This is a genomic window from Sulfurimonas sp. C5, assembly GCF_029872055.1.
GTDB lineage: Bacteria > Campylobacterota > Campylobacteria > Campylobacterales > Sulfurimonadaceae > Sulfurimonas.
Map to the genome: position 1 here is coordinate 461374 of NZ_JARXNQ010000001.1, position 398525 is coordinate 859898.

The following is a 398525-nucleotide window of genomic DNA, read 5'->3' on the forward strand; positions in this document are numbered from 1 at the left end:
CAATGAAAGTCGATTGTTCTTCTACCAAGTTACCGTATTTTATTTTTATGATCATAAAATAATTATATCTAAATAGATTGGTATTAAATATCTCTGATTGCCTTTACTTTGTAAGTAAAATAAAAGTATAATTTTTAAAATAAAAAAAAGAGGCGAACTATGTCATATTCACAAAAACTAGAAGAATTACTTACAAAAAGTGTAATACCGGATATTAACGAAAGACTTGATGAGATCTTTGAAGAGATTGCTGATAGTAAAAATGCAAGTGATGAACTCAAAGAAGAGGTAGAAGAACTTCGTGAATTCAAAGCAGACCTTGAAGATGTTTTAGATGAGATCCATATGGGTGAGATAGATGAAGAAGAGTGCAAAGAGTTAATTGAAGATATTCAAGAAGCTCAAACTTCATATGAAGATGACGAATAAAAGATCATAGCTTCTTTTAAACTCATTTATATATAATTTCACTTATAAAACTATTAGGACGACAGAATATGAGAATTATACTACTTGGAGCTCCTGGTGCAGGTAAAGGTACTCAAGCTCAATTTTTAACTAAGAAATACAATATCCCTCAAATCTCTACTGGAGATATGCTTCGTGCTGCGATCAAAGCAGGAACAGAGATGGGAAAACTTGCTAAAGAAGCTATGGACGCAGGTAAACTTGTAACAGATGAGATTATCATCGGTCTTGTAAAAGACAGAATTGCTGAAGATGATTGTAAAAACGGTTATCTTTTAGACGGTTTTCCTCGTACGCTTGCTCAAGCTGATGCAGTAACAAATGCAGGAATTCAAATCGATGCAGTGATCGAGATAGATGTAGCCGATGAAGAGATCGTAAAAAGAATGAGTGGTCGTCGTGCTCACCTTGCAAGCGGTAGAACATACCACGTTGTTTTCAATCCGCCGAAAGTGGAAGGAAAAGACGATATCACTGGTGAAGATCTTGTACAACGTGACGATGACAAAGAGGAAGTAGTTCTTGATCGTCTTAAAGTGTATCATGATCAAACTGAGCCGTTAATCGGTTACTATAAAGAGCAAGCTGCTAACAACTCTGCTATCAAATATATTACTGTAGATGGTACAGCTGATATTACTGATGTTGAAAAAGCCATTGTTTCAGGTTTAGCACAATAAATATCTTATGAAAAAAGATATTGCTCTTTATCTTGGTAGTGGTGGAGCACGCGGCTATGCACATATAGGTGTTATCCGTGAGCTAGAACGCCAGGGCTACAATATAAAGTTTATATCTGGTTCATCAATGGGTGCTCTCATTGGTGGGCTTTATGCTTCCGGAAAACTTGACATCTACGAAGAATGGGTTTTAAACCTTGACCCTATCGATATTCTTAAACTTGTTGATTTTAGTTTTAAAAAGGGTGGAGTTATTGAAGGTGAAAAAGTTTTTAATATCATAGCTGATATGATTGGAAATCCCAATATTGAAGAGTTATCTATCCCTTATGTTGCTGTTGCAACAGATATAAAATCAAAACAACCCTATTATTTTACAAAAGGCTCTCTAGTTGAAGCTATTCGTGCTTCAATAGCAATACCAACACTTTTTACACCTGTTATAAAAAATGAAATGGTGCTTGTTGATGGCGGGCTTTGTAATCCTCTAGGTATCATACAGCCTACTGATAGCAATCTTTATACTATTGCTGTAGATCTAAGTGGAGACAAAAATATAAACAAAGATTTTCAGCTGCAAAACAGTGATAAAAATAAATTTGTAAAAAAAATACATGATTTCTTTCAAGCAAAAAAAGTTGCAAGTCAAAAAATAAATTCTGTACAAATTATTCAAGATTCTATAGAAACAATGCAAAAAATAATCTCTGATGCACACTTAGAAAAAATAAAACCTGATTTAACAATCTTTATACCGGGAAATTTATGTCAGTTCTATGAGTTTCACAAAGCAGAAGAGGTGATCTACTACGGAACACAGTCTGCTAAATCCTCGCTTTTAAAGAGCTTTTCATAAATAACTTATATTGCAACTATTGTTTCAGAATTAGATAAATAGTATAATAAAAGTAGCCCGTTAGGGTTACTTTTTTCAGCGAGGTGTATTATGAAAACACTCTGCGATTTTAAACGTAGTGATATAGAAAGTCAGATTGACCATATCATTAAAATAGTTAGTAAACCAAAATTTATTTGTAAGAAATGTGCAAGGGTTGCAAAAGATAAAAAATATCTTTGCAAAGCAGAAGCGTTAATAGGGGAGAAGTAAAGTTATATTCTCGCTTTTAAAAAGCTTTCCATTTCAGAAACAATTTCATCGATAGTTCCTTCTCCGGAAATAACTTTCAGTAAATCTTTTTCTTTATAAAAATCACGAATCTCTTCAAGTGGACCCATATATACTTTCATACGGTTATTAAACACTTCTGTATTGTCATCTTCACCGCGAGCACGTCCAAGAACTCTGTCACGAGCAGTCTCTTCACTCACTTCAACTTCAATAACACTTGTAAGCCTTACATCTGGAGTATTTTGAAGATAGCTATCAAGTTCCATCATCTGCTCAATACTTCTAGGATATCCATCGATAATAACTATATCGTTCTCAGAAGCTTTGATCGCATTTACGATTGTCTCGATTACGATTTTTATAGGTACGATCTCACCTTTGGAGATATATTGGTTAATCTCTTGACCTCTAGGAGTATTACGTGCTACTTCAGCTCTTAACATGTCTCCTGTAGAGTAGTGTGATATTTGGTCGTTGTTTTTAGCAATAAGTTCAGCATCTGTTGTCTTACCAGAGCCGGGAGCTCCGATAATTAAAAACAGTTTTTTCATTACGCTTTTGCCTGTTCGCGGATTCTGATATGAAGATCTCTTAATTGATCGTTGTCAACTTGAGATGGAGCTTCTGTTAAAATACAAGAAGCTTTTTGTGTTTTAGGGAATGCAATAACGTCACGGATAGATGATTTTTTAGTAATAAGCATCATTAGTCTGTCAAAACCGATTGCAAAACCACCATGTGGAGGTGCACCGAATTTTAATGCATCAAGTAAGAAACCGAATTTCTCTCTAGCTTCTTCATCAGAGATACCAAGAAGTTTAAAGATTTCAGCTTGTACTTCCTCTTTATGGATACGGATAGAACCACCACCAAGTTCAACACCGTTAAGTACGATATCGTAAGCGATAGATTCAATCTCTTCAACATCATCTTTATCAGTGTCTTTTGGCATTGTAAATGGATGGTGAAGTGCTTTAACGCGTCCATCTTCAACTTCAAACATAGGGAAGTCTACTACCCATAGGAATTCATATTTATCAGGATCTACAAGATTCATTTTTTCATGCTCAGCGATGAAAATTCTTAGTCTTCCCATATAGTCCCAAACAACTTTTTTCTCACCGGCACCGAAGAATACAACATCGCCAACTTCCATACCTAATCTATCGATTAATAGTTGAATATCATCTTCGCTGAAGAATTTGATAAGTGGACCTTTAAGACCGTCCTCTTTCATTTGGAAGTATCCAAGACCCTGAGCACCGAATTTACGTACGAAATCTTCAAATGATTTCATCTCGCGTTTAGAGAATACTAAGTCGGCACCAGGAACTTTAAGTGCTTTAATACGGTTTACGTGTGGCTTTTTAGCAATGTTTGTAAAGATCTCATTGTCACATCTCTCGAAAATATCGATAACATCAACCATTTCAAGACCATATCTCATATCTGGTTTGTCTGAACCGTATTTTTCCATAGCTTCACTGTGTGGCATACGATTAAATGGAGCTTTTACTTCAATGTCACACGCTTTGAACATTGCAACGATTAAATCTTCAGCAACTTTAATAACATCTTCTTGATCACAGAAACTCATCTCAACGTCTATTTGAGTAAATTCAGGCTGACGATCTGCACGTAAATCTTCATCACGGAAACATTTAGCGATTTGGAAGTATCTGTCGAAACCTCCAACCATTAGAAGCTGTTTAAAAAGCTGTGGTGATTGTGGAAGTGCATAAAATTCACCGTGGTGTACACGAGACGGTACTAAATAATCTCTTGCACCCTCTGGAGTAGATTTTGTAAGAATCGGTGTTTCTACTTCTAAGAAACCGTTTTCATCTAAGATATTTCTTGCTGCAATTGCTGCTTTAGAACGAAGACGGAACGCTTCGTACATAGATTGATCTCTTAATTCTAAGTAACGATACTTAAGAGTTGTTTCTTCACCAACTTTTTTATCCCCGATCACAAATGGAAGTGGAGCAGACTTGTTTTCAATAACAAGTTCATCAACAACTATCTCTATAGCACCAGTTTTAAGACGTGGATTTGTTAAACCTTCACCACGAAGACGTACTTTACCTTTAGCTACTAAAACGTACTCGTCTCTAACACTATCAGCAACTTTATGAGCTTCTGCGCTATCCTCTGGATCACATGTAAGCTGGATAAGTCCAGTCTTGTCACGTAAATCTATAAATATAATACCACCGTGGTCACGATAACTGTTAGCCCAACCTACAACAGTAACCTCTTGACCGACATTTGTTTCGTTTAAATCTGTACAGTAATGAGTTCTCAACATAGAGTCCTATCTAAAAAATATTTTCGCGATTATATCGAAATAGTGTATAATATTCAAAATAAATTGAGAAAAAGAGACCGATTGCAAGCAAAAAAGATAAAAAAAGTAGGTGTAGTTCTACGCCCATCAACACCAGAACTCAAAGAAGACTTTTATAATTTAAAGTCAATTTTTGAAAAACATAACATGGATGTATATATAGAAAGTGTCAGTGGCGGCATGATCGATGTTATGGGAATGGAATTTGATCTTTTATGCAAACAGTGTGATGTTTTAGTCACACTTGGTGGAGACGGTACGCTTATTTCTGCAGTAAGACGCAGTTTTGATTATGATATCCCTGTTTTTGGCATTCATGCAGGAAACCTCGGCTTTTTAGCAGATGTTGGAATGAATGAACTTGATACGTTTGTAGCAAATTTAGAGGAGGGAAAATACCGCATTGATGAAAGAGCAGTAATTGAAGCTACCGTTAATAAAAATGGTGAAAATGTTACGATGTATGCTTTTAACGATGTTGTTCTCACACGCCCATCGATCTCCAACATGATTCATATAGAGACGCTTGTTGACGGTAATCCGTTTAATACGTACTATGGTGACGGTGTTATTGTTTCAACACCGACAGGTTCTACTGCTTACAATCTTTCAGCTGGCGGTCCTGTACTTTTTCCTTTAACACAAGTATTTACACTGACACCGATTTGTCCACACTCTCTTACACAAACACCTGTAGTGCTTCCAGGAGAGTTTCAAATTGAGATGAAGTCAACAGATAAAAGAGCGCTTATTATTATAGACGGGCAAGATATGCATGAGCTTGAACAAAATGAAAGTTTACATATTAAACTGGCGTCAAAAACAGCTAAACTCCTTCACAGAGAAGAGTTCAACTACTTCGATGTATTAAAACAAAAGCTGGGGTGGGGGCATTAAGATTTTTTCCCTGTTCCCGGAAGTATTCTCTGTTTCGTAAGTACTGCAGAAACAACTATAGAAAGAAGTAAAAGAACCAGTCCGTACTCTTCTCCAAATTTACCTGCTATTTCAGCACCGTTTTCAGGGTTTGCAAAACCGATCACAAAACCAATCACAAATAAAGATACAAACCATATCACAAGCGACCAGCCAAGTCCTATAAAAAAGAGTGCTACAGAATTTGTTTTTGTTGATGGAATGTTCTGTGGTGCACCGCAATGTGGACAAGTCTCTGCTGTTTCATGAATTTCTTTACCGCAACCTCTACAATAAACCATAACATCATCCTTATTATCTAGTTGTGAGTATTCTATCATATTCTCTTGAGTGAGTAAACCAAAAAAATATTTTTTTGTCATTTCATGAAAAATAAGAAATTTAATCCAATAATAAAACACGAAATAAAGAAGAGAATAAAAATCAAAGTTCTTAGCGAGCTTATATAGTATTGTAAAAAATAAAATTACACCAAAAGAATGTATAGCTCTTTTAAAAACTTTTTTTGGATCTTGAACAATTATTCTTTTATTTATATAAGAAAGTATATAACGCAGAGCAAGATAAAGGAATAATAGATGTATAAAATCAAAGAGTATGACAGCGTCAGTATATTTTTTTAGAAAGTATATTATGAGAGAGGCAAAAAAGGGAAATATCACTACAGTGTGCAGAATAACAATTAAGACAATACTGAAGGTACTTTTTTCTTTTTTCATAGAAACATTCTATTATTTTTTCTCTTTATTTAATTTAAATCTGTGTTGACAAAGCGTTATGTAAAAAGATATACTACGGTTTTCTTGAAACAAAATGTAAGGCTGAATAGCTTTATATAAAAAAATATATAATGAAAATGAGGAGTTTGAAATGAAAAAGATTCTATTAAGTCTGCTTTTTTCTCTTTCTACAGTAAGTGCAGGAGAGATCAATATTGCCGTTGCAGCAAATGTTAGTTATGCTATTGAAACATTAAAAGCAGAGTTTGCTAAAACACATCCTGATACAAAAGTACAAGTGACACTGGGGAGCAGTGGAAAATTAACTGCTCAAATTAAAAACGGTGCACCATATGGATTGTTTATGGCGGCAAACATGAAATATCCATCTTCTCTTTATAATGACAAGATAGCAATTACAGAGCCTATTGTATATGCACAAGGAGCTTTAGCTTATTTGAGTGTTAAACAGCATGATTTTTCTAAAGGTATAAACATTTTAGCTAGTGATGAAGTCAAAAAAATAGCTATAGCAAATCCTAAAACTGCTCCTTATGGTAAAGCAGCTATAGAAGCGATCCAAAATGCTAACATTTATGATACAGTAAAAGATAAATTTGTATTTGCTGAGTCAATTTCACAAACTGTAACGTATGCAATTACAGCAGCAGACATAGGACTTATAGCAAAATCTTCACTTTACAGTGATAAAATGCAAGAATATAAAGAGGGGATTAATTGGTCTGCAGTAGATCCTAAGCTATATACGCCTATTAAACAAGGTATAGTACTTCTTGAAAGTGGTGCAAACAATCCTGAATATAAAGCATTCTATGATTTTATTTTAAGTGATAAAGCAAAAGAGATTTTTAAATCTTACGGTTATATAGTGGAGTAATTATGCAATTATCTGATCATGAACTTTGGGAGTATATTCGTGAGGATATTCCTTATTTTGATCTTACTACCCATATTTTAGAGACTGAAAATAAAAAGGCCTCTTTAGCGATTAAAACACGTGAAGAACTTTTTGTAGCGTGTATTGAAGAAGCTGCTCGTATAGGTGAGCTTCTGGGATGCCAAGTTCTTCAAAAAGTTTCTTCTGGAAGAATTGTTAAAGCAGGAGATACACTTTTAGAGTTTCAAGCAGATTCTCAAGTACTTCATCAGGCGTGGAGAGTTGCACAAATACTTTTAGAATACTCTTGTGGTATGGCTACACAGGCACATAAAATGGCTCAAGCAGTGAAAAATGTTAATTCAAAATGTGAAGTATTTACAACACGCAAAAGTTTCCCGTTTGCCAAGAGATTTGTAATGTGTGCTTTAGTTACTGCAAATGTACTGCCGCACCGTTTAGGGCTTTCGGAGAGTGTATTGATTTTCCATAATCATAGAGCACTTTATACGACTGAAAAAGATTTTGAAACTGCTATGACGAAGATAAAAGAGCGTTGTGTAGAAAAAAAATTAGTGGTTGAATCTGAAACTCTTGAAGATGCCAAGAAAATGCTTTCTTTAGGTGCAGATGTAATTCAAATGGACAAGTCTGTTCCTGAAACTTTGCAACAGCTGGTTATGTATAAACAAAAACACTATCCTGAGGCAAAAATCCTTGCTGCCGGAGGTATAAATATACAAAATGCTAAAGAATATGCAAGTAGTGGTGTAGATGGTATTGTCACAAGCTCACTGTACACATTTAAGCTTGCAGATCTCACAAGCAGTTTTAAAACTATCTAAAAATATGACAATTTGTCATATCCTTTGAAAATTTTTTGAAAATGAGTTAGAATTTTTCAAAAAAAGAGGTATTACCGTGATTGAAAGATTTTATTTAAAAGACTACCTTAGTTTTCAAGAGGCAGAACTCAACCTTAAACACGGGTTGGTTGTTTTTTCCGGTCCAAGTGGAAGCGGAAAGTCTATATTAATTGAATCTATTCTCTCCTCTGTAGGTTTAAGCTCATGTGATGCAAATATATGTGAAAGCAGCGTTACATGGGATATTGACGAAGAAGAAACAGGTCTTGAAAATGATGAAATCAATGTTTTCAAGCATATAAAAAAAGAAAAATCACGTTATTTCATAAATAATCAAAGTATTTCAAAAAAATCTATCAATTCACTTACAGCAAAATACCTTAAACATTTAAGTCTTCGTGATTTTAGTGATTTTGAAAACGAAGGACTTTTGTCTATTTTAGACAATAAAATAGGGGAACAAGCTTTAAAGCTTAAAACAACTTACCAACAAACTTTTCAAGCATACAGCAAAGTAAAAAAAGAACTTGAAATACTTGAAGATGAAGAGAAAAAGATCGTAGAATTAAAAGAATTTGCAAAATTTGAAATCGATAGAATAAATACGGTTAATCCTAAAGAAGGTGAAGATGATGAACTTTTAGAGATCAAAAAAGAGCTTTCTAAAAAAGAAAAAGCCTTAGAGATGATAGGTGGAGCAAACGAGATATTTAACTTAGAACATCTTGTTTCTTCGGCTCTTGATACTTTGGATGTAGATAGTGCTTTTTTTGATGATGCGATGAATGAACTACGTTCAGTTTTGGAAAATGCCGAAGAGAAGTTTTCTGCACTAGATGAGATCGATGTTGAAGAGATACTCAACAGAATTGAGGAATTAGGCGAGCTCAAACGCCGCTACGGTTCGATTGAAGAAGCAATTGAATATAAAGAACAAAAACTTCAAGAACTTGAAAAATACGAAAATATAGAAGTGGAAAAAGGGGAGTTGCAAAAGCAGTATGAACAGCTTTCAAAAGAGGTTACGACACTTGCAGACAATTTAACGTCATTGCGTTCAAAAACTTTGAAAAACTTTGAAAAAGAGCTTAATAACTATCTAAAACAGCTCTATCTTAGAGATGCTTCGGTAAAACTCTCACAAACAAAGCTTTCATCACTTGGACAAGATATTTTGGAGATTAGGTTAAATGATACGGACCTTGCAAAAATTTCGACAGGTGAGTTCAATAGGCTTCGTTTAGCGGTATTAGCTCTTAAGTCTGAAAGTTTGCAAAATGTGGGCGGTGTATTGATGTTAGATGAGATAGATGCGAATCTAAGCGGTGAAGAGTCAATGAGTGTGGCAAAGGTACTCAAAAAACTTACAAATAACTTCCAAATTTTTGTTATTTCCCATCAACCACAACTTACTTCAATGGGGGATCAACACTTTTTAGTTTATAAAGATGGTAATATTTCAAAAACAAAAGAGCTAAGTTTTGATGAAAAAATTAACGAGATAGCAAGAATTATCAGTGGTGATACTATCTCGGATGAAGCGAAAAAATTTGCTCGGGAACTATTGGAGGCAAATAGATGATTATCGACACACATATACATCTTGATGATGAACGATATGATGAAGACTTAGAAGAGGTTTTAAATCGTGCAAGGGAAGGCGGTGTAAAGCGTTTTATTATCCCAGGTGCAGATCCTTCTACGCTTGAAAAAGCAATTTCTATAGCTATGAAATATGATGATGTATATTTTGCCGTGGGTGTACACCCTTATGATATGGAAAATTATAATGAAGATATTTTTCACACATATCTTACTCATGAAAAGTGTGTAGCTATAGGAGAATGTGGACTTGATTATTTTCGTTTGGAAGGAAGTGATGAAGAAAAAGCAGCAGAAAAAGCAAAACAAAAAGAAGTATTTACTGCACAAATAAAGCTGGCTCGTCAATATAAAAAGCCTTTAATTGTACATATCCGTGATGCATCAAACGATTCTAAAGCAATTCTTTTAGAAAATTCTGCTTCAGAGGTTGGAGGCGTACTTCACTGTTTTAATGCAGATGAACAGCTTATTTCTTTGGCAAATGAAGGATTTTATTTTGGAATAGGGGGAGTTCTTACTTTTAAAAATGCAAAGAAACTTGTAAATGTTTTACCTAAGATTCCCGAGGAGAAACTAGTTATTGAAACTGATGGTCCATATCTTACTCCAACACCTCATAGGGGAGAGAGAAATGAACCTTTTTATACTACATTTGTTGCCGAAAAAATGGCTGAACTTTTAAATACAGATGTGGAGTATATAGAAAATATTACTACCAAAAATGCCCAAAAACTCTTTAATATTTAATAGTATTAAGTAAATCTAGAGTCTCTTTATATATATTTTTAACAACTTTTGGATAAAATAAAAAAAATTAAATTCCAAAAAGTTGTTTATGATTAAATATTTTTTCTCTTTATTAATACCAATATTTTTATCTGCTAATTTAACATATGACACTGATTACAATAAAGAATTAGAGATACTTAACTCTTTCGATATTGATCCTGCTTTCCTTTATGATCCTATAATGAATAATATGAAGCAAAAAACTCTAGCTAAAGATAAACACTTCTTTAGAGCAATGGAAGATGCTTACCTCTTTATCCCTGCTATTAAAAGTGCTTTATCCAAATATAGCGTTCCTCAAGAGTTTTTATATCTTGCTATGGCAGAGTCAAATTTCAGAACAAAAGCTTATTCAAACAAAAGAGCAGCAGGACTTTGGCAATTCATGCCGGGTACTGCCAAATTATACAAGTTAAAGATTGATGAATATACGGATGAAAGACGCGATCCGATTAAATCAACTGAAGCTGCAGCAAAATACCTTTCTTCTTTGCATCAACGTTTTGGAAAATGGTATTTAGCGGCAATCGCTTATAACTGTGGCGGTGGAAGACTTTCTCGTGCTATTAAAGAAGCTGGTACAGATGATATTAACATTTTACTTGATGAAAAGAAAAAGTACATTCCCAAAGAGAGCAGATATTACATTAGAAAAATTGTCGCTCTTTCACTTATAGGAAGCGATGAGCACTATCTTCTAAAAAGTGAGTATGAATATCTTCTAAATAGAGCAAATGCTTATTCATTGGCGACGATCAAACTTTCAAGCGGTGAGTCACTCCAAAGAGTTTCAAAACTTTTAGGTATTAAGCTTGCTGAGTTAAAAAAGCTTAATAGACATCTAAAATATGACTTTGTACCTCCGTATTCACGTGGATATGAGATCTATATTCCATATATCAAGCTTTCTGAGTTTAAACAAAAATATCAGTCTGAACCTATAAAAAACATCTATAAAGTGCATGTTGTTTCACGTGGGGATAATTTATCGTATATAGGGAAAAAATACGGTGTTTCATATAGAGTAATTAAAGACTTTAACCATTTAAAAACATCAAGATTACAACTCAGACAAAAACTAATTATTCCTATTCCAAAGAGAAGTGCAAGTCAAAAAATCAATACAAAACATTACTATATTGTAAAAAAAGGGGACTCTTTAGAGTCTATCTCAAAAGCACATAAAATCAGTATTCAAAATATACGTTCTCAAAATAACCTGAGCAGTTCTTTAATAAGAATAGGGGATAGGTTAAAGTTATATGAATAAAAAAACTTCGTTATATCTTTTAGTATCTCTTACTATGGTGTTTGCAGGTTGTAGTACAAGAGGGTATGGTGCTTATAGATCTACCAACTTTTCACCGGCACAGACATATTCTTCAGATAGTAATAATTATCACTCAAGCCCAAGTAGAAAAACATATTCTCATCCTACAATGAGACCTTATGTTGTACGAGGTATTAAGTACTATCCGAGTGTTGTGAGCGTTGGAGACAACTTTAACGGAACTGCTAGCTGGTATGGTCCTAATTTTCACGGAAAACTTACATCAAACGGTGAAACATATAATATGTGGGATATGACAGCTGCTCATAAAACACTGCCTATGAATACAATTGTAAAAGTTACAAACAGACGAAACGGTAAAACAACAGTTGTCCGTGTAAATGACCGTGGACCGTTTGTCGATAATAGAATTATAGATTTGTCAAAAGCAGCTGCAAGTAAAATCAATATGATAGGAACGGGAACTGCTCCTGTTACTTTAGAAGTTTTAGGGTTTGCAGGCAAAGGTACGAAAAGAACGCCTGTCACAAAACAAGAACTGGATAAAGAGCTGAAAAACTCTCCAAAAATTATGGATATGGATAACTTTTCTTTGCAAATCGGATCTTTTTCAAAGATCGAAGGCGCTTTGAAAACACAAGAGAAGTTTGATAATACAGACGGATACCATACTATAATCAAAGATGTACAAACTCAAAAAGGGCGTATGTTCAAGGTTGTGCTTTCAGGTTTTAAAAGTGAACAAGAAGCACGTGACTATAAAGCACTTGGCAAATTTCAACATGCATTTATTTTAAGAGAGGACTAGATGTTAACAAAAACAAGAACAACAAAAGAAACGGATATTACAATTTCACTGGAGCTAAACGGTACTGGTAAAAGTAAAATTGATACGGGTGTGGGTTTTTTAGATCATATGCTTGAAAGTTTTTCAAAGCACTCTTTAATTGATCTTGAGATCAGTTGTAAAGGGGATACACACATTGATGATCACCACAGTGTTGAAGATGTGGGGATTGTGCTTGGTGCACTTCTTGCAGAAGCTATCTATCCTGTAAAAAACATGGAACGCTTTGGTAGTGCAAATATTGTGATGGATGAAGCTTGCGTATCTTGTGATATGGACCTTAGTAATCGTCCATTTTTAATTTTTGAACTTGATGTTGTAGGTAAAGTAGGGCATTTCGATACAGAACTTGTTGAAGAGTTTTTTAGAGCTTTTGTACTAAATTCAAGAATTAGTGCACATATTATCCAGCTTCGCGGGAAAAACAAACACCATATTATTGAAGCTGCTTTCAAATCTGTAGCTGTAGCCATTCGTCGTGCTACTGCAGCAAATGAAAGAGTTGGTATTCCAAGTACAAAAGACGTTTTATGATCAAACTTTTAGTTTTAGATGTTGACGGTTGTTTAACAGACGGAAAGATTATTTATTCTAGTGACGGAGTAGAGAGTAAAAATTTTAACGTTAAAGATGGTTTAGCAATTACCTCTTGGATTAGACTTGGCGGTCAAGTTGCGATTATTACCGGGCGTAACTCTAACATTGTAGAAAGAAGAGCAAATGAGCTTGGTATTCAACATCTTTTTCAAGGTGTAAAGGATAAAGGTACTGTTTTACAAGAACTAGTTGAGAGCTTGGGTATTAAGCCTTATGAAATTGCTGCTATAGGTGATGATTTTAATGACTATGAAATGCTCCATTTTGTAGGAAGAAGTTTTACTCCTAACGATGCTCCAAAAGATATTCAAGACCTTGTTGATGTTGTGCTTTCACGCAAAGGCGGAGATGGAGCAGTCCGTGAAATGATCGATATGATTATTGAGCAAAATGATCAAAAAGAACAATTTTTATCGTTATGGATTAAAGGATAAGTTATAAATATCAATCTCTTTTTTATCTTAGTTATCGGTGTTTTACTCTCTATATTCTTTTTCTATCAACCGGAAAAGACTTCTCAGCAAGAATTGAAAGATATACCGTTATTGCATATTAAAGAGTTTACACTATATGAGCTTGATCCACTTGGTTTGAGCACAGTAATGCTAGGTAATGAAGCTTTTAGATATACAGACAGATATACAGTTGATAATATTGATCACACAGATAATTCAAAAACACATATATCAAATTTAAAAGCTAATTTTGGTGTTTATAAAAACGATAAACTTGATTTAGACGGTAATGTTACCTTTGTAAGAGATGACGGTCTTACATATGAGACGCAAAAAGCATTTTATTATAAGAAAAAAGCTTTGTTTGTTACAGATACTGATTATGTTCTTTCTCAAGGGACAAATGTAGTACGTGGTACATATGTTGATCATAATAATTTAACTGGTAAAATACATTCTAAAAATGTTAATGCAAAATATATTATAAAAGAGGCACAATGATTAGATTAATTTTCTTGACACTTTTTTTACAAATCTTTTTAAATGCAGATGAGTTGAAAATCAAAGCTCAAAGCTTTTATGCAGATGAAAAAGAGGGTATTTCAATCTTTGAAGGAACAGTGAATGTTATTAAAGGTCATGATGAGCTGAATGCTTCAAAAGTGACTGTATATATTGATGAAAAGAAATCACCAACGAAATTTATTGCTGAGGGTGATGTTTCATTTAAAGTAAAAACGGAAGATAATGCAACTTACGAGGGTGTTGCCCAAAAAGCAGTATATCTGCCAAATAAAAAAGAGTACAATTTTTATAAAGACGTTCATTTAAAACAATTAAGTGAAAAAAAAGAGATCAAGGGTGATGAAGTTGTTTTAAAAACTTTAGAAAACAAGGCATATGCAAAAGGTGCTGAGGAAAAACCTGTTATCATGATCTTTGATATTAAAGAAGAGAAACAAGAAGAACAAAAATGATTGATATTGTAGATGCAAAATTTGTAACATCAGCACCGACTGTAAAAGAAGCACCCCCTTCAGAAGAACAAAATGAAGTGGTCTTTATGGCACGCAGTAATGTAGGAAAAAGTTCACTGTTAAACGCTTTAACTAACCATAAAGGATTGGCGAAAGTTTCTGCCACACCTGGTAAAACAAAGCTTATTAACTATTTCGATGTAACTTTTATGGATCGTGAAACTAGTGAAAAAAGTATAGCAAAGTTTGTCGACCTTCCTGGATTTGGATATGCAAAAGTTTCTAAATCTATGAAAAGCGATTGGGAAAAAAATCTTACAGACTATATCTCAAAACGTCGTAATATAAAGGTTTTTATCCATTTGATTGATGCGAGACATCCTCATTTGGATATAGATGCAGATGTAAGTAATTTTCTTTTTTCCAATGTAGATGAAGGTCAATATATAGTTCAAATCTTTACAAAAATAGATAAGCTCAATCAAAAAGAGCAAAATGCTCTTCGTCGTGAATTCCCAAATGCTCTTATGGTCTCAAGTGCCAAAAAAAGGGGAATTAATAAAATTGTAGATTTAGTCTATAAAATTTTAAATGAGAATGTAGATGAAAATTGATTTTAGAAAAGCAACTCTTGCTGATATAGCACAAATGAGAGAGCTTGTACGTCCTGAAGTTGAAAGTGGAGTTATTCTCGAACGCAGTGAAGATGAGATTGCAACAAATATACGCTCATATACTCTGGCTTTTCACGGTGATGAGTTAGTAGGCTTTTGTGCATTGCATATTCATACATCATATCTTGCTGAAGTACGCTCACTTATAGTTAAAGACGGTTATCGCGGACAAAAAATAGGTGAAGAGTTAATTAAAAAGCTTTTAGAAGAAGCAAAGTCCTTAGGACTGCAAAAAGTACTTAGCTTGACTTATAAACAATCTTTTTTTGAAAGATTGGGCTTTGTAGAAATTCCAAAAGAGACCCTCCCGGAACATAAAATCTGGGCTGATTGTATTAAATGCAAACATTTTCCTATATGCAACGAAGTATCACTCATCAAAAATCTTTAGCTACATTTTTTTATGTAGCGGGATATATTATCTACAGCTCAATAGCTACTATATATCCATTTTTACCGCCTATGTTTGCGGTTTTATTTGTACTTTTTCTGAAAGCTTTGGATGAACAAGATTTTAAAAATCTTCTTTTAGTTTCATTTTGTTTACTCATTTTTGAAGCAAATAACGGTTATATACTTTTTAGCTCTATTACCTACTTTTACATCCTTTATAAACTTGTAATGCCAAAGATTTATACAAACTTTTCATGTCCAAATTGTGTAAAAGTTTCCTATATACTTTTATCTTATGTAGGCTATTTCTTATTTATGTCATTATTGGGAAATATTTTCCTTTTTACTTTGCCTAATATTGATTACTATATAATTTACTATATAATAATTGAATTTTTTATAGTGAGTATCTTATGAAAGTGAAGTTTATTATTTTTGTATTTGCCTCAATCTGGCTTATGCTTTTAACAAGAGTGTTTTTTCTGGCTATTCAGTCAAATAATTACTATAGTGAACTTTCTCAAAACAACACAATTAAAATAGAACAAATACCGCCTGTAAGAGGTGAAATACTAGATCTACATAACAATCCGATTGCAATTAATAAACTAGGTTTTAAGATTGCTCTTGCTCCTCATCTGCTTTCTAAAAAGAAACAACATTTGTTTGAAGAAGAGATGAACATAATCGTAAAATTATTTCCTTCGCTCGATAAAGAAACAATTGAAAAAAATTATAGAAAAAAAGATTCATTTTATAATCATAATTTCATTGATGTAGTACCTTTTATTCCTTATGAAGATATGATGCCTGTGTATTCGATCTTAAACTTAAGAGAAAACATTAAAATAACTGCTGCACCAAAGAGATTTTATCCTTATAATAATATTGCCGCACATATGATTGGTTATGTGGCACGTGCAAATAAAAAAGATGTTGAAGACAATCCACTCGTTGATCTAATCGGTTACACAGGTAAAACAGGTTTAGAAAAATTTTACAATGAATATCTTCAAGGTACGCCGGGAGAAAGAAAGATAAAAGTGAATGCCAACAATCAAGAGATTGAACAGCTCAGCTATACACCGGCAGATGAGAGCAGAAAACTTACTCTTAATCTTGATATGGATTTACAGCAATATATCTCAAAACTCTTTATAGGCAAAGTAGGGACCTATGTTGTTATGGGCGTTGACGGTGCTGTTCTCTCAGCAGGAAGTTTTCCAAATTACGATCTAAACATATTTGTAAACGGTATGTCGTACGACATGTATAATGAACTCTCTTCAAGTTTGGATCATCCCTTTACAAACAAATTGGTTCACGGACTTTATCCCCCTGGGTCAACGATCAAAACTGCATTGGGATTACTTTATGTTACCACTGATTTAAATGAAAGATGGAGTGTTGATTGTAAATCAAAACTACCTTTGGGTGGACGTATCTTTAGATGTTGGAAACATCAAGGTCACGGCCGTACAGATATTGTAAAAGCAATTCGTGAAAGTTGTGACGACTTTTTTTATAAAGGGAGTCTGGTACTTGGGAATCAAAAAATGCAAGAAGGACTCAAGAGATATAATTTAGGGGAAAAAACAGGCATTGACCTTCCTAATGAATTTATAGGTATTGTTCCTTCACGCCAGTGGAAATACAACAAGTACAAAAGAATATGGAATGTTGGTGAAACACTCAATATGTCAATTGGGCAGGGTGATTTTTTAACAACTCCTATTCAAATTGCACAAATGACTGCTTTAATGGCAACTGGAAAATTACCGACTCCCCATTTTGCAAAGACTATAGGGGATCAGGAAGTGGAACCTGAATACAAAGAAGTTTTAACTCCAAAAGAGTTAGAAAAGCTTCCGATCATCAGACGTGCAATGTATCAGGTTTGTAACAATCCTCACGGTACGGCAATGCAGTATCTTCATTCAAAAGTAAGACTGGCAGGCAAAACGGGGACAGCTCAAGTTATCGGTATTAAACAAGATATTAAAAAGCGTAAATTAGAACATGAGCTTTCATACTATAACCGTTCTCATGCATGGTTTACAACTTACGGACCGTATAAAGACCCTCAATATGTTGTGATGGTAATGATTGAGCATGGGGGACATGGTGGCTTGGCAGCAGGTTCTATTGTTTCAGATATATACAACAAGCTCTTAGAGCTTGGGTATATAAAAAAGAGATAGTTAGATAATATAGTTTTGTATTAGAAGAGCTAAGATAGTCAGTAAAAAGATACCGCCTGCTTTATTATAAAGTTTATTTGCAATAATAAACAGTAAAACAAGTGAAGCAGACGCTAATATCATAATATCAAATGATATTTTTGTTAGGTCGATTGCAAGAGGATGTACAACTGCAGCCAAGCCTAAAACCATTGAAAAGTTGGCAACGTTTGAACCAATAATGTTTCCGATACTCATCTCTGCATTTCCTTTTTGAACAGCTACGATAGAAACTATTAATTCCGGCAATGATGTTCCGAAAGAGATAAGGAATAATCCGATAATCCACTCACTTACACCTAGTGTTCTTGCTATATTTGTTCCACTTTCAACAACAAAATGTGCACCGCCGATAGTCAATCCAAATCCTAGAACTAAAAGAGCAATTGTTTTTGACCATTGAAACTTCTCTTTTTCCAGATCTTCATCAATTTCACCTTCTAATTCTTCTTTTGAGCTTCTAAATAAGAAAATAAGGTAAGAGGCCATCATTAAAACAAATAAAAGACCGTCAAAACGTCCTACAGTTCCATCTTGTATCATTATAATGAAAATAATGACAGGGATAATTACCCATGCACTGTCAAGAGCAAAAAGATCACGTTTAGGTTTCATTGATTTCGCTATAAAAAATACAATACCTAAAACCATTGTAATATTTAGTGTTACACTTCCAACTACATTGGCAACCGCCATATCACTTTTTCCATAGTAAGACGCCATAACTGAAGCTGCCATTTCAGGCAATGATGTTCCAAAAGCAACCAATGTTGCACCAATTACAAAGTGTGAAATATCATAATGTAGTGCTATTCTTTCCGATTCTTTAATAATAAAGTCGGCACCGTATATTAAAGCTGCCATGGCAATTAAAAATATCATATAATCCATTATTGTCCTTCTGTTCTAACTATTAAGCTTTTAGGTAAAGAAAATTTGTTGATAAGTTTTTCTTCCATTGTTCTCATCTCACCGTTATCAATTTCATGATCGTAACCCATAACATGGAGTAAACCGTGAATAAAAAGTAAAGTGAATTCATCTTGGATGCTATGGCCAAATTCCTGGGCCTTTTCTTCGACAAAATTTTTGGAGATTACGATACTGCCAAGGGGAGAAAATGGCATCTCTTCATAGGGGAAACTGAGTACATCGGTTGGATAATCCTTCCCTCTGTACTCTTTATTTATTTCTTGGATCTCATCATTATCTGTAATAATAAGTTCGATCTCTTTTTTTGTTAAAGATTTTAAAATAGTTTCTAACTTTGTAAAATCTATCTCTAAATCTGTTTTATTTTCAATATCTATCATAAACGCAATTATAGCAAATTACGCTTTGATGTCTATGTTTTTTCCTATACCTGCAACAGCAGAAGATGATTGTTGTTGTGTTTGCTGAGAAGAGCTCTCTAAAACACTCAGGATGCTTCTCGCTGCAATATCATTGGCTTTTTTCATAACATTTACTTGTGTAGATGCCATTGTTGAACCAGAACCAATAGTTGAACTCATATGAGCTCCTTTTATGTTTATTATATATATTTGTAATTATACCATCGGCTTTGCTTAATTAAAATTAAATTTTTATGTTAAAATCTCATCATGGAAAAAGAATTAAAAAAAGCAGTATGTATCATGAGCGGCGGTATGGATTCAACTCTTGCCGCATATATGATGAAAAAAGAGGGTTTTGAAATTGTCGGTGTTCATTTTAATTATGATCAAAGAACACAGACTAAGGAGTTAGAGTGTTTTGAAGCAATATGCAAAAAGCTGGATGTAAAAGAAAAATATGTTCTGGATCTGGATTTTTTTGCAAAACTTGGAGCTTCTGCACTTACAGATAAAAATATAGAAGTACCTACATCTGGGATAGAAGAGGGGGTTCCTGTAACCTATGTCCCTTTTAGAAACGGTATATTTCTTTCTATGGCAGCTGCAATTGCAGAAAAAGAGGGTGCCAGTGTAATTGCTATTGGTGTTGTTGAAGAAGACAGCAGTGGTTACCCCGATTGTAGAGAAAACTACATTGAAGCTATGCAAAAGGCTATTAATCTCGGAACTAAAGATGAAACAAACATAGAGATAAGAATGCCGCTTGTACATCTTAAAAAATCTGAAATTGTTCAAGAAGCTGTTAAGTTAGATGTTGCCCTAGAGCTTACATGGAGCTGCTATAAAAGCGAAGATGCGGCATGTGGCGTTTGTGACAGCTGTAGATTACGTCTTAACGGGTTTGAGCAAGCCGGAGTAAAAGATCCCATAAAATATGCATAATACTAAACAATATGATTTAGAAATTATTGTCAATACACGATTAAAACACAGCTATATTACAATACCTCATGGAGAGAAAGTAGTTGTGAAGACTCCTTATAAATCGCAAAGGTTTATTAACTCTTTATTGGAATCAAAAAAAGAGTGGATTGAAGAAAAGCTAATACAGATCCAAAAGAAACAGGTTTTACCCTCTCAACCGATGCATACATTAGAGTATTTGCAAAACAAGGTTGTATTTTACTCTATGCTTATGCAGCTGCAATATACCCAGTTAAAGTTTAGAAAAATGAGAAGACGATGGGGAAGCTGTAGCTCCCAAGGTGTGATTACCTTGAATAAAGAGCTTTTAAAAGTTGATCCAAGGCTTGTGGACTATGTTGTTGTTCATGAATTGGCACATCTTAAACATATGAACCATTCAAAACAGTTCCATGCTTTAGTAGAAAATTATCTTCCAAATGCTGCACAACTACGAAAAGAGTTAAAAAACATTCAAATCGTACTTGCTTGAGGGTGACCACAACATCCAACCACTTGTATTCGCATCCTCAGCAGCTTGTATCTGCTTACGAATTTCCTCTTTTTCGTAAGGGACTTTTGAACGTGTGTAATCTTTAAAGTACTGCAACCAAGGTCTAACTCTTACAGGATCTATTCTGTCTTGTATATGTGCAATACTTCTATATATTACGATGTATGGATGTTTTGCCGGATATTTTTTGCCGAAAGATCCGCTTGCAAACCCTGAAGGGTATAACATTGGAGCTATATAGTCAGTATGTTTTGCCAATGATTCTATAGTTTGTCCTATGCCGTTGTCATCTTTACTCCAGCAAACATTTCCGTAAATATCGACAGAGATAAAAACACCGTATTTTCTTAACTTGTTTTGTGCCTCATCTAAAAATCTACCTATAGCATTTATACGGTTTTTCTGCGTATTTTCTTCTAAAAGACATAAACCCTGTTTAGCAGGAAAACGAACATAATCAAAATTGATTTCGTCAAATCCTACTTTTGCAGCTTCTTCAGCCATTCTTATAGCATATTTATGACTTCGATCATCGTAAGGATCGACCCATGCCATACCGTCATGGTTTCTCCATACGCTTTTATTGACATCATTCTTCTTGATCGCATATTCATAATTATTTGAAGCCTGTAACTCATCTTTAAACGTAACAATTCTTGCAATCGTATAGATATTTCTGTCTTTAAGTTTTTTCATAAACTTTTGTATATCTTTATTGGTTCTTTTTAAATGAGCCCCATAGTCGTTTGCTTGTTGAAAATCTGTCCAAAACACTGTAGAACCGTATTCGTTCTTCACATCTACTACAACAGCATTGATCTCTGTTTTGTCTATAATGTGTAACGCTCTTTTTAACCTTGGTGAGTGGTTAGAAGCACCCCAAAAAGTCAGATACAGAGCTTTTACTTGAATAGGGGTTAAATGAAATTCCGAAAGATTCTGATCTTTTGAGATCGTAAAAGGTCTGTATCCATACGCTTTTACATGCAGAATCGTTTCATTTGTATCAATTGAAAAAGTGCCGTTAATATCACTTTTTACTAAGTTTTTCGAATCACTTACAGTAGCGTTTGCCACAGGTTGTAAGCTTTTCTCATCAATTAAATGTCCATTCCAACCATAAAGCAGGGTACTCGTTAGAACAAAGAAAAAAATCTGCTTCATAAACATTATCTTTGATTTAAGAAGTAGCCGAGGCTGACATCACTCCACTCTTTAGAAAGGTGAAGATATTTTTGGATCGAATCATAAATAGTAGCAAAATCTTTATTTTGTGCACTTTGTTCACTAATTACTTCTACAAGAGCTTTTTTACCCGCCTCCATAACATCTTGAGGAAATTGAGAAAGAGTTACGTTAAGCTGTTTTAATTCTTGCAGTGCTTTAATGTTTTCTGCATGGAATTCATAGGTCATATTTGAGTTTAATTCACTTGCAGCTACTTCGATCATTGACTGATGCTCACGCGCAAGTTTTTCCCACGAATGCTTATTAAAAGTCAGTTCCAGTACAGAACCAGGCTCATGCCATCCAGAATAGTAATACGGCGCAACTTTGTAAAAGCCCATTTTTATGTCAAGTGCAGGTCCAACCCATTCAGTTGCATCGATTACTCCGCGCTCTAATGATGTATAGATCTCACCCGCAGGAAGTAAAACAGGATTAACGCCAAGTTTAGCAAACACTTCGCCGCCAAGACCTGGAATACGCATCTTAAGACCCTTCATATCTTCTAAAGAATTGATTGGATCTCTATACCATCCACCCATTTGAATATTTGTATTTCCACCTAAAAACGGGTAAAGATTGTATTTTGCATAGTATTGGCGCCATAAATCAAGCCCGCCGCCATAAAGCATCCAAGAATTTACCTCTTCGGCAGTAAAACCAAAAGGGATACCGCTAAAAAGAGAAAAAGCAGAGTTTTTTCCTTTCCAATAATATGGACCTGAATGAAAAGCATCTATTTGACCGCTCGAGCACGCATCAAAAACGGCTAGGGCAGGGACTAATGTATTTTTTGGATAAAGTTTAATCTCCAAACTCCCGCCGCTGATCTCAGCAACACGCTCTACAAACTTTTCTACGCCTGTGCCCATAATAGGAAAGTGTGCAGGCCAAGAAGTAGCTAGTTTAATAACTGTCTTTTTTGCTCTATTGATATGTACAGACTTGTCGGCTAAATCTTTTTTAGGGTGTTTTGAATAGTCTATTGCCTGACGATTACTCTCATTACATCCTCCTAAAGCGATAGCCGTTGAAGTTACTGCAGTTGTCGTTAAAAAATCTCTTCTGTTCATCTCTTTTTCCTATGCAAAATCAAATAGTGTAGCCTGAGCGCTTAAATGTATTGGTTGTTCCAAAATCGATTTGTCAACACCGATAATAAGTGCAAAGTGAAAACTATGTTGTTTTAAAATATTACGTATCTCATTTTTATTTTTATAGGTAACAATATTATATGTTTGGATAAAATCTGCATCCAAAGCCTCAAAATGTGCTTGTGGCAATACATATAAAATACTTGCCCAATACGCTTGTTTATGCAGGTATTCGATCTCACTCTTGACAAAACTTTCACTCTTTTCAAAAATAAGAACCTTGTCACTTGTACCAAACTCTTTAATCTCAAAATTTTTATTTGTAAAGACCGCTTCAAAATGATCAATCGGTGTAAACTTTCTGAGTCTGAAGTTAATTTTCAAACTTTTAAACAGATGGAGTAATTGTTCCAAGTAGGGGATAAAAAACGGTGATATCAACTGTCTTTCGTAAAAAACATTATCATATATGAAAGAGCTTTCAAAAAGTGTTTGCTCAATCACTTCTACTTTGTCTGCCACATTTGTAGGTAGAGATTTTACTTTTGTAAAAATATCTGCCGATGTGATCTTAGGACAAAAAAGTACTACACCACCGTCTTGAATATCTTCCATTGCCTTAAACATAGACTTTACATCGCCATCCAGAGCTAAAAAGCTTGTTTCAGTAACCACTTGCAGAGCAAGCTTTAGAACAATTTCATTTGTTTCATATACGGTGATATTTTTATCTATAAGTTTAAAGCGTAACAGTCTTTTGAGGGCCTCATCAAGATCTTTTACCTTGATCCAAGCGATTTCATTATCGCTAATTTGAGTTGGTTTATTGAAAATGATCCCGTAAGCACCGTTAAAAATAGCTTCATCTATAGAGTTTTCTTCATAAGCTATAAAAAGATCACCTCTTTTTACATGTTTTGCTTCAAAAACAATATTATTAAATTCGCTTACGTATGGGGAGTTAATTAACTCCCCATGTATAAGTGCTAGGATATTTTCTAGTCTCATCCAATAGGTGTGCCTGCTTTTTTAGGTTTTTCCGGTCTTACTAAACATAAACCGTCTTCATCCTTAGCAGCAAGAAGCATTCCTTCACTGAGATTTCCCATAAGTTTTGCAGGTTTTAGATTCGCTACCACACACACTTGTGTATTTACAAGATCTGCAGGAGCATAGAATTCTTTGATTCCAGCTATGATTTGACGATTTTTTCCTTCACCAAGATCAACTTGAAGTTTTAAAAGTTTAGAACTTTTTGGTACCTCTTCAGCTTCAACAACTGTACCTACTTTGAGTTTTGTTTCAAAAAATTGACCGATTTCGATCAGGTTATCTGTTTCCTCTTTTTCTTTAGGCTCTTCTTTTTTAGCCTCTTTCGGAGGGTTTGGTTCCGCTTTTGGAGCTTCAGGCATTAAAGGCTCTTCAATACGCGGGAAGAGAGGCGGCACTTTTTTGATATTAAATACTTTCAACAGTTTTTTATCAATAATAAGCTCATTATAGCTTTCGTTATTGATTGTAAACTCAAGTGCATCTGCGATTGTAGCAGTAGTTTTCGGCATAATAGGGTGAAGCATTACAGCTGCTTTTGCCAAGATGTTTGCTACAAGAGCAACAGTTGCAAGAGCTTGATCTTTTTGATCATTTTTCATTTTTACCCATGGTTCATGTTCTGCGATAGCACCGTTTCCGATTGAGAACAGTTTCCATAACTCTTCAAGGTATCTATGCGGTTGTAAATTTTCCATAAAAGTATCAAGTGAAGCTACAACTTCGTTTACTTGAGCCATCTCTTTAGAGTGATATTTTTCTACATCAACGCTATCAATCTCAAAATCACTGTATTTACCGCTCATACCGATAATACGGTTTAAAAGGTTACCAAGATCGTTACTAAGTTCCGAATTTATACGATCAATAAATGCTCTTTGAGAAAAGTCACCGTCTTGACCAAACGGTACTTCACGAAGCATGAAGTAACGTAAATTTTCAGCACCGTATGCATCTGCAACCTCTTTAGGAGATACAACATTCCCTTTAGATTTACTCATCTTCTCACCGTCACGTGTCCACCAACCGTGTGCACCGATGTGTTTTGGAAGAGGTAAGTCTAAACTCATTAAGAATGCCGGCCAGTAAATAGCATGGAAACGTAAGATGTCTTTTCCAACAAGTTGAATATCTGCAGGCCAGAAATCTTCCATTTTAGCATTATCATTACCGTATCCAAGAGCTGTAACGTAATTAAGAAGGGCATCTAACCATACATACATAACGTGTTTATCATCATTTAATTCCTCAGGCATTTGAACACCCCAAGTAAATGATGTACGAGTTACTGAAAGATCTCTCAAACCGCCTTTTACGAAACTTACAACTTCGTTTGCACGTGACTTAGGCATGATAAAGTCAGGATTTTCTTCGTAGTGTTTTAAAAGTGCATCTTCATATTTTGAAAGTTTAAAAAAGTAGCTTTCCTCTTTTACGATATTTGTACTTCTACCGCAGTCAGGACAGAATTCACCGTCAATTAACTGAGTTTCAGGGAAAAATGTTTCACAACTTACACAGTAGTGTCCTTCGTATTCCCCTTTATATACATCACCTTTCTCATACATTTTCATAAATGCATGCTGTACGCCTTTTTTATGATCAGCATCAGTTGTACGGATAAACTTATCGTAAGAGATCTCAAACTCGTCCCAAAGATTTTTAAACGAAGCACTGATTTCATCAGCAAACTGCTGCGTAGGTTTATTGTTTTTTTGTGCAGATTCTTCGATCTTTTGACCGTGTTCATCAGTACCAGTCAAGAAGAAAGTTTTTTCGTTTTTTAGTCTGTAGTATCTTGCTAACGAATCAGCTATAAATGTTGTGTAAGCATGCCCAATGTGAGCTTCTCCGTTTACATAATAGATCGGTGTTGTTATATATTTACTCAATTTTCTTTTCCTGCCTAAAATTATTATTGCTATTTTATCGAATTTGTCTTAAAACTCAAATCCACCAGTGTCACCTTTACTCATAGAATTGTAAACTGCATTTACATACTCTTTACGCAGCTCACACCCTATATATTGGGGACATTGACTACAACTCTCAACACTATGCTCTTGTTGACAGTTTTGCACTTTCTCGATCATCTCATCAAGATAGATCTCAAATCTATCTTTTTCTTGATTATCCATTTTGAGAATAAACCTCTTTTACACGAGCAATCTCATACTTTGAACCAAAGAAACACGGAGATGTATCGTGAAGGTGTCTATAACCTAACTCTAAAAGTCTCCCTTTACCGTCAATCGCTTCACCGCCTGCTTTTTCATATACAAAAGCAAAAGGGAATACTTCAAATAAACGGCGAAGTTTCCCCTCCGGTTTATCACTAGTTCCAGGGTAACTGAATAATCCGCCCCCTTTAAGTAAGATTTGATGAAGATCAGGAACCATACCACCTGAATAACGTAGACGATATCCCTCTTTAAAGAAAGAGTCTACCATCTCTTTATGATACGGTGCCCAGTTTTGTTGCGTACCGCCCGGTGCATTTAATTTACCTTTTTCAGTAAGTCTGATCTCTTTAACATACTCAAATTCACCAGCTTGAAGAAGATAGAGTTTTACTTTATTTTGTGCAAATACCATTTCAACTCTCGGACCGTATACTACATAACAAGATGCAACCATGTTTTCAGCACCGAAACCACCTTCGTAGATACCAAAAATACTTCCAACACTTAAGTTTACGTCCACTAAAGATGAACCATCGAGTGGATCGTAAGAGATAAAATATTTTCCATCTGTATGTAACTCTTCGGCGTGCTCTTTCTCTTCTGATGAAATTGTATGTACTGAAGCAACTTTTGAAAATTCCTCTTCAATGATCATGTCACACTGAATGTCTAACTGAAGTTGTGTCTCACCAGAAGAGTTCTCTTGTTGTGAGTAACCTATATCTTTAATATCTATAGCGTTTTTAATTCTTTTTGCACTTGCTTGTATTGCATCAAATATATTTTCCATCTCTATCCTTTTTAAACTTGTTTTGCGTTTTTAAATATCCAAGATATCACTTCATCCGGATCGTTAAGATTTAGCATGTCTACATCATGTGGCACTTTATAATCTACAATATTAATTGTCTCATCAATTGCCAAAGCATTCATAAACGGGAAGTAATCTTCATCTATAGTATTTCTAAAAATACTGATTCTAGGCAGTGGCAAGCCTTTTAAACCTTCAACGAGCAATACATCGAAATGGTTAAAAAGTCTGATCATCTCATCTAAAGAAGATTCTCTATGTGAAAAGTAAGTTGTTCTGTTAGGGGAGGTTACTATAACTTCAGCACCAGTATCGCTAAACTTGTAACTGTCTTTCCCTTCAACGTCAAATCTTGCTTTGTCTTTAGGATCATGCTTAATAATCGCCACTTCAAGTCCATGTTCATGGATCAATTTTCTTGCAACTTTGAGTATTAATGTAGTTTTTCCGCTGTTTGAAGGTCCCGTAAAACCTACTGCTATTCTCTTTTCCATACGCAACTTTTAAAATTTTTAGTAATTATACAGAAGATGAGTTTAAACAAGGTATAATTTTGGGATGAAAATAGCACTAACACTTTTAACACTTACAACTTTATTTACAGGATGTGTAGATAAAAACGGTTTTGATCGTTTTAATTTCTCCCCAGAGCAACAACAATGGGAAAATAATCAAGTCAATTCTAAAATTCAAGACAAAACAGAAATTCAGGGGATCGTGAGTGCCGTATACCTTAATAAAGTAATGCCGGATCTTTATAAAAATGCAGAGTATTTTTATGTAACTCTATACCTGAAAAACGAATCTGAACAGCTCTCTTTTACATTAAATGATCAACCTTCAATGCTGCAAGAAGAGTTGCCGCATGAGAACAGTTTTAAGAAATTCACAAAAGATGTAAAACAATGGAATAAGCATTATATTCTTGGATTTATGGAGCAAAAAGAACAAGACATCCTTAGCCTGGAAGCTAAGAATGATAATATCTCTTCTAATAAGATGGTTTTTAAAAAAGATGAATAAGACGCCGTTACAGGTGTCTTAATAGAGAGCTTAAGATTACAATTACCACTTGAAGAGCGATAATAATCACTAGCGGAGCTAAGTCGATACCATTGAAATTAGTTCTCATAAACTTTCTAACAAGTGCATAAGCAGGGTTTGTAATTCTGTAAAGAAACTGTACAATCGGGTTATACGGATCAGGATTCACAAAACTGATAAGTGCCGCAATAATCACTACCCAAATATAAACATTAATGAGCGCTATTAAAATACCGCCTAAACCTTGAATAATCTCTGCTATCATTTTATAATCTCCCCTAGGTAATTTTTAAGATATTTGTATATTTCAGTCAGTTCCGGACCTTCTTCACTATTTGTAAGTAAAATTCTCAGCCCTTTAGAGAAGTTTTCCTCTGTCATGCCTGTTTCTTTGATGATATACGCTTTAAAAGCATCATATTCTTCAAAGTAGGGTGCTTGCTGTACACAGCTTTTAATTATATCGCATTGCTCTTGATATGCTTCTGGAATGTTTCTTTCGCTAAAGATAGGAGCAATTTTTGTTTTTAATCCTCTGGTAGTTTCAACTTCATCTACATAAAGACGTGCAAGTTCTCCGATCTCTGAATCTGCAAAACCAACATAACGGGACAGCTCTTTTGCGTCCATCGATTTGAGCTGTTGTTTGTTGATCTCTTTTAGTTTTTCAAGATCAAAAGCTACAGGCAGTGGTGAGAGTTTTGCAAGGTCAAACTGCTCTATAGCGTCCTCTAAATCCATTGATATTAAATAATTTACGATCGCTTTAGGAAGGTAACCTTGTTCTAAAAGTGACGTTACGCTTGGGATGTCATTGCCAGTCATAGGCGGAATATGCGCGTATTGTACTTTTTTATCATACTGCAGGGAGTCTCGTACGTAAACCTGTTTTGGTGCAGACTCTATGTGATCTTGATCTTGGATCACTAAAGAGATGTCACTCAGCATATCTTCTACAGCTGAAGCAAAATCAGCCATTGGCGTTTTGTCCTGCTTTAGGATCATAAAACTGTCGATCGTATCTGCTTTAAATGTCAGTTCCCCTTGGATCGCATCTGTAACCGTAATATCTTTTTCAGGTCTGTGGATACGTACAGTAAAAGGGTTTGTGTTGTCTATTACAAGTTCAGCAGGAAGATTGGCACACGCATCATCGTAAAGATACGGCTTGTTTGCAGCCTGAGCCTCATCCATTTTGCCTTGAATCCAGTCAGGAGAACAGAAACAGCTAAACGCTTTTTTCTCATGCATAAGCTGTAGAGCCATAGCAGTGTGGAAACGGAAGTTTTGGCTTTCATGGATCGTTTGCGTGTATCTGATCCCAAAAAGGTCAAGAATGTCCAGGTACTCTTTATCTTTCCCTTCTATATTGTTTCTTGTACTTGTATCGTCAACTCTTACTATTAAGTCTTCTTTACGCTGCTGGGCAACTATAAAGTTTATGAGAGCGACTCTTAAGTCCCCAAGCTCCATATCGCGAGTAGGGCTGAAAGCAAATCTTAACATCTATATTCCTATATAAATTTTTCGCGATCTTAACAAATTTTACCTAATAGCCTAATAAAGGAAGATTTTTGGTACTTTTCTATTCAGCTTATGCCAAGACAATCTATATATAATATTCGTTAAATAAATAGTTATCTGCTTATTTAGGAGGCACCATGGAAAAGAAAGGATTTCATATAGCTCATGAGGCTTCCTTAGTTGTTTCTGATGAATATACTGGTTTGCATGGAAGCGATGAATACAATGCAGCTGTTACGCATGTTTATGATTTAATACGGGCATCATATACTTTATTTAGAAACAGTAGTTTCGCACCATCTTTATTCTTATCAATCACAGTATTTGAAGAGATCGCGAAAATAAAAGCTGGTCACATGCGTGCTTGGGGCACTGAACGAGAAAAAGTAAAACGAGGAAAAGACCCGCTTTTTAATCATGGAAAGAAGCATAAAATATCAGTGGACCCTATTTACTTAATAGGTGATCGTATAGCAAACAGTATTGGAGCTGAGAGGGCTAAAGAAATTTTTGACGGATATGAGTTAGGAAAGTATTCATCACTAAGAGAAGAGTCGCTATATTTTTCACGCACAAATAAGGGGTTACACATCCCTGCTCAAAAAATAGAACTAACTTTAGCTGCAGAACACCTACTGATAGCAATTGAAATATTTATTGATGAGTTCTGGGGTATGACTGCTGAAGCATCAGAAATTTGTGATATAACTGACGAATTATACTCAGAGGTAGAGGCTGAACTTAAGAGCAGCTAACAAGCAACTATAGCAAATTAAATTTATTCATTAGATTTAGAGTTAACTATCAACCTATAATAGGAATAGAATCCGCAGCTCCTTTTTTTGTTACACAAATACTCGAGGCTTTCACCGCCGTCTTTAGACATTTTTCTATTCTTATTCCACGTGAAAGCTCGGCTAAAAAGTAACCTATAAAAGTATCACCGGCTCCCGTAGTGTCTACCGCCTTTACTTTTAATGCATCTACTTTTATAACTGTTTTATCTTCAGAGTAGATCACACCTTTTTTGCCAAGTGTTAAAACAACGGCACTTTTTGGATACAGCTTACTCATGGCTTTGATTATTTTCTCAGGCTTTTTCTCACCGCTTAGAGCTTCGCCTTCTGTTTCATTTATTATAAATACATCTACAAGCTCAAGGGGATAATCTTTAACGGCGTCTGTCATCGGGGCAGGGTTAAAGACCACTTTGAGATCTTTATCTTTAGTATACTTTAGGATTTTATCGACGGCGTTTATCTCATTTTGTAAAAGTACAATGTCGCCTGCATTTGCAGTTTTAAGTGCTTTTTTGATGTCACTAGGTTTAAATGTTTCGTTAGCCCCACCGTGGATTATGATCGCATTTTCACCTTCAGAGTTTACCTGTATGACAGCATGCCCCGTAGGTGCTTTAACTGTTTTTATAAGATGTATATCTATCCCTTCTTTTTCCATTTTCTCTTTGAGCCATACACCGTCTAATCCTATGTTTCCAACATGGATCACATCTGCATTTGCACGTGCTAAGGCTATGGACTGATTTGCACCTTTACCGCCGCTAAAAACAGTGTAGTTTTTACTGCTGAGCGTTTCACCGGGACGAACAAAATGATCTACACTATATACATGGTCTATATTAATAGATCCGAAATTGATTATCTTCATAATAACACTATAACAAATTTCTACCTAGCATATTATAAGCTCCATTTTGCTAGAATATCTTTTTTTATAAAGTTTCAAATCAAAAAGGTTTTACAAGAATGAGTGAGCACAAAGATTTTTTACGTACAATAGTCGAAAAAGATTTAGAATCAGGCAAATATAAAGAGGTTATTACAAGGTTTCCACCGGAGCCAAATGGTTTCCCCCATATTGGTCATGCTAAGTCTATCGCTATCAACTTCGGTATTGCACGTGATTACAATGGTCGCTGTAACCTTAGAATGGACGATACAAACCCGACTACAGAAGACACAAAATACGTTGAAGCACTTAAAGATGCAGTAGAGTGGCTAGGTTTTAAATGGGATAACCATGTACGTTATACGTCTGATTATTTTGACAAACTTTACGAATACGCAATTGAGCTTGTAAAAATGGGCAAAGCTTACGTTGACTCATTAGATGAAGAGACTATGCGTGAATACCGCGGTACTGTTACACAGCCGGGACGCCGTAGTGAATATGCAGAGCGTTCTGTTGAAGAGAACCTCGATCTTTTAGAGAGAATGAAAAACGGTGAATTTAAAGATGGTGAGCACGTTCTAAGAGCTAAGATCGATATGTCTGCAGCAAATATGAAAATGCGTGATCCTCTTTTATACCGCATACGTCATGCTCATCACTATAGAGCAGGGGACAAGTGGGCAATTTATCCTATGTATGACTTTGGTCACTGTTTGTCTGATTATATTGAAGGTGTAACTCACTCAATCTGTACACTGGAATTTGAAAATAACCGTGATATTTACGACTGGGTATTAGATACGCTAAAACTAGAACCGCCACGCCCTTACCAACATGAATTTGCACGTCTTGGTATTAACTACACTGTTATGAGTAAAAGATTGCTTTTAGAATTAGTTAACAAAGAGTATGTAAACGGTTGGGACGATCCGCGTCTTCCTACAATTGCAGGATACAGAAGAAGAGGTTATACACCTGAATCTATTTTAAACTTCTGTGATTCAATAGGTATTGCAAAAGCAAACTCAACGGTTGATGTTGCACAGCTTGAATTTGCTATTAGAGATGATCTAAATACTAAAGTACCGCGTGTAATGGCAGTGCTTGATCCTCTAAAAGTGACAATTGAGAACTATGAAGGCAGCGAAGAGCTTGAAGCTTCATACTATCCTGAAGATGTACCTAAAGAGGGTTCAAGAAAGATACCTTTCTCTAAAACAATTTACATAGAGCGTGAAGACTTTTCAGAGAATCCTCCAAAAGGATACTTCCGTTTAACGCCTGAACAGCCTGTACGTCTAAAACACGCTTACATCATTACATGTAAAGAGGTTGTAAAAGATGCTGAGGGCAACATTACGGAGATCATTGCTGAGTACAATCCTAACTCTAAGAGTGGTCAAGATACAAGTGGTATCAAAGTAAAAAGTGCTATTCAGTGGGTAGATGCTGCGAGTGCTAAAACTGTAGAAGTAAGACTTTATGACAGACTATATAAAAATGAAGCACCTGAAAGTCTTGACGACCTTAATCCGGATTCACTAAAAGTTATTAGCAATGCTCTTATCGAGCCTGCTGTAATCACTGAAAGACCAGATGAGAGATTCCAGTTTGAAAGACAAGGGTACTTCTATGCCGATCCAATTAATTATACAGATGAAAAACCTGTATTTAACAAGATTGTAGGACTTAAAGACTCTTGGTCTAAAAAAGAAAAAGCAACTGCACAAAAAGAAGATAAAAAGCCTCAAGAGAAAAAAGTACAGATCGATGGTGAAGTTGAGCCTATGACTGAAACCGAACAAGCACTTTTTGACAAGTACACTAATGAGCTTAAACTAAACAGCATGGTTGCGGATATTTTAGCTCGTGACGAGCAATTGTCGTCTTTCTATGCAGAAGCTCTGTCTGTAAACAATTCTGCTGTTACTACGGCTAATATAGTGGCAAATGAAGTGGCTCGTGAATTAAAAGAGAAGCAGGTGAGCGATCTTAAGTTTACTGCTGTACAAATAGCTGAACTTGTAAAAATGGTTGATGATGAGACTATTTCAAATAAGATTGCCAAACAAGTACTTGAAGAGATGTCTACAAGCGGAGAAAACCCTGCACAGATAGTTGAAGCTAAAGGACTTATACAAATAAGCGATCCTGCGCAAATTCTACCTATTATCGAAGAAATAATAGCCAAAAATCCGGATAACGTAGAAAAGTTTAAAGCAGGAAACACAAAACTGCTAGGATTCTTTGTAGGGCAGGTTCTAAAAGCAACAGGCGGAAAAGCAAATCCACAGGTTGTAAACCAACTTGTAGCTGAACAATTAAAATAATTTACTATATAGTAAATTAAATAATAGGGCAACCTTATTTAGTTGCCCTTGTGCATATTGCCTATTATGACTTAATGCAAATCTAGATATAAAAAAATCTTGAAAAATATTTGGGACTTTCTCAAAACTTTTGTTTAATTAAATTGAAATCTGATTTTTTTAAAAGGAGAATGTTGGTGACCCCACGGAGACTCGAACTCCGGTAACATGGATGAAAACCATGGATCCTAACCGCTAGACGATGGGGCCAAAAGGCTCAACTTTGTTGTTGAGCCGAAATTATATAGATGAAACGCTTAAAAAACACTTAAAATGTGTTTTATTCATAAAAACTACGAAGTGCTCTAATAATTACAGCATTTTTAGAGATACTTTCAGATTTTGCGTTGTCATTTACTTCTTCATAAAGGTCTAATGGAAGAGAGATTGAGAATGTTTTTGTCTCAATTTTTTTCTTCTTAGCGATCATAGCTACAACATTTCCAAGCAAGTCTAAGATCTTTTTCGTATCAATTGGTTTTTGAATGAAACTGTTTACACCAACTTCGATAGATTCAGAGATTTTTTCCATATCGTTACTTGCAGAGATTACGATAATGATTTGATCTTTATTCATAGCTCTGATTTTACGAGAAAGCTCAATACCATCCATACCTGGCATAATAATGTCAACAAAAACGATATCCGGTTGTGTTTTTTCATAAAGTTTTAACGCACTTTCTCCGTCAAAACAAGATTCTACACCTGCAAAAAAGTTTTTAAATGTAGAACTTAAAAGTTCATTTGTAACTTTTTCATCTTCAACTACTAAAGCAGTTAACTTCTTAGTTTGTTCAGTTAGTTTAATTAAGTCCATATTGTTCATAACAATTCCTCACAAAAGATTTTTAACATTATAGCACAAAACCAAGAAATGTTATTAACAAAATACAACAATGTATTATTTTGTTATTTTAAATTGCTCCAACCACTCAACATCAGCTTCTTTAGAATCCTCTTTTTGATCTAGAAGGGAGTCTATAATTCCGATAAGTGTTTTTTCATCCATAAACTCTAAAAGTGCAGGGTTAATAGATGTATTTGAACCGCCTTCATAACTGTTTAGCAGGTTTTGTATATCTTGAATTAGTTTTTCTTTTCTTTCTGACATATATCACTCGTTTGGTATTTTATTTTTAGAACTATACAAGATCTCAAAAAATTTCGCAAATCTTTTTCAAAAGTTTCTTATTACACATACTCTACACAAAAGCTTTATATAATGTTTCTATAACAACAAAAGGCAATGTAATGAATAATCATACTTATACTTGTCCTATGCATCCAGAAGTTATACAAGACTACCCTGGAAGCTGTCCAAAATGTGGAATGGCTTTAGAGCCTGTTATTGTTGAAAATACAGATGATGACGAGAACAACGAATTAAACTATATGAAACAACGCTTTTGGATGAGCTTACTTTTTACATTGCCTGTTTTTATTGTATCTATGAGCAGTGACTTGGCTCCTGAATATATACCGCAGAACATTTCTATGGTAGATATTCAATGGTTTTTATTTCTCTTGGCTTCACCTGTCATACTTTGGGGTGGATGGCCTTTTTTACTGCGAGGTTATGAATCTATCAAAACATTAAACCTCAATATGTTTACCCTGATCGCAATCGGAGTAAGTACTGCTTATCTTTATAGTATTGTAGCTTTGTTGCTGCCTGAACTCTTTCCACCGCTTATGAGAACCAAAGATGGCTTGGTACATGTCTATTTTGAAGCGGCAGCCGTTATTACAACCTTGGTACTTTTAGGGCAGGTTTTAGAACTCAAAGCAAGAAGTAAAACAAACTCTGCCATAAAAACGTTGTTAAACCTTGCACCCAAACATGCCCATCGTATTATAGATGCAGCAGGAAATGAAGAAACAATACCGCTGGATCTTATTCAGGTAGGTGATATGTTAAGAATTAAACCGGGTGAGAAGATCCCTGTTGACGGTGTTGTATTGGAAGGAAAAAGCAACGTTGACGAATCTATGATCACAGGAGAACCGCTACTTATTGCTAAAAGTATGGATGATCCCTTGATCGGTGCAACATTCAATAAAAACTCTACATTAGTTATGAAAGCCGAGCGTATAGGAAGTGATACGATGCTTGCACAGATCATAAACATGGTAGCTCTTGCCCAACGTTCACGAGCACCTATTCAAAAACTTGCAGATATGGTATCTGCTTATTTTGTACCTACTGTCGTTGCAGTAGCTATTTTGGCTTTTTTCGGGTGGTATATGCTTGGACCAGAACCCCGTTTGGCTTATGCGATAGTATCCGCTGTTTCAGTTTTAATTATTGCCTGTCCTTGTGCGCTTGGTCTTGCCACTCCTATTTCAATTATGGTTGGAACAGGCAGAGCAGCTCTTTCTGGGATACTGATCAAAGATGCTAAAAATTTGGAGATCATGGAGAAAATAAATACTTTGGTTGTAGATAAAACAGGGACACTCACAGAAGGAAAACCAAAAGTAACCACTTTTATAGTTCAAAATGACAGTTTTGATGAAAAAGATGTTTTAAAATTTACAGCCAGCTTAGAGCTTTTGAGTGAACATCCTTTGGCAGAAGCGATTGTAGAACATGCAAAAGAGCAGAATGTATCACTCTCTGAAGTAAAAGATTTTAAAGCTATTACAGGACAGGGTATTCAAGGCACTATAGAAAATAAAAAAATAGTTATAGGCAGTGAGGATTTCTTAAATAGTCTCAAGATTACAACTCAAGCAATTACAAAGAGGGCAAATTCATTGCGTGAAGATGGAAAAACTGTCATATTTATAGCAATTGAGTCCCAATTTAGTGCAATTATAGGGATTGAAGATCCAATTAAATCAAGCTCTGTAGCAGCTATTAAACGCTTAAAAGAGGAGGGGATAAAGATTGTTATGCTTAGTGGGGACAACGAAACGACGGCCAATGCTGTAGCTAAAAAACTCGATATCAATACAGTTTATGCCAAAGTTATGCCTGATAGAAAGGCACAAGTGATTAACAAACTGCAAGAAGAGGGTGCTATAGTAGCCATGGCAGGTGATGGGATCAACGATGCACCTGCTCTTGCTCAGGCAGATATAGGCATTGCCATGGGTACTGGAACCGATGTGGCAATAGAGAGTGCAGGTATTACATTAATTAAAGGTGATCTGCTCGGTATTGTTAAAGTTTTAAAAATCAGCCGTGCCACAATGCAAAATATTAAACAGAATCTGTTTTTTGCGTTTGTTTATAACAGTATAGGAGTCCCAATTGCTGCAGGAGTACTGTATCCATTCTTTGGGATATTGCTTTCACCAATTATAGCGGCAACTGCGATGAGTTTTAGTTCTGTATCTGTAATTGTAAATGCTTTACGTTTAAAACAGATAAAAATATAAAGATAGCCTAGTGTTGGAGCAGGTTGTCCTTCATCCGTTTATATTCTTCATCGTCTATCTCTCCATTTGCATACCGTTTATCCAATATATCTCTTGCAGAAGGTTCTTGATTCTTATTTTGCGTATTATTGACAAAGTACACTAAGATGACTATTAAAAGTATAAGTACAATCCATCCAAATCCCATCATAAAACTCCATCCATTCATATCAAACCCATGCATTAGTGTCTCCTTGAGTTTGTTTATGAAGTATTATACTCTTAGTTTGTGTGGTATTTGTGTTGAAGAATATACTTTAAATATATATTGGTTAACATAATGTATATTCTCTTTAAAATTATTTATTGTTCTATCTGTCTTCTATTCAGGTGTATTATAAGCTCTGTCACCTGCATCACCAATTCCTGGAATAATGAATTTGTTGTCATTTAGATGTAAATCTATCTGTGCTATATACACTGGCACGTCAGGATGTCTCTCTTCTACAACGGACAAACCTTCCGGTGCACCAATTAAATTAAGTGAAAGAATACGTTTAGGACCTTTTGCTTTGATTACATCTAAAGCATCGCAAAGTGATCCACCCGTAGCAACCATAGGATCTAAAAGCACGACTGTTTTACCTTCACAATCTGGAACTCTGTCATAATACAGTACCGCTTTATGAGTCATTTCGTCCCGTTTCATGGCTAAAAAACCAGATATAGCATCAGGAAACAGTGTTATAAGGGAATCTAACATTGGCATACCGGCACGCATAATTGGTATAAACATGATTGATTTATCATTGATAAACTCAAAATCATGAGTCCCCTGCCATGTTTGAATGCTCTTGGTTTCCATTTCTATCTCTTTAAAAGCTTCAAGAAGCAGAATCTTTGATAATTCAGCAATACATGAACGAAACTGCACCGCATCAGTATTTTTGTCTCTCATACGATTTATCAGTGTTTTAGCAATGGGATGAGTTAGTTTTTGAACCATTTTGTATCCGTTTCCGGTTGCATATACAAAATAGTATAACAACCATCAAAAAATTTAATGACATAGACTACTCTACTAAAGGTTATATTCTCTTGAAACTAATGTTGCAGTATTCTTAAAGGGCTTCCGCCTTCTTCATATATTAATCCATCTAGAATAATATTCTTTTCACTCCATGTCGTTTTTATATAATCTTGAGCTTTTTGCTTATTCTGCTTTATAATTACATCTTGTATGTTGAGCAGTGCTTTATCATTTTTAATGGCTTCTAATATCTCATTGAACAGTTTTTTATTATCTCCATAAATAAACTTTACGTTTTTCTTATTTCTATTATAGGTAATCAAATAAAGAGTTTTTTCTTTCTCATCTTTATTCGTAAGTTCAAAGAAACTCATATTGGCCTTTGAAAACACTTCGTCATATTTATAGTTACTAAAACCAATTCCTACAGTTTTTGAAATAGAACCGTGAAACTTATAAGTGGTGTCAACACTTAATTCTTCAACAGTTAACATATTCCCTTTTGTAACTTCATAAACATACTGCCCTATTTTAATATTAGTTAATTTTAGAATAGTTTTATAACGAATATTTCCATTTATCTCTACAGTTAATTGTTTATCAGTAATTATATTCACACTCTTATCGCTAAAATAAATAGATGGTGATGTACACGCGGTCAAAAAAAGGAATGTTGGTATTAAAAGCATATTTTTTCTCATTGAATATCCTTTAAAAGCATAAGAATAAGCCGAGTTTTGTTGTGATAGCATTAATCTACTACATAATTTACATCATGTCTCTAGCGAAGCAATAGCAATTGTAAGACGCTAACCATCTGCTTCTTGCTGCCATGTTGGGTTTACAAGCTCTCTATGTTGCCATAAAGACTGGTGGTCTCTTACACCGCCTTTTCACCTTTACCACATATGTGGAAGTAATATTTCTGTTGCACTTTCCCTCGTATTACTACGGCCATTCGTTAAATGGAACATTGTCTTACAGCAGCTCGGACTTTCCTCTTGGGTCTTGCCAAGTAACTATCTTCTTATGCTTGTAGAAATGATACTAAAAATTAGATTTAAATGCGCTTATTTTAATATATGAACACTTGTTCTTGTTGTATATTTATTTTATGAACATTTGTTCATATTAAATAAGCTCAAATTAACAAATGTTCATATATACTTTTAAAGATATTAACAAATGTTCACATATTAAAAAAGGGGTCTTAAATGCCTGAAAACAGGGATATTGTAAAAAGAAGCGGTACAAAAGAAAAAATACTAAAAGTAGCGAGTACCCTCTTCTCAAATAACGGTTATAAAGCTACAAGTGTACGTAAAATTGCTTCAGAAGTTGGAATTAGAGAGAGTGCGCTCTATAATCATTTCAAAAACAAAGAAGCTATATTTTTAGAGATTGCACAAAGTATATTTAGCTCCCCTTTTTCACTTTCAAGTGATGAGATAAAAGAGCTTTCAACAAGAGGAAAACCTTTTTTACAAAAGTTTGCAATGCAGTATAAGATGCTCACATTTGATAAAAAAAGCGAAAGTATGTTTAAACTGCTTATGATTGAATTACTTCAAAATAGTGAGCTTAGAGAGCAGTTTATGACTCAGTTCCATCAAGAGAACATAAAAACGCTTTCTGAGGGCTTTTTTATTATGATGCAGAACAATTTAATACGTTCTAACGATCCTATGATGGTTGGATATGAGTTTCTCTCTACCCTATTTTATATAAGATTTCAGATCACCCTGCTTCGTTTTGACAAAAAGTCTGCCGATTCTTTATCGACTCAGTTTGAAAGACATGTAGATTTTTTCTGGGAAAGTATAAAAGTAGGAAATTAAATATTAGTTAATATTAGATAAAGACATAAAAAAAGCAGCTCATATTTCAGAGCTGCTTTAATTTAGTAGAAGCTAATTATTTAGCAATAGCTTCTAAAGCGTATTTCTCACCTAAGTCATAAGCTTTTTTGTTTGCTTCATGAACTTTTGCAGGTACCTTAGAAAGCATAACCTCAATAAGGTGATCTCTATCTAAAGGTTTGATGATTGTATTTGCAATTGCAAGAGCAACAACAGATTGAGTAATAACGTTACCAACCTCTTCTTTTGCAATTGTAATAATAGGAATCTCAATGATATTCCATTTTTTACGGTCTTCTTCAGTTGGGTGTACAAGATATGGATCTACAACGATAGTACCACCTGGAGTAACACCATCTTTGAATAATGCATAACTTGCTTGTGCAACTGAAAGCATGAAACCAACTTCACCATCATTTGCATATGGGTAGAAGATTTCATCATCATCTAGAGTAATATCAACAACTGTCGGTCCACCACGAACTTGAGAAGTATATGTTGCAGTTTTTAAACCGTAACCACCATCTTTAATTTTCGCAGCTGCAAAGATCTCTCCTGCAAGAAGAACACCTTGTCCACCAACACCTGTAAATCTCATTATTTGTCTAGCCATTGTGTGTTCTCCTTGTTATATTTTCTTAGCAAAGTCGTCTTGAGTGATTACTTTACGTTTACCTTGATGTACAGCAATGATGTCTGCATACATGTCACAGTATTCTCTAACTTCTGTGTCTTCTTTTAAGATACCAGTTGGGAAAACGTTAAGTTTTTCTTCTTCCGGTAAAGCATCGTATTTTTTCTTAGGCATAGTAATGCTATCAATCCATTGAAGGTTTTCCATAGCTGATTGCATTTTGTTTTTACGACCAAGGTTAATATGACAGTTAGACATAATGTCTAAGAAAGAGAAACCTCTGTGTTGTAAAGCTTTTACGAAAACTTTCTCAAGTTTTTTCGGGTCAAGCATAGTCTCACGTGCAACGAAAGAAGCACCAGATGCGATACCAAGATCACAAGCATTGAAAGTTGGATCGATGTTACCAGCTTTTTGAGAAACAGTCCACATACCTTGAGGAGTAGTTGGAGATGTTTGTGAGTTAGTTAAACCGTAAATGAAGTTATTGATAATAATTAATGTAATATCAATATTTCTTCTAGCACCGTGAATAGTGTGGTTACCACCGATAGCAAGTGCATCACCGTCACCAGCAACACAAACTACATATTTATCTGGGTGAACAAGCTTAATACCAGTAGCAAAAGCAACTGTTCTACCGTGAGTTGTATGTACTGTATTGAAGTCTACGTAAGACGAGAAACGTCCAGAACAACCAATACCAGAAACAACACATACATCATTTTGGTCAATACCAAGTTTATCGATAGCACGGATGAAAGCTTTTAAGATAACACCGTCACCACAACCCCAACACCAAAGTGTTGGCATTTTTTCAAGTCTTAAATATTTATCGTAATTGAATGCCATGTTAGAATACCTCTTTTACTTTATTTACAATTTCATATGGAGAGATAGCTCTACCATTTACTTTGTATAAACCTTCGATATCAAGTCTACCAGAAACTCTTTCTACCTCTTCAGTATATTGTCTGATGTTTAACTCAACACAGATAACATTTTTAATTTTGTCTGTAAAGTGCTTAATTCTATCAGCTGGAGATGGCCATACAGTAATTGGTCTGAATAAACCAGCTTTGATACCTTCAGCTCTTAAGTGACGAATAGCTTCTTTTGCAGCTAATGAAACAGAACCGTAAGCGATGATAAGAACTTCACCCTCTTCACCTGTTAAGTCATCAAGCATAAATTCTTCGTTAAGCTCTAACTCATCAGTGTGCATCATAACTTTATCTTCAAGTCTTTGAATAAGTTTTCTACAAGTTTCGATCTCTTCAGTTGGGAATCCCATTGAATCGTGGTGAAGACCTGTAAAGTGGTATCTATAACCTTGGAACATTGGGTTAAGAACCGCTGGTTGATCAGCTTCACACTCATATGGTTTGTAATCTTCTGGAGCACCGTCGAAAGTTTTACGAGGAACAATACCAGCTTTTACATCTTCTACTGTAGGGATCATTGCTTTACCGTGCATGTGACCGATAGTTTCATCTAGTAACACGAAAACAGGTTGCATGAATCTGTCAGCTAAGTTGAATGCACGTACTGTTTCAGTATAACACTCAGCTAAGTTACCAGCACATAAAGTGATTGAACGGTAATCACCGTGAGATGGGTTTTTCGCTTGACGAATATCACCTTGAGATACACGAGTTGGAAGACCAGTTGATGGACCACCACGCATAACGTTTACAACTACTAATGGAACTTCTGCCATTTGAGCAAGACCAAGGTTCTCAGCTTTTAGTGAAATACCAGGACCTGAAGTTGCAGTCATAGTACGAACACCAGCCATACCAGCACCCGCAGCCGCAGCAACACCAGCGATCTCATCTTCCATTTGAATAGCTGTACCACCAACAGCTGGTAGTAAATCAGAAATAGTATGCATTACTTCCGATGAAGGAGTAATTGGGTACCCTCCAAAAAATCTACATCCAGCATCAACTGCTGCGATTGCAGCTAAGTCATTACCAGTTGAAATTACTTCTCTTAATGCCATTATTTAACTCCTTGCTCTAGAGACATATAGTTATTTGCTACAATAGCTGCTTGACGCTCTTTAGCCTCATCAGTTAATTTAGCAAAGCTTTTGCCAGCTGCTTTTAAATCAGCTTTATCTGCTACATAAATAGCAAAGTCTGGACATGTAAGTTCACACTCATTACATCCGATACAAGCTTCAGGATGATCGATTGAGATCATTGCACCTAAAGTTGATGTTGAATCGTATTTCATACCTAATACACCTGATGGACATACAGATACACAGATATCACATGCTTTACAGTTGGCAGTATTTACCCACACTGGTGCATTATTAACATTTTCAGTCATACTAGCAGTTGCCATTTATTCTCCTATTAAATTACAAATAATATTTTGTAAGCTATTCTTTGGTAACACAAGATTAGCTAAGTTTTATTAACGTTTTGATTAAAATGTGCTCCTAACGCTATACAATGTGTAACAAAGTTACATATTGTAAAGCTCACACAAATCAAAGTGTTACTTTTTCAGTACTTCCGCTACAGCTTTTCCGATCTCTGCAGGTGAAACAACAACTTTAACACCAGCAGCCTCTAAAGCTTCCATTTTCTCTTTTGCAGTACCAGCAGAACCAGATACGATTGCACCAGCGTGACCCATACGTTTCCCTTTAGGAGCAGTTTGACCAGCGATAAATGCAACAACAGGCTTAGTGATATTCTCTTTAATGAAAGCAGCAGCTTGGATCTCTAAGTCCCCACCGATTTCACCAATCATAACGATTGCTTCAGTTTCAGGATCTGCTTCAAACATTGGTAATAATTGTTTATATGAAAGACCGATAATTGGGTCTCCACCAATACCAACAGCTGTAGTGATACCAAAACCTTCTTTACATACTTGGTTTGCACCTTCATAAGTTAATGTACCAGACTTAGAAATAAGACCAACATTACCTTTTTTGAAAATCATACCAGGCATAATTCCGATTTTACACTCTTCTGCAGTGATAATACCAGGACAGTTTGGCCCGATAGTTTTCATGTTATGTTTAGTAGCATATGCTTTTGCAGCTTGCATATCACGAACAGGAGCACCTTCTGTAATAATAACAGCAAGTTCAATCCCAGCATCAGCAGCTTCCATTACAGCATCTGCAACGAATGCAGGTGGAACAAAGATCATAGAAACAGTAGCACCAGTAGTTTTAACTGCATCTTTAACAGTATTGAAAACCGGTTTACCTAGGTGTTCTTGACCACCTTTGTTTGGAGTAACACCACCAACGATGTTTGTACCGTATGCGATACATTGCTCAGCATGAAAAGAACCCTCTTTCCCTGTGAAACCTTGAACGATAACTTTTGTATCTTTATTTACTAAAATACTCATATAAATTATTCTCCTTTCGCTGCAGCTACTGCTTTTGCAGCACCGTCTGCTAAATCTGTTGCAGCAATTACGTTTGCAATTCCAGCTTGTTTTAAAATTTCTGCTGCTTCTGGTGCATTTGTACCATCAAGACGAACAACAACAGGAACATGTACATCTGTAAGTTTTGTAGCTTCTAAGATACCGTTAGCGATACGATCACATCTTACGATACCACCGAAGATGTTTACGAAAATTGCTTTTACATTAGGGTTTTTAAGAATAATCTCAAAACCTTTAGCAACTGTTTCAGCATTTGCAGAACCACCAACGTCAAGGAAGTTTGCAGGTGTACCACCCATATAGTTAATTGTATCCATAGTACCCATTGCAAGACCTGCACCGTTTACCATACAACCAATTTCACCATCAAGTGATACATAAGAAAGACCATAGCGACTTGCTTCTCTTTCATCAGCATCTTCTTCAGAGATGTCTCTCATATCTTCGATATCTGGGTGACGTCCAAGAGCTGAATCATCAAATCCCATTTTACCGTCTAGTGCTAGGAAGTCCCCTGCTCCAGTTTTGATAAGTGGATTGATTTCGATTAACTCTGCATCATTCTCCATATATACTTTGTAAAGTTTTGAAGCAAATGAAATAAATTTCTTTTGCTCAGCAGGATCAGTAATACCAAGACCGAAAACTAGTTCACGACCGTGGAATCCTTGGAAACCTACAGCTGGATCAACAGCTACTTTGATAATTTTTTCAGGAGTCTCTTCAGCTACTTTTTCGATCTCCATACCACCTTCAGTAGAAGCCATGATTACAGGCATCTCTTTAGCACGGTCAAGTACTACACCAAGATATAACTCATCTTTAATGTCTGCACCCTCTTCGATGTAAACTTTTTGTACAAGTTTACCTTCTGGACCAGTTTGGTGAGTTACAAGTTGCATACCTAAAATTTCAGATGCAAGTTGTTTTACTTCATCATGAGACTTAGCAAGTTTAACACCACCGCCAAGACCACGTCCACCAGCGTGAATTTGTGCTTTAACAACCCAAATATTTCCACCAAGTTCTTGTGAATTTAAGAAAGCTTGTTCCGGCGTATTCGCCACAATACCTCTTGGTGTTGGTACACCATACTTAGCAAAAATTTGTTTTGCTTGATATTCATGTATATTCATTTATTCTCCTTATATTAAAGTGGACGTGATTACGCTTTTGGCGCAATCATCTCCTCTGGTTTTACATATTCATCAAACTGCTCTGCAGTTAAAAGACCAAGCTCGATAGCCGTTGCTTTTAATGTAGAGTTATTTTTGTGTGCAGTTTTTGCAATTTTTGCTGCATTTTCATAACCGATATACGGGTTAAGTGCAGTTACTAACATTAGTGAATCATGTAAGAAATGATCAATTTTAGCCTCATTTGGCATGATTCCTACTGCTGCATTGTCGTTGAATGAAACAATAGAGTCACTTAAAAGTCTTACAGATTGTAAAAAGTTGTAAGCGATTACCGGTTTAAATACATTTAACTCAAAGTTTCCTTGAGATGCAGCAAAGCCGATAGTTGCATCGTTACCCATTACTTGACAAGTAACCATAGTTACCGCTTCAGATTGTGTAGGATTAACTTTACCAGGCATAATTGATGAACCCGGCTCATTTTCAGGAATAGTAATCTCACCAAGACCACATCTAGGGCCAGATGCCAACCATCTAACATCGTTTGCGATCTTCATCATATCAGCAGCTAAAGCTTTTAATGCACCGTGAGCGAATACTAGTGCATCATGAGAAGTTAAAGCATGAAATTTATTTGGAGCTGTAATAAAATCATGACCAGTTAACTCTGAAAGCTTCTTAGCAACTCTCTCACCTAGTTCTGGATGAGCGTTTAATCCAGTACCAACAGCTGTACCGCCAAGAGCCAATTCGCGAACAGCTTCTAAAGAGTCTTTTGCCATCTTTTCAGATTTGCTAAGCATCTCTACCCATCCGCTGATCTCTTGACCAAGTGTTAATGGTGTAGCATCTTGTAAGTGTGTACGACCGATTTTTACAATATTAGAGAATGCTTCAGATTTTGCTTGAAGCGTTGCTTTTAATTTTGCAATCGCAGGTAAAAGTCTCTCTTCAACAGCAATTACAGAAGCCACGTGTAATGCAGTTGGATATGTATCGTTTGAAGATTGCGATTTATTTACATCATCATTAGGGTGAACTAATTTCTCTTTTCTAAAGTCCCCACCTAAGATCTCAGTAGCACGGTTTGCAAGTACTTCATTGTTATTCATATTTGATTGTGTACCTGAACCTGTTTGCCATACAACTAACGGATAGTTTCCGTCCAGTTTACCAGCAAGCATATCATCAGCAGCCTGAGCGATAGCATCAGCTTTTTTAGCATCAAGTTTTCCAAGATCTTTGTTTACTAAAGCAACTGCTTTTTTAAGATATGAGAATGCTCTTGTGATCTCATACGGCATAGTTTCTTCGCCGATTTTAAAGTTTTGGATTGAACGTTGAGTTTGTGCAGCCCAGTAAGCGTCTACCGGAACTTCAATTTCACCCATTGTATCTTTTTCTATACGTGTAGCCATTAATTATTTTCCTTCAAAAAAGTTATTTTTATTTAATGTATCAATTAGCGTTTGAACAGAGTCACAAGATTTTTTAAACATTGCTTTCTCTTTCTCGTCTAAAGTTACTTCAATAATTTTTTCAGCACCTTTTGCACCAAGCATTACAGGTACACCAGATACTACATCACTGTATCCGTATTCACCGTCTAAGTACACTGCACAAGGGTGAATCTGTTTTGTATCTTTTAAAATTGCTTCAACCATAATAGCAGTTGATTTAGCAGGAGCATAATATGCAGAACCAGTTTTTAAGTAACCTACGATCTCTGCACCACCGTGACGTGTACGGTCTACAATCTCTTCAATCTCATCTGCACTAAGTACGTCTGAAAGTGGAACACCTGCAACAGTTGAATATCTTGGAAGTGGTACCATATCATCACCGTGACCACCCATCACTGAAGCACGAATTTGTCCCCCGCCGTATCCAAGTTTTTCTTGAATGAATGCTGCCATTCTTGAACTATCTAAAATACCAGCCATTCCAATTACGCGGCTTCTGTCAAAACCGCTCTCTTTTAATGCAACATATGTCATTGCATCTAATGGGTTAGATACCATGATAACTACTGCATTTGGAGAATATTTTGCTATACCTTGTATAACATCTCTTGTGATATTTGCATTTGTCATAAGTAGATCATCTCTACTCATACCAGGAAGTCTTGGGCTCCCTGCAGTTACAACTACAACATCACAATCTACTAGATCAGACATCTCTTCTGCAACAGAAACAACTGTATGGCTTCTTACAGCTGATGCAGCTTGAGACATATCTAGAGCTTTACCTTTTGCTACGTCAATCTTATTATCACGTAAGATGATTTCATGACAAGATCCAAGCATTGCGAGAGAATAAGCTACCGTCGCTCCAACGTTACCAGCTCCTACTATCCCTACTCTTTTACCTTGATTCATTTTCGCTCCTTGATATTAAATACTATGGCACACACAAAATACACTTAAACAATATGTGCGAACACACAACACTTAAGTATACTAGGTGCCATATTAAGGTGAGGTTATTTTTTCACCTTTTTTATAAAATATCTCTAATATATTTCATAAAAAAAGTGAAAACCACATGCATAAAGCATGCAGTTTCAAGGAAAGCTATTATATAGCGTCGATAATAGCGTTTAGTGTAGCAGATGGACGCATTGCAGCTTCAGCTTTAGCATCATCTGGATGGTAGTAACCACCAACATCTTGAGCTTTACCTTCAACAGCCATAAGCTCAGACATAATTTTATCTTCATTTTCAATTAGTGCAGCAGCAACAGGAGCAAACTTAGCAGCTAATTCTGCATTGTCAGACTCAGCAAGTGCTTTTGCCCAGTATTGAGCTACATAGAAGTGAGAAGCTTTGTTATCTGGTTCACCAGCTTTTCTACCTGGAGCTTTATTGTTTCCAAGGTAACCATCATTTGCAGCATCTAAACCAGCTGTAACAGCAGCTAATTTATCTGAATTGTGTTTTTGAGCGATAAATCTTAAAGACTCAGCAAGTGCTAAGAACTCACCAAGTGAATCCCAACGTAAGTGTCCCTCTTTTAAGAATTGCTCAACGTGTTTAGGAGCAGAACCACCAGCACCTGTTTCATATAATCCACCACCAGCTAATAATGGTACGATTGATAACATTTTTGCAGATGTTCCAAGCTCTAAAATTGGATACATATCAGTTAAGTGGTCACGAAGTACGTTACCAGTTACAGCGATAGTATTTTCACCTCTACGGATACGCTCATTTGTGAAACGTGTAGCAGATGCAATATCCATAATTTGAATATCAAGACCTGTAGTGTCTAATTCAGCAAGGTATTTGTTTACTTTTTTGATCATCTGAGCATCGTGTGCACGGTTTTCATCTAACCAGAATACCGCTGGATAACCCTCAATACGAGTTCTCTCAACTGTTAAACGAACCCAGTCTTTGATCGGGATATCTTTAGCACGAGACATACGCCAGATATCACCAGCTTCACAGTCAAAACTCATAAGTTCAGTACCGTCTTCAGCAGTTACAGTAACTTTACCAGCTTCTTTAAGTTCAAAAGTTGTTGGGTGAGAACCGTACTCTTCAGCTTTTTGAGCCATAAGACCAATATTTTGCATAGTACCCATAGTTGTTACATCGTATTGACCGTTTTTAACACAGTCAGCTACCATTTCAGCGTGGAACATTGCATAAGTAGAATCTGGAATAACAGCTAAAGTTTCTAGAGCATCACCGTTACGATCCCATTGTTTACCACCTTCACGAACAACAACCGGCATTGAAGCATCAATAATGATGTCATTTGAAGCGTTGAAGTTTGTAGTACCTTTATCAGAGTCAACCATAGCAATTTTTGGAGCATCAGCTTCTACAACAGCTTGGAAAGCAGCTTTAATTTCAGCTTCTTTTGCATGACCTTTGATTTTTTTCTCTAAATCTGACATACCAAGGTTAGGGTTTACACCTAATTCTTTGAAAAGATCAGCATATTTAGTGAAAACTTCTTCGAAGAAAATTTCAAAACCGTGACCGAACATAATTGGGTCAGAGATTTTCATCATAGTAGCTTTTAAGTGAACTGACCAAATAAGACCTTCAGCTTTTGCTTCTTCGATAGTTTTTCTATAGAATGCACGAAGTGCTGCAACAGACATGAATGTACCGTCAAGGATTTCACCCTCTAATGCATCAACAGTTTTAAGTTCTTTACCATTTAAAGCGATAGTAACTTTTTGTGCTTTATCCATAGTAACAGATTGCTCGTTACCATAGAAGTCACCATTTCCACCCATATGTGCTACACGAGCTTTAGAGTTTTCAGCATACGCTTTTAATCTATGTGGATTGTTTTGAGCAAATTTCTTAACTGCTTTAGCTGCACGACGGTCAGAGTTACCTTCACGTAATACAGGGTTAACAGCTGAACCTAAACAAACACTATATTTAGCTTGAATTGCTTCTTCTTCAGCATTTGCTGGATTTTCAGGATAGTTAGGGATATCGTAACCTTGTCCTTGAAGTTCAGCAATACAATCTTTTAACTGACCTACAGAAGCAGAAACATTTGGAAGTTTAATAATGTTTGCATCTTCTTGAAGTACTACTTCACCAAGTTTAGATAATTCATCTTCTGCAAGACCCATTGCCGCAAGCACACGACCTGCAAGAGAAATATCACTAGTAACTACTTCTACACCTGCTTCTTTTGTAAAAGCATTAACGATCGGTAATAATGAGTAAGTAGCTAGAGCCGGAGCTTCGTCAATTTTTGACCAAATAATTTTTGACATATCATGTCCTTGTGTTTATTTTTAATCCACATTCATAAAGTGTCATGGATTTTACAAGTTTAATGATAGCACTAAGATAGGCAATATATGTCAAGCTTTACAAAACATTGCACTTATTTTTCAAAATGTTTCATTTTGTAGCATTATGTATATTTTGTATGTGTGTAGAATAGTTACATGTGAAATCGTGAGTACCCTTTTTTGACTTCATAAAGTAGAGATAATTAGTTTTAGCAGGAAAAATGGCTGCTTGTATTGCTTCTAAGCCAACATTGCAAATGGGAATTTTCGGAACACCTTTATATATATATGTATTATAGAAAGACTTATCCTCTCTAATTCTTTTTGCAGTTACCTTTGCATGGGAATATTTACCATAGTTTAAACTTCCGTCCATCTGCAGCCTCATTCCCTTTTTCAATCTATTATATATAACAGAACTGACTATCGGCATCTCTTCATTGTTTGCCGATTCTTTTTGAATAATAGAAGCAATGGTAAGATACCCAAACCATTTTGTTTCGTTATAAGTTCCAAAAATTTTATGCGATAACTCTTTCATTCTTTTGACTGATATCTTCAATAATAGGTTTATTAACTCTTTTTCCGTTATTCCCATTGGAATTTTATATGTATTTGGTACCAAGATTCCTTCTTGAATTGGAGATTGCTTTAAAAACTCCTCTTGCAATATATCAAAATCTAAATTCAGTTCGTTTGATAATTGTTCTAAAAATACATATGTAGTTTCTCCAGGAATAAGTGTTACATTTTGTAGTGCTGCTTTTGCAGTTGCTAGTCTGTATAAAAAATCTGCTTTTGTATTCTTATTGTTTCCCATATCTATCCAGCCACTTTGCGGTGAACCTATAAGGCGTAAAATAAATGAATCAAGTTTACAAACATCGAATTGATTTTGTTGCATTTGTGATATAATTTGATTAATCGACCCCTTGGGAATATAAAGAACTTTTGGCGTTTCAATAGGCTTGTTTAGGTAATAAATGAAAGATACAATAATAATTAACACAATATCTAAAATCCATTCTGCAATCATTAGCTTTTTTTCTTTCATTTTTTTAACTCTTATTTTTGGATTTTTCATTCTTCAAAACGGTTTATATCTTGAGAATTTTTCAATTGGAAATATTAATATAAAAAAGCTTTATCTAAAATGGGATCAAAAATTAGATCTATATATAGATGACCTTCAAATTGAGTCTGATACAAAAGTAGAAAATCAAACTTTTGCAAAAAAGGATATAAACGAATATACAAAAACTTTTTATTCTGTAAGACACCTTTTTAATTCTATTATTATTCCTCACTTCCAATATCATGGTTTTCACGGTGAACTGTACTATAATTCAGATGAAAAAGCTCAACTTTCAATAGATTCAAACAAACTGCATTTAAAAACTGACATTGGTTTTTACAAAGAGTTTGTAGATATTCATATAAAACAATTTAAATCAGATAATATAGTAGCAAACGGAAATATTTTTATTGACATAAGAACATTAGAGAACTTTTCTAAACTCAACTTTTCTGTCAATAATGATGCTAATGTTACACTTTACACTGCTGCAAATACAGAGCTTACCAAGTATAAAGTAATTTCGCACAACAATATTCAAGATATCAAATCTATTCTAAGACAAATACCGTTTCCTGAACCGGTAAAATACTGGGTACTTGATGCTATACAGGTAGATAACTTAGAACTTATCTCTTTAAATGGTGTCTTGCATTTTAATGATCTGCAAAACGGATATAAACATCTTCATATACTAGCATCTGCGAATAAACTGCATTACACTTACAATCCCAAACTAGATGCAATACGTTCAGATCATACGGAACTTGAATTTAAAGACGGTATTTTGTTTATACGTCCGAAAGAAGCTTTGTCTTATAACTTTGATCTGCAAAACAGCTGGCTGAAAATTGACTTTACAAAACCTGAAGAACTTTTAACACTATTTTTACAGTTTTCTCCTATTCTGAATGATGACATGTTACATCTGCTACAAGCCTATAAGATAAAACTACCGATGAAGCAAAATAGCGGTACGGTAGATACAAATCTTACTCTCGCAGTTAACTTACATACAATAGGTGTAGATGCAAAAGGAACTTTTTTTACACAAAAAGGCAATTTTAATTATTTAGGACAAGATATTGATGTCAAGAATTTAAAATTGCATCTCAATAATTACGATATCAATGTTACAAATATGTTTGCCAGTTATAAAAATACAATTGATGCAAACGTAGATATAAATTATAATGCAAAAGAGGCCAAAGGGGATGTAAAGTTCAAGGTCACGAAATGTAGTCTTAACAACAAACTTCATCTTGCTACAAAACCATTGAAAGCTGTTTATTATATTGATAAAAAACAAGACATTTTATCTATTGAAAATTCTTCATGGCTTTATAAAGACTTGCAAATCAATCTTGATAAAATTGATATACCGTTAGATATAAACACTTTGGTATTAGATGTTCCAACAACATATTTCACTCTTAAAAATATTTCCGATGGTTTTATAGCAGGAAAAGTCAATCTAAAAGATCTTATTGCTAATTTTGATATTGATATTTTAAATTTTAAATATTATGGTATTAAATCAACACGTTCTAATACACAATTGAAGTTAAATTATAAAAACAATATGTTTTTACTTACGGCAGATGATGATATTTATCTCGATGTAGTTAACAGTGAACTCAAAATTTCCAATTTAGTTTTAAAATATCAAGACAATTCCATATACCTGAAAAAACCTATGATCTCTTTTGGAAAGTTTACACAGGCACAAGTATATGCACAATACAACATTGACACACAACAAGCACATTTCAGCCTTGAAAATCTTCTAATTAAAAATCCTAAAAATGATAAAATACTCTATAGTAATGATAAAGTCTCTTTAAATGCCTCTATCATGGATGATCAGATTCAAATAAATTCTAAAGAGCTGGGTGCAACTTTTAATTTAGACAATACACAATGGTCGTTAAAACTAAATGACTTAAAAAATTTATATAAAGAATCCGACTTTCTAAAAAAATATCACTTAACAGACGGTAAAGTAAGAATCTATAAGCAGTTAAATGATGATACAACTAAATTTAAAGCCACTCTAAACTACCCGTACAAACTACTTTATAAAGATAATAAACCTGTAGAACTTTATCAGATTAGTGGAAAAATCACAAAAAAACAAAATCTATATATCAAAGTAAACGACAAGATAAATATTACAGTGAATGGTGATATTAAGATCAATGTTCATGACAACAATATATCTCTTCCTGAAACACTTAAATGGATTTCAACGCTTGATAATAACGATTCAAATGAATCTTCGGCAAATATCAATATTTCAGCATTAAATTCAGCTATATATCTTGGTAACGATAGATATGCTTTAGCTGATACTTTGACTGTTCAATATCATCATAATATTTTAACGGCACAGTTACAGCATATTAACGGCAAAGCGGGTTTTAAACTTGAACATAATAATTTCCATCTCTATGGTGAAGGTTTTGGTGATCAGTTTATGGGAAATTTATTTATCTTTTCAAAATTTAAGAGCGGAACTTTTGACTTCAATATAGAAGGAACATTGGATAAATACAGTGGCATACTACTTATAGAAAAAAGTACCCTTTTAGATTACGTACTTTTAAACAATGTACTTGCATTTGTGAATACAGTACCATCACTGATAACGTTTTCTATACCTGGATATAGTCAAAACGGTTTATATATGAATCATGCATACGTAAAGTTTGACTATGAAAAAGGTATATTCAATATCAATGAAATGTATATGGATTCTAAAGAACTAAAAATTGCTGCGGATGGTACAGCAGATCTTAAAAATGACAAAATAGACCTTTCACTCAATCTGAAAACGGATATAGCAAGCGATATGTCAAAAATCCCTGTAGTGGGTTACATTTTATTTGATGGTAAAGCGATTTCGACAAGTATGAAAGTTACAGGGAAATTAAGTGATCCGAAGATTGAATCGGCGATTGCTAAAGAGGTAATTGTAGCGCCTATAAATATTATAAAAAGAACGCTCAAACTACCTTTTAAAATATTCGAATAAAACTATTCGTTTCTAAGTACTGTCAGAATATCAACTTCACTAGCTTTTTTGGCGGGATAGTAAGAAGATAAAACAACAATTACAAATGCTCCTGAGACTATCATAAAGAAGTCACTGAGATTAAGATCCAACGGAAGAGTTGATGTAGGATACACATCTTTTGGCAGATCTATAATATCAAAGGTACCAAGAATCCATATACCGCTTAGACCTAGAACTACACCGGCAATAATACCACCAATTCCAATCACGATGCCAAGATATAAAAACACTTTTTTGATCTCTGCAGTTGTAGCACCGAGAGAAAGGAGTAAAGCAATCTCCCCTCTTCTATTCATTACCGTCATTAGCAAAGAAGATATGATGTTAATAGATGCTATAAGGATAATAAGCATTAAAACAATAAATAAAGACGTTTTTTCCATCTCTAAAGCTGCAAAAAAGTTTACATTGTCTTGCCACCAACCTTTTATGCTTACAGTTACAGGAAGTTCTTCGGCAATTTGTTTTATATCCTCTTTTGGATTCGCAGAATATATATGGATACCGTCATACATATCTGAAGGCATACGTAATAATGTTTGCAAAGAATTCAAAGATGTGTAGTGATATGCTTTATCATATGCAGAAAGTCCGGAATCAAAGCTGGACTTTACACGAAATCGTTTTAACTTAGGCGTTACACTAAATCCTCCCGGCTCTACACTTGTAAAAATATACATCAATTTATCATCAATTGTAAGCTTGTATTCCTCTTTTAAAGACTTCCCGACAATGACATCAAACTTGTTAAATGTATGGTTTTCGATAGCTTTTTGAAGTACACTGTTTACTTTAGCTTCATCTTCAAAATTGACACCAAAAATATACCCGCCTTCAAGCTTTGATCCACTTTTTGAGATCACTGCAGATTGTACATAAGGACTAAACTGGAGATTTGGAAATTTTGACTCTAGGTCAATCAAAAGAGATTCATTTACAGCACCATAAAATTTCGGTAACACTGTTAATGGGTAGTTCATAATAGTAAGTCTTTTTTTAAACTCATTATCAAAACCGTTCATAAGTGCCATGGCAATAAGTAAAACCATAACACCTAAGGTAATGCCTAAAAAAGCAAGAAGCGCCGAGATAAAGATAAAAGGCTGTTCTTTATCAAAGCGTAAAAATTTTTTTACTAAAAATGTAACTAAATTCTTTTTCAAGATGCAAATACACCTTTTTTAGGACCGCTCTTACCACAGCATTGTTTATATTTTTTCCCGCTGCCACATGGACAAGGCTCATTTCTTGCAGGTTTTTTACTGAGAGAATTATCCTCATCATCATTAGCAGAAAGGTTTAACTGCATCATTTCGTCTTGCGCTTTTTGTCTTTGTGCAAGTTCTTCTGCAACCATTGCAGCTTCCTCTTCAGCTGATTCCATTTTAAACTGGATTATTTGAAGTGTTTTAATTACACTTAATCTTAAACCTTGAGTAAGTTCTGTAAATAAATTATATGCCTCTTTTTTATACTCAACAAGAGGATCTTTTTGATTATATGCACGTAAACGGATACCTGTTTTCATACCATCCATAGCATATAAATGATCTCTCCATGCATTATCAAGTTCTCTTAAATACAGTTCACGTTCAATTTCATGTCTCGTTTCTTCATCTAGTACAGACATTTTCTCATCATAAGCTGCTTTAAGCCCTTCTAAAATATGGCTATATACTTTTTCATACTCTAAATCTTTTAAAGATGTCGTATCCATAAATGCATTCATCTCTTCTTGAAGAAGTTCAGCTAATTTTTCTAGATCGTAATCTTCTTCCGGTAAACCTTCATATATACCTGAATTTGCGAGCACGTTTTGTACATAATCATTTCTGATCTCATCCACTTTAGAAGCGATATCATACTCTTTGTCTAAAAGCTGATTTCTAAATCTATAGATGATTTTTCTCTGCTCATTTGCAACATCATCATACTCTAAAATGTGTTTACGCCCTTCATAGTGCATATTTTCAACTTTTTTCTGTGCTTTTTCTACAGCACGAGTCACCATTTTAGACTCTATATACTCACCGTCTTCAACGCCGAGTCTTTCCATAATAGACTTGATCTTATCACTTCCAAAAATACGTAACAGACTATCTTCTAAAGAAAGATAAAATTGAGAAGTTCCCGGATCACCTTGACGACCTGAACGTCCGCGAAGCTGATTATCAATACGACGGTTTTCATGTCTTTCTGTACCGATAATGTATAAACCGCCTAAAGCTCTTACTTCATCATTTACTTTAATGTCAACACCACGACCAGCCATATTTGTTGCAATTGTTACCGCACCTTTTTTACCGGCATCTTTAATAATCTCACCCTCTTGTTCATGGTTTTTTGCATTAAGTACAGTATGAGCTATTTTCTCTTGTTTTAAAAATTGGTGTAACAGTTCCGATTTTTCGATTGAAGCAGTACCGATAAGTACCGGTTGTCCTTTTTGTTGCAATTCTTTTATTTTTGTAATTACGGCAGTAAACTTTTCTGTTTCTGTTTTGTAAATAAGGTCATTAAGGTCAGCTCTTGCGACAGGAATGTTTGTAGGGATAGATACAACATCTAAAGAGTAAATTTGAGCAAGTTCTGTTGCTTCTGTTTCTGCAGTACCTGTCATACCTGCAAGTTTATTATACATTCTAAAATAGTTTTGGAAGGTAATATCTGCAAGTGTTTGTGTCTCTTCTTTGATCTCTACACTCTCTTTTGCTTCTAGAGCCTGATGCAGTCCCTCAGAGAAACGGCGTCCTTCACTTAAACGTCCTGTAAATTCATCAACGATTATAACTTCGTTGTTTCTTACAACATAGTCAACATCATTTTCAAAAACATAGTTTGCTTTAAGAGCTTGATCTAAAACGTGAGAAAGTGAAGAGTTTTCAACACTGTAAAGGTTTTCTACTTCAAAAAGTTCTTCTGCTTTTGTAATCCCTTCCTCAGTTAATAAAACGATTCTATCTTTTTCATCAACTGTAAAGTGTGTATCTTTTTCTAGTCCCATTGCTACAGAATTTGCACGGACATAATCCTGCATTTTATGGTTTGTTGGACCAGAGATAATTAAAGGTGTTCTAGCTTCATCGATAAGAATAGAGTCAACTTCGTCAATAACAACGAAATGGTGATGACGTTGAACCTGATGCTCTTTAGAGTAACTCATATTATCTCTTAGATAATCAAAACCAAACTCATTATTTGTTCCATATGTAATGTCGGCATCATATGCAGCTCTTTTTTCTGCAGAATCGTTCATATTTTCTAAAATAGTTCCGACGCTATAGCCTAAAAAGTTATAAAGTGGAGACATCTCACCAGAGTCACGTTTTGCAAGATAATCATTAACAGTAACTAAATGAACCCCTTTGCCTTCCATTGCATTAAGGATAATAGGTAATGTCGCTACAAGTGTTTTACCCTCACCTGTTTTCATTTCAGAGATTTTTCCGTCGTGTAAAACCATACCACCGACAAGCTGAACATCAAAGTGTCTCATTCCAAGAACTCTTTTAGATGCTTCTCTAGTAATAGCAAAAGAATCTTCTAAAACATCGTCAAGTGTTTTTTCCCCATTTAATACACTACTTTTTAGCTCATTGAATGCCGCTTTTAGTTCTTCATCATTTAAAGACTCATATTTTGATTCAAGTTCATTTATTTTCTTAACGCGTTTTAAATACTTTTTTAATTCTCTATCGTTCGCTGTTCCGATAATCTTACCAAATAATGCTTGTAGCATCTCCAACCTTATATAAATCACTATATAGTTTATTATATAGTGATTAGAAATTGCTATAATTCTATCACAGAAAAGTTTACAGAAAGTATAAAAGGAAAAAAATGAAATTCAAATTACTCTTGTTACTGCTAAGCTCTACAGCATTTGCCGAGATAACTGATCTAACAAGTTTTCAGGCAAAGTTCGAACAAAGCATTACAGATGAGAAAAACAAAAAAATAGTCTACAAAGGGACTATTCAAGCATCACAACCAAGATATGCTTTATGGAAATACTCACAGCCTATTGAAAAAACCGTATATGTTTTAAAAAATAAAGTAATTATGGTTGAACCTGATTTAGAACAGGCAATTATCAAAACTATCAACAGTAACTTTGACTTCTTTTCACTTCTTCAAAGTGCAAAAGAGATCAGAAAAGATGTTTACACTGCAATATTTAACAATATAAACTATACAATTTATACAAAAGGGTTGAAAATAGAATCAATAACTTATGTGGATGAATTTGAAAATAAAGTAGATATTTCGTTTAAAGATCAAGAAGTAAATAAAAAGATTGATTTGAATGTATTTAATCCATACATTCCGATGGGTTATGATATTATCAGAGATTAAGAGGTTTTTCTCTTAATCTCTAAGTCCACAAACTAAGCTAGTTTGTAGTCTTGGATAAGGTTGAAGTTTAGATATTTATAGATATCTGCTTCTTTACCGATAATTTTCTTCGTTAAGTCTAAGTACTCTTCTTTTGTTGGAAGTTTTCCAAGAAGTGAACATACAGCAGCAAGCTCTGCAGAACCAAGATAAACTTGAGCACCTTTACCTAAACGGTTATCAAAGTTACGAGTTGAAGTTGAGAATACAATTGCATTGTCAGCAACACGCGCTTGGTTACCCATACATAATGAACAACCTGGAACCTCAGTTCTAGCACCTGCAGCACCAAATAATGCGTAGTAACCCTCTTCAGTTAATTGTTTCTCATCCATTTTTGTCGGAGGACAAACCCATAGACGAGTTGGAACTGAACCTTCACCTTTAAGAACTTCACCAAGTGCACGGTAGTGACCGATGTTTGTCATACAAGAACCAACGAATACTTCGTCGATGTTGTGTGGACGGTTAGAGTCAGCTAAAATCTCAGAAAGTGTAGCAACATCATCCGGATCGTTTGGACAAGCTAAAATCGGCTCAGTAATTTTGTTAAGGTCGATTTCGATTACTGCTGCATATTCAGCATCAGAATCAGCTTCCATTAGTTCTGGGTTAGCTAACCACTCTTCCATTTTCGTAATACGACGAGCAAGAGTTCTGTGATCTTCATATCCAGCGTCAATCATTGATTGAAGAAGAACGATGTTAGATTTTAAGTACTCAATTACAGGCTCTTTGTCTAATTTAACTGTACAAGCAGCTGCAGAACGCTCAGCAGAAGCATCAGAAAGCTCAAACGCTTGCTCAGCTTTTAGAGTTGGTAAACCTTCGATCTCTAAGATACGACCAGCGAAGATGTTCTTTTTACCTTTTTTCTCAACAGTTAAAAGACCCTCTTTAATAGCTTGGTGAGGAATAGCGTTTACAAGGTCACGTAATGTAATACCAGGTTGTAATTCACCTGAGAATCTTACAAGTACAGACTCTGGCATAGTAAGAGGCATAGAACCAGTAACACCAGCGAATGCAACGATACCTGAACCACCAGGGAAAGAGATACCGATTGGGAAACGAGTATGGCTATCTGCACCAGTACCAACAGTGTCCGGAAGAACCATTCTGTTTAACCAAGAGTGGATAACACCGTCACCTGGACGTAAAGCAACACCTGAACGGTTAGCGATAAAGTCCGGTAGTGTGTGGTGCATTTGAACGTCTGATGGTTTTGGATATGCAGCAGTATGACAGAAAGACTGCATTACTAAATCAGCATTGAATCCAAGAGCAGCGAGTTCTTTGATCTCGTCACGAGTCATAGGACCAGTTGTATCTTGAGAACCAACAGTACTCATTTGTGGTTCACAGTACATACCTGGGCGAACACCTTCCATACCACAAGCTTTACCTACCATTTTTTGAGCAAGAGTAAACCCTTTACCGTTATCAGCCGGTTGCTCTGGAGCTAAGAACATATCTGCAGCATCCATACCAAGAACTGAACGAGCTTTAGTAGTTAAACCACGACCGATGATTAATGGAATACGACCACCAGCACGAACTTCGTCAGTAATAGTATTTGGACGAAGGCTGAAAGTTGCAACACATTGACCATTTTTATGAGCCTCACCTTTATATGGATAGATCTCAATTACATCACCAGTTTCCATATCGTTTACATCCATTTCTAATGGAAGTGCACCCGAATCTTCACAAGTAGCGAAGAAAATTGGAGCAATAATACCACCAATTACAACACCACCAGTTCTTTTATTTGGAACACCAGGAATATCTTCACCCATATGCCATTGAACAGAGTTAACACCAGATTTTCTTGAAGAACCAGTACCAACAACGTCACCAACATAAGCAACTAGGTTACCTTTTTCTTTTAACTCTTTAATAGTTTCAATTGGGTTATCCATCTTTGCAGTAAGCATAGAGTTTGCATGTAAAGGGATATCTGAACGTGTAAACGCTTCAGAAGCAGGTGAAAGGTCGTCTGTATTTGTTTCACCAGGAACTTTAAATACAGTTACAGTGATTTTTTCATCTAAAGCAGGTTTTGAAGTAAACCATTCTGCATTTGCCCAAGAAGTCATAACTTCAGTAGCAGCAGCATTACCAGCTTTGTGTAGTTCTTCTACATCGTTAAATGCATCATAAACAAGTAAAGTGTGAGAAAGTGCTTTAACAGCAGCTTTTACAACAGCTTCATTTTTTGAGCTTAGTGCATTTACGATTGGTTTTACATTGTAACCACCAAGCATTGTTCCTAGCATCTCAACAGCTTTTTCAGGAGCAATAGCAGCTACGTGATGTTCTTCCATTGCGATCTCATTTAAGAAAGCAGCTTTTACATAAGCAGCATCGTCAACACCTGGAGAAACACGATTAGCAAGAAGATCTAACATCTCTTCAACGTATTCACCAGTTTTGATAAATTCGATAACTTCTTCTGTTTGTTTAACAGTAAGTGGTAGTGGAGGAACGCCTAACGCTTCTCTTTCTGCTACGTGAGCAGCATATTCTTCTCTAAATCCCATTTTGATTTCCTGTTTTGGTTAAAATTTAAAAAATTATAACCTATTTAGAAAAAACAAAATACACAGTGTTACAAATGTACACAAAAAAATTAATTTTTTAAAAAAAATGTTTATTTTTGTAACATTTCTGATTCAACTTTGATCGATTTCTGTGTAAACAAGTGCTGTTCTTGATACCACTTTGTTGATTTTAGTTTCGGAAATGTTACAGCCATAATCTCTAAAGGTGTTTCATCCCATTTATTAGATTCTTCCGCAATACTCCAACCGAGCTCACTTAAAACGTACGAAAAAATCTGATTTAATATATGATAAGAAGACTGCAGTGCTTCTTTATCGTTGTTTTTTTCATGCGCCAATATACTTTTTACGATCTGTTTTCTAAGATCTCTATTGTATTGTACTTTTAAAGATGCTTCTATCTCTTGAGGTGTCACTTTTTTATACCCTTTTTTGATTTATTTGAATAATGTGTAGCACTTACGATATCACCGATAATCGCTCTGTGATACTCATACGGTCTTTTAATATTTTTAATTACATAACGTCCGCCGGAAGTAGTAAGCACTTCAAGTGCTCCGACATCTATGATAGATTGAAATTTTCTCGTAAGTGGCTTAATGTAGATTGTACGAATCTCATCTAGTTCAACAGGAAATATTTCAGGAGTTTTTTTCCCTTTTAAAATGATAAGACGCTTATTAGTAAGTAAACAATGGTAAGAAGCTTTTTCTTTGATCTCTTGCAAGTGTACATAGAAGGTTCGTATAATAAGAACTATACCTATTACACCGATCTCAAGCTCTTGACCGATAAAAAGCAGTATTGCACCTAAAAGGTATAAAGAGATTATGCCGTTATAGTATGTTTTAGAGATCTCGGCACGAACGGCAATTGTTTCATCTTCGTGTAAAGTTTTTTCGAACTCTTTCACTTTATATTATCTCTCTTATCCCTTTGGCATTTGGAGCAGAAAGAATCCCCTCTTGTTCAAGCTGTTCTATAACTCTGGCTGAACGGTTGTAACCTATTTGCAGTTTTCTTTGAAGATACGATATAGATGTTTTTCTATCGTTTAATACAACACTTTTTGCTTCTTCATATAATGGATCAAGTTCTTCAAATACTTCACTTCTCTCTGAAGACTCTGAACTATCTTCAACTAAAAAGCTTTTATCGTAGTTTGGTTCACGTTGAGATTTTATAAATTCAACAATTTCTTCAATCTCCTCTTCAGTACTCCATGGAGCATGCAGCCTTACAAGTCCTGTTGCGCCTGGAGGGGTAAAAAGCATATCACCACGTCCAAGTAACGATTCTGCACCCATTTGATCTAAGATGATTTTCGAATCAACTTTTTGCCCTACTCTGTATGATATACGTGAAGGAAGATTGGCTTTAATAAGACCTGTAACAACATCAACCGATGGTCTTTGTGTTGCAACAATTAAGTGAATACCTGATGCTCTCGCCATCTGTGCAAGTCTTGCAATTGAATGTTCAACATCTTTACCGCTTGTCATCATAAGGTCAGCTAACTCATCAATAATAACCACTATATAGGGAATAGGTTCAAAGCCCTCTTTTTTCGCTTTTTCATTATAGTTTTCAATATTTTTTGTACGAGTATCCGCCATTGCTGCATAACGGCGTTCCATCTCTGCAACCATATTGTTCAGTGCTGCAATAGCCTGTTTAGGTTTTGTAATAACAGGAGTAAGCAGATGCGGAATGTCATTATAGATAGAAAACTCCAGCATTTTAGGGTCAATCATAAGCAGACGCAGTTGATCCGGAGAGTTTTTGTAAAGTAATGACAGGATCATCGCATTGATACCGACAGACTTACCGCTACCAGTTGTTCCTGCGATCAGTAAGTGCGGCAGCTTTTTAAGATCTGTTACAAAAGGTTTCCCTACTATGTCTTTTCCAAGTGCAATTGTAAGCGGTGAAGATGAATTTTTAAAGAGTTTATCATCTAAAAGCTCGCGTAAGTAGATAGTATCTACCGTTTCGTTCGGTATCTCAATCCCTACAACATCTTTACCTGGAATCGGTGCTTGAATACGGATAGTTTCAGCAGAAAGAGCCATTGCCAAGTCATCTTGCAGGTTTAAAATCTTGCTTACTTTTACATTTGCAGCAGGTTTAAATTCAAACGTTGAAACAACAGGTCCTGCATATGTACGAACAACATCACCCTCTATTTTAAAGTGTGCCAGTTTATCGATAAGATATTTTATTTTTCCGTCTAATTCGCTTTCATCAACAGACTTAGAAGATGTAGAAGGTTTTTGTAAAAAATCAATAGAAGGCAACTTGAAGTTTTTCGGTTTTTCTGTTTTTCCAACTTCAATGTCGGCAAGAAGTTTTTTATTTTCTTCCAGTTCGTCTACTATTACGGCACCTTTACGCTCTTTAATCTCTTTTGCAACTTCCAAAATATTATGTTTTTTCTCTACATCTTGACGTAAAAAAGCCGGTTTATCGATCTCTTCTTCTATATTTTCATCTAATTCAAATGTTTGTTGAATTTTAGGTATAGCCGTCTCTTCTGTTGGTGCTTCAATCTCTTCTACTGTAACAGTTGTCTCTTCTTCAATGATGTTCTCTTCTATAAACTCTTGATATTCTTCAAATTGGGGTTCTTCCTCTTTTTGTTTAGGGTTTGATTCAGAACGGCGGAAAGAGGACAACATATGTGTAAAAAGTTCGGCAGCATCTTTTTCAAATACAATTACAACCGAAACTAAACTGATAATAAACCAAAAGACCCATAGTCCGAATAATCCTATATAAGGAGAAAGGAAATCAACAAAATCTGCACCGAATTTTCCACGATACTCATCGCTTACTAGTAATGCTTGAGCCAATAAAGTAGAAAACAGTACTAAAAAAGCAGCAACACTCAGTTCTGCTTTTCTAAAGTCAAAACTGACATCTTTGTAAAGTTTATATAAGGGGTAAAGAAGTACAAAGAGATAAATGTAAGATATATAACCAAAATACTGATGATTAAATGATGCAAAGCTTACACCAAAGCTCCCCATCAAACTTGTTGTTCCAAGGATTGTAGCAAAACCTAAATAAATTAAAACACCAAATACAACGATAAAAAAAGTATCCCTCAATACCTCACCTTTAAAACATATAGAAATTTAAAAGAAGTATAGCTAAAAATGTTCCAATTATAAATAGTTCACAAGACTTAATTGCGAAACTTTTCCTATAGTTGAAAGCATTGCTTGATAATTGGTAGTTAACTGTTGTAATGTTAAAGATGCTTCAGCAAGGTCCGTATCAATCACTGATGAACGCAATGTTTTTGTTGTAACGTCTAAAATTGTTACACGTTGTAAAGATTGATCAAGCGTATTTGACTGTGCCCCTACTCTTGAATGCATACTTAAAATGTGATCTTGTAAAGCATCCATTCTTGCAATTGCATTTTGCATCCCTATTACACGCTCACTACCGACTGATGCATTAGGATTATTTTTATATTCTTCAACTGAACGTATCATTGCATCGATTGATTTAAAAAAATCATTTTTCGGATCTGTTACCGTTAAAGAGTTATTTGCTTGGAAAGCACCTACAGAAGCTGCACCTGCTGTAAAACTTCCACTATTTGCATCATATAAAGAGATTGTAGCCTTTGTATTACCGTTTGTAAGGTCTTTAAAAGCCACTTTCCCATCATATGTTAAGTAAGTTTCACCACTGAATTTCGCAGATGCTATGGCATTATCGTAATCTGTAGCAGTTGCACCTGCCGGAAGATTCTTTGTAATTGCCATGTTTACAACATCCAATAATTGTTGATATGTCATATCATCACCGTTTACTGCTGTTCTTCCTGCTGTATCCATATTAAAAATATCATAACTTGTAGCAGTTGCATTATCTACAAATGTTGAACCTGCACTATTGATATTAATTGTAATATCATACGGTGTAACACCATCAATTGTTGTTCCTGTCAAACGTAGTTGTGTCCCGTCTAAAGTACCGGCAGTTCCTTGAGAAAGGTCAAACACTTCAGATAACTTTGTAGAAGCATCTGCAAATGCATTTGTTCCTTTAATAATTTGCGGTACATTTGAAGTAATATTTGATCCATTAACACTAAATGCAGCTCGATCGTAAATAAGACCTTCAATATTTGTCGGTGCACCACTTGCAGCAGTAAAACCTGACTTTGTAAACTCTTTTACAAAAAGATTAGGATTAGCTGCAACTGAAGTTCCTCCAATAATAGCATCAAAATTTGTTTCACCGCTATCTAAAAGATCGATATTTGCTACATTGGCTGCCCCGGCACCTGAATAATCAACTGCTCCAACCATATGAAAATCTATTTTCGAAGAACCATCAATCTTATCATAAACAACAATTTCACCTGCATCGTTTAATGAAACATTCACAACTTGTTTAGAACCTGTGTTACCGTATTGCTTACCGATTTCATCTAAAAGATCACTGACTTTATCATTATCTGAAAATGATATTTGAGTATTAAAGTTAGTACCGTCACTTTTTGTCCCGCGTACATAGAAATAATATGTATTTGCAGGCACACTGGTATTATCTGTATCTCCCATGAATTGTCTCATTGTACTTGAAGAAGACAAATAATCGTTATCGGCAACAGATGCTTGAAGTGCCGGATAGTCCTGTAGAAGATTATAGTTGGCTACATTGGTCGTAATTTCACGGTTTACAGTTGTATTTTCACCTAAAAAAAGATCTGCGCCTGAAATATTGAACTGCTGTTTATTATTTGATCCTACAAAAGCATCAAGTCTATCAGCATTACCTTGATAAATCCCATTGTCGTCAATAGGTTTTACATCAAGTGCCGATCCGGAAAATAAAAAATTACCATTAATAGAAGTATTTGCCAAACCTCTTAAGTTGCTTTCTAAACCTCTTAACTCATTTGCAATTGCATTTCTTGAAGTTTCATCGTTTGTATCATTGGTAGCTTGGATTAGAAGCGTTCTAAAACGGTTCATCAGATCACCAAATTCATTCATAATTGAATCTGTCTGATTTGAAACTTTATAACCGTTTTCCGTACTTTGCTTTACTTGTGAAAGGATAGTAATTTCATTGTCTAAACGCATAGTTTGTGAAAATGCAGTAACATCTTCATGTGCGTATTGAATTTTTAGTCCTGAAGCTATCTGTTTATTTACATCAAAAAGTTGTTTGTTCAAATTTGAATTGTTTTTTTGATAAATACTGTTGTAATACATAGCTGATGTAACACGCATAACAGACCTCCGACTATTTATTTTGTATATTGCTTATCTAGCAATTTAAGTTCCATATGTGACTATATCGGCAAAAATTATTTACTTTTAAGTAACATGTGATTATTATTTCGGAAATTTAGCCAGCGTGGTGGAATGGTAGACACGACGGATTCAAAATCCGTTATCTTCGGATGTGGGGGTTCAAGTCCCCCCGCTGGTACCACTCGTAAGACAGGTGCTTTCAGAGCCCTTTCCTCTTTTTTAAGAAAACCTCAAAAACACATTTTTACTACTTTTTTACTACAGAAAAAGTATTTTACATAAAAATATTTACCTTTTTTACTATTTGTAACACTTTTTTTATCATAATATTCATAACATCGTACCTTCTATAAAGTAAACAGATTTTTCATCAGTACACTTCCCATAGTATTTTAGATACTGAAGACACATAACTTATATAAAAGCTACAAAATAAATAACTGTTGATGTTGCAAATAATAAATTCATGTATACATGATTTACAAAAAATATTTTTAAACCTATTATATTGTCAAATATTTTCAAGGTTTATCAAGTTTGCAAGTTTTTCCAGATATTAATAAAGAGGAATTAGATACTTTTTACAAAAACATAGGTAAAAATGTAAGAGATGCCCGAAACAAAAAACAAGTAAGTCAATTAGAACTAGCAATAGCAATAGGACATAAAAGTACATCATTCTTATCTAATTGTGAAAACTATAAATTTAAAGAGCACTTTAATCTTGAACATCTTTATTTAATATCTAAAGTTTTAGAAGTTGATATTTGTGAACTAATATATGGTGATGCTCATAATGAGTAAACTATACGATCTAATCTCAAAACTTTCAAAGTCTTCACCAGAAGCAGTTAATACTTTAAAAAGTTCTAATTCAAGTTTAATGGATTACCTGTATATTACAACTGAAGTAGAAAAAAAATATTTAGAACTTTTAGAACAAAATTTCTCCAATAAGTCCATTATATTTTTATGTGGTAGTAGTGGGGATGGAAAGTCTGCAATAATCAACCGTCATTATAAAAAGTATAAATCAAATTATGAGTTTCATGTTGATGCTACTCATAGTTTTGAACCATCTCAAACTTCTATAGAAGCATTAAACGAAAGTTTTACTAAATATAAAAATTCGAACAAATCTTTAGTAGTAGGTATTAATATTGGGATTATGCTGAATTTTATTGCGGAAGGCTCTCAAGAGCATAGTGATATTATAGATTCTTTCAAATTATATGATAAAAAGCGCACCTCTTCAAATAATATTTTTTTTATAAATTTTGAAGATTATCCAAAATTTAAATTTGAGAACAAACAAATATCTTCGCCATTTATTGAATCTATATTAAACAAAATTACAGAGCAATCAGAAGAAAATCCTTTTTATAAAGCTTTTTTAGAGGATATAGAAAATGAAACTACATCTGTTGTCCATCAAAACTATAAACTTCTATCAGACAAAAGTATTCAAAAGTCTATAATTAATCTATTAATTCTAGTATATTTAAAATATGATCAATTTGTTACAGCAAGAACTTTACTAGATTTTATTTATACTCTTATAAAGGGTCCAAAAATATTGATAAACCAGCTATTTGAAGAGCGTTCTAATCCTATTATAAACAATATACACAAAGAAGACCCTATACTAAACAGGACATTTTTACTTGATAAATTTATTTTAGAAAGTTCTACAAATCAAACTAATAATGACCTAGATACTTTTATAGAAGATTTTAACAAAGCATGTAAAAAACCTATATTGAAAAATAATGAACCGTTTACATTATTAAGATGTTTTTACTTATTTAAAGATTGTGAACTTTCAAATAACTATCACCATATATTTAAAGATAGTTTTGAAAAATCCACAAAAAATATAATTAACTTTATTGAATTGATTTCTAGTCATCAGAACTATGATAAAACTGTTATCAAAGAGTTTTATGAAAAATTAAAAAATGCAATCTACATATATGTAAATAAAACAGCTCCAACACTTACCGAAAAGAAACTATTTACTATTTCTGCTATTGAGAACAGCATTATAGCAACACCTCTAAAGATACGTGAAAATACCGACAAAATTAAAGAGCATCAAATTAATACTTTCAACTCATTTCCACTATTTATTACGATAAATGGAATAGAGATTAAAACGATAGATATTACATTTAATATGTATCAACTTCTACTATCAATAAATGAAGGTTACAGACCAAATAAACATGATAGAAATACAATAATTATATTTGAAGAGTTAATTCAATCGATAAATGAAATAGCAATATTATCTGAAGAAATTAGTATTATCCATGATAAAACAAGAATTGATTTTAGCTACATAGAAGATGATGATATAGAGGTGCAAAAATATGAAAGATAAATTATTGCAAACTACTGTGGAAGATATAGGAAGTAGGAACTCTATTGCTAAATTTTATCCCTTTACTTCAAGTGATGAAAACTATAAAAAAAAGTTTTCATATGATGAAGTAATTGGAGAGTTTTTTTCTTATATTTCAAGTACACATCTTACAGCGTATGACTATGAAAAACTGAAAAACAATTGTATAAATAAATTTCAAGATGCATTAAATAGTTCAGATGCCACATCTCTTTTAGAAACTATATACTTAAAAGAAGAAAAAATCAATATAAACTCTTTACTGCTATATCAAACATATAAAGGAAGTGAAAAGTCAAAAGACATTTCTAAAATTTTTAATGAATTAGCAGATAGAAGTTTTCTTAATATAAATATGGATAGTAATGTTAACTTTTTAGAAAAAATAATTATAGATGAGTTAAAAAATCATGTAAAAGAGAATAATATACCTGAAAGTACTTCATCTTATCTTGAGTTTTTACAACCACTCTTCAATAAAGATTTACAGTTTATATCAAGCAATAAGCACTATTTCGTAAAAAACATAGAAGCTTTTTTCGAATTATATCTTTTTATATATTGTGCACAGCTTGCCTTAAATCTAAAGCCAAATGAAAATGCTCTTTCTAACACAGAAGCAAAAGAATTGTATTTTGTATTAAAATATGAAACTGTCAGTAAAGAAAGAAAGCATGTATTTGAACAAGGGTATGAATATCTTTATGAAAAAAGTAAATATATTTTCCCATACTTTTCATTATTAAGTGCACTGGCTCAATCATTAGCTACTGAAGATTTAAGACTATATGAACTGTATGAAAAATTTGAAGATACACAGGAGAATGTAGAAGCTTTCGACTATTTCCATAAAATATACAGAGAAGCAAAAGAATTAAACAATGATGAAAAAGTTTTTAAGTCAAAAGATCTTACTGAATCGTTAAATGCCCTGTTAGACTCTTCTTATGAACAGTTTAGACCAAGCTATCCTAATCGCTTTCGGGCACTTACAAAATATCTAAACGTATTTAAAAGGCATATAGCACAACCCTTTACAAAAAGTGCAGGAAGAAATGGAACTGTACTTTCTTTTGACCAAGACACAATAATATTATTAACTAACATCTCAATAGGAGAATCAAAACAGCTTAGATTTCAAGAGTTGCTAAAAGAGTTTAAAAAAAGAGGTGTCTTTTTTGATTCAAAATCACAAAATGAACTGTTGAATTTATATGAAAGAGTGGGAAATATTGAAAGAAAAAGTGATAGTGGGGATGCAGTATATGTCAAAACAACAATTTAATAATTTTCTTGCAAACAAAATTTACACATGGTCTACTTCAAATTTAAAATCTGGAAATAGATATGGATTTTATTCTGACAATAAAGAACAAATAAAATCTTTACAAGAAGCCCTAAGCTCTCTATCAAATAGCACTAAAAATTTTGAACTTGAAACAAATAAACTTGGAACAAATAGTGTAGCTTTACCATATATTGATATCAATGGTATAAAATTAGTTTTTGTAGATGATATATCTATGAATCCATTTTATATATCAAATATTAGAGATTCGTTATCTAAAAATCCTGATTGTGCATTATTAATTTTACATAAAAACAGACTAGATACACTTATTAGTGCTATAACAGACCTAAGCCTTCCAACTTATCCACTGAACTTAATAACTATAAAGTCTGAGTTACAAAAGTTGATTACAGAAAAGACTACACATAAAGCAATTTTTGAATACTTACTAAATTATCAATCTACTATGATTGAAGATGACCAACAATCAGTATTTGGATACGAAGTTTTATACAATTCTATTGTAAATAATAAAATTGATTTTCCATCTTTTGAGTTATTTGAAGATGAAGAATTATATAGTTTTGACAATGGCTTATTAAAAGCTGATACAGATAAGATCAAACAAAGAATAGATAAAAATGACAAACTTTACAGAGAAATAAAAAACACTATAACAAATTTTCCGAATGAACTAGAAGATAAGTTATCTGATCTATCTCCTAAATTTATAAAAGATAATATTGTAAAAAAAGATTGGCAAGAACTATCATATAATGATATTAGTGTAGAAATAGATGCGAATAAAGGTCAAAAAATACTTTTTGATGGGTTTCATTGTGATGATGTTCATGAAATTAGAGAGGACAGTCTTAGTGCAGCAGGACAAAGAAAAAAGAATATTATTGTCTTAACAGATACTAATAAAGTTACTTTAACTTTTAAATTTGATGAAGCTACTGGTATAAAGTCAAGTAACTTTACAATAAGTCATAATCAAAATTTTAAAAAACTATATGAGAATAAAATCTCTTGCTCTGGAGGAATAAAAAAAACAGCTACTCTAGAGTTTGATTATGATTTTAAACCTTTATATTTTACAGTTAACTTTAAAGGGAACAAAGCTTCTGAAAACCAAATATTTAAAGTTTTAGTCTTACAAAAAGGTATGTTCTATATAGATGCAATAAAAAACAATTTTATTGTTAGACCTAACCGACAAGAAGTATTACTACAACTTGGCAATAACCTCAAGTTAAAACTAAATGATAAAGAAATAGTAAAAACTATTAAGTTGACTAATGAGAATGAAGAGATAGATGTAAATGAATACGATGAAGTGGATCTAAAACACTATTATAACAATCATGATGAAGTAAAGCTTAGCATATCTAACGGTGATAATAAGCTAAATCTTAATGTTGAAGGTGAAACAGAAACAGAAACTATTCCTATACCATTCCTATTTAATAAGTCCAAGGCAGACCATCTTTTTGGTTCTAATAAGGATATGGAATTTAAACAAGCAAAAAATAAGGTTGTATATGAAAATAGAGAACGAGATTTAGTTGCAGAAAGACTGGTATATATTAAATATGAACAAAAATTTATTGATGAAGAAATATTTGCATCAACTACTGATGATTTTTCTATAGAAATATTAAAAGATATAAATAGCAATATTTATGAAGCTTTTAAGAATCTTTTAGACTACTTCAAAAAGAACAAAACCACACCTTCACTTTGTTCATGGAATGATACAGTCTATACTTTAACAAAAACATTTGTAAATCACTACTTAGAATATATGCAAACGGCTGAAGAGAATAAATCTTTAAATGATTTTCATAAGCTTTTATTTGAATTTGGATTTTTTAGAATAGATCATAAAAAAATGGCTTCACCATTTTCACCTTTGATATTGTCTTATATTGTCAACCTTATCGAAAATGCAAAAGATAGTAACAGTCATTATAAAGATATTTCAGAAGTTACACTTAGTAGATTAAATCCAAAAGGATTGTTTCCTTATCTGTTTATAGATAAAGAGAATTATGCATTTACTAAAGTTGTAAAAGAGAACTCATTATGGTTAGAGTTTGTACCGAATGAAAAAAATGAATTTTCTTATGTGAAAAAACTAACTTATGAAAAAATAGATGAATTTACAAGCTCATTTAAACAACTGTTTGAGTTTAGAAATGATGCTCCACTGATTATTAACAGTATAAATAACAATACTAACAAAGAACTTTTTGAAGGTATAGTTCAATTTTATAAAAAAAGTACACTATCTTATCCTATAAAAATCATTGTAAATTTATATGATGATGAATATTGTCAAACAGCATTTGACACCTTTGCCGATCTTGATAAATATGAAGATATAAAAAATGAATTTTCTCAATTTGGAAATGAGTCTGATACACTCATAGATACAATAAGAACACATTTAACTTATAGTAAACATTTAACTTCAGAAAAACAAAATTATTCGCATCTTTCTTTTTTTAAAAACAATGAAAAAATTGAGATAAAGGATAATAGAACTCAAGATCAGAATAAATCAGGGTTAGTTGCAAATGGTCTAATTTCTGGTGAGAGTTCACAAAAAGAAAATGGATATTACTATAGTGGTTTTGGGCTACATAATGTTCAAGAAAACAATAGTTCACATATAGAACTGGCTAAAATATACAACGCTATGCAAAGAGCTGTATATGAAGATGGTACGAACTACGAATCTAATAAAACTATTTCTCTTATGATAAGCGAAAAGTTCAAAGATTTACTTAAAAAATCTTATAAAAATGCACTTTGGACTGTGATTATTGATCCAAAAGTTACTCTAGAATTTTTTGACAATGAAGAAAACTTAATCCTTATACACTACTCTGATCAATATAGCTCATCTGCAAACTATGATGCTATAACTGTAACAGCTAGAAAAGAATTATATTCTAATGTAATCTTTAGCGATAATAAACTCATTGATAAAGAAAGCATAGTAAAACAGTTTAATGCGTTCAATGGTGAATGGCTTATTAAAATGATAACTGAACCAGAAAAAGACAAAAAAGAAAAGATAGGAATTATCACAGCATACAAATATATTACTTCAATAGTAGATACTGATGACATAACTTGGGTTCCACTTTCAGTAGCAGAGATGATTAGAGTGTCTGGAAATGTTGGATTATCTATGGACAGCAGTGATTTTACAAGATATAACCATAATAAAAACAGTGAAGATGCAGCTTTACATAAAGGTGTGATTTCAGATGATATTTTACTCGTAGGCTTCAAAAAAGACGATGTTATACTTTATCCAGTAGAAGTAAAAGCTAGTAGTGCAGATATGCAAAAAGCTTGTGAACAAGCCATTTCTTTAAAAAGGTTTTTTTATGATCATCTTTTTATTGGAGATAGTTTAAAAACGAGACTGTTAAAAGGTCTATTTATTAGACAAGTATTTATGCAGATTGAAAAGTATGAGCTTTATGATATCTTCAAAGATAACTATTTTGAAGATATGTATAAAAATAGAGAAAAGCTTTTAGATGGTACATACAATTTAATAGAATTAGAAAACTATAGTTCAGGTGCTGTTGTTGCATTTTTAGATAAAAATCAATACGACACACAAATGCATCTGAAAGATGAAATACTAGAGATAAGGTTACCTTACCAATTACAAAACCTAATGATCCAAGACACTTATGAGGAGATGAAACATAAAGTACAAAATGGCTCATACGGTACAAATAAAAAATACTTGTTAAGTAACTTATCATTAGATGCGACATTATCTGAAGTAGAAGTAGAAACTAAATATCAACATGATAGTTCAAGTACAGATGAATTTGAAGAAGACAGAAAACTTTCTAACACTGAAGACAGTGTCCAAGAGATAGAAAAATCTTCTACTTCAACACAACTTATAGAGATACTGTTTGGTAAAGACAGCTTAACAGAGCAAAATATTTTTTGGCATCCTACAAATACAACTGAAAATCAAAATACTTGTACTGGAATAATAGGTAGAAGTGGTACGGGAAAAACGCAATTTACAAAGTCGCTTATTACTCAGCTAGTTCAACAATCAAAAAACAACTTAGATGGTAAAAAGATCGATATCCTAATTTTTGATTATAAAAAGGACTATATCAAACCTGATTTTGTAAAAGCTACAAATGCTAAAGTACTCGATTTAGAAAAACTACCAATCAACCCTTTAGAGTTATTTGGTGATACCCCTAAGCTTCCTACACATACAGGTAGGACTCTTACAACAACACTATCAAAAGCATTTAACCTAGGAAATGTTCAAAGAAACACTTTGAAAAATATTATCCAAGATGCATATAGAGCAAAAGGTATAGACTCATCCGATAAATCAACATGGTCTTTACCTGCACCAACTCTCAATGATCTATGGGAACTGTATATAGAGAGTGAAGATGTAAAACAAGACTCCCTATATGCAGCTTTAGATGACTTGATAGATTTTGAGATATTTGAAAGTGATAGTTCAAAAACAAAATCTCTTTATGATGTTATAGATGGCGTAACAGTGGTTAATCTCTCTGGCTATGACTCTAATATACAAGACTTGGTAGTAGCAATTTTACTTGATCTATTTTATGTTCAAATGCATAAGAATGGTTCTTCAAAAGTAAATGGTGATTTTATACAGATAACCAAAATGATACTTGTGGATGAAGCAGACAACTTTATGTCAAAAGACTTTGACAACCTTAAAAAGATACTAAAAGAAGGAAGAGAATTTGGTGTAGGTACTATTCTTTCTACTCAGGAACTTACCCACTTTAGAACTTCTGAAGATGACTATGCTAGCTATATATTTACATGGATAGTTCATAAAGTTGCAAACTTAAAAATACAAGATATTCAATCTATTTTCAACATAAACAATAAAACAGATGCAGAAGACTTAATGAGTCAAATAAGAGAGCTACAAAAGCACTACAGTTTTTATGTAGATGGTAATAAGGAAATTACTAAGATACATGATTTGGCATTTTTTGAGTTATTAAAAGGAGAAAGAAAATGAAAATTGACCCATCTTATACAAACCTGAGAAGAATGTTTGCTTCCCAAGCAACATATTATGTGCCAAAATATCAAAGAGCATATGCATGGGAAAATGAGTCTATTCAAGATTTTTTGAATGATTTAAAAAGATCCTATACTGAGAGACTAGCTAGTAGAGATTCTAGTCACTTTTTTGGTGGAATTCTAAGTATTAAGCATACTGTTGTTGGTGCTGTAGACGAACATAAGTATGAAATTATTGATGGACAACAAAGAATTACAACGTTTACATTAACAATACGCTGTCTGATCAATATGTATAATGACTTATTGACGTATCCTAATATAGATGCGACTAAAGTATCAATGATCAATAATCGAATAGATAATTTACAAAAACGATTTATAGCTTTTAGACAAGAAATCAACTTAGAAGAACAAGTTGTAAATGTTTTTACAGTTTCTAAAAGAGATAAGGAATTTTATGCTGAACTAATGAAAGGAAATATAATCAATGAAAATCCTGAAAAATATTCTCACAAAAACCTTCTGAATAGTTATAAAAAAATCAATAAATTTTTTAAAGACACTGTATTAATAGATGATGATTTAACTGAAATTTTAAAAAGATTACAAACTTTTGAATTTGTCATTGATACAGACTTTACATTATTGCACATGGTTGCAGATAATGAAAAATCTGCATATAGGTTATTCCAAGTCATAAATGACAGAGGAATGAGTTTAACAGAAGGTGATCTCCTAAGAGCTAAAACCTTGGAAGTGTTAGAAGATTTTCCTTCAATTCAAAACTCTGTTGAATTGATATGGGATAAGTTATTATCCAATGCACCAAATATTACTTCTCAGTATTTAACTTGGATTTATACTTCATACACTGGAAAAGATTTAAAAAAAAGTGAAATCTTTGATAAATTTTTGGACCAATTTTTCCCAGAACATAAAGAAGAACTTGATCAGTTAAAAGCGGACAATATTCTGACAACAATGAAATATCTTGAAAAAGATTTTGAAAACTGTCAAAGACTATCGGATGGTGAATGGATTTATACAGTCAAACAACCTATTACTGCAAGGGACAGGAATAGATTTGAAGTATTGATGAATACTTTAGACCATCCTTTGTCAATGCCATTGTTTATTGCTGCTTCAAAGTTAGATGATAAACAGTTTTCAGCAATCGTAAAAATAGTTGAAAAAGTTTTCTTTAGATATATCCTCATTTGTAAACAACATTTAGGTTCACTCAAGTCAATTTATTTTAGACAGATAAAAGAAATTAGAACCAATGCAGCTACATACACATTAACTGATTTCAAAACTAAAGTAAATCAACTACTTGCAAGTAAGGCTAATGATGCACTATTCACTGCCAATTTGAAAGAGCTAGAATATGATTCAGATCAAAGTAATAAATATTTAAAATTTTTCCTTATGACATTAGAATATCATTTTCCATATTATCTTCAAGATCCAAGTCGATCAACCACAAAGTGCCTCAATAACACCAACCCTTATGACTTTGCAGGAACTTCAATAGAACATATTTATCCTAAAAATGCTTTAACAACTGATATTGATGCAGATATTGAACCTATAAAAAATACTATAGGTAATCTGGCATTAATGGATCCTCAACATAATTCGGAACAACGAAATAATAAGTTCTTAGATAAAAAATCAGAATATGTATCTTCATCAATAGAGGTTTTAAAATATGTTAGTACACATGCTAACTGGACAAAAGCTGAAGTTGAAGACTTAGAAGAAAAATATATTGATTTAGCATTAAAACACTTTAGAGCATAACCTCAAAATGTACCAATATCAACCTTTATCTAATGAAAAATATTTAGAATATTTAATAAGAGACTTATTATCAATAGAATTTATAAACTATTCTCCTTTTGATTTATATGGTAGTAGAGGTCAGGAGCAATACGGTAATGATATTATAGGATATAACACGTCTGGACGTATGATTTTGGCACAAGTTAAGAAAAAGAGTCTCTCTAGAAATAAAATAAAAGAAGCACTACTTAATGATTTAACAAAAGAGACCAAAAGTATTATCAATTATTTTCAAACCGATAAAATTGATACTATTTTTTTTGCTTCTACTCATGGACGAGATAAAGATATCCAAGATAAAGCATTAAAATTGACACAAGAATATGGTGTAAAAATTATTTATTGGGGATGGGATACTATTGAAGAAAAAATTAGTCATTCAAATGAAATTCAAAAGAAGTATTTTCATAAAAAAACAACAACATTGTTAACAATACTACCAGAAAATTCATATTGTATAGGTCGAGAAAATGAATTTAATGAAATTAAAACTTTATTAAATAAAGACAATATTATAAATATTCAAAGTATTGGTGGTATAGGAAAAAGTACACTTGCAAATGCTTTTATACATAGTGAAAGAGAAAACTATGACTACATTGGTTATATCTCAGTTGATGATAGTCTTGAAGAAGCTTTTTTTAGAAGTTTTAATAACTTCTTTAACTTTTCAGAAAATGATGATTTAGAAAGTATAATATATAAATTACAATCTCTTAATGGAAAAAAAATACTGATAATTGATAATTTAACTTATCAAAAAGACATAGTATATATCAAAAAAATCACTAGCTCTTTTAAAGTTGTGATTACATCAAGAATATTATTTAATGATATACCTAGTTTAAAATTAAGACAACTAAATGACAACTCCTTAAAAGAGTTATTTAACAAATATAATGATGAAGATATTGAGGAACAATACTTAAATGAACTCTTTAAATACTTAGACTATCATACTTTATTTATTGAATTGACATCAAAAACAATCAACCAAAATAACTTTACAATCGACTATATTCTAAATGAATTTAGAGATGGAAAGTTCCCCATAATAAAAGTGGATACTAATTTAGATACCTATCAAGAAGAAATATATAACGATTATCTCAGAAAACTATTTGAAGAATCTATTGAAAAACTTGATGATGGACTTTTTAATGGTTTAATATTATTATCATTATTTCCTTCTATTAATTTACATGTAGATGAAATTGGTAGAGTTTTTAATGCAGATTTACGTAATGATTTGTCTTTATTGAGTAAAAAAGGTTGGCTTATTTCAATTGAAAAAGAAGTATTTAAAATTCATCAGATTATAAAAGAATTTTTTTTATTCAACTTTCCACTTGTCGCAGAAGACGTAACTCCTATGATTAAATACTATTTAGAAAATTTGAAATGGAATGAAATAGATCATCCTAGTGAACAAAAATCATATATGATTTTTGTTCAATCATTAATTGATGGTCTAAAAAGTTATGATGAAGAAGTTATGACTTTAGCAAATAATATTGCAATGCTTTATAGATATTTTGGTTTTTATGAAATTGCTTTAAAGTATATGTTAATGGTTAAAGACTTTGATGAAGAAAGTGGTAATAAAATGAATCTCGCTCAAACTTATAACAATCTTGCTCAAGTATATTTTAGTATGAAACAATATGAATTAGGTGAGCAGTATGCTATGCTTTCTTTAAAATTGCGAGAAGAAAATAGTCCTTATAATATTCAAGAAAATTACTTGAATATGTGTAATAGCTATATAAGGCAATCAAATTATAAAGAGGCAAAAGTATATTTAGATAAACTTCTAACGCTAGAAGTTGATATAAGAAGCATTATTCCAATATATAACTCTGCTATGCTTTATTATTTAAATATTGAAAATACTAAAGAAGCATTTAAATATGCAGAACAAGCATTAGAACATATAAATAGTAATAAAGTCGATACTAAACATTTATATATAGCATATACATATAGTAATATTGCAGATATATATGTTGAAGATAAAAACATTACACTTGCAATTGAGTATAAATTAAAAGCAAAAGAACATATTTTAGAAAATTTTGGTGATCAACACCCAGATTTAGAACCAATAGAAAATATCTTAAATATACTACAATATATCTTTAAAACAGAGTATTTATAACTTTAGAGCTTGAAAATTGCGATGAAAAATATGATTAAAAGATTTCAAGAAAAAATAACTATAGAAATTCCTGCTTAATCCACTCAAAAACATTACTATTCTCATTAAGTGAAGAGGCTAAGATTGTAAAGCCTCTTTCACAGTGTTGTTCAAGAGATAGTTCTAACCCTCTATGCGTATTTACTTTTTTATTTTCATTATTTGCTATAAGTAAAGCTATCATATCTGTATAGTCAGCTTGTTCACCATGAGTATCTACTTTTGTTTTACCAGTAATTACATCTAAAGGGTATGTTTTACCATCTTTGAAATCTATTTTTATAGAACTATCTAGTTTTTCATCTATAGAAAGAGATATAAAGATAGCAAACCTTATTGTTACCCACTTTGGCTCATTTTCAAAACCGAGTAGTTTAGAGATCTTAGGTAATTGCATTTCTGTGGAGTTTGTAGTTCTCATTTAGTGTACCTACTATCAAAAAATTCTGTTATATTTTTCTCTTGCATCGTTGTGGCCGAGCCTTTATTGGCAAGTGTAAATATTTGTGAGATCTCACTTTGAAGCTCTTGAAAACCTTCATGTCTTAGCTCACTTGGGGTTGGCAGTATTAGCACTTGCTTTGAAGCATTTGGATAAAACTGGTTCAGTATAAGGGCTTGATTTTTCTCATCTAGTCTTCCTAATGGTGTATCTATGATCATTGGTATATCTTCTGCTATATACTCAGATATCCCCCAAATAAGTGCCGTAGCTATAACCTGTTTTTGTCCAGATGAGCTAGATAGTATATCCATAGGATTCATATCTTTATCATATACATTGATGTTAAAGTCATTATCAAGCTGGATACTATCTGCTTCATATCCCTCTTTTTTTAGAAGATTAAACTTCACATTTATAGACTTTTCAAGTATCTCTTTTTTATCTTCTTTGATCTTTATCTTCATCTGTTTTGCTACTGTAATTGCAGATTCTAAAGATTCTATTTTAAGTTTTACTAAAGAGTTTTGATGCTCTTTTATACTTGTTCTTCCGATCTCACGCTCTATCTCTTTTTTCTCATATTGCAACTTTTCTATCTGTTTTTCAAGACTTTCTACTTTTGCTTTTTGTTGCCCTATATTTTCAGCAAGAGTTTTGACTTTTTCAAAGTCTTTTTTATACTCTTTTTGATCATTTTGAAAATTCTGCTCTAAATGAAAGATCTCATTTTGAGTTTGAACAATATTTTCTTTTACAGCTATCAGATTATTTATGAGCTCTTGAAATTCAACTTTTTTCAAAGTGTTATATTGATGCTCAATTTTTTCAGGGTCTGCAAAAGCTACACTTTGTCTATTGTTATCAGAATTAAATACTTTGTCAAATATAGACTCTATACTCCCTTTTTGAGTTTCATCTATATGCTCTAAAAACTCTTTCTTTTTTAAATCTATGATATTTTGAGAAATAGTGACATTACCTTTATAGTTTTTTTGTATATCTTTTTCTACTGATTCTTTTAATTTTTTATTTAGTAATAGTGGGAGTTGCATATAAGATACTTCTTTAAACTCTTTTTGATAAGTCTCTTTTTCCTCTTCATAGCTCTGTAATTGTAGTTTTGCTTCTTCAAGTGGTTTTTTATGCTTACTTTGTAATTTAGAAAGTTTTCTATCCAGATCTTTTTGTTCTGTTAATAGCTGGTTTAAATATAGCTTTTCATCTTCATACTCTTTAGTTACAGAGGTTAGTTTTGATTCTACTTCAAACAACTCTTCTTCTTTTTGAGTTAATTTCTGTTGAAGTTCTGAATCTAGTTCGCTTTTATTTATCTTCTTTATTACATTTGTAGAGTCAGTTATAAGTTGATCATAAATGTCTAACTCCAGTACATCTTCTAACATTTGTCTAAATTCATCTTTACTAAAGTCAGCTATAGTTTGAATCTTTTCACCATCAAAAAAGAAAAACTTTGCAAGTGTAGGTGAGATCTTATAGTTTATAAAGTCTTGAGCTTCTAGATCACTATATAATAAATTGTTTTCATGATCATAAACACTAAGGTTTTCAGTATAAGAGTTACTTCCTATGACATACTCTCTATAAATATAAAAACTCTCACCTGCATCATCTACTTCTATTTTTACAGAAGCTTTATTTGCACCATTTAGTTTTGAAATACGATTGAGTACACCACTAAAGTTTTTATTTTTACTTCCTAAAATATAATCTTGTTTAGAAAGGACAAGCTCTCCCATAGAAAGTAAATCTTTTGTAATACCATGAAGTGCTATTTTTACAGAGTTAATAAACGATGTTTTACCAAAGCCATTCTCTCCAATGATTAAAGCGATTGGTTTACTAGAATCATTAAAATCAAATGTAACTTCACCTTGATATGAAAACAGGTCTTTTATACTAATGCTATTAAATTTCATTTATTTTTCCTGTTCCATACGCTTCTACTACTTTTTCTATATCTACAAGTACACCTGATCTTTTGAGTTGGTGTCTATATTTATGTTCTGTTTGAAGTAATTTATCCATAAGCTCTATTGATATACTGTTTTCTTCACAAAGGCTTGAAAAATATTCTCTTTCTTCTACTGAAAAAGCTTTTTTTGATTCATGATGAATGATTCTTCCTACACCTTGTGCTAAACTAATCGCTGTTTCAAAAAAGTCACCATCATGTAACCACTCTTTTTGTATCTGAATTATTTCTTCGTCAGAAATAAGATGTTTTCCATTGAGGTTTGGTAAAAGCTCTTTTTCTATCTCTAGCAGTTTTTTTAGGAGCTCTTGTCTGGTACTCATTGTAAATGGTCCAACACCTTTTTGACCATTTCTTCTTGTTGTTTGTCTTCGATTAGTATGGTCATATCTGTATTCTTCAAGCATATTTCTAAACTTATGAAGTGGTTCCATCCATTGATCTTCTGGGTTTTGGAGCATATTTTCCATAGACTTATCTTTTGATACTACAGTACAAACCCAACAACCAAATCTAGTTTTTCCACATGAAGGTGCTTCTGGGTTAAGAGCTACATTACAGTCTGCTTCTCCGCTACCTTTACTATAAAGAGTTAGCATATCGTCATGTTTACCCCAAGGAGCTTTATGCGCCATTAAGAACTGCCAAACTTCACCATTTGTCCAGTCTTTAATTGGTGATAGTACAAAAGCATTTGGCACTGTATCATGTTTTACTAAGCCTCTATGGTTTCTATCTCTTTTCTCAATTGACTCTGCTCTTGTTTGAGACTCATCACTTCTTACACCTAGCAACATTAAAATTGAACGATTTTCATTAGAAATACTAGTTAAAAATCTTGTAGCAGGAGTAATTTTTAGTCTATCAGTACACCATCTAAAGTTTTGATTAGGAGATGGGTAGCCTTTTCCTAGGAGTAGTGTCCAAAACGAGTCTTCCACCTCAGGAGAGACCACTTGAACTTTCATGTTTAAATTTTTTTCTTTTATAAAAAGACGTAACTGTTCAAGCTTATCAAAAAAATATTTATCTATTACAGGCATTTCAACACCTGTGTCTGAAGAAACTATGTATACTGTTTTTGAATCTAGTCCCTCGTCTTTTAATTCTTGTAAGACTTCAATAGTCAGGTGTAATACTGTAGATGAGTCTTTACCTCCAGAAAAGGTCACAACCCACGGTCTTCCATCCGATAAGTATTGTTCTTTTAGTAATTGTTTAGTTAATGTAATTTTATTCATATACTTTCTAATAATGCATTTATTTTTTTATTATTATATTATCCAAATAAAGATTTATTCATTATAAACTGTTCAATATTTATAAAAAAAACTCTGTGGTAAATTTTATACTTTGCCTTGTGCAAAGCGAGGAGCCAATTTGAAAACACATAATGTAGCTTGCGAAATGTTTTCGTTAGAAAATGTATATACAAATGGGATACTCGCTTGAAAAAAAGCTCACTTAGGCTTCGGAACATTCTGTATACGATTTGATAAATTTCTACATCAAATTTGATTGCCAAACCATAGTCAAACCATAGTCAAACCATAGTCAAACCATAGTCAAACCATAGTCAAACCGTAGTCAAACCGTAGTCAAACCATAATTATTAATAAAGCTATGATTATATATAATAATTAACTTTATAAATAAAACATTAAATTGTGATTCTAATATATTGGAAATACACTTGTTCATAAATTTCTAAACAAACTATTGATGTTTTAAATACCTAATTTGGATTGACGGTTATGGATACAATATTAATTAAAACAGTAAGAGTAAATGGTTTTAGAGGATTAAAAAATATTGAAATAAATCTTGAACCCACTACTGTACTTACAGGTATGAACAATGCAGGTAAAACATCTTTTTTAAAAGCCTTACAAGTTGTATTTGGAAATAGACATTTTTTATCTTTTGATGATTTCCATATAGAAGAAAATAGCTCTATATCCATGATTACTATAGATGTATTGATTGTTCCGTTAAATGAAGATGCTTCGCAAAACTTTTCGGAGGATTGGGAGATTCTTTTAACTACAGATAGGATTAAACCCTCTCTAGATGGTGACTTTGTGCCACTTAGAACTATTGTAAGATTTGATGAAGTTAGAAATACACCAACTGTAAAACAGTATATATTAGAGGACTGGGTAGATTTTGAATATGGAGACCCTAAACACAACTGGTATGAACTTGACAATGGAAATGAAGTTTCTTTTAGATTTGAAGAAGTACCGTTTTTTTATATGGATGCTCAAAGGGATATACTTGAAGATATCAAACTAAAAAGCTCATATATTGGGAAAATGCTATCTAAAATAGAATATACTCCGGAAGATATTGAAGATATTGAAAACCAAATACAATCGCTTAATGAATCTGCTGTAGAAAAAAGCGAAATATTAACAATTGTAAAAGATGCTTTGACAGAACTAAACTCTGCAATGAATTCTTCTAATGGAGGAATTGAAATAACACCATTTACAAAGAAAATTAGAGATTTAAACAAAGGCTTAACTATAAACTATGGTGATGGAGACAACACTTTCTTAATGGAGTACCATGGTATGGGTACAAGAAGTTGGTCATCTCTTTTAACACTAAAAGCTTTTATAGAACTATTTAATACCAATTCTGAAAAAACAAATTCTGTTTTTTTTCCAATTATTGCAATAGAAGAACCTGAATCTCATCTACATCCAAATGCACAAAAAAGGCTTTATAGTCAAATTAATAGTTTTAAAGGGCAAAAGATCATATCTACTCATTCCCCGTATATTGCATCAGTTGCAAACCTCAGAGAAATAAGAAGTTTTTACAAAAATAATCTTGTCAAGATAGGTGCTTTACCAATGTCTACATTTCAATGTGAAGATATAAGAAAGATTAATCGCCAAGTAATAAGTACAAAAGGTGAAATATTTTTTTCAAAATGTATAGTTCTTGGTGAAGGTGAAACAGAAGAACAAGCATTACCGGTTTTTTTTGAAAAACATTTTAATGGCTCATCAATCGAGTATGGCATAGATTTTATAGGTGTAGGTAGTTTTGGTAACTACTTACCTTTTATTAGGTTTGCTGAATCACTAAATATACCATGGTTTATTTTAAGTGATAATGATGATTCTGGAAATGTAAGAACAAGTGTTTTAAGACAGTTAACAACAAGTGGTAGTGCAAAACAAGAAAGCGATTGTATAGTCTTTGCAGATAATGAAAATGATTTTGAAAAGCAGTTAATTAATGATGGATTTCAAGATGAAATTAAAAAAGTTTTATTGTCTTTAAAAACATATACAAACGAACAACATGAAAGTGTTCAAAAACCTAGAGATGAAGCTGAAATAAATGGATTATCAGACGAAGAACTTTATGAATATCTAACAAAAGAAAAAGCACAATTTGCTCCATTGGTAGCAAATGAGATTGTAAATAGTGAGAAAGCATTACCTAATAAGATTATTAACTTATTTACAAAAATAGCAACTGAACTCAATATTGAGGTACAAAATGGATAGTATCAAATTGTCAGAAAGGCAAAAAAAGATAGTTGAATATGATGATAAGCCAATCTATGTAAAAGCAAGTGCTGGTAGTGGTAAGACTAGAGTTTTAACAGAAAGAATAAGATTTCAATTATCAAAAACAAAAAAGAAAATACTTGCCCTAACTTTTACCAATAAAGCTGGTGAAGAGATAAAAGAAAGACTTGAAGAACAAAAAGTTGATATAAAAAACAGGCTCTTTGTTGGAACATTTCATAGTTTTTGTCAATATGTACTTGAAAACCATGGTAGTTCTATAGGAGTATCTCAAATGCCGCATATTTTTGAAAGTGACAAAGATAGAATAGAACTAATATCTCAAGCAATTGAACAAGTTCCAACATACTATGAATCTTATAAAAATAAAAGTCTTAAAGATAAAAATGATTTTCGATACAGGGCATTGAATTTTATATCAAAAGTAAAAAGAGAACTTATTACAGACTCTGAGTTCCATAATCATACTGAAGATAGTAATATTATACTACTATACCAAACTTACCAAGAAATACTAAGATCTCAGAATGCAATTGACTTTGATGATTTATTATTATTGACATATCAGCTGTTTATTGAGTTTCCACATATTTCTGCTTTATATAGAAGAAGTTTTTATTCTATTTGCGTAGATGAAGCACAAGATCTTAATAATGCACAATATAATTTACTGTTGGCCTTATGTGGTGGTGATTTTAAAAATATAATGATGGTTGGTGACCCAAAACAATCTATTTACCATTTTAATGGGTCTTCATCAGACTATATGAATAAAGAATTTCCAAAAGATTTTAATGCAGACGTATTTGAACTCAATGAAAACTATAGGTCTTCAAAAAAAGTTATAGAAGCAGCTTCAAAAATAATTTCTATTGAAAATAAAGATATTATCGCAAAAACAGTTTATGATGGAGAATTTAAAATACAATCATGTGATGATGAATTTAGAGAGGCTCAGTGTATTATTGATAAGATTAAAGAACTTATAAACAAAAAAGAAGATAAAAATATAGAAGGATTAATCACACTTGAAAAAATAGTTGTTTTAGCTAGGAATAAGTATGTATTTAATAATCTTGAAAAACTCTTAAACAAAGAATCAATTCCTTATCATTATAAAATGTCAGGAGGTTCAATAAAATTTGAATCAGCATTAATGAGTATATTTGATTTAAAGTTAAAAATCAAACTAAATCCATTAGATATATTACATAAAAAACAGCTGGAAGATTCAAGTAAAAAAAACACTTTTTTACTTGGTGACATTGATACTTTAGTAGAAAATTTAAAAGACGATGGAAGTAATTTAAAAAGTTCACTTAGCAACTTTAGAAATACACTTAATGATATGGCATTTGATAATGATAATGATAAAACCATGGTTATGAATGACATTGACGAACTTTTAAATCATTGGAGTAAATATGCAAAAAATACTGATAAAAAATCATTATTGCAATTTAAAAACTCTATGGCTCTTGGAAAGACTAGTACAGTTAATGAGGATAAAGGCATTACACTAAGTACTGTACACACAATGAAAGGGCAGGAGTTTGATATAGTTTTTATTATTGGTATGGATGACGGAACTTTTCCTGATTATAGAGCCATTCAAAATGGTGGTATTGAAATGGAACAAGAAAAAAATAATTTATATGTTGCATTTACTAGGGCAAAAAGATTTTTGTATGTAACGTATCCACTACAACGAACTATGCCATGGGGTGCCGTTAAGCATAAAACACCATCTAGGTTTTTAAAGTTTTAACGTATTTAAACTTCAACACTCTTTACTCTCTCAAACGCTGGTGGAACTAACTCAGATGGATATCCCAGTGGATTACAAATACACTGAACTCCTTGGTATTCATATTCAATATTATCATGAGTATGGCCAAATATCCAATATTTCATAGTGCCACCTTCTAAAAATCTGTGACCATCGAAACAAAAAAATGTACTGGTGATATTGTTCTGGAATTTAGGTGAGATATGCTCTTTCAGGTATGATGGATTAACATGAGTAATCATCACGTCACAATCTTGATATATTCTTTCGATTTTCTGGATTTCCTCTTTATACAATTGGTTGTATTGATTAATACCGAACATCATACTTGAATCTTGCATTGTACGTTTCCACATCTCATTATTTGATTTTGGATGATCTGCTTTTGGAAAATATTTTTTAATATATGCATTTGAATATGAACTATCGCATCCTCCAAAATGAACACCATTTATCTCAATAACATTCCCATCAAGACAATACATTCCATCTTCAGCATTGATGAGTTTTCTCATCTCTTTGACACGTTCATAACTGTTTTCGTCATAATCATCTTGCTGAATACGATTTAAATAGTAGTCATGGTTTCCTAAAACACAGACAATATATTTATAATATTCATCTTTGATGATTTTAAGTATTGCAATATTTTGATCATTCCAATGTCCAATGTCACCGGCAAGAATAAGTACCTCCCCTACTTTTCGATTATTTTGTAAGAAAAAAGGATCAAAGAATTTTTTGACTTCTTCTTTTTCATACTTTCTTTTAATAGGAAAATAACTGTCAAAGTGTACGTCACTTAATATATCTACTTTCATATCTTTCCTTTTAAAATAATTCATGGTCTGTTCTGATGCTTAACACTTTCTGTCTCATCCAGCCATTCAATTACATCACTTATATTCCAGACTCTTCTACCAGAAACCTTTTTCCATGTTGGTAATAATTTATGTTCTAAAATTTGCTTTTCAGAAAAATCTGAAAATATTTTATATATGCCAGAACAACTTAATTTTATTTCAGTACCCAATTGTCTTACATCCAATACAAAACATCCATATTTATCATATAGCATTTTTATTTTAAACTCTTGATTTGTCATTTGTAACTCCTTGTTGTCTTTTTATCTGCCAATCTTAAGTGTATAAACATTCATCTAAACTTAATTTTTTCACTTTATATACTCAAAGACACAGTTAATAAATAATTGATTGCACTTCATTTAAAATTGCATTTTTCAAAGCGAGTATCCCATTTGTATCGACACTTTATATACTCAAACTTTGAGTTGCTTCATGTCTTTTATTTGGAATCAGATGCGAATAGCGCATCGTCATTTCAATCGTTTTATGCCCAAGTTGCTCTTTAATTTGTAATATATCTAGTCCTGTACTTGCCAGCCAACTAGCATGGGTATGGCGTAAGCTATGCGTAGTTATTTTATATTTTGCTTCTTTTTTATCATTATTAGGAATAACTGCATTTACAGCTGATATAAAATATTTTGGCATAGAACGATAAGGAGTTCCATTCTTCCTTGTAAAAAGTAACTCAGTAGGTTCACCTTTACGCATCTCTTTTTCTAATATATCCATCAATTGTGGAGAGATTGCGATATGTCTTGAATTACCTTTTTTATTCTTTTTAAAATATATAGTATTAGTATTGAAGTCTATATCCTGCCATCTAAGAGTTGCAACTTCTGAAAATCTTGCTCCTGTGAATAGTAAAAAACTTGCTAAATGATATGTGTTTTTACTCAGTAGTTTTAAAATTTCTAAGATCTCTTTAGCTTGTTCTACTGTCAAATATGCGAGTCTTGCATTATCAAGCTCTGGCATTTTTACACGACCATTTGCTATAGGGTTTGGAACATTTTGTATCAAATCGTTTTTTATTGCAAAGTTAAATACCTGACGAGCTATCGCCAAGCAATGTTTCACACTACTTGCACTTAATCCTTTAGCACTCAGTTCTGCTTTCATCTTTTCAAAATCTAAAGGTTTTAAAGATTTAACAATTTTGTTTCCAACTCTTGGTTGTATATGTTTTCTATATCTTATCTCATCATCACGCCATGTTTTTTTATTGCTTTTTGCATACTCCAAATACTTTATCCATAAATTATCAAACTTAATTTTTGCAACACGGGTACCTTTGATTTGAGGGACTTCATCTGTTTGTATCTTAAATTTAGTCTCTATAAGTTTTTGATAGGCATCTTTAATTGTAAAGTCATGAAATCTTGTTTTTTTTCCAACAAGAACTCTCTTAGATATTCCATCTATATCCCTGTAGTTAATATAATAAGACACATCACCATTTTTTAATTCATTAATCCAAACGCCCTGATATTTTTTAGATGCTGGTTTTAATGCCATTTCTTCAACCTTTTTCTTGATTAAGCAATCTTAAGTGTATAAAAATTAAAAAAGTCTTAATCAGTATAACTTACAATTATTGTAGCAAAAAGGTCTCATTTTTTTACTACAGTTTTTACTACAAAACTGAAAAAAAGCGTATAAAAAATTGCTGAAAAATGAATAAAAAAACAGGAGAAATAAAGGGGAAAAATCCCTAAAAACAGAAGTTTTATGATAATATTTGTCAACTTTTAAGAAAAACAAAAAAGTTGGAATTTTTGGATTCAAAATCCGTTATCTTCGGATGTGGGGGTTCAAGTCCCCCCGCTGGTACCACTTATCAACAAAAAAACAATAAACTTTCTCCTCATCGGACACAAAATCATTTTCTATAGAAATTTTTATTTAGATCAATAATTTCGTTAATATATTGTTTATAGATTTATAAATAAAGAGATTTCAATGATGGATAACCAAGAATCTGTATTAAAATTCAAACCTTCTCAATGGTTCAATGTACTCGTAGCTTACCTTTCTGTACCAATTATTCTATTGCTTTGTGGATGGGATTTCAGTTGGTGGCAAGCATGGTTATATTTGGTTCTTATAGTTACAGCGGGAATAGTAAGTCGTTTATTGGCAGAACAAAAACATCCCGGCATTTTGGCTGAACGCTCCAAATACTTCAAGCCTCAGGATGTAAAGCCTTGGGATAAAGTGCTTGGTACGTTAATGGCGTTGAGCATCTCTTTTCCGCTTGTTATCGTGGCAGGTCTTGAACACCGTTTTGCATGGTCTCCCCTTTTCCCAGTTTGGATGAATATATTCGGCTTTGTTTTGATCGCATTTGGGTATAGCTTTGCTTCATGGGCCTTGATTGAAAATCGTTTCTTTTTCAGTTTAGTACGTATCTTAAAAGATGGGGAACATAAAGTGTGCAATAGCGGTCCCTATAAAATAGTACGCCACCCTGGCTATGCAGGAAATCTTTTGGCACTTCCAGGTATGGTTCTGGCATTAAATTCAATATGGACATTAATTCCAATGTTCCTAGCCATCATAATTACGGTAATAAGAACAGAATTGGAAGACAAAACACTTCAAGAAGAACTGCAAGGGTATAAAGAATATACACAGCAGGTAAGATATAAACTGTTTCCCGGTATCTATTAAAATGTCAGTTAGAGCTTAGCAATCAACTCAAAACCATTTTCGCACTCTCGTAAATATCCGGAACCAAAAAGATTATAGTGATTGAGATGGTGATATAAATTATAGATAACTTTTTTTGTTTCGTAAGCTTTACTTTTTGGGTATGCTTTCTCATAACTCTCGTAAAAAATAGAAGAAAAACCTCCAAACATCTCACTCATAGCGAGATCCACTTCCCTGTCACCGAAATAGACAGCGGGATCGATCAGCCACACTTTCTCTTTATCGTACAATACATTTCCGCTCCATAGATCTCCGTGAACAAGGCTTGAATGCTCTGTATATTCATTTAGAAAATCTTGCAGTTTAGCTTTATTGTTCTGCAGCAGTGCCGAAAAGCTTTTTTGAACATCTGCATTTTGAATAAGCGAAATTTGATACGCAAGCCTATACTCCACAAAAAAACTCCCCCACTCTTTTGAAAGTATATTTTTTTGAGGATTAAGTCCTATATAGTTATCTTTATCGTAACCAAAATACTCATAACTCTTTTGATGCAGTAATGCAAGACCCTTGCCAAGAGCTGTAAAATGCTCTTTAGTTGGTTCTACTTCATTTATGTACTGCACATGTAGTTCGTTTTCATTCACCAAGTTAAAATCAGGTATAAAGATATATGGGTTATCTTGCAGTGCTTTTTGCAGGAGTCTTAACCCGTCTGCTTCTTCTTTTGCCGACTGGTTATGTTTAACAAACATTTTTCTGCATCTTACTCTATTTTTTCTTCATAGCTCTGTTGATGATTTTTTTGAGTTCCTCACCGTCGATCACCTCTTTTTTAATAAGTCTTTTTGCAACTGCTTCGATTGCAGGCCACAAGCGTTTAACTTCCCTTTGGGTTTTATGTTTTGCTTCTTCGATCCAGGCAATCATACGCTCTTCTATACGTTTTGAGAATAACTTTCTATCATAGACCGATTCAACGCCGCTGACATTGAGATATCCGATCTCATCATCCATTCCAAAAAGGGCAACTGCAGCATATACCTGCATACTTGCAACTTCTAAATCATTAATAGCTCCAGTTTCCATCCCCTCTTCACCAAACTTTTCCATTTTTGCTATACGCCCAGCTAAAAGAACACATACGTCGTTAAAAAGTTCCTCTTTTGAAGTTGCATCGACATAATCATCATTGTGGTATGAAACAAATCCCAAAGTCTCGCTTCTTGGTGCAACTGTTACCTGTTCTATCTTAATGTCCGGCAGTAAGAAATAAGAGAGCACCGCATGACCAGCTTCATGGTACGCCGTTTTTGCCATAGACTTTTCAATATCTCTGATCTGTTTGTTTTCTAATTTAGTTCCATATTTAATAATATTAATTTGTTCTAAAAGGATCTCTTCTGTAAGTTCTTTAAGCCCTTTTCGTGCGGCTTGCAGGGCTGCTTCTTGCCCTATACGCTGGAGTTCATTGCCGCTAAGACCTGAAATATACCGAACAACTTTTTCCACATCTATCTTTTTGTCATGAGGTTTTTTTAATACCTCTTCTATAAAAAATCGTCTTGCTTCCATATCAAGCTTCGGTACCTCTATACGTATATCTAGACGTCCAGCTTTACTTAGATCTTCTGGAATGTTTTCAACACTGCTAAGTGTAGCTATAGTAAAAACAGGAGATTCAAAACTCCCGTTTAAAATATCTAACTCCTCTTCAACAGGAGTAGTACTCATAAGCGAGATCACCCCACTCATAACACCCGGTGTGTCAATATCTTCTAAAAGCACTATTGCAGGAGCTGCAGCAAAAGCTTGTGCATAAGCTTTATGGATTTTGGCTGCGTCAAAAAGCTCCGCACCGCTTAAAACAACGTAAGGCATATCACTTTCATAAGCAAAGGCACGTGCTAAAAGTTTTTTACCCATACCGCGGGGACCATACAAAAACATCCCCTTTGGCGGTGTCATATCAAACTGTTTTAAACGCTCCGGTTCTTTTAAAAGGGCAAGTACCTCTTTTAATTCATCTTTGACCCTCTGCTGTCCTGCAACATCGGAAAACTTTATGTCTGAAACATGTAAAGCATCAGGAGTTAAGATCGAGAGTTTCTCTTTTGCATAAAAAGCATTTTTGATCTTGCATGTTACACTTTTACCCTCTTTGATAATCTCCCAATCGAGAGTTATACGCATATGTTGTTGGCTTATTTTCTTAATAAAAAGATTCTGCTCTTTGAGTACATTATTTACAAACTCTATTGCCTCATCGAGTACGTCAAAATGGATCTGCTCTAGTTCAGGTGTTACTTTAAGTGCTTCATACACTTGTGTAAATATAAGTTCAGGTATCTTTTGAATAATGTGTCTGGCATTTATATAAGGTGAGAGTGAAAGTGTCAGCAATGATGCGAATTTATCAAAGTTTGAGTATTCGATCTCCAGTTTCGAATCTTTTGCAAAATGTTGCGACATCTCATGAATTGTCCTTGCCGCAATTTTTATAAGTGCAGGTAAAGTAAGACGATTAAAAGGGATAACCGTATGCTCATTTAAAAGAGAAAGCAGTTTTTTATCAAATGCTTCTTCCTTCATACCGTTTACCATTACATACTCTTGCGCAAGTTTTTCCATAAGGTAGGTATGTGCTTGGAGCGGGTCTGACTTTAGAAGCTCTTTAAAATCTTGTCTTTGTACAATAGAACCGAGCCTTGTTGTACTCATAATAACAATAACTTGAGAGAAATCAACTTCATTTGCTTCATTGCCGCCAAAAAGCGAATACAAAGCCAGCTGTGTTTGAAAATCCCCTTTTTCAATATCTTCAAAGAACAAAATTGATTTTGGATTTTCTTTGACAAATTCTGTCACTTCAGAAGAGATCGAAGGTAGAGAAAACTGTTCCATCCCCATAGAGACATTACCGCTGTATTGTTCCATATTGAAAGTTTTTATCTGCTCAAGTTCTTTGTCTGATTGTAAAAGTGTTTGAGCCAGATAATGCTTTCCACTGTTTGCAAGTCCTATAAAAGTAAAAAGTGCCCTCACCTTTTTTTTCGATTTCAGTAGACTTGATTGCAGTAGACTTTTCGTCAGTGTAGTTACTGCTTCTTGTTGATCAAAAATTTTTTCGTTTATTAGCTCTTCAATTGAATTGTCATAGCTTGAATTTTGCATTTTTCACCTTACTTTGTTATACGCTTTACACTACTTGTTTAAAGTATATCAAAAACTAACTCTCATTTTATAACTAATTAATTATAATAGCTACTAATATGCAAAAGATTATAAAAAAATTTCGTTTATTGGATACACCTGTAGCAAACGCTTCATACAATATGGCTGTAGATGAAGTACTGCTGCAAAGCTCTATAGATAGCGGCATACCTATTTTAAGAATATATGAATGGGAAAATGCACTGAGCTTTGGACGTTTTAACAAGATCCACGAAATTCTTGATCTCACAACTGTAGATCTAAACAAGATTTCATATGCTCGACGTTTAACGGGCGGCGGTGTACTGGTTCATGGAGGTGACATCTCTTATTCGCTAATTATGCCCAAAACTGCACTTCATGATTTAAGCCCCAAAGAGAGTTATAGATATCTTTGCAGTTTTTTGATCAATTTTTATAAAAAACTGGGACTTGAACCAAAGTTTGCACAAGATGAAAATCTACATATATCAAAGTCAAATATCTGCACCGCTTCAAACGAGCCTTATGATATTACGATTAATGCCAAAAAGATAGGTGGTAACGCACAAAGGTACAGCAAAAAGACTCTATTTCAACACGGTTCCATACCTTTGTCAGTAGATACAAAACTTTTTGAAAAGCTCTTTTTAGAAAATGCCCACCTAGAAGATATAAATACCTTAGAAAAGCTCGGATTGTCTTCGAGTAAAGATGAATTAAAAAAACTAATGATACACTCATTTATAGAAAGTTTTAATGTAGAGCTTATAGATGATACTCTAACAGAGCAAGAGTTTCAAAAAATTGATAAGCTTCAAAAAACAAAGTATGACACTTATAGATGGAATATAGATGCAATACAGCTTTAAAAGAAAGCCTGAGTGGCTGAGAAAGAAGATTAGTTTTAGCATAAACAAAGAGCTTGAATCGCTTTTGGAGAAACACAATATAAGTACAGTGTGCCAAGAAGCTATGTGCCCCAACATTAGTGAATGCTTTTCAAAAAAACAGGCTACTTTTTTCATTATGGGTACAGAGTGTACACGACGATGTAGCTTCTGTGCAGTCGATAAAGGGCATCCAAAACCTCTAGATATCAATGAGCCTGACAACATCGCTAAAGCTGTCAAGATAATGGGCTTAAGACACGTGGTAATTACAAGCCCTACCCGTGATGATCTGCATGACGGAGGAGCTGAGCACTTCTGCAAAACAGTACAGGCAATAAAAGAGATGGACAGCTCCATCGTCGTTGAAATTCTCGTCCCCGATCTGCAAGAGGATAAAGATGCTATCAAACAGATCGCAAAGAGCGGTGCAGATATAGTCGCCCATAATCTTGAAACAATTCCCAGACTCTACCATATACGAAAGGGAGCTTCATACAAACGCTCACTGAATGTTCTTAAAATGTTAAAAGAGTACAACTCTAAAGTTGCTACAAAAAGTGGGATTATGGTTGGTTTTGGTGAAAAACGGGATGAGGTCTTAGAGTTAATGCGAGATCTCTTAGATGTGGGGTGTGATTATTTTAGCATCGGACAGTATCTCCAACCAAGCCAAAAACATGAAAATATAGTAGAATATGTAGAACCAAAGGAGTTTGAAACACTCAGAATAATTGGGCTTGATATGGGATTTAGGTATATACAAAGCTCTCCATATACAAGAAGCAGTTATATGGCACATGAATATCTGGAGCATCAAAATGGATAGATATGAAGTAGTAATAATTGGAGCAGGCCCTGGAGGGTATCAGGCAGCATTAGAGCTTGGAGATGCAGGTAAAAATGTATTACTCATTGACAAAGCAAAAGAAAAAATAGGCGGAACATGCTTAAATGTCGGCTGTATCCCTACAAAAAATTATCTTCATAATGCCGAGTTTATCTCTAAAATAGAGCATTTTATAGACTCCGGTGTAAATCTTCAGTATGAAGGTCTTGATCTAGCTCGCCTGCAAACAAAAACTACGGCACTTATAGATGAGATCAGAAGCGGTGTGGTATGGATGCTTGATCAAAGCAATGTTAATCTGCTTTACGGAGAAGCAACATTTCTCGATCAGCAAACTATCCAAGTCGATAGTAAAACAATAGAGTTTGATAAATGTATTATCGCTACCGGTTCAAAACCAAGAGAACTTGAACTTTTACCGTTTGATGGCAAACAGATCATCTCTAGCAACGATATCTTTACCCTCGAATCACTTCCAAAGTCGATCACAATAGTGGGCAGTGGTGCCATAGGGTGTGAAGCAGCCTCATTTTTCAATGCTTTCGGGGTGAAAGTCACTCTTATAAACAGAGGTGAAATGATACTTTCAAAAGAGGATATCGATGTTGCAAAAGCTCTCAGACGTGTGTTTAAGAGAAGCGGTATAGAGCTTATAAATTCTGCTTCGATTAGAAGTGTCGACAAATCCGCTGAAAGTGTAAAACTAACAATTGAGTCCGAAAATGAAGAGAAAGTGCTACAAAGCGATATTGTTTTAAGTGTATCAGGACGTATTCCAAATACTGCTGCATTAAACCTGGAAAAAGCCGGAGTGCAACTTGATGCAAAAGGTTTTATAGAGATAGATAGTTCATTTAAAACAACAAACAGTAATATCTATGCCGTCGGTGATTGTATAGATACTCCTGGGCTTGCACATACGGCATACAAAGAGGGAAAAATAACCGCTTACAATATCATAAACTCTGCTTCAAGGCAAAATATACACATATCGCCTTCTACGGTATATACAAACCCTCAAGTAGCAAGCTGCGGTTTAAAAGAAAGCGATGCACAAAAAGAAGCAATTGATGTAGATGTAAAAAAGGTATATTTCAAAGCCAATGCAAAAGCAAAAATTTTAGGCGATGACTCCGGTTTTGCAAAAATAATAGTTTCAAAGGAAGACAGGACAATACTGGGTGCAGCTATTATAGGTGTAGAAGCTACGGAGATCATCCATGAACTTGTATTTTCCGTAGAGAAAAAACTCACTATAGACGAGCTTAGAGATGTAATCCATGCCCACCCAAGTGTATCGGAGATAATCAGTTATCTTTAAGAGCTAACATTATGCTCCGTGATCTAAAAAGTAAGCAGCCATTTCATTAACTGAGCCCACTTTTGCATAATCTGCTTCAGGCACTTCTACGCCAGTATTTTTATTCATAGCAGTTAAAATTTTTAAAAAATCGAATGAATCTATCTCTAATGAGCGTTGTATGTTTGCACTAAACTCTATTTCATCCTCTTCAACATCAGGTGCAATCTCTAGTATCGCTTTTACGATCATCTTTTGTAATTCATCTTTTGTCATAACATCTCCTTTGGATTTTGTAATATAGTATTGAATGTATCTAAAAATTTTGCACCGATTCTACCGTCAGTTGCACGGTGATCGCCGGCCAGTGTAGCCTGCATCACTTTTCTAACACTCAGTGTATCACCTTCAGCCCAAGGAGCATCTTTTATAATTCCAAATCCTATTACTGCAACCTGTGGTGGATAGATGACGCCAAAAACGCTGTCAACTCCTAAGTCACCGAGATTTGTAATAGTAATTGTTTGCGCCATCAGTTCACTTGAACGAAGTTTGCTCGCACGAGTCCTTGTGATCAGATCACCTAAAGATTCCATAGTATCGTTTAAATTTTTAATATCTGCATGTAAAAGTGCCGGTGTTATCAAACCGCCTTTTCTCAAAGCTATCGCAATTCCCGGATGTATCGCTTCACTAACCTGCAGCTCATCATCTTGCCAAAAACCATTCAATTCAGGTACTTTTTGTAAAGCTACTACAGCTGCACGTATCAACATTGCAGCAGGCAAAATCCTATCTTGTATATCTCTTTGTTTATTGAGCTCTTCGAGGTACTCTAAAGCAGGTGTCATATTTATAGCCGTTGAGAGATAATAGTGTGGTATCTCGGCATTAGATTTACTCATGGCAGCAGCAATTGCCTGACGCATACCATCCTTTGCTTTTGTAGATTCTATTTTTTTCTCTTGAGGTTTTTCATCTTTAACGGCTACTTTTATCTCCTGTGGATTTAAAGCTTCTAATTGAGCAAGTTGTATGACACCGTTTCTCGGCGTTATGCTAGAGAGATCTATACCTAATTCCTCAGCTTTTTTTCTAGCTGCAGGAGATACTTTGACATCTCTGCTTTGTATCTTAACCGATTGTTCTTCTATCTTCGGTTTTTGCTCCGCTTGAGGCTCTATCTCTTTTTGCTCTATCACCTCTTCTTTTTGTTCAGATTTAGGTTCTGATTTTTCTTCTACTCTTACCTCGATACTTTCATTGGCATCTGAGTTTATTATCGCTAAAGGGGTACCGACTTTACATTCAGTTTCTTCTTCAACCAAAAGCTTCTCAACAATACCGTCTTCAAAAACCTCGATCTCTATGACACCTTTAGAAGTTTCAACTTCAGCAATTACATCCCCTTTACTGACTTTGTCACCCTCTTTTACGTGCCACTCCATTAAAACAGCCGATTCCATATCGGCACCGAGACTCGGCATTAGAAATTCACTCATGATACACCTACTGTTTTTATAGCAGCTTCAACTATCTTGTCAGCCTGCGGTAATGCTGCATCTTCAAGATGCTTAGCGTAAGGTAACGGTACCTCTGCCGTACATACTCTGGCCATAGGAGCATCAAGCTCATAAAAAGCCTGTTCGTTAATACGAGCCATTATCTCGGCAGATAAACTGCCGCTTTTCCACCCCTCATCAACTATAACAACTCTGTGCGTCTTCGCAACCGAAGCCATAATGGTTTCATCATCTAAAGGGCGGAGAGAACGCAAGTCTATCACTTCGGCATTGATCCCCTCTTTTGCCAAAGATTCGGCCGCTTCAAGTGCTTTAAAAACACTTATTCCATATGTGAGGATCGTTACATCTTTGCCCTCTTTTTCTATTTTCGCTTTACCGATAGGCAGAGGTATGGCATCTAGATCTAGTTCACCTTTTGCATTATATAACAGTGCATTTTCAAATATCAGTACAGGATCAGGGTCTTGTAATGCCAGTCCCACCATATCGTATGCGTCTTGCACGGTAGCGGGAGTTAAGATTTTTAAACCGGGAATATGTGCAAACCAGCCTTCAAGTGAGTGTGAATGTTGAGCGCCTAGCTGCTTACCTCCGCCTGTAGCCATACGTATCACCAAAGGGACATTAAATTGTCCGCCTGACATATGCATAAGTGTTGCTGCATTGTTCATTATCTGATCGAGTGCCAAAAGGCTGAAGTTTACAGTCATAATCTCTACGATCGGGCGCATACCGTTAAGTGCAGCACCAATGCCCGCACCGGTAAATGTTGATTCGCTTAGTGGAGTATCTATGATCCTTTGCTCGCCAAACTTCTCTAAAAGTCCCATACTTACAGCATAACATCCGCCGTAATGACCGACATCTTCACCCATTAAAAATACGCGCTCATCACTGCTCATAGCATCATCTATGGCCGCTCTTACAGCTTCACGGTATGTTGTCTCAGCCATTACTCACCTCCGAGTATACGAATTTTTCTAAATCTTCTAAAGGTTCTAATTCAGAGTTTTCTGCGAACTCGACAGCTTCATCTATAGTATCTTTTATATCTGCTTCTATCGCTTCTACAGGAATTTCTGACCACAGACCAAGCTCTTTTAGTTTTTTCTCAAAAACAACTAAGGGACCTTTCTCTTTCCAAACTTTTACTTCCGTTTTTTCACGGTAAAGTTCCGCATCAAACATAGAGTGAGCACGGAAACGATAAGTCAGACACTCTAAAAAAACAGGCTTTGAAGTATCTTTTATATCTTCTACTGCACGCGCAGCAGCTTTAGCAACCTCTACAACATCCATCCCGTCAATCTGTTTTGAATGGATATTGTAAGACTCGGCTTTTTTATATATATCTGTCTGGGATTCCGTATATTTTAAAGCCGTACCCATAGCATATTGGTTATTTTCACATACAAAAAGTATAGGTAATTCCCATAAAGCGGCAAGATTAAGTGATTCATGAAATTCACCCTCTGCAACTGCACCATCACCAAAAATAGCTACAGTTACCCTATTACGATTTTGCATCTTGTCAGCCAATGCCATCCCCACAGCTAAAGGAAGACCACCACCTACTATGGCACTCCCTCCATAAAATCTGCTTTTTGCATCGAACAGGTGCATAGAACCGCCACGTCCTCTGGAACATCCATCTATTTTTCCATAGAGTTCAGCCATCACACTTTTTGCACTTATCCCCCGAATAAGCGCATGACCATGTTCTCTGTATGTTGCAAGGACTGCATCATCTTCACTCAGGGCATCACAAAGCCCTACTGCTACAGCTTCTTCACCGATATACAGATGTAAAAAACCACGTATTTTCTGTGATGAATAAAGCTCTATACACTTCTCTTCAAAACGACGAATCAAAAGCATTTTTGAGTAAAATTCTTTTGCTTTTTCAATAGTTAAATTCATATTATGACTCCAACGTAGAGATGTCACCCTCAGGTAATCCCATCTCTCTGGCTTTTAACAAGCGTCTCATAATTTTACCACTTCTGGTTTTTGGCAGATTCTCTTGGAACTCTATCTCTTTTGGAGCGACTGCAGCTCCCAATTTTTTACGCCCAAAACCTATAAGTTCGCGTTGTAAATCCTCACTCGGCTCGAAACCTGGTTTGAGAGATACAAATGCTTTTACAAGCTGCCCTATCATCTCATCGGGCTTACCTATAACTCCGGCTTCTGCCACAGCTTCATGTTCCATCAATGCACTCTCAACTTCAAAAGGTCCTACCATATGTCCAGATGTTTTTATAATATCATCGGCACGCCCGACAAACCAAAAATATCCATCTTCATCTTTGTACGCCAAATCCCCGGAGATATACCAACCTTCTTTAAAACATTTATCGTACTTTTCTTGATTATGTAGATACATTCTAAACATTGAAGGCCATCCTGCTTTTAAAGCTAAGTCCCCTTCAACATTAGGCTCCGTAACCTCTGTAACACTCCCGTCATCATTTTGACGTAAAATCGTTGCAGTTATCCCAGGCAGCGGTCTTCCCATAGAACCGGGACGGATAGTCTGAGATGCATAGTTAGAAATCATAATGCCGCCGGTTTCACTCTGCCACCAGTTATCGTGTATAGGTAGATTTAGTTTCTCATTTCCCCATACAACCGCCTCAGGATTTAAAGGCTCACCGACACTTAAAATCAAACGCAGCTGAGATAAGTCATATTCTTTTAAAGGCTCGTTATCTATCCGCATCAATCTTCTAATTGCCGTAGGTGCCGTATACCAGATACTTACCTTTTCATCTTGAAGTATTTTATACCATCTTGAAGCATCAAATTCCGCTTCATCCACTATATTTGTGATCCCGTGTACCCAAGGAGTGATAATTCCGTAAGAGGTTCCTGTAACCCAGCCAGGGTCTGCCGTACACCAGTAGATGTCGTCTTCATGCATATCAAGTGCATATTTACCGCTTAAATAGTGGGTATATACTGCTTTATGGACATGAACTACACCCTTTGGCATTCCTGTAGTACCGCTTGTAAAGTGCAGTACAGACATATCTTCTTCATCTGTATCGGCAATTACAAATTTCTCAGGTGCGCTCTCCATCAGTTTGCGATAAGACAATACACTCTCATTCTCATGCTCGTCACTGTCAAAAAGGATTATATATTTCAGGTCTGGAAGTTTGTCTATAATTGGGGTGAGTTTCTTTTTGTAGAGTTTTTGTGTCGTTAAAATTACTTTTGCATCTCCGCTGCTTAAACGCTGCAATATCGGTTCTGGACCAAACTGGGAAAAGAGCGGGCACATAACGTTTTGATTTTTCAGTATCCCCATGGCGGATATATAGAGCTCGCTTTTACGTGTTGAGAGTGTAAATACCCTCTCCCCTTTTACAATGCCTAAATCTTTTAAAACATTTGCAAACTTTGCACTAGACTTTTTTATATCTAAAAAGGAAAAAGTTTTACGTTCACCCTCTTCAGATAGCCATATAAGTGCCGTTTTATCTCTGTTTTTCCCTTGGGCATGCCTGTCTATAGCTTCATGAGCTATATTCAAACCGCCACCGGGTAAATGTTCAAATTCTTTTGAGACACTGTCCCAATCAAATTGTTCATACTCTTTATCATAATCAAGAAGATTAGGCTTGACCGACAAGGAACTCAGCTTTTTTTCAATCCATGTACTATCCATCTCCGATCCTTTATGAAAAGTATCTCTAAATAACACTTTTATGTATCATAGCACATAATAAAAAAAAATTGAAATTGTTTATTTTTAAGAATTGAGAGTAAAAATTATTGTGAATAGATTAATTATAAAATGCGGGCTTTTTCTAAAATACCCGCAATCATTTACTGATGTGTGCTTACGAATGTTTTATACAGTTCTTCAAATCCTGTTTCACTAGAATGTTCAACAGATTTCATTTTTTCTATAGCTTTATCAAACTCTTGTTCTTTCCATAAATCTATAGCTTCTTTAATAGACTTATGAACGTTTGCATGATGTGAAGCTACATTGTTAATCACGTTCTGAGAATTTTTAATTTGTTCTTTATTCTCGTCAAACCATTTACCAAAAACACAACTATGTTCATCACCGATTGTTGGATTGTCCCCATTGATAAATGCGTTATATCCTAAAAGTTTTAAAAGAATGTGGTCAAGTTTACCGTTTCCAATACCGATTTCATTTGTAATATTAGACGTAATTTGAGTAATTCTTTGAGAATTGCTGATAACAAATTCCAATTCAGTAAAGAACTCTGTTAAAGTCTCCGTCATTTGATTTGTATTGTTTCTAAAAAGTTCTGAAATATCTTGAATATCTGATGTGTTTTGCTTTAATTGACTAATGCTTATTTCTACTTCTTGTGTAGCTTTTTGTGTACGTTCGGCAAGTTTTCTTACTTCATCCGCAACAACGGCAAAACCACGACCATGTTCACCTGCACGAGCAGCTTCAATGGCAGCATTAAGTGCCAGAAGATTAGTTTGATCTGAAATATCTTTAATAAGGTTAATTATTTCACCGATTGAAGTTACGCTATTGTTAAGCGATATAGCACCGTTATCCAAATTAACTGCTTCTTGGGCAATTTGCTCAATCGATGAGTTAATCATAGTGCCTTCTTTTTGAACAGTCTCTATTCTATGGCTTGTCTTTCCGTTAAGATCTCCTGCAACATCAAGAGAATCTACAGTGGATTGTAAAATGTTTCTTACAAAACCAACACCGCTTTTATATGATAATAAAAGCATTTGAATAATCTCGTCTCTAGAAGAAGCTTCTTTGGAAACAACCTGTGTTGTAATTTCTCCTTCTTTTTGTGCAATGATATTTTTTAACTCTTCAACTTCAGCTTGTAATCTTTTATTTTCGTTTGTTAATTGTTCGATTTTCTTCTTTTCAGTATCACATTTATTAAAAAGTCCCACTCTGTATTCTCCAGTATATTAGTTTATTTTTGTGTATCTTATATGAAGTAAGATTAATTTCATCTTTAGTATTAAAGAGTCTATAAACGGCTTCAGCTAGAAACTCTGTACTTTATTATTCAGAAATTATATTGTCAAAATAAAACGCTATATCTATAAATATAGCAGCTAATACAGAGATTATAATAAACTCTTGCATATTCAGATCAATTAACGATAAATTTTGCAGTGCACCTAAAAATAGAAGCATCACAATAAAAAAAGCAAAAAACAGAGCAACTACACCAAAAAACTTTCTCATAACTTCCCCTTTGTTTCCCATATATTATCACAATCATTTATAAAAAATGCTAGAATGATAAAAAACTTTACTAGGATTATTTTACTTAAACTTATTATGTACGTTAAAACTATTTTACTTTTACTATTATTTACCATTCAAGTGTGGGCAGTTGAACTGCAGAGAAACTATTTTGTGCATGGTGATACGATCAGACTTTCTACTGTCATTCCAAATATCCCTTCAAAAAAAGATATACTACTTTTTACCCTTTCGGAAAAAGAACATATTTTCAGAATTAAAGCATCAGACCTCATAAAAATATTACAGAACAATGGATTTAAAGAATATACTTCCCCTTATTCTTACATCCAGTTCAATAAAATCAGTCCTATCGACACCTCAAAAATAGAAAGTTTTATCAAAGATCATTACCGTTCAAAGTATCAAAACATAGAGATAAAAAAAATTACCGTTTTTCCCCGCTACTATATGGATGCAATGCCCAAGCACTATACAATCAAGATCAGATCTCGTGAACATCTTTCCGACGAAGGTATCGTCAGCATAACAACGGATGAGAATAAAAAAATATTTTTTAATTATGAGATTAAAGCATCAATACAAGTTTATCTCCTCAAAAACTCTTTAGAGCGAAATGGGGAGCTGTCTGTAACAAATACTCTAAAACATAGTATAATTCTAGATAAATTCAGGGCTATGCCGGTTCAAACGATCGAAAACGGTACGTTAGAACTTAAACATACAATGAAAAAAGGGGAACTCCTAACTCTACGTGATGTTGAGTCCCTCGCTTTGATCAGACGAAATTCCTCTGTGAATGTCACCTTGCAAAATGATTCAATTGTGATCTCATTTAGTGCACGGGCGCTTCAAGACGGCAGGAAAGGTGATATTATCTTTGTAGAAAACGAAAAAGGGAAAAAGATCAAAGTAGTAGTAGTAGGAAAAAATAAGGCAAAAGTGAAATGAAAATAGTAGTTGCTACAAGCGGGGCAAGCGGAGTAAATCTCGGATTAAAAACTCTGGAGTTACTACCCGATAATATTGAAAAACATTTTATTATGAGTGAAAACTCAAAAACCGTACTGCAAAAAGAACAAAACATCACTTACCACGACAATTCAGACATCTCTGCCAGTGTCGCTTCAGGCTCTTTTGGAGTTGATGCTATGATTATAGCACCCTGCAGTATGAATACCTTAGCAAAAATAGCATGTGGCATCAGCGACAACCTCATTACAAGGTGTGCAGCAGTAATGATCAAGGAACAGAAAAAATTGATCTTAGCACCTAGAGAGATCCCTTTTTCGGCTATCGCTTTAGAGAATATGCATAAACTTGCAAGCTTAGGGATCATAATTGCACCCCCTGTAATGGCTTATTACTCTGAACAACAAACCTTAGAAGATATGGAAAACTTTGTGATCGGAAAATGGTTCGATCTGCTTGGTATTGAAAATAATTTATATAAAAGATGGGAATAATATATGAATACAATTGCACTCTATCCTGGAACATTTGATCCAATTACAAACGGACATTATGACATTATAGAACGGGCAAAAAAGATGTTTGATCAAGTTGTTGTTGCCGTTGCGGCCTCTGTCGATAAAAAGCCTATGTTTACTCTAGATGAAAGAATTGAGATGGCCAAAGTAGCAACTCAGCACTTAGACGGCGTACGTGTTGTCGGATTTGACAACTTGACAATTGAACTGGCAAAAGCACACAATGCCAAGGTACTTATTCGTGGTCTAAGAGCGGTAAGTGACTTCGAGTACGAACTGCAATTAGGGTATTTAAACAACTCTCTTGATGATACGATTGAGACGGTTTATTTAATGCCAAAACTCAAACACGCTTTTGTGAGCTCTTCAATTGTACGAAACCTTTTAAAGTTTAACGGAAAGACAGATCACTTGCTGCCTCCCGAGGTACAAAAAATTATAGGGAGTATGAATTCATGTACATTGCAATAGAGGGGATCGATACTGCCGGGAAAAGTACACAGATCTCAGCGCTTTCAGCTGCATACCCAGATGCAATCATCACAAAAGAACCGGGTGCTACAGAACTCGGGTGTGAAATCAGAGAGCTTGTACTTTCAGCTCGTGCAAAGAGCAAAAAAGCAGAATTTCTACTCTTCTTAGCAGATCGCGCAGAGCATGTTAAAGAGGTAATTGAACCCAATATTGCAACAAAAATGATTATTTCCGATCGCAGTGCCATCAGTGGTGTCGCATATGCACTTATCCATGGTGAAATAGCAGAAGAAGAACTTGTTCACCTTAATAATTTTGCAACTAATAATACTTATCCAAAAAAGGTTTTTCTACTGCAACTTACAAAAGAGGAACTAGAATTCAGACTTTCTCAAAAAGAACTAGACGGCATCGAACTGCGTGGAAGCGAGTACCTTTTAAACATACAAGATGCGATCATAAAAGCTGCAGAACTTTTACAAATAGAACTTATTATAATTGATGCCACACAGAGTATAGAGACTATAACAGCGCAAATACTAACTAATATCAAATAGCTTAAAACATATTCTAAAGATAAAAATGGTATCCTTACATACTTTATTTTATAACATATATTAAGCAAGGCAAAAAATGATTAAATCTCTTCGTGGAATGAATGATATTCTAAATGATGACGAGTATAAAAGATATACATATTTTCTTAAAACTGCAACGACAGTAGCTACTCGTTACGGATTTCATTTTATAGAAACACCTATTCTGGAAGAAACAGCACTTTTTAAACGCTCTGTAGGTGAGTCAAGTGATATTGTCGGTAAAGAGATGTATCAGTTTACAGACAAAGGTGAAAATGATGTTTGTATGCGTCCGGAAGGAACGGCAGGTGTTGTTCGTGCGTTTATCCAAAATAAACTTGATCGTGCTGGCGGGGTACACAGATATTTTTACCATGGACCAATGTTCCGTTACGAAAGACCGCAAAAAGGTCGTTTAAGACAATTTCACCAATTTGGTTGTGAAAGTTTCGGAGTTGATTCTGTTTATGAAGATGCTACAATAATCATGATGATTAGCGATATTTTAAAAGCTCTTGGTATTGGATACAGACTGCAACTAAACTCTTTAGGCGATCAAAACTGTATGCCTGAGTACCGTAAAAACCTAGTAGGCTTTATCGAAAGTGTTGAAGATGAGATCTGTGAAGACTGTGTAAGAAGAAAATCAACAAATCCTATCCGTGTGCTTGATTGTAAAAATGACAAGTGTCAATCACTTTACGTAAAAGCTCCAAAACTTGTTGATTGTCTCTGTGACAACTGTGAAGACGACTTTAAACAACTAAAAGAGATCTTGGATAGAAGCGGAATCGAATACGAAATTGATACAAACCTTGTTCGCGGACTTGATTACTATTCTAAAACTGCTTTTGAATTTGTTAGTGATAACATCGGCTCTCAGAGTGCGATCGCCGGCGGTGGAAGATATGACAGACTTGTAGAGTTTTTAGACGGTCGCCCTACTCCTGCTGTTGGTTTTGCTATGGGGATTGAAAGACTTTTAGAACTTATCGAGATGCCTGAAGAGAAACGCAGCGGTTATTACATTGGTGCTATGGATGAGCAAGCTGTAAATCTTGTAGTGGAGATCACACATAAAAAACGTTCTACTAAACAAGTAACTTGTGAATATAAGCCTAAAAACCTTAAAAACCACCTCAAAGGTGCAGATAAAGTAAATGCAAGATTTTGCTGTGTAATCGGTACAAATGAAATGGAAAATAAAACTATATGGGTGAAAGATTTAGAAACTAAAACGGAAGAGATCATTAAACTAGAGGACTTCTAAAATTGAAAAATTTCGGTATTGACATTTGGTCAAATAAAAACTTTATCATTGAAAACGGTGAGATCAAACTCAACTACAAGTCTATGCCTTCACTTTACGAAATCATTAATGATATTCGTGCAAAAAATGTGAAAGGACCAACACTCCTTAGGTTTCCACACCTTATTAAAAAGCAGATCTTGACCCTTTATAACTATTTTGAAAAGGCTATTAACGAGAATAACTATGAAGGGAAATTTCAAGCTGTTTTTCCACTCAAAGTAAACCAGTTCCCAGCTGCCGTTGATGCTATTACTATTCAAGGAAAAGAATATAACTACGGTTTAGAAGCAGGTAGTAAGGCTGAGCTAATTTTAGCAATGGCAAAAACACCTAAAGAAGCGAATATTACAGTTAACGGTTTTAAAGACGAAGAGATGATTACTCTTGGATTTATGGCTGCACAAAGCGGACATAAGATCACTATTACGATTGAGGGACTTAACGAGCTTGAGACCATCATTGCTGTTGCAAAGAAATCGACACTTAAAGTTCCAAATATCGGTATTCGTGTAAGACTTCACAGTGCAGGCAGCGGTATCTGGGCTAAAAGTGGTGGAATGGATGCAAAATTTGGTTTAACTTCAACAGAAATTCTAGAAGCTGTGAAACTTTTAAAAGAAGCAGATTTGCTAGAAAGTCTAAGTATGATTCACTTCCATATCGGTTCACAAATGTCAGATATTGCACCGCTTAAAAAAGCACTCCGCGAAGCGGGTCATATCTATGCAGAGTTAAAAATGATGGGGGCTGATGCATTAAAAAACATCAATATCGGCGGTGGACTCGCAGTTGAATATGAACAACATGAAACATCTAATGCAAGAAACTACTCAATTGATGAGTTTTCAAGTTCTGTTGTTTTCCTCCTCGGTGAAATTATGAATTCTAAAGGTGTTGAACATCCTGATATTTTCACAGAATCTGGACGTTTTATCGTCGCTTCACATGCAGTTTTAATCACACCTGTACTTGAACTATTTTCACAGGACTATCAAGAAAAATCTTTAGACTTTAAAGAATTAAATCCACCTTTAGTTGAAGAGTTACGTGAGCTGAACCGTCTTTTAACAAATGCAAATTGTATCGAATACCTGCATGATGCCTTAGATCATATGGAGTCATTATTTACACTTTTTGATCTTGGTTATATTGATTTACAAGATCGTTCTAATGCCGAAATTTTAGTACACAACATTATCAAAAAAGCTCTTTATCTAAAGTCTTCAAATCCAACGAATGAATTAGAGCAACTCCAAAGTAAACTACAGGAAAGATACTTAATCAATGCATCTATTTTCCAGTCTCTTCCTGATTACTGGGGTCTTGGTCAACATTTTCCAGTGATGCCTATTCATCATTTAAATACTACACCATTACGTGCCGCTTCATTATGGGACATTACATGTGATAGTGACGGTGAAATAGAATTTAACCCGGATAGACCATTATATCTTCATGATATCAATATTGATGAAGATGATTACTTCTTGGCATTTTTTAATGTTGGAGCTTATCAAGAAACACTAGGAATGCAACATAACCTTTTTACACGTCCTAATGAGTACACTGTTACAATTGATGACAACAGTTACGAGATCATAAATGAAGTGGAATCAAAAAATATTCTTGATATATTAAACGATATTGGATACGATAAGGAAAAAATTTTAATTAAACTTAAAAGTGATCTAGAAAACAGTACTTTTATCACAGAACAAGAAAAATTTGATACACTGTCAAAACTAGAGACTTATCTCAATCAAAATGGTTATTTAAGAACTACAAACTAAGGTATTTTATGGGTATTTTTGCACTAATTAAAGAAGACTTTTCCAATGCTTACAAAAACGATCCGGCATTAAGTTCAAGAGTTGAGTTTTTATTTAATTATCCTGGTGTTTGGGCTATTGCTTGGTATAGAGTAGCACATAAACTCTATATGTCTAATTTTAAACGTACTGCCAGACTTTTAATGGGACTTGCACAAATTCTTACAAATATAGATATCCACCCCGGTGCACAAATAGGACGTCGTGTTTTTATCGACCATGGAACAGGTGTCGTAATCGGACAAACAACTGTAATTGAAGACGACGTTCTAATCTATCAAGGGGTAACTTTAGGAGGAGTGTCTCTCACTCAAGGAAAACGTCACCCGACAATCAGAAGCGGTGTAGTTATCGGTGCTGGTGCAAAAGTTTTAGGAAATATTGAAATAGGACGTGATGCAAAAATCGGTGCAAACTCAGTTGTTGTAAAAGAGGTACCTTCATGTTCTACTGCCATCGGTATCCCTGCACATGTAATTGAAAAAGGAAGATGTAAAGATCCATTTATGCACAACATGCTTCCAGATATCAATAAAGAGATGTTTGAGTATCTTTTAAAAAGAGTTGCTATTTTAGAGCATATCTTAGTTAAGGACAATCAAGAAGTCCTTGATCAAGACTTACAACTTGAACATATTTACGAATCTTTTATCAAGTCTATGAAAAGTTAACGACCTTAGTCATTAACTATTTCATATTTGACTTTATACTTTCAACAAAGTCTGCGATATCATCATGTAATGCCTGAAGGTCCTCTTCATGCTCTACTTCATCTGCCAAAATTTCATTCACCATATTATAAGTGATAATATCTTTATCTTTGACGAGTTCTGCAATACTTGAATATGTCGATATTGCACATTGTTCCCCTTTAATAGAATCATTTAAAATAGATACTACATCAAAATCCTTTGGTACTTCATAACCACAGTTTGTATGTGTATACCACTCTTTTGGATCAAGAATCGGTGTACCGCCTAACTGTATAATCCTGTCTGCTACCATATTTGCATGTCGCAGTTCATCGGTTGCATGTTGCGTTAATTCTGCAATTGCCGCATCTTTCATGATCCCTTTAACAACTTTTGCTTCTATAAAATATTGATAATAAGCAAGCCACTCATCAGCATATGCCTTATTAAGCAGTCTCACAATTTCATTTATCTCAACACCTTTAATAATGGAGTTTCCACGTACAGCCATCTTATCTCCTTTATATCTATAGTTGCTTTTGTTAAACTATATAGCATATCTCCTTAAGGGAAAATAATTATTCTTTGCCAATTTTTTACTCAAAAAAAGTAAAAAAAAAGACTCACGATTAAGCATAAAATATGTATAATTGCTGATTATTTTCACCTAAAGGGTTATAATGCTGACAAATCGCATAAACACATTATCTGAATCTATAACTATAGCTATTTCAACATTAGCTCAAGAACTGAAAGCTGAAGGAAAAGACATTTTAAGCTTTTCAGCTGGTGAGCCTGATTTTGATACACCTCAAGTTATTAAAGATGCTGCTATCAAAGCTATAAACGATGGTTTTACAAAATATACAGCTGTTGACGGTATTCCTGCACTTAAAAATGCTGTGATCCAAAAACTTCAAAAAGATAATGGGTTAACTTACGCTCCAAACCAAGTAATTGTAAACAATGGTGCAAAACATTCATTATTTAACCTTTTTGCTGCGACAATTCAACAAGGTGATGAAGTTATTATCCCTGCTCCGTACTGGGTAACTTATCCGGAACTTGTTAAGTACTGCGGTGGTACTGTTGTTGAAATTGAAACTCAAGATGAAACAGGATTTAAAATCACTCCTGAACAATTAAAGAATGCGATTACTGACAAAACAAAAATGTTAGTACTCACTTCACCTTCAAATCCGACAGGTGCTGTATATTCTAAAGCTGAACTTGAAGCACTTGCTGAAGTTTTAAAAGGAACCAACGTTATCGTAGCATCTGATGAGATGTATGAAAAACTGGTATACGACGGTGAATTTACTTCAACTGCAAGCATTAGCGAAGATATGTATAAACGTACAGTTACAATTAACGGATTATCTAAATCTGTTGCAATGACTGGATGGCGTTTTGGATATATGGCTGCTGCAGATACAGAACTTATAAAAGCGACTAAGAAATTACAATCTCAAAGTACATCTAATATCTGTTCTATTACTCAAATGGCAGCTATTACAGGACTTGACGGTTCTGCTGATGCTGATATTGAAATGATGAGAAAAGAGTTTGCTGCTCGTCGTGATGAAGCGGTAAAGCTTTTCAATGAAGTAGATGGTTTAAGCGTACTTAAACCTGACGGTGCATTCTATCTGTTTGTAAATATTAAAGAAGTAAGTAATGATTCTATGGCATTTGCTAAAGAACTTTTAGCAAAGAAAAATGTAGCTGTAGTTCCTGGTGTTGGTTTTGGTAGCGAGGGTTATTTCAGATTCTCATTTGCTACTGATATCGATTCAATTAGAAAAGGTATTGCACGTATTGCCGAATACGTTGCAGAATTAAAAGCGTAATTTTTCATCTCTTAGGTTGTCTGTTTATCTCTAAACAGACTTTCCTAGGATTATTCCTTATCAAATCCATCAACTACAATAGCCCCCATTGATGCAGGCATAGTGATTAGAATCAATCGTTTGATAGCTATTAGAGGCTCATCAATAAATGGAAACTTATTCAAAGCCAATAACACTAAAGCAACCACTAAAGCTGCTATAAAATAAGCAATGACAATTCGACTCACAAAAATAGTGTAGCGCTTTGATATCATCCCCTGAAAAACACTATAGTAAGCATAAATACCCAAAAATGTTATTGATAAAGTAAAAACAATTAACAGGTTGAAAAGTGGTAGTGTCTCTCCCATTCTCCAAGCCTCTTCAGAAAAAGAGATAGGAACTGCAAGAGCAAATGCTCCAATAGCAATTTGACTAATATCTTCAGAATTAATACTAAGATTCATGCCTACTTCCCTTTCTCGAATTTAGAAAACAAAAATGCCGAAATACTCAAAATGACATATATTGATAATATAAAATATATCTGATGTATATCTGTGGTATATTCATAATAAAATATCAATAGAGTCCCAAAAAACAAACTTACTAATGCAACTAAAATGATAATAGCATTTGCCTGTGTTTTATCCTTTATTTTAAAGTTTGCATATGCCATTAAGATAGATACCAATAAAAAAGTGATACTTCCAAACTCTAAAATAACTTCTAAATTACCGACTAAAATCAATAAAAATGCCAAAGAAGCCATAGTGATGATTGCATAAACAGGGATAGAGTTTTTTCTTTTTGATAAAAATGATGGAAAATAACCGTCACTGGAAATCACGGCAATCTGTCTTGAAGCGCCAAAAAGAGTTCCGCTGATAGCACTGCTCGTTGCGAGTACAGCACCCAGAATCACTACTTCCGAGCCAATATGTCCTAAAATATTATCTGCCCCTGCGGCCAATGCATATTCTTGATTTGCAATGATATCTTTAAAAGGGATTGCAAAAATAGCACCCACAGATATCACTACATAGATTAAGACCGCAAGCAGTATTGCACTGTATATTGCTCTTGGTATATTTATTTGCGGTTTTTCCATCTCATTGACAGCATTTATAACAAGTTCAAACCCTTCATATGCAACGAAAGTAATAGATGAGACTATTAATATTGCAAAAAGTGTTGTATTTTTAGAATCTTCAAGCAATGTTGGCAAAGAAATACTAGAGTGATTTATGAGTGTAAAAGAGATAACCACTAATATGACTAACTTTGTATACACCATAATATCTTCAGCCTTCCCCATTCCTTTGACACTCCATATATTTATCAAAGAAAACAGAAGTATTACTAACATAGCTATTGCTTTTCTAATGATTTCATTATTACCAAATTCAAAGCCACTTATTGCATACGATGAAAATGTATATGCATATAAAGAGAGTGTTGATATATAACCAAAGACTACCCACCAACCTATCAAAGATGCTACAAAGGGTGAAGAGGAAAAAGTTTTTTTCAAAAAAGAGTATGCAGCACCTTCATCTTTGTAATAAAGACCAAGTTTAACATATGAATATGCAGAAAATAAGGCGAAAACACCCCCTATTATAATTGCAATAGGCGTATAAACACCAATCATCGAAACAGATATACCAAGTATTGTGAAGATTCCACCTCCAACCATACCGCCCAGAGCTATGGCGATAAGTTCAAGAAGGGAAAGTTCTTTGCCTCTAACTCTGTGTATCAATTATTTGAGAGCTTTTAAAGCTTCTATAACTTCATCTATATTTTCTAGTGGAAGATGTACTTTCCATTCCGGATTATCAGGGTTACCGTCAAGAGAAATACCTATGCTAGCAACTGTAGCACTCCCAGGACCATAAGGTTCATTGATTTTTGTAACAGAAATTACACCTTTATTTGTTCCGCTTAGAGTAATTGTTGTAGACATTCTATGCCTCCTATAAAGAGTTATAGAATTAGTTTAGCTAATAATCTATTTACTTTTTAGAAGACGAGAAAGTATCCCTTGAAGTTTAAGCCAAAGTTTGTGATCCATAAGTGGGAAACCGGCAAAAGTTTTACCACTCTCTGTAATTGTTTTTGTAACACCACTACGTGCTGCAAAAGTATTAAAATCACCTGTATGAAGATGCCCTGCTATACCGCTCTGTGCACCAAATACATTGTTTCTACCTACAATAGATGAGCCTGCCATACCTGTTTGTGCAGCAAATACACTTCCCTCACCTATTTCACAGTTGTGTGCAACTTGAATTAAGTTATCAAGTCTTGCACCTTTTTTAATTGTAGTTGAACCAAAAACAGCTCTATCAATCGTAACGTTTGCACCAATCTCAACATCATCTTCAATCAATACATTACCGTTATGATAGATCTTTTTATGCTGACCCAATCTATTTGATGCGAAACCAAAACCGTCACTTCCGATTACTGTTCCTGCATGAATAATACACTCAGATCCAATTTTACAGTCTCTGTATACCACTACATTTGGATAAAGGATAGTATTATCACCAATCTCAGAGCCTGAGCCTACATATACTCCAGCCATAATTGTACAGTTCTTACCAATCTTTGCACCGTTTGCAATCTCAGCTTTAGCAGATACTTCTGTACCCTCACCTATAACGGCTTTAGGTACATTTTTATCTTCAATAGCTGCCGAGAAATATTTTGACAATACTGCCATTTGCCAGTAAGTATCTTCAACAACCAATGCTACACTTGATGAAGGAACAAACTCTTTTGTTTTTTCATTGACGATAATAGCAGCAGCATGTGAATCTGCCATATCTTTTACATACTTAGCATTTGAAATAAAAGAAAGTTGCTCTGCTGTAGCATCTTTAAGTGTATTCATAGAGCTGATCTCTTTATCAGCTCCAGAAAATTCAGCACCAATTATTTGTGCAATTTCACTTAATTTCATACTATCTCTCTAGTGCTACCGCACCGCTTCTTACGATCTCTTTTGGATTATATCTTTTCATAGAGTTTAAGAAGTTGTCAATTCTTTTTGGCTCGTCTGCTACCATAACTATTACAGAGCTCTCACCTGCATTTACAATCTTGCCGTTATACGCTTCACAAATTGTATTGATATCACTTAAATTTTCAGTGATATCAAATTTTACTAAAGCCATCTCTTTTTCAACCATATCTTCATGTTCATATACACGTAATACAGGAATAAGTTTATGAAGTTGCTTTGTTATTTGCTCCATAACCTTTACAGAACCCAAAGTTGCAATCGTTAAACGAGAATATTTCGTGTCTGGAATCGGTGCAACAGTCAATGATGTTATGTTATATCCACGACCAGAGAAAAGGTCCGTAATACGAGATAAAACACTTGCTTCGTTAACTACGATAACTGAGATTACTCTCCTTGCATTATCAGTCGTCATTACTTATCCTCCTTTTTCTCTAGTAACATCATATTAAATAAACTTCCACCTGCCGGAACCATTGGAAGTACGTTCTCAAATCTTTCAACAACTACATCAATAAATGCAACAACATTTTTCTCAACAGCATCTTTAAGTGCTGCATCAAAATCTTCTTTTGTACTTACTCTATATCCAATACCGCCAAATGCTTCTGCAAGCTTTACAAAGTCAGGCTGCATAGAAAGGTCTGTTTCAGAGTGGCGTTTGTCGTAAAAAAGAGTTTGCCACTGACGAACCATCCCTAAGAAGTTGTTATTTAAGATAATATTGATAACCGGTAATTTTTTCTCAACTGCCGTCATTAACTCTTGAACATTCATCAAAATTGAACCATCACCTGTAAAGTTAATACTTACTTTCTCAGGTGCTGCCGCTTTAACACCCATAGCTGCAGGGAAACCGAATCCCATAGTACCAAGACCCCCTGAACTTACGAACTGACGAGGTCTTGTAAATGGATAAAACTGTGCTGCCCACATTTGGTGCTGTCCAACATCCGTAGAGATATTTGCATCGTCACCAAGAAGTTCACCAACTCTTTTTACAACCCATTGCGGTTTAATTCTTTCACTGTCTTCATGAAATGTAAGTGGATGCAGGGCATCAAAGTTCTCAATTGTCTCTCTCCAAGATTCATATCTTGAACCGTCTACACAATCAGCAAGAGTCAGCATCTCATTTACAACAGATTTTACATCACCAACGATCGGATAATCTGCATTTACAAGTTTAGAGATACTTGCGGGGTCAATATCTACATGGATAATTGCCGCATTTTTTGCAAATTCAGAAAGTTTTCCAGTTACACGGTCATCAAATCTAGCTCCCAGTGCGATAACAAGGTCTGTTTCACTCATTGCCATATTTGAAGCATAAGAACCGTGCATACCAAGCATACCGATTAAGTACTTGTCATCATGTGATAATGTTCCACGAGCCATAAAAGTCTCAACTGCAGGGATTTGTGTTTTGTGAATTAAATCTCTTACATCATACGCTGCATTTGAGTTGATAATACCACCACCAAGATAGAAAAGTGGACGCTTTGCTGCTGCAATTGCCTCCATCGCTTTTTTAATCTGACGAGGATTTCCTTTCGTTGTCGGCTTATATGTTTCAAGTTCTAATTCAATATCATAATTAAACTCTTCAATTTGAGCCGTAACATCTTTAGGGATATCAACATGAACGGGACCTGGACGACCTGAAGATGCAATATAAAATGCTTCTTTAAGAATACGTGGAAGGTCTTTCGCATCAGTAACCAAATAATTGTGTTTTGTACAAGAACGACTAATTCCGACAGCATCAATCTCTTGAAATGCATCTGTTCCTATTAAACTCATAGGTACTTGCCCAGAGATAACAACTAAAGGAATTGAATCCATATATGCATCAGCTAAACCTGTTACTGCATTTGTAAAACCAGGACCACTTGTAATCATTGCGACGCCGACTTTTCCGCTAGCTTTTGAATATCCTTCTGCAGCGTGTACCGCTGCTTGTTCATGACGAGTTAAGATATGGTGAAACTTATCTTGTTTATATATCTCATCATAGACATTCATTATCGCTCCACCAGGGTAGCCAAAAACCGTCTCTACACCTTCGGCGATTAGTGCTTCGATAACCATCTGTGCGCCACTAATTTGCATGAAAAGTCTCCTAATTTTTATATATTTATGTAAAAGTTTTGGATTATACTTAAATGAAGCTATATTTTAAGTTAAATATCTACTCTAAAATAGATTTTACAATCATTGAAGGTCTCCAAAGTGAAAGAGAGTTCTTTGGAAGCAATTCCATGTTGAGTTTTGTATCAGGATATTGTTCTTTAAATGTTTCATAAAAATTATCGATTTGATCCGTTTCACCAAATAAAGACAGATAATTTTTAATCCCTTTTTCAATACTGATTTTTTCTATTTTTGTATTTATTGCATTTTCAAGTTGAGAGATATAACACCATGAAAAAATTGTTGCAAGAGACATATATTTAGAGCTTATTGCAAGATATTTTTCAAGTACTTTTCTAACACCGATCACATCACCGTTTACTGCATACGTATTTGCAGTACTCAAGTCTTCATTCCACTGGTTCTGAAGTTGTTGCCCTTCTCGTGTTTCCTGTAGTTCTTCATATACAGTCATGGCATCGTAAGCATCTGCCATATTATTTGATTTTATTGCAAGATAGAATTTCTGTCTTACCTCTACTTCTTTAATAGTACTTACAGCCTCATCTTTAAAATCATCAAAGTCTTTTAAAATTGTTAAAAACTTTGTTGCATCATGCAGTTCACCTTTTTGCAGAGCTGCTTGCGATTTAAAATAAAGATTATCAGCAAAACTCATTAATGTCGTATATTCAGGTAGTTCTGTTAAAAATGGATTTTGTTTAATAAGCTGCATAGCCATTTTAAAATCTTTTTTAGAGATAGATTCCCTAAAACGCATATATATATTAGACTTTGTAAAGAGTTCTTGAATAAATTTTGTTTTTTCGCTGATCCCTCTATATGGGATTAACAAATCTTTAGCTGCCTGAGTTGTTTTTGGATTTAACATCATTTTTTGTGCTTTTGCAAATGATGTTTTCCATTTTGCTTCAAGTGCTTTATAGAGCTTAGTATTTTTGTATACAGGACAAGCATTTGCTAGAGAATAAGCAAGTGCCAATTTTCCACTTTTTGCAAGCTCTATAAATTTAGGATACTGAGAATAATCTTGAAATAATTTTTGAATCAATTTATTTTTTGACGGTATGTCCTTAAATTGACTCAACAATAATTGCGCTTTATTTGTATCACCGCTTTCTAGTGCTATTTGAGCTTTTTCTAAACTTCTTTCCCATAAATTTGAAACCAGATCATATACATTCGTGTATTTTAATAAAGGATTTTTTTCTGTACGCTCTTGTATCTCTTCAAACTGTTTATTTTGTAAAAATGTTTTGATCTCTTCAAGCCCTTCAAAAATATCATAATAGATTAAGAAGCCGTCTTCTGTCCCTAAAATAAGGTGATTGTTTACTCCATCAAACTCCATAGCCGTTATAGGTGAACTTATTTTTACAAAACGTGTAGTAATCGGTTCATAAGTTTCCAAATCATAAACAAGTACATATCCTAGATGTGTACCTAAAAACAGGAATCTTTCATCATCACTAATTACCATTTGACGAACTTCATCATGAATCCCCTGTAATCTTGTTATCACTTTAGAGGTATGAATATCCCAAATAATAGCTTTAGCATCTCTATCAATACTAATAAGTTTATTTTTTTGAAAAAATTTGATTTTCATGATAGGTGCAGCATGCGCTTTTAGCCTATCTTTTGGTGTCATAGTTACAATATTGTACACAGAAATTTTTCTATCAAAACTTGCTGTAGCCACCCAATTGGCATTTTTTGAAAAAGCGATATCATTGATGGTATCTATGTGCGAAGGAAGTGTAAACATTAACTTACCGCTTTTTACATCAATGGCAAAAACTTTTCCGTCATCACCGCCTGAAAGCATGAACCTGTTAAGAGGATCAATGGCTACACACGAAGCTTCTCCATGATGTCTGTCTACTTTTGAAATTAGCTTTTTTGTTTTTGCATTAAAAAGTCTTGATTCTTTTGCATCTTCAGATAAACTTGCCAGGTAATATTTGTCATTACTAAAAGCAACTACACTTGTTTTATAAGTTTTATGTTTAATTCCCGCTTTAAAACCATCTTTTAGTGTTAGGTCACTGTTATCTAAAAATCTAATAGTAGTTTCATCATCTACTACTAAAAGAGTATTATCCTCTGTATACATTTTTAACATTATTACAGGTTTTGCAATACTCTTACTTTTGATAACTTGCATAATTTATCTTATATACCCTTCTGACTTTAACGCATCATAAATCTCATCTTGATGCTCTTTACCTTTAGTTTCTATATGAACAGTTACGTTTGCATCACCATAGTCAAGTGATACAGATGTTCTGTCATATGCAATATGAACTATATTGGCATTTAGGTCTCTTAAGATCTCTGTAAAACGCATTAATGAACCCGGTTTATCAACCAGTGTAACAGTCAAGTTCATTTTACGATGTGATTTAATAAGACCTTTTTCAATGATCACAGAAAGCAGCGTAACATCCATATTACCGCCGCTGAGCACTACTGCTACGTTTTTATCTTTTATATTTTCAACTTTATTATGTAAAAGTGCTGCAATTCCTACTGCTCCTGCACCTTCAACAACAAGTTTTTGCTTCTCTAAAAGATATAAAATAGCACTAGCAATCTCTTCATCATCCACACTGAGCACTTCATCAACATATTGTAATGCATACTCAAGTGTAATTTTTGATGTGTCACGAACAGCTATACCATCGGCAATTGTACGAACTTTTGTAGTATCTACTGCTCTTTTTAGCTCAAAAGAGTTTTTAAAAGCAGGTGCACCGCTTGCACTTACTCCTATCACTCTTGTCTTTGGAGAAAGTGCCTTAACAGCTGCAGCAATTCCGGCAATAAGTCCGCCACCGCCAATTGGCACAATTACAGCATCTAAAGAATCACAGTTGTCTAATATCTCTAAACCTACCGTTCCCTGTCCTGCTATTACATCTTCATCTTCAAACGGATGAACAAAAGTCAGATCATTTTTTTGTGCATAATCGATTGCATAACCATATGCTTCATCATAGTTTGATCCAAAAAGTACGACTTCGGCACCGTAATGTTTTACACCGTTAACCTTTGTAAGCGGAGTTGATTCCGGCATTACAATTACTGCTTTTATTCCAAAACGGCTTGCTGAGAGAGCCACACCCTGAGCATGATTTCCCGCACTTGCAGCAATTACACCCTTTGCACGTTCAGCATCTGAGAGTGAGGCTATTTTATTGTATGCTCCACGTATCTTAAAAGCACCAGTTATTTGAAGGTTCTCTTTTTTTAAAAAAACATTTGCAGATGTTAATTCGCTAAGATAAGGCGCTTTCGCAAGAGGAGTTTTTACAACAACACCCTCTATGCGTTTCCCGGCCTGTTTGATAGTTTCTAAATTAACCAATTATTTTCGCCTAATTAAAAAGATTTCTATGGTCTACCATAGCACATTGACTTTGAACAACTTTCATTCCGGCATCTTGTGCTTTTTGAGCAGCTGCATTATTTACTATACCAATTTGTGCCCAAAATACATCAATATCACCACGTTCTATACATGCATCTGCTATTGGATCAAGTGCATCAGGTTTTCTAAAAATATTTACCATATCTACTTTAAAAGGGATCTCTTTAAGACTTCTATATACTTTTTCTCCTAAAATCTCATCTTCTTTAGGATATACAGGTACAATCTTATAACCGTGAGCTTGTAAATATGCTGCTACTCTATGAGAATCTTTCTCCGGATTTGGTGATAAACCTAAAATTGCTATAGTCTTTACACTATCAAAAATTTCTTTTATCTCTTGCTGATTAGAGTTTACCGTAGGAAATTCACATTCCATATTTTTATCCTTTTTCTCTTTTAATATCTGGATTATAGCGAAAAATCTTGAAGTTTTACATCTACCATGCTTGATTCTGCTGTTAATATTTATGCAAAAAGCATGTTTGTCCCAACTGCAATTGAGATTATACCTGCTGTTGCAAACACTCTTCTGACATTTGTTTTATTTGTCAAAATCTCTTTATTGATATACAAAATCATTACACCAAAACTGACAAAAACGATACTTACACCCAATACAAAAGTTAAGACCATTGAAAAATTTATCACTTGACTTTCTAAAACTCCGAGAGTTACAAGCATTCCACGAACACCACCAATTCCCATAAGTGCACCCATGGTCCAAGCAGATGTTGGTACAATAGAACTGTTATGCGTGTGTTCTTTTCCAAAATATATATGTATATGTTCCCGATTATCGTGTATATGTTTATTAAGATGTATTTTGTTTGAAATGACCATATACAGTAGGTAGATACCCATTGCAATAATTACACTTGAAGCTATTATATCCCCATAATCTGTAATATTATGGGGTAAATTATATATCTCTAAAAGTTTTGCAAATGCGAAAAGTGTAATGCCATGCCCAAATGCAAACATTATTGTAATCATCATTGTTTTTTTTACAGACTTACCTATGGAAAAATCAGCTATTGCAGTTAAATGATCCGCTCCAAATGCGTGTAATATACCATACCATAGTATGAGAGAATAAGCCATTTCCATATATGAATCCTTACTTCAAACTAGAGATCTTATACTTTCCAAGTTCTTTGCCTTTTGTATCTATCACATGCACTGCACATGCTAAACATGGGTCAAAAGAGTGAATTACTCTTAAAACCTCTAAAGGCTTTGATCTATCTTCTATTTTTAAACCGACTAGTGCCTCTTCATATGCACCTCGAAGCCCGTCAAAGTTTTTCGGTGTAGCATTCCAAGTTGTTGGAGCAATTACAGAATAATTTTCAATTTTTGTACCTTTGATATTGACAAAATGCGAAAGTGTCCCTCTTGGCACTTCTAAAAAAGCCTTACCTTGAGCTTCACTTTGTAATGCATCAAAACTATACTGTTTCCAAGTATCTGTATCGTAATACTTAACATTTTGAAGTAACTCTGATACAAGTTTAAAAATATACTCACAAATATAACTGCTCTCTATTGCACGAGCGGCATTTCTTCCTACAGCTGTACACAGATCAATGAGTTCTAAATTGGTCTCTTCTAAGAATTCGTCTACAAATGAAATAATTAGAGGATTCTTTTTTGAATAACTTATCAGTATACGAGCAAGAGGTCCTGTTTCCATCGGTTGTTTATCGTAACGCGGTGCTTTAATCCATGAGTATTTGTCATCATTTTTTTCCGTTTTTAAAGAGCCGTCACTATTTAGATCGGTATACTTTACTTCAAATTCGAACTGATTCCCTTCATACCAAGCTCTGTCCACCTCTTCAGTAATTTTACTTGCATCAAAATCTTGAACATTTGCAAAATCATGGTTATGGATCACACCATCGCAAAAAAGTTTTCTCTCATCTTCAAAGCTATATCCACCTGCCGACATATAATTACCGTTTGCTCTTCCTACACCCGCTTTAATCTCATCTCTATAAGCAAGGGCTAGCAATTTTGCATCTGGAAGATATGCCCTTTGAACAAATTCATGTGCTTCTTTCATAATAAAAAGGTACTCATTCAATCTTTGTGGATTTAGCATGTCAGCAACACTAGTGATTCCACCTACAACAAGAGTTTGAGGATGAGGGGTTTTAGCACCGAAAATTGCTACTGCTTTGCTCACTTTGGTCTGAAACTTCAGTGCTTCTAAATAATGCGAAATAAGCAGTAGATTTTGCTCTGCTGAAAGTTTATATGTTTTATGCCCCCAATATCCATTAGCAAACGGCCCTAGTTTACCACTTTTCACAAAATTATCCAGTTTTTTTAGAGTCTCTTCATAATGGGAATGGGAATTTCTATAAGGGTTTTCATGATATTTATGTGCCTCTTTTGATGTCATTTTCGGATCTGCTGTTAAAGCACTTGTTACATCTACATAATCCAAAGAGTGCAAATGATAAAAGTGAACAACATGATCTTGAATAAACAGTGCCATTGCCATTAAATTCCGAATTATTTCTGCATTTTTAGGGATCTCAAGTCCATATGCATCTTCCACACAAGTTACAGCTCCTCTAAAATGAGAGTTTGTACATACTCCGCACATACGTCCTGCTAAAAGTCCTGCATCTCTTGGATCGCGATCTTTAAGAATTATCTCTATACCGCGGAACAGCTGTCCGCTTGCCCAAGCATCTCGTACTACATTGTCATCGTCTACCTCAACTTCTATACGCAGATGTCCCTCTATTCTCGTAATTGGATCGATAACAATTTTTTTAAGACTCATCTTCTACATCCTTTTCATACTTTCTTTCATTAGCAAACTTATCAAAAAAACCTGCTTCTACACATCCCATACATCCATGTCCTGCTTGTACAGGCCAACTTGTCCCGCCATTAAACTTCATAGTCGGGCAGTTTGCATTTGTATATGGACCTTTACATCCCATTTCAAAAAGACAGTATCCTTTTTTAGCACCTTCATCACCCCACTCTTTTACAAACTCTCCAAGTTCGTAATGTCCACGTCTTTCACAATTATCATGGATTCTTCCTTCATAGGCCCATAACGGTCTGTTAAAACTATCAAGCGGAGGCAATTCTTCAAACATTAAATAAGAAAGAAGTGTACCTACAATATTTGTAGGATTTGTCGGACAACCCGAAATGTTTATAACGTCATCACGTTCCAGTGCTTGAGCCACCCCTACGGCACCTGTAGGGTTTGGATATGCAGCCACAACTCCACCGTCAAATGCACAACTCCCTACCGCTATCACAAGAGCCGCATCCTTAGCTGTTTTTCGTAACAACTCAAGTCCTGTTGTACCGTTTGGACCAATTCTTAGATACTTTCCATCCATTGCCAAAGGAACTGCACCCTCTACAATAAGGACATACTCCCCTTTTTGATTTTTAACGATATCCTCTAAAACCGTCTCACTCTGATCACCGCTAGGACTCATTAAAAGTTCATGGTAATCCAGTGATATATAATCAAATATCAGATCCTCAATTGCAGGATTTTCCGATTTTATAAAAGCTTCCGAGTTCCCGCTACAATCGGCTAATTCCAGCCATATTATCGGTACACGGTTAAGTGTTTGGATCCCTTTTTCTACCACTTCTTCAAAATTAGGATGCAGCTGCATACTTGCTGTTACCATTGAGATCCAACTGTTAACTTTATGTTTTTCGATCTCTAATGATTCCAAAGCACTCTCTAAATTCTCTGCAGAGAGATTATTCCTCGGGTGCAAAGCATTAAATTTATCAAGACGTTTTTGTACAGCCTGTATCTCTTTTTCTCTTTGTATTTCATCAGGAGTTTTTCTCACCATATTCGGGTCAATTAACTCTTGTGATGCTTTGATAATATCTTGCACCATAAGCTTACATCTTCCACATACACGACCAGCTTGAGAAAACGGTGCCAATTCAGAAAATGAAGCGATTCCGGTTTCTTTAACAATATCTACAATATCTTGCTGATACACATGTTCACAACTACATACCAGTCTTCCCCGCTCACCTACGAGTCTATTTTCATAGAGGTAATTAATATCTACTTTTGTTCCGCTATCCATAAGTGTTTCTAAGTATCCTACGTCAACATTGGAATTAATACCTATAAAGCGAGTTAGTTTATCGTTGTTAAAAAAATACTCATCTATACGATTATCTTTTTTGGATGTAATTAATACCTTTTCATACTCACTTGAAAAAGTAGGAGAACGCACCTCTATAAGATCGAAGTTTCCAACTTTAAGCATATCTACATCTGTCTCTTGTTTAAACTCTTTTCTCTCTAGGTTTAATATATGTGAAATAGCACAATCGGCCTGAAGCGTACACGCTTTGACATGTCCTGCTATGAAATTAAATGCTTCCACTTCGGCACATTCACCTATGGCATAGATATTTTCATCTTCAGTTTGCATATAGTTGTTTGTTAAAAGTCCTTTGTTTGACTTTAGAACATCTCGAAACAGATCTATATTTGGTCTGATACCGACACCAAATACAACAAAAGGATTTTCGATTTTCATTTTCTTGGTTTGAATTAAAGTTATTTGAGAGTTTTCTACTGTTTTATCTACAATCTCATCTTCATAAGAGATCGATACCTTACCTTTCTCTGTGTAAGAGTTCTCTATGGTTTTGATAGCATCACTTGAGAGATCTTTACTGTAAAGATATTTAGAACGTACAAGCAGAGTAATGTGCTTTACAGCTTCCATTTCATTGAGTGTTTCAAGAAGTTCAAGTGCTATAGGTCCAGCACCTACAATCACTACTTCTCTACCAGTAACACCTTCATGAATTTTTTTACAATCACGTGCACTTCTAAAAACTGTGGCATTTGAAATATTTTTGATATTAAAGAGTGTAACAGGCAGAGAACCGGTAGCAATAATCAGCTTATCGTAACCGTACATTGCCGTCTCTGTCAAAATACGCTTATGTTGTCTGTCAATAGTGGTAATTTTTTGATTCAGTTCAAGTTTTATCTTAGGGTGAAGCGGGATAGCAATATCATCGAGCTCATCAGAGTCATCTACCAAGCGGCATAAGTGTATTCTATCGTAAGAGGGATATTCTTCATCACTTAAAAGAACTATATCTAAAGATATATCTTCTTGTATCAGTTTATTTGCAATATAAGCACCTGCAATACCCGCTCCGATGATTACAATTCTCATGACTCACCCCATATAGCATTTAAATACTCTTATTGTATCAAGAATTACATAAACTCTCTACTTAGCTTGGAAAATATAATTCATATATCCTCTAATTCTATAGTATTTTTTCTTTAGCGCACTTCAATTTCTTATTATGCTATACTTCAAAAATGTATAACTATTCCTATCCAGTGTTTATCCATCATATTTTTACATCCCCACAACATAATTATTTTACAAGAGAAAAGTTTGACGTAGGTGATGCACCGACTTTAGAACATAAAGAGATTAATGTAAAACAAGGGCAAGGACTTCAAGGAGATCGTTTTAAATTTTCCAAGTATCCCATTACACTTATATCTGCTGAAGTGATTGATGAGATATCAAAAGCCCTCGGCTTTGAAGTAGATCCAAAACTATTCCGCAGAAATATCATTATAAGCGGTATTCATCTCAACTCTCTGATTGGAAAAAAGTTTTACCTTGGTGATGTTCTTTGTGAAGGGATGGCACACTGTGCACCGTGTACCTGGATGGATGCTGTGATCGTAAAAGGTACTTACAAACTAATGAAAGGTCGAGGCGGTTTACGTATAAAAGTGCTCAGTAATGGAGAACTAAAATGTGGCACTACGACTATTGAAACAGATGAAGAGATTACAGCTAATCCTGTAATGCCTCTTGCAACTTCGAAAATTCCTGGTTAATTTAACATACTTCTGAGCATGATCGCATAATGCAGTACTACAAGGTTTAAAAATAGTACCATTAGTGAAGAACTTCGAGAAAGAAAATTTTGAAGTTTTGTACGCTCTTTTTTGTTTGTTTTAAGAGCTACAACGAAATGGATCATCGTAAATATAATTACAAAAAGTACAATCATCATTTTATTATAAAACACTGTACCAATGGGACTTGTATCACCATCTAAAAGCCCATAAAAAAGTCCTTTATCATCTGCCATTAAAATACCACTGACAAGTAAGATAATTAGAGATACTATTTCAAAATACCCAAAGATTGGTCCTATATTTGGATACACTTGCTGTTGTTTGGATTTATCTCTGAGAGAGACTCCAAGAACAAACATAAAAATTGAACCACCTATCCATGCCATTGCTGCCATAAGGTGAAAATGTATTAAAAACTCCAAATATATTCCCTTTAAAATATCTTTTCTTGTCCCAGTCTGTACAATGCAAAGTCGTATTTTAACGGATCTTCTTTGTCAAACTCTTTAAGTGTTTCTGTGAGCTCAATTGCGGCTTGTAAGTCATATGTTTTACGTTGCAACAATCCCAATCTTTTACTGACATTGAAAGTATGTGTGTCAAGCGGAATAATAAGATCTGCTTTATTTACCCTGTTCCATAGACCCAAATCAATATTATCTTTTCTTACCATCCAGCGCAGCCACATCATCCATCGCTTTAATGCCCCTGCACCTTTTGTTTTTGTCGTTATTTTTCCAATTAGGAAAGTGTACCCCTTTGAACTATAAGGATAGAGTTCATAAAGTTTTTCTACAATTGCATTAATACCATCTATTACGTTAGATGTCTGTAGATATTTACTAGTAAAGAGCTCTTCTAAAGTAGTAACTTCTTTTAAACGTTTCAAGGCTTTAAAAATTGCAACTACATCATCAGCTGTTTGAAATCTATAGTAGTGGTTTTGTAAAGCATTCTCAATTTCACGATCACTTTTTTCCAATAATGAATAATCGAGTGATTCTAAAAACTTCACGATCTGCTTGACGTTGCCATATGCAAAAAGGGAACAAACAAGTGCTATTGTTTCATCATTATATTTGCGTGCTACGATGATTGGATCAAGTTTATCCTCACACACCTCTTCGTAGCAGTTCCGCGAAGCAACTTCACGGTCCAAAATCTCTTTGATACTCACGAGAGTCCTAGTTGATAAAGCTTCTTTCTTTCACTTGAACCGGCAATATTAAGCTGTTTTCTGTATTTGGCAATGGTTCTACGTACCATTTTGACTTTGAACTTGTCTTGGATCAGCTCAAGCAGTTTCATATCGCTCAGAGGTTTTTCGCGACTCTCCTCTTTAACAAGTCCAGTTAAGAACTCTTTGATTGCAGCATTACTGACATCTTCATCAATTGCCGTCGTAAAGAAATCCTTCATCGCAAACACACCACGGTCACAAGCGATATATTTATTCGCAATTGCACGGGAGATTGTAGAAGGATTATGCCCAAATTCATCGGCAAGTGTTTTGAGTGTCAGCGGCATTATCTGCCCGCCCGTAAAAAAGTCATATTGATATTCTACAATCATTAAACCTACTTTATAAAGCGTTGCTTTTCTCATCTCCAAAGCATCTACTAAAGACTTTGCTTCTTTGATCTTTTGTGAGACAAAATCGTGTTCTACTCCGTAAGAAGTGTCAATATGGATAGCTGGATAATACGAATCATTGAGTTTAACTTCAATTTGCTCTTCATCATTAAAATAGATCATCAAATCAGGGACTATATGACTGGAATCTTCTTGATACTCAATATTCGGCGGATTTTTGAAAGTAGAAATAATATGCATAACTTCAGAAAAATATTCTTTACCTGCATAACTGTGAATATTTTGAAGATCATTAATCATCTCGACTGCCAGAGGATATGCTTCATTGGAGATCTCTGAGTTATCCAGTTGAAATAAAAACGATTCTGCAAGATCTTCAGCACCTATTCCCAACGGTTCAATATGAGCAAATCGCAGACGTACTTTTTCAAAAGCATCAATAGTTATATCATGCTCTTGACAAAATTCGTCACTGTCCCCTTCATAATAACCGTTTTCATCCAAGTTCTCTACTACATATCTTGCGATCTCTTGAGAAATAGGTGTAGGAAATAGTGGAGCTTCCAGCTGTTCATCCAGTACTTCATATAGACTTCTTGACTGAATTGTCAATGCTTCAATCTGTTCCGTTCTGGAATTGCTTACATTGCCTGAGAAGATCTTTTTAGGGATCTTTCGTTCAAAATCCTCTTCATAACCCGATTTAACTTCAATAACAGGATTTGCATTAACAAAAGGCTCCATAGCTTCACCAAGGTCCGAAAGACTAGAATGAAGAATTGGAAGCCAATTTCTTAAAGTATTTGATAGTTTGTGTTTGGTTTCAACGCTTTGAGATTGTCTTAGAACTGCCAAGCTTTACCCTAAAGTTTAAAGTTTTCACCGAGATAGTGTGTACGAACATCTTCGTTTCTACCAATCTCTTCACTTGTACCACTTGCCAGAAGTTCACCTGACTTAATAACATATGCGCGGTCACATACATCAAGCGTTTCACGAACATTATGGTCTGTAATAAGTACGCCGATATCGTATGAGACTAACTGATTGATAACTTTTTGGATATCCATAACAGCAATAGGGTCAACTCCCGCAAAAGGTTCATCAAGGAGTAAAAACTTCGGATGATTTACCAGTGCACGTGCAATCTCTACACGACGACGCTCACCACCGGAAAGAGAGATCCCCTTACGATAACGGATCGGTTCAATATTGAACATATCCAGCAGTTCTAAAATTCTTTCTTGCTGCTTTGCTTTGTCTTTGATCCCTACTTGTGCAGCAATCATAAGATTGTCTTCGACACTTAAATCTTTAAAAATTGAAGCTTCCTGAGGCAGATATCCTATCCCTTTTAAGGCTCTTTGGTGAAGGGGTTGTCCTGTGAGCTCATCGTCATCGAAAAAAACCTGCCCGCCGCTTGCTGCCACAAGTCCGCAGATCATATAAAAGGTAGTAGTTTTTCCGGCTCCATTAGGGCCTAAAAGTCCTACAACCTCACCACTTTTTACCTCTAACGAGATCCCTTTTACAATATCTAAATCTTTAATACTCTTTTTTAAATCAACTGCTTTTAGCGTATGCATATAGTGTACTCTCTTTTATCATCTGAAATCTTTTCTATCTCTATTGTTGCTACGTCAAATCCTGCCGCATCAAGGATCTTTTCCAATTCGTCATTACCCCATTCTATAAAATGAAGACCTGGTTTTTCAAGCTCTTCCATCATCCCCAGTGAAGCAAAATGATCTAAGCCGTGATTATAAATGTCATAATGGTATGTATCATCTCCATAGCATTGTTGTAATGAGAATGTAGGAGATGTAACATCTTCACAAATCTGTTTTAGTTTTGCTACCGTTTTTACAAATGTAGTCTTGCCCGCTGCCAAATCACCTTTTAAGATCACCACTCCGTTTTTAAAGTGCTCTAAAAATTCAGCTACTACACTATCTAATTCTTCTAAAGAGACTGTATATGTATATTCTTTCATAGTTTGTTTGATATCTCTACTATTTGTTCTAATTTTTTCTTTGCTTTTTGACTTCTGATGGTTTCTCTCGCTATCTCAAGCCCTTCTTGAAGATCACGAGCTGTGCCCTCAACCATTAATGAAGCTGCAGCATTCATAAGAACAATGTCACGCTGAGCATCTGTCGCAGTACCATCAAATATATTTTTTAGAATTTGTGCATTTTCATTAGCATCACCGCCTACAATTGCCTGTAGTGGCATTTTTCTGATCCCGTAAGACTCAGGATCTATTTCAAAATCAGTTACAATCCCGTTGTGAAGTCTTGAAGCGTAAGTAATATCACTGATACTGATCTCATCCATTCTCTCTTTGGAACTTACAACCATTGCCGATTCTGAACCGTTGATACGGAGTGCTTCAAGCATCTTGCGAACAAAAGTTTTATCAAATACTCCAAGCATAGATTTTTTAACACCTGCTGGATTCGTAAGGGGTCCTAAGATATTAAAAATAGTCTTATCGGGAATACTTCTTCTTACCGGCATAATAAAACTCATTGCAGGATGATGGTTTTGTGCAAACATAAAAGTAAAACCTGTTTCTTCTAACAGTTGTGCACTCTGTTTAATATTTAGATCAAGTCTTACACCAAGAGCTTCAAACATATCTGCACTGCCACTTTTTGATGTTACAGAACGGCTACCGTGTTTAGCAACAATACAACCTGATGCAGCAACAAGTAAAGCGACAGTTGATGAAATATTGAATGATCCTATTTTATCTCCGCCTGTTCCAACTATATCGATTGCTTTTGCTCTGATCTCTTCAGATACAGGTAACGGAAGAGCATAAGTTCTCATCACTTCTGCCGCTGCGGCTATAACGTCTATAGGAGTGTTTGCGTCTAAAGTGATACTTTCTAAAAACTCTTTCATCTGAGCATCATCCATCTGATGATCAAAAAGTGTTGTAAACTTCTCTTTAGCTTCTTCGTAATTCATTATAGTTCCTCAATATATTCGTGTTGTAAAGATTTCGGTGTTGATTTTGTCTCAGGGATACGCAAAACTTTATATTTTTTTGCTTCTTTTAGATAGTTAATCGTAATGATACTTCCTATCTCAACATTTTTACTTGCCTTTGCAACAACATCGTTAATTAACACAACACCGTTTGCGATCATATCTTGTGCAACAGAACGTCTTTTAGTAATATTTACGGCATTTAAAAACTTATCTATTCTCATATTCTAATTAATCGTTCCTATATAATTTTTTATTTATTGTAGAGAAAAAAAACTAAAAGTTAAGTAAGAGTTGGAACATTTTTTGCGTGATCTATATATATCAATATATCTTGATATATTAATTGTTTTTAGCTATACTACTTTCATGGAAATATTTTTACAAACAATCGGTTCAATTAACGATGAAACAAGAATTAAAATTTTACGTTTTATTCATGAAAACAATGAAGTATGTGTATGTGACATAGAAAACTCATTTGATATGATTCAGTCACGTATTTCAAGACATCTGAAAATTTTAAAAGACGGCGGTTTTTTAAAAGTTAGACGTGAAGGACGCTGGGCTTACTACTCTATACGTTCTCCTATAGACAAATTTCGAGAAAACGTATTAAGTGAGATCAGTTGTCTCGATATAGAAATTCCAAAATTAAAAAAAGGTTGTAATCTTGAATAAAAAAGTTTTAATACTCTGTACAGGTAATAGTTGCCGTTCAATCATGGCAGAAGCATTAATCAATGCAAAATTAGGGGACTGCGTAGAAGCTCAAAGTTCAGGCGTAAAAGCAAGCGGTGCGGTAAATCCACATGCTCAAGCTCTTTTAGAATCAAAAGGTTATTGGAGAGATGAGTACCATTCAAAAGTTATTGAAACAGTTTTAGATACTCCATTTGATTTAGTAGTTACCGTATGTGATCATGCAAAAGAAACTTGTCCTATGTTTCCTAAAGCTGTGAAGACTATACACGTAGGTTTTGATGACCCTTCGGGAAAAGCGGTAGAAGAGTATGAAAAAACATTGAACTTAATTGAAAAAGAGTTACTCCCTGTAGTAAAAGAGGAGCTTTGCTAAATGTGGTATGAGCTCTCAAAAGAATTTATCTATAGTATCGTAGGGCTCGAAGGTAAATTAGCTGATGCTGTCCACTTTTTTATCTATGACACTATAAAAATTTGGTTTTTACTGCTTACAATTATTTTTGCTGTTTCATTTTTACGTACATGGGTCAATACCGAATATGTACGTGCCCATCTTCAAGGAAAATCTGCCCTTTACGGTCATGTAGGTGCTTCACTTTTTGGAATCATAACACCCTTTTGTTCTTGTTCTGCAATACCGTTATTTTTAGGTTTTATTCAAGCACGTATCCCTATCGGAGTTACTTTTAGTTACCTGATCTCAGCTCCAATGAATAATGAAATAGCTATCGCTATGCTCTTTGGTATCTTTGGCTGGCAGATAACATCAATTTACATCGCCTTTGGTTTAACTGTAGCAATACTTGGCGGTTGGCTCATAGGAAAACTGGGTATGGAAAAAGAGGTACTGATGGATGTTAAACCGATTGAAGGTGAACTTGAAGCTACATTGGTAAAACTCTCTTTTAAAGACAGAGCTAAAGAAGCGTGGAATTACACTGTAGATATTTTCAAAAAAATCTATATCTATGTAATGCTTGGTGTAGGTGCAGGTGCATGGATTCACGGTTATATTCCAACGGACTTTATAGCTGCATATACAGGTGAAGGAAATCCGTTTGCAGTTATCGTTGCTGTGTTGATGGGAATACCTATGTATTCAAATGCAGCCGGTGTAATGCCCTTGGTTGAAGTACTCACAAGTAAAGGGATGCTGCTCGGAACTGCTCTTAGTTTTATGATGGCGGTGACAGCGCTGAGTCTACCGGAAGCATTGATCCTTAAAAAAATCATTTCACTCAAACTAATAGGCATCTTTTTTGCCATTGTAGGCAGTGGAATTATCGCTATAGGGTATCTGTTTAATATCATTTTATAAAGGAAAAACAATGTTTAAAGTAAATGACACACAAACTGGTGTTAAAGCATTTTTAGGCGGCTTCAATGCCGAAGATGTAAATGCAAAAGTTCAAGAGTGTAAAGATGGGAACTGCAGTTGTAATTGCGATCCGCAGATGATGGAAAAAATCGAAAACATCGAAGTATCAAGTGAAGAAAACGGAGCAAGCATTACAATTACAGGTGATGTCAAAGCCGAAGAGTTAGAACCAATGATGAAGGAGTGTTTATTATGAAAATAGAAGTATTGGGAACTGGATGTTCAAAGTGTATGCAATTAGAAGCTGTGGTAAAAGAAGCCGTTGCTAAAAGCGGTAAATTTGTTCAGATAGAAAAAGTAGACGACATTATGAAAATCATGGAGTATCAGGTAGTGAGTACTCCGGGACTGGTCATTGACGGAAAAGTGGTAAGTACGGGGAAAGTTCTAAGCGTAGACGAAGTGCTTGCTTTAATGGAAGCCTAAACTTGCAAGAAGCTGTTTTAGCCCTTCTTGAATCAAATACGCTTTTAGCATTTATTGGTGCATTTGGTGCAGGCAGCATTACTGCAATTGCACCATGTTCACTTATTTCAGTACCTCTTTTAGTAGGCAGTTCAGTTGCTTTAAATAAAGACTTAGAGGGGAAAAAGAAAGTTTTATATACTTACGCATTTGCATCACTCTTTGCACTTGGTGTTATGATAAGTTTTTCCATTTTAGGTTTTATTGTTGCAAAATTTGGTGGCTTTTTCTCAATTGCTCCAATATGGGCATATATTCTAGCTGCAATCCTTAGCATACTGATTGGACTCTATGCATGGGGGATATTTGGACAAGTAAACAAATCATCAATCATGACACACCTTATAAGATACAGACTTTTCGGCGGTTTTTTAATAGGAATCATCTTTGGTTTAGTAAGCACTCCATGTGCTTCTGCTCCTCTTGTAGCTATTATTAGCGTTGCGGCAAATAGCGGTTATATATATGCTTATGGACTGATATTAACATTTGCATTAGGACATTCCCTATTGCTTTTAATGGCAGGGGTATCAGTAGGCTTTACCCAAAGTATTACTTCAAGCAAAGTTGTATCACACATATCAAATTACATAAATAAAGGTTTTGCCCTTATGCTCATAGCTATAGGTGTCTATTTTGCATGGCAGGCCTATTTACAATTGTAGGAGAGAAAAATGAAATTATTTTTAATACTGTTATTGCTTTTGAGCCTGAATGCGACAGCTGCTGAGCAGATGCTGCAAGAGAGTAAATACAAATACGTTGAGATGAGCATTGGAAAGGGAAAACCTTTCTTTTTAGAAGTTGGTGCAGAAAGCTGTCATAGTTGTGTAATAATGGGGAAAATGCTTTATAAAGTCACAAAAAAACATCCTGAGTACAATATCCATTTTATCAATGTACAAAAAGAGAGAGATGCCGCTTATGAGTTAAAGGTAAGAATGATACCGACTCAAATCATTTTTGATAAAAATGGAAAAGAAGTGTACCGCCACATTGGAGTTTTAGGTACGGAAGAACTAAATAAGCTGTTTCAAACTTATTCATTTTAATTTTTTCAAACGGTTTTGAGCTCTTAAAAAAGAGCTTCAAAATCCTCTTGACAAAGCGGTTTATAAAAATAATACCCTTGATAAAGATCACATCCTAATTCTTCTAAGAAATCTTTTTGATACTGTTCTTCAACACCCTCTGCCACAATAGAAAGATTCATGTTTCTTGAGATCTCAATAATACTTTTAACAAGTAACGCTTGTTGTTCATCATCAAGTCTTGAGATAAAGGACTTATCGATTTTCAACTCATCTATCGGCATTTCACGAAGATAACTAAGTGATGAATATCCAGTTCCAAAATCATCCATAGAGAACTTAATTCCAAGTCGTCTAAGGTCATTAATAACATCTACAATCTTTTTCAAGTTTTCAGATGTACTTGTTTCCGTAATTTCGAAGATTACTTGTGTTTTAAAACTGTATATGTTGTATCTGTCAAATAGCTTTTCAACCATATCAACAAAACTTTTATCTAAAAACTGTCTCATACTGATATTGATAGAAAGCTGTCTCAGTTTTATACCGCTGCGATCCCATTTTACCAATGTCTGTAATGCACGTTCAAGTATATATTCACCTAATTCAAGAATATATCCCGTATTTTCAGCTATCGGAATAAATACATCGGGTGATATTAGTCCCAGTTTTTCATTATGCCAGCGAGCAAGTACTTCACAACCAACTACTTGACCTTTTACGTTTAATTGTGGCTGATACTGTAATCTAACTTCATTTTTATCAACTGCAAAGTGTAGATTTCTTTCTATTTCAAGTTTTTGTTCAATAAGTTTACAAAGTTCATCATTAAAGATAAGTATGCCGTCTCTGCCGTTACTTTTTGCTTCATACATGGCAATATCCGCTTCTTTTAAAAACTCATTTGCCTGAAGCTTAGGATTGTTAATAATACTAATACCAATACTTGAACTGATGAACAGATGATTACCTTCAATGTTATAGGAATACTTGATCTCATCTAAAAGTTCTTGTGAAAACTCTTGTGCATCTTCGAGACAACTCTCATTTGTATCAAATCCTTTGGAGAGAATACAAAATTCATCTCCTCCTAAACGGGCTACAAAATGTTCACCTTTTTTTGCCAACTTTGTCATACGTTGGGAAACTTCGATTAATAGCTGGTCTCCTACATCATGACCTAAAGTATCGTTGATAGTTTTAAAATGGTCAAGATCAATAAGCAGCAGATATGTAAATCTATCACGATTTTCTCTAACTGAACTATCAAGCATCTCAATAAAATATCTTCTATTTCCCAAACCTGTTAAATAGTCGTGATACGCTTGAAACCTACTCTTTGTAAGGTATTCATGCGTATTTTTAGCTGCATAAAGCAATACTAAACTAAGTACTACGGTAAAAAAAGCAAGAATATCACTGTATACAGAACCAACCATTAATAAATAAATTGTGATTGGTAACATCAATGAAGAAACGGTTGAAATTACCAGCTTCTTTTGAGATGCTAAAATCGTTGCAGCCACCACTGTACAACCTAGCTGTGTAGCAATAGCCATATAATGCATGTCTATATTGTTATGCATAACATAATAAACAAACATTATAGTCCAAAGAGAAAAGTACACAAACATAAAATAACTTACTTTTGTCAGCCACTTTTCTTGTAATTCTAGAGTGTCACAATGTTTAAATCGTATATACAGTTGATATCCATAAATTGATACCAGAAGTATTATAAAAAACCACAATAGTTCTATAACCATATTGGTATAAAGGTACCCCGTAATAAGATAACCGGGAGATGTACCTACCAATAAAGCTATAACAACTAAAATTTGACGATGCATAAATTTATAAAAACTTATATTATCATTCATTTATTTTCCCAAAAAAAAATATAACTTTCACTTATTGTATCAAATTTTTATCAATTCCTTTTGATATTCAGGAATGTTTTTTGCATGTTACCGTTTATGTTAAGTTTATACTCAAAATCACTTTTAGAAATCATAGAAATATTAGAAGAACAAATAGTTACAATTTGTGAGCATGATATTATCGAATTTAAAGCATATAACCCGGATTTAGAAGATAAAAAAATAATAATCCACACTTATAAAACATGGCTCGATTTGGCACAAATTTTAAAATGTAAAATGTTAACGCCTCAAGTTTTAGACGAAGAATTTGTACTTATGCGCTATAAAAAACTCTCAAATGACAGTTTTCATGCCGTAGATGCAGATAAAGAGGAGAAGTACGGTTCAGAGTCTATCTTTGCACAAATTCATAAAAATGAAGAGACCTCTTTTATTTACCACTATTCACACGCTCTAAAAAACGTCAACTTAAATGAACGTACAAGAATTTTAAATTTAGGCGTGAACAACGGAGATGAGTTTGAAGTCATAGAAAAGCAGGCATCAAATTTTCAAGAACTGAAACTATTAGGAATTGATTATTGTCACTCTGCGATCGAAGATGCAAAACAAAAGTTTCAAGCACATAACAATGTTGATTTTTTACAAGCCGATATTAAAGAGCTGCATTCATTAGAGCTTGGGAAATTTGATCTTATTATAAGCATAGGTACCCTGCAAAGCTCCAATCTTAACCTCAACGAAATCTTTATGTCTGTAGTACAAAACCAACTCAAACCGGACGGTGCTCTTATTTTGGCATTTCCAAACTGCCGCTGGATTGACGGGGAGATGATATACGGTGCGATGATGAGAAACTATAATTATTCAGAGATGTCAAATCTTTACAAAGATGTTGTATTTTGCAAAAAATATCTGCAACAGAAAAAATTTCGTGTTACTATTACAGGAAAGGATTATATCTTTTTAACAGCTACATCAATTAGGAAATAAGTGTGAAAAGTATTTTGTTTTTTTCAGTTTTATTAACTCTGTTTTTTTCTTTTCATGCCCTTTTTTACTTACGGGTCATACGCAAACTGCTCATAAGTACATCTATAAAACGATGGTTGACATTTTTTCTGCTTCTGAATTTTGCACTCAATCTTTCTTATGGACTCATTAGATATAGTGACCTGCTTCCCTACAATCTACTATATCTAAGTTCAACTTCAATAGGTATCTCTTTTGTCCTACTGCTTTACCTTATTCTTCATGAGATACTCCATCTGTTTCATAAGACACTTAAACATGTGGAGTTATCAAAACGCAACTTTATTAAAAAAACGGGGGACGGTGCACTGATGGCACTTGCTACTTCATATGTGACAGCAGGGGTATATGAAGGAAGTAAGGAACCTGTCATCAACGTTGTTAAAGCCAAGCTATTCAATTTTTCAATTGTTCAAATCAGTGATCTGCATATCGGTGGACTCATCGATCAAAAATATGTACAAGAGAGTGTTATGAAGATAAATTCTCTGCATCCCGATCTTGTAATGATAACCGGTGATCTCATTGATACGGAGATTAATACTATTGCTCCAGCAATCTTAGAACTCAATCATATAAATGCAAAATACGGCATCTATATGGTTCTTGGGAATCATGAATATTTCCATAATCCTTTAGAAGTTATAGAATTTATAAAAACAAAAACAAAAATCACAATTCTTTTAAATGATTCAATCACTATTGATAAGTTAAAAGTAAATATTGTTGGTGTGAATGATCTCTTTGGTTATCGTACAGGTATCTTAGAACCAAATTTTTATCAAGCATTCTCATCTATCAATAAAAACTACCCTACTATCCTACTTTCTCACCAACCGAAATCTATAGAGTATTTAAACGGTTTTAAACCCGCGCTTATCTTGAGTGGACATACTCACGGCGGACAGCTATGGCCGTTTAACCATCTTGTAATGCTGCAGCAACCATATCTCAAAGGTCTGCATACGCTCAATTACGGTGGAAAAATTTACGTCAATTCAGGTATAGGTTTTTGGGGACCGCCTATGCGTCTTGGATCACAAGCTGAAATTGCATATATAATTTAGCTTTTCACGCAATCTCGTCCACTGTTTTTTGCTCGATAGAGAGCTTCATCCGACTCTCTGAGTAACTGAGTAAAAGTTTTATGTTTTTGTAACTCTGATATACCTATACTCACAGTAAATGAAATGCTTTGCCCTTCATTGTTTTTATATTGTAAGGTTCTTACCTCTTTTAAAATTTTTTCAGAAAATGCAAGTGCACCTTCATGAGTAGTATTTTGCAAGCATATTACAAACTCTTCACCGCCTATACGACCGAAGATATCACTCTCTCTTAAAAGTGTATTGATTTTATTAGAAAAAAGTTTTAATACTGCATCCCCTGTCTGATGACCATAAGTATCATTGACCTCTTTAAAATGGTCTATATCTAGAGAAAGAATTTGTAGAGGAGTCTCATTGCGTTTAGCTACTTTAAACATCTGTTCTGCCAGTTCCATAAAATAGCCACGGTTGTGTATCCCGGTTAGAGAATCTTTATGTGCCAGGTCTTGTAGTTTTTCATTCGCTTTAAATAACGCTTGTGTTCTTTCATGAACCTTTTGGTCAAGTTCAAGATTTACTTTTCTGATATGTAAGAATTGAATAATACCTACGATAATTATAGCGACCAAAGCATATATCAAAAGAGCATACTTTTTCAAAACATCCATAATGCTTATATCAACATGCTCATAAGGTGGCAATTGCAGCTTTTTAAGTACTTCATGTACTGATGAATAATCCAGAGGAACAGTCCAGCCGCTAATATCACATGCTATTGCTTCAGGAGAGTTTTCAGGCATTTTTATAAGAGCACTCATAACCTCTTTTGCAACATTTTCAGGTACATGTTTTAACTTTGCAAACGGCCATTCAGGGTATAACTTTGTCGAGACCATGTAAGGGAAATCTTGATAATGTAAGGGATGTAAGACTCTAACGTTATCTAGATTGATCTGCTTTTCCATTGCCATATGTTCCAAGGTATCACTTCGTACAGTTCCAACATCTGCATTACCATCTAAAACAGCATAAACTACTGCATCGTGGGTATTGTAAAACTTCAACTTGATATCATCTATCTTCATGCCTGCATCATGTAAAAGTTCATACGCCATGACCCAACCGCCAAAAGAGTCTTTATTTACAGCTGCAAATCTTTTTCCTTTTATTTTGTCAATCGTATTTATTTTAGAATCTTTTGTTGTAAAGATGACACTTCCAAAATAGTTATAAGGGTTTCCGTGTGTACCCCTGTTTGTCAAAGTAGCGATTCTGGAAATACCGTACTTATTTTCAAACTGCACATAATTCACTGTATTTATAAGTAAAAAATCGATACTTTTATTTTCCAAATGTTCTTGCATATCACTAAAAGAGAGTGGATGGATATTGACATAATAGTTTTCTAAATTACGGTTTAAATAAGTAGCCAAGGGCTGCCATCTTTTTAAAGTTTTTTTACCCCCTCTTTTTGCCAAGACACCTATATTTAAGTGTTTCTTGTTATATCCCATAGGGTCAATATATGGTGTAAAGTCAAATTTTTCTTTGAACAGACCTGTTACTCTGTACCAATTGATAATTTTATCAATCTGATCCATACTGATATTTCCGATATTACCGTTTTCATCGAGTGCAAGTTTTTTAAGTACCTTACCTTCATAAATAAGACTTTTTATAGATTTATGTTGTGAATTGTATTTGTCATAAATTATTTTTGCAGTTTCTTCAATATGTTCAAAAGCCCACTTCCAACCTTCAATGGAAGCTTTATAGAAAGCTTCCACACGCTCTGGATGGTTTTTTAGTTCCTCTTCAGACGTAAAAAGAATATCTTCATAAAAATCAAAACCGTAATCTCTTGGATCAAATATTTTGTATGGTATTTTTGCACGTTCTAAAAAAAATGGTTCATTAGAAAGATAGCAGGCCATAGCATCTGTTTTTCCGTTTATTAAGTCCTGTAAGTTAAAACTGTGCTGTTGGAAATGAATATCTTTATACAACAAGCCCTTTGAAAGCAGCATCGCTTTAATTGTAGCACCGCTGGCTACATCATTAGTGATCATAATTTTTTTATTGTTAAGATCTTGAAGATTTTTTATTTTAGGATTTGTACTAATGAGTACCGAAGGTGAGTGTTGAAAGATAGCACCTAAAAGTACAATAGGACTACCCTCAGCCCGGTTGACCAATAAGGTAGAACGCCCTATCCCATATTCTGCTTTTTTTGTGACAACCTCTTTAACCACATTAGTACGAGGTGTCATCTCTTTTATTGTTACATCTAAACCGGCTGCATCATAATATCCCTGTTCCTTAGCGACATAATAACCTGCAAATTGAAACTGATGCAACCACTCCAATTGTAAAGAGATTTTTTCTTTTGCTCCCAATAGAGAGCTTGAAACCGATAATATTATTAAAAATATTAATACTATTCTCATATATCAATAGTAGCATAATTTTTCTAAAAAGCGTACAACTTAGATAAGTTAAGAAAAATAGGCGTATAATCTACAAAGAAGTCAAAAGATGAAGGATACATTATGGCAATAGTAAGATCGTACGGTGCAACCAAAGAGGTTACAGGCTCATGCCATGTACTTGAAGTAGAAGATGTCAAGATAATGATAGACTGCGGTATGTTCCAAGGGGAAGAGGAGGAAAAAAATAAAGAAGCGTTTTACTTTGAACCTTCAACAATAGACTATATATTAATCACCCATGCCCATCTCGATCATATAGGACGTATTCCAAAACTTGTCAAAGAGGGATTTACCGGAAAAATATATGCAACTTCTGCCACGATGGAGTTAGCTGAGATCATACTAATGGACAGTGCAAAAATAATGAGTGAAGATTTTCAAACACGCTATAGAAAAGCTCAACGTAGGGGTCAAAGTAAAAGAATTGAAAAGCCTTTGTATGATCCTATAAATGTTGAAGAGACATTTGACATGATCGAGTGGGTAAATCCAGAATATAACCAATACTACGATCTGTGTGAAGGGATCAGTTTTGTGTACCGTAATGCCGGTCATATTTTAGGTTCTGCTTTTATAGAGATCTCTTATATGGATAACAACGACTCTCATACTATAGTTTTTTCTGGAGATATCGGTAATAATAATGACTTAGTACTCCCCCACTTGGCAAAGTGTGAAAAAGCAGACTGCCTGTATGTTGAAACGACATATGGGGAAAGAAATCATCAGCCTATAGATGCAACAATAAAAGAGTTTAAAGAGACTCTTTTAGCAACTTTGGACAGAGGCGGAAATGTTTTAATTCCATCTTTTGCATTAGAACGTACTCAAGAGCTTTTATGTATTTTAAGAGATATGTATGAAAAAGGGGAACTGCCAAAATGTAAAGTCTTTTTGGATTCACCGATGGCTACACGTGCTACACAGGTATATAAACAATACGCCAGAGAGCTCATACCTAAGTGTCAGGACAATATTAAAGAAAACGGCAGTGTCTTTAATTTTGAACTTCTCTCATATACTGAAACTCCTGAAGCATCAAAAAGCATCAATGACATTAAAAGCCGTGCAATTATAATCGCCGGTGCGGGTATGTGTAACGGGGGAAGAATTGTTCACCACTTTAAACACAGAATTTGGGATAAGAACAATGCGGTTATTTTTGTAGGTTTTCAAGCCGAAAATACTCTCGGGCGTGAGATAGTTGACGGAGCGCAATGGATCAATGTTCTAGGGGAAGACATTATCGTACAAGCATCGATCCATACCATAAACGGCTTTTCAGCCCATGCTGACAGAGACGGCATTTTAGAATGGATTGCCGATATCAAAGGTTTGAAAAAAGTGATCTTAGTGCATGGAGAGATAGAGAGTCAAAACGCTTTTAAAGAGATTCTCAAAGAGAAGCTAGGACTAGACTCTCACATCGTTTCTTTTAAAGAGAAGGTTTTGCTTGATTAAGAAGCAAAACCCGATTTAAAGTTATCTTTTTTTATTACGATCTCTTTTTGTTTCTCTTTTCTTCTTGTGTCTTTCTCTACAAAGATTTTTTTGCGAGTTACAGGATCCATTTCCGTATAATACATCACTGCCGAGTAAGTTCCAGGAGTTGGAGTAAATACCTGAGCTTGTTCAGGATTCATTTGCAATTCATCTGTAGTAAAACGTTTTAATTCATGCATATCTTTTTCTGTACAACCCGGATGCGCAGCAATAAGATAGTAAGTTAAGAACTGCTTTTTCCCCTCTTCTTTATTTAGTTTGTCGTACATTTTTTTAAAGTCGATCAGCTCTTGTTTCCCAGGTTTTCCCATAAGTTCAAGTACACGTTGATCCGTATGTTCAGGTGCTACTTTCATCTGTCCTGAGATATGGTGTTTTACCATCTCTTTTAAGTAGCTGTAACCGTGTTTTTTATCTGCATTGATCAGATCATAACGTACACCCGAAGCGACAAATGCTTTTCTAACACCCTCAACTTCACGTACCTGACGTAAAAGATTGATGTTTCTGCTGTGGTCTACTTTCATAGAACTACACAGATGGTTAGCATCCACACATCTTTGATGTGCACACGTTCCGAGTTTTAGCTTTTTGTTACACTCGTAGCCGTACATATTCGCCGTAGGACCTCCGACATCTGAGATGATCCCTTTGTAGTCTTTGTACTTGTTGAAGTCTTTTGCTTCAGCCAGAATACTCTCTTCTGAACGTGTTCTGATCGTACGTCCCTGATGCACGCCAATTGCACAGAAGTTACACTCACCCCAACAGCCGTGGTGAGTCATGATCGAGAACTTAATTGTCTCAAGACATTTTACTTTTCCATCTTTTTTATGATAAGGGTGTAATTCTCTTGTAAATGGAAGCTTTGCATTTGCATCCATCTCCTCTTCGTTTAGGTAATCACATGGAGGATTTTGGATCAGATATCTGCCGTCCACCTCTTCACACAGTCCGTTTGCAGAGATCGGGTCATTATTGTCATAAAAATGATCGAACATATCGATATATTTCTCTTTATCATCCAAACACTCTTGGTGTGATGGAAGTTGAATAAATTCATGCTTCGGCTCTTTAGAGATGTAACAAATCCCTCTGATATCTTTGTAGTCACGTCCTTCAGCAATAGCACGTGTCAGTTGTTCAATCGCAATTTCACCCATTCCATAAACCAATACATCTGCTTTAGAATCAAATAAAACAGGTTTTTTGAGCTTATTTTGCCAGTAGTCATAATGAGTGATACGACGCAGTGAAGCTTCTATACCTCCAAGTACGACGGGAACAGTATTTTTAAAATAACGTCTAATCAGGTTTGTATAGACTAAAACTGCACGATCGGGACGTTTGTTGTTTACACCGCCTGGAGTATAGTCATCCGAGTTACGGAACTTCTTCGTCGCCGTGTAGTTTGACACCATTGAGTCAACACTACCACCGCTTACACCCCAGTAAAGTTTAGGCTCGCCGAGACGCTTTATATCTATATCGCTGTTGATATCAGGTTGACCGATAATCCCTACACGATACCCCATACGCTCTAACATACGTCCAACCATAGCTACACCGATAAACGAAGAGTCTATGTACGCATCACCGCTTACAAGGATCACATCACACTGATCCCATCCACGAGCTTCCATCTCTTGGCGTGTTGTAGGTAAGAAATCTTTCTCTTTAAATGTTACGGTATCTCTATTTGGAGTATGTTTTTTATTGCGTCTGCTCAACTTTATGCCCTAGGGTGTTATTTTTTCGTATCATACATTGTCAATGCTTTAAGTTTTGCATTGTTCTGTCGTTAGTTTAAACAAGTCAGTTTATACCTCGATCTCGATTGTCTGATTGTTTTGAATACTTTTATTGATCGCATCTTTAATCTTTTCAAAAAGCGTTTCGAGATTATCCGTTTCTCGTAATTCCGTTACACCGAAATAGTATTTGATCTCTTTATCAAGTGTTTGTATAAACTGTTCTACAATCTTCTGTGCCAATCTATGTCCACCTCCTAAAGAGGTATTACTTGCCAAAACAATAAAATGCTTTTCTTCAATTTTTCCGAAGTAGTCATTCTGACGAATACTTTGTTGGATAATTTCACCTGCTTTTTGTAAAAAATGTTTCTGTTTTTCTTCAGGAAGTGTAGAAAAGTCAAACTGCAAACCTATTACGGAAAGCTCCACCTTATAACGTTGTACTCTTGCTATCTCACGTACAAGAACCTCTTCAATAAAAATCCGATTATAAGCCTGAGAGATAGGATCTTTTTCCAGTACTTCAACTATATCTTTAGAAAGAGTGGAAAGCTTTTGATCTTTTGTCCCATCAAGCGACGAATCATTTTCATACAGTTTTGCATATCTCTTAATATGGAACATCAAAGTAAACGTATAAAGAAATGTGCTAATAAGGACATTACCTAAAACAATAGCGGTAAAAAGCTCATAATATACAAACTCTTTTGGCAAAGAGTGCACCATGATGATAGCCAGTGCACCTTTCATCCCTGAAAGTGTAAGTGCATATGTCCAATAAAACGGGAGTTTAGAACTAACAACTAAAGCACTTATACTACCAAAACGGATCAAAGTTGTAACAAGAAATACAATTAAAATCTCGTAGATATATTTATATAAAAGCGACAAATCTATTATATTTGCTATTACAACAAAAACAACCGCATTGGCAAAGATTCCTAAAAACATCGCCTCTTTTTTATACTCGCGAAATTCATGTTTGGTGATAGCGGGTATATGTTTAAGTAGCTCAATAAAAGCATCATAGGTTTTTACTTTATCCGTAATCTCAAATGTTTGGGGATGCAAGCGACTCTCACACTGAACCAAGATTTTAAAGGTTAACACTGAAACTACAATCGATAAAATTCCTGCAATATGGAAATGTTCAGCCAATAAAAAAGAACTTATAACAATAAGATAGATAATTAAAAACTGATCAAAAGGGTTACGCAGCATTTTAAGTGCAAAAAAACCGAAAAAGGCACTTGCCATACCTATAAAACTTGAAAGAAATAAAACTTTTAAGACAGTAACATTAACAGAAAGGACATCAACTGCCCCACCTTGTAAAAGTGGTAAGGCTATAAAATAGTAAATAATTAAAGCGGTAACGTCGTTAAACAGAGATTCCGATTCAGCATAGATCTTTAAACGCTGCGGCAACGTAAATCTCGACATAATGGCACTTACCGTAATGGCATCTGTAGCCATTAACATTGTGTATAGGGCTAGAAGCATTCCTATAGTAAAACCATATTCAGGTAACAAATACGGTGTTACAAAAACGGCTAGAGCTATAGAGGCAATAACTGCAACTACCGCAAGGTAAAATATCTCTTTTGCATAATTTTTCAACTCTTTAATAGATATATTTAAAATATCTGGAAGTAAAATAACAGGAAGCATCAAGTAAAGAACCTCATTAAATTCTTGCTTACTGATGGAAAATAGATGAGGAAAATAGATGGAAAGTACAAACGCATAAAGGATGGTTGCTAAAGTTGCGGGAACCTTCGTTTTCTCTTCAGTCAAACGTGAAAGCAATATAATCAATAATAATATTGTGATCAATAAAAGCATATTTACCTCACTCCCTAAGTTTCACTCTTCATCATACTAGAAATATAATAAAACTTCTTTAAATGTCACGCTATTTCTATTTTAGTTGTTTTTTTCTTACCCCTGCTCTTCTTGTAATCCAAGTAGTATAATTTTTTTGTATAATACAAAAAAAACACAGAAAAAGATGAGAGATGTTGTACCCTTATAAAAACTTAGAAAACTATACACTGGGAGCTTTACTAGATCGCTCTGTAGCATTATATGGTGAAAGAGATTCCTTTTCAAATGTAGGGAAGAAAGCTATGAGTTATCGTGAACTTGATGATAAAATCAAGTCAATGGTAAAACTTTTAACTGAAAAAGGGATCAATAAAGGTGACAAAGTTGCCATCCTAAGTGAGAATATGCCGAATTGGCCCATAGCTTATTTGGCAATTACTTATTTTGGGGCTGTAGCAGTACCAATACTACCTGATTTTCATACTGCAGATGTACATCATATCTTATGTCATTCAGAAGCAAAAGCGGCATTTGTATCAAACAAACATCTTCCTACAATAGATGAACTTGACAGTTCTAATCTGAAGTTTATAATCCAACTTGACGAACTTGAAATTTTGGAACAATATACGAACACTTCACATATGGAACGTATCAAACAAAAACTTTCCCATAAAAAAGAGCTACAAACAACTTCTGAAAATGATCTCGCTGCTATTTTATATACATCAGGAACAACTGGACATTCAAAAGGTGTTATGCTCACACATAAAAACCTTGTAACAAATGCACTAAGTGCATTTAAAAATATCTCTATTGTACCTGAAGATGTTTTTTTATCGATTTTACCATTGGCACATACATTTGAATCTACGGTAGGGATGCTCATACCTCTCCTTCACGGTTCAAGTGTAGTTTATATCGATAAAACACCTACACCGAGTGTTCTTTTAAAAGCCTTTGAGATTGTACGCCCTACAATGATGCTCTCAGTTCCACTTATTATTGAGAAAATCTACAAAAACAAAGTTCTTGCAAAACTCAACGGCTCTTTTCTAACAAAACAGCTATACAAACTCCCTTTTATCCATAAACAACTCAATAAAATAGCAGGGAAAAAACTGTTAGAGACTTTTGGAGGAAGACTAAGATTTTTTGGTATTGGCGGTGCACCTTTGGCAAGGTATGTAGAAGAATTTTTATATGATGCACATTTCCCTTACGTCATAGGGTACGGTCTTACAGAAACTGCACCTTTGATTGCAGGAACTCGTCTGGGAATGGAGAGAAAGATCGGCTCAACAGGTCCTGCCATGGTAGGCGTGGAGATCAAAATCAAAGATAAAAATCCACAAACAGGCGAAGGGGAAATTGCCGTTAAATCTCCAAGTGTTATGCTGGGTTATTATAAAGATGAAGAAAAAACAAAAGAGGTTTTTGATGAAGATGGTTACTTCCTTACAGGCGATCTCGGCTATATAGATGAAGATGACTATCTCTTTATCAGCGGACGAAGTAAAAACCTCATACTCGGCCCAAGCGGAGAAAACATTTATCCGGAACAGATTGAGTCTGTAATTAACAAAAATGAAGCGGTTTTAGACTCTCTTGTAATGCAAAAAGATGGTAAACTTGTTGCTCGTATCCATCTTGATTATACACTCATAGATAAAATGTTTGAAGCTCATCATCAAGCAGATGAACATGTAAAAGAAAAAATAGCGAACTATTTAGAAGAGATGAGAATCGAGATTAATACCCAAATGGCATCATTTTCAAAAATTACGAAATTCATAGAACAGATTGAACCGTTTGTAAAAACACCTACAAAGAAGATAAAACGCTATCTCTATACAGAGTAGCGTTTTAAAAAATTATTTAAATTGAGGTTGTACGAAAGGTACTACTTGTTTCTTACGGCTAAGTACACCGTCTAACCAAGCTTTGTTATTTTCTAGTTTAATATCAAATGCAGCTTCAATTTTAGAAGCATCATCAGATACTACGAAAAGTTTTGAACCCTCTTTGATAATGTCAGTTAAAAGAATTAAAACAGTGTGTAGACCACCCTCTTCTTTCATCTTTTTCATATCTTCCATGATCTCATCTTCACGAGGTTCTAGTACAGAGATATCTACCATTTCAAGTTGACCGATACCTACTTTTGTACCGTTCATATCAAACTCTTTATAGTCACGTGTATTTAAGTTACGAGCTGATGCACCGTCAACTGCAGATTTAGCAATGAACATATCCATAGCCATTTTTTTGTAATCTTCAACACCACAGATTTCACTTAACTCTTTTACTGCTTTTGTATCTACTTTTGTACAAGTCGGTGAACGGAAAATTACAGTGTCGCTTAAAATAGCAAGCATCATCATTCCAGCAATATCTTTTGGAGGTACTACACCGTAAGATTTATACATCTCGTAAATTACAGTATTTGAACAACCAATTGGTCTGATCCAAGCTTCTAAAGGAGCGTCTGTAATAAGATCTCCTAGTTTATGGTGGTCTGCAATACCTACGATAGTAGCTTCATCAATATCGTCTTGAAAGTGCGGCTTATCTGTTGAGTCGATAATAAATACTTTCTCACCAGCTACAGAAGTTTTTAATTCAGGAACTCTGTCTGCATAACCAAATGTGTCTAAGATAAACTGTGTTTCAGCAGAAATATCACCTTGACGAGCCGGGATATATTCTTCATCTTCTACTTGATTTTTTAAGTATGATAGTGATATTGCACCTACAATAGAGTCACTATCTGGATTTTTGTGTCCAAATGCATATACTGACATAGTTATAGCCTTTTAATTTTTTTCGAATTATACAATATTCTTTAGTAATTCCGGAAAATTTAAGACTTTTAAAGAGATTTTAAACAGCTCACGTTTTGAAACAGGCTTTTTAAGATGTCCAACCACTCTTGCACCTTGTTCACTAATATGTGCATCTTTGACATTATGATTTGTCAAGGTAACAACAGGTGCATCACTTATTTTTGAGATCACCTTTGAGAGTGCATTATCATCGCTCGTTAAGACATCTATATCAATTAAGATCATATCATACTTAGCTCTTTTAAGTTCATCTATTGCATCTCTTGGAATATCATAATGTGTAACACGGACATGACTCTCTAAAAAAGATTCTACAATAGTATCTACAGCTTCTGCATCTTTGTCAATCACCATCAATGATGCACCTTCAGGACGAATCTGTGCAAAATTAATATTCAAATCATGAAATTCATTTTCGGCACTTGGCAATACTATTTCTATATCTGCAAGAGAAAGAATAAAAGTAGCACCTTTACCGTACTCACTATAAAAAGTAAGATCACCGTTCATCAATTTTGCTATTTTTTTATTTAATGCAAGGCCCAAACCGTCTGATTCAAACATTTCAAATAATTTAGATTGATCTTCTTTTTTTATTCCAATTCCACTGTCTTCCACAATCACCTGCAAGTTAATCGTGTTATGGGCAATATTGCTTCCATTAGGTTTTACAAAAATATTTACAGCTCCCTTGGTTGTTGCTTTAATACTGTTGCTTATGAGGTTGTCGACAATTAATTTGACTTTATTTGCATCAAATATCAAAGATTCCGGTAAGCTTTTATCTATGTCAATCGTTAGTTCCAAACCTTTTTTCTTAGCACTGTTTTTGTACTCATCTGTAATAGTATTAAATAAAAACTGTAGTTCAACTGCACTCTCTTGAATATTGTAACTTCCTGCATCAATTTTTGAGAGTTCCATCATACTCTCAATTAACTCCATTAACTGATGACTCGAAGTTAAAATATCCCGTGCATGAGAGTTTAATTTTTCATTTTGCAGGTCTTTTGCCAAAATTGTTGCGTATGCTATAATAGTTTTCAAGGGAGTTTTAAGGTCCTCTTTCACATTAGACAAAAATTCATACTTAATTTTTACAGCTTCTTCTGCAACATTTTTAGCATCTACAACTTTATCTTTTTGTCTTTGAACTTCATTTTCCAACTGTTCTATTTTTTTAATCTGCTCAGAGATCAAACTTGTCTGCATCCCTGCATAAGATTTTGGCTCATGTTCTGCATGATGTACTCTGCCCTGATTCTCTTGGAGTCGTTCAAGCTCTTTTTTTAACTTTGCGATCTGATTGTCTTTTTTTGATGCACTCGACAAAAACACTAAAAAACTTACGCCTATAAAAACAATGAAAACAACAAGCATAACGACTAAAGGGAGGTCAAACTGTATCAATTTACTCTCCCTCGGCTAATTCTTGAAAAGTTTCCAAATGCTCTTCAAAAATATTTACAAGTCTAGGGTCAAACTTTTTCCCTTTTTCCTCTTGAATATATGCGACAGCATCTTCAAATGACCATGCATCTTTATAAGCTTTTTTCTCTAAAAGGGCATCTAAAACACTTACAATAGCAACTATTCTTGCATAGATATGAATCTCTTCCCCTTTTAAACCTCTGGGATAACCAGTACCGTCAAAATTTTCATGATGTTCGTATGCAATAATCGCTGCAGCATTTATCAGTTTTTTACTTGAATTTTTCAAAATTCTCAATGCTAATTTTGGATGGTTTTTAATAACTGCGAATTCATCATCTGTTAAATGTTCAGGTTTTTTGACAATAGAATCTTCAATAAATACTTTACCTATATCATAAAGAGGAGAAGCCAAATAAATCATTTTGATCTCTTCTTCATTTAAAGTACCTTCTAAGACAGCTAACTGCTTTGCAAAATCTGCTACACGTCTGATATGACTTATTGAATCAAGGTTACTGTCTTCAATCATAGCTGAAAGTATATACACCATCTCTTTTTGGGCATCTTCAGTTTCTGAGAGTAAAAGCTTGTTTTGCCAGTTAGAAATTTTTAACGATTTTTTATAATTGTAAAACTCTAAATGGTGTCGAACTTTTCTATATAATTCATGTTTTTGAATCGGATAACGTATATCATCTATACAGCCGCTTTGATACCCTTCATCCAGATTTTCAACATCATCTTGTTCAACTAAAAAAATAAGTGGGACTTCTTGCAGTAATGGAGTGTTTTTTATACTTTTACATAGTTGTATAGCGTCTGCATCTGACATTCTTCTTGCTAAAAGGATCAGATCAAAACGCTTTGTTTTTAAAAGATCTATGGCATCTTGAGAGTTAAGAGCATAAGAAAGTCCATACCCTTCTTCTCTTAAAAGTTCAATGATCTTTTTGACGTTTTCCATGACGTCATCAATGATTAAAATCTCACTTCTTTCCATAACTTTTCCACTCCCTTATTTGGGTGATTTAAAGTTATTATACCATTTACTTATGTAAAAGCAATTCTTTTTCTAAATATTTTCCAGTATACGAACCTGACTTTTCATGGTTGGCAGCCAGTTCTTCCGGTGTTCCGACATCGACAACCAAGCCGCCTCCTGAACCACCTTCAGGACCTATATCTACAATGTAATCTGCATTTTTGACCATATCTAAATTATGCTCGATTACAAGTACGCTATTGCCGAGTTCAACAAACTTATGCAGTACACCTGTGAGTCTGTCGACATCTGCAAAGTGAAGACCTGTTGTAGGCTCATCTAAAATATAAAGTGTTTTCCCTGTGTCTTTACGACTTAACTCTTTGGCAAGTTTAATACGTTGTGCTTCCCCACCTGAAAGCGTTACGGCATTTTGTCCGAGTGTAATGTAACCAAGCCCAACATCTACAAGTGTTTTCAGTTTTTGATGAATTTTCGGAATTGTTTTAAAGAATTCATACGCTTCATCTACGGACATTTTAAGAACATCGGAAATAGTTTTCCCTTTGTAAAGCACCTCTAGCGTTTGCTGATTATATCTTTGTCCCTGACAACTGTCACATTTAACCATAATATCCGGTAAAAAGTGCATCTCTATTTTGATTTCACCCTCACCTTGACACTTCTCGCAACGCCCGCCTTTAACATTAAATGAGAACCTTGAAGATGTATATCCTCTAATCTGTGATTCTTTCGTTTGTGCAAAAAGGTTTCTAATCTCATCCATCACACCTGTATAAGTTGCAGGATTTGATCTTGGAGTACGTCCAATAGGACTTTGATCAAGATAGATTACTTTATCAACATGTTCAAGTCCGTTAATCTCTACACCGGCAACTTTATTTACTTTTCTTGCATGGTTTAAAAGCTCTCTAGCTGACGGTAAAAGTGTTTGTAAAATCAGTGAACTTTTACCGCTTCCACTTACACCTGTAACACATACAAAGTTATTCAATGGAATTTTTACACTCATATCTTTAATATTGTTAAGATTTACGTTTTTGATCTCTATAAACTTCTCTTGTTCACGTCTATAAAAATACTCGATTTTCTTTCTTCCAAACAGATAATCCGCCGTAGCTGTTTTTGCCTTTTTAAGCTCTTTTAGAGTCCCTGCAAACACTACATTTCCACCGAACTTTCCTGCACCTTCACCGATATCTACGATAAAATCAGCATGTTCTATAGTCTCTTTGTCGTGTTCAACTACGATTACGCTGTTCCCTTTTTCTTGCAGGTTTCTCAGCGTTTTAATCAGTTTTAAAGTATCACGTTCGTGTAAACCGATACTCGGCTCATCAAGTACATACATAACTCCTGTTAGACCTGAACCGATTTGTGAAGCAATACGGATACGCTGTGCTTCACCACCACTGATAGTTCGGGCATCACGTCCTAGTGTAATATATCCAAGACCAACATCATGTAAAAAGAATAGTCTTTCACGAATCTCATTGAGAATCGGTGCAGCTACCATCGAATTTTGTTTATCCATATAAGAAAAATTATCTTCTACAACGAACCACTCATATGTCTTTGATATAGGCATATCTAAAATCTCTGGTATTCTTTTCTGAGCTACCTTAACAGCAAGTGATTCCGGTTTGAGTCTGTGTCCTCCACATACGTCACATACTTTTTCACTCATATAGTCATTGAGTTCTTTCTCATCTTTGAACATATCATACGCTATACGAATAATACCAGGCCATATTCTCTTGACTTTATGTTTCTTCCATAAAAATTCAATTTCACCGATATTGCCGTGTAAAATAGCTTTTTGCTGATGGCGTTCCAATTCACCGTAAGGGATTGTTATATCAATTTCGTTAGCCTCACAGAACCCTTTTAAGAATGTAAAATAGTAACCTTTATTAAAACCGTAAACAATTTTAATCGCACCCTTTTCAATACTGAGATCTGGATCTATAATTTTTTCAATATCAAGAGTATAACGCAGTCCCAATCCATCACATTCATTACATGCCCCTTTTGGAGAGTTAAAAGAAAAACTAAGTGGTTCTAAGGGATCAAAACTAATTTTACAATCAAAACAAGCATTGTGTTCAGAGTAATGGATATGCTCCCTGCAACCTATCTCTTCATGGTTTAGAACATCGATTTCAAGCTCACCATAACTCTCTTTGAGCGCTTTTTCAACTGAAGATGCAATACGCTCTTTATTTTCCTCTTTTACAACTACCCTGTCAATTACAACTTTAATGGTATGTTTTTTGGTTTTTGAAAGCTCAATTTCATCGTCAAGTCTCACCATAACTCCGTCAATCATTGCACGTACATAACCCTTATGCACAAGTGACTGAATAAGGTCTGCATAAGAACCTTTGTTATCACGAACAAGCGGTGCAAGGAGAACCAGTTTTGCACCTTCTGGAAGTTTCGCAACCTCTGAAATAATATCCGAAGCTGACATTTGAGAGATCTCTTTACCACACTTGTGACAGTGCTGTACACCTACACGAGCATATAAAAGTCTGAGATAGTCATAAATCTCAGTGATCGTTCCTACCGTTGAACGAGGATTTTTCGATGTTGTTTTTTGATCGATTGCAATAGCGGGAGTAAGCCCTTCTATCTTATCTACATCCGGCTTACCCACTCTGTCTAAGAACTGCCTTGCATATGAAGACAACGATTCCATATAACGGCGTTGCCCTTCGGCATAAAGCGTGTCAAAAGCGAGTGTAGACTTTCCACTACCGCTAAGCCCCGTCATAACAATGAGTTCATTCTTTGGAATTGTTAAATCTATATTTTTAAGATTGTTTTCCCTTGCACCGGTTATCTTGATAACATCTTTTTTATCCATCAATCAATACTCTCTTTGCTAAATAAATAACTATTACTATATAAAAAAATACCAACAATCTTTTTTGTAATGTTGTTTGTACTTTATCTTTAAAAAATATTCCTGCATACACACCCAATAGTGATGCAATACCTACAATAATGCCGCTTTTAAAATCTATATGTCCCTCTAATGTATGCGAGATTAAACCTGCTATAGAAGAGAATACAACAAAAAACAATCCTGCAGAGATCGCTTTTTTCAATTCTACATGCAAGAATCCTACCAATATAGGTACAAGCATAATACTTCCGCCGACACCGATGGTGATACTCATCATTCCGATAAAGACACCAATGATAAAAAGGAGAACCTTACTTATTTTCTTTTCAACGGCATCCTCTTTAATCGGCATAAAAAGTCTAAAGAGTGCAAATGTAGCAAATAAAAGGAAAAATATCTCTAAAGTTCTATTACTAAATAAGGATGTTATATAACCGCTAAGCGACGCTCCGACAAAGCCACCGATTCCTATGATCGTAATCATAGCGACATCCAACGTCCCTTTTTTATGGTTTAAATAACTGCCGAATATAGAGCCAAAAGTCATCTGCACTACGGAAATCCCGATCGCACTTTTAGTATCAAATCCCAGTAAAAGTAATAACGGGACTAAAATCGTTCCCCCGCCAATACCAAAAAAACCAGAGAGAAGCCCTGTTACAGCCCCTATTGTCAATAGTTCAATCATAAATGCAATTATACCCAATTATATAATCTCTTTTGGGAGAATTTAATTTTGCTTTGTGTTTGCATAAAGTATAATCAACCAATAATAAATTATGGCGGGGAATAATGTTAAATAGTATTGAAGAAGCAGCAATAAATTTCTGTATACATCAGATAGGTGAAGATCACAATGTTAAAGATGGAATAACAAAAAAGAGAACACTTATTGCTTATATAGACTTAGATGCTCTAGACGGGAAAAAATACAGAGCTTATATAGCCTCAGATGCAGGCTTTATGCAAAGAGTTTCAAAACTTTTCCTAGAAGAGGACGAAAGCGATGAAGAAACACTTACAGATATGACTTTGGAAACTGCTAACTTAATTATCGGCAGTGCAAAAGTAATAGCTGAGGATAGAGCTGATTCTCCATATTCTATCAATACTCCATTTTTTGAAAAAATCGGAGAGTTTGATCTGGCATATGATGATGCAAAGACTATTCAGGTGGGAGAGGATGAGCTTACCATCGCGTTGAAGGATTTAGATGTCTAACAAAGTTTTCAACCCAAAAAATGACCTAGCATGGATGGACTACTCCGGTATTCTTGACATGGAAGTAGAGTTTATTGCCGAACTCGGAGAAACAGATATTACTCTTAGAGATATCCTGAAACTTGAAAAAGGTTCTATTATTGACCTGAAAAAGCCTGCAGGTGAAAGTGTCGAGGCTTATGTAAACGGTCGTATTTTGGGTAAAGGTGAGGTTATGGTATATGAGAAAAACCTCGCTATTCGTATCAATGAAGTTTTAGACTCTTCTGCAGTTTTATACTATCTTTCAAAAGAGAAACTATGATAAAGATTCTTTTCCTATTTCTGCTTCCTTTAACTCTTTTTGGTTCGAAAATTCTCAGTTATAATATTTACGAAAGAACAGACCGTGCCGATGTAATGATCACTTTTGATACTCCTTATACAGGGACTATTAAACAAAGCAAAGGAAAATCAAAAACTATTTTGAAACTTGAAGATGCATCGATAGAGTCTTCAAAAATAAAAAAAGTCAATTCAAAATATTTAAAATCTTTAACTATCACACCTTTACTTGATTATACGCAAATTGTTGCCATTACACCTAGTTACGTAAAACTGATTGCATCAAAAACATCTGATGGTTACGGGTTACGTTTACGTTTTACGGAAGAAGCGGCAATTAAGTCAAGTACTGCAACAGCTGCCACTCAAACAGCATCACCTAACTTGTCTGCTTTACCGACAAAAAAAAGCGACGATCTTTCAACGAGTTACTATATTGTAATTGCAATTTTAATCATCGGGATTCTAATTCTTTTCTATCTAAAGAACAAGATCCAAGCAAAACAACAGCCGAAAGCAAAACAAGCACCTAGTTCTTGGTTATTTAAACAAGATGAACAACAGCAACAGCCTCAGCAGACACCTTCTGTAAGTTCAAGTTTCCAGAATGAAATCTCTATACGTTTTCAAAAAAGTCTTGATCAGAATAATAGTGTTGTAATGCTTGATTTTTTAAACCAAAGTTATCTTGTTTTAATCGGTAACGGAAATATTTTACTTGATAAATTCATCGACAACCAACCCTCAACTCAAGAGGAGTTTGAAACTATTTTGCGCAATAGACATGCAGAATTAGAAGAATTTTTAGCAAATCCTATGCAACCACAACATACACATTCCCCTTTGGACGGACCACTACAATCATATAAAGAAAGAGCTGCAAGTTTAGCTTACGGAGAGTAAGCTAATTACTTGCCGGCTGCTGCTTCAACCATAATATTCCAAAAGGCTCTATTGTAAACTGTTTTGTGTCATAGAGTTTATGTGTAATAATCTCTAACAGTTCTTCATCACTCGAAAACGATATATCAAGTTCAATATTTTTATCAGAAAAATTATAAAGTGTAATGATATATTCATCTTTCTCTGTTGAGAAGTGTTTCATGGCAAAAACCTGCGGATGAAAATCTAAAACTTCAAAGCTTGAATAGGGATCAAAAGACTTTTCATTGGTACGGATTGAAAGTAACTGTTTATATCTTTTGAAAATATTGTTACGTAATCCATTCTCTTCGGCAAGTTCCTCTTTAATATTATCAAAATTTAGTTTTTCTCTATTGATAGCTCTGTTTCTTCTGGTCTTTTTAGAACCTTCATAATAACTTTGGGAGCCAACTAACGAGTGAAAGTAAATTCCAGGCACTCCTGGCATAGTCAGTGTTACAGCTTGTGAGAGCATCATTCTTTTAGCTCGCAATACTTGATCTGTCTCCGGGTGTGTCAGGATATCTATATAACTGCAATTTAACTCATATGGAGCTTTTTCTTCGTCATCCTTACCACCCATTGCCCTGTAAGAAACAAGTCCGCCGTGTTCTAAACATGAATCAACTAAAAAATTAATCTCATCTTGGTCTAAAATCTCGCTGACAGCACGTAAACCTACTCCGTCATGACTTGCCGTAAAATTGAAAAAACAGACTTTATCACTTGGCAGTTGAAGTGTCTTACTCCATTGCGTCAGCTTAACACAATCTCCTTTTAAAATTGAAAATGCGAGTAAAGGCGGTAATGCAAAATTATATACCATCTGTGCTTCATCATCGCCTTCTCCAAAATAAGAAATATTTTCATCATGAGGTACATTTGTTTCCGTAATTATTAATACTTCCGGAGCCACCTCATGAATAATCTGTCGCATTAACTGAATAAGAGCGTGTGTTTGCGGTAAATGTACACATGAGGTACCTACCTCTTTCCAAATAAATGCTATTGCATCCAAACGTAAAAGAGATGCCCCTTTTTCTACATAAAACAGTAATACATCCAATATGCGGATTAAAACTTTGTAATTTGCATAATTAAGGTCAACCTGATCTCGGCTAAAAGTGGTCCATACACTTCTTTTTTTCCCTTCATCATCTGTAAATTCATTCAGTAAAGGAGTTGTTCTCGGTCGCACGACAGCGGAGAGGTCCGTTGAAGGATCTAATTCTATAAAATACTCCAAATATTTTGGATCATTGGCAAGAAACTTATTGAACCATGAACTTAAATGACTCATATGATTGATGACACCGTCAAACATCAATCTGTGGTCTTTTCTAAGTGACTGAATATCCCGCCATGAACCTTTTTGAGGGCATACTCCCTTGTAGTTTACGATTGAGAAACCGTCATCAGTTGAAAATGGATAAAAAGGTAGAATATGTACTGTATTGATATAATCTTCAACATACTCATCTAAAAATCTTTTTAGAGTTGCTAATGCCGTTTCCTCTTCATGAAATATCTGATTACCGTATGTAATTAATATGACATCTTTTTGTGTTAAAACATAAGGCTGTGTTTCAATTTTTTCCCTGTATTTGTCGATAAGGTCTAAAATACATTCGTAAGCTTTTAAAGCATCTGAAGTGCTGTAAATCTGTACTAACAACTCTTTAATAAGTTTGAATCTGTCTTTTTCTAAATTTGGTCCTATTTCCATACAGTCCCATCCTCTTTTATTTTTCTAAAGCAACCGTTTTAAGAAAATCTTCTGAAATACCAGGAAGTACCGAACGTACACTAATCCATGCTGACAATGACGGAACACCTAGAGGATCATTGCCAAACTCTTCACACGCTTTCTGCAAAGCACGATCAAAACATTCAACTACTTCTATCTCTTTTTTACGATCATACTCTATACCGTTGATTTTAGCAAGAGCATCAAATTTTGCAATTGCTTTACGTGCCTCTTGAAAAAATGTTGCTCGAAGCGTTTTAGCTGATGCGTCAGAGAATACTACACCTTGTTGTATCATAATTCTAAAAACTGTCTGAGCAATATCGATAGCCATTTTCGTTATACCACCGTCAAGCTCATTCTTTTTATCATTACCTTTTAACTCTTGATGCTTATGCTCATAACTTTGCATAATTTCTGTCTGACATATACGTCTTACAGAAGTATTATCATATATTTCACTCAGAGTAGAAACTTCAAGACCCCACGTTGGTGAAATTCTAATACCACGAGCCAGTGTTCTTATAAAAGCAAACTCACCTGAAAGTGCATAACGGAAACTATCCATATAGTCTAAGTATTTACTAGCACCGTATGTCAGTTTTAACGCTTTAATCAAAGGGGAATAAAAAAGTCTTGTTGCCCTACCGTGTAATTGTTCCGTAACACGAGAGTAATATCCTTTGTTAAATTCATAATCTAATGCCGGATGTACAATCGGATAAAAAAGTTTTGCGGGAATAGCACGAGAATAATTCACAATGTCACAATCATGTAAGGCAAAAGCATGAGCATTAGGATCGGAGAGTGCATACCCTATCATTGTCCAAACATTTCTACCTTTTCCTTTAATATCTAAACTACGAAAACCAGCATCTTCTATATTTTGATAAAGCTCTTGGATTTGAGGGCCCTCATTCCATAAAATATCTACCTGAACATTAAGTTCTGACATTATCACTTTGACTTTTTCATACTCCTCTTTTGTAGCACGGTCAAGACCCAAAATAATTTTGTAAAGATATTTTACATGCTTTAACTCTTCTATGATAGTTTGCATTGCCGGTGTTTCAAATTCTGAATATAAAGCAGGAAGTAACAATACCATATTGCGTCGTTTAGCAAACTTTTCCAATTCACTTTCTATATCTGAAATATCTCTGCTAGATACATCCTGTAAAGTTGTAATTATCCCGTTTTGAAAAAAATCTGCCATAGCTGCTCCTCTAAAATTTTTGTTTTAAAATAATGACAAAGTCCATTACATTCGTTCCTGTTAATCCTGTTACAAATGAATATCCCAATTGATGAAAAAATGAAAAACTGTCATTACGCTGTAAGTACTCTTTTGGATTCAGTTTTTGTTTTTTGATTTTTTTGTAAATATCATAATCAATAAATGCACCATCTCCCTCAGAGTTACCGTCTTTTCCATCACTGCCTGCACAAAGAATAAAAATATCTTTTGTAATGCAGCTGCTATTTAATAATCTCAGAGCCAATTCACTGTTTCTACCGCCTAAACCGTTGCCTTGCACTTCAACCGTAGTTTCTCCGCCAAATAATAAACAAAATGAATCATATTCTTTGTTATACGTTTCAATCTCTTTAGCAATCATTTTTGCTGCTGCTTTAGAGTTTGTAGAAAGTGTTGTAGTGACTATCTTTGTTTTTTGTACATGGGACTTCACATATTTTTTTGCCCGCTCCAGAGCAATAGTATTATTTCCTATAATATAATGAGGAAAATCTGGATATAACGGTGCAGAACCTATTGTATTGAGATCATCTCCTATAACGTCACTAAGAACCTGTACATACCCTTTTGCCTTGAAAAACTTAGCTAACTTACCGCCTTTAATAGCTGAGATCGACTTTCTTATTTTGTTGAGTGCTTTAATATCGATTCCCGAGACTAATAAAGCATTAGAGATCTTTTGAAACTCTTCAAAACTTATTTCATCTACAGGTTTTTCTATCATAGCTGAAGCACCACCGCTTAAAAAGAAAATAAACAAGTCATCTTTTTGCAGTTTTTGAATCTCTTTTATTAACTTATTAGCACAATCAACACTTTTTTCAGACATTTGAGGATGAGTTGAGCGACATGTTTTTACGTAGGATAGGTTTTGTTTTTCCAAAGAAACAATCAATCCTCCGGATACACGGTTAGAAAGTATTTTTTCGGCTTCTTTAGCCATAAAATAAGCTGCTTTGCCGACACCGAAAATATAAAGCTTGTTAAAAGAGTTTAATTTGATTTTTTGATTGGAGATTTTGAGGTATTCTTTGTCAATTGAGAGGTTTCTTTTTACTATTTTATCAGCTTTGACACCCTCTAATGCTTTATAAAAGATTTTTTGGAGCAGTATCTTAGCGGACATATCGCAGCACCATCTCGTTAAATCCCCTACTCCCTTGGTAGCAGGACCTGTTAATGTTTGGTAAATTTGTAGAGACATAACCTCCGTAATGATTTTGGATAATCATCGCTTTATCGACATTTTCAAACATTGCTATATCGTTTTTACTGTCTCCAAAACCAAAAGTCACAACATCATCATGAAATAATTGTTCAAAAAGTTCTGTTGCCTTTTTTACCGCAACACCTTTATCTTGTGTTTTTGCGACTAGATGAAAAAATCTTCCACCCTGTAAAATCTTAAACCCCTGAGTTTCTGCAAACTCTTCTAGTTCAAGTAATAAAGTAGTATTTTCTAATATAAAAGGTTCAGTAAAGTCTCTTTGCTTTGCTAATGAAGCGTTGGTATGATCAAAACCTGTTAACTGCATGATTTCATCAATACTCATATCGCTAAATCCTTTCATACTAAACTCTTGTTTGTGCTGATTGTAAAACTCCAAAACTTTAGAGTATGCTTCTCCAAACATGACTACTTTATAACCCTCGTACTCATTTAGATCTTCTAATTCAAGGTTTTGATACCCTTTTGGAATAAACAAAGCGGCACCATTTTCTGTTATAAATGGTTCTATTATACCGACTTTTTGTTGTAAACGTATAACTTCGGCTTTAGTCTTACTTGTCGTAAAGATAAGAGGAATATGATTTTCTTTAATATAGTGGAGTGCTTCTAATGCTGAAGCAAAGGAATAATCGTCATGGTTTAAAAATGTACCGTCTAAATCTGTAAAAATTAATTTTTTCATATCTATAAGTATAATGTATTACGAATACATATTATCCTTTTCATTGTTGAAAAAACAAACAAAAATTATCTTTTTCTTTGAAACCTCTCTAGAAGAAGTTTTTTGATTACATTAACGTTTGCAATACTGAATTTATAACTGTCATCCATCATTTTATTAATATGGAAGACTTCTGTAACTGTTATCCCATATGGATCTTTTTTCTCTTTAACTATTTTACCTTCATCATTATAACTATACAGATAAAGTGTTTTACGTGCAGTTTGAAGGTAGTAAGTAAGTACAATTTCGTCTGAGTGTTTTTTCTCAATCGCAACAACTACACGCTGATCTTCTCTATAATCCGAAGAATTTATTCCTATAATTTTCTCTGCCGATTTTGCAGATATAAAACCTATATAAAATTTATTATAAAGATCATGGTAGCGTTGAATTTTTGGATTATATAAAAAGCCCATATCTAGAATATGCTTTTTGTGGGAACGAAGAGTTTTTGTAATCCAACTCATAGTATTGTAGTATCTAAAAGGATGAAGTTTTAAGGTATGAGCTTCGATCATTTTAGGAGAACGGATTTTATCTTTTGGCTGCAGCTTCTGCTTTTTTAGATCGGTAATGTAGTCCAGAACTTCTTCGGCTGAAAATTCTTTAGTAAACCATACCTTACAGTAAGACGGGAATTGTTTATAACCTATTGCACCGTGATTTAAAATAATAAGTGCTTTAATCTCATAATGGGGAAAAATAATCTCTAAGAGTGCTTTTTTCTTACGTAAACGTTTCCGCAGTTTTAAAACATTTTTAACAAGCGTCATCTCAACAAAATAGAGCTCATTGTTTTTTGTAATAAACATAGCATCAAATTCACTAATCTCGCGTGATTTTGTACGATATACAATTTGCTCTTTTTCACTGATTGAAAGTGTATTTGCATGTGCTTTTTGCTTATTTTGGTGAAAGCCTTTTAATACAAATTGTGTAATGTAATCATTCTCTTCGGCATAACGCAGTAGCTTTTCATAAATAAAGTTTTCAAATACTTCCCCTTCAAAAGAACGGTATGAGCTTAAATAAGAGGGATCATCTTTGTCAACCCCGTTCTTTATTAGTGAAAGCAAATGCTTTGTATTGTAGTCGTAGTGGAGTAAGTTATCAGCGATATCTTCTTTGTCTAAGTTTTTGATCGAATCGCTAATCTCAAGCATTAAGACACCATTTCAGAGTTTTTGAAAAACTCATCGATTACATCTCTGAACTCTTGAATGTCAACAATAGTATTGACTTGGTTTCTTAAAGCTGACGCACCTCTATAGCCTTTTGAATATGTATGTGTATGTTTTCTAAACATCGCTACACCATGAGCACCGTAGAACTCAATCATCTTGTCATAATGTTCCATAATGATCTCATGTTTAAGACTTAACTCTATATGCTCGTTACCTGTTTTTAACTGGTGAAAAATCCATGGAGCACCAACGGCACCACGTCCGATCATAACTCCGTCAGCACCAGTATGCTCTAGTACCCACTGTGCTTTTTCGAAAGAGTCGATATCACCATTTGCAATTACAGGAATATTTACAGCTTGTTTAATCTCTGCAATAGCATCATAATCAACCGGAGCTTTAAATTTTCCCGCACGTGTACGCCCGTGAACTGCTAAAAAATCAGCACCGCTGTCTTCAACAATTTTTGCAATATCAACATGATTTTTCTCTTCAAATCCTAGACGAATCTTTACAGATGTCATTGACTTATTTGAAGTATCTTTGATAGTTTTAATAATATCACCCATTAGAGGCAGATTTAGCAGAAGTGAACTACCGCTTCCATGCCCTACTACTTTGGGTACGGGACATCCACAGTTAAGGTCAATAATATCGATCCCCTCTTGTTCGTTTAATATCTCTACCGCCTTACGTACAATATCTACATCTGCACCTGCTATCTGTACAGAATATGGATCTTCGAGTGGAGATTTTTCTAACATATGTAGTGTTTTTTTTGAACCGTGTGCTAAAGCGTTAGAGCTTAGCATCTCACTTACAGTAAGATCTGCCCCAAATTTTTTCACCACGCTTCTAAAAGGGAGGTCTGTAAAGCCAGCTAAAGGTGCTAGTACGTAGATAGGTTTTTCAAAAGAAAGAGGTTGTGCCATTTATATAAACATATCTATTGGGAAATTTTTACCTGCTTCTTTAAGTGCACGGTATGCTCTGAAGTTTTGATAGTCCGCTTTTGAAGCGATATCTAAAATTTCATTTGCTGGAGTAAGCATCTCTAAATCGTATAAAGTATATAAATATGCATCCATTGCAGCTTCATTTGATTCACTTAATGTTTCAAACAGTTTCATTCTTTGTTCAGGAATCATACCGCTTTTTGAAAGAGTCATTGAAATAGTTATAAAGCTTTTTTTGTCAAACTCTAACATATTCATCAGTTCAATTAAATGATCATTTGGAACTTCAAGTCTGTGTTCATCTGCATTAATACGAGAAAAAATAATATTAAGTGCTTCCAAAGTCATATAGTTTTTGTATTTTTCAATTGCATCTAATGGAGCTGTTTGTACAAAATCTACATATACTTCTTTACAAAGAACATCTGCATATTTAGCCGAATTACTTAGAATAACTTCGGCAGTTAAAAATCCGTGTTTATATTTATTTCTTTTATTTGCTATAACCAGTTCATTATCAACGCTTAGCTTGTACGGTTTAAGATCAACAACTTCTCCGCTTTTAATTTTATTTAAAAGCTCTAGAATAGTATCGATTTTTTCATTATTCGTGTTTCCAGCAATATCTTTTAAAGGCTCTATTGCTGTATTTTCCAGTAACATTCCAAGAAGTTTATATCTTGGTGTTCTAAACTCGTAATGTCTATTTGCTTTACCTAGGTAAGCATCTACAACTGCGTCAATGATCTTTTCATAGTCTTTTTGATACTTACGATCTTTAAAAGTGTGCAGCAGTGAATGAAACCACATATGAGCTGCACTTGCGACATACAATACAAAGACAGGTACAATAACTAATAACGCAATCGATATAGCCGGTAATGTAGTTCCGAAGAAGTTTACTACATAACTTTCTTGTGATACGTATGCATACACAAACCAACCGACCAATGCTATCCATATTAAAGAAGCTATTGTATATCTTTTTAAGTACATCATTTGTAAATCCTTTATTTTTTAGACTTTTCTACTATCTCTCTACAATCTATACAATAAATTGCATGAGGTTTAACTTTTAGTCTTTGAAAGCCTATATCATCTTCACACATCTCACAGATACCGTATTCGCCTTTAACAATTTTTCTTAAAGCAACTTCGATCTCTGATAATTCTTTGTTTTGCTGTTGTACAATTGCACTTTCAATCATTGAATTATTATTTGCAGAAGCATGGTCTCCTTCATCATTTAATTCTAAAGAGTTTAATTCATCAAGTTCGCTATTCACTCCATTGATGTTTTTTTCAATCTGTTCTTTGCGGCTTTGTAATATCTCTTTAAAGAACTCTAATTCACTCGCTTGCACTGACTTGTTTCCCTTTTACTTATGATATGGATGATTATTTAGAATCGAAAATCCTCTATAAATCTGCTCAAGCAAAACTGCCTTTGCTATCTTATGACTCATAGTGATTTTACCGAGACTAATAACGGCATCACTTTTTTTCAAAAACTCATCTTCGAAGCCATAGGCTCCTCCAATGAAAAATTTAATCGACATTTTATCATTTAAAAGCTTACTAAAATCAAAACTGTCGATTAATTTTCCATCAGGATGTAAAGTTATACTAAAACTTTTACCCGTATAAGGCTCTAAAACCTTCGTATATGCCTTTTGTGCGGCATCTGGTGAGATAGTGTGTGCTTTTGTTACATCTTTAGTAAAAATTTCAGTATCACTCACATTTGCAAAGCGAGAAATCATCTTTGTTAGGTCTTTATATAAAGGATCATAGATTGATTTTTCTTTTTTTGCTATTGATACTATCTCTATATTCATGATATTAAACCGCTTCCGATCACATGATAAGTCACATTTTCAAAGCGATCTGATTGTTTTACTCCGCCAATTGCGGCTACATAATGTTTTGAATGTTGTGCTATACGATCTAAGTCATCACCTAATACGGCACAAATATCTTTCTTTGTAGCCGTATCTCTGTATGCACCTAAACCGATATAGTTCAGATCCATTTCATTAGCCTCTAAAACCTCTTCTTTGTTATGTGTAGAGATCCCTAAGATCTTATCGTTTCCAATAACGTTGCGAAGAATTTTGACCGCTTTTTTCGGATCTGCATCTATAGCATCAAGATCTTCCTGTCCTACATGTACACCATCGCAAAATTCTATAAGTTCATAGGCGTCGTTTACAATTAAAAAACCTTCATAAAGCTTTCTAATTTTAATAAGCTGTTGTTTTATGACTGAAACATCTGCAGTTTTATTTCTATACTGAATAATCTCAGCATTATTAGCCTTTGCAATATCAATATACTCTTCGATAGAGATGCCTCTACCATCAAGCATCTCCTGATCACAAAGTGCATATAAACGCATTTTAATCTTTTTTTAGAAGTGTTAAAAGGTCTGAAAGTGTCTTTTTAAGCTCGTTTCTATTTACGATCATATCGATTGAACCTTTTTCAAGTAAGAACTCAGCTCTTTGGAAACCATCCGGGAGTTCTGAACCAATAGTTTGCTCAATTACCCTTTGACCTGCAAAACCGATGAGTGCACCCGGTTCAGCAATAATAATATCACCTAATGTTGCAAACGAAGCAGAAACACCACCCATTGTAGGATCTGTTAAAACAGAGATATAAGGAAGATTATGCTGACCAAGTTTTGCTAATGCCGCAGAAGTTTTAGACATTTGTAAAAGTGAGAATGTACTCTCTTGCATTCTCGCTCCACCTGAAGCAGAGAAGATAATAAGACCATGTTTGTTTGCAATTGCACGATTTACAGCACGTACAATTTTTTCACCCTCTACAGATCCAAGAGAACCACCCATAAATGAGAAGTCAAAAATCACAAGTTCTACACCAACACCGTTCATCATACAGCTACCGCTTACAACTGAAGATTTTCTACCAGTTTTAGCAAAACCCTCTTCAACACGTTTTGTGTATGGTTTCGAGTCAACAAATTTAAGTGGATCAACAGGCTCTAATGAAGCATCGTGTTCTATAAAGCTTCCCTCATCAGCCAATAGTGCTATACGCTCTTTCACACCGATACGGATGTGAAATCCACATTTAGGACATACATAGTTTTGATTTTCAACCTCTTTGTAGTACATTAAAGAGTGACAAGATTTACATTTAATCCATTGAGCAGACGCTTCAACTTTTTCAGGTTCTTTTGTTTGTGATGATCTTGTAAAAAGGTTTAGTAAATTCAAAAAAATATCCTTCAATTATATTAGTGGAGAATTATAGCAAATTTATATTGAAAAATTGAAATTTTTAAAAGGATAGTTTAAAATATTATATCTCCGAAGATGGAGATATAATTAGTTAAGAAGTGAATCTACGATACTACGAGCAGCTTCGCGACCGTCATATGCAGCAGTTACAACAAGATCTGCTCCACGGAAACAGTCTCCTCCGGCATATACGCCCGAAGTAGTTGTTTCATGAGTTTCATCGTTAATAATGATTCCACCCCACGAATTTGTTTCAATCCCGTTTTCAGCCAAGAATGAAGGAACTACAGGATCAAATCCTAAAGACATAATGATAACGTCAGCATTTACACGGTACTCGCTGCCTTTTACCTCTTCCATTCTTTGACGGCCAGACTCATCTTTTGCACCAAGAGATGTCTTTACAACTTCTACCGCAACAGCTTGACCGTTTTCATTTACGATAATCTCTTTCGGTGATACTTGGAAAGTAAAGTCAACACCCTCTTCCATAGCATTTTTATACTCTTTTTTAGAACCTGGCATATTGTGTTCATCTCTACGGTAAAGACACGTTACAGATCTTGCACCTTCACGTTTAGCAGTACGTAAACAGTCCATAGCAGTGTCACCACCACCGATTACCACAACATTTAGGTCTTTAAAGTCAAATCTTTTATCATAATCTGTTTTAAAGTTTTTCTTTTGAATATTTGTTAAATACTCCATAGCAGCATATACATTTGGTGCTTTCTCACCTGAAATACCCGCATTTTTCCCTTTTGTCGCACCGATACCGATAAACATTGCATCATGTTTATTAGCAATATCTTCAAAAGTAATATCTTTACCAACTTCACAGTTTAGAACAAGTTCAAGACCAGCTTCTTGAAGTAATTTTACACGACGATCAACAATTTTTTTGTCAAGTTTAAAGTTAGGGATACCATATGTTAAAAGCCCACCTGCACGATCTGCTCTTTCATACATAGTCACTGCAATACCTGAACGAAGCAGATATGTTGCAGCTGAAAGTCCTGCAGGGCCACTTCCGATTACTGCTACTTTTTTATCTGTCGTAATTCCAGGAAAATCTGGTTTTAGTCCAGCTTTAAAGCCCTCTTCATTAATGTACGTTTCAACAGAACCGATAGTAATAGCACCGTGTCCGTCATTTAACGTACAATCACCTTCACACAGTCTGTCATGAGGACAAACTCTTCCCATAACTTCTGGGAATGGAGATGGTTCATTAGAGAGTTTAAATGCAAATTCAAGATCTTTTTCACTTACAGCTTTTAACCATTGTGGAATGTAGTTGTGAAGTGGACACTTATTTAAACAATAAGGATCCCCACATTGAATACATCTGTCACTTTGTGAAGATGCATCGTTTGTAGTGAAAACTTCATAAATCTCTTTAAAATCTTTTGTTCTCTCAACTACTAATCTTTTTGTAGGATCGATTCTTTCTACTGTTAAAAATTCTCTCATAATTAATCTCCATTCTCTAAGTTAAGAGGTAATTTTGTTAAGTTTTTAGGTTTTACTAACCAGAAGTTTCTTACTTCTGTTCTAAAATTATCTAGAATTGCTTTCCCTTTTTCACTACCTGTCTCAACAATATAATCTTTTAGTAAACGTTTTAGGTAATGTCTCGCTTCGTCACCCTCGTCAGTATCAATTCTTACTGCTTCAACTAACTCATGGTTTACGTTTTCAATAAATTGATGCTCTTCATCGTAAACAAATGCAACACCACCCGTCATACCGGCACCAAAGTTGATTCCAGTTTTACCAAGGATAGTTACAACACCACCAGTCATATATTCACAAGCATTGTCTCCAGTACCTTCAACAATTGCAAGTGCTCCAGAGTTTCTAACTGCAAAACGCTCACCTACACTTCCTGAAATATAAAGCTTACCACCTGTAGCACCGTAAAGACAAGTATTACCACCTGCACTGAACGCCTCACCCTCATTTTTAGAAGTGATGATGATTTTACCGCCGTGCATACCTTTACCGATATAATCGTTTGCTACACCTTGTAAGTAGATAGAGATACCATTATTTAGGAATGCTCCAAGTGCTTGACCCGCTACACCTGTTAGGTTTAACTTGATAGTATCAGGTTTAAGTCCTTCATCTCCGTAATATTCTGCAATTTCACCAGAGATTAAAGTACCGAAACTTCTGTTTAGGTTTGTAATCTCAGAATCAATTTTTACTGGATGTTCAGGATATTTAATCGCTTCTCTAGCTTGTTTTAAGATCTCTTTTTCAAAACCGTTGTCGTCAAACGGAGGATTAAACGGTTGTTGACAAGTATTTACACCATCTTCTTGGTGTAACACAGCAGAGAAATCGAATTTTTGTGCAAAATCATCCTCTTTTACTTTAAGTAGATCTACACGTCCGATCATCTCTTCCATTGTTTTAAAGCCTAGTTCAGCCATGATTGCACGTACATCTTCAGCAAGTAAAGTGAAGTAATTAATTACTTGCTCAACTTTACCTTTAAAGAACTCTTGACGAAGTTTTTCGTTTTGAGTTGCGATACCTACTGAACATTTATTTACGTGACAGATTCTTAGCATTTTACAACCAATGATCGCAAGAACACCAGTACCGAATGCATATGATTCAGCACCAAGTAATGCAGCTTTTACAACATCTAAACCAGTTTTTAAACCACCATCAGTTTGTAATGACACTAAACCACGTAAATTATTTGCTTTTAGTGCATTATGTGCTTCTGAAAGACCAAGCTCCCATGGGTTACCTGCAAACTTAATAGATGTAAGTGGAGCAGCACCAGTACCACCGTCTCCACCAGAGATGATGATTTTATCTGCATACGCTTTAGCAACACCCGCTGCAATAGTACCAACACCGATAGTTGAAACAAGTTTCACCGCAATTCTAGCTTTTGGATTTGCTTGTTTTAAATCAAAAATAAGTTGTGCCAAATCTTCGATCGAATAGATATCGTGGTGCGGCGGTGGCGAAATCAGTGTAACACCAGGAACTGTATGACGAAGTTTTGCAATCAGACCAGTAACTTTGTGACCTGGTAATTGTCCACCCTCACCCGGTTTTGCACCTTGAGCAACTTTAATTTGAATCTCTTCTGCACTTCTTAAGTACTCAGGAGTAACACCGAAACGTCCAGATGCAACTTGTTTGATCTTAGAAACTCTGTTTGTTCCATATCTAGCTTTGTCTTCTCCACCCTCACCCGAGTTCGATTGACCGCCGATTGTATTCATAGCAATCGCTAATGTTTCATGTGCTTCTGGAGAGATAGAACCTAAACTCATTGCAGCAGAAACGAAACGTTTGAAAATTTCTTCTTTTGGCTCAACTTCAGAGATATCGATTGCAGGTTTATCTGATTTAATATCGAAGAAATCACGAATAAACTTCAGCCCACGTTTGTTTACGATAGCTTTTAGTTTTTCAAAATCTTCAGTTTTTCCGCTATTAACAGCTGCATGAATAGCATGAATAACAGACGGACCGAAATCATGATGTTCTTGTTCAGTATAGAATTTATAGAAACCACCGATGTTTAACGGGAAGATCTTTTTAAACCCATCTTGTTTGAATGCTGATTTATGGAATTTTTCAATTCTTGCATCAATATCTTCATATGTTAAACCAGGAACAGCAACATTAGAAGTCTCAAAACACTCTTGTACGATCTCACGAGAAAGACCCATTACATCAAATAGACCTGAGTTTCTGTACGATGCAATCGTAGCAATACCCATTTTTGACATAATTTTTAATAGTCCGCCGTTTAGTGCAGAATGCACTGCTTTTAATGCATCTGCTTGATCGATATTGCTGTTTTTATTACGCGTTAATTGGTCTATAACTGTAGTAAAGAGTAAATTAGGGTAAACTGCACTTGCACCGTAACCTAATAATACCGCCGCACAGTGAGAGTCTGTCACCTCACCAGTTACCGCTACGATTGAAACCAAGTGACGAATTTTTGCTTTTAAAAGTGCAAAATTTACACGTCCAACAGCCATAGCCATAGGAATCACTTTGTTTTGCTCATTAAAATCTGCATCGTCTAAAATAACAATTCTAGCACCATCATTTTTTACAGAATCGATAATAGTATTAACTAAAGTATCTAAAGCCTCTTTTAATCCGCCTTGATACGCTGTCGAGAATGTTTTGTTTTTGTAAAAACTTTGGTAACTTGGAGATTTCTCGTCACCGAATGATTTTAATACATTTAACTTTTCTGCCGTAATAATCGGTGAAATAGATTTTAATCTGTGTGCATGAGAAGGAATCTCATTTAGGATATTATGGATTTCACCAAATCCTGTATTTAAACTCATTACAACTTTTTCACGAATTGGATCGATTGGCGGGTTTGTAACCTGTGCAAATTTTTGTTTAAAAAAGTCCGTAAAGTTTCTTTGTTTATCAGAAAATGCTGCAAGCGGAGTATCATCACCCATTGAACCTACAGCTTCTTTACCTTCAACCATCATAGGCTCAATCACTTGCTCTACAACTTCTTGAGTGATGTTAAAGAATTTTTGTCTTCTGATAAGCTCATCACCTGTAATTGACTGTACCTCTGCATATTGTTCTTCAACATGCTCTTGAAGATAGATCATATGCTCGTTTAACCACTTCATATAAGGGTTTGATGATTTTAGATAGTTGTCAATATCATCGCTTTTTAGAAGTTTTCCAGATTGAAGATCAAGACCGATCATTTGACCAGATTGAAGACGTCCACGCTCTTTGATCTCTTCCTCTGCAATATCAATTACACCATACTCTGAAGCAATTAGAAGGTTATCATCTTTTGTTACGATATATTTTGAAGGACGTAAACCGTTTCTATCAAGTGCACATCCAATATATCTACCGTCAGTTACAGAGAATGCTGCAGGACCATCCCATGCTTCAAATACTGTAGAGTGATACTCATAGAATGCACGAAGTTCAGGATCCATATGTGGAGCGTTTTGCCAAGCTGAAGGGATAACCGCACGTACAGCTTTAAAGAAATCCATACCGTTTACAAGTAAGAATTCCAGGAAGTTATCTGCACTAGCAGAGTCCGATGCACCTTTTTGTAAAATCGGTAAAAGTCTTTGGATCTCTTCATCACTAAATACTTCCGATGTAATAGACTCAGATTTGATCTCAACATTAACACGGTTACCTTCTACAGAGTTAATCTCACCATTGTGAGCTACTGCACGGAATGGTTGTGCCAAACGCCATTCTGGAAGTGTATTTGTAGAGAATCTTTGGTGAAAAAGTGAAAATGAAATTTTGAATGCTTCATCCGTTAAATCTTTATAAAACTCTTTAATATGCGTAGGCATAACAAGACCTTTATATGATAAAACTTTTGAACTCATAGATGCTATATAGAAGTTTCTGTCATCAATTAATTTATGTTCAACTTCTTTACGAGAAAGGTATAAAAGTGCATCAAATCTATTTGTAGCCATAATAGAATTCGGTACAATAAATAGTTGTACAATGTGTGGTAAAGATTCTAGTGCTTGTTCACCAAGTGCTTTTGTGTCAACCGGAACTTCACGACGAAGTACTACTTTTAAATCATTGTTAGCACAAGTTTCTTCAATAGCATCTAAATGTTCTAAATTTTTTGTAAATACTGCTGCTACTGCAAACTGTTTTGGTAACTCTACACCATTATTTTCTGCTTCTTTTCTAATAAACTCTTCAGGCATAGATAGTAAAAGTCCACTACCATCCCCAGTTTTTCCATCAGCAGCAACTGCACCACGGTGCATCATACGTTCTAGTGCTGTGATTGCATCATTTAATACTTTGCGAGACGGCTTGTTTTTAATATTTGCTACAAGACCAAATCCACAGTTATCTTTAAATGATCGTAATAAATCGTGATGTTCTACCATTTTCACTCCAAATTTTATAATTTTTATACAAAAAAGTATAAATTTAATCTTTTTTTAAGATAAATTATCTTATTTAGAAGATTCAAGATTTCTAATATTATATTGTAATATTGATTAAAAAATTATTATAAAAGGAATATTTTTTGTATAATTTTAAAAATTGTATCGTTAGGAAGCATTAAGTGCAGGGTTTTATTATCAACCTCAATCGTGTTAAAGAGGAAGATTTAATAGTTACTATCATATCAAAAACAAGCTTAGATACCCTTTATAGGTTCTATGGTTCACGTCATGGTACTATCAATATAGGGTTTAAAATAGATTACGAAAAAGAAGAATCCGCCAAATCAACTATATCACGACTCAAAGATGTTATTCATATCGGATATAAATGGATTAACAATCCAAATAAACTAAGATTGTGGCAGCAGTTTATTATTCTTTTTAACCAGCATCTAAAAGAAGCAGAAGAGTTAAGTCCATTTTATTTCGATCTTTTGGAAGAAGCTTCAAAACAGTGGGATAAACAGAACCCTAAACGTATAGCAATCGAACTCTATATGAAACTTTTGGAATATGAGGGAAGATTACACCACGATCAAATCTGTTTTTTATGTGCGAACAAGATTGATGACAACCCTTCTATTATAAGGGCTTTTTTACCTACACATTTTCATTGTAATAAAACAATGACTATAAATAATAAAGGACTTCAAGAGCTCTACAAAAACAAGAGTTCCCTTTTTTTAAATGATAAAGAGGTTGAAAGACTTTGGAACGTACTTTTAGAAGGGCTTTAAACTCCTGTCTCTATTGCAAAAAAGTTAAATCCTTTCTCATAATAATAGAGTAATTGAAATTTATGCTTATCCAAAATTCTCTTTACAAGACTTAGTCCAAGTCCATAACCCTTCTGGTTTCTCGAATTGTCACCCTGAGTGAAATCCTCACAGTAAAACTCTAAAGGCTTATCTAACTGCTTTCCTTTGCTCTTGACAACTATTGACTTCTCTTTTACTATAATGTGCACAGGTTTCTCTGTGCCATATTTCAGAGCATTGTCGATTAGATTTTTGAGTGCAATTGAAAGATAGTTTAAATCGGCATTAACACTGAAATTGGACTCTATATCAACATCGATTTTGGATTCATCTTCTACAAACAGTTTTGAAAGGGCAAGCCCTACCAAAGTTTCCATATCGAATGATTTGAAAATGAGTCTTTGCTGGTTAGAGTTTAACTTTTCAATATCTAAAAGTTCACTTGTCATCTGGTCTATTTCATCAAGTGCCTTTTTGAGTATCTTTTTGTATTTGCTCTCTTCTACCATTTCAACTGCAAGTTTTGACTTAGATATAGGAGTTTTTAGTTCATGCCCTATATCACGAAGAAGTCTTTGTCTTGATGTTATAAGGTTTTCTATATTCATAGCCATTGCATTAAACGTATCTGAAAGTTCTCCAATCTCATCAGAACCAACTTTCTTGCTTCTCATAGAGTAATCACCCTCACCAAATTTTTTAATGCTTCCAGAGAGTTCTTTTAAAGGATATATCATTTTTAGTATCACAAATGAAAGTATGATTAAAATCAAAATATCGACTAGAATCATATAGTTTAAGAACTCTTTATCTTTAAATATTTTCCCTTGTGATTGGTCCATTACCAAAAGATCGTCATCAAGATATGTCATATATAAGAGATATCTATTATCCTCATGTTGAAGTATTTCAATACTGGATAGTTCTGTTTTATACTGATATAAAATGCTAGAAGTTTTTAAATAATGCTCTTTGTCTAACACCTCTTTAAAGTCAAGCTCTTTGAGTTTATTCTTTAAGTTGTTCATGTCATTATTAGAAAGGTATGTAAAGAGTTCGTCAGAGACTTGTATATACTTATCTTTTAAAAGTGTTTCGATCGTATTTTGAGTTAATTTATTTGTTTCGTTTGAAACAAAGATCATTAAAGAGAAGCTAATAAAAAAAAGGATAATTACTTTCGTTATTATAGACATCTTTTACCCTATAAACTTATATCCGATTCCCCATACGGACTTAATATATTTCGGGTCTTTTGGATCATCGCCTATCTTCTGTCTGATATTGCTTATATGCATATCGATTGTTCTATCTTTTGAGTTATACTCTATCCCGCTTACCGCATTGGAAATTGTTTCTCGTGAGAGTACTTTATCACTGTTGACTAAGAAAAGATGCAATATATCATACTCAATTTTTGTCAAGTCAAGTAACAGTCCTTCAACTTTTATTTCCATCTTGGCTTCATCTATTTCAAAATCACCTATTTGTTTGTTTTTTTGATTGGTTCTTCTAAGTATGGAGTTTATACGAAGTACTAATTCACGCGGTTCATACGGTTTTGCCAGATAATCATCCGCACCGAAATCAAAACCAAGTATCTTATCACTCATCTCACCTCGTGCAGAAGATATAATGATGGGGATATCTGAGTTCTCTCTAATCTTTTTACATACGTCAAAACCATCTATCTGTGGTAACATGAGGTCAAGAACTATTAGGGCATACTTTTGCTTGTTCTGCTGAAAATGTAAAAGTGCATCTTTAGGGTTTTCAAATGCATCTACTTTAAAATCATAGTTTTCAAGATAATCACTTATAAGTGTTTGCATATCCAAGTCATCTTCGATCAACAAAATCTCTTGCATTATTCAACTTCCCAGTCATCAAAATAGTGTACAAATTTTTTTCTTTGCTGTGGCGTTAAAACAAAATGCATCTTTTGCAAGAACCTATTTTCTATCCCATGCGCCTCTCTATCCAACTGCTGATTTAAACTGTTGATTTTTTCCAAATCGAAACTCTTCTGTAAAAAGATATCTTTTCTTTTATCTTCTATATCCTCTTCCAGTTCTTTGTACTCTTTTAGCTCTTTTCTATATATTTTTAATATTTTTTTTACTCTGTGCTGCTGCTCTTTTGTCAAATCAAGATGGGAAAGCTCTTTATATATATGATGTTTGGAATGTAGCTCATGGTCATCTGCATATATTTTAGCTATCAATAAAAATATGACTAAAAATCTCATGACCTATCCTTTTGCTATATCAGGTATTTTAATATCTTTATCATTTAATAAACCTTGTTCGATGTTGTTGTGGCATGCTTTACAGTTTGATTTCGCTTTTACTTCGGCACTTGCAAAAATCTCTTGATCTATCTCTTGATGTCGTCTTTTCCAATAGGACGTTTTGGTAATTGCTATCGTATCTTTCTCTTTCATGCTTTTTAAAATTTTAAAAGCGGCTTCTTTTGTAGAGTCCTCAGCTGCATTGTTGACTAAATAATCTTTTATAAAAACTGTATCTGTTGCTTCTAAAGAAGCATCATCTCCAAAATGATTCTCCAGATTATCCATAAGTTTTACCCATGAAGCTTTTGGAAGTAAATAAGGTGGATAAAGAGTATGACAACTTCTACACTCATTTTCAAAGAGCGGATGCTCTTTTTGATAATCGACTGCCTTATTGGCATCCGCTATAAGTATATTTGTCGGATGACTCAGCATATATATGAGAAAAAAGATGCTTCCTCCTATCCAGAATACTCCAAAAAGCTTTTGAAAAAGAGTCAGTTTTAGACTTTGTGCCTCTACCTCTTTATATCCGTTTATCATCGATTCCAGTGTTTTTGGCCCGTGAAGAACTCTTTCAAGCAACACTCCTGCAATATGAGCAAAGATAACTATCATAAACGCAGTTGTGAAAAACTCATGTATCTCTTCAAAAAACTCCATCTTTTTAAAAATAGTAGTGTTTAAAAATGAGAATATCCCCATCCCTTCTTGCGTACCATAAACAAATACACCACTTAAAACCGAAAGAATACCTAGGGTAATCATAGCCACTATAGCCCAGCTAGATGCAGGGTTATGGCCAATATATTCCTTTTTAGATCCGAATATATTAAACATATACTCTTTTAAATCATATAGATTAAAATTAAAGTCTTGAAACTTTGAATATTTTACATCCAAAAATCCCCATATAATTCTAAAAAGAAATAACACTCCAACCGTATAACCTATAATCACATGATATGAGAGTAAGTTGTCAAACTCTGCGAACAAAAATAAAAATGCTACTGTAACAACTAAAAAGATATGAAAGAGCCTTGTAAAAAAACTCCATACATAACTTTTAGTCATCTTCCCATCTTCCGTAATTAGGTATTTTGATAGCTCTTTCACTGTATACTCCTTTATCAGCACTCGTATGGCACGCCATACAGTTAGATAATGAACCAACCTCTTTTTGAATTATCAATCTTTGAGGAATCTTTCTGTGCTTTCTTTTAAAATATTTTGTCTCTGTCACGGCAATAGGTGTTTCATTTTCTTTAATACTTGCATTGATCTTTCTGCTTCTTTTATATTGTGTAAACTTTTCAGCAGAATTATCAATTAAATACTTCAGTATCCTTTTATTATCTGCTGCTTCTAGTGATGCATCGGTACCAAAATGATTATTCAAGCCACCCATAAGTTTCTGCCATGATTTAGCTGGAAGTAATCCTGGCTGATAAGCAAAATGACAGCTTGCACATTCCACTTTATAAAACTCGTTATTTACAGGTGCTACACCAACTTTTGCATAACTGCCTGCAAACAGACTTCCCGCTATAAGAAGTGAACCTATTAAGACTTTTTTCATACTCTATCCTTCTATTTTTTATTGATAATGTAGACGATTACGTCACCTTTTTCTAATGCCGTACCCTCTCTTTTATAGACATCATTAAAGTTTCTTCGCAACCATTTCTTTACTTCTCTTACTTTTGTAAATCTTTGTGGATTTGCATATGGAGATAAGGGCTCAATAATTTTATTTGTATGTTCATTAAGACCATTTTTTGAAAGGTCTGCAGTATGACATGATACACATGAGATCAGCTTGCCTTTCTTACCGGTATGTTCAGTGGTAAATATCTTTTCACCGCGTTTATAGTCAAACCCTTTAAAGTTTGGATCCTGCTGTTTAGCTTGAACTTTGAGACTATCGATATACTCTTGCATCTGAGGATTCAGCTCTAAGGCTTGAAGTGATGCAGCCGCAATCAATGAAATGAGTAATAGCTTTTTCATATTTCATATCCTTGTTTGAGATATGAAAAGTATAAGAGAAGTTTGTCAAGAGGGTTTTGACAAGGGGTTTACAATTTCTTTACAATTTATGCAGAAAAATTAAAAGGAGAAGATACGCTTAGAAAAGCGTATAGAAGATTATGCCTTTCTGGCTACAAGTGAAGCAACTCTTGTATTTTCGCCACGTAAATTAATATCATCCTTCTCTTCGTAATAAATAATATCCAATCCTATAAACGCATGTAGAAGCTCATTTTTTCTGAGCAAAAATTCAGGGTTGGAAGGATTTGAAAAATCTCCGTGCGCTATGATAAATGTCTCATAAATCAAAATACCGCCGCTTTTTAATGCATCTTTGATTTGAGGGTGAAGACGTCTACTTAAAAAGTTGATGTTTGTAATTAAATCATAACTTTCAATGTCAATATTATAAGTGTCCAGGTCTGTTTCGATCTTATTAATCTTTGCATCCTCTTTTACCTGTGAGAGAGCATAATCACTAATATCTACAGCATCTACTTCGAAGCCTTTTTCATGCATATAGTGTGTATTTCGCCCTATTCCGCATGCTATATCAAGTGCTTTACCGACATTTGCTTCATTAATGTATTTTTCTAAAATAGGTTCTACATTATGACGCATCGGTTTTTCGATATGGCGTTTATTCCATCTTGCTTTATCTTCAATCATTAAATTCCTTTATAAACTCTACTAAGTCATTTTTTCGTAAAGGTTTTGAAAAATAATATCCCTGAAAAATATCACACCCGTACTCTTTTAAAATATCAACCTGTTCTTTTGTTTCCGTACCTTCACATACTATTTTAAAGGAAAAGTTTTTACCAATAGAAAAAATCGATTTAATAAGAGCATTTTTATTCCCTTTTTCTACATCATCAACAAACTGTTTATCTATTTTTAGTTCCGATATTGGTAATTTTTTTAGAATTGACAATGATGAATATCCAGTACCGAAATCATCAAGTGAAATATCAATACCGTTTTCTCTGACTTTATTCAGTAAAGGAATAACATAGTTAAATTCTTCAATTGCCAAGCTCTCAGTTATTTCCAATGTTATATATGTCTTATCTAATCCTATTTCAGAAATCAGCTCCAATAACTGTTCTAAAAATCCTTTTTCCATAAACTGGATTACCGATATATTTAAAGAAAGATGAAATTTTAAACCTGTAAGCTCCCATATCTCTTTAATATCATTTAATGATTGGCGTAAGATCCATTCACCAATTTTTAAAATCATTCCATTATCTTCGGCAATACCGATAAATTTATCAGGCGGGATAAAACCAAGCTTTTTATTTTCCCATCTTATTAATGCCTCGACACCGTATATATCCATATAACGTGATATCTGCGGTTGATATACCATGTAAAACTCTTCATTGTCTAGAGCATGGCGCAGTTGATGTTCAATGTCTGAATGTTCAATAGATTTTCTATACATTTCTTGATCAAAGTATTTATATGAGTTTCTAACTTTTTTCGCTTCATGCATAGCGATATCTGCCATACTTAAAAGTTCATCTAAATTAATAGAATCTTGCGGATATCTTGAAACACCTATACTTACACCGAGTCTAAATTCCAAATCATCTACAATACATGGTGTAGAGATAAGCTCAATAAGTTTATTGAGATTGACCGGTGAAAAGCTTAATATAATAAACTCATCCCCACCGTGACGGATTATAATATCATCCTTGTGAAAAAATTCACTTAACCTCGTTGAAATTCCTATGAGAACCTTATCGCCTATATGATGTCCAAAACGGTCATTGATATTTTTAAAATTGTCGATATCGAAAAATATAACTTCAAAATCTTTTTGTTTCAAAGATTCGATCAAGGTAGGATCATTGCCAAGGTAATCTCTGTTATAGTAGCCTGTCAAACTATCATGATTGGCTTTATACACCAATTCTGCTTCTTTTTCTTTCTCTTTTCTATCGATAGTTTTAAACAAGAAATAGAACATCAATACAATAAAAAGATAAAGAATAAAAATATAGAAAAAGCTGTCAAGAACTTGATTGTATAAAAATGATTGTTTTTGTGAAACAACTACCCATATTTTGTACTTTTGATTATACGAAACCGCTAGAAAAATAATTTTTCTCTGATCTTGTACTTTTGTGGAAGTGTAGTATATATTTCCATCTCTAATTGCATCAAGGCTTAAAATTTTAAATTCTTCTTGGAGATTATCCATAAAACTTTGATAAGTTTTTTTATCTAAAGGAGTATTATAAATTTGATTGTAGTTTGTCTCCGAAGCTTGGCTGAAGTATAGTTGATAAAGTTTTTTATGTTGGTCAAGATCATGTAATAAACTGATAGTTCTATCGTCATACAGTTCTATACCGCTGAAAATATTATGTTCCTTACTATTAACAAGTCCTGCTGCCATAACAGCTACTACATTGCCTTCTTTGTCACGAATAGCTTTTCGAACTGGGATGATCCATCTATTTAACGGAGAAAAGAAGTATGTACGTCCAACTACCATTTGTCTGCTTTTAAGTGCCTCTTCAAATGTTGTTTTAACTTCTTCGTTGATTAAAATGTTATGAACTTTGGTAGTATCAATATTTGCACTGGTAACTAACAAATTCCCTTTTACATCTGTTAAACCAAAACCTATTACATACTTCGAATTCACTAAAGCTTTTTGAAGTAAACGTTTTGCTTTTTCTTTATTTGTGTATAAATCAGAATCTAACAACTCTTGAGCCAAAGTATCGAGCAGAACCTCATTTTGACTCAGCGTTGTATCTAAAGTATTGTAGAGAATTTTATTGTATGAAGATGTAAGTGTCTTATTATTTTCAAAAATAGAGCTATAGCTTAAATATGCAATGTATATAAATACAATGCTAATAAAAGAAAATAATATATAAAAAAGATGCCAAATATTTTTTATTTTATTCATACTATACAGTCATTATTATGACAAACGTCCCTTGTAATCTTCATAACCAAACTCTTTAATAATATCTATTTTACCATCTTTTCTCTGAATTGCTAAGCTAGGTAATTTGATCCCGTTAAAAGTTGTATTTTTTACAAACGTATAATGGATTTGATCTTCAAAAATAATTTGATCTCCAACTTGCAGAGGTTTATCAAAAGAGTAATCTCCCATAATATCTCCTGCTAAACAAGTATTTCCGCCAAGTCTGTAAGTATGAGCTTTTTCACCTGCTTCACCGCTTCCTCTAACATCTGCACGATACGGCATTGCTAAAGTGTCAGGCATATGTGCTTCAGCAGATGTATCTAAAATTGCAAGATCCATACCGTTATGAAATGTATCTAATACGCTAGAAACTAAATAACCTGTTTGCCAACCTACTGCTTCACCCGGTTCTAAATAAACATCTATACCATCATATTTTTTCTTAAATTCTTTGATTAAGCAAATAAGTTTTTCGACATCATAGTCTTTTCTAGTAATATGATGCCCGCCACCAAAATTGACATACTTTAGATTTTTAAGATATTTGCCAAACTTTTCATCAAAAGAATTTAGAACTTCTTCTAGTGCATCGGCATCTTGTTCACAAAGTGCATGAAAATTAAGCCCATCAATGTGTTCCAATACACTTTCATCAAAATTCTTAAGTGTTGTACCCAGTCTTGAGTACAAACCACAAGGGTTATAAATATCTACAGGCGAAGATGAAACTTCTGGATTAAGCCTTAGAGAAACTTCTATTTTTGGATTAATCTCTTTGACTTTTAAAATAAATCTTTTAATTTGGTTTGGAGAATTAAAAACAATGTGATCAGAAATTTTTGCGATCTCTTCAATATCTTCATTTTTAAAAGCAGGTGAATATGTATGTACTTCTGCATTGGCATTATGCTTACAGAACTCTTCACGCGCAAGCTTCGCTTCATGCAAACCACTTGCCGTACAACCACCTAAATATTTTGCAACGATGTCAAAAGTTGACCACATAGCAAAACCTTTAAGTGCCAAAATTATTTTTGCACCACTCTCTTTTTGAACATAATCTAAAAGCTCTAAATTTTTTTCTAACAATGCTTCTTCACAAATATAAGCTGGTGTAGGAATATTAATCAACTTGAAACCTTATTATTAATTCTTTATTTTTTGTTTTAATCTGCTTGTTACATGTATAAAATCATCTGGATCAAAACCTATATCTTCAATTAGTTCACAAGCATGTGCTATAGAGTCTTGTGTTAATACATTTTTTACATTAATTGCTGTTCTTACAATATCCAATGATTTTATATAATGTTCCATTTGAGGGGATGTATCTTGAGGGATAAAGTCTAAATCTTTTAAAATATCTGCATAAATTGGTTCTAAATTCCAATAATCAAACAGTGTTCCCGTTACAAAGTAAGAACTTGTACCGAAAAACTCATTTTCAAACTCTATTAGATCTTCTGTTTTTCGCATACCATCTTGAAACTCTTTAATTTTACCTGCTTTTACAATTTCGCGAGAAACTACTAGTTTTCCCGTTTCCATAATTAATGCAAGCGGTGTTAAAAACTGTGCATGACGAAGGTCAATCTTAGAGTACCATTGATTCATCAAAGCACTTTGTAGATGAGATATTTCATTAAACTGTGAACTTGTAATACCATAAGGGCGAAGGTTTGCAACTAATGAACTTTCAATACAAAACTTAATCACTAAACCATAAATAATTTGTGTTCCAAAAAGAGTAACGGCTTGTGATACAGAGGCAATTTTTCTTGAAAAACCATAGTAAGGAGCATTAATCATCTTTAAGATATTAACCGTTAAAGAAGCATCCGATTCTATTGCTCTTACAAGATTTATTATATTAACGTTTTCAGCACCATTAGCATAAAGTTTATCAACTACCTGCGCAGTATCAGATAAAGGAGGTAATTCTTCTATCCCTTCTATAATGGTGTTGAAATCCATCGACTACGCCTCTAGCTCTTTAACTTGCCAAGGTAGTCCTTGTGTATTCATCTCTTCCATAAATGGATCCGGATCCATTTGCTCCATGTTAAAGACACCAGTACCAGACCAGATTCCTTTTAGCATGAGTTTAGCACCAATCATTGCAGGAACTCCTGTCGTATAAGAAACACCTTGAGAGAGAACCTCTTTATAGCATTCTTCGTGATCTTTTACCTGGTAAATATAGATTTTTTTCTTTTTACCGTCTTTAATCCCTTCAGCTACAATACCGATGTTGGTTTTCCCTTTTGTTCTAGGACCAAGGCTTGCAGGATCCGGAAGTAGAGTTTTCAAAAACTCTATTGGAATAATTTTTTGCCCTTGATGCTCAATCGGTTCAATTCCAAGCATTCCAACGTTTTGCAATACTTCCATGTGTTTGAGATAACTTTGACCAAATGTCATAAAGAATCTAATTCTTTTAAGACCTTTGATGTGTTTTACAAGTGACTCCATCTCTTCATGATAAAGAAGATATGAATCTTTTGGACCAACTTCAGGATAATCCCAAACCTGCATAATCTCCATAGGCTCAGTTTCAATCCACTCGCCATTTTCCCAATAACGTCCCTTTGCACTTACTTCACGAAGATTGATTTCAGGATTGAAATTTGTAGCAAACGGATATCCGTGATCACCTGCATTACAATCTAAAATATCAATGTAATGGATCTCGTCAAAATAGTGTTTTTGAGCATATGCACAAAATACGTTTGTAGCTCCTGGATCAAAACCAGAGCCAAGAAGTCCCATGATTCCTGCTTCTTTAAACTTCTCGTCTCTTGCCCACTGTAATTTGTACTCAAATTTTGCTTCATCCGGATGTTCATAGTTTGCAGTATCTAAATATGGTGTATTTGTTGCAATACATGCATCCATAATAGTTAAATCTTGATATGGCAATGCAACATTGATTACAATACTTGCACCCACTCTCTTAATAAATTCTATAAGTTCTTGTGTATTATCAGCATCTATACTTGCTGTCTCAATTTGTACATTTTTGATCTCTGCAGCGATCTCGTCACATTTTGACTTGGTACGGCTTGCAAGGATGATTTTTCCAAACACATCAGCATTCATAGCACATTTATGTGCTACAACTCTTCCTACACCACCGGCACCGATAATCAAAGTAGTATTCATTAAAGTTCTCTCCTAAATTTTATACTTATATTTTAGCACACAAAATATTAAGTTTAGACCATTTTAAATGCAATCAGTAAGACAAAAATCCAGATCATTGCAGTTACAATCAAACTAAGTAGTACAAGTGTAGCTCCGGCATCTTTAGCTTTCTTTGCCATAATATGATAATCAACCGTGACAAGGTCTACTACACGTTCAATTGCAGAGTTTGCGACTTCAGATGCCACGGGGATAAATAAAGCAGTAAAAAGTATTGCAGAATAAGAAAAATCTATCGGTAAAACCCATGCAATTATCCCCATTGTAAAAAGCATCAGCAACTGCCATTTAAATGATGTTTCCGTTTTAACTATATCTATAAATCCTTCTACAGCATAACGTCCATTTCTAAAAAGATTATGTTTCGGTTTATTTAGCTCCATATTTTTCCTTCATGTTTTTTACTATAGTTTCTACTTTGTTCGCTTCTGTATTAGGTTCTATCGGGTTACCAAATACAAGAGTTATTTGACGTCTTGAAAATAAATTTTCATGTTGGTTTGGCTCTTTATTTCGAGCAAATACACTTCCAAACATACCATCAATAAAAAACGGTACTATTACACCATTATAATCTGTATCGATTAATTCAAATCCCTTTTGAAAACTTGCTATTTCACTATTATTTGTAATTGAACCTTCCGGAAACAGAGCTACAATTCTACCCTCTTTTAGTCTTTTAGAAGCCTCTTTGAACGTATCTTTAAATGCTTTTGGTGAAAGAGGAATAACCTTTCCTCTTTTTAAACCTGCTTTGAGGAATCTGTTAGAGTATATATCCTTATCCATTATAAAATTAATATGACGTTTTAAAGAGAGTTGTAATAGAGCCCAATCCAGCCAGCTTACATGATTTCCAAGCAATAATACAGCTTGTTCATTGGAAACATTTTCTAAACCTTGAACTTTAATTTTATATCGTAGTAAAAACAGTCCACTGATAATCGTCCAAAAGATTGGCACAAAATATTGTTTGAAAAGTATATATATCAGATATACCCCGACAAACCCCATACAATAAAATAATACTTCAGCATTCATACCAAAATATGCAAATATTGTAGTAATAATTAAAAATACAAACATAAATATGTTTTGTACGAAATTGTTAGCAGCAAGAACTACACCAAGGTGTACATTAGAAGTCAGATGTTGAATCTGAGCATTAAGCGGTACAAGTAAAAATGCTGCGAAGACTCCAAAGGCTGTAAACATTACGGCAATCAGTCCTATTGATTTTACAAATGGTACTGTAAAAACAATAAGTGTTAAAAATATAGCACCGATACCTGTTATTCCCAAATTGATATGCTCTTTGGAAAGTTTTGAAGCGATAATAGAACCAAGTACAATTCCGATTCCTGCTAGTGCCATAACACCTTGTATGACAATAGTATTTGTAATACCTATCTCGCTTTTTGCATATTCGCCGAAAATTGCTAAAACAACCTGAGAAATGGACCAGAAAAAACTAAGTGCCAAAATAGCATCCAAGATCTCTTTTTTACGTGTAACTGCTTTGAGGTTTTTAAAGAGATATGCACCTTTAATATATCTCCTAAACACAAAGCTTCTCTCACTTACTTGAACTTGTGTATTTGGTAATTTTAAAGCAAGTAAAAACTGGATAGTTGAACCAAGTATTAAAAACCATCCCAGAGGTGCAATTGCCTGAAGTATCTCACCTTGCGTTTTTAGATTATCTTGATAATATGATTCAAAAAGAATAGTATAAGTAATTATCCCGCCTAAAATAGCAACTGTAGTTGCAGCCTGTACAGCTGCATTTCCACTACTGATAAACTTTTCACCTACCAACTCTTTTATATAACCGTATTTTGCAGGAGAATAAACAGCACTTTGCAGTGCAAGTAAAAACGTTAAGGAAAAGGCTACTAAAAACCAGCCTTGATAATATGCAAAAGTGATCAGCATTGTTAAGATAATAGCTGCAAAAGCTGCATAACGCATGATATAACTTTTTGCAAACTTATCGGCTAAAAAGCCTGCGGGAGAAAATACTAAAATAAAAGGAAAGAGCACCAATGCATTTACAATAGCCGTCAGCATAATCTGGGTAGAACCATCATATACTTTAAAAACAGTGTTTTGGATAATTATTTTGTGCCCTAAGTCAGTAAATGCATTTAAAAATACTACCGCAACGTAATTAATCATTCCTGCGATAGCAAAAATTTTCTCTTTTTTAGCCATTACTCTTCTATATCAGCGGCAAGAGTCGTACTCCAGCCTTCATAATAACCATGATCTTTTTGTAAGCTCTCATATACTTCTTCAACAACCTTATCAATCGTTTCGGGTAAAAGATCGTGTGTTTTTACAAGTGCAATACCGTTTTGGAACTCTTCCGAATCAATTTCATCTTTATACTCAAACCCATCTAGCGATAAATTTTGGACAAAACGTTCTTTTTGTGTAGGAGTATCAAAATATACATAATGTTCTACAGGCCGAGAAACATGAAGGTCATCATCTTCATCTATAAGCATCTCTAAAACATGTCTGCTTTGAATATGATGTGATTCAAGCTCTGTTGGATAAAGATTATAATTATAAAAGTCCCATTTACTGTCACGAACAACATTTGCTTCATACGGATAATCTAATGATGTCAGAATTGAAGAAACTTTACTTCCCAGTGCCTTTGAATCTCTTGCATAAAAGTAAAGTTCTGTCCAACCGTCAACTACTCTACTTCCAACATATTTCGCAGCTTCATCAAGTTCAATACTTTGTATAATAGATGCTTTTGTATCTAAGAACTCTTCATATTTTTCTTGTACTTTATCTTCTAAATCAAATTTGATAAATACACTAAAAAGCCACGAAAACTTTTGTGAATATGCAAAAGCATTTAAATCAACTTCAGTTGCTATTTTTTGAGTATCTTCTTGTTTATAGTAATGTTCTGTCATTATTTTCCATTTTGATGATTAAATTCTGGGACAATCTCTTTTAATTTTGCCAATTTATTCTTTGTATTAACTAACTCATTAATATCAGAAGAAAGCTTTTCAATATTATACTCTGTTCTACCTGCAACTGTAATAGATTCATATTGTGTTTTTGTATCACTATCACTGATTAAAAGTTCCTCATAAAGTTTTTCGCCGGGACGCAGTCCACTAAATTCAATCTCTATATCATCTCGACCACTTAGTTCTATCATTTTCTTTGCAAGATCAACTATTTTAATCGGTTCACCCATATCAAGAATAAATATCTCCCCACCTTTACCTATACTTGCAGCTTGCAATACTAATTCACATGCTTCAGGTATAAGCATAAAATATCTTGTAATGTCTGGATGGGTCACTGTAATTGGACCGCCGTTTTCTATTTGTAATTTAAATTTTGGAATGACACTTCCACTACTTCCTAAAACATTCCCAAACCTTACCGCCACAATCTCTGTCATTGTATTGCTAGCAATATTTTGAGCATAAAGTTCACAAATTCTTTTTGTCGTCCCCATCACATTTGTAGGTCGTACTGCTTTATCGGTAGAGATCAAAACAAACTTTTCAACATTATGCTCGATCGCACAATCGATCGCATTTTTAGTTCCAAGGATATTATTAATAATTGCTTCTTCTATGTTGTCTTCTACCAAAGGTACATGTTTATAAGCTGCTGCATGGATCACAATCTCTGGCTTATATTTCTCAAATGTTGCATCCAAAAGATCTTTATTAACAACCGATTGCATAACAAGTTTTGGATTGTATTCAGCCAACTCTTCTGCTATTTGATAAAGATTAAACTCACTATGTTCGAGTAAAACCAATTCCTTAGCACCAAAAAAAGCACACTGTCTACTTATTTCGCTTCCGATACTTCCTCCTGCACCTGTAATCAGTACTTTTTTATTTACTATAAACTTTTCAATAGCTTTTTTATCTAAATCCTTAGGATCTCTTGCGAGAAGATCTTCAACGGAAATATCTTTTAACTGTGTAGACAATGCTTCACCGTTTAACATATCATTCAATGAAGGAAGAATTTTCACTGCATGAAAAGAGTTGTGAAAACGATTATAAACTTTTTGTATAACATCTTTTGAGACACTTGGCATAGCGATAATTAAGAGATCGTACTTTCGCCCTTCAGATTTTGTTTCTAACTCTTCCCCGGAAAGAATACGAATACCGTCTATACTTCTACCTTGTAAAACCTTATCATCATCACAGAAATAAGTAATTTTATATTCACTATTTCTGAATTCTTCCTCTATTTTTATTCCTGCTTTACCAGCACCGTAAATGACCATTGTTTTTGTTTTTGAAATACGGCTTTGATTAATGAAAAAATAATACATATACATTAAAAAACTAATTGAAGCCAGATATGTCATTGCTTCACTCAACATAAATGACATACGTACTTCACCATGAAAAATAGGTATATAAATTACAAGTGGCACTATAACTACAACAGTTTTAAGTAAAAAAGTTTTTTGGGTAGCTTTAGACCAAGAAAGAGAGTAGTCTTTATAGATTGTAAAGGAAGCAAATAATCTAAAAAAGATTACTACGGCTATAATTTGCCAGTTTACTGTTTGATGGAATATAAAAAAAGTCCAAAGAAATGTAATTGTTGTAAGAAATATAATGACTAATATATTAAGTATTCGTTTATCTAAAATCATTTGCTTATTCTACCAAAACAATTATTCAAAAGGCTTTTTTGCATCAACGAACTTCATACTTATAAATAATAAAACGATTGTACTGACAAAGCTTATAGCAATATTTGGTATAAAATAGATCAATACTAAAATCAATAGGTTTAATGCTATTGCATAATTTGTCACCTCAAAATGGCTCCAACCTGCTTGTGTCAATCTTTGATAAGCATGCTTTTTATGTGCCTGACTTAACTTTTCACCATTTAATTTTCTTCTTATAAGTGTATAAGTAGCATCAAACCAAAACAATCCAAAAAGTGTAATCCAAACCCATAAATTAACAGCTTCTTGATTGGCATAATAAATTGTAAAGATAGCTACATTATAGCCTAAGAGTGTACTTCCAACATCTCCCATAAAAATCTTCGCTTTGTTATAGTTCCAAAACAAAAAACCTAAAACGGCTACCACTAAAATACCAAATAAACTTTCGTGAAAAAGAACTAAACCTGCTATACCTAAAAAAACAAATTCACTACCAACATAACCATTTATTCCGTCAATAAAATTTGTTAAGTTTATAAACCACAAAATCAATAAAAACGAAAAAGTAGAGGTAATAACAATATTTGAAAATTCAATTATACCAAAAGGAATACTATTTAACCCTCCCAAAAAATACAGACCTGTTAATGCTACTAAACTTTGAATTAACAACCTCAATTTAGGACTTAATTCATATATGTCATCAAGAAAACTGACAATAGAGATTAAAGCCCCTGCTAAAAGAGCATAGAACAGTTGTATATCTATTTGATTTGTCATGAACAAATAAAATAATCCACTAAACCATGTTGTTGCGATAGCAATACCACCACCATGAGGTGTCGGGATTGTATGAGAGCTTCTTTCATTGACCTGAGCCACAAAAGATTTTTTAATTGCATATTTTTTTATAAAATATGTTAGAAAAAAAGAGAAAAGAAATAATACTAAATACACCACAGCTACTCCCCTTGAATCATAAGCTTAATACCATCTTCTACACTATATGGATTTTTTAGATTTAACTTTTGTCTTGTTAAAAAGTTATTAATTTCCAAGTTACCATAAAGTCGTTTATGGAATGAGGGTTTGAGTAATTGTATAATTGTTTCAAAAAATGGTATCTTGATAAGATACACTTTTTTATATAAATATTTTTCAATTAATTCAATTAATCGTGTGGTACTTATAGGTTCATCATCACTTGCTAGAAATAAACCGGTTTTTTCTTGTCTAATAACCTCATTAATCAAGTAACAAAGATTACCTACATATACAAAACTTCTTTTATTTTGAATTTTTCCAAGGGGAAGAACTGAAAACTGTTTTACAATCCTTACTAAGCTTTCTATATTTCCAGGTGCATTTTTCCCATAAACCATTGGAGCTCTTATAACACTCACTTTAAATTCATGGTTTTCTAATGCAAATAACTGTTTTTCTGCTTCCAGTTTACTCTTTCCATAGTTTGTCACTGGATTACATAAAGTATTTTCTGTTATTAATTGAGCTTCTTCTCCATAAACTGCTATCGTACTTATAAATATAAAATGTCTTACACCTCTTTGCTTTGCCAACTCTGCTAGTTTTACTGGATATGCTACATTTATTTCATAATATTTTTCATAAGAATATTCTACTTTTTGATGTACAAGTGCAGCACAATGTAAAATCACATCTATACCATTCAAGTCAATATCATCTAACTTTTTATTTAAAAGTGAAAAATTTTTAAAGAAATATACACCTTTATATTGATTTATAAAACTACTTCCTAAATAACCTTTACTTCCTGTAACCAATATTTTCATTTTATTATCATTCCCAATAGTTTTATAGGATATTTCATAAATATTTTAAATATATTCGTTTTAATACCATTCTCTTTACAAACCCTTAGCTGTTCCATACTATTTATCAAAATACTACTAAATGATGTACTCACTCCACCAACTCTCATTTTAATAAGTGGTTCTTTAATATAACTGTAGCTAATCTTCTCTGTAAATAAGAATCTGGCCATAATATCAAAATCAGCTCCAATTTTATAATCAGTTTTAAATACTCCATATTTATCATAAACCCATTTTTTTACAAAAAAAGTAGGATGAGCTGGATAAAGAGCATATTGAAATTTACTTGGCATACATTTACTACTATCATAATACCTCAGTACTTTTTCTAAGTTTTCAGGTTTCACAAAAACTAAATCAGCATATACACTATCTACTTGCTTTTCCTCAAACTCCTTGACAATCTTTTCTATCACAAACTCATTTATATAAAAGTCATCACTATTTAGAATTCCCACTATATCTCCAGTGGCAAGCTTAATACCTTTATTCATAGCATCATAAAGTCCATTATCTTCTTCACTTATAAGCTTTGTTATCTTATCTCCATAGCTTTTCACTATTTCAACTGTACCATCTGTACTTAATCCATCTACGATAATATATTCTATATTATTATACGTTTGACTAAGCACTGAGTCTATAGCATCTTTTATAGTGGATGCATTATTCCAAACAACAGTTATTATTGATATTTTCATACTATCTACTTTAATTTTAAAAAAGGTTTTTCAATAAAATGCCAAGATAAAAAGGCAAAAACAAATGTAAGGAGGTATACAAAAAAGAAATATTTCAACTCCTTTACTAAATGAAAATAAACAAAGAAATTAATTATAACAGCGTGATAAATATAAATCCCATAAGAATAATCATTTCCTTTAAAGATTAGAGAACTAAACCTTTTAAAACTAAACACCAAAATGACAATAACTATACAAAGTAAAACAAATGTAATTGGATTCATCCCAAATAATTTATATAATAATAAACACATAGAAACTATCAAAAGTTTAGTATACCATTGTGCATTGATCAAGAAATGTAATCTATCTTTATTCTCTTGAAATAATACTCCGAGTAAAAACATATAAAACCATGGTATAAAACTTACAAACATTAACTTCATTATCAATGTTTGTTCATTAAAAGTTCCAACCTTTAGATTAGAAAATATCAAATTTACAAGACTAAAAAACAGTATGAGCACAAGTAAATATAAATTCTTCTTTTTTATATCTTTGTTTATAAAAAAATATACTATTGGAATAAGAATATAAAATTGCAATTCAACAGAAATAGTCCATAAACTTCCATTTAATACACCAACACCAAAACTTCTTAAAAAATCTGGATTATAAAATTGAACAAAAGTACTCTGTGCAAATATCCACATCCAAAATTTAGATTCAAAAAAAATTTTTGAATCTAAATACCCAACAATAAAAAGAGACAATACTGATAAGATCAAACATACAAGTAAAGCCGGATAAATTCTTAATATTCTTTTTTTAATATAATTCATAAAAGAGGTAGACCTTGAATAAGATAAACTAATTAGAAAACCACTAATAAAAAAGAAAATTGGAACACCTGGTATCAACTTGAAAAAATCAAAAATGTAATTGTAGACTTCTATCTGTAAACGATCAATAGTATGAAAAAACAATACACTCACAGCAGCTAAAATTCTTAAAAAATCAAAATTATTATAATGCATCCCGTCCCTTTTTTTTAAAGCATAAACATAGAATTATAAGAATATTCTCTAACAGGAAAAACAAGAATTTTTAAAAAAAATGGTAATATAATTGCCGCTACTATAAAAACCAAATTTTTATAATTTTTCTCGATAAATTCCCTCTCGATTATATAATATAATGGAAAAATATAAAAAAAGTTAAAATATTGAAATAGTCGTCCATATGTCGACATATTTACATCAATTAAATATATACACCATGTTATAGAAAGTACAACCGTCATAAATTTAAATATATTTTTGTCAAAACTTGATATGAACGTTTTATTCAAGTAAAGATACCAAAAATAGTAAACAAAAACCACGTAATACCCTTTTGTAATCAGCATCATAGGGTTAAATCCACTTCTATTTAAATACATATCATAAATTGAGGGTATAAATCCAATAAACATCTGCTTAAAGAGTAAGAAAAAAAACAGTACAAATGGCATCATTAATGATAGTTGAAATAATCGTTTATTATCGAATCGTTTAAGAAAAAGAAAAAAAGGTATCAATAATATTATCATTAAGAATGATTTGTGAAAGAATAATGCAAATAATGCAAGCAAAATAGATTTAAAATACTTTTGTTCATATACCAAAATCAACAGTATTGGTGTTGATAATACTGCTACATATTGCCTAAGTCCATTCATTTGATTAAAATAAATTGTACTAACAATAAAAAATAAAAAAAATATCAACCACATTTTGAATTTATATTTTTTAAGCATTATTAAAATAGTAAACATCAATACTGTATGAATAAAACTAAATACTATAAATATAGATTGACTAGGTAATGCAAAATATTGTAAGAATTTAATCAAATAATAAAAGAAATACTCATGATGCAAGTGATAATACAAATCTATTCTATTTTGAGTCTCATAAATCCATATATAACTAGAATAATCAGTTCCTACATGAAATTGAAACGCAGGACCAATAAAATAAAATAATGCTGGTATAAATAATAATACATTTGTATACTTTGTTTTATACTTCTCTAAATAATATAAATAAAACGTAATTGCAGATCCAATCATTAAATAAAACATTATGACAGACCTTTGTCAATACGCCATTTTAATTTTGTTATATATGTCGCTGTAAGTGGAAATTTTTTAATTAAGATAATTTTCATTTTTGCAAGAAGTCTTAATTGTGACTTAGCAAGAGAAATCCAAGAAAATTGTCTTTCTTTCATGAATTCATTGTAAATTCTTGAACTATAAAAAATATCCTTCTCAAATCCTTCCATTATTCTAGTTTCATTTTCAAGAATGTCCATAAGTTTTAAAAGCCTGTTAGCTCTAAAAATTACTTTTTCTACATTATAGTTTATAATTCCACCAAAAGTTTGCTTATCATGTTGTCTATATAAATAATATGGATTTTGCATAGCATATATATTTTTTGAAAATTTTTTCACCAGCATTGAAATCCACACATCCTCAAAAGGTAAACTTTCTGGCATTGGAAATATTTTATCAGCTACTTCTCTTTTAAATGACCAAGAAACTTTAGGAAGGCTTATTAAATTAGAAAGTACAAATTCGTAGTCTTTTGTTAAAATTAATGGATTATATTCATAAGTGGATTGAATATTTAGTTTATTATCAGTTATATATGAACTATGACAATGTGCATCAAATTTTTTCATATTTTCGTATTCTCTAAAAAAACTTTGAAGTAAAACATCATCAGAATCAATACATTTAATTATATCGCCAGTAGATAAGCTATAACCATAGTTAGTACCAACAACTTTTCCTTTAGATATATTTTTAACTAATGTTATTCTATTATCAGTATCTGAAAGTTTTTTAGCTACATTAAAAGTATTATCAGTGGAAAAATCATCTACAATTATTAATTCCCACTTTATCATATTTTCCTTTTGAAGTTCAATTATTGCATCTGAAATATAGTTTTCTACATTATATGCCATCATGATAAAACTAATCATTTATTCAAAACCTTTTTAAAATATTTGTATATAATCACCGGTAATGATAAAGATGCAAATAGCTTATTTCTACCATAAACTACTTTAATGGATTCTATAGTATTTAGTTTGTAATTCATATCTCCTGTTCCGCCTAAAGAGTAGTACACAATAGGAAAATCAACTATCAAAACCTTATCTACTTTTTCAACTAAATCCAAATACCAATTTAGTTCACCTTTCAACTTATACTTAAGCGTATATTTTACAATTTCTTCTCTTTTAATAAATATTGCTTGATGGCAAACTACTCTAGTATTCCAAAGATAAAGATTAAATTTAGTAAATTTTTTTGGATGTAACAATACCTCTTTTTTACCACCAGTCACTATAGCTGGACCATATACTAAATCATACAATAGCATTTCTTGATTATTAAATATTCTTTCTAACACATAATAATCTGCAAAACTATCACCTGCATTTAAAAAATTGATATAATCACCACTAGAGATGTCAATTCCCTTATTCATAGCATCATAAATGCCAGCATCCTTTTCACTAATCCAATAACTAATCTTATCTTCATACTTTTTTATTATATCAATTGTTCCATCTATACTTCCACCATCTATAATAATATATTCTAGATTGTCATATGTCTGATTTAAAATACTTTGAATAGTTTTTTCTAAATATGTTGCTCCATTATATACAACTGTGATTATTGAAATTTTCACATCACTTTTCATTTAATTTCCTTTAAAAAAGTATCTAGCTTTAAATCATCATAGTTTTTAGAACTAAACCCTACATCAGTTATTTCACAATTTTTATTAATGAACTTATAACCAATATTATGTAAAATATTATCAATATTTTGAAATACATTATTTTCTAGAATATTATCAAACCAATGATAGATGTATACAGGAACTGCACCCTGTGCATTAAGATTTAATAATGCAGCACTTAAAAATGAAAATACATATTTAGTTTTATAAATGACTAATAAATTTTCAACAGGTGAATTATCTTGAATTATTTCTACATTCGAGTATTGATTTAAAATTTTCAACTGCCATAATTTATTTTCTTCAGTTTCTTTTGGATGAAATTTAAAATATACTATTTCAAACTTATCTATCATTTTTTCAATACAAATTTTCAATATATCAGAATATTCACTTTTTGAACAATAATATTCATAAATTTTTTCATTTAGAAACAATGCTTTACTTTTATCAAGGTCTAGTTGTTTTTTATTTTTAGAAAGTAAAAATTTTTTTATATTTCTTACAATATTTATATCTAAATACAACAAAACACCATCCAGATAATTTTCATTAATCTGAGGAAAAATCAAATTATTATATTTTAAGAAGTTTACAAATCTATATCCAAGAAAATAATTGAAGTAAAATAGTTTAATCTTTTCCTTTAAGCTTAAAGGTTCTGTATCTTCGATACTATATGTTAAATAAGTAGGAAAACCACCGTCCTCAATGACATAAACTTTCGCCCCATTTTTTTTAAACAATGTTATTATGTATTGATTTAGTATTTCATATTCAGTGTATACAAATAGTATATCATTAGCATTTATTGTTAATTTTGACTTTACTTTTCTTTCGATTTTTTTTACATTGATAATATTAAAATAATTTTTCATTTTACTGAAAGGTGTTTTAAATATAAAAATATTATTAAAATTTTCATCTTTACTTATACATTCTAAAGTATGAGGAATTTGAATCAAAGACTTCTCAAATTTTCGTAAATTTTTACAATGTTCATAAACATCTAACAGATGATAATTATTGTTCACTAAAAAATAAATCAATAAAATTCACCACTTGATTTTAATTTTTGAAATTCATCTATATCTCTAAATTTGATTATCTTGGCAGGATTACCACCAATTACAGCATAGTCAGGAATATTTTTTGTTACTACACTTCCTGCTCCTATAACAACACCTTCACCAATAATTACACCTGGTACTATAGTCACATTTGCACCACACCATACAAAATCTTTTATAACTACAGGTTTATCAATAGATACATCATCATAAGGTATCCTTGTTGTATTTTCATAATTATGGTTTGTGGAAAATATTGTTAATCCACGACCAGTGTGAAAATATTTACCAATAGTTACACCACCTGAACATTCTATAAACGTATTTGATTTCAAATGACTTGTTGGGTCTATTTTAAATTTTTTTACATTGCCACCTAATGTTATATTTCCAGGACCTTGTGATACAAAATTAATTCTACATTGACATTCTTCTTCATATCTTTTAATTTTTACTTGGTTAACTATAAATAAACAATTGTCAATGATCTTATCAATTTTACATATTTTAAAAAATACAAATAGTATTTTTTTCATTCTATAATACCTCTTGTTTTCAACTCATTTAAAGCAAAATAATATGAAACAAATAAAATTATAACAAAAGAAGCTAGTGTGCCTACTGCAGGTGCCAAATAATCAATAAAAGGAAGCAATGATAAAGAAATGATTAAGTTCATTATAGCACCTAAGACCACAAACTTAGTTTTTAATACAGTAAGCTTATAAAATTCAAAAATAGCCCCATAACCCGAGTATACACCAAAAAAAGCGTATGCAAAAAGAACTACTGATATAATTTTCCAAACTCCTAAATACTTTTCTCCCAATATAAAAGCATCAAAAAAATAAAATATAATAGATAAAAAAAGTGCTAAAGTAAAAATAACTAATCCATAGTATATTTGAAATTTCTTCATAAGATTTATACCTCTTCCTGAAGAAAGTTCCATTCGAAGCCTTGGAACATATGCATTTCTAACTGATTGGTTAACTATGTTTAGACTTGCACCTATTGTGTAGGCAACTGTATATAAACCTACTAACTCCAATGAAAAAAAATGATTGACTATCAGCTTATCAAACTCAAATGTAATCCAACTTGCAAAAAGTGCAATAAACAATGGTAATCCGTAGAAAACTATTTCTTTTATTTGTATTTTATCTATCAAAATATTATAATTGATAACAATATCGGAAAAAAAGTATAAACGTATTGTAGATAATAATAAATCTGCTAACAATAAAGACAATAACCTACCTTCCCAGGACATTTCAACAAATGAAAGGCATATAACTGTAAAAGATAATGCTAATAGTTGGTTGGTTAAATTTAATTGCCCAAATATTGAAGCTTTACCATCTTGAATTATCTCTTGATTGTGTATTTGTATTAAATGTCTACAAATTGCAATCAAATATGTAAGTATTATAAGCAACATATATTTTTTAAAAAAAAAACTGACTATTAGAAATAGTGGTATAGATAATAAAACAATCATAAATATTGAAAAATTAATATAACTGTTTCTAAATGTTCGAAAGTCATCATATGACTGTTTAACTTTATTAATACCAATTAGGCTTACTGATTGAAATCCAAAGAAAGGAATTAAAATAAATAATATAACTTGCATAATACCTATATAAGCAAATTCTTCAGGTGACAACATTCGAGTCAAATAAGGTAAAGATAGAATCCCCACTAAACTACCCACGATTGAGTATGAAAAGTAATTAAATGATTTTTTTATCATTATTTCTCTAATAATCTATATTTATAATTATAAAATTTATTTTTAAAAATTGTCATCAATGATAAAGAATCTATTTTTGAGATTTCTTTCCATTCATTGTCATCTTCTAAATAACTATATTTCATCATCATCTTATAGTTAATATCATATTTTATAAACTCTCTTTTACAAAACATTGACAATTGATTTTTTGATTCTCCATTTTTAGCAGACCGAACAAAATGAAAGTCTTTATCTTTACTTTTCATAAATTCTCCACTACCCGACATTTTTTTCATTTTATCTTTACTAGATAACTCAATTGCAATTTTTATATCTTCAAGTGAAAATTCATAACCTAAAAAATCCATACATTTTTTTATTGTTTCAGTAGGGTTTTGCATTAAATTTTCATAACTAATTGCATAAATATTATGAGATTTGATAGTTTTTTCATCTTCCAACCATGAAAATAGATGCTCTCCCCACTGTCGATAATTATTCCAATAGTACTTCGTAAAAGTTTCTATATTAGGATACATTCCAGGATTTTGAGCATTTCTAAAATGCCAATAAGATAGTAGTGTATCAAAACCATTTCTATATATATAGATTGCCTTTTTAAAGTTCTTATAAGGCATATCATAATAGCTATAATGTTCTTTTATGAATAATGGTGCATTAGGCTTTAATAATGATATCATCTTAGAATGATCTTCACTATGTGATGTTGACGAAATATCATTAATATTTTTAAAATTAATATCAAATAATTCATCTTTCTTGAATAAATTTGACAATATAAATCTCATCCAAGTATTTCCAGATTTTGGAAATGACACTAGAGGTATTATTTCATTCATGTTATATTTTCCTTATTTAATGCTTTAATTAATATCTCAAAAACTTTAAAATGACCTATCTCATTTATATGAATTCCATCTTCTAGAAGCATATTTTCTTTTATTTGAAAATTCATATCTAACATATATATATTATTTTCGTCTGCTATCTGTTTTATAATAGTATTATACTGATATATATTTTTTTCAAAATTAAAAGATTTTTTCTTATTTTCAACGTTTGTGTCACAAATATTTAGCAAAAAAATCTTCTCAATTCCATTTTTTTTACATTCTTTAATCAGTTTTGAATAATAATTGTAAAAATCGCTTTTTTTAACATATACTTTTGGATTATATTTTGTGAAAAAAAATCTATGTTTAGAAAAAAAAGCAATTATAAATTTATTTATCCATTTTAACTTTGATAAAATCAAATTTTCTATTGGAGTAAATAATCTTGGAGCACAATCTACAATGCCTAAATGAACAATTAGTATTTTAGGATTCAAAAAAACAATATCATCCAAAATGCTTTGAGAACTAGCTTGTTTTTTTATAGTATTTGCCCTTTGATTTTTACTAATGATTTCAAAATCTTTTAATTCATTTTTTAATAAATAAGGATATGTTTTTTCTAACGGAACTTCAAAACGTGGCATAGCCAAGGAGTCACCTATAATTACTATCCTATTATCTTTCATAATTTGCAATTTTATTATAAATTTCGATCATTTTAAACTGTTCGTCAAAAGAACACATATCCTCAACATCATCTTCTAAAAATTTTTTTGTTTGAATATACAACCCTGGTTTATATTCTTCATCTAAGGTATAATCTATACTCTCATCGAATTCTTGAGCTATACTACCTCTTTTTTGAACTTGAAGCTTTTCCATAGGTCTAAATATCAATCTATGTTCGTTAGTTAAAACTTCTACAGCCCATCTACCTGCACTTTCCCAATTAGCCTGATAAGAAAATAAAGCATCTTTTTCACTTATTCCAGCACCAGAAAAATTCGAAGCACTAGGATGCCAAGATAAACTTCCATTTGTAAAAGTACTGATCTCTTTAGGTTTTCCACCAAGATAAAATGCTAAATCTACCACATGTGTAGAATTGCCTAAAAACCATTTTTCTTTTACACCCTCTGCTTTTACTGATGGTTCAATTATGTGCGCCCACTCTGTAAACTCAAAATTAAAAGAAGCAACTCCTCCATCTTGCCTGATAATCTCTTTTGCTTTTAATACAGATGCATAAAACCTTCGATTATAACCAATAATTAAATTAGCGTCATTCTCTTTTGCCAATGTATTTAATTCTTCAAATTGCCAGGCTTCTAATGCACCTGGTTTTTCAACTAATATGTTTTTAACTCCATATCGAAGTAGTTCTCTAGTAGTCTCATAAAGCTTTTCTATACCCACTGCTACGATAGCATGAGGACAAACCTGAGGTTTTAAATTTAAATATGTTTCAAGTCCACCTATGTGTACTTGGCAACCAGTAGCTTTTTCACACTTAATAGCACTCTCTTCACTACGACCAATAACAATAAAGTCACTACTTAAGTCTGTTAAAACCTTTATATAATCTTGTGCCATGCCACCAGCACCTATTAACCAAACTTTGTTCACTTTTCTAAACTCCTTACGTTATCGGACAAATTTTATGTTCTTTGTTTTCAATCTTATTCATATGCTCTAATAATGAACGAATAAAAGGAATGTGTAAGCTCATAGCTTCACTATATGTAGGTAATATCAAGTTATTATCTACTAAAACATCAGTAACAATCTTATTTGAAAGTTCACTTTGATAGTAAACAATTTTTTCTTCTAATGACTCTGACTTCCAATTGTTTTCTCTTAACTTCAAGTCAATTTTCCCATTTTCTTCATCTATATTTGCTATGAGTTTATCTGAAACTATTGTAAGTATCATAGGGCTATATGTAGAATTTGAATACAATGAAAATGTATGGTTATCTATTTTTCCATTTAACAATCCATTAAACTCTATATATCCTGATCGCTTTGAATTATATATTTTAGGATCAAGACATTTTGTTTCTAATTCAATATTATTTGAATCTACAAGATATGCCAAATGGTCTATAAAATGTAAAGCGTTACAGCCTATGCCCCAATCTCCACCTTGAAAATTATAAGATACTTGTTTCGAACCTTCTAAAAGAGTCTTCAATTGTTTATACACTGGAAACATTCTTCTTGGGTGATTTACCCAACATTTTATACCTGATTCATCTAATAATTTTTCAGTTTGATAGTATTCTTCAATCTTTTGAAACAAAACTTTTTCTAAAATTAAATTTTTTACTTTTTTATTTTTTGCTAATTCATCTATAATCTTAAATCTAACATCAGCACTAGTCGCAATAATTACTAAATCTAATGTAGCAGATAATTCTTCTACAGCTTCAAAAAATTTGATACTGTTTACATTATCTCTATTCTGTACTTCATAATACCTTTCTTCTGCTCTTTTTCTTGAACTTTCAAATGGTTCTACAACTTCTATGTCAATTTTAATACTACTTTGTGCTATACCTTGTAAATGTCTACTTCCTAGTTGACCTGCTCCAATGATGGCAACTTTTTTCATTTTTTTCCTTTATAAACTAAATCCATCATCAACGACAACATTTGTCCGTTCACAAACTGACTCATATATTTAAATAGACCTGCATATACTATTGTATACACGTCATCTTGATGCACTAAAATACCTCATCATATTCTTCGTTGGCTTTGTTATACTCTTCAATCCGTCCAATATCCAACCAATATTCTCTCAAAGGAAAAGAAACCGTATTTTTATTTTTACTAATAAGTGTTTCAAATAATGTTGGCATATCAAAAAATTCATTTTCCGGAATATATTCTAAAACTGCTGGAGAAAGCATATAGATTCCAGCACTAACAAAAAATTTATGTACAGGCTTTTCTACTATAGACAATATCTTACTTTCATTAATATTGACAACTCCATATGGCACTTGAAAATCATATTCACGTACACACATTGTCCCTACTCCATTATTAGATATATGGTAATCATGAAGATGTTCAAAATTAACATTTGTAAGTAAATCGCCATTCATAACAAAAAATGGTTCTGTCGGTTTTTCTTCTAAAAGACTTAATGCACCTGCTGTACCCATTCTTCGTTCTTCTAAAATATACTCAATATTAACTCCAAACTTTGTTCCATCTCCAAAATAATCCTGTATAACATGAGATTTATAATTTACACACATTACAATATTTACATATCCATACTCTGCAAATTTTTCAACAATAGTCTCGAGAATAGGTTTATTCCCAACTTGCAACATTGGTTTTGGTACATCTTTGGTAAGCGGTCTCAATCTTGTTCCTAAACCGCCAACCATTAAAACAACTTTATTTGTCTTTATCTTTGGTTTAATTAGCTCTTCAATTTCCTGAAGTCCAACAACTTTTCCTTCTGCAGTAATTATTGGAATTTGATGCAGTTTTTTTGAGAGAGCTAATTTTAAAATTTCTTCTTTAGTATTACTAAGAGTAGCTATAGTTGGTGTAGTATATACAATTGATTCTACACTACTATTTAAATCTAATCCTTTTAATAACCCTCTTCTTATATCACCATCCGTTATAGTACCTAATAACTTATCATTTTCATCTACTACTAGTGCTATTTGTAAAGCCCCATGGTCAATGATAGTTAAAGCTTCCTTTATTGTAGAATGAGTTTGTAGTTTTAGATTCTCTATATTTTTCATTTAATATTCCAAGTCAAAAAATGATTTTTTTAATAATTCTTTTAAGTTATTTGTCTTCAAAACTTCTACTATTGTTTTACTAGCCATACCTTCTCCATATGGATTTTTAACAGTAGATAAAGATTTCTGAAATTTATCACTATATAATTTAGAAATAGCGTGCAAAATATCTTGCTTTGTTGGTTTACAATCAATAATACTTTTTGCCTTGATACGCCCTTTTTGCCGATCACCAATATTAATAGTCCCTTTTTGAAAACTTGGAACTTCTAAAAGACCGCTCGAACTGTTACCGACAGCTGCATCCACATACTGTAAAGCACTTAAATATCTTAATTGCCCCATAGAAGTAAATGCTATAGAATTTTTAGAATTTTTTAATACATATTCATCAATCATTGCATTAATAATTCTGCCATCAGTATCACTATTTGCTTTAGTAAAAATAATATTTGTATCATTCAATTCATCTATTGCATCTAATAATTCTTGAAATTGTTCCTTTGCTGTTTCATTTTCCAAAGTGACAGGATGAAATGTGACTAAAATATTTCGTTTGTTCAATTGAAAGTTTATTGAATTTTCAAATTCTTTTTTCGATAATAGTTTCAGTCTTTTAATATTCTCTATTCCCATACCACCAACATTAAATACATTCTCAGGATTTTCTCCCAACTGAATAACTCTGTTTTTATATTCTTCAGTTGCAGTAAAATGTAAATGGCTCATTTTTGTAATACTATGTCTTATCGCTTCATCAAAAGCTCCTTCTGTAACTTCACCGCCATGAAGATGTGCAATAGGAATTCGTGATATCATGGCAGAACTAGCAGCGCTGAAGATCTCATATCTATCTCCTAGAAGAACGACAACATCCGGTTTTAAATCTTCATATACTTCAGAAAATGAAATTTGTGCTAGACCCATTGATTTTGAAATACCTACAGCTGTATCCGATGACAAAAGTATTTCAACTTTTTTATTAATGTTAAATTCTTCTTCTATCTCTTTATATGTTAAGCCAAATTCAGGACTCAGATGCATACCTGTAACTATTAATTGCAGTTCTAATTCAGGATCTGCTTCTACAGTTTTCATAAGCCAATAAAGAAGTCCATATTCTGCTCTAGTACCGGTTACTACACAAATCTTTCTTTTCATATGAGTTCATCTTTTTGATAATTTTTTTGAGCGATTGAACCAATTACTTCATCCCATCTCATAGGGCTAATACCATTCCCAGGTCTTTTCACAACTATATTTTTTTCACTGAGTATATCACCTTTTTGAATATCTGTACTAGCAACTATTGACTTTCTTGCAATTACAATATTTTTGCTTTCACTTTGACTAGGTTTTTTTATGCTACTACCTAAAGCAAGTTCTATATTTCTAATAGTCTTAATCATCTCTTTCAATTCATCCGGTTCTAACGAAGCTTTATGATCGGGACCTTCCATAGTTTTATCTAAAGTGAAATGCTTTTCTATACATATTGCACCCATAGCAACTGCTGCGATAGGGACTTCAATACCCAGTGTATGATCGCTATATCCATAAGTTATATCAAATGTATTACCAATTGTCATCATTGCTTTTAAATTAACATCCTGCATAGGAGTTGGGTACTCAGTATTTGCATGAAGAACTGTTATATTATCTTTAGTTGTACCAGTTGCGACTAAAACATCTAAAGCATCTTCAATTTCCCCAATATCTGCCATACCTGTAGAAAGAATGACTTTTTTATTTAGTTTCCCTATATCCCTAAGATATGGTAAATTTGTTATCTCACCACTTGGAATTTTAAAAATTTCTAATCCTAAATTATTTAAAAGTTCAATACTGTCATGGTCAAAAGGAGTTGATAAAAACATGATTTTTTTCTGTTCACAATAACTGATAAGTTCTTTATGTGTATCTATATCGAGTTCAAGTTTTTTAATCATATCAAACTGTGACTCTTCTTGATCCGTAGTTTCTTTTTGATAGTCCGCTTTTTGTGCATTTTTAGAAACAAGGTTTTCTGTTTTAAAAGTTTGAAATTTCACTGCATCAGCACCTGCTTCAACAGCTACATCAATAAGTTGTTTTGCTAAATCAATAGAACCATTATGATTAACTCCTGCTTCTGCAATAATAAAGACTTTTTTCATTTTAGTATACTCCCTGCTTTTACAAAACCTTGTATTTCTACATCCTGTTTTGAAACTGCATTACTTCCATAAAAAGTATTTACTTTTACTGTCACACCACCATTGACAACACTTGCAGTTGCAATATGACAATTATCTTCAATTATCACATCATGTTCAACTAATGCTTTTGAATTGATAATACAATTTACACCTATTTTAGCGTTTGCATTGACAAGAGCATGATGCATTACAATACTACCTTCTCCTATTTGAGCATACTTAGATACATAAGCAATTGGAGATATTACAATAGGTAGTGAAAAACCTATCTCTTTCAACTTTTGAAATAATTGAACACGTATTTTATTCGACTGAATATGTCCAATAGTAATAACTGCATTTTTACAATTTTGAAATATAGTTTGTAAATCATCATCACTCCCTATCACTTCATAACCTAAAATTTTTTTCCCTTTTAATTCCGGTTTATCGATAATCCCCATAATCTTATACTTATTTTCTTGTTCCAGTACATCTATAACACTATGACAATGCCCACCACCACCAATTAATAAAACTTTTTCTTTACTCATATTCTTACCGAACTAGGAATATTAACTATTCTGTCTTCTAAATATTTTGCATTTTCAAGATTCTCTGTTTGACAATATTTAAACATTTCAAGTTCATTCATCAGTTTCCAAATAGGTCTTGTCATTACACCATTTTTATTGGTATATTCCAGAAACTGATTTCTCTGCTCTAAATTATCAAATAAAATTGCTTGAAGCCAATAATTTGAACATGATTCAATAGGCTCCATTACAAACTTCATCTGTAAAGTTGCAAAAAAGTCTTTATATATATCGGCCAATTCTCTTTTTGATTGCAAAAATTTTTCAAGATTTTCCATCTGAGCAACTAAAAGAGCTGCATTTATATTTGGCATTCTGTAATTATAAGCTATTTCATCATGTACATATTCATATAGATGTGGTACTTTTGCAGTAGTGGTCAAATGCTTTGCTTTCCTTGCTAAAACTTCATCATCTGTCACTATAATTCCACCTCCCCCAGAAGTGATGATTTTATTCCCATTAAAACTAAATGCACCTAATTTACCGAATGTACCCGTATGCCGTCCCTTATAATAAGAACCTAAACTTTCTGCTGCATCTTCTACTAAGGCTATATTCCAATTGTCACATATCTCTTTAATTTCTGCTATTTTACACGGATGGCCAAATGTATGCATTGGTACACATGCTCTAATTACTTTATTCGTAGTTTTGTTGATACATTGCTGGTTAATTAATTTACAATTATTTTCTAAAAAATTTTTTAAAGATTTTGGTGATAATCCCATCGTATCTAAATCAACATCTACAAAAACAGGCTTTGCACCAATATAAGAAATAGCATTACAAGTAGCTATAAAAGTAAGAGGTTGCGTAATCACTTCATCATCTTGTTTTACTTCTGCCAGTAAAAGCGATATATGCAAAGCAGAAGTTCCATTTACAGTTGCTACAGCATATTTACTTCCTGTATATTTTGCAAATTCTTGTTCTAATGTATCTACATATTGCCCAACACTAGAAACAAAAGTCGAGTCTATACATTGATTTAGGTATGCTTTTTCATTTCCTATAAATCTTGGTTCATGCAAAGGTATAAACTCTGTCGTATTATAAATTTTTTGTATATATTCAACAACTTTTTGCATTACATTTTTCCATCTAAATATTTACCTGTTTCTTTGTGTCCAAAGTCTGGAATAAGTTTAAAAAACTCTTTTACAATATCATCCTTAGACCATGAAAGTTGAGTTTTAAAGTTATTAATAACTTTTTCAAAACTATTTAGTTTAGCTTCATCATAAATTGCTTCGTTTTTTATGATACCAAGATTTTCAAATCTATCCATATCTAAAACTTCTTTATCAGTAAAAAACTCTTCAAAATCTTTTTCACCAGTTGTGTCACTCGGAGTAAAGAGGCATGGCCATTTACCTTGAGATGGTAAAGTTTTAGTTAACTCTCTCGCTTCATTTTCATCTTTGCATAAATATGGCTCATAACCCAAGTTTTTTAAATATTTTATGGCAATTTCAGAAAATGTGATAAGGTGTAAATTTTCACTTAATTTAGGAAAAAATATATCTCTGTTTTCACCAAAAATACAAGACATTAGACAAAGTTCACCACTTTCTTGAGGTGTAACAAAATATCTTTTGATATCATTTGGAGCAACTATAGGCTGTTGTTTTTGTATTCTTTGGTTAAAGCCGTGTAAAAGAGAACCATCACTAAAAGCTACATTTGCAAAGCGAGCCATTGAAACATCTATTTGTTTTGATTTTTTCATAACAAACATTTCCATAATTCTTTTACTAGCACCCATCATGTTTACAGGATTAGCTGCTTTATCCGTACTTACACAAAAATATTTTTTAGTTTTGTTATTAATTGCCTGTTGTAGAGTTTTATCAGTATTAAAAATGTTTGTATCAATCATTCTCATTAAAGTGAAAGGGTCTTTTTCACTTCTAACATGCTTTAAAGCGGAAAGGTTTAAGATATAATCATATTGACCATCATTTTTTATAAAAGCGTCATATTCCATACTCCCTATATCAAGAGCAAAAGTAGCAAATTCCCCGTCAATATATCCAAAACTACTTCTGACATCCCTTACTAATTCAACCATATTATTTTCTGAAATATCTACTACATGTAATTTTTTAGGATTTCTTTTAAAAATTTCTTTTGTAACGGCCTGTCCAATAGAACCTGCTCCACCTAAAACTAAGAATGATGATTCTGAAACAATTTTTGCCAATTCTATTTGATTATTGTTAATATCATTTACAAAAAGTTCTTTAGTCCGTCCAATTAAGTTTAATATTTTTGACACTATAATCTTCCATCAGCTTCTATTAATAATCCCTTGATATCATAAACAACTTTACTAGAACTTATTTTTAAATCAAGTGTTTTAAACTCATCATGAGCAACTGCTAAAATAATAGCTTTATACTCTTCAAGATTATATTTTCCTACTAAATCTAAGTTGTACTCATCTTTAACTTCTTGAGCATCCGCCCAAGAATCATAAATATCTATCTTGCAACCATATTCACTAAGTTCTGAAACAATATCTACTATTTTTGAATTTCTAACATCAGGACAATTTTCTTTAAATGTAATTCCTAGGATTAATACTTTAGAGTTTTTAATAGGTAAACCTTTTTTTATCATCAGCTTGATAGTTCTTTCAGCTACATATTTTCCCATACCATCATTGATTTGCCTTGCACCTAAGATAAGGTTTGGTTTATAACCCAATTCTTCAGCTTTATAAGTTAAATAGTATGGATCAACACCTATACAGTGCCCTCCAACTAGTCCTGGCTTTAATTTTATAAAATTCCATTTTGTTGCAGCTGCATCTATTACTTCATTTGTATTTATATTCATAGTATTAAAAACAAGTGCTAACTCATTTATTAAAGCTATGTTTACATCTCTTTGAGTATTTTCAATTACTTTCGCAGCTTCTGCTATTTTTATTGAACTACATTTATGAGTACCTGCTGTAATAATTGATGCGTAAAGTTCATCTACTTTATTTGCTATTTCAGGAGTACTACCTGCAGTAACTTTTAATATCTTTGTAACCGTATGTTCTTTATCCCCGGGATTGATTCTTTCTGGACTGTACCCAGCAAAAAAATCAATATTAAATTTTAGTCCACTTGTATTTTCTAATTCAGGTACACATACTTCTTCAGTTACACCTGGATATACAGTTGATTCATAAATTACAATATCATCTTTTTTTAGAACTTTTCCAACCGTTTGAGAAGATTTAATAAGTGGAGTCAAATCTGGTTTCTTCTTCTTATCAATAGGAGTTGGTACTGTAATAATATATATATTACAATCTTTTATATCATCAATATTAGTTGAAAATTTCATACCATTTTTGATAGCTTCATTTACTTGAGCTTCATTTAACTCATCAGTTCTATCAAAGCCATTTTTGAGCTCTTGTATTCTACTATTATTGATATCAAATCCTACTACCTGATATTTTTTAGAAAATGCATGTGCCAGTGGTAGTCCAACATAACCTAAACCTATTATACATATTTTACAATTTTTCATCCTATTTAAACCCCATTTATATTTAAATACCACTCATACATAGTTTTAATCCCATCTTCAAGCTCAACCTTATGCTTCCATCCAAGATTATGTAATTTAGTTGGATCTGTAAGCTTAATCATAGTTCCATCTGGTTTATCTGTATTAAAATACAGCTTACCTTGAAAGCCAATAATTCTTTGAATAAGTTGAGCTAATTCTTTAATACTAATATCTAAACCTGTTCCTATATTAATATGTGTATTTCTAATTTCTTTGTCTTCAGTATTGTAAGTATCTGTAAAATCCCTATTTTCAAGTAAAAATACACAAGCATCTGCCATATCTTCTGAGTAGAGAAATTCTCGTCTTGGTTTTCCTGTACCCCAGATCTCTACGCTGTTTTCATTCACACCATATTTAGAAAGGTATTCTTTAGCTTCTTCAATAGTTGAAAACTGTAAGTCTTTTAGAACTTCTTCTATTTTACCTTCATAAAGAAGTTTTGCTAAATATATCTTTCTAATAAGAGCCGGAAGAACATGTGACTTCTCAAGATCAAAGTTATCGTTTGGTCCATAAAGATTTGTGGGCATTACAGATATAAAATTGGTACCATATTGAAGATTATATGATTCACACATTTTGATACCTGCTATTTTAGCTATAGCATATGGTTCATTTGTATACTCTAATGGTGAAGTTAATAAACAATCTTCTGGCATCGGTTGTGGAGCTTCTTTAGGATAGATACAAGTACTTCCTAAAAATAGTAATTTTTGCACTTTATGTAAATATGACTGATGAATCACATTATTCTGAATAACAAGATTCTCATATATAAAGTCTGCTCTATATGTATTATTGGCTACTATACCTCCAACCTTTGCAGCAGCAAGTATTACATATTCTGGTTTTTCACTTTCAAAAAACTCTGCTACAGCTTGTTGGTTAGTGAGATCCAGTTCACAATGCGTTCTATAAATTACATTTGTATAGCCTTTAGAATGCAGGTTTTTGACTATCGCAGAGCCTACTAATCCTTTATGACCAGCTACATATATTTTTGAATCTTTTTGGATATTCATATTAGTATCTATTTTCCTATTCAAAGTAACTCATAATTTGATAACCACCATCTTTTAGATATTGGTCTTTGGTCATAAGCTTAATGTCACTGTGCATCATATCATTTACCAAATCTTGTAAATTATATTCTCTACTCCAGCCAAGTTTTTGCTCTGCTTTAGTCGGATCACCTAAAAGTAAATCAACTTCTGTTGGTCTAAAATATCTAGGATCTACAGCTACAACCTCTTGACCTATTGAAAGATGTGATAAATCCACGTTAGATGCTTTGGCTTTTGTTTCATCAAACGAATCTATAATACCTTTTTCATCTATACCTTCACCTTCAAATCTTAAGTTAATTCCAGTATAAGCAAAAGCAAATTTCACAAAATCTCTTACAGCAGTAGTTTGACCTGTAGCAATTACCCAATCCTCTGGTTCATCAGCTTGAAGAATCATCCACATCATTTTTACATAATCTTTTGCATGTCCCCAATCTCTTTTTGCATCAAGATTACCTAAATAAAGTTTATCTTGTAAATTCAGTGCTATTTTTGAAGCAGCCCTAGTAATTTTTCTAGTAACGAATGTTTCGCCACGTACAGGAGATTCATGGTTAAAAAGGATACCGTTACATGCATACATACCATATGCTTCTCTATAGTTTACGGTAATCCAATATGCGTACATCTTAGCTACTGCATAAGGAGATCTCGGATAAAATGGAGTTGTTTCACTTTGAGGAGTTTCTTGTACTTTTCCATAAAGTTCAGAAGTACTTGCTTGATAAATTTTAGTTTTATTTTCCAGTCCTAAAAGTCTTACTGCTTCTAAAATTCTAAGTGTTCCTGTACCATCAGCATTTGCTACATATTCAGGAGTTTCAAATGATACGGCAACATGGCTCATTGCAGCAAGGTTATAAATTTCATCTGGTTGTGTCTCTTGGATAATACGAGTAAGATTCATAGAATCTGTCATATCACCATAATGTAAGATTAAGTTTCTATTTTCTACATGTGGATCTTCATAGAGATGATCTATTCTATCTGTATTAAATAGAGAACTTCTTCTTTTTATACCATGAACTATATAACCTTTTTTTAATAGGAATTCAGATAAATATGAACCATCTTGGCCTGTTATCCCTGTTATTAATGCTACTTTTTTCTCTGTCATTTTTATCTGTCTTCTCCTATATTTAATTGTTTAAAATAATCTTTTACATATTGGTGCACTTCATTGCTTTGAAGTAGTTCGTCTATATCAAACCATTTATAACTGCTGTGTTGTTCTTTTGGAATATTCTCCAATTTTTCATTCAGATCTAATAAATACCCATGGTTGACATAATGCGTTGAAACACCTTCAAAAATACCATCATCATAAAAATGCTCAAACACACCTATAAAGGCTAGTTCTTGACTTATCTCAATTCCTAGCTCACCTTTTGCAATTCTTTTTTTCGCATTTTCAAATGTCTCATTCTTACGAACTATTCCACCTGTCGTAAAGTAAAAATCTTTCGCTGGCTTATTAACTCTTTTTCCAAGTAAAACTTTTCCATTATACATAGTTACTAAATCTATTGAAATAAGAGGTGAAAACTCTACTACTATTTTAAAATACTCTGTCGAAATCAATATAAGTCCCTTTTATAGTCATCATCAACTCTAACAATATCATCTTCACCTGTATACTCACCAACTTGTGCTTCTATAAGTATTAAGGGTGATTTTCCTTTATTAGTAAGTCTATGGAGTTCACCAGCCTTAATATACGTACTTTCATTTGGACGCACTAAAAAAGTCCTATCTTCTACTTCTACTGTTGCAGTACCACTAACTACTATCCAGTGCTCATTTCTATAAAAATGTTTTTGTAATGAAAGACGTTTTCCAGGTTTTACTTCTATTCTTTTTATTTTATAACCTGGTGAATCTTCAAGCACTGTATATGTCCCCCATGGTCTATGACCTGTTAAATGAATATTATGAAGTTCTGACTTAGATTCTTTTAGTTTTTCAACTACTTTTTTAACTTTTTGGGATGATCCTTTTTTAGAGATTAAAAGTGCATCTCCAGTATCTACTACAATAGTATTTTCAATGTCTACTGTAGCTATCTTTCTTTCATTGCCATAAATAAGATTGTTTTTAGAATCAATTGAAATATAATTAGTGTTTATTGTATTACCATCTTCATCATGTTGTAGTTCATCATATAATGAATCAAAGCTTCCTAAATCACTCCAATTAAAATCCGCAGGAACAACTTTTACTTTGGTTGATTTTTCCATTAGAGCATAATCTATACTCTCTTCCGGAATTGCTAGCATATTTTCATGTTTAATTCGAATAAGATTATTTTCTTTTGAAGCACTTGTAAAGGCATTGTATGAAGCTTTATATATTTCTGGAGAATATTTTTTTAACTCTTCTAAAAACACTCCAACTTTAAACATAAACATTCCACTATTCCAGTAATAATTTCCTGCTTTTAAATACTTTGTAGCTGTATCAAAATTTGGCTTTTCATGAAAAGCTTTTACGTCTTCCTGTTCTGCTTCTATATAACCAAATCCTGTCTCAGCGAATATTGGCTTTATCCCAAATGTAACCAAAAAATTTTCATTTGCCAATTTTTGCGCTCTGACAATAGCTTTTTTGTATTCTGTTTCATCTTTAATTAAATGGTCAGAAGGAGTTACAAGTACGATCTCATCTTCATCAAATTCCATACAGGCCAATGCTATAGCTGGAGCTGTATTTCGACCTACTGACTCTAGTAAATATCTATTGTCAGATTGTTGTAGCTCTTCAAGTTGATCAATTGCCAAAAAATACTGTTCCGCATTGGAGACAATAAACTGTGACTGACACACTTTAGAATTTCTTGCAACTGTCAATTGAAACAAAGACTTATCATCAAAAAGCTTAACAAACTGCTTTGGCATAAGTGTACGACTTATTGGCCACAATCTTGTACCATTTCCTCCGCAAAGAATTATATTAGTCATATTGTATCTTTTTGTATTGTTCTAGTTCTTGTTGAAGTTTATCATATTCTTCTTTTTTGATCTGGATAACCTTTTCTGTTATTGCTATTTTTTCTTTGACACCTTGGAGAGTTAAAAGGTATTTGTATTGTATTTTATTTTTAGAGTTTACAAACTTCTCAGCTTTAACAAGCCCTTTTTTAATAAGTTTTTTTAAAATATAGTTAACTTTTCCAACACTGTAGCCAATTTCATCAGCTATAGTCCTTTGTGTAGTCACTTTTCCTAAACTTCTCAAAACTTCAAGTTCTTTCTCTTCTTGATGCAAGAAAATCCTTTATGACATATAGTATGTAATATATGCAATTGTATTGCATTCAAACTTTGAACACTCTTATTTTATATTATTCTTTTTTATATACTCAACTATTTTTTGTGTCGCTTTTTCAACAGAAGTAGTATCTGTATCTATCACAATCTCTGCATGTTGTGGTTCTTCATACACATCATTAATTCCAGAGAAATGTTTGAGTTCACCTTTTAATGCTTTTTCATAAACACCTTTGTAATCTCTTGATTTACAAGTTTCTATATTAGCTTTTACATATACTACAATATTGTTTTGAACCATCTTGCGAATTGCTTTACGCGATTCTCGATATGGTGAACCAAATGAAGCAACAGTTGAAACAGAATTATTTTGTAAAGTTTTGATCAAGTGTCCTATACGATGCATATGACGGTTTCGATCTTCTCTACTAAATCCTACACCGGGAATAATTTCACGAATATCTTTAGAGTCTAATCTTTCTAAAGGAATATCTAATTTTTGAAGCTCTTTATAGACAGCATCAGCTATTGTTGTTTTTCCAGACAAAGGTAAACCTGTAAACCAAAGATTAAATGGTTCTATCTTTTTACGTCCCCATTTTATCTTAAACCATGCTCTTTCATGCGCCCAGTAAAGTGCAACTTTAGCCACACTTTCAAGCATACCTGCTGCAATAGCCAGGTCAAGCCTACCAAAAAAAATATAGACAATAATAACAGTAGTAAAAGTAGCAAAAAAACGCCAGCTAATACCCTTTACAATTGAACGCTTATTCGTATCTTTATACATTAGATTTCTTTACATTCCCACTCAGGAAAGTGTGTTCTAATATATTCATTTAAAGCACGTTCAGCTTCTGTATATTCTCTTGAAAATATTTCATCATCCATGGACTCATTGATAATAGAAGAAGCGATCATCCCTGCACCTACAGTATTATTAGTATAACGATCAATTACTATAAAGCTACCTGTATAACGGTTATCATTATAAGAATCTACTGCTATTTTTCTATCTAATGAAAGTGTACACTTTGCTATATCGTTAAGTTCAAGTTTGTGTGCATCTACTTCCTCAAAAGTATTAACATCTTTTTTGTATTCAATTGTTTTAAAAGTCCCATTAATTACAGATGTAGCACGTTTAATGATATAGTTAGAGTTTAATGTCATTGGTTGTTCATTCATCCAAACCATCATTACACTAAATTTATTTGAAACTTCTGGAATATCACTTGATTTTACAATCATATCACCACGGCTAATATCGATCTCATCTTCAAGTGTAAGTGTAGTAGACATCGGAGCAAATGCTCTTTCAATAGTCTCTACACTTTCATCTTTAGTTTTTGGACGGAGCTCTTTAATCTCATTTGATATAATTGATTTTACTGTGGATGTTTTACGCGAAGGAAGAACTGTAATTGCATCACCAACTTTTATCTCACCACTTGAAATAGTCCCACAAAAACCTCTAAAATTCAAATGTGGACGGTTGACATACTGAACTGGTAATCTAAAGTGTTCATTTACTTTTTTATTTACAGTAACTGTATCTAAAATTTCCATCAATGATTTATCAGTATACCAAGTACATTTATCAGAATTTAAAACAATATTATCACCATCTAAAGCAGAGATAGGAATATATTGAAAATCGATATCAGTATAGTGTGGTAGATTTGGGATAATTCTCTCATAGTCAGCTTTAATCTCTTCAAATCTCTCTTGACTAAAATCAACCAAGTCCATCTTGTTAATGGCAACAACAATATTTTTAATGCCAAGTAATGATGATATGTAAGAATGTCTCTTAGTTTGTGTTAAGACACCTTGACGAGCATCAATTAAAATAATTGCTACATCAGCAGTTGAAGCACCTGTAGCCATATTACGAGTATACTGTTCATGTCCAGGAGTATCTGCAATAATAAATTTTCTTTTATCCGTTGAAAAAAAACGATACGCTACATCTATTGTAATCCCCTGCTCTCTTTCTGAAGCTAAACCATCCACTAAAAGAGCTAAGTCAATTTTATCACCTGTAGTTCCACTCTTTTTAGAATCTTTTTCAATTGCACTCAGTTGGTCTTCAAAGATCATTTTTGAATCATATAACAAACGACCAATTAAAGTACTTTTTCCATCATCTACAGATCCACAAGTTATAAAACGCAATATCTCTTTATTTTCATGTTCTCTAAGGTATTGCTCTATATTTTCTGCTATTAAGTCTGATTGATGTGCCATTAAAAATATCCCTCTTGTTTTTTCTTCTCCATACTTGCATCTCCATCACTGTCTATCAAACGACCTTGACGTTCACTCGTAGTAGTTAAAAGCATCTCTTGTATAATCTCTGGAAGAGTATTTGCTTCTGAACTGATAGCACCAGTTAATGGATAACAACCAAGTGTTCTAAAACGTACCATCTCTTCTTTAGCTGTATTACGCAACTCTTCTGGCATACGCTCATCGTCTACCATTATTTTTGTACCCATATACTCAACTACAGGACGTTTTTTTGCAAAGTAAAGCTCCGGAATAGGAATTTGTTCTAAATAGATATACTGCCATATATCAAGTTCTGTCCAGTTACTTAATGGAAAGACTCTAATTGATTCACCTTTTTTATGTCTTCCATTGTATATGTTCCAAAGTTCAGGTCTTTGATTTTTTGGATCCCATCTATGGTTCTCATTACGAAAAGAATAAATACGCTCTTTTGCACGAGACTTTTCTTCATCACGTCTAGCTCCACCAAAAACAGCATCAAATTTATAGATATCTAGCATTTGCTTGAGACCTTCTGTCTTCATTACATCAGTATGTAATGAAGACCCATGTTTAAAAGGTGAAATATCCATCTCCTCACCTTTAGGATTAGAATAAACAATAAGTTCCATTCCAACTTCTTTTGCACGACGATCACGAAATTCTATCATCTCCTTAAATTTCCATTTAGTATCTACATGAACTAATGGTAATGGAGGTGGAGCAGGATAAAAGGCTTTTTGAAGAAGATGTAACATCACAGAAGAATCTTTTCCAACAGAGTAAAGCATAGCAGGATTTTGAAACTCTGCTATAACTTCACGCATAATATGAATAGATTCTGCTTCTAGTTGTTTAAGATGAGTTAATCTATTTGCTTTTATCAATTAATTTCCCTTCCATTTTACATATTCTTTTTCAACTAAATAATTCATTATTTGTTGACACGCATTTTCTATAGAAATTTTATCGTTTTTAATATATATATCCGCTTTAGTAGGTACTTCATATGGAGAGTTTATACCTGTAAAATCCTTAATCTTTCCAGCTCTTGCTTTTTTATAAAGTCCTTTTGGATCTCTAGATTCACATACTTCCAATGGGGTATCTATAAACACTTCAATAAATTCTGTATCTTCGACAAGATTACGTACAAGCTTTCTATCTGATGCAAATGGTGAAATAAATGCAGTTAATACAATTAAACCACTATCAACAAACAGTTTGGATACTTCTCCAACACGTCTAATATTTTCAATTCTGCTTTTATTATCAAAGCCTAAATCGTAATTTAGACCATGTCTTACATTATCCCCATCTAGCAGATATGTAAAATTACCATTATGATATAAAACTTTTTCTAATGCATTTGCTATTGTAGATTTTCCAGAACCACTAAGCCCTGTAAACCATAGGATACACGGCTTTTGGTTAGTATGTTTTGACCTGTCAGTTTTAGTAATTTGATAATTATGCCACACTATATTTTTCATTATTTCACTACAAACCAAGGATTTAATAAATTTTCTTTGTTGTAGACTACAGGGATATCAGAATTAAACTGATACGTCATTTTTCCTGCTTCTCTAACTATAGCATCAGCAGCTGCTGTATCCCACTCCATCGTTGGAGCAAGCCGAGGATATATATCTGCACTTCCTTCCGCTACCATACACAGCTTTAGTGAGCTACCTTTGGAAACTTGTTCTATCTCGTTTGCATTAAGATTATCTATAAATTGTTGAGTTTCATGTGACAGATGAGATTTAGAAGCAACTACATAAAGTTTATCACCTTGTTTTTCATTAATATACAATGGAAGTTTTTTACCATTTAAATAAGCACCTTTTCCCTGTTTTGCACTATACATAGCACAAATAGCTGGTGCATATACAACACCTAATACTGGAGTATTTTTATGAATCAAAGCAATATTTACAGTAAATTCATCATTTTTTTTGATAAACTCTTTTGTCCCATCAATGGGATCGATACACCAATAATACTCCCAATTTCTCCTTATTTCATACTCTATCTGTTTGTTTTCTTCTGACATGATGGGAATATTTGGATATAACTCCATTAAAGTTTCACAAATTAGCTTATTTGATGCTAAATCAGCTTCTGTTAATGGGGATTTATCATCTTTATATTCAACCTGAAAATCTTTCTTATATATCTCCATGATCTCTTTCCCAGCTTTTTCTGCAATTTTTATTATTTTTTCTAAGTCTATTTTATCAATTGTTACGCTCATATACTGTCTTTATTCCACTTACACATTTACTAATTCATTGACTTCAAGCCCGAATCCACTAAGTCCTACAAAGTCTGTATGTATCATAGAAGTGATTAAATTCATTTTTGAAATGCCAAAGTGTTTTATGATCTGAGCACCTATACCGAACTCTTTCGGTGCAGAATTATCTTGATGATGTGTTTTATTTATAAAAACTAAAAGTCCACTGTTTTTTTTCAGATATTCTATAGAGTTAATTAGATGATGATATTTATCTTGATGTAAAAGCAGTTCACAATCAGGAACAACATTATGTACACGTACATTTGCCAGTTCTTTAGGGTTGTAAAATGCTATTGCCGTATGTTTTATACCGTCATGGTCTTGGAATGTATGACGATTGACTTTCACACCAAAAAACTCTACTTCTTCAACACCAAGTTCTTTTACAAGTGACTCATTCGCCAAACGGTATTCAACAATGTCTGATATAAATACTGTATGAAGGTTATGTTGTTGAGCAAAGATATCTAGATCGTCACGTCTAGCCATCGTTCCGTCTTCTTTAATAATCTCACAAATAACGCCTGCTTCACTAAGTCCTGCTAAACGGCACAGGTCAACTGAACCTTCAGTATGACCAGTTCTAACAAGTGTACCACCCTCTTTAGCTATGAGAGGAAAGATATGACCAGGACGTACTAACTCTTCACTTTTTGAAATTGGATTTGCAAGTATCTTTATTGTATCATCTCTCTCTTTTGCAGAAATTCCTGTTGTAGCCGTTGTAGCATCAACTGAAACAGTAAATGCAGTTTCATATGAAGATGTATTTGAACTTACCATAGGATTAAGTTCTAATCTATTTGCTATCTGTTTTGAAAGAGCTACACAGATTAATCCTCTTGCATGTGTAGCCATAAAGTTAACGTGTTCTGGTGTTGAAAAAGCTGCAGCATAAACAAGGTCCCCTTCATTTTCTCTATCTTCATCATCACACATGATGACCATATTGCCTTTTTTGATCTCTTCTATAGCTTTTAAAACTCTATCAATTGGTGTCATACTATCTCTTTTCATTTTATTAGGTGTATTATATAAAAATCTTTATTAATAGTAGTTCAAAAAAAAATTTCAAATTTTTCAGAAAAACCCTTGACATAGGAGTTTTTTTTTCCTATAATTTCGCCCACAAACAAAGAGAACTTGTTTGAAAATACCGCGGAATAGAGCAGTTCGGTAGCTCGTCGGGCTCATAACCCGAAGGTCGCTGGTTCAAATCCAGCTTCCGCAACCAAAATTACTTTTATTAAAGATTGGGGTATCGCCAAGCGGTAAGGCATTGGTTTTTGGTACCAACATTCGGGGGTTCGAATCCCTCTACCCCATCCACCTTTTAATTATTCAAAACAACTCACAAATATTTTAAACACCGTAAACATTGGGGTATCGCCAAGCGGTAAGGCATTGGTTTTTGGTACCAACATTCGGGGGTTCGAATCCCTCTACCCCATCCACCTTTTAAGCCTTATAAACAAGCATTTATTATCAATTATTTCTTTATACTATGGACTATCCTATAATATCAAATTCATACAAAAAAAGTCTTGCATTATATATTATGCTTCAAGTATCTGAAGCATATTCATATGTCCTTTTTCCTTAGCAATAGTCAATGCTGTTCTGCCATCTTCATCTTTTGCCTCAATATTTGCACCTTTTGATAATAATAGCTCTACTAATTCCTTGTTACCACCATGATTCACTGCATGCATTAGAGCTGTCCAACCCTTATTATCGTTTGCAGAAACATCTGCACCTTTTGATAACAACAACTCTACTATCTCTTTTTGAGAATTTCTAGCTGCTAATATTAATGCTGTCCAGCCATCTTCATCTTTTAACTCAATGTCTATACCTGTTGATAATAAACACTCTACTAGTTCCTTTCTACCTTGATTCACTGTACGCATTAAAGCTGGCCAGCCATCTTCTTCATCTCCACATTCAAAAGACGCTTCTTCTTCATCGCTAAAATTAATAACAGGAATTTTAAGAAACTCATTATCTTTCATTTTCATAATAATCCTGAATAATCATAAAATAATATTTCGGATATATCTGCAACGTATTTTAATAATCTCTCAATTTCATCTGCAGTCATACATTCTCCTTTTAATTATAAGCATTATATCTGATCAACTTTATTATATAAAAGGATAAGTAGTAGAAAGAAATGATTAAGTTCGTAGATAAGCTTTGAGAATATATCATTACATGCAGAGGATATTCCCCTACATTATTATATTTATTTAGTATCGTTACCCATATTTTTTGAATTACCGTTTTGACCACATTGGCATGATGCACCACATGGACAAGGTTTTGCACATTTACAATTAGGATTGTTACAAACACCGCCATTTAATGGACGAAGCTCATTTGAATTGCTAGAACAACCAATCATTGTTAATAAACCTAAAACTGAAAACAATTTGACTAAAGACTTCATTACTATACTCCTAAACCTGAAATGTAGGAATTATACTATAAAAATTTGTTAAAATATGCAATAAAAAGTTAGGATATAAAATGAATGATACGACAGATATTACAACGTTAACGATAAGAATGTTAATCTTTTTAGTAATAGCGGGGATATTTTTCTTTGTATTACGATCAAAAAAGGAGAAATAAAGAGAAAAAATTCTCTTTATTTTGTTTTACCGTTACCGTAATGCTCAAATAAGTACTCTGTACAAATTTTTGCATCTTCTTTTGTAATTGGTGCTTTAAAATGAGTGATCATTTTATCTACTTTTTTAGCCCAAAAATCTTTTGATTGCGGCCCTTGGTTAATAATATAACCGAATGAATGACACATCAAACAATTTGCTTGAATAGCATCAAAACCTTCACCCATTTTGATTTCATATGCGATATATGGAACTTCTACATCACTTTTTACTTGTGCGAAAAGTGAACTTACCGATAAAATTGCTAATAATAATATTTTTTTCATAATTGACCTTTATTAAACTACTTCAACTGTTACAACGTCGATACCGTTATATTTGTAACCACCGTGGTTCCATAGAATATCTTTTGCAAGTGGTTGTTCTTTACCTAAACGGTTAATAGCTTTTGCCATAAATTTTAATTGACCATATTTTGTCGGTTTAAATGAATATCTAAATTCCGTATATGAATAACGTCCGTTATCCTGTTTAAGTAGAGCTTTCTCCCAAGTTTTACCTTCATCTGTCGAGATCATTACGTCTCTAATACCAGTACCATCATCAAAAGCAACACCACGAACTACTACGTGAGAGTTATGGTAAACCTTCATTCCGTTTTCAGGGTAACCAATAACAGATTTTACGTTCATATGTGTAATAGGTTTTGTTGGTTTAAAATGTTTATCCGGTGTTTCACTTTCAGTTGCATTGTCCGGTATACGGTAAGCAACATCCATAAAGAATAAATGCTTATATTTATCTGTTACAGTAATGTTACTTAACATTTTAACCCAGCTGTCTGAGTAGTAACCTGGCATTACTAAACGAATTGGATAACCGTTTAAATATGGAAGGTCTTCACCATTCATCTCATAAGCAAGGATAACATGATCGTCAAGTTCATGTGTTTCAATCTCTCTAACAAAGTTTGGAGTCTCGTAGTAAGCAGCGTTGTCTTTTCCGTTAAATCCAATCCAATGTGCTTCTTTTTTAAGACCTGCACGGTTAAGAACGTCACGAAGTCTTACACCCTTCCATTTAGCACATCCCATAGCACCGCTACCCCATTGGATACCACCTGCAATTGGATGGAATGCTGAACGAGAATTTCCCCCACATTGTAAAACAGCTGTTACTTCAACTTGTTCAAATTCTGTTTTTAATTCTTTTAATGAAATTTCTAATTCTTTTTCAACTAAACCGTTAACTTTGATCGTATATTTATCAGGATCATTGTGTGTTGGAATTTCAGGTAAATGCCATCTTACGAAGAACTCATCATTCGGAGTGATTCCTTGCGTAAATACACTTCTAGGTGATTCTAAAAGTGGTGGTCTGTCTGAATATGTAATTAATGGTTTTTTTTCTGGAAAAGCCATATTTGAAACTTTTCTATTGTCTATCGGTTGTGTAGTTTCCCCCGCAGATAAAGCAGTACTGCCAAGAACAGCTGCTGAAGCTACAAGAGAACTCTTTAGGAACTCTCTTCTTTGCATAAATTTTCCTTAATATAATAATAATAATTTGTCCGACTTATTATAACACCTTTGTAGTAAACAAACTTAAATTTAAATGTAATTTTGTGATAGTTTTTTGATCTTGTGGTAAATTTTTTCAAAATCTGTAGAATAAACTCGGTTGTTTCCTATAGCAGTAATAAAGTTTGTATCTCTTTCCCATCTAGGAACCAAATGTAAGTGAATGTGCTCAGCAATCCCTGCCCCACCAGCTTTTCCTAAGTTCATTCCAATGTTTACACCGTGTGCTCCAAGCCCTTCTTTTAAAAGACGAACCCCTTTTTGTGCCAAAGCAGAAATATGTAACCATACTTCACTTTCCAAATCTTCTAATTTATCTGTATGTGTATGGGGAATAATCATAAAATGTCCAGGTGTGTATGGATATCTGTTCATTACCATAAAACAGTGCTCATCTCGGTAAATCACATGAAGTTTTTCATCATCGCTTTTATGGGAACTGATATGACAAAAAACACAACCCTCTATTTTTTCATTCGTAATATATTCATCTCGCCAAGGTGCATATAAAATATCTTTCACAACTTTGACCTTTTTTTGAACTATTGTAACTTAATTCAATTTAAATAGTGTAAAATCCTTTATGGATTTAACGACTTTCTTAATAGTTTTAACGGTAATGAGTGTCTTTTTATACGACTTTACCAATGGTTTTCATGATTCTGCAGACATGGTTGCAACTGCTATTGCCTCTCGTGCAATGGCACCGCACACGGCAATTGCAATTGTGAGTATTTTTACTTTTTTAGGACCCCTTCTAGTAGGTTTGTATGTAGCAGATACTATCGGTACGTTTGTGGAGCTCTCAAGTGCTACTCTGCGTGATGCCCAAGCTTTGGTTATTGCATCGCTTTTGGCTGCAATTACGTACAACCTCATTACTTGGAAGTTCGGTTTGCCTTCATCCTCTTCAAACTCTTTAGCAGGAGGGTTAGTCGGTGCAGGATTGTTTGTGGTAGGTGAAAGTGGAATAAACTGGGGATTGGAAGCACTTAGCAATGGTCAGCTTGAAGGTCTTATGAAAGTAGTTGCAGGACTTTTTATCTCTCCTTTTTTTGGGTTTATTATAGGGTTTATTATCATGAAACTTATCTTTTTTCTTTTTTCAAGATTAACGGTAAAAGCAAAACCTTTTTTCATCCTATCTCAATACTTCAGCGTAGCCTGGCTTGGTTTTTCTCACGGAGCCAACGATGCACAAAAAGGGATGGCAATTATAGGGATGATTTTGCTTGCTTCTCACCAAACAAGTGAATTTACAGTTCCACTTTGGGTTGTATTGATGTGTACAACTGCCATTACTCTTGGAACGATGTTTGGAGGATGGAGTATTATTAAAACTCTAGGATTTGAACTCTATCATCTAAAGCTTATCCATTCTGTTGCCAACCAATTGGGCTCGGCACTGGTCAATACAATTGCAACCTCTATAGGAGCACCGACATCCACAACACAAGTAGTCGTTGCTACACTAGTCGGAAACGGAGTAGCAGAAAAACCTTCACATGTAGGCTGGTCAAGAGTCTTCCATATTATCTTGGGATGGTTTGTAAACCTTCCTGTTTCTATGCTCTTTGGAGTCATTTATACCTATCTTATTATTAATCTTTTAGGAGTATTCTCATGAATTTATCCATCATAAAAAAATATATCATGCCAAAAGAGGTAGACTTTCTCTCCGCTCTTAACCAACATGCAATGGTCATAACAAAGATTACCGATGATCTTCACAAATGTTTTATAGAAGCTAGTCAGGAGAGTTGTGAAGCGATATTACAGGATATCCATAAATCGCAAGAGATGCGTGAAAAAAACATGAATGAACTTTTAAGCAGTTTTATTACCCCTTTAGACAGAGAATCAATCTATAGAGTCATTACCCAACTTGACTGGATTGCCGTTAGTATTACCCACTTTGTTGTTGAAGCAAAAGCATATGATATCCATCTGCTTGATGCAAACTATGCAGTCTTAATTGAAAAACTGCAACTCCAGTCAAAACTACTTACAGCCGGATTTAAAACTGTAAAGGCAGATGCAGAAAAAACAGCTGAAAATGCACAGAGAGTTCGTGATACCTACAATGAACTAGTAGCTCTTTACGCTCAAACAATGGCACAACTTGTTAAAGAAAATAATCTTAAAGAAGTATTGATTCACAAAGAGCTGCTCTCCCAGCTCAAAGAGATAGGGAAGAGAATGCAGATGTGTGCAAACTCTTTGGAAGATATCATTATGAAAATGAATTAGATAAAGGCAAAAACCAGATCTGGGAACAGCATAACAAGTGCTAATGCAACTAACTGAAGTAGGATAAACGGAATGACCCCTTTATAGATCTGCATTGTAGTAAGCGTATCTTTTGCCGCACCCTTTAAAAAGAAAAGACTCAGTCCAAACGGCGGTGTCAAGAAAGATGCTTGCAGATTGAGTGCTATCAGTATCGCAAACCAGATAGGATCGATTCCAAAAGCATTCATTACAGGTACCAAAATAGGTACGATAATAAAACTGATCTCAATAAAATCTATAAAAAATCCAAGTATAAAAATACTCAGCATTGCCACGGTAATAAACACCCAAACATCGCCGATATCTTCAGAGAAAAACTCTAAAATCAGATCCGTTCCGCCCAGTTCGTTAAATACTAATGAAAAAGCTGTAGCACCGATAAGGATCATAAAGATCATACCACTTAATTTCATTGTCTCAAAAAGCGCGTACTTAATCATCTTAAAACTAAGTGTTTTATTGAAAGTTGCTAAAATAAAGCCCCCAACTACACCAAATGCAGCAGATTCTGTAGGAGAAGCGATACCTGCAAAGATACTTCCAAGAACTGATACCATCAAAAGTAAGGGAGGGATGATCGCAAAAATCAACTCTTTGAAAGAACTTTTCTCATTACTAACAAGAGCAGGAGCATCCTCTTTGTTTATAAATGCTCTAATTAAGATATATGCAATATAAAGTCCAACTAGTACAAGCCCTGGTAAAACAGCTCCCATGAAAAGCTCGCCTACACTTACACTCATAACATCACCAAGTACGATCAGAATGATCGATGGTGGTATAATTTGCCCAAGTGTCCCACTTGCAGCGATAGTCCCGCTTGCAAGAGATTTATTGTAGCCCGCTTTCAACATCAACGGCAATGCGATAACACTCATCATTACAACACTTGCCGAAACTATCCCAGTAGAAGCTGCCAAAATAGCACCGACAAGAACTACGCTTATCCCAAGTCCGCCGCGTACGCTTTTAAAAAGTGAATCCATGGATATAAGTAACTTCTCCGCCATTCCGGACTTTTCTAAAATAAGACCCATCATAATAAAAAGCGGTACTGCCATTAACGTCGAATTGCTCATAATTCCGTAAATTCTAAACGGCATAATATTAAACACTTCAAAGCCGATATCCGGAGTAAAAAATGCAAACATTATAGCAACGGCACCAAAAGCAAATGCTACAGGAATTCCAAAAAGTAAAAGAGCAAGAGCGACTAAAAACATTATAAGTGCTATCATAAACTTCTCCACTCTCTAAAGTCAGTTACCAACTCTTTTAACGTTTGTAATACTACCAGTGTAAACGATAAAGGAATTAAAGATTTAATGATCCATCTATAAGGGAGTCCACCAGGATCACTAGAAGCCTCATTTTGCGCAAAACTCATCTCAACAAATCCTAAAGAGATATAGATAATTAAAAAAGCAAAAGGAAGGATGAAAAATAGATATGCGAAAATATTTACAAATAGTTGCTTTTTTCTAGAGAACTTATCGTAAAAGATATCTACCCTTACATGAGCATTGTGTTTGAGGGTATAAGCGATACTCAATAAAATCACAACATCAAAAAAATGCCATTGCAGTTCTTGCAGTGCCGTTGAACCTTCTGAAAACAGGTATCTTAAGGTCGCATCATATACTACAAGTACTACAAGTGTAGCCATAATAAAAGCCGTCACATAAGAGAGGTATTTTGTTATAGCATCAATAAAATTCATTATATAAAGTTTGGTGCATCATTCGCAAAAAGAATGATATCTCCCGCTTTTGTTTGTTTTGCCAGTAAATCAGTCAGCTTAGACTTATCCGCGAGTATAAACTTATGTTTTACATTGAGATTTTTATCAAAAAGATCGGCATTTAATGAGCCAGTAACAATGACCGTATCAAACACATCGTTAATAGCTTCAATCAGTTTGAGATTTAATTCATTACTGCTTTCAACAAGTCCTGGTGTAACAATCACTTTCTCTCCAGAGTGTAAAGAACAGATGCGAACACCTTCAAGCATACCGTCTATGTTACCGTTATAACCGTCATCGATAATAATTTTACCGCCTGCTTCTATCTTTTGCAATCTGTGTTCAACTGGCTGTAAGTTTGCAACGGCTTGTGTGATCTCTTCATTACTCATTCCAAACTGTTTTGCGATCTTAATAGCAACTGCAATATTCATAGTTTGGAATCCGCCTAAAATATCAGTATGGAGTTTTAAAATTTCACCTTCTAAGTCAATCTCAAAATCTATACCGTTAATATCTGCTAGAACGTTGCTAATTTCATTACCGAAAAACTTCACTTTTTCATGCGGTTCATCCGTTACTGAAGTATGAATATATGCAGTTTGTAAACGAGGTGAGTGCATAATCTCCAATTTTGTTGCAATAATATTCTGCAATGATTTAAAATACTCAATATGTGCTTCACCTACACGTCCAACTACAACAGTTTGCGGTTCTAAAAATTTTGTAATTGTATAGATATCACCACTTTGGCGTGCACCTGCTTCAGTTACGTATACTTGTGTATCTTGCGGTAAACTATTGTTAACATCAGCAACAAGTCCACCGATAGTATTTACGCTTCTTGGCGTTGCATATACCTTATATTTTGTCGCCAAAATTTGTGCTACAAAGTTTTTAATACTTGTTTTTCCGTAACTTCCCGTAATACACACAATTTGAAGGTCTTTCATACTATGAAGTTTGTATTTTGCGTTTCTTTTATACACTTCAAATAGATATTTTTCAATCAGTGTACTTCCTATATATGCAACTGCTAAAGGCATAAATACGCCGTAAGTTGCACATGCTTCTTTGAGTGTACATAATATATCTTGAAACAGTACCAGAGCAATCAAAAGGATTAAAAATCTTTTTACCCTCCACGTTAAAACCAACTTCTTATCGAGCTTTCTATGCCATAAATATATAGCAGGCAATACGGCAAATATAAAAAAGATTGTAAAAAACTTATCTGTCGTATAATATGCAATAAACGGGATTATAAAATAGATCAAATGCCAATGTGCTTTATGATGCTTCAGAACTACACGTGAAAGTTTATAGTCATACCATTGCAGGTTTGTTATCAAATACCATCCAAGCACCAAAACAAAAAGGACATTAACAACAAAATTGATTAGAGTTTCATAGTTTTCCATCTAATGCCCTAATGTTTCCAAAAACGTTTTTTCAATTTTTTGCCCAATATCAGCACTGTTTTTCATAAAGAAATAATGATCACCCTCATAAACGTTAAGATCTGAGTTTTTAATCAGCGATGCTATCTTTTTCCCTGAGCTTAATGGTGTAGCAGTATCTTCTTTACCCCAGCATACAAGTGCTTTGCCTTCATATTTAGAAAACTCGTCAGAATAATCTTCATCAACTACATTTTTAAATGTTTGATACATATGTTCACTCAGTTTCTTTGCATCATCGGCAACAAAAAATTCACGTAGTTTTGAAAAGCCTAAATGCTTGAGTGCTTTAAAAAGTAAAATTTTTGCTCTTACTTTAAGTGATTTTGATACATAAATACCAGCACTTGAAAGAAGTACCAAGACTTTCGGATCTAAAAGCAATGCAACTTTTCCACCGAAAGAGTGTCCTACAATAATATCTTTAGAGGCATTCATATGGATCATTAAAAGCTCAACTATACGTGCAACATCTGCAGTAGTAAGAGGCATAGAACAAGTAGACTTTCCAAAACCAGGAAGATCTATATAAATATGTCTAAAACCACTCATCTCTTTTGAAAAACTTTGTTTCATCAACTCTTTGTTACTACCCCAGCCGTGTAAAACTATTAAGTCAACTTTCGCTTCCGGATTTACAATCTCGTAGCTAATATCAAATGTATGTTGATTATGCTGAATAGATTTTACAGCCATTATTTCCCTTTTGCTTTTGAAATAGAATGAATATATTCATAACTTGCACCTATACGTTTTTTCTCGTTTAAAGATGCAGCCAACTCTTCAATAGCATTTGCGAAGTCGGCAAAAAGATAGTTAGCCATACTTCCAGGGATAGGATTTATCTCATTTAATAGCACCTCATCGTTGTGTACAAAAAAGTCACATCTGATAAGAGCACCCTCAAACAATCCGTCATACACTTTTTCAAAATTCTTTTGCAGTTTTGCCACAAGTTCTTCAGAAATTTCAGCTTTTAAAACTTGCTCTGAGCGTGAGAAGTCCATATATTTTTTTTCAAAATCTAAAAATTCCTCTTTATGAGGCTCTTCAACAATTGAAAATTTAATCTCGTTACCTGCTTTGTATCCAGCTAAATTGTACTCTTTTACACCCTCTAAAAACGGTTCTACCAATACAGTGTCATCAAATTCAAACGCAGTGTCCAGTGCATAATCCATTTGAGACTCTTCTTTAACGATACTTACACCTATTGAACTTCCCAAACGTGCAGGTTTTACAATCACAGGGTATTCAAATGAGATATCTTTATGTTCTGATTTTTTCAGTACTTCATACTCTACACTTTTGACTCCGATAGCATCACAAAGATATTTTGTATAAACTTTATCAAAAGAAAATACCGATGCATCAGTTCTAGGTCCTATGTACTTCATCCCGTAAAAATCTAAAAGAGACGCAATTGTACCGTCTTCACCGTCTGCACCGTGAATAAGGTTCAATACAGTTGCACTATGTTCACGTGTTGAAAATAAAGATTTTTGTACAAATGCACCCTGAGTTAAACTCAGTTGCGGCATCTTTTTATGCTCACCCTTAGAAAAAGTAACCGCTTTCATTTTTGACGGGTCTATTAAATAAAATGTGTGATCGCTGTCGCAAAAAATAAAAGTCAAATCAAAAGCTGCAAGTTTTTCTTTGAGTGTAATTGCACTCACTATACTGATTTCATGCTCGAAACTAGCACCGCCAAATAAAATAGTTAATTTCAATCTATATATCCTTTTTCTAAATTGTTTGAAGTAATTTTAAAGCACCTTTGACTAACGTCGCCGTATCGTCTGCTTCTAACGAAGAGAGTGCTTTTGAAATTTTGTCTTTTTTAAAGCCTAATGCTTCAAGTGCTTCCATTGCCTGTGCATATGCCTGTGTATTTGCAGCTGATGAATCCACATCAGACGGCTGTAATAACTCTGTATCAAAGCCGTTTAATTCAACCAAGATACGCCCCGCACTCTTTGGTCCTATCCCTGGTACTTTTTTCACACCGTTAATATCACTGTTGTTTATTACTACAGCAAATTGAGACGGTGTATATGTAGAACATATCGCCATTGCTACCTTAGGACCTACTCCATTGATTTTTATAAGACGTTCAAACATCTTTTTCTCGGTTGTTTCTAAAAAGCCAAATAATAATTGTGCATCTTCACGAAAAATCTGTGTGGTAAAAAGTGAAACCTTCTCTTTCGGCAATGCCGAAAATGTTTGTAAGGAGATAAATACCTCATATACCACGCCGTTAACATCCAAATGTACAAAGTTTGGTTCTTTATAAACAACAATTCCGTTTAATCCAACTATCATTAAATAATAACTTCCTTTTTATTCAAGTGCACGAATAACATATTCACCACTCTCTAATTCTTTCAGTCCAAAAACTTTTTCAGCAGAGCCTTCTATCGGCTTATAAACTATTTCTATCGGAGGATCGACCAATTTGAATTTGATCTCATTATATCCGATCCACTCTCCCCTGTTAATAACTCGCGCTTCAAAAATATCATCTTGAAATGAGGACGGCTTTGCGTTTAAAAGGTTTAAATGGTCTTGCTGTTTTAAAAGCTGTTCTTCCAGCTCTTTTAAATGTTGTTGTGTTGATTGAAACTGCTTATATTTTTTTATAAATGCTTCAGGCATTTTCACACCGTTCTTTTTATAGTGAACAAGTCTTTTTTTAATATCTAGGAAAGCAGGCATACCTTCTTTAACTAACTCTCTGTATTTTTCAATCTCTTTTGTCAGCTCACGAACTTCTACCTCTAAATCTTTAATAGTTTGTTCATTGTTTTTCATATCTTCTCGTGCACTGTCACTTAAAAGCGGGTCTATCGTAAAGATATTTTCACTCCCATGCAGTTTTTGAATCTCTATCAATTTAGTTGCTGTTGCTTTTACATGAGATGTACATACGTCAATATTAATTGTTTTTCCTGCTATATTACCACCTAAGGCCTGAGTAATATCTATCTCTTCACCTTTAACATGTCCATGTTCCAGTCTGGTAATATGTATATTTTTTCCTTCAGCTGAACCTTTATGAACATTAATATCCAAATTGTCAGCTTTAACAAATGCAGATTGATGTGTCTGTCCACCTATGGTTGCACGCTTTGCAATAACCTTAGCATTTGATCCGACATTACCGTCTACATCAATTTCTGAAACTTCAACAGTCATTCCAGTACCAATGGCATCTTTGATGGCATCCGTCTCTTTTACAGAGATATTAACATCGGAATCAACGCCACTGGAGATAGAACCCGTTGTTTTAAAACTAATCTCGGTAACATCGACATCTTGTTTGATAATATACTTTTTATCTTTCTCTTCAAAAGCGATATAACCATTCTGTTTTGCTATATATTGTATAGACTCAGGTGTTTCTACAACCTTGATTGTATCTTCTACCGTAAATTCAGGTTCATGAGAGATAACCGGTTCTGCCGGTTGCATAAATTCACCACGGCAGTTGCGTCCGTACTTTCCATTTTTAGGCTTTACATATTCTATAAGCAGCTCACCCTCTTTGACATTTTGTATAAAACCTCTTGAGGCATAATCAACCTTAGTATGTTCATCAAACTCCTGATTATTTTCATAATGTAAAATCAAAGCATCATTTATCGTCGCTGTCGGTTCAAATCCTTCTGCAATCAAATAAGTCTGTGATTGAGGAAATTCCATTACACCATTAATACGTGCTGAAGCAGATAGTTTAGAGACAAGATCGTCAACCATTTCATCAAAAACACCTATTAAAATTCCTGCACGGATTTTCTTTTTATTAATTAATACTTTAAGAGCATGTTCCAGTTTTTCTACATATGTTAGCTTAGAACCAGCAGCAACACTCAAATAAACTTTACATTTTGTAGCATTTGCACCTACTGCACATTTAAACTCTTTACAGATTAGCTCTTCAGTATCTTTTGATTTAGAAAATATCTCAATCTCATAGGTTTGTTTTATTTGGAATTCAGGGTTAAGTAAAGTGGCATCATCATCTAGTTCATATAAGGTATCGGCAGAAATCTCTTCCCATTCCGTTTCTGCTCCACCTTTGGAGATTCTTGTGTACGTTTGTACTCCAAGAAGATTGAAATCAAGTTGTTCAGGATTTGTATCATACGATTTCGCGATACTGAATATCTCCTTTGCAACATTTTGTGTCCTTACTACAGTAGGCCGTACTTTTTTCAGAGACTGTTCTTTACTTTTGGAACTAAAAAATGCCATTACACCAACCCATAAATTTAGATTTAGAATTTAAAGCAGTTCATTTTAACCAAAGTTTTGTTAAAATTATGTAAAAACGTAAAGAAGTACCTTGTTTAAAGCGATTTTCACCAATAGTTTCGGTATATTATTTTCAAGAATTTTAGGCTTCATAAGAGATCTTTTAACTGCATCAACCTTAGGTGCAAGTATCTACTCCGACATCTTTTTTATAGCCTTTAAACTCCCTAATTTATTCCGTCGAATCTTTGCCGAAGGGGCATTTACACAAGTGTTTATTCCTGCATTTGCCAGAGCTTCAAAAAAAGCGGTATTTTCTGCAAATATTTTTCTAATCTTTTTATCAATAATTCTAATAATTACACTTTTGGTAAACCTACTGCCTGGAATTTTTACAAAAGCAATAGCTGTCGGTTTTTCAGATGAAACAATAGAGATTGCTTCTCCATATGTTGCGATCAACTTTTGGTACCTGCCGTTTATTTTTGCCATGACATTTTTAAGCGGAATGCTACAGTATAAAAACCATTTTGCTACAACAGCTTTTGCCACTGCACTTCTGAATATTTCATTAATTGTAGCTCTATTACTAGCCCAAGAGGAAAATGATGCCATTATAGTTTACTATATGAGTTTTGGTGTAGTCATAGGCGGTCTTTTACAACTGCTAGTACATATATTGGCAATTCAAAAAATGGGACTAATGAAGATCGCTTTTGGAGGTTTTAAATATCTAAAAGTCAAAAGCAAACTTATCCAGAAAGAGACAAGTAAATTTAAAAAAGAGTTCTTTCCTGCGATGTGGGGAAATTCAACAGCACAGGTTTCTGCATTTTTAGATACATTTTTAGCTTCTTTTTTACTTACGGGAAGTATCTCTTACCTTTACTATGCAAACCGTATTTTTCAACTTCCACTTGCTCTTTTTGCCATAGCAACTTCAATAGCACTCTTTCCAAAAGTTTCACGTTATTTGAAAAACAATGACGAAACACATGCACTGGCAAACCTCAAAAAAGCATTTTGGTTTTTAGCGTATCTCCTCACATTCAGTACACTCGGCGGTATTATTCTTTCTCGTGAGATTACATGGCTTTTATTTGAGCATGGTGCTTTTGATGCCCATGATACACAAAACACTTCACAAGTTCTTATGATGTATTTGATAGGACTTATCCCTTTTGGTTTGCAAAAACTACTTGTGCTATGGCTGTATGCTAAACAGATGCAGTTAAGTGCTGCAAAAATAGCAACGGCATCACTTATTACTTATACTGCTTTTGCTTTAGCTCTGATTAGTCCTATGGGTGTGAGTGGACTGGCTCTTGCATCTACAGTCGGAGGAGTTGTAAGTTTCATCCTTACAGTAAGAGTTTTTGGGCTCAAAAACTTTTTCGATATAATTCGATCTAAAAACCTTATATACCTGCTAATAAGCTCTACCGTATTTATATTTTTATTATTAGTTTTTAAAAATTTTATCCAAGCTTATATCTAAAGGAAGCACTTGAATTTATTTGATTCTGTCAAAAAAGAAAAACTCAAATTTGAACCCATAGTTGCAGGCAAAGCAACACTTTACGTTTGTGGTCCGACAGTATATGACGATGCACATCTCGGACATGCAAAATCAGCACTTGTATTTGATCTCTTAACAAGAGTGCTCAGAGCAAATGATCTTGATGTCACTTATGCAAGAAACATCACGGACATAGACGACAAGATCATCAAAAAAGCGATTGAGCAACAAAAAGATATAAAAACAATTACAGACTTTTATACGGAAGCTTTTCATAAAGAGATGGATGAGCTTGGTGTAAAACGCCCCGACCTTGAACCAAAAGCAACTGAGAATCTGGAAGCAATGTTTGCAATGATCCAAAAGCTGATCGATTCTGGTCATGCGTATAAGACTGAGGACGGTGATGTATATTTTGATACTTCAAGCGACAGTGAATATCTTACTTTAAGTAATCGTATTCAAGATGAAGAAGATAAGCAAAACCGTGTAGAATCATCAGGTTTAAAAAAGAACTCGGCTGACTTTGCCCTTTGGAAATCTGTTAAAGACGGCAGTGTAACATTTGAGAGTCCTTTCGGTGCCGGACGCCCGGGATGGCACTTAGAGTGTTCTGCAATGATAGAGGAGCATCTTGCTTATAAAGATCAGCCATATGCAATTGACATACACGGCGGTGGGGCTGATCTACTTTTTCCGCACCATGAAAACGAAGCGGCACAAACACGCTGTTCAAGTGATCACTCTCTAGCAAAATACTGGATTCACAACGGTTTTGTAAATATCGATGGTGAAAAGATGTCTAAATCTTTAGGCAACAGCTTTTTCCTAAAAGACGCACTCAAAGAGTATGACGGAGAGGTGCTTCGTTTTTATCTTTTAAGCACTCATTACCGCTCAAACTTTAACTTTAATACCGAAGATCTTGAAGCAAGTAAAAAAAGACTGGACAAACTTTATCGTCTTAAAAAACGTCTTTTCGGACTAGCTGAATCAGATGAACAAACACCATTTCAAAAAGATTTGCTTGAAGCACTCAGTGATGATCTTAATATCTCTAGGGCTCTTTCACTTATAGACGAGATGATCGCGACTGCAAACGAAACTCTCGATACTGCAGGAAAACACAAAGAGCTTAAACGTCAAACTATGGCAAACCTTGCATATATTGAGAAATTACTTGGTTTTGGTATAAAAAATCCATTTGAATATTTTCAATTTGGAATCGATGCAGATACAAAAGCTAAAATTGATGCCTTGATACAAGAGAGAAATGAAGCAAAAAAAGAGAAAAACTTTGAACTTTCAGACAAACTACGCGATCAGATTTTAGCTTACGGTGTACAGCTTATGGATACACCTGCCGGAACATTTTGGGAAAAAGTATGACGATCACAGAACTACAGCAACACTTAGAACAACAGCTTCTAAGTGTTACAGATGAATTTAAAAGAATATTTCATGGTCGTGGAGGTCTATACGAAGGGCTAAAACACCTTACAATTGACAGTGTCAACCAAGAGATACTCAGCGTTGCACTTTATTTTGAAGAGGCAAATGAAACAGAACTCATTGCAATGTTACAAAACTTTGTAAGCAACTCTCAGTATACAACTTTAGTGATTCAAAGACGCTATCTTCAAGGTTCTCCGAGTGAAGTTTTACTAGGTGAAGTTCCAGAGGATCTTATTATTTTAGAAAACGGTATGAAGCTCAAACTCAATCTGCTCTCTAATAAAAACACTTACTATTTTCCAGATATGAAAAACGGCCGTACGTTTGTACGTGAAAATGCAGAGGGAAAACACATTTTAAATCTTTTTTCATACACTTGTGCTTTTTCAGTTGCGGCAAAATTCGGCGGTGCAAAAAGTGTTGTCAACGTAGATATGAGTAAGGGTGCCTTAAAAGTGGGAATGGCTAACCATTCCATTAATAATCTGGAGCCTAAAGGGGTAAGTTTTCTTCCCTATAATATTTTAAAATCGTTCTCTTCTCTAAAAAGAAAAGGACCTTACGATCTCATTATCATCGATCCGCCAAGTTTTCAACGCGGCAGTTTTGAAGCGACAAAAGATTACGAAAAACTGATCATAAAGTTACCACAACTTGCAGCGGAAAAATGTATATTGCTTTCATGTTTGAATTCGCCGGATCTAGAGAGTAATTTTATAATAGAGATGATGGCAAGATATGCTCCGACATTCAAGTTTATCGAACGTTTGGATAATTTAGAAGAGTTCAAAAGTGCAGATGAAACAAGAAGTTTAAAAAACCTTGTCTTTATCAGAGAATAAAGGAATCTCCTTTATTCACAATAGCTTGCTAAAAGCCCGTTTTTAAGCATTTTATATGTTTGCTCCCCTTTGAGCTTTTTTACAATTTCCAAAGCAAAGCAGATTGCAGTTGCCGGACCACGGGATGTAAGGATATTTCCCTCTTCAACAATCATAGCTTTATCACCTTGATAACCATCAAGTTTAATATCATTTTCAACACCAGGATAACAGGTATAGTTCGGCTTTAAAACACCTGCAGCTTTCAGAGCAAACGGAGCTGCACAAATTGCACCTATGTTTTTCCCTTTTGCATCCATATCTTTTAAAAGATTTTGTACATTCTCATCAGCAGCTAAAGCTTTTGTACCACCCCAACCTCCTGGAAGTACTATCATATCAATTACATCTGCATTTATATCTTTTACCTGCAAGTCTGTTTGAATCGTAATTCCGTTTGCACCTTTGACTAAAAGATTTTGATCCAAAGAAGCAACTAAAACATTTATCTCAGCTCTTCTTAAAACATCTATAATATTGACTGCTTCTATCTCTTCAAAACCATTTGCTAACGGGACAAGAACCTTACTCATCAAAACTCCTTTTTATTTAATGGTACAAAACTCTTTTTTAAAGCATTATTAAACTCTTTATTGTTAATATAATCACATAAAATAATAAGGCATCATAATCATGTTAAAACAGTTAATGCTCTTGTCAATGGTTGTATTTTTTTTCGGCTGCTCATCCGATCAGCCAAAAGAGATCAGAATTGCAACAAATTCATGGATCGGTTATTCACCTCTTTTTTATGCCAATGAAACTGGAGAGTTAAAAAAACTCAACATGAAGCTTGTAACAAATGTTTCATTAGCAGAAGCTTCTGACATTTTTGAAGTTGCAAAAGCTGAGCTTGTAACTACGACACAACATGAATATTTCTCTTTAAAAGAATCTGTCAAAAATGTTATTCCCATTATTCTAATTGATCGTTCTGATGGAGGTGATATGATACTCTCTAACAGAACGCAAGAGCAGCTTTATAAAGACGAAACGATATATGCATATTTGGAAAGTGACTCTATTAACAATGAACTTTTGGCTGCTTTTTTAGAAAAAAAGAAACTGACACATAAAAATATAGTTTATATCAATGAAGACCAGTTACAAATCTCTGACTTAGATAATAATACAGATAAGTCTATGTTGATTGTGACTTATAGTCCTTATAATCTTAAACTTGAAACAAAAGGTTTTAAAGAACTTGCTTCAACAAAAGATATCAACAGCCTTATCGTTATCGATGCATTATGTGCAAAAACTTCTATTTACAAAACAGAGAAAAAAAGGTTACAAGAGTTAAAAATCATCATTGACAACGCTATTGAAGAGATCAATACAAATCCTCAAAAGGTTTATAAACTTGTAGCAAAATATCTTGACAATATGAGTTATGAAGAGTTTTTAGATTCTTTAAACTCTATAAAATGGATCAATAAAAATCCGCCTCAAGAGCTTATGGAAAAGATTGAGCATTTAGGTTATAAGGAAGCTGTTTTAATCAAATGAAATCATTATCAATAAAACTCTTTGTCACTATAGTTATAGCAGCTGCTATCCTTTATCAAACAGTTGCATTTTATTCTTTTTATCATAAATCTAAAGATGGAATAGCAACATTATTACAAGAGAATCTTCAATCTCAGATCATAAATTTAAAACATCTTTTGGAAAATGATGTAAGACTGAATAATATTAACTATATTGTTTCTAATTTAGACAACTTTATAGCATCTAACGATATGCTTTCTGATCTGCATGTTCTAAACGGAAGAAAACAATTACTATATTCTACAGATAGAGATACTTTAGCATTACATGAGAATGTAAGATGTATAAAAACTTCTGAATTATTAGAACACAATGTTTTTCAAGAAGAGTGCTACTACTTTTTAATTAAATTTTATGACAATCTGACTCCTCATTATTATTACGCATATATATACACAAATTCAAAATATGTAAACTCTCTTTTAAAAGAACAAGTGATGACATATGCTATTTTATTCGGCTTTTTTACAATCATTTTCTTAGCTCTGTTATGGTTTAATCTCAAAAAATTCATTACAATCCCATTAAAAGAACTTAAATATTACGCTTACTATAGTGAAAATTCACCTGCACAATTTTTTATTCAAGAACTTGAAAGTATCCGTTATTCATTAAAAATGACGTTTCACAGAATGAAGCAGGAACAGGAAAAACTTTATAACCTTTCTACAAAAGATCCTCTCAGCGGACTATACAATCGTTTGAGTCTTATTGAAAAAATCAACTGGCTAATATCACAAGAAAAAAGAAGCAAGCAAGGCTTTACACTTATTTTTCTTGACCTAGATGACTTTAAAAACATCAATGATAGTTACGGGCATGAATTTGGAGACATGGTTTTAAAAGAGATTGCAGCAGTGATCAAAAATTCTCTACGCACTAATGATATTATTTCACGTTTTGGAGGGGATGAATTTGTTATTATTTTACCTAGTATAACAGATATTACTCAAATAGTTGAAGTATTAACAAAACTACAAAAAAATCTTTTTAAGCCTATTACACATGAAGAATTTACGTATAAAACTACATCAAGTATGGGAATTGTTATTTATCCAAAAGATGGAGAAAATGCCAATACACTCTTAAAAAATGCAGATATAGCAATGTACAAGTCTAAAGAGTTAGGAAAAAATAACTTTCACTTTTTTACAAATGAACTCAACGAAGAGTTAAAAGAAAAGCTTCATATAAAAGCTATGATAGAGTCTGCACTGAAAAATGATCATTTTAAACTTTTCTACCAACCTCAAATCGATATAAAATCAGGGAAAATAATTGGTTGTGAAGCTTTAATCAGAATCATAGACCCTGTTGAGGGGATTATATCTCCATATAAATTTATTCCTATTGCAGAACAAAACAATTTAATAGTGCCTATGGGACGATGGATCTTACAAGAGGCAGTATCTCAACTTAAAAAATGGGAAAATACACCATTGTCTGATCTGAAAATTTCTATTAATGTGTCTGCTTTAGAATTAAACAATAAAGATTTTATTAAATTTTTTGAAAAACAGCTTCTTAATATAGATAGAAAAAAACTTTGTGTTGAACTGACTGAATCTGTTTTAATGAATAATTTTGAAGACAACCTTATAAAAATTCATAAGTTAAAATCTCTAGGTATTTCACTTGCTCTTGATGATTTTGGTACAGGATATTCGTCTCTTTCATATCTAAAAAACATCCCTTTTGATTTTCTGAAAATCGATAAAAGTTTTATCGATGATATTTTAGAAGATCCAAAAGACCAGCTATTTATTCAGGTCATTATAGATATTGCCCAAACTATGCATTTAACTGTAGTAGCAGAAGGTGTTGAACATAAAGGTCAGCTATCTATGTTAGCAGACTTAAATTGTAATATTTATCAAGGCTACTTCTGTTCTAAGCCTGTAAAAGCTGAAGATTTTGAACAACTTTTCAACTCAAACGGCTGCTATAATTAAACTATTACCTTTAATTTAGTATAATCTCTCTTATTTTCAATAAGTGGATCGTTATGCTAAATTATGACTCAATTAAACCGTATCTTTTTAAATTTGAACCTGAGACTGCACACCATATTGCCTCATTTGTGCTAAGACTTCCAAATATCTCTCAACTTCCGTTTAACTCGTTTTTAGAATCTCATTTTATCAATGACGAAAGTTTGCACCAAGAACTTTTTGGAAGAACTTTCCTAAACCCTGTAGGACTAGGTGCAGGTTTTGATAAAAATGCAACGATGATCAGAGGTATCCAAACACTTGGATTTGGTTTTACGGAAATTGGAACGGTAACTCCAAAACCACAACCGGGAAATCCTAAACCGAGAATGTTCCGTCACATTGAAGAGCAAACTATTCAAAATGCGATGGGCTTTAATAATGACGGTGCGTATAAAGTTGTGCAAAGATTAAAAGAGCGTTATCCGTTTTCAACTCCTATAGGTATTAATATAGGTAAAAATAAAGTAACACCTGAGAATGAAGCAATTAACGACTACACACACCTTATCAAAGCATTTAACGGCTTAGGAGATTATTTTGTAATTAATATATCTTCACCAAATACTCCAGGGCTTCGTGATCTGCAAAACGAAGAGTTTATTACAGAACTTTTCAAAGAAGCCAAAGCTTTAACAGATATGCCGATTTTATTAAAAATTGCACCTGATATGACACCTGAAGATGCTGTAGCACTTACGACTCTTGCAGTTGAAAAAGGAGCTGACGGGATTATTGCGACAAATACGACAATTGATTATTCGCTAGTCAATGATCCTAAAGACATTGGCGGTTTAAGCGGTGCTGTTCTTAAAGAAAAAAGTTTTAAAATTTTTGAAGCTATTGCAAAAGAACTATACGGTAAAACTACACTGATTTCTGTCGGGGGTATTGACTCCGCAGAAGAAGCGTATAGAAGAATTAAAGCAGGTGCCAGCTTGGTACAAGTATATAGTGCAATGATTTTCCACGGTCCGGATCTGATTATGAATATCAATAAAGGACTTGTAGAACTTTTAAAAGCCGATGGTTATACAAACATTACTGAAGCTATCGGAGCAGATCGCAAATGATTAAAAGTTTAATGGTTTTAGCGCTAGGAGCAACCATGATTTTTTCTTCAGAAACAGTAGCAAACAATAAAGAGAGCAATATGACTAGAATGAAAACAGTAAATATGGGAACTACGCTCCCTGCATATAAAACAAAAACATTAGACAATGGTCTTCAAATTGTTGTCGTACCTATGCAAAACGATACAAATGTAGTAAGTACAGACATCTTTTATAAAGTGGGCAGCCGTAACGAAATTATGGGAAAAACAGGAATTGCCCATATGCTTGAGCATATGAACTTCAAATCATCTAAAAACCTTCAAGCCGGAGAGTTTGATAAAGAAGTTAAAAGTATCGGCGGCGTGAATAACGCTTCAACTAGTTTTGACTATACCCATTACTTCATCAAATCAAGCTCAGACAATATGAAAAAATCTATTGAGCTATATGCAGAATTAATGCAAAATCTGACATTAAAAGATGAAGAGTTCCAACCCGAACGTGACGTTGTAACAGAAGAACGCCGTTGGAGAACAGATAATAATCCGCTTGGATACCTTTATTTTAAACTTTTTAACAATGCCTATGTGTACCATCCGTACCATTGGACACCGATCGGGTTTATGAATGACATCCGTACATGGACGATCGAAGATATCAAAAGTTTTCATAAAACATACTACCAACCGCAAAATGCAATCTTGGTAGTTACCGGCGATATTGAACCAAAAGTTGTATTTGATGAAGCTCAAAAAGCTTTCGGCAGCATTGAAAACACGGCTGATATCCCTGAGGTAAAATTTGTAGAGCCTGAACAAGACGGTGCTAAACGTGTACTTATTCATAAAGAGAGCGAAGTGGAAATGATTGCTATTACTTTCCATATCCCTGACTTTAAGAATGAAGATCAAACAACGCTAAGTGTAATTTCAGAGATTCTTTACTCAGGAAAAAGTTCTCGTCTTTATAAAGAGTTAGTAGATAAAAAACGTCTTGTAAACTCTGTTTATGCGTACAACATGGAAAATACAGATCCGGGACTTTTCATCTTTATGGCTACATGTAATCCGGGTATAAAAGCAAAAGATGTAGAAAAAGAGCTTATTAAGCAAATCAAGCTATTAAAAGAGAAAAAAGTATCGAAAAAAGAGCTTGAAAAAGTAAAAATCAATACAAAATCAGACTTCATCTATTCATTAGAAAGCTCAACAAGCGTAGCAAACCTTTACGGAAGCTATCTTGTTCGCGGTGATATTACACCGCTTATGCATTATGAAGAGAATGTTAGCAACATTACACCTAAGGTGCTTCAAGAAGTTGCAAACAAGTACTTTGACTTCAACAAGTCGACTACAGTCATTTTAAAAAAATAAAAGTTTTTCGCTATAATTGCGCACAACTTTAAAGAGGGTAAATTATATGGATATTGTTACAGGTTCTTCGACCGCGCTTATCACGCCGTTTAAAAACGGAAAACTTGATGAGCAAAAATATGCTGATCTTATTAAAAGACAGATCAAATACGGTATGGATGCAGTTTGTCCGGTAGGTACTACCGGTGAGAGTGCAACACTTACACACGATGAAGATATACGTTGTATAGAGATAGCTGTAGAGGTTTGTAAAGGTACTGGGACTAAAGTTCTTGCAGGTGCCGGTAGCAATGCTACACACGAAGCTATCGAGATTGCAAAATATGCACAAAAATGTGGTGTTGATGCTATCTTTTCAGTAAGCCCATACTATAACAAACCTTCTCAAGAAGGTCTTTACCAACACTACAAAGCAATCGCAGAAGCCGTACCGGAACTTCCGTTTATGCTTTATAACGTACCGGGACGTACAGGTGTAGATATTTCAGCAGAAACTGCGATCAGACTTTTTGATGATGTAAACAACATCTATGGGATTAAAGAAGCGACAGGAAGCTTAGAGCGTACAACTGCTCTGCTCTCTCAAAGACCTGACTTTAAAGTTTTCTCAGGTGACGATGCAATTGATTATCCAATTTTAGCAAATGGCGGAGCAGGAATTACATCTGTAACTTCAAACCTTATGCCTGACCTCAAATCTGAACTTGTAAAAAAAGCACTTAGCGGTGATTTTGCTGGAGCTAAGGCAATCAATGATAAACTATATCCTCTAAATAGTGTTATGTTTTGTGAATCTAACCCTATTCCAATCAAAGCAGCTATGTATATTGCAGGACTTTTAGATACTTTAGAGTATCGCCTTCCATTGGTAGCTCCAAGTGCTGCGAATATGAAAAAAATTGAAGAAGTAATGAAAAATTACGACATTAAAGGACTCTAAGAATGACAAACTTCAAAGGAAAAACTCTTTTTATCAGTGGTGGTACTCGCGGTATCGGTAAAGCAATTGTATACGCTTTTGCAGAAGCCGGTGCTAACGTTGCATTTACATATGCTTCAAGTGCAGATACTGCTAACGAGATGATAGCCGATATCGAATCAAAATACGGTGTAAAATCTCGTGCATACAAGCTCAATATTTTAGAGCCTGAAACGTATAAAGAGGTTTTTGCTGCGTTTGACGAAGATTTTGATTCTTTAAACTATTTTATCTCAAATGCAATTATTTCTGGTCGTGCCGTTGTTGGCGGTTTTGGTCCATTTATGAGACTTAAACCAAAAGGTCTTAACAATATCTGGACAGCAACTGTTGATGCATTCGTTGTTGGAACTCAAGAAGCTGCGAAAAGAATTGAGCAAGCTGGTGGTGGTAGCATCATCTCTATGAGTTCTACTGGTAACTTAATCTACACTCCAAACTATGCAGGTCACGGTGCTAACAAAGCTGCTGTTGAAGCAATGGTAAGATACGCTGCTGCTGAGCTTGGTGAAAAAAATATCCGTGTTAATGCAGTAAGCGGTGGACCAATCGATACTGATGCACTAAGAGCATTCCCGAACTACGATGAAGTTCGTGCTGAAACAGAAAGAAGAAGTCCATTAAACAGAATGGGATTCCCAAAAGATTTAAGCGGTGCTTGTAAATTCTTATGTAGTGATGAAGCTGGCTGGATTACTGGTCACACACTTATCATAGACGGTGGAACAACTTTCCAATAAAAAGTTTTCAAGTAGGTTTTTAACCTACTTCTCACTTCTCTTCTAAACTCTTTTTCTCATTAAAAACTACAAATACTAATGATACAACTACCATAACAAAAATAATACTGTAGCCTGTTGGAAGATCATAGCTGTATGAACCAATAATAGCAGTAATTATGGCAAAAATTCCACTAACCCACGCTACAACCATAGGATTAAATCTTTTTTGCACAACTCCAATATAAGCAGGAGCTATTAAGAGTGCAAAAACAACGAGAACACCTGCTAGCTGTACAGATGATGTTACAGTAATAGCCAACATTACAAAGAAAAGTATCTCTTTAAAAAAGCCCTTTGTTCTTGGATAAATCAAAAACATCACCAACGAGATAGGAATATATACAGCTATGCTTGTATAAAGTTCATCTTTTGAAGTAAATAAAATATCTGCAGCACTCAGCTTAGAAAATATCTCCAGCCCCTCAGCAGAATTTGCAAGTATGAGCATAATAGAAGAGATCCCAAGCGCATATAGCAGCCCTATAAATGCTTCTACATTTTTTAGATTTTTACTTGCCCATGCAATCACTAAAGCGGCAAAAACTGCAAACGATAAAACAAGGAGAGTTCTATAGCTTCCATCTAAAAATGCGATGCTTAAAGCCATACCAACAGCTGCAATCTGCCCAATGGCAAGATCGGTAAAGATCACACCCCTACGGATGATCTCTATACCGAAAATCGAATGAATATATACAAGTAAAACAGCCAGCGTAAACGCCGGCCAGAAGATATCTACTATCTGCATAGTCTTTCTTCTATGGTGTTATAAAAACTCTTTAGTGTGTCTGTACCCTCAACACTACCGACATCGTGAGGTAAAACTATAACTTTTGCACCGGTTTTTTCCGCTATAAATGCAGCAGTTTTTTTCTCATGATATACATCTTGTAAAATGGTATTTACACCCTTCTCTTGCATAAGATTAATAGTTTTGAGTGCATCTTTAGAACTCGGTGAAATACCCGGTAATGGTTCAATATTTCCAACTAAAGCATAATCATATCTTTGTAGAAAATAGTTAAATAGTTGATGATACTGTACAACTTTTTTATCTTTACACACCGCCATTTTTGCATCATACTCTTTTAAATAGCTTTCCCAATCTTGTAAAAAGCTTTGCAAGTTGTTTTCATATGCAGTTTTGTTTGCATAATCAAGCAATACTAGCTTCTTAGCAATCAGTTTTGCAATTACTGAAATATTATGTGGATCAAGTACAAAGTGTGGGTTTCCATCGGGATGGACATCACCTTGAGCACGTGACACTACTGCAGGTTTATTGATCATATTAATGACACCGCTAACATCTAAAAAACCTTTTGAACCAATGTTTATATTTCTGTTTTGTGCACCGCGAAGTAATGGCGGTAACCATCCGATCTCTAGTTGTCCACCATTGATCACTAAGAGATCAGCTCTTCTTAGCTTTGTTATTAGCGAAGGTTTTGGTACTATAAAATGTGGATCAAATGTAGGGTTTGCCAGTACATCCACTTTTACATTATCTTTTCCTATCTCTTTTACAACCTCACCTAAATATGCATACGTCGTTACAACATTTATTTTTGCAACAAGAGAAACTGTTGCGAATAATGCTAAAAATATTATTTTTTTCATATATCCCTCCTAGAAGTTATGTGCGCCGTGTGCACCGATTGCCAAGTTCATTTCAACAATATAAGTATCTATATGTTGTCTTTCCCCTGCTTCATTAAACATTGCATTGTTACGATTATACTGTAGTCTGAATCTTGCAAATTCACTTGTCGTATAGTCGATCATTGCCGAGTATCTGTCAAAATTATTTTGCGTAGTTTGAGCAACCCCGTTTGAAGTAATATCGTTTTTATCGATGTTGTCATACCTCATACCCATACGCCAGTTTTGATTGTACGCATATACTAGTTGTACATAATATCCACCTTGTTTTTTAGTAGTTGGTGTCACGTTAAATGCAGTTTGTGTTGCATCAGTGTATGTATATACTTTTCCATCCATATCGCGGTAAAGATACTCCCCTTGAAATGTCAGGTAAGAGTATGAATCAAAATAGTGTTTAATAGTCAGATCAGCACCATACAAATAACTTCCACCTACAAAAGCATGTGGAGCTTCATCTGTTAAATGGTTAATTCTACTGTCACCGTAAGCGATCGAACCTCCATAAAGAAAAGTTGTGTTATCTAGATCAAATGAACTTTTAATATACCCTACCAATAAGTTTGGTTGATCAGGTGAACTCACAGCAATAGTTTCCGGATCTCCTGCAGGGGCGATAGAGCCGTTTCCATACATAGATGGATTTTTCCCTTGGAGTGCTTCAAAACCGATCATAGTATATGTATCTGTCGGAAGTGTCCACTGTAGTTGTGCGCCAATATCATTGATCCCGTGCTCACCTAAAAATGACACATATACAAGCGGCATATCCGAAAAATCTTGAACATGTTGATGTTGTGCATTAATACGCCCAAAATCAGATCGAAACTTTCCGAGTTTTGCTTTTAATCCATACCCAAGTGACGTCGTTTCACCAAATGCCTCTTCAACCTCAAAAGCATCTTCACTTAAATGAAAAATTCCCGTGAGTGAAAAATATGGGTCAACAATACTTTGGAGTGCTAATTCTGCATAGTTAAAGTTAAACCCGTCTTGTGCATTAAGAGGTGCATGTGATGTTCCGTCACCATGAGAGTGCTGCCCCATAATTCCGTGAGCGATACCCGGTATCTCTAAGTGAGTTAACTCTTCATCTTTTTTCGATCTGCTCACATAACTTGTATCTACTATTAGTGAGATATCGGGCATATAACTGTTTTGCGAAAAACTGTTGACACTTCCGGCTAGACTTTGTTGTATAGAAGAATCCTCTTTTTGTATCTGCTGACTTTCTAGTTTTTCAACTTTTTCAAGTAACTTTTGCGTAACTTCCTGTTGTTGTTTTAACTGTGCTTTTAAAGCTTCCAGTTCACTATCTGCAAACGATGATACTGCTGCAAATAGAGATAAATAGACAAATTTTTTGTACATAAATATCCTCTTGATCTATAAAATGTATTGATAATGTTTTTTTCTTGTTATTTTGTAAGATTAAGAGAATATAGGGGGTGCACGTGGGTTTACATTTGAGATTAATGCATTTGTATCTAAAGAAAATAAAGAAGTTACAATACTTTCACTGATATTGTCAAGCTGTGAAAGGTATGCACTTTCTTGAGGAATGTCTGTATCAAAAATAGTAGACTGAATAGTACATATTTGACAGTCATTATGCTGTTTTAGATCGTTATGATGGTGAAATGCACCCATCATCGTCGCTAACAGTAGTACGATTCCTACATATTTTGAAACAAATTTTTTCATGATGGAACTATAACAAATTAAATTTAAATTTTACAGAGTAAAAACAATTAGCCTTTTTTCTATTTTCAAGTCTTTAAAACCATATGCTTTTTGTATCCATTCTAAACTTTCTCTTGTATAAAGAAAGACATGAGTCGGATCATTTTTATAATACCATGAAGCGAAATCGATAGACTCATCATAAAGCTCTGTCATCAGATAAAGTTTACCACCATCCTGTAACATCGATTTAAGCAATAAAAACTCTTTTCTCGGCTCGTAAAAATGCTCAACCACTTCACAGGATGTAATATAATCGTATTTCTCTTTCAAGAGTTCAATTTTATTTTCAAAGAAAGGATCAAAGCTTCTTATATTGTAATTGTGTTCTTGCAACAGTTTTGTAACTATTTTTGAACGACCTGCACCAAAATCAAGTCCTTTATTTTCTTCTTTGAAATCCTGAAGCACATGTGTAACTATAGGAGATACAAACTTTTTATATCCTTCATCTATCTCTGTAGTGTGCATCTCATAACGCTCTTTTTCATTTGTACTACTTGGTAAATCTTCAAAAGCGGTAAAAATTGCTTTACATTTTGGACATTGAAAATAGTTTTGTTTTTCTTTGTAAAAAGGCTCTGCCGAAGTGCTACATAGTCTGCAAGTTTGATTCATAAGGCTAATTGTATCATATCAACCGTTGATAAGTATTTATAAGATAAAATCGCAATAACTTTTAGAAATGAAGGAATTTTTTGCTCAATCTACCAAACTTTTTAGCCTCAATCAGAATAATTTTGGCACCGCTCATGTTTTGGGTTATTTTAAACCCGCAAATTTTTACAGATAACGGTTACGACATAACTTGGAACTATTATTTTGCTTCACTGTTGTTTGTTTTGGCGAGTGCTACCGACTTTTTTGACGGTTACATTGCAAGAGAATGGAATCAAATGACTATGCTTGGAGCCATCCTTGATCCTTTGGCAGACAAGATGCTTACTCTTGCGGCATTTTTGGGACTGATGATGATCGGAGAAGCTTCAGCATGGGCAATTTACATTATCATTATTCGTGAACTCTTTATCACCGGTATCAGAACTATAGCAGTAAGTGAAGGTTTAAGCGTCAAAGCAAGCTGGTCGGGGAAAATTAAAACTGTAGTACAAATGATTGCTATCGGCTTTTTACTTATGCATTGGCCTTACGGTGATGCTCTTTTATGGTTCGCGGTATTTTTAACTGTATATTCAGGGCTTGAATATGTTTGGGGATTTAGAAAAGCACTTTTAAAGGATGAAATTTAATGGGTATTTTTACAGCCTTACTTGTTTTATCGGCACTTATATTCTTTCATGAACTAGGTCACTACACTGCAGCACGTCTTATGGGTGTCTATGTAGAGGTGTTTAGCATCGGTTTTGGAAAACGTGTTGCTACAATCAAAAAATGGGGAACTGAATGGAGTATTGCACTCATTCCGCTAGGCGGCTATGTACGTATGAAAGGTCAAGACGACCTTGATCCTGCAAAAAAATCATATGATTCGGACAGCTATAACTCAAAAACTCCATTACAAAAGATATTTATCCTTTTTGCAGGACCTCTTGCAAACTTTTTACTTGCTTTTGTACTTTATTTTACAATTGGTCTTAGCGGTCCACAAGAGCTCTCTCCAGTGATTGGAAAGGTAGTTCAAGACTCTCCAGCAATGAAAGCCGGACTTGAAGCGAATGATGAAATCGTTACAATTAACGGAGTAAAAATAAAAAGCTGGAATGAGATGGCAGAACTCATTGCGGGTTCAGATTCAGCATTGAGTCTTGAAGTAAAACGCGGACAATATCTTCACCAAATTCTTTTAACACCTGAAATGAATGAAACACAAAATATGTACGGTGAAACAGTACAAAGAAAAATGATTGGAATATCTGCTGCAGGTGTTACTCATCCAAAAGAGTTAAGTTTCTTCGGGACATTCGAATATGCTTATGATCAAACAGTTTTTGCTAGTACTATGATCTTTACAGGTGTTAAAAAACTTATTTTAGGCGAAGTACCTGCAGATCAACTTGGCGGTGTTATCAGTATTGTAAAACTCACATCCGATGCGAGTGAGATTGGATGGATTAGCCTATTTTTCTTTACGGCACTTATCTCTGTAAACCTGGGAGTACTCAACCTGCTTCCAATTCCGGCACTTGACGGCGGTCATATTATGTTTAATCTCTACGAGATGATTTTCCATAAAGAAGTAAGTGAAAAAGTGATGGTCAACCTTACAATTGCAGGATGGGTGATCCTTTTTGGACTTATGGGTCTTGGTCTGTTTAATGATATTAACAGATTAGCCGGCTAAGACAGAGCTTATCTCTATAACCAATAAGATAATATTTACAACTGTACCAATGATAGGTATGATAATCGGATAGTTTACACTACTCTCTTTTTTTTGAGTGAGTTTTATTTTTATTAACGAGAGATTCATCAGTGTAAATATGATGAATATAAAAAAACTAGTTAAACTGGCAAGAGTAATAATAGGCAACCATAAAGCGAATATAAATACTAATAAAGAAGCAATAACTGTTGCAAAAACAGGTGTTGAAGTTTTATAGTAAATAGTTGCAAATATGCTTGGCAGTAAATTATTGTTTGCCATTCCGTAAAAAAGTCTCGAAACCATAATAATTTGTATGAGAGCACCGTTAATCACTGCAAATGAACTTATTAAAGTCAACACATATGCTTCATTACCTGTCAATGCTGTATACACATCCGATAAAGGAGCTTTAGAACTTGAAAGTATTTTCGGTTCAATTGCCAAAATAGATATCAATGCCACTAAAAAATAAAGTGTCGTTGAGATGATTAAAGAGAGTAGAATAGCTTTTGGCAATGTATATGTCGGGTCTTTTACCTCTTCTGCAATGTTTACCATATCTTCAAATCCGATAAAAGCATAAAAAGCCAGAAAAGCACCAAGTGCTATGATATAAAAACTGGATATTTCAAAGTCAGGAATCAGTTTATCATATTGAACAGCTTTAAATTCAATATTTGAAAATCCGTAATAAATAATAATAAAGAGACCGATAATTTCAACTATTGTAAAAAGACTTGCAATTTTTACAGACTTTGAAATGCCGACTATGGCCGTAAAACACAAAACACTAATCAAGAGAATAGATAACAACCACGACGGAATCTCTATTAAGGTAGAGATATACCCATTAAAACCGTTGACAATGGTTGCACTTGACAGTATACCTCCCAGTGCAATCATTACTCCGATACTGATAGATAAAAAGTTGGAATTAAAAGCTTCTTTGGCATATAAAGCTTCTCCTGCACTGTATGGAAACCTTGCGGAGAGTTCACTGTAAGTTAATGCAGTGAAAAAAACTACAACACATGCGACTACAAAAGATATAGGAGCATAATAGCCTGCTATTGAAGCAACTTTACCGACCAAGACATAAATACCAGCACCTAAGATATTTCCCAGTCCATAAAATACAAGCAAAGGTAAAGTGATGTCTCTTTTTAATGGCATTTTTCTACTTTAATCGAGGTTATCTGTATTGTATTACATTATTTAAACATCAATTCTTAAAAATGACTATTTGCATTTATAGTTTAAATATTATTCTGATAAAATTATCATTATAAATGCAAAAAGTAGAGATTAAAAACTTTTAATATGAATAGATAGTTGTAAAAGGAAAAAAATGGACCAAACAGAATATAAAATATATATAGATGATGTAATCAGACGTGTAGAAACAGCTCGTTTAAAAGTGGACGATCACCATATTGTAAAAATAGTAGCTGTAAGTAAATACTCGACAAGTGAAGAGATCGAAAAACTTTATGCAATTGGTCAGCGTGCATTTGGGGAAAATAAAGTACAAGACTTAAAAACAAAATCAGCAGAACTTGACGAGCTCCCTTTAGAGTGGCACTTTATCGGTAATCTTCAAAAAAATAAAATCAATAACTTAATCGACCTTGCACCTAGTCTGTTTCAAGGGCTTGATTCACTAGAATTGGCAGAAGAGTTACAAAAGAAACTCGTTGCAAAAGAAACTACAATGGATTGTTTGTTACAAATCAACTCTGCAAAAGAGGAATCAAAACACGGTGTAATGCCTGAAGATGCACTTGCTATATATAAAAAGATTCAAGAAGAGTGTCCAAATATTCACCTTAAAGGTGTTATGAGTATCGGTGCTCATACTGATGAGCAGGCTGTGATTAAAAAAAGTTTTGAGACTACACACGAAATTTTCAAACAAATCCCTGATGCAAAATACTGTTCAATGGGAATGAGCGGAGACTTTGAACTCGCAATTGAATGCGGCTCAAATATGGTACGCCTCGGCTCTATCATGTTTGATAAGTAAAACTTCTTAGTACTTATTGAACTTCTTCATAAGCATCTGTTCGATAAATAGTCTCTATTTTAGAACATATGCGAGTTTTATTTTAAACTCTTGAGGAAATTCTAATAAAGAGTTGGTAACACTCACGGGAAAGCTGTCTTCAATCGCTGAAATTGTTGATTTCTCAAAAATGCTTTTCCCCTCTAATATCTCTATACCATCTACACCGCCGTTTGCCAATACAATGAACTTCACTGCTACATCACCTTCAATCCCACGTCTTCTTGCAGACAGAGGGTAATGTTTATTTTCATTAATTCTTTTAATAAGGTCTTGTGTAAATAGATCTAATTCTTTCTTTTTTACAGCCATCATCTGCTGAATCTCTTCTTGCAGTCTTTGCTCATCTATAGATTCTTCTTGTACTGTTTTTTCCTGTACATCTTCTTGCTCTTCGACAAATTCTTCTAGTAGTTCAGTCTCTTTCTCTTGAACTGCAACCTCGTTTATCTCAGGTTCTATCTCTTTTTTTACGATCTCTTCTTCAACTACTTTTGGCTGCGGCTTTGGTTTGTGCAGTACTTTTTTTTCTTTTTTAACTAGCTTTTTTTCTTCTACTTTTTTTTCAATCTTCTCTTTTTTTGTATGACACTGTTGCTGGATAATAGAGAAAGCGACTGTTTTACTCTCTTGTATCTCATTAACTTCAGTACTTTCATCCTCAAGGTTCACAAAATAGATCCCCGATGCAATAAGTGAAGCATAAACAATGAATGAAATTACAAAAGAAGAAAAATATCTACGCATCTTTTACTCCGCTAATATAGTTATATAAAACAGGTACATAAAACAAATTAAGTATAGTGCCCCATAAAAGTCCAAATCCAAGACTGATTGCTAAAGGTTGAAATGCCACTGCTTGAGCCGTTGCAAAGAACATTAATGATGATAGCCCCACAATAGTTGTAACAGAAGTTAAAACAATAGGTCTCAATCTTCTTGAAGCCAGTTTGAAAATATCACTTTTCGTTTGTGCATTACGCAATGTTGCCATCATAATAATCCCATCATTGACAATAACTCCCGAGAGCCCTAGTGCACCAATGAGTGACGGTAAAGAAAGATTGAGTCCCATAATAAAATGTCCAGCGTATACACCTAGTACTGAAAATGGAATTACAGAAAGAACTATTAATGTTTCTCTGAATGAGTTAAACAGGTATAAAATAGAAATAAAGATCAAAACAATTGCTACTATAGATGCAAAAAACATCTCTATTTGCATAGTACGTTGTTGTTCCTGTTCACCTTTAAATCTCAGTGATACTCCTGGAGTATTTTTGATTTTTTCTAAAGCTGGTTTAATTTTTTCAAGTGCTTCAGATGATGTAACAATAGAAGGATCCACATTAGCAAAGACATAAAAGTTTGTTTCTCCATCTTCTTTAACTAGTGTTTCTAACGATTCTACTTTCTCAAAAGTACAGAGGTCACTCAGCTTGACATACTGATTTTTTATAAATACTTCTATATTTTTAAACTTTTCCAAATCATCTTTGAAATTGATAGATTTAATCTTTACGTCTAAAAGCTCTTTACCGTCAAAAACAGTGGCAATTTTTTTTGAAAGATAAAGATTTGCAATGTAATTTCCAATATATTTTTTTGTAACTCCAAGCTCTTGTGCATAACTATTTAGACTTATTTTGATCTCATCTATACCTACTTTAACATTATCTCCGTAATATTTAATTCCTTCAACGTTAGCAAGTGCGCTTTCAAGATCTCTTACTGCCTGTAATGCTTTCTTGTGATCATCACTCACAACGCCTATACGGATATCTGCTTTTGCATGCCCCATCTTCTTTTCAACAACCATAAGATTTGAAAGATTATATTTCTTTTTCAACTCCTCTTTTTGAAGCCATTTACGTAAATCTTTAGAGATCTCCTGTGAAGATTTATCCCTGATGCGATCAGTGTCATCATAATAAAAACTAAGATATGGAGTGATAAACTTATCCATAAAATTCATAGGTTTGAGTTTATACAATTCCAAATTTATATACCCTACATAAGGATACATCTCTGCCGTTCCTGTTGCCGTTCGTCTATATCCTGCCGTAGAACTTACATGTTTAACATAAAATCTTTCTTTTTGAGAAAGTATCTTTTTTTCCAACTCTTGGATAATTGCCAAAGATTCTTCCAATGTCATTGTCGGTTGTGCTTTAAAAGTAATAGTGATTGAAGAAGTGTCAAAAGGTTGAAACATCTGAAACTTTGAATTTTTAGCACTAAAAAAAATCAATACAGGCACAACTATTAAAAAGACAGTGATAAAGCTTTTTTGATATTTTAATAGAAAATCTAAACTATTTGCATAAAGAGTATTGATTCTCTCCCATGAAAGTGTTTTTGAATTCTTTGACAAAGTATGTGATGCGTGGATTGGTAAAAATACAAAAGACTCTATCAAAGAAGCAATTACAAGTGCCGAAAAAGCGATAGGTATCAGCTGAATAATTTCCCCTAGCCTGCCACTGATCATAAGTAATGGAATAAAGGAAAACAATGTTGTTATTGAAGCAATGGTTACAGGTTTTGCCATCTCTTTTGTTCCAAGTAACGCTGCTTCTTTTGGAGAATATCCTTTTTCAATATACTGCTGAATATTCTCACTTACAACGATAGCGTCATCAACAATTATACCGATAGCAATAAGTACACCTATTAGGGAGTTTACGTTGATGCTATAAGGGGTAAAATAAAAATATATCGCTCCGATAACAAATGATGTAGGAATTCCCAAAGCAATAATAAATGCCATACGAGCATTGATGAGAATTGAAATTAAAAACATGATTAATAAAATCCCAAACATAATGTTCGAAATAACAATATTTAATCTGTCTTTGATCACAGTAGAGTTATCCATTCGGATATCTAAAACTGCTCCTTTAATATTCAAAGTATTAACAAGTTTTTTAACTTGTTCGGAAATTGTTATTGCATTTCCAATCGGGTTTTGAGATACTGCCAAAGAGATAGAGTTTTTTCCATCCATACTTGCCAATGTAGAAGCATCTTCATATCTCTTTGTGATCGTAGCGATATCTTTAATAGTTAATTGTTTATCCCCTATGTTAATTGTAGTATTTTCCAGTTTTTTTGAAAGTTGTTCTTCATTTTTTATAGAGAGAAAAAATTGCTCTTTTGCATTGTCAATTTTTCCAAGTGGAAAGATATAAGAAAGTTCCGAGAAAACTTTAACTACATCATCTAAAGAAAGATCATAAGCACTTAATCTATCTTCATCAATAAGTACCTCATAATACAGATCTGAATCTCCAAAAATAGTTACATCAGAGATATTTTCGATAGTTAGTATTTTCGTTTTTAATTTTTTTGCCAAAGCTTGTAGTTCATCGCGTGAAAGTTCCGATGAGCGTATAGAAACCTGCATAAGGCTTTTTGAATGTGCCACATTTCTCACAGTAGGCACTTCCATATCACTTGGCAACGTATCTTGAACCAGTGTAAGTGTATCTTCTACATCACGCAGTATAGTTTGTTTATCGATCCCTTTTTCAAGTTCTAAAGTAATCGCAAATTTACCCGGAGAGATGATAGAACTTACATTTTGCACCCCTACAATATTTTGTACTTCCGATTCAATCTCTGCAACAGCCATTGTATTTAAACTATCTACAGATGCACCAGAATAGGCACCCCTGATCGTAATAGTTTCAGGTTCTATTGTTGGAGAGATCTCTTTTGGAATCTTCGTATAAGAATAAATTCCTATTGCAAAGATCAAAAAGAACAATGTGTAATTCATTTTATAGTTCTCTAAAAAGAACTTTAAAAACCTTTCAAACATATATGTTGAAATCCTACCCTTTTACTTGAGGTTTCTTTGCAGTTTTATGCTGCATTGAATGGTGTGAGTGTTTTGCCATACCGTAAGTTTTAAATACGTATACACGATATAAATTTACCGACAGAAAAAATATAATTAGCGATGCTGCGAAAGGGAATGCTACCATCTTTTTCATTTTAGTTGCATCAATTTTCGCTAAACGTTTATATAAAATCACAAGTGCCCAAATAATTGCTATCCATTTTAAAGCTCCAAAGATATGCAACCAGCTGTCACCTCTGCTTGCAAGCGGTGCCACATGAAGCGTCATACCTACAGCTTGTCCAAACCCTTCGGCAATTTTATTTGCCTCATGCGTAAAAAAACTCTCCAGAGTATGAGCGATGGAACCGATGATAAATAGCGGTGCATATGCATATCCAAGATCATAAAATACAGATTTAAAATCTTTTTGCAGAATTTTTGAAGCCACATACATTCCTGCTACTGCTGCAACTACAGAAAAAATAACAGCATATAAAAAGGCAAAAAGTCCCACTGCATCCAATGTTCCAAAGTTAATGTACTGTTCAACCCAGTGAGCCGTTTTTGTCCAGATCATATCTCCTGCAGCATTACTTCTGTTAATTCCGTGATGAAATGACATAGTGACTGGAATTGCCGCTAATATTAGAATGTACGCCCATATCTCTGCCGGCATTGTTTGAAACTTTTTAAAGAGTGAAAAAGATGGCTTTGTAATTCTAAAAGCAACAGCCTCACATCCTTTTGTACAATCCATACATAAAGTACAGTCCGTTATTGAATCTCTTTTATCAAACGTAAACGGTTTCAAATTTTGCGGACAAGCACTTGCACATTCAAAAGTTTTACAAGAACTACATTCCTCTTTATATGTACCAAGCCATGTAAAAGACATTTTTCCATACGCTCTCGTTAATACGCCGATAGGACACACAGATTTACAATAACTCATATCTTTATAAAGAAAATAGAGTACAAATGCAAGCACTGTCATCACACTAAACATAACAGCCGTACCTAATGGACTTCTAAAAAGACCCGGATTAAGATAATATACACCCCACCAGCCGATCATCAAAATTCCAAGACCGATATATCTGTTTTGCAGCCATTTAGGCATCTTTTTTTGTAAACCGAATTTTGTAATGTATTTACCTAAAAAACCGTGTGGACAAATACCGCAAAATACGCGTCCAAGTGTCGGCAAAGTAATTACCATAAACAGTGCCCAGAAGATTCCCCAAAATACTGCCCATGTGAAAAGATTCTCTTTTGTCTGATGCGTAAAGCCGTAATAAATTGCATAAAAAAACACTAATGAAACTACGATGCGTAGTAGCATTAAAAAACTTTGATTTTTAAATAAAAATTTCGTGATAGCATACTTGAACAGATCGTTATTATCCCTTTTAATTTGATCAACCATTTACTTCCCCTTTATGAGCTTTTTTTGTGACAATGCCTAAGTTTTTAAACTGATTGCTCTCTAAAATATCCAGAAGATATACAAAGATTTCAAACTCAGCTTTTTTATCACAGTTGATAGCTATTGCCGTATCTTTTTTATACGTCAGTAACATTTTTTCAAGATCTTCTTTGAGTACTTGTTGCTTATCAAAAAGAATCTCTCCACTTTTTTTAATAGTAATCGTAAGATTTTTCTGCTCTTTTTGCTTTTGAGCGGCAGAAGCATCAGGTAAATCAACAGGAATAATCCCTTTTGCTACAAAAGATGCCGTAGTAAGTACGATCACTAACAGTACAAGCATAATGTCTATAAACGGAACTACGTTTATAGAATCAAATTTTTTAATTTGCATGCTTTCTCTTTTGTTCTATATCCCACTTTGCAAGAATAACTTCTATTCTTCTTGTTAAATGGTTATAGAATACAATTGCAGGAATTGCTACTAAAAGCCCCATAGCTGTAGCTTTAAGTGCAAGAGCTAATGATGTCATGATCATTTTTGCATCCAAATCACCGCTTTGCCCCATCGTATAAAACGTTACAATGATTCCAAATACGGTACCGAGCAGTCCAATATAAGGAGCATTAGAACCGAATGTAGAAATAATGTTAATGTTATTCGTTACGGCAATTTCAAGTTCTTCTTTTGTTTCATACAGCTCTACCTCAACCTGTTTATAAAATAACAGCCTTTCAATCCAAAACAAAAGTGCCAAAAAGCTCATAAAGCCTAAAACGCCGATTATTCCATAATCAACAATATTTTTTATCAGTTCTATATTCATCTCTAACTCTCTTAGAATTTAGCAGATAATCCCGCTAAGTATGTACGACCAGGATTTACAGTAAGTCCCATATCTCTGTAGTCGTAAAGACCGTCATCGTTTCTATCTCCAGTTGCACGAGGCATCATATAATACTGCTTATCAAAAAGGTTCTCGATTTTTCCGAAAACTTCAAGTTCTAAACCTGCTAATTTTGTATTATATTTTGCTCTTAAATTCATTAATCCATATCCAGCAACTTTAATTTGATTAATCTCATCTGCATATTGTGATGATCTATATGTTCCATCAACAGTAACTAAAACATTTGGTGTCACTTTATAATCTAATTCTGCATATAAAGTATGTTTAGAATTTCTCGGTACATAATTACCTGATAAATTATATGTTCCTGCTACAAAAGGTCCAGTTACCGGGTCAGTAAGAACTAATTTATAACTGTCAAATCTTGTATATTTAGCATCTAGGTATGTATAGTTAAATACAAAATAAAGCTCTTTTTTCTTGTCACTGTTTACAGCAAGTTCTAAACCTCTGCTTCTCATATCTGCATAGTTTCCATATGAAATATCTATACCAGGTGTCGGATCACTAACATAGTTACCACCGTTTTTCGTAATTGCATCTTTTCTAGTTAACTGAAATACTGATGCCTCATAAGAAAGTCCGCCAACTTGTTGTCTCAATCCAATCTCATAGTTATATGTTTTTTCAGAATCAATATTTAAATTATTTACATAACTTCCGTATGATGCAAGATCACCCGCATAAATCTGTGATAAAGTTGGTACGCGGAAACCTGTTGAGAAGCTTGCGAAAAGTGTCGACTTTGGTGTCAAGGCATAAGTAGTTCCAGCTCTGTAAGAAGCTTCATTAAAAGTTTTATTCCAATTTTCCATAGTCTTATTATTTGAATAATCGTATTTAATATTGTCATATCTACCATTAAGAGTAAATGTCAGTTCCTTTGTTAGACCATATTTAAACTCACCGTAAACTGCATTGATATCTTCATCTGAAGTTGTATCACTTCTCAATGTTCCTACTGTATACGTCTTACTGCTCCATCCAGAACTGATAGTTGTATTAACACGGTCTTTACTTGTTTGGTCTGTACTATTTCTTGCTATATCAATCCCTAACATTCCAGCTGCAGAATTTCCATCCATTCTATATTCAGATTTGAAGCCTCTTTGTTTCGTTTTTGCATAAGATTCATATAAATGGTCATCTCTAATTCCATCACCGTTAGAGTCAAATGTTCCACTTTGATTTTTTGTCTCATCAGTGTATTGATAAATTTGTGCCATAAGATTTGAGTTATTTCCGAAATCTTTTGAGTATGTTAAAAAGAGTTTCGTCAAATCAATATCGTAATCCGTTGCATATCCAGTCTCACCAACACTAATAGGATTAGCTTCAACATGATTCAGGTATTCGCCAGTGCCAGAGTTATACGTCATGTAAGTAATAGAACCTGTATCATTTTCAAAACGTTTTGTTTTATCTGCACCGAATGTAATATCACTCGTATCATCTATATAGTATTGAAACTTTCCATTGATAGACTTCGTCCAATAATCGGCATCTTCCCAATAACCGTCACTCTTCTTATAGCTTGCCTGTACATATGCGGCAAAATTATCCGTTCCTAGGTTATATGAAGCTAGATACTTTCTATATCCATAACTTCCTACTTCTGCCGTTGCAAAACCTTCATTTTTACTTTTTGGTCTTTTTGTAGTAATGATTACGGCACCTGCTAAAGCATCGTTTCCATAAAGATAAGAAGCTCCACCTTTAATTACTTTGATAGATTCAATATTATTGATATCAATATTTACACTTCCTGCTCTTTCTTGTACAGGAACACCGTCAATTACAATTGCAACACCAGGTTTTTCTCCCATATAAACTTCAGTAGCTACCCCACGGATATGGATCTTGTTTGAATCCCCCTCGTTTTTTCTAACAGTAACACCAGGTATAGTGTTCAGTACATCAGCGATATTTTCAGCATGAAATTCTTCCACACTTTCACCGCTAAGTGTCGCAGTAGAAGATACTTCCGTTTTTTTAGTTGCAAATTTATCATCAATTGTTGAAGATTCAACTTGGATTGTTCCCAAATCATTTGCTGATAAATTAAGTGCAATCGCACAAATAGCAGATAAATGTATATATTTTCTCATTTAACGTTTCCCTCAAATTTCAAATTTGACGAAAATTTAACAAAAAAGTGTTACATTAGTGTTAATTTTATTTTTTAAGAATGATTTAAAATAATTGTTTTTAACATATAAGAACAATAAGAGAAATTAAATTCTCTTATTATTGTAGTTTATTGAAGGACTTTTCTTGCGTTTGTAGGTTGAATAGGTCTATTATTTGGATGATGCATTGTATGAGAAAATTCTTCAACTTCTTCTGCAGAAACTTCAGAATAATGTTTCATTACAAACCATCTTACACCTTCACTACATGGAGGAGTTGTTAATGAACCATCAAATCTATAATATGTTTTGTCTGATGGAAGCATCTCATTAATCATGTTTGCCGGAAGTTTACAAGTAGCTTGCTCACCTGCTTTGTGTGGCATTTTTTTCCAAACTCTATTGATAATTGGATTATCCGTACCGTCTTTAAACATAACAGCCACAACAGCTAATGAACCGTCTTGTGCAGAGTGAACAAAGTGTGCCTCTAAAGGAAAAGCCTTTCCGTCAATGTGGTTTTCACTCGGTGCATGAAAGTGAAATTGTTTTAATTCAAAAGTTTTTTCATCAATAGTAATTGTACTACCAGGTGCAATATTAACCTGTACCGTATGCCCGTTATTAATAACTGATACAGCAGAAGTTTTATAATCGAATTTAATTGGCTCTAAACCTACTGTTTTGATTGTATTTTTTGCAGTAATATCAATTGGAGATTGTGAACCGCCAAGTTTACATTCTGCATATTTTGGATCAAGATCACCCCAGTGAGCAGGATCTTCTTCCCCCATATATCCCCAGTGAGCTGAATGAACTCCTGCCAATAATGATGAACTTAATAGTACTCCACTAAATAGTGCAACAAATTTCATTTATATCCTTTTTTTGAATCTATATTAAAAGTGGAATTATATTGTGATGTTGATGTGATAAGGATTAAATTTTTTGCGTATATCTTTTAAATCTTACTGCGTGACTTTTTGGGTTTGCTATCAACTCTTTTTGATACTCTATCATTTGTAAAAAAGGTTTTGTAAAACTTTGAAGCTGTTCTTGTGCAATGGTTTCTATATTCCATTGATTGAGGCATTCTAATACTACTTGTGTCGATTCTATTGTTGATAGATAGGCATCATCGGGTTGTACTTTAATCTCATACTGAGATGTTTTTTCCGTAGTAAAACTCATATGCCGCAAGGTATTTAAATTTTTACTCAATGTAAACATTTTTTTCGTACATGCCCATGTAGAATCTATAATAAAAATTGCCAAAGGTTTTTCAGAGCTTTTTGGATTTTCATTGCTTATGTTTACAGCATCTTGTGAAGGGAAAAGTATATAACTCTCATGTGTGGCAATAATTTCATTTATACGACTATTGTCTGAAAAGTCAATTCCTACAAAAAGTTCTGAATTCGGCAAACTCTGATGTGTAAAGTGCCCCGTATTGTTTTTTACTTTTTTAAACTCTTTAGGATGCATTAAAACAACAAACTTCGTCTGCGTATTGATGCTTTCACAGTACTCACACATACAAGAGCTTTTAGGTCTGTAACACTTGTAACACTTTTCCCGATCGCCGTAATATGTACATTTCATAAGCGCAATTATAGTAAAATAAGCTTATGAATAATGATGTGTATGATCTCATAGTAGTCGGCAGCGGTGCAGCAGGACTCATCGGTGCCGTTGTAGCAGCCAGAGAAGGAAAAAAAGTCCTAATACTTGAAAAACTTTCAAAAATTGCTTCAAAACTAAAAGCTACCGGCGGTGGACGCTGTAACTTAACTAATACTCTCTCAAACGAAGAGTTTATGTCCCGTTTCGGACGTGACGGACGTTTTATGCAAGATGCCCTGAACGCTTTTGATCATAAAAAGTTAACTGAATTTTTAAGTGGAATCGGTATTGAAACACATGCACCCGATGGTTTTCGCATCTTTCCTACATCACATTCTTCACAAACAATTATAGACGGTTTTGCCAATGAGCTCGAGCGTTTAGGAGTAGACCTGAAATGTGAGCAAAAAGTTGAGCATCTGCTAACTGACAATGGATACATCACAGGTGTACAAACAGAAAATGCAAGCTATAAAACCCATAATGTGATCTTGGCAACTGGAGGATTAGGCTACCCTACTCTAGGTGCAGAAGGTGATGGCTACAACATGGTAAATACTCTAGGACATACAGTTACTGATCTTTCCCCTGCCATGATGCCTTTAAAAACAAAAGAGAGATGGCAGGAAAACTGTCGTGCAGATACGATCGCAAAAGTAGAACTTCGTGTTGACCTTAAAAAACATAAAAAACTACATGCTCAGGGTGATCTTATATTTACAAAAGAAGGTATTCGCGGTCCTGTAGTACTTGACTTTGCAAGAGAAGTGACACCGCTTCTGAAAAAATATAATGAAGTACCCATTTTACTCAACCTTACAAAAGGGAAAAATGAGGAGCAAATCAGAGAACATCTCAAAAAAGTTTCTCTGGATACACCCGATAAAACAATTGTCGATATTGTACACACCCTACTTCCACTCCCATTATCCCAAGAACTTTGTAAACTTGCAGAGATTGACGGAACTTTGAAATACAATAAGATCGAGGGACAAAAACGTGATCACCTTATTAAGCTGTTAGCATGGACACCTATGACGGTAACGGGACATGACGGCTTTAAAATGGCTATGATCACAAGAGGCGGTATAAGCCTTAAAGAGATTGATCCAAAAACTATGCAGAGTAAGCTTATCAAAGGGCTCTATTTTTGTGGAGAGATTATGAATCTTGACGGTCCTTGCGGCGGCTATAACCTTCAATGGAGTTTTGCAAGCGGATATCTTGCAGGACAACTCAAAAACTGAACCTACTTAGAGAACTTAACTCCAAAAAACTCCAGTTCTTTTCTACCCATATAATAGGGTTCCCACCATTTTATAACCATTGGTGCCGTAATATTTAGTAAAAAGATTGTTAGAATCAAAATATCGAACTGTTTGAGATCTATTAAATGCTCATTGACAAATGCGATATCAATCACAATAAAAGCAAGTTCTGCACGTCCTAACATACCGAGCCCTATCATAATGCTTTGATACCATGCATACCTGCCCGTATATTTAGCAGCTAATGCAGCTGAAAGAACTTGTAAGATAAACACGGCTGCAAACAATGTCAATACAACAGGTACTATTTCTATGAGCAATTCAAGTTCTATAATCAGTTTTGAACCGAGTTCAACAAAAAAGATAGGACCGAAGATAGTGTAAGCCAGATGATTTATAACAAATTCACTATCCTTTCTATGTGAACGCATCTCATTGTCAACTTCCATCATAAAATATTCTTCACGCAAAAACAAACCTGCAAAATAAGCACCTATTGCAGGATGAAATCCAAACTGATCTGCCAAAGCTCCAAAAACAAAAGCGGTAAAGAGCATAACCAAAGGGGTGAATTTTCCGCTATAAGCCATCAGCAGTTGTCTGATTCCCAAATAGCTTCTAATTTTAATAACTATCTGAAGAAGCAGAGTATATTTTTTATCTTTTTCTTTTGGCAGAGAATCGGGGAAAAGTACTAAACCTATAAAACTGATAATTGCAAAGAAAGTAAGTACTTTAAAAACAATTACGGAGAGTTGAGAGAACTCTATCATGGAACCCGTAGTTGAACTTTTTACGGCAATAGGAATCATTATGGAAAGACCGATAAGTGATAAAATATCATCAATTACAGCAGCACTCATAATTGCCGTAGAAGCAGTTGTCCTATGAAGTCCTTGTTCATGCAGAGACACCATAGTCAAACTAACTGCTGTTGCCGTCATAGTAAGTCCCCAAATCATTTGCATATTAAACCCGTATCCAAACAATCCAGCAGTATAAAATCCTGCTAAAAATGGAAATACTGCACCTATTACTGCTATCCCGAAACTACGTTTTAAACTTTGCATAAAATGGTTAAGATCTTCATCAAAACCAAGTGCAAACATAATAAATACTATCCCCCAATCCCCGATTGCTTCAAGTATTTCATTATGTTCAGGCAATATCCCTAAGTTCACTCCTATAGAGCCAAAAACAATTAACCATATTACATCGATCGTGGATGTTTTTTGAGAAATTATTTTTGCAATAACAACGAAAAACAGTATTATTGCAGAGTAGCTCCACATTTCGTGTCCCATTTTGACACTCCAGTTTTTATAATCTATATGAATATTATATCTGAGGAAGATTTTGAAGTCAAAAAGCAGTTAATGACTAGCTGTAAGATTTGCTTTAATAAAAATAACGTATAGATGCAAAACCGTATGCTTTAGCATCCTTGACCTGTTGGATCTGTTTTTCTTCTATGATTCCGCCGAGTGCAAAAACTTTAATATCTACTTGTTCTATAAGATCTTTTAGAGCTTCAATTCCTTTGGGCTCTCCTTTGTTTGGTGAAGGAAATATCGGACTGTATGTTACATAATCTGCACCGAGTTGTTGTGCTTTTTTAACTTCATCATAAGTATGTGTGGAAATAATTACTTCTAGTCCAAACTCTTTTGCCTTGGCAATACTTTCAAACTGAGTAGAGTTTAAATGTACACCTGTAGCTCCCAATTCTTTAGCTAAAAAGGGATCCTGATGTAGAAAACATTTTACAGATGTGTGTTTGTTACATACTTGTATAAAAGTTTTTGCAAGCTTAGGATAATTTTGATTTTCTTTATCTCTGTATAGAAGAAAATCGGGTTGATGTTTTTTAATCTGTGCTTCCAGTGTCTCCTGAAAGATAGTATCTTCTTGTGTGTAAAAATCATCAGAAGTGATCAAGTATTTTTTCATTAATGAAATCTCAACCTTTGAAAATCTACACTTTGGGCTTCAACATCATTCATATAACGCTCTTTTAAAAGTGTTACATGTTTTAGTAATCTGTCCAAAAGATACAATTCTACAGGTGTGTACAATCGACGTGCTTCTTCAATATACTCTAACAAAAAGTCAACCGCTTCAAGTTCAGTTTCAAACTTGATCTCTTCAACAACTGATTTTACTTCTTCGTATTCCACATCACCGCAAGTTGAGAGAAAATCATAGCTCAAATCAATTGTTTTCATAGTTGGGACAGCTTTTGAAAAAGCAAAATGGTTATAGAGTAGACATCCCACAAAATATTCTATATCTGAAGGCTCAAACTCACTGTATTGATTTTCTTCATTTGCATAATGTTTATGCCATATTTTTAAAATTTTTTCAATTTTTTCGCGCATAATACCTCTTTATTCTGATTACTATAAATCAATAGCACATTTTTTTAATGTTTCTAAATCTACTAGTTTTAAAATATTGATATGAGTAGAGTGTATAAATATTTTCACATCAATACCGTCTTTCAAAGCACGGGCAAAACTAGGCCCGTTTAAACACCAGCTATCACCAGGTTTCAATCCTGGAAAATTATACTGCGGCATTGGAGTCGAAAGGTCATTACCCGCTTTTTTTGAATATTCTAAAAACTCTTCTGTTGCATAGATACAAACCATATGTATAGATTCATTGTTTTTTCCACATTCACAATAACCACTACGGAAAAAACCTGTTAAAGGATCTAAACTACATGGTTCTAAAATACCGCCAAGAGCGTTAAGTTCTTTCATCTCTCTCATAATTATATACCTAATTTTTTCGTGATTTTAACTCATATATTTTAAAGACAAATAAATAAATCCAATTATAAAAATATAAGGAGTTTTTTTGTTAACTTAGAATAAACTCTAGGAATGATACAATTAAATACAGGTAAATTGCAAACTATTGTCCTGCCTTCAACAAATAAGGCACTTGCTCGTGTGTTGCAAGAGCTCTCACCTGAGAAGTTTGCCCAACTATCACAAGCGAAGGATCTCAGTTCTATATTAAACTCTATTTTCAAAGAATCTGCTACAAGTGAACTGCAAAATCAAACTCTCTTGGAACTGCTTAAGAATAACCCTACTATGAAAGAGCTTGGAAGTATTAAAAGCACTATGAAAGAACTTCTGTTTTTTTTGCAAAATGACAAACAAAATCTCCCTATTGAAAAACATCTGCAAAGCATGCTTAGCGATATAAAAAATATAGACGATAAAACACTCAAAACCAAACTCGAAAACTCCGGTTTATTTTTAGAATCAAAGCTCAAAAATCTTAACGCTCAAGATGCAAAAATCCAAGAGCTTCTTTCCAATGATTTTAAAGCAGCACTGTTAAAAACCAAACAAGAACTTGAGAGTTCATTGTTGCCAAATAAAACACAACTACTCAATATCGTCGACAAACTTTCTCTGCAAATTGATTACTATCAACTTCTTTCGCATCTATCAAATGCTTCGGCAATGTATATACCATATGATTTTGATGCACTTGAAGATGGAAGCTTTAGTGTTAAAAAAGATAAAAACGGGGCTTATTTTTGTGATATAGAACTTAATCTCAAAGAGTATGGAGAGTTACGTATACGCCTTGGTCTGTTTGAAAAGAAGTTCCTCAATATTAATGTAACAACACAAAATCAAGAACTTAAAAACCTTTTATTACCAGATATCAAAGAGCTGAAAGAACAATTGACTTCTACTGGACTACTTGTTCAAGATATCCGTTTTATAGATCCAAACGAGACCAAATACACTCAAGAGACAAAAGATATCGATCTCGGTTTTGAGGTAAAAATATGAAACCAAAAGCAGCAGCGCTGAAATATGATGCAACTAAAGACTCTGCACCAAAGGTAAAAGCGAAAGGTGAAGGTAAAACTGCTCAAAAAATTATAGAGATTGCGAAAGAGAATGATATTCCGATCAAGCAAGATGAAGATCTAATAGAACTCCTCTCAAAAGTAGAACTTGATCATGAAGTTCCACCTGAGATGTACAAGGCAATAGCGGAAGTTTTCAGCTTTATATATAAAAAAATCAAATAATTGTACGAATATTACAAATGTGTGATACAATAAACAATAACAATGAAAATGGATTATTTTAATGTCTTTTAACGATACTAGCTGTAATTTAGAACTTCAAGATCTTGAAGAGGTGCAAATTACGCCAGAGGAATATAATAATATTATTACGATACAAAATGATATTTTAAGTATGATAGCAGCAGGAACAGAAGCCAGATCAGTACTTGACACTTTGTGTCTTTTTGCTGAAAAACTTCTACCCAACTCTGTTGCGTCTGTTATGCTGGTAGATTCTTCAAACGGTTTAATGAGTGTATTATCTGCACCTTCCGTCCCTGATGTTGGACATCAAGCTTTAGCCAATTTAAAACCGGGTGCAGGCGGTGGTTCTTGTGGAAATGCCGTTTTTAGAAATGAAGCCCAATATGTCACGAATACTTTTGAAGATGACAGATGGCGCGATCTGCGTAAAATAGCTTATGACTTTAATCTATGTGCTTGCTGGTCAATGCCAATAAGGGATCAATACGGTATACCTGTAGGAAGTTTTGCCCTTTCATCTTTCGAACACCGTTCACCTTCTAATTTTCATAAAAAACTTTTAGAAACAGGTTCTAAAATTATTAGTATTGTTCTTAAAAACATTCAAAAAGATCAAAAAATCAAACTTTTTTCTGTTGCCCTGCAAAATGCTTCAGAGGGTATTATTATTACCGACCAACACAATAAAATCATTGAATGCAACCAAGCATTTAAAGATATCTATAAATTTACGGATGAAGAGATTTTTGGGAAAAATCCAAGGATATTATCGTCTAGATTACAATCTCCGTCATTTTATAGAGAGATGTGGGAAACTTTAGAGAAAACATCAAAGTGGGCAGGTGAAATTACAAATATTGACGCTCACGGCAATGAAGTCATTCAATGGTTAAGTATCAGTATTTTAGAATTTCAAGGTAAAAAGAATTATGTCGGTATTTTCACTAATTTGACAGAATTAAAAGCTGCACAAATGAAAATAGAAGCACTGGCATATACAGACACTCTTACATCTTTAAACAATAAAGCTAAACTAGCTCGAACACTTGAAACATATCATGGCGACATTACATTAATTTTACTCAATGTAAATAACTTCTCCTATATTAACAGTGCATACGGATTTGAAATAGGTGATGAAATTCTCGTAGATATTGCCGAGGTATTAAAAAATAATTTTGGTACACATGAAACATTTAGAATTAATGCCGATGAATTTGCCCTACTTTATACAAAAGAAGTTGATATCAAAGAGCTTGTTGCAGAAATACAGGAATATTTTTACAGTTCAACATTGCTTGCCTCTGATTTGACGTTTAATATTTCATTTACTTACGGCGCCGTTTTTACCGATGCAAATCATCTTAGAGATGCTGCTTTTGCATTGAAAAAGGCAAAAGAAAACGGGAAAAACAACTTATATATTTACGAACCTTCAACTAGTCGAGAATATAGTGAGGAAAATAAAAAAGCTTTCATAGAATCAAGCCGTCATCTTTATTCAGCTTTACTTGAACACAGAGTAATCCCTTATTTTCAAGGTATTAGAGACAATAAAACAGGAAAAATTCTGAAGTTTGAAGTATTAGCAAGAATTCAAGAATTTGACAAAGTCTTATCACCTATTGCCTTTTTAGAAGCTGCCAGACTTTCAGGATTATTAACAGAAATAACAAAAAGAATTATAGACACAAGTTTTAAAGAGATGTCCAAAAATGACTACTCTTTTTCTATTAATATTACAGAAGATGATCTAAACCAACACTTCTTAAAAGACTACCTCTTACAAAAGACTAAAGAATATAACATCTCTCCAAATAGAGTCATTTTAGAAGTTTTAGAAGGTGTCAGTGCAACAGGTAAAACAAACCATGTACAACAATTAAAAAGCTTAAAAGCAAGCGGCTTTAGAATAGCTATTGATGATTTTGGATCTGAGTACTCTAACTTTGAAAGAATCTTAGATATGGAGATTGACTTCTTAAAAATCGATGCAAGATATATTAAAAATATCGACACCGATAAAAAAAGCTATGAGATCACAAAAGCTATCAGCTTTTTTGCAAAAAATGCCAAAATCCCTACTATTGCAGAATTTGTTCATTCTCAAGCAGTTCAGAATAAACTTGATGAACTGGGTATTGAATATTCTCAAGGGTTCCTTTTTAGTGAACCTACTCCAAAGCCTATCGAGAGATAATTATTTCTCAAGGCTTGAATTCTTTATTTTAACTCACTCCAATTATCACCTATATTAAGTGATGCTTTAAGTGGAATATGAAGCTCATAAATCTCTTCCATAATTGATTGAAACTTTTTACCAAGCTCATCAGCAACATCTTCATCAACTTCAAAAATCAATTCATCGTGAATCTGCAATAAAAGTTTTGCGCGTAAATTCTCTTTTTTTATTGTTTTTGCAATTTTATTCATTGCAAGTTTAATAAGATCGCTTGCACTTCCTTGAAAAACACTATTGACACTCTCACGTTCGTAAGCAGCTTTAAACATAGGCGTCGCATTCTCATAGTCAAAATATCTTCTTCTATGTAATAATGTTTCAATATAACCGTTATGTTTAGAACCGTCCACTATAGACCTGAAATAAGTTTTTACTGTTGTAAATGATTCAAAATACTTTTCAATAATCTCTTTTGCTTCTTTTGTTGTAATTCCTAAAGTATCAGAAAGTTTTTTCTGTCCCATACCATAAAGAAGTCCAAAGTTTACCGTCTTTGCTATATTTCTTTTCTTGGCAGCCTCTTCCTCTCCAAAGAGAACGATTGCAGTTTGAAGGTGAATATCTTTATCGTGATTAAACGCATCTACTAAAACAGGATCCTGTGTGAAATGAGCCAAAAGTCTAAGTTCAATTTGTGAATAGTCGATCCCTATAAGCTTTTTCCCTTTTGGTGCAACAAATGCTTGACGAATTTTTGCACCAAGCGGTGTACGAGTAGGAATATTTTGTAAATTAGGATTTTTAGAACTTAAACGTCCCGTTGCCGTTCCAGTCTGTACAAATGACGTATATATACGAGAACTTTCACTCTCTTTTGCCAGTTTTAAAAGAGGTTCAATATATGTAGAGTAAAGTTTATAAACCTCACGATACTCCAAGAGTTTTGGGATAATAGGATGTGCTTCTATAAGAGAGTTTAAAACTTTCTCATCAGTAGAATAACCTGTTTTTGTCTTTTTACCGACAGGAAGTCCAAGAGTTTCAAATAAGATTACACCAAGCTGTTTGGTAGAGTTAATATTAAACTCTGAACCTGCAAGCTCATAAATCTCTTTTGTCAAATTAGCAAGACTATCTTTTACCTCATCTAAGAACTTCTCTAAAAATACAGTATCTAGTGCTATACCGTTTTCTTCCATCTCTAAAAGAGTCTGCATAAAAGGTATCTCTATCTCATCTGCTTCATCGATCAGGTGTGCCGCATTTTGCAGTTCTAGTTTTTGTAAAAACAAGTTGTAGAGTTTAAGTGTTATATATGCATCTTCTGCTGCATATTTACACGCTTCTTCAAGTTCAACCGATGAAAAATCATCTCCTTTTTTTACTGTATCTTTAAACGATATCATCTTATGGTTCAGTAGTTTTTCTGAAAGTTTATCAAGTGCAAGAGCTGCTTCTGAATTGATAAGCCATGCAAGGATCATACTGTCTGCATAAGGTTTTAAGGTTTCGCCTACAAATTTATTGACAAAGTGTAGATCAAACTTGATATTGTGCCCTACTACAAGTGATTTGAAGATCTTCTTGATAGCCTCTTTTGCATCCTCTTGGGAGATCTGTTCACCGACACCTAAATAGAAGTGTCCAAAAGGAACATAATACGCTTCATCTTCATTAAAACAGAATGAAAAGCCGACTAACTTATCGGTTTTATAATCAAGTCCAGTTGTTTCCGTATCAAAGGCTACAACACTCAACTCTTCAAGTTGTGAAAGTACTTCGTTGAGAGTTTTTGTATTCGTGATCAGAGTTGTTTTAAACTCTTCTGCACTTTTATCCTCTTCAATCTCTTCTTGAGCTTTTTTCACAGCCTGCTCTTTTCGCTCTTCACTTACCATATTCTTTGCATGAAGAGTTCTAAGGACTGCATTTTGCTCATACTGTACAAGTTCATCGTAAATATTTAAAAATGGATTTTCAACATCCATTTTATACTCTTCAAAATCTAAGTTTTCAAATGCATCATCACGAAGAGACACAAGCTGCTTAGACATATATGCCTGCTCTTTAGACTCGATCAGTTTCTTTTGATTTGCCCCTTTGATCGCATCTATATTTGCATAAATATTATCGAGTGTTCCGAACTCTTTTAAAAGTTTTTCCGCACCAACTTTTCCGATCCCTTTTACACCTGGAACGTTATCGGCACTATCTCCAAGAATTGATTGGTAGTCAATGAACTGTTTTGGAGTTACTCCGTACTTTTCATAACACGCTGCTTCATTGATGCTTTTTCGCTTGATTGCATCTACCAACACTACTTTATCGTCATCTATAAGCTGATAAAGGTCTTTATCGTGTGAGACTACACGTACGATATAACCCTTCTCTTTTGCAAATTTTACAACCGTCGCGATCATATCATCTGCTTCAAAACCAGTAAGTCCAAGTGTTTTATAACCCATTTTATTGATCCACTCAATAGCTACTGGAAGCTGCATTGTAAGTTCCGGCGGAGGTGCTTGACGGTTTGCCTTATAGTTTTCATCTATCTCATTTCTAAAAGTAGGACCTTTAGAATCAACGGCAAAGATAAGATAATCGCTGTCATGCTCTTTTTGCAATGTTGAGATAAAGTTTGTAAAACCTGTTAAAAGCCCTGTCGGGAAACCGTCTTTAGTTTTAAGATGTTGTGGAAGTGCATAAAAGCTTCTGAAAAAGAAGCCGAAAGTATCAATAACTGTAACTACTTTTGACATTATACTTCTGCTTCTTCTTCGATAATATCTAACATATCATCAATTGCATCTTCTAGAATTTCATACTTATAACCGCCATCTCTTGCTTTGCGAAGTGCAAAGTTAATCGCTTGCTCGGAAAAAGGCTTATTAATAGGTAACGCTGTCTTTACTATATGTAAAGCCGTTGCAAACTCTTTTATTTCAGCAGGAGCTTCTTCCGGCGTATCTGCGAAACGGATCATTTCAACAAACTCTTTAGGAAATCCCCAGTGTTCAAAAACCTTAGACGTCACTTCAGAACTTGTAACCCCTACATAAGATTTTTCAACTTGAGCGAGATTGTTCGACATCTCCACTTCAGATTTAAAACTAACATCTTCATCTTCTTTAATTACGTCACTAGCAATTAAAATTTTTCCTGTTTCTTGCAAAAAAGCTGCCAAATAAAGTTTTTCTGCTTTTGCTTTATCTATTTTTGAATACCATTTAGTCATTAAGGTTGCTTGCATAGAAGAGATTTCCGCAAAATCATCACTTGTAATTCCATACGGCTGCATATCAACGTTTAAAAGTTTTCTTACCGCATTTCCAACAGCAATGCTTCTCGTCATACTCATACCGAAAAGCGATACCGCTTGAGCGACATTTTTGATCTCATTTCCAAAGCCGTATAAAGGAGAATTGGCAGTTTTTAAAAGGTTAGCTACGATCATAGGATCATGTTCAATTACTTTAGCAAGATCAGCTACACCAGATTCAGAGTCTGCGAAAACCCTATCGATTTCAGCAATCGTTTTTGAAAGAGGAGGAAGTGACTTAATACTCTCTATAATTGAACTTTTCATAGTCTCAAAACCTTTTTATTTTTATTATATCTAATTCTAAATTTAATCTACTTCAATTAATGACACTGTTGTACGGTTCTTAAAGGGTTTGTAAGATAATCGTAACCGTTGTATATAGTAAAACCGCCATACAAAATAACTGCTACACTTGAAAGACTCATCATCATGTTTCTAAAACTTGTAGCACTTGCCATTGAAGATAAAAACCCAAGCCCAAACATTGCAGGAATCGTACTGATACCGAAAATAAACATTACCAAAGCACCATACAATGGACTTGCCGTTGCAGCTGCTGTGATTGCGAAGAAATACACAAAACCGCAAGGCAGTAGTCCGTTAAGCATTCCAAGAACGAAAAAACTAAAATTTGATTTCGAATTAAGTATGCTTCTAAAAGCATTTTTATACATTTGCGAAGATGAAAATGTATGCTCAATCACTGTTAAAAATTTAATTTTTCCCATTAATGACAAACCGGCTAATACCATCACAATACCTGCAAATACCAACAATGCACCGTTTGCAGTATTTGAAAACGTAACTACACCACCGAGCGAACCAAAAATTGCACCTAAGATCGTATATGTAAATACTCTTCCCAAACTATACAGAAGGTGTGCCACACTTTTTGAAACTTTGGAACTCTGCGGCTCTATTTTGATACTAGAGTATGCTAAAACGATACCCCCACACATACCTATACAATGTCCAAAAGAGCCTAAAAATGCGATGCTAACTATTGCTATTATATTTACTGTATCCACTTATTTATCCGTTAAAATTTTTCTTATTTTCGGATCTTGCATAGTTTCACCACGCAGTGTAAAAAGTTTCATCTGCTCAAAGTTTACAAGTCCCTCTTGTTGTTTTTCATACGCTCCAAATCCAAAGCCCATAGGTGTTATTTCATCTCTTGAATAATAAGCTTCTCTTGCATCTATCCATTTATGAGTATCTCTACTCATTACCCAGATCTTTGCACTCTCTTTAAATGGTTTGTTTTCAAGCCATAAAACAAAATCTCCATGATCATGAAAAAACCAAGTTTTTCCGTCTTTTGCAACAATCTGAGATGCATATTTCAGATCATCGATAATCATCCCGCAATAGCTGTCCTGATATTTGTGAAGCTCAATTTGAAGTGGAATTTGCTTGAGGTTTCCCTCCTTGATCACAACCATATGCTGCGTCTTTCCTAGAGAAAGAAAGATAAAAACTATAACTACTACAAAAAGTAAAACTATTAATATTGGTGCTATTTTTTTCATAGTATGTATTATACTTTTATAATCTTAATAAGCTTTTTAGTCACTAAACCATATTAGTTTAAATTTCTGGCCTTACTCGCAGTTTATTATGCTATTATGAATTATATTAACAACTAGGATAAAATAAGTTGACATTTAAAGAACTGGGTCTATCAGCACCTCTATTAAAAGCGATACAAGAACAAGGCTATACAAAGGCCACACCGATACAGGAAAAAGCTATACCTGTAGTATTAGAAAAAAAAGACATATTAGCAGGTGCGCAAACAGGTACGGGAAAAACAGCAGGTTTTACATTACCTTTACTGGAACTGCTTGCACGCGATAAAGCAACAAAAGATAAACGTCATGTTCGTGCACTCATATTAACGCCGACACGTGAGTTGGCAGCACAAGTTGGTGAGAGTGTATCTCTTTACGGGAAGTATCTTCCTTTTAAATCTACCGTGATTTTTGGAGGTGTCAAGATAAACCCTCAAATCACTCAACTAAGAAAAGGTGTAGATATCGTGGTAGCTACTCCCGGAAGACTCCTTGACCATATATCGCAAGGAACGATCAAACTCTCAAAAGTTGACTTCTTCATACTTGATGAAGCGGATAGGATGTTAGATATGGGGTTTATCAATGATATTAAAAAAATTATGAAACTCCTTCCTAAAGAGAGACAAAACCTTCTCTTCTCAGCAACTTATTCAGATGCGATCAAAAAACTCTCAGAGAGTTTACTGAAATCTCCGACGCTTATAGAAGTAGCGCGAAGAAACACTTCAAGTGAGATCGTAAAACAAGCAGTTTACCACGTTGATAAAGCACGTAAACGTGAGCTTTTAACACATCTTATACGTGATGGAGATTGGAAGCAGGTACTCGTCTTCACAAGAACTAAACATGGGGCGAATAAACTATGTGGACAGTTGGAAAAAGACGGTATTACAGCAGTAGCTATTCACGGTAATAAAAGTCAAAATGCAAGAACTAAGGCATTGGCTGATTTTAAAAAAGGTGAAGTACGAGTCTTAGTCGCCACAGATATAGCAGCACGCGGCATCGACATAGACCAGCTGCCTCATGTGGTAAACTTTGAACTGCCTAATGTAAGTGAAGATTATGTACACCGTATTGGACGTACGGGACGTGCCGGTAATGAAGGTGAAGCAATCTCACTGGTATGTGTAGATGAGGATGAATTTTTAAGAAATATTGAAAAGCTTATTAAAAAAGATATTCCAAAAGTATGGTTAAAAGGTTTTAAACCCGATCCTTCTATAAAAGCTGAACCTATAAATATGGGTGGAGGTCGCGGTTCACGAGGTGGTTCTAAAAACAATTCAAAACCTAGACAAAATAAGCCTAGGTCTAACTCTAGAAATCGTTCAAAATCCTAAACACTAAAACTATTTATAACCCTTTACAAACAGGAAAACCGCTACACAAAGAGCGACAAGTGAGACTATAAAAAAGAGTCCTTGAATTCCGTAAGCCAAAACAATAGGCTCAAACAGTAAAGGGGAAGAAAACTGTCCCAAGAAAAAACTAGAGGTTAACATCCCTGAAGCTTTTCCTCTTTTATGCGGCGGTACTTGTGAAAGAAACCAAGCGTTGGTATTTACAAGTAAAAGCCCAAAAGCCATTCCAAGAGGAGCGGTAGCAAAAAAGAGATCTGCAATGCTATTGGCTTGAGAGACGATAAATACCCCTAAACTAAACAAGACAAATGTTGCCATATAGATCTGAATATAAGAAAATTTTGCTTTTATCTTTGCATACTGCATAGAGGTAAGAGCATTAAAAGTCATCGCTGTCGCGATTACAAAACCTACTGTTTGCGGTTTTCCACCTAAGATATTGACTATTAAATACGGCAATTGCGTTGGAAGCATGTAAAACAGTACCATGACAAAAAATGCAGTCAAGTAGACAGGAAACAGTTTTGTTTCTACATCCAAATCTTCATTGATTTGCGTATATTTTTTAGGTTCATAAAGAGATGTAAGAAGTAAGGGAAAAAAGAGTAGAGGAATTAAATAGATAGCGAAAGGATACGACCAATGTAGCTGAGCGAGCAATCCACCTAAAGAGATAAAAAATATACCTCCAAGAGCTACAGCCATCCCCTGTTTTGACATAAATCTATGTCGTGCCTCTTCACTAAAGTAATCTCCAATAAGTGCCGTTGAACTAGTCATAATAAGTGCAACTGCAAGTCCAAGAAGAGCACGACCGATTAGGATCACGTAAAAATCGTGCAGATAAAAGCCGGAACTCCCACCGATTATAAAAAGAATAATACCGCCATACAAAGGCTTTAAGCGTCCAAACTTATCGACAATATGTCCGGCAAACGGTGCAAATAAAGCTATGATCATTGAAGGAATTGTAAGCATCAGTTTTGATAAAAATTCAATATGTTCTATATCTGAAAAAGTATGTGCTATCAGCGGTAAGGAAGAAACTACGGTAATACCGGACATAACACCAAGTGTGGCAATCAACAGTAAGGATATTTGTATTTTTTTTGTATCTCTCATATATCTATTACTCTCTTCGTTTTTTTCCCTTGCCTAGATCATCATATATTAAAAATTTCTCTAAATCTCTTTGAAGCTCTTCATCCAGACTGTCCCAAATAGGTTGCTTTAAAGCATATCTAGCCAAGTCTTCTTTTTTTGCTTTTTTGATATCTCGAATGAGATAATGGTAACGAACCAAGTTTTTCGTATACTCACTTACAAAAGTCCAGTTTTTTATGATCTGATAACTTCTCTCCTCATGATCGGTAAAACTCCATTCTTTAAATTCCCAGTCTTCAGCATCCTTTTTAAAAGCAACAAAAGGTTTTCCGACATCGTGCAAAAAAGCAGCGCCAAGCATCTTAAATTCACCATGTTTAAGTACCTGATACACTACTCTCAAAGTATGAACAAGAACTCCATGCTGGTGCCATTTATTTTGAGTAAAAAAGAGTGAGTCTAAAAATGGTTTTGAAAATATTTTATTTTTTACTTCATTCATGATTTATGCCGTTTTAATACTCAAAACTACACGAGTATGTTTTCATTTCAATTTTTTCTTAAAAATACTAAATAATAATATGTATTCTATCAAAATTATCAAATTCTTTCATATACCACTTTAAGATATCTTTTGATTTTTAACTGCATAAGTTTTAGGAGCCAAGCCAAACATACGTGAAAATTCTCTACTAAATTGTGATGGACTTTCATATCCTACCTCAAATGCTACTTGTGCCGCTTCAATATTTTGTGTCAATAACATCTGTCTAGCTTCTTGAAGACGTAATTTTTTTTGAAATTGCAACGGGCTCATAGCAGTCATTTTTTTGAAACTGTGATATAAAGACGACTCACTCATACTTAGTGTTCGTGCCAACTCTTTAACGTTAAGCGGCTGGTTATACTTATCTTTTATCCTTGTAATAGCCTGTACAATCCGCTGTTCTGAACTTCCGTCTTGAACATATTGACGGATCACATCTCCTCCTTCATCACGCATAACCGTATACAAAATCTCTTTGATTATTAAAGGGGATAGTACAGAAATATCTTCCGGTGAATCAAGCAGACGAACCAAACGGGTAACAGACTCAAGAAGTTGCAGTTTCATATCTCCAAAGTAAAGACCGCGCTGTGATCTAGCCGATTGTTTTGCTACAGGAGGCATCTCTTTTAGCACTTCAAATATTTGCTCCATAGTAAATGTAATGGTAAGTCCGATATAAGGCTGTTGTAATGATGCCTTAACTACCCGTACTTGAGCGGGCATATGTATTGATGCCAATAGGTACATATCTTCATCATATGGAATCAACTCATCGCCAAGACCAACCTCTTTACTGCCTTGTAAAATTATACAAACAGAAGGCTCGTAAAGTGTTTCAAGCATGTCTGTCGGATCAGATCTATAATAAAAAGTAAGCTGATCTATTTGAGTAGTTATGAGGTTATCATCAGTGTATCTTAATTTGATGATATCTTTAAGTTCTTCACGATAGTTTTGTATTGACATATTATTCATAACATATCCATTTTTTTATTATTATACATCTCTTTGCAGAATTAGGCAATCATAATATAGAAATGTTCTATAGGCAATACCAATATTGTAGTACAATTTAATCATGCCATTACACAAAAGTTGTAATACAAAAACACTTTTAGGAGTTCAAGATGGATACTAAAGCAAATGAGAAGTCCAGAAGAGACTTTATAAAACAAACAGCACTAGCAGGTGCAGGTTTAGTATTTTCAACATCTACAAATACATTCGCTAAGGAGCAAAGGATGAACAATAATATACAATCAAAAGGTTATGCAGCAGTAGATACCTCAGGGAAGTTAAAACCTTGGAAATTTGAACGTCGTCCAGTGGGAGATGATGATGTATTAATCAACATCAAATATGCAAGTATTTGCCACTCTGATATCCATCAAATGAAAGGGCATTGGGGAGCACAACAGTACCCTCAAGTACCGGGTCATGAAATTGTCGGTGTCGTTGCTGCAGTCGGAAAAAATGTAACAAAATTTAAAGTTGGTGACAGAGCCGGTGTAGGATGTATGGTAGACAGTAACCCCGAATGTGAAAGTTTTAAACAGGGTGAAGAACAGTACTGTCCTGAGACCGTCTTTACTTATGGTTATCCTGAAAAAAGTTCACCTACTGGAATCTCTCAGGGCGGTTATTCAAATAATATTGTTGTAAAAGAACATTTTGTCGTGCATATTCCGGAAAATATAAGTTTTCAAGAAGCTGCTCCGCTACTCTGTGCTGGAATCACTACATACTCTCCTATTATGAAATTTGACATTAAAAAAGGAGATAAGGTCGGAGTGGCTGGAATCGGCGGTCTTGGACATATGGCTATAAAACTTGCCGTGTCAAAAGGAGCGGAAGTTTATGCTTTTACAACATCTGCAAGCAAGGTAGACGATATATTAAAATTTGGTGCTAAAGAGGCAATCGTTGTAGATGATTTGTCAAAACTACAACCTTATGCAGGCAAGTTAGATTATATGCTTTGTACGATTCCATATCAGTATGATGTTGCTGCTTACGCTTCTGTAGTTAAGCCTTACGGAACTTACACGCAAGTTGGTATGCCTGAAGGTTTCTCTCTTAATTTAAATGCTCTTGGGCTCTCATTTAGCCGCGTTAATTTTAATGCTTCACTTATCGGTGGTATGCCGGAGACTCAAGAGGTAGTAAATTATTGTTCAGACAATAAAGTGTATCCTCAAATTCAGATCATCTCTGCAGAACAGATTAATGAAGCTTGGGACAATGTAGTAAATAAAAAAGCACGTTACCGTTACGTTATAGATGCCGCAACATTCTAAGCAATTATAATGGCTAAAATATTTATAACCGGTTCGACTGACGGTTTGGGTTTCTTGGCAGCTCAAATGCTGATAAACGAAGGGCATAATGTTGTTCTGCATGCCCGTAATGAAGAACGTTCAAAAGAGCTACAGGAGAAGTTAACTTCATCCCAGACAATTTTGACAGCAAACCTGTCTGATATAAAAGCGACCAAAGAGTTGGCAAAAGAGCTAAACAGATTGGGAGCATTTGATGCAATTATTCATAATGCAGGTGTATATGAAAGTTCAAATGAGGAGATTTTCAAAGTTAATGTACTTGCTCCATATATTTTAAGTGCTCTTGTACATAAACCAAAGCGGCTTATCTATATAGGTTCAAATATGCACCAGCAAGGAGTTTTAGATATTGAAAACATTTCTTTAGAACAAGGTGTCAACTATGCAACTTCAAAACTACTTGTACTGATGCTCTCTTTTACATTAGCGCGTAAATGGCCCGATGTTTATGTCAATACTGTTGATCCTGGTTGGGTCCCGACAAAGATGGGTGGTTCAAGTGCGCCTGATGATTTAGATGAGGGGGCAAAAACACAAGTATGGTTGGCCTCAAGTGAAGCTGCTACGTTTAGTGGTCTTTACCTTTTTCATATGCAAGAGGCAAGTCATTCTTTAAAAGCAGACAATATCAGTGCACAGGAACAATTGCTTCAACACTATAAAATGATTAGCGGTGTTGAATTACAAGATTAAAGAAAACTATTCAAAAGGACTAAGAGATGAAGTATACAGATAAAGCAGAATTTGAAAAAGCAAATATGTTTGGTACAGGTGCATACAATGAAGATTATGCACAATACTTTACGGGAGATTCTTTTTTAAACTTATTACTCAATCCGGAAGATGCACATCTTCTTATGTTCAATGTCACTTTTGAGCCTGGTTGTCGCAATGACTGGCATATTCATCATGCTCAAAGTGGCGGTGGGCAGATACTGATCTGTACTGCCGGAGAAGGTTGGTACCAAAAGGATGGTGAAGAACCCATAAGCCTTCAAGAGGGATCAGTTGCATATATTCCAACAGGTGTAAAACATTGGCACGGTGCAAAAGCCGACAGCTGGTTTAGTCATATAGCTATAGAGATACCGGGAACTCAAACAAGTAACGAATGGCTTGAACGTGTAGATGATAAGTACTATGAAAGTCTCAAAGGGTAAGGAATATATTATGGAGATCACAATACTCTCTAACGATATTAAAATTGTTTTTCAGCTCAACAACTCTAAAGCTGCAAAAGAGCTGTACGGGCAGTTACCTTTAGAAATTAAAGTTGAAAACTTTAGTGACAACGAAAAGATCTTTTACCCTCCGACAAAACTCTCTATAGTTGATTCACCAATGGCAAATGCTAAAAATGGGACGCTTGCTTATTATGCACCTTGGGGAGATGTAGTAATGTTCTATAAAGATTTTGGAAATGCCTCTGGACTTTATGAATTAGGCAGATGTATCAAAGGTTGTGAAGACATTAAAAATATATCTGGAACAATTAAAATAAATAAGTAAAGGTATTTCTTTACACTTTATCTAAAGAAGAACTGACTTTTTGTAATAAACGTAAGAACTCTTCAGCTTCATCTTGATCTAAATCTTTAATAAGTTCCTGGTTAACCTCTTTTGCAAAATGGACAAGTTTTTGTACTAAAAATCGTCCCTCCTCTGTAAGAGAGATATTTTTCTTTCTTTTATCGTCTTGAGATTGTACTCTTTTGAGATAACCTTTTGACTCAAGCCTATCAATAAGTCTTGTTACACTTGCTTCATCCCCGTAAACATATTTCAGCAATTCTTTTTGTGTTGTTGTATTGTTTCTATAAAGATTCATCAAGATACTAAATTGTAAATGTGTAAGATCGTATTCTTGAATCCTTGACTCTATAAGTCTTTTAATAACAACAGATGTACTAATAAAGTGATAGCCATAAGACTCTTGAAAGTTAAATTCTTCTTTTTCCATAATCTTATTGTATCAAAAAATAACTAATACTTGTTATTAACAAGTAATTAAGTTTAAAGAAAATATACTTGCATATAACAAGTAATTTAAATAAACAGGAGTTCAAAATGTCAAAAAAAAATGTTCTTATAACTGGTGGAGCAAGAGGGATTGGTGCAGCAACTGCGAAAGATTTAGGTAAAAACGGTTATAGAGTATTTATCAATTATGTAAATAGTATTCAAGTTGCTAAAGAGCTAGCCACTGAAATTAACTCTAATGGTGGAGAGGCTTATACTGTGCAAGCTGATGTAAGAGACGATGTTCAAGTTGCATCTATGTTTGAACACATAACAAGTAACTATGGTGGCGTAGATATTTTAGTATCAAATGCTAATATGAATTTTACTCAAAAACCTTTTGTTGAACAAACTTGGGATGAGTTCTCTCAAAAATTAAATGATGAGATGCATGCATCGTATGTGTGTGCAAAACATGCAGTAGAGTCGATGATTGAAAAGAGATTTGGCCGTCTAGTGTTTATCTCAAGTACTTTATCGGAGAGTCCTGCACCAAGCTTTATTGCACATGGTTCTGCCAAAGGAGCATTAGATACTTTTAGTAAATATCTTGCTCAAGAGTTGGGAGCTTACGGTATTACATCTAATATAGTTGCACCTGGATTAGTATTAACTGATGCGACAGAAGGTGCACCGGAAGAGTTTAAAGAGTTTATCCGTTCAATCACACCAACGCAAACTATATCAAAACCAGAAGATGTAGCCAATGCGATTAGTTTTTTAGTTAAAGATGAAAGTGCTCAGGTAACAGGTGCTTACCTATCAGTTTCTGGAGGAGCTTATTTATCTTAATCAAATCATTCGGTAGTTAGCTGCCGAATGCAATGTTATAATCTCTCTTTTGCCATTGGGTGACATACATCCACCGTATCTTTGAGATCTTGCTTTTGTATGTGCGTATAGATCTGAGTTGTGAGTAGTGAAGAGTGCCCTAATAACTCCTGCACTACCCTTATGTCTGCCCCACCCCGAATTAAAGATGTAGCATACGAGTGTCTCAGTACATGGGGTGAAACTCCCAAATACTTTTGTGTTATTTTAAAAGCGGAAATACGGCTAAGCTTTCCCCCTTTGTAATTACACCACACAAACTCTTTATCAAAAGTTAGAGATTCCAAGTACTCTTGTATAGCATCACGTGCTACTTTAGCCAGGGGTACTATTCTTTCCTTTTGTCCTTTAGCATGGCGAATATGAAGCCACTCCCCTTCTATATCTCCCATAGAAAGTTCCAAACATTCAGAGATCCTTGCCCCGCTTGCATACAAAAACAAAATAAGCGCATAATCCCTTTTTCCGATCCACGTAGAACGATCGATTAGAGCCAGAGCACTTTGAATCTCTTCATAAGATAAAAACTTCGGCAACAGTTTTGGAATTTTTGCAGATTTTATTTTAGTTCTTTCATCGACAAAGTCCTCTTTGTAACAAAAGTCAAAAAAAGCATTAATTGAAGAAAGTTTACGGTTTAAAGTACGTTTGTTTTTATACTCTGAAAGAAGAGAAAGAATTGTTGGTGTGTCTAAAGAGATAAGAGGTTTTTGAAGCTTCTCTTCGACATATAACAAATCACCTTTATACGCTTCCACACTCTTTTTACTGAGAGTCTTGGTGACTATTATATATTCTAAAAAAGCTTCTAATTCCCTAGACATTACTCTATTGATATTTTAGTGTCATCCACATAAAAAACTTTGTCACCTACAAATACGAAACCGTCATCAAAACTTGTTTCATACACTTTGTAAGCAAAAGTTTTTTTATCTAATTCTATAAGGTATTCCTCTTTTTCAAGTAAATAGACTTTATCATCGACACTAATCATCCCTAATATGTGTGCAAACGGCAGTTTGATTTTATTAACTTCCTGTAAGTCAGGTGTCAATGAGATAATATTTCCTTCTTTCGTAGCAATATAAATCATTTTTCCATCATCCACAACACTTCTGATCTCATATTTTTGACGGATCTCTTTTTGTGCAAGAGAGAGGATTTTTGTACTTGTTGCAGCTATGATTTTATTGTCTACCATATTGAAATAGACAACATTATTGAACTGTTCTTGAGATGAAACAATTACAGTTCTCAGACGCTTTTTAAGTGTTGCATTAACAATCACTATCTTACCATCTAAGGTTGAGAAGATCACAAGATCTTTAAGGAAATAAGGATTAACAATTTTCATATCGACAGCTATAGATTTATTCCCCTGCTCTTTTAACAATAACTCTTTTGTATTTAAATCATATAAAGCCATATCGTTGTTTGCAAATAAAACGGCTAAGGTATTATCCTGTACACTTGCAGCAGCGATAGTATTTTTCAGATCGATATATTTCGTATTGTTTACATCCTCTTTCGACGTTACACTTACATTTCCGTCAATTGATGCTGAAACGATCCAACCGTTACTCTCAGAGATAACTCTTTTGTCTTCATCAATAGTAACATCAGTGATACCGTCTTTATCTAAAACTTTACGATTATCTAAAAGTGCTACATTGTAAGCTCTGTCAATCAGATCATCTTCAATGCCGCTTTCTTTATCCCAGTCATCCACTACTACCTGTGGTTTATAAACTTCTTTTGAACTACATCCGCTGAGTAATAATGTTGCAACAGCAATTGCTAATAATAGATAGTTTTTCAAACTACTTAACCCCGTAATGCATTAATGACTGAGCAACAACAGCTAAAGGAGATTGTGAAGAGATCATACTCAAATTCCCGTGAGCCTCATCTATTTTACCATCATTCATTGCGATAATAGCCAGTTCTACCAATGCTAAGTCTTTATAAATTGCATCTTGTTGTTTTGCATATTTTTCTAAAAGTTTTGGATCGTTTTTTAACTCTGCAGCTTCATATTTTGCCATGTCACCAATCAATAACGCTTTAGAACCTTTTAACGTTTCAAGGTCTTGAACATTTTGAGTTGTAATAGCTTGAGAATACAACCACACATCATGTAATTCTGGGCTTAATGACTTTAATCTTGCAAGTGTTGCAGGGTTTGAAGCATTCTTTTGTAACTCTTGTAACGTAGCATTTGCAGCATCAATAGTATTTTGTTTGTTTATACTGTAAGTAATATCAGCAGCTACAAGCAGTACAACAGCAATTACTGAACCTATTAACGGCTTTTTATATTTTTTAATAAATTTTTCCGTCACTACCGCTTTTTCGAAGAACTTCTCTTCAGAATTCAGCTCTTCTTTTACCATATCTATATTGTTTTTTAAGCTCAAGGAACATCCCTTTATTTCGAAAGTTTAAAATATTATCGCATAGTTTGTTAAATGTTTATTATATGGTAAATGATTTTTTTAATTCGAAAGCGTCATCTTCGCTAGAATTCTTAATACTGGCATAAATAATGTATCGTAAATTTCTAGAGAAGAAAAACTATAGTAGTAACTAAGTTACAATACTTAAGATCTAAATACTAAGGAGATACAGATGAATATCGGTATACCAAAAGAGATTAAAAAAGATGAATATAGAGTTAGTATTACACCAAATGGAGCTGCTGAACTTATAGCTCAAGGGCATAACGTATATGTACAGTCAACAGCAGGAGAAGGAAGCGGTTTTAGTGATAAAGAGTATATAGATGTTGGAGCTTCACTTTTATTGGATGTTGCTGAAATATATGAAATAGCCGAAATCATTGTTAAAGTAAAAGAACCTATAGAATCTGAATATCATTTATATAAAAAGGGACAAACGCTTTTTACATATTTACATCTTGCAGCAGATAAAAAACTGACTCTCTTTTTATTAGAAAAGAAAATTCGTGCCTTTTCCTATGAAACATTGCTTGTCGATGGAAAATTACCTTTACTTGAGCCTATGAGTGAAGTAGCAGGGAAAATGGCCTCATTGATGGGCGCTGTTCATCTTGGAAAATATCAAGGTGGCTCAGGTTTACTTGCAGGCGGTGTTGTGGGCACACAAAGAGCAAAAGTTATGGTACTCGGCGGTGGTATAGCTGGGACATGCGCTGCGCAAGTTGCAGCAGGTCTTGGCGCTGATGTAACAATTTTTGACATTAACTTAGAACGCTTACGCTATCTTGATACCGTCCTTCCTGCAAATGTTGCAACTATGTATAGTTCGAGTGAAAATATTCGTGCCCTTTTGCCTCAAACTGATATAGTGATCGGAACTGTATTAATACCTGGAGCAAAAGCACCAAAACTCATTACAAAAGAGATGTTAAAACTTATGAAAAAAGGGAGTGTATTAGTAGATGTTTCTATCGATCAGGGAGGGTGCTTTGAGACTTCGCATCCAACAACCCATACTGAACCTACATTTACACAAGAAGGGATCGTTCATTATTGTGTAGCCAATATGCCAGGAGCTTATCCTCGTACTTCGACATTTGCCTTAACGAATGCAACTTTACCATATGTAAAAGTACTGGCAAAGTATGGAGCTCAAAAAGTTTGTCAGGAATTGCCAGTGATGAGAAGTTCATTAAATACATATGACGGAACTTTATATAATGAAGCTGTTGGGCAAGCGCATGGAATTGCAAGTTCCAATATGTAGTTATTTTAATAAATTAAGTTTTATATGATAAAATTTAAAAAATTATAATAACTTAGGATATTTAATGCAGGTTGATGATAAATTATTAAGCAGATTAGAAAAATTATCTTATTTAAAAGTTGCAGATGAAAAACGTGCAGAGATTGTTGAACAATTATCTGAAATCGTAAATTTTGTTGACAACTTAGGAGAACTTGACACAGCAGGTGTAGACTCAGCATTTGCAATGAATGAAAATTCAACACCGCTAAGAGAAGATGTACCATCATGTGAAACAGCAATTAATGATGATATTTTACGTCATGCTCCTAATGCATCAGAACACTTCTTCATAGTACCAAAAATTATCGAGTAATCTATGATTAAAGTCTATGGTATTAAAAACTGTGATAGTGTCAAAAAAGCTTTATCATTTTTCAAAAAACATGATTTAGCCTATGAACTTTTTGACTTTAAAGTGGAATCTTTACCATGTGAGAAAATAGACCGTTGGATAGAACATGTCTCAATTAAAGATCTATTTAACTCAAGAAGTACGACTTATAGAAACTTAAAGTTAAAAGAGTTAAACTTAGATGAAAATGGTCAAAAAGAGTGGTTGTGTAAAGAAAACCTACTTATAAAAAGACCAGTCATTGAATTTAATGATCAAGTTTTGGTCGGTTTTAATGAGGAAAATTATCAAAGGAGTTTTCTATGAGTGAAGAAAGTACATCAAAAGGTCAAAAGCTAGATATTAAAAAGCTTTTAAAAAGTGTTATGGCCTTTAAGTCATCTGACTTACACCTTGTTGTAGGAAGTGAACCGCAAATCAGGATTGACAAAGAGCTAAGAGCGCTTAACCTTCCTGTACTATCACATGAAGATGTTGAAGAGATGGCATATTCTCTTATAGAAGACAAACAAAAGAAAGACTTTGAAGAACATAATGAACTCGACTTCTCTTTTGAATTAAAAGACATCGGTCGTTTTCGTGCCAATTACTATCGTACAATTTATGGTATTGGTTGTGCCTTTCGTATGATTCCTATCGAAATTCCTTCACTTGAAGAGTATGGAAATCCTCCTATTTTTAAAGAGCTTGTAAAAAAAGAAAAAGGTCTTATTCTTGTCACTGGTCCTACAGGTTCGGGTAAATCAACAACACTTGCATCAATGCTTCACGAAATCAACTTGACTGAACGCCGTCACATCATTACGATCGAAGATCCTGTTGAGTTCGTGCATACAAACATCAAATCTCTTTTCTCACAAAGGGATGTTGGAAGTAATACTAAATCATTTGCTACTGCACTAAAATATGCACTTCGTCAAGACCCTGACGTTATCCTTATCGGGGAGATGAGGGATGCTGAAACTATCGGTGCGGCATTAACGGCTGCAGAAACAGGTCACTTGGTTTTCGGAACACTCCATACCAATTCTGCTCCAAGTACAATCAACCGTATTATCGATGTATTTGCCGGAGAAGAACAAGCACAAGTAAGAGCACAGCTTGCTTCATCACTTGTTGCCGTTATCTCACAAACACTAATCCCTAGAGTCGGTGGCGGTAAAGTAGCTACACAAGAGGTTATGATATCAAACCCTGCGATCTCTAACCTAATCCGTGAAGACAAAGTACACCAAATTTATTCACAAATGCAATTGAACCAAGGTGAAACAGCTATGACTACACAAACTCAACAGCTTCTTCACCTTTTACAGAAAAAAACTATTTCAAAAGAGAATGCTCTGAAAAACTCTAACAGACCGGAAGAGTTAATGAAAGTTATCGCAAATCTTTAAAACCTTCCCTTCTTTCTTAAGTATGAAACTCTTTTGAGTTTCATAATAAAATACAACATTTTTACCTCTTATTTCCCATTAAGTATACAAGAGTTACAATGATTATTATGAACTACAAACTAAATTTGAGAGAAGTTACATATGCACTTTCAACTGCATTAGACTTTGTTGGTATTGATGACATTTTTCACGGTAAAAGAGTTGCTTATATGGCTGCGGAAGTTTTAAAAGAGCTCAAAGTGCCACAGGAAAAGATTGATTACATTATTTATGCCGGAATGTTGCATGATTGTGGTGTTTCTTCTACTGATGTGCATTCTCACCTTGTTACGGAATTAGACTGGGACAACGCACAAGTACATGCTATTGCAGGTGAAGAACTCTTAAATAAAGTAAGTGTATTTCAAAAATATGCAACTATTGTACGTTATCATCATACACATTGGGATGCCCTGCCAACTCATTTGACAGAAGAGGAAAAAGAGCTTTCAAATCTTATTTATCTGGTAGATCGTGTAGATGCTCTAAGGGCTCAATTAAAAACATCATCTTCACAAACTTTTGAAACAATTAGAGAAACAATTCAGAAATATCGCGGTACCATGTTTTCTCCAAAATATGCAGATACTTTTCTAAAGATATCTCAACATCCTTCGTTTTGGTTCTATTTGGAAGCGGATGCTTCAGAAGAATATTTTACTGAATGGATCAAACATGGTATTAATGAATTTTTTAATTTTGAATCTTTAAAAGAGATTTCACTCATGTTTTCCGCTGTTGTTGATGCAAAGAGTGAGTTTACATCTGAACACTCTATGGGAGTAAGTCATCTTGCCAGATATATAGCTGAATTAATGGAACTTCCGCTAGATGTTTGTGAAAAGATTGAACTTGCCGGATTACTCCATGATCTTGGAAAACTTCGTATTGCAGATGAGATTTTAAATAAACCTGCAAAACTCAATGTCGATGAGAGATTAAAAATGAATCGGCACGGCTTTGATTCATATATTATATTACGGAAAATAGAAGGATTCAAAGAGATTGCATATATAGCTTCTCTACATCATGAAACACTGGATGCGCAGGGTTATCCTTATAATTTATCAAAAGATAAAATTCCATTAGAAGCCCGTATTATTACCGTAGCCGATATTTTTCAAGCATTGGTACAAAACAGACCTTATCGTGGAGGTTTAGATAAAGATGAGGCTTTTGCTATTTTAATAGATATGCAGAAAAAAGGAAAACTTGATGCAACTGTAATGAAGTTTTTAGAAGAACACTTAGAAGTATGTTATCAAAAAGCTCTTGCAAAAAGTTAGTTATTTTTCCTAAATCTAATCATTTTAAATCTTTCACCCATCAGATTTGGCATGATTAACATTTTTACTTTTTCTAGCTCTTGTTTATAGATTTTTTCATCTGCATTTTTTTGCAGGATCTCTAACAATTCTAAAATACCCATATCAACAAGAGAAACCATTTGAGGAACACATTCAATGAACTCTACACCTGCTTCTTGATAAGCATCTTTCACATGTTCAAAAGTAACATCGTAAGTAATATCTGAAGTTCCAAAAAGTGCATCACGGTCTAAATTGTCTTCAAAAAACGGAAATACTTCATGTTTTGCGTAAATACGAAGTGAAAAATCCGGACGTGCCTGCATTTCCCCGTAATCAAAACTCATAAATTCAAACTTCTCAGCTGCATTTGCCATCTCTTTGGCAAACTCTTCATAACCAACTGCAATCTCACCTTTTTCTTTATGATATTTAGCAGCTTTTTCACTAACCCATTCATTTTTTACATCAAAATTGATCTTGTGTCCGTCAACACGTGCAGTATCACCTTTGAAGAAAAGTTCACAAGGAAAAGCATCAAAAATTTCATTTGCAATAAAAAATGCACTTTGACATTTTAGTTCAGATAAAGATTTATAATGCGTTAGCTTTATAACATCTCCAAAGCTCTCTTGAAAATAGTTACGTTGTTGTTCTTGCAAGGCATCAAAACGCTCAACAATTACAAAATTTAAACTAGCAAGCAATTCAGGTCTAAGTGTATACAAGAACTCACATACATCTGCTAAAAAATAACCATGATGTGCACCAATCTCACATACTATGCCATCAGGTTCTAAAAAACCTTCATCTACTAATGATATGATGTGCTTAGCTATTGTCCCGCCGAAAAACTTGCTTGCGCTGACGGCTGTATAAAAATCACCCTCTTTACCTATATTTTTATATGTTGCATAATAGCCGTTTTTTCCATAAAGCCATTCACCCATATACTCGCTAAATTTCATCTATTCCCCATTATTTACATACATTTCATACAATGCTAACAATTCCAACTGTTTATCTATTTCATATACTTTTGCATCTATTTTTTGAATCTCTAAAGAGTTTTGCAGGTTCTCAACATCATATTCTGTTTTATAACCAGCATCATATAAATCTTGTGTATCTGATAATAATTTTGTATAAAGTTCTACATTCTCTTTACTTAAACTGATTTTTTTATCAAGATTGTCCAAATTACGAAATACTTGTTCAAAAAGTTTTGTAAGTTCAAGCTGTTTATCTACTTTTACAACTTGTGATTTCAGATAATCGTATTTAATAGATTCTATATCATTAAACATATTGATATCTAACGGCATAGAAGCACTTATACCATAATCATAGTAATTTATTTCCCTTGAACTATCACGTAAAGTTCCTGCTATATAGAACTTTTGACCTTCACTTTTTTGCCAGTTATATCCGGCAGTAAAATTCACTTTTGGAAGATATTTTGCAATAGTAACATTCTTATAATATCTGTCTTTTTCTATTTGTGCATCAGTCTGTTTTAGTACAATATTATTTTTTAGGAACTCTTCTTGTTTGATCAATTCCAAATGAGGGATAGGTGCCTCTTTATAGTCTAGATCACTTAAAACCTGGAACTGTGCAACAAGTTTCTCTTTTACATTTTGAATATCAAACAGTGCCTGCTTAACAAGATTTCTTTGATATATAGCATCATCTAAAAAACCAGAATCAAGTCTACCGCTTAAATATTCCTCTTTTTTCTGCTCAAGGTTTATATCTGCATTCTTAATTTGTAAAATCTGACGTTTCTCTTGCAATTCACTCTTTTTTAACTGCATTAAAATAGAAACTGTATCTTTAATCATCTTTCTTTTTGCTACATCTATTGTATAGTCGTTATACAGACGCATTGCATTAGCGTATTTAATACCGTAGTAGATGCCTCCACTTTGAAAAATAGGTTGATTCATTTTAATAGCAGCAGATTGATTAGTCTGTTCTGTAATATTCGGATTACTTTTAGAGTAACTGTAATTTAATTCAATAGGTGCAATCCAAGTATCTCTTAACTTAGAACTCTCGGCATTATTTTTTTCATAATCATAATCAAACTGCTTCTTTTTGAGATCAGATAAGTACACATCTAAAGAAGCATTATTTTCATTTGCTAGTAAGCTAGAGCTTACTAACAGCAGACTCAAGAGCGTTAAAACCTTCATCAATCTCCTCTTTCGTGATAGTTAACGGTGGTAAAAATCTTAATGTGTTACGTCCGGCTTTGAGTACCATTACACCGCTCTCTTGTGCATTTTTAATAATTGCAGCAAGTGTATCTGAATCTTTTGCGCGTAGACCACACATCATTCCCAGCCCTACTTTTGCCGTAAAAAGATCTGTATGATTGTTATAAAACTTTTCTAAAGCAGCATCAAAATATGCTATTCCTTCAGATAAAGCACCGCTTTCATCATACTCTTTTAAAATATCAAGAACTTCACATATAGCTGTAGTACTTAAAAAGTTTCCGCCAAAAGTTGAACCGTGATCACCCGGGCTGAAAATATCTTTTTTGCTTGTCATCACAACACCTACAGGTACACCGCCTCCAATACCTTTTGCCAATGAAATGATATCTGGTTCGATCTCATAAAGATTAGATGCCAAGAACTTCCCAGTTCTGTACACACCTGTTTGTACTTCATCTACTATAAGTAAAATATCTTTTGATTTTAAAAGTTTTTCCAGTACTTGTACTTTTTCTTTGTCTTGAGGCTGTACACCACCCTCACCTTGTACAAGTTCAATCATAACTGCAACAGTATGATCATCTATCAAAGATGCTACTTCGTCAATATCTTTTGCATACACAAACCCGTCAGGAAATGGTCCGAAATAATTATGCATAGACTCTTGTCCCGTTGCTTTTACAGTTGTAATCGTTCTTCCGTGAAACGAATGATCAAGCGTAATGATCTTATAACGTTTCGGTACACCGTCTTTTTCACCGTATTTTCTAGCGATCTTGATAGCACCTTCATTTGCTTCTGCACCACTGTTTCCAAAGAAACATTTCATATCGTATCCGCTTGCTTCTACTATCTTTTTAGCAGCAAGTGCTTGTGGAGCAGTATAATAAAGATTTGACATATGTATCAGTTTTTTTGTTTGTTCACACAGTGCATTTGTGAGTCTTTCATTTCCATGTCCGACACTTACAACTGCAATACCTGAAGTAAAATCTATATACTCTTTACCGTTGGCATCCGTTAGTCTTGCATTTTTCCCGCTTACAAACTCAACATCTGCTCTTGCGTATGTAGGTAATACATACTCTTTATCTAATTGTTTAATATCCATAAATCTATCCAATATTTTTTATAAGATTATAGCTAAAATTCTCTTATTATTGAGACCATTGTCTCTTGAAAAATAGCACTTTTCCCTTCTAGTGAATGCTTTGAAGAAGTTAAATTATTTACACCCGGAGTTCCAGAGTAAATCAAGACACAATCATCTCTTAAATCTTCATTGATTTTCACTTTTAAAGCAAGTTCTCCATTTACAGAAGTAATTTTGATTGCTTCACCTTCATCTATTCCGTGAGAAGAATTTATATATACAAATTTATCCCTCTCAAACTGTGAATTTAAACTTTTTGGGCTTTTTGGAGTAATCAGATGAAGTTCATCCTCTTCACTATCTTGGAGGACCTCAAACTCATCAAGAAACACAAATTCGCCGTCATCTGTATCAAAGCCTTCTTGATACGGAATGTTTTCTCTGTTTTCAACTTCAAAAGCACCATTGATATTCATAACACCGAAACTTTTAAAATGCTCAATATACTCTTGCTCAGTTTTGATCTCTATATTAAAACTGTCACATAAATATTTTGCCAATTCGTATTCACTGATCCCAAACTCACTCTCCACCTGCCTCAGCATCAAAGAAAGTACATTATGTCCGTAAGAAGCACGAATATCATCTTTTTCTAAAAAGTTTTTTGCAGGGATAACCAAGTCGGCACGTTCACTTGTTTCATTTTCCCAAAGTCCGAAATAGACAACATTTTTTGTATGGTAGATGCTGTTTGATACACGTTGACTATCAGGCATTTGTGCCAGAGGATTTGCCCCTTGGATAAAAACCGTTTCAAACTCGTCAAACGATACATTAACCTTAGAAACTGTTTTCGCTTTTGTATTAAAAGGTGAATCAATTCCCTCTTTTGAATTTCCAAGATAAGCAACACCACATCCGCTTTTACCAAAAAGCCCTAAAGTTACTGCAAATGCATCAATCGCACGCATAACATCTGCACCATCTGAATATTTTTGTATACCCACTCCGCAGACAATGGCTACTTTTTGATTTTGAACCATCTCTAAAACAGCACCAATATCACCTAAAGAGAGTCCCATAGTATCCAGTGTTGCTTTAATTCTAATGGCTTGTGTCAGCTCATAATAATCTTCAAATTCACTTGCATATTCACGTAAAAACTCTTCATCTAAAGAGCCTTCAATATGTAAAAACCGCGTCAATAACATTGCGAAATAAAGATCTGTATGAGGTTTCAGCTGCACATGATAATCTGCCATTTTAGCAATCTGCGTTTTTACAGGATCTACTACAATGATCTTCTTATCTTTTATCAGGGGAAGAAGATGTGATGATGTTACATGAGGATTACGTCCCCAGAAAATAATAACATCAGATTTTTCTATCTCCGAATACGGCATGTTTTTATTACTACCGCGCCCTTCTATAATTCCTGCTTCTCCTGCACCGTCACATAGCGTTCCATCAGTTAAAACATTATCGTTTGAAGCAAAAAAATGTTCGGTTACATCTTGCATTAAACCGAAATTTCCACTTCCTTTATAACACAACATCTGATGTTTAGGAGTATTCTCTACAAGCTCCTTTAATTTTTCAAGTGCTTTTTGCATCGAGATCACTTCACCTTTATATCTAGGTGCTGAAATCCTTTCAAATTTATCGTAATGATTTAGATGCGGGCATAAAAAACCTTGTGTATATCCACTTGCTAGACCTTTTAATTTACCGTTTTCATACAGTACTTCACAAGCATCGTAACAATCTAATGGACACGCTGTTGTGTTTGTCATATTATTTCTCTTTTAATTCAATTTTTACTAATTTCGAAAATACTTCCGGTGCTTTTATTACTATTTGCACTAAATATTTTGAGATATTTTTTTCATCTGCTATTTTTAATACCCTTGCAGGCTTATAGCTGGTTTTTTTCTCATCAATATAAATAACTTTATTCTCTAATTGATCTAACTCATCTGCTGTTACATAAATGCTTAACAGTGCTTTGGATACATCTGCAATTTTTGCAAGTGTAACTCCTGGAGAAACTACCTGTCCCACCTTTACATCAATTGAATACAGAACAAAATCTTTATCTTGTAAATTTTTATCTTTTATTATTTTTTGCAACTGCTTTTGACGTAATTGTAAGTCAGCAAGCTGCATTTTCAAATTATAGATCTCTTTTTTTGTGGATAATGCCGAATTTCTACTTGTAATTAAATTAGAAAATTCATTATCTTTTTCAATTTTAGATTTAATTTTGAGTGCAGAAATTTTTTCATAATTCACCTCTTTTTTTTCTAGTGATACATTTAAATTTTCTAAAATTTCTTGATCTACTTTTAAAGTCTCTTTGATAAAAGCAATTTTTTCCTCTACATCCTGGAGTTCATCTTTATCCAATTTGTCATCTATTTTAATATAAACACCAGTATTTAATTTTTTACCTAACATATCTTCGGCAGTTTTCAACACCTCACCCGAAACATTTGAACTTATTGTCCTCATCTCATAAGGTTCAACTTTCGAGTAATAAACTTGTGCATATGTTAAAGTGCTTAAAAACAGCAATAATGAGATCAATTTCATTGTCACATTTTCCCTTGTATAAAATTAAGCTAATTTTAACATGTGATTGTTAATTCAAGCCTAACACAACTAAAGAATTGTTTACTTCCACTTTCACTTTTCTAAAAGAAAAATAAACAAACAAATATTGATAAGAAACATAATTGTAAATGCTGTTCTATAAAACAAGACTGGGGAACGTTCTATTAAAGAACTGCTTTTTGAAAAATAAGGTTTTACATTTTGAGGTGTTTCTAGTTCATACATCATTTCAGAATAATGTTTATATCTTCTGTCTGGTTCAATGGCAATAGATTTTAAAATAATACTATCAAGCCAAGAAGGAATATTTTTATTATATAAACTTGGTTTTTTAGCTTCTTTAAACCAAGGGTTTGAAAATGGCTCTATTTCACCATACGGATAATGTTTTGTTAAAGCTCGATATAATGTAACACCTATAGCAAAAATTTCTGTACTTTCATTAATACTATCTCCTAAAAAACGCTCTGGAGCGAGAAAGCTAGGAGTCCCTGCCCGAGATTGTATTGAAAATAATTCAGTAATACTACCAAAGTCAACTATTTTAAACTCTTTTCGATCTTCAATAAAATTGACTATTATATTTTCAGGTTTTATATCTCCATGTACGAGATCATATTTTAAAAGATATTGTGAAAGCTGTAATAACGTTTTTGCAAGGTGGATAGTATCATCTGTATTCAGTTGTTTTTGTTCCAGGTATGTTTTTAAATCAACTCCACTACAATACTCCATTACATAGTAACGGTATGTTCGGTTTTGAGGTATAAGAACTGTCGGAAATGAAGTAATTATCAGTCTATTTGCGTTCCAAACTTCTTTGACAAACAAATCCAGTATCTCTTCATCATCTATAGCTTCAGCTGGAGCGAATTTCAGCACATATTCCTTACCGTCTTTATTTGCCAACCAAGTTCTATTATTTTGAATAAGAGATTTTTCAAGCCTATAACCATCAATAACTTCCCCTTTTTTTAAAGAGATCGGAATTTCCAACTTTTGACTTTTTAATTCTAAAAGCTCATTTATTCTGTTTACATTCAACACTACAGCCGTTGTATCATCTGGAAGGTTTTCATTCATCAAATTGCTAGCTTTTTTAACTAAAGTATATGCACCGGAAATAATATTTTTTTCAATAATATTTTTACTCAAGACATTATATAGTCCATCACTGCAAAGTAAAATTTTGTCACTATTTTGTACTACGTTTTCAAAATAATAAGGTTCAACGTTTTCAGTTATTCCTATTGCCTGAGTAAGTACACCTTCATACCCAGATTCATTCATAGAGTGATCAACCGATATTTGTATTAAATGTTGGTCCCTGTATAAATAAATTCTTGTATCTCCGATATTGGCACCATAAAGCCTGTTACCTTCAAGTACTACAATTGCAAGAGTAGTAACTAACTCCTCTCTTTCATAGTTTACTATTGATTCTTTGTAAAGAATATTGTTGATGGATTTGATGAAACTTTTCATCGATTTTTCTATTGACCAAGATTTTGGACGGTTTTTAAAATTATTGATAAGATAACTCGTCGTTCGTTTTGCAGCTTCCGCACCTTCAGCAGCACTGCCTACTCCATCACAAACAACGGCAATGGTAAGATCACCTATAGATTGAACTTCATAAAAGTCATCACCCGTTAAGTTATCTCTTTTTGCAAGTGAAAATCCACTGCTTTGTATATTTGGTACCATTGTTATCCCGTCTTTGTCATGTTTTATATTATACTTAAATAAGTCTATTTTATTGAAAATTTATAATCCAACATTACCCACATTTTTTCTACGTCATTCGTATAGCCTGTTGCTTTTCCTTTTGAGTATGAAGCATATTTAATTAATGCACTAATATCTTTTACGAAAGGAAGAGAATGCGCATATAAAACATCAAATTCACTTCCTAAATCATCCGTTGTTCCGCTTGCAGCTGCCATATTTTTATCTGCAGTAAACTGGTGATACACAGCTAATAGTTTTCCAAATTCTTTATTTGTATATCCCAAACGGACATTAAAGTCCTTTAAACCGCCTTGTGGAACACTTGCTACATAAAACATATCTGCCCAACCGTTAAATTTGTGGTTGGTACCAAGAGAAGGATTAAACGCTGTTTTACCGTCACTACCAGTCGTACCGCTTAAAAATTCATAGTTTACACCTGCTATAACACCTGAAATATTTGCTCCGAAATCAAGGTTATAGTATGATGCATCTGCTTGTGTTTTTGCACCGCCGTGAATATTCATTGTCGCATCATTTTGCTGTGCAAATTCTGCTCTATAATCAAACTTTGAAAAATCAGCAGAGATATCCCCTGTTAAAGCAAAACCAACTGTATCATAAGCATCAGCAATCATATAATCATATGCAGTCACTTTTAACATATCATTCACTTTATATGCAGCATGTAACAATATTGAATTAGTATCTGTTGTCGGATTTTCTTTCACACCCTGAATCCCATAAACCCAAGCAGCTAATAGAGATAAATTTTCTACAGATTCATCGGAAACAAAAACAGTATCATATGAGCGTTCAAACTGTCTCCATCCAACAGTACCTATAAAACGCTGATTGTCTAAATTTACTTGTGAACGACCTATATGAAATAATGTCTTTCCCATTTTATAGTTTAGTTCTGCATTAGAGACCATGGCTGTCTGTGGATCAACAACCGTAGAATAATTTTTCGATCCATCATTGTAATTTGTTCCATTCCAGTTGTACGTATTAGAACCAAAATTATTAACAGAAATAACGCCAATAGATGTAGAAAGGCCTTCAATTTCCAACAGGTTGGCAGTTGCTTTTAACTTCAATCTTGCAGTATAAGCATTCGCATTAGCTGTTGTTACTTTTCCATCATCAACAAACTCATATCTTGGACGGATTTCACCGTCAAGCTTTATATCACTAAATACATTTATACCATCTTCTGCACCAGCAACTGTATAAGCACCCGTTAATGCCAAAAGAGCCACGACTGAACTCATTATTTTTTTCATTATATTGTCCTTTTTTATTCTTTATTTTTTTAATTTAGTGATGAGTGACTAGCTCATCTTTTTAATGTTTCTATTTCCCAAAAAAGCTGCTAAAGAATTAAATTCTTCCCCCTGCTTGTACACCCCAAGTTGTTCTCCATCTTGTTTTTACCAATGAAATTCCACTAATTGCAACCAGTACAACAATAGCGAAAATAGTAAATCCTGCTGCATAGCCGTCAAATGCACCTTTTGACCATCCAAGTGTTTTGATAAGTGCTGTACCACCAAGACCACCTGCTGCACCGATGATTCCAGTCATAATTCCAATATCTTTACCAAAACGTTGCGGTACTAATTGAAATACAGCTCCATTAGCCATACCAAGGTTTGCCATAATCAAGAATAAAACTACGATTGCTACTCCAAACGGAAGTGTCACAGTTGCATTTAACATAGCTAAAAGAGTTACTATTCCAAAGAAAATATAAAGTGATTTAATCCCACCAAGTTTATCAGCGATAGCTCCACCTACCGGACGAAGAACAGCACCTGCAAAAATACATAATGCTCCAAAATAACCTGCAACAACTTTAACATTACTCTCATTTAAAAAGTCACTTCCAAAAGCACTCATATCAGTTTGATATGTATTCATTAGATACACTTTCATATATCCTGCAAAACCTACAAAACCACCAAAACTAACTGCATAAAAAAGATTAAACCACCATGTATCTTTATCTCTTAAAAGTTTTAGATAATCTTTTAGTTTTTTAGGATTTGCTTTGTATACTGATTCAGGAGCATTCTTTGCTAAAAATGCATACGCTATAAAAACAATGATTGCCATCACAGCACCGACACCAAATACTGATTCCCAACCATAATATTGAGCAATTTTTGGGGCAAATAAGAAGTCAATTACTACACCAATATTACCAGCACCTGCAATACCTAATACTACACCTTGCAGTTTTGCCGGATACCATTGTCCTGCTTGCGGCAATGCCACTGCAAATGAAGCTCCGGCAAATCCAAGACCCAAGGCAACTAATAGAAGTGTTTCATATGTTATGCTGTTTCCCTGTAAATATGCAGTTAATAATGAAGTGATAACTACAGCTTGTGCTAAAAGAGCTGTTAGCTTAGCACCAAGTTTATCTACACCAAAACCAAGTAAAATTCTTAGAAGTGCTCCTGAAAGTATAGGAAGAGATAATAAAGTTGCTTTTTCTCCTGCTGTCATAATATGCCCACCTAGCGCCAAAGCTTCAGCTATCTCAGTACTTAATGGACCTAACATTGTCCAAACCATAAAACTCATATCAAAATATAAAAAGGCCATAAACAATGTTGGAGTATGACCCTTTCCTATTAAATCTCTAAATCCTGCCATCTGGTATTCCTTATTCTTAATTTTACATTAACTCAATTGAGATATAAAATTATATATCAATAAAATATCTATTTAAACACTATATTGGTTATTTTTTAATCATTTTATCTTTAATTTTACATTAAACTGGTGATAAAATTTTATCAGTTAGATTGTTAAATTAAAGGATATAGGATGAAAACATTACCTATAGTATTACATAATAAAAAGATTTTGCTTATAGGGGCTGGAAAAGTAGCATTACAAAAAGCAAAAGTGTTACATAATAATAATATAGACTTTGAAGTGCTAGCACAAGATATTACGACTGATATAGAAGAGTTTACTTCTAAACTGACGCAAAAAAAATTTGAAAGTTCTGATCTTCAAGATTATCAGATTGTCATAGATGCAACAGGAAATAAAAATGTTACTACTTTATTATTAGAGTTGAAAAAACAGAAAAATCTTTTACTTAATGTTGTAGACGTACCTGAGCTTTGTGACTTCTATTTCGCTTCACTTGTACAATATGGTCCTCTTAAAATAGCGGTAAGTTCAGGCGGTGCTTCTCCGACAATCACACAAGTAGTTCGCGATAAGATAAAATCTATGCTCCCACACGAGCTTGAACAGCTTACTGAGGAAAAACTACAACTTCGCAAACAAAACATTATAGAGCCTCAAAAAACAAAAGAGCAAACACAAAAGCTTTTGGGAAAAGTATATCTTGTGGGATGTGGAACAGGCGATGTAGAACTTTTAACTCTTAAAGCGTATAGAATTATCCAAAGTGTTGATGTTGTATTTATCGATCACTTAATTGCTGATGAGATTTTAGAGATCATCCCAAAAGAAACAAAACGTGTTTTTGTTGGGAAACAAAAAGGTTTTCATTCTGTAAAACAAGAGGCAATCAACGAACTACTTTTAGAGCATGCACAACAAGGACTAAGCATTGCAAGACTTAAAAGCGGTGACCCTTATATATTTGGCAGAGGAAGTGAAGAAGCGATCTCAATGGTTGAAAACAATATTCAAGTAGAAGTAATTCCCGGTATCTCATCAGCGATTGCAGCACCGCTTTTAAGTGGTATAGCTCCAACGGCAAGAGGATATGCGACAAACCTCTCTATCGTATCAGCTCACTTAGCTGGTAACAGAGTCAACCTTGAATGGATTCCCCTTTTAAAATACACCAACCATACAATAGTTGTACTAATGGGAGTATCACGTGCAAAAGAGATCAAAGAGTGTGCAATAAAAATCGGTGCAGATCTTGATAAAGACGTAGCTGTAATTTCCAATGCTTCAAGAAAAAATCAAAGTGTCAAAATCGGAACTTTAGCAAACTTAGAAGAGATCTGTGAGAATGCCGAGCGCCCTGCACTTTTAGTCTTTGGAGATGTGGTAAACCTTCATTCAATCTTACCTAAATACGGAGAAATATTATGAAAAAATTAGAAGAAGTTAGCATTGCTAGAAATAAAAAAGTTAATAAAATAGAAAAAATAAAAGAGTTAAAAACTCCTCAAGAAGCTTACGAACAATTGAGCTACTATGCACAAAACGGTTACGATTCGATCCCTGATGAAGACAAAAAGTACTTCTTAAAGTGTTTTGGGATTTTCGATAAAGACCCCCTTACCCCTAAACAGTTTATGATGCGTGTACGCGTACCGGGTGGTCATTTAACTGCTGAGCAGGCTGAAGCAATTGCAAATGTTGCAAAGAAATATGGTCAAGACTATATAGATATTACTACACGTGCACAAATAGAACTACGTTACCTTGATATTGAAAATATCCCGACACTCCTACAGGAATTGCAAGCTGTAGGGATTGATTCTTATCAAACGGGTGTAGACAACTTTAGAAACATAGTTAATGATCCTCTTGATAAATATGCATTTGATAATCTCCTGCCTTCTCAAGAACTGCTTACAAAGATCCAAAGAATCTTTTTACATGATCCGGAATGGATCGGAGCACTACCGAGAAAATTCAACACTTCAATTTCAGGCTCTATCTCTAACCGCTGTAATGTTTACGGCCATGACTGCTGTTTTGTTTTGGCACAGAAAGACGGTCTCTACGGCTACAATATGTATCTAGGCGGTAAAGTTGGTGAAGTGGCAAAAAGTGCAGATATCTTCTTAAAAAATGAAGAAGAAGTTTTAAAGGCATATGATTCGATCATCGATCTTTTCAAACGTTTTGGTTTCCGTGACAATAGAAACAAAAACCGCCTACATTTCTTAATCCAAGAAGCTGGGATGATAGAACTTGCTTCTGCGATCAGAGAAAATGCCGGAATCAACTTTGCAACTGCAGGCGAGAGCTTAACGACACTTGATTTTACAGATGCAGATCACGGAAAAGTACAACTCAAAGATGGCAGTTTTGCCCTGCATGCAGTAGTACCTTCTGGAATTTTTAGCGGTAGTGCTCTGTTTGAAGCAGCTCAGATTGCCAAAGAGTACGGAAATTCAGAGCTCCGCTTTTCTGTTGAACAAAATCTTTATATTATGGGTGTTAAAGATATTAATACCGCACTCAAAAAACATTTTTTCCAAGAGTATAAAAACGTTAACACACCTTACTATAACAACCTCATTGCATGTGCTGGAACAAAACACTGTTCTTTTGGAGTAATTGAAAACAAAGAAGATGCAAAAAATATGGCTGAATATCTCAGTAAAAAAGTCCCGCTCGAAGATGCAAGAGTACGTTTTTACTGGTCTGCCTGTGTTAAAGGTTGCGGGCTTCACGGTTTAGGTGATATCGGCTTTGAAGGGTGTAAAGCAAAACTTGACGGCAATACAGTTGACGGTGTACATATTAGTATAGGCGGTAAGCTTGTAAGTGAAGGTTTAGAAGGTTATACGGTAATAAAATCGGCACCCCTTATCTATGCTCCTTATTTTATAGAAACTTTAATGTTAGAATATAAAAATCTCCGCAAAGAGAGAGAGAGTTTTGAAAAATTTCACGATAGAGTATTAAGTTCGTACAGTTCTGCATATATAGGATTTTTCATGCAGTTAAAAGCATATCTTCGTTCTAGAAACATTGAACTGGAACTCAAAATAAACAAAATCGCACCGACTGGTAAAAATGAAGAGTTTGAAATATTTGAGCTTGGTCGAAAACTTTATTATCAACTTTTTAAAGAAGAAGCTTATTCTTCTTACGAAAGATTTTCAAATGAAAATCCAAGAGAGATTCTTCCAGATCTTTCAAACTCGAATCTAGACAAAAAACTGCTATTGCTTATAGAAACAATGATTGGTAATCAAACACGTGCTACAGTGTTCTCTGAACTTGGTGAATATATAAGTCTCAGTGCTTAAATGGAGCATATCCATTTAGGCTTTCATTTATATCTTTACTACACGTTTATTACACAGTAAAACAATATAATTTTCTTATATCGATAAAGGAGGATTCTTATGGAACCGTATTATGGAATGCATGGCTGGGGTATGGGCTTTGGATGGCTTATATTTCTACTCATTATTGTAGCTGTGATCTACTTTATGAGAAACGACAAAATAGAGTCTAAACCCTCAGCCAAAGATATTTTAGATCAACGGTATGCAGCTGGTGAAATTGATACCGAAGAATATCTTGAGAGAAAAAAACATATAGAATTATGATAAATTAAATTTTTACAATTTTCACAGCTGCATGATTATAATCAGGCTCTAATGACTCAGGATCATAAATGTCATTTGTAAGATAATTTATTCCTCTATTACTTAAGGGGATAAATATATTTTTTTCATTTATAGTCTCTGTTACAAAAGCCGTAGTGATTAATTCTCCCCGTCTTGATACAACTTTAATCTGTTCTCCATCCTCTATCCCCAGTGCTTTAGCATCTTCAGGATGAATTTCACAGAAATCCAAAGGCTTGTACTTTAACAAAGTTTTTGGTAAATTTGTTTTTGTACCACTATGCCACTGGTCCCTTGTACGTCCTGTAAGCAGTATATACGGATATTCCAATGATGTCTTTTCACTAAGGAGTTTATTCTCTACAAAAAACAGATTTCCTTTCTTATCCGGTGTTAAAAAATTACTGATTTTTTCTCCCCATACAAACGGAACCTGCCCTATTAGATCATAATTAGCTTCACTGATATCCATATACCCATTAAGTTTAGTCATCTCTTGATACTCTTGAAATATCTCTTTTGAATTTTCATAATTAAATGCTTCTTTATATCCTAACTCTTGAGCAATTAATTGAAATATTTCCCAATCAAGTTTTGCATCAATAGAAAGACGGGTTAATCTTTCTTGTTTTGTGATTGTGCGATCTAGATTTGTCTGAGTCCCTTCTTTTTCACCCCAAGGAGCAGCCGGAAGTTTTATATGGGCAAATTTTGAAGTTTCTGAGTTATCATAAGCATTGATCTCTACTACAAGCGGAATTTTCTTGATAAGTTCTTCCATTTTATTTCTATTTGGTAGATGATATATAGGATCTGTATGACACACTATCAGTACATCAAGATTTGCTTCTAACATTTGTGTTGCAGTAAGCCCTTTTTCTTTAGCTACATTATCACTTTTCCAAAACTGAGAGACTTTTTTAACACTTTCATCATCAAAACCAAGATGAACTGCCAACATTGTAGCTAGTCCTCCAACTTCTCTACCACCCATTGCATTTGGTTGTCCAGTCAAACTAAGTGGTCCGTTTCCTTTTTTAAAGATTTTTCCCGTCAGAAGATGAGTATTTATAAGTGCTAGGTTTTTATCTACTCCCTGTATAGATTGATTTAAGCCCATAGTCCAAGCAGTTATAATATTTTCGCTCTGTTTATATAGTTGAAAGAAGTCTTCAAATTGCTCTTTAGAAAGCCCTGTACGTTTTAACATCTTAGTTACAGGCAATCTTTTAAATTTGTTTTTTAGAAGCTCAAAATTATTTACGCGATTTGCTACAAACTCTTGATCGTATAATTCTTCGTCTATCAAACGTTTTGACAATAGGTTAAAAAAATCTATATCACTTCCAGGTTTGATAGGTAAATACAGATCAGCATTTTTTGCAGTGTCAGTAAAACGTGGATCAATTACAACAACTTTTAAACCACTCTTCATAGCTTTTTTTATTTTATTATGAAATACTACATGGGCTTCGGCTGTATTTGCACCTGTTAATATTAAAAGGTCTGAACTAAAAATATCATTCATTCTAACTGGGACAAAATCAGCACCAATACTTTTTTTATAACCCACAACAGCACTAGCCATACATGTACGACTGTTAGTGTCTACATTGGCTGTACCAATAAACCCTTTTCCAAGTTTATTAGCGACATAATAATCCTCTGTTAAAAGCTGCCCTGAGAGATAAAATCCAATTTTGTCTTTTGTAGTAGCCTTTATCTTATTTGCAATGTGAGTGATCGCATCACCCCATTTACAAAGTTCAAAATTATTTTCGATATTCTCCCGTATATAAGGTCTTAGCAGTCGTGTATCTGTTTGAATGCTTATAAGTTCAGACACCCCTTTTGAACATAGTTTTCCATCATTTATAGGATATGTAATATCTCCAATTAAATTCTTTTCATCATATTCCAAACCACATCCGACACCACAGTATCCACATACAGACTTAATCATAAAATACCTTTTTAAAACCATTTCAATATTCTAAAGAAATTATATCAATAATTAATGTATTTTTAAGAGTAAAAGTGCTTTTTTTTTCATCAATTTCTAAATTTTAAAGAAAAAAAATATTTTTTTATGTAAAAAAAAGTTTTTTTCTTATTAACAGCTTGTAAAACCTATAAATTCATTTAGTAGAAAAAAATATCAATTTAAACTCTACAAAACACTATAGTATGCTACTTAACAGATATAAGGGATATTTTAAAATTCAAGCATATTTCATTTAAATTTTGGTAATATTTATGAATCTTTATATTACGGGGTAATTAATGGCTTTTTTAGATAAAGTAGACGCTGCTACAAATCTTGCCAAAAATAACGAACTTCAACTTCTTGTTTTTAAAGTTAGTGAAGAAGAAGATTCAGCATATTATGCAATCAATGTTTTTAAAACTAGAGAAGTTGTGGAGTCAAAGAATCACTACTTGACTCAAATACCTTCATCCCATCCTCTTTTAGAAGGAACTATTATTCTTCGAGGATTACAAATTCCTTTACTTAATTTACCTAAATGGCTGGGTGTAAATCTTTCAAAGGAAGATATTGCCAACTCCGATATACTTATATGTGACTTTAACGGAGTTATCATCGGGCTACGTATTATGTACGCTTTCAGAGTTATTAAAAAGAACTGGAATGAGATGCATGCACCAGATAGTTATAGACTAAAAGAAGATGGTGTCGTTATTAACGATACAAGACTCGAAGACGGTAGTTTATGTTTAGTTCTAGATTATGAAAAACTCTTAGCCGATGTTATTCCTCAGGCACTTGTCGATATTGAACAAGATACTGCTGCACTTAAAGAGATTACTATTCCGGAAAAACTTAAAAAAGGAACTGTACTTGTTGCAGAAGATTCTAAAACTGCACAAAAACATCTTGTTCAAATCTTTAAAAATGCTCATCTTAATATGAAATTATTTGACAATGGAGAAAAGCTCGTAAACTATCTTAAGTCTTTAGGTGAAGATGTAGACAACATTGCGGCTATTATTACAGATATAGAGATGCCGGAAATGTCAGGATTCACTGTTATAAAGCTTCTAAAATCGAATCCTTTCACAAAAGAGATACCTATTATCGTGAACAGTTCTATGACCGGAGAAAACAATAGACGTGAAGCAGAAGACTTAGGAGCTGACGGTTTTATCGATAAGACAAAAAGTCATAATATCATTCCGTTAATTGCGTCATTAATTCAATAAGCTAAAAGAAGAAAACAAGAGAAAGAAAAAGATGCGATTTCGCATCTTTTTTTTAATCTCAACTATTATTGAAATAGTGAGATTAAAACACCGGCAGCAACTGCTGAACCGATAACACCTGCAACGTTTGGACCCATTGCATGCATTAATAGCATGTTTGTTCTGTCATACTCCATACCAACTTTATTTGATACACGAGCTGCCATAGGAACTGCTGAAACTCCAGCCGAACCAATTAATGGGTTAATTTTGTGTCCAGGGAATAAGTTCATTAGTTTTGCCATAAGTACACCAGCTGCAGTACCAACACCGAATGCAACGATACCAAGAGCCATAATGAACATAGTTTCAGGAACTAAGAACTGATCTGCTGCTAGTTTCGAACCAACACCAAGACCTAAGAAAATAGTTGTAATGTTAATAAGTGCATTTTGTAATGTATCATTTAAACGCTCTACTACACCAGATTCTTTTAAGAAGTTACCGAACATAAACGCACCGATTAGAGGTGTTGAATCAGGTAATACTAAAATAGCAAGTACTAATACAACGATAGGGAAAACTAATTTCTCTAAACGAGATACGTGACGTAATGTCGTCATCTTAATTTTACGCTCTTTTTCAGTTGTTAATGCTTTCATAATCGGAGGCTGGATAATAGGTACCATAGCCATATATGAATAAGAAGCAACTGCAATTGCACCTAAAAGTTCAGGTGAAAGTTTTGTAGCAATAAAGATAGATGTCGGACCGTCAGCTCCACCGATAATTGATATAGCTGATGCTTGTTTTAGTGTAAAATCAACAAGTCCCATATCTGCTAAAACAACAGCACCTACAAGTGTTCCAAAAATACCGAATTGTGCAGCACCACCAAGTAATGCAGTTTTAGGGTTTGATAATAGCGGACCGAAGTCTGTCATAGCACCAACACCCATAAAGATAATGATTGGGAACATCTCGTTTGAAAGACCCATATGATAAATTACACCTAAGAATCCGTGTTCACCACCAATTCCTGCAACTGGAATGTTTGCAAGTAAACCACCAAATGCGATTGGTAAAAGTAATAACGGTTCAAACCCTTTAGCAATTGCTAACCAAAATAGTAAAAATACTACCAGGATCATAATTACACGGCCTAAACCTTTATGAAAATCACTCATTTTTTCACCAGTAGCACTTAATTCATCCGGATTAGGATTTACCAGTGCAACAACACCTGTTGATTTTAAAAAGCCTACAATCATCTCACCAAAAGGTTTTGCTTGATAGTTTTCCTCTTGGTGTGTAGATGCAGCATCTGTAGCAACAGCCTCATGACCTGAAGCCATAGCACTAGTTGTGCTAAAAGCAAACAGCATCATAAACGCGACAAGTTTTAGTACTATATTTTTCATACCGATTACCCTAGTACTGCTACTACTTGACCTTCAACTACTTTATCATTTGTAGCTACGTTAATTGATTTAATTACACCACCACGATGAGCAACAACATCAATTTCCATTTTCATAGATTCAAGGATCATAATCACATCACCTTCATTTACGCTTTGACCTGGATTAGCAACGATTTTCCATACATTTCCTGGAAGTAAAGCTTTGATTGGATCACCGTCACCTGAAGTTGCTGCTGCTGGAGCTGCAGCTGCTGGAGCTACACTTTCACCATTAACCGCTGTTACTTGAATATCTGCGTTACCTTCTGCAACTTGAACACTAAATTTTTGTCCGTCTACTACTACTGTATAGTTTCCACTCATTTCTTTATTACCTTCCTTACAATCTTTTTTCATTTGAGATAATTTTCTTACGTTTAATTCACCTTCACCTTTTAGGAAAGCGATACCTTTTTCTTGACATGCTGCTGCAATGAAGATATTTTCTTCTGTAATTTCAATACCTTCTTCTTTTAGTACGTTAATCCAGCTCTCTAAAGATTTTGCAGGATCAGCGTCAGCTAAATCAAGTGCTTTTTCTGTTGTAGGCTCTAAACCTAATTTCTCAGAAGCAATTTTTACAATCTCTGGATCCGGAGCAACAGGAGTTTTACCGAAATATCCAAGAACCATTCTTCCGTAACCTGGAGCAATAGCTTTCCATGGACCTTGCATTACGTTGTTTAATGCTTGTTGGAAATAAAATTGTGAAACTGGAGTTACAGATGTACCATATCCACCTTTTTCAACAACCTCTTGCATAGCTGCGATTACTTCTGGAAATTTATCCATAATATCATTATCACGCATCATTTGAGTGTTTGCAGTAAGTGCACCACCCGGCATTGGTGAGAATGGAATAATTGGAGAAACCATAGTAGCTTCAGGTGGTAAGAAATAATCTTCTAAACATCCTTGAAGTTCTTTTTCATAAGTTAAGATTTTACCGATGTCTAAACCACCAAGATCAAAATCCATACCTTTAGTAGCATGTAACATTGTAAGCATATCCGGTTGACTTGTTCCACCACTTACAGGTGAAGCTGCTAAATCGATACCGTCAACACCAGCTTCTAAAGCAGCCATATAAGCAGCTACAGAAACACCAGCAGTTTCATGAGTATGTAAACGGATATGTGTATCGTCTGGAAGAAGTTTTCTAGCCATTTGAATAGTTTCAAAAACTTTTTGCGGATTAGAAGTACCTGATGCATCTTTAAAACATACACTTGTGTATGGAATACCGCTATCTAAGATATCACGAAGAGTTTTTTCATAAAATTCTACAGTGTGTGCTCCGTGACATCCCGGTGGTAAATCCATCATAGTTACAACTACTTCATGCTTAAGTCCGTGATGAGTGATTCTCTCACCTGAATACTTTAAGTTTTCAACATCGTTTAATGCATCGAAGTTACGAATTGTAGTTGCACCGTGTTTTTTAAACATTTTTGCATGAAGATCGATAAGATCTTTTGAACCTGTATCTAACATTACCGTGTTTACACCGCGAGCTAATGTTTGTAAGTTTGCATCAGGTCCCACAATCTTACGAAATTTATCCATCATCTCAAACGCATCTTCTCTTAAGTAGAAGTATAACGATTGGAATCTAGCTCCCCCACCAAATTCGTAGTGTGTAATTCCAGCTGTTTTTGCGGCTTCTACTGCTGGAAAGAAATCATCCATTAGTACACGACCACCAAAAACTGATTGGAAACCGTCTCTAAAAGTTGTATCCATTATATCAATAAATTTTTTAGCCATTATAATTATTAACCCTCTCTATGATATTTAATAGCTGCCGTAATTGCTGCAACTATCTTTTTTTTGTCTTGAGCAGGTGCACTTGTTGTATTAACATCCGCACTAGCTTGTGGTTCAGGGAAAAATTTATGTACAATTTTAGACATAGCATTCATACATAAGATCATAATGATCAAGAACGAAAATACTGTCCCCATTCCTAATAACATAAATTTCATCCCCTCAATTACGAGGTTAGTTTCCATAAATTTTACCTTTATCCATAATTTGTCGACTTAGTATAGTAAAAAGATGTTTAAAGAAAGTTTTTAATATTCTGTTAATTGACAAAAATGAAAAGAGTGTTACTTTTTTGTTCAGAAAAAAAAACTAAAAATTTCGTAAAGATCTTTTTGATACACTTCCATTATAAAAACAAACAAATTTTTTACAATAGGAAACATTATGATAGCTGGTATGTACGAACAAACATTTATAGCATATATGATTTTTGGTCTTATCTTAAACTTCGTATTTTCAATGCTTTTTGGCCTTTATTTGAGTAAAAACATCGGTATGAAGGAGATGATTGAGTCTAAAGGGGACAAAGAACAGTCATTATGGGTAAGTCTCAGTCTTTTTATACCTTATGCAAAAATGGCGGTAACACTTTACAGAGTTGCTGTACTTCAATTTTTCTTTTTAAATAAAGGGTACTCTCATAAAGAGTTTTGGATCTATATGACACACACTCATAAAAGAGAAAATTAATCCGTTGTTACACAACGCAACACATTAGGATCTTTAAAAATCCCTTTTTTTCTTAACTCTGCACTTCTTTGTGCTGATTGAAATCTTGGTTCAAAAACTTCATTTTTCAGATCTTTTTGAATTAGAGCAGCTCCCTCTTTAAGCAAGATTTCTGAATATGTCAACTCCCCTTTTGCATATATAATACAACTTTTGTTTTCATACTCTAGATGGTAAAAAGACTTTCTGTGAAGCACATGGTAATGTAAATTATACAGTTCAGGATTTTGTACGTAAAACTTTTTCAATACGTTTTTACACTCTTTAGTCGTTTTTTTAGAGTTTAATAGCTCATCAACCGTTGTAATTCCATAAGGTTTACATTGAAAAGAGTAATCAGGCAGAACTTGAAACTCCTGTAAAGCATTACTTAAATTCCCTTTTAACATTAACATTGTCGGTTCTTTTGCATCAAGAGTAAATAATGGTATAATTAACAACCAAACTTTGAGGTTATTAATGAGTGATTTTAAACTAAAACTAGTTCTGAGTATTTTAAGCGGGATACTTTTTTCATTTATTTTCATAATTCTTGCTTTTGCTCTTCCTGTCAAAGACGCTCCTGAACCTATCGTAATAAAAAAACCTCAAGGAAAACTTGAAAAAATTGCTGAATCTATGAAAAATAGATAATGCTATAAAGCATTTTTAATAGCCAAGAGTTTCAAAGTATCGTACGCTCTTTGAGGCTTTAGTTTTATTGCACAGTATTTTAACGCTTCTAAGCAATGTACAAGATAATCTAAATCATCTTTTTTCATCAACTCATATAATAAAATTTGCGCATCATGAATACGTAAGTTTCTTGCTACACCTAAATTTTTATGTGCAAGTTCTCTAAATGGTGTATAGTCTAAATCTTTTGAATTAGCTTTTGAGTTTTGTAACTCTTTTAAATACTTTTCAAACTGAACGACAGATTTTGTGATCTGTTCAACATAATCTTCTACTAGATGATCCACAAGTTCTGCATCTAATCCCAGCTCTTCTATTGCGATGGCCGGATCATAATCATAACCTTCTATTTTTAAATTTGAAAGTTCAAATACCGCCAATTCATGACATAGTAATTCTGCTTGTTGTGACAATGTAATAGGATCAGTTTGTTGTATATCCGTAAGATAATAATTGAGTTTCTCTAACATAAACAATAAGATAGCATATTTTTTAACGAAGATGTGTTTTTTAAAGGAAAATATTCATAATAAATCCTTATGGGTGCTACAAATACACCCATAAGCGGTTTTTAGAGGGCTTTTGTGATAATTCTGTTTAATCTTGTAACAAAGTCTGCCGTATCTTTTAACTCCTGACCGTCAAACAGTCTTGCCTGGTCAAGAAGTACGTGTGCAGCATCTGCAATTAGATTTTGATCAGCTGACTCTTTTAGTTTTTTGATCAGATCATGATTTGGATTTACTTGTAAAATTGGTGCAGGTTCTGGCACATCACCGCCTTGACCCATCTGTTTCATCATTTGTGCCATCATATAAGCAGGATCTTCTTTATCTGCTTTAATTGCAACAGCAGATTCAACAAGTTCAGGAGCAACTTCAACAGCTTTTACCTCTTCACCTAGAAGCTCTTTGATCTCGTTTGTGAAACCTTCGTATTCTTTTGAAAGTTCCTCTTTCGCTTTTTGCTCCTCTTCACTCTCTTCTAACTTTGCATCCGTAACATTTACAAGTTTGTAGTCTTTGTATTCTGTAACCATTGGGAAGATGATCGTGTCTACCTCTTCATTTAGAACAAGTACGTCGATATTTTTTGCTTTAAACTTCTCTAATACAGGAGATTTTTTCAGCATATCAAGTGAAGATTTTCCAGTAATATAGTAGATCTCTTTTTTATCTTCATCTACATTTTTTATAAACTCTTCGATCGATGTTTGCTCATTTGAATTAAGTGTATTGAACTTTAATAACTCTAAGATCTTTTCACGGTTTCCAAAATCATTATAAAGTCCTTCTTTAAGTACATTTCCAAACTCTTTATAGAAAGTATCGTATTTCTCAGGTTCTTTATTCATCATTTTAGCAAGCTCTGAAAGTACTTTTTTCACTGAAGCATTTTTGATTTTTGCCATTACTGCATTGCTTTGTAAGATCTCACGAGATACGTTTAGAGGTAAATCTTTTGAATCGATTACACCGCGTAAAAATCTTAAGTATGTCGGCATTAATTCTTTTTCATCATCTGTAATAAATACACGGTTGATGTACAGTTTGATACCTGACTGATAATCTACTCTGTAGATATCCATAGGTGCTTTGCTTGGGATGTAGAAAAGTGTCGTATATTCGATTGCACCTTCTGCTTTATTGTGCATCCAAGCTAAAGGCTCTTCGCTAGAATGCGCGATTGTTTGGTAAAAATCTTTGTACTCTTCATCAGAAACTTCAGATTTTGCAATACTCCAAAGTGCATTTGCCTTATTGATCTGCTCATTGTTTACTTCAGTTTTAGCAGGCTCAGTTTCATTCCCTTCATCATCTGTTTTTGCAGGGATATAGTTTTCTTTGTCCATAAATATCGCAAACGGAATATGGTTAGAGTATTTTTTGATCAGAGATTCAAGTCTGAAAGTTTCAGTAAACTCTGTTTCATCATCGTTAAGGAAAAGTTTGATCTCAGTACCGTGAGACTCTTTTGTTGCCTCTTCGATGTCAAATTCACCCGAACCGTTACTGACCCACTTGTACGCTTTCTCTTCACCGGCTTTTTTCGTAGTAACCTCAACTTTACCAGCTACCATAAATGCTGCGTAAAAACCTACTCCGAATTGTCCGATCAGTTGAGAATCCTGTTTTTGATCACCGCTTAAAGACTCTAAGAACGCTTTTGTACCTGACTTTGCGATCGTACCTAAGTTATTCATTAGGTCCTCTTCGTTCATACCGATACCGCTGTCTATAATTGTTAATGTTTTTTCATCTTTGTTCGGTACTAAATCGATACGAGGATTAAAGTTTATAGTTTTGTATTTATCATCTGTTAAATGGAGCATATTAAGTTTGTCCAATGCATCCGAGGCATTAGAGATTAGCTCACGTAAAAAAATCTCTTTATTTGAATAGAGTGAGTGAATCATTAAATGTAGTATTTGATTTGCTTCAGTTTGAAACTTATGTGTTGCCATTTATCTTCCTTTTTTTGTAAATTTATGTGATTTTAGCAAAAAAACGTAAATGGATGCAAATAATATCAATTAAGTTTAGTCAGTAAGACTAAAGTATATTTAGTCTTTGAAAATCCATAAATGGCTATACCAATACCATTTGTCATTTTCTGCTTCAGCCGTACATGTATATTTTTCCCTTCTGAATCTGATTTTTTCTTTGGATTTTGTTTGAAACGTAGTATCATCCAACCATTTAACATCTATAGGTTCTCCACTAGATAAGTAACATCTGATACCCATATGTTTTTTGAGCTTAATTTGCAGTGTTGGAGGGTTATTGGTCATATATTCTTGTATGGAGTTTATAGGTAGAGGTAAAGTGTTTAGTTTTAAAGCAAACTCTTCTAGAGCTGCATATCGTTCTGCCATAGGGTAACGAGGAACATGATTGAGATTTCCTTTGTACAGTACTCCAGATGTTTGCGTAATCCCTACATAACTATTTTTTTCTAAATAGTTTTGCAGCTCCTCATCATACTCTCCAAACGGATATGAAAACATTTTAGGGTTTTCATTGGTATGTTTGCCAAGTTCCTCCTGTAGTCTTTTTTGTGCATATTGAATCTCTTTGTTTAAGAGATCTTTTTTTTGAAGTAAATATGGATGTGAATAAGAGTGATTGGAAAACTCAATTCCGTACTTTTGCATCTCTCTCATCTCATCCCAACTCATATAGAATTTTGATCCCACATCAACTGCATGTGTATTTACAAAAACAGTACATTGATATTTATACCTCTTCAACATCTTAAACGCTACGGTATAAACAGACTTGTAAGCATCGTCAATTGTAAGTACTACTGTTTTCGGCGGTAAAGGTTTGTTTTGTTTTAACAAATTTATAACTGTTGAGAGTTTGACTACATTATAATTATTTTTGAATAGATAATCTAATTGTGCTTGAAACTGCTCTTTTGTAACGTTGGTTGAAGGATACTTTTCATTTCCAAAATGATGATACATAAATACAACGGCATGTTCATCTGCAAAAGTACTAAAAACGATAAATATTAGTAAAATAATTTTCTTCATACTTATGATTATACTTAATTCCTTTGGATATAATACTCATATGAATAATTCAGACTTTATTGATATGATACAACCAACACCGAAACTGCTCTCCAAACGCTGCAAAGCAATTGCTCTTTTATTGCGTTTATTTTTACAGTTTTCAATCTATCCGGTTAGTGCCTTAGTTTGGTACTTTGAGGGGTGGTTTATTGCTGTTTTGACACTTCTTTTAGGTTTTGTAATTATCGGTATTATCCGCTCAAAACTTCGAAATGATTCTATCCCTGTACAACAAAGGGAATACAACTATAACGATCAAGGTATTGCTGCTTGGTATACTGCAAAACATTTTTGTTACGAAGGAGAATATAAATAATGACAGGTGGTTTTTTCGCAGTCTTTGACGACATTGCAACTCTTTTAGATGATGCGGCATCTATGACAAAAGTCGCTACTAAAAAAACAGCGGGTATTTTAGGTGACGACTTGGCTGTCAATGCACAAAAAGCTTCTGACTTTGCAGCTTCCCGTGAGATCCCTGTTCTATGGGCAATTACAAAAGGCTCATTTATAAATAAACTCATCATCTTACCTCTTGCATTTTTACTCAGCTATTTTGCTTCTTGGGCTATTATTCCAATACTTATGCTCGGTGGAGCTTATTTAGCTTTTGAAGGAGCTGAAAAAGTTTTAGAATGGATCATGCCACACAAACATCATAAACATGAAAACCCCGACTTGCACCTAAGCGAAGATGAAATACTCTATATAGAAAAAGAGAAGATCAAGTCTGCCATTAAAACAGATTTTATTCTCTCAATAGAGATCGTCATCATGGCTTTGGGTGTAGTGCTGAATGAAACACTAGCAACTCAGATCATTGCCGTAACTATAGTAGCTTTTTTAGCAACTATCGGTGTATATGGGATAGTAACTCTTATTGTACGTATGGACGATATCGGTTTTCATCTCATTGCAACTGCAAAAGAGACAAATAAGTTTCGTAAAGGTATCGGTTTAATGCTTGTACGTTCCCTGCCAAAAGTGATCAAATCACTTACGATTATCGGTACTCTTGCTATGCTTTTAGTTGCAGGAGGAATCTATATGCACAACTGGCACCAACTCCATGAGCTATTTCATTTTCTGCCGACTATGCTATCGGAACTTCTGATCGGACTTATTCTTGGGGCTTTGGTTTTAGGAGTTGAAAAAGTGTTCTCACAGCTAAAGAAAGTTATAATTTCGACAAAAAAATAAGAACAATTTTATGGCACTAATAGACTTACAAAATATCTCAAAACATTACTCTGCACAAAAAATCTTGGTTGAAGTGAACTTCCATGTCGATGAAGGTGAACGTATCGTTATCATCGGAAAAAACGGTAGCGGTAAATCGACTTTAATGAAGATAGTCAACGGCTCGCTAGATGCTGATGAGGGTAGACGCATTGTACAAAACGATATTGAAGTCAAAATGCTTGATCAACGCCCTGTTTTTGAAGAAGGGCATAACGTCCGCGAAGCCGTAGAAGCAGGTTTAAAAGAGATTAACGCCGCAAAAGATCGCTATAACGAGCTTACAAATCTTTTAGCTGAAGATTTTGAAAATAAGACACTTTTAAAAGAACATGAAAAACTCTCTAACTACATCGAACACCATTCTGCATGGAATTTAGATGATAAGATCGAGCGTATTATTCAGCACTTTGATCTCAAACAATATGAGGACAAACCGATAGCGCTTCTCAGCGGAGGGGAACAAAGACGTGTAGCTCTTGCTTCACTTCTGCTGCAAAAACCTGATGTACTTCTCCTTGATGAGCCTACCAACCACCTTGACGTATATATGGTTGAGTTTTTGGAAGAGCTTCTTTTAAAAGAGAAATTTACTCTTGTATTTATTTCCCACGACCGTTACTTCATAGATCGTGTAGCAACAAAATCGATTGAAGTTGAAGATTGTGCCCTTAGGGAATACAAAGGTGGTTACAGTGACTACTTAAGACAAAAAGAGCAGTACCTGCAAAATCTTCAAAAACAACATGAAACACTTCTCTCGTTACTTAAACGTGAAAATGAGTGGTATTCACGCGGTGTTAGAGCAAGGCTTAAACGTAATGAAGGACGTAAAGAACGTTTAATGGAGTTACGTGAAGCTGCAAAAAGCAACCCCTCAAAGATCAGAAAAATGTCTATGGAGTTACAGCGTGAAGCTAAACACTTCAACCGTGACAAAAGTATAAACAAACAAAAAATGCTTTTTGAGATCGAAGATTTACATGTAAAACTAGGTGATAAAGAGTTATTACACGATTTTACAACAAGGATTTTACAAAAAGACGTAATCGCAATCGTAGGTCCAAACGGAAGTGGAAAATCAACTCTTTTAAAAGTATTGCTGGGGCGTATCAAACCTATATCCGGGAAAATTAAAAAAGGGGAATTTACAGTAGGCTACTTCGATCAGCACCGTGAGATGCTTGACGATGACAAAAACCTTATTGAGACTTTTTGTCCAAACGGCGGTGATCGTGTAAGTGTACAGGGAAAAGATTTACATGTATACGGATACCTCAAAAACTTTCTATTCCCGAGAGAGTTTTTAGACAAGAAGATCGGTGTGCTTAGCGGTGGGGAAAAAAACCGTGTAGCACTTGCCCTGCTCTTTACTAAAAAAGTAGATATTTTAATTCTCGATGAGCCTACAAATGATCTCGATATTCCAACGATCAATATCTTGGAAGAACAACTTACAAATTTTCCTGGTGCGGTAATACTTGTAAGTCACGATAGATACTTTGTAGACAAAATTGCAAAAAAACTCTTCATCTTTAAAAAAGACAAAACAATCGAAGAGTCGTATCAACAGTACAGTGAGTATCTTGAACTTGAAAAAGAACTCCATGAACTAGATGAGATGGAAAAAGAGGCTTTGGTTATTGAAGAAAAGCCAAAAGAGGAAATCAAAGAGAAACCAAAACCTGTCAAACTGACATATAAAGAGAAAATTGCTCTTGAAAAACTCCCTGCCGAGATTGAAGCATTGGAATTACAGATCGAGGAAAAGAACAACTGTTTGGCAAATCCTGCATGCTATGAAGAGATTGGTATTTCAGTTTTAGCAAAAGAATTAGAAGAACTTGAAGCCCTCTATGAAGAGAAGGTGGAAGAGCTTTTAACTATTGAAGAAAAAGTAGAGGCGATAGAAAATGGCTCATCATAAACACTCTAATAAAATTATACATCTCAAACAACTTTTCATCTTCATCTTTGGAGTTGCATTATGGTTCTCTCCTACTCCCGATGGACTGACACTCCAAGCCTGGCATCTTTTTTCAATCTTTATCTCAATTATTTTAGCTGTTATTCTCGAAGCTTTTCCTATATTTACCGCATCAATCATAGGGCTTAGTTTTAGCGTACTAACGACGACGTTAACACCAAAAGAAGCCTACAGTGGTTTTTCTCAAAGCTTTATTCTTCTCATCATTGTTGCTTTTTTAATTGCCCGCGGTGTTATCAAATCTGGTCTTGGTAAAAGAATTGCTTTTTTAATCATCAAAAAATTTGGTAAATCCTCTTTGGGACTCGGGTATTCAATGATAGCGGCAGATATGTTTATAGCTCCTGCTTTTCCAAGCAATACGGCACGTAGCGGTGTATTGTTTCCTATCGTCAATGCTCTAGCAGCTGACAGCGGTTCGAAAGTAGCGGACGGAACTCGTAAAAAACTCGGAGCTTATTTGATGATGACCTCAATGGCTGGGATCACTATCTCATCTGCAATGTGGCTTACTGCAATGGCTGCAAATCCTGCCGGTGTGAAGATGGCGCAAGAGTTTGGAGTCAACATCTCTTTTGGTTCATGGGCTTTGGCCGCATTTTTGCCTACCCTACTAGCTTTTATAGCTATTCCCTGGGTACTTTTTAAACTCTTTCCTCCTGAGATCAAACACACACCGAATGCTCCAGAAATTGCAAAACAAGAGCTAGAGCATATGGGTAATATACATAAGAACGAATACATTATGGGCTTTACTTTTATAGCAATGGTAACACTATGGGTGCTCTCCCCTGTTTTTGGATTTGACAAAACGGCAGTGGCATTTTTAGGGCTGGCTGCACTGATGATAAGCAATATTTTTACTATGGATGATCTCGCTCATGAAGGACGTGCACTCGGCACGCTTATATGGTTTGCTATTTTATATTCTATGAGTTCAGAGTTAAACCATTTAGGATTTATGTCTTGGTTAGGTGATCACATCTCAACTTTTGTTATAGGATATTCATGGCAGATGGTATATGTTTTACTGGTTCTTGCCTATGTATTTATCCACTACTTCTTTGTTTCACAAACAGCTCAAATGCTTGCACTGTTTTCAGTCTTTTTAGGTGTAGGTGTAAATACCGGTGTACCTGCTGAGCTTTTAGCACTCATGCTTCTGTTTGCAACAAATTTTAATGCTATGATCACACCGCAAGGTTCATCTGCAAATGTTATCTATTTAGGTTCTGGGTATATTCTCTCAAACGAAGTATATAAATACGGGGGAATTATTACACTGCTGAACAGTTTTATCTATTTAGTTTTTGGAAGTTTTTGGATTATTGCGGTAGTATAAAAAAGTAGAGGAAGGTTCTCTCTACTTTTGTGCTTCTTTTAAAGAATCTGCAATTAAGAATGCAAGCTCTAAAGATTGATCAGCGTTTAGACGAGGATCACAGTGTGTATGATAACGTGAACTTAAATCTTCTTCAGTTACCGTAAATACACCACCAATACATTCAGTAACGTTTTTCCCTGTCATCTCTAAGTGAACACCACCTGCGTGAGTTCCTTCAGCTTTATGTACTTGGAAGAACTGTTTCATCTCTGTTAAGATATCATCAACCGGACGAGTTTTATAGTTATTTGAAGACTTGATTGTATTTCCATGCATCGGGTCACATGACCAAACTACATTTAAACCTTCTCTCTCAACAGCACGAATAAGTGAAGGCATACCTTCGGCTACTTTGTTTGCACCCATACGAACAATAATGTTTAGACGACCTGCCTCATTTTCAGGATTCACTGCGTTTGCAAGACGAATTAAATCTTCAGGATCCATAGATGGTCCTGCTTTAATGCCGATAGGGTTTTTAATCCCTTTCATGTATTCAACGTGAGCACCGTCAAGCTGACGAGTTCTATCACCGATCCAAACCATATGTGCTGCTACATTGTACCAATCACCTGTAATTGAATCTCTTCTTGTAAACGCTTCTTCATATGGAAGTAAAAGAGCTTCGTGAGATGTAAAGAAATCTGTTTCACGAAGAGTTCTGTACGTTTTAGATGTAATTCCACATGCTTCCATGAATTTAAGTGACTGCTGAATATCATCTGCAAGTTTTTCGTACTTTTGTGTTACATCACCTTGATGAGCAAAATCTAAAGTCCATTTGTGTACTTGATGAAGATCTGCTAAACCTCCAGAAGCAAATGCACGTAAAAGATTTTGTGTTGATGTAGATTGATTGTATGCTTTGATCATACGTTCAGGATCCGGTACACGTGATGCAGAATTAAAATCAACAGAGTTGATAATATCACCACGGTAAGAATCTAACGTAACACCGTCAATTGTTTCAGTATCACTTGATCTAGGTTTTGCAAATTGACCGCCAAGACGTCCAACTTTTACAACCGGAAGACCACCGGCATATGTCATCACAACTGCCATTTGCATTAAAGCTTTAAAAGTATCACGAATGTTATCTGCATGAAATTCACTAAAACTTTCAGCACAATCACCACCTTGTAGTAAAAATGCTTTTCCGTTTGCAACTTGTGCTAACTGTTCTTTTAGTGAACGAACCTCTCCAGCAAACACTAGTGGTGGATAGTTTTTTAGCTCCGATAGAACATCTTCCAACTTCTTTTGATCAGGATAAGTTGGCTGTTGTAAAATTGGTTTTCCTCTCCAGCTTGATGGGGTCCATATACTCATAGTTATAACCTTAAATTCTTATTTTTCGCAATTCTATCCTAATATAGTTAAAATCAGTATGAGTTCCGTTCATTTTCAGCTATTTTTTATATAAAAGTTTTTTTTATGGTTTATTTTTGTATAATCACTTCATTAATTTTCCGGAGCTTTCGAATTGAAAAAAGATGAATTAAAATCTCTTGTAACGCAGTTATATAACGATTTAATAGACAATATTGACGCGCAAGAATCCCCAAATAAAGATCAAGTAGCAGAGTATCTTCAAGATGCAGTTCTCACTATCCAATCTCTTAATGAAAATCAGATGGATACGATTGAACATGCACAACAAGCATTTACAAATGCCTATAAAATCATTGCTGAACAGGGAATATCATCTTATCAAGAAACAAATAATAAATTTTTAGATCTTACAGAAAAACATCAAGCAAATTTAGAAGAATATAAAAATTCTGCAATGGTTGATTCTAAAGTTATTACAGAAAAGTTTGATGAACTTCATCAACATATGACTTTTGAAGTAAAAAGAGCAAACTCCGTTATAGAAAACCTACATGCAAGAATCAAGGAGTTAGAAGAAAATTCTCAACTCGATTCATTGACTAAAACATATAACCGTCGTGCATTTAATTTATATCTGACACAATTATGTGACAAAGAAAAAATCCAAGAGGATATGCATTTTCTGATCTTAGATATTGATGATTTCAAAAATATCAATGACACTTACGGACATGTTGCCGGAGATAAAGTACTGATTTTCATTACAAATCTTCTTAAAAAAACACTACGTGACGGGGATAAGATTTTCAGATACGGCGGTGAAGAGTTTGTAATTATTCTTAATAGAATCGACAATGACAGCTGTTTACAAATCGCACATAGAATTTTAAAACTCGTTAGTAGTAACAAACTTATTTACAAAGGGACAACGTTGCAGGTAACCGTAAGTATAGGGAGTACTAAATTCCATGAAGGAGACACTCCTGTAGATCTATTGGAAAGAGCAGATATGGCTTTATACAGATCTAAAAAGAACGGTAAAAATCAAATGAATACGGAAATAAAATAAAATGGACTTAAATTATTTTGATATAGTAGCTGGAGTTATTATTCTTCTGCTTGGTCTTAAAGGGATCATAAATGGTTTTTTTAAAGAGATTTTTGGACTTATCGGAATCATTGGTGGTATTTTTATCGCTTCAAGATTAGGTGATGATGTCGGACAATATCTAAGTGACCATATCTTTAAATTTTCTAATGAGTCGGCTATCAGTTTTACGGGCTTTATAGTTTCACTGCTTGGTTTTTGGCTTGTTATGATCGCAACTGGTATAGTTTTTCAAAAGCTGAGCAAACTCAGCGGTCTTGGAGCACTGGATAAAATTCTAGGTTTTGCCTTTGGTGCTAGCAAATTTTTCCTAATCGCTGCAGTAATTGCTTTTGCTATCAGCAATATCAAATCTTTAAAACCGACGATGGATTCTGTAATGCAAAACAGTGTTTTATATCCGGTTCTAGTCTCAACGGGTGGATTTATTATGAAAATAGATCCTGTTGAAGAGGTTGTTGACATTAACGAAAGTATCGACAAAGCTACACAGATGGTTGAAAAAACTACTCAAGAGATTGTTGGTGAATCAATTAAAGAAAAAATCGCTGATATAAATTCTACGATTGAAACGAATACAACCAACAAAGAGAAAAAATAATGTCTGATATAACTACGAACTTTAATGACAGAACGATAGAGTATAATCAACTGCTTGATGATTTTAAAAACCTTATCAAAAAAAACAATTTAAAGTTCACTATCCAGCGTGAAGTTATTTTAGAAACACTATATAATTCAGATGAGCACTTAACACCAGAAGAACTGCATAGAATTATTCAGGAAAAATACCCTGAGTTAAATACAGGTATTGCAACTATATACAGAACTCTCTCTTTACTGGAAGATTCTCATATAGTTACTTCATTATCTTTCGGTGCCCAAGGGAAAAAGTATGAACTTGGTGCAAAAGATCACCATGACCATTTAATCTGTACAGAGTGTGGTCAGATTACTGAATTTGTTGATGAAGAGATAGAAAAACGTCAACACAAAATCACTGAAGAGCTCGGTTTTAAAATGATCGATCATTCTATGCAGATCTACGGTATCTGCAAAGCTTGCCAAGAAAAATAAAAAAATCTAAACATTAAAGGAATAATTTTTGACTTTTGACAATAAATTTGTACAACAAAGAATCCAAAAAGCAAAAGCGTTAAAAGAGTCTGGTTTTAACCCGTATTCTAATAACTCAAAAAGAAATACTACAATTGCTAAATATATTAACGTAAACCAAGATATTTTTGATAAAGAAGAGAAGCGTGATGAAAAACGCAACTATACTGTAAGCGGTCGTATTAAACTTCTTCGTATTATGGGTAAAGCAAGTTTTGCAAAGATCGAAGATGAAAGCGGAATGTTACAGGTTTACATCGCTAGAGACAATCTTCCTGAAGGTTTTTACAATGAAACTTTCAAGAAAAACATTGAAGTTGGTGACATTATCGAAGTTGCAGGATACCCATTCGTAACTGGTAAAGGGGAACTTTCTTTACACGTTGATGAGTTACATTTATTGACAAAAGCGATCTCTCCTCTTCCTGAAAAATTCCACGGGATTACAGATAAAGAGACTAGATACAGAAAACGTTACCTTGACCTAATCATGAACTCTGAAGTACGTCGTACATTTCAAATCCGTTCACAAGTAATTTCACTTACAAGAAGATTTTTTGAAGACAAAGGTTTCTTAGAAGTTGAAACTCCTATGATGCACCCAATTGCAGGTGGAGCAAATGCTAAACCATTCGTTACTCACCACAATGCACTTGGAATTGACAGATACCTAAGAATTGCACCTGAGCTTTATTTAAAAAGACTTATTGTTGGTGGATTCGAAGCTGTATTTGAGATCAACAGAAACTTCAGAAACGAAGGTATGGATGCTACTCACAATCCAGAATTTACTTCGATCGAATTCTACTGGGCATATAAAACATACAAAGACCTAATAGAGATCACAAAAGAGTATTTTCATTACCTTTTCGATCACTTAAATCTTCCTACAATCTTACCGTACGGTGATATGGAAGTAAACTTTAACAACTTTCAAGAGATTCCACTTATCAAATCACTTTCAGAGATTGGTGGCGTTCCTGAAGAGATCGTATATGACAAAGAAAAAATCTTAGACTTTTTACGTTCAAAAAATCTAGAGGCTAATGCAGCTATGAATCTTGGACAACTGCAAGGTGAACTTTTTGACGAGTTCGTTGAAGAAAAACTAATCGATCCTACATTCATTACAGAGTATCCTGTAGAGATCTCTCCACTTGCACGTAGAAGTGATGAAAATCCTGCTATTACTGAGAGATTTGAGCTGTTCATTGCAGGTCGTGAGATCGCAAATGCATTCAGCGAGTTAAACGACCCTGTTGATCAGTTAGAGCGTTTTGAAGGGCAAATGGCTGCTAAAGACAGCGGTGACGATGAAGCGCATGAAATGGACAGTGATTTCGTTGAAGCACTAAGCTACGGTATGGCTCCAACTGCAGGACAAGGTATCGGTATCGACAGACTTGTAATGCTTCTTACAAACGAGCACAGTATCCGTGACGTACTACTGTTCCCTGCTATGAAACCTTTACATAATGAAATTCATTCAGAGGATGAAGAGGAATAAGAGAATTTCAAAGAGAGTGAAGATACTCTCTTTATAAAAAATAAGATGATTTTTTTATCATCTTTTCTGAAGAAAGAAAACTTTAAAAGTTTACTTCTTTTCTACAGAAAGGGACTTCGTTTAGAAGTCACCTTTTGCAGCACGCTCTGGAACCATCTCCATCGCTTCTTTAACTTTTAATGCAGCTTCAAGCATCTCTGGAGGTAACGGCTTACCACCATAAATTGCAAGAGTCATATCCATACTGATTAGATTTGCATGCCCATCTCCATATTGGATATACATAATTCTACAAGGCATAAACCCACCATACCATTGTGAATAGTTTAGAAATACTTTTGCAGTTGTTAAGTTACATAAAGAGTAAATTCTTGCTTCTTTTACTTCATCAGGAGCAGCATCCTCTTTTGTATACATTTTTACATAACCTGTAAGTCTCATATTGTACTCTTCAGTAAGAGCTTCGATAGATTCTTTTACTTCGTCTCCACTGATACCCTCTTGAACTTCCCAAGTTTTCATCATTGCACGAGCAGGATCACCGTTTGTTAAAATATTGTCAAACATAGCCATAAATGCAGGCATTGCTTTTGGATGTAGTGAAGCAACTTTCGAGCCGAACATTGCATAAAATCCTATCATAGCTACCAATACTAAAGCACCTATAACCGCTAGTATATTTTTTATCATACTTTTCTTCCTTCCTTTGTATTACGAGAGGATGTTATCACATTTTAACCTTTATAAATATTAATATCTAATATCAAGCCTACATTCAGAACTCTATTATGATATTTTTTGTATAATCGTGACAATTTTATAATAAGAGGAATTTGAGAGTATGAGCTTTTTAAAAGAGTTTGATGAAGAAGTATACAACCTATGTGAAAAAGAGTTAGAAAGACAAACTGACCATTTAGAGATGATTGCATCTGAGAACTTTACACTTCCAGCAGTTATGGAAGCTATGGGAAGCGTTTTCACAAATAAATATGCTGAAGGTTATCCTGCAAAAAGATATTACGGCGGATGTGAATATGCTGACGGTGTTGAGCAGTTAGCAATCGATAGAGCTTGTGAGCTTTTTAATTGTAAATTTGCAAACGTACAACCACACGCAGGAAGCCAGGCTAACGGTGCAGTTTATGCAGCACTTTTACAAGCCGGTGATAAAATTCTAGGGATGGATTTAAGCCATGGTGGGCACTTAACTCACGGTTCTAAAGTAAGTTTCTCTGGTAAAAACTACCACTCTTTTACATATGGTGTTGAACTAGACGGTAGAATCAATTATGAAAGAGTACTAGATATTGCAAAAATCACTCAACCGAAAATTATCGTATGTGGTGCATCTGCTTATGCTCGTGAAATTGATTTCAAAAAATTCCGCGAAATTGCTGATGAAGTTGGTGCTATCCTATTCGCTGACATCGCACACATTGCAGGACTTGTAGCAGCTGGTGAACACCCTAGCCCATTCCCTTATGCTGATGTTGTTACAACAACTACACACAAAACTCTTGCAGGACCGCGTGGTGGTATGATTATGACAAATGATGAAGATATTGCTAAAAAAATAAACTCTGCTATCTTCCCAGGTCTTCAAGGTGGACCACTTGTTCATGTAATTGCTGCAAAAGCTGTTGGTTTCAAACACAACCTAAGTGATGCGTGGAAAGAATATGCAAAACAAGTAAAGAAAAATGCTGCTGTTTTAGCTGAAGTTTTAATCAAACGCGGTTACGATGTTGTAAGTGGCGGAACTGACAACCACTTAGTACTTGTAAGCTTTTTAAACAAAGAATTCAGCGGTAAAGATGCAGATGCTGCTCTTGGTAATGCAGGTATTACTGTAAATAAAAACACTGTTCCAGGTGAAACAAGAAGCCCATTCGTTACTTCAGGAATTCGTGTAGGTTCACCTGCTCTTACTTCTCGCGGTATGAAAGAGAAAGAGTTTGAAATTATTGCAAATAAAATGGCTGATGTTTTAGATGACATTAACAACACTGATCTTCAAGCAAAAGTAAAAGAAGAATTAACAGCTTTAGCACGTAACTTTGTAATTTATAATCAAGCAACATATTAATCAGGCATTAATATGACTGCAATGGATCTTAAACTTATAAAAATGGTCACTGACCACTACTGGATCAAAAGAGATACAGTAGTGGACAAGATTAGTTTCAAAGGGCGTACTTTTTATAACAAATTTGAAAAAGTAAATGAACTCCTTTCACAATCGGTAATTAACAGACATCTAAAAGGTGAAATTACGGTTGCCCATTCTTTAGTAAATAAGCACAATAAAGTAGAAAATATTGTGATCGATTACAATGGCCGAGATCCAGAAAGATTTTATCATAAAACACAACTTCTTCTCCGTGAAGAAGGTTTTATAAATTTCACAGCATACAAAACAAAAACCGAGGGGCATCTGCATGTGTATATCCATAAAGGGCATACAACATTGCAAGAAGCCATTCAGCTTGGTAAAATGCTAAGTATGAAACTTGCAGCAAAACAACCAAAACAGTGGCGAATGTTTCCAAATAACGATATGCCTGATGAATATAATATTCTGACACTTCCATATGAAGTATATGCCAAAGAGCGTGGAGCATCTTGGTCTAAACATATGTAAGAAATGCTACGCATTTTGTTTATTTATTCTAATTTTGGTATCATAAACCAACAAAATACTTATTGAGGTAAAATCATGAACGAAAATAATGAACTAAGTGATATTGTTTTAAATAAAAATTCTTCTTCAAGCTCTAGCAAAAAGATGGTGCTTGCTATCGCAACATTAGGGATCATACTTATTGCTGTTGTGACACTTATGAAATCATGTGGTTCGGATAGTGTTAACGGTGCACCTCAAGCTGTTATTCCACCACAACCGCAACAAATGCTTACAGATGAAGAAAATGACAATATAACAGACAAATCTACAGCAACAGAAGAACCACTTTTTGAAGAAGTAGAAGTTGTAGAAGATGGGAATGTAGACGATGCCGATCTTGATAAAATTGCTCAAAAGCTAAAAGAGGAATCACAAGAAGACATTGCAACAAAACCGGCACCTGTACAAACTAAGCCAAAAGTTCAGGAACAAAAACCTGTTGTAAAACCAGCTCCAACGACTACACCTATTAAAACTACTGCTACAACATCATATTATATTCAAGTAGGCTCATTTACGAAATATGAACCAAATCAAAAATTCTTAACTTCAATTACTAAACTTGGTTATAAATATACTTATCATAAAGTAACAATTAACGGTAAAACACTTAACAAAGTGCTTGTAGGACCGTTTACAACAGAACAAGAAGCTAGAGATGCTAGAAGAATATTACGCTCTAAAGTAGAACCGGGCGCATTTTTAGTAAAACTAAAATAATTTTTACAGGCTAGAAATTGATACATAATAAACAGTTTACATTAGACCAGCTAGCACCCATAGCGGTCTATTCAAAGATCAAAGAACTATTTCAGGGTGAAATTACATATCTTTTTGAAAGTGCAAGCCAAAGTGAAGGCAATTACAGCTTTATCTGTATAGGTGCGAGAGAAAGACTGCAATATAACAATAATCAAACTATCTATACTGATGCTCAAGGTGTAATACATACAAAAGATGAAAATCCTTTTACATTTTTAAAAGAGTATTACTCTAAAATAGACACTGAAATATACAAAGAAACTGCCAAAGAGTTAAATATTGGTTATGTTGACGGTTTTATCGGTTATATTGGTTACGATATGGTAAAAGTGTTTGAGCCAGTTCTCAAACCTTATATGGATAATTTAAAAGATGAGCTTGAAACTCCTGATTTAGACCTTATCCTGCCAAAAATGGTACTGATCTATTCACATAAAAACAACAAGGTAACTCTAATTTCTACACTAGATAGCTATGCTCAAAATTTTTCTGAAATTGAAGAGCATCTAAAATCTACATATGTTTATAAGCACAGAGTTTTTAATATAGGAAATGACAAAGGCTCTTTTGCCCATACAAAAGAAGAGTTTTTTGAAATGATCGAAAAGTCTCGTGAAATGATTAAATCGGGTGATGTATTTCAGATCCTTATGACAAATCGTTTTACAAGAAATATCAAGGTAGATCCTTTTAGTTTTTATCGTATTCTCCGCGCGAAAAATCCTTCTCCGTATATGTTTTTAATGGAGTATGAGGATTTTAGCATTGTAGGTTCATCTCCGGAAGTGATGGTTAGACTGGATGAAGGTGAACTCCTTCTTCGCCCAATTGCCGGAACAAGAAAACGTGGAAAGACAAAAGAGCGTGATAAAGAGCTTGAAGAGGAACTGTTAGCCGACCCTAAAGAGCTTGCTGAGCACTTGATGCTTATCGATCTTGGACGCAATGATGTAGGCCGTGTTGCAAAAACAGGTACGGTAAAAGTAGAAAATATGATGCATATTGAACGCTATTCACACGTTATGCATATAGTGTCTGACGTTGTAGCAGAACTCCAAGAAGATAAAGATATGTTTGATCTTTTTATGGCTACTTTCACTGCCGGAACTATGACTGGTGCTCCAAAAATTCGTGCAATGGAGCTTATTGCAGAGTTTGAAGGTCTTAAACGCGGTTTTTACAGCGGAAGTATAGGTTACTTTGGATTTGACGGTAATATGGACAGTGCTATTACAATTAGAACAGCATTGGTAAAACCTGATAAAGTAGTGCTACAAGCAGGTGCCGGTGTTGTAGCTGACAGTGTTGATGAACTTGAATATCTTGAAGTTAACAACAAACTTGGTGCACTAATCCACTCACTAGAAGACTTAGACAAAAACTAATGCAGCTTTTTTCTATCTTCGGTGACCCAGTTTCACACTCTCGCAGTCCCTTAATGCACAATAGTGTTTTTAAGAATTTGAACTACAAAGCATGCTATACTCGCACACATCTACTAGACGGTAAAGAGCTCAAAAAAACTTTTTTCGATTTAGGTCTTAGCGGTGCAAATGTAACCGTTCCTCATAAAGAAGCAGCCTACGAAGCGTGTGATGAAGTTCGTGGTTTTGCAAAAAAAGTTGGTGTAGTCAATACCCTTATTAATGAAAATGGTAAACTGATAGGCTATAACACGGATGCTGATGGATTTATGTTCAGTATAGAAGAGTTTAGCAATATCAATAAAGTACTTATCATTGGTGCCGGCGGTACTGCAAAAGCTCTTTCACAGAAATTTTTGGAAGAATCTTTAGATGTTAGTGTCTTAAATCGTTCTGTGGGGCGTCTTTCTTATTTTCAAGAGATAGGGTGTAAAATTTTCTCTTGGGATAGTTTTACTGCTCAACAATTCGATCTCATTGTTAATACAACAAGTGCAGGCCTTTCAGATGATAATCTTCCAGCACCAAAAGAGATGATTGAAACTATTTTAGAACATACAAATTATGCAGCAGATGCCATTTACGGAAAATTGACACCTTTTTTACAACTCGCAAAAGAGAGAAACATCCCTTTTAAAGACGGTGCAGATATGCTTTTAGGACAAGGTGTATTAGCAAATGAACTTTTTACCAACCATTCATTAAATAAAGAAGCTATCAAACAAGAGATGACAAAAAGCTTTCTCTACTAAAAATTTATCTAGAAAAACTAAATCCTATTGAAAACTTATTTAAGTGTTCTCTATAATCAATTAGGGTTTCTGCATATCCACTAAAAAATTTTGTATATAAATTTACAGAACGACCAATAGGATAAGAATAAGCAGCTTCTATTGAGCCTTTTTTAGTTGCTAAATTTCCTCTTGCATTTAAAGAGAAAACTTGATCATTATAAAAATATTTCAGTCCAATACCCGTATATCCTATATAATGCATAATATCCGGATTATCATCCAATGAAAAAATAGGATACCAAATTTTTATATCTGCATAGAGTTCTTTATGTGCAAAACCAAAAGATGCATATAGTGTATTGATTCCTCTTGAAATATTTTGTATTCTTTGACCATCAACTGTAGTATATGTAGTATTTGGATTTCCATTTGATTGATGTTCATATCCTATTTGCAATGTTTTGAGATTAGGAATATCTTCATTTTTTATATCATACCTAGCAAATACTTCCGGATTATATATATTCTCTCTAAATGGTTTTGAATTTGTATAAAGCTGCCAAAAAGCATGTTGGGAATATGAAAGATAATATTTACCACCTAAACCTAAAAGATTATCTACAATATTATATTTGATACTAAACTGTACCTCAACTTCTGTGTTGTGATACTTTGTATCATTTAAATAAGACTTATATTTATGGTCTGTATATGATAATGGACATATATAATTTACTTTATATGCTTCAAGACTAGAACCTTTAAACCATGTTTCAGTTTTTTCCTCAGCTTGTGCTAACAACATAATCGGTAACAATAAGAAAACAATATATTTCATTTTAAACCCTCACTCTATCTTCTAGTGCTCTTGTTAAAGAAAGTAAGTCTATATTTTCTAAACTTACACCTGTAGGTACCCCTTGAGCAATTCTAGAAAAACTAATATTATAAGAACTCAGTTTATCTTCTATATATAAGATAACTGCATCATTGGCAATAGAAGGTGTAAGTGCAAAAAGTACTTCTTCCACCCCGTTTTGAATAATATCTTCAAGATGTGAGAGACTTAACTCTTCAAGTGAATCAAGAACAAAATATTTCCCATCAAACAGTCCGTTCTCTTCTAAAAGTAAAATATCTTTTGCATTTTCCACCATACATAAAAGTGTCGTATCCCTATTTTCATCTGAACAGATATGACAAATTTCATCTTCACTCATACCACCGCATACTCTGCACTTTTTTAAACTTCCGAGCGCATCTTCAATGGCATGTGCAATTTTCATACCTGCATATGTATCGTTCATAATCATAAAATATGCAAGTCTGGTTGCAGACTTTTTACCTATTGTGGGAAGTTCTTGCAGAGCATCTACTAAACGATTAAACTTTTCTAATGAGCTATTCATTTTCCTCTTTATTTCCCTCTTTTGGTAAAAATACCCACATTTTCAGTGGAGCTTTTAATTTCCCTGCTATAGCTTGAGCATCTTCTCCAAATCCTGTGAAAAAATCAGCCCTTACACTACCCTTTATAGCTCCACCCGTATCTTGTGCAAATACAATTTTACTGATCTTCTTATCTTCCAAATCAGCATCTAAGTATACCATAGTTCCTAACTTTATATAACGACGATCCACAGCAATTGAACGCATAGGTGTCAGTGGCAAACCCAATGCTCCTATTGCTCCTTGCTCTTTTTCTTTGAAGAAAACCATCGATTTATTATAGTTTAAAACCTCATCTATACGCTCTGGATGTAACTCCAACCATCTACGTATACTTTGCATTGAAATATTTTCAGGCTCTATCTCACCCAATTTTATTAGATATCTACCTATCGCTTTATATTTATGCCCGTTTTGATTGTCATACCCTATATACATAGTACTGTTGTCATCTAAATATACTTTTCCTGAACCTTGAATTTCCAAGAAAAATTTATCGATTTTAGAATCACAGTAACATAGTACTGGTGCCTGTAATTTAGCAGCTTCTTTTCTTGTATAGTAAGGGATAACTTTACCTTCAACCAATCTGCCACGTAGTCTGTAATGTTTTAATTCAGGGTAAATTGTAGAGAGATCAACACTTACCAGATCAGTAGGTGTCTCGTATACAGGATACTTATACTTATCCGATTTTTCAAGCGAAGCATGAATACTTGCCAAGTAATACCCTGTTAAGAGCCCTTCATCACTTCCGTCTTTTTGATTGTTTAATTGATACGGTTGAAAGTTTTGCAGTATAAACTCTTTAGAGTTGTTAACATCTTCTGCTTTTTTACATAACTGAGGATAAACTTTCAATGTTCTTTTTGTCTGACAATTATTTTTAAAAAGCTCTAAAACTGAATTGAAATCTTCATTTTCAAAACTATCTGGCAAGTTTTCAAAACTACTCTTTTGCATAGCCTGAGGTTTTTCAACTCTAGGCTGAGTTGTACATCCAAAAAATGATATTGTAATCAAAATAAAAATAATAGCTCGTTTCATAAAATGGATTATAGCAAAATATGCGACTTTAGTATCAATTTAACATTAGGAAAAGACGGTATAATTCGTTCAAAAAGTATGAAATAGGATAAAAATGGAAGAGTTAAGCTATTATGAGATTTTAGAAATTTCGCAAACTGCAGATAAGGCAGAAATCAAAAAAGCTTATAGAAAAATGGCAAAAAAATATCATCCAGATAAAAATCCGGATGACTCTGAAGCTGAACATATGTTCAAACTTTGTAATGAAGCATACCAATGTTTAAGCGATGACCAACAAAGAGGTATCTATGATAGATACGGTAAAGAAGGTCTTCAAGGGATGGGAGGAGGCTCTCGTTCTTCAGGTGGTTTTGATGACCTTGGTGCTATTTTTGAAGAGATGTTCAGCGGTTTTGGCGGAGGACGCTCAAGAAGAAGAAATCCTGCAGATATGGACAAATACCCTCTTGATATGAATGTCGATATGAAAATCACTTTCGAAGAAGCAGTTTTCGGTTGTGAAAAAGAGGTATCATACTCGTATAAAGATGCATGTGGTGACTGTAACGGTACTGGTGCAAAAGACGGTAAACTTTCAACATGTCCACATTGTAAAGGTCAAGGTCAGATATTGATGCAACAAGGTTTTATGACCTTTTCTCAAACATGTCCACACTGTCAAGGAAGCGGAAGTGCTGCAACTGATAAGTGTACTACATGTAAAGGAGATGGTTACAAAACTGTCAAAGAGAGTGTAACTATCAAAATCCCTGCAGGGATAGATACAGGTAATCGTCTAAGAGTTTCAGGAAAAGGGAATATAGGTAAAAAAGGTAACCGCGGAGATCTTTACGTTACTTTTGATGTGAAACCGGATAAGCACTTTATTCGTGATGAGAACGATGTTTACATTGAAATACCTGTGTTTTTTACACAAGCCGTTAAAGGTGATACGCTTACAATCCCTTCACTAACAGGTGAGCTGGAGCTTAAGCTTGAATATGGAACTCGTGACAAACAACGCTATACTTTCAGAGGTGAAGGTATACAAGATGTTCACGGACACGGTAAAGGAAACTTAATTGCTGTTGTAAATATCCAATATCCGAATAAATTAAGTGATGAACAGCTAGAATTACTTAATAAACTCCAAGAATCTTTTGGTGTAGAGTCAAAACCACATGAAGGTGTGCTTGATTCTGTCATCGATAAAATGAAAAGTTGGTTCAAATAAAGGTCTCATAATGAATAAAGATCATCTTAAACGTAAGCTTGCTTCTTTGTCTCTTTCTATGTTTAGAAAGGACTTCTTCGGTATTTATCACGGTTCTATGTCGGCTAAAACCGAATCGGGACGTTTTTTGATTAATACGAAAGAAGCTGTTTTTGATGATCTTGATGAAGGTTCACTAATTGAACTATATTTTAAAAAAGATTACCGCTGGCATCAGGCAAGTATTGATGCCGACATCCATCACAATATATACTCACAAATTTCAGATGCTAAATTTATTTGTTTTTCAATGCCGCAATTTACAACTGCCTATTCACTTTATCATAACATCATTTCTCCAAAAGATTATTTCGGGCATAAAGTACTTGGTAATATTCCTATCTATGATCCAAAACAGTTTGAAGATTGGTACGATCGTGCACGTTCTGAAATTCCATACTATTTCCAGACACATAAAACAAATATTATGGTAATTCGCGGTTATGGTGTATATGCTTATAACAGAGATATCCACGAAATGGCAAAAAAACTTGCCATTCTGGAAAAAAGTTGCAGACTTTTAATGCTTGATACAAATAATATCTTGGACGACAACTAACTTAAAGCGTTTTAATCGCTTCTAAAGCGACATCAAACATCTTGTCACACTCCTCTTGAGTGATAACATACGGCGGCATAAAATATACGATATGCCCTAGAGGACGAAGTAGTACACCATTTTTTAAACCGTGTTGATACACTTTAAGCCCTATTCTCTCTTCAGCAGTGTAGCCTTTGAGTTCGATCGCACATACCATTCCCCTTTGTCTGACATGATCGACATTCTCTAAATCTTTAAACTCTTCCAATCTTTTAGCCATATAAGCTGACAGTTCTTTGTTTTTTTCTATAATATTTTCATTTTCAAAAATATCTAGTGTCGCGTTTGCAGCAGCACATGCAAGTGCATTTCCCGTGTATGAATGGGAATGTAAAAATGCTTTATACTCATTATAGTCACAATAAAACTTCATATAGATCTCATTAGATGTTAGCACTACTGAAAGTGGTAAATATCCACCTGTCAAACCTTTTGAAAGAACTATAAAGTCAGGTGACACTCCTGCTACATCACAGGCAAACATCTCCCCAGTTCTTCCAAAACCGACCATAACTTCATCTGCAATTAAGTGGATATCATAGCGATCACATATATCGCGAACAAGTACCAAAAATTCAGGATGATACATATGCATATACCCTGCTCCTTGAATAAGAGGCTCTAATATAATGGCACTTATCTCCTCTGCTCTTTTTTTACATAACTCTTCAAACTGCTGTGCCGCTTCACGAGCTGCTTCTATAGTAGTATCTTTTGGTACAGGTGTTTGAACAGACTGGATTAAAAGCGGTTTGTATGTATCTTTGTAAAGTTCTACATCTCCAACACTCAGTGCTCCAATAGTCTCTCCATGATAAGAATTTGTAAGTGAAACAAAAAGAGGTTTATTTTTCCCGTCATTAAGATTTGCATGATAACTCATCTTCAGTGCCACTTCCACAGCTGAGGAACCGTTATCTGCATAAAAACATTTATCTAATCCTTTCGGTGTCAATTTTACAAGTCTTTCAGAAAGCCTTACAACAGGTTCATGTGTAAAACCTGCAATAATAACGTGTTCTAAAGTATCCAACTGTTCTTTAATCTTTTCATTGATATATTTATTTGTATGTCCAAAAAGATTTACCCACCATGAGCTCACTGCATCTATGTATTTGTTTTCTTCAAAATCTTCTAAGTATACGCCATAAGCTTTTTTTATAGGTGTGAGAGGTAAAACCTCGTGATCTTTCATCTGTGTACACGGATGCCACAGTACTTCTAGGTCTCTATTTTTTAATTCTTCATTCTTCATAACAAAATTATATCGATGTGTTGTTTCTTTATCAAGTTTAAAGCTCTAATTACATAAAATATCGCAAATTACACCAAGAGGATATTCTTTAATGATTACATGGATGCAAAGACACAAAAAGTGGCTGATTATTACTATCTGGGTCTCAACTATCGCATTTGTCGGTGCCGGATTTGTCGGTTGGGGTCAATATAGTTACGGAGATAAAGCCGGAGCAGTTGCCAAAGTAGGCGATGTTGAAATCTCTATGGGAGAACTTCAAAAATCTTATTCAAGACTTTACCAACAATATGCACAAATGTTCCAAGGTAACTTCGACGAAGAGAGAGCAAAACAATTCGGACTACAAAAACAAGCATTACAACAACTTGTACAACAAGCACTTTTAGTGAATTTAGCACAATCATACAATTTAAGTATTAGTGATCAAGAATTATATGAACAACTTCAACAAGATAAAAACTTCTATAAAAACGGTGTATTTGATAAAGAAGTTTATAAACAGGTTCTATCACAAAACAGACTTAGCATTGCTGAATATGAACAAGAGCTAAGAAAAGAACTTCTTATTCAAAAAACAATCTCTTTATTAAAAGTACAGCCGAGTAAAAACGAATCGAAAATTTTAGATACTTTACTTGGTATTTCAGATAAGATCGAGTATAAAGTATTATCTCCTGAAGAGATCGTTATAGATATCAAAGAAGATGATTTAAAAGCATTTTGGCAAACAATGCAAAATAAATTCATGACTGATGTAAGTTATGATATAAAATTTATTAAACAAGAAGCTGTTACAGACACATATGATGAAGCAACAATTTCTAAATACTATGAAGAGAATAAAACACATTTCAAAGATAAAGAGGGAAAACTGCTAGAACTAGCTCAAGCAAAAGATGCAGTTGTAACAGAACTCAATGCAGCTGCTACAAAAAAAGCGGCTTTAAGAGCATTTGTTGATTATAAAAATGGGAAACTTGATGCAAATACACCTGTAGGTGAAGCAACAGTTTCAATGAGAAAAAATCCATTTAACTCTGAAGTTTTACAAAAACTTGCAACAACGGCTATGACAAAACCTTTTATCAAACCTATTGAAGTTAACGGTATCTACTACAGTTTTGAACTTGTTAACGTAAATCCTGCAACACCGAAAACTTTTGCCGAAGCAAAATCTTTAGTAATTCCATTCTACTTAGATCAAAAGAAAAAAGAGAAAATTCTTGAACTTGCAAACCACTCTGTTGAAACTTTCAAAGGTGAAACTTCTAAATTTTTAACTATTGAATCAACAGACAAGCTAGATTCTTTAACAGATGGTGAAAATATGGAGTTTTTACAAAAACTTTTCAAATCTGATAAAAAACGTAGTTTTATAACTTTACAAAGTGGAAAAATTGTTCTTTATGATATTTTGGAACAAAAGTTGCTTGAAAAATCAAATAATGATCAGGCTAATGTGGTAGCTAGATTAAAGACGGGTATCTTCAGTGAAGGTTTAATGAAAACTTTACAAAGCAGATACAAAACTGAGATATTTATCCAAGGACTCTAAATTGAGTAGAAGCGTTTTAGCCATAGACATTGGCTCGACAAAGATTTGTGCTATAACTGCAGATATAGCAAATGACAATTCTATAACTATCACAGGTGCAGGTACCACGAAAGCCCAGGGCTTGAAAAAAGGTAGCATTGTAAACATTGAACTTGCAGCTAGAAGCATTAAAACAGCCGTTGAAGATGCAAAACGTGTATCTGGTTCAACTGCTACAAGTGCTATCGTTTCCATCTCGGGAGCATACACAAAAAGTTTAAACTCTAACGGTATTGTCAATATCCAATCAAAAGAGATCAGTTTTGATGAGATTAAACGTGTTATGCATACTTCTCTTTATAATGCAAATATTCCTAACGAATATGAAGTACTTCACGCATTACCATATAACTTTAAAGTTGATGATCAGGACTTTATCGAAGATCCGCTAGGGATGAATGCTTCTCGTTTAGAAGTTGAAACTCACATCATTACAACGCAAAAATCAAACCTAAACAACCTGAAAAAAGCAGTACGCGGTGCAGGAGTTGAAGTTGAAAACATTGTATTAAATTCTTATGCTTCGGCAATTGCAGTACTTAACGAAGATGAAAAAGAGTTAGGTGCAGCAGTAATTGATATGGGTGCTGAAACAAGTAATATTGCTATTTATTCAGGAAATGCAATCAGATATAACGAGTATTTAGGTGTTGGTTCTAAGCACGTGACTAGTGACCTTTCTATGGCATTACATACACCGCTTAATGCAGCAGACAAAGTAAAACTTGATTTCGGTTCACTTTTAACTCCAAGTAACGATTTGATTGAACTACCGATTATCGGTGATGAAAATACAACACATGAAGTCTCTTTAGAAGTTGTTCATAATGTTATTTTTGCTAGAGTTGAAGAGACACTTATGATCCTTGCACAATTTATTGAAAATTCTCGTTTGAAAGATCAAATTGGCGCAGGTGTAGTTCTTACTGGTGGTTTTTCAAAAATGGAAGGGATTCGTGATCTGGCGATTGCAACTTTTGGTTCAGTACCTGTTCGTTTAGCAAAACCTATGGAGATGGATGGTCTTTTTGAAGGACTTATTGAACCTGAATATTCAAGTGCCATTGGCCTTGTAATGTTCTCGGCTGCTCCTTATACACCTTATGAAATTGATGTTAACAAACGTGTTAGACACTCAAATGAAGAACCTACTTCATCTGTAAGTGTTGACTTTAACAGAACAATTAATGAGAGTGTTCCTGTAGCTGAACAAGAGGAGGAAAAAACCAAGATGGTGAACCTTGAGGGAACAAAAGAGAAAAAAAGCGATGAAGCTAGTGCTGTTAGCAAATTCTGGAATTGGGCTACGCAATTATTTTAAAGGAGTGAGAGAATGGAACCATTTATAGTTGAAGAGGTACAAAACCCAAGCGGTGCAAGAATAATTGCTGTCGGCGTTGGTGGCGGCGGCGGTAATATGATCGGTCATATGCTGAACGAAGGTGTTGGCGGTATTGAAATGATGCTTGTTAATACTGATGCTCAAGTGTTAAACGAAAATTCATCTGCGACAAAGATCCAAATCGGTGCAAACCTGACAAAAGGTCTGGGTGCTGGTATGAAACCTGAAGTTGGTCGTGATTCGGCATTAGAGAACTATGACGAGATCAGAAACGCTTTAACAGGTGCTGATATTGTATTTATATCTGCAGGTCTTGGCGGTGGGACAGGAACTGGTGCTGCACCTGTTGTTGCACAAATCGCAAAAGAAGTTGGAGCTTTAACTATTTCAGTTGTTACAAAACCTTTCAAATTTGAAGGTAAAAAAAGACTACAACTTGCTGAAGCAGGTTTAGCTGAGCTGAAAAAAGAAAGTGATTCAATTGTTGTTATTCCAAATGACAAACTTTTATCTATCATCGACAGACGTCTAGGTTTAAAAGAGAGTTTTAAAATCGTTGACAGTGTTTTAGCACAAGCGGTAAGCGGTACTTCAGGTGTTATCCTTTCAAGTGGTGACAACGATATCAACCTTGACTTCGCCGATTTACAAACTGTAATGAGTCACCAAGGTATGGCACTGATGGGTGTTGGTGAGCATGAAGGTGAAAATGCAGCTTATGAAGCTATTAAAGCAGCAATTGAGTCTCCGTTACTTGATAATATGTCAATCAACGGTGCAATGGGTGTGCTTGTTCACTTCAAAATTCATCCTGATTTTTCATTTATCGATATGTCTGAAGCGATGGAAATCGTACATGAAAGTGCTCATGATGAGGCTGATGTTATCTGGGGAACTTCAACAGATGCAACATTACCGGAAAATTATGTAAGAATCACTATCGTAGCAACTGGTTTTGATAAAACTGAAGAAGAAAAATCAACAAATAATACTAATTTTGAAGCACAAGAATCAATGGCTCCAAAAATTAGAATCACTCCTCGTATGGTTGTAGGTGGCGAGTTAGACGGTGACTACCTTGATATCCCTGCATATATGAGAAAACAACAAGACTAAGCTAGCTTGAACTCCTTTGAAAAAATCATGAAGGCCAAATCACTCCTTGGTCTTCGTGAACAATCCTCTCTAAAAGAAATCAAACAAAAATATAAACTGCTCATGAAAAAATGGCATCCTGATAAACATAGGGATGATCCAGATAAAGCTACTAAAATGAGTATGCAGATCAATGAAGCATATGAAACTATTTTAAACTACTGTGAAAACTTTGAATATCCGTTTGATGAAGAGACGATAAAAAAGGCAACTTATACACCGCAAGAATGGTGGAATGATAAGTTTGGACCTAATAGATAAACTACTCTCGCTTCTCACAAATAATAGTCTAATCAATTGGATTTTTTTGAATCACTTGAGTTTGCTGCGCAGTTCTGACAAGTTGTACGCTTTCTGCTTTTTGCTTTTTAGGTCTTTCTATAAAAAACATAACATAAGATATCATCATTAAAGAAAAGACAACTAATGTGAATATACCTTTTTCCATAAGAGCCTCCTATTATTTTGTCGAATTTTTAATTATATAAAAACTAAACTTAATAAGATTTAATTATTTTTGTTCACTTATTTTTAAAGGAATACTCCATTTTTAATATAATAAGCAAGTGGATAATAACTTATAGCAATAATGTAAGCGATGTTCAGCCATAAAGAGAGCAAAAACCTTCTTTGCAGCTCTTTTTCTTCATACTCTAAGAACGTTAAAGAGATACCGTAAAACGTTCCGTAAAATAAGAAGATATATAAAAGATACCCAATATACATATAATCTTTTTGAAGCATACAAAATGGACAATGGTGTGTTGGTAATTCGTAGATATATGTTCCAAAGAAAGAGATAAGAGACAAGAGTGCTATAATCAAAAACGAAAAACTAAATACTCCATATATAATCCTATTTTTCATAAAGTAAGTAACAACCAAAACGGCAAAGTTTGCATAAAAAAGAATTGTAAGGAACTTTTCTTTAGCTAATATTTCAGAGATATAAGTCGTATCAGTTACTGAAAAAATTGCACCGCAGCAATCAACAACACTAGTAATATCTATACTTGAAAACATCAAAATTTCTACAATAATCTCTATCACTAAAAATACAAATGCAATAAGAAATAAAAGGAACTTGGCTTTAAAATATCTCTGCTCCTCTGTTTTCATATCTTCACTATTTAAAGTGATCCAAAATGCAAAGAGATAGAGATTTAACATCTTTAAAATAAGCAGAGGTACTCCATATTCCGTAGCATTTACCACACCTGCTGCACACATTGCACCAACAAGGATATTTGAGAGTTTATCAAGAGTAAAAACAAAAAAAACAAACATCGGAATTTTAATAAAGAGAATAAACTTGATAATAGTAGAAGCTAAATAGCTCTTTTTTTCAAGGTCATATTGTAATGGTGTATTTTGATTGCGATTGTAGTTCAGTGCTATTTTTAAACTGTAATAAAAGGCAATCGAAGCAAAACCTAAAAATAAAATATCTAAGATATAGATAGTGAGTATTTCAGGTGTAAAAATCATTCTATTATCTGTCCGTCTTCGATCTCTATTATGCGATCGATAAAATCTAGTTCAAAAAAGAGCGGATCGTGGGTTGCGATAATAATAGTTTTATTTACAGCTTTTAATCTCTTTAGGTGCTCTATAAATTCTAAAGACAAAGCTCTATCCAAATTTGATGTCGGCTCATCTGCCAAAATGATCTTTGGATCATTTATAATGGCTCTCGCAATTGCTACACGTTGCTGCTGTCCGCCTGAAAGGTTTTGAGACATCGTAGCACTGAACTCTTCAAGTTTATACTGAACCAGGACTTTCTCCAGTCTATCACTCAATTCTTCTTTTGGTAAATTTAGCGGTCGTAGAGGCAGCAAGATATTGTCTGCTACGCTCATATCCGGAATAAGATTGTATTTTTGAAAAATAAACCCTATATTGTCACGTCTATATTCACTGGCAAAATGATCCGCTATTTTAGAAAGCTTCTTCCCATCTACTATAACCTCCCCTGAAGTCGGTTTTAACATAGCTGAGATGAGTGAAAGGATAGTTGTCTTACCGCTTCCGCTCACTCCTTTTAAAATGACAAGTTCTCCTTCTTTAAATATTACATTGATACTTTGTAAAGCATGTTTATCTTTGTAAGATTTATTGATATCTATTAAGCTAATCATCTCATCACCTCATCAGCATCACGTGTTGCAACTCTCCATGAAGGAATAAGCGTTGCAGCAATATATACAGGTACACTCAAGAAAAATACTATTGCCAAAGCCTTTATATCGAGTGTAATATCAAGCGACTCGATAGCCGATACATTAATGATATTTAAGAAAATATCCCGAATATAATACCCGTCAAAAAGATAAAGATATGCAAGAGCCAGTAATACCCCTAAAATATAAGAGAATAAAGAGACTATGCTTGCTTCATACAGTTTTACACGTAAGATATCCTCAACTCTCCATCCTAATGCTTTTAAGATCCCTATCTCTTTTTTTTCAGAGCTGCTGACACCGTTTGTCTTGTCAAAAATAATCATAAAGAAGGTAAAGACTGCAATTGTAAAGAGTGTAATAAAAACTCCGCTGTCATAATCAAAAAGGTGTTCAACTTTTGTTTTTTCATCCTCTTTTGTAATAATCTTTGCATTCGGATACAATTGCTGCAGTTTTGTGATCACGCTCATTAATTCATTTGGATTTGAAAGATAAATTGCCACATCCGTGATCTCATCAGCTTTATAAGCGAAAATCTCTCTTGCATCCTCTTTACACATAAGACAAAGCTTTTGTTTATCTAACTCTTGAGATTCAAATGTACGGGAAAACTTCATCTGCTTTAGATCTAAAGAGGGTTTCACGAAATTAAAATACTCAGTGTAATAATGTCTTTGAAAGATTGAATTTAATTGTGTCGATACAAACATACTATTTGAGCTTAAATCGTTTTGTTTTAAAAGTTCACTTATATAAAGCTTTTTTTGTGTCTCAAAAGGATCGATTCCTATAATTGTAAAAACTGTATCAGCCTGTTTATAATCATAGTGACCATATACCCTTCCAAGTACGTCACTTACACCGTAAAATTCAAGTATCTTATCAAGTTTATGATCATCCATGGTAGTTGCCTGTAAAGCTTTTTGGTTTTGTACCACAATATCAGGTGAATTTTCCGTCTCAGAAATTACTACCGTTTTTATACTTGTCTGGATAAGAAATAACGTAGAGAGCAACATCACTAAGAGTGTATAGATGATCACGATAAAAAGATTTTTCGAAAAGAAACGAAAGAGTGACTGCACTGCATAGAAAAAGAGCTGTGAATTAAAACTAATCATCTAGAGAGTACACCATATCTTCATTAATTTCATCAAAAGAGAGTATTTTTTCCCCTTTATGATCAAGAAGAAATTTTTTTGCCGATTTTAATGTTTCAAAGGCAATGAGTTCATTTCCCATCGGACCGTAAACATCACTTCCGATCACAAAAAATGCTTTTGTCGCATCAAGCGTTTTTTGCGTATAATAATCGGGAACAAGAATATTTTTAATCTCTGTCTTATGCTCAAAATAATATTTAAACAGGTCTTTGTTCCCATCAAAATAGTACTCTTTTGTTTTGTACTCGATTTTTGCGACCCAAGACGGATACTTATATAAAAACATACCGCAAACCGGACATTTTTCCTCTTTTGAGACCTTCAATTTTTCAAAATGCTGATGAGTCGATGCTACTCTTTTTACATCCCAGAGATATAAAGCAACAGCTTCAAGATGTTTTGGATTTAACCGTTGACACAAAGTTGTATCTTTTAGGGATTGGAATAAACGTTCATAAGAGCTGTACAATGTAAGATCAATCTCTTGACATTTTTTTTCATAGATCATTTTCCCCATAGGATAGATCTTTTTCTCTTTCACAGCAGTTGAATAGTTTGATGATGCAAATAATGATATTGATAATAAAAAGAAAAGTAAGGTTTTAAAAAAAGGCATCTTTTTCCACTTCTTGTATTAAAGTGGAAAGATTTTATCTAAAAAGTGTTAAATATCTGTTAAGCCAGACGAAGCAGCATCAAACGGCGAATAAATAATACTACTAAAGCTACAGCCAAGATTTTAAAATCTATTTCACTTGCAATATGTATGTTTGCAAATGTATCGCTTTGTGTAGCTTCAGATCCGATTGACTGCATAGCTAAAATTTTTGGTGCATATACGGCTGAGAACATCAATGATGTAGCCACTGTTAAAAAAGCACTTACTAAAACAATATTATCGCGTTGTCCCTGTTTGTACATTAACGCTTCATATACCACAACATATGCAGCTAAGAAGTAGATCCAGTAAGAAAATCTACGGAAGATCTCACCCATGATAATTCCGGCATTATAATTATCTAGTAAAATTCCCATTAATAGTTTGTCTGTATTGAAAATAACGGGAGCAACTATAGCACCAAGTGCCAAAACACCGCCGAAACTTGCTGCTAATACCAATAAATAACTAAAATCTAAATAGATATTTCTCTTGTTCATTGTAATGCCTTTAAAGTGAAACCTCTGTCAAAATCACTTAAATCTTTGTAGAAGTCTAAACTTTCATAAGATTTATTTTTCAGATAGTTTTGTATTTTATCTTTTTGATCATAACCCATCTCACAACTAAAAAATTTAATTTCTCGTTTTAAGACTTCATCAAGCAGTTGTTGAATTATTTCATCTCCGATATCCCCTCCAAAAAGAGCATTCTGAGGTTCATAAGAGAGATTGCTCTCTAAGGCTGCATCATTTGCAATATATGGGGGATTTGACACCAGATAATCAATAGTTTCATCTACCTTATCAAGCAATGAACCGTGACGCAGTTCTATGCGATCTTGTAGATTGAACTTTGTAATATTTTTCTTTGCTACCGCCAAAGCTTTTTCAGATATATCAACTGCGATAAATTTTGCATTTTGAAAGTGACGGGCAAGCATAACAGAGATAATGCCACTCCCTACTCCAACCTCTACAAAAGTTAGTTTTTCATCTTTATCTATGCGTTTTATCACTTCATCGATTAAGAGTTCAGTTTCGGGTCTGGGAATTAAAGCACCCTCATCCACAAAAAACTCTTCAGAGTAAAAACTCACCTGATTAGTTATATATTCCAAAGGTTCATTTTTCGCTCTGCGCTCAACCAAAGCAAAAAACTCTTCTCCAACTTCCACTTCACTATTTTGATTAGTAATGAGCCAAAGTTCATCTTTTTCAAGATAGAAGTTTAAAAGTAGCTGTGCTTCTCTTTGTGCACGCTCAATATCTTTAAGAGTCTCGCTTACAGTTTTTAAAAGCTCTCTAACTATATATTTGCTTCGCATTTTCCCTCTAAAGCATTAGTATCTATTCCTTTAATATCCATACCCAACACTTTTAGACGTTCAATAACAGGAGGATGTGTATAGTGAAAAAAGATATATACAGGATGTGAAAGGGGAAAACTTTTGTTTTCAGCAACCAGTTTTACCAGTGCATTGGCAAGTTCAATTTCACCGCCTTTGCCGCCAAGCTCACTTCCCGTTTTGTCTGCTGCATATTCATACTTTCTACTTACATATCCCATTATCGGCATCATTAAAAACCCAAGAATCGGCATAAACAGAACAAATAATATCATGACGACATACGGTTCTTGAGAAAGTCCAAGTGAAAGGTATAAACTCTCAGGGAGATTGCCAAATACTGCAAACATCGCAAATAACATTACACCAAGCATAGCGATATTTTTATAGACATCACCATGAGCAAAATGACCAAGTTCATGCCCAAGTACTGCCAATAACTCTTTTGTAGAGAGTTTTTCTAAAAGCGTATCAAATAAAACAACTTTTTTTGCTTTTCCAAAACCGCCGAAATAAGCATTAAGTCTTGCGTCACGTTTAGAAGCATCGCTAACAAATACACCTGAACTTACAAAACCCGTTGCATCCATAAGACGTTTGATCTCTGCATCCAAGTTCTCATCTTTGAGTGGTGTCAACTTATCAAAAAACATTGCCCGGAATGTCGGATAGAGCATATTTACTAAAACAATGACCGTAAATATAAATACAAAACTCCATAACCACCATAACTCAAAACTGCTCATGATTAAATAAACACCCCAAACGACTAAAGAACCAAAAAGTATCATCATAACGAAAGAGATTAGAGTATCTTTGATCCATTGTCCTAAGCTTGATTTGTTAAATCCAAACTCTTGATCCAATACAAACTTTTCATAGTATCCAAAAGGGAGTGAAACAATGTAGTTGATTAAAATGAAGCCCATAACTACAGCTATGTTTTTAAAAGCTTCTTCTTGAAGAAAATATAACTCATCTGCTAAGTAGCTTATACCAAAGCCAATCCAAGCCAAAAAAATAAAATACTCTACAAACGTATTTAATAAAGAAAGCTTTTCTTTCGCTACCGCATAGTTTCCTGCTTTTAAAAATTCACTAGGAGCTAATAATACTGCCTCTTGTCTTTTTGCCTGATTGATGTAACCAATCTGCATAATACTTGTATAGATAGAGATCAGTACATATATACTATAGATCCCAATGATCATTGTTAACATTAACTACCTTTTATTTAACGGGAATAGATTTGATTGATTCTTGAACCGGTAAATTGTCTTCAGCATTTGTAAAAACTTTTGAAGCAATTACATAAGCCGATCCTATAATAAGACCTGCTATTATCACTGCCCAAACAATTTTCTTTTTTTCACCTTTTAAAGTATTGTAATCATCAATACCTTCTAATGTCGGTTCACCTGTAACTTTACTCATTCAATATCCTTTCTATATTAACTTTCCACATATTAACACAGAAACTTAAAGAACGGATAAATAATTTTCAATTAGTTTGACGTTTTAAGTCTGTTTTTTATTTTATTTATTCGTCAACTATTCTAAAATATAGTCAACTACTTTTGACTCTATAGTCACTTCTTTAATGAGTTCTACCACTTTTAGATGTTCAGGGTGTACAGCATACGCCTGCAAATCTCTACGAGTTTCAAATGTTGAATATAAAGAGAGGTCCATTGCTCTGTCAGCTTCGGTAAAATTGATCCCAACTTCTATAGTTTTTAGTTCGTCAATCAACTCTTCTAACTTTTCAAGTTTTGCCTGAACCTTTGCTAAATTCAGTGCTTTATTTTCCTCTTTGAATTTAAACATAACTATATGAACTACCATTTCTATTCCACCTCTATATTTTTTCAAATCTTATCAGATTTTAGTTAAAAAATACACCTTTCCAAAAATATTCTGCAATCATTACAATAAAAAATATTCCAAGCAGATTGAGTACTATTCCATAACGGATCATATCTTTTACATGTACAACTCCGCTACTCATTGCTATGGCATTAGGTGGTGTTGCAATCGGAAGCATAAAAGCATATGATCCGCATATAGTAGCTACCATCATAAAAAGTGTCGTATTGATTCCTGCCTGTTCACTTACTGAATAGATCACCGGTAACATAATAGATATTAGTGCCGTATTGGAAGTGATCTCTGTCGCAAACGTAATTATAAAAGCGATACTAAAAAGCAATATAATAGGTGAAAAGTGTGTCATGTTCAATATGTAAGATGCTATTGCATCTGCTAACCCCGTTGCAACAAATGCTTTTGCAATCGAAAATCCTGCACCAAAAAGCATGATAATTGCGTAAGGAATTTTATTGTGATCTTCAATCCAGTCAAGGATCTTAAACGGAGGAATGAAAAGGATCAAACCAAATCCCAATAAAATACCGCTTTCACTAAGCCCCAGCCCATTCCAATACGGTTTGATCGGTGCATTAACAATTAATAGAAGAATCAAAGTCAATAGCAAAAAACTTACTTTTTTTTGTTTTACAGAGAAAGGAGGAAGTTCTATATTACGTTCTACTTTTACATCTTGCACGCCCATACTGAGTAAAAAACTCATAGCAATGATCATAACCACACATAACGGTGCGACCATGACCATCCATTGCATAAACGGTATCATTTCCATACCGTTGTTTTGCATAATTCCTAATAATATCAGATTTGGAGGTGTACCTATAGGAGTTAAAATACCGCCTATACTAGCCCCATATGCAATAGCAAGTGCAAAACGTAATTTTAATTTTTCGTTTGTAGTAATAAAAATTGCGATAGTAATCAGCAATAAAGTTGTCGTAGTATTTGAAAGTATAGCACTTAATAAGCCTGCAGTGATAGCAAGTGAAAGTATCATAGCTCTTGGGGTATCAGGAAAGACATTTAAAATCTTATCTGCTATGCGTATATGCAGCTTTGTTTTTTCAACGGCAATTGCAAGTAAAAATCCCCCTAAAAACAGATAAATTATAGGGTGTGCATAATTGATTGTAGTTTCTTTTGTCGAAATAAATCCAAAGGAAGGAAACAGAATAATCGGTAAAAGTGAAACAACTCCTAAAGGGAGAGCTTCATTTGTCCATAGCGTAACCAAAAAAGCTATATTTCCAAGTAAAAGACTTTGTGTATGGTTAAAAAACTGTGTCCCTAGAAAAAATGTAAAAACTCCTATAACTATAGCAATCAAAACTTTCTTAAATATATGAATATCAGCAGTCAAAACCTTTACCTTTTTACTTAAAATCTAATGTTGACATTTTTTATTTGGAATACAAAGCAAAGAATCTTTAGAGGATTCTACCTGTATTGTTGCATGTCCTATATGAAAGTGGTCATGCAGCTCTTGATGCAGATAATGTAAAAAACTATTATCTATATTCTCATCATACACTACAAGGTGAACCGTTAATGCTATTTCTGTTGTACTCAAAGCCCATATATGAAGATCATGAAATGATTCTATTTTTTCATTGTTCTGTAAAAATTTTTTAATCGCTTCAGTGTCAATTTTACTTGGAACAAAGTCCAAAGCATATGCCGTCGAATCACGAAGAAGATGCCATGTCCCTATAAGAATGACACCGACAATCAGTAAGGTTACAAGAGGATCCAACCAGTTCCAATCTGTATACATCATCACGATCCCAACAACAACAACGCCAAGAGATACTGCCGCATCCGCTGCCATATGTAAAAAAGCTCCACGAATATTGAGATCGTGTTCTTGCCCTTTTACAAAAAGCAGTGCAGTTACGGCATTTATTACAAATCCAATAAGAGCAACAATAATTACCGTCATGCTCTCAACAGGTTTTGGTTCGAAAAATCTTTGAAATGCTTCTATAGTAATAGTACCAAGTGCGAACAATAATAAAATTGCACTGATTAACGATGCAAAAATAGTTACTTTTCTAAAACCGTAAGTTCTGTTAAGAGTCGCCGACTTTGCCGCTAAGAGACTAGCTCCCCATGCAAGCAGTAAACTCAGTACATCACTAAAATTGTGCCCTGCATCAGCAACAAGTGCCAAAGAATCTGATAATAGTCCGTAAACTATCTCAATGACGACAAAAACAATATTGAGTAAAACACCTACCGCAAAAGCAAAGTTGTAATTGTTTACTTCATGATGGTGATGGTGATGATGTTCATGTCCCATAATATAACTCTCTACTTTGAAAGAAGATCTTTGAGTGATTCTAGAGGACTTTTACCTTCTAACATCTCATACACTTCTCTGGCTATTGGGAGATAAAGTTCATTCTGTGTTGCGATTTCGTATAATGCATATGCCGTCCCGATCCCTTCTGCAACTTCACCTAGCTCTTCCAAAATTTTCTCTTGCGTTTTTCCTTCAGCAATTCCAAGCCCTACACGAAAATTCCTACTCATTGTAGAAGATGCCGTTAAAAAAAGATCCCCCGCACCGCTAAGACCTATAAAACTATCTTCTTTTGCACCATAACTTATTCCAAAGCGTGCCATTTCTACAAGTCCACGTGAAATTAGTGCTGCTGCGGCATTTTTCCCCAGTTTTAATCCTTCGCAGATACCGGCAGCAATTGCAATTACATTTTTATAAGCACCCGCTATCTCAGCACCAATAACATCATCTGACGTATAACTCTTAATAAAGTCAGGAAACATTTGAGCAAATTCACTGGCAAGTTCCATATTTTTACTGTTTACAACTAAGGCTGTAGGAAGTGCTTGTATAACTTCTGCTGCAAATGACGGGCCTGATAAAAATGCGATATTGCTTTCAGGTACATATTCATGATAGATCTCATTTAAAAATTTACCTGTTTTTGCTTCTATCCCTTTTGAGACTACTAAAACTTTCTGCCCGTTAAAAACAAAGTTATCTTTGAGCCATTGTGAAACTTGCTGTGCAGGAACAGCTATAACTAAATACTTGCATGACAGTGCTTCTCCCAGAGTTACAAAATTATTTAATTCACGTTTTGTTCTTGAAGTAATAACTACTTCATTTTTTTCAGAAAATGCATATGCCAATGCACTTCCCCATTTTCCAGCACCTATTACTGCTATCTTTTGCATGCGTCCTCACCTATAAATTTTTTAAAATCGTTAATATCTTGTTCATACCCAACTACAATGAAAATGTCACCGTTACTGATGGTATTGTGTTTTGCTTTTGAAGAGTAGATAAATTCATGGGAACCGTCAGGACGAATAATGGATAAAACAAGTACACCATGATCCCTGCTCCAGTTAATATCTGCCGGATATTTCCCGCCAAAACATTCTGCATTGTGTACTTCAACCTGAATAATTCTTAGTTTACTGTCCTCGTATAAGATCTCATGTAAAACACCTGTCACAATGGGTTTTTTCAACATATCGGTAATAATATTTGCTGTAGTTTCGACAATAGGAATTACTTTCGTTGCTCCTGCCATATGAAGTTTATTACTATCTTCATTATTTTTTGCCAATGCTATAATAGTTATGTTTGGAAATGCCGAACGCAATGAAATAGTTAAGAATATATTTTGAGCTTCATCTTTGAGTGAACAGAAAATGATAGAATTTTCCATATCATGCTGTTGACGTAATTCATCCCAGTCATCACTCAGATCAAACTTTTCCAATTGAAATTCAGGTGATTCATTTTCATCAATATTGTCAAGAGTAAAAACCGTAATACTTGAATATTTAAAACGTACATTTTTTGCTATTTCCAATCCATATTCATTGTTACCGAATACTAATACACTGCTATTTTCCATCAAAATCCTTTTTTGATGATTTTGCCATTAGATGCTTTGTAAACTCTCTAATGAAAATATAATTACCAATTACAAATAACACATCACCGGCTTCCAGTAAAGTAGAGTCTATCGGATTAAAATAAAAGTGCTTTGTATCTTTTTTGTATACACCGAGTAAAACAACTCTAAATTCAATATTGTCCAGCTCAGAAACCTGAGAGATATTTTCTACAATCCTTTGTGTAATTGTAATCTCTTCAATTTTAATATTAGACTCTTCCGCTCGCAAGGCATGAATAACTTCAAAAGCAACAGGTTGACCGACATACTCTCTAGCTACAAGTCCTACAAACTCTTTATCATCTAAAATCTCATCAACACCTGAAAATACAAGTTTACTTTTATTTGAACTATTCATAAGTAAAGACATAATTTTTACATTTTTATCGATAGAACGGACCGTTAGTGCCGTATATACATTATAAACATCATCTTCTTTGAGACATAAAACAGCCTTTACCTGAGTAGAGAGATTGATATTGAGCTTTTTGTAACTGTCTACATTTCCAGGATTATAATTCAGAGCCTGAAGCCCATTCCTTTTTGCTTCTTCAATTTTTTCAGCCGATTCATCCAAAACAACTACGCTAAACTTTGAATTAACTAATTTTTTTGCAACCTCTTTAGCTATGTTCTCGTAACCGCAGATAATATATGTATCTTTCTCTTTAGATACATCTTGAATAATTTTTGCTTCTTTAATATCTTCTAGTTTTTCCGTAAAAGCAGAAACAAATAAAGATGTTGTAAATGCTAAAACGGAGATTCCGGAAAGAATTACGATAACGGCTACAAACTGCCCTTCGGGAGAAACTGCTACTACATCTCCGTACCCTACGGTAGATATAGTCACGATAGACCAATAAAATGCTTCATAAAGAGTATTAATTCGAGATTCTGGGTTATTTGCTTCCATCACATAAATTAAAACAGAAGCTACGAAAATAACGATGGCTGCAAACATCGCCAAAGTGATAAATTCAAACCTTTTTGTTGCTAAAACAGATGCGAAAGTACTGAAACTTTTTGCGTACCTGAAGATCTTAAAAACCCTGAAAAGTACAAACACACGTAAAAGTCTAAGTTCATGGAAAAACGGCATAATAGCCAGAAGATCTATAATCGCTTTTATAGAGAGGACATATTCCAGTTTATCTTTAAAAACTTGACGTACTACATATAGTAAATCAAAATCTCTGTCTAAAAGGTCACTGTATTCATCTTGACGGATAATAACTTGAGAAATGCTGCTATGAACCCATAGTCTTAGGATGTACTCTATAAAAAATATGAAAGAGATGATATATGCATTAAAAATATTCAAAAAATTATGAACATCTTGTTTTACTTCATATATCAAGATAGAAACACTTGAAAAGATGAGAAGCATCATAAAAATATCGAAATATTTTTTATAACGGTAATCGTCATTTTCAAGTAAATTATAAAAGAATCGTCTTTGTTTCTGGTATGAATCAGAAGAGTTTAAATAGTAAGCGAAATTAACTAAAAGACGATTCAATGTTTTCATTAGCCAAGCTTTTGTTTTAAAATCTCATTTACAGCCTGTGGATTAGCACTTCCTTTACTCGCTTTCATTACTTGCCCGACAAAGAAACCAAATAACTTATCTTTTCCAGATTTATATTCTGATACTTTATCTTCATTTGCATTGATAATTTCATCACAAATTGCTTCAATTGCACCTGTATCTGTTACTTGTTTAAGTCCAAGATTTTCGATAGCAGTATCAACATCTGCATCATTTTCCATAAGATAGTCAAGTACCTCTTTTGCTGCTTTACCAGAGATTGTTTGGTCATCGATACGCTTTGCGATAAAACCTAATTTATTTGCATCTACAGGAGAGTTGGTGATGTTAAATTCACCTTTGAGGCGAGCTAGTAGTTCAACTGTTAAAAGACTTACTGCAGTTTTTGCACTCACACCTTCAATTGCCATCATTGTTTCAAAGAAATCAGCCATCTCTACTGCAGATGTGATTACAGATGCATTGTATTCACTCATACCGTATTCTTTTACGAAACGCTCTTTTTTTGCATCAGGCAGTTCAGGAATCACACTGTACTCTTCCATCATTTCAGGAGTAACCACACATTTTAAAAGGTCAGGTTCCGGGAAATATCTGTAATCAGCCGCTTCCTCTTTGCCACGCATAGAACGTGTCTCATTTTTCACCTGGTCAAACAGACGTGTTTCTTGAACAATTTCATCTTCATACACACCGTCTTCCCACGCTTCAACTTGACGTATTACTTCAACTTCGATCGCTTTTTGAATAAATTTAAATGAGTTGATATTTTTGATCTCTACACGTGTATAAAGTTTCTCATCCCCTTTTGGACGGATAGATACGTTAACGTCACATCTAAAAGAGCCCTCTTGCATATTTGCATCAGAGATATCAATGTATCTTAAAATAGAATGTAGTTTTTTAAGATAAAGTACCGCCTCTTCAGCACTTCTCATATCCGGTTCACTTACAATCTCTAATAATGGTGTACCTGCACGGTTTAAGTCCACTTTTGAGATATCGCCATCATGAATATTTTTACCTGCATCCGCTTCAATATGTGCACGGTTAATTCTGATAGTTTTATTTGAGCCGTCTTCAAAGTCAATCGTTAGTTTTCCGTGTTCAACGATTGGGGTATAAAGTTGTGTAATTTGATATGCTGAAGGTGAATCCGGATAAAAGTAAGATTTTCTATCAAAATATGAAGTTTTATTGATTGTTGCATCAACTGCTGTTCCAAGCATGATAGATTTGTGCAAAACTTCTCTATTTAATACAGGTAATGCACCTGGAAGAGCTAAACACGTTGGACAAGTATTTGTATTTTGTTTATGATTAAAACTCGTTGGGCACGAGCAAAAAAGTTTTGTTTTTGTGTTTAACTGTACATGGACTTCAAGTCCGATAACTACTTCAAACATAATTTTCCTTGAAAGTAAAAAAATAATAAGTTTTTTATAATAACTAAATTATCTTTTAAATCTGCTAAAAAGCTTGTTTATTCGTTTTACAGAGTGTTTTGTCAGGTATTAGCACACTCTGAAGTAAACCTAAAAGTCAAAAACTTTATAATGTTGAGTATAATAATAATTATGAATTCACAAAAAGATTTAGTAAATTATCTGATTAATACAAATGCCTTACACTCACCTGATATCATAAAGGCATTTATAGCTATAGACAGGTATGATTTTGTGAAAAATCAAAACTCTTATGCAACATATGAAGACTTTCCTCTCTCCATAGGCAACTCCCAAACCATATCTCAGCCAACAACTGTTGCAATGATGCTTGAGATGTTATCTCCAAAACAAGGCAACTCAATTTTGGATATAGGAAGCGGTTCGGGCTGGACTACGGCATTGCTTGCACATATAGTAGGTCAAGAGGGTTGTGTAACCGGGCTTGAAAGACTTGATGAGCTTGTAGAATTTGGCTCAAACAACCTAAATAAATACCATTTTAATAATGCAAAAATCATCAAAGCAACAGACAGGCTTGGCATCCAGGGAAAGAAATTTGACAGAATCTTAGTTTCAGCCTCCGCAGAAGATTTTCCAACTAAGCTAACAGATCAGTTAAAACCAGGTGGGAAACTTGTCATACCTGTGAAAAACTCTATTTTTGAGATAACAAAAACAAAAGATGACGAGTTAAAGATAATTGAACATTACGGCTTTGTTTTTGTGCCTTTAATATATAAATAAAATGCTCTTAATTTTCCAACAATAATTCTTTATATCCATCTAGCTTACAATATATTCTAGTATGGATACAAAGATTGAAAAAAACTAGATTGTTCCGCGATTAAAAATCACAGAACAACCCATTAGTCTTAGGAGGGGGAGGTATTTTGAAAAATATGGAAACTAGTAATTTTGGGGTGTTAAGAATTAGAACTTACATCTTTGAACATCCAAGAAAGCTAAACTTAACATTACTAATTTTTTGTATCCTTGAATCTTAGGATGGAAAAATTATATCATGATTAGAAATTAAAAAGGTACAAGAAACTGATTAATTTTTAATCAATATAAAAATGATTATTTTTGGAGAATTTTTTCTAGTAATTCAGTTTGTTTTTTTAGTTCTTTAAGTCTTTGTTTGTTAACAAGGAAAGCATCTAGCAATAAAACCAAGAACAATGTAACTATTACATATAACAGTGTTACCAATAAAGCTAATGAAAAACCAAAAGAGAAAAATATGAAAAACATAGCAAGAGCACCGAAGAGGATAATTCCCCAAGATGCTCCTAACAAAAAGCTGATAACTCTTTCGAAAGTGTCTTTTTGCATTATGGAGAAAGAGGTTTAGTGTTCCTCAGTAGCTACTGCACCACCAAGGTAAACATATGTAAGCATCATGAAAATGAATGCTTGTAAGAATGCCATGAATGTTAAAAGTGCATATGGAATCATAGGTAATGCCCATGGTGCTAACATTAAAAGTACCATTAAGAACATATCATCCCCTTTTACGTTACCGAAGAGACGGAAAGAAAGAGAAACTAAACGTGAAAAGTGAGATACGATTTCAATTGGGAACATTAACCAGTATAACCACCAAACAGGACCTAAAAAGTGTTTGAAGTATTTAAGAACACCGTGAGCACGAATACCTTCAAAGTTATAATATACAAATACTACAAGTGCTAAAGTTAAAGGCATCTCTAAAAATGCTGTAGGAGCTTCAAACCCTGGAATAACACCGATTAAGTTTGCAATACCAACAAATAAACCAATAGTTGCTACAAGAGGTACATACTTAATAGCATGTCTTTTCCCCATAACATCACTTCCCATTTTTAAAACACCGTCAAGGTACGCTTCCATAACGTTTTGTGTACCTTTTGGTACAAGTTGAAGATTTGACATCGCTACTTTTGCTAAAACAATTGTAATAACAGCAGAAAGCAGCATATGTGCTGTATAAACAACTAGTTTATAACTCTCTGGATCAGCATGGTGAGAAACACCGAACAGAGAACCTATGAATGTAAATAATTCAGGCATCTAAACACTCCATAATTAAAATATTGGTGCGATCTTACTAAATCTAGGATTAAATTATTATAAGTTTGGTACAATTTTTCATCTAATTTTGAAAAAAACGGAGAAAAAGATGAAATTATTTCATTCTGTAACACTAATAGCTTTTGGCAGTATAAGTCTATTAGCAAATGAAATGGCCACTATACAAGATGTTGTTCATAACGGGCAAACAAGTACAAAACTTTTAATGGATACTCTTGGTAAAAATATGCAAATGCATATGAAGCACGGTGGTCCGATGGAAGCACTGGATTTTTGTTCTCAAGAGGCTTACAATTTAACTGAAAATGTAAATACAAAACTTCCTAAGGGAGTAAGTATTAGAAGAATCTCTTTACAGACGAGAAATCCAGTAAATGCTCCAACTGAAGATGAAGCAAAAGTTTTACAACATCTTATTGAATTGCAAAAAGAAAATAAACCTTTACCTAAAAAAGTTGTAGAAAAAATAGACAACAATACGTATAAATTTTACAAACCTCTTGTAATTACAAAACCTGTATGTTTAAAATGTCACGGTGATGTACAAGATAAAAAACTAAAATCTGAAATTTTAAATAGATACCCGGAAGATAAAGCAATGCATTATAAAATGGGAGATTTAAGAGGTGCAGTTGTTACTACAGTAAAAAAATAGTACGAAGAGTATGCCTATTTTGCATACTCTACCGCCCTACTTTCACGTATTACATTGACTTTGATTTCACCAGGATATTGAACTCTTTCTTCAATCTCAGCCGCTATCTCACGAGCAACTAAAATAGATTCATCATCATTAATAAGAGTTGCATTGACTATTACTCTTACTTCACGTCCTGCATTAATAGCATATGCTTGTTTTACACCTGTATGAGCAGAAGCGATATCTTCTATTTCCGTTACACGTTTTAAGAAGCTTTCTAGTACTTCTCTTCTAGCACCAGGACGAGCTGCTGAAAGTGCATCTGCAGCACAAACTGCACCACACTCGATAGACTTAATCTCTTCTTGATCATGGTGTGCATAAATTGCATTAATCACTACTTCATCTTCATTGTATCTGCGACAAACTTCAGCACCTAAATCAACATGGTTTCCATCATGTTCATGCGTTAAAGCTTTTCCTATATCGTGAAGTAACCCTGCACGTTTAGCAAGCTTTGGATCGCCACCCATCTCAGCAGCCATTACACCTGCTAGATTTGCAACTTCCAAAGTATGTGCAAGTGCATTTTGCCCATATGATGCTCTATAACGTAGTCGTCCAAGAAGCTTCATAAGATCTGGATGCATTACACCTACATCTAAATCAGCTACAATCTCTTCACCTTCATTAAGAATCTGCTCTTCAAATTCACTTGAAACTTTTTCAAAGATCTCTTCAATACGGGCAGGTTGTATTCTTCCATCTTCGATCAAAAGTTGTAGCGTTTTAGTTGCAATTGCACGTCTATAAAGGTTAAAACTACTAACCAAGATTGCATTTGGCGTATCATCTATAATAATGTCGACACCTAAAAGTGTCTCAAGCGCTTTAATATTACGCCCTTCTTTTCCAATAATACGCCCTTTTAGCTCATCACTTTCAAGGTGTACTATATTTGTCAATCTTTCAGAAGCAAATTCACCTGCAAAACGACTTGTTGCCTGGGCAAGTATATAATTTGCTCTTTTTTTTGCTTTTTCTCTGGCTTCATTTTCATACTTTCGTACAATATGAGATATCTCGCCTCTAGCTTTCTCTTCTAGTTTTTCAAATAATATTTTTTGTGCTTCATCTTGCGTCATTCCAGCCGAATGTTCAATTGAATGCACTGCTTCATCAATCTTTTGTTCATATTTCTTTTTTAGTGAAACTAAAGATTTTTCATTTCTCTCTAAATTTACTTTTTGTGCTTTAATAGTTCTTGTTTCGTTTTGAAGTTTTTGTTCTTCAAGTTTTTTATAGTGTTTAAAACCACTTTCCATTTGACGTAGTTGCTCTTCTCGTTGAGCAAAATCTGCACGTGCCCTGTCCTTGGCACTATCAAACTCTTTTTTTGCTTCAAGCTCTATTTCACGCGCTTTTAATCTTGCACGTTCCAATAGAGTTTGCGCTTCGTTTTCAATAGCATTTGCTTTTGCCTGCGCCTGCTGAGTATATATTTCAAAATTTGCACTAGTAAGTTTTTTAGAGATGAAAAATCCGATAACTCCACTCACGATGGCTGTTCCACCACCGAGAATTATCTCATTCATCATCTGTATTGCCCTTTTTAATTACTATAGGCCTTTTCTATGTATTTCAATTTTCGGTGTAATTAACACATCTGCCATAACATCATAATCATCACATATATGATATTTTGTGTAACATAACTCCGGTTGTACAAAAATAGTAAATGGTTTTTTTCTTAACTTTGCGAAGAAACGATCATACATCCCTTTTCCAAAGCCTACCCTTCTTAATTTTCCATCTACGCCTACACTAGGCACTATAGCAATATCTATTTTTTTTATATTTCTTAATGTATTGCCAGCTTCAAAAATTCCAAATTTTTTCTTCTTAAGCGGCAATCTCAATGGTACCATTTTAAAACTTTCGCCTTCCATAAATGGCACATAAACATCCAACTTTCGTCTCATTTTTTTGATACTTTTTGTAATATTTGCTTCAAATGGTAACGGATTGTACACCAATACAGTTTTGTGCTTGTAGTGTTTCAATAACCTTGAAAGCCTTTTTTCAACGAGTGCATCACGATATAACTTATTGTGTGAATAAGCATTTTTTATTTTTTGCAACGAATTTTTTCTAAATATTTCTTTTGTAAGAGTCATATAAAATCTTTATCGATATAATTTCGCTTATTTTACTAAAAATGAGGCAAAATTAATGTTAAAAAAATCTATTTTATCACTATCTGTAGCAATCGGTCTATTTTTTACTGCTTGTTCAAAGAACGACAATGATGCAAACGCACTATTATCTACAAACGAATTTGTTTTAAAAGAGATATCTGGGAAAGAATATGTAGTAACAAAACTGGACAATGGCTTTGCATTAAAAGATCAAAAAGAGAAAATAGTTATTTTAGATATCTTTGCAACTTGGTGTCCACCATGTCAAGCTGAAGCTTCTCATCTTACTAAACTTCAAGAAAAATATAAAGACAATTTAACTGTAATAGGTATCTCTGTTGAAGATGATATCAACTCTACAAAACTTCAAAAGTTTAGAACTGAGTATAATGCACAATATCCTCTTGCTGGCTCAAGCGAAAACCGTCGTATTATCAATGCTGTTGCAACTACTTTAAATATAGGCAGAAATTTCGGAATTCCACTTATGGCTATGTATAAAAACGGCAAGTTAGTGAACTATTATCAAGGTGCTACTGAAGAGGAATTCATTGAAAGCGATATTCAAAGAGCTTTAGGAAAATAGATGTTCGGTTTTATAAAAAAATCTCTTAACAAAACTGCAGAGGCTATCAAGTCTGTTGCACCAAAAAAGAAAATCACCTTTACCAAAGATGAGATTGAAGATATTCTACTTGAGGCTGATGTTGAATACGAACTTGTAGAGATCATTATAAATGAAATCTACCAAGAGAAAGTTACTCGTGAGATCTTACGTTCAAAACTTTTAGCAACCCTTGCTTATACAACTTATAAAGAGCCTGAATTTACACCTCCGTTTGTAGAACTGATTGTAGGTGTGAATGGTGCAGGAAAAACGACAACAATCTCAAAACTAGCTCAGCGTTATAAAAATGATGGGAAAAAAGTTATACTTGGTGCGGGAGACACTTTCCGTGCAGCTGCGATTGAGCAACTTACACTCTGGGCAAAAAGACTTGATATTCCTATTATCTCTTCACAACAGGGGCACGATCCTTCTGCCGTTGCATACGATACAATTGATTCCGCGAAGTCTAAAGGTTTTGATAATGTAATTATCGATACTGCTGGAAGACTCCATACTCAAACAAATCTTGCAAATGAGTTGAAAAAAATCAATAGAATTTGTGACAAAGCACATAGCGGTGCTCCTCACAGAACTGTTTTAATTATTGATGGTACACAAGGCAACTCGGCTATTTCTCAGGCCAAAGCATTTAATGAGATGATCGGTGTAGACGGTATTATTATTACAAAGCTTGACGGGACTGCAAAAGGAGGAAGTATTTTCTCAATTGCATACGCTCTTGAACTTCCTATTTTATATGTAGGGACAGGTGAACAACCGGATGATCTCACACCGTTTGACAAATATGAATTTGTTGACGGTCTGCTTGATGCAATTTTTGTTGAAGAGGAAGAAGCGTAAAGCTTTAACCTCTTTCATATGACAAATTGTCATATTTCTCTCCTCTTTGATCTTTTTTTTATAAAATAACAACAATTTTAATTCAAGGCTCGATCTATCATGGCAAAAGCAAAAACATTATTTGAATGTCAACATTGCGGTATGACAACACCAAAGTGGATGGGAAAATGTACCAACTGTGGAGCTTGGGACTCTCTTGTTGAACTGAATCAACAACAACAAGAGTTTGTAAAACAGACTAAATCTACAGGTGCTAAAAGTGCTAAAGCTATCAGCATTAATGATGTTGTTGAAGATGAAATCACACGTTTTAGTTCACTTGATATGGAACTGGATAATGTTTTAGGGGGCGGAATAGTACCAGGGAGTTTAACACTTATCGGGGGAAGTCCCGGTGTCGGAAAATCTACCTTACTTTTAAAAGTTGCTTCAAATATCGCTTCAACTGGTAAAAATGTTCTTTATGTCTCAGGCGAAGAATCTGCCTCGCAGATCAAAATACGTGCCAATAGACTAAATTCAAACCATGACAGTCTTTATCTGCTCAGTGAAATCAGACTGGAACAGATCCTTGTTGAACTGCAAGAAAGAAAATACGACTTTTTAATTATAGATTCTATCCAAACCATCTATTCGGAAAATATTGTCTCAGCTCCCGGAAGTGTGACACAAGTAAGACAAATCACTTTTGAATTAATGCGTATTGCGAAAGAGCAAGACTTAGCTACTTTTATAATCGGACATATTACAAAAGAGGGTTCCATTGCAGGGCCAAGAGTACTGGAACATATGGTTGATACTGTTCTTTATTTTGAGGGTGATTCTTCTCAGGAACTCAGAATTTTAAGAGGCTTTAAAAACCGTTTCGGTGCTACAAGCGAGATCGGTGTTTTTGAAATGAAAAACGAAGGGCTCTTTAGTGCTACAGATATCGCTTCTCGCTTTTTTAACCGCAATTCAAACCAAGCAGGCTCTGCACTTACCGTTATTATGGAGGGAAGCCGCCCTATTATTTTAGAGGTACAGGCCCTTGTATCTGAGTCCCATACGCCAAACTCCAAACGACAAGCTACCGGTTTTGACAATAACCGCTTAAATATGCTTTTGGCACTTTTGGAGAGAAAACTAGAAATTCCACTCTCAGGGTATGATGTATTTATCAACATTACCGGCGGTATCAAGATTACTGAGACAGCAGCAGATTTGGCAGTACTAGCTGCCATTATCAGCAGTTTTAGAGATCGTGCAATATCAAAAGAAACTATATTCATAGGAGAAGTTTCTCTTGTAGGTGACGTCCGTGAGGTATATGCATTAGACAGCAGACTAAAAGAAGCTAAAATGCAAAATATCACCAAAGCACTTGTTTCAAAAAAACCGCTTGAAAAAACACCTATTAAAACGTACATTGTTGATGAAGTAACTAAATTACTCCAATGGTATTGATTTAAACAATAAGAAAGTAAAGATTCTGCATAATATAGCTCATAATTTTAAACTAATTTTTTAAGGTAGATAAATATGATTGATGCAGAAGTAAGAAGTGAAGAAAGATTTACAAGATTAACTTTGGCCTATGAGTCTGAAGAAGAGAGACAAAAAGTTACGGAATGTGTAAATCAGTTTACTACTAAACATGATTTCAAACCTGAGATGTACACGACAAAAGTTGCGAATGGAAAAGAGGTAATGGTTATAGAATACCATGACGACATCTGCCGTGAATCAGGTGCTATATTTGAAGACATTCTTTGTTCTTTAAATATTAAGAAGTGTAATGCTCACTAAGTAAGGAGACAACCTTATGAATTTAAAACAATATGCTGAAGGAAATAAGCTTTTTAGAACATATTTTAAAAAAAACAAAGAATCTTTATTAGAACTGGTTAAAGGGCAAAAACCAAAAGCTCTTTTTATAGGTTGTTCTGATTCAAGAGTAATTCCTGATTTAATGTTACAAACAAACCCAGGTGATCTCTTCGTAATTAGAAATGTAGGTAACTTTGTACCTCCATATAAACCTGATGATGATTTTCATGCTACGGCATCGGGAATTGAATATGCCGTAAGTGTTTTACAAGTACAAGAGATAATTATCTGTGGACATACACATTGTGGAGCTTGTAGATGTCTTTATGAACCAATTAGTGATGATTCTTTAATCCATACTAGAAAATGGCTTGAACTTGGTGAAAGTGCAAAAACATCTGCAATTTTGAGTTTAGGTGCCGATAAACCTCTTGAAGATCTGCTTCGTCTGACTGAGAAACTCTCAGTTATCAAACAGATTGAAAACATCTTGACATATCCAAATGTTAAGAAAAGATTTGAAGACGGTGATTTACATATTCACGGTTGGTGTTACGATATTGAAACAGGTATTATTGAATATTTTAATGCGGATACATATGAGTTCTTGCCTTTAAACGAACTCACATCACATTAAAATTTTATTTTTTTTTAGAAAATTCGATATACTAACGACAACAAGATTAATTCAAGGACGAAAGATGGCTGAAGAAGAAGTAAAAGAGGAAGAATCTGGTTCACAAGGAAAGAAATCCAACTTATTGATGATTATCATCATCATAGTTTTAGTTCTTATTATTATTTTAGGTGCTGTAGCATTTTTATTTATAGGTGATGATGAACCTACTGTATCATCAACTCCTATGCAACAAGAAAAAACTAAAAAAGTAACTAAGAAAAGTTCCGGTTATAATTTAGAGGACGATACAAGAGCATTAAATGAAATAGGTATTTTATATCCTCTTGATACTTTTACAGTTAATCTGAAAAGTGACTCTGGAAGAAGATTTCTTAAAACGACTATTTCTTTAGAACTTGAAGGTGAAGAATTAAGTTTGGAACTAGATGCAAAATCAGCTGTATTAAGAGATAGAATTATTAGAATTTTATCTTCAAAAACACTTGAAGAGGTCTCTTCTAAAAAAGGGAAAAACAAGCTGTCTATGCAAATTATGGATACTTTAAACTCTATGATTACAGACGGTAGAATCAAAGGGATTTACTTTACTGAATTTGTAATTCAATAATTTCTTCAAAGTACATGTCCTTTTCTGAGGACACGTACTTTAATTCACAATAATATCCACTCAAAAAATCAGTATAAGGATATTGATGCAAAAGCTTCTCTTATTTTCTTACGCATTACTGGGATACTTACTTTCTCTTATTACCTTATCATTTTTAATTTTATGGGTTTATCCGTGGAGTTATTTCCCTCATCATATTGATACACCAATTATTTCACTTCAAATCAATCCTTTTGTTATAGACATAGCACTTCTTCTACTCTTTGCCCTACAACATTCCGTAATGGCGAGAAGATCATTTAAAGAAAAATTCTTTTCTACGTATTCATCAGCTTTTAGAAGTGCCACTTACTGTATAGCTTCTGCACTAAGTTTAGCTTTACTGGAACTATTTTGGCAACCAATAGAGGGAAGTGTATGGAATTTTGACAACGGTATACTCTTTTGGATATTGACTATCTTATATGTCGTTGGATGGATTTTTGCCTTTATATCCACTTTTATGATTGACCATTTTGAACTTTTCGGTTTGCACCAAGGCTACAGAGTCTTAAAAAATATACCAGAGCCAAAACCAAGTTTTCAGATCAGGTATTTTTATAAATATGTAAGACACCCAGTTCAACTTGGTACCCTTGTAGGGCTTAGTGCTACGCCCCAGATGAGTTATGGGCACTTGTTATTGAGCGTGGGAATGATTATTTATGTACTTATTGGTCTAGCTTTTGAAGAGCGTGATCTTGTTAATACTTTTAAAAAAGAGTATCAAAGTTATCAGAAAAAGACACCTATGCTATTGCCCTTTTTTAAAAGATCACGATAAAATACTTAAATACAAAAGAGAAGAATAGTAATGATTGGTATAGATATAATTAAAACAGATCGTATGCAAAGTATGATCGAAAAATTTGGTAATAAAGCATTAGAGAAATTTTTACACCAAGAAGAGATTGAACTTGTCAAAAACTACACAACTGCGGCAGGTTTTTGGGCTACAAAAGAAGCTGTTTCAAAAGCTTTGGGTGTTGGGATAGGAGCGGATTGTTCTTTTTTTGATATCAAGATTTATAAAAGTGAAAAAGGAGCTCCAAAGCTCGCTTTTTCAAAAAAACTTGCAGAGAAGTTTCAAATTATTGAGGCTTCACTTTCAATTACGCATGACGGAGAGTATGCAATAGCCGTTGTTGATTTAAAAAACTCAACCCCCACCGACAAAATCAAGCAATTCTAATTTATCACCGTCATTTAATCTGCATTTGTCCCATGCATCTTGTTTTACTATTTCCATATTGACGGCAGCTGCCATAACTTTATCTTCTAAAGAGAGTTCTTTTAGTACCTCTAATAGAGTAATTTCAGCCGGGAATTCTTTTTCAGTACCGTTAATTACTAATTTCATTAAATACTCGCATAATTTTTTGGAAATTGTATCAAGCTAAATTGAAATTTTTATCAAATATCAAAACTATTTTACAGTTTTGATATATGTTGTGCTAAAGCTTTGAGTTCATCTTCACTATAAGCAGACACTTGAGACTTCATAATCCCTTTCATTGCACCACCGTATGTACCGTCTTTATAACCATGTAAAGCAGTAAGTACTTTGTCTACACTCCAGCCTTTGATAATTTGAGACTTTCCAAGAGCAGACTTTTCAGCATTTTGACCGTGACATGCTACACATTTTACAAAAAGTGCTCCACCGTCAATAGTTTTTTCTACAACTTTGACAGGTTCAGGTGCTTTTACTGGTGCCGGCTTTTCTACTGTAACAGTTTTTACCTCTTCAACTACTTTTTTTACTTCTTCAACAGCTGCTTTTTCTTCTACTACTGGTGTTTCAACTATTTTAGTCTCTTCAACTTCTACTTTTTCTACAGTTTCAGGAGCTTTTGTTTCTTCAACTTTAACTGTTTCGCTTTCTACATTCTCTACAGCTTTCTTCTCTTCTGTATTATTGCCGCAAGCTACTAAAAACATTGCCAAAACTGCTGATAAAACAATCTTCATCTCTTATCCTTTTTTATATTTAATAACGTTCATTATACATATTTTTAAATGTATCAAACTTTAACTCACTTCTAAAAACATATTTTATTCCATGAACTACGAGCCATATATACACTAAAGGCAAAATAATAGACTGAAGAACAAATATAGTAATCAAAACCACAATGTTGTTAAAAGCCTGATTCGTACTTTTTGCCAATGATGCTATCTGTTGAGAGATATTAAGACTTTCAATAGATTTGTCGTAACGTTTTTTAAGCTCAGAAAAAAAACTGCCTTGTTGCTGTTGCACATCTATATTACGTGCTTGTTGAAATTCTTCAAGATTTGTTTTTGTTTCTTCAACTACCTGCAAAGATTGTTCATACTCATTTTGTAAAATAGCCGTATATGTGATTTGGGAAATCCCTACAAAAGCTATAGCACCGAAACGGAGTAATACTAGTAATGCGAACACCTTTAAACTGTATGAAAAAAACAAATTATGATGAAGTTTCCTATACCAAATCATTGCAAGTGCAATAATGCCACTTAAAGAGAGCAGTACTTGTAAGAGAGTTTTTCCACTTAATATTAATAAAAACTTTTGAATCCCCAAAGATATAGTTGCAAGCAGCATTACCCAAGAAAATCTCTCTACCATATCATTTAGAGGATCTAATATTTCACCTACACTGAGTGTTATTCCAAGCCCAGCAGGTGTTAATGAGAGCTCAGTACCCTGTATCAACGATATAACTGCATTTAAACTCTTTGCTATGCCAAAAGCGATCATGGCACGTTGAAACGCTTCGTTTTGCAACTCCAGAGCTTGTGCATCTATCTCAATCGCCATACTGAAAAACAATAGACAAACGATCATTACCGATAGCAATATTTTCATACAAATCCTTAACACTATGTAAATAATATTTAGATATAATTCCAACATGAATTTTGAACCATATCCATTTGAAAAACTTAACGATTTACTACAAAACATTATACCCAATGCTGCTTATGAACCTTCTGTACTGACAATAGGTGAACCACAGTTTGATACACCTAAATTTATTCAAGAAAGTTTGGCTAATAACGCATATCTTTTAAAAAAATACCCTAAAACAAGCGGTGAAGATATTTTAAGAGATGCTATTCGCGGTTTTATAAAAACACGCTTTAATGTAGAAGTTCAAGATAGTGAAATCATCCCTACTTTTGGAACAAGGGAAGTACTATTTAACTTTCCTCAATTTTTACTGTTTGATAAACCAGAGAGTGTAATGGCATATACTAACCCTTTTTATCAAATTTATGAAGGGGCTGCAATTGCTACGAAGTCAAAAGTTATTCATCTGAATTTAACTGAAGCAAATAACTTCAAACCTGAAATCGATGAAGAGCAACTCAGCAGCTGTGATCTTGTGATTTTAAATTTTCCGAATAATCCTACAAGTTCTATGTTAACTGCTGAGGAGATGGCAGAATGGGTAAAACTTGCACTAAAGCATAACTTTGTTCTTATGAACGATGAATGTTACAGTGAAATCTATACGGATCAAAAAATTCCTTCATTACTAGAAGCTTCTATCTTAGCGGGTAATGAATCATTTAAAAATATACTGGTAATCAATTCCATTTCAAAACGCTCATCTGCACCGGGTCTAAGAAGCGGATTTATTGCGGGGGATCAAGAGATCTTAAAAGAATATATGAAGTACCGTACATACATTGGTTGTGCATCTCCTCTTCCTCTGCAAGCTGCCGCAGCAGATGCCTGGAATGATGAAGCCCATGTTGCAGCTTCGAGAGAGATCTATAAAAACAATTTTAAAATTGCAAAAGAGATACTCGGAACTGAGATCCCAGAAGCTACATTTTATATTTGGCTAAAAGTTGGTGATGCACTGGAGTTTACTAAAAAACTCTACGAAAAGTACAACGTAAAAGTATTACCTGGTGAATATTTGGCACGTGATGACTTTAAAGGTGAAAATCCGGGTATCGGCTATGTAAGAATTGCCTTGGTTGAAGATGAAGCAAAAACGAGAGATGCACTGGGCAGAATTAAGGAATGTATGAGTGAGTAACGAATTAAAAGAAAAAATTTTAAAAGCACAACAAGAGGGTGATATCGCTTCACTTTATGTTCTAGAGCAAAATGCACATGAACACTTAAGTGATGAAGAGATTGAAGGTTTTTATGCAAATATCTTAGACTTGGCTCTTGAAAAATTAACAGAAACTCTGGAAGCTCATAGACAAATGGATATAAGTGAAGTACAAGATTTCGCTACACTTCGTGCTTTATATGAATATGCTATTGAACATTACCATGCAGGACAGAATAAGGATGCTTCAGCACTTTTTGAAGTACTAAGCGGTCTGAGTAACGATGCTAAATTTTCAAAAGCGATGAAGATGCATCAAATTGCAGCAGATGAGAATATTGACATCGATAACTTTTTAGATAAAATTGCCGATATTGAATTAACTCAGCAGTATGGAACTTTTTATATCAGCGAGTTTCAAAAAGAGGCACAAAAGTTGCTGGATAATGCCTAAAAGTCGGGAGAGATAACTAAATGAAGATACATTTTATAGGTATAGGCGGTATCGGAATCTCCGGTCTAGCACAATATATGCACTATAAAGGGCATGAGATTAGCGGTTCAGATATCAAAGATACTGTAATCACTAAAAAACTTCGTGAAATGGGAATCAAAGTAAGTGTACCCCATTCTGCAGATGCAATTGACGATCAAGATTTAGTTATCCACTCTGCTATTATTCGTCCTGACAATCCTGAAGTTATTGCAGCCAAGGAAAAAGGGATCGAAGTATTAGCTCGCCGTGAAGCACTTCTTAAAATTTTAAATGACAAAAAAGTCTATTCTGTTGCGGGTGCGCACGGAAAAAGTACGACTACGGCAATACTCACTTCAATTATGGAAGGTTCTGCTATCATAGGTGCGGAATCAAAAGCATTCGGTTCGAACGTTCGTTACGATGCAACAAATGATCTTATGATTTTTGAAGCGGATGAAAGTGACGGCAGTTTTATCAATTCAAACCCATATTGTTCTATCGTGATCAATGCAGAACCTGAGCATATGGAGTATTATGACTATAACTACGACAGATTTTACGATTCATATAAACGTTTTATCCAATTAGCTCCACATAAAGTTTTAAACGGTGAAGACCCTTTCTTGAGCACACTTAAAGATGAATTTAGTGATGCGACATGGCTCTACCCGACTACAGATATTACGAATATCGAATTCGTACTTATAAATGATGAACCACATACAAGCTTTACTCTAAAAGATCTCGGAAACTTTGATGTTTGGGGCTTTGGAAAACACATTGCAATCGATGCTTCGTTAGCAATTTTAGCTGCACATGAATCTATGGATATTGAAGAGATCAGAAAAAATCTTCTTAATTTCAAGGGGATTAAAAAACGTTTTGACATCGTTGGGAAAGAAAACAATAGCGTTATTATTGACGATTACGGTCATCACCCGACAGAGATCAAAGCTACATTCCAATCGGTTAAAGAGTACGCTCAACTTAAAGGCTTTAACAAGATCACTGCAATCTGGCAACCACACAAATATTCTCGAACAATTGACAACTTAGAGGAATTCATTAAATGTTTTGAAGGTGCTCAGGAGCTTATCATTCTTCCGGTATGGGCAGCGGGTGAAACTCCGCGTGATATTGACTTTGCCGAAAAGTTCAAGCAGTATAATTTAACATTGGCAGATAAAATTCAAAGAGCAAATAACCAAATTACTCTTTTAAAAGATCAACAAGAGTTAAGAACACTTGATAACGGTCTTATTATCGGTTTCGGTGCCGGTGACATCACATATCAAATAAGAGGGATTGCATAAAGTGGCATATATACTCGGTCTTGTCGTTGTAGGGTTACTTTTTTTAGCCCTGCACTATTTTACTGAACTAACAAAATCGCAAAAGATGATTGTAGCTGCAATCTTCGGTATTTTCATTTTAGGTGCCGTGATGTACAATAACTATGCAGCAAATGAGCAAGAAAAAGTACTTGGCATTGTAAAACAATACAAACAAGGTAAAACTCTCAAATGCAAAGGTATTGACGTAAATGCTTCAACATTTGATCTTAGCGGTACCAATACTTTTATTGGTAAGAAAAATACTCCTCACTATTCGGAGATCATCAGAGCTGCAGAGTGCAAATAGACAAACTTATTTCGCAGCTTGATCTTCAAGCTCATATAGAACAATTCCAAAGCTTTTTTGCCCGTGAAGATAATCTTTACATCGAAGGCGATCAAGAGCTCCATTACCGTTACATCAAAGCACTCGATAAGATTGAATTTAATGCCCCACCGAAAGTAAATGACTTTTTTGCTCTTAAGAACCATCTGAATAAACACGGTGTACTCACTTTTGAACAGATCTTCGAAATTGTCAAAGTTGTCCGTTATTTCCGCTACTTTAAAAACAAAAATCTTGAATGCCTCATCGGTGAATGGGTGAGTAAAATAGAAGTGCCCGAGAAATTTTTGGAAGTTGAAAAGTATTTTGACACGCAAGGTCACTTTGAAGAGAATCTTGATGAGACACTTTTTGGACTAAGCCAGAGAATTAAAGAGCATAAAAATGAGATTAGCTCTTCACTCAAACATCTGATGGGCAGCTCAAAACTAGCCGGTTATCTTGTAGATACACAAATTCACTTTATAAACAACGAAGAGTGTTTACTCGTTCGTGGGGGTTTCAATCATGTCCTCAAAGGTGCAGTTGTAGGACGTAGTACGGGTGGTTTTTTCTATGTAGCACCAGATAGCATTTTAAAGTCAAAAGAGAAGATTAGATACATTGAACAAGAGCGTCAAGCAATTTTCTATAATTATGCAAAAGAGTTCTCTAAAACACTTGAGGAACTTCTGCCGTTTATCAATTTTGTAGACAAAGAGTTTAGCAAATTTGACAACTATCAGGCTCGTGTACTCTTTGCTAGAAGCAAAGACCTGGCAATTATTAAAAGTAAAAATCATAAAAACATTATTTTAAAAGATTTTATCCACCCTGCCTTGCATCAGGCAAAGCCTATTAATGTCAATTTTGAAAAAAACATTTTAATGATCACGGGTGTAAATGCCGGTGGTAAAACAATGCTGTTAAAATCTATCTTGGCATCTGCATTTATGGCAAAATATATCATTCCAATGAAAGTGAATGAACACAAAAGTGACATCGGAAACTTTAAAGATATAGAGTCAATTATAGACGATCCTCAAAACGTGAAAAATGACATCTCTACATTTGCCGGACGTATGCAGCAGTTCTCACAAATTTTTCTAAAGAAACAGGCACTTTTAGGTGTGGATGAGATAGAACTTGGAACGGACAGTGACGAAGCTGCTGCTCTATTTAAAGTTATTTTAGATGATCTTATTAACCGTGGACAAAAAGTAGTTATTACAACCCATCACAAACGTCTAGCAGCTTTAATGGCCGATCGTGATGATGTGGAACTACTCGCTGCTATTTACGATGAGGATCAGCGCCGCCCTACTTATGAGTTTATGCAGGGGATTATCGGTAAGAGTTATGCCTTTGAAACGGCAAGCCGCTACGGCATAGCTCATCGCCTGGTTGATGAAGCAAAAAAAGTGTACGGGGATAACTCTGAGAAGCTCTCTTTACTGATTGAGCGCGGTTCTGAGCTTGAGCGTGAACTCAAACAAAAACATAAAAAAGTTGATGAGAAACTTGAAGAACTAGAAAAAAAAGAGAAAGCACTCAAAGATCAAAGAGAGGCTCTTTTTAAAGAGCTTGAACTTGAGAAAACAAAACTCAAAGATTCATACAAAGAGGCAATTAATGAAGCCAAACGAGCGGCACGCGGCGGGGATATAAAAGATATCCACCGTGCTATGAATAAAGCCAACAAAAAATTGCCTAAAGAAGAAAAAGCAGAGATTAAACGTGATTACGACTTTAAAGTGGGTGACGAGGTAAAATACCACTCCCAAAGCGGTGTAATCGTATCAATGAAAGGCAAATCAGATGCTACAATTGATGTAAACGGTATGAAAGTAAGGGTAAAAACAAAACATCTTACTCCGACAAAAATCGTTAAAGCAAAACCTAAGACCGATGTTCGTCTGAGTGTTGAGAAAAAAGCAGGTCTTAAATGCGATCTTCACGGAATGCGTGCAGATGAAGCGTGTGAAGTTCTAGACAAGTTTATAAACGATGCTCTTATCAATGGCTGGGATGAAGTGCTTGTATATCACGGTATTGGTACAGGAAAACTTTCTCACGCTGTAAAAGAGTTTTTAAAAGTACATCCTAAAGTGAAAAAATTTGAGGATGCTCCGGCACATATGGGTGGTTTTGGAGCAAAAGTAGTCACACTTTAGATGAAAAAGATTGCAATTATCGGAGCAGGTGCATCGGGACTTTTTTGTGCCATAGAGTGTGCAAAAAACTCCATTGCAGTTGATCTTTATGAACAAAATATAAAACCTGCAAAGAAGATCTTAGTTTCTGGAAACGGGCGTTGTAATATCTCAAACAGCTCACTCTCAACTACAGACTTTTTTTCTCAAAACCCTGACTTTGTCGAATATGCGATCAAAAATTTCGGTTTTACAGAGTTTGAAAAATATGTCAATTCCCTTGGACTTTTACTCAATACCTTAGAAGACGGTCGTGCATATCCCCTGAGCAATGAAGCAAAATCGGTCGCAAACACTTTTATCCAAACTGCTCAAAACCTGGGTGTTAATATCATCACAGAGAATAAAATTAATTCTATTATAAAACTCGGTAAAAAATATGATGCGATTGTAATAGCTACAGGTAGCGAAGCGGCTTCACATCTCGGAGGCTGTGATGACGGCTACAAGTTTGCACAAGAGCTGGGACACAACATTATTACAACTTATCCATCTTTAGTACAACTCGAACTTAATGCTCCGATCGTAAAAAAGATGCAAGGAGCTAAAGTTGATGGAGAAGTCACACTCTATATAAACGGTGTTAAAGAGAACACGATTGCCGGTGATATTCTCTTTACAAACTACGGAGTTTCAGGTTTTGCCGTCTTAGATATCTCTCAAATGGCGAGTGAAGCACTTCGGGACTATCAAGCAGTTGATATAGGGGTTAATTTACTTCCAAACTTTCCTGCTCAAAAACTTGCAAACCATATACTCAAGGTCGCCCAAAGCAATGGAACACTCACACTCTTTGACATTTTACTAGGCTTGCTCCCTACAAAAATAGTTAACGGTTTATTAGAATCCTTCGACTTAGATCCAAAGACAACGCAAATAGATACAAAACTCAGTAAAAAAATTGCAAACGGTATTGTAAACTGGAAATTTGAAGTGAGTGATACACACGGTTTTCGCCATGCGGAAGTAAGCGGTGGAGGTGTCGATACGACTGAAATCGATCCAAAAACTTTTACTTCCAAAAAGAATCCAAAATTTTACTTTATAGGTGAAGTTTTAGATGTAGTGGGTCGCCGCGGCGGATTCAATTTTGCCTTTGCATGGAGCAGTGCTTACTTTGCAGCACAGAATATTATAAAAAATAGGCTATAATTACCTAAAATACTCAAAGGATAGATATGTCAACGCCTCTTATTATTGCTATTGTTGCGGGAATTATTTTAGTTCTTATGTACAACTCTCTTGTTTCAAAGAAAAACCAAGTTGAAAATATTTTTGCAAGTATCGATACACAACTAAAAAAGCGTTACGATCTTATACCAAATCTTGTTGCTTCTGTCAGTAAATATATGGAGCATGAAAAGTCACTGCTTGAAGAGGTAACAAAACTCCGTTCTGAAGCAAACAAACCAAATATTTCTGATCATGATAAAATCCAATTAGATGCGAAGATTACCTCAGCACTTGGCTCAATCATGGTGGCAGTAGAGAATTATCCGGATTTAAAAGCCAATGAAAACGTTATGCATCTGCAACGTACGCTCAATGAAGTTGAAGAGCAGATCTCTGCAGCCCGCCGTGCATACAATCAAGCAGTAACGGATTATAATAATGCAATCGAGATGATTCCTACAAACTTTATGGCATCGTTAATGAATTACGTGCGTAAAGAGGTGTTTGAGATTCCTGATACACAAAGACAAAACGTCAATGTAAAAGAGTTGTTTAATTCATAAATATGAAAACTATCAGCGAACTGACAGATTTTTACTATAAAACACTTTATCCAATACTTCAAGAGCTCGAAGAAGCTCGCAAGCATCTTAAAAGCAGAGTAGTTACAGTTGGAATTACCTACACAATTATCTTTGCTTTGCTTTTTTTTAGCTTTTTTCAATACATGGATATCGATTTCATAGTTTTTGCAATTGTAGCCTATGTTGCTCTTGGTGGGTTTATCTACAAATTTATGATCTCTACGTATAGAGATGAGTTTAAAACAAAAATCATGAAACCTTTGATTTTAGAGATAGACAACACATTTCGATATATTCCAAATATGCATATAGATGTAGAGTTTTTTAAGCGTTCCCAACTTTTTCCAAGCCCTGATAGATTTTCGGGCAATGATCTTGTAAAAGGGAAAATAGACGGTGTTGATCTGAAGTTTTCAGATCTCCATGCCGAAAAAGAGTATAAAGATTCTAAAGGAAGACGATCCTATTCTACGATTTTTAAAGGTTTGTTTATCGTCAGTGACTTTCATAAAAACTTTCAAGGTCACACCGTAGTACTTCCAGATATCGCACAAAATACATTCGGAGATATGATCGGTTCTTTTTTACAGTCGAACAACTTTACTAGACGCGGAGAACTGATTAAAATGGATTCTCCTGAATTTGAAAAAGAGTTTGTTGTATATGGAAGTGACCAGATAGAAGCAAGATATATTTTAACCCACTCGTTAATGGAAAAAATTCTCCATTACAAAAAACACTCAGGTCATCCTGTATATGTTTCATTTAAAGGACAAAATATCTATATGGCGATAGAATATAATAAAGATTTGTTTGAACCTTCGGTATTTCGTTCACTTTTGGAGTATAAAATAGCAATGGAGTATATTAAAACTCTCCACCTCTCTATCGGTATCGTAGAAGAGTTAAAACTAAATCAAAAACTTTGGAGCAAACATGGATAACGAAACACAAATACTTAAACTCAGTATCAAAGACCTCTTCACAACTAAAATGATTAAATACTCTGTTGTCCCTTTTGTTCTTAGTATGCTTATATTATATATTCTGTTTTTTATTCTAGCAGGAATCGGCCTTGATCATATGGATGCAACAATGCATGTAGAATCAAACCAGACTACAATTCAAAACGGTATCCCTCATACAGACAGCTTTTCTACTACGCTTCAGAACACGGCTATTATCAAGTTTTTAATGAGCAGTGCCATCACATCATGGATCGCATCATTTTTAGTTTATACTATCGGTTCACTTCTCATGCTGTACTTTTCTATTTTTGTTGCTCTTTTAGTGATTGGACTACTTACTCATATTATTCTCAAAGAGCTACAAAGGAGACATTATCAAGATGTAGAGATGATTGGATATTCCAACTTTTTTGCAGGAATTTTACACGCTTTAAAATGGTTTGTAATAATGATTATACTCTTTATCGTATGTATCCCTTTATACTTTATTCCTGTACTCAACATTATTGCATTTAACTTTCCACTCTATTACTTCTTTCATAAAATGCTTAACTACGATGTATCTTCTAGTATATGTACAAAACAGGAGTTTTATAGAATAAAAGTTTTTCATGGAAGTACTATACGCTTAAAAACATTGGTGTTATATCTTATATCACTTATTCCGTTTGTGATATTTTTTGCAACTGTATTTTACGTAATCTATTTAGGGCACAGCTACTTTTTAGAGGTTAGAAAAATAAGAACTTTGCCACAAGGTTAATCCTCTTCGAGATCCTTCTCATTTTTTTTCATAATCTCTCGGTATCCTTCATCTTTAGGTACCAATCCTGCCTCATAGACAAACTGTGAAGGTGGGAAATTTTGTTTTTTAATCTTGTCGTATTTTGCATAACTAAGATATAAAATATCTTTTGCACGAGTAACAGCCACGTAGAACAACCGTCTCTCTTCATCCAAAGAGCCTCCACGCTGCATGAGCTTTCTGTTTGGAAAACGTCCATCCATCAAATCAACTACGTAAACCTCTTTATACTCCAATCCTTTTGATGCATGCACGCTTAAAAGATTGACACCTTCGCCTTGAGAGAGATCTGAAGAGCCGAGAATCATCGCATTTAAAAAACGATCATGTTCATTGTAAGGGTGTGAGAGCTCTTGTAAAAGCTTCATTTTTCTCTCAATCCTTACAAGTGCTTCTGTTTTTTGTTTCTCATCTATATTTCCGTCTTTAAGTGTCGCTCTTTTTGTTGCAAGGACATCGGCAATATATTTGAAAAAGTCTGAATCTGCTATTTTTCTCACAATCGTTTTTGGCTGTTTAATCCCTTTTAAATCACGAAACAGTACATAAAAATTATGTAAAAAAGTTGCCGATTCCTTGGTAAGTTTAGGGTGTTTAAGAACAGGATTTTTCATAAATTTAGCTTCAAATCCAAGCTTTGCGTATTTCCCGACAGCACCTAACTCTAAAAAGTCATCAAAGAGCCCTAATTGGTGGTTTAGCTTACGCTTTTCAAAAGGATTGCTCATAGACTCATCCGGTGCGTAGAGTCCGTAAAACATGCTTCCCTGCCCTAAAGTCTTCAGTGCTATGTAGATCTCTTTTGCCATCGCACTTCCAATTCCGCGAGCAAATTCAAAAATATGGATGAAAGACATCATATCCGATTCATTTACAAGCAGAGTATACAGATCAAGGACGGCTTTTACTTCACGAGCATCAAAAAAGCTAGTCCCACCTTTACGCTTACAAGAGATATCCAACTCTCTTAAAGCCACCTCGATACCATCTGCTGAAGAGTTATTTCTAAAAATTACAGCAATATCGGCGTGAGGAGTTTCACTTTTAGAGATCATATCTGCTACACCATGATACTGATCAAACAATTCATCGTATGCTAAAAGTTTAGGGGCTATATTGATATCCGTTCTTGTTACTTCCAGCTTCTTAGGATAGATTCTTTCATTATGCTCAATTACTTTATTTGCCAATGATAAAATAGGTACTGAAGAGCGGTAGTTTTTATTCAGAGTATGCACAACCGCATCAGGATATTTTGTAGTAAAAGAACCGATGATTGTAATGTCTGCACCGTTAAATGCATAGATACTTTGATCATAATCACCTACACAAAATAGTGATGGAGGATTCATCGCATCAATGAGTGTCCCTTGCAGGGCATTTGTATCTTGATACTCATCTACAAGTACCTCTTTGTAACCTAGATGATGACTTTTACACATCTCACGAAAATGTAAAAGAAGATCGTTGAAATTTAAAAAACCGTACTCTTTTTTTAAACGTTCAAACTCATCTACGATATCTGCATAGATCATTGCAAAAAGTTCATGTTCAGGGTAATTGTTTTTTATCCAGCTCTCAAAATCTTGGGAGAGTTCCGTATTTTGATAAAATGAGTACAGATCATACAGATAGTTGCCGCCGTATGCCTGTGCTTCAGCATCTATATGGGAAAATGTACGTTTTTCAAACACCGATCGAAAAAGTGTTTTGAGTTCACGCTGCTGTTTTAATACTACCCTTTTATCTTTCTTTTTTAACCATCTGTAACTTACCGCATGAAAAGTCCCGGCATCGATTTTAGAAGCGACACCGTTACCGAAAAATTCAGCAACACGGCTTACCATTTCAGCAGCAGCTTTATTAGTAAAAGTCAGGAGTAAAATCTCGTTTGGTTGTACACCGTTGTTCAGAAGATACGCAATACGACCTACAATTGTCGAAGTCTTTCCCGTCCCTGCCGAAGCGATAATAAGATTTTTAGAGTGTTGAGATGTTGCAGCTTCATATTGCTGCTCGTTAAGTCTAGATAAAGGCATGAGCGAATTATACCTTGTAACTATTAAAGTGTGCTAATTCTATCAGTACCGACTATGCAGTTTCTTCCCTGCTCTTTTGCGTTATATAAAGCTGTATCTGCATACTTATACATCTTGTCAAAATTTTTAATTTCAAAATCATTGATTATACAAACCCCAAAAGAAGCAGTTAAAACTTTATGCGGATTTTTCGGATGGCTAATTTGTAACCCTTCAATAGCTGCTCTGGCTTTTTCAATAATGTATTTTATTTTCTCAATATCATCTGCTATCAGCAATCCGCAAAACTCTTCACCCCCAAGTCTGAATATATAATCTACTTCGCGCTTAAATACTTCGTTAGTTAAAACTTCTGTTGTCTTTTGTAAAGCAGTATCTCCAGCAACATGCCCAAAAGTGTCGTTGTATTGTTTAAAGTAATCTACATCAAATATATAAAGGGCAAAAAAGCTCTTATTCTTTTTCGCTTTTTCGAACAACCTGTCAAACTGGACATTGAGATATCTTCTGTTATAAACTTGTGTCAAAGGATCCGTAATGGAATATTCTTCCAAAATTTTAATGTAGTCTTTCTCTTTTCTTCTCACAAGTGCCAGTGCTTCATGGGCTTTTTCCAAACTCACTTCAAAAAAGAATACAATAATTGTTATCCCTATACTGGCGACTATGAAACGGGTATAACTTGATTCATTCCACATACCCTCTTGCCAGACACCAAGCCCTTGATATGTTAAATATAAAATAACAATATAAAAAACGAATGTGATCAGTATTCCCCTTTTACTACCGTTTAAAAAAATAGCAAATACTGGGAAAAAAACTGTCCATACCAAAGTGAAATCATTACCTTTTCCGAAATAAACAACAGCAACCATCATCGCAAAAATTGATAATGTTGTTACTATAGAAGTCCGTTCAACATTTAATGTTCTGCGTAAGTTGTAAAAAATCAGCGTTGAAACAAAAAAAGCTATGAGGTCAATAATGAATAAAGTATGATTTTTCTCGATAAAAAGATTGTATAAAGCGAAGGTTAAAAGGATTGTTCCACTAATAATTAATAAAATATTTACTAGTACCACTTTCCTCATCTCTGAGGAGTATTCGTCTAGTGAAACATTTGAACAGAGAAGCTGATTATATAAAAATGAACCATTAAAAAACACGCTTCCTTCTTTTATGTGAAGTAAACTTAATTATAACTCATTTTTTTATACTTTACAAATCTACATAAATACTTTGACCTCCTAAGCAAATCCTCACCTGCATTTGGATATAATCGCGAAATTATTTTAACGATTACATTAAGGCTAAAAGAATGTCAGAAAACAAGTACAATCCTCAAGAAACAGAGAACAAATACTACAAAATCTGGGAAGATCGCGGATACTTTGAGATAGATGGGAACAAAGATATCCAAGAAGAAGGGAAAAACTTTGCGATTATGATGCCACCACCGAATGTTACTGGTCGTCTTCATATCGGTCATGCACTTACGTTTACACTTCAAGATATTATCACTCGTTACAAACGTATGGATGGCTTTAAAACATTATGGCAGCCTGGTACTGACCACGCAGGTATTGCAACACAAAACGTAGTGGAGAAACAACTTTTAGCTGAAGGTACTACAAAAGAGGCAATCGGGCGTGAAGCATTTTTAGAGCGTGCTTGGAAATGGAAAGAAGAATCAGCAGGAATCATGACGACTCAGCTTCGTAAAATGGGTGTATCTCCTGCTTGGAAGCGTGAACGTTTTACTATGGATGACGGTCTTCAAAAATCTGTAAAAGAAGCTTTCGTTCACCTTTACAATAAAGGTCTTATCGTTCGTGGTAACTACATGGTTAACTGGTGTACACACGACGGTGCTCTTTCAGACATCGAAGTTGAATACGAAGATCACGACGGAAAATTTTACCACATCAAATACCCGTTTGCAGACGGCAGCGGATTTGTTGAAGTAGCGACAACTCGTCCTGAGACATATTTCGGGGATACTGCGGTTATGGTTCATCCTGAAGATGAAAGGTATAAAGATCTTATCGGTAAAAAGGTAAAACTTCCACTACTTGATCGTGAAGTTTCTATCATTGCAGATGAGCATGTTGATATGGAATTTGGAACGGGTGTTGTAAAAGTAACACCTGCTCACGATCAAAACGACTACGAAGTTGGAAAACGCCACGATTTAGAGTTTATCACCGTATTTGATGAAAAAGGGATCTTAAACGAATTCGCAGGAGAATTCCAAGGTTTAGAGCGTCTTGAATCTCGTGACGTAATTGTAAAACGTCTTGAAGATGAAGGTTTTATGATCAAAATCGAAGATCATAAACACCAGGTTGGACACTGTTACAGATGTAAAAACGTAGTTGAGCCGTATATTTCTAAACAATGGTTTGTAAGAAAAGAAGTGGCTGATCAGTCAATTGAAAAAACAAATGCAGGTGAAGCAAAATTCTTCCCGCCTCACTGGATCAACTCTTACAACTCTTGGATGGGTGATCTGCGTGACTGGTGTATCTCTCGTCAACTTTGGTGGGGACATCAGATACCGGTATTTTACTGTGATGACTGTGATCACGAATTTGCAAGCCAAGAGGATGCACCTGCAGCTTGTCCAAAATGTGCTAGTAAAAACATCACTCAAGATCCTGACGTTTTAGATACTTGGTTCTCTTCTGCGCTTTGGCCATTTTCAACTCTTGGCTGGGGTAATGGCGATGTTGAAATGGATAAACTTTTCCAATCAGACGACCTAAAAGAATTCTATCCAAACACTCTTTTAATTACTGGTTTTGACATCCTTTTCTTCTGGGTAGCTAGAATGATGATGATGGGTGAAAACTTCATGGGTGAACTACCGTTTAACCACATCTACCTTCACGCTCTTGTTCGTGACGAACACGGTCAAAAAATGTCAAAATCAAAAGGAAACGTTATCGATCCTCTGGATATGGTTAACGAATTTTCTGCCGATATTTTACGTTTTACTCTTGCAATCTCAGCTGCTCAAGGTCGTGACATTAGAATGAGTACGCAAAAGTTAGAGATCAACCGTAACTTTACGAACAAACTCTACAATGCGGCGAAGTTCTTACAAATGAATGTAGACACCTTCCCTGATCTTGGCGGTTTTTGTATGGATACTCCGCTTGGAAAATACATGGTTTCACGCCTTAACCAAGCGACTAAAGAGGTTCGTGCAGCTATGGATGAGTATAAATTCAACGATGCAGCAACAGTTCTTTACAGATTTATCTGGAATGAGTTCTGTGACTGGGGTATCGAGCTTAGCAAAGCCGACAAATCTTCGATTGTAGAACTTGGTGCAATTTTTAAAGAAGCTATGAAACTGTTACATCCGTTCATGCCGTTTATCACTGAGCATCTTTACCACCAACTAAGCGGTACATCTTTAGAAGAATCTGATTCTATTATGATCAAAAAGTATCCGTTCAAGACAAAACAACGTAAAGAGGAAGAGACTTTTGCAATCATTATGGATGCAATCGTATCTATCCGCCGTGCTAAAGTTTTAGTTGATATGGCTAATCAAAAAATTGAAAAAGCCTATGTAAAAGTTGACGGACTGAGTGATGAAGATAAAACTATGATGCTTCCGTTCATCGCTAAGTTAGCAAAAGTTGATACAGTTGAATTTACAGATGCAAAAGTTGAAAACTCTGTAAGCGATATTGCCGATAAATGTGAAACTTTCATTCCTACTGAAAGCATTGATTTAACGCCAATTATCAACAAACTTACAAAACAAGCTGAAAAACTTGACAAAGAGATTACTAAACTCTCAGGTATGTTAAATAATGAACGTTTCGTTGCAAATGCTCCAGAAGATGTTCTAGCAAAAAATCGTGAAGCTCTCGCAGAAGCTGAAGATAAAAAATCAAAAGTTATGGAGCAACTTCAAGCTCTTCAATAGTTCCCAAATTCTACTTGGGAATTATTGTTTTTTTGTGATATAATCTCTAGCATGACTGTAAACTTAAAATCTTTTAAATCTAAAATATTCACTATTGTTTTAATACCTATTATTTCGATAATTTATTTTACATTTTACTATGTCAAACTTTCTAATTCAAATATAAATACTATTACATCTCAAAAAGAAAATATTTTACTTGTTGACAAACTTATAGATGTTGTACATAATTTACAGATAGAACAAGATCTTGCCGTTCACTTTGTAAATTCACAAAAATCACAAAATCTTCAAGAAAACTTTACAACTGCTTATAAAAATAGCGATACATCTATTAAACTTTTAGAGACTTTACGTCACGAAAATAAAGACAGTTATCTTCAAAATCTTCCTGCTTTACGTTTACAGGTTCTCGATCAAAATCTTTCCTTTGATCAAGTCCTTCAGGCATATACACGTATAAACAACAATACAATCAATGTGATAAAATACCTACTTCCAAAAGTAGATGAAAACAGGTATGATGCTCTGTTTTTAATTAACTTAGAACTTTTAAAAGAAAGTGCAGGACTTGAAAGAGCATGTATCTATAATGACTTACTGACTCCAAACTCTGATTTAAAATGTAAAAATACGCTCTTATATTTACAGCAAGATCAAAAAAACAGAATTGACGATTTGTCACTATATTCAAACGGATTGTCAGAAAGCAGCTATAAAAAATATGTCGATAAACAAAATATTGAAGAACTAGATAGGTTTCGAAAACTTTATAAGCAACATAAACTCAAAAAAGAAGATGCGATTTATTGGTATGAAGTTTCTACAAATAACATCAACACTTATAATAAAGTTTCCAAAGATATACTCAATAAATTTATTATTAACTTAGATGATAACTATCGTGAGACCATGCATAATTTAAACATTGCTATGATTCTATGGATCGTATCAATCATCTCTGGAGTTTATTTTATTTTCCTTATCAATAAACTTTTTAAAGAGCATGAAAAACATGCTGATGATTTAGAACTCTCTTCCCGTACACTCGATTCATATGAAGGTATCGTTATAACAGACAAAGATACTCATATCATTAAAGTCAATAAAGGATTTGAAAGAATCACAGGTTATAGTGCCGAAGATGCTATAGGCAAAAAAACATCTATCTTGAAATCTGGAAATAATCCTAAATCTTTATACAAAGCAATGTGGGGTAGTGTAAATTCTACAGGTTCATGGACTGGTGAGGTAATCAATAAAAGAAAAGATGGGAAATTATATTCTCAAAGACTTTCTATCTCTGCATTTCGTGATAAAGAGGGAAATGTAAAGAACTACATTGGACATCTTTTTGATATTACAGAATTAAGAAAAGCACAGCAAGAAGCTGTTTATCAAGCAAGTCATGACGCTTTAACTAAATTGATAAATAGAACACATCTACTTACACGAATGCGTGAAGAGCTTAATCGTTCAAAACGCCACGGTTTTAAAAATGCATTCCTGTTTATAGATTTAGACAACTTTAAAAATGTTAATGATAGTTTCGGCCATCATGTTGGAGACAAACTGCTTATACATGTAGCTGAGGCTCTTAAAAGCTCTGTACGTGAATGTGATATAGTAGCTAGACTGAGTGGAGATGAGTTTGCCGTAGTTCTTCTTGATATTGACAGCAGCTATAAAAAACTTGAAGATGTAATTGAGTTTGTGGCCTATAAAATTTTAAATCAACTTAACCATGAGATAATTATTGACTCCAATAAAGTTAAGGTAGGTTCTAGTATAGGTGTTCGTGTTTTTCCTAAAGATCATCTTGATGAAGAAGACCAAATCATCAAAGATGCCGACAGTGCTATGTATAAAGCAAAAAATGGTGGTAAAAACCGTTTTGTCGTATATCAAGGATAAATTTCGTTATAATTTCATACTTTATTTTACGTAGGGAAGCCCTTGTTTGACATAAGAAAATATACATCACACAACATAAAAAATGATATCCTTTCAGGTTTAGTGGTTGCCGTAGCCTTAGTACCAGAAGCAATTGCATTTAGTTTTATTGCAGAAGTAAGTCCGATAGTAGGTTTGTATACTGCATTTATCCTAGGTCTAATCACTGCCGTGATAGGTGGAAAACCGGGTATGATTAGTGGAGCGACAGGAAGTGTTGCCGTAGTTATTATAGGTTTAGTTCTAGAAGCTAATGCAATGTTGGAGGAGATGGGTGTCATGGGGGATGATCTCTATATTCAAACCCTCAATTATGTTCTTCTCGCAACGATACTTGCAGGACTTATTCAAGTTTTAGTGGGTGTTTTCAAACTTGGAAAATTTATTCGTTTAGTACCTCAACCCGCACTTTACGGCTTTGTTAATGGTTTGGCTATTGTCATTGCAATGGCACAGTTTAAATTCTTCGATCACCAAGGATGGGAGATGTACGCTATAGTCTTTACTACTATGCTTATTATGTACATAATGCCAAAATATACTAAAGTTGTCCCTGCAGGTCTAGTTGCAATTGTGGCACTCACAGTTATTGTTTATTTTGCTAATATTAATACTCTGACAGTAGGAAACTTGGCAAACCTTTCAGAGTTTAAAGGACAGCTGCCACAGCTGATTATCCCTGAAACACTTTTTAGTGTGGATGCTATACTCATGGTTCTTCCATATGCTGTCATCATGGCACTTGTAGGGTTAATTGAATCACTGCTTACACTTGCTGTTTTAGATGAGATGAGCGGTAAACGCGGAAGTGGAAATCAAGAGTGTATTGCTCTGGGTGCCGGAAATATGACTTGTGGTTTCTTTGGTGGTATGGCTGGTTGTGCGATGATCGGGCAATCTATAATCAATTATACGTCAGGTGGACTTGGCCGTCTTTCTTCTTTTACAGCAGCAGTTGGTCTTTTAATACTGGTTATCTCTTTAACAGATGTACTAAATATTATTCCTGTAGGTGTTTTAGTAGGTATTATGTTTATGGTAAGTATTGGTACCTTTGAATGGTCAAGTTTTTCCCACTTTAAACATATGCCAAAAGAGGACCTTTTCGTAATGCTTGCAGTAACTATCATTACTGTTTTAGAAGACTTGGCTGTTGCAGTTATCGCAGGTGTAATCATCTCGGCATTGGTATTTGCATGGAAACATGCTCGTATCTGGGCTAAGACACATGTAGAAGAAGACGGTACAAAAGTATATTCTTTAGAAGGTCCTCTATTTTTTGGAAGTGCTACAACATTTTCTGATAACTTCTCAATTGATCAAGATCCGCCAAAAGTAGTAATTGATTTTAAAAATGCAAGAGTACTAGACTTCTCTGGTGTTGAAGCCGTTGACAGCATTGTAAAAAAATATGAAGATGCAGGAAAAAATCTCTTACTGAGACACTTAAGTGCAGACTGTAAAGCTATTCTCAAAAAAGCTGGTCCACACTGTACATATGAAGAAGACGATCCAACATATAAAGTTGCAATCAACTATTAAAACAATTCCGATACTATTATTGTAATAGTATCGGTTTTAATCTTCTAAAAGTTCTTTCTGAGGTTTACCTAAGTAAAACCCTTGAGAAAACTCTATATCGAATTCTCGAACCTTCTCTAAAACTTCTTTATTATGCACAAATTCTGCAACAACTTCAATATTACATAGCTTACAAAAATCAACAATAGTCTGTACTACAATTTGGTTCTTCGTATTTTCTACTATGTCTTTAATAAATACACCGTCTATTTTAATAAAGTCCGGATGAAAATCTATCAATCTTGCAAAGTTTGAATTTTCAATACCGAAATCATCCAGTGCTATTTTAAATCCTTTCTCTCTTAAAGAAGTAATTTGTGTAAGCATATACGGTTTTGTTAAAGTGGTTATATCTTCCAAAATTTCTAAAATAACTCGTGACGGAGGAATATTATATTGTTCACATTTTTCAAGCAACAAATCTTCTAAATACTCTAGATTAATATCGTCCGATGTAATATTGATCGAAAAAGAGTACTCTGTTTTTGAAAACTTTTCAAACGCTGTTTTAATCACAAAGCGGGTAATTAGCTCTAATATACCAGTTACTCTACAGGCATACATAAAATTATCGGGTGTTATATATGAAGTTCCATTTGAAATACGAATCAGACATTCGTATTTCACTACTTTGTTAGTTCTGTTATCTATAATAGGTTGATAAAAGAGAACAAACTTTTCATCTTCCATATACTGTCTTACATTTTTAATCCAGTCTATATGCTGTAAATGATTCTTGATGAAACTTGAATTTTGATCAAAAAGTTTGTAAGAATTTTTTTTGTACTGGCGTGCATCGTCAAGTGCTAAATTAGCATTATTCAGTAACTTATATCCCTGTCCGGTATATATCCCTATACTGAAAAAGATTTTGACTACTGAGTTCTCAGTTTCATAAATATCCATCTCGTTAAAAAAAGAGATAACAATCTGTGCTATCTCCTCTTTTTCAATATTTAAGGTAAGTTGGTCTGTTAAAAAAACAAATTGATCCCCGTCAAAACGGAAAATCTCTCCGTGTGCCGGTTTTAACATTTTTAAGTAGTTTGCTATATTTTTAAGTATCTCATCACCTATTAAATAGCCATAAGTATTATTAATATTTGAAAAGTTATCGATATCTAAAATAAACAAAGTATATTCTTTATTTGTTTTGATATATTCTAATAATGCCAATCTATTATACAAACCTGTCAAAGGGTCTACATAACAATCACATAGTTTCTCTTCAAATTCAATTTTCATAACGCTATAATAGCAAAAAAATGTTAAATCTGGTGAATTGGGAGTTCTACTGCAAAGGAACTACCACCCTCTTCAGGAATATATTTGATCTTTCCTTTCATTCTCGTCTCAATAATGTTTTTGGCAATATAAAGTCCTATTCCTGTACCTGAAGATTTATGTTTTGTTGTAAAGTACGGTTCAAAAATCTTCTCTTGAATTTCACTAGGTACTCCACCACCGTTATCAGAAATTTTCACAACTCCTACATTTCCGTTACTTTCTAAAGAAAGACAAATATACCCCTCTTTGATAATATTTTCTTTAATAGACTTTTTAATAGCATCCGTGGCATTATTTATAAGTATGAACAAGATCTGCTTAAATTCATTTTCAACACCTTTAAAAGCAAAATGATCGTTGTCTAGCTTTGTTTCTATTTTAATGTTACAGTTTCTTAGTTGTGCTTCTAAAATTCTCAATATTTCCACAATACTTCTACTTGGCATAAAATACGCTTCATGTTCATCGGCAGCAGGATTTAAAAAGTTTCTGAAATCATCAATAGTATCTGATAAATAACTAATATTGTAAGCAATGGCTTCAAGCTTCTCTATAAGTTCATCTTTTTTAATATCACTTACAGCCAATTGTGTTTCTATATTTGCAATAGCAAGTCCCATTATATTAAGCGGTTGTCTCCATTGATGAGCAATAGATTCCAACATCTCCCCCATTGCTGCTTGACGGGACTGATGTAACATTACTTTTTCTTGTTTTTGCTGTTTTTGTACTTCATAACGTACTTTTTCTTCCAGTTTCTCATTAAACTCTTCAAGCGTTTTTCTCTGCGCTTCTAAAAGTGTTAAATTCTTTTCCAAACTTTCTTGTGCTTGTTTTAACTCAGTAATATCACGTCCTGCCCCAACAGTTCCAATAATTTTTCCTTTACGATCATAAAAGGGTGCTTTAAAAACTTCTAAATAAAGCATCTTGCCTTTTACATTTCCAAACTCTTCAAAACGCATAGGCTTATTATTTTCAATAACTACCTGATCACTGTTAAAACACAACTCTCCGAATGTGTGCCAATTAGGATTGTCTTTATGCTTTCCTCTTTCTCTTAAAGCAAAAAAAACATCATTTTTTCCTACTACTTCATGAGTATCTTTTGCCATAAGCAAGCCATCACATAGTGCTTTATTTGCATAGATATACGTACCTTCTATATCTTTAATCCATAACATATCCGGCAGATGGAGTGTTAAAAGTTCCAGTAATTCAGTAGCATGTCTTTTTACCTGTGAATGCATATAGTATTTCCCTTGTCTATTTGAGCTTTATAAAAGATTCTGGTTGAATATTTCTGTATTTTGGCATATTAAGTCCAATATTCGCATTAATGTACGTAGGATCTGCTATAACATACTTTCGAGTTCCAACTGTTACCATGTCACCGTTTAAAGGTACGGAAAGTGCCGTAGTCATGTGATCTTTATATTTTACACCTACAACACCGTAATCAAATATCTTTTTAACTAGTTTTCCAAATAAAATTGCTCTATCTTCACAATCTGAGCTATCATAGTAAAGTGTCTCTTCTGCAAACATTACTTTATCTTTTCCAAACTGTTCATCGTCTCGTTGATATTTAAAAGATTTTTGAACAAAATGAAGAATAAAATTTAAACTATATAATGCTTTTTTACCATTAATATATTTTCTTAAACCTGTTATAACATCATTATATACGCTACTATCAAAAGCTGCATTAAAATATACATCATAATCAACTTGTGGATATGTATTCATAAAATCTATAAGGTTTTTATTAATTGACACATCAACATCATATCTACCTGCTTGATTTGAAAACGTCAATTTCTTTTTTAATAGTGATTGTACTAAATTCGGTGTTTTTGGCATAGTAAAATCAAGTTTCTTAACAGCCTCTGGATACTTTTTATCATAAGTATACAATCTTCCCAGAGAGCTTTTAGAATTTTGATAGTCTATAGCATAATAATACGTATCTTCGATTTTATATCTAGGTGTTGCAAAAATAGTTTGTTTCGAGTTTTCCAGCAGAACTATATGATTTTGCACTAAGCCTATTTTAACGTCATAGGAGAGTTTTGTAAGGATAAACCATTTAAAAAGCTGTTCTTCATCAGGTTTAACGTAAATATGTTTTGAAATTGCAGTAACAAGTTGAAAAACACCCCAGTCATTTAACTGCATCTCAGCGGCAATCTTTTGTACACTATCTATCAGTTGTTCATAATCACTAGAAGCCATTACACCAAAAAAGCTTATAATACCGTTTTGATTCTTTGGATAAAAACGAACATTTTTTATTTTTTGGTCAATATTAAATCCAACCAAAGTACCGAAAAAATTAAACTCAACATCCTTATGGATTACTTTTTCTTCTTTTTTCTCTTCTCTCTTTTTTTCTATTGTAGGCAGTGAGATATCTACTCTCGGTCCAATCTCTTTTGATGGTGTTTCTTGAAGAGATTCTATATTTTTCGGTTTTGGTTTTTCAAAAAATTTAGGAGTTGTATATGCTTCGTATTCTCTCCATTGCTCTTGTAGATACTTGTTAAATTCCTGATCGCGCTTATCTTTAAACTCTTCAAATGAACCTATTTGTGTACGTTTGAAATCTGCAAAGCTTTCAGCTTTTAAACTAAATGATAAAAATACTAATAAAAGACTAAAAAGGCCAAACAGCCTGAACAATTTTAGAACCCCATCCTCTATTATTTGCACGATCTACATCCCCTTCCGTTTTATAAAGAATTTTTGCATCACTCATTTGAGTTGAATTGATAGTATTTGTCTGGTCTATATCGTACGGGCGAATAACACCACTTATTTGTATGATCTGTTTTTGTTGATCAACCAAAATTTCACGTTTGCCACTGATGTAGTAGTTTCCGTTGCTTAATACTTTTACAATTCTAGCAGAAACTGTGGTTGTAAAGCTAGCATCTTTAGTTGCACTACCCTGTCCTTTGTAAGAACTAGTAGATCCTCCTGTAAAACCGATATCTGTAAAGCCGTTAAGTTTATTAACTGCTCGTGCTACTTCTCCATTCATATTTGAACCGTTTGTACCAGTAGTAAATGCTCCACCGCCTAATGCCAATGAATCAGTTTCGCTTAGTTGTTTAGATCCTGTATTAGAACTCTGTGCTGTCTCAGAAATAACCACTGTTACAATATCATTTACATGCATCGCTTTATGATCGGAAAATAAAGGATTTTCCCCCTGTCCAAAAATACTTCCAGTAGATGCAAAGTCCTGACTGTCTTCTTTAGGTGGCATCTCCTCCACATATTTTGGAGGTTCAAAATTGATTTCCGGTTCTGTCAGGTTTGCCGTACAGCCGCTAAAAAACAGTGTAGACAAAAAGATAAAAAATGATACAGTTGTTATTTTCATAAAGATGTTCCATACTTATTGTGATTTAGCTATAATTCTAGCAATTATAGTTCCAGAAAAAAGGTATAAAATATGTCATTAAGAGAAACAATTAATCAAGATCTAAAAGATGCAATGAAAGCAAAAGATGTAAAGAAGAGAGATGCACTTCGTCTTTTAACATCTGCATTTAAACAAATTGAAGTAGACGAAAGAAAAGAATTAAACGATGATGATATTATCAAAATCATACAAAAACAGATCAAAAGCCGTAACGATTCTGCTGCTCAGTACAAAGATGCTGATCGCCTGGATTTAATGGAAAAAGAGCTTGAAGAAATCGCAGTATATGAACCTTATTTACCAAAACAACTCTCAGATGATGAGTTAGCTGACGCTTTAAAAACTATTATTACAAATGTTGGTGCAGAGTCGATCAAAGATATGGGAAAAGTTATGGGTGCTGCAAGCAAAGAATTAGCTGGAAAAGCTGACGGAAAAAGAATTAACGAGTGCGTTAAAACACTGCTTTCATAAATTTTACCAAATTCGTTTCCATGCTTCAGCTTGGGAACGCAAGATACCAACTTCTTATATTGCTTCTATTTTATGCATCATACGTTTATAGTGACTTCCATGCCAATAGATGCGTTTACATTTAGGACAGATCTCAAAAAAGTTAAAATAGTTCAATACTTTGCTGGGTACTTGGTCTAAAATCTCTGTCTTGTTAACCTCTTTGAGTGTCACGTTACATAAAGTACAGCGAGATTTTTGTCTATTGTTTTTAATGGAAAAAACTCTGTTAAGTTCACAAAGTTGTTCAAAATTATCGATTGAGTGCAAATAAAAGGTATTTGAGGTTTTCTTTTCGTGTAGCAGCTTGTCACGGGTAAGAATAATCCTATCCTCTTGCTCAGACAATTCAATTAAATCGTCATCATCAATAGAATCAAAAAACAAAGTATCAAACCCCATCATACGTAAATACTTTGCTAACTTGCCTAAATGACAATCGGCAATAAACTTTAAACTTTTTGCTGCATTCATATCAACATTATAACTAATGTAATATCCTACCAATCATCAAGAAGGATCTTTGAAGGTGCTTCTTCCTCAGTTTTTTCTTCTACTTTTACAACATTTATTTCCGGTTCTTCTAGAACCTCAACTTTTGGTTTTGAAAGCTGTTCTTCATATTGTAGTTCAAGTCCTTTAGATGTCATTACAAAACCATCCACTTTAATTTTTCCGTCATGAATTTGATTGTGATGCTCTTTACACAACGGGATCAGATTATGTTTATGATCTTTATGGAAGTGTCCAATGAAACCTGAAGAGTTTGCTAAAGATTTATGATTAATGTGATGCACATCTTCAGCCACTGCTCCACAGATTACACATTTCGTGACATACAGATCTTTATTGTACTTCGATTTTTTCTTTTTCACTAAAAGTTCAAGCTCATCAAAATCGTTTGCAAGTCTTTTTCTTATGTTGTTTGCCATCTCTAGGAATTCATTATCCATATGGAGTGATTTTGCAAACTCTAAACCATAAATACTACTGCCGCTTCCCTCTTGAAGTACACGGTTAAAAAGTAATTTATCGCTTTCTTCATCATACTCTACACTTAAATGCAGGTCTACTACGTTATTGATATTCGTAATTTCAGGCATAGTTGAAAGCTGATGCAGATGGGTTGCAAATACAAAAAGACATCTTGTATTTGCAAGTTTTTTAATTGCACTTGCAACGATTGCGACTCCGGAAAGTGTTTCCGTTCCATGAGAGATCTCATCACCAAGAACGATTGAGCGTACCGTTGCACGATTAAAGATATTTTTGAGTTCTAGCATCTCAACGGCAAAAGTTGAAAGACCTTTAGCCAGGTTATCTTTTGAAACAATACGGGTAAAGATAGAATCAAACAGACTAAATTTCATAACAGAAGCACTGACGAAAAAGCCTGATTGTGCCATTAAAATTGCGATTCCGACACTTTTCATCAATGAGCTTTTTCCACTTGAATTGATTCCGTATAAAAGTACACCGTTGACCTCATGACCATCATGCACGCTTACATCAAGCATAATTGTCTTTGGATGCGGCAGATCCATATAATCACGATTTCCCATCACTATATCGTTTGGAACATACAGCCCACCGCGCTCCTGGATCTCGATCAAAGGATGGCGCAGCTGCATTATCTGCATAAAGTTCTCATCATCTTTAACATCGACAATCATCGGTCTTGCATGATTATAATCGGTTGCTGTTTTTGATGAGCTTACTCCGACATCAAGATCTGCTACATACGAAATCACTCTTTCAAAAAGTAAAGAATAGCGTCGCTCAAATACAGCTTGTACCTGCATATATCTGTCTTTTACAAGTGCTACGATCTTACGGCGGTTTTTCATTATGCGATCTGAGAGCTCATCTGTAAAACTTGAAGTAATTTTGACACTGTTTGTCAATTTTTTCACATCAAACTGACTGAATTCAGGATCTTTTTTAAATTCACTCTCAATTAAAGAAAAGCGGTTTTTACTCAGAGATATATAATATCCCTCTTTCTCTAAAACTCCTAAAGTAACCAGTTTTGTCGTAGAGTTTGCATTGGAATCTGTAAGTAGGGCCTCAATTTTTTGCATAATATCATCAAATGCAATCATCATGACCGAGTTTTCTTTTGTAAGGGTGTCGATGCTCTCATCAACGCCTTCCATCAAGAAGTTCTCATCTACTGTAGCGTTTGTAAAACGGCGTGATACATCAAGATCAATCGTTTTTACGATATCACGTAAAAATTCATCGAGTTCACTCTCATGAAAAGGAGTCTTTTGGATCTTGTGTTTTTTCACATAAAGCATTAAATCTTTAACACTCACCAAAGAATCATAAATGTGATTCATCTCAAAAGGATGCAGACGTCCTAAATTTAAACGACGGGCAAGACGTTCCAGATCGTAAATTCCGCGCATCATCTCATCTAAAAAACGTGTATGGGACGATACTCTCTCGATCAGGTTATAACGACGCTCAAGTTCTTCGCTCTCCATAATAGGATTGAGTAGTCTCTCTTTTAATAAACGGCGCCCTATTGCCGTAGAACTGCGATCAAGCATTCTTAGAAGCGTAAACTCTTTTTTGTCTTTTGATATTACACCCATCTGCTCGAGTGCATTGTTTCCAAGATACATAAAACGACGATTGTCTATGATTCTTGGCATAGACATCTTTTGCACAATGTAATAATCGTGCTCTATTACAAAGTCTATGAGAATTGCCAACGACTCTGTAATCATAGGATTGCGTTCTAAGTCAAGATGCTCGATTGGAGAGAGAAGTGACTGAATCTGATACACCCCTTGAAAGAGCTCGTTTTGATACTCAACTTTTAAGCGTTTATTGTTTACAGAGTAATGGTAATGTTCAGGAATTTCAAGATACTGCATTACATGCTTCTGATTTTCAACACCCTCTAAAAACGTAACAACTACTTCACTTGTTCTGTAAACATTTAAAAGATTAAATACCTCGTCAAGTGCATAAAAAGGGTCTTCACTCGTAGAATGTGTCTCATATAACCATGTTTTTCCAGTTGTAACATCGATGGCAGAATATCCAACACTGTAGATATCTTTATACTTATCTACCAAAATCGAAACAATGTAGTTGTCATCGTTGTCAACTATATGATCAAAGTTTGTCCCCGGAGAGATAATTTGAGATATGTAACGGCTTATTTTAGGAGGATTTCCCTTTTGTCTAACAACAATGATCGTGTATTTCTGCTCTTGAATCAAGCGGTTTAAGTAACGCTCGAAGCTCACTGCAGGGACACCAGCTAAAAGAGGGTTTTTATCAGAATTTTCGACAATGTTTTTATTTTTTTTCGTGAGCTGGATATTGAGTAGTTCGGCTATCTCTTTTGCTTTACCGACTTGTGACTCGTCGTTGTTGACTTCATACACTTCAAAGAAAGTACCAATCTCCATAAAAACAACCGTATCACGACCATATTTCTCTTCAAAAAGTTGTTGCAGTTCAAAATATGTTTGTGTTAAAAGTTTATTTTTATCGTTAAGTATCCGATCGAAGCTTGATGAGTCCATTTATATCTTTATATCCCAAGAATTTTGGGCAATTATATCATATTTGATGTTTATGTTAAGTTTTTGACTTTCTTATCATTACTATCAAAAAAGAATTACATTTATGTTAAATCTTTTGATTTATTACAGAATGATTACATAAAGATTACATAACGGTTACAACGCTTATAATTGGGCTTTTAATCAAATAAACTTAAGTCTTCAAATCATATACTTCGTTAATTTTACAAAAGGTTAGAAAAAAAATGAAAAACTTGTCAATTAAACTACAGGTAATTCTGTTAGTGTTTATTTCCCTTATTACATTAGCAGTTATCACAACTTTCATCTCTGTCAATGATTCAAAATCAACTTTGATGAAAAATAGCTATAACCAGTTGACAATGGTCAGAGATATTAAAAAAAGTAGAATTGAAACCTATTTTAATAATCGAGTTAAAGATATTGAACTTTTAGCAGGTTCAGAAGAGATTAAAAATATGGTNTACAACGCTTATAATTGGGCTTTTAATCAAATAAACTTAAGTCTTCAAATCATATACTTCGTTAATTTTACAAAAGGTTAGAAAAAAAATGAAAAACTTGTCAATTAAACTACAGGTAATTCTGTTAGTGTTTATTTCCCTTATTACATTAGCAGTTATCACAACTTTCATCTCTGTCAATGATTCAAAATCAACTTTGATGAAAAATAGCTATAACCAGTTGACAATGGTCAGAGATATTAAAAAAAGTAGAATTGAAACCTATTTTAATAATCGAGTTAAAGATATTGAACTTTTAGCAGGTTCAGAAGAGATTAAAAATATGGTAAATGACATAATATTCATGAATGACATGTTAGAAGTTGAAGATGACGGAACATATCCAGTTAATGATCCTGCAATTACAAAAACGGTAAAACCGTACGAAAACTACTTTAAAAACTATATCAAGACATATGGTTATTATGATCTATTTATCGTATGTGCCGAACATGGACATGTAATGTATACAGTTGCTAAAGAATCGGATAACGGAGCAAACCTTCTTCACGGAAAATTAAAAGACAGCGGTCTTGCAAGAGCTTTTAGAGCTGCATTGGCAAATAAACGTCCTACTTTTGTCGATATGGAACCTTATGAACCAAGTAACCATGAACCGGCAATGTTCTTAGCAACACCTACTAAAAGTGGTGAAGCTGTTTTAATTTTTCAACTTAGTTCTAGTGCAATCACATCAATTATGCAATACCGTCAAGGATATGGAAAAACTCAGGAAGATTATCTTGTTGGTCCGGACAAGTTAATGCGTAGTGATAGTTATCTAGATCCAAAAGGACACAGCTTACTTGCCTCTTTTGCTACTCCTGAAACAGGTTCTGTAGATACTGAAGCATCAAACTTAGCTTTAGATGATCAAAATGATACAAGAATCATAATCGATTACAATGGAAACCCAGTATTATCTTCATTCTCAAGTGTACCTGTTGGCCAAGATTTTTCATGGGCTATCATATCTGAAATTGATGAAGCAGAAGTTTTAGAAACTCCTCATACATTGCGTAACCGTATTATTGTATCTTCAATAATCGTTCTAATCATTATCGGTATTGCTGCTTATTTTCTTATGAATATCAGTATAGTAAGACCAATTGAGCGTTTTAAAGAAGTTATTTTACAAATAGCCCAAAAACATGACTTGACAATGCAAGTAGATACAAATACACCTCTAGAACTTTCTTTGATGGGAAAAAGTTTTAATAAGCTCATTACTGAGTTACGTGATTTAATAGAAACATCAAAACAAGGCTCTTCAGAAAATGCATCTATTTCACATGAACTTTCAACTACAGCTCTAGGTGTTGGAGAAAATGTAGAAAAATCTTCTACTGTAATTAGAGAAGCAACAGATCAAGCAAAAGAAATTAACAATGAAATAATCCACTCAATTCATTATGCACAAGAGAGCAAAAAAGAGATTATTCAGGCAAATACAAACCTTCAAGAAGCACGTGACGAGATTATTAACTTAACGACAAAAGTACAACAAAGTGCTCAAATAGAAGTAGAACTTGCTGAAAGAATGGCTACATTATCATCTGATGCAAACGAAGTAAAAGTTGTTCTAGAGGTTATTTCAGATATAGCAGATCAGACTAATCTACTTGCACTTAATGCCGCTATCGAAGCTGCACGAGCAGGTGAGCACGGTCGTGGTTTTGCAGTTGTAGCTGACGAAGTGCGTAAACTTGCAGAACGTACTCAAAAATCTCTTACGGATATTAATGCAACAATTAATATTATTGTACAAGCAATTAATGATGTGAGTGGACAAATGAGTATTAATTCTGAAGATATTCAGTCTTTATCAAATGTCTCTTTAGAAGTTGAAGAAAAAATCAACTCAAGCGTTGCTATTGTTGATAATGCTGTTAAAGCTAGTGACAAAACAGTTAGCGACTTTGAACAAACAGGGCAAAACGTAGAATCAATTGTAGAGAGAGTAACTCAAATAAATGAAATCTCTGCTCAAAATGCACGTAATGTGGAAGAGATTGCAGCAGCTGCAGAACACCTCAATTCAATGACGGATGAACTACACAATAAATTAGAACGTTTTCATACTTAAAATAAAAAGATGAGTAATAAACTCATCTTTTAACGCATTACCTGCTTATGAATCATTTTACTATACTCAGGACTCACTAACTCTTTCATAATCTTATCAAGTGATAGAATTGATAATACATCTTTACCAGGTGTTTCACTACTTGGGAAAACCAAACTGTCAATCAATGTCCCACCACCGATAATTTCATTGTGAAGTTGATTAACATTATCATTTGCCACTTCAGCAATAATACCTAAAGAGTTCACTAATATTCCTAGATAAGTATCATGTTCACCGTATTTAATAATTACAATCTCTTGATATTCTTCAACATCTTTTTCCTGTAAGAACTTCTGAATATCAATTACCATAACTGCTTTATCATTATATATTACAGTACCTTTAAAGTGGTGGTTTTTATCTATTTTAATAGTAGTTTTTAACTCAGTAGCACTTACCGTTTCCACAACATGTCTTGTATCAATCCCTAGCCATTGATTTGCAATCATAAACGTTGCAATATCAATAGATTCTGTCCCTTTTTCAAATACGACATCCGTTTTTGGAGAGAAGTTGTCATCCTTATGATATACAGCTTCACTTTTGTCACAAATATATGAGAAGAAGAATGAATATACATCATTTACATAGTCATCTTGAGCACTTTTATACTCTCTATACCCTTTTGAACACTTAACACCTAAAGCATAATATTTTTCATCATAAATAATGATCTCGCTTGTTGACTCTCCGGATTGGAGATTAAAATAAGAACTGTCAAGTTCCAAATATTGACCAACTTGGTGTTTTTCATTTGTAGACGATATAATTTGCATATTTTTAGTAGCCAATGTTGCAAAAACACCATTTTTCGTAGTACCGTCTATATTTTTAGGTAATGACTCATGAATCATGTTTTTAAACTGTATCTCTGAATCAAATACAAGCCCAATTCCACCAACAACACTATCATTATTTTTAATAGCAGCATTATAGATATACGTATGTTTATTATCATAATATTCACTCGCTTCAAAATCACTTACCGCATATTTTGAAGAATCACTTAACTCTAATGTGTGTGTAACAAAGTTTTTACTTACACGTTTACCTATTAAATGTCTCTCTTCTTGATTTGAAGTTGCTTTAATATACCCATGTTTATCGTATATAAAAATATTTGTATATACCGTATAAAGATCATTAATATACTCTAAAATTTCATTCATTCTAAGCACATCATCCATAACTATATTGTCTTTAGCCAAGATTTTTTGAAAATCAGATGTCAATGCCCACCATCTACAGTCATTTGCTCTTTCATATAAGTTTCTATCCATTATGTCAACAATAAGGTCTGCATAAAAAACACTGTCACCGAGAATAATAGTTTTTGTAAGATTTGCTATTGAAGAACCGATAATAGATTTTGTGTCTTGTCCTGTTTGACGAATCTCGAGCATTAAAGCTTTAGAAAACTGTTTATTTGAAGTCGTACTTCCCTGATTAATTGTCCCGTTCCAAATAGCACGATTCAAACTTTTTTGTATGCTATTTGCTTGTTTTGGAATATTTTTCAATGCTTCAGTAAACTGTTTACCGTTTTGTAAAATAGAAAGTAATAATTCTTCACTGATTTCAAAAGTATCTTCATCTTCTTGTGCAAAAGCATGTGTAATAGGAATCATTACATGCCCGTACCATTCTAAACCGTGAAAGCCTTGATAACCTGTTGTTTTGTTGCTTTTACAAATATAATCCACTCCACCAAATGAGATTAATTTATAGCTATCATGTAAAACTATCTCCAGCTCAGCACCAAGTGGTATTTGGTATTTATCACTTGTAGCAATAACAACACCCTCTTTGTCCAATAATAGTATTGCTTCTTTTTTGTCTTTATTGATTAGATTGTTGAAAATTTGTTTCATTTCATCTTGAAACTTGAAACATAAAGACAAAATACCTAATACTTCAGAACCTTCTTCATTAGTTTTTGTCACCCTATATGAGTATACAAGAGATTTTTTTTCTTTTGGCAAGAAATCATGATACTTAAATGTTTCTACATATTCGCTACTTGTATTTAAAACTTCATCAATAATTGAATCTTTAGATTTTGAAAGCGTTAAGTCTTCATCAAGATTAGCTAAGATCTCTCCCTTTGGACTCATCAATACAATATCAAAATATACACTGTATTTTCTAATGTATTCTCTAAAACGCTCTTTGATAATATCTAAATCTTCTTGATAGTGAGTAGAATATTTCGTATCGTTTTTAAGTAAAAATGCTCTAATATCATCATCTGTAGCCAAAAAACCAATATCAGCTGTTCTTTCAAAAAGATTTCTAATCATAATGTCAACAGCAACTTGTGCTTTGAAATCCATTTCATTGATATTTTTATTTAATAATTCAATAGCTAAGTGGTTAATCAGTTCATATGAAAGCTCAGTAAAATTGTTTTTAATTTTACTCATATTAACACCCGCATCACCTAATTGACTTAATAATGAAAGTGTGTTCCAGTGATTACTTAACTCATGTAATCTTTCTCTATCATCTTCCACTTGTTCCATATGTTTTATATATGGAATTACATCATTGGAGATATTCTTATATTTATAGTTATTCTTTTTCATAAGCACTATCCTTTTCTGCATCAAATTTTATAAAATCTTTAACGAAAAAGTTATAACTTTGTGATTATTTTTTATACAATAAAGAGAAATGGAATAGATTATGTATGCACATCAGTTATGCAAACAATAAGACTAAAGAGAACAAACGTAATATAGATGAATTAAATAAGATGATTGAAAAGTTAAATTGAGTGATTATTTTGAAAAGAATGAATCTGATCGAACTAGGCAGCGACCTACGTTTCCACTCTTGCAAAGAGCAG

Annotated in this window: 379 protein-coding genes, 5 tRNA genes and 1 other RNA gene (1 of these 385 running past the window's edge); 145 read left to right on the forward strand and 240 right to left on the reverse strand. The window is 34.1% G+C overall.

Annotated features, from left to right (window positions below; translation table 11 throughout):
* Positions 1-55: the start of a macro domain-containing protein gene (locus P6N22_RS02280; protein ID WP_280329787.1), read on the reverse strand. 476 nt of this gene lie to the left of the window's left edge; 55 of the gene's 531 nt are visible here — the first part of the coding sequence; its start codon is at positions 53-55; its stop codon lies off the left edge, out of view.
* Between the two features lie 104 nt (positions 56-159).
* Here P6N22_RS02280 and P6N22_RS02285 point away from each other — a divergent pair, with 104 nt between their 5' ends.
* The 4 genes from P6N22_RS02285 to P6N22_RS02300 all read left to right on the forward strand — a co-directional run bounded on the left by P6N22_RS02285 (position 160) and on the right by P6N22_RS02300 (position 2256).
* Positions 160-429, forward strand: a complete 270-nt coding sequence (locus P6N22_RS02285; RefSeq protein WP_280329788.1) for a hypothetical protein — start codon at positions 160-162, stop codon at positions 427-429.
* Between the two features lie 68 nt (positions 430-497).
* Positions 498-1148, forward strand: coding sequence for an adenylate kinase (gene adk, locus P6N22_RS02290; protein ID WP_280329789.1), 651 nt, complete (start codon positions 498-500; stop codon positions 1146-1148).
* A gap of 7 nt (positions 1149-1155) precedes the next feature.
* Positions 1156-2004 (forward strand): patatin-like phospholipase family protein, encoded by an 849-nt coding sequence (locus tag P6N22_RS02295; RefSeq protein WP_280329790.1) that lies wholly within the window; start codon positions 1156-1158, stop codon positions 2002-2004.
* Between the two features lie 90 nt (positions 2005-2094).
* Complete coding sequence (locus P6N22_RS02300; RefSeq protein ID WP_280329791.1) at positions 2095-2256, forward strand: hypothetical protein; 162 nt, start codon at positions 2095-2097, stop codon at positions 2254-2256.
* 2 nt (positions 2257-2258) lie between these two features.
* On the opposite strand, the gene P6N22_RS02305 is transcribed toward P6N22_RS02300, so the two are convergent.
* Together P6N22_RS02305 and aspS are read right to left on the reverse strand one after the other, a co-directional pair.
* Positions 2259-2828, reverse strand: a complete 570-nt coding sequence (locus P6N22_RS02305) for an adenylate kinase (RefSeq protein ID WP_280329793.1) — start codon at positions 2826-2828, stop codon at positions 2259-2261.
* Positions 2828-4585 (reverse strand): aspartate--tRNA ligase, encoded by a 1758-nt coding sequence (aspS, locus tag P6N22_RS02310; protein WP_280329795.1) that lies wholly within the window; start codon positions 4583-4585, stop codon positions 2828-2830. Before aspS ends, P6N22_RS02305 begins: the two co-directional genes overlap by 1 nt.
* 84 nt (positions 4586-4669) lie before the next feature.
* Here aspS and P6N22_RS02315 point away from each other — a divergent pair, with 84 nt between their 5' ends.
* Positions 4670-5524 (forward strand): NAD(+)/NADH kinase, encoded by an 855-nt coding sequence (locus P6N22_RS02315; RefSeq protein ID WP_280329797.1) that lies wholly within the window; start codon positions 4670-4672, stop codon positions 5522-5524.
* On the opposite strand, the gene P6N22_RS02320 is transcribed toward P6N22_RS02315, so the two are convergent.
* Positions 5521-5844, reverse strand: coding sequence for a zinc ribbon domain-containing protein (locus tag P6N22_RS02320; protein ID WP_280329798.1), 324 nt, complete (start codon positions 5842-5844; stop codon positions 5521-5523). The genes P6N22_RS02315 and P6N22_RS02320 overlap by 4 nt on opposite strands.
* Positions 5845-6433: 589 nt before the next feature.
* Between P6N22_RS02320 and modA the strand changes: the two genes are divergently transcribed.
* From modA to mrdA, 13 genes are all read left to right on the forward strand, one after another.
* Positions 6434-7180: a molybdate ABC transporter substrate-binding protein gene (modA, locus tag P6N22_RS02325; RefSeq protein WP_280329800.1), complete on the forward strand. Its 747-nt coding sequence runs from the start codon at positions 6434-6436 to the stop codon at positions 7178-7180.
* Positions 7181-7182: 2 nt separating this feature from the next.
* The gene (gene modD, locus P6N22_RS02330; protein WP_280329802.1) at positions 7183-8025 is read left to right on the forward strand and encodes a ModD protein; all 843 of its coding nucleotides are present in this window, start codon (positions 7183-7185) and stop codon (positions 8023-8025) included.
* Positions 8026-8101: 76 nt separating this feature from the next.
* Positions 8102-9628, forward strand: a complete 1527-nt coding sequence (locus P6N22_RS02335) for an AAA family ATPase (protein WP_280329804.1) — start codon at positions 8102-8104, stop codon at positions 9626-9628.
* Entirely contained in the window at positions 9625-10398 is a 774-nt protein-coding gene (locus P6N22_RS02340) for a TatD family hydrolase (RefSeq protein WP_280329806.1), read from the forward strand. Before P6N22_RS02335 ends, P6N22_RS02340 begins: the two co-directional genes overlap by 4 nt.
* 88 nt (positions 10399-10486) lie before the next feature.
* Positions 10487-11710, forward strand: a complete 1224-nt coding sequence (locus P6N22_RS02345; RefSeq protein WP_280329807.1) for a lytic transglycosylase domain-containing protein — start codon at positions 10487-10489, stop codon at positions 11708-11710.
* The gene (locus P6N22_RS02350) at positions 11703-12539 is read left to right on the forward strand and encodes a septal ring lytic transglycosylase RlpA family protein (RefSeq protein ID WP_280329809.1); all 837 of its coding nucleotides are present in this window, start codon (positions 11703-11705) and stop codon (positions 12537-12539) included. The genes P6N22_RS02345 and P6N22_RS02350 overlap by 8 nt, the downstream gene beginning before the upstream one ends.
* Positions 12540-13112, forward strand: coding sequence for an imidazoleglycerol-phosphate dehydratase HisB (hisB, locus tag P6N22_RS02355; protein ID WP_280329811.1), 573 nt, complete (start codon positions 12540-12542; stop codon positions 13110-13112).
* Entirely contained in the window at positions 13109-13609 is a 501-nt protein-coding gene (locus P6N22_RS02360) for an HAD-IIIA family hydrolase (protein ID WP_280329813.1), read from the forward strand. Before hisB ends, P6N22_RS02360 begins: the two co-directional genes overlap by 4 nt.
* A gap of 24 nt (positions 13610-13633) precedes the next feature.
* Positions 13634-14131, forward strand: a complete 498-nt coding sequence (gene lptC, locus P6N22_RS02365) for an LPS export ABC transporter periplasmic protein LptC (RefSeq protein ID WP_280330470.1) — start codon at positions 13634-13636, stop codon at positions 14129-14131.
* Positions 14128-14607 (forward strand): lipopolysaccharide transport periplasmic protein LptA, encoded by a 480-nt coding sequence (gene lptA, locus P6N22_RS02370; RefSeq protein WP_280329814.1) that lies wholly within the window; start codon positions 14128-14130, stop codon positions 14605-14607. The genes lptC and lptA overlap by 4 nt, the downstream gene beginning before the upstream one ends.
* The gene (gene yihA, locus P6N22_RS02375) at positions 14604-15221 is read left to right on the forward strand and encodes a ribosome biogenesis GTP-binding protein YihA/YsxC (RefSeq protein WP_280329816.1); all 618 of its coding nucleotides are present in this window, start codon (positions 14604-14606) and stop codon (positions 15219-15221) included. Before lptA ends, yihA begins: the two co-directional genes overlap by 4 nt.
* Positions 15211-15672 (forward strand): N-acetyltransferase, encoded by a 462-nt coding sequence (locus tag P6N22_RS02380; protein ID WP_280329817.1) that lies wholly within the window; start codon positions 15211-15213, stop codon positions 15670-15672. The genes yihA and P6N22_RS02380 overlap by 11 nt, the downstream gene beginning before the upstream one ends.
* A gap of 415 nt (positions 15673-16087) precedes the next feature.
* Positions 16088-17875 (forward strand): penicillin-binding protein 2, encoded by a 1788-nt coding sequence (gene mrdA, locus P6N22_RS02385; protein WP_280329819.1) that lies wholly within the window; start codon positions 16088-16090, stop codon positions 17873-17875.
* Here the strand turns inward: mrdA and P6N22_RS02390 are convergent, their stop codons facing one another.
* From P6N22_RS02390 to P6N22_RS02400, 3 genes are read right to left on the reverse strand one after another with little or no spacing between them, the layout of a single operon-like run.
* Positions 17876-18805, reverse strand: coding sequence for a calcium/sodium antiporter (locus P6N22_RS02390; protein ID WP_280329821.1), 930 nt, complete (start codon positions 18803-18805; stop codon positions 17876-17878).
* Positions 18805-19227: an rRNA maturation RNase YbeY gene (ybeY, locus tag P6N22_RS02395; protein WP_280329823.1), complete on the reverse strand. Its 423-nt coding sequence runs from the start codon at positions 19225-19227 to the stop codon at positions 18805-18807. Before ybeY ends, P6N22_RS02390 begins: the two co-directional genes overlap by 1 nt.
* 18 nt (positions 19228-19245) lie before the next feature.
* A complete protein-coding gene (locus P6N22_RS02400; RefSeq protein ID WP_280329825.1) occupies positions 19246-19428 on the reverse strand; it encodes a hypothetical protein in 183 nt (60 codons plus the stop codon).
* A gap of 90 nt (positions 19429-19518) precedes the next feature.
* On the opposite strand from P6N22_RS02400, the gene queC reads away from it, so the two are divergent.
* Both queC and P6N22_RS02410 read left to right on the forward strand, forming a co-directional pair.
* A complete protein-coding gene (queC, locus tag P6N22_RS02405) occupies positions 19519-20193 on the forward strand; it encodes a 7-cyano-7-deazaguanine synthase QueC (RefSeq protein WP_280329827.1) in 675 nt (224 codons plus the stop codon).
* A complete protein-coding gene (locus tag P6N22_RS02410; RefSeq protein ID WP_280329829.1) occupies positions 20186-20707 on the forward strand; it encodes a M48 family metallopeptidase in 522 nt (173 codons plus the stop codon). Before queC ends, P6N22_RS02410 begins: the two co-directional genes overlap by 8 nt.
* Here P6N22_RS02410 and P6N22_RS02415 read toward each other — a convergent pair.
* From P6N22_RS02415 to mobB, 7 genes are read right to left on the reverse strand one after another with little or no spacing between them, the layout of a single operon-like run.
* Entirely contained in the window at positions 20678-21892 is a 1215-nt protein-coding gene (locus tag P6N22_RS02415) for a putative glycoside hydrolase (RefSeq protein ID WP_280329831.1), read from the reverse strand. The two genes, P6N22_RS02410 and P6N22_RS02415, sit on opposite strands and share 30 nt — an antisense overlap.
* 5 nt (positions 21893-21897) lie before the next feature.
* Entirely contained in the window at positions 21898-23028 is a 1131-nt protein-coding gene (locus tag P6N22_RS02420) for a substrate-binding domain-containing protein (protein WP_280329833.1), read from the reverse strand.
* A gap of 9 nt (positions 23029-23037) precedes the next feature.
* Positions 23038-24057: a hypothetical protein gene (locus tag P6N22_RS02425; RefSeq protein WP_280329834.1), complete on the reverse strand. Its 1020-nt coding sequence runs from the start codon at positions 24055-24057 to the stop codon at positions 23038-23040.
* Positions 24054-25991, reverse strand: coding sequence for a methionine--tRNA ligase (metG, locus tag P6N22_RS02430; RefSeq protein WP_280329835.1), 1938 nt, complete (start codon positions 25989-25991; stop codon positions 24054-24056). Before metG ends, P6N22_RS02425 begins: the two co-directional genes overlap by 4 nt.
* Before the next feature lie 48 nt (positions 25992-26039).
* Positions 26040-26237 carry a hypothetical protein gene (locus P6N22_RS02435; protein WP_280329836.1) on the reverse strand — a complete coding sequence of 66 codons (198 nt, stop codon included), beginning with the start codon at positions 26235-26237 and terminating at the stop codon, positions 26040-26042.
* Positions 26230-27072 carry a class 1 fructose-bisphosphatase gene (locus tag P6N22_RS02440; protein ID WP_280329838.1) on the reverse strand — a complete coding sequence of 281 codons (843 nt, stop codon included), beginning with the start codon at positions 27070-27072 and terminating at the stop codon, positions 26230-26232. The genes P6N22_RS02435 and P6N22_RS02440 overlap by 8 nt, the downstream gene beginning before the upstream one ends.
* Before the next feature lie 11 nt (positions 27073-27083).
* Positions 27084-27587 (reverse strand): molybdopterin-guanine dinucleotide biosynthesis protein B, encoded by a 504-nt coding sequence (gene mobB, locus P6N22_RS02445; protein WP_280329840.1) that lies wholly within the window; start codon positions 27585-27587, stop codon positions 27084-27086.
* 64 nt (positions 27588-27651) lie between these two features.
* Here mobB and P6N22_RS02450 point away from each other — a divergent pair, with 64 nt between their 5' ends.
* Positions 27652-28116 (forward strand): hypothetical protein, encoded by a 465-nt coding sequence (locus tag P6N22_RS02450; protein WP_280329842.1) that lies wholly within the window; start codon positions 27652-27654, stop codon positions 28114-28116.
* A gap of 7 nt (positions 28117-28123) precedes the next feature.
* Here the strand turns inward: P6N22_RS02450 and P6N22_RS02455 are convergent, their stop codons facing one another.
* Positions 28124-28402 carry a YggT family protein gene (locus P6N22_RS02455; protein WP_280329843.1) on the reverse strand — a complete coding sequence of 93 codons (279 nt, stop codon included), beginning with the start codon at positions 28400-28402 and terminating at the stop codon, positions 28124-28126.
* A complete protein-coding gene (locus tag P6N22_RS02460; RefSeq protein ID WP_280329845.1) occupies positions 28399-29643 on the reverse strand; it encodes a glutamate--tRNA ligase family protein in 1245 nt (414 codons plus the stop codon). The genes P6N22_RS02455 and P6N22_RS02460 overlap by 4 nt, the downstream gene beginning before the upstream one ends.
* A 155-nt stretch (positions 29644-29798) precedes the next feature.
* On the opposite strand from P6N22_RS02460, the gene P6N22_RS02465 reads away from it, so the two are divergent.
* Positions 29799-30416: an AbiV family abortive infection protein gene (locus P6N22_RS02465; RefSeq protein WP_280329847.1), complete on the forward strand. Its 618-nt coding sequence runs from the start codon at positions 29799-29801 to the stop codon at positions 30414-30416.
* Between the two features lie 49 nt (positions 30417-30465).
* On the opposite strand, the gene P6N22_RS02470 is transcribed toward P6N22_RS02465, so the two are convergent.
* The gene (locus tag P6N22_RS02470) at positions 30466-31329 is read right to left on the reverse strand and encodes a ribokinase (RefSeq protein ID WP_280329849.1); all 864 of its coding nucleotides are present in this window, start codon (positions 31327-31329) and stop codon (positions 30466-30468) included.
* A gap of 98 nt (positions 31330-31427) precedes the next feature.
* On the opposite strand from P6N22_RS02470, the gene P6N22_RS02475 reads away from it, so the two are divergent.
* Positions 31428-33683, forward strand: a complete 2256-nt coding sequence (locus P6N22_RS02475; RefSeq protein WP_280329851.1) for a glutamine--tRNA ligase/YqeY domain fusion protein — start codon at positions 31428-31430, stop codon at positions 33681-33683.
* 174 nt (positions 33684-33857) lie between these two features.
* Here P6N22_RS02475 and P6N22_RS02480 read toward each other — a convergent pair.
* The 3 genes from P6N22_RS02480 to P6N22_RS02490 all read right to left on the reverse strand — a co-directional run bounded on the left by P6N22_RS02480 (position 33858) and on the right by P6N22_RS02490 (position 34833).
* Positions 33858-33932, reverse strand: a tRNA-Glu gene (locus P6N22_RS02480).
* Between the two features lie 70 nt (positions 33933-34002).
* On the reverse strand, positions 34003-34548 hold the full coding sequence (locus P6N22_RS02485; RefSeq protein ID WP_280329853.1) for a response regulator: 546 nt from the start codon (positions 34546-34548) through the stop codon (positions 34003-34005).
* Between the two features lie 75 nt (positions 34549-34623).
* Positions 34624-34833, reverse strand: a complete 210-nt coding sequence (locus tag P6N22_RS02490; protein WP_280329854.1) for a hypothetical protein — start codon at positions 34831-34833, stop codon at positions 34624-34626.
* A gap of 140 nt (positions 34834-34973) precedes the next feature.
* Here P6N22_RS02490 and P6N22_RS02495 point away from each other — a divergent pair, with 140 nt between their 5' ends.
* On the forward strand, positions 34974-37106 hold the full coding sequence (locus tag P6N22_RS02495) for a copper-translocating P-type ATPase (RefSeq protein WP_280329855.1): 2133 nt from the start codon (positions 34974-34976) through the stop codon (positions 37104-37106).
* A 7-nt stretch (positions 37107-37113) separates the two neighbouring features.
* On the opposite strand, the gene P6N22_RS02500 is transcribed toward P6N22_RS02495, so the two are convergent.
* The 4 genes from P6N22_RS02500 to rnpB form a co-directional block, all read right to left on the reverse strand.
* Positions 37114-37329 carry an SHOCT domain-containing protein gene (locus P6N22_RS02500; RefSeq protein WP_280329857.1) on the reverse strand — a complete coding sequence of 72 codons (216 nt, stop codon included), beginning with the start codon at positions 37327-37329 and terminating at the stop codon, positions 37114-37116.
* Between the two features lie 138 nt (positions 37330-37467).
* On the reverse strand, positions 37468-38091 hold the full coding sequence (gene upp, locus P6N22_RS02505) for a uracil phosphoribosyltransferase (RefSeq protein ID WP_280329858.1): 624 nt from the start codon (positions 38089-38091) through the stop codon (positions 37468-37470).
* 98 nt (positions 38092-38189) lie between these two features.
* Positions 38190-38816 carry a hypothetical protein gene (locus tag P6N22_RS02510; protein ID WP_280329859.1) on the reverse strand — a complete coding sequence of 209 codons (627 nt, stop codon included), beginning with the start codon at positions 38814-38816 and terminating at the stop codon, positions 38190-38192.
* Between the two features lie 10 nt (positions 38817-38826).
* Positions 38827-39150, reverse strand: an RNA gene (gene rnpB, locus P6N22_RS02515) — RNase P RNA component class A.
* A gap of 179 nt (positions 39151-39329) precedes the next feature.
* On the opposite strand from rnpB, the gene P6N22_RS02520 reads away from it, so the two are divergent.
* Positions 39330-39953 carry a TetR/AcrR family transcriptional regulator gene (locus P6N22_RS02520; protein WP_280329860.1) on the forward strand — a complete coding sequence of 208 codons (624 nt, stop codon included), beginning with the start codon at positions 39330-39332 and terminating at the stop codon, positions 39951-39953.
* 76 nt (positions 39954-40029) lie between these two features.
* Here the strand turns inward: P6N22_RS02520 and P6N22_RS02525 are convergent, their stop codons facing one another.
* From P6N22_RS02525 to mltG, 10 genes are all read right to left on the reverse strand, one after another.
* Complete coding sequence (locus P6N22_RS02525; RefSeq protein WP_280329862.1) at positions 40030-40587, reverse strand: 2-oxoacid:acceptor oxidoreductase family protein; 558 nt, start codon at positions 40585-40587, stop codon at positions 40030-40032.
* 15 nt (positions 40588-40602) lie between these two features.
* Positions 40603-41460 (reverse strand): 2-oxoglutarate ferredoxin oxidoreductase subunit beta, encoded by an 858-nt coding sequence (locus tag P6N22_RS02530; RefSeq protein WP_280329863.1) that lies wholly within the window; start codon positions 41458-41460, stop codon positions 40603-40605.
* 1 nt (position 41461) lies between these two features.
* Positions 41462-42613 (reverse strand): 2-oxoglutarate synthase subunit alpha, encoded by a 1152-nt coding sequence (locus P6N22_RS02535; RefSeq protein WP_280329865.1) that lies wholly within the window; start codon positions 42611-42613, stop codon positions 41462-41464.
* Positions 42613-42963 carry a 4Fe-4S dicluster domain-containing protein gene (locus tag P6N22_RS02540; RefSeq protein ID WP_280329867.1) on the reverse strand — a complete coding sequence of 117 codons (351 nt, stop codon included), beginning with the start codon at positions 42961-42963 and terminating at the stop codon, positions 42613-42615. The genes P6N22_RS02535 and P6N22_RS02540 overlap by 1 nt, the downstream gene beginning before the upstream one ends.
* Positions 42964-43119: 156 nt before the next feature.
* Positions 43120-43992: a succinate--CoA ligase subunit alpha gene (gene sucD / locus P6N22_RS02545; protein ID WP_280329868.1), complete on the reverse strand. Its 873-nt coding sequence runs from the start codon at positions 43990-43992 to the stop codon at positions 43120-43122.
* A 5-nt stretch (positions 43993-43997) separates the two neighbouring features.
* Complete coding sequence (gene sucC, locus P6N22_RS02550) at positions 43998-45170, reverse strand: ADP-forming succinate--CoA ligase subunit beta (RefSeq protein ID WP_280329870.1); 1173 nt, start codon at positions 45168-45170, stop codon at positions 43998-44000.
* A 29-nt stretch (positions 45171-45199) separates the two neighbouring features.
* On the reverse strand, positions 45200-46591 hold the full coding sequence (gene fumC / locus P6N22_RS02555; protein ID WP_280329872.1) for a class II fumarate hydratase: 1392 nt from the start codon (positions 46589-46591) through the stop codon (positions 45200-45202).
* Positions 46592-46594: 3 nt separating this feature from the next.
* Positions 46595-47551 (reverse strand): malate dehydrogenase, encoded by a 957-nt coding sequence (gene mdh, locus P6N22_RS02560; RefSeq protein ID WP_280329874.1) that lies wholly within the window; start codon positions 47549-47551, stop codon positions 46595-46597.
* Between the two features lie 198 nt (positions 47552-47749).
* Entirely contained in the window at positions 47750-49924 is a 2175-nt protein-coding gene (locus P6N22_RS02565; protein WP_280329875.1) for an NADP-dependent isocitrate dehydrogenase, read from the reverse strand.
* A 130-nt stretch (positions 49925-50054) separates the two neighbouring features.
* Positions 50055-51029, reverse strand: coding sequence for an endolytic transglycosylase MltG (gene mltG, locus P6N22_RS02570; RefSeq protein ID WP_348542133.1), 975 nt, complete (start codon positions 51027-51029; stop codon positions 50055-50057).
* Between mltG and P6N22_RS02575 the strand changes: the two genes are divergently transcribed.
* Positions 50929-54054: an AsmA-like C-terminal domain-containing protein gene (locus P6N22_RS02575; RefSeq protein WP_280329879.1), complete on the forward strand. Its 3126-nt coding sequence runs from the start codon at positions 50929-50931 to the stop codon at positions 54052-54054. The two genes, mltG and P6N22_RS02575, sit on opposite strands and share 101 nt — an antisense overlap.
* 2 nt (positions 54055-54056) lie before the next feature.
* Here P6N22_RS02575 and P6N22_RS02580 read toward each other — a convergent pair whose 3' ends face one another.
* Both P6N22_RS02580 and secA read right to left on the reverse strand, forming a co-directional pair.
* Positions 54057-55259, reverse strand: coding sequence for an ABC transporter permease (locus P6N22_RS02580; protein ID WP_280329881.1), 1203 nt, complete (start codon positions 55257-55259; stop codon positions 54057-54059).
* Entirely contained in the window at positions 55256-57835 is a 2580-nt protein-coding gene (gene secA / locus P6N22_RS02585) for a preprotein translocase subunit SecA (protein WP_280329883.1), read from the reverse strand. Before secA ends, P6N22_RS02580 begins: the two co-directional genes overlap by 4 nt.
* Before the next feature lie 101 nt (positions 57836-57936).
* On the opposite strand from secA, the gene lolA reads away from it, so the two are divergent.
* Entirely contained in the window at positions 57937-58452 is a 516-nt protein-coding gene (gene lolA, locus P6N22_RS02590) for a LolA-like outer membrane lipoprotein chaperone (protein ID WP_280329885.1), read from the forward strand.
* A 32-nt stretch (positions 58453-58484) separates the two neighbouring features.
* On the opposite strand, the gene acnB is transcribed toward lolA, so the two are convergent.
* From acnB to P6N22_RS02615, 5 genes are all read right to left on the reverse strand, one after another.
* Positions 58485-61034 (reverse strand): bifunctional aconitate hydratase 2/2-methylisocitrate dehydratase, encoded by a 2550-nt coding sequence (acnB, locus tag P6N22_RS02595; protein WP_280329887.1) that lies wholly within the window; start codon positions 61032-61034, stop codon positions 58485-58487.
* Between the two features lie 110 nt (positions 61035-61144).
* Entirely contained in the window at positions 61145-61471 is a 327-nt protein-coding gene (locus tag P6N22_RS02600; protein ID WP_280329889.1) for a hypothetical protein, read from the reverse strand.
* Entirely contained in the window at positions 61468-61968 is a 501-nt protein-coding gene (locus P6N22_RS02605; RefSeq protein ID WP_280329891.1) for a hypothetical protein, read from the reverse strand. Before P6N22_RS02605 ends, P6N22_RS02600 begins: the two co-directional genes overlap by 4 nt.
* Before the next feature lies 1 nt (position 61969).
* Positions 61970-64165, reverse strand: a complete 2196-nt coding sequence (locus P6N22_RS02610) for a DNA translocase FtsK 4TM domain-containing protein (protein ID WP_280329893.1) — start codon at positions 64163-64165, stop codon at positions 61970-61972.
* Positions 64166-64222: 57 nt separating this feature from the next.
* Positions 64223-66313, reverse strand: coding sequence for a flagellar biosynthesis protein FlgL (locus P6N22_RS02615; protein WP_280329895.1), 2091 nt, complete (start codon positions 66311-66313; stop codon positions 64223-64225).
* A gap of 121 nt (positions 66314-66434) precedes the next feature.
* Here P6N22_RS02615 and P6N22_RS02620 point away from each other — a divergent pair.
* The 7 genes from P6N22_RS02620 to P6N22_RS02650 all read left to right on the forward strand — a co-directional run bounded on the left by P6N22_RS02620 (position 66435) and on the right by P6N22_RS02650 (position 79117).
* Positions 66435-66518 (forward strand) — tRNA-Leu (locus tag P6N22_RS02620).
* 356 nt (positions 66519-66874) lie between these two features.
* A complete protein-coding gene (locus P6N22_RS02625; protein ID WP_280329897.1) occupies positions 66875-67141 on the forward strand; it encodes a helix-turn-helix transcriptional regulator in 267 nt (88 codons plus the stop codon).
* Positions 67134-68720 (forward strand): DNA phosphorothioation-dependent restriction protein DptF, encoded by a 1587-nt coding sequence (gene dptF, locus P6N22_RS02630; protein WP_280329899.1) that lies wholly within the window; start codon positions 67134-67136, stop codon positions 68718-68720. The genes P6N22_RS02625 and dptF overlap by 8 nt, the downstream gene beginning before the upstream one ends.
* A complete protein-coding gene (gene dptG / locus P6N22_RS02635) occupies positions 68710-70026 on the forward strand; it encodes a DNA phosphorothioation-dependent restriction protein DptG (RefSeq protein ID WP_280329900.1) in 1317 nt (438 codons plus the stop codon). Before dptF ends, dptG begins: the two co-directional genes overlap by 11 nt.
* Entirely contained in the window at positions 70007-75106 is a 5100-nt protein-coding gene (dptH, locus tag P6N22_RS02640; protein WP_280329901.1) for a DNA phosphorothioation-dependent restriction protein DptH, read from the forward strand. The genes dptG and dptH overlap by 20 nt, the downstream gene beginning before the upstream one ends.
* Positions 75103-76917, forward strand: coding sequence for a DUF262 domain-containing HNH endonuclease family protein (locus tag P6N22_RS02645; RefSeq protein WP_280329903.1), 1815 nt, complete (start codon positions 75103-75105; stop codon positions 76915-76917). The genes dptH and P6N22_RS02645 overlap by 4 nt, the downstream gene beginning before the upstream one ends.
* Before the next feature lie 7 nt (positions 76918-76924).
* Positions 76925-79117, forward strand: a complete 2193-nt coding sequence (locus tag P6N22_RS02650) for a tetratricopeptide repeat protein (RefSeq protein WP_280329905.1) — start codon at positions 76925-76927, stop codon at positions 79115-79117.
* A gap of 58 nt (positions 79118-79175) precedes the next feature.
* Here P6N22_RS02650 and P6N22_RS02655 read toward each other — a convergent pair whose 3' ends face one another.
* The 3 genes from P6N22_RS02655 to dndC are packed head-to-tail and all read right to left on the reverse strand — an operon-like array spanning position 79176 to position 82835.
* Positions 79176-79577, reverse strand: coding sequence for a DndE family protein (locus P6N22_RS02655; RefSeq protein WP_280329907.1), 402 nt, complete (start codon positions 79575-79577; stop codon positions 79176-79178).
* On the reverse strand, positions 79574-81538 hold the full coding sequence (locus tag P6N22_RS02660; RefSeq protein ID WP_280329909.1) for an AAA family ATPase: 1965 nt from the start codon (positions 81536-81538) through the stop codon (positions 79574-79576). Before P6N22_RS02660 ends, P6N22_RS02655 begins: the two co-directional genes overlap by 4 nt.
* The gene (gene dndC / locus P6N22_RS02665) at positions 81528-82835 is read right to left on the reverse strand and encodes a DNA phosphorothioation system sulfurtransferase DndC (protein WP_280329911.1); all 1308 of its coding nucleotides are present in this window, start codon (positions 82833-82835) and stop codon (positions 81528-81530) included. Before dndC ends, P6N22_RS02660 begins: the two co-directional genes overlap by 11 nt.
* 513 nt (positions 82836-83348) lie before the next feature.
* Between dndC and P6N22_RS02670 the strand changes: the two genes are divergently transcribed.
* Together P6N22_RS02670 and P6N22_RS02675 are read left to right on the forward strand one after the other, a co-directional pair.
* The gene (locus P6N22_RS02670) at positions 83349-85121 is read left to right on the forward strand and encodes an AAA family ATPase (protein WP_280329913.1); all 1773 of its coding nucleotides are present in this window, start codon (positions 83349-83351) and stop codon (positions 85119-85121) included.
* Positions 85114-86913, forward strand: coding sequence for an ATP-dependent helicase (locus tag P6N22_RS02675; RefSeq protein ID WP_280329915.1), 1800 nt, complete (start codon positions 85114-85116; stop codon positions 86911-86913). The genes P6N22_RS02670 and P6N22_RS02675 overlap by 8 nt, the downstream gene beginning before the upstream one ends.
* A 5-nt stretch (positions 86914-86918) precedes the next feature.
* Here P6N22_RS02675 and P6N22_RS02680 read toward each other — a convergent pair whose 3' ends face one another.
* The 3 genes from P6N22_RS02680 to P6N22_RS02690 all read right to left on the reverse strand — a co-directional run bounded on the left by P6N22_RS02680 (position 86919) and on the right by P6N22_RS02690 (position 89318).
* Positions 86919-87755: a metallophosphoesterase gene (locus tag P6N22_RS02680; protein WP_280329917.1), complete on the reverse strand. Its 837-nt coding sequence runs from the start codon at positions 87753-87755 to the stop codon at positions 86919-86921.
* A gap of 20 nt (positions 87756-87775) precedes the next feature.
* Positions 87776-88039, reverse strand: a complete 264-nt coding sequence (locus P6N22_RS02685) for a hypothetical protein (protein ID WP_280329919.1) — start codon at positions 88037-88039, stop codon at positions 87776-87778.
* Between the two features lie 166 nt (positions 88040-88205).
* A complete protein-coding gene (locus P6N22_RS02690) occupies positions 88206-89318 on the reverse strand; it encodes a site-specific integrase (protein ID WP_280329921.1) in 1113 nt (370 codons plus the stop codon).
* 579 nt (positions 89319-89897) lie between these two features.
* Here P6N22_RS02690 and P6N22_RS02695 point away from each other — a divergent pair.
* Positions 89898-90473 (forward strand): isoprenylcysteine carboxylmethyltransferase family protein, encoded by a 576-nt coding sequence (locus P6N22_RS02695; RefSeq protein WP_280329923.1) that lies wholly within the window; start codon positions 89898-89900, stop codon positions 90471-90473.
* 8 nt (positions 90474-90481) lie between these two features.
* Here P6N22_RS02695 and P6N22_RS02700 read toward each other — a convergent pair whose 3' ends face one another.
* Both P6N22_RS02700 and P6N22_RS02705 read right to left on the reverse strand, forming a co-directional pair.
* Positions 90482-91210 (reverse strand): fructosamine kinase family protein, encoded by a 729-nt coding sequence (locus P6N22_RS02700; RefSeq protein WP_280329925.1) that lies wholly within the window; start codon positions 91208-91210, stop codon positions 90482-90484.
* Positions 91211-91226: 16 nt separating this feature from the next.
* Entirely contained in the window at positions 91227-93629 is a 2403-nt protein-coding gene (locus P6N22_RS02705) for an AAA family ATPase (protein ID WP_280329927.1), read from the reverse strand.
* A gap of 98 nt (positions 93630-93727) precedes the next feature.
* Here P6N22_RS02705 and P6N22_RS02710 point away from each other — a divergent pair, with 98 nt between their 5' ends.
* From P6N22_RS02710 to lpdA, 3 genes are read left to right on the forward strand one after another with little or no spacing between them, the layout of a single operon-like run.
* Positions 93728-94519, forward strand: coding sequence for a biotin/lipoate A/B protein ligase family protein (locus P6N22_RS02710; RefSeq protein ID WP_280329929.1), 792 nt, complete (start codon positions 93728-93730; stop codon positions 94517-94519).
* Positions 94503-95366 carry a lipoyl synthase gene (gene lipA / locus P6N22_RS02715; protein WP_280329930.1) on the forward strand — a complete coding sequence of 288 codons (864 nt, stop codon included), beginning with the start codon at positions 94503-94505 and terminating at the stop codon, positions 95364-95366. The genes P6N22_RS02710 and lipA overlap by 17 nt, the downstream gene beginning before the upstream one ends.
* Positions 95359-96708 carry a dihydrolipoyl dehydrogenase gene (lpdA, locus tag P6N22_RS02720; protein ID WP_280329932.1) on the forward strand — a complete coding sequence of 450 codons (1350 nt, stop codon included), beginning with the start codon at positions 95359-95361 and terminating at the stop codon, positions 96706-96708. Before lipA ends, lpdA begins: the two co-directional genes overlap by 8 nt.
* A 9-nt stretch (positions 96709-96717) precedes the next feature.
* Here lpdA and P6N22_RS02725 read toward each other — a convergent pair whose 3' ends face one another.
* The 7 genes from P6N22_RS02725 to P6N22_RS02755 all read right to left on the reverse strand — a co-directional run bounded on the left by P6N22_RS02725 (position 96718) and on the right by P6N22_RS02755 (position 103434).
* Positions 96718-96963 (reverse strand): acyl carrier protein, encoded by a 246-nt coding sequence (locus tag P6N22_RS02725; protein ID WP_280329934.1) that lies wholly within the window; start codon positions 96961-96963, stop codon positions 96718-96720.
* Entirely contained in the window at positions 96960-98189 is a 1230-nt protein-coding gene (locus tag P6N22_RS02730; protein WP_280329936.1) for a dihydrolipoamide acetyltransferase family protein, read from the reverse strand. The genes P6N22_RS02725 and P6N22_RS02730 overlap by 4 nt, the downstream gene beginning before the upstream one ends.
* A complete protein-coding gene (locus P6N22_RS02735; RefSeq protein WP_280329938.1) occupies positions 98186-99166 on the reverse strand; it encodes an alpha-ketoacid dehydrogenase subunit beta in 981 nt (326 codons plus the stop codon). Before P6N22_RS02735 ends, P6N22_RS02730 begins: the two co-directional genes overlap by 4 nt.
* Positions 99159-100133 carry a pyruvate dehydrogenase (acetyl-transferring) E1 component subunit alpha gene (pdhA, locus tag P6N22_RS02740; protein ID WP_280329940.1) on the reverse strand — a complete coding sequence of 325 codons (975 nt, stop codon included), beginning with the start codon at positions 100131-100133 and terminating at the stop codon, positions 99159-99161. Before pdhA ends, P6N22_RS02735 begins: the two co-directional genes overlap by 8 nt.
* A 1-nt stretch (position 100134) precedes the next feature.
* A complete protein-coding gene (gene acsA / locus P6N22_RS02745) occupies positions 100135-101886 on the reverse strand; it encodes an acetate--CoA ligase (protein ID WP_280329942.1) in 1752 nt (583 codons plus the stop codon).
* Between the two features lie 161 nt (positions 101887-102047).
* Positions 102048-103133 carry a methyl-accepting chemotaxis protein gene (locus tag P6N22_RS02750; protein WP_280329944.1) on the reverse strand — a complete coding sequence of 362 codons (1086 nt, stop codon included), beginning with the start codon at positions 103131-103133 and terminating at the stop codon, positions 102048-102050.
* A 115-nt stretch (positions 103134-103248) separates the two neighbouring features.
* Entirely contained in the window at positions 103249-103434 is a 186-nt protein-coding gene (locus P6N22_RS02755; RefSeq protein ID WP_280329946.1) for a hypothetical protein, read from the reverse strand.
* A gap of 54 nt (positions 103435-103488) precedes the next feature.
* Here P6N22_RS02755 and flgA point away from each other — a divergent pair, with 54 nt between their 5' ends.
* The 7 genes from flgA to cysE all read left to right on the forward strand — a co-directional run bounded on the left by flgA (position 103489) and on the right by cysE (position 109809).
* Positions 103489-104406: a flagellar basal body P-ring formation chaperone FlgA gene (gene flgA, locus P6N22_RS02760; protein ID WP_280329947.1), complete on the forward strand. Its 918-nt coding sequence runs from the start codon at positions 103489-103491 to the stop codon at positions 104404-104406.
* On the forward strand, positions 104403-104921 hold the full coding sequence (locus P6N22_RS02765) for a UbiX family flavin prenyltransferase (RefSeq protein ID WP_280329948.1): 519 nt from the start codon (positions 104403-104405) through the stop codon (positions 104919-104921). The genes flgA and P6N22_RS02765 overlap by 4 nt, the downstream gene beginning before the upstream one ends.
* 3 nt (positions 104922-104924) lie before the next feature.
* Positions 104925-105416: a pantetheine-phosphate adenylyltransferase gene (gene coaD, locus P6N22_RS02770; protein ID WP_280329950.1), complete on the forward strand. Its 492-nt coding sequence runs from the start codon at positions 104925-104927 to the stop codon at positions 105414-105416.
* Positions 105401-105976, forward strand: a complete 576-nt coding sequence (gene tmk / locus P6N22_RS02775) for a dTMP kinase (RefSeq protein ID WP_280329953.1) — start codon at positions 105401-105403, stop codon at positions 105974-105976. Before coaD ends, tmk begins: the two co-directional genes overlap by 16 nt.
* Before the next feature lie 76 nt (positions 105977-106052).
* A complete protein-coding gene (gene hisS / locus P6N22_RS02780; protein ID WP_280329955.1) occupies positions 106053-107267 on the forward strand; it encodes a histidine--tRNA ligase in 1215 nt (404 codons plus the stop codon).
* 2 nt (positions 107268-107269) lie between these two features.
* Positions 107270-109099 carry a biosynthetic arginine decarboxylase gene (gene speA, locus P6N22_RS02785; protein WP_280329957.1) on the forward strand — a complete coding sequence of 610 codons (1830 nt, stop codon included), beginning with the start codon at positions 107270-107272 and terminating at the stop codon, positions 109097-109099.
* Between the two features lie 8 nt (positions 109100-109107).
* On the forward strand, positions 109108-109809 hold the full coding sequence (gene cysE / locus P6N22_RS02790) for a serine O-acetyltransferase (RefSeq protein ID WP_280329959.1): 702 nt from the start codon (positions 109108-109110) through the stop codon (positions 109807-109809).
* Between the two features lie 16 nt (positions 109810-109825).
* On the opposite strand, the gene P6N22_RS02795 is transcribed toward cysE, so the two are convergent.
* Entirely contained in the window at positions 109826-110341 is a 516-nt protein-coding gene (locus P6N22_RS02795) for a ferritin-like domain-containing protein (protein ID WP_280329961.1), read from the reverse strand.
* 169 nt (positions 110342-110510) lie between these two features.
* On the opposite strand from P6N22_RS02795, the gene P6N22_RS02800 reads away from it, so the two are divergent.
* Positions 110511-111680, forward strand: coding sequence for a pyridoxal phosphate-dependent aminotransferase (locus tag P6N22_RS02800; RefSeq protein WP_280329963.1), 1170 nt, complete (start codon positions 110511-110513; stop codon positions 111678-111680).
* A gap of 50 nt (positions 111681-111730) precedes the next feature.
* On the opposite strand, the gene P6N22_RS02805 is transcribed toward P6N22_RS02800, so the two are convergent.
* From P6N22_RS02805 to P6N22_RS02860, 12 genes are all read right to left on the reverse strand, one after another.
* Positions 111731-112126, reverse strand: a complete 396-nt coding sequence (locus P6N22_RS02805) for a DUF2391 family protein (RefSeq protein ID WP_280329965.1) — start codon at positions 112124-112126, stop codon at positions 111731-111733.
* 2 nt (positions 112127-112128) lie between these two features.
* Entirely contained in the window at positions 112129-113424 is a 1296-nt protein-coding gene (locus P6N22_RS02810) for an APC family permease (RefSeq protein WP_280329967.1), read from the reverse strand.
* On the reverse strand, positions 113425-113628 hold the full coding sequence (locus P6N22_RS02815; protein WP_280329969.1) for a hypothetical protein: 204 nt from the start codon (positions 113626-113628) through the stop codon (positions 113425-113427).
* A 45-nt stretch (positions 113629-113673) separates the two neighbouring features.
* Complete coding sequence (gene lpxD / locus P6N22_RS02820; protein ID WP_280329971.1) at positions 113674-114630, reverse strand: UDP-3-O-(3-hydroxymyristoyl)glucosamine N-acyltransferase; 957 nt, start codon at positions 114628-114630, stop codon at positions 113674-113676.
* Position 114631: 1 nt separating this feature from the next.
* On the reverse strand, positions 114632-115108 hold the full coding sequence (gene ilvN / locus P6N22_RS02825; protein ID WP_280329973.1) for an acetolactate synthase small subunit: 477 nt from the start codon (positions 115106-115108) through the stop codon (positions 114632-114634).
* Positions 115108-116805: an acetolactate synthase large subunit gene (locus tag P6N22_RS02830; protein WP_280329975.1), complete on the reverse strand. Its 1698-nt coding sequence runs from the start codon at positions 116803-116805 to the stop codon at positions 115108-115110. The genes ilvN and P6N22_RS02830 overlap by 1 nt, the downstream gene beginning before the upstream one ends.
* 79 nt (positions 116806-116884) lie before the next feature.
* Entirely contained in the window at positions 116885-119014 is a 2130-nt protein-coding gene (locus tag P6N22_RS02835; protein ID WP_280329977.1) for a hypothetical protein, read from the reverse strand.
* Between the two features lie 3 nt (positions 119015-119017).
* A complete protein-coding gene (gene ilvA, locus P6N22_RS02840) occupies positions 119018-120217 on the reverse strand; it encodes a threonine ammonia-lyase (protein ID WP_280329979.1) in 1200 nt (399 codons plus the stop codon).
* A 10-nt stretch (positions 120218-120227) separates the two neighbouring features.
* Positions 120228-120659 carry a CoA-binding protein gene (locus tag P6N22_RS02845; RefSeq protein WP_280329981.1) on the reverse strand — a complete coding sequence of 144 codons (432 nt, stop codon included), beginning with the start codon at positions 120657-120659 and terminating at the stop codon, positions 120228-120230.
* 89 nt (positions 120660-120748) lie between these two features.
* Positions 120749-121390, reverse strand: coding sequence for a hypothetical protein (locus P6N22_RS02850; protein ID WP_280329983.1), 642 nt, complete (start codon positions 121388-121390; stop codon positions 120749-120751).
* Positions 121391-121400: 10 nt separating this feature from the next.
* Positions 121401-123080: a nickel-dependent hydrogenase large subunit gene (locus P6N22_RS02855; protein WP_280329985.1), complete on the reverse strand. Its 1680-nt coding sequence runs from the start codon at positions 123078-123080 to the stop codon at positions 121401-121403.
* Positions 123070-125496: a hydrogenase small subunit gene (locus P6N22_RS02860; protein WP_280329987.1), complete on the reverse strand. Its 2427-nt coding sequence runs from the start codon at positions 125494-125496 to the stop codon at positions 123070-123072. The genes P6N22_RS02855 and P6N22_RS02860 overlap by 11 nt, the downstream gene beginning before the upstream one ends.
* Before the next feature lie 152 nt (positions 125497-125648).
* On the opposite strand from P6N22_RS02860, the gene P6N22_RS02865 reads away from it, so the two are divergent.
* Complete coding sequence (locus P6N22_RS02865; RefSeq protein WP_280329989.1) at positions 125649-126185, forward strand: MOSC domain-containing protein; 537 nt, start codon at positions 125649-125651, stop codon at positions 126183-126185.
* On the opposite strand, the gene P6N22_RS02870 is transcribed toward P6N22_RS02865, so the two are convergent.
* The 7 genes from P6N22_RS02870 to P6N22_RS02900 are packed head-to-tail and all read right to left on the reverse strand — an operon-like array spanning position 126182 to position 131023.
* The gene (locus P6N22_RS02870) at positions 126182-126631 is read right to left on the reverse strand and encodes a hypothetical protein (RefSeq protein ID WP_280329991.1); all 450 of its coding nucleotides are present in this window, start codon (positions 126629-126631) and stop codon (positions 126182-126184) included. The two genes, P6N22_RS02865 and P6N22_RS02870, sit on opposite strands and share 4 nt — an antisense overlap.
* A gap of 11 nt (positions 126632-126642) precedes the next feature.
* Positions 126643-127386, reverse strand: a complete 744-nt coding sequence (locus P6N22_RS02875; RefSeq protein ID WP_280329992.1) for a TIGR02757 family protein — start codon at positions 127384-127386, stop codon at positions 126643-126645.
* Positions 127383-128657: an RNA polymerase factor sigma-54 gene (locus tag P6N22_RS02880; RefSeq protein ID WP_280329994.1), complete on the reverse strand. Its 1275-nt coding sequence runs from the start codon at positions 128655-128657 to the stop codon at positions 127383-127385. Before P6N22_RS02880 ends, P6N22_RS02875 begins: the two co-directional genes overlap by 4 nt.
* 8 nt (positions 128658-128665) lie before the next feature.
* The gene (gene lptB / locus P6N22_RS02885) at positions 128666-129388 is read right to left on the reverse strand and encodes an LPS export ABC transporter ATP-binding protein (protein ID WP_280329995.1); all 723 of its coding nucleotides are present in this window, start codon (positions 129386-129388) and stop codon (positions 128666-128668) included.
* Positions 129376-129795, reverse strand: coding sequence for a tRNA (adenosine(37)-N6)-threonylcarbamoyltransferase complex ATPase subunit type 1 TsaE (tsaE, locus tag P6N22_RS02890; protein ID WP_280329996.1), 420 nt, complete (start codon positions 129793-129795; stop codon positions 129376-129378). Before tsaE ends, lptB begins: the two co-directional genes overlap by 13 nt.
* Positions 129792-130778: an anthranilate phosphoribosyltransferase gene (gene trpD, locus P6N22_RS02895; protein ID WP_280329997.1), complete on the reverse strand. Its 987-nt coding sequence runs from the start codon at positions 130776-130778 to the stop codon at positions 129792-129794. Before trpD ends, tsaE begins: the two co-directional genes overlap by 4 nt.
* Positions 130778-131023: an RNA-binding S4 domain-containing protein gene (locus tag P6N22_RS02900; protein WP_280329998.1), complete on the reverse strand. Its 246-nt coding sequence runs from the start codon at positions 131021-131023 to the stop codon at positions 130778-130780. The genes trpD and P6N22_RS02900 overlap by 1 nt, the downstream gene beginning before the upstream one ends.
* Before the next feature lie 145 nt (positions 131024-131168).
* Here P6N22_RS02900 and P6N22_RS02905 point away from each other — a divergent pair, with 145 nt between their 5' ends.
* Genes P6N22_RS02905 through P6N22_RS02935 form a run of 7 tightly spaced genes read left to right on the forward strand, consistent with a single transcriptional unit; the run spans position 131169 to position 134399 of the window.
* Positions 131169-131480, forward strand: a complete 312-nt coding sequence (locus P6N22_RS02905) for a metalloregulator ArsR/SmtB family transcription factor (RefSeq protein WP_280330000.1) — start codon at positions 131169-131171, stop codon at positions 131478-131480.
* The gene (locus P6N22_RS02910) at positions 131473-131877 is read left to right on the forward strand and encodes an arsenate reductase ArsC (protein ID WP_280330001.1); all 405 of its coding nucleotides are present in this window, start codon (positions 131473-131475) and stop codon (positions 131875-131877) included. Before P6N22_RS02905 ends, P6N22_RS02910 begins: the two co-directional genes overlap by 8 nt.
* A complete protein-coding gene (locus tag P6N22_RS02915) occupies positions 131878-132822 on the forward strand; it encodes a permease (protein WP_280330003.1) in 945 nt (314 codons plus the stop codon). It abuts the gene before it with no gap.
* A gap of 10 nt (positions 132823-132832) precedes the next feature.
* Positions 132833-133078 carry a hypothetical protein gene (locus P6N22_RS02920; RefSeq protein ID WP_280330005.1) on the forward strand — a complete coding sequence of 82 codons (246 nt, stop codon included), beginning with the start codon at positions 132833-132835 and terminating at the stop codon, positions 133076-133078.
* Positions 133075-133308: a thioredoxin family protein gene (locus P6N22_RS02925; protein WP_280330007.1), complete on the forward strand. Its 234-nt coding sequence runs from the start codon at positions 133075-133077 to the stop codon at positions 133306-133308. Before P6N22_RS02920 ends, P6N22_RS02925 begins: the two co-directional genes overlap by 4 nt.
* A gap of 2 nt (positions 133309-133310) precedes the next feature.
* Positions 133311-134012 carry a cytochrome c biogenesis protein CcdA gene (locus P6N22_RS02930; RefSeq protein ID WP_280330009.1) on the forward strand — a complete coding sequence of 234 codons (702 nt, stop codon included), beginning with the start codon at positions 133311-133313 and terminating at the stop codon, positions 134010-134012.
* Between the two features lie 9 nt (positions 134013-134021).
* On the forward strand, positions 134022-134399 hold the full coding sequence (locus P6N22_RS02935) for a thioredoxin family protein (RefSeq protein WP_280330011.1): 378 nt from the start codon (positions 134022-134024) through the stop codon (positions 134397-134399).
* A gap of 23 nt (positions 134400-134422) precedes the next feature.
* Here the strand turns inward: P6N22_RS02935 and P6N22_RS02940 are convergent, their stop codons facing one another.
* On the reverse strand, positions 134423-136258 hold the full coding sequence (locus P6N22_RS02940; RefSeq protein ID WP_280330013.1) for a GGDEF domain-containing phosphodiesterase: 1836 nt from the start codon (positions 136256-136258) through the stop codon (positions 134423-134425).
* 84 nt (positions 136259-136342) lie between these two features.
* Here P6N22_RS02940 and P6N22_RS02945 point away from each other — a divergent pair, with 84 nt between their 5' ends.
* Both P6N22_RS02945 and P6N22_RS02950 read left to right on the forward strand, forming a co-directional pair.
* Complete coding sequence (locus P6N22_RS02945; protein ID WP_280330014.1) at positions 136343-137254, forward strand: methyltransferase domain-containing protein; 912 nt, start codon at positions 136343-136345, stop codon at positions 137252-137254.
* Positions 137255-137370: 116 nt separating this feature from the next.
* Complete coding sequence (locus tag P6N22_RS02950; RefSeq protein WP_280330016.1) at positions 137371-138360, forward strand: metallophosphoesterase; 990 nt, start codon at positions 137371-137373, stop codon at positions 138358-138360.
* Here the strand turns inward: P6N22_RS02950 and P6N22_RS02955 are convergent.
* Positions 138357-140789 carry an ABC transporter substrate-binding protein gene (locus P6N22_RS02955; RefSeq protein ID WP_280330018.1) on the reverse strand — a complete coding sequence of 811 codons (2433 nt, stop codon included), beginning with the start codon at positions 140787-140789 and terminating at the stop codon, positions 138357-138359. The genes P6N22_RS02950 and P6N22_RS02955 overlap by 4 nt on opposite strands.
* Positions 140790-140891: 102 nt before the next feature.
* Between P6N22_RS02955 and P6N22_RS02960 the strand changes: the two genes are divergently transcribed.
* Entirely contained in the window at positions 140892-142292 is a 1401-nt protein-coding gene (locus P6N22_RS02960) for an MBL fold metallo-hydrolase (RefSeq protein WP_280330020.1), read from the forward strand.
* Here P6N22_RS02960 and P6N22_RS02965 read toward each other — a convergent pair.
* Positions 142289-143977: a YgiQ family radical SAM protein gene (locus tag P6N22_RS02965; RefSeq protein ID WP_280330472.1), complete on the reverse strand. Its 1689-nt coding sequence runs from the start codon at positions 143975-143977 to the stop codon at positions 142289-142291. The two genes, P6N22_RS02960 and P6N22_RS02965, sit on opposite strands and share 4 nt — an antisense overlap.
* Positions 143978-144154: 177 nt before the next feature.
* Positions 144155-145933 carry a cation:proton antiporter gene (locus P6N22_RS02970; RefSeq protein ID WP_280330022.1) on the reverse strand — a complete coding sequence of 593 codons (1779 nt, stop codon included), beginning with the start codon at positions 145931-145933 and terminating at the stop codon, positions 144155-144157.
* Positions 145934-146106: 173 nt separating this feature from the next.
* Here P6N22_RS02970 and P6N22_RS02975 point away from each other — a divergent pair, with 173 nt between their 5' ends.
* Positions 146107-147777 carry an AMP-binding protein gene (locus tag P6N22_RS02975; RefSeq protein ID WP_280330024.1) on the forward strand — a complete coding sequence of 557 codons (1671 nt, stop codon included), beginning with the start codon at positions 146107-146109 and terminating at the stop codon, positions 147775-147777.
* A 12-nt stretch (positions 147778-147789) separates the two neighbouring features.
* On the opposite strand, the gene P6N22_RS02980 is transcribed toward P6N22_RS02975, so the two are convergent.
* From P6N22_RS02980 to P6N22_RS03000, 5 genes are read right to left on the reverse strand one after another with little or no spacing between them, the layout of a single operon-like run.
* Positions 147790-148719, reverse strand: coding sequence for a manganese-dependent inorganic pyrophosphatase (locus P6N22_RS02980; RefSeq protein ID WP_280330026.1), 930 nt, complete (start codon positions 148717-148719; stop codon positions 147790-147792).
* A 27-nt stretch (positions 148720-148746) separates the two neighbouring features.
* Complete coding sequence (locus tag P6N22_RS02985) at positions 148747-150171, reverse strand: ATP-binding protein (RefSeq protein WP_280330027.1); 1425 nt, start codon at positions 150169-150171, stop codon at positions 148747-148749.
* A 1-nt stretch (position 150172) separates the two neighbouring features.
* Complete coding sequence (locus tag P6N22_RS02990; RefSeq protein ID WP_280330029.1) at positions 150173-151195, reverse strand: HD domain-containing phosphohydrolase; 1023 nt, start codon at positions 151193-151195, stop codon at positions 150173-150175.
* 46 nt (positions 151196-151241) lie between these two features.
* Positions 151242-154067: an excinuclease ABC subunit UvrA gene (gene uvrA / locus P6N22_RS02995; RefSeq protein WP_280330031.1), complete on the reverse strand. Its 2826-nt coding sequence runs from the start codon at positions 154065-154067 to the stop codon at positions 151242-151244.
* Positions 154060-154797 (reverse strand): sulfite exporter TauE/SafE family protein, encoded by a 738-nt coding sequence (locus P6N22_RS03000; RefSeq protein WP_280330033.1) that lies wholly within the window; start codon positions 154795-154797, stop codon positions 154060-154062. The genes uvrA and P6N22_RS03000 overlap by 8 nt, the downstream gene beginning before the upstream one ends.
* A 104-nt stretch (positions 154798-154901) precedes the next feature.
* Between P6N22_RS03000 and P6N22_RS03005 the strand changes: the two genes are divergently transcribed.
* The 3 genes from P6N22_RS03005 to P6N22_RS03015 are packed head-to-tail and all read left to right on the forward strand — an operon-like array spanning position 154902 to position 156557.
* Complete coding sequence (locus P6N22_RS03005; RefSeq protein WP_280330034.1) at positions 154902-155330, forward strand: chemotaxis protein CheX; 429 nt, start codon at positions 154902-154904, stop codon at positions 155328-155330.
* The gene (fliN, locus tag P6N22_RS03010; RefSeq protein ID WP_280330036.1) at positions 155323-155634 is read left to right on the forward strand and encodes a flagellar motor switch protein FliN; all 312 of its coding nucleotides are present in this window, start codon (positions 155323-155325) and stop codon (positions 155632-155634) included. Before P6N22_RS03005 ends, fliN begins: the two co-directional genes overlap by 8 nt.
* Positions 155631-156557 carry a hypothetical protein gene (locus P6N22_RS03015; RefSeq protein ID WP_280330037.1) on the forward strand — a complete coding sequence of 309 codons (927 nt, stop codon included), beginning with the start codon at positions 155631-155633 and terminating at the stop codon, positions 156555-156557. The genes fliN and P6N22_RS03015 overlap by 4 nt, the downstream gene beginning before the upstream one ends.
* Before the next feature lies 1 nt (position 156558).
* On the opposite strand, the gene P6N22_RS03020 is transcribed toward P6N22_RS03015, so the two are convergent.
* The 13 genes from P6N22_RS03020 to gltB form a co-directional block, all read right to left on the reverse strand.
* On the reverse strand, positions 156559-158304 hold the full coding sequence (locus P6N22_RS03020; protein WP_280330039.1) for a sugar phosphorylase: 1746 nt from the start codon (positions 158302-158304) through the stop codon (positions 156559-156561).
* Between the two features lie 16 nt (positions 158305-158320).
* Positions 158321-159541 (reverse strand): glycosyl transferase, encoded by a 1221-nt coding sequence (locus P6N22_RS03025; protein ID WP_280330041.1) that lies wholly within the window; start codon positions 159539-159541, stop codon positions 158321-158323.
* Between the two features lie 10 nt (positions 159542-159551).
* Entirely contained in the window at positions 159552-160709 is a 1158-nt protein-coding gene (locus P6N22_RS03030) for a DUF4147 domain-containing protein (RefSeq protein ID WP_280330043.1), read from the reverse strand.
* Positions 160699-161496 (reverse strand): HAD-IIB family hydrolase, encoded by a 798-nt coding sequence (locus tag P6N22_RS03035; protein WP_280330045.1) that lies wholly within the window; start codon positions 161494-161496, stop codon positions 160699-160701. The genes P6N22_RS03030 and P6N22_RS03035 overlap by 11 nt, the downstream gene beginning before the upstream one ends.
* A 65-nt stretch (positions 161497-161561) precedes the next feature.
* Positions 161562-162701 carry a hypothetical protein gene (locus P6N22_RS03040; RefSeq protein WP_280330047.1) on the reverse strand — a complete coding sequence of 380 codons (1140 nt, stop codon included), beginning with the start codon at positions 162699-162701 and terminating at the stop codon, positions 161562-161564.
* Positions 162701-163654: a tRNA dihydrouridine synthase DusB gene (dusB, locus tag P6N22_RS03045; RefSeq protein WP_280330049.1), complete on the reverse strand. Its 954-nt coding sequence runs from the start codon at positions 163652-163654 to the stop codon at positions 162701-162703. The genes P6N22_RS03040 and dusB overlap by 1 nt, the downstream gene beginning before the upstream one ends.
* A complete protein-coding gene (locus tag P6N22_RS03050; RefSeq protein WP_280330051.1) occupies positions 163655-164677 on the reverse strand; it encodes a hypothetical protein in 1023 nt (340 codons plus the stop codon). It lies immediately after the preceding gene.
* Between the two features lie 11 nt (positions 164678-164688).
* A complete protein-coding gene (dksA, locus tag P6N22_RS03055; RefSeq protein WP_280330053.1) occupies positions 164689-165042 on the reverse strand; it encodes an RNA polymerase-binding protein DksA in 354 nt (117 codons plus the stop codon).
* Positions 165043-165057: 15 nt separating this feature from the next.
* Positions 165058-165516 (reverse strand): 23S rRNA (pseudouridine(1915)-N(3))-methyltransferase RlmH, encoded by a 459-nt coding sequence (locus tag P6N22_RS03060; RefSeq protein ID WP_280330056.1) that lies wholly within the window; start codon positions 165514-165516, stop codon positions 165058-165060.
* Positions 165513-166076, reverse strand: coding sequence for a thiamine phosphate synthase (locus P6N22_RS03065; protein ID WP_280330057.1), 564 nt, complete (start codon positions 166074-166076; stop codon positions 165513-165515). Before P6N22_RS03065 ends, P6N22_RS03060 begins: the two co-directional genes overlap by 4 nt.
* Before the next feature lies 1 nt (position 166077).
* Positions 166078-166923, reverse strand: coding sequence for an acetyl-CoA carboxylase, carboxyltransferase subunit beta (accD, locus tag P6N22_RS03070; RefSeq protein ID WP_280330059.1), 846 nt, complete (start codon positions 166921-166923; stop codon positions 166078-166080).
* Positions 166924-167034: 111 nt separating this feature from the next.
* Positions 167035-168420, reverse strand: coding sequence for a glutamate synthase subunit beta (locus tag P6N22_RS03075; RefSeq protein WP_280330061.1), 1386 nt, complete (start codon positions 168418-168420; stop codon positions 167035-167037).
* Between the two features lie 2 nt (positions 168421-168422).
* Positions 168423-172862, reverse strand: a complete 4440-nt coding sequence (gene gltB, locus P6N22_RS03080; RefSeq protein ID WP_280330063.1) for a glutamate synthase large subunit — start codon at positions 172860-172862, stop codon at positions 168423-168425.
* A 182-nt stretch (positions 172863-173044) separates the two neighbouring features.
* Here gltB and recO point away from each other — a divergent pair, with 182 nt between their 5' ends.
* The gene (gene recO, locus P6N22_RS03085; protein ID WP_280330065.1) at positions 173045-173662 is read left to right on the forward strand and encodes a recombination protein RecO; all 618 of its coding nucleotides are present in this window, start codon (positions 173045-173047) and stop codon (positions 173660-173662) included.
* Here recO and P6N22_RS03090 read toward each other — a convergent pair.
* From P6N22_RS03090 to P6N22_RS03315, 46 genes are all read right to left on the reverse strand, one after another.
* Positions 173659-174879 carry an ArsS family sensor histidine kinase gene (locus tag P6N22_RS03090; RefSeq protein WP_280330067.1) on the reverse strand — a complete coding sequence of 407 codons (1221 nt, stop codon included), beginning with the start codon at positions 174877-174879 and terminating at the stop codon, positions 173659-173661. The genes recO and P6N22_RS03090 overlap by 4 nt on opposite strands.
* A gap of 3 nt (positions 174880-174882) precedes the next feature.
* Positions 174883-175551, reverse strand: coding sequence for a response regulator transcription factor (locus tag P6N22_RS03095; RefSeq protein ID WP_280330069.1), 669 nt, complete (start codon positions 175549-175551; stop codon positions 174883-174885).
* Positions 175551-175931: a Spy/CpxP family protein refolding chaperone gene (locus P6N22_RS03100; RefSeq protein ID WP_280330071.1), complete on the reverse strand. Its 381-nt coding sequence runs from the start codon at positions 175929-175931 to the stop codon at positions 175551-175553. The genes P6N22_RS03095 and P6N22_RS03100 overlap by 1 nt, the downstream gene beginning before the upstream one ends.
* Positions 175932-175934: 3 nt before the next feature.
* Entirely contained in the window at positions 175935-177092 is a 1158-nt protein-coding gene (locus P6N22_RS03105) for a cytochrome b/b6 domain-containing protein (RefSeq protein WP_280330073.1), read from the reverse strand.
* Positions 177043-177555, reverse strand: a complete 513-nt coding sequence (locus tag P6N22_RS03110; protein ID WP_280330074.1) for a diheme cytochrome c — start codon at positions 177553-177555, stop codon at positions 177043-177045. The genes P6N22_RS03105 and P6N22_RS03110 overlap by 50 nt, the downstream gene beginning before the upstream one ends.
* Positions 177556-177566: 11 nt before the next feature.
* Entirely contained in the window at positions 177567-177986 is a 420-nt protein-coding gene (locus tag P6N22_RS03115; RefSeq protein WP_280330076.1) for a DUF1924 domain-containing protein, read from the reverse strand.
* 138 nt (positions 177987-178124) lie between these two features.
* Positions 178125-178676, reverse strand: coding sequence for a methyltransferase domain-containing protein (locus tag P6N22_RS03120; protein ID WP_280330078.1), 552 nt, complete (start codon positions 178674-178676; stop codon positions 178125-178127).
* On the reverse strand, positions 178669-180939 hold the full coding sequence (locus tag P6N22_RS03125) for an EAL domain-containing protein (protein ID WP_280330080.1): 2271 nt from the start codon (positions 180937-180939) through the stop codon (positions 178669-178671). The genes P6N22_RS03120 and P6N22_RS03125 overlap by 8 nt, the downstream gene beginning before the upstream one ends.
* Positions 180940-180954: 15 nt before the next feature.
* The gene (gene nspC / locus P6N22_RS03130; protein WP_280330082.1) at positions 180955-182097 is read right to left on the reverse strand and encodes a carboxynorspermidine decarboxylase; all 1143 of its coding nucleotides are present in this window, start codon (positions 182095-182097) and stop codon (positions 180955-180957) included.
* Between the two features lie 15 nt (positions 182098-182112).
* The gene (locus P6N22_RS03135; RefSeq protein WP_280330083.1) at positions 182113-182940 is read right to left on the reverse strand and encodes an HDOD domain-containing protein; all 828 of its coding nucleotides are present in this window, start codon (positions 182938-182940) and stop codon (positions 182113-182115) included.
* 3 nt (positions 182941-182943) lie between these two features.
* Complete coding sequence (locus P6N22_RS03140; RefSeq protein ID WP_280330085.1) at positions 182944-184128, reverse strand: saccharopine dehydrogenase family protein; 1185 nt, start codon at positions 184126-184128, stop codon at positions 182944-182946.
* A gap of 53 nt (positions 184129-184181) precedes the next feature.
* On the reverse strand, positions 184182-184553 hold the full coding sequence (locus P6N22_RS03145) for a diacylglycerol kinase (RefSeq protein ID WP_280330086.1): 372 nt from the start codon (positions 184551-184553) through the stop codon (positions 184182-184184).
* A complete protein-coding gene (locus P6N22_RS03150; RefSeq protein ID WP_280330087.1) occupies positions 184540-186384 on the reverse strand; it encodes an MFS transporter in 1845 nt (614 codons plus the stop codon). The genes P6N22_RS03145 and P6N22_RS03150 overlap by 14 nt, the downstream gene beginning before the upstream one ends.
* A complete protein-coding gene (locus P6N22_RS03155) occupies positions 186384-187106 on the reverse strand; it encodes a DUF695 domain-containing protein (RefSeq protein ID WP_280330088.1) in 723 nt (240 codons plus the stop codon). The genes P6N22_RS03150 and P6N22_RS03155 overlap by 1 nt, the downstream gene beginning before the upstream one ends.
* On the reverse strand, positions 187106-188839 hold the full coding sequence (locus P6N22_RS03160) for a nucleoside-diphosphate sugar epimerase/dehydratase (RefSeq protein WP_280330089.1): 1734 nt from the start codon (positions 188837-188839) through the stop codon (positions 187106-187108). Before P6N22_RS03160 ends, P6N22_RS03155 begins: the two co-directional genes overlap by 1 nt.
* A gap of 21 nt (positions 188840-188860) precedes the next feature.
* Entirely contained in the window at positions 188861-189823 is a 963-nt protein-coding gene (locus P6N22_RS03165; RefSeq protein ID WP_280330090.1) for a glycosyltransferase family 4 protein, read from the reverse strand.
* Between the two features lie 2 nt (positions 189824-189825).
* Positions 189826-190674 carry an NAD-dependent epimerase/dehydratase family protein gene (locus tag P6N22_RS03170; RefSeq protein WP_280330092.1) on the reverse strand — a complete coding sequence of 283 codons (849 nt, stop codon included), beginning with the start codon at positions 190672-190674 and terminating at the stop codon, positions 189826-189828.
* The gene (locus P6N22_RS03175; RefSeq protein ID WP_280330094.1) at positions 190671-191417 is read right to left on the reverse strand and encodes a glycosyltransferase family 2 protein; all 747 of its coding nucleotides are present in this window, start codon (positions 191415-191417) and stop codon (positions 190671-190673) included. Before P6N22_RS03175 ends, P6N22_RS03170 begins: the two co-directional genes overlap by 4 nt.
* A 5-nt stretch (positions 191418-191422) precedes the next feature.
* Positions 191423-192436: an acyltransferase gene (locus P6N22_RS03180; RefSeq protein ID WP_280330095.1), complete on the reverse strand. Its 1014-nt coding sequence runs from the start codon at positions 192434-192436 to the stop codon at positions 191423-191425.
* 1087 nt (positions 192437-193523) lie between these two features.
* Positions 193524-194435 (reverse strand): glycosyltransferase family 2 protein, encoded by a 912-nt coding sequence (locus P6N22_RS03185; protein ID WP_280330097.1) that lies wholly within the window; start codon positions 194433-194435, stop codon positions 193524-193526.
* The gene (locus P6N22_RS03190; RefSeq protein ID WP_280330099.1) at positions 194432-195166 is read right to left on the reverse strand and encodes a glycosyltransferase family 2 protein; all 735 of its coding nucleotides are present in this window, start codon (positions 195164-195166) and stop codon (positions 194432-194434) included. Before P6N22_RS03190 ends, P6N22_RS03185 begins: the two co-directional genes overlap by 4 nt.
* Positions 195163-196257: a polysialyltransferase family glycosyltransferase gene (locus tag P6N22_RS03195; RefSeq protein ID WP_280330100.1), complete on the reverse strand. Its 1095-nt coding sequence runs from the start codon at positions 196255-196257 to the stop codon at positions 195163-195165. The genes P6N22_RS03190 and P6N22_RS03195 overlap by 4 nt, the downstream gene beginning before the upstream one ends.
* Complete coding sequence (locus P6N22_RS03200; protein WP_280330102.1) at positions 196254-196814, reverse strand: acyltransferase; 561 nt, start codon at positions 196812-196814, stop codon at positions 196254-196256. Before P6N22_RS03200 ends, P6N22_RS03195 begins: the two co-directional genes overlap by 4 nt.
* Positions 196811-198034: an oligosaccharide flippase family protein gene (locus P6N22_RS03205; protein ID WP_280330104.1), complete on the reverse strand. Its 1224-nt coding sequence runs from the start codon at positions 198032-198034 to the stop codon at positions 196811-196813. Before P6N22_RS03205 ends, P6N22_RS03200 begins: the two co-directional genes overlap by 4 nt.
* A complete protein-coding gene (locus P6N22_RS03210; RefSeq protein WP_280330106.1) occupies positions 198034-198876 on the reverse strand; it encodes a sulfotransferase domain-containing protein in 843 nt (280 codons plus the stop codon). Before P6N22_RS03210 ends, P6N22_RS03205 begins: the two co-directional genes overlap by 1 nt.
* A complete protein-coding gene (locus tag P6N22_RS03215) occupies positions 198873-199559 on the reverse strand; it encodes an SGNH/GDSL hydrolase family protein (RefSeq protein ID WP_280330108.1) in 687 nt (228 codons plus the stop codon). The genes P6N22_RS03210 and P6N22_RS03215 overlap by 4 nt, the downstream gene beginning before the upstream one ends.
* Positions 199549-200499 (reverse strand): Gfo/Idh/MocA family oxidoreductase, encoded by a 951-nt coding sequence (locus P6N22_RS03220; RefSeq protein ID WP_280330110.1) that lies wholly within the window; start codon positions 200497-200499, stop codon positions 199549-199551. The genes P6N22_RS03215 and P6N22_RS03220 overlap by 11 nt, the downstream gene beginning before the upstream one ends.
* 13 nt (positions 200500-200512) lie before the next feature.
* On the reverse strand, positions 200513-201487 hold the full coding sequence (locus P6N22_RS03225; protein WP_280330112.1) for a Gfo/Idh/MocA family oxidoreductase: 975 nt from the start codon (positions 201485-201487) through the stop codon (positions 200513-200515).
* Positions 201488-201602: 115 nt separating this feature from the next.
* On the reverse strand, positions 201603-202649 hold the full coding sequence (locus tag P6N22_RS03230; protein ID WP_280330114.1) for a nucleotidyltransferase family protein: 1047 nt from the start codon (positions 202647-202649) through the stop codon (positions 201603-201605).
* On the reverse strand, positions 202650-203810 hold the full coding sequence (gene neuC, locus P6N22_RS03235) for a UDP-N-acetylglucosamine 2-epimerase (protein ID WP_280330116.1): 1161 nt from the start codon (positions 203808-203810) through the stop codon (positions 202650-202652). It lies immediately after the preceding gene.
* Entirely contained in the window at positions 203807-204805 is a 999-nt protein-coding gene (neuB, locus tag P6N22_RS03240; protein WP_280330118.1) for an N-acetylneuraminate synthase, read from the reverse strand. Before neuB ends, neuC begins: the two co-directional genes overlap by 4 nt.
* Positions 204802-205380 (reverse strand): NeuD/PglB/VioB family sugar acetyltransferase, encoded by a 579-nt coding sequence (locus P6N22_RS03245; protein ID WP_280330120.1) that lies wholly within the window; start codon positions 205378-205380, stop codon positions 204802-204804. The genes neuB and P6N22_RS03245 overlap by 4 nt, the downstream gene beginning before the upstream one ends.
* The gene (locus P6N22_RS03250) at positions 205377-206513 is read right to left on the reverse strand and encodes a LegC family aminotransferase (protein WP_280330122.1); all 1137 of its coding nucleotides are present in this window, start codon (positions 206511-206513) and stop codon (positions 205377-205379) included. The genes P6N22_RS03245 and P6N22_RS03250 overlap by 4 nt, the downstream gene beginning before the upstream one ends.
* Positions 206513-207703 carry a UDP-N-acetylglucosamine 4,6-dehydratase gene (locus P6N22_RS03255; RefSeq protein ID WP_280330124.1) on the reverse strand — a complete coding sequence of 397 codons (1191 nt, stop codon included), beginning with the start codon at positions 207701-207703 and terminating at the stop codon, positions 206513-206515. The genes P6N22_RS03250 and P6N22_RS03255 overlap by 1 nt, the downstream gene beginning before the upstream one ends.
* Positions 207703-208956 (reverse strand): nucleotide sugar dehydrogenase, encoded by a 1254-nt coding sequence (locus P6N22_RS03260; protein ID WP_280330125.1) that lies wholly within the window; start codon positions 208954-208956, stop codon positions 207703-207705. The genes P6N22_RS03255 and P6N22_RS03260 overlap by 1 nt, the downstream gene beginning before the upstream one ends.
* A 5-nt stretch (positions 208957-208961) precedes the next feature.
* Complete coding sequence (locus tag P6N22_RS03265) at positions 208962-210017, reverse strand: GDP-L-fucose synthase (protein ID WP_280330474.1); 1056 nt, start codon at positions 210015-210017, stop codon at positions 208962-208964.
* A 22-nt stretch (positions 210018-210039) separates the two neighbouring features.
* On the reverse strand, positions 210040-211185 hold the full coding sequence (gene gmd / locus P6N22_RS03270; protein ID WP_280330127.1) for a GDP-mannose 4,6-dehydratase: 1146 nt from the start codon (positions 211183-211185) through the stop codon (positions 210040-210042).
* 2 nt (positions 211186-211187) lie between these two features.
* Complete coding sequence (locus P6N22_RS03275; protein ID WP_280330129.1) at positions 211188-211649, reverse strand: NUDIX domain-containing protein; 462 nt, start codon at positions 211647-211649, stop codon at positions 211188-211190.
* Positions 211646-213025, reverse strand: a complete 1380-nt coding sequence (locus P6N22_RS03280; RefSeq protein WP_280330131.1) for a mannose-1-phosphate guanylyltransferase/mannose-6-phosphate isomerase — start codon at positions 213023-213025, stop codon at positions 211646-211648. The genes P6N22_RS03275 and P6N22_RS03280 overlap by 4 nt, the downstream gene beginning before the upstream one ends.
* Complete coding sequence (locus P6N22_RS03285; protein WP_280330133.1) at positions 213018-213332, reverse strand: MarR family EPS-associated transcriptional regulator; 315 nt, start codon at positions 213330-213332, stop codon at positions 213018-213020. Before P6N22_RS03285 ends, P6N22_RS03280 begins: the two co-directional genes overlap by 8 nt.
* A gap of 66 nt (positions 213333-213398) precedes the next feature.
* Positions 213399-214124 carry an adenylyl-sulfate kinase gene (cysC, locus tag P6N22_RS03290; protein WP_280330135.1) on the reverse strand — a complete coding sequence of 242 codons (726 nt, stop codon included), beginning with the start codon at positions 214122-214124 and terminating at the stop codon, positions 213399-213401.
* Entirely contained in the window at positions 214124-215584 is a 1461-nt protein-coding gene (cysN, locus tag P6N22_RS03295; protein ID WP_280330137.1) for a sulfate adenylyltransferase subunit CysN, read from the reverse strand. The genes cysC (P6N22_RS03290) and cysN overlap by 1 nt, the downstream gene beginning before the upstream one ends.
* Positions 215584-216495, reverse strand: coding sequence for a sulfate adenylyltransferase subunit CysD (gene cysD, locus P6N22_RS03300; protein WP_280330139.1), 912 nt, complete (start codon positions 216493-216495; stop codon positions 215584-215586). The genes cysN and cysD overlap by 1 nt, the downstream gene beginning before the upstream one ends.
* Positions 216496-217104, reverse strand: a complete 609-nt coding sequence (gene cysC, locus P6N22_RS03305) for an adenylyl-sulfate kinase (protein WP_280330476.1) — start codon at positions 217102-217104, stop codon at positions 216496-216498.
* Positions 217101-217865 (reverse strand): 3'(2'),5'-bisphosphate nucleotidase CysQ, encoded by a 765-nt coding sequence (gene cysQ / locus P6N22_RS03310; protein ID WP_280330141.1) that lies wholly within the window; start codon positions 217863-217865, stop codon positions 217101-217103. Before cysQ ends, cysC (P6N22_RS03305) begins: the two co-directional genes overlap by 4 nt.
* Positions 217866-217883: 18 nt before the next feature.
* Positions 217884-218912 (reverse strand): bifunctional 3,4-dihydroxy-2-butanone 4-phosphate synthase/GTP cyclohydrolase II, encoded by a 1029-nt coding sequence (locus P6N22_RS03315; protein ID WP_280330478.1) that lies wholly within the window; start codon positions 218910-218912, stop codon positions 217884-217886.
* 155 nt (positions 218913-219067) lie between these two features.
* Here P6N22_RS03315 and P6N22_RS03320 point away from each other — a divergent pair.
* From P6N22_RS03320 to P6N22_RS03330, 3 genes are all read left to right on the forward strand, one after another.
* A tRNA-Met gene (locus tag P6N22_RS03320) sits at positions 219068-219144 on the forward strand.
* Between the two features lie 20 nt (positions 219145-219164).
* Positions 219165-219239 (forward strand) — tRNA-Gln (locus tag P6N22_RS03325).
* Positions 219240-219289: 50 nt separating this feature from the next.
* Positions 219290-219364, forward strand: a tRNA-Gln gene (locus tag P6N22_RS03330).
* A gap of 102 nt (positions 219365-219466) precedes the next feature.
* Here P6N22_RS03330 and P6N22_RS03335 read toward each other — a convergent pair.
* The 5 genes from P6N22_RS03335 to P6N22_RS03355 form a co-directional block, all read right to left on the reverse strand.
* A complete protein-coding gene (locus P6N22_RS03335) occupies positions 219467-219928 on the reverse strand; it encodes an ankyrin repeat domain-containing protein (RefSeq protein WP_280330143.1) in 462 nt (153 codons plus the stop codon).
* A 227-nt stretch (positions 219929-220155) separates the two neighbouring features.
* Complete coding sequence (locus P6N22_RS03340; protein WP_280330145.1) at positions 220156-220359, reverse strand: hypothetical protein; 204 nt, start codon at positions 220357-220359, stop codon at positions 220156-220158.
* Positions 220360-220560: 201 nt separating this feature from the next.
* Positions 220561-220869, reverse strand: coding sequence for a sulfite:cytochrome C oxidoreductase subunit B (locus P6N22_RS03345; protein WP_280330147.1), 309 nt, complete (start codon positions 220867-220869; stop codon positions 220561-220563).
* 12 nt (positions 220870-220881) lie between these two features.
* On the reverse strand, positions 220882-222081 hold the full coding sequence (locus tag P6N22_RS03350; protein WP_280330148.1) for a molybdopterin-dependent oxidoreductase: 1200 nt from the start codon (positions 222079-222081) through the stop codon (positions 220882-220884).
* A gap of 72 nt (positions 222082-222153) precedes the next feature.
* The gene (locus P6N22_RS03355; RefSeq protein ID WP_280330150.1) at positions 222154-222645 is read right to left on the reverse strand and encodes an HIT domain-containing protein; all 492 of its coding nucleotides are present in this window, start codon (positions 222643-222645) and stop codon (positions 222154-222156) included.
* Positions 222646-222706: 61 nt separating this feature from the next.
* Here P6N22_RS03355 and P6N22_RS03360 point away from each other — a divergent pair, with 61 nt between their 5' ends.
* Together P6N22_RS03360 and P6N22_RS03365 are read left to right on the forward strand one after the other, a co-directional pair.
* Positions 222707-223750, forward strand: coding sequence for an inorganic phosphate transporter (locus tag P6N22_RS03360; RefSeq protein WP_280330152.1), 1044 nt, complete (start codon positions 222707-222709; stop codon positions 223748-223750).
* Positions 223747-224373 (forward strand): hypothetical protein, encoded by a 627-nt coding sequence (locus tag P6N22_RS03365; RefSeq protein ID WP_280330153.1) that lies wholly within the window; start codon positions 223747-223749, stop codon positions 224371-224373. The genes P6N22_RS03360 and P6N22_RS03365 overlap by 4 nt, the downstream gene beginning before the upstream one ends.
* Here P6N22_RS03365 and P6N22_RS03370 read toward each other — a convergent pair.
* From P6N22_RS03370 to P6N22_RS03400, 7 genes are read right to left on the reverse strand one after another with little or no spacing between them, the layout of a single operon-like run.
* Entirely contained in the window at positions 224370-225653 is a 1284-nt protein-coding gene (locus P6N22_RS03370; protein WP_280330155.1) for a TRAP transporter large permease subunit, read from the reverse strand. The genes P6N22_RS03365 and P6N22_RS03370 overlap by 4 nt on opposite strands.
* Positions 225650-226135, reverse strand: coding sequence for a TRAP transporter small permease subunit (locus P6N22_RS03375; protein ID WP_280330157.1), 486 nt, complete (start codon positions 226133-226135; stop codon positions 225650-225652). The genes P6N22_RS03370 and P6N22_RS03375 overlap by 4 nt, the downstream gene beginning before the upstream one ends.
* Positions 226135-227580 (reverse strand): UDP-N-acetylmuramoyl-tripeptide--D-alanyl-D-alanine ligase, encoded by a 1446-nt coding sequence (gene murF / locus P6N22_RS03380; protein ID WP_280330159.1) that lies wholly within the window; start codon positions 227578-227580, stop codon positions 226135-226137. The genes P6N22_RS03375 and murF overlap by 1 nt, the downstream gene beginning before the upstream one ends.
* Positions 227581-228315 (reverse strand): alpha/beta fold hydrolase, encoded by a 735-nt coding sequence (locus P6N22_RS03385; RefSeq protein ID WP_280330161.1) that lies wholly within the window; start codon positions 228313-228315, stop codon positions 227581-227583.
* Positions 228315-229352, reverse strand: a complete 1038-nt coding sequence (locus P6N22_RS03390) for a D-alanine--D-alanine ligase (RefSeq protein ID WP_280330163.1) — start codon at positions 229350-229352, stop codon at positions 228315-228317. Before P6N22_RS03390 ends, P6N22_RS03385 begins: the two co-directional genes overlap by 1 nt.
* A gap of 16 nt (positions 229353-229368) precedes the next feature.
* Positions 229369-229947, reverse strand: coding sequence for a Holliday junction branch migration protein RuvA (gene ruvA, locus P6N22_RS03395; protein ID WP_280330165.1), 579 nt, complete (start codon positions 229945-229947; stop codon positions 229369-229371).
* Positions 229948-229965: 18 nt separating this feature from the next.
* Complete coding sequence (locus P6N22_RS03400) at positions 229966-231879, reverse strand: flagellar assembly protein A (protein WP_280330167.1); 1914 nt, start codon at positions 231877-231879, stop codon at positions 229966-229968.
* Positions 231880-231970: 91 nt separating this feature from the next.
* Between P6N22_RS03400 and murJ the strand changes: the two genes are divergently transcribed.
* From murJ to P6N22_RS03415, 3 genes are read left to right on the forward strand one after another with little or no spacing between them, the layout of a single operon-like run.
* Positions 231971-233377, forward strand: coding sequence for a murein biosynthesis integral membrane protein MurJ (gene murJ, locus P6N22_RS03405; protein WP_280330169.1), 1407 nt, complete (start codon positions 231971-231973; stop codon positions 233375-233377).
* Positions 233378-233386: 9 nt separating this feature from the next.
* Complete coding sequence (gene cysS / locus P6N22_RS03410) at positions 233387-234787, forward strand: cysteine--tRNA ligase (RefSeq protein ID WP_280330171.1); 1401 nt, start codon at positions 233387-233389, stop codon at positions 234785-234787.
* The gene (locus P6N22_RS03415) at positions 234784-235695 is read left to right on the forward strand and encodes a class I SAM-dependent methyltransferase (protein WP_280330173.1); all 912 of its coding nucleotides are present in this window, start codon (positions 234784-234786) and stop codon (positions 235693-235695) included. Before cysS ends, P6N22_RS03415 begins: the two co-directional genes overlap by 4 nt.
* 11 nt (positions 235696-235706) lie before the next feature.
* Here P6N22_RS03415 and P6N22_RS03420 read toward each other — a convergent pair whose 3' ends face one another.
* Positions 235707-236267, reverse strand: a complete 561-nt coding sequence (locus P6N22_RS03420; RefSeq protein WP_280330174.1) for a DJ-1 family glyoxalase III — start codon at positions 236265-236267, stop codon at positions 235707-235709.
* 100 nt (positions 236268-236367) lie between these two features.
* Here P6N22_RS03420 and P6N22_RS03425 point away from each other — a divergent pair, with 100 nt between their 5' ends.
* From P6N22_RS03425 to P6N22_RS03450, 6 genes are all read left to right on the forward strand, one after another.
* Positions 236368-237243: a hypothetical protein gene (locus P6N22_RS03425; RefSeq protein WP_280330176.1), complete on the forward strand. Its 876-nt coding sequence runs from the start codon at positions 236368-236370 to the stop codon at positions 237241-237243.
* Positions 237240-239237 (forward strand): EAL domain-containing protein, encoded by a 1998-nt coding sequence (locus P6N22_RS03430; protein WP_280330178.1) that lies wholly within the window; start codon positions 237240-237242, stop codon positions 239235-239237. Before P6N22_RS03425 ends, P6N22_RS03430 begins: the two co-directional genes overlap by 4 nt.
* 53 nt (positions 239238-239290) lie before the next feature.
* Positions 239291-240349 carry a quinone-dependent dihydroorotate dehydrogenase gene (locus P6N22_RS03435; RefSeq protein WP_280330179.1) on the forward strand — a complete coding sequence of 353 codons (1059 nt, stop codon included), beginning with the start codon at positions 239291-239293 and terminating at the stop codon, positions 240347-240349.
* Between the two features lie 104 nt (positions 240350-240453).
* On the forward strand, positions 240454-241704 hold the full coding sequence (locus tag P6N22_RS03440) for a pitrilysin family protein (RefSeq protein ID WP_280330480.1): 1251 nt from the start codon (positions 240454-240456) through the stop codon (positions 241702-241704).
* 46 nt (positions 241705-241750) lie between these two features.
* On the forward strand, positions 241751-242644 hold the full coding sequence (gene dapA, locus P6N22_RS03445) for a 4-hydroxy-tetrahydrodipicolinate synthase (protein ID WP_280330180.1): 894 nt from the start codon (positions 241751-241753) through the stop codon (positions 242642-242644).
* Between the two features lie 2 nt (positions 242645-242646).
* A complete protein-coding gene (locus tag P6N22_RS03450) occupies positions 242647-243423 on the forward strand; it encodes an enoyl-ACP reductase (protein ID WP_280330182.1) in 777 nt (258 codons plus the stop codon).
* Between the two features lie 31 nt (positions 243424-243454).
* On the opposite strand, the gene P6N22_RS03455 is transcribed toward P6N22_RS03450, so the two are convergent.
* Genes P6N22_RS03455 through P6N22_RS03475 form a run of 5 tightly spaced genes read right to left on the reverse strand, consistent with a single transcriptional unit; the run spans position 243455 to position 247488 of the window.
* Positions 243455-244213 carry a metal ABC transporter permease gene (locus tag P6N22_RS03455; protein WP_280330184.1) on the reverse strand — a complete coding sequence of 253 codons (759 nt, stop codon included), beginning with the start codon at positions 244211-244213 and terminating at the stop codon, positions 243455-243457.
* The gene (locus tag P6N22_RS03460; protein WP_280330186.1) at positions 244204-245085 is read right to left on the reverse strand and encodes a zinc ABC transporter substrate-binding protein; all 882 of its coding nucleotides are present in this window, start codon (positions 245083-245085) and stop codon (positions 244204-244206) included. Before P6N22_RS03460 ends, P6N22_RS03455 begins: the two co-directional genes overlap by 10 nt.
* Before the next feature lie 9 nt (positions 245086-245094).
* The gene (locus P6N22_RS03465) at positions 245095-246498 is read right to left on the reverse strand and encodes a hypothetical protein (RefSeq protein WP_280330189.1); all 1404 of its coding nucleotides are present in this window, start codon (positions 246496-246498) and stop codon (positions 245095-245097) included.
* Positions 246499-246558: 60 nt separating this feature from the next.
* Positions 246559-246831 (reverse strand): hypothetical protein, encoded by a 273-nt coding sequence (locus tag P6N22_RS03470; protein WP_280330191.1) that lies wholly within the window; start codon positions 246829-246831, stop codon positions 246559-246561.
* A gap of 30 nt (positions 246832-246861) precedes the next feature.
* Positions 246862-247488: a class I SAM-dependent methyltransferase gene (locus P6N22_RS03475; protein ID WP_280330193.1), complete on the reverse strand. Its 627-nt coding sequence runs from the start codon at positions 247486-247488 to the stop codon at positions 246862-246864.
* An 80-nt stretch (positions 247489-247568) separates the two neighbouring features.
* Here P6N22_RS03475 and pgsA point away from each other — a divergent pair, with 80 nt between their 5' ends.
* Both pgsA and rseP read left to right on the forward strand, forming a co-directional pair.
* Positions 247569-248120, forward strand: coding sequence for a CDP-diacylglycerol--glycerol-3-phosphate 3-phosphatidyltransferase (gene pgsA, locus P6N22_RS03480; RefSeq protein WP_280330195.1), 552 nt, complete (start codon positions 247569-247571; stop codon positions 248118-248120).
* Positions 248120-249172, forward strand: a complete 1053-nt coding sequence (gene rseP, locus P6N22_RS03485; protein WP_280330197.1) for an RIP metalloprotease RseP — start codon at positions 248120-248122, stop codon at positions 249170-249172. Before pgsA ends, rseP begins: the two co-directional genes overlap by 1 nt.
* Here rseP and P6N22_RS03490 read toward each other — a convergent pair.
* Entirely contained in the window at positions 249161-250369 is a 1209-nt protein-coding gene (locus P6N22_RS03490) for an amino acid permease (RefSeq protein WP_280330199.1), read from the reverse strand. The genes rseP and P6N22_RS03490 overlap by 12 nt on opposite strands.
* A 175-nt stretch (positions 250370-250544) precedes the next feature.
* Here P6N22_RS03490 and P6N22_RS03495 point away from each other — a divergent pair, with 175 nt between their 5' ends.
* On the forward strand, positions 250545-251219 hold the full coding sequence (locus P6N22_RS03495; protein WP_280330200.1) for a YggS family pyridoxal phosphate-dependent enzyme: 675 nt from the start codon (positions 250545-250547) through the stop codon (positions 251217-251219).
* Positions 251220-251273: 54 nt separating this feature from the next.
* Here the strand turns inward: P6N22_RS03495 and P6N22_RS03500 are convergent, their stop codons facing one another.
* The 8 genes from P6N22_RS03500 to P6N22_RS03535 form a co-directional block, all read right to left on the reverse strand.
* Positions 251274-252005: a TonB family protein gene (locus P6N22_RS03500; protein WP_280330202.1), complete on the reverse strand. Its 732-nt coding sequence runs from the start codon at positions 252003-252005 to the stop codon at positions 251274-251276.
* The gene (locus P6N22_RS03505) at positions 251998-255081 is read right to left on the reverse strand and encodes an efflux RND transporter permease subunit (RefSeq protein ID WP_280330204.1); all 3084 of its coding nucleotides are present in this window, start codon (positions 255079-255081) and stop codon (positions 251998-252000) included. Before P6N22_RS03505 ends, P6N22_RS03500 begins: the two co-directional genes overlap by 8 nt.
* Before the next feature lie 13 nt (positions 255082-255094).
* A complete protein-coding gene (locus P6N22_RS03510) occupies positions 255095-256531 on the reverse strand; it encodes a 4Fe-4S binding protein (protein WP_280330206.1) in 1437 nt (478 codons plus the stop codon).
* Positions 256524-256925 carry a biopolymer transporter ExbD gene (locus P6N22_RS03515; protein ID WP_280330207.1) on the reverse strand — a complete coding sequence of 134 codons (402 nt, stop codon included), beginning with the start codon at positions 256923-256925 and terminating at the stop codon, positions 256524-256526. Before P6N22_RS03515 ends, P6N22_RS03510 begins: the two co-directional genes overlap by 8 nt.
* Complete coding sequence (exbB, locus tag P6N22_RS03520) at positions 256915-257358, reverse strand: TonB-system energizer ExbB (protein ID WP_280330210.1); 444 nt, start codon at positions 257356-257358, stop codon at positions 256915-256917. The genes P6N22_RS03515 and exbB overlap by 11 nt, the downstream gene beginning before the upstream one ends.
* A gap of 11 nt (positions 257359-257369) precedes the next feature.
* The gene (locus tag P6N22_RS03525) at positions 257370-259550 is read right to left on the reverse strand and encodes a TonB-dependent receptor (RefSeq protein ID WP_280330212.1); all 2181 of its coding nucleotides are present in this window, start codon (positions 259548-259550) and stop codon (positions 257370-257372) included.
* A gap of 149 nt (positions 259551-259699) precedes the next feature.
* On the reverse strand, positions 259700-260446 hold the full coding sequence (locus P6N22_RS03530; protein WP_280330213.1) for a carbonic anhydrase family protein: 747 nt from the start codon (positions 260444-260446) through the stop codon (positions 259700-259702).
* Positions 260447-260510: 64 nt separating this feature from the next.
* Positions 260511-261173: a tRNA-uridine aminocarboxypropyltransferase gene (locus P6N22_RS03535; protein WP_280330215.1), complete on the reverse strand. Its 663-nt coding sequence runs from the start codon at positions 261171-261173 to the stop codon at positions 260511-260513.
* A 26-nt stretch (positions 261174-261199) separates the two neighbouring features.
* Between P6N22_RS03535 and P6N22_RS03540 the strand changes: the two genes are divergently transcribed.
* The gene (locus tag P6N22_RS03540) at positions 261200-262441 is read left to right on the forward strand and encodes an NAD(P)/FAD-dependent oxidoreductase (RefSeq protein WP_280330217.1); all 1242 of its coding nucleotides are present in this window, start codon (positions 261200-261202) and stop codon (positions 262439-262441) included.
* Between the two features lie 2 nt (positions 262442-262443).
* On the opposite strand, the gene P6N22_RS03545 is transcribed toward P6N22_RS03540, so the two are convergent.
* The 4 genes from P6N22_RS03545 to P6N22_RS03560 form a co-directional block, all read right to left on the reverse strand.
* On the reverse strand, positions 262444-263766 hold the full coding sequence (locus tag P6N22_RS03545) for a cation:proton antiporter (protein ID WP_280330218.1): 1323 nt from the start codon (positions 263764-263766) through the stop codon (positions 262444-262446).
* Between the two features lie 94 nt (positions 263767-263860).
* On the reverse strand, positions 263861-264412 hold the full coding sequence (locus P6N22_RS03550) for a thiamine phosphate synthase (RefSeq protein ID WP_280330220.1): 552 nt from the start codon (positions 264410-264412) through the stop codon (positions 263861-263863).
* Positions 264412-264840 (reverse strand): hypothetical protein, encoded by a 429-nt coding sequence (locus P6N22_RS03555; protein ID WP_280330222.1) that lies wholly within the window; start codon positions 264838-264840, stop codon positions 264412-264414. The genes P6N22_RS03550 and P6N22_RS03555 overlap by 1 nt, the downstream gene beginning before the upstream one ends.
* 21 nt (positions 264841-264861) lie before the next feature.
* On the reverse strand, positions 264862-265236 hold the full coding sequence (locus P6N22_RS03560; RefSeq protein ID WP_280330224.1) for a DUF2237 domain-containing protein: 375 nt from the start codon (positions 265234-265236) through the stop codon (positions 264862-264864).
* Positions 265237-265350: 114 nt separating this feature from the next.
* Between P6N22_RS03560 and P6N22_RS03565 the strand changes: the two genes are divergently transcribed.
* From P6N22_RS03565 to P6N22_RS03575, 3 genes are all read left to right on the forward strand, one after another.
* Positions 265351-266283 carry a flagellar hook-length control protein FliK gene (locus P6N22_RS03565; RefSeq protein WP_280330226.1) on the forward strand — a complete coding sequence of 311 codons (933 nt, stop codon included), beginning with the start codon at positions 265351-265353 and terminating at the stop codon, positions 266281-266283.
* A complete protein-coding gene (locus P6N22_RS03570; protein WP_280330228.1) occupies positions 266280-266528 on the forward strand; it encodes an EscU/YscU/HrcU family type III secretion system export apparatus switch protein in 249 nt (82 codons plus the stop codon). Before P6N22_RS03565 ends, P6N22_RS03570 begins: the two co-directional genes overlap by 4 nt.
* A 61-nt stretch (positions 266529-266589) precedes the next feature.
* Entirely contained in the window at positions 266590-268752 is a 2163-nt protein-coding gene (locus P6N22_RS03575) for an EAL domain-containing protein (RefSeq protein WP_280330230.1), read from the forward strand.
* Positions 268753-268775: 23 nt separating this feature from the next.
* Here the strand turns inward: P6N22_RS03575 and polA are convergent, their stop codons facing one another.
* The 4 genes from polA to P6N22_RS03595 are packed head-to-tail and all read right to left on the reverse strand — an operon-like array spanning position 268776 to position 273588.
* Positions 268776-271493: a DNA polymerase I gene (gene polA, locus P6N22_RS03580; RefSeq protein WP_280330231.1), complete on the reverse strand. Its 2718-nt coding sequence runs from the start codon at positions 271491-271493 to the stop codon at positions 268776-268778.
* Positions 271493-272320: an HDOD domain-containing protein gene (locus P6N22_RS03585; RefSeq protein ID WP_280330233.1), complete on the reverse strand. Its 828-nt coding sequence runs from the start codon at positions 272318-272320 to the stop codon at positions 271493-271495. Before P6N22_RS03585 ends, polA begins: the two co-directional genes overlap by 1 nt.
* Before the next feature lie 56 nt (positions 272321-272376).
* Positions 272377-273084 (reverse strand): sulfite exporter TauE/SafE family protein, encoded by a 708-nt coding sequence (locus P6N22_RS03590; RefSeq protein ID WP_280330235.1) that lies wholly within the window; start codon positions 273082-273084, stop codon positions 272377-272379.
* The gene (locus P6N22_RS03595; RefSeq protein WP_280330237.1) at positions 273085-273588 is read right to left on the reverse strand and encodes a hypothetical protein; all 504 of its coding nucleotides are present in this window, start codon (positions 273586-273588) and stop codon (positions 273085-273087) included.
* 128 nt (positions 273589-273716) lie between these two features.
* Here P6N22_RS03595 and P6N22_RS03600 point away from each other — a divergent pair, with 128 nt between their 5' ends.
* The gene (locus P6N22_RS03600; protein ID WP_280330239.1) at positions 273717-274976 is read left to right on the forward strand and encodes a DEAD/DEAH box helicase; all 1260 of its coding nucleotides are present in this window, start codon (positions 273717-273719) and stop codon (positions 274974-274976) included.
* 9 nt (positions 274977-274985) lie between these two features.
* On the opposite strand, the gene P6N22_RS03605 is transcribed toward P6N22_RS03600, so the two are convergent.
* The 3 genes from P6N22_RS03605 to P6N22_RS03615 all read right to left on the reverse strand — a co-directional run bounded on the left by P6N22_RS03605 (position 274986) and on the right by P6N22_RS03615 (position 277626).
* Entirely contained in the window at positions 274986-276119 is a 1134-nt protein-coding gene (locus P6N22_RS03605; protein WP_280330241.1) for an MFS transporter, read from the reverse strand.
* Positions 276120-276126: 7 nt separating this feature from the next.
* Positions 276127-276603, reverse strand: a complete 477-nt coding sequence (locus P6N22_RS03610; RefSeq protein WP_280330243.1) for an HD domain-containing protein — start codon at positions 276601-276603, stop codon at positions 276127-276129.
* 120 nt (positions 276604-276723) lie between these two features.
* The gene (locus P6N22_RS03615; RefSeq protein WP_280330245.1) at positions 276724-277626 is read right to left on the reverse strand and encodes an AraC family transcriptional regulator; all 903 of its coding nucleotides are present in this window, start codon (positions 277624-277626) and stop codon (positions 276724-276726) included.
* Positions 277627-277778: 152 nt separating this feature from the next.
* Between P6N22_RS03615 and P6N22_RS03620 the strand changes: the two genes are divergently transcribed.
* Genes P6N22_RS03620 through P6N22_RS03635 form a run of 4 tightly spaced genes read left to right on the forward strand, consistent with a single transcriptional unit; the run spans position 277779 to position 280499 of the window.
* A complete protein-coding gene (locus P6N22_RS03620) occupies positions 277779-278948 on the forward strand; it encodes an NAD(P)-dependent alcohol dehydrogenase (RefSeq protein WP_280330247.1) in 1170 nt (389 codons plus the stop codon).
* 9 nt (positions 278949-278957) lie between these two features.
* A complete protein-coding gene (locus P6N22_RS03625) occupies positions 278958-279683 on the forward strand; it encodes an SDR family NAD(P)-dependent oxidoreductase (protein ID WP_280330249.1) in 726 nt (241 codons plus the stop codon).
* A 26-nt stretch (positions 279684-279709) separates the two neighbouring features.
* On the forward strand, positions 279710-280150 hold the full coding sequence (locus P6N22_RS03630; RefSeq protein ID WP_280330251.1) for a cupin domain-containing protein: 441 nt from the start codon (positions 279710-279712) through the stop codon (positions 280148-280150).
* Between the two features lie 10 nt (positions 280151-280160).
* The gene (locus tag P6N22_RS03635; RefSeq protein ID WP_280330253.1) at positions 280161-280499 is read left to right on the forward strand and encodes a cyclophilin-like fold protein; all 339 of its coding nucleotides are present in this window, start codon (positions 280161-280163) and stop codon (positions 280497-280499) included.
* A 10-nt stretch (positions 280500-280509) separates the two neighbouring features.
* Here P6N22_RS03635 and P6N22_RS03640 read toward each other — a convergent pair whose 3' ends face one another.
* The gene (locus tag P6N22_RS03640) at positions 280510-280950 is read right to left on the reverse strand and encodes a MarR family transcriptional regulator (protein WP_280330255.1); all 441 of its coding nucleotides are present in this window, start codon (positions 280948-280950) and stop codon (positions 280510-280512) included.
* 107 nt (positions 280951-281057) lie between these two features.
* On the opposite strand from P6N22_RS03640, the gene P6N22_RS03645 reads away from it, so the two are divergent.
* Positions 281058-281801 (forward strand): SDR family oxidoreductase, encoded by a 744-nt coding sequence (locus tag P6N22_RS03645; protein WP_280330256.1) that lies wholly within the window; start codon positions 281058-281060, stop codon positions 281799-281801.
* Positions 281802-281836: 35 nt separating this feature from the next.
* Here P6N22_RS03645 and P6N22_RS03650 read toward each other — a convergent pair whose 3' ends face one another.
* The 3 genes from P6N22_RS03650 to P6N22_RS03660 are packed head-to-tail and all read right to left on the reverse strand — an operon-like array spanning position 281837 to position 284257.
* On the reverse strand, positions 281837-282664 hold the full coding sequence (locus tag P6N22_RS03650; protein ID WP_280330258.1) for a tyrosine-type recombinase/integrase: 828 nt from the start codon (positions 282662-282664) through the stop codon (positions 281837-281839).
* Positions 282664-283659, reverse strand: a complete 996-nt coding sequence (locus P6N22_RS03655; protein ID WP_280330260.1) for a hypothetical protein — start codon at positions 283657-283659, stop codon at positions 282664-282666. Before P6N22_RS03655 ends, P6N22_RS03650 begins: the two co-directional genes overlap by 1 nt.
* A 1-nt stretch (position 283660) precedes the next feature.
* Positions 283661-284257, reverse strand: coding sequence for a tetratricopeptide repeat protein (locus P6N22_RS03660; protein ID WP_280330262.1), 597 nt, complete (start codon positions 284255-284257; stop codon positions 283661-283663).
* A gap of 211 nt (positions 284258-284468) precedes the next feature.
* On the opposite strand from P6N22_RS03660, the gene ald reads away from it, so the two are divergent.
* The 5 genes from ald (at position 284469) to P6N22_RS03685 (ending at position 288679) form a co-directional block, all read left to right on the forward strand.
* Positions 284469-285566: an alanine dehydrogenase gene (gene ald, locus P6N22_RS03665; RefSeq protein ID WP_280330264.1), complete on the forward strand. Its 1098-nt coding sequence runs from the start codon at positions 284469-284471 to the stop codon at positions 285564-285566.
* Positions 285567-285630: 64 nt separating this feature from the next.
* Positions 285631-285921 (forward strand): Asp-tRNA(Asn)/Glu-tRNA(Gln) amidotransferase subunit GatC, encoded by a 291-nt coding sequence (gatC, locus tag P6N22_RS03670; protein WP_280330266.1) that lies wholly within the window; start codon positions 285631-285633, stop codon positions 285919-285921.
* Positions 285922-285924: 3 nt separating this feature from the next.
* Positions 285925-286266, forward strand: a complete 342-nt coding sequence (locus tag P6N22_RS03675) for a Spx/MgsR family RNA polymerase-binding regulatory protein (RefSeq protein ID WP_280330268.1) — start codon at positions 285925-285927, stop codon at positions 286264-286266.
* Positions 286263-287354 carry a type IV pilus twitching motility protein PilT gene (locus tag P6N22_RS03680; RefSeq protein ID WP_280330270.1) on the forward strand — a complete coding sequence of 364 codons (1092 nt, stop codon included), beginning with the start codon at positions 286263-286265 and terminating at the stop codon, positions 287352-287354. Before P6N22_RS03675 ends, P6N22_RS03680 begins: the two co-directional genes overlap by 4 nt.
* A gap of 107 nt (positions 287355-287461) precedes the next feature.
* A complete protein-coding gene (locus P6N22_RS03685) occupies positions 287462-288679 on the forward strand; it encodes an HD domain-containing phosphohydrolase (RefSeq protein WP_280330271.1) in 1218 nt (405 codons plus the stop codon).
* On the opposite strand, the gene P6N22_RS03690 is transcribed toward P6N22_RS03685, so the two are convergent.
* The 8 genes from P6N22_RS03690 to P6N22_RS03725 form a co-directional block, all read right to left on the reverse strand.
* A complete protein-coding gene (locus P6N22_RS03690; protein WP_280330273.1) occupies positions 288676-289668 on the reverse strand; it encodes an SAM-dependent methyltransferase in 993 nt (330 codons plus the stop codon). The genes P6N22_RS03685 and P6N22_RS03690 overlap by 4 nt on opposite strands.
* Positions 289669-290898, reverse strand: coding sequence for a TolC family protein (locus P6N22_RS03695; RefSeq protein WP_280330275.1), 1230 nt, complete (start codon positions 290896-290898; stop codon positions 289669-289671).
* Positions 290855-292036 (reverse strand): aspartate aminotransferase family protein, encoded by a 1182-nt coding sequence (locus P6N22_RS03700; protein WP_280330276.1) that lies wholly within the window; start codon positions 292034-292036, stop codon positions 290855-290857. Before P6N22_RS03700 ends, P6N22_RS03695 begins: the two co-directional genes overlap by 44 nt.
* A 32-nt stretch (positions 292037-292068) precedes the next feature.
* Complete coding sequence (locus P6N22_RS03705; protein WP_280330278.1) at positions 292069-293811, reverse strand: molybdopterin-dependent oxidoreductase; 1743 nt, start codon at positions 293809-293811, stop codon at positions 292069-292071.
* A 1-nt stretch (position 293812) separates the two neighbouring features.
* On the reverse strand, positions 293813-294496 hold the full coding sequence (locus tag P6N22_RS03710; RefSeq protein WP_280330482.1) for an HlyD family efflux transporter periplasmic adaptor subunit: 684 nt from the start codon (positions 294494-294496) through the stop codon (positions 293813-293815).
* A 207-nt stretch (positions 294497-294703) separates the two neighbouring features.
* The gene (locus tag P6N22_RS03715; RefSeq protein WP_280330280.1) at positions 294704-296338 is read right to left on the reverse strand and encodes a bifunctional protein-serine/threonine kinase/phosphatase; all 1635 of its coding nucleotides are present in this window, start codon (positions 296336-296338) and stop codon (positions 294704-294706) included.
* Positions 296339-296382: 44 nt separating this feature from the next.
* Entirely contained in the window at positions 296383-297648 is a 1266-nt protein-coding gene (locus P6N22_RS03720; RefSeq protein ID WP_280330282.1) for a hypothetical protein, read from the reverse strand.
* 97 nt (positions 297649-297745) lie between these two features.
* Complete coding sequence (locus P6N22_RS03725) at positions 297746-299026, reverse strand: MFS transporter (protein ID WP_280330284.1); 1281 nt, start codon at positions 299024-299026, stop codon at positions 297746-297748.
* Positions 299027-299200: 174 nt separating this feature from the next.
* On the opposite strand from P6N22_RS03725, the gene cobA reads away from it, so the two are divergent.
* From cobA to P6N22_RS03740, 3 genes are all read left to right on the forward strand, one after another.
* Positions 299201-300460, forward strand: coding sequence for a uroporphyrinogen-III C-methyltransferase (cobA, locus tag P6N22_RS03730; protein WP_280330286.1), 1260 nt, complete (start codon positions 299201-299203; stop codon positions 300458-300460).
* Positions 300457-302358, forward strand: a complete 1902-nt coding sequence (locus P6N22_RS03735) for a ferredoxin--nitrite reductase (protein WP_280330288.1) — start codon at positions 300457-300459, stop codon at positions 302356-302358. Before cobA ends, P6N22_RS03735 begins: the two co-directional genes overlap by 4 nt.
* 99 nt (positions 302359-302457) lie before the next feature.
* The gene (locus P6N22_RS03740; RefSeq protein WP_280330290.1) at positions 302458-302664 is read left to right on the forward strand and encodes an SHOCT domain-containing protein; all 207 of its coding nucleotides are present in this window, start codon (positions 302458-302460) and stop codon (positions 302662-302664) included.
* A gap of 4 nt (positions 302665-302668) precedes the next feature.
* Here the strand turns inward: P6N22_RS03740 and P6N22_RS03745 are convergent, their stop codons facing one another.
* Entirely contained in the window at positions 302669-304648 is a 1980-nt protein-coding gene (locus P6N22_RS03745; RefSeq protein WP_280330292.1) for a molybdopterin oxidoreductase family protein, read from the reverse strand.
* Positions 304649-304968: 320 nt separating this feature from the next.
* Here P6N22_RS03745 and P6N22_RS03750 point away from each other — a divergent pair, with 320 nt between their 5' ends.
* Complete coding sequence (locus P6N22_RS03750) at positions 304969-305907, forward strand: chemotaxis protein (RefSeq protein ID WP_280330294.1); 939 nt, start codon at positions 304969-304971, stop codon at positions 305905-305907.
* Positions 305908-305972: 65 nt separating this feature from the next.
* Here the strand turns inward: P6N22_RS03750 and P6N22_RS03755 are convergent, their stop codons facing one another.
* From P6N22_RS03755 to P6N22_RS03765, 3 genes are read right to left on the reverse strand one after another with little or no spacing between them, the layout of a single operon-like run.
* The gene (locus P6N22_RS03755) at positions 305973-307307 is read right to left on the reverse strand and encodes a sodium ion-translocating decarboxylase subunit beta (protein ID WP_280330296.1); all 1335 of its coding nucleotides are present in this window, start codon (positions 307305-307307) and stop codon (positions 305973-305975) included.
* Positions 307308-307312: 5 nt separating this feature from the next.
* On the reverse strand, positions 307313-309115 hold the full coding sequence (locus tag P6N22_RS03760; protein ID WP_280330298.1) for a biotin/lipoyl-containing protein: 1803 nt from the start codon (positions 309113-309115) through the stop codon (positions 307313-307315).
* 8 nt (positions 309116-309123) lie between these two features.
* Positions 309124-309360 (reverse strand): OadG family protein, encoded by a 237-nt coding sequence (locus P6N22_RS03765; protein WP_280330300.1) that lies wholly within the window; start codon positions 309358-309360, stop codon positions 309124-309126.
* A 199-nt stretch (positions 309361-309559) separates the two neighbouring features.
* Between P6N22_RS03765 and P6N22_RS03770 the strand changes: the two genes are divergently transcribed.
* Positions 309560-309865: a hypothetical protein gene (locus P6N22_RS03770; RefSeq protein ID WP_280330302.1), complete on the forward strand. Its 306-nt coding sequence runs from the start codon at positions 309560-309562 to the stop codon at positions 309863-309865.
* On the opposite strand, the gene P6N22_RS03775 is transcribed toward P6N22_RS03770, so the two are convergent.
* Complete coding sequence (locus tag P6N22_RS03775) at positions 309862-310344, reverse strand: hypothetical protein (RefSeq protein WP_280330303.1); 483 nt, start codon at positions 310342-310344, stop codon at positions 309862-309864. The two genes, P6N22_RS03770 and P6N22_RS03775, sit on opposite strands and share 4 nt — an antisense overlap.
* 19 nt (positions 310345-310363) lie before the next feature.
* Between P6N22_RS03775 and P6N22_RS03780 the strand changes: the two genes are divergently transcribed.
* On the forward strand, positions 310364-310537 hold the full coding sequence (locus P6N22_RS03780) for a hypothetical protein (RefSeq protein ID WP_280330305.1): 174 nt from the start codon (positions 310364-310366) through the stop codon (positions 310535-310537).
* 2 nt (positions 310538-310539) lie between these two features.
* Here the strand turns inward: P6N22_RS03780 and P6N22_RS03785 are convergent, their stop codons facing one another.
* The 3 genes from P6N22_RS03785 to P6N22_RS03795 form a co-directional block, all read right to left on the reverse strand.
* Entirely contained in the window at positions 310540-311049 is a 510-nt protein-coding gene (locus tag P6N22_RS03785; protein ID WP_280330307.1) for a hypothetical protein, read from the reverse strand.
* A gap of 101 nt (positions 311050-311150) precedes the next feature.
* Positions 311151-313043 (reverse strand): molecular chaperone HtpG, encoded by a 1893-nt coding sequence (htpG, locus tag P6N22_RS03790; RefSeq protein ID WP_280330309.1) that lies wholly within the window; start codon positions 313041-313043, stop codon positions 311151-311153.
* A gap of 99 nt (positions 313044-313142) precedes the next feature.
* A complete protein-coding gene (locus P6N22_RS03795) occupies positions 313143-314117 on the reverse strand; it encodes a polysaccharide deacetylase family protein (RefSeq protein WP_280330311.1) in 975 nt (324 codons plus the stop codon).
* Positions 314118-314157: 40 nt separating this feature from the next.
* On the opposite strand from P6N22_RS03795, the gene P6N22_RS03800 reads away from it, so the two are divergent.
* The 4 genes from P6N22_RS03800 to P6N22_RS03815 are packed head-to-tail and all read left to right on the forward strand — an operon-like array spanning position 314158 to position 318727.
* Entirely contained in the window at positions 314158-314475 is a 318-nt protein-coding gene (locus tag P6N22_RS03800) for a hypothetical protein (RefSeq protein WP_280330312.1), read from the forward strand.
* Positions 314475-315359, forward strand: coding sequence for a DUF808 domain-containing protein (locus P6N22_RS03805; RefSeq protein WP_280330314.1), 885 nt, complete (start codon positions 314475-314477; stop codon positions 315357-315359). The genes P6N22_RS03800 and P6N22_RS03805 overlap by 1 nt, the downstream gene beginning before the upstream one ends.
* A 10-nt stretch (positions 315360-315369) precedes the next feature.
* On the forward strand, positions 315370-317325 hold the full coding sequence (gene abc-f / locus P6N22_RS03810) for a ribosomal protection-like ABC-F family protein (RefSeq protein WP_280330315.1): 1956 nt from the start codon (positions 315370-315372) through the stop codon (positions 317323-317325).
* Positions 317312-318727 carry a DASS family sodium-coupled anion symporter gene (locus P6N22_RS03815; RefSeq protein WP_280330316.1) on the forward strand — a complete coding sequence of 472 codons (1416 nt, stop codon included), beginning with the start codon at positions 317312-317314 and terminating at the stop codon, positions 318725-318727. Before abc-f ends, P6N22_RS03815 begins: the two co-directional genes overlap by 14 nt.
* Positions 318728-318748: 21 nt before the next feature.
* On the opposite strand, the gene P6N22_RS03820 is transcribed toward P6N22_RS03815, so the two are convergent.
* A complete protein-coding gene (locus tag P6N22_RS03820; RefSeq protein ID WP_280330318.1) occupies positions 318749-320098 on the reverse strand; it encodes a 3-deoxy-7-phosphoheptulonate synthase class II in 1350 nt (449 codons plus the stop codon).
* A 154-nt stretch (positions 320099-320252) separates the two neighbouring features.
* Between P6N22_RS03820 and P6N22_RS03825 the strand changes: the two genes are divergently transcribed.
* Genes P6N22_RS03825 through lysS form a run of 4 tightly spaced genes read left to right on the forward strand, consistent with a single transcriptional unit; the run spans position 320253 to position 323832 of the window.
* Positions 320253-321170, forward strand: coding sequence for a GGDEF domain-containing protein (locus tag P6N22_RS03825; RefSeq protein ID WP_280330320.1), 918 nt, complete (start codon positions 320253-320255; stop codon positions 321168-321170).
* Between the two features lies 1 nt (position 321171).
* Positions 321172-321810 carry a CvpA family protein gene (locus P6N22_RS03830; protein ID WP_280330321.1) on the forward strand — a complete coding sequence of 213 codons (639 nt, stop codon included), beginning with the start codon at positions 321172-321174 and terminating at the stop codon, positions 321808-321810.
* The gene (locus P6N22_RS03835) at positions 321810-322286 is read left to right on the forward strand and encodes a Fur family transcriptional regulator (RefSeq protein ID WP_280330323.1); all 477 of its coding nucleotides are present in this window, start codon (positions 321810-321812) and stop codon (positions 322284-322286) included. The genes P6N22_RS03830 and P6N22_RS03835 overlap by 1 nt, the downstream gene beginning before the upstream one ends.
* Before the next feature lie 28 nt (positions 322287-322314).
* A complete protein-coding gene (gene lysS, locus P6N22_RS03840; RefSeq protein ID WP_280330324.1) occupies positions 322315-323832 on the forward strand; it encodes a lysine--tRNA ligase in 1518 nt (505 codons plus the stop codon).
* A gap of 120 nt (positions 323833-323952) precedes the next feature.
* Here lysS and P6N22_RS03845 read toward each other — a convergent pair whose 3' ends face one another.
* Positions 323953-324522, reverse strand: coding sequence for a DUF302 domain-containing protein (locus P6N22_RS03845; protein ID WP_280330326.1), 570 nt, complete (start codon positions 324520-324522; stop codon positions 323953-323955).
* Positions 324523-324673: 151 nt separating this feature from the next.
* Between P6N22_RS03845 and P6N22_RS03850 the strand changes: the two genes are divergently transcribed.
* From P6N22_RS03850 to P6N22_RS03870, 5 genes are all read left to right on the forward strand, one after another.
* Complete coding sequence (locus tag P6N22_RS03850; RefSeq protein WP_280330328.1) at positions 324674-325921, forward strand: serine hydroxymethyltransferase; 1248 nt, start codon at positions 324674-324676, stop codon at positions 325919-325921.
* Positions 325922-325933: 12 nt separating this feature from the next.
* Positions 325934-326476: a DUF1882 domain-containing protein gene (locus P6N22_RS03855; RefSeq protein ID WP_280330330.1), complete on the forward strand. Its 543-nt coding sequence runs from the start codon at positions 325934-325936 to the stop codon at positions 326474-326476.
* Positions 326477-326551: 75 nt separating this feature from the next.
* A complete protein-coding gene (locus P6N22_RS03860; protein WP_280330332.1) occupies positions 326552-327238 on the forward strand; it encodes an SPOR domain-containing protein in 687 nt (228 codons plus the stop codon).
* A 17-nt stretch (positions 327239-327255) separates the two neighbouring features.
* Complete coding sequence (locus tag P6N22_RS03865; RefSeq protein ID WP_280330334.1) at positions 327256-328665, forward strand: anthranilate synthase component I family protein; 1410 nt, start codon at positions 327256-327258, stop codon at positions 328663-328665.
* Positions 328665-329456, forward strand: a complete 792-nt coding sequence (locus tag P6N22_RS03870) for a shikimate dehydrogenase (protein ID WP_280330336.1) — start codon at positions 328665-328667, stop codon at positions 329454-329456. The genes P6N22_RS03865 and P6N22_RS03870 overlap by 1 nt, the downstream gene beginning before the upstream one ends.
* 4 nt (positions 329457-329460) lie before the next feature.
* Here the strand turns inward: P6N22_RS03870 and P6N22_RS03875 are convergent, their stop codons facing one another.
* The 3 genes from P6N22_RS03875 to P6N22_RS03885 are packed head-to-tail and all read right to left on the reverse strand — an operon-like array spanning position 329461 to position 331934.
* Entirely contained in the window at positions 329461-330276 is an 816-nt protein-coding gene (locus P6N22_RS03875; RefSeq protein WP_280330338.1) for a phospholipase A, read from the reverse strand.
* 1 nt (position 330277) lies between these two features.
* On the reverse strand, positions 330278-330847 hold the full coding sequence (gene recR, locus P6N22_RS03880) for a recombination mediator RecR (RefSeq protein WP_280330340.1): 570 nt from the start codon (positions 330845-330847) through the stop codon (positions 330278-330280).
* Entirely contained in the window at positions 330840-331934 is a 1095-nt protein-coding gene (locus tag P6N22_RS03885) for a murein transglycosylase A (protein ID WP_280330342.1), read from the reverse strand. Before P6N22_RS03885 ends, recR begins: the two co-directional genes overlap by 8 nt.
* 94 nt (positions 331935-332028) lie before the next feature.
* Here P6N22_RS03885 and dnaJ point away from each other — a divergent pair, with 94 nt between their 5' ends.
* Positions 332029-333150, forward strand: coding sequence for a molecular chaperone DnaJ (gene dnaJ, locus P6N22_RS03890; RefSeq protein ID WP_280330344.1), 1122 nt, complete (start codon positions 332029-332031; stop codon positions 333148-333150).
* Between the two features lie 10 nt (positions 333151-333160).
* Positions 333161-333748, forward strand: coding sequence for a class II aldolase and adducin N-terminal domain-containing protein (locus tag P6N22_RS03895; RefSeq protein ID WP_280330345.1), 588 nt, complete (start codon positions 333161-333163; stop codon positions 333746-333748).
* Between the two features lies 1 nt (position 333749).
* On the opposite strand, the gene P6N22_RS03900 is transcribed toward P6N22_RS03895, so the two are convergent.
* Positions 333750-335045: an adenosylmethionine--8-amino-7-oxononanoate transaminase gene (locus P6N22_RS03900; RefSeq protein ID WP_280330347.1), complete on the reverse strand. Its 1296-nt coding sequence runs from the start codon at positions 335043-335045 to the stop codon at positions 333750-333752.
* Between the two features lie 91 nt (positions 335046-335136).
* On the opposite strand from P6N22_RS03900, the gene P6N22_RS03905 reads away from it, so the two are divergent.
* Genes P6N22_RS03905 through P6N22_RS03920 form a run of 4 tightly spaced genes read left to right on the forward strand, consistent with a single transcriptional unit; the run spans position 335137 to position 339400 of the window.
* Complete coding sequence (locus tag P6N22_RS03905; protein ID WP_280330349.1) at positions 335137-336603, forward strand: peptidylprolyl isomerase; 1467 nt, start codon at positions 335137-335139, stop codon at positions 336601-336603.
* Between the two features lies 1 nt (position 336604).
* The gene (gene ftsA, locus P6N22_RS03910; protein WP_280330351.1) at positions 336605-337963 is read left to right on the forward strand and encodes a cell division protein FtsA; all 1359 of its coding nucleotides are present in this window, start codon (positions 336605-336607) and stop codon (positions 337961-337963) included.
* A gap of 12 nt (positions 337964-337975) precedes the next feature.
* Positions 337976-339100 carry a cell division protein FtsZ gene (gene ftsZ / locus P6N22_RS03915; RefSeq protein WP_280330353.1) on the forward strand — a complete coding sequence of 375 codons (1125 nt, stop codon included), beginning with the start codon at positions 337976-337978 and terminating at the stop codon, positions 339098-339100.
* Positions 339101-339127: 27 nt separating this feature from the next.
* Positions 339128-339400, forward strand: coding sequence for a J domain-containing protein (locus P6N22_RS03920; RefSeq protein ID WP_280330355.1), 273 nt, complete (start codon positions 339128-339130; stop codon positions 339398-339400).
* A gap of 28 nt (positions 339401-339428) precedes the next feature.
* On the opposite strand, the gene P6N22_RS03925 is transcribed toward P6N22_RS03920, so the two are convergent.
* The 16 genes from P6N22_RS03925 to gatB all read right to left on the reverse strand — a co-directional run bounded on the left by P6N22_RS03925 (position 339429) and on the right by gatB (position 353274).
* Positions 339429-339587, reverse strand: coding sequence for a hypothetical protein (locus P6N22_RS03925; protein ID WP_280330356.1), 159 nt, complete (start codon positions 339585-339587; stop codon positions 339429-339431).
* An 83-nt stretch (positions 339588-339670) separates the two neighbouring features.
* Positions 339671-340627, reverse strand: a complete 957-nt coding sequence (locus tag P6N22_RS03930; protein WP_280330358.1) for a hypothetical protein — start codon at positions 340625-340627, stop codon at positions 339671-339673.
* Entirely contained in the window at positions 340624-341280 is a 657-nt protein-coding gene (locus tag P6N22_RS03935) for an ABC transporter ATP-binding protein (RefSeq protein ID WP_280330360.1), read from the reverse strand. Before P6N22_RS03935 ends, P6N22_RS03930 begins: the two co-directional genes overlap by 4 nt.
* Entirely contained in the window at positions 341277-342446 is a 1170-nt protein-coding gene (locus P6N22_RS03940; protein ID WP_280330361.1) for an FtsX-like permease family protein, read from the reverse strand. The genes P6N22_RS03935 and P6N22_RS03940 overlap by 4 nt, the downstream gene beginning before the upstream one ends.
* Positions 342439-343104, reverse strand: a complete 666-nt coding sequence (locus P6N22_RS03945) for a nitrous oxide reductase accessory protein NosL (RefSeq protein WP_280330363.1) — start codon at positions 343102-343104, stop codon at positions 342439-342441. Before P6N22_RS03945 ends, P6N22_RS03940 begins: the two co-directional genes overlap by 8 nt.
* Positions 343105-343163: 59 nt before the next feature.
* The gene (locus tag P6N22_RS03950; protein ID WP_280330365.1) at positions 343164-343646 is read right to left on the reverse strand and encodes a DUF4149 domain-containing protein; all 483 of its coding nucleotides are present in this window, start codon (positions 343644-343646) and stop codon (positions 343164-343166) included.
* Positions 343643-344473 carry a peptide chain release factor N(5)-glutamine methyltransferase gene (prmC, locus tag P6N22_RS03955; protein WP_280330367.1) on the reverse strand — a complete coding sequence of 277 codons (831 nt, stop codon included), beginning with the start codon at positions 344471-344473 and terminating at the stop codon, positions 343643-343645. The genes P6N22_RS03950 and prmC overlap by 4 nt, the downstream gene beginning before the upstream one ends.
* On the reverse strand, positions 344455-345714 hold the full coding sequence (locus tag P6N22_RS03960; RefSeq protein ID WP_280330369.1) for a M48 family metallopeptidase: 1260 nt from the start codon (positions 345712-345714) through the stop codon (positions 344455-344457). The genes prmC and P6N22_RS03960 overlap by 19 nt, the downstream gene beginning before the upstream one ends.
* A gap of 10 nt (positions 345715-345724) precedes the next feature.
* A complete protein-coding gene (locus P6N22_RS03965) occupies positions 345725-345928 on the reverse strand; it encodes a hypothetical protein (protein WP_280330371.1) in 204 nt (67 codons plus the stop codon).
* 117 nt (positions 345929-346045) lie between these two features.
* A complete protein-coding gene (locus tag P6N22_RS03970) occupies positions 346046-346366 on the reverse strand; it encodes a Dabb family protein (RefSeq protein WP_348542134.1) in 321 nt (106 codons plus the stop codon).
* Between the two features lie 13 nt (positions 346367-346379).
* Positions 346380-347741, reverse strand: coding sequence for a DASS family sodium-coupled anion symporter (locus P6N22_RS03975; RefSeq protein WP_280330373.1), 1362 nt, complete (start codon positions 347739-347741; stop codon positions 346380-346382).
* 24 nt (positions 347742-347765) lie between these two features.
* Complete coding sequence (locus P6N22_RS03980; RefSeq protein WP_280330375.1) at positions 347766-348680, reverse strand: cation diffusion facilitator family transporter; 915 nt, start codon at positions 348678-348680, stop codon at positions 347766-347768.
* Positions 348681-348691: 11 nt separating this feature from the next.
* Positions 348692-349582 carry an NAD(P)H-dependent glycerol-3-phosphate dehydrogenase gene (locus tag P6N22_RS03985; protein ID WP_280330377.1) on the reverse strand — a complete coding sequence of 297 codons (891 nt, stop codon included), beginning with the start codon at positions 349580-349582 and terminating at the stop codon, positions 348692-348694.
* The gene (locus P6N22_RS03990) at positions 349570-350274 is read right to left on the reverse strand and encodes an NAD-binding protein (protein ID WP_280330379.1); all 705 of its coding nucleotides are present in this window, start codon (positions 350272-350274) and stop codon (positions 349570-349572) included. Before P6N22_RS03990 ends, P6N22_RS03985 begins: the two co-directional genes overlap by 13 nt.
* A complete protein-coding gene (locus P6N22_RS03995) occupies positions 350264-351847 on the reverse strand; it encodes an ion transporter (RefSeq protein ID WP_280330381.1) in 1584 nt (527 codons plus the stop codon). The genes P6N22_RS03990 and P6N22_RS03995 overlap by 11 nt, the downstream gene beginning before the upstream one ends.
* The gene (gene gatB / locus P6N22_RS04000; RefSeq protein WP_280330383.1) at positions 351847-353274 is read right to left on the reverse strand and encodes an Asp-tRNA(Asn)/Glu-tRNA(Gln) amidotransferase subunit GatB; all 1428 of its coding nucleotides are present in this window, start codon (positions 353272-353274) and stop codon (positions 351847-351849) included. The genes P6N22_RS03995 and gatB overlap by 1 nt, the downstream gene beginning before the upstream one ends.
* 171 nt (positions 353275-353445) lie before the next feature.
* Here gatB and pcm point away from each other — a divergent pair, with 171 nt between their 5' ends.
* The gene (gene pcm, locus P6N22_RS04005; protein WP_280330384.1) at positions 353446-354060 is read left to right on the forward strand and encodes a protein-L-isoaspartate O-methyltransferase; all 615 of its coding nucleotides are present in this window, start codon (positions 353446-353448) and stop codon (positions 354058-354060) included.
* Positions 354061-354396: 336 nt separating this feature from the next.
* Here the strand turns inward: pcm and P6N22_RS04010 are convergent, their stop codons facing one another.
* Together P6N22_RS04010 and P6N22_RS04015 are read right to left on the reverse strand one after the other, a co-directional pair.
* The gene (locus P6N22_RS04010; protein ID WP_280330386.1) at positions 354397-354651 is read right to left on the reverse strand and encodes a hypothetical protein; all 255 of its coding nucleotides are present in this window, start codon (positions 354649-354651) and stop codon (positions 354397-354399) included.
* Positions 354652-354666: 15 nt separating this feature from the next.
* Positions 354667-355368 carry a F0F1 ATP synthase subunit A gene (locus P6N22_RS04015; protein ID WP_280330388.1) on the reverse strand — a complete coding sequence of 234 codons (702 nt, stop codon included), beginning with the start codon at positions 355366-355368 and terminating at the stop codon, positions 354667-354669.
* A 109-nt stretch (positions 355369-355477) separates the two neighbouring features.
* Here P6N22_RS04015 and P6N22_RS04020 point away from each other — a divergent pair, with 109 nt between their 5' ends.
* On the forward strand, positions 355478-356044 hold the full coding sequence (locus tag P6N22_RS04020) for a DUF3365 domain-containing protein (protein ID WP_280330390.1): 567 nt from the start codon (positions 355478-355480) through the stop codon (positions 356042-356044).
* A 14-nt stretch (positions 356045-356058) separates the two neighbouring features.
* Here P6N22_RS04020 and rny read toward each other — a convergent pair whose 3' ends face one another.
* On the reverse strand, positions 356059-357624 hold the full coding sequence (gene rny / locus P6N22_RS04025; protein ID WP_280330486.1) for a ribonuclease Y: 1566 nt from the start codon (positions 357622-357624) through the stop codon (positions 356059-356061).
* A gap of 24 nt (positions 357625-357648) precedes the next feature.
* On the reverse strand, positions 357649-358206 hold the full coding sequence (locus tag P6N22_RS04030) for a 5-formyltetrahydrofolate cyclo-ligase (RefSeq protein ID WP_280330391.1): 558 nt from the start codon (positions 358204-358206) through the stop codon (positions 357649-357651).
* Positions 358207-358261: 55 nt separating this feature from the next.
* On the opposite strand from P6N22_RS04030, the gene P6N22_RS04035 reads away from it, so the two are divergent.
* The 8 genes from P6N22_RS04035 (at position 358262) to acpS (ending at position 363985) form a co-directional block, all read left to right on the forward strand.
* Entirely contained in the window at positions 358262-358813 is a 552-nt protein-coding gene (locus P6N22_RS04035; protein WP_280330393.1) for a TlpA disulfide reductase family protein, read from the forward strand.
* Positions 358814-359698, forward strand: coding sequence for a signal recognition particle-docking protein FtsY (gene ftsY, locus P6N22_RS04040; protein WP_280330395.1), 885 nt, complete (start codon positions 358814-358816; stop codon positions 359696-359698).
* A gap of 99 nt (positions 359699-359797) precedes the next feature.
* A complete protein-coding gene (radA, locus tag P6N22_RS04045; RefSeq protein WP_280330397.1) occupies positions 359798-361144 on the forward strand; it encodes a DNA repair protein RadA in 1347 nt (448 codons plus the stop codon).
* Between the two features lie 75 nt (positions 361145-361219).
* On the forward strand, positions 361220-361486 hold the full coding sequence (locus P6N22_RS04050) for a hypothetical protein (protein ID WP_280330399.1): 267 nt from the start codon (positions 361220-361222) through the stop codon (positions 361484-361486).
* A 16-nt stretch (positions 361487-361502) separates the two neighbouring features.
* The gene (locus P6N22_RS04055; RefSeq protein ID WP_280330401.1) at positions 361503-362144 is read left to right on the forward strand and encodes a carbonic anhydrase; all 642 of its coding nucleotides are present in this window, start codon (positions 361503-361505) and stop codon (positions 362142-362144) included.
* Positions 362145-362208: 64 nt separating this feature from the next.
* A complete protein-coding gene (gene fliL / locus P6N22_RS04060) occupies positions 362209-362754 on the forward strand; it encodes a flagellar basal body-associated protein FliL (RefSeq protein ID WP_280330402.1) in 546 nt (181 codons plus the stop codon).
* Between the two features lie 85 nt (positions 362755-362839).
* Positions 362840-363577 (forward strand): NnrU family protein, encoded by a 738-nt coding sequence (locus P6N22_RS04065; protein ID WP_280330404.1) that lies wholly within the window; start codon positions 362840-362842, stop codon positions 363575-363577.
* 30 nt (positions 363578-363607) lie between these two features.
* Entirely contained in the window at positions 363608-363985 is a 378-nt protein-coding gene (acpS, locus tag P6N22_RS04070; RefSeq protein ID WP_280330406.1) for a holo-ACP synthase, read from the forward strand.
* Here the strand turns inward: acpS and thiS are convergent.
* The 3 genes from thiS to P6N22_RS04085 form a co-directional block, all read right to left on the reverse strand.
* On the reverse strand, positions 363953-364153 hold the full coding sequence (gene thiS / locus P6N22_RS04075) for a sulfur carrier protein ThiS (protein WP_280330408.1): 201 nt from the start codon (positions 364151-364153) through the stop codon (positions 363953-363955). The two genes, acpS and thiS, sit on opposite strands and share 33 nt — an antisense overlap.
* 71 nt (positions 364154-364224) lie before the next feature.
* Positions 364225-364764, reverse strand: a complete 540-nt coding sequence (locus P6N22_RS04080; protein WP_280330410.1) for a c-type cytochrome — start codon at positions 364762-364764, stop codon at positions 364225-364227.
* Between the two features lie 19 nt (positions 364765-364783).
* The gene (locus P6N22_RS04085) at positions 364784-365647 is read right to left on the reverse strand and encodes a hypothetical protein (protein WP_280330411.1); all 864 of its coding nucleotides are present in this window, start codon (positions 365645-365647) and stop codon (positions 364784-364786) included.
* A gap of 46 nt (positions 365648-365693) precedes the next feature.
* Here P6N22_RS04085 and P6N22_RS04090 point away from each other — a divergent pair, with 46 nt between their 5' ends.
* Genes P6N22_RS04090 through P6N22_RS04130 form a run of 9 tightly spaced genes read left to right on the forward strand, consistent with a single transcriptional unit; the run spans position 365694 to position 374692 of the window.
* Positions 365694-366833, forward strand: a complete 1140-nt coding sequence (locus P6N22_RS04090) for a succinyldiaminopimelate transaminase (RefSeq protein ID WP_280330413.1) — start codon at positions 365694-365696, stop codon at positions 366831-366833.
* The gene (locus P6N22_RS04095; protein ID WP_280330415.1) at positions 366826-367308 is read left to right on the forward strand and encodes a hypothetical protein; all 483 of its coding nucleotides are present in this window, start codon (positions 366826-366828) and stop codon (positions 367306-367308) included. The genes P6N22_RS04090 and P6N22_RS04095 overlap by 8 nt, the downstream gene beginning before the upstream one ends.
* A gap of 20 nt (positions 367309-367328) precedes the next feature.
* Positions 367329-368645 carry a UDP-N-acetylmuramate--L-alanine ligase gene (murC, locus tag P6N22_RS04100; protein WP_280330416.1) on the forward strand — a complete coding sequence of 439 codons (1317 nt, stop codon included), beginning with the start codon at positions 367329-367331 and terminating at the stop codon, positions 368643-368645.
* Position 368646: 1 nt separating this feature from the next.
* Positions 368647-368973, forward strand: a complete 327-nt coding sequence (locus tag P6N22_RS04105; RefSeq protein WP_280330418.1) for a hypothetical protein — start codon at positions 368647-368649, stop codon at positions 368971-368973.
* Positions 368970-371165, forward strand: coding sequence for an endonuclease MutS2 (locus P6N22_RS04110; protein ID WP_280330489.1), 2196 nt, complete (start codon positions 368970-368972; stop codon positions 371163-371165). The genes P6N22_RS04105 and P6N22_RS04110 overlap by 4 nt, the downstream gene beginning before the upstream one ends.
* Positions 371166-372356 (forward strand): NAD(P)/FAD-dependent oxidoreductase, encoded by a 1191-nt coding sequence (locus P6N22_RS04115; protein ID WP_280330420.1) that lies wholly within the window; start codon positions 371166-371168, stop codon positions 372354-372356. It begins immediately after the preceding gene.
* A 26-nt stretch (positions 372357-372382) separates the two neighbouring features.
* Positions 372383-372940, forward strand: coding sequence for a LemA family protein (locus tag P6N22_RS04120; RefSeq protein ID WP_280330422.1), 558 nt, complete (start codon positions 372383-372385; stop codon positions 372938-372940).
* A 2-nt stretch (positions 372941-372942) separates the two neighbouring features.
* Entirely contained in the window at positions 372943-373905 is a 963-nt protein-coding gene (locus P6N22_RS04125; RefSeq protein WP_280330424.1) for a DUF3137 domain-containing protein, read from the forward strand.
* The gene (locus P6N22_RS04130) at positions 373898-374692 is read left to right on the forward strand and encodes an EI24 domain-containing protein (protein WP_280330426.1); all 795 of its coding nucleotides are present in this window, start codon (positions 373898-373900) and stop codon (positions 374690-374692) included. Before P6N22_RS04125 ends, P6N22_RS04130 begins: the two co-directional genes overlap by 8 nt.
* Here P6N22_RS04130 and P6N22_RS04135 read toward each other — a convergent pair.
* Together P6N22_RS04135 and P6N22_RS04140 are read right to left on the reverse strand one after the other, a co-directional pair.
* Positions 374689-376773 carry an ATP-dependent helicase gene (locus tag P6N22_RS04135; RefSeq protein WP_280330428.1) on the reverse strand — a complete coding sequence of 695 codons (2085 nt, stop codon included), beginning with the start codon at positions 376771-376773 and terminating at the stop codon, positions 374689-374691. The genes P6N22_RS04130 and P6N22_RS04135 overlap by 4 nt on opposite strands.
* A gap of 23 nt (positions 376774-376796) precedes the next feature.
* Positions 376797-377939 (reverse strand): diguanylate cyclase, encoded by a 1143-nt coding sequence (locus tag P6N22_RS04140; protein ID WP_280330430.1) that lies wholly within the window; start codon positions 377937-377939, stop codon positions 376797-376799.
* A 152-nt stretch (positions 377940-378091) separates the two neighbouring features.
* Between P6N22_RS04140 and P6N22_RS04145 the strand changes: the two genes are divergently transcribed.
* From P6N22_RS04145 to P6N22_RS04155, 3 genes are read left to right on the forward strand one after another with little or no spacing between them, the layout of a single operon-like run.
* Complete coding sequence (locus P6N22_RS04145; protein WP_280330431.1) at positions 378092-380716, forward strand: valine--tRNA ligase; 2625 nt, start codon at positions 378092-378094, stop codon at positions 380714-380716.
* A 51-nt stretch (positions 380717-380767) separates the two neighbouring features.
* Positions 380768-382630, forward strand: coding sequence for a diguanylate cyclase (locus P6N22_RS04150; protein WP_280330433.1), 1863 nt, complete (start codon positions 380768-380770; stop codon positions 382628-382630).
* A gap of 42 nt (positions 382631-382672) precedes the next feature.
* Positions 382673-384211 carry a SulP family inorganic anion transporter gene (locus tag P6N22_RS04155; protein ID WP_280330435.1) on the forward strand — a complete coding sequence of 513 codons (1539 nt, stop codon included), beginning with the start codon at positions 382673-382675 and terminating at the stop codon, positions 384209-384211.
* Positions 384212-384247: 36 nt separating this feature from the next.
* Here the strand turns inward: P6N22_RS04155 and P6N22_RS04160 are convergent, their stop codons facing one another.
* Genes P6N22_RS04160 through flgH form a run of 4 tightly spaced genes read right to left on the reverse strand, consistent with a single transcriptional unit; the run spans position 384248 to position 388919 of the window.
* A complete protein-coding gene (locus P6N22_RS04160; protein WP_280330437.1) occupies positions 384248-385495 on the reverse strand; it encodes a bifunctional diguanylate cyclase/phosphodiesterase in 1248 nt (415 codons plus the stop codon).
* A gap of 23 nt (positions 385496-385518) precedes the next feature.
* The gene (locus P6N22_RS04165) at positions 385519-386787 is read right to left on the reverse strand and encodes a PAS domain-containing sensor histidine kinase (protein WP_280330439.1); all 1269 of its coding nucleotides are present in this window, start codon (positions 386785-386787) and stop codon (positions 385519-385521) included.
* Between the two features lie 16 nt (positions 386788-386803).
* The gene (locus P6N22_RS04170) at positions 386804-388219 is read right to left on the reverse strand and encodes a hypothetical protein (protein ID WP_280330441.1); all 1416 of its coding nucleotides are present in this window, start codon (positions 388217-388219) and stop codon (positions 386804-386806) included.
* Positions 388194-388919, reverse strand: coding sequence for a flagellar basal body L-ring protein FlgH (flgH, locus tag P6N22_RS04175; protein WP_280330491.1), 726 nt, complete (start codon positions 388917-388919; stop codon positions 388194-388196). The genes P6N22_RS04170 and flgH overlap by 26 nt, the downstream gene beginning before the upstream one ends.
* Positions 388920-388997: 78 nt before the next feature.
* On the opposite strand from flgH, the gene P6N22_RS04180 reads away from it, so the two are divergent.
* The gene (locus P6N22_RS04180) at positions 388998-389441 is read left to right on the forward strand and encodes a GatB/YqeY domain-containing protein (RefSeq protein ID WP_280330443.1); all 444 of its coding nucleotides are present in this window, start codon (positions 388998-389000) and stop codon (positions 389439-389441) included.
* A gap of 54 nt (positions 389442-389495) precedes the next feature.
* On the opposite strand, the gene P6N22_RS04185 is transcribed toward P6N22_RS04180, so the two are convergent.
* Positions 389496-389954, reverse strand: coding sequence for a Mut7-C RNAse domain-containing protein (locus P6N22_RS04185; protein ID WP_280330444.1), 459 nt, complete (start codon positions 389952-389954; stop codon positions 389496-389498).
* Between the two features lie 26 nt (positions 389955-389980).
* The gene (locus P6N22_RS04190) at positions 389981-393025 is read right to left on the reverse strand and encodes a DNA mismatch repair protein (protein ID WP_280330446.1); all 3045 of its coding nucleotides are present in this window, start codon (positions 393023-393025) and stop codon (positions 389981-389983) included.
* 573 nt (positions 393026-393598) lie between these two features.
* Here P6N22_RS04190 and P6N22_RS04195 point away from each other — a divergent pair.
* Positions 393599-395635, forward strand: a complete 2037-nt coding sequence (locus tag P6N22_RS04195; protein ID WP_280330448.1) for a methyl-accepting chemotaxis protein — start codon at positions 393599-393601, stop codon at positions 395633-395635.
* 29 nt (positions 395636-395664) lie between these two features.
* Here P6N22_RS04195 and P6N22_RS04200 read toward each other — a convergent pair whose 3' ends face one another.
* Positions 395665-398262, reverse strand: coding sequence for a chemotaxis protein CheW (locus tag P6N22_RS04200; RefSeq protein WP_280330450.1), 2598 nt, complete (start codon positions 398260-398262; stop codon positions 395665-395667).
* Positions 398263-398525: the final 263 nt, after the last annotated feature.

Coding starts and splice junctions, on each gene's coding strand:
- P6N22_RS02285 (WP_280329788.1), top strand. CDS start 160: ATGTCATATTCACAAAAACTAGAAGAATTACTTACAAAAAGTGTAATA.
- adk (WP_280329789.1), top strand. CDS start 498: ATGAGAATTATACTACTTGGAGCTCCTGGTGCAGGTAAAGGTACTCAA.
- P6N22_RS02295 (WP_280329790.1), top strand. CDS start 1,156: ATGAAAAAAGATATTGCTCTTTATCTTGGTAGTGGTGGAGCACGCGGC.
- P6N22_RS02300 (WP_280329791.1), top strand. CDS start 2,095: ATGAAAACACTCTGCGATTTTAAACGTAGTGATATAGAAAGTCAGATT.
- P6N22_RS02305 (WP_280329793.1), bottom strand. CDS start 2,828: ATGAAAAAACTGTTTTTAATTATCGGAGCTCCCGGCTCTGGTAAGACA.
- P6N22_RS02320 (WP_280329798.1), bottom strand. CDS start 5,844: ATGGTTTATTGTAGAGGTTGCGGTAAAGAAATTCATGAAACAGCAGAG.
- modA (WP_280329800.1), top strand. CDS start 6,434: ATGAAAAAGATTCTATTAAGTCTGCTTTTTTCTCTTTCTACAGTAAGT.
- modD (WP_280329802.1), top strand. CDS start 7,183: ATGCAATTATCTGATCATGAACTTTGGGAGTATATTCGTGAGGATATT.
- P6N22_RS02340 (WP_280329806.1), top strand. CDS start 9,625: ATGATTATCGACACACATATACATCTTGATGATGAACGATATGATGAA.
- P6N22_RS02345 (WP_280329807.1), top strand. CDS start 10,487: ATGATTAAATATTTTTTCTCTTTATTAATACCAATATTTTTATCTGCT.
- P6N22_RS02350 (WP_280329809.1), top strand. CDS start 11,703: ATGAATAAAAAAACTTCGTTATATCTTTTAGTATCTCTTACTATGGTG.
- hisB (WP_280329811.1), top strand. CDS start 12,540: ATGTTAACAAAAACAAGAACAACAAAAGAAACGGATATTACAATTTCA.
- P6N22_RS02360 (WP_280329813.1), top strand. CDS start 13,109: ATGATCAAACTTTTAGTTTTAGATGTTGACGGTTGTTTAACAGACGGA.
- lptA (WP_280329814.1), top strand. CDS start 14,128: ATGATTAGATTAATTTTCTTGACACTTTTTTTACAAATCTTTTTAAAT.
- yihA (WP_280329816.1), top strand. CDS start 14,604: ATGATTGATATTGTAGATGCAAAATTTGTAACATCAGCACCGACTGTA.
- P6N22_RS02380 (WP_280329817.1), top strand. CDS start 15,211: ATGAAAATTGATTTTAGAAAAGCAACTCTTGCTGATATAGCACAAATG.
- mrdA (WP_280329819.1), top strand. CDS start 16,088: ATGAAAGTGAAGTTTATTATTTTTGTATTTGCCTCAATCTGGCTTATG.
- P6N22_RS02390 (WP_280329821.1), bottom strand. CDS start 18,805: ATGGATTATATGATATTTTTAATTGCCATGGCAGCTTTAATATACGGT.
- ybeY (WP_280329823.1), bottom strand. CDS start 19,227: ATGATAGATATTGAAAATAAAACAGATTTAGAGATAGATTTTACAAAG.
- P6N22_RS02400 (WP_280329825.1), bottom strand. CDS start 19,428: ATGAGTTCAACTATTGGTTCTGGTTCAACAATGGCATCTACACAAGTA.
- queC (WP_280329827.1), top strand. CDS start 19,519: ATGGAAAAAGAATTAAAAAAAGCAGTATGTATCATGAGCGGCGGTATG.
- P6N22_RS02410 (WP_280329829.1), top strand. CDS start 20,186: ATGCATAATACTAAACAATATGATTTAGAAATTATTGTCAATACACGA.
- P6N22_RS02415 (WP_280329831.1), bottom strand. CDS start 21,892: ATGAAGCAGATTTTTTTCTTTGTTCTAACGAGTACCCTGCTTTATGGT.
- P6N22_RS02420 (WP_280329833.1), bottom strand. CDS start 23,028: ATGAACAGAAGAGATTTTTTAACGACAACTGCAGTAACTTCAACGGCT.
- P6N22_RS02425 (WP_280329834.1), bottom strand. CDS start 24,057: ATGAGACTAGAAAATATCCTAGCACTTATACATGGGGAGTTAATTAAC.
- P6N22_RS02435 (WP_280329836.1), bottom strand. CDS start 26,237: ATGGATAATCAAGAAAAAGATAGATTTGAGATCTATCTTGATGAGATG.
- P6N22_RS02440 (WP_280329838.1), bottom strand. CDS start 27,072: ATGGAAAATATATTTGATGCAATACAAGCAAGTGCAAAAAGAATTAAA.
- mobB (WP_280329840.1), bottom strand. CDS start 27,587: ATGGAAAAGAGAATAGCAGTAGGTTTTACGGGACCTTCAAACAGCGGA.
- P6N22_RS02450 (WP_280329842.1), top strand. CDS start 27,652: ATGAAAATAGCACTAACACTTTTAACACTTACAACTTTATTTACAGGA.
- P6N22_RS02455 (WP_280329843.1), bottom strand. CDS start 28,402: ATGATAGCAGAGATTATTCAAGGTTTAGGCGGTATTTTAATAGCGCTC.
- P6N22_RS02460 (WP_280329845.1), bottom strand. CDS start 29,643: ATGTTAAGATTTGCTTTCAGCCCTACTCGCGATATGGAGCTTGGGGAC.
- P6N22_RS02465 (WP_280329847.1), top strand. CDS start 29,799: ATGGAAAAGAAAGGATTTCATATAGCTCATGAGGCTTCCTTAGTTGTT.
- P6N22_RS02470 (WP_280329849.1), bottom strand. CDS start 31,329: ATGAAGATAATCAATTTCGGATCTATTAATATAGACCATGTATATAGT.
- P6N22_RS02475 (WP_280329851.1), top strand. CDS start 31,428: ATGAGTGAGCACAAAGATTTTTTACGTACAATAGTCGAAAAAGATTTA.
- P6N22_RS02485 (WP_280329853.1), bottom strand. CDS start 34,548: ATGAACAATATGGACTTAATTAAACTAACTGAACAAACTAAGAAGTTA.
- P6N22_RS02490 (WP_280329854.1), bottom strand. CDS start 34,833: ATGTCAGAAAGAAAAGAAAAACTAATTCAAGATATACAAAACCTGCTA.
- P6N22_RS02495 (WP_280329855.1), top strand. CDS start 34,974: ATGAATAATCATACTTATACTTGTCCTATGCATCCAGAAGTTATACAA.
- P6N22_RS02500 (WP_280329857.1), bottom strand. CDS start 37,329: ATGCATGGGTTTGATATGAATGGATGGAGTTTTATGATGGGATTTGGA.
- upp (WP_280329858.1), bottom strand. CDS start 38,091: ATGGTTCAAAAACTAACTCATCCCATTGCTAAAACACTGATAAATCGT.
- P6N22_RS02510 (WP_280329859.1), bottom strand. CDS start 38,816: ATGAGAAAAAATATGCTTTTAATACCAACATTCCTTTTTTTGACCGCG.
- P6N22_RS02520 (WP_280329860.1), top strand. CDS start 39,330: ATGCCTGAAAACAGGGATATTGTAAAAAGAAGCGGTACAAAAGAAAAA.
- P6N22_RS02525 (WP_280329862.1), bottom strand. CDS start 40,587: ATGGCTAGACAAATAATGAGATTTACAGGTGTTGGTGGACAAGGTGTT.
- P6N22_RS02530 (WP_280329863.1), bottom strand. CDS start 41,460: ATGGCATTCAATTACGATAAATATTTAAGACTTGAAAAAATGCCAACA.
- P6N22_RS02535 (WP_280329865.1), bottom strand. CDS start 42,613: ATGGCATTAAGAGAAGTAATTTCAACTGGTAATGACTTAGCTGCAATC.
- P6N22_RS02540 (WP_280329867.1), bottom strand. CDS start 42,963: ATGGCAACTGCTAGTATGACTGAAAATGTTAATAATGCACCAGTGTGG.
- sucD (WP_280329868.1), bottom strand. CDS start 43,992: ATGAGTATTTTAGTAAATAAAGATACAAAAGTTATCGTTCAAGGTTTC.
- sucC (WP_280329870.1), bottom strand. CDS start 45,170: ATGAATATACATGAATATCAAGCAAAACAAATTTTTGCTAAGTATGGT.
- fumC (WP_280329872.1), bottom strand. CDS start 46,591: ATGGCTACACGTATAGAAAAAGATACAATGGGTGAAATTGAAGTTCCG.
- mdh (WP_280329874.1), bottom strand. CDS start 47,551: ATGAATCAAGGTAAAAGAGTAGGGATAGTAGGAGCTGGTAACGTTGGA.
- P6N22_RS02565 (WP_280329875.1), bottom strand. CDS start 49,924: ATGTCAAAAATTATTTGGTCAAAAATTGACGAAGCTCCGGCTCTAGCT.
- P6N22_RS02575 (WP_280329879.1), top strand. CDS start 50,929: ATGAAAGATACAATAATAATTAACACAATATCTAAAATCCATTCTGCA.
- mltG (WP_348542133.1), bottom strand. CDS start 51,029: ATGAAAAATCCAAAAATAAGAGTTAAAAAAATGAAAGAAAAAAAGCTA.
- secA (WP_280329883.1), bottom strand. CDS start 57,835: ATGCTACAAGCATTATTTGGTAAGATTATCGGAACAGCGAACGATAGA.
- lolA (WP_280329885.1), top strand. CDS start 57,937: ATGAAATTCAAATTACTCTTGTTACTGCTAAGCTCTACAGCATTTGCC.
- acnB (WP_280329887.1), bottom strand. CDS start 61,034: ATGGGATTTAGAGAAGAATATGCTGCTCACGTAGCAGAAAGAGAAGCG.
- P6N22_RS02615 (WP_280329895.1), bottom strand. CDS start 66,313: ATGCGTGTTACATCAGCTATGTATTACAACAGTATTTATCAAAAAAAC.
- dptF (WP_280329899.1), top strand. CDS start 67,134: ATGAGTAAACTATACGATCTAATCTCAAAACTTTCAAAGTCTTCACCA.
- dptG (WP_280329900.1), top strand. CDS start 68,710: ATGAAAGATAAATTATTGCAAACTACTGTGGAAGATATAGGAAGTAGG.
- dptH (WP_280329901.1), top strand. CDS start 70,007: ATGTCAAAACAACAATTTAATAATTTTCTTGCAAACAAAATTTACACA.
- P6N22_RS02645 (WP_280329903.1), top strand. CDS start 75,103: ATGAAAATTGACCCATCTTATACAAACCTGAGAAGAATGTTTGCTTCC.
- P6N22_RS02650 (WP_280329905.1), top strand. CDS start 76,925: ATGTACCAATATCAACCTTTATCTAATGAAAAATATTTAGAATATTTA.
- P6N22_RS02655 (WP_280329907.1), bottom strand. CDS start 79,577: ATGAGAACTACAAACTCCACAGAAATGCAATTACCTAAGATCTCTAAA.
- P6N22_RS02660 (WP_280329909.1), bottom strand. CDS start 81,538: ATGAAATTTAATAGCATTAGTATAAAAGACCTGTTTTCATATCAAGGT.
- dndC (WP_280329911.1), bottom strand. CDS start 82,835: ATGAATAAAATTACATTAACTAAACAATTACTAAAAGAACAATACTTA.
- P6N22_RS02670 (WP_280329913.1), top strand. CDS start 83,349: ATGGATACAATATTAATTAAAACAGTAAGAGTAAATGGTTTTAGAGGA.
- P6N22_RS02675 (WP_280329915.1), top strand. CDS start 85,114: ATGGATAGTATCAAATTGTCAGAAAGGCAAAAAAAGATAGTTGAATAT.
- P6N22_RS02680 (WP_280329917.1), bottom strand. CDS start 87,755: ATGAAAGTAGATATATTAAGTGACGTACACTTTGACAGTTATTTTCCT.
- P6N22_RS02685 (WP_280329919.1), bottom strand. CDS start 88,039: ATGACAAATCAAGAGTTTAAAATAAAAATGCTATATGATAAATATGGA.
- P6N22_RS02690 (WP_280329921.1), bottom strand. CDS start 89,318: ATGGCATTAAAACCAGCATCTAAAAAATATCAGGGCGTTTGGATTAAT.
- P6N22_RS02700 (WP_280329925.1), bottom strand. CDS start 91,210: ATGTTTGTTAAACATAACCAGTCGGCAAAAGAAGAAGCAGACGGGTTA.
- P6N22_RS02705 (WP_280329927.1), bottom strand. CDS start 93,629: ATGCAAAATTCAAGCTATGACAATTCAATTGAAGAGCTAATAAACGAA.
- P6N22_RS02710 (WP_280329929.1), top strand. CDS start 93,728: ATGCAAAAGATTATAAAAAAATTTCGTTTATTGGATACACCTGTAGCA.
- lipA (WP_280329930.1), top strand. CDS start 94,503: ATGCAATACAGCTTTAAAAGAAAGCCTGAGTGGCTGAGAAAGAAGATT.
- lpdA (WP_280329932.1), top strand. CDS start 95,359: ATGGATAGATATGAAGTAGTAATAATTGGAGCAGGCCCTGGAGGGTAT.
- P6N22_RS02725 (WP_280329934.1), bottom strand. CDS start 96,963: ATGACAAAAGATGAATTACAAAAGATGATCGTAAAAGCGATACTAGAG.
- P6N22_RS02730 (WP_280329936.1), bottom strand. CDS start 98,189: ATGAGTGAATTTCTAATGCCGAGTCTCGGTGCCGATATGGAATCGGCT.
- P6N22_RS02735 (WP_280329938.1), bottom strand. CDS start 99,166: ATGGCTGAGACAACATACCGTGAAGCTGTAAGAGCGGCCATAGATGAT.
- pdhA (WP_280329940.1), bottom strand. CDS start 100,133: ATGAATTTAACTATTGAAAAAGCAAAAGAATTTTACTCAAAAATGCTT.
- acsA (WP_280329942.1), bottom strand. CDS start 101,886: ATGGATAGTACATGGATTGAAAAAAAGCTGAGTTCCTTGTCGGTCAAG.
- P6N22_RS02755 (WP_280329946.1), bottom strand. CDS start 103,434: ATGAGAAAGTTTTTTGGTGTAGTTGCTCTGTTTTTTGCTTTTTTTATT.
- flgA (WP_280329947.1), top strand. CDS start 103,489: ATGATAAAAAACTTTACTAGGATTATTTTACTTAAACTTATTATGTAC.
- P6N22_RS02765 (WP_280329948.1), top strand. CDS start 104,403: ATGAAAATAGTAGTTGCTACAAGCGGGGCAAGCGGAGTAAATCTCGGA.
- coaD (WP_280329950.1), top strand. CDS start 104,925: ATGAATACAATTGCACTCTATCCTGGAACATTTGATCCAATTACAAAC.
- tmk (WP_280329953.1), top strand. CDS start 105,401: ATGTACATTGCAATAGAGGGGATCGATACTGCCGGGAAAAGTACACAG.
- hisS (WP_280329955.1), top strand. CDS start 106,053: ATGATTAAATCTCTTCGTGGAATGAATGATATTCTAAATGATGACGAG.
- cysE (WP_280329959.1), top strand. CDS start 109,108: ATGGGTATTTTTGCACTAATTAAAGAAGACTTTTCCAATGCTTACAAA.
- P6N22_RS02795 (WP_280329961.1), bottom strand. CDS start 110,341: ATGGCTGTACGTGGAAACTCCATTATTAAAGGTGTTGAGATAAATGAA.
- P6N22_RS02800 (WP_280329963.1), top strand. CDS start 110,511: ATGCTGACAAATCGCATAAACACATTATCTGAATCTATAACTATAGCT.
- P6N22_RS02805 (WP_280329965.1), bottom strand. CDS start 112,126: ATGAATCTTAGTATTAATTCTGAAGATATTAGTCAAATTGCTATTGGA.
- P6N22_RS02815 (WP_280329969.1), bottom strand. CDS start 113,628: ATGTCTACAACAATTACTCTAAGCGGAACAAATAAAGGTGTAATTTCT.
- lpxD (WP_280329971.1), bottom strand. CDS start 114,630: ATGAAATTAAGTGAAATTGCACAAATAATTGGTGCTGAATTTTCTGGA.
- ilvN (WP_280329973.1), bottom strand. CDS start 115,108: ATGACGACTGATAATGCAAGGAGAGTAATCTCAGTTATCGTAGTTAAC.
- P6N22_RS02830 (WP_280329975.1), bottom strand. CDS start 116,805: ATGCAAATTAGTGGCGCACAGATGGTTATCGAAGCACTAATCGCCGAA.
- P6N22_RS02835 (WP_280329977.1), bottom strand. CDS start 119,014: ATGCAAGTTATCAAAAGTAAGAGTATTGCAAAACCTGTAATAATGTTA.
- P6N22_RS02845 (WP_280329981.1), bottom strand. CDS start 120,659: ATGGAATGTGAATTTCCTACGGTAAACTCTAATCAGCAAGAGATAAAA.
- P6N22_RS02850 (WP_280329983.1), bottom strand. CDS start 121,390: ATGGAAATGGCTTATTCTCTCATACTATGGTATGGTATATTACACGCA.
- P6N22_RS02855 (WP_280329985.1), bottom strand. CDS start 123,080: ATGAGTCTTAAAAAAATTGTTATCGATCCAATTACGAGAATAGAGGGA.
- P6N22_RS02860 (WP_280329987.1), bottom strand. CDS start 125,496: ATGAGAATTGTAATCATCGGAGCGGGTATTGCAGGTGCTTATATTGCA.
- P6N22_RS02865 (WP_280329989.1), top strand. CDS start 125,649: ATGTATAACTATTCCTATCCAGTGTTTATCCATCATATTTTTACATCC.
- lptB (WP_280329995.1), bottom strand. CDS start 129,388: ATGCATACGCTAAAAGCAGTTGATTTAAAAAAGAGTATTAAAGATTTA.
- tsaE (WP_280329996.1), bottom strand. CDS start 129,795: ATGAAAGAATATACATATACAGTCTCTTTAGAAGAATTAGATAGTGTA.
- trpD (WP_280329997.1), bottom strand. CDS start 130,778: ATGAATTACGAAGAAGCTAAAGAGAAGTTTACAACACTTTTTGATCAT.
- P6N22_RS02900 (WP_280329998.1), bottom strand. CDS start 131,023: ATGAGAATAGATAAGTTTTTAAATGCCGTAAATATTACTAAAAGACGT.
- P6N22_RS02905 (WP_280330000.1), top strand. CDS start 131,169: ATGGAAATATTTTTACAAACAATCGGTTCAATTAACGATGAAACAAGA.
- P6N22_RS02915 (WP_280330003.1), top strand. CDS start 131,878: ATGTGGTATGAGCTCTCAAAAGAATTTATCTATAGTATCGTAGGGCTC.
- P6N22_RS02920 (WP_280330005.1), top strand. CDS start 132,833: ATGTTTAAAGTAAATGACACACAAACTGGTGTTAAAGCATTTTTAGGC.
- P6N22_RS02925 (WP_280330007.1), top strand. CDS start 133,075: ATGAAAATAGAAGTATTGGGAACTGGATGTTCAAAGTGTATGCAATTA.
- P6N22_RS02935 (WP_280330011.1), top strand. CDS start 134,022: ATGAAATTATTTTTAATACTGTTATTGCTTTTGAGCCTGAATGCGACA.
- P6N22_RS02940 (WP_280330013.1), bottom strand. CDS start 136,258: ATGAATGATAATATAAGTTTTTATAAATTTATGCATCGTCAAATTTTA.
- P6N22_RS02945 (WP_280330014.1), top strand. CDS start 136,343: ATGTTACCGTTTATGTTAAGTTTATACTCAAAATCACTTTTAGAAATC.
- P6N22_RS02955 (WP_280330018.1), bottom strand. CDS start 140,789: ATGAGAATAGTATTAATATTTTTAATAATATTATCGGTTTCAAGCTCT.
- P6N22_RS02960 (WP_280330020.1), top strand. CDS start 140,892: ATGGCAATAGTAAGATCGTACGGTGCAACCAAAGAGGTTACAGGCTCA.
- P6N22_RS02965 (WP_280330472.1), bottom strand. CDS start 143,977: ATGGAAGCTCGTGGATGGGATCAGTGTGATGTGATCCTTGTAAGCGGT.
- P6N22_RS02970 (WP_280330022.1), bottom strand. CDS start 145,933: ATGCTTTTATTGATCACAATATTATTATTGATTATATTGCTTTCACGT.
- P6N22_RS02975 (WP_280330024.1), top strand. CDS start 146,107: ATGTTGTACCCTTATAAAAACTTAGAAAACTATACACTGGGAGCTTTA.
- P6N22_RS02980 (WP_280330026.1), bottom strand. CDS start 148,719: ATGTCAGTATATGCATTTGGACACAAAAATCCAGATAGTGACTCTATT.
- P6N22_RS02990 (WP_280330029.1), bottom strand. CDS start 151,195: ATGGAAAGAAGTGAGATTTTAATCATTGATGACGTCATGGAAAACGTC.
- uvrA (WP_280330031.1), bottom strand. CDS start 154,067: ATGGATAAAAAAGATGTTATCAAGATAACCGGTGCAAGGGAAAACAAT.
- P6N22_RS03000 (WP_280330033.1), bottom strand. CDS start 154,797: ATGATTGAACTATTGACAATAGGGGCTGTAACAGGGCTTCTCTCTGGT.
- P6N22_RS03005 (WP_280330034.1), top strand. CDS start 154,902: ATGTTAAATAGTATTGAAGAAGCAGCAATAAATTTCTGTATACATCAG.
- fliN (WP_280330036.1), top strand. CDS start 155,323: ATGTCTAACAAAGTTTTCAACCCAAAAAATGACCTAGCATGGATGGAC.
- P6N22_RS03015 (WP_280330037.1), top strand. CDS start 155,631: ATGATAAAGATTCTTTTCCTATTTCTGCTTCCTTTAACTCTTTTTGGT.
- P6N22_RS03020 (WP_280330039.1), bottom strand. CDS start 158,304: ATGGAAATAGGACCAAATTTAGAAAAAGACAGATTCAAACTTATTAAA.
- P6N22_RS03025 (WP_280330041.1), bottom strand. CDS start 159,541: ATGGCAGATTTTTTTCAAAACGGGATAATTACAACTTTACAGGATGTA.
- P6N22_RS03030 (WP_280330043.1), bottom strand. CDS start 160,709: ATGTCCGCTAAGATACTGCTCCAAAAAATCTTTTATAAAGCATTAGAG.
- P6N22_RS03035 (WP_280330045.1), bottom strand. CDS start 161,496: ATGAAAAAATTAATTTTTACAGATTTAGACGGTACATTTTTAAACCAT.
- P6N22_RS03040 (WP_280330047.1), bottom strand. CDS start 162,701: ATGCTTGAGATTAGCGATTCGATCAAAAACTTAGACAAAGAAGATATC.
- dusB (WP_280330049.1), bottom strand. CDS start 163,654: ATGGCACAACCTCTTTCTTTTGAAAAACCTATCTACGTACTAGCACCT.
- P6N22_RS03050 (WP_280330051.1), bottom strand. CDS start 164,677: ATGATGTACTTAAAAAGATATACAATAGCTTCTTTAATATGGATAGCA.
- P6N22_RS03060 (WP_280330056.1), bottom strand. CDS start 165,516: ATGAATATAGAGATAGTATCAATAGCAAAAAAAGAAAAATCAATCTAT.
- P6N22_RS03065 (WP_280330057.1), bottom strand. CDS start 166,076: ATGCGTTTATATGCACTTTGTGATCAGGAGATGCTTGATGGTAGAGGC.
- P6N22_RS03075 (WP_280330061.1), bottom strand. CDS start 168,420: ATGAGAGAATTTTTAACAGTAGAAAGAATCGATCCTACAAAAAGATTA.
- gltB (WP_280330063.1), bottom strand. CDS start 172,862: ATGGTAGAACATCACGATTTATTACGATCATTTAAAGATAACTGTGGA.
- P6N22_RS03090 (WP_280330067.1), bottom strand. CDS start 174,879: ATGTCTATAATAACGAAAGTAATTATCCTTTTTTTTATTAGCTTCTCT.
- P6N22_RS03095 (WP_280330069.1), bottom strand. CDS start 175,551: ATGCAAGAGATTTTGTTGATCGAAGATGACTTGGATATGCAAACACTT.
- P6N22_RS03100 (WP_280330071.1), bottom strand. CDS start 175,931: ATGAGATTTTTAGTCATATTTTTATTGATAGCTAAAATATATGCAGAT.
- P6N22_RS03110 (WP_280330074.1), bottom strand. CDS start 177,555: ATGAAAAAAGTCTTAATAGGTTCACTTCTTATAGCGGGAAGTCTGTTT.
- P6N22_RS03115 (WP_280330076.1), bottom strand. CDS start 177,986: ATGAAAAAGCTATTACTCATTTCATTGATTGCGGCTGCATCACTTCAA.
- P6N22_RS03120 (WP_280330078.1), bottom strand. CDS start 178,676: ATGATTGAAGATAAAGCAAGATGGAATAAACGCCATATCGAAAAACCG.
- P6N22_RS03125 (WP_280330080.1), bottom strand. CDS start 180,939: ATGAATAAAATAAAAAATATTTGGCATCTTTTTTATATATTATTTTCT.
- P6N22_RS03135 (WP_280330083.1), bottom strand. CDS start 182,940: ATGGATTTCAACACCATTATAGAAGGGATAGAAGAATTACCTCCTTTA.
- P6N22_RS03140 (WP_280330085.1), bottom strand. CDS start 184,128: ATGAATACTACTTTGATTATCGGTGCCGGTGGTGTAGGAAGAGTTGTA.
- P6N22_RS03145 (WP_280330086.1), bottom strand. CDS start 184,553: ATGGAGCTAAATAAACCGAAACATAATCTTTTTAGAAATGGACGTTAT.
- P6N22_RS03150 (WP_280330087.1), bottom strand. CDS start 186,384: ATGGCTAAAAAAGAGAAAATTTTTGCTATCGCAGGAATGATTAATTAC.
- P6N22_RS03155 (WP_280330088.1), bottom strand. CDS start 187,106: ATGACAGAACATTACTATAAACAAGAAGATACTCAAAAAATAGCAACT.
- P6N22_RS03160 (WP_280330089.1), bottom strand. CDS start 188,839: ATGATTTTAGATAAACGAATACTTAATATATTAGTCATTATATTTCTT.
- P6N22_RS03170 (WP_280330092.1), bottom strand. CDS start 190,674: ATGAAAATATTGGTTACAGGAAGTAAAGGTTATTTAGGAAGTAGTTTT.
- P6N22_RS03175 (WP_280330094.1), bottom strand. CDS start 191,417: ATGAAAATATCAATAATAACTGTTGTTTGGAATAATGCATCCACTATA.
- P6N22_RS03180 (WP_280330095.1), bottom strand. CDS start 192,436: ATGCATTATAATAATTTTGATTTTTTAAGAATTTTAGCTGCTGTGAGT.
- P6N22_RS03185 (WP_280330097.1), bottom strand. CDS start 194,435: ATGATTAGTTTTATCATGATGGCATATAATGTAGAAAACTATATTTCA.
- P6N22_RS03190 (WP_280330099.1), bottom strand. CDS start 195,166: ATGAAAAGTGATGTGAAAATTTCAATAATCACAGTTGTATATAATGGA.
- P6N22_RS03200 (WP_280330102.1), bottom strand. CDS start 196,814: ATGAAAAAAATACTATTTGTATTTTTTAAAATATGTAAAATTGATAAG.
- P6N22_RS03205 (WP_280330104.1), bottom strand. CDS start 198,034: ATGATAAAAAAATCATTTAATTACTTTTCATACTCAATCGTGGGTAGT.
- P6N22_RS03210 (WP_280330106.1), bottom strand. CDS start 198,876: ATGAATGAAATAATACCTCTAGTGTCATTTCCAAAATCTGGAAATACT.
- P6N22_RS03215 (WP_280330108.1), bottom strand. CDS start 199,559: ATGAAAGATAATAGGATAGTAATTATAGGTGACTCCTTGGCTATGCCA.
- P6N22_RS03225 (WP_280330112.1), bottom strand. CDS start 201,487: ATGAAAAAAGTTGCCATCATTGGAGCAGGTCAACTAGGAAGTAGACAT.
- P6N22_RS03230 (WP_280330114.1), bottom strand. CDS start 202,649: ATGAAAAATATAGAGAATCTAAAACTACAAACTCATTCTACAATAAAG.
- neuC (WP_280330116.1), bottom strand. CDS start 203,810: ATGAAAAGAAAGATTTGTGTAGTAACCGGTACTAGAGCAGAATATGGA.
- neuB (WP_280330118.1), bottom strand. CDS start 204,805: ATGAAAAAAGTCTTTATTATTGCAGAAGCAGGAGTTAATCATAATGGT.
- P6N22_RS03245 (WP_280330120.1), bottom strand. CDS start 205,380: ATGAGTAAAGAAAAAGTTTTATTAATTGGTGGTGGTGGGCATTGTCAT.
- P6N22_RS03250 (WP_280330122.1), bottom strand. CDS start 206,513: ATGCAAAAAGTTGTTGAATATATACAAAAAATTTATAATACGACAGAG.
- P6N22_RS03260 (WP_280330125.1), bottom strand. CDS start 208,956: ATGAAAAATTGTAAAATATGTATAATAGGTTTAGGTTATGTTGGACTA.
- gmd (WP_280330127.1), bottom strand. CDS start 211,185: ATGACAGAGAAAAAAGTAGCATTAATAACAGGGATAACAGGCCAAGAT.
- P6N22_RS03280 (WP_280330131.1), bottom strand. CDS start 213,025: ATGACTAATATAATTCTTTGCGGAGGAAATGGTACAAGATTGTGGCCA.
- cysC (WP_280330135.1), bottom strand. CDS start 214,124: ATGTATAAAGATACGAATAAGCGTTCAATTGTAAAGGGTATTAGCTGG.
- cysN (WP_280330137.1), bottom strand. CDS start 215,584: ATGGCACATCAATCAGACTTAATAGCAGAAAATATAGAGCAATACCTT.
- cysQ (WP_280330141.1), bottom strand. CDS start 217,865: ATGAGCGTAACAATTGATAAAATAGACTTAGAAAAAATAATAAAAATT.
- P6N22_RS03315 (WP_280330478.1), bottom strand. CDS start 218,912: ATGACACCAATTGATAGAGTTTTAAAAGCTATAGAAGAGATCAAAAAA.
- P6N22_RS03335 (WP_280330143.1), bottom strand. CDS start 219,928: ATGAAAATGAAAGATAATGAGTTTCTTAAAATTCCTGTTATTAATTTT.
- P6N22_RS03340 (WP_280330145.1), bottom strand. CDS start 220,359: ATGAAGTCTTTAGTCAAATTGTTTTCAGTTTTAGGTTTATTAACAATG.
- P6N22_RS03345 (WP_280330147.1), bottom strand. CDS start 220,869: ATGAAAAAAATATTATTATTAGCAATTTTATCGGTAAGTTCACTTTTC.
- P6N22_RS03350 (WP_280330148.1), bottom strand. CDS start 222,081: ATGCAAAGAAGAGAGTTCCTAAAGAGTTCTCTTGTAGCTTCAGCAGCT.
- P6N22_RS03360 (WP_280330152.1), top strand. CDS start 222,707: ATGGATTTAACGACTTTCTTAATAGTTTTAACGGTAATGAGTGTCTTT.
- P6N22_RS03365 (WP_280330153.1), top strand. CDS start 223,747: ATGAATTTATCCATCATAAAAAAATATATCATGCCAAAAGAGGTAGAC.
- P6N22_RS03370 (WP_280330155.1), bottom strand. CDS start 225,653: ATGATAGCACTTATAATGTTTTTAGTCGCTCTTGCTCTTTTACTTTTT.
- P6N22_RS03375 (WP_280330157.1), bottom strand. CDS start 226,135: ATGAATTTTATTGATGCTATAACAAAATACCTCTCTTATGTGACGGCT.
- murF (WP_280330159.1), bottom strand. CDS start 227,580: ATGGAAAACTATGAAACTCTAATCAATTTTGTTGTTAATGTCCTTTTT.
- P6N22_RS03385 (WP_280330161.1), bottom strand. CDS start 228,315: ATGGCTGTAAAATCTATTCAGCATAATCAACATACATTTGATATTAGC.
- ruvA (WP_280330165.1), bottom strand. CDS start 229,947: ATGATAGTTGGATTAAACGGAATTGTTGTTTATAAAGAACCAAACTTT.
- P6N22_RS03400 (WP_280330167.1), bottom strand. CDS start 231,879: ATGGCATTTTTTAGTTCCAAAAGTAAAGAACAGTCTCTGAAAAAAGTA.
- P6N22_RS03415 (WP_280330173.1), top strand. CDS start 234,784: ATGACGATCACAGAACTACAGCAACACTTAGAACAACAGCTTCTAAGT.
- P6N22_RS03420 (WP_280330174.1), bottom strand. CDS start 236,267: ATGAGTAAGGTTCTTGTCCCGTTAGCAAATGGTTTTGAAGAGATAGAA.
- P6N22_RS03425 (WP_280330176.1), top strand. CDS start 236,368: ATGTTAAAACAGTTAATGCTCTTGTCAATGGTTGTATTTTTTTTCGGC.
- P6N22_RS03430 (WP_280330178.1), top strand. CDS start 237,240: ATGAAATCATTATCAATAAAACTCTTTGTCACTATAGTTATAGCAGCT.
- P6N22_RS03435 (WP_280330179.1), top strand. CDS start 239,291: ATGCTAAATTATGACTCAATTAAACCGTATCTTTTTAAATTTGAACCT.
- P6N22_RS03440 (WP_280330480.1), top strand. CDS start 240,454: ATGGGAACTACGCTCCCTGCATATAAAACAAAAACATTAGACAATGGT.
- dapA (WP_280330180.1), top strand. CDS start 241,751: ATGGATATTGTTACAGGTTCTTCGACCGCGCTTATCACGCCGTTTAAA.
- P6N22_RS03450 (WP_280330182.1), top strand. CDS start 242,647: ATGACAAACTTCAAAGGAAAAACTCTTTTTATCAGTGGTGGTACTCGC.
- P6N22_RS03455 (WP_280330184.1), bottom strand. CDS start 244,213: ATGCAGATAGTAGATATCTTCTGGCCGGCGTTTACGCTGGCTGTTTTA.
- P6N22_RS03460 (WP_280330186.1), bottom strand. CDS start 245,085: ATGAAAAAAATAATATTTTTAGCATTATTCGCAACAGTTTCTCTTGTT.
- P6N22_RS03465 (WP_280330189.1), bottom strand. CDS start 246,498: ATGTACAAAAAATTTGTCTATTTATCTCTATTTGCAGCAGTATCATCG.
- P6N22_RS03470 (WP_280330191.1), bottom strand. CDS start 246,831: ATGAAAAAATTTGTTTCAAAATATGTAGGAATCGTACTACTGTTAGCG.
- P6N22_RS03475 (WP_280330193.1), bottom strand. CDS start 247,488: ATGAATCAAACTTGCAGACTATGTAGCACTTCGGCAGAGCCTTTTTAC.
- rseP (WP_280330197.1), top strand. CDS start 248,120: ATGGGTATTTTTACAGCCTTACTTGTTTTATCGGCACTTATATTCTTT.
- P6N22_RS03490 (WP_280330199.1), bottom strand. CDS start 250,369: ATGCCATTAAAAAGAGACATCACTTTACCTTTGCTTGTATTTTATGGA.
- P6N22_RS03495 (WP_280330200.1), top strand. CDS start 250,545: ATGGACCAAACAGAATATAAAATATATATAGATGATGTAATCAGACGT.
- P6N22_RS03500 (WP_280330202.1), bottom strand. CDS start 252,005: ATGCGTAGATATTTTTCTTCTTTTGTAATTTCATTCATTGTTTATGCT.
- P6N22_RS03505 (WP_280330204.1), bottom strand. CDS start 255,081: ATGTTTGAAAGGTTTTTAAAGTTCTTTTTAGAGAACTATAAAATGAAT.
- P6N22_RS03510 (WP_280330206.1), bottom strand. CDS start 256,531: ATGGTTGATCAAATTAAAAGGGATAATAACGATCTGTTCAAGTATGCT.
- P6N22_RS03515 (WP_280330207.1), bottom strand. CDS start 256,925: ATGCAAATTAAAAAATTTGATTCTATAAACGTAGTTCCGTTTATAGAC.
- exbB (WP_280330210.1), bottom strand. CDS start 257,358: ATGAATATAGAACTGATAAAAAATATTGTTGATTATGGAATAATCGGC.
- P6N22_RS03525 (WP_280330212.1), bottom strand. CDS start 259,550: ATGAGAAAATATATACATTTATCTGCTATTTGTGCGATTGCACTTAAT.
- P6N22_RS03530 (WP_280330213.1), bottom strand. CDS start 260,446: ATGAAATTTGTTGCACTATTTAGTGGAGTACTATTAAGTTCATCATTA.
- P6N22_RS03535 (WP_280330215.1), bottom strand. CDS start 261,173: ATGAAATGTACATATTACGGCGATCGGGAAAAGTGTTACAAGTGTTAC.
- P6N22_RS03540 (WP_280330217.1), top strand. CDS start 261,200: ATGAATAATGATGTGTATGATCTCATAGTAGTCGGCAGCGGTGCAGCA.
- P6N22_RS03545 (WP_280330218.1), bottom strand. CDS start 263,766: ATGGGACACGAAATGTGGAGCTACTCTGCAATAATACTGTTTTTCGTT.
- P6N22_RS03550 (WP_280330220.1), bottom strand. CDS start 264,412: ATGAAAAAATACTTGATCACTTCTGATGATTTTTACACACAAGAAGAT.
- P6N22_RS03555 (WP_280330222.1), bottom strand. CDS start 264,840: ATGCGCGAAAAAATTGAAAAAATTTTAAAAATATGGCATAAACATTAT.
- P6N22_RS03560 (WP_280330224.1), bottom strand. CDS start 265,236: ATGAGAGAGATGAAAGAACTTAACGCTCTTGGCGGTATTTTAGAACCA.
- P6N22_RS03565 (WP_280330226.1), top strand. CDS start 265,351: ATGATACAATTAAATACAGGTAAATTGCAAACTATTGTCCTGCCTTCA.
- P6N22_RS03570 (WP_280330228.1), top strand. CDS start 266,280: ATGAAACCAAAAGCAGCAGCGCTGAAATATGATGCAACTAAAGACTCT.
- P6N22_RS03575 (WP_280330230.1), top strand. CDS start 266,590: ATGTCTTTTAACGATACTAGCTGTAATTTAGAACTTCAAGATCTTGAA.
- polA (WP_280330231.1), bottom strand. CDS start 271,493: ATGTCAAAAGTAGTTACAGTTATTGATACTTTCGGCTTCTTTTTCAGA.
- P6N22_RS03585 (WP_280330233.1), bottom strand. CDS start 272,320: ATGAAAAGTTCAATTATAGAGAGTATTAAGTCACTTCCTCCTCTTTCA.
- P6N22_RS03595 (WP_280330237.1), bottom strand. CDS start 273,588: ATGAAAAAAATAGCACCAATATTAATAGTTTTACTTTTTGTAGTAGTT.
- P6N22_RS03605 (WP_280330241.1), bottom strand. CDS start 276,119: ATGAGAGATACAAAAAAAATACAAATATCCTTACTGTTGATTGCCACA.
- P6N22_RS03610 (WP_280330243.1), bottom strand. CDS start 276,603: ATGAATGAAGTAAAAAATAAAATATTTTCAAAACCATTTTTAGACTCA.
- P6N22_RS03615 (WP_280330245.1), bottom strand. CDS start 277,626: ATGAATAATATGTCAATACAAAACTATCGTGAAGAACTTAAAGATATC.
- P6N22_RS03620 (WP_280330247.1), top strand. CDS start 277,779: ATGGATACTAAAGCAAATGAGAAGTCCAGAAGAGACTTTATAAAACAA.
- P6N22_RS03625 (WP_280330249.1), top strand. CDS start 278,958: ATGGCTAAAATATTTATAACCGGTTCGACTGACGGTTTGGGTTTCTTG.
- P6N22_RS03630 (WP_280330251.1), top strand. CDS start 279,710: ATGAAGTATACAGATAAAGCAGAATTTGAAAAAGCAAATATGTTTGGT.
- P6N22_RS03635 (WP_280330253.1), top strand. CDS start 280,161: ATGGAGATCACAATACTCTCTAACGATATTAAAATTGTTTTTCAGCTC.
- P6N22_RS03640 (WP_280330255.1), bottom strand. CDS start 280,950: ATGGAAAAAGAAGAATTTAACTTTCAAGAGTCTTATGGCTATCACTTT.
- P6N22_RS03645 (WP_280330256.1), top strand. CDS start 281,058: ATGTCAAAAAAAAATGTTCTTATAACTGGTGGAGCAAGAGGGATTGGT.
- P6N22_RS03650 (WP_280330258.1), bottom strand. CDS start 282,664: ATGTCTAGGGAATTAGAAGCTTTTTTAGAATATATAATAGTCACCAAG.
- ald (WP_280330264.1), top strand. CDS start 284,469: ATGAATATCGGTATACCAAAAGAGATTAAAAAAGATGAATATAGAGTT.
- gatC (WP_280330266.1), top strand. CDS start 285,631: ATGCAGGTTGATGATAAATTATTAAGCAGATTAGAAAAATTATCTTAT.
- P6N22_RS03675 (WP_280330268.1), top strand. CDS start 285,925: ATGATTAAAGTCTATGGTATTAAAAACTGTGATAGTGTCAAAAAAGCT.
- P6N22_RS03680 (WP_280330270.1), top strand. CDS start 286,263: ATGAGTGAAGAAAGTACATCAAAAGGTCAAAAGCTAGATATTAAAAAG.
- P6N22_RS03685 (WP_280330271.1), top strand. CDS start 287,462: ATGAACTACAAACTAAATTTGAGAGAAGTTACATATGCACTTTCAACT.
- P6N22_RS03690 (WP_280330273.1), bottom strand. CDS start 289,668: ATGAAATTTAGCGAGTATATGGGTGAATGGCTTTATGGAAAAAACGGC.
- P6N22_RS03695 (WP_280330275.1), bottom strand. CDS start 290,898: ATGAAGGTTTTAACGCTCTTGAGTCTGCTGTTAGTAAGCTCTAGCTTA.
- P6N22_RS03700 (WP_280330276.1), bottom strand. CDS start 292,036: ATGGATATTAAACAATTAGATAAAGAGTATGTATTACCTACATACGCA.
- P6N22_RS03705 (WP_280330278.1), bottom strand. CDS start 293,811: ATGACAAACACAACAGCGTGTCCATTAGATTGTTACGATGCTTGTGAA.
- P6N22_RS03715 (WP_280330280.1), bottom strand. CDS start 296,338: ATGGTACCAAATATACAAAGCAGTGGATTTTCACTTGCAAAAAGAGAT.
- P6N22_RS03720 (WP_280330282.1), bottom strand. CDS start 297,648: ATGAAAAAAATAATGAGTTCAGTCGTGGCTCTTTTGGCATTAACGGGT.
- P6N22_RS03725 (WP_280330284.1), bottom strand. CDS start 299,026: ATGGCAGGATTTAGAGATTTAATAGGAAAGGGTCATACTCCAACATTG.
- cobA (WP_280330286.1), top strand. CDS start 299,201: ATGAAAACATTACCTATAGTATTACATAATAAAAAGATTTTGCTTATA.
- P6N22_RS03735 (WP_280330288.1), top strand. CDS start 300,457: ATGAAAAAATTAGAAGAAGTTAGCATTGCTAGAAATAAAAAAGTTAAT.
- P6N22_RS03740 (WP_280330290.1), top strand. CDS start 302,458: ATGGAACCGTATTATGGAATGCATGGCTGGGGTATGGGCTTTGGATGG.
- P6N22_RS03745 (WP_280330292.1), bottom strand. CDS start 304,648: ATGATTAAGTCTGTATGTGGATACTGTGGTGTCGGATGTGGTTTGGAA.
- P6N22_RS03750 (WP_280330294.1), top strand. CDS start 304,969: ATGGCTTTTTTAGATAAAGTAGACGCTGCTACAAATCTTGCCAAAAAT.
- P6N22_RS03755 (WP_280330296.1), bottom strand. CDS start 307,307: ATGAAAAATATAGTACTAAAACTTGTCGCGTTTATGATGCTGTTTGCT.
- P6N22_RS03760 (WP_280330298.1), bottom strand. CDS start 309,115: ATGGCTAAAAAATTTATTGATATAATGGATACAACTTTTAGAGACGGT.
- P6N22_RS03765 (WP_280330300.1), bottom strand. CDS start 309,360: ATGGAAACTAACCTCGTAATTGAGGGGATGAAATTTATGTTATTAGGA.
- P6N22_RS03770 (WP_280330302.1), top strand. CDS start 309,560: ATGATAGCTGGTATGTACGAACAAACATTTATAGCATATATGATTTTT.
- P6N22_RS03780 (WP_280330305.1), top strand. CDS start 310,364: ATGAGTGATTTTAAACTAAAACTAGTTCTGAGTATTTTAAGCGGGATA.
- P6N22_RS03785 (WP_280330307.1), bottom strand. CDS start 311,049: ATGTTAGAGAAACTCAATTATTATCTTACGGATATACAACAAACTGAT.
- htpG (WP_280330309.1), bottom strand. CDS start 313,043: ATGGCAACACATAAGTTTCAAACTGAAGCAAATCAAATACTACATTTA.
- P6N22_RS03795 (WP_280330311.1), bottom strand. CDS start 314,117: ATGAAGAAAATTATTTTACTAATATTTATCGTTTTTAGTACTTTTGCA.
- P6N22_RS03800 (WP_280330312.1), top strand. CDS start 314,158: ATGAATAATTCAGACTTTATTGATATGATACAACCAACACCGAAACTG.
- P6N22_RS03805 (WP_280330314.1), top strand. CDS start 314,475: ATGACAGGTGGTTTTTTCGCAGTCTTTGACGACATTGCAACTCTTTTA.
- abc-f (WP_280330315.1), top strand. CDS start 315,370: ATGGCACTAATAGACTTACAAAATATCTCAAAACATTACTCTGCACAA.
- P6N22_RS03815 (WP_280330316.1), top strand. CDS start 317,312: ATGGCTCATCATAAACACTCTAATAAAATTATACATCTCAAACAACTT.
- P6N22_RS03820 (WP_280330318.1), bottom strand. CDS start 320,098: ATGAGTATATGGACCCCATCAAGCTGGAGAGGAAAACCAATTTTACAA.
- P6N22_RS03830 (WP_280330321.1), top strand. CDS start 321,172: ATGGACTTAAATTATTTTGATATAGTAGCTGGAGTTATTATTCTTCTG.
- P6N22_RS03835 (WP_280330323.1), top strand. CDS start 321,810: ATGTCTGATATAACTACGAACTTTAATGACAGAACGATAGAGTATAAT.
- P6N22_RS03845 (WP_280330326.1), bottom strand. CDS start 324,522: ATGATAAAAAATATACTAGCGGTTATAGGTGCTTTAGTATTGGTAGCT.
- P6N22_RS03850 (WP_280330328.1), top strand. CDS start 324,674: ATGAGCTTTTTAAAAGAGTTTGATGAAGAAGTATACAACCTATGTGAA.
- P6N22_RS03855 (WP_280330330.1), top strand. CDS start 325,934: ATGACTGCAATGGATCTTAAACTTATAAAAATGGTCACTGACCACTAC.
- P6N22_RS03860 (WP_280330332.1), top strand. CDS start 326,552: ATGAACGAAAATAATGAACTAAGTGATATTGTTTTAAATAAAAATTCT.
- P6N22_RS03870 (WP_280330336.1), top strand. CDS start 328,665: ATGCAGCTTTTTTCTATCTTCGGTGACCCAGTTTCACACTCTCGCAGT.
- P6N22_RS03875 (WP_280330338.1), bottom strand. CDS start 330,276: ATGAAATATATTGTTTTCTTATTGTTACCGATTATGTTGTTAGCACAA.
- recR (WP_280330340.1), bottom strand. CDS start 330,847: ATGAATAGCTCATTAGAAAAGTTTAATCGTTTAGTAGATGCTCTGCAA.
- P6N22_RS03885 (WP_280330342.1), bottom strand. CDS start 331,934: ATGAAACGAGCTATTATTTTTATTTTGATTACAATATCATTTTTTGGA.
- dnaJ (WP_280330344.1), top strand. CDS start 332,029: ATGGAAGAGTTAAGCTATTATGAGATTTTAGAAATTTCGCAAACTGCA.
- P6N22_RS03895 (WP_280330345.1), top strand. CDS start 333,161: ATGAATAAAGATCATCTTAAACGTAAGCTTGCTTCTTTGTCTCTTTCT.
- P6N22_RS03900 (WP_280330347.1), bottom strand. CDS start 335,045: ATGAAGAATGAAGAATTAAAAAATAGAGACCTAGAAGTACTGTGGCAT.
- P6N22_RS03905 (WP_280330349.1), top strand. CDS start 335,137: ATGATTACATGGATGCAAAGACACAAAAAGTGGCTGATTATTACTATC.
- ftsZ (WP_280330353.1), top strand. CDS start 337,976: ATGGAACCATTTATAGTTGAAGAGGTACAAAACCCAAGCGGTGCAAGA.
- P6N22_RS03920 (WP_280330355.1), top strand. CDS start 339,128: ATGAAGGCCAAATCACTCCTTGGTCTTCGTGAACAATCCTCTCTAAAA.
- P6N22_RS03925 (WP_280330356.1), bottom strand. CDS start 339,587: ATGGAAAAAGGTATATTCACATTAGTTGTCTTTTCTTTAATGATGATA.
- P6N22_RS03930 (WP_280330358.1), bottom strand. CDS start 340,627: ATGATTTTTACACCTGAAATACTCACTATCTATATCTTAGATATTTTA.
- P6N22_RS03935 (WP_280330360.1), bottom strand. CDS start 341,280: ATGATTAGCTTAATAGATATCAATAAATCTTACAAAGATAAACATGCT.
- P6N22_RS03940 (WP_280330361.1), bottom strand. CDS start 342,446: ATGATTAGTTTTAATTCACAGCTCTTTTTCTATGCAGTGCAGTCACTC.
- P6N22_RS03945 (WP_280330363.1), bottom strand. CDS start 343,104: ATGCCTTTTTTTAAAACCTTACTTTTCTTTTTATTATCAATATCATTA.
- P6N22_RS03950 (WP_280330365.1), bottom strand. CDS start 343,646: ATGAACAAGAGAAATATCTATTTAGATTTTAGTTATTTATTGGTATTA.
- prmC (WP_280330367.1), bottom strand. CDS start 344,473: ATGCGAAGCAAATATATAGTTAGAGAGCTTTTAAAAACTGTAAGCGAG.
- P6N22_RS03960 (WP_280330369.1), bottom strand. CDS start 345,714: ATGTTAACAATGATCATTGGGATCTATAGTATATATGTACTGATCTCT.
- P6N22_RS03965 (WP_280330371.1), bottom strand. CDS start 345,928: ATGAGTAAAGTTACAGGTGAACCGACATTAGAAGGTATTGATGATTAC.
- P6N22_RS03980 (WP_280330375.1), bottom strand. CDS start 348,680: ATGGGACATGAACATCATCACCATCACCATCATGAAGTAAACAATTAC.
- P6N22_RS03985 (WP_280330377.1), bottom strand. CDS start 349,582: ATGCAAAAGATAGCAGTAATAGGTGCTGGAAAATGGGGAAGTGCATTG.
- P6N22_RS03990 (WP_280330379.1), bottom strand. CDS start 350,274: ATGGAAAATAGCAGTGTATTAGTATTCGGTAACAATGAATATGGATTG.
- P6N22_RS03995 (WP_280330381.1), bottom strand. CDS start 351,847: ATGAAAACATTGAATCGTCTTTTAGTTAATTTCGCTTACTATTTAAAC.
- gatB (WP_280330383.1), bottom strand. CDS start 353,274: ATGTTTGAAGTAGTTATCGGACTTGAAGTCCATGTACAGTTAAACACA.
- pcm (WP_280330384.1), top strand. CDS start 353,446: ATGAATTCACAAAAAGATTTAGTAAATTATCTGATTAATACAAATGCC.
- P6N22_RS04010 (WP_280330386.1), bottom strand. CDS start 354,651: ATGCAAAAAGACACTTTCGAAAGAGTTATCAGCTTTTTGTTAGGAGCA.
- P6N22_RS04015 (WP_280330388.1), bottom strand. CDS start 355,368: ATGCCTGAATTATTTACATTCATAGGTTCTCTGTTCGGTGTTTCTCAC.
- P6N22_RS04020 (WP_280330390.1), top strand. CDS start 355,478: ATGAAATTATTTCATTCTGTAACACTAATAGCTTTTGGCAGTATAAGT.
- rny (WP_280330486.1), bottom strand. CDS start 357,624: ATGAATGAGATAATTCTCGGTGGTGGAACAGCCATCGTGAGTGGAGTT.
- P6N22_RS04030 (WP_280330391.1), bottom strand. CDS start 358,206: ATGACTCTTACAAAAGAAATATTTAGAAAAAATTCGTTGCAAAAAATA.
- P6N22_RS04035 (WP_280330393.1), top strand. CDS start 358,262: ATGTTAAAAAAATCTATTTTATCACTATCTGTAGCAATCGGTCTATTT.
- ftsY (WP_280330395.1), top strand. CDS start 358,814: ATGTTCGGTTTTATAAAAAAATCTCTTAACAAAACTGCAGAGGCTATC.
- radA (WP_280330397.1), top strand. CDS start 359,798: ATGGCAAAAGCAAAAACATTATTTGAATGTCAACATTGCGGTATGACA.
- P6N22_RS04050 (WP_280330399.1), top strand. CDS start 361,220: ATGATTGATGCAGAAGTAAGAAGTGAAGAAAGATTTACAAGATTAACT.
- P6N22_RS04055 (WP_280330401.1), top strand. CDS start 361,503: ATGAATTTAAAACAATATGCTGAAGGAAATAAGCTTTTTAGAACATAT.
- fliL (WP_280330402.1), top strand. CDS start 362,209: ATGGCTGAAGAAGAAGTAAAAGAGGAAGAATCTGGTTCACAAGGAAAG.
- P6N22_RS04065 (WP_280330404.1), top strand. CDS start 362,840: ATGCAAAAGCTTCTCTTATTTTCTTACGCATTACTGGGATACTTACTT.
- acpS (WP_280330406.1), top strand. CDS start 363,608: ATGATTGGTATAGATATAATTAAAACAGATCGTATGCAAAGTATGATC.
- thiS (WP_280330408.1), bottom strand. CDS start 364,153: ATGAAATTAGTAATTAACGGTACTGAAAAAGAATTCCCGGCTGAAATT.
- P6N22_RS04080 (WP_280330410.1), bottom strand. CDS start 364,764: ATGAAGATTGTTTTATCAGCAGTTTTGGCAATGTTTTTAGTAGCTTGC.
- P6N22_RS04085 (WP_280330411.1), bottom strand. CDS start 365,647: ATGAAAATATTGCTATCGGTAATGATCGTTTGTCTATTGTTTTTCAGT.
- P6N22_RS04090 (WP_280330413.1), top strand. CDS start 365,694: ATGAATTTTGAACCATATCCATTTGAAAAACTTAACGATTTACTACAA.
- murC (WP_280330416.1), top strand. CDS start 367,329: ATGAAGATACATTTTATAGGTATAGGCGGTATCGGAATCTCCGGTCTA.
- P6N22_RS04115 (WP_280330420.1), top strand. CDS start 371,166: ATGAAAAAGATTGCAATTATCGGAGCAGGTGCATCGGGACTTTTTTGT.
- P6N22_RS04120 (WP_280330422.1), top strand. CDS start 372,383: ATGTCAACGCCTCTTATTATTGCTATTGTTGCGGGAATTATTTTAGTT.
- P6N22_RS04125 (WP_280330424.1), top strand. CDS start 372,943: ATGAAAACTATCAGCGAACTGACAGATTTTTACTATAAAACACTTTAT.
- P6N22_RS04130 (WP_280330426.1), top strand. CDS start 373,898: ATGGATAACGAAACACAAATACTTAAACTCAGTATCAAAGACCTCTTC.
- P6N22_RS04135 (WP_280330428.1), bottom strand. CDS start 376,773: ATGCCTTTATCTAGACTTAACGAGCAGCAATATGAAGCTGCAACATCT.
- P6N22_RS04145 (WP_280330431.1), top strand. CDS start 378,092: ATGTCAGAAAACAAGTACAATCCTCAAGAAACAGAGAACAAATACTAC.
- P6N22_RS04150 (WP_280330433.1), top strand. CDS start 380,768: ATGACTGTAAACTTAAAATCTTTTAAATCTAAAATATTCACTATTGTT.
- P6N22_RS04160 (WP_280330437.1), bottom strand. CDS start 385,495: ATGAAAATTGAATTTGAAGAGAAACTATGTGATTGTTATGTAGACCCT.
- P6N22_RS04165 (WP_280330439.1), bottom strand. CDS start 386,787: ATGCATTCACAGGTAAAAAGACATGCTACTGAATTACTGGAACTTTTA.
- P6N22_RS04180 (WP_280330443.1), top strand. CDS start 388,998: ATGTCATTAAGAGAAACAATTAATCAAGATCTAAAAGATGCAATGAAA.
- P6N22_RS04185 (WP_280330444.1), bottom strand. CDS start 389,954: ATGAATGCAGCAAAAAGTTTAAAGTTTATTGCCGATTGTCATTTAGGC.
- P6N22_RS04190 (WP_280330446.1), bottom strand. CDS start 393,025: ATGGACTCATCAAGCTTCGATCGGATACTTAACGATAAAAATAAACTT.
- P6N22_RS04195 (WP_280330448.1), top strand. CDS start 393,599: ATGAAAAACTTGTCAATTAAACTACAGGTAATTCTGTTAGTGTTTATT.
- P6N22_RS04200 (WP_280330450.1), bottom strand. CDS start 398,262: ATGAAAAAGAATAACTATAAATATAAGAATATCTCCAATGATGTAATT.